Annotated in this window: 381 protein-coding genes, 31 pseudogenes and 2 riboswitches (1 of these 414 only partly in view); of the genes and pseudogenes, 197 read left to right on the top strand and 215 right to left on the bottom strand. The window is 69.8% G+C overall.

Annotated features, from left to right (window positions below; genetic code table 11):
• The 5 genes in view from JO379_RS02575 to JO379_RS02555 are tightly spaced (at most 14 nt apart) and all read right to left on the bottom strand, a layout consistent with a single transcriptional unit that may run on beyond the window.
• A protein-coding gene (locus JO379_RS02575; protein ID WP_245381348.1) for an acyl-CoA dehydrogenase family protein crosses the window boundary here: on the bottom strand, positions 1 to 287 show its start. 901 nt of this gene lie to the left of the window's left edge; the window shows 287 of its 1,188 coding nt (coding positions 1–287); it begins with the start codon at positions 285 to 287; the stop codon falls past the left edge of the window.
• 14 nt (positions 288 to 301) lie between these two features.
• Complete coding sequence (locus JO379_RS02570) at positions 302 to 1,462, bottom strand: acyl-CoA dehydrogenase family protein (RefSeq protein WP_307841870.1); 1,161 nt, start codon at positions 1,460 to 1,462, stop codon at positions 302 to 304.
• Complete coding sequence (locus JO379_RS02565) at positions 1,459 to 1,779, bottom strand: acyl carrier protein (protein ID WP_209513581.1); 321 nt, start codon at positions 1,777 to 1,779, stop codon at positions 1,459 to 1,461. Before JO379_RS02565 ends, JO379_RS02570 begins: the two co-directional genes overlap by 4 nt.
• Positions 1,776 to 3,356, bottom strand: a complete 1,581-nt coding sequence (locus tag JO379_RS02560) for an amino acid adenylation domain-containing protein (protein WP_209513580.1) — start codon at positions 3,354 to 3,356, stop codon at positions 1,776 to 1,778. Before JO379_RS02560 ends, JO379_RS02565 begins: the two co-directional genes overlap by 4 nt.
• The gene (locus tag JO379_RS02555) at positions 3,353 to 4,135 is read right to left on the bottom strand and encodes an alpha/beta fold hydrolase (RefSeq protein ID WP_209513579.1); all 783 of its coding nucleotides are present in this window, start codon (positions 4,133 to 4,135) and stop codon (positions 3,353 to 3,355) included. Before JO379_RS02555 ends, JO379_RS02560 begins: the two co-directional genes overlap by 4 nt.
• 589 nt (positions 4,136 to 4,724) lie before the next feature.
• Between JO379_RS02555 and JO379_RS02550 the strand changes: the two genes are divergently transcribed.
• The 4 genes from JO379_RS02550 to JO379_RS02535 all read left to right on the top strand — a co-directional run bounded on the left by JO379_RS02550 (position 4,725) and on the right by JO379_RS02535 (position 7,533).
• On the top strand, positions 4,725 to 5,591 hold the full coding sequence (locus JO379_RS02550; protein ID WP_209513578.1) for a LysR family transcriptional regulator: 867 nt from the start codon (positions 4,725 to 4,727) through the stop codon (positions 5,589 to 5,591).
• 92 nt (positions 5,592 to 5,683) lie between these two features.
• The gene (gene rpmF / locus JO379_RS02545; protein WP_209513577.1) at positions 5,684 to 5,857 is read left to right on the top strand and encodes a 50S ribosomal protein L32; all 174 of its coding nucleotides are present in this window, start codon (positions 5,684 to 5,686) and stop codon (positions 5,855 to 5,857) included.
• 110 nt (positions 5,858 to 5,967) lie between these two features.
• On the top strand, positions 5,968 to 6,996 hold the full coding sequence (locus JO379_RS02540) for a methyltransferase (RefSeq protein ID WP_209513576.1): 1,029 nt from the start codon (positions 5,968 to 5,970) through the stop codon (positions 6,994 to 6,996).
• Positions 6,997 to 7,044: 48 nt separating this feature from the next.
• On the top strand, positions 7,045 to 7,533 hold the full coding sequence (locus JO379_RS02535) for a GNAT family N-acetyltransferase (RefSeq protein WP_209513575.1): 489 nt from the start codon (positions 7,045 to 7,047) through the stop codon (positions 7,531 to 7,533).
• 43 nt (positions 7,534 to 7,576) lie between these two features.
• On the opposite strand, the gene JO379_RS02530 is transcribed toward JO379_RS02535, so the two are convergent.
• Entirely contained in the window at positions 7,577 to 10,339 is a 2,763-nt protein-coding gene (locus JO379_RS02530; protein WP_209513574.1) for a SpoIIE family protein phosphatase, read from the bottom strand.
• 636 nt (positions 10,340 to 10,975) lie between these two features.
• Between JO379_RS02530 and JO379_RS02525 the strand changes: the two genes are divergently transcribed.
• The 4 genes from JO379_RS02525 to JO379_RS02510 are packed head-to-tail and all read left to right on the top strand — an operon-like array spanning position 10,976 to position 14,689.
• A complete protein-coding gene (locus JO379_RS02525) occupies positions 10,976 to 11,539 on the top strand; it encodes a MauE/DoxX family redox-associated membrane protein (RefSeq protein WP_209513573.1) in 564 nt (187 codons plus the stop codon).
• Positions 11,540 to 11,574: 35 nt separating this feature from the next.
• A complete protein-coding gene (locus JO379_RS02520) occupies positions 11,575 to 12,129 on the top strand; it encodes a thioredoxin domain-containing protein (protein ID WP_209513572.1) in 555 nt (184 codons plus the stop codon).
• A complete protein-coding gene (locus tag JO379_RS02515) occupies positions 12,126 to 14,039 on the top strand; it encodes an ABC transporter ATP-binding protein (RefSeq protein WP_209513571.1) in 1,914 nt (637 codons plus the stop codon). Before JO379_RS02520 ends, JO379_RS02515 begins: the two co-directional genes overlap by 4 nt.
• Complete coding sequence (locus JO379_RS02510; protein ID WP_209513570.1) at positions 14,036 to 14,689, top strand: S26 family signal peptidase; 654 nt, start codon at positions 14,036 to 14,038, stop codon at positions 14,687 to 14,689. Before JO379_RS02515 ends, JO379_RS02510 begins: the two co-directional genes overlap by 4 nt.
• A 114-nt stretch (positions 14,690 to 14,803) precedes the next feature.
• Here the strand turns inward: JO379_RS02510 and JO379_RS02505 are convergent, their stop codons facing one another.
• The 5 genes from JO379_RS02505 to JO379_RS02485 form a co-directional block, all read right to left on the bottom strand.
• Complete coding sequence (locus JO379_RS02505) at positions 14,804 to 16,306, bottom strand: MFS transporter (RefSeq protein ID WP_307841867.1); 1,503 nt, start codon at positions 16,304 to 16,306, stop codon at positions 14,804 to 14,806.
• Positions 16,303 to 18,093 (bottom strand): IucA/IucC family protein, encoded by a 1,791-nt coding sequence (locus JO379_RS02500; RefSeq protein WP_209513569.1) that lies wholly within the window; start codon positions 18,091 to 18,093, stop codon positions 16,303 to 16,305. Before JO379_RS02500 ends, JO379_RS02505 begins: the two co-directional genes overlap by 4 nt.
• On the bottom strand, positions 18,090 to 18,677 hold the full coding sequence (locus JO379_RS02495; protein ID WP_209513568.1) for a GNAT family N-acetyltransferase: 588 nt from the start codon (positions 18,675 to 18,677) through the stop codon (positions 18,090 to 18,092). Before JO379_RS02495 ends, JO379_RS02500 begins: the two co-directional genes overlap by 4 nt.
• Entirely contained in the window at positions 18,674 to 19,972 is a 1,299-nt protein-coding gene (locus JO379_RS02490) for a lysine N(6)-hydroxylase/L-ornithine N(5)-oxygenase family protein (RefSeq protein ID WP_209513567.1), read from the bottom strand. The genes JO379_RS02495 and JO379_RS02490 overlap by 4 nt, the downstream gene beginning before the upstream one ends.
• A gap of 66 nt (positions 19,973 to 20,038) precedes the next feature.
• The gene (locus JO379_RS02485; RefSeq protein WP_209513566.1) at positions 20,039 to 21,613 is read right to left on the bottom strand and encodes a pyridoxal phosphate-dependent decarboxylase family protein; all 1,575 of its coding nucleotides are present in this window, start codon (positions 21,611 to 21,613) and stop codon (positions 20,039 to 20,041) included.
• A gap of 394 nt (positions 21,614 to 22,007) precedes the next feature.
• On the opposite strand from JO379_RS02485, the gene JO379_RS02480 reads away from it, so the two are divergent.
• Complete coding sequence (locus tag JO379_RS02480) at positions 22,008 to 24,062, top strand: penicillin acylase family protein (RefSeq protein ID WP_209513565.1); 2,055 nt, start codon at positions 22,008 to 22,010, stop codon at positions 24,060 to 24,062.
• On the top strand, positions 24,052 to 24,642 hold the full coding sequence (locus JO379_RS02475) for a GNAT family N-acetyltransferase (RefSeq protein WP_209513564.1): 591 nt from the start codon (positions 24,052 to 24,054) through the stop codon (positions 24,640 to 24,642). The genes JO379_RS02480 and JO379_RS02475 overlap by 11 nt, the downstream gene beginning before the upstream one ends.
• On the opposite strand, the gene JO379_RS02470 is transcribed toward JO379_RS02475, so the two are convergent.
• Together JO379_RS02470 and JO379_RS02465 are read right to left on the bottom strand one after the other, a co-directional pair.
• Complete coding sequence (locus JO379_RS02470) at positions 24,639 to 25,925, bottom strand: MFS transporter (protein ID WP_209513563.1); 1,287 nt, start codon at positions 25,923 to 25,925, stop codon at positions 24,639 to 24,641. The genes JO379_RS02475 and JO379_RS02470 overlap by 4 nt on opposite strands.
• Positions 25,922 to 26,461, bottom strand: a complete 540-nt coding sequence (locus JO379_RS02465; RefSeq protein ID WP_209513562.1) for an ArsR/SmtB family transcription factor — start codon at positions 26,459 to 26,461, stop codon at positions 25,922 to 25,924. Before JO379_RS02465 ends, JO379_RS02470 begins: the two co-directional genes overlap by 4 nt.
• A 159-nt stretch (positions 26,462 to 26,620) precedes the next feature.
• Between JO379_RS02465 and JO379_RS02460 the strand changes: the two genes are divergently transcribed.
• Together JO379_RS02460 and JO379_RS02455 are read left to right on the top strand one after the other, a co-directional pair.
• Complete coding sequence (locus JO379_RS02460) at positions 26,621 to 27,949, top strand: TolB-like translocation protein (protein WP_209513561.1); 1,329 nt, start codon at positions 26,621 to 26,623, stop codon at positions 27,947 to 27,949.
• Positions 27,950 to 28,174: 225 nt separating this feature from the next.
• Positions 28,175 to 28,867, top strand: coding sequence for an alpha/beta fold hydrolase (locus JO379_RS02455; RefSeq protein WP_209513560.1), 693 nt, complete (start codon positions 28,175 to 28,177; stop codon positions 28,865 to 28,867).
• Between the two features lie 52 nt (positions 28,868 to 28,919).
• On the opposite strand, the gene JO379_RS02450 is transcribed toward JO379_RS02455, so the two are convergent.
• Positions 28,920 to 29,684: a DUF8017 domain-containing protein gene (locus tag JO379_RS02450; RefSeq protein ID WP_307841865.1), complete on the bottom strand. Its 765-nt coding sequence runs from the start codon at positions 29,682 to 29,684 to the stop codon at positions 28,920 to 28,922.
• Positions 29,685 to 30,063: 379 nt separating this feature from the next.
• On the opposite strand from JO379_RS02450, the gene JO379_RS02445 reads away from it, so the two are divergent.
• Positions 30,064 to 30,717, top strand: coding sequence for a CBS domain-containing protein (locus tag JO379_RS02445; protein WP_209513558.1), 654 nt, complete (start codon positions 30,064 to 30,066; stop codon positions 30,715 to 30,717).
• Between the two features lie 9 nt (positions 30,718 to 30,726).
• On the opposite strand, the gene JO379_RS02440 is transcribed toward JO379_RS02445, so the two are convergent.
• Positions 30,727 to 31,611 (bottom strand): universal stress protein, encoded by an 885-nt coding sequence (locus JO379_RS02440; protein WP_209513557.1) that lies wholly within the window; start codon positions 31,609 to 31,611, stop codon positions 30,727 to 30,729.
• A gap of 221 nt (positions 31,612 to 31,832) precedes the next feature.
• On the opposite strand from JO379_RS02440, the gene JO379_RS02435 reads away from it, so the two are divergent.
• Positions 31,833 to 32,702 carry a universal stress protein gene (locus tag JO379_RS02435; RefSeq protein WP_209513556.1) on the top strand — a complete coding sequence of 290 codons (870 nt, stop codon included), beginning with the start codon at positions 31,833 to 31,835 and terminating at the stop codon, positions 32,700 to 32,702.
• On the opposite strand, the gene JO379_RS02430 is transcribed toward JO379_RS02435, so the two are convergent.
• The 4 genes from JO379_RS02430 to JO379_RS02415 form a co-directional block, all read right to left on the bottom strand.
• Positions 32,660 to 36,358, bottom strand: coding sequence for a hydantoinase B/oxoprolinase family protein (locus JO379_RS02430; protein WP_209513555.1), 3,699 nt, complete (start codon positions 36,356 to 36,358; stop codon positions 32,660 to 32,662). The genes JO379_RS02435 and JO379_RS02430 overlap by 43 nt on opposite strands.
• A gap of 45 nt (positions 36,359 to 36,403) precedes the next feature.
• Positions 36,404 to 37,393 carry an ornithine cyclodeaminase family protein gene (locus tag JO379_RS02425; protein ID WP_209513554.1) on the bottom strand — a complete coding sequence of 330 codons (990 nt, stop codon included), beginning with the start codon at positions 37,391 to 37,393 and terminating at the stop codon, positions 36,404 to 36,406.
• 237 nt (positions 37,394 to 37,630) lie between these two features.
• On the bottom strand, positions 37,631 to 39,028 hold the full coding sequence (locus JO379_RS02420; protein ID WP_209513553.1) for a cytochrome P450: 1,398 nt from the start codon (positions 39,026 to 39,028) through the stop codon (positions 37,631 to 37,633).
• Between the two features lie 149 nt (positions 39,029 to 39,177).
• The gene (locus JO379_RS02415) at positions 39,178 to 39,849 is read right to left on the bottom strand and encodes a TetR/AcrR family transcriptional regulator (RefSeq protein ID WP_209513552.1); all 672 of its coding nucleotides are present in this window, start codon (positions 39,847 to 39,849) and stop codon (positions 39,178 to 39,180) included.
• Positions 39,850 to 39,975: 126 nt separating this feature from the next.
• On the opposite strand from JO379_RS02415, the gene JO379_RS02410 reads away from it, so the two are divergent.
• Entirely contained in the window at positions 39,976 to 40,905 is a 930-nt protein-coding gene (locus JO379_RS02410; RefSeq protein WP_209513551.1) for a zinc-binding dehydrogenase, read from the top strand.
• Between the two features lie 236 nt (positions 40,906 to 41,141).
• Positions 41,142 to 41,444, top strand: a complete 303-nt coding sequence (locus JO379_RS02405; protein ID WP_209513550.1) for a hypothetical protein — start codon at positions 41,142 to 41,144, stop codon at positions 41,442 to 41,444.
• 27 nt (positions 41,445 to 41,471) lie between these two features.
• Here JO379_RS02405 and JO379_RS02400 read toward each other — a convergent pair whose 3' ends face one another.
• On the bottom strand, positions 41,472 to 42,350 hold the full coding sequence (locus JO379_RS02400) for an SMI1/KNR4 family protein (RefSeq protein WP_209513549.1): 879 nt from the start codon (positions 42,348 to 42,350) through the stop codon (positions 41,472 to 41,474).
• A gap of 87 nt (positions 42,351 to 42,437) precedes the next feature.
• On the opposite strand from JO379_RS02400, the gene JO379_RS02395 reads away from it, so the two are divergent.
• Positions 42,438 to 42,806, top strand: coding sequence for a bleomycin resistance protein (locus JO379_RS02395; protein ID WP_209513548.1), 369 nt, complete (start codon positions 42,438 to 42,440; stop codon positions 42,804 to 42,806).
• Between the two features lie 50 nt (positions 42,807 to 42,856).
• Here the strand turns inward: JO379_RS02395 and JO379_RS02390 are convergent, their stop codons facing one another.
• Positions 42,857 to 43,753: a YwqG family protein gene (locus tag JO379_RS02390; protein WP_209513547.1), complete on the bottom strand. Its 897-nt coding sequence runs from the start codon at positions 43,751 to 43,753 to the stop codon at positions 42,857 to 42,859.
• Positions 43,754 to 43,909: 156 nt separating this feature from the next.
• Between JO379_RS02390 and JO379_RS02385 the strand changes: the two genes are divergently transcribed.
• Positions 43,910 to 44,968, top strand: coding sequence for an aldo/keto reductase (locus tag JO379_RS02385; protein ID WP_209513546.1), 1,059 nt, complete (start codon positions 43,910 to 43,912; stop codon positions 44,966 to 44,968).
• 142 nt (positions 44,969 to 45,110) lie between these two features.
• Positions 45,111 to 46,319 carry an enoyl-[acyl-carrier-protein] reductase FabV gene (fabV, locus tag JO379_RS02380; protein WP_209513545.1) on the top strand — a complete coding sequence of 403 codons (1,209 nt, stop codon included), beginning with the start codon at positions 45,111 to 45,113 and terminating at the stop codon, positions 46,317 to 46,319.
• 40 nt (positions 46,320 to 46,359) lie between these two features.
• Here the strand turns inward: fabV and JO379_RS02375 are convergent, their stop codons facing one another.
• From JO379_RS02375 to JO379_RS02350, 6 genes are all read right to left on the bottom strand, one after another.
• Complete coding sequence (locus JO379_RS02375; RefSeq protein ID WP_209513544.1) at positions 46,360 to 46,992, bottom strand: AAA family ATPase; 633 nt, start codon at positions 46,990 to 46,992, stop codon at positions 46,360 to 46,362.
• Between the two features lie 114 nt (positions 46,993 to 47,106).
• Positions 47,107 to 47,811: a lysophospholipid acyltransferase family protein gene (locus tag JO379_RS02370; RefSeq protein WP_209513543.1), complete on the bottom strand. Its 705-nt coding sequence runs from the start codon at positions 47,809 to 47,811 to the stop codon at positions 47,107 to 47,109.
• A gap of 148 nt (positions 47,812 to 47,959) precedes the next feature.
• Positions 47,960 to 48,523 (bottom strand): YceI family protein, encoded by a 564-nt coding sequence (locus JO379_RS02365; RefSeq protein ID WP_209513542.1) that lies wholly within the window; start codon positions 48,521 to 48,523, stop codon positions 47,960 to 47,962.
• A 373-nt stretch (positions 48,524 to 48,896) separates the two neighbouring features.
• Positions 48,897 to 49,316 (bottom strand): GNAT family N-acetyltransferase, encoded by a 420-nt coding sequence (locus tag JO379_RS02360; protein WP_209513541.1) that lies wholly within the window; start codon positions 49,314 to 49,316, stop codon positions 48,897 to 48,899.
• 78 nt (positions 49,317 to 49,394) lie between these two features.
• Positions 49,395 to 51,077 carry a murein biosynthesis integral membrane protein MurJ gene (murJ, locus tag JO379_RS02355; RefSeq protein WP_209513540.1) on the bottom strand — a complete coding sequence of 561 codons (1,683 nt, stop codon included), beginning with the start codon at positions 51,075 to 51,077 and terminating at the stop codon, positions 49,395 to 49,397.
• 93 nt (positions 51,078 to 51,170) lie between these two features.
• Positions 51,171 to 52,052: a hypothetical protein gene (locus tag JO379_RS02350; RefSeq protein WP_209513539.1), complete on the bottom strand. Its 882-nt coding sequence runs from the start codon at positions 52,050 to 52,052 to the stop codon at positions 51,171 to 51,173.
• A gap of 360 nt (positions 52,053 to 52,412) precedes the next feature.
• Here JO379_RS02350 and JO379_RS02345 point away from each other — a divergent pair, with 360 nt between their 5' ends.
• The gene (locus tag JO379_RS02345; RefSeq protein WP_209513538.1) at positions 52,413 to 52,841 is read left to right on the top strand and encodes a hypothetical protein; all 429 of its coding nucleotides are present in this window, start codon (positions 52,413 to 52,415) and stop codon (positions 52,839 to 52,841) included.
• Between the two features lie 229 nt (positions 52,842 to 53,070).
• Here JO379_RS02345 and JO379_RS02340 read toward each other — a convergent pair whose 3' ends face one another.
• On the bottom strand, positions 53,071 to 53,835 hold the full coding sequence (locus JO379_RS02340; protein WP_209513537.1) for an alpha/beta fold hydrolase: 765 nt from the start codon (positions 53,833 to 53,835) through the stop codon (positions 53,071 to 53,073).
• A gap of 174 nt (positions 53,836 to 54,009) precedes the next feature.
• Between JO379_RS02340 and JO379_RS02335 the strand changes: the two genes are divergently transcribed.
• Entirely contained in the window at positions 54,010 to 54,477 is a 468-nt protein-coding gene (locus tag JO379_RS02335) for a cupin domain-containing protein (protein WP_209513536.1), read from the top strand.
• 42 nt (positions 54,478 to 54,519) lie between these two features.
• Here the strand turns inward: JO379_RS02335 and JO379_RS02330 are convergent, their stop codons facing one another.
• The gene (locus JO379_RS02330; RefSeq protein ID WP_209518445.1) at positions 54,520 to 55,179 is read right to left on the bottom strand and encodes a DUF6629 family protein; all 660 of its coding nucleotides are present in this window, start codon (positions 55,177 to 55,179) and stop codon (positions 54,520 to 54,522) included.
• A 254-nt stretch (positions 55,180 to 55,433) separates the two neighbouring features.
• Here JO379_RS02330 and JO379_RS02325 point away from each other — a divergent pair, with 254 nt between their 5' ends.
• From JO379_RS02325 to JO379_RS02305, 6 genes are all read left to right on the top strand, one after another.
• On the top strand, positions 55,434 to 59,075 hold the full coding sequence (locus tag JO379_RS02325; protein ID WP_209513535.1) for a hypothetical protein: 3,642 nt from the start codon (positions 55,434 to 55,436) through the stop codon (positions 59,073 to 59,075).
• 116 nt (positions 59,076 to 59,191) lie between these two features.
• On the top strand, positions 59,192 to 64,810 hold the full coding sequence (locus JO379_RS02320; RefSeq protein WP_307841863.1) for a polyketide synthase: 5,619 nt from the start codon (positions 59,192 to 59,194) through the stop codon (positions 64,808 to 64,810).
• 14 nt (positions 64,811 to 64,824) lie between these two features.
• Positions 64,825 to 66,807 (top strand): SDR family NAD(P)-dependent oxidoreductase, encoded by a 1,983-nt coding sequence (locus JO379_RS02315; protein WP_209513533.1) that lies wholly within the window; start codon positions 64,825 to 64,827, stop codon positions 66,805 to 66,807.
• A gap of 158 nt (positions 66,808 to 66,965) precedes the next feature.
• Positions 66,966 to 69,530: a class IV lanthionine synthetase LanL gene (gene lanL, locus JO379_RS02310; protein WP_209518443.1), complete on the top strand. Its 2,565-nt coding sequence runs from the start codon at positions 66,966 to 66,968 to the stop codon at positions 69,528 to 69,530.
• Positions 69,531 to 69,565: 35 nt separating this feature from the next.
• Positions 69,566 to 69,700, top strand: coding sequence for a hypothetical protein (locus JO379_RS33595; protein WP_263454252.1), 135 nt, complete (start codon positions 69,566 to 69,568; stop codon positions 69,698 to 69,700).
• 81 nt (positions 69,701 to 69,781) lie between these two features.
• A complete protein-coding gene (locus JO379_RS02305; RefSeq protein ID WP_209513532.1) occupies positions 69,782 to 70,993 on the top strand; it encodes a lanthionine synthetase C family protein in 1,212 nt (403 codons plus the stop codon).
• An 18-nt stretch (positions 70,994 to 71,011) separates the two neighbouring features.
• On the opposite strand, the gene JO379_RS02300 is transcribed toward JO379_RS02305, so the two are convergent.
• Positions 71,012 to 71,965 (bottom strand): threonine/serine dehydratase, encoded by a 954-nt coding sequence (locus JO379_RS02300; RefSeq protein ID WP_307841861.1) that lies wholly within the window; start codon positions 71,963 to 71,965, stop codon positions 71,012 to 71,014.
• Between the two features lie 184 nt (positions 71,966 to 72,149).
• Positions 72,150 to 72,560 (bottom strand): organic hydroperoxide resistance protein, encoded by a 411-nt coding sequence (locus JO379_RS02295; RefSeq protein WP_209513530.1) that lies wholly within the window; start codon positions 72,558 to 72,560, stop codon positions 72,150 to 72,152.
• Between the two features lie 112 nt (positions 72,561 to 72,672).
• Here JO379_RS02295 and JO379_RS02290 point away from each other — a divergent pair, with 112 nt between their 5' ends.
• Positions 72,673 to 73,152, top strand: a complete 480-nt coding sequence (locus JO379_RS02290) for a MarR family winged helix-turn-helix transcriptional regulator (RefSeq protein ID WP_209513529.1) — start codon at positions 72,673 to 72,675, stop codon at positions 73,150 to 73,152.
• A 70-nt stretch (positions 73,153 to 73,222) separates the two neighbouring features.
• Here JO379_RS02290 and JO379_RS02285 read toward each other — a convergent pair whose 3' ends face one another.
• From JO379_RS02285 to JO379_RS02260, 6 genes are all read right to left on the bottom strand, one after another.
• Entirely contained in the window at positions 73,223 to 75,049 is a 1,827-nt protein-coding gene (locus JO379_RS02285) for a peroxidase family protein (RefSeq protein ID WP_209513528.1), read from the bottom strand.
• A gap of 48 nt (positions 75,050 to 75,097) precedes the next feature.
• Positions 75,098 to 75,487 carry a hypothetical protein gene (locus JO379_RS02280; protein ID WP_209513527.1) on the bottom strand — a complete coding sequence of 130 codons (390 nt, stop codon included), beginning with the start codon at positions 75,485 to 75,487 and terminating at the stop codon, positions 75,098 to 75,100.
• A gap of 99 nt (positions 75,488 to 75,586) precedes the next feature.
• On the bottom strand, positions 75,587 to 76,750 hold the full coding sequence (locus JO379_RS02275; protein WP_209513526.1) for a catalase family protein: 1,164 nt from the start codon (positions 76,748 to 76,750) through the stop codon (positions 75,587 to 75,589).
• Positions 76,747 to 78,165, bottom strand: a complete 1,419-nt coding sequence (locus tag JO379_RS02270) for a Dyp-type peroxidase (protein WP_209513525.1) — start codon at positions 78,163 to 78,165, stop codon at positions 76,747 to 76,749. Before JO379_RS02270 ends, JO379_RS02275 begins: the two co-directional genes overlap by 4 nt.
• A 13-nt stretch (positions 78,166 to 78,178) precedes the next feature.
• Positions 78,179 to 79,450: a hypothetical protein gene (locus JO379_RS02265; RefSeq protein ID WP_209513524.1), complete on the bottom strand. Its 1,272-nt coding sequence runs from the start codon at positions 79,448 to 79,450 to the stop codon at positions 78,179 to 78,181.
• Between the two features lie 63 nt (positions 79,451 to 79,513).
• Positions 79,514 to 79,972 (bottom strand): hypothetical protein, encoded by a 459-nt coding sequence (locus JO379_RS02260; RefSeq protein ID WP_209513523.1) that lies wholly within the window; start codon positions 79,970 to 79,972, stop codon positions 79,514 to 79,516.
• A gap of 302 nt (positions 79,973 to 80,274) precedes the next feature.
• Here JO379_RS02260 and JO379_RS02255 point away from each other — a divergent pair, with 302 nt between their 5' ends.
• A complete protein-coding gene (locus JO379_RS02255) occupies positions 80,275 to 81,498 on the top strand; it encodes a beta-ketoacyl-[acyl-carrier-protein] synthase family protein (RefSeq protein ID WP_209513522.1) in 1,224 nt (407 codons plus the stop codon).
• A 4-nt stretch (positions 81,499 to 81,502) separates the two neighbouring features.
• On the opposite strand, the gene JO379_RS02250 is transcribed toward JO379_RS02255, so the two are convergent.
• Together JO379_RS02250 and JO379_RS02245 are read right to left on the bottom strand one after the other, a co-directional pair.
• Positions 81,503 to 82,003, bottom strand: a complete 501-nt coding sequence (locus JO379_RS02250) for a hypothetical protein (protein WP_209513521.1) — start codon at positions 82,001 to 82,003, stop codon at positions 81,503 to 81,505.
• Between the two features lies 1 nt (position 82,004).
• Complete coding sequence (locus JO379_RS02245) at positions 82,005 to 83,333, bottom strand: tyrosinase family protein (protein ID WP_209513520.1); 1,329 nt, start codon at positions 83,331 to 83,333, stop codon at positions 82,005 to 82,007.
• A 190-nt stretch (positions 83,334 to 83,523) separates the two neighbouring features.
• On the opposite strand from JO379_RS02245, the gene JO379_RS02240 reads away from it, so the two are divergent.
• The gene (locus tag JO379_RS02240) at positions 83,524 to 84,729 is read left to right on the top strand and encodes an alginate lyase family protein (RefSeq protein WP_372449130.1); all 1,206 of its coding nucleotides are present in this window, start codon (positions 83,524 to 83,526) and stop codon (positions 84,727 to 84,729) included.
• A 93-nt stretch (positions 84,730 to 84,822) separates the two neighbouring features.
• Here the strand turns inward: JO379_RS02240 and JO379_RS02235 are convergent, their stop codons facing one another.
• Both JO379_RS02235 and JO379_RS34330 read right to left on the bottom strand, forming a co-directional pair.
• The gene (locus tag JO379_RS02235; RefSeq protein WP_209513518.1) at positions 84,823 to 85,536 is read right to left on the bottom strand and encodes a transglycosylase SLT domain-containing protein; all 714 of its coding nucleotides are present in this window, start codon (positions 85,534 to 85,536) and stop codon (positions 84,823 to 84,825) included.
• Between the two features lie 377 nt (positions 85,537 to 85,913).
• Positions 85,914 to 85,991, bottom strand: a complete 78-nt coding sequence (locus tag JO379_RS34330; RefSeq protein ID WP_466782871.1) for a 50S ribosomal protein bL37 — start codon at positions 85,989 to 85,991, stop codon at positions 85,914 to 85,916.
• Between the two features lie 191 nt (positions 85,992 to 86,182).
• Here JO379_RS34330 and JO379_RS02230 point away from each other — a divergent pair, with 191 nt between their 5' ends.
• On the top strand, positions 86,183 to 86,914 hold the full coding sequence (locus tag JO379_RS02230) for an SAM-dependent methyltransferase (RefSeq protein ID WP_209513517.1): 732 nt from the start codon (positions 86,183 to 86,185) through the stop codon (positions 86,912 to 86,914).
• Here JO379_RS02230 and JO379_RS34055 read toward each other — a convergent pair.
• Complete coding sequence (locus tag JO379_RS34055) at positions 86,909 to 87,205, bottom strand: NAD(P)-binding domain-containing protein (protein WP_209513516.1); 297 nt, start codon at positions 87,203 to 87,205, stop codon at positions 86,909 to 86,911. The two genes, JO379_RS02230 and JO379_RS34055, sit on opposite strands and share 6 nt — an antisense overlap.
• A 41-nt stretch (positions 87,206 to 87,246) precedes the next feature.
• On the opposite strand from JO379_RS34055, the gene JO379_RS02220 reads away from it, so the two are divergent.
• Complete coding sequence (locus JO379_RS02220) at positions 87,247 to 87,525, top strand: MerR family transcriptional regulator (protein ID WP_209513515.1); 279 nt, start codon at positions 87,247 to 87,249, stop codon at positions 87,523 to 87,525.
• Between the two features lie 117 nt (positions 87,526 to 87,642).
• On the opposite strand, the gene JO379_RS02215 is transcribed toward JO379_RS02220, so the two are convergent.
• Complete coding sequence (locus JO379_RS02215; protein ID WP_245381344.1) at positions 87,643 to 88,704, bottom strand: ABC-2 transporter permease; 1,062 nt, start codon at positions 88,702 to 88,704, stop codon at positions 87,643 to 87,645.
• Between the two features lie 75 nt (positions 88,705 to 88,779).
• Between JO379_RS02215 and JO379_RS02210 the strand changes: the two genes are divergently transcribed.
• From JO379_RS02210 to JO379_RS02200, 3 genes are all read left to right on the top strand, one after another.
• Positions 88,780 to 89,226 carry a MarR family winged helix-turn-helix transcriptional regulator gene (locus JO379_RS02210; RefSeq protein WP_209513514.1) on the top strand — a complete coding sequence of 149 codons (447 nt, stop codon included), beginning with the start codon at positions 88,780 to 88,782 and terminating at the stop codon, positions 89,224 to 89,226.
• 342 nt (positions 89,227 to 89,568) lie between these two features.
• Complete coding sequence (locus tag JO379_RS02205; protein ID WP_307841859.1) at positions 89,569 to 91,587, top strand: ABC transporter ATP-binding protein; 2,019 nt, start codon at positions 89,569 to 89,571, stop codon at positions 91,585 to 91,587.
• 159 nt (positions 91,588 to 91,746) lie between these two features.
• Complete coding sequence (locus JO379_RS02200) at positions 91,747 to 92,262, top strand: pyridoxamine 5'-phosphate oxidase family protein (protein WP_209513512.1); 516 nt, start codon at positions 91,747 to 91,749, stop codon at positions 92,260 to 92,262.
• A gap of 39 nt (positions 92,263 to 92,301) precedes the next feature.
• Here the strand turns inward: JO379_RS02200 and JO379_RS02195 are convergent, their stop codons facing one another.
• The 11 genes from JO379_RS02195 to JO379_RS02145 form a co-directional block, all read right to left on the bottom strand.
• On the bottom strand, positions 92,302 to 93,078 hold the full coding sequence (locus JO379_RS02195) for a class I SAM-dependent methyltransferase (RefSeq protein WP_209513511.1): 777 nt from the start codon (positions 93,076 to 93,078) through the stop codon (positions 92,302 to 92,304).
• Positions 93,079 to 93,110: 32 nt separating this feature from the next.
• The gene (locus tag JO379_RS02190) at positions 93,111 to 94,301 is read right to left on the bottom strand and encodes an aminotransferase class V-fold PLP-dependent enzyme (RefSeq protein ID WP_209513510.1); all 1,191 of its coding nucleotides are present in this window, start codon (positions 94,299 to 94,301) and stop codon (positions 93,111 to 93,113) included.
• A gap of 1 nt (position 94,302) precedes the next feature.
• Complete coding sequence (locus tag JO379_RS02185) at positions 94,303 to 95,622, bottom strand: pyridoxal-phosphate dependent enzyme (RefSeq protein WP_209513509.1); 1,320 nt, start codon at positions 95,620 to 95,622, stop codon at positions 94,303 to 94,305.
• Positions 95,619 to 97,094: a Y4yA family PLP-dependent enzyme gene (locus JO379_RS02180; RefSeq protein WP_209513508.1), complete on the bottom strand. Its 1,476-nt coding sequence runs from the start codon at positions 97,092 to 97,094 to the stop codon at positions 95,619 to 95,621. Before JO379_RS02180 ends, JO379_RS02185 begins: the two co-directional genes overlap by 4 nt.
• 210 nt (positions 97,095 to 97,304) lie before the next feature.
• Entirely contained in the window at positions 97,305 to 98,198 is an 894-nt protein-coding gene (locus tag JO379_RS02175; protein WP_209513507.1) for a DODA-type extradiol aromatic ring-opening family dioxygenase, read from the bottom strand.
• A 27-nt stretch (positions 98,199 to 98,225) separates the two neighbouring features.
• Positions 98,226 to 99,206 carry a quinone oxidoreductase family protein gene (locus JO379_RS02170; protein ID WP_209513506.1) on the bottom strand — a complete coding sequence of 327 codons (981 nt, stop codon included), beginning with the start codon at positions 99,204 to 99,206 and terminating at the stop codon, positions 98,226 to 98,228.
• The gene (gene asnB / locus JO379_RS02165; RefSeq protein WP_209513505.1) at positions 99,206 to 101,074 is read right to left on the bottom strand and encodes an asparagine synthase (glutamine-hydrolyzing); all 1,869 of its coding nucleotides are present in this window, start codon (positions 101,072 to 101,074) and stop codon (positions 99,206 to 99,208) included. Before asnB ends, JO379_RS02170 begins: the two co-directional genes overlap by 1 nt.
• Positions 101,075 to 101,090: 16 nt before the next feature.
• On the bottom strand, positions 101,091 to 102,605 hold the full coding sequence (locus JO379_RS02160; protein ID WP_245381343.1) for a 4-hydroxyphenylacetate 3-hydroxylase family protein: 1,515 nt from the start codon (positions 102,603 to 102,605) through the stop codon (positions 101,091 to 101,093).
• A complete protein-coding gene (locus JO379_RS02155; protein WP_209513504.1) occupies positions 102,602 to 103,462 on the bottom strand; it encodes a TauD/TfdA dioxygenase family protein in 861 nt (286 codons plus the stop codon). Before JO379_RS02155 ends, JO379_RS02160 begins: the two co-directional genes overlap by 4 nt.
• Before the next feature lie 70 nt (positions 103,463 to 103,532).
• On the bottom strand, positions 103,533 to 104,567 hold the full coding sequence (locus JO379_RS02150) for an L-tyrosine/L-tryptophan isonitrile synthase family protein (protein ID WP_209513503.1): 1,035 nt from the start codon (positions 104,565 to 104,567) through the stop codon (positions 103,533 to 103,535).
• A gap of 157 nt (positions 104,568 to 104,724) precedes the next feature.
• Entirely contained in the window at positions 104,725 to 107,664 is a 2,940-nt protein-coding gene (locus JO379_RS02145; RefSeq protein WP_209513502.1) for an AfsR/SARP family transcriptional regulator, read from the bottom strand.
• Between the two features lie 513 nt (positions 107,665 to 108,177).
• Between JO379_RS02145 and JO379_RS02140 the strand changes: the two genes are divergently transcribed.
• Complete coding sequence (locus JO379_RS02140; protein WP_209513501.1) at positions 108,178 to 108,345, top strand: hypothetical protein; 168 nt, start codon at positions 108,178 to 108,180, stop codon at positions 108,343 to 108,345.
• A 26-nt stretch (positions 108,346 to 108,371) separates the two neighbouring features.
• On the opposite strand, the gene JO379_RS02135 is transcribed toward JO379_RS02140, so the two are convergent.
• On the bottom strand, positions 108,372 to 108,539 hold the full coding sequence (locus JO379_RS02135) for a hypothetical protein (protein ID WP_209513500.1): 168 nt from the start codon (positions 108,537 to 108,539) through the stop codon (positions 108,372 to 108,374).
• Positions 108,540 to 108,924: 385 nt separating this feature from the next.
• Between JO379_RS02135 and JO379_RS02130 the strand changes: the two genes are divergently transcribed.
• Positions 108,925 to 110,046, top strand: coding sequence for an NADH:flavin oxidoreductase (locus JO379_RS02130; protein WP_245381341.1), 1,122 nt, complete (start codon positions 108,925 to 108,927; stop codon positions 110,044 to 110,046).
• Positions 110,047 to 110,138: 92 nt separating this feature from the next.
• On the opposite strand, the gene JO379_RS02125 is transcribed toward JO379_RS02130, so the two are convergent.
• Positions 110,139 to 110,756 carry a maleylpyruvate isomerase family mycothiol-dependent enzyme gene (locus JO379_RS02125; RefSeq protein ID WP_209513499.1) on the bottom strand — a complete coding sequence of 206 codons (618 nt, stop codon included), beginning with the start codon at positions 110,754 to 110,756 and terminating at the stop codon, positions 110,139 to 110,141.
• 101 nt (positions 110,757 to 110,857) lie between these two features.
• On the opposite strand from JO379_RS02125, the gene JO379_RS02120 reads away from it, so the two are divergent.
• Together JO379_RS02120 and JO379_RS02115 are read left to right on the top strand one after the other, a co-directional pair.
• Complete coding sequence (locus tag JO379_RS02120; protein WP_209513498.1) at positions 110,858 to 111,763, top strand: LysR family transcriptional regulator; 906 nt, start codon at positions 110,858 to 110,860, stop codon at positions 111,761 to 111,763.
• A gap of 83 nt (positions 111,764 to 111,846) precedes the next feature.
• Complete coding sequence (locus JO379_RS02115) at positions 111,847 to 112,146, top strand: YkvA family protein (RefSeq protein WP_209513497.1); 300 nt, start codon at positions 111,847 to 111,849, stop codon at positions 112,144 to 112,146.
• Between the two features lie 19 nt (positions 112,147 to 112,165).
• Here JO379_RS02115 and JO379_RS02110 read toward each other — a convergent pair whose 3' ends face one another.
• The 4 genes from JO379_RS02110 to JO379_RS02095 form a co-directional block, all read right to left on the bottom strand.
• Positions 112,166 to 112,756, bottom strand: a complete 591-nt coding sequence (locus JO379_RS02110; protein WP_209513496.1) for a GNAT family N-acetyltransferase — start codon at positions 112,754 to 112,756, stop codon at positions 112,166 to 112,168.
• Positions 112,757 to 112,858: 102 nt separating this feature from the next.
• Entirely contained in the window at positions 112,859 to 113,587 is a 729-nt protein-coding gene (locus JO379_RS02105) for a hypothetical protein (RefSeq protein ID WP_209513495.1), read from the bottom strand.
• An 81-nt stretch (positions 113,588 to 113,668) separates the two neighbouring features.
• On the bottom strand, positions 113,669 to 114,847 hold the full coding sequence (locus JO379_RS02100) for an anhydro-N-acetylmuramic acid kinase (RefSeq protein ID WP_209518435.1): 1,179 nt from the start codon (positions 114,845 to 114,847) through the stop codon (positions 113,669 to 113,671).
• Positions 114,848 to 114,868: 21 nt separating this feature from the next.
• On the bottom strand, positions 114,869 to 116,185 hold the full coding sequence (locus JO379_RS02095; RefSeq protein ID WP_209513494.1) for an MFS transporter: 1,317 nt from the start codon (positions 116,183 to 116,185) through the stop codon (positions 114,869 to 114,871).
• Between the two features lie 208 nt (positions 116,186 to 116,393).
• Between JO379_RS02095 and JO379_RS02090 the strand changes: the two genes are divergently transcribed.
• Together JO379_RS02090 and JO379_RS02085 are read left to right on the top strand one after the other, a co-directional pair.
• The gene (locus tag JO379_RS02090) at positions 116,394 to 117,605 is read left to right on the top strand and encodes a S1 family peptidase (RefSeq protein WP_245381340.1); all 1,212 of its coding nucleotides are present in this window, start codon (positions 116,394 to 116,396) and stop codon (positions 117,603 to 117,605) included.
• Positions 117,606 to 117,882: 277 nt separating this feature from the next.
• Positions 117,883 to 119,940 carry a phosphocholine-specific phospholipase C gene (locus JO379_RS02085; RefSeq protein ID WP_209513492.1) on the top strand — a complete coding sequence of 686 codons (2,058 nt, stop codon included), beginning with the start codon at positions 117,883 to 117,885 and terminating at the stop codon, positions 119,938 to 119,940.
• A gap of 103 nt (positions 119,941 to 120,043) precedes the next feature.
• On the opposite strand, the gene JO379_RS02080 is transcribed toward JO379_RS02085, so the two are convergent.
• Entirely contained in the window at positions 120,044 to 120,601 is a 558-nt protein-coding gene (locus JO379_RS02080) for a hypothetical protein (RefSeq protein ID WP_209513491.1), read from the bottom strand.
• A gap of 84 nt (positions 120,602 to 120,685) precedes the next feature.
• Positions 120,686 to 121,537, bottom strand: coding sequence for a hypothetical protein (locus JO379_RS02075; protein ID WP_209513490.1), 852 nt, complete (start codon positions 121,535 to 121,537; stop codon positions 120,686 to 120,688).
• A gap of 302 nt (positions 121,538 to 121,839) precedes the next feature.
• On the opposite strand from JO379_RS02075, the gene JO379_RS02070 reads away from it, so the two are divergent.
• Entirely contained in the window at positions 121,840 to 123,273 is a 1,434-nt protein-coding gene (locus JO379_RS02070; RefSeq protein WP_209513489.1) for an FAD-dependent monooxygenase, read from the top strand.
• Positions 123,274 to 123,289: 16 nt separating this feature from the next.
• Positions 123,290 to 124,738: an MFS transporter gene (locus JO379_RS02065; protein WP_245381339.1), complete on the top strand. Its 1,449-nt coding sequence runs from the start codon at positions 123,290 to 123,292 to the stop codon at positions 124,736 to 124,738.
• 340 nt (positions 124,739 to 125,078) lie between these two features.
• On the opposite strand, the gene JO379_RS02060 is transcribed toward JO379_RS02065, so the two are convergent.
• Both JO379_RS02060 and JO379_RS02055 read right to left on the bottom strand, forming a co-directional pair.
• Positions 125,079 to 126,002, bottom strand: coding sequence for a MurR/RpiR family transcriptional regulator (locus JO379_RS02060; protein ID WP_209513487.1), 924 nt, complete (start codon positions 126,000 to 126,002; stop codon positions 125,079 to 125,081).
• A gap of 182 nt (positions 126,003 to 126,184) precedes the next feature.
• Entirely contained in the window at positions 126,185 to 127,219 is a 1,035-nt protein-coding gene (locus JO379_RS02055) for an NADP-dependent oxidoreductase (protein ID WP_209513486.1), read from the bottom strand.
• A 123-nt stretch (positions 127,220 to 127,342) separates the two neighbouring features.
• Here JO379_RS02055 and JO379_RS02050 point away from each other — a divergent pair, with 123 nt between their 5' ends.
• Both JO379_RS02050 and JO379_RS02045 read left to right on the top strand, forming a co-directional pair.
• Positions 127,343 to 130,507, top strand: a complete 3,165-nt coding sequence (locus JO379_RS02050) for an AfsR/SARP family transcriptional regulator (protein ID WP_209513485.1) — start codon at positions 127,343 to 127,345, stop codon at positions 130,505 to 130,507.
• A 336-nt stretch (positions 130,508 to 130,843) separates the two neighbouring features.
• Complete coding sequence (locus JO379_RS02045) at positions 130,844 to 131,569, top strand: transglycosylase SLT domain-containing protein (RefSeq protein ID WP_209513484.1); 726 nt, start codon at positions 130,844 to 130,846, stop codon at positions 131,567 to 131,569.
• Positions 131,570 to 131,688: 119 nt separating this feature from the next.
• Here JO379_RS02045 and JO379_RS02040 read toward each other — a convergent pair whose 3' ends face one another.
• On the bottom strand, positions 131,689 to 132,783 hold the full coding sequence (locus JO379_RS02040) for a carboxylate-amine ligase (RefSeq protein WP_209513483.1): 1,095 nt from the start codon (positions 132,781 to 132,783) through the stop codon (positions 131,689 to 131,691).
• Positions 132,784 to 133,085: 302 nt separating this feature from the next.
• Between JO379_RS02040 and JO379_RS02035 the strand changes: the two genes are divergently transcribed.
• Complete coding sequence (locus tag JO379_RS02035) at positions 133,086 to 134,186, top strand: amidinotransferase (RefSeq protein WP_209513482.1); 1,101 nt, start codon at positions 133,086 to 133,088, stop codon at positions 134,184 to 134,186.
• 40 nt (positions 134,187 to 134,226) lie between these two features.
• Here JO379_RS02035 and JO379_RS33590 read toward each other — a convergent pair whose 3' ends face one another.
• Positions 134,227 to 134,463 (bottom strand): M4 family metallopeptidase, encoded by a 237-nt coding sequence (locus JO379_RS33590; RefSeq protein ID WP_307841856.1) that lies wholly within the window; start codon positions 134,461 to 134,463, stop codon positions 134,227 to 134,229.
• Positions 134,460 to 135,143: a M4 family metallopeptidase gene (locus JO379_RS02030; RefSeq protein WP_307841855.1), complete on the bottom strand. Its 684-nt coding sequence runs from the start codon at positions 135,141 to 135,143 to the stop codon at positions 134,460 to 134,462. Before JO379_RS02030 ends, JO379_RS33590 begins: the two co-directional genes overlap by 4 nt.
• Before the next feature lie 131 nt (positions 135,144 to 135,274).
• Here JO379_RS02030 and JO379_RS02025 point away from each other — a divergent pair, with 131 nt between their 5' ends.
• On the top strand, positions 135,275 to 136,360 hold the full coding sequence (locus JO379_RS02025; RefSeq protein WP_209513481.1) for a cation diffusion facilitator family transporter: 1,086 nt from the start codon (positions 135,275 to 135,277) through the stop codon (positions 136,358 to 136,360).
• Positions 136,361 to 136,370: 10 nt separating this feature from the next.
• Here the strand turns inward: JO379_RS02025 and JO379_RS02020 are convergent, their stop codons facing one another.
• The 3 genes from JO379_RS02020 to JO379_RS02010 are packed head-to-tail and all read right to left on the bottom strand — an operon-like array spanning position 136,371 to position 141,654.
• Positions 136,371 to 136,955 carry an LppP/LprE family lipoprotein gene (locus JO379_RS02020; RefSeq protein ID WP_209513480.1) on the bottom strand — a complete coding sequence of 195 codons (585 nt, stop codon included), beginning with the start codon at positions 136,953 to 136,955 and terminating at the stop codon, positions 136,371 to 136,373.
• Between the two features lie 4 nt (positions 136,956 to 136,959).
• Positions 136,960 to 141,198 carry an nSTAND1 domain-containing NTPase gene (locus JO379_RS02015; protein WP_209513479.1) on the bottom strand — a complete coding sequence of 1,413 codons (4,239 nt, stop codon included), beginning with the start codon at positions 141,196 to 141,198 and terminating at the stop codon, positions 136,960 to 136,962.
• Positions 141,199 to 141,222: 24 nt separating this feature from the next.
• Entirely contained in the window at positions 141,223 to 141,654 is a 432-nt protein-coding gene (locus JO379_RS02010; RefSeq protein WP_209513478.1) for a CU044_2847 family protein, read from the bottom strand.
• A gap of 180 nt (positions 141,655 to 141,834) precedes the next feature.
• Here JO379_RS02010 and JO379_RS02005 point away from each other — a divergent pair, with 180 nt between their 5' ends.
• Together JO379_RS02005 and JO379_RS02000 are read left to right on the top strand one after the other, a co-directional pair.
• On the top strand, positions 141,835 to 142,311 hold the full coding sequence (locus tag JO379_RS02005; RefSeq protein ID WP_209513477.1) for a hypothetical protein: 477 nt from the start codon (positions 141,835 to 141,837) through the stop codon (positions 142,309 to 142,311).
• A 230-nt stretch (positions 142,312 to 142,541) separates the two neighbouring features.
• Positions 142,542 to 144,692, top strand: a complete 2,151-nt coding sequence (locus tag JO379_RS02000; RefSeq protein WP_209513476.1) for a tetratricopeptide repeat protein — start codon at positions 142,542 to 142,544, stop codon at positions 144,690 to 144,692.
• A gap of 11 nt (positions 144,693 to 144,703) precedes the next feature.
• On the opposite strand, the gene JO379_RS01995 is transcribed toward JO379_RS02000, so the two are convergent.
• From JO379_RS01995 to JO379_RS01935, 13 genes are all read right to left on the bottom strand, one after another.
• Positions 144,704 to 145,945, bottom strand: coding sequence for a lipase/acyltransferase domain-containing protein (locus JO379_RS01995; protein WP_209513475.1), 1,242 nt, complete (start codon positions 145,943 to 145,945; stop codon positions 144,704 to 144,706).
• 82 nt (positions 145,946 to 146,027) lie between these two features.
• Positions 146,028 to 146,699, bottom strand: a complete 672-nt coding sequence (locus JO379_RS01990) for a response regulator (protein WP_209513474.1) — start codon at positions 146,697 to 146,699, stop codon at positions 146,028 to 146,030.
• The gene (locus JO379_RS01985; RefSeq protein ID WP_209513473.1) at positions 146,696 to 147,994 is read right to left on the bottom strand and encodes a sensor histidine kinase; all 1,299 of its coding nucleotides are present in this window, start codon (positions 147,992 to 147,994) and stop codon (positions 146,696 to 146,698) included. The genes JO379_RS01990 and JO379_RS01985 overlap by 4 nt, the downstream gene beginning before the upstream one ends.
• 25 nt (positions 147,995 to 148,019) lie before the next feature.
• Positions 148,020 to 149,186, bottom strand: coding sequence for an acyltransferase family protein (locus JO379_RS01980; RefSeq protein WP_209513472.1), 1,167 nt, complete (start codon positions 149,184 to 149,186; stop codon positions 148,020 to 148,022).
• Positions 149,179 to 150,147, bottom strand: coding sequence for an alpha/beta hydrolase (locus JO379_RS01975; RefSeq protein ID WP_209513471.1), 969 nt, complete (start codon positions 150,145 to 150,147; stop codon positions 149,179 to 149,181). Before JO379_RS01975 ends, JO379_RS01980 begins: the two co-directional genes overlap by 8 nt.
• Before the next feature lie 224 nt (positions 150,148 to 150,371).
• Positions 150,372 to 151,727: a phosphatidylethanolamine N-methyltransferase family domain-containing protein gene (locus JO379_RS01970; protein ID WP_209513470.1), complete on the bottom strand. Its 1,356-nt coding sequence runs from the start codon at positions 151,725 to 151,727 to the stop codon at positions 150,372 to 150,374.
• A gap of 60 nt (positions 151,728 to 151,787) precedes the next feature.
• Entirely contained in the window at positions 151,788 to 153,152 is a 1,365-nt protein-coding gene (locus tag JO379_RS01965) for an FAD-dependent oxidoreductase (protein WP_209513469.1), read from the bottom strand.
• Between the two features lie 17 nt (positions 153,153 to 153,169).
• Positions 153,170 to 154,069 (bottom strand): class I SAM-dependent methyltransferase, encoded by a 900-nt coding sequence (locus JO379_RS01960; RefSeq protein WP_209513468.1) that lies wholly within the window; start codon positions 154,067 to 154,069, stop codon positions 153,170 to 153,172.
• Positions 154,070 to 154,083: 14 nt separating this feature from the next.
• On the bottom strand, positions 154,084 to 154,620 hold the full coding sequence (locus JO379_RS01955; RefSeq protein ID WP_209513467.1) for an EXPERA domain-containing protein: 537 nt from the start codon (positions 154,618 to 154,620) through the stop codon (positions 154,084 to 154,086).
• Positions 154,621 to 154,641: 21 nt separating this feature from the next.
• Positions 154,642 to 156,165: an FAD-binding oxidoreductase gene (locus tag JO379_RS01950; protein ID WP_209513466.1), complete on the bottom strand. Its 1,524-nt coding sequence runs from the start codon at positions 156,163 to 156,165 to the stop codon at positions 154,642 to 154,644.
• Between the two features lie 59 nt (positions 156,166 to 156,224).
• Positions 156,225 to 157,409, bottom strand: coding sequence for a Rieske 2Fe-2S domain-containing protein (locus JO379_RS01945; protein WP_209513465.1), 1,185 nt, complete (start codon positions 157,407 to 157,409; stop codon positions 156,225 to 156,227).
• Complete coding sequence (locus JO379_RS01940; RefSeq protein ID WP_209513464.1) at positions 157,406 to 158,830, bottom strand: cytochrome P450; 1,425 nt, start codon at positions 158,828 to 158,830, stop codon at positions 157,406 to 157,408. Before JO379_RS01940 ends, JO379_RS01945 begins: the two co-directional genes overlap by 4 nt.
• Positions 158,827 to 159,879, bottom strand: a complete 1,053-nt coding sequence (locus JO379_RS01935) for an NAD-dependent epimerase/dehydratase family protein (RefSeq protein WP_307842206.1) — start codon at positions 159,877 to 159,879, stop codon at positions 158,827 to 158,829. Before JO379_RS01935 ends, JO379_RS01940 begins: the two co-directional genes overlap by 4 nt.
• Positions 159,880 to 160,167: 288 nt before the next feature.
• Between JO379_RS01935 and JO379_RS01930 the strand changes: the two genes are divergently transcribed.
• The 4 genes and pseudogenes from JO379_RS01930 (at position 160,168) to JO379_RS01915 (ending at position 164,877) form a co-directional block, all read left to right on the top strand.
• Positions 160,168 to 162,225 (top strand): squalene/oxidosqualene cyclase, encoded by a 2,058-nt coding sequence (locus JO379_RS01930; RefSeq protein WP_209513462.1) that lies wholly within the window; start codon positions 160,168 to 160,170, stop codon positions 162,223 to 162,225.
• Entirely contained in the window at positions 162,222 to 163,586 is a 1,365-nt protein-coding gene (locus tag JO379_RS01925) for a cytochrome P450 (RefSeq protein WP_209513461.1), read from the top strand. The genes JO379_RS01930 and JO379_RS01925 overlap by 4 nt, the downstream gene beginning before the upstream one ends.
• A gap of 6 nt (positions 163,587 to 163,592) precedes the next feature.
• Positions 163,593 to 163,928: pseudogene (locus JO379_RS34050) on the top strand (FAD-dependent oxidoreductase); the annotation flags it as partial.
• A gap of 100 nt (positions 163,929 to 164,028) precedes the next feature.
• The gene (locus JO379_RS01915) at positions 164,029 to 164,877 is read left to right on the top strand and encodes a hypothetical protein (protein WP_209513460.1); all 849 of its coding nucleotides are present in this window, start codon (positions 164,029 to 164,031) and stop codon (positions 164,875 to 164,877) included.
• Positions 164,878 to 164,900: 23 nt separating this feature from the next.
• On the opposite strand, the gene JO379_RS01910 is transcribed toward JO379_RS01915, so the two are convergent.
• Entirely contained in the window at positions 164,901 to 165,968 is a 1,068-nt protein-coding gene (locus JO379_RS01910) for a DUF1295 domain-containing protein (protein ID WP_209513459.1), read from the bottom strand.
• Between the two features lie 348 nt (positions 165,969 to 166,316).
• Between JO379_RS01910 and JO379_RS01905 the strand changes: the two genes are divergently transcribed.
• Positions 166,317 to 168,386 carry an MMPL family transporter gene (locus JO379_RS01905; protein ID WP_209513458.1) on the top strand — a complete coding sequence of 690 codons (2,070 nt, stop codon included), beginning with the start codon at positions 166,317 to 166,319 and terminating at the stop codon, positions 168,384 to 168,386.
• A gap of 127 nt (positions 168,387 to 168,513) precedes the next feature.
• On the top strand, positions 168,514 to 169,527 hold the full coding sequence (locus JO379_RS01900) for a ferric reductase-like transmembrane domain-containing protein (RefSeq protein WP_209513457.1): 1,014 nt from the start codon (positions 168,514 to 168,516) through the stop codon (positions 169,525 to 169,527).
• On the opposite strand, the gene JO379_RS01895 is transcribed toward JO379_RS01900, so the two are convergent.
• The 8 genes from JO379_RS01895 to JO379_RS01860 all read right to left on the bottom strand — a co-directional run bounded on the left by JO379_RS01895 (position 169,455) and on the right by JO379_RS01860 (position 177,885).
• Positions 169,455 to 170,360: an ABC transporter ATP-binding protein gene (locus tag JO379_RS01895; RefSeq protein WP_209513456.1), complete on the bottom strand. Its 906-nt coding sequence runs from the start codon at positions 170,358 to 170,360 to the stop codon at positions 169,455 to 169,457. The genes JO379_RS01900 and JO379_RS01895 overlap by 73 nt on opposite strands.
• On the bottom strand, positions 170,357 to 171,418 hold the full coding sequence (locus tag JO379_RS01890; protein ID WP_209513455.1) for a FecCD family ABC transporter permease: 1,062 nt from the start codon (positions 171,416 to 171,418) through the stop codon (positions 170,357 to 170,359). Before JO379_RS01890 ends, JO379_RS01895 begins: the two co-directional genes overlap by 4 nt.
• A 65-nt stretch (positions 171,419 to 171,483) precedes the next feature.
• Positions 171,484 to 172,512: an ABC transporter substrate-binding protein gene (locus JO379_RS01885; RefSeq protein WP_209513454.1), complete on the bottom strand. Its 1,029-nt coding sequence runs from the start codon at positions 172,510 to 172,512 to the stop codon at positions 171,484 to 171,486.
• A gap of 30 nt (positions 172,513 to 172,542) precedes the next feature.
• Positions 172,543 to 172,725: riboswitch (cobalamin riboswitch) on the bottom strand.
• Positions 172,726 to 172,780: 55 nt separating this feature from the next.
• On the bottom strand, positions 172,781 to 173,530 hold the full coding sequence (locus JO379_RS01880) for a class I SAM-dependent methyltransferase (RefSeq protein ID WP_209513453.1): 750 nt from the start codon (positions 173,528 to 173,530) through the stop codon (positions 172,781 to 172,783).
• The gene (locus JO379_RS01875; RefSeq protein ID WP_307841854.1) at positions 173,530 to 174,801 is read right to left on the bottom strand and encodes an MFS transporter; all 1,272 of its coding nucleotides are present in this window, start codon (positions 174,799 to 174,801) and stop codon (positions 173,530 to 173,532) included. The genes JO379_RS01880 and JO379_RS01875 overlap by 1 nt, the downstream gene beginning before the upstream one ends.
• Entirely contained in the window at positions 174,798 to 176,030 is a 1,233-nt protein-coding gene (locus tag JO379_RS01870; RefSeq protein ID WP_209513452.1) for an ATP-grasp domain-containing protein, read from the bottom strand. The genes JO379_RS01875 and JO379_RS01870 overlap by 4 nt, the downstream gene beginning before the upstream one ends.
• Complete coding sequence (locus JO379_RS01865) at positions 176,027 to 177,049, bottom strand: cysteine synthase family protein (RefSeq protein ID WP_209513451.1); 1,023 nt, start codon at positions 177,047 to 177,049, stop codon at positions 176,027 to 176,029. The genes JO379_RS01870 and JO379_RS01865 overlap by 4 nt, the downstream gene beginning before the upstream one ends.
• Entirely contained in the window at positions 177,046 to 177,885 is an 840-nt protein-coding gene (locus JO379_RS01860; RefSeq protein ID WP_307841853.1) for a GHMP family kinase ATP-binding protein, read from the bottom strand. Before JO379_RS01860 ends, JO379_RS01865 begins: the two co-directional genes overlap by 4 nt.
• 323 nt (positions 177,886 to 178,208) lie before the next feature.
• A riboswitch (cobalamin riboswitch) is annotated at positions 178,209 to 178,432 on the bottom strand.
• A gap of 174 nt (positions 178,433 to 178,606) precedes the next feature.
• Here JO379_RS01860 and JO379_RS01855 point away from each other — a divergent pair.
• The 3 genes from JO379_RS01855 to JO379_RS01845 are packed head-to-tail and all read left to right on the top strand — an operon-like array spanning position 178,607 to position 182,668.
• Positions 178,607 to 180,823 (top strand): MMPL family transporter, encoded by a 2,217-nt coding sequence (locus JO379_RS01855; protein WP_209513450.1) that lies wholly within the window; start codon positions 178,607 to 178,609, stop codon positions 180,821 to 180,823.
• Positions 180,824 to 180,828: 5 nt separating this feature from the next.
• Positions 180,829 to 182,004: a sensor histidine kinase gene (locus JO379_RS01850; RefSeq protein ID WP_209513449.1), complete on the top strand. Its 1,176-nt coding sequence runs from the start codon at positions 180,829 to 180,831 to the stop codon at positions 182,002 to 182,004.
• A gap of 1 nt (position 182,005) precedes the next feature.
• The gene (locus JO379_RS01845; RefSeq protein WP_209513448.1) at positions 182,006 to 182,668 is read left to right on the top strand and encodes a response regulator; all 663 of its coding nucleotides are present in this window, start codon (positions 182,006 to 182,008) and stop codon (positions 182,666 to 182,668) included.
• A 23-nt stretch (positions 182,669 to 182,691) separates the two neighbouring features.
• Here JO379_RS01845 and JO379_RS01840 read toward each other — a convergent pair whose 3' ends face one another.
• Both JO379_RS01840 and JO379_RS01835 read right to left on the bottom strand, forming a co-directional pair.
• Entirely contained in the window at positions 182,692 to 183,090 is a 399-nt protein-coding gene (locus JO379_RS01840) for a VOC family protein (protein ID WP_209513447.1), read from the bottom strand.
• A gap of 88 nt (positions 183,091 to 183,178) precedes the next feature.
• On the bottom strand, positions 183,179 to 183,628 hold the full coding sequence (locus JO379_RS01835) for a nuclear transport factor 2 family protein (RefSeq protein WP_209513446.1): 450 nt from the start codon (positions 183,626 to 183,628) through the stop codon (positions 183,179 to 183,181).
• A gap of 113 nt (positions 183,629 to 183,741) precedes the next feature.
• On the opposite strand from JO379_RS01835, the gene JO379_RS01830 reads away from it, so the two are divergent.
• Positions 183,742 to 184,854: a CapA family protein gene (locus JO379_RS01830; protein WP_209513445.1), complete on the top strand. Its 1,113-nt coding sequence runs from the start codon at positions 183,742 to 183,744 to the stop codon at positions 184,852 to 184,854.
• A 126-nt stretch (positions 184,855 to 184,980) separates the two neighbouring features.
• Positions 184,981 to 186,081 (top strand): calcium:cation antiporter, encoded by a 1,101-nt coding sequence (locus tag JO379_RS01825; protein ID WP_209513444.1) that lies wholly within the window; start codon positions 184,981 to 184,983, stop codon positions 186,079 to 186,081.
• A gap of 46 nt (positions 186,082 to 186,127) precedes the next feature.
• On the opposite strand, the gene JO379_RS01820 is transcribed toward JO379_RS01825, so the two are convergent.
• Positions 186,128 to 186,574, bottom strand: coding sequence for a hypothetical protein (locus JO379_RS01820; protein ID WP_245381336.1), 447 nt, complete (start codon positions 186,572 to 186,574; stop codon positions 186,128 to 186,130).
• A 263-nt stretch (positions 186,575 to 186,837) separates the two neighbouring features.
• Between JO379_RS01820 and JO379_RS01815 the strand changes: the two genes are divergently transcribed.
• The 25 genes from JO379_RS01815 to JO379_RS01695 all read left to right on the top strand — a co-directional run bounded on the left by JO379_RS01815 (position 186,838) and on the right by JO379_RS01695 (position 222,164).
• A complete protein-coding gene (locus tag JO379_RS01815) occupies positions 186,838 to 187,401 on the top strand; it encodes a Pycsar system effector family protein (RefSeq protein ID WP_209513443.1) in 564 nt (187 codons plus the stop codon).
• Positions 187,402 to 187,482: 81 nt separating this feature from the next.
• On the top strand, positions 187,483 to 188,142 hold the full coding sequence (locus tag JO379_RS01810; RefSeq protein WP_209513442.1) for a Crp/Fnr family transcriptional regulator: 660 nt from the start codon (positions 187,483 to 187,485) through the stop codon (positions 188,140 to 188,142).
• Between the two features lie 121 nt (positions 188,143 to 188,263).
• A complete protein-coding gene (locus tag JO379_RS01805; protein WP_209513441.1) occupies positions 188,264 to 189,067 on the top strand; it encodes a hypothetical protein in 804 nt (267 codons plus the stop codon).
• Positions 189,068 to 189,104: 37 nt separating this feature from the next.
• Complete coding sequence (locus JO379_RS01800) at positions 189,105 to 191,375, top strand: hypothetical protein (RefSeq protein WP_209513440.1); 2,271 nt, start codon at positions 189,105 to 189,107, stop codon at positions 191,373 to 191,375.
• Positions 191,372 to 192,085, top strand: a complete 714-nt coding sequence (locus tag JO379_RS01795; protein ID WP_209513439.1) for a hypothetical protein — start codon at positions 191,372 to 191,374, stop codon at positions 192,083 to 192,085. The genes JO379_RS01800 and JO379_RS01795 overlap by 4 nt, the downstream gene beginning before the upstream one ends.
• A gap of 368 nt (positions 192,086 to 192,453) precedes the next feature.
• Positions 192,454 to 194,304, top strand: a complete 1,851-nt coding sequence (locus JO379_RS01790) for a phage tail sheath C-terminal domain-containing protein (protein WP_209513438.1) — start codon at positions 192,454 to 192,456, stop codon at positions 194,302 to 194,304.
• 7 nt (positions 194,305 to 194,311) lie between these two features.
• A complete protein-coding gene (locus tag JO379_RS01785) occupies positions 194,312 to 194,836 on the top strand; it encodes a phage tail protein (protein ID WP_087924793.1) in 525 nt (174 codons plus the stop codon).
• Between the two features lie 11 nt (positions 194,837 to 194,847).
• Positions 194,848 to 195,579 (top strand): T4 family baseplate hub assembly chaperone, encoded by a 732-nt coding sequence (locus JO379_RS01780; RefSeq protein WP_209513437.1) that lies wholly within the window; start codon positions 194,848 to 194,850, stop codon positions 195,577 to 195,579.
• Positions 195,572 to 196,309, top strand: coding sequence for a hypothetical protein (locus JO379_RS01775; protein WP_209513436.1), 738 nt, complete (start codon positions 195,572 to 195,574; stop codon positions 196,307 to 196,309). The genes JO379_RS01780 and JO379_RS01775 overlap by 8 nt, the downstream gene beginning before the upstream one ends.
• Positions 196,306 to 197,580: a Pvc16 family protein gene (locus JO379_RS01770; RefSeq protein ID WP_209513435.1), complete on the top strand. Its 1,275-nt coding sequence runs from the start codon at positions 196,306 to 196,308 to the stop codon at positions 197,578 to 197,580. Before JO379_RS01775 ends, JO379_RS01770 begins: the two co-directional genes overlap by 4 nt.
• 63 nt (positions 197,581 to 197,643) lie before the next feature.
• Entirely contained in the window at positions 197,644 to 199,620 is a 1,977-nt protein-coding gene (locus tag JO379_RS01765; protein ID WP_209513434.1) for an ATP-binding protein, read from the top strand.
• On the top strand, positions 199,611 to 199,982 hold the full coding sequence (locus tag JO379_RS01760) for a hypothetical protein (RefSeq protein WP_372449045.1): 372 nt from the start codon (positions 199,611 to 199,613) through the stop codon (positions 199,980 to 199,982). Before JO379_RS01765 ends, JO379_RS01760 begins: the two co-directional genes overlap by 10 nt.
• A complete protein-coding gene (locus JO379_RS01755; RefSeq protein WP_209519035.1) occupies positions 199,979 to 206,014 on the top strand; it encodes an eCIS core domain-containing protein in 6,036 nt (2,011 codons plus the stop codon). Before JO379_RS01760 ends, JO379_RS01755 begins: the two co-directional genes overlap by 4 nt.
• 7 nt (positions 206,015 to 206,021) lie before the next feature.
• Positions 206,022 to 206,804 (top strand): hypothetical protein, encoded by a 783-nt coding sequence (locus tag JO379_RS01750; RefSeq protein WP_209513433.1) that lies wholly within the window; start codon positions 206,022 to 206,024, stop codon positions 206,802 to 206,804.
• On the top strand, positions 206,801 to 207,451 hold the full coding sequence (locus JO379_RS01745; protein ID WP_209513432.1) for a CIS tube protein: 651 nt from the start codon (positions 206,801 to 206,803) through the stop codon (positions 207,449 to 207,451). Before JO379_RS01750 ends, JO379_RS01745 begins: the two co-directional genes overlap by 4 nt.
• Positions 207,451 to 207,813 carry a LysM peptidoglycan-binding domain-containing protein gene (locus tag JO379_RS01740; protein WP_209513431.1) on the top strand — a complete coding sequence of 121 codons (363 nt, stop codon included), beginning with the start codon at positions 207,451 to 207,453 and terminating at the stop codon, positions 207,811 to 207,813. Before JO379_RS01745 ends, JO379_RS01740 begins: the two co-directional genes overlap by 1 nt.
• On the top strand, positions 207,806 to 208,948 hold the full coding sequence (locus JO379_RS01735; RefSeq protein ID WP_209513430.1) for a hypothetical protein: 1,143 nt from the start codon (positions 207,806 to 207,808) through the stop codon (positions 208,946 to 208,948). The genes JO379_RS01740 and JO379_RS01735 overlap by 8 nt, the downstream gene beginning before the upstream one ends.
• 96 nt (positions 208,949 to 209,044) lie before the next feature.
• The gene (locus JO379_RS01730) at positions 209,045 to 209,560 is read left to right on the top strand and encodes a phage baseplate assembly protein V (RefSeq protein WP_209513429.1); all 516 of its coding nucleotides are present in this window, start codon (positions 209,045 to 209,047) and stop codon (positions 209,558 to 209,560) included.
• 15 nt (positions 209,561 to 209,575) lie between these two features.
• Complete coding sequence (locus JO379_RS01725) at positions 209,576 to 209,908, top strand: hypothetical protein (protein ID WP_209513428.1); 333 nt, start codon at positions 209,576 to 209,578, stop codon at positions 209,906 to 209,908.
• Positions 209,909 to 209,931: 23 nt separating this feature from the next.
• Complete coding sequence (locus JO379_RS01720; RefSeq protein WP_209513427.1) at positions 209,932 to 210,324, top strand: GPW/gp25 family protein; 393 nt, start codon at positions 209,932 to 209,934, stop codon at positions 210,322 to 210,324.
• Positions 210,324 to 213,527 carry a putative baseplate assembly protein gene (locus tag JO379_RS01715; protein ID WP_209513426.1) on the top strand — a complete coding sequence of 1,068 codons (3,204 nt, stop codon included), beginning with the start codon at positions 210,324 to 210,326 and terminating at the stop codon, positions 213,525 to 213,527. Before JO379_RS01720 ends, JO379_RS01715 begins: the two co-directional genes overlap by 1 nt.
• The gene (locus JO379_RS01710) at positions 213,524 to 217,426 is read left to right on the top strand and encodes a putative baseplate assembly protein (protein WP_209513425.1); all 3,903 of its coding nucleotides are present in this window, start codon (positions 213,524 to 213,526) and stop codon (positions 217,424 to 217,426) included. The genes JO379_RS01715 and JO379_RS01710 overlap by 4 nt, the downstream gene beginning before the upstream one ends.
• On the top strand, positions 217,423 to 219,639 hold the full coding sequence (locus JO379_RS01705; RefSeq protein WP_209513424.1) for a hypothetical protein: 2,217 nt from the start codon (positions 217,423 to 217,425) through the stop codon (positions 219,637 to 219,639). The genes JO379_RS01710 and JO379_RS01705 overlap by 4 nt, the downstream gene beginning before the upstream one ends.
• 46 nt (positions 219,640 to 219,685) lie before the next feature.
• Positions 219,686 to 221,224, top strand: coding sequence for a DUF6519 domain-containing protein (locus JO379_RS01700; RefSeq protein WP_209513423.1), 1,539 nt, complete (start codon positions 219,686 to 219,688; stop codon positions 221,222 to 221,224).
• Positions 221,225 to 221,288: 64 nt separating this feature from the next.
• Positions 221,289 to 222,164 (top strand): peptidoglycan-binding protein, encoded by an 876-nt coding sequence (locus JO379_RS01695; RefSeq protein WP_209513422.1) that lies wholly within the window; start codon positions 221,289 to 221,291, stop codon positions 222,162 to 222,164.
• 64 nt (positions 222,165 to 222,228) lie between these two features.
• Here the strand turns inward: JO379_RS01695 and JO379_RS01690 are convergent, their stop codons facing one another.
• Entirely contained in the window at positions 222,229 to 223,038 is an 810-nt protein-coding gene (locus tag JO379_RS01690) for an alpha/beta fold hydrolase (protein WP_209513421.1), read from the bottom strand.
• Between the two features lie 89 nt (positions 223,039 to 223,127).
• Here JO379_RS01690 and JO379_RS01685 point away from each other — a divergent pair, with 89 nt between their 5' ends.
• Together JO379_RS01685 and JO379_RS01680 are read left to right on the top strand one after the other, a co-directional pair.
• Positions 223,128 to 223,601 carry a MarR family winged helix-turn-helix transcriptional regulator gene (locus JO379_RS01685; RefSeq protein WP_209513420.1) on the top strand — a complete coding sequence of 158 codons (474 nt, stop codon included), beginning with the start codon at positions 223,128 to 223,130 and terminating at the stop codon, positions 223,599 to 223,601.
• Positions 223,602 to 223,783: 182 nt separating this feature from the next.
• Positions 223,784 to 225,163, top strand: coding sequence for a tetratricopeptide repeat protein (locus JO379_RS01680; protein WP_209513419.1), 1,380 nt, complete (start codon positions 223,784 to 223,786; stop codon positions 225,161 to 225,163).
• Positions 225,164 to 225,175: 12 nt separating this feature from the next.
• Here the strand turns inward: JO379_RS01680 and JO379_RS01675 are convergent, their stop codons facing one another.
• Together JO379_RS01675 and JO379_RS01670 are read right to left on the bottom strand one after the other, a co-directional pair.
• The gene (locus JO379_RS01675; protein WP_209513418.1) at positions 225,176 to 225,781 is read right to left on the bottom strand and encodes a hypothetical protein; all 606 of its coding nucleotides are present in this window, start codon (positions 225,779 to 225,781) and stop codon (positions 225,176 to 225,178) included.
• A 465-nt stretch (positions 225,782 to 226,246) separates the two neighbouring features.
• Positions 226,247 to 226,687: a hypothetical protein gene (locus JO379_RS01670; protein ID WP_209513417.1), complete on the bottom strand. Its 441-nt coding sequence runs from the start codon at positions 226,685 to 226,687 to the stop codon at positions 226,247 to 226,249.
• Positions 226,688 to 226,946: 259 nt separating this feature from the next.
• On the opposite strand from JO379_RS01670, the gene JO379_RS01665 reads away from it, so the two are divergent.
• Entirely contained in the window at positions 226,947 to 227,309 is a 363-nt protein-coding gene (locus tag JO379_RS01665; protein ID WP_209513416.1) for a cupin domain-containing protein, read from the top strand.
• Between the two features lie 20 nt (positions 227,310 to 227,329).
• Here the strand turns inward: JO379_RS01665 and cynR are convergent, their stop codons facing one another.
• Positions 227,330 to 228,235, bottom strand: a complete 906-nt coding sequence (cynR, locus tag JO379_RS01660) for a transcriptional regulator CynR (RefSeq protein WP_209513415.1) — start codon at positions 228,233 to 228,235, stop codon at positions 227,330 to 227,332.
• A gap of 124 nt (positions 228,236 to 228,359) precedes the next feature.
• Between cynR and JO379_RS01655 the strand changes: the two genes are divergently transcribed.
• From JO379_RS01655 to JO379_RS01640, 4 genes are all read left to right on the top strand, one after another.
• A complete protein-coding gene (locus tag JO379_RS01655) occupies positions 228,360 to 228,962 on the top strand; it encodes a carbonic anhydrase (protein ID WP_209513414.1) in 603 nt (200 codons plus the stop codon).
• Positions 228,963 to 229,074: 112 nt separating this feature from the next.
• Entirely contained in the window at positions 229,075 to 229,545 is a 471-nt protein-coding gene (gene cynS, locus JO379_RS01650; protein ID WP_209513413.1) for a cyanase, read from the top strand.
• Positions 229,546 to 229,631: 86 nt separating this feature from the next.
• Positions 229,632 to 230,129 carry a nucleoside deaminase gene (locus tag JO379_RS01645; protein WP_209513412.1) on the top strand — a complete coding sequence of 166 codons (498 nt, stop codon included), beginning with the start codon at positions 229,632 to 229,634 and terminating at the stop codon, positions 230,127 to 230,129.
• A 53-nt stretch (positions 230,130 to 230,182) separates the two neighbouring features.
• The gene (locus JO379_RS01640; protein WP_209513411.1) at positions 230,183 to 230,653 is read left to right on the top strand and encodes a GNAT family N-acetyltransferase; all 471 of its coding nucleotides are present in this window, start codon (positions 230,183 to 230,185) and stop codon (positions 230,651 to 230,653) included.
• A gap of 20 nt (positions 230,654 to 230,673) precedes the next feature.
• Here JO379_RS01640 and JO379_RS01635 read toward each other — a convergent pair whose 3' ends face one another.
• Positions 230,674 to 232,173 (bottom strand): alpha/beta hydrolase, encoded by a 1,500-nt coding sequence (locus tag JO379_RS01635; protein WP_209513410.1) that lies wholly within the window; start codon positions 232,171 to 232,173, stop codon positions 230,674 to 230,676.
• A gap of 97 nt (positions 232,174 to 232,270) precedes the next feature.
• On the opposite strand from JO379_RS01635, the gene JO379_RS01630 reads away from it, so the two are divergent.
• Entirely contained in the window at positions 232,271 to 233,227 is a 957-nt protein-coding gene (locus JO379_RS01630; protein WP_209513409.1) for a helix-turn-helix domain-containing protein, read from the top strand.
• Between the two features lie 18 nt (positions 233,228 to 233,245).
• On the opposite strand, the gene JO379_RS01625 is transcribed toward JO379_RS01630, so the two are convergent.
• The gene (locus tag JO379_RS01625; protein ID WP_209513408.1) at positions 233,246 to 233,962 is read right to left on the bottom strand and encodes a TetR/AcrR family transcriptional regulator; all 717 of its coding nucleotides are present in this window, start codon (positions 233,960 to 233,962) and stop codon (positions 233,246 to 233,248) included.
• A gap of 95 nt (positions 233,963 to 234,057) precedes the next feature.
• On the opposite strand from JO379_RS01625, the gene JO379_RS01620 reads away from it, so the two are divergent.
• A complete protein-coding gene (locus JO379_RS01620) occupies positions 234,058 to 234,390 on the top strand; it encodes a darcynin family protein (RefSeq protein ID WP_209513407.1) in 333 nt (110 codons plus the stop codon).
• Here JO379_RS01620 and JO379_RS01615 read toward each other — a convergent pair.
• The 7 genes from JO379_RS01615 to JO379_RS01585 all read right to left on the bottom strand — a co-directional run bounded on the left by JO379_RS01615 (position 234,320) and on the right by JO379_RS01585 (position 240,187).
• A complete protein-coding gene (locus JO379_RS01615; RefSeq protein WP_209513406.1) occupies positions 234,320 to 235,564 on the bottom strand; it encodes a glycosyltransferase in 1,245 nt (414 codons plus the stop codon). The genes JO379_RS01620 and JO379_RS01615 overlap by 71 nt on opposite strands.
• A gap of 68 nt (positions 235,565 to 235,632) precedes the next feature.
• Positions 235,633 to 236,571 carry an alpha/beta fold hydrolase gene (locus tag JO379_RS01610; protein ID WP_209513405.1) on the bottom strand — a complete coding sequence of 313 codons (939 nt, stop codon included), beginning with the start codon at positions 236,569 to 236,571 and terminating at the stop codon, positions 235,633 to 235,635.
• Positions 236,568 to 236,810: an acyl carrier protein gene (locus JO379_RS01605; protein WP_209513404.1), complete on the bottom strand. Its 243-nt coding sequence runs from the start codon at positions 236,808 to 236,810 to the stop codon at positions 236,568 to 236,570. The genes JO379_RS01610 and JO379_RS01605 overlap by 4 nt, the downstream gene beginning before the upstream one ends.
• A 99-nt stretch (positions 236,811 to 236,909) precedes the next feature.
• Positions 236,910 to 237,923 (bottom strand): 3-oxoacyl-ACP synthase III family protein, encoded by a 1,014-nt coding sequence (locus JO379_RS01600; protein ID WP_209513403.1) that lies wholly within the window; start codon positions 237,921 to 237,923, stop codon positions 236,910 to 236,912.
• 35 nt (positions 237,924 to 237,958) lie between these two features.
• Positions 237,959 to 238,834 carry an alpha/beta fold hydrolase gene (locus JO379_RS01595; RefSeq protein WP_209513402.1) on the bottom strand — a complete coding sequence of 292 codons (876 nt, stop codon included), beginning with the start codon at positions 238,832 to 238,834 and terminating at the stop codon, positions 237,959 to 237,961.
• On the bottom strand, positions 238,831 to 239,151 hold the full coding sequence (locus JO379_RS01590; RefSeq protein ID WP_209513401.1) for an acyl carrier protein: 321 nt from the start codon (positions 239,149 to 239,151) through the stop codon (positions 238,831 to 238,833). Before JO379_RS01590 ends, JO379_RS01595 begins: the two co-directional genes overlap by 4 nt.
• A gap of 10 nt (positions 239,152 to 239,161) precedes the next feature.
• The gene (locus tag JO379_RS01585; protein ID WP_245381335.1) at positions 239,162 to 240,187 is read right to left on the bottom strand and encodes a beta-ketoacyl-ACP synthase III; all 1,026 of its coding nucleotides are present in this window, start codon (positions 240,185 to 240,187) and stop codon (positions 239,162 to 239,164) included.
• 626 nt (positions 240,188 to 240,813) lie between these two features.
• Between JO379_RS01585 and JO379_RS33040 the strand changes: the two genes are divergently transcribed.
• A complete protein-coding gene (locus tag JO379_RS33040) occupies positions 240,814 to 242,331 on the top strand; it encodes a GNAT family N-acetyltransferase (protein ID WP_245381334.1) in 1,518 nt (505 codons plus the stop codon).
• A 176-nt stretch (positions 242,332 to 242,507) separates the two neighbouring features.
• On the opposite strand, the gene JO379_RS01570 is transcribed toward JO379_RS33040, so the two are convergent.
• From JO379_RS01570 to JO379_RS01560, 3 genes are all read right to left on the bottom strand, one after another.
• Positions 242,508 to 243,641: a hypothetical protein gene (locus tag JO379_RS01570; protein ID WP_209513399.1), complete on the bottom strand. Its 1,134-nt coding sequence runs from the start codon at positions 243,639 to 243,641 to the stop codon at positions 242,508 to 242,510.
• A gap of 89 nt (positions 243,642 to 243,730) precedes the next feature.
• Positions 243,731 to 244,798, bottom strand: a complete 1,068-nt coding sequence (locus JO379_RS01565; protein WP_245381333.1) for a hypothetical protein — start codon at positions 244,796 to 244,798, stop codon at positions 243,731 to 243,733.
• A 205-nt stretch (positions 244,799 to 245,003) separates the two neighbouring features.
• The gene (locus JO379_RS01560) at positions 245,004 to 245,747 is read right to left on the bottom strand and encodes a hypothetical protein (RefSeq protein WP_209513398.1); all 744 of its coding nucleotides are present in this window, start codon (positions 245,745 to 245,747) and stop codon (positions 245,004 to 245,006) included.
• A 251-nt stretch (positions 245,748 to 245,998) separates the two neighbouring features.
• On the opposite strand from JO379_RS01560, the pseudogene JO379_RS01555 reads away from it, so the two are divergent.
• The 3 genes and pseudogenes from JO379_RS01555 to JO379_RS01545 all read left to right on the top strand — a co-directional run bounded on the left by JO379_RS01555 (position 245,999) and on the right by JO379_RS01545 (position 248,923).
• Positions 245,999 to 247,002 (top strand): annotated as a pseudogene (locus JO379_RS01555) (IS5 family transposase).
• A 554-nt stretch (positions 247,003 to 247,556) separates the two neighbouring features.
• Complete coding sequence (locus tag JO379_RS01550; RefSeq protein ID WP_209513397.1) at positions 247,557 to 248,426, top strand: transposase; 870 nt, start codon at positions 247,557 to 247,559, stop codon at positions 248,424 to 248,426.
• Positions 248,423 to 248,923 carry a transposase gene (locus JO379_RS01545; RefSeq protein ID WP_209513396.1) on the top strand — a complete coding sequence of 167 codons (501 nt, stop codon included), beginning with the start codon at positions 248,423 to 248,425 and terminating at the stop codon, positions 248,921 to 248,923. The genes JO379_RS01550 and JO379_RS01545 overlap by 4 nt, the downstream gene beginning before the upstream one ends.
• Positions 248,924 to 249,302: 379 nt before the next feature.
• On the opposite strand, the gene JO379_RS01540 is transcribed toward JO379_RS01545, so the two are convergent.
• From JO379_RS01540 to JO379_RS33035, 11 genes are all read right to left on the bottom strand, one after another.
• On the bottom strand, positions 249,303 to 249,665 hold the full coding sequence (locus JO379_RS01540; protein WP_209513395.1) for a hypothetical protein: 363 nt from the start codon (positions 249,663 to 249,665) through the stop codon (positions 249,303 to 249,305).
• 715 nt (positions 249,666 to 250,380) lie between these two features.
• Entirely contained in the window at positions 250,381 to 252,603 is a 2,223-nt protein-coding gene (locus JO379_RS01535; protein WP_209513394.1) for a putative type IV secretion/conjugal transfer ATPase, read from the bottom strand.
• On the bottom strand, positions 252,600 to 253,667 hold the full coding sequence (locus JO379_RS01530; RefSeq protein WP_209513393.1) for a hypothetical protein: 1,068 nt from the start codon (positions 253,665 to 253,667) through the stop codon (positions 252,600 to 252,602). Before JO379_RS01530 ends, JO379_RS01535 begins: the two co-directional genes overlap by 4 nt.
• A gap of 112 nt (positions 253,668 to 253,779) precedes the next feature.
• Entirely contained in the window at positions 253,780 to 254,673 is an 894-nt protein-coding gene (locus JO379_RS01525; RefSeq protein ID WP_209513392.1) for a hypothetical protein, read from the bottom strand.
• Between the two features lie 343 nt (positions 254,674 to 255,016).
• Entirely contained in the window at positions 255,017 to 255,292 is a 276-nt protein-coding gene (locus tag JO379_RS01520) for a hypothetical protein (protein ID WP_209513391.1), read from the bottom strand.
• Positions 255,293 to 255,295: 3 nt separating this feature from the next.
• Complete coding sequence (locus tag JO379_RS01515) at positions 255,296 to 256,309, bottom strand: C40 family peptidase (protein ID WP_245381332.1); 1,014 nt, start codon at positions 256,307 to 256,309, stop codon at positions 255,296 to 255,298.
• Between the two features lie 152 nt (positions 256,310 to 256,461).
• The gene (locus JO379_RS01510) at positions 256,462 to 258,096 is read right to left on the bottom strand and encodes an FtsK/SpoIIIE domain-containing protein (RefSeq protein ID WP_209513390.1); all 1,635 of its coding nucleotides are present in this window, start codon (positions 258,094 to 258,096) and stop codon (positions 256,462 to 256,464) included.
• Between the two features lie 1,137 nt (positions 258,097 to 259,233).
• A complete protein-coding gene (locus JO379_RS01505) occupies positions 259,234 to 259,632 on the bottom strand; it encodes a hypothetical protein (protein WP_209513389.1) in 399 nt (132 codons plus the stop codon).
• A 95-nt stretch (positions 259,633 to 259,727) separates the two neighbouring features.
• Positions 259,728 to 260,501 carry an IS21-like element helper ATPase IstB gene (gene istB, locus JO379_RS01500; RefSeq protein ID WP_209513337.1) on the bottom strand — a complete coding sequence of 258 codons (774 nt, stop codon included), beginning with the start codon at positions 260,499 to 260,501 and terminating at the stop codon, positions 259,728 to 259,730.
• The gene (gene istA / locus JO379_RS01495; RefSeq protein WP_209513338.1) at positions 260,501 to 262,096 is read right to left on the bottom strand and encodes an IS21 family transposase; all 1,596 of its coding nucleotides are present in this window, start codon (positions 262,094 to 262,096) and stop codon (positions 260,501 to 260,503) included. The genes istB (JO379_RS01500) and istA (JO379_RS01495) overlap by 1 nt, the downstream gene beginning before the upstream one ends.
• A gap of 161 nt (positions 262,097 to 262,257) precedes the next feature.
• Positions 262,258 to 262,653 carry an ATP-binding cassette domain-containing protein gene (locus tag JO379_RS33035; RefSeq protein ID WP_307841847.1) on the bottom strand — a complete coding sequence of 132 codons (396 nt, stop codon included), beginning with the start codon at positions 262,651 to 262,653 and terminating at the stop codon, positions 262,258 to 262,260.
• A 188-nt stretch (positions 262,654 to 262,841) separates the two neighbouring features.
• On the opposite strand from JO379_RS33035, the pseudogene JO379_RS01485 reads away from it, so the two are divergent.
• Positions 262,842 to 263,595 (top strand): annotated as a pseudogene (locus tag JO379_RS01485) (IS5 family transposase).
• Here the strand turns inward: JO379_RS01485 and JO379_RS01480 are convergent.
• Positions 263,589 to 264,140, bottom strand: a pseudogene (locus JO379_RS01480) (transposase); the annotation flags it as partial. The pseudogenes JO379_RS01485 and JO379_RS01480 overlap by 7 nt on opposite strands.
• Before the next feature lie 1,871 nt (positions 264,141 to 266,011).
• On the opposite strand from JO379_RS01480, the gene JO379_RS01475 reads away from it, so the two are divergent.
• From JO379_RS01475 to JO379_RS01465, 3 genes are all read left to right on the top strand, one after another.
• Positions 266,012 to 266,323 (top strand): hypothetical protein, encoded by a 312-nt coding sequence (locus JO379_RS01475; RefSeq protein ID WP_209513388.1) that lies wholly within the window; start codon positions 266,012 to 266,014, stop codon positions 266,321 to 266,323.
• 281 nt (positions 266,324 to 266,604) lie between these two features.
• On the top strand, positions 266,605 to 267,372 hold the full coding sequence (locus JO379_RS01470) for a hypothetical protein (protein WP_209513387.1): 768 nt from the start codon (positions 266,605 to 266,607) through the stop codon (positions 267,370 to 267,372).
• A 315-nt stretch (positions 267,373 to 267,687) separates the two neighbouring features.
• The gene (locus tag JO379_RS01465; protein ID WP_209518417.1) at positions 267,688 to 268,977 is read left to right on the top strand and encodes a GNAT family N-acetyltransferase; all 1,290 of its coding nucleotides are present in this window, start codon (positions 267,688 to 267,690) and stop codon (positions 268,975 to 268,977) included.
• Positions 268,978 to 269,219: 242 nt separating this feature from the next.
• On the opposite strand, the pseudogene JO379_RS01460 reads toward JO379_RS01465, so the two are convergent.
• The 4 genes and pseudogenes from JO379_RS01460 to JO379_RS01445 all read right to left on the bottom strand — a co-directional run bounded on the left by JO379_RS01460 (position 269,220) and on the right by JO379_RS01445 (position 273,357).
• A pseudogene (locus JO379_RS01460) lies at positions 269,220 to 270,371 on the bottom strand (IS3 family transposase).
• A gap of 222 nt (positions 270,372 to 270,593) precedes the next feature.
• Positions 270,594 to 271,206: pseudogene (locus tag JO379_RS34325) on the bottom strand (hypothetical protein).
• A gap of 94 nt (positions 271,207 to 271,300) precedes the next feature.
• Positions 271,301 to 272,100: pseudogene (locus JO379_RS01450) on the bottom strand (transposase family protein).
• A 222-nt stretch (positions 272,101 to 272,322) separates the two neighbouring features.
• Positions 272,323 to 273,357, bottom strand: a complete 1,035-nt coding sequence (locus JO379_RS01445) for a hypothetical protein (protein ID WP_209513384.1) — start codon at positions 273,355 to 273,357, stop codon at positions 272,323 to 272,325.
• Positions 273,358 to 274,864: 1,507 nt separating this feature from the next.
• On the opposite strand from JO379_RS01445, the gene JO379_RS01440 reads away from it, so the two are divergent.
• The 3 genes from JO379_RS01440 to JO379_RS01430 are packed head-to-tail and all read left to right on the top strand — an operon-like array spanning position 274,865 to position 275,971.
• On the top strand, positions 274,865 to 275,410 hold the full coding sequence (locus JO379_RS01440) for a transposase family protein (RefSeq protein WP_209513383.1): 546 nt from the start codon (positions 274,865 to 274,867) through the stop codon (positions 275,408 to 275,410).
• Positions 275,411 to 275,452: 42 nt separating this feature from the next.
• Positions 275,453 to 275,608 (top strand): hypothetical protein, encoded by a 156-nt coding sequence (locus JO379_RS01435; protein WP_209513382.1) that lies wholly within the window; start codon positions 275,453 to 275,455, stop codon positions 275,606 to 275,608.
• Between the two features lie 18 nt (positions 275,609 to 275,626).
• On the top strand, positions 275,627 to 275,971 hold the full coding sequence (locus JO379_RS01430) for a hypothetical protein (protein ID WP_209513381.1): 345 nt from the start codon (positions 275,627 to 275,629) through the stop codon (positions 275,969 to 275,971).
• A gap of 148 nt (positions 275,972 to 276,119) precedes the next feature.
• On the opposite strand, the gene JO379_RS01425 is transcribed toward JO379_RS01430, so the two are convergent.
• The 7 genes and pseudogenes from JO379_RS01425 to JO379_RS34300 form a co-directional block, all read right to left on the bottom strand.
• Positions 276,120 to 277,595, bottom strand: a complete 1,476-nt coding sequence (locus JO379_RS01425) for an NF041680 family putative transposase (protein WP_307841830.1) — start codon at positions 277,593 to 277,595, stop codon at positions 276,120 to 276,122.
• Positions 277,596 to 277,742: 147 nt separating this feature from the next.
• Positions 277,743 to 278,555: a hypothetical protein gene (locus tag JO379_RS01420; protein WP_209513380.1), complete on the bottom strand. Its 813-nt coding sequence runs from the start codon at positions 278,553 to 278,555 to the stop codon at positions 277,743 to 277,745.
• Positions 278,552 to 278,782 (bottom strand): hypothetical protein, encoded by a 231-nt coding sequence (locus tag JO379_RS01415; protein WP_209513379.1) that lies wholly within the window; start codon positions 278,780 to 278,782, stop codon positions 278,552 to 278,554. Before JO379_RS01415 ends, JO379_RS01420 begins: the two co-directional genes overlap by 4 nt.
• A gap of 224 nt (positions 278,783 to 279,006) precedes the next feature.
• Positions 279,007 to 279,217 (bottom strand): annotated as a pseudogene (locus JO379_RS34045) (IS110 family transposase); the annotation flags it as partial.
• Positions 279,218 to 279,433: 216 nt separating this feature from the next.
• Positions 279,434 to 280,270, bottom strand: coding sequence for an IS21-like element helper ATPase IstB (istB, locus tag JO379_RS01405; RefSeq protein WP_245381325.1), 837 nt, complete (start codon positions 280,268 to 280,270; stop codon positions 279,434 to 279,436).
• Positions 280,267 to 281,826: an IS21 family transposase gene (istA, locus tag JO379_RS01400; protein ID WP_209513316.1), complete on the bottom strand. Its 1,560-nt coding sequence runs from the start codon at positions 281,824 to 281,826 to the stop codon at positions 280,267 to 280,269. The genes istB (JO379_RS01405) and istA (JO379_RS01400) overlap by 4 nt, the downstream gene beginning before the upstream one ends.
• A 204-nt stretch (positions 281,827 to 282,030) precedes the next feature.
• Positions 282,031 to 282,500: pseudogene (locus JO379_RS34300) on the bottom strand (transposase); the annotation flags it as partial.
• Between the two features lie 727 nt (positions 282,501 to 283,227).
• On the opposite strand from JO379_RS34300, the gene JO379_RS01390 reads away from it, so the two are divergent.
• The 18 genes and pseudogenes from JO379_RS01390 to JO379_RS01305 all read left to right on the top strand — a co-directional run.
• On the top strand, positions 283,228 to 284,517 hold the full coding sequence (locus tag JO379_RS01390; RefSeq protein WP_209513377.1) for an esterase/lipase family protein: 1,290 nt from the start codon (positions 283,228 to 283,230) through the stop codon (positions 284,515 to 284,517).
• A gap of 138 nt (positions 284,518 to 284,655) precedes the next feature.
• On the top strand, positions 284,656 to 285,696 hold the full coding sequence (locus JO379_RS01385; RefSeq protein WP_209513376.1) for a sphingomyelin phosphodiesterase: 1,041 nt from the start codon (positions 284,656 to 284,658) through the stop codon (positions 285,694 to 285,696).
• 103 nt (positions 285,697 to 285,799) lie between these two features.
• Positions 285,800 to 287,116 carry a phosphatidylinositol-specific phospholipase C gene (locus tag JO379_RS01380; protein WP_209513375.1) on the top strand — a complete coding sequence of 439 codons (1,317 nt, stop codon included), beginning with the start codon at positions 285,800 to 285,802 and terminating at the stop codon, positions 287,114 to 287,116.
• 38 nt (positions 287,117 to 287,154) lie between these two features.
• The gene (locus JO379_RS01375; RefSeq protein ID WP_307841845.1) at positions 287,155 to 289,203 is read left to right on the top strand and encodes an eCIS core domain-containing protein; all 2,049 of its coding nucleotides are present in this window, start codon (positions 287,155 to 287,157) and stop codon (positions 289,201 to 289,203) included.
• A 45-nt stretch (positions 289,204 to 289,248) separates the two neighbouring features.
• A complete protein-coding gene (locus tag JO379_RS01370; protein ID WP_209513373.1) occupies positions 289,249 to 289,635 on the top strand; it encodes a hypothetical protein in 387 nt (128 codons plus the stop codon).
• Between the two features lie 389 nt (positions 289,636 to 290,024).
• Complete coding sequence (locus tag JO379_RS01365; protein WP_209513372.1) at positions 290,025 to 292,991, top strand: DUF6603 domain-containing protein; 2,967 nt, start codon at positions 290,025 to 290,027, stop codon at positions 292,989 to 292,991.
• Between the two features lie 17 nt (positions 292,992 to 293,008).
• The gene (locus tag JO379_RS01360) at positions 293,009 to 295,426 is read left to right on the top strand and encodes a hypothetical protein (RefSeq protein WP_209513371.1); all 2,418 of its coding nucleotides are present in this window, start codon (positions 293,009 to 293,011) and stop codon (positions 295,424 to 295,426) included.
• A gap of 6 nt (positions 295,427 to 295,432) precedes the next feature.
• A complete protein-coding gene (locus JO379_RS01355; protein WP_209513370.1) occupies positions 295,433 to 298,936 on the top strand; it encodes an efflux RND transporter periplasmic adaptor subunit in 3,504 nt (1,167 codons plus the stop codon).
• 79 nt (positions 298,937 to 299,015) lie between these two features.
• Positions 299,016 to 300,164, top strand: a complete 1,149-nt coding sequence (locus JO379_RS01350; protein WP_209513369.1) for a hypothetical protein — start codon at positions 299,016 to 299,018, stop codon at positions 300,162 to 300,164.
• 459 nt (positions 300,165 to 300,623) lie between these two features.
• Positions 300,624 to 301,364, top strand: coding sequence for a hypothetical protein (locus JO379_RS01345; protein ID WP_209513368.1), 741 nt, complete (start codon positions 300,624 to 300,626; stop codon positions 301,362 to 301,364).
• 40 nt (positions 301,365 to 301,404) lie between these two features.
• Positions 301,405 to 302,149: pseudogene (locus tag JO379_RS01340) on the top strand (IS5 family transposase).
• On the top strand, positions 302,142 to 303,176 hold the full coding sequence (locus JO379_RS01335) for a hypothetical protein (RefSeq protein WP_209513367.1): 1,035 nt from the start codon (positions 302,142 to 302,144) through the stop codon (positions 303,174 to 303,176). Before JO379_RS01340 ends, JO379_RS01335 begins: the two are co-directional and overlap by 8 nt.
• Positions 303,177 to 303,381: 205 nt before the next feature.
• A protein-coding gene (locus JO379_RS01330; RefSeq protein WP_372449043.1) for an IS5 family transposase occupies positions 303,382 to 304,169 on the top strand; the annotation gives its coding sequence in 2 pieces (ribosomal slippage) (positions 303,382 to 303,694 and positions 303,694 to 304,169; 789 coding nt in all).
• Between the two features lie 30 nt (positions 304,170 to 304,199).
• A complete protein-coding gene (locus tag JO379_RS01325) occupies positions 304,200 to 305,231 on the top strand; it encodes a hypothetical protein (RefSeq protein ID WP_209513365.1) in 1,032 nt (343 codons plus the stop codon).
• A 209-nt stretch (positions 305,232 to 305,440) separates the two neighbouring features.
• Positions 305,441 to 305,731, top strand: a pseudogene (locus tag JO379_RS01320) (helix-turn-helix domain-containing protein); the annotation flags it as partial.
• Between the two features lie 190 nt (positions 305,732 to 305,921).
• Positions 305,922 to 307,481 (top strand): IS21 family transposase, encoded by a 1,560-nt coding sequence (gene istA / locus JO379_RS01315; RefSeq protein WP_209513316.1) that lies wholly within the window; start codon positions 305,922 to 305,924, stop codon positions 307,479 to 307,481.
• A complete protein-coding gene (gene istB, locus JO379_RS01310) occupies positions 307,478 to 308,314 on the top strand; it encodes an IS21-like element helper ATPase IstB (RefSeq protein ID WP_245381325.1) in 837 nt (278 codons plus the stop codon). Before istA (JO379_RS01315) ends, istB (JO379_RS01310) begins: the two co-directional genes overlap by 4 nt.
• A 94-nt stretch (positions 308,315 to 308,408) precedes the next feature.
• A pseudogene (locus tag JO379_RS01305) lies at positions 308,409 to 308,642 on the top strand (transposase family protein); the annotation flags it as partial.
• A 2,363-nt stretch (positions 308,643 to 311,005) separates the two neighbouring features.
• Here the strand turns inward: JO379_RS01305 and JO379_RS01300 are convergent.
• Positions 311,006 to 312,046, bottom strand: a complete 1,041-nt coding sequence (locus tag JO379_RS01300) for a hypothetical protein (RefSeq protein ID WP_209513364.1) — start codon at positions 312,044 to 312,046, stop codon at positions 311,006 to 311,008.
• A 314-nt stretch (positions 312,047 to 312,360) separates the two neighbouring features.
• Between JO379_RS01300 and JO379_RS01295 the strand changes: the two are divergent.
• A pseudogene (locus JO379_RS01295) lies at positions 312,361 to 313,101 on the top strand (transposase).
• Between the two features lie 85 nt (positions 313,102 to 313,186).
• Here JO379_RS01295 and JO379_RS01290 read toward each other — a convergent pair.
• On the bottom strand, positions 313,187 to 314,221 hold the full coding sequence (locus JO379_RS01290) for a hypothetical protein (protein ID WP_209513363.1): 1,035 nt from the start codon (positions 314,219 to 314,221) through the stop codon (positions 313,187 to 313,189).
• Positions 314,222 to 314,682: 461 nt separating this feature from the next.
• Here JO379_RS01290 and JO379_RS01285 point away from each other — a divergent pair.
• Both JO379_RS01285 and JO379_RS01280 read left to right on the top strand, forming a co-directional pair.
• Positions 314,683 to 315,976 (top strand): annotated as a pseudogene (locus JO379_RS01285) (IS256 family transposase).
• A gap of 377 nt (positions 315,977 to 316,353) precedes the next feature.
• Complete coding sequence (locus JO379_RS01280) at positions 316,354 to 317,769, top strand: NsdA family TPR-like regulatory protein (RefSeq protein ID WP_245381330.1); 1,416 nt, start codon at positions 316,354 to 316,356, stop codon at positions 317,767 to 317,769.
• Positions 317,770 to 317,918: 149 nt separating this feature from the next.
• On the opposite strand, the gene JO379_RS33020 is transcribed toward JO379_RS01280, so the two are convergent.
• Positions 317,919 to 318,101 (bottom strand): hypothetical protein, encoded by a 183-nt coding sequence (locus JO379_RS33020; RefSeq protein WP_245381329.1) that lies wholly within the window; start codon positions 318,099 to 318,101, stop codon positions 317,919 to 317,921.
• A gap of 129 nt (positions 318,102 to 318,230) precedes the next feature.
• Between JO379_RS33020 and JO379_RS33015 the strand changes: the two genes are divergently transcribed.
• A complete protein-coding gene (locus JO379_RS33015) occupies positions 318,231 to 318,713 on the top strand; it encodes a phosphotransferase family protein (protein ID WP_245381328.1) in 483 nt (160 codons plus the stop codon).
• Between the two features lie 456 nt (positions 318,714 to 319,169).
• Complete coding sequence (locus JO379_RS01270) at positions 319,170 to 320,174, top strand: methyltransferase domain-containing protein (protein ID WP_307841844.1); 1,005 nt, start codon at positions 319,170 to 319,172, stop codon at positions 320,172 to 320,174.
• A 232-nt stretch (positions 320,175 to 320,406) separates the two neighbouring features.
• Here the strand turns inward: JO379_RS01270 and JO379_RS01265 are convergent, their stop codons facing one another.
• On the bottom strand, positions 320,407 to 321,609 hold the full coding sequence (locus tag JO379_RS01265; RefSeq protein WP_209513362.1) for an IS110 family RNA-guided transposase: 1,203 nt from the start codon (positions 321,607 to 321,609) through the stop codon (positions 320,407 to 320,409).
• Between the two features lie 231 nt (positions 321,610 to 321,840).
• Between JO379_RS01265 and JO379_RS01260 the strand changes: the two genes are divergently transcribed.
• From JO379_RS01260 to JO379_RS33010, 5 genes and pseudogenes are all read left to right on the top strand, one after another.
• The gene (locus JO379_RS01260) at positions 321,841 to 322,203 is read left to right on the top strand and encodes a hypothetical protein (RefSeq protein ID WP_209513361.1); all 363 of its coding nucleotides are present in this window, start codon (positions 321,841 to 321,843) and stop codon (positions 322,201 to 322,203) included.
• Positions 322,204 to 322,594: 391 nt separating this feature from the next.
• Positions 322,595 to 322,795, top strand: a complete 201-nt coding sequence (locus tag JO379_RS01255; protein ID WP_209513360.1) for a helix-turn-helix domain-containing protein — start codon at positions 322,595 to 322,597, stop codon at positions 322,793 to 322,795.
• An 87-nt stretch (positions 322,796 to 322,882) separates the two neighbouring features.
• A pseudogene (locus JO379_RS34030) lies at positions 322,883 to 322,999 on the top strand (helix-turn-helix domain-containing protein); the annotation flags it as partial.
• Positions 322,978 to 323,607 carry an IS630 family transposase gene (locus JO379_RS01250; RefSeq protein ID WP_209513359.1) on the top strand — a complete coding sequence of 210 codons (630 nt, stop codon included), beginning with the start codon at positions 322,978 to 322,980 and terminating at the stop codon, positions 323,605 to 323,607. The pseudogene JO379_RS34030 and the gene JO379_RS01250, both read left to right, overlap by 22 nt.
• A 636-nt stretch (positions 323,608 to 324,243) precedes the next feature.
• Positions 324,244 to 324,372, top strand: coding sequence for a transposase (locus JO379_RS33010; protein WP_245381327.1), 129 nt, complete (start codon positions 324,244 to 324,246; stop codon positions 324,370 to 324,372).
• Between the two features lie 268 nt (positions 324,373 to 324,640).
• Here the strand turns inward: JO379_RS33010 and JO379_RS01245 are convergent.
• The 4 genes and pseudogenes from JO379_RS01245 to JO379_RS01225 all read right to left on the bottom strand — a co-directional run.
• Positions 324,641 to 324,799 (bottom strand): annotated as a pseudogene (locus tag JO379_RS01245) (transposase); the annotation flags it as partial.
• A gap of 648 nt (positions 324,800 to 325,447) precedes the next feature.
• Positions 325,448 to 326,488, bottom strand: a complete 1,041-nt coding sequence (locus JO379_RS01235) for a hypothetical protein (protein ID WP_209513357.1) — start codon at positions 326,486 to 326,488, stop codon at positions 325,448 to 325,450.
• Between the two features lie 207 nt (positions 326,489 to 326,695).
• Positions 326,696 to 327,376: pseudogene (locus JO379_RS01230) on the bottom strand (transposase family protein).
• A gap of 56 nt (positions 327,377 to 327,432) precedes the next feature.
• Positions 327,433 to 327,626: pseudogene (locus JO379_RS01225) on the bottom strand (transposase family protein); the annotation flags it as partial.
• Between the two features lie 72 nt (positions 327,627 to 327,698).
• Between JO379_RS01225 and JO379_RS01220 the strand changes: the two are divergent.
• The gene (locus JO379_RS01220; RefSeq protein WP_209513356.1) at positions 327,699 to 327,992 is read left to right on the top strand and encodes a hypothetical protein; all 294 of its coding nucleotides are present in this window, start codon (positions 327,699 to 327,701) and stop codon (positions 327,990 to 327,992) included.
• A 322-nt stretch (positions 327,993 to 328,314) separates the two neighbouring features.
• A pseudogene (locus JO379_RS01215) lies at positions 328,315 to 329,913 on the top strand (ISAzo13 family transposase).
• A gap of 37 nt (positions 329,914 to 329,950) precedes the next feature.
• Here the strand turns inward: JO379_RS01215 and JO379_RS01210 are convergent.
• The 6 genes and pseudogenes from JO379_RS01210 to JO379_RS01185 all read right to left on the bottom strand — a co-directional run bounded on the left by JO379_RS01210 (position 329,951) and on the right by JO379_RS01185 (position 335,538).
• Positions 329,951 to 330,954, bottom strand: a pseudogene (locus JO379_RS01210) (IS5 family transposase).
• Positions 330,955 to 331,576: 622 nt separating this feature from the next.
• On the bottom strand, positions 331,577 to 332,608 hold the full coding sequence (locus JO379_RS01205; RefSeq protein WP_209513355.1) for a terpene synthase family protein: 1,032 nt from the start codon (positions 332,606 to 332,608) through the stop codon (positions 331,577 to 331,579).
• A gap of 296 nt (positions 332,609 to 332,904) precedes the next feature.
• Complete coding sequence (locus tag JO379_RS01200; RefSeq protein ID WP_209513354.1) at positions 332,905 to 333,105, bottom strand: hypothetical protein; 201 nt, start codon at positions 333,103 to 333,105, stop codon at positions 332,905 to 332,907.
• Between the two features lie 67 nt (positions 333,106 to 333,172).
• Complete coding sequence (gene istB / locus JO379_RS01195; protein WP_209513353.1) at positions 333,173 to 333,982, bottom strand: IS21-like element helper ATPase IstB; 810 nt, start codon at positions 333,980 to 333,982, stop codon at positions 333,173 to 333,175.
• Complete coding sequence (gene istA / locus JO379_RS01190) at positions 333,979 to 335,217, bottom strand: IS21 family transposase (protein ID WP_209513352.1); 1,239 nt, start codon at positions 335,215 to 335,217, stop codon at positions 333,979 to 333,981. The genes istB (JO379_RS01195) and istA (JO379_RS01190) overlap by 4 nt, the downstream gene beginning before the upstream one ends.
• A gap of 51 nt (positions 335,218 to 335,268) precedes the next feature.
• Positions 335,269 to 335,538 (bottom strand): hypothetical protein, encoded by a 270-nt coding sequence (locus JO379_RS01185; protein ID WP_209513351.1) that lies wholly within the window; start codon positions 335,536 to 335,538, stop codon positions 335,269 to 335,271.
• An 82-nt stretch (positions 335,539 to 335,620) separates the two neighbouring features.
• Here JO379_RS01185 and JO379_RS01180 point away from each other — a divergent pair, with 82 nt between their 5' ends.
• A complete protein-coding gene (locus JO379_RS01180) occupies positions 335,621 to 336,421 on the top strand; it encodes a transposase family protein (RefSeq protein WP_209518411.1) in 801 nt (266 codons plus the stop codon).
• A 396-nt stretch (positions 336,422 to 336,817) separates the two neighbouring features.
• On the opposite strand, the gene JO379_RS01175 is transcribed toward JO379_RS01180, so the two are convergent.
• The 7 genes and pseudogenes from JO379_RS01175 to JO379_RS01145 all read right to left on the bottom strand — a co-directional run.
• Positions 336,818 to 337,891 (bottom strand): family 2 encapsulin nanocompartment cargo protein terpene cyclase, encoded by a 1,074-nt coding sequence (locus JO379_RS01175; RefSeq protein WP_307841843.1) that lies wholly within the window; start codon positions 337,889 to 337,891, stop codon positions 336,818 to 336,820.
• A gap of 112 nt (positions 337,892 to 338,003) precedes the next feature.
• Positions 338,004 to 338,693 carry a class I SAM-dependent methyltransferase gene (locus JO379_RS01170; RefSeq protein WP_209513349.1) on the bottom strand — a complete coding sequence of 230 codons (690 nt, stop codon included), beginning with the start codon at positions 338,691 to 338,693 and terminating at the stop codon, positions 338,004 to 338,006.
• 624 nt (positions 338,694 to 339,317) lie between these two features.
• The gene (locus JO379_RS01165; protein WP_209518409.1) at positions 339,318 to 340,178 is read right to left on the bottom strand and encodes a geranyl diphosphate 2-C-methyltransferase; all 861 of its coding nucleotides are present in this window, start codon (positions 340,176 to 340,178) and stop codon (positions 339,318 to 339,320) included.
• A gap of 224 nt (positions 340,179 to 340,402) precedes the next feature.
• On the bottom strand, positions 340,403 to 341,782 hold the full coding sequence (locus JO379_RS01160) for a cytochrome P450 (RefSeq protein WP_209513348.1): 1,380 nt from the start codon (positions 341,780 to 341,782) through the stop codon (positions 340,403 to 340,405).
• A gap of 26 nt (positions 341,783 to 341,808) precedes the next feature.
• Positions 341,809 to 342,616, bottom strand: a pseudogene (locus JO379_RS01155) (flavodoxin-dependent (E)-4-hydroxy-3-methylbut-2-enyl-diphosphate synthase); the annotation flags it as partial.
• Positions 342,613 to 344,520: a 1-deoxy-D-xylulose-5-phosphate synthase gene (locus JO379_RS01150; protein ID WP_209513347.1), complete on the bottom strand. Its 1,908-nt coding sequence runs from the start codon at positions 344,518 to 344,520 to the stop codon at positions 342,613 to 342,615. The gene JO379_RS01150 and the pseudogene JO379_RS01155, both read right to left, overlap by 4 nt.
• 538 nt (positions 344,521 to 345,058) lie before the next feature.
• A pseudogene (locus JO379_RS01145) lies at positions 345,059 to 345,349 on the bottom strand (IS3 family transposase); the annotation flags it as partial.
• Between the two features lie 134 nt (positions 345,350 to 345,483).
• On the opposite strand from JO379_RS01145, the gene JO379_RS01140 reads away from it, so the two are divergent.
• The gene (locus tag JO379_RS01140; RefSeq protein WP_209513345.1) at positions 345,484 to 346,227 is read left to right on the top strand and encodes a transposase family protein; all 744 of its coding nucleotides are present in this window, start codon (positions 345,484 to 345,486) and stop codon (positions 346,225 to 346,227) included.
• Between the two features lie 118 nt (positions 346,228 to 346,345).
• Here JO379_RS01140 and JO379_RS01135 read toward each other — a convergent pair whose 3' ends face one another.
• On the bottom strand, positions 346,346 to 347,392 hold the full coding sequence (locus JO379_RS01135; RefSeq protein ID WP_443742788.1) for an IS630 family transposase: 1,047 nt from the start codon (positions 347,390 to 347,392) through the stop codon (positions 346,346 to 346,348).
• Between the two features lie 239 nt (positions 347,393 to 347,631).
• On the opposite strand from JO379_RS01135, the gene JO379_RS01130 reads away from it, so the two are divergent.
• From JO379_RS01130 to lexA, 6 genes are all read left to right on the top strand, one after another.
• Entirely contained in the window at positions 347,632 to 348,657 is a 1,026-nt protein-coding gene (locus JO379_RS01130; protein WP_209513344.1) for a hypothetical protein, read from the top strand.
• A 139-nt stretch (positions 348,658 to 348,796) separates the two neighbouring features.
• Positions 348,797 to 349,099 carry a hypothetical protein gene (locus JO379_RS01125; protein ID WP_209513343.1) on the top strand — a complete coding sequence of 101 codons (303 nt, stop codon included), beginning with the start codon at positions 348,797 to 348,799 and terminating at the stop codon, positions 349,097 to 349,099.
• 307 nt (positions 349,100 to 349,406) lie between these two features.
• Positions 349,407 to 352,262, top strand: a complete 2,856-nt coding sequence (locus JO379_RS01120; protein ID WP_209518407.1) for an SCO1167/SCO6262 family helicase — start codon at positions 349,407 to 349,409, stop codon at positions 352,260 to 352,262.
• Positions 352,259 to 353,290, top strand: a complete 1,032-nt coding sequence (locus JO379_RS33005) for an SWIM zinc finger family protein (RefSeq protein WP_281066567.1) — start codon at positions 352,259 to 352,261, stop codon at positions 353,288 to 353,290. Before JO379_RS01120 ends, JO379_RS33005 begins: the two co-directional genes overlap by 4 nt.
• A gap of 47 nt (positions 353,291 to 353,337) precedes the next feature.
• Complete coding sequence (locus JO379_RS33000) at positions 353,338 to 353,568, top strand: hypothetical protein (protein ID WP_245381326.1); 231 nt, start codon at positions 353,338 to 353,340, stop codon at positions 353,566 to 353,568.
• 180 nt (positions 353,569 to 353,748) lie between these two features.
• On the top strand, positions 353,749 to 354,486 hold the full coding sequence (gene lexA, locus JO379_RS01110) for a transcriptional repressor LexA (protein ID WP_209513342.1): 738 nt from the start codon (positions 353,749 to 353,751) through the stop codon (positions 354,484 to 354,486).
• Here the strand turns inward: lexA and JO379_RS01105 are convergent.
• Together JO379_RS01105 and JO379_RS01095 are read right to left on the bottom strand one after the other, a co-directional pair.
• Positions 354,480 to 355,318 (bottom strand): annotated as a pseudogene (locus JO379_RS01105) (IS630 family transposase); the annotation flags it as partial. The gene lexA and the pseudogene JO379_RS01105 sit on opposite strands and share 7 nt — an antisense overlap.
• A gap of 23 nt (positions 355,319 to 355,341) precedes the next feature.
• Positions 355,342 to 356,345: pseudogene (locus JO379_RS01095) on the bottom strand (IS5 family transposase).
• Between the two features lie 134 nt (positions 356,346 to 356,479).
• Between JO379_RS01095 and JO379_RS01090 the strand changes: the two are divergent.
• The 5 genes from JO379_RS01090 (at position 356,480) to JO379_RS01070 (ending at position 360,834) form a co-directional block, all read left to right on the top strand.
• On the top strand, positions 356,480 to 357,004 hold the full coding sequence (locus JO379_RS01090; RefSeq protein ID WP_209513340.1) for a hypothetical protein: 525 nt from the start codon (positions 356,480 to 356,482) through the stop codon (positions 357,002 to 357,004).
• Between the two features lie 33 nt (positions 357,005 to 357,037).
• The gene (locus JO379_RS01085; RefSeq protein ID WP_209513339.1) at positions 357,038 to 357,955 is read left to right on the top strand and encodes a tyrosine-type recombinase/integrase; all 918 of its coding nucleotides are present in this window, start codon (positions 357,038 to 357,040) and stop codon (positions 357,953 to 357,955) included.
• 183 nt (positions 357,956 to 358,138) lie between these two features.
• On the top strand, positions 358,139 to 359,734 hold the full coding sequence (istA, locus tag JO379_RS01080) for an IS21 family transposase (protein WP_209513338.1): 1,596 nt from the start codon (positions 358,139 to 358,141) through the stop codon (positions 359,732 to 359,734).
• The gene (gene istB, locus JO379_RS01075) at positions 359,734 to 360,507 is read left to right on the top strand and encodes an IS21-like element helper ATPase IstB (protein ID WP_209513337.1); all 774 of its coding nucleotides are present in this window, start codon (positions 359,734 to 359,736) and stop codon (positions 360,505 to 360,507) included. The genes istA (JO379_RS01080) and istB (JO379_RS01075) overlap by 1 nt, the downstream gene beginning before the upstream one ends.
• A gap of 129 nt (positions 360,508 to 360,636) precedes the next feature.
• Positions 360,637 to 360,834 (top strand): hypothetical protein, encoded by a 198-nt coding sequence (locus JO379_RS01070; protein WP_209513336.1) that lies wholly within the window; start codon positions 360,637 to 360,639, stop codon positions 360,832 to 360,834.
• Positions 360,835 to 361,153: 319 nt separating this feature from the next.
• Here JO379_RS01070 and JO379_RS01065 read toward each other — a convergent pair whose 3' ends face one another.
• The 12 genes and pseudogenes from JO379_RS01065 to JO379_RS01015 all read right to left on the bottom strand — a co-directional run bounded on the left by JO379_RS01065 (position 361,154) and on the right by JO379_RS01015 (position 369,876).
• Complete coding sequence (locus JO379_RS01065) at positions 361,154 to 361,723, bottom strand: helix-turn-helix transcriptional regulator (RefSeq protein WP_209518405.1); 570 nt, start codon at positions 361,721 to 361,723, stop codon at positions 361,154 to 361,156.
• A 65-nt stretch (positions 361,724 to 361,788) separates the two neighbouring features.
• Positions 361,789 to 362,616, bottom strand: coding sequence for a roadblock/LC7 domain-containing protein (locus tag JO379_RS01060; RefSeq protein ID WP_209513335.1), 828 nt, complete (start codon positions 362,614 to 362,616; stop codon positions 361,789 to 361,791).
• Positions 362,577 to 363,728 carry a hypothetical protein gene (locus tag JO379_RS33830; protein ID WP_209513334.1) on the bottom strand — a complete coding sequence of 384 codons (1,152 nt, stop codon included), beginning with the start codon at positions 363,726 to 363,728 and terminating at the stop codon, positions 362,577 to 362,579. Before JO379_RS33830 ends, JO379_RS01060 begins: the two co-directional genes overlap by 40 nt.
• Positions 363,725 to 364,561, bottom strand: coding sequence for a Scr1 family TA system antitoxin-like transcriptional regulator (locus tag JO379_RS01050; protein WP_209513333.1), 837 nt, complete (start codon positions 364,559 to 364,561; stop codon positions 363,725 to 363,727). Before JO379_RS01050 ends, JO379_RS33830 begins: the two co-directional genes overlap by 4 nt.
• Positions 364,562 to 365,137: 576 nt before the next feature.
• A complete protein-coding gene (locus JO379_RS01045; RefSeq protein WP_209513332.1) occupies positions 365,138 to 365,350 on the bottom strand; it encodes a hypothetical protein in 213 nt (70 codons plus the stop codon).
• A complete protein-coding gene (locus tag JO379_RS01040) occupies positions 365,347 to 365,766 on the bottom strand; it encodes a helix-turn-helix domain-containing protein (RefSeq protein WP_209513331.1) in 420 nt (139 codons plus the stop codon). The genes JO379_RS01045 and JO379_RS01040 overlap by 4 nt, the downstream gene beginning before the upstream one ends.
• Positions 365,767 to 366,091: 325 nt before the next feature.
• Positions 366,092 to 366,304: pseudogene (locus JO379_RS34025) on the bottom strand (DUF6415 family natural product biosynthesis protein); the annotation flags it as partial.
• 341 nt (positions 366,305 to 366,645) lie between these two features.
• Complete coding sequence (locus tag JO379_RS01035; protein WP_209513330.1) at positions 366,646 to 367,110, bottom strand: DUF6415 family natural product biosynthesis protein; 465 nt, start codon at positions 367,108 to 367,110, stop codon at positions 366,646 to 366,648.
• Positions 367,111 to 367,190: 80 nt separating this feature from the next.
• On the bottom strand, positions 367,191 to 367,820 hold the full coding sequence (locus tag JO379_RS01030; protein WP_209513329.1) for a GNAT family N-acetyltransferase: 630 nt from the start codon (positions 367,818 to 367,820) through the stop codon (positions 367,191 to 367,193).
• A gap of 134 nt (positions 367,821 to 367,954) precedes the next feature.
• Positions 367,955 to 368,608: an NUDIX domain-containing protein gene (locus JO379_RS01025; protein WP_209513328.1), complete on the bottom strand. Its 654-nt coding sequence runs from the start codon at positions 368,606 to 368,608 to the stop codon at positions 367,955 to 367,957.
• A 248-nt stretch (positions 368,609 to 368,856) separates the two neighbouring features.
• Complete coding sequence (locus JO379_RS01020; protein ID WP_209513327.1) at positions 368,857 to 369,315, bottom strand: DUF6415 family natural product biosynthesis protein; 459 nt, start codon at positions 369,313 to 369,315, stop codon at positions 368,857 to 368,859.
• Positions 369,316 to 369,372: 57 nt separating this feature from the next.
• A complete protein-coding gene (locus JO379_RS01015; RefSeq protein WP_209513326.1) occupies positions 369,373 to 369,876 on the bottom strand; it encodes a hypothetical protein in 504 nt (167 codons plus the stop codon).
• Positions 369,877 to 370,093: 217 nt separating this feature from the next.
• Between JO379_RS01015 and JO379_RS01010 the strand changes: the two genes are divergently transcribed.
• The 3 genes from JO379_RS01010 (at position 370,094) to JO379_RS01000 (ending at position 373,047) form a co-directional block, all read left to right on the top strand.
• Entirely contained in the window at positions 370,094 to 371,479 is a 1,386-nt protein-coding gene (locus JO379_RS01010) for an NsdA family TPR-like regulatory protein (RefSeq protein ID WP_209513325.1), read from the top strand.
• Positions 371,480 to 371,557: 78 nt separating this feature from the next.
• Positions 371,558 to 372,046: an SAM-dependent methyltransferase gene (locus JO379_RS01005; protein ID WP_307841842.1), complete on the top strand. Its 489-nt coding sequence runs from the start codon at positions 371,558 to 371,560 to the stop codon at positions 372,044 to 372,046.
• Positions 372,047 to 372,237: 191 nt separating this feature from the next.
• Entirely contained in the window at positions 372,238 to 373,047 is an 810-nt protein-coding gene (locus tag JO379_RS01000) for an SDR family NAD(P)-dependent oxidoreductase (RefSeq protein ID WP_209513323.1), read from the top strand.
• A 7-nt stretch (positions 373,048 to 373,054) separates the two neighbouring features.
• Here the strand turns inward: JO379_RS01000 and JO379_RS00995 are convergent, their stop codons facing one another.
• Entirely contained in the window at positions 373,055 to 374,440 is a 1,386-nt protein-coding gene (locus tag JO379_RS00995) for an NsdA family TPR-like regulatory protein (protein WP_209513322.1), read from the bottom strand.
• Positions 374,441 to 374,660: 220 nt separating this feature from the next.
• Here JO379_RS00995 and JO379_RS00990 point away from each other — a divergent pair, with 220 nt between their 5' ends.
• The 6 genes from JO379_RS00990 to JO379_RS00965 are packed head-to-tail and all read left to right on the top strand — an operon-like array spanning position 374,661 to position 379,923.
• A complete protein-coding gene (locus tag JO379_RS00990) occupies positions 374,661 to 376,184 on the top strand; it encodes a radical SAM protein (RefSeq protein WP_209513321.1) in 1,524 nt (507 codons plus the stop codon).
• Positions 376,174 to 376,875 (top strand): aspartate racemase/maleate isomerase family protein, encoded by a 702-nt coding sequence (locus JO379_RS00985; protein WP_209513320.1) that lies wholly within the window; start codon positions 376,174 to 376,176, stop codon positions 376,873 to 376,875. Before JO379_RS00990 ends, JO379_RS00985 begins: the two co-directional genes overlap by 11 nt.
• Complete coding sequence (locus JO379_RS00980; RefSeq protein WP_307841840.1) at positions 376,872 to 377,693, top strand: hypothetical protein; 822 nt, start codon at positions 376,872 to 376,874, stop codon at positions 377,691 to 377,693. The genes JO379_RS00985 and JO379_RS00980 overlap by 4 nt, the downstream gene beginning before the upstream one ends.
• A gap of 18 nt (positions 377,694 to 377,711) precedes the next feature.
• Positions 377,712 to 378,530: a PfkB family carbohydrate kinase gene (locus tag JO379_RS00975; protein ID WP_209513319.1), complete on the top strand. Its 819-nt coding sequence runs from the start codon at positions 377,712 to 377,714 to the stop codon at positions 378,528 to 378,530.
• 23 nt (positions 378,531 to 378,553) lie between these two features.
• Positions 378,554 to 379,504 (top strand): nucleoside 2-deoxyribosyltransferase, encoded by a 951-nt coding sequence (locus JO379_RS00970; protein WP_209513318.1) that lies wholly within the window; start codon positions 378,554 to 378,556, stop codon positions 379,502 to 379,504.
• Positions 379,501 to 379,923: a nucleoside/nucleotide kinase family protein gene (locus JO379_RS00965; RefSeq protein ID WP_209513317.1), complete on the top strand. Its 423-nt coding sequence runs from the start codon at positions 379,501 to 379,503 to the stop codon at positions 379,921 to 379,923. Before JO379_RS00970 ends, JO379_RS00965 begins: the two co-directional genes overlap by 4 nt.
• 20 nt (positions 379,924 to 379,943) lie before the next feature.
• Here the strand turns inward: JO379_RS00965 and istB (JO379_RS00960) are convergent, their stop codons facing one another.
• Positions 379,944 to 380,780, bottom strand: coding sequence for an IS21-like element helper ATPase IstB (gene istB / locus JO379_RS00960; RefSeq protein ID WP_245381325.1), 837 nt, complete (start codon positions 380,778 to 380,780; stop codon positions 379,944 to 379,946).
• Entirely contained in the window at positions 380,777 to 382,336 is a 1,560-nt protein-coding gene (gene istA, locus JO379_RS00955) for an IS21 family transposase (RefSeq protein WP_209513316.1), read from the bottom strand. Before istA (JO379_RS00955) ends, istB (JO379_RS00960) begins: the two co-directional genes overlap by 4 nt.
• Positions 382,337 to 382,532: 196 nt before the next feature.
• Between istA (JO379_RS00955) and JO379_RS00950 the strand changes: the two genes are divergently transcribed.
• From JO379_RS00950 to JO379_RS00935, 5 genes are all read left to right on the top strand, one after another.
• Positions 382,533 to 382,691 (top strand): hypothetical protein, encoded by a 159-nt coding sequence (locus JO379_RS00950; protein WP_209513315.1) that lies wholly within the window; start codon positions 382,533 to 382,535, stop codon positions 382,689 to 382,691.
• Between the two features lie 82 nt (positions 382,692 to 382,773).
• Positions 382,774 to 383,079: a nucleoside triphosphate pyrophosphohydrolase family protein gene (locus tag JO379_RS00945; protein ID WP_209513314.1), complete on the top strand. Its 306-nt coding sequence runs from the start codon at positions 382,774 to 382,776 to the stop codon at positions 383,077 to 383,079.
• Between the two features lie 339 nt (positions 383,080 to 383,418).
• Entirely contained in the window at positions 383,419 to 383,547 is a 129-nt protein-coding gene (locus JO379_RS33580) for a hypothetical protein (RefSeq protein WP_281066566.1), read from the top strand.
• Positions 383,548 to 384,023: 476 nt separating this feature from the next.
• Positions 384,024 to 385,499 (top strand): NF041680 family putative transposase, encoded by a 1,476-nt coding sequence (locus JO379_RS00940; protein WP_307841830.1) that lies wholly within the window; start codon positions 384,024 to 384,026, stop codon positions 385,497 to 385,499.
• Between the two features lie 442 nt (positions 385,500 to 385,941).
• Complete coding sequence (locus JO379_RS00935) at positions 385,942 to 386,736, top strand: hypothetical protein (RefSeq protein ID WP_209513313.1); 795 nt, start codon at positions 385,942 to 385,944, stop codon at positions 386,734 to 386,736.
• Between the two features lie 678 nt (positions 386,737 to 387,414).
• Here JO379_RS00935 and JO379_RS00930 read toward each other — a convergent pair.
• The 4 genes and pseudogenes from JO379_RS00930 to JO379_RS00915 all read right to left on the bottom strand — a co-directional run.
• A pseudogene (locus JO379_RS00930) lies at positions 387,415 to 387,747 on the bottom strand (DUF6192 family protein); the annotation flags it as partial.
• Positions 387,748 to 388,288: 541 nt separating this feature from the next.
• Positions 388,289 to 389,478 (bottom strand): annotated as a pseudogene (locus tag JO379_RS00925) (IS110 family RNA-guided transposase).
• A gap of 285 nt (positions 389,479 to 389,763) precedes the next feature.
• The gene (locus JO379_RS00920; RefSeq protein WP_209513312.1) at positions 389,764 to 390,243 is read right to left on the bottom strand and encodes a hypothetical protein; all 480 of its coding nucleotides are present in this window, start codon (positions 390,241 to 390,243) and stop codon (positions 389,764 to 389,766) included.
• Between the two features lie 671 nt (positions 390,244 to 390,914).
• Complete coding sequence (locus JO379_RS00915) at positions 390,915 to 391,622, bottom strand: pentapeptide repeat-containing protein (protein WP_307841838.1); 708 nt, start codon at positions 391,620 to 391,622, stop codon at positions 390,915 to 390,917.
• A gap of 1,120 nt (positions 391,623 to 392,742) precedes the next feature.
• Here JO379_RS00915 and JO379_RS00910 point away from each other — a divergent pair.
• Positions 392,743 to 393,216 (top strand): hypothetical protein, encoded by a 474-nt coding sequence (locus tag JO379_RS00910; protein WP_209513311.1) that lies wholly within the window; start codon positions 392,743 to 392,745, stop codon positions 393,214 to 393,216.
• A 250-nt stretch (positions 393,217 to 393,466) separates the two neighbouring features.
• On the opposite strand, the gene JO379_RS00905 is transcribed toward JO379_RS00910, so the two are convergent.
• Both JO379_RS00905 and JO379_RS00900 read right to left on the bottom strand, forming a co-directional pair.
• The gene (locus JO379_RS00905; protein ID WP_209513310.1) at positions 393,467 to 393,997 is read right to left on the bottom strand and encodes a CbrC family protein; all 531 of its coding nucleotides are present in this window, start codon (positions 393,995 to 393,997) and stop codon (positions 393,467 to 393,469) included.
• 241 nt (positions 393,998 to 394,238) lie between these two features.
• Positions 394,239 to 394,760: a DUF2199 domain-containing protein gene (locus tag JO379_RS00900; protein WP_209513309.1), complete on the bottom strand. Its 522-nt coding sequence runs from the start codon at positions 394,758 to 394,760 to the stop codon at positions 394,239 to 394,241.
• A gap of 389 nt (positions 394,761 to 395,149) precedes the next feature.
• On the opposite strand from JO379_RS00900, the gene JO379_RS00895 reads away from it, so the two are divergent.
• A complete protein-coding gene (locus JO379_RS00895) occupies positions 395,150 to 396,133 on the top strand; it encodes a hypothetical protein (protein ID WP_209513308.1) in 984 nt (327 codons plus the stop codon).
• Between the two features lie 252 nt (positions 396,134 to 396,385).
• Positions 396,386 to 396,909, top strand: a pseudogene (locus tag JO379_RS00890) (HAD domain-containing protein).
• Positions 396,910 to 397,006: 97 nt separating this feature from the next.
• On the opposite strand, the pseudogene JO379_RS00885 reads toward JO379_RS00890, so the two are convergent.
• Together JO379_RS00885 and JO379_RS00880 are read right to left on the bottom strand one after the other, a co-directional pair.
• Positions 397,007 to 397,153: pseudogene (locus tag JO379_RS00885) on the bottom strand (IS21-like element helper ATPase IstB); the annotation flags it as partial.
• Between the two features lie 157 nt (positions 397,154 to 397,310).
• Entirely contained in the window at positions 397,311 to 397,655 is a 345-nt protein-coding gene (locus JO379_RS00880; protein ID WP_209519033.1) for a hypothetical protein, read from the bottom strand.
• An 87-nt stretch (positions 397,656 to 397,742) separates the two neighbouring features.
• Between JO379_RS00880 and JO379_RS00875 the strand changes: the two genes are divergently transcribed.
• Positions 397,743 to 398,030 carry a hypothetical protein gene (locus tag JO379_RS00875; RefSeq protein WP_209513307.1) on the top strand — a complete coding sequence of 96 codons (288 nt, stop codon included), beginning with the start codon at positions 397,743 to 397,745 and terminating at the stop codon, positions 398,028 to 398,030.
• Positions 398,031 to 398,112: 82 nt separating this feature from the next.
• On the opposite strand, the gene JO379_RS00870 is transcribed toward JO379_RS00875, so the two are convergent.
• On the bottom strand, positions 398,113 to 398,544 hold the full coding sequence (locus JO379_RS00870; RefSeq protein WP_209513306.1) for a hypothetical protein: 432 nt from the start codon (positions 398,542 to 398,544) through the stop codon (positions 398,113 to 398,115).
• A gap of 201 nt (positions 398,545 to 398,745) precedes the next feature.
• On the opposite strand from JO379_RS00870, the pseudogene JO379_RS00865 reads away from it, so the two are divergent.
• A pseudogene (locus JO379_RS00865) lies at positions 398,746 to 398,979 on the top strand (IS5 family transposase); the annotation flags it as partial.
• On the opposite strand, the pseudogene JO379_RS00860 reads toward JO379_RS00865, so the two are convergent.
• The 3 genes and pseudogenes from JO379_RS00860 to JO379_RS00850 form a co-directional block, all read right to left on the bottom strand.
• Positions 398,963 to 399,355 (bottom strand): annotated as a pseudogene (locus JO379_RS00860) (pyridoxamine 5'-phosphate oxidase family protein); the annotation flags it as partial. The pseudogenes JO379_RS00865 and JO379_RS00860 sit on opposite strands and share 17 nt — an antisense overlap.
• 541 nt (positions 399,356 to 399,896) lie before the next feature.
• Positions 399,897 to 400,841 (bottom strand): hypothetical protein, encoded by a 945-nt coding sequence (locus JO379_RS00855; protein WP_209513305.1) that lies wholly within the window; start codon positions 400,839 to 400,841, stop codon positions 399,897 to 399,899.
• Between the two features lie 520 nt (positions 400,842 to 401,361).
• Positions 401,362 to 401,577, bottom strand: coding sequence for a bacteriocin immunity protein (locus JO379_RS00850; RefSeq protein ID WP_372449042.1), 216 nt, complete (start codon positions 401,575 to 401,577; stop codon positions 401,362 to 401,364).
• A gap of 226 nt (positions 401,578 to 401,803) precedes the next feature.
• Here JO379_RS00850 and JO379_RS00845 point away from each other — a divergent pair, with 226 nt between their 5' ends.
• Positions 401,804 to 402,313 (top strand): hypothetical protein, encoded by a 510-nt coding sequence (locus JO379_RS00845; RefSeq protein ID WP_209513304.1) that lies wholly within the window; start codon positions 401,804 to 401,806, stop codon positions 402,311 to 402,313.
• A 271-nt stretch (positions 402,314 to 402,584) separates the two neighbouring features.
• Here JO379_RS00845 and JO379_RS00840 read toward each other — a convergent pair whose 3' ends face one another.
• Positions 402,585 to 403,205 (bottom strand): hypothetical protein, encoded by a 621-nt coding sequence (locus tag JO379_RS00840; RefSeq protein WP_209513303.1) that lies wholly within the window; start codon positions 403,203 to 403,205, stop codon positions 402,585 to 402,587.
• A 153-nt stretch (positions 403,206 to 403,358) separates the two neighbouring features.
• Between JO379_RS00840 and JO379_RS00835 the strand changes: the two genes are divergently transcribed.
• From JO379_RS00835 to JO379_RS00820, 4 genes are all read left to right on the top strand, one after another.
• The gene (locus JO379_RS00835) at positions 403,359 to 403,679 is read left to right on the top strand and encodes a hypothetical protein (RefSeq protein ID WP_209513302.1); all 321 of its coding nucleotides are present in this window, start codon (positions 403,359 to 403,361) and stop codon (positions 403,677 to 403,679) included.
• A gap of 900 nt (positions 403,680 to 404,579) precedes the next feature.
• Positions 404,580 to 405,551, top strand: coding sequence for an ABC transporter ATP-binding protein (locus tag JO379_RS00830; protein WP_209513301.1), 972 nt, complete (start codon positions 404,580 to 404,582; stop codon positions 405,549 to 405,551).
• Complete coding sequence (locus JO379_RS00825) at positions 405,548 to 406,399, top strand: ABC transporter permease (RefSeq protein WP_209513300.1); 852 nt, start codon at positions 405,548 to 405,550, stop codon at positions 406,397 to 406,399. The genes JO379_RS00830 and JO379_RS00825 overlap by 4 nt, the downstream gene beginning before the upstream one ends.
• Before the next feature lie 439 nt (positions 406,400 to 406,838).
• A complete protein-coding gene (locus JO379_RS00820) occupies positions 406,839 to 407,375 on the top strand; it encodes a hypothetical protein (RefSeq protein ID WP_209513299.1) in 537 nt (178 codons plus the stop codon).
• A gap of 160 nt (positions 407,376 to 407,535) precedes the next feature.
• Here the strand turns inward: JO379_RS00820 and JO379_RS00815 are convergent, their stop codons facing one another.
• The 3 genes from JO379_RS00815 to JO379_RS00805 all read right to left on the bottom strand — a co-directional run bounded on the left by JO379_RS00815 (position 407,536) and on the right by JO379_RS00805 (position 411,407).
• Positions 407,536 to 408,495 carry a DUF1152 domain-containing protein gene (locus JO379_RS00815; RefSeq protein ID WP_209513298.1) on the bottom strand — a complete coding sequence of 320 codons (960 nt, stop codon included), beginning with the start codon at positions 408,493 to 408,495 and terminating at the stop codon, positions 407,536 to 407,538.
• Between the two features lie 354 nt (positions 408,496 to 408,849).
• Positions 408,850 to 409,971 carry a serine hydrolase domain-containing protein gene (locus tag JO379_RS00810; protein WP_209513297.1) on the bottom strand — a complete coding sequence of 374 codons (1,122 nt, stop codon included), beginning with the start codon at positions 409,969 to 409,971 and terminating at the stop codon, positions 408,850 to 408,852.
• 821 nt (positions 409,972 to 410,792) lie between these two features.
• Entirely contained in the window at positions 410,793 to 411,407 is a 615-nt protein-coding gene (locus JO379_RS00805) for a TetR/AcrR family transcriptional regulator (protein WP_209513296.1), read from the bottom strand.
• Positions 411,408 to 411,479: 72 nt separating this feature from the next.
• Here JO379_RS00805 and JO379_RS00800 point away from each other — a divergent pair, with 72 nt between their 5' ends.
• Positions 411,480 to 412,715 carry an MFS transporter gene (locus JO379_RS00800; protein WP_209513295.1) on the top strand — a complete coding sequence of 412 codons (1,236 nt, stop codon included), beginning with the start codon at positions 411,480 to 411,482 and terminating at the stop codon, positions 412,713 to 412,715.
• A 176-nt stretch (positions 412,716 to 412,891) separates the two neighbouring features.
• Here JO379_RS00800 and JO379_RS32995 read toward each other — a convergent pair whose 3' ends face one another.
• Complete coding sequence (locus tag JO379_RS32995; protein WP_245381321.1) at positions 412,892 to 413,080, bottom strand: hypothetical protein; 189 nt, start codon at positions 413,078 to 413,080, stop codon at positions 412,892 to 412,894.
• Positions 413,081 to 413,769: 689 nt separating this feature from the next.
• Positions 413,770 to 414,633 (bottom strand): hypothetical protein, encoded by an 864-nt coding sequence (locus JO379_RS00790; RefSeq protein ID WP_209513293.1) that lies wholly within the window; start codon positions 414,631 to 414,633, stop codon positions 413,770 to 413,772.
• A gap of 464 nt (positions 414,634 to 415,097) precedes the next feature.
• Here JO379_RS00790 and JO379_RS00785 point away from each other — a divergent pair, with 464 nt between their 5' ends.
• On the top strand, positions 415,098 to 415,301 hold the full coding sequence (locus tag JO379_RS00785; protein ID WP_209513292.1) for a hypothetical protein: 204 nt from the start codon (positions 415,098 to 415,100) through the stop codon (positions 415,299 to 415,301).
• A gap of 378 nt (positions 415,302 to 415,679) precedes the next feature.
• Here the strand turns inward: JO379_RS00785 and JO379_RS00780 are convergent, their stop codons facing one another.
• The 3 genes from JO379_RS00780 to JO379_RS00770 all read right to left on the bottom strand — a co-directional run bounded on the left by JO379_RS00780 (position 415,680) and on the right by JO379_RS00770 (position 418,023).
• Positions 415,680 to 416,243: a GNAT family N-acetyltransferase gene (locus JO379_RS00780; protein ID WP_209513291.1), complete on the bottom strand. Its 564-nt coding sequence runs from the start codon at positions 416,241 to 416,243 to the stop codon at positions 415,680 to 415,682.
• A 79-nt stretch (positions 416,244 to 416,322) separates the two neighbouring features.
• Positions 416,323 to 416,766 carry a hypothetical protein gene (locus JO379_RS00775; protein WP_209513290.1) on the bottom strand — a complete coding sequence of 148 codons (444 nt, stop codon included), beginning with the start codon at positions 416,764 to 416,766 and terminating at the stop codon, positions 416,323 to 416,325.
• Positions 416,767 to 416,793: 27 nt separating this feature from the next.
• Positions 416,794 to 418,023 carry an MFS transporter gene (locus JO379_RS00770; protein ID WP_209513289.1) on the bottom strand — a complete coding sequence of 410 codons (1,230 nt, stop codon included), beginning with the start codon at positions 418,021 to 418,023 and terminating at the stop codon, positions 416,794 to 416,796.
• Between the two features lie 369 nt (positions 418,024 to 418,392).
• On the opposite strand from JO379_RS00770, the gene JO379_RS00765 reads away from it, so the two are divergent.
• Positions 418,393 to 418,881, top strand: coding sequence for a hypothetical protein (locus tag JO379_RS00765; protein ID WP_209513288.1), 489 nt, complete (start codon positions 418,393 to 418,395; stop codon positions 418,879 to 418,881).
• A 57-nt stretch (positions 418,882 to 418,938) separates the two neighbouring features.
• Here the strand turns inward: JO379_RS00765 and JO379_RS00760 are convergent, their stop codons facing one another.
• On the bottom strand, positions 418,939 to 419,160 hold the full coding sequence (locus JO379_RS00760) for a response regulator transcription factor (RefSeq protein WP_209513287.1): 222 nt from the start codon (positions 419,158 to 419,160) through the stop codon (positions 418,939 to 418,941).
• Positions 419,161 to 419,277: 117 nt separating this feature from the next.
• On the opposite strand from JO379_RS00760, the gene JO379_RS33825 reads away from it, so the two are divergent.
• The 4 genes from JO379_RS33825 (at position 419,278) to JO379_RS00740 (ending at position 424,161) form a co-directional block, all read left to right on the top strand.
• The gene (locus JO379_RS33825; protein WP_209513286.1) at positions 419,278 to 421,281 is read left to right on the top strand and encodes a S9 family peptidase; all 2,004 of its coding nucleotides are present in this window, start codon (positions 419,278 to 419,280) and stop codon (positions 421,279 to 421,281) included.
• Between the two features lie 156 nt (positions 421,282 to 421,437).
• Positions 421,438 to 422,490, top strand: a complete 1,053-nt coding sequence (locus JO379_RS00750; RefSeq protein ID WP_209513285.1) for a chitinase — start codon at positions 421,438 to 421,440, stop codon at positions 422,488 to 422,490.
• Between the two features lie 33 nt (positions 422,491 to 422,523).
• Positions 422,524 to 423,447 carry a helix-turn-helix transcriptional regulator gene (locus JO379_RS00745; RefSeq protein WP_209518395.1) on the top strand — a complete coding sequence of 308 codons (924 nt, stop codon included), beginning with the start codon at positions 422,524 to 422,526 and terminating at the stop codon, positions 423,445 to 423,447.
• A 45-nt stretch (positions 423,448 to 423,492) separates the two neighbouring features.
• A complete protein-coding gene (locus tag JO379_RS00740) occupies positions 423,493 to 424,161 on the top strand; it encodes a dioxygenase family protein (protein WP_209513284.1) in 669 nt (222 codons plus the stop codon).
• A 22-nt stretch (positions 424,162 to 424,183) separates the two neighbouring features.
• On the opposite strand, the gene JO379_RS00735 is transcribed toward JO379_RS00740, so the two are convergent.
• Positions 424,184 to 424,705 (bottom strand): MarR family winged helix-turn-helix transcriptional regulator, encoded by a 522-nt coding sequence (locus tag JO379_RS00735; RefSeq protein WP_209513283.1) that lies wholly within the window; start codon positions 424,703 to 424,705, stop codon positions 424,184 to 424,186.
• A gap of 174 nt (positions 424,706 to 424,879) precedes the next feature.
• On the opposite strand from JO379_RS00735, the gene JO379_RS00730 reads away from it, so the two are divergent.
• From JO379_RS00730 to JO379_RS00705, 6 genes are all read left to right on the top strand, one after another.
• Positions 424,880 to 426,475: an MFS transporter gene (locus tag JO379_RS00730; protein ID WP_209513282.1), complete on the top strand. Its 1,596-nt coding sequence runs from the start codon at positions 424,880 to 424,882 to the stop codon at positions 426,473 to 426,475.
• Positions 426,476 to 426,585: 110 nt separating this feature from the next.
• Positions 426,586 to 427,614 (top strand): L-threonine 3-dehydrogenase, encoded by a 1,029-nt coding sequence (gene tdh / locus JO379_RS00725; RefSeq protein WP_209513281.1) that lies wholly within the window; start codon positions 426,586 to 426,588, stop codon positions 427,612 to 427,614.
• A 100-nt stretch (positions 427,615 to 427,714) separates the two neighbouring features.
• Positions 427,715 to 428,896, top strand: a complete 1,182-nt coding sequence (locus JO379_RS00720) for a glycine C-acetyltransferase (protein WP_209513280.1) — start codon at positions 427,715 to 427,717, stop codon at positions 428,894 to 428,896.
• Positions 428,893 to 429,807 (top strand): LysR family transcriptional regulator, encoded by a 915-nt coding sequence (locus tag JO379_RS00715; RefSeq protein ID WP_209513279.1) that lies wholly within the window; start codon positions 428,893 to 428,895, stop codon positions 429,805 to 429,807. The genes JO379_RS00720 and JO379_RS00715 overlap by 4 nt, the downstream gene beginning before the upstream one ends.
• A gap of 120 nt (positions 429,808 to 429,927) precedes the next feature.
• On the top strand, positions 429,928 to 430,485 hold the full coding sequence (locus JO379_RS00710) for a PadR family transcriptional regulator (RefSeq protein WP_209513278.1): 558 nt from the start codon (positions 429,928 to 429,930) through the stop codon (positions 430,483 to 430,485).
• Between the two features lie 58 nt (positions 430,486 to 430,543).
• Positions 430,544 to 432,265 (top strand): acyl-CoA dehydrogenase family protein, encoded by a 1,722-nt coding sequence (locus tag JO379_RS00705; RefSeq protein WP_209513277.1) that lies wholly within the window; start codon positions 430,544 to 430,546, stop codon positions 432,263 to 432,265.
• 134 nt (positions 432,266 to 432,399) lie between these two features.
• On the opposite strand, the gene JO379_RS00700 is transcribed toward JO379_RS00705, so the two are convergent.
• The 3 genes from JO379_RS00700 to JO379_RS00690 form a co-directional block, all read right to left on the bottom strand.
• A complete protein-coding gene (locus JO379_RS00700; RefSeq protein WP_209513276.1) occupies positions 432,400 to 433,059 on the bottom strand; it encodes an LppU/SCO3897 family protein in 660 nt (219 codons plus the stop codon).
• A gap of 183 nt (positions 433,060 to 433,242) precedes the next feature.
• On the bottom strand, positions 433,243 to 434,274 hold the full coding sequence (locus JO379_RS00695; RefSeq protein ID WP_209513275.1) for an RICIN domain-containing protein: 1,032 nt from the start codon (positions 434,272 to 434,274) through the stop codon (positions 433,243 to 433,245).
• Positions 434,275 to 434,471: 197 nt separating this feature from the next.
• Entirely contained in the window at positions 434,472 to 435,524 is a 1,053-nt protein-coding gene (locus JO379_RS00690) for an alpha/beta hydrolase (RefSeq protein ID WP_209518394.1), read from the bottom strand.
• Positions 435,525 to 435,893: 369 nt separating this feature from the next.
• Between JO379_RS00690 and JO379_RS00685 the strand changes: the two genes are divergently transcribed.
• A complete protein-coding gene (locus JO379_RS00685) occupies positions 435,894 to 436,067 on the top strand; it encodes a CsbD family protein (protein ID WP_209513274.1) in 174 nt (57 codons plus the stop codon).
• A 90-nt stretch (positions 436,068 to 436,157) separates the two neighbouring features.
• On the opposite strand, the gene JO379_RS00680 is transcribed toward JO379_RS00685, so the two are convergent.
• The 5 genes from JO379_RS00680 to JO379_RS00660 all read right to left on the bottom strand — a co-directional run bounded on the left by JO379_RS00680 (position 436,158) and on the right by JO379_RS00660 (position 438,719).
• Positions 436,158 to 436,556 (bottom strand): STAS domain-containing protein, encoded by a 399-nt coding sequence (locus JO379_RS00680; protein ID WP_209513273.1) that lies wholly within the window; start codon positions 436,554 to 436,556, stop codon positions 436,158 to 436,160.
• A 322-nt stretch (positions 436,557 to 436,878) separates the two neighbouring features.
• The gene (locus JO379_RS00675; RefSeq protein ID WP_209513272.1) at positions 436,879 to 437,034 is read right to left on the bottom strand and encodes a DUF6131 family protein; all 156 of its coding nucleotides are present in this window, start codon (positions 437,032 to 437,034) and stop codon (positions 436,879 to 436,881) included.
• A 180-nt stretch (positions 437,035 to 437,214) separates the two neighbouring features.
• On the bottom strand, positions 437,215 to 437,793 hold the full coding sequence (locus JO379_RS00670) for a YdeI/OmpD-associated family protein (RefSeq protein WP_209513271.1): 579 nt from the start codon (positions 437,791 to 437,793) through the stop codon (positions 437,215 to 437,217).
• Between the two features lie 60 nt (positions 437,794 to 437,853).
• Positions 437,854 to 438,162: an SDR family NAD(P)-dependent oxidoreductase gene (locus tag JO379_RS00665; protein WP_209513270.1), complete on the bottom strand. Its 309-nt coding sequence runs from the start codon at positions 438,160 to 438,162 to the stop codon at positions 437,854 to 437,856.
• Positions 438,163 to 438,182: 20 nt separating this feature from the next.
• A complete protein-coding gene (locus tag JO379_RS00660) occupies positions 438,183 to 438,719 on the bottom strand; it encodes a hypothetical protein (RefSeq protein ID WP_209513269.1) in 537 nt (178 codons plus the stop codon).
• 261 nt (positions 438,720 to 438,980) lie between these two features.
• Between JO379_RS00660 and JO379_RS00655 the strand changes: the two genes are divergently transcribed.
• The 3 genes from JO379_RS00655 to JO379_RS00645 all read left to right on the top strand — a co-directional run bounded on the left by JO379_RS00655 (position 438,981) and on the right by JO379_RS00645 (position 440,482).
• Positions 438,981 to 439,337, top strand: a complete 357-nt coding sequence (locus JO379_RS00655; protein ID WP_209513268.1) for a GNAT family N-acetyltransferase — start codon at positions 438,981 to 438,983, stop codon at positions 439,335 to 439,337.
• A 210-nt stretch (positions 439,338 to 439,547) separates the two neighbouring features.
• Positions 439,548 to 439,808 (top strand): hypothetical protein, encoded by a 261-nt coding sequence (locus JO379_RS00650; RefSeq protein WP_209513267.1) that lies wholly within the window; start codon positions 439,548 to 439,550, stop codon positions 439,806 to 439,808.
• Between the two features lie 176 nt (positions 439,809 to 439,984).
• Positions 439,985 to 440,482: a peptidylprolyl isomerase gene (locus JO379_RS00645; protein ID WP_209513266.1), complete on the top strand. Its 498-nt coding sequence runs from the start codon at positions 439,985 to 439,987 to the stop codon at positions 440,480 to 440,482.
• 101 nt (positions 440,483 to 440,583) lie between these two features.
• Here the strand turns inward: JO379_RS00645 and JO379_RS00640 are convergent, their stop codons facing one another.
• From JO379_RS00640 to JO379_RS00595, 10 genes are all read right to left on the bottom strand, one after another.
• Positions 440,584 to 441,381: a matrixin family metalloprotease gene (locus JO379_RS00640; protein WP_209513265.1), complete on the bottom strand. Its 798-nt coding sequence runs from the start codon at positions 441,379 to 441,381 to the stop codon at positions 440,584 to 440,586.
• A gap of 118 nt (positions 441,382 to 441,499) precedes the next feature.
• A complete protein-coding gene (locus JO379_RS00635) occupies positions 441,500 to 442,765 on the bottom strand; it encodes an alpha/beta fold hydrolase (RefSeq protein WP_209513264.1) in 1,266 nt (421 codons plus the stop codon).
• Between the two features lie 28 nt (positions 442,766 to 442,793).
• The gene (locus JO379_RS00630; protein WP_209513263.1) at positions 442,794 to 443,513 is read right to left on the bottom strand and encodes a GntR family transcriptional regulator; all 720 of its coding nucleotides are present in this window, start codon (positions 443,511 to 443,513) and stop codon (positions 442,794 to 442,796) included.
• 57 nt (positions 443,514 to 443,570) lie between these two features.
• Positions 443,571 to 444,956 carry an aldehyde dehydrogenase family protein gene (locus JO379_RS00625; RefSeq protein ID WP_209513262.1) on the bottom strand — a complete coding sequence of 462 codons (1,386 nt, stop codon included), beginning with the start codon at positions 444,954 to 444,956 and terminating at the stop codon, positions 443,571 to 443,573.
• Entirely contained in the window at positions 444,953 to 445,957 is a 1,005-nt protein-coding gene (locus JO379_RS00620) for a proline racemase family protein (protein WP_209513261.1), read from the bottom strand. Before JO379_RS00620 ends, JO379_RS00625 begins: the two co-directional genes overlap by 4 nt.
• 50 nt (positions 445,958 to 446,007) lie before the next feature.
• The gene (locus JO379_RS00615) at positions 446,008 to 446,916 is read right to left on the bottom strand and encodes a dihydrodipicolinate synthase family protein (RefSeq protein WP_209513260.1); all 909 of its coding nucleotides are present in this window, start codon (positions 446,914 to 446,916) and stop codon (positions 446,008 to 446,010) included.
• A gap of 69 nt (positions 446,917 to 446,985) precedes the next feature.
• Complete coding sequence (locus tag JO379_RS00610) at positions 446,986 to 448,449, bottom strand: FAD/NAD(P)-dependent oxidoreductase (protein WP_209513259.1); 1,464 nt, start codon at positions 448,447 to 448,449, stop codon at positions 446,986 to 446,988.
• Positions 448,430 to 448,744: a (2Fe-2S)-binding protein gene (locus tag JO379_RS00605; RefSeq protein WP_209513258.1), complete on the bottom strand. Its 315-nt coding sequence runs from the start codon at positions 448,742 to 448,744 to the stop codon at positions 448,430 to 448,432. The genes JO379_RS00610 and JO379_RS00605 overlap by 20 nt, the downstream gene beginning before the upstream one ends.
• A gap of 48 nt (positions 448,745 to 448,792) precedes the next feature.
• A complete protein-coding gene (locus JO379_RS00600; protein WP_209513257.1) occupies positions 448,793 to 449,941 on the bottom strand; it encodes an NAD(P)/FAD-dependent oxidoreductase in 1,149 nt (382 codons plus the stop codon).
• Positions 449,942 to 449,999: 58 nt separating this feature from the next.
• Positions 450,000 to 451,370 carry an aminopeptidase P family protein gene (locus JO379_RS00595; RefSeq protein ID WP_209513256.1) on the bottom strand — a complete coding sequence of 457 codons (1,371 nt, stop codon included), beginning with the start codon at positions 451,368 to 451,370 and terminating at the stop codon, positions 450,000 to 450,002.
• 132 nt (positions 451,371 to 451,502) lie between these two features.
• Between JO379_RS00595 and JO379_RS00590 the strand changes: the two genes are divergently transcribed.
• The 7 genes from JO379_RS00590 (at position 451,503) to JO379_RS00560 (ending at position 458,885) form a co-directional block, all read left to right on the top strand.
• Complete coding sequence (locus JO379_RS00590) at positions 451,503 to 453,248, top strand: ABC transporter substrate-binding protein (RefSeq protein WP_209513255.1); 1,746 nt, start codon at positions 451,503 to 451,505, stop codon at positions 453,246 to 453,248.
• 14 nt (positions 453,249 to 453,262) lie between these two features.
• Positions 453,263 to 454,198: an ABC transporter permease gene (locus JO379_RS00585; RefSeq protein WP_209513254.1), complete on the top strand. Its 936-nt coding sequence runs from the start codon at positions 453,263 to 453,265 to the stop codon at positions 454,196 to 454,198.
• Positions 454,195 to 455,181, top strand: a complete 987-nt coding sequence (locus tag JO379_RS00580) for an ABC transporter permease (RefSeq protein WP_209513253.1) — start codon at positions 454,195 to 454,197, stop codon at positions 455,179 to 455,181. Before JO379_RS00585 ends, JO379_RS00580 begins: the two co-directional genes overlap by 4 nt.
• The gene (locus JO379_RS00575; RefSeq protein WP_209513252.1) at positions 455,181 to 456,203 is read left to right on the top strand and encodes an ABC transporter ATP-binding protein; all 1,023 of its coding nucleotides are present in this window, start codon (positions 455,181 to 455,183) and stop codon (positions 456,201 to 456,203) included. The genes JO379_RS00580 and JO379_RS00575 overlap by 1 nt, the downstream gene beginning before the upstream one ends.
• The gene (locus JO379_RS00570; RefSeq protein ID WP_209513251.1) at positions 456,200 to 457,180 is read left to right on the top strand and encodes an ABC transporter ATP-binding protein; all 981 of its coding nucleotides are present in this window, start codon (positions 456,200 to 456,202) and stop codon (positions 457,178 to 457,180) included. The genes JO379_RS00575 and JO379_RS00570 overlap by 4 nt, the downstream gene beginning before the upstream one ends.
• A 221-nt stretch (positions 457,181 to 457,401) precedes the next feature.
• Positions 457,402 to 458,184, top strand: a complete 783-nt coding sequence (locus JO379_RS00565; protein ID WP_209513250.1) for a phosphotransferase — start codon at positions 457,402 to 457,404, stop codon at positions 458,182 to 458,184.
• Between the two features lie 140 nt (positions 458,185 to 458,324).
• Entirely contained in the window at positions 458,325 to 458,885 is a 561-nt protein-coding gene (locus JO379_RS00560) for a cysteine hydrolase family protein (RefSeq protein ID WP_209513249.1), read from the top strand.
• 53 nt (positions 458,886 to 458,938) lie between these two features.
• Here the strand turns inward: JO379_RS00560 and JO379_RS00555 are convergent, their stop codons facing one another.
• On the bottom strand, positions 458,939 to 460,132 hold the full coding sequence (locus JO379_RS00555) for a metallopeptidase domain-containing protein (protein WP_245381320.1): 1,194 nt from the start codon (positions 460,130 to 460,132) through the stop codon (positions 458,939 to 458,941).
• Positions 460,133 to 460,262: 130 nt separating this feature from the next.
• Here JO379_RS00555 and JO379_RS00550 point away from each other — a divergent pair, with 130 nt between their 5' ends.
• Entirely contained in the window at positions 460,263 to 461,228 is a 966-nt protein-coding gene (locus JO379_RS00550) for a LysR family transcriptional regulator (RefSeq protein ID WP_209513247.1), read from the top strand.
• Positions 461,229 to 461,373 lie beyond the last annotated feature (145 nt).

Raw genomic sequence — 461,373 nt, 5'->3', positions numbered from 1 at the left:
TCGGCGAGCGCCCCCATCACGACGTTGTGCATGTTGAAGCCGAGCGCGGCGGCGCCGTTGTGGGCGCCCAGTACGGCCAGGACGCGGGAGTACCCGCCGTACCCGAGGCCCGCGCCGCCGGCCTCACGGGGCAGGAGCAGACCGAGCAGCCCGGCTTCGCGCAGGATGCGATAGGTCTCCTGGCCGTCGGTCAGTCCGGCGTCCACCCCGGCGGCCAGTGGCGCGAGGGCCGCGCCGGTCTCCTCGGCGAGCTTGAGGATGTCGTCCATGTGTGTCGGCAGCGTCATCGATGTCCTTCGGGTCAGTTCTCGACCGGGAGGCCGAATTGACGGGCGATACCCACCCGCAGCAGGTCGTTGGGGCCCGCGTAGGTCAGTGCGGCCATCGGGCTGTGCAGGTCGGCGGGGAGTTCGGAGTCGGCGATGAAGGCACGTACGCCCGACAGCGCGGTGGCGTGCTCGGTGAGGCGCACATAGTCCTCGGAGACGGAGATCTTGGTCAGGGCCGCCTCCGCCGCCAGCTGCCGTGCGGGGGTACCCGCGTCCAGCAGGGCGGCCATCGCGTACAGCTGCACACGGGAGCGGTGCAGGGCGAGCGCCATCTCGCTGACGCGGGCGGCCACTTGATGGCTCGCCCCCATCCGGCGCCCGAAGTGTTCACGATCGGAGGCCCATTCGACGATGCCCCGCAGGGTGCGGCGCATGGGGCCGAGGGCGTAGCCGAGGATGACGGCCCGCTCCCAGGCGGTGGTCGAGGACATCACCGCCAGCCCCGACCCCTCGTCGCCGATCAGGGAACCGGCGGGCAGCCGGGCGCCCTCGAAGACCAGCTCGCCCATGGGAACGCTCGGCAGTGCCGTCTTGGTGAAGGACTCGGCCCGCACCACGCCCGGGAGGTCGAGCGGGAAGAGGAAGGCCGACAGGGCGAACGGCGAGCGGCCCTCGCCGGTGCGGGCGAAGACGATGGCCCGGTCGGCGACCGGCGCGGCCGTGATGAATGTCTTCGCGCCGTCGAGGACGAAGACATCGCCCTCGCGCCGGGCGCGCGTCCGCATCGAGAAGGGGTCGCTGCCGCCCGAGCGCTCGGTGAGCGCGTGGCACAGGAGCGTGCCGCCGTCCTGCACGTCCGCGATCGCCCGCCACGCGTCCTCGGGGAGGGCGGCACGCAGCGGGAACTGCATGCCGAACACCTGGGAGGCCAGGGCGTAGCAGATGCCCGGGTCGGCGCCGGCCAGCCCGATGCCCTCGATCATGGCCAGGGAGCGGGTGACCGGCCCGGGGTCGGTGTCGTCGGCCCCCGCGAGGCGCAGCACACCGAGGTCGGCCATCGCCTGCCACTGCGTACGGAAGTCCGCCTCGCGCACCTTCTCCACGACCGGCCCGGCCAGTTCGCGGTAGGTGTCGACGACCTCCTCGGCCGCCCTCGCTCCGGTGCGCAGCAGGAGGTCGGCGGGGGCGCTCACGCGCGCGCTCCACCGGTGGCCCGGTGGTCCTCGACGGCGGACCAGAGGGCCTGGGGGGTGCGGAAGTTGGCCGCCACGATCTCGGTGTCGGGCAGCGCGATCCCGGCCTCCTTGTCCAGCGCGGCGACGATCTCCATGATGGCCAGCGAGTCCAGCAGGCCCTGTTCGAGGAGCGGGGTGTCGGGGGCGAGCCGTGCGGGCGTCTCGCCCCGGCCCCAGGTGATCTTGCTGCTGATGAGAACGCAGAGGTCGTCGACGCTGTTCATGTCCCGGGAGGCGGGCGAAACAGGGGACACGGCGGGGTTCGCGGTGGTCATATCAGGCTCTTCTCGGTGGTGGCGGGTGTGACGGTCGGGGCGGCGGCATCGCCGCTGAGGGCGCGGCGGTCGACCTTGCCGCTGGTGAGGGTGGGCAGGGCCGCGACGGGGATCACCCGGTCGGGCAGCATGCGCTGGGGCAGGACCGCGCGCAGCTCCGCCAGCACGTCCCGCTCGGTCGCGGCGGTCTGGGCGTAGGCCCAGATCTCACCGGCGTGCGGGGCGTCCTTGGCGACGACGGCGGCGGTGGCGACCTGGGGCAGGTCCAGCACGGCGCTCTCGACGTCGAGCAGGTCGATGCGGTGGCCGCGCCGCTTGACCTGGGAGTCGCGACGGCCGCGCAGGAAGACACGGCCGTCTTCGGTGATCCGGCCGATGTCGCCGCTGGCGTACGCGCGCCGGGTGGTGCCGTCGCGGAAGGCAGCGGTGACCGTGGGGTCCCGGAGCGCGCCGCCTTGCAGGTAGCCCTGGAAGACGGTGGGTCCGGCGATGTGGATCTCGCCTTCGCCGTCGGTGGGCCGCCCCTCGTCGTCGAGCACCTCGATGGTGACGCCGCCGATGCCCCGGCCGATGGTCAGCTCCTGGTCCGCGGTCCAGTCGGCCGGCATGCGGAAGTAGGTGCACGCGTTGGTCTCGGTGGGCCCGTAGAGGTTGTAGAAGGGCACGTCGCCCAGGAGCTCCAGGTACCGCTCCAGCAGGTGCGGGGCGAAGGGTTCGCCACCGAAGGCGGCCACCCGCAGCGACGGCGGTACGGCCTCGGCGAAGCCGCCCTGCTGGAGCATGCCGTGGTACAGCGAGGGCACGGCGACGAAGGCGGTGACGCGCTGTTCGTGGAGCCAGCCGACCACGTCGCGCGGGAAGGCGCGCAGCATGTCCGGCATGAGGACGGTGCAGGCGCCCACCGCCGCCGCGCTGAAGAGGTCGAAGGTGGTGAGGTCGAAGGTGAGCGCGGCCTGTGAGCCGATGCGGTCGGTCTCGGTCAGGCCGAACTCTCCGGCGGCCCAGAGCGCGTAGTGCGCGACGTTGGTGTGCGAGAGCAGCACGCCCTTGGGCCAGCCGGTGCTGCCGGAGGTGAAGAGGATGTAGCCGCCGCCGTCCGTGGGCGGGGGCAGTGGTGCGGGGTCCGCCGGGGCGGCTGTCCGCAGCCAGTTCAGCCCGTGCGCCAGCTGCCCCCCGGCGGGGGCGCCGCTCCCCTCGCCCGCCTCCTCGACGGCCCGTCGGCACGCGGTGAGGGACCGGTCGGTGGTGAGCAGCAGGGAAAGGCCGGCGTTGCGTGCCATCCGCGCGGTACGGGCCGGGGGATCGGCGATGTCGAGGGGGGCGACGACGGCACCCGCGCGCAGCGCGGCGTAGAGGGCGATCACCGTCGACGGGGTCTTGGCGGCGTACACCCCGATCCGTACGCCGGGTCCCGCTCCGACGGCGGCGAGTTCGCTCGCCAACTCCCCGACAGCGCGCTCCAGTTCGGCGTACGTCCAGCTCTCGGTGCCCGCGACGAGCGCGGGGCGGCCGGGGTGCGCCGCCGCGGACCGGGCCAGGAGGGCGTCCAGCCGCGGGGTGTCGGTCACGGTGGTCACGAGAGCGTCTCCACGGGGCGTGCGCCGAGTCCGTACTCGGCGAGGAAGGAACGGGTGGTGTCGGCGACGAGGCCGGGGCAGACGAGGTGGGGGTAGTGGTCGCACCCCTCCGGCACCAGCCGCCGCACCACACCGGAGACCGCGCGTTCGACGGCGTCGAGCTGGTCGAGGGTGCCGTATTCGTCCCGGTCACCCTGGATCATGAGGACGGGCGCGGTCACGTCGAGGTCGTCCTCGATGCTCCAGTCGCGGAACTCCGGGGAGAGCCACACCCCGCTCCAGCTCTCGAAGACCGAGCGCGGGTCGTCATGCACCAACGCCAGCTTCCTGGCCAGCGGACCGGCCTCGTAGGAAGCCCGGGCCGCCTCGATGCCCAGCCGGTTCTGGTCCTCGAAGTACATGTGCGGCCCCATGGCGACGACCGCCTCGACGGGCCGCACGGAGGCGTACAGCAGCGCGATGGAGCCGCCGTCGCTGTGCCCGACGAGAACCGGGCTGCGCACCCCGAGCAGGTCCAGCAGCTCGGGCAGCACCTCGTGGGCGTGCTCGTGCATGTAGCGCGGGGTCCGCGGCCCCCGGGCCGGCCCGGAGCCGCCGCTGCCGTGCCGGGAGTACACCAGCGCGCGACGGCCGGTGGCCGCGGCGAGACGGGCGGGGAACCGCCCCCACGACGCCACGCAGCCGAGCCCGCCGTGCAGGAAGACCAGGGGCGGCAATTCCGGGTCGCCGTCGAGGAATACATGCTCGACGGGGCCGCTTTGTGTGTCGACTACCGGCACATCAATACCCTTCTCAGTGATCTGTTCGCCCCGTGCGCGCAGCCTCCGGCACACCGGTCCTCGGAACAACGGTGCGCGCGCCTGCGGGAGGGAAACGTAAAAGGAGATACGGGGAGCCGCAGCGGACGGATGCATCAGGAAACGATGTGTCCACGGCAGGAATCGGGAGGATTGCTTCCGATAAAGGTGTCGCGAGCCCGCCTCATGACATGTCGGACATCCTTGACATGATTTCCGGCAGCGGGTCGAGGAGGTCGGGCGCCGGGCGCGGGCGCGCCGGATTGGCCTGCTCCGTCTGCTACTTGGCTGGCCCGAGCCGTCTTTGGTGACGCCCGGACGGCTCGCGGTCGAGCCGGTTGGTCATTTCTTTAATGACTCTTGGCTGCTGCATGGATTGCCTATGGGCAAGGCAAGGGAAAGTCCGCACTGTCAACCCCCGTCAACTTTCTTGGCGCACACCTGACGGAGCGGGTGACGATGCGTCATCGACGCTTCGTGCGGGAATCCGTCCGCCCGGTGCATCGATAACACTAGGCAGACCGCATCGATCAGAGAAATACGTTTGCCGTATCGCCTATGCTCTGGCCGTATGGGTGTTGAACTACGTCATCTCCGCAACTTCCTGGTCGTCGCAGAGGAAGGCGGTTTCACGGCGGCCAGCAGACGGCTGCACCTCGCACAGCCGACACTGACCCGGAACATCCGGACGCTGGAGGACCTCCTGGGCGTCCGTCTCTTCGACCGCAACACCCGCAGGACCGACCTCACCGCGAAGGGGCGCGAGTTGCGGGACGCGCTCGTCCCGCTCCTGCAGCAACTCGACACCGTGCTCGCCGACATCCGCGAGGAGGAGAGACTGCGACTGGGGTTCAGCTGGGGACTGCCCGACGGGTTGTCGGCCGTGGCCGCGCGCTTCGAGAGCGAGACCGGCGTCGAGGTCGAGTTCGTACGCTGCGACACCCCGCTGGCCGGGCTGGACACCGGCACGGTCGACCTCGGGCTGTTGCGCGGCGAGACCCTGCCGCCGGGGGTGCGCGGGGTGTTCCTCTTCGAGGAGCCGCGTGTCGCCGCCGTCCCCCGCCCCGGGCCGCTGGCCGGCCGTGCCGCGCTGAGCTGGGCGGAACTGGCCCACTGGCCCCTGGTGGTCAACACGGTCAGCGGCACCACCTACCCCCATATGTGGCCCGAAGGCGGGCGCCCCGAGGTCGGTGCCGAGTGCCGCAACTACGACGAATGGCTGGAGAAGGTGGCGGCCGGCCATGGTGTGGGCACCGCCCCGGTATCGGCGGCCCGGCGCTTCACGCACCCCGCCGTGCAGTTCGTCCCGCTCAGCGGCGCCCCCACGGTCCGCACGCATCTGGCCTACCCCTCGCACGGTGCCCACCCGCAGGCCGCCCGGCTCGCCGACGACGCCTGGCGGGCGGCCGCCGAGCTGCTCAGTGAAGCGACCGGATGAGCCGTCGGGCCGCCGCCTGTTTGGAGATGGGATTCATTTTCATGTAGCTTTTGCCGCGTCGCCGCACCGTCACCACCCAGGAGGTCCCACCGATGGCCGTTCCCAAGCGCCGCATGTCCCGGAGCAACACCCGGCACCGCCGTGCCCAGTGGCGAGCGAGCGCCCCGCAGCTCGTGCCGATCGTCGTCGAGGGCCGCGAATACCGGGTACCCCGGCGTCTGGCGCGCGCCTACGAGCGCGGGCTGCTGCCTCTGCCCGGCAACTGAGGGGCAGGAGCCCGCGGGACGCGCCCTGGCGGCCCTGCCTTTTCCCGTCCATTGTGGGGGGCTGGTACCCCATCTCCCCCATACGGCACAGGAATTCAGGAGGCAGCCCCGTGGACGCCACTCAACCGGCCCCCGGTGACCAGGAATCCCTCACGCTCCGGCTCAGCGAGTACGCCCTGGGATATCTCCACTCCGCGGCGCTCCGCGCGGCGGCGCGCATCGGCATCGCCGACCACCTCACCGACGGTCCGCGCACCCCCGAGGAGCTCGCCGCCCTCACCGGCGTCAGTGCCCGGCACCTCCAGCGGGCACTGCGCCTCCTCGCCACCCGCGAGGTGTTCCGCGAGGACAAGGACGGGGCCTTCCACCTCACGCCCGCCGCGGAATTCCTGCGCTCCGACTCGCCGACGTCGATGCGGGACGGGGTCATCATGCTCACGGACGAGACGTTCTGGAGGCCCGCCGGGCGGCTCGAAGACACCGTCCGCGCGGGGCACACCGTCTTCGAGGAGATCTTCGGCGCCCCGTTCTTCGACCACCTCGCGCGCGCACCCCGGGCCGGCGAAGCCTTCGACACCGGCATGGCCGGTCTCTCCGCCAGTGAGGACGACCTCGTCGCCGCGTCCTGCACCTTCCCGGCGGCCGGCACGGTCGTCGACATCGGCGGCGGCAGGGGCGGTCTGCTGCGCCGGGTGCTCCTGCGCAATCCGGGTCTCAGCGGTGTCCTGTACGACCAGGAAGCGGTCCTGCGCCACCACCATCTCGACGACCCGGCGCTCGCGGGGCGCTGGGAGGTCCGGCCCGGGGACTTCTTCGCGTCCGTACCGGACGGCGCCGATGTCTATCTCCTCAAGCGGATCCTCCACGACTGGAGTGACGAGGACGCCCTGCGCATCCTGCGCGCCTGCCGCGCGGCGATGAAGGAGGGCAGCCGCCTCCTCGCCATCGACGCGGTCATCGTGCGGGACAACGCCCCGGACCTCGGCAAGACGCTCGACGTGCTGATGATGACGTCACTGAACGGCCGCGAGCGCGGCGAGCACGAATTCCGGCGGCTGCTGGCCGAGGCGGGCCTGAGGCTGACCCGCGTCCTGCCCACGCCGTCGGCGATGTCGATCGTGGAGGCCACCGCCGTGTGAGGACCGCGCCGGTGCGGGCCGTGCGCCGAGGTGAGTAATACTCTCCCAATGACTTCACGCATTACGGGTGGGGGGCGCGGGGCCCGTGGTACGGCCGTGCGGGTCGCGCGGGCCACCGCACGGGACGCGAAGCGCCTCACCCGGCTCATACGCGCCTCGAAGGCCTACGACGGCCGGTACGCCCCGATGGTCGCCGGATACCGGGTGGGTCCCGACTACATCGAGACCCACCGGGTCTTCCTGGCCGTGGACGCCGACGACCGGCTGCTCGGCTTCTACGCCCTCGTACTCGACCCGCCGGAACTGGACCTGATGTTCGTCGCCGACGCCGCGCAGGGGCTGGGCATCGGACGGCTGCTGGTCGAGCACATGCTGGACGAAGCGCGCGGTGCGGGCCTCGCCGACGTCCGCGTCGTCTCGCACCCGCCCGCCGAAGGCTTCTACCGCAGCGTGGGGGCCCGGTGGGTCGGGACCCGGGCCGCGAACCCGCCCGCCGTGATGTGGGACCGGCCGGAACTCGTCTTCCCCGTCGCGTGAATCCCGGACGGGGGACACCGCGCAAATCCCCGGGCGGCGGGCGTCAGGGCAGGAGCTGTTCCGCCCAGATGACCTTGCCCTCGGGGGTGTAGCGGGTGCCCCAGCGTTCGGCGAGCTGGGCGACGAGGAACAGGCCGCGGCCGCCCTCGTCCTCGGCGGCGGCGTAGCGCAGGTGCGGCGAGGTGCTGCTGGTGTCGGAGACCTCGCAGATCAGGGTGCGGTCGTGCAGCAGCCGGACGCCGATCGGTCCGGAGGCGTAGCGGATGGCGTTGGTGATCAGTTCGCTGAGGATCAGTTCGGTGGTGAACACCGTCTCCTCCAGGTCCCACCGCGTCAGCTGCCGGGTGACGTCGGCGCGGGCGCCGGCGACGGCCGCGGGGTCGGAGGGCAGCTCCCAGTCGGCGACGCGGTCGGGCTCCAGGACCCGGGTACGGGCCACGAGGAGGGCGATGTCGTCGCTCTGGCGGGCGGGCAGCAGGGCGCCGATCACCGCGTCGCAGACGTCCTGGGGCGTCCGGCCGGGGTGCGCCAGCGTGGTGCGCAGAATCTCCAGGCCGACGTCGATGTCCCGCTTGCGGTCCTCGATGAGCCCGTCGGTGTACAGCACCAGGCTGCTGCCTTCCGGCAACCGCAGCTCCGCGGCCTCGAAGGGCAGGCCGCCCAGGCCGAGCGGCGGGCCGGCGGGGATCTCGGGGAAGTCCACCGTGCCGTCGGGGGCGACGACCGCGGGCAGGGGATGGCCGGCCCTCGCCAGCTGGCAGGTCCCCGACGCCGGATCGTAGATCGCGTACAGACAGGTGGCGCCCGCGATCGTGGCCTCCCCGCCCGCCGAGGCGGCCTCCGCCTCCTGGTCGATGCGGCCGACGAGTTCGTCGAGGTGCCCGAGGAGTTCGTCCGGCGGCAGGTCGAGGGTCGAGAAATTCTGTACGGCCGTGCGCAGCCGGCCCATCGTGGCGGCGGCGTGCAGCCCGTGGCCGACCACATCACCGACGACCAGGGCGACGCGGGTGCCGGACAGCGGGATGACGTCGAACCAGTCACCGCCGACGCCGGCCTGGGCGGGCAGATAGCGGTAGGCGATGTCGAGGGCGTTCTGCTCGGGCAGCCCGCGCGGCAGCAGGCTGTGCTGAAGGGTCACCGCCATGGCGTGCTCGCGGGTGTAGCGGCGTGCGTTGTCGATGCAGACCGCCGCGCGGGCCGCCAGCTCCTCGGCCAGCGACAGGTCGTCCTCCTCGAAGGGCTCGCTCTCGCGTGTGCGCCAGAAGTTCACGATCCCCATCAGCACGCCCCGCGCCTTCAGCGGGACGGTGATGAGCGAGTGGAAGCCGTAGTCCAGGACCGCCTGGGTGCGCTCCGCGTCCTGGGTGCGCCAGTCGGGGGAGGACGCCAGATCGGTCACGAGCACGGGGTGACCGCCGACGAAGCCCGTGGCCTGCGGGGTCGGCGCGGCGAACGTGATCAGCTCGCCGGCGCGGTACAGCGGATGGTCGTCCGGTGTGCCGGTGAGTGCCACGCGGCGCAACTGCGGCGCCTCGCCCCCGACCCCCGCGCGGGGCTCCTCGCCGCGCAGCACAGGCTCGGCGAGGTCGACGGTGGCGTAGTCGGTGAAGCGGGGAGCGGCCACCTGGGCGAGCTCCTCCGCGGTGCGCTTGACGTCCAGGGTCGTGCCGACGCTCACGCTCGCGTCGTACAGCAGCCGCAGCCGGCCGCGCGCGGCCTCGGCCTTCCCCGCCAGCGCGCGCAGCTCGGTGGAGTCCCGCAGGGTGGCCACGCTGCCGGGCGGGCCTCCGCGACGGTCCGTCGGCCGGTTGTTCACCGCCAGCAGCAGGTCCCCGACGGGGAGCACCTCGTCGGTGGCGACGCGGCGGGACACCAGCAGTTCGGCCATCCGGGGGTCGAGGCCGAGTGAGGTGACGTGCCGCCCCTCCACGTCCGGGGGCAGGTCGAGCAGTCGCCGGGCCTCGTCGTTGGCGAGCAGGACGCGCCCGTCGCCGCCGACGATGACCACGCCTTCGCGCACCGCGTGCAGCACCGCGTCGTGGTGCTCGTACATCCGGGTCATCTCGGACGGTCCGAGGCCGTGGGTCTGGCGCCGCAGCCGTCTGCTCACCAGCGCCGTGCCGGCGGTGGCCAGGGCCAGCCCGGCGCCGCCGGCGCCGAGGACGACGGGCAGCTGCCGGTCGAAGGCGCTGCTCACCGCGCTGACCTTGATCCCGGACGACACCAGTCCCACGACCGTGCCACGGGAGTCCTTCACCGGGACCACCGCCTGCACCTCTTCGCCGAGCGGCCCGTCGACGCTCTCGACGGTGACGCCGCCGTCCTGCGACGGCCCGATCGTGCCGATGAACTCCTTGCCGATCAGCTCCGGTTTGGGATGGGTGTAGCGGATGCCGTCCCGGTCGGTCACGACGACGAAGTCGACGCCGCCCTCCATCCGGGCGGCCTCGGTCAGCGGCTGGAGCACCGCACTGGGATCGGGGCCGCGCAGCGTCTCCACGAGCCCGGGGGAGTGGGCGAACGTCTGGGCGGCCGCCAGTGAACGGTCGCGGGCCGCCTGGAATCTGTCACTGCGGGCCTGGAGCAGCAGCGTGACCACCGCGGCCACCACGAGCAGCAGCACGATCAGAACCTGGAGGAGGAACATCTGCCCGGCGACGCTGCGCGAACCCGCCACGGCCCACAGACGCCGCGCCGACGGCACCCGCGAGCCGTGGCGCGTGCGCCGCTCACGCCGGCTACCTGGGCGCCGACCGGCGAACCAGCGGCCCGAGAGCCCCCAGGACCGGCCCCGGATTCGGGCCATACCCCATGTCTACCCCGCCCCCTTCCGCGACGCGAACGATATGCGCGAAGCCGGGAAGGCGGAAGCCTCATGAAATCGAATGCGTGTGCGCATTTTGTGTGGTGCGGTCTGCGCGTCAAGGGCGATTCCGGCTGACCGAAGATCCTCCGGCAGATCAGGCCGCCCCCCGCGCACGACCGGAAACAGCCCTATCCGCCCCGTGGCAACGCGGTGAGACTCAAGCGGCGAAAGCACCGGATGCTCGCCCGATCACGTGAGGAGTGTGCACATGTACGCAAAGCTCACAGCGTTAGGCAGCCGGGTTCTCGGGCTGTTCGTGCCCGGGATCGACGCCGCGGCGGCGGAGATCCTCGCCTGCCGCAACTACCCGGCCTGCTGGCAGTGCTCCGGTAAGTGCGGCTACAACGCACCCTGCTACGCCTGCTGCAACTCGTCAGGTTGTCCGACTGTGATCTGTCACTGCTAGTACCCACACCAGGTAAGAGTCGCCGGTCGAGGGATACCGCCGCCGTCGGGCACGGACGCACGGGCCGCACTGGCCGGAACCGTGTGCTCCGGCTCCGGTTCCCCGGTCGGCGACGCCGCCCGCCGTCCGCGGGCGCGCTGACGGCGACGACAGCCGGAGGAGGCAGCCGGGTGGGGTATGTGGCGCTCGGGATCCGCGCTCTGATCGGGGTGGTGTTCCTCGCCTCGTCGATCGGCAAAGTGTCCGGGCGGGGAGCCTTCGGCCGGTTCGTCTCCTCGGTGGGAGACATGCGGGTGGTGCCACGGCACCGGGCCCGCGCGGTGGCGCGCACGGTGGTGTGCGCCGAGTTCGCCGTGTGGCCGGCGCTCACGGCCCCGGTGCCGGCCGTCGCCGTGGCGGGGTTCGCGGTCGCCGCCGGACTGCTGACGGTGTTCGCCGCCGGTATCGCCCTCTCGACGCGGCGTGGTGCGCGGACGCCCTGCCGCTGTTTCGGGGTGACCGCGAGCCCGCTCGGACCGCGGCACATCGTCCGCAATCTCGTTCTCACCGCGCTGGCGGTCATCGGCGCGGCCACCGTGCTCGGCTCCGGACCGGCACGACCGGCCGAGACGGGCGGCGCGGTCGTGGCGGTGTCCGCCGGTCTGCTGCTGGGCGCGCTGGTGGCGGTGCTCGACGACGTTCTCGACCTGTTCCGGCCCGTGGGCCGGGCCTCGGGCCCTGCTCGCGGCCGATGAGTCCTCAAGCCGATGAGCCCTAAGGAGACGACGACATGCCCGTCATGATCGCGGCAGTGGTGCTGGTGGGGGCGCTCTGCACGCTGGACCTGATCCTTACGCTGGGTGTGATCAAGCGGCTGCGGGAACACACCGCGCTGTTGTCCGAGGTGTCCGACAACATGCCGGGCAGACCCCCCGTCCTCGCGGTGGGCGCGGAGATCGGTGAGTTCACCGCCGTCACCGTCGACGGCGAGGTGCTGACCCGTGAATCGCTGGCCGGTGACACCTTGGTGGCGTTCTTCTCGCCCAACTGCGAGCCGTGCCAGGAGATGCTGCCGAAGTTCGTCGCCCACGCGCGCGCGACGGACGGCGGCCGGGAGCGGGTGCTGGCCGTGGTGGTCGGCGCCACCGACCGTGCCGCGGGGCAGGTCGCCGAGCTGAGCCCGGTGGCCCGGGTCGTGGTCGAGGGCAGTGACACCGCGCTGACCTCGGCGTTCGAGATCAAGGGGTTCCCGGCGCTGTTCAGGGTGGCCCCGGACGGCGCCGGCCGGCCCGTCATCGCGGACAACCGCGTACAACTGCCGGCCACTCCCACCGTGGTGGCATGAGCGGGCCGTCGCCCCAGGAGCCCGGCACCCCGGCCGCACCGGGCGCGGGACTGCCCCGGGAGCGGCCGGCCGGCCGCCTTCCACAGGTAGGACGGATCGTCGCGGCGGGCGCGCTGGTGGCGAAGGCGGCACCCGGCACCTTCGGCGCCTACCTGGCGCTCACACTCGGGACGGGCGCGCTCCCGGTGGCCACCGCGTGGCTGACCAAGCTGATGCTGGACGGCCTGAGCGGTGGCGCCTCCCTGGGGCGGCTGGTCGGCCTGGGCACCGGCCTCGCCGCGGCGAGTGTCGCCCTCGGGGTCCTGCCGCAGGCCGGCCAGTACCTGCGCGCGGAACTCGGCCGCAGGGTGGGGCTGCTCGCCGAGGACCGGTTGTTCACGGCGGTGGAGGGCTTCGCCGGCCTGGGACGGTTCGAGAACCCCCGCTTCCTGGACCGGCTGAGGCTCGCGCAGAGCGCCGGCGGGGGCACCCCCGGTCAAGCCGTCGACGGCGCCATCGGCACGGCCCGGGCGGCCCTGACGATCGGGGGGTTCCTCGGATCGCTGTTCCTGCTCAGCCCGTTGATGACCGTGCTGGTGACGGCGGCCTCGGTGCCCACCCTGCTGTCCGAGATCGCGATGGCCCGGCGCAAGGCGCGAACGCTCTGGGACATCGGCCCGATCGAACGCAGGGAGATGTTCTACAGCGAGCTGCTGTCCAGCGTGGAGGCGGCCAAGGAGATACGGCTGTTCGGCATCGGCGCCTTCCTGCGGTACCGGATGCTCGACGACCGCCGTACCGCCAACGCCGCGAAACGGGCGGTGGACCGGCGCGAGGCATGGGTCCAGGCGGGGCTGGGACTGCTCGCCGGGCTCGTCTCCGGCGGCGGCCTGCTCTGGGCGGTGACGGCCGCGCACGCCGGGACCCTCTCGGCGGGCGACGTCGTGATGTTCGTGGCCGCGGTCGCCGGAGTGCAGGGCGCGCTGGCCACCCTGGCCGCCGAAGTCGCCCGGTCGCACCAGGCATTGCTGATGTTCGAGCACTATCTCGCCGTGACGGAGGCCGGACCGGATCTGGCCGTACCCCGGCAACCCGCGCACCTGTCGCCCCTGCACCGAGGCATCGAACTACGGGACGTCTGGTTCCGCTACTCCGAGGAACACCCGTGGGTGCTGCGGGGCGTCAGCCTGCGCGTCCCGCACGGAGGAGTACTCGCCCTCGTCGGGCTGAACGGCGCCGGGAAGTCCACCCTGGTGAAGCTGTTGTGCCGGTTCTACGACCCCGACCACGGTGCCGTGCTGTGGGACGGTGTGGACCTCCGCGCCGTCGACGTGACGGAGCTGCGACGGAGGATCGGCGCGGTGTTCCAGGACTACATGCACTACGACATGACGGCGGCGGAGAACATCGCCCTCGGCGATCTGACGGCCCTCGACGACCGCCCGCGTATCCAGGCCGCCGCCCGGCGGGCGGGCATCCACGACAAGCTCGCCGGACTGCCGCACGGATACGACACGCTGCTGTCGAGGCGGTTCTTCATGGAATCCGACAAGGACGATCCGGAGACCGGCGTCGTCCTCTCCGGCGGACAGCGCCAACGGCTCGCGCTCGCCCGGGCGTTCCTGCGCGACCGACGCGACCTGATGATCCTCGACGAGCCCTCGGCGGGGCTCGACGCCGAGGCCGAGCACGAGATCCACACCGCGCTGCGCGCCCATCGGGGCGAGCGGACCAGTCTGCTCATCTCGCACCGGCTCGGGGCGGTACGCGACGCCGACCTCATCGCCGTACTGGACGAGGGACGGATCGTCGAACAGGGCCCGCACACCACGCTGATCGACGCGGGCGGGCAGTACGCGCGCCTGTTCGCCCTGCAGGCCGCCGGCTACCGGGCCGACGCCGACGGCGCATCCGCCGGGGAGCGCGCATGACGGGGGGACCGGGGCCGGACCCCGGCGAAGAGCGGACACCGGCCGCCTCCCTCGCGCCTCCCCACCCCGCGCCGCCGGCCCGTCACACCACACCCGGGCGCCGCCCGCCGTTCGTACGGGTCGCGACACCGCTGCTCGCTCTCCTGACGGTCGGTACGGCGCTGTTGCTGCGCGCCGGGACGGGGCCGTGGGCGGTGCTCTGCGGAGCGGCGACGGTGACGACGGGCCTGGGGCTGCTCCTCGCCGCGGTGGCCGCGCGCGGATTCGTCACGGTCACCGTACGCGGGGCGAGCATGGCACCCGCCTACCGCGACGGGGACCGGGTCCTGGTGCGCCGCGGCAGCAGGCCCCCGGTCGTGGGGCAGGTGGTCGTGGCCGAGCGGCCGGCGAAGGACGGCACCTGGGCGGCACCGCCCCTGCGGCCCACCGCCACCGCGGCCGAGGTACACGGACGGCGATGGCTGATCAAACGCGTCGCCGCGGTGGCGGGCGACCCGGTGCCGTCGGCCGCCCTGCCCGGCACCCGGGTGCCGGAGGGCGGCCTGGTCCTGCTCGGGGACAACCGGGCGGTCAGCTTCGACTCGCGCGACGTGGGGTACTTCCCGACCTGCCGTGTGCTGGGGACGGTGCGGGGGCGGCGTTCCGCCTAGGGGCTGTCCGGTGGTTCTTCGCCCGCGGCGGCGAGCGCCCTGCGGGCGCGTCCTCAAGCGCCGGACGGGCTGGTTGTGGCTGAGCTCAGCCACAACCAGCCCGTCCGGCCAGGCCTACGCGTCCCCCTTCCGCCGCTCGGCCCGGTGCAGGAGCAGCGCCGCGAGAACTCCGCCGAGGAGCACCACGGCCGCGCCCGCCAACTGGCCGGTCCGCAACCCCGAGGCGAACGCGTCCAGCACGTCCGCCCGCTCGCCTTCCGTGCGGGCGTCCGCCAGGGCGGCCGGAAGGGATCCCGCGCCGGCGAGGCCCACCGGGAGCAGGGCGGTGAAACGGGAGTTCATGACGGCGCCCAGGACGGCCACCCCGAGGCTGCCGCCGAGTTCGGACATGGTGCCGTCGACCCCGGCACCGGCCCCGGCCTTCTCCGGCGGAATCGCCCCCATGATCGCCTCGGCGATGGCCGGGTTGGCGAGCGCGCACCCCGCGCCCATGAGGACGAGGCCGGTCAGCAGCACCCCGTAGCCCTCCGCGGGGAAGGCACCGACGACCGCGAACCCGCCCGCCAGCGTCCCCACACCGAGGGCGATGGCGAGCGGCAGGCCGAGGCGGCGCAGCAGCCGGGTCGAGATCCCGGTGAAGTTCAGGGCGACGACGGTGAGCGCGAACGGCGCCGTCCGCAGGCCCGCCTCCAGCGGTGTGCAGCCGTGGACGAACTGGAGCTGCTGGGTGAGCAGGAAGAGCGCACCGGCGCTGCCGAAGGTGATGAGGACGACGCCCACGACGGCCCCCACGAACCGGCGGTCCCGGAAGAAACCGAGGTCCAGCATGGGGTGCGGGATGCGGCTCTCCCACAGGGCGAAGGCACCGAGGACGAGCACCCCGCCCAGGGCCGGCAGCAGCACCCGGCCCGTGCCCCAGCCGTGCTCGGGCCCCGAGACGACCGCGAAGACGACCGCGGCCATGCCGACGGTCGACAGCAGCGCGCCGAGCAGGTCGGGCCGCTGCCCGGCCGCGCTCTTCGACTCGGGCACCAGCGCCCAGGCCGCGACGAGGCCGAGCAGCACCACCGGGAGGTTGACCAGGAAGATCGCCCCCCACCAGAAGTGGGCGAGCATCACACCACCCAGCAGCGGGCCGGCGGCGAAGCCGAGGGCGTTCACCGCGGCCCACACGCCGATCGCCCGCAGCCGCTCCTCGGCGTCGAAGACCTGCATGACGACGGCGAGAGTGGTGGTCAGCAGCAAGGCGCCGCCGACACCCATGCCCGCACGGGCCGCGATCAACTCCCCGGTGGAACCGGCCAACCCGGCCGCCAGCGAGCCCACCCCGAACAGCGCGAGGCCGACGAGCAGCATTTTCTTGCGGCCGTAGCGGTCGGCGGCGCTGCCCCCGGCGAGCAGCAGCCCGGCCTGCACGAGCGAGTACGCGTTGATCATCCACTGGACGTCCGCGGTGCTCGCGTCCAGATCCCGGGTGAGGGACGGGACCGCCACGTTCAGGACGGTGTTGTCCAGCACTACGGTGAGCTGCGCCAGGCAGATCACCGCGAGGACCAGCCACCGGGTGGGCAGCCGGGCCCCGGTGGTGGTCCCGGTGGTGTCCGTGGTCACCGTCACGGCCGGGGCCGCGGGGCGAAGCGGGCGAGGGGATTGGTCAGGTCACCCACCAGTTGCAGGGCGGCCGAGGGGTCCGCCAGGTCGACCATCTGCTGGTTGTCGCGCAACTGCAGCCGGTTCAGGCAGGACAGCGCGAACCGCTCCGCGAACAGGTCGTACTGCTCGAACTTCGCGGCCAGGTGCGGGACGGACGTCTGGTAGTCGTGGACGCACTCGGCGACGGTCCGCCAGAACGTCTCCTCCTCCAGGACGCCCTCGGTGGCCAGAATGCCGTTGAGGTAGCGGAAGAAGCAGTCGAAGACATCGGTGAAGATCGACAGGAGCTTCATGTCCTCGGGCACGTCGGCCCTCACGCGCCGGACCTCCGGCGGCAGGGCGGCGTCCGGGTCCATCACGACGATCTCCTCGGCGATGTCCTTGAAGATCACCCGCTCGACCGTCCCGCCGTCCAGGACCATGATGACGTTCTCGCCGTGCGGCATGAACGCCAGGTCGTAGGCGTAGAAGCTGTGCAGCAACGGCGTCAGGTACGCGTCGAGGTAGCGCCGCAGCCACACCTCGGGCGCGAGCCCCGACTGCTCGATCAGGGCGGCCGCCAGCGAACGGCCCTCGTGGTCGGTGTGGAGCAGAGCGGCCATGGTGGCCAGGCGCCGGCCCGGTTCGAGACCGGCGACGGGGCTCTCGCGCCACAGCGCGGCGAGCATCTTGCGATAGGGGGAGTGGCGGTCGGTGGCTGCCTCGTACTGACGGTGGTGGTAACCGACGGCCGCCCGCTCGCGGATGATGGACAGGCGCGCCCGGCGCAGGACGTCGTCCTGGTCGACGAGGTGGGCGAGCCAGTCGTTGATGGCCGGGGTCGCCTCCATGTAGGCCGCCGACAGGCCCCGCATGAAGCCCATGTTCAGTACCGACAGGGCCGTCTTCACATAGTGCTTGGACGGATCGCTGGTGTTGAAGAAGGTACGTACCGACTGCTGGGCGAGGTAGTCGTCGTCACCGGGGCCGAGACAGACCAGGCGCTGCCGGGCGAGCTCGGCGGCGAAGGTCACCGACAGCTTGTTCCACCACTGCCAGGGGTGCACGGGGATGAGGTGGTAGTCGGCGAGGTCCAGACCGAGGCCGGACATGGTGTCACCGAACCGGGCGAGGGCCGGCTCGCCCAGCTCCGCGGCGATCAGGGCGTCGTAGTCGAGGCCCTCGCCCGAGGTGAAGGTGGAGTGGTCGCGGTGGGCGGCCAGCCAGATCAGCCGGACGGGGTTCGCGGTCTCGGGGGCGTAGGCGTGGTACTCGTGCACACCGAAGCCGAGCCTGCCGTTGTTGGCGACGAAGCCGGGGTGGCCCTCGGTCATCCCCGTCTCGATCGCCTGGAAGTCCGCCCCGGCCAGTGCGGCGGCCGTGATCCGCGGCTTGCCGAGCTTGTAGGCCGTGCCTGCCAGGGTGGAGCTGATCTCCTCCAGGTAGACCGGGAGGATCCGCTCGGTCAGGCCGAGCGCGTCACGCAGCTCGATGTGGAAATCGAGGGCGTCCAGCGGGAGTTCGGCGTCACCGCGGTGCCGGGTAATGCTGTCGGCGTCGATGTGCCAGTGGTCGAGGGCCAGCAGACGGGCGGCGAAGCGGTACTCCACGGACCCGTCGTCGCCGCGTACGACGTACCGGCCGTCCGGGGTCCGCTCGGGGGCGAGCAGCCGTTCGTGGGAGAACTCGGCGAGCGCCTTGCGGATCAGCTGCCGGTTGGCGCGGTCCCAGGCGTCCGGGGTCAGATGCGAGACGGCATCACGGGGGTTCACGCGGTCACTCCTCGGGTGGCGGCCGGCTCGGTGGAATGCAGGAACCGGTCACGGGTGCAGATGCTCAGCAGCGCGTCCTTCTCGGGCTTCGAGATCGTGCGCACGGCCTCGAAGCCGACGGCGGCGTTGAGCGTGTGGACGGCGGTGTTGCGGACGTCGGGTTCGACCACGACGCGCAGCGTCGCCGGGTCGGCGAAGAGCCACGCCATGACCGTGGTGAGCACGGCACGGGTGAACCCGTGCACCGGGGTGTCGGCCGGTGCGCACAGGAAGTGCATGCCCACGTCGCCGCGTCGCGGTGGGTACAGGCCCACCAGCTCGACACGGGCGGGGTCGTAGCGTTCGGCCAGGAAGGCGGGGCGGCCGTTCCGCAGCCCGATGAAGGCATCGTGGTGCGGATGCTCGGTGATCTCGCGGTACGCCTGGGCGACCTCGGTCACGTCGGCGTCCTGCATCATCCAGAACGATGCCTTGGGGTGGGTCACCCAGCCGTGCACCAGCGTGGCGTCGGCGGCCGGGTCGAGCGGGCGCAGGGTGAATTCACCGAGCCGCTCGTCGGTACGGGAGAAGACGGTCTCGTTCATCGGACGACGCCCTCCGGCGCCCCGAACTCCTGGAAGGCGATGGCCTTCTCCACGGGGTAGTGCTCGCGGCCCAGCAGCTCCCGGATGATCCAGGAGTTGCGGTACGGGCCCATGCCCAGGTCGGGGGAGGTGATGCTGTGCGTGTGGGTACCGGCGTTCTGCAGGAAGACACCGCGTCCGGTGACATCGATGCTGTAGTTGCGGGCGACGTCGAAGCGCCCGTGCCCGTCCCAGCGGATCCGGTCGTGCAGCGGCTCGAGGAAGGCCGGCGGGCGGTAGCGGTAGCCGGTGGCCAGGACGAGGCCCTGGGTGGTGAGCGAGAAGTCCCGCTCCTGCTCCATGTGGCGCAGCCCGAGCGTGTACGCGCCGGCCGCCTCGTCGTAGGAGGCGCTCTCCAGCGCGGTGTTGGTCATCAGCCGGGTGGGGACCGGGCCCGTGACGCTCTTCTGGTACAGCAGATCGAAGATGTTGTTGATCAGCTCCGCGTCGATGCCCTTGAACAGGCTCTTCTGCTCGGCTTCGATCCGGTACCGGGTGTCTTCCGGGAGCGCGTGGAAGTAGTCCACGTACTCCGGGGACGTCATCTCCAGCGTGAGCTTGGTGTACTCCAGCGGGAAGAAGCGCGGGGACCGGGTGACCCAGTTCAGCCGGTAGCCGTGGGTGTCCGCGTCGCCCAGCAGGTCGTAGTAGATCTCCGCCGCGCTCTGCCCGCTGCCGACGACGGTGATGCTCTCCTTGCGCTGCAGCTCCGCCTTGCCCTCCAGGTAGCGGGAGTTGTGCAGGAAGTCCCCGCCCAGGTCCTGGCACGCGTCGGGGACGTACGGCGGGGTGCCCGTGCCGAGCACGAGATGCCGGGCGCGGTGCGTCGTCTTCTCGCCGGTGGCGGCCTTGACCGCGTGGACGGTGTAGAGGCCGTCGCCCTCGTCGTACTCGACGGAGGTCACCTCGTGGGCGAACCGGACGCTGCGGAGCTTGGCCGCGGCCCAACGGCAGTAGTCGTTGTACTCACTGCGTACGGGATAGAAGATCTCGCGTATGTAGAAGGAGTACAGCCGCCCGGATTCCTTGAGGTAACTGAGGAAGGAGTACGGGGAGGTGGGGTCGGCCAGGGTGACGAGGTCGGCCATGAAGGGGGTCTGCAGCGTGGCGGAGTCCAGCAGCATCCCCGGGTGCCAGTCGAAGTCGGGCTTGCTCTCCAGGAAGAGGCCGTCGAGTTCGTCGAGCGGTTCGGTCAGACAGGCGAGGCCCAGATTGTAGGGGCCCAGCCCGATGGCGATGAAGTCATGCGTGGACATGGGGATCTCCGTGCGGGGGGAAACAGTCAGGCGGGGGGAAAATGCGGTCGGGCGGCGGAGGGGTGGTCAGCCGGCGCGATGGCGGAGCTCGGGGGCGAGCCGCTCGTTCACGTACCGGCCGGCGTGCTCGGCGAGGAGATCGAGGACGTGGGCGATGTCGTCCAGCGAGGTCTCCGGGTTGAGCAGGGTGAATTTGAGGTAGTGACGGCCGTCGACCTTGGTGCCGGCCACGACGGCCTCGCCGGAGGCGGCAAGTGCCTCACGGGCGAACAGGTTTGCCCCGTCGGCCAGTTCCCGGGCCGGGCCCTCCGGCGGCAGATAGCGGAAGACGACGGTGCTCAGCTGGGATTTGGTGACGACCTCGAAGCGCGGGTCGTCGGTGAGCAGTTCCCAGGCCTCGGCCGCGCGGTCGATGACCTCGTCGAAGAGCGCGCCGACGGCGTCGGCGCCCATGATGCGCAGCGTCAGCCACAGCTTGAGCGCGTCGAAGCGGCGGGTGGTCTGGATGCTCTTGTCGACCTGGTTGGGGATCCGCTGCTCGGCCATGCGGGCCGGGTTGAGGTAGTCGGCGTAGTAGGTCGCGTGCCGCAGCACGGCACGGTCGCGCACCAGGACCGCGCTGGAGCTGACCGGCTGGAAGAAGGACTTGTGGTAGTCGACGGTCACGGAGTCCGCGCGCTCGATGCCGTCGAGCAGATGGCGGCGGGTGGGGGAGACCAGCAGTCCGCAGCCGTAGGCCGCGTCCACGTGCAGCCACAGCCCGGCCCACTCGCACAGGTCGGCGATCTTGGGGAGGGGGTCGATGGAACCGAAGTCGGTGGTGCCCGCCGTGGCGACGACGGCCATGATGATGAGGTCGTCGGCGTGGCAGCGTTCGATCTCGCGGGCGAGGGCGGCCGGCCGCATGCGCCGCTCGGGGCCGGTGCCGACGGCGATGACGGCGTCCTGGCCGAGGCCGAGCAGCTTCGCCGACTTCTGCACGCTGAAGTGACTGGCCTCGGAGGTGAGAATGCGCAGCCGCGGCAGGATGTCGTGCCGGGAGAGCGGGGCCGGGGAGTTCTTCGCGGCGAGTGCGCAGGCCTCGTCGCGGGCCAGCAGCAGCGCCTGGAAGTTGGACTGGGTGCCGCCGCTGGTGAAGATGCCGTCGGCGTCCTGGCCGAGGCCGATGCGTTCGGCTGTCCAGTCGATCAGGCGGCGCTCGATGAGCGTGCCGCCCGCGCTCTGGTCCCAGGTGTCGAGCGAGGAGTTGACGGCGGTGAGCACCGCCTCGCCGAGCAGGGCCGGAATCACCACCGGGCAGTTGAGGTGCGCGAGATAGCGCGGGTGGTGGAAGTAGACGGCGTCGCGCAGGTAGACGTCCTCGAGTTCATCGAGGGCGGCCGTGGGGTCGTTCAGGGGCTGTTCCAGGTCGATCCGGTCGATTTCGGGCGCGAGCCGGGCGGGGGATATCCCGGTGAACGGCCGCTCGGTGCCGGCGATGCGGGCGGCCACCCGGTCGACGCCGTCGGCGAGTGAGCGCCGGTAGTTCTCCACCGTGCGGCGGTTGAAGAGATGCGGACTGGCGCCCGCCGCCCCGGCCCCCGGGGCCTGTGTCACGGCTCCTGCCGAAGGGGCTTCGGCGATGTGCCCCTGGAAACTCATGATCTGTCCTTCCGGTCACCAACGTGATCGACTTAGGTAAGGCTAACCTAACTTACTTCACGGTTGCGAAGCGCCGGTCACGTGGTGAGGTGGTCTTTTGGGTGGCGCGGGGGGAAGTTGCGCACGCGAGGGGTGTGTACCCGGGGGTGGCGACGCGGATGCGGAACCCGGGAGTCGACTTAGGTTAACCTAACCTAAGTTTCGTCCCGGGTGGGTGCTGCCGCACCGCTCGCCGACCGCATCCCGGCCGCCGTGCGTCCGCGCTCAAGCAGCCGCGGATTCACGGCAGTTCGGTGACCGGGCGCGGTCCCGTGGGTAGCCGACATTCCGGCCGCACCCGCCGCCCCGCCGACACCGGCGGGGCCGTACCGGCGCATGGCGCCAAGGAGACAATGTGAGCATCAAGGTCTACCGGGACGCTTGGGGGATCCCGCATCTGCGGGCCGACAGCGCGAACGGACTCGTCTTCGCCCAGGGCCGTACCACCGCCGTGGACCGGGCCTGGCAGATCGAGGTCGAACGGCACCGGTCACAGGGCAGCACGGCTGCCTTCCTGGGCGCGGGTGCCGTCGGCTGGGACCGGTTCGCCCGGCAGGCCCGGCTGGACGACACCGCCCGGCGCTGCTTCCAGGGCCTCGACGAGGACACCGCCGCCTGGGTCACGGCCTACGTCGACGGAGTCAACACCGGCCTCGCCGAAGGGGCGCGGCGGGCGGGGGAGTTCACCGCGACCGGACTCGCTCCCGGGGTGTGGGAGCCGTGGACGCCACTGGCGGTCTGGCTGTCCCACCACATCCTCTTCGCCGGCTTCCCCGCCAAGCTCTGGCGCGAGCAGGTCGCCCGTCTGCTCGGCCCCGGGATGACCGGGCTGTTCGCCACCGACGGCCCCGCCGGCTCGGGGAGCAACGGCTGGCTGGTCACCGGCGACCGCACGGTCACCGGCGCCCCGCTCATCGGCGGCGACCCGCACCGGTTCATCGAGGACCCCGGCATCTACCAGCAGATCCACCTGGCGTGCCCCGAGTACGACGTGGTCGGACTGGCCGTCCCCGGCGTCCCCGGCATCGCCCACTTCGGGCACACCGGCGGCGTGGCCTGGGCGATCACCAACGCCATGGCCGACTACCAGGACCTCTACGAGGAACGGCTGCGCCGCCGCGGAACGGACGTCGAGGCGCTCGGCCCGGGCGGCTGGCGGCCCGCCACGGTGCACACCGAGACCATCGACGTGGCCGGGGGAGACCCCGTCGAGGTGGAGGTGATCGAGACCGAGCGCGGCCCGGTCGTGATCGGCGGCCCGGACGACGCCCGCGCCATCAGCCTCCGCTGTCCGCCACGGGTCCGCGGTGACCTCGGCTTCGGCACGCTGCCCGCACTGCTGCGGGCCACCACCGTCGCCGACGTGGACCGCGCCTTCGACCAATGGGCGGAACCGGTCAACGTCGTACAGGCCGCGGACACCGACGGCGGACTGCTGCACCGGGTCGCGGGCCGGGTACCGCTGCGGCACCGGGACAACCGGCTGCGTGTCGTGCCGGCCTGGGTGCCCGGCCACGATTGGCAGGGATGGCACGAGCCGATGCCGCGCGCGGCCGTCGACGGCATCGCGGTCATGGCGAACGAACGGAGCCTGGCCGCACCGCTGGGCACCGAGTTCGCCCCACCGCACCGGGCCGACCGGATACGTCAGTTGCTGGAAGCCTCGACGTCCTGGTCCGCCCCGGACATGGCGGCCGTCCACACCGACACCCTGCTGGCCTCGGCCCGGCCGCTGCTGGACCTGCTGGCCGGACTGGACGGGCTGAGCGACGAAGCCCTCCGGCTGCGGGAGCGGCTGCTGCGCTGGGACCGCAGGATGGAGGCCGACAGCACGGACGCCGGGGCGTACGCCGCCGTCCGGGCGGCGGTGGTACGACAGCTGGCCGCCCACCCGGCACTGGCCGAACTGTCCGCGCCCGCCCCGTACCCGGACCTGTTCCTGCCGTGGCTCGCCCTCGTCCCACGGGTCGCGTTCGCGCTGGAGCACCTGCTGGACGATGACGTGCTGCCCGGCGTCGACAGGGCCGGACTCGTGCGCGCGGCCGTCGAGGAGGTGGCCTCCGCGGCGGACGCACCGGCGTCATGGGGGACCACGCATCGGCTCGCGCCGTGGCAGTCACTGCCCGGCGAGGAACCCGGCGGGTGGCCGGAGCTCTCCGGCGACCACGACTGTGTGCTGTCCACCTCCAGCATCCCCGGCGTCACCGACCTCAGCGCACGCGGACCCGCGGCGCGCTACGTCTGGGACCTCGCGCGGCGTGAGAACAGCCGGTGGGTGGTCCCCTTCGGGGCCAGTGGCGTACCCGGCGACGCCCACCACCGGGACCAACTGCCCCTGTGGCTGCGGGGAGAACTCCTCCCCGTGGTCACCGACTGGAACCTTCTGACCGAGGAGCGACATGATTTCTGAGACCCCCACCCACCGGACGGCCGTGCACGAGCAGGTGGTCGAGGGTTTCGGCACCGTACGTGTCGTTCCCGTGCACCCCCGGGCCGACCTCGATGTGATCCACACGTGGGTCGGCCAGGAGCGGGCACGCTTTTGGGGCATGCGGGAGGCGAGCCGCGAGCGGGTCCTGGAGATCTACGAATACCTGGACTCGCTCCCCACCCACCACGCCTATCTCCTCCACCGGGACGGCCGGCCCGTCGCGCTCTTCCAGACCTACGAACCGGAGTCGGACCCGGTCGGCGCGTGCTACGACGTACAGCCCGGTGACTTCGGAATCCACCTGCTGATCGGCCCCGCCGAGGGCGAGCCGGAGCGGGGCTTCACCGACACCCTGCTCTCCGTGTTCCTCACCTTCGTCCTGGCGGACCCGGGCAGGCAACGGATCGTGGCCGAACCGGACGCCCGTAACGCCAAGGCCATCGCCCGTCTCACGGGGGCGGGCTTCGTGCCCGGACCCGAGATCGACCTTCCCGAGAAGCGGGCACGGCTGGTCTTTCTGAGCCGGGACACCTGGCTCAACGGGCTCGTGGAGCCCTAAAGGGCACCCTCCTGAACGGGAGTCCGGGGTTCCGGGTGGTCCGGTTCATCGGCCGGGGCGGCGGCACGCAGCGCCGCCTCCACCTGGCGGTTGCTGGTCATGGTCGACGTGACGGCGGTCATGGTGAGGAGGAGACCGGCTGCGGTGTAGAGCGGGGTGCGCACGTCGTAGGCGGTGGCCAGCCAGCCGCCGAGGAAGGCGCCGCACGGGGCGGCGCACATGGCGAGCATGCGGGAGGTGGAGGCGACCCGGCCCATCAGGTGGGCGGGGACGATCGCCTGTCGGAGGGAGGGGCCGAGCACCATCGTGGCGCCCATGCCCGCTCCGCAGACGGCGAGCGCGAGGCCGGCGACGTACGGGTTCGGGGCGGCGGCAAGGCCCAGGACGGCGATTCCCTCGACCGCTGCCGTGCAGGTGAGCGCGGTGCCGGTGCCGAGTCGTCGGCCGAGGAAGGAGGCGATGCCCGCGCCGAGCAGACCGCCGGTGGCCTCCGCCGTGAGGAGCAGGCCGAAGCCGAAGGTGCCGATGCCGAGACGGTCGTGCGCGAAGAGGGCGAGTACGGTCTCCACGGCGAGGAAGGCGATGTTCCCGACTGCCGGTCGCAGCGCGAGCCCGAGCAGCAACTGATTCCGGAATACGTACGAGGCGCCGGCCCGTGCCTGCCGCAGCAGCGACTCACGGGCCTGCGGTGCGGGCCGGGGTACTGCGGGCAGCGACCGTACGAGCAGTGCGGAGAGCGCGAACGACACCGCGTCGGCGAGCAGCGGGACCGCCCGCCCGAGCGCGAGCAGGGCGCTGCCCGCAGGCGGCCCCGCGAAGCCGGACGCGGCGGTCTGGCTGCCGCGCAGGAGGGAGTTGGCGCGCTCCAGGAGCGCGGGGTCGCGGCCGGTCAGATCCGGCAGATAGGCCGTAGCGGCCGTGTCGAAGAAGAGTCCGCCGAGGCCGAGCAGGAAGGCGACGGCCGCGAGCAGCGGAATGCTCAGCACGTCGAGCGCGGCCGCTGCCGCCGGTATCGCGAGCAGTACCGCACGCGCCGCGTCTACGACCCACATCGTGCGCCGACGGTCCCAGCGGTCCACCAGGGCACCGCCGAGCACCCCGAAGAGCAGCCACGGCAGCGTGCCGGCGGCCGTGACGACGGCGAGCGCCATCGGATCCCGCGTCAGCGCCAACGCGAGCAGCGGCAGCGCGGCATGCGACACCCCGTCACCGAGCGAGGACACCGTCTGCGCGGTCCACAGCCGTCCGAACCCGGTCGGCAACTTGCCAACGCCTGAGGTCACTTGGCGTCCCCTTCGGCCTGCTCGCGCCGTGCCGGGTGGAACAGTGCGAAGACGAGTGACGCGTCCGGCAGCGACGGATCGGACAGCTCCCGGTACTCGTCCGCCAGTGCATGCAGGCGCGCCCCCAGCTCCGCGAACTGCTCCTCGGTGAGCCGCAGATGCGCCATCCGTACGTGCCGCTCGCCATCCGGCGGCGCTGCCTCCAGGTCCGCCACCGCGTGCCGCATCAGCACATCCGGCCCTCCCTCGCCCGGATCCGGCAGCACGATCGCCCGCGCGGCCATCGCGTAGTACCGCTCGGTGACACCCCGGACCTTCCGCGTCCGTACCACCTTCACCAGGCCGGCCCGTTCCAGCAGCCGTACGTGGTAGCTGGAACTCCCCTTCGCGAGGCCCACGCGCTCGGCGATCTGCGTGATCGTCGCGGGCTCGAAGCGGAGCACGGCCATGATCCGGTGACGCGTGAGGTTGGAGACGGCGCGCAGCTGCTCGTCAGTGGTGACGTGGAACGTCTCGGGAAGATCGTCGTGAGGCATGGGCCTAATGGTCAACACTTCTTGACCATTAGGCAAGGGGTTTTGTTCGGGCTTCCGGTGCGGGCCGGAGTCCGTCCCTCCCTGTTGACCGCGGGGCCGGCGAGGCTGTTGGCTTCCCTCGGCTCACGCGTCATCCGCTGCTTCAGCAAGGGGAGTCGAATGCGCTATCTCATACGGACGGCCGTCGTGGCGGCGGTCCTGGGGACCTGTGCGACGGTGCCGCCGGTGGCCGCCGCGACGGAGAGGCACCAGGGGCGCACCGAGCGGGTGAGCGTCGCCGCCGACGGCACGGAGGCGAACGGCGAGTCGGGGCAGGGGAAGATCAGCGGTGACGGCCGCGTCGTCGTCTTCAGCTCGGGGGCCGACAACCTGATCCCGGGCGATACTCGCAAGGGCGGCCCCTTCGTCAAGGACCTGCGTACCGGCAGGGTCGAGCGGGTAAGCGTGGCCACCGACGGCACACCGGGCGACGGTTCGACGTGGGACGCGGCAGTCAGCGGTAACGGACGGTATGTCGTCTTCAGCTCGGACGCGACGAACCTTGTGCCGGGTGGCAACCCCACCGGAAGCACCGAGGTGTACGTGCGCGACCGCCGGACCGGGCGCACCGACATCCTCATCGGGGACCCGAAGCAGGGACGTGTCCAGAACAGCGAACCCTCGATCAGCGCGGACGGTCGCTTTGTCGCCTTCCTCTCCACTCGCAGCGACCTCGTGCCCGGGGACACCAACGATGTGCGGGACGTGTTCGTGAAGGACCGGTGGCGGGGCACCGTCAAACGCGTCAGCGTCGCCTCCGACGGCACGCAAGGGAACGGTGAATCCGTCTCCCCGGTGATCAGCGCGAACGGCAGCCGGGTCGGGTTCAAGAGCAGGGCGTCCAACCTGACCCCTCAGGCGGGCGCCGACGAGGAAGCGCTGGCGCGGCCGCGGGCTCGCGTGTTCTACGCGCACGAGCTGCGCACCGGCCGCACCGAGCTCGCCGCGCGTTCCCTCACCGGCTCGAGGGTGGCGGTTCTCACCGACATCGGCCTGAGTCCGGACGGGCGCTACGCGCTGTTCCTGAGCTCCAACGTCAACATCGTCGCCGGCGACACCAACCACACGGTGGACGCGTTCGCCACAGATCTGCGCACGGGCGTCACCCGGCGGCTCAGCGTGGCAGCCGACGGCTCCGAGGCCAATGACATGTCGTACGGGCACGTGGCCATGAGCGCCGACAACCGGTATGCGTTCTTCCCGTCCAGTGCCACCAACCTGGTGCCGGGCGACACCAACGGAAAGGAGGACGTGTTCGTACGCGACCTGCGGACCGGCGCGGTGGAGCGCGTCAACGTCGCGTCCGACGGCAGGCAGGCCGACGAGTTCTCGTTGAACTTCAGCGTCGACCTGGCCGGGCGCAGGGCGGTCTTCGACAGCGGGGCCGGCAACCTCGTACCCCAGGACGGCAACGGCGGGAGCGATGTCTTCCTCCGCCGCCTGCGGTGAGCTGAAGGGGGCCGGACGGCGAGGGGGAGTGCCTGCGAGCGCCGGGCTGGAAAGTGCCGTTCTCGCTCCGCGCGTCATTGTCGTCCCGGAGGGCGTCGCGCTTGCAACCACACCGCTTCCATAACCTCCGCTTCTGTCACACAGAACAGCCGGCTCTTGGACTTCTGGATCACCGTCCCGCAGAGTGGGACGCACGCCGAGAGGAACCGCGCAGAGGAGCAGGACATGGCCGACTTCGTTCTCATCCCGGGTATGTGCCATGGCGGTTGGTGCTTCGACCCGGTCGCCGAGCGGCTTCGGCAGGACGGTCACCGTGTCCACGCGTTGACGCTCTCCGGGATCAGCGAGCGCGCCGATCTGCTGACGTCCACGGTCAATCTCGATACGCACATCCAGGACGTGGTGGACGTGCTGGTGGCCGAGCGGATCGAGGACGCCGTGCTCGTCGGCCACAGCTACGGGGGGATGGTCGTCAGCGGGGTCGCGGACCGGGTGCCCGAGCGGGTGGATTCGCTGGTCTACCTGGACGCCGTCGTACCGGAGGACGGCGATTCCTGCTGGAGCCTCGTCCCCGACGAACGGGAGTGGTACCTGGACGTCGGCGAGACCGGCTACGCGGTTCCGGCGATGCCGTTCTTCGACCCGCGCGCCACGGCCCACCCGCTGGCTTCGCTCCTCCAGCGCATCCGGCTGACCGGGGACGCGGGCCGGTTCCGGCGCAGGGACTACGTCTACGCGACGCTGTGGGAGGGGGAGTCGCCGTTCACCTCGACCTACCAGCGGCTGCGCGAGGACCCGATGTGGACGGTGCACGAGCTGGAGAGCCGGCACAACCTCATGCGTGATGCGCCGGACGACCTGTTGAAGATCCTGCTGCGGTCCCTCGACGAGCCGGCCCGCACCGCCGGCCGGCAGTAGCGGGCCGGCTGAACGGAGGGCTCCCGCCCGGACCCGGGCGGGAGCCCTCCGCTCACGGGCGCGCCGAACCGCCGGTCAGACGCACCGTGCTGAGGATCTTCCGGACCGTTGCGTCCGGGACCTCCTCCTTCACGCCCTTCACCCCGTGGAACGTCCAGGACACGAAGTCGCCCTTGGAGTCCTTGAAGGCGAACGCGGTGCCCTTGCCGTCGGTATCGCACTTGCCCTTCTTCCCGACGCCGACGGACGTGGCCGTCGCCACGCTGCCGGTGATGCCGGACGCCGTGGTGAAGGACTCCACGGCACCGGGCTTGACCTTCGACCTGTCCGGCTGGGCGTACCCGCCGTAGATCCACTGGCTCACGTTGTGGCGCGCGGCCTCCTCGGTGTTCTTGGCACCGTTCTCACCGCGGGAGCCGGCGGCGGCGATCGGGGTGTTCTCGGTGGTGCCGTTCTTGTCCTCGTCGGACGTGCACCACTGCTCCTCGAGTACCGCCGGGGCCAGGAAGCCGACGAGGGGGGTGTCCTCCGGATCCTTGTTGTCCGAGACATAGCTGGCCCAGTCGGGATCCTTGCGCTGCCAGTGCGCGGGTACGTCGAAGGCGATGCCGCGCTTGGGGTTCACCACGACCTTCCAGCCGGGAACCACCGGCTTGGGCTCGTCACCGCGACGTCCGTCGTCGCCACCCGTGGGCGTCGGCCCGGAGGTCCGGGTCGGTGCGGACGCGGTCGGTTCGGGGCTCGCCGCGTCGTCCTTGTCACCGCCCAGGACCAGGAAGCCGGTGACACCGGCGGCGATGACGACAGCGGTCGCCACGACGACGGCGATGACCGTCGTCCTCTTGCCGCCGCCGCGCGGCGGCGGGGGTGCCCCGGCCGCAGTGGCCGGGGCGGTCCAGGGCGCTGCCTGTTGCGGATCCCGGTACGGGTTCGTCTGCGTGGGCTGCTCGTGCGGGTTCGGGTGTCGGTACGGATTCGCTTGCGCATCCCGCGGGTTCTGCTCGCCCCCGCCAGCTGTTTGTCCTGGCCACATGAAGGGCCACCCTATGCGGCGGCCTTCGGCGGGAGCGCGTCAGGGCCTGTTCGCCGGGGCGGCGCACCAGGGAAACGGTGGCTTCATGGCTGACGCGGCCGCACGGAGGGAGACTGATCCCGGGCGGCCGTCCGGTCGCCGCGAGCGCGTGGAATGAGACGGCATGCAACACCAGACGGTGAAGGACGTGATGACCCAAGAGGTCGTCAGGGTGGTACCCGAAACGGGCTTCCGCGAGATCGTGACCCTGCTGACCGAGTTCGACATCACCGCCGTCCCCGTCGTGGACGTCGACGACCGGCCAGTGGGAGTGGTGTCCGAGGCGGACCTGATCCGTACTCAGGCGGCACAGGACGACACCGAATCCGATCTGCCGGCCCCGCCGCCCGGCCCCGCGGCGGTCACGGCCGGGCAGCTGATGACCAGCCCCGCGGTGTGCACCACACCGGACGTGAGCGTGGTGGCCGCCGCGCGCGTGATGGCCGGCCGGCACGTCAAGCGGCTGCCGGTGGTGGACGGCCACGGACGGCTGGTCGGCATGGTCAGCCGGAGCGATCTGCTGAGGGTGTTCCTCCGCGACGACAAAGCCATCCGCACCGAGATCGTCGAGGAGGTCCTCGACGACGTGCCCGGTGTCAGCCCCGCCGCCGTGGGCGTCGAGGTGCAGCAGGGTCTGGTGGTGCTCAGCGGCACGATCGAGCCGCCCGAAGTGGTACCGCTGGTGCTGCGCCTGTGCCGGGCGGTCGACGGCGTCGTCTCGGTCACCGACCGCACCAACGGGGCGCTCGCCCGCGCGGAGGCCGCTTCCGAGTCCTGACCCCGGCCGTCACTCGTGAGGGGCGACCGCCACGGGGCACGGAGCGTGATGGAGAGCGGACTGCAGTACCGGGCCGATGCGCGGCCCCAGGGCGGTGCGGTGCTTGTGCCGGCGGCCCATCACGAGCAGTCCGGCCCCTGCCGCCGCCCTGTTGATCACCCGGGCGGGGCTCTCCAGGTGCACGCTCTCCGCCACCTCCACCCCCGGGAACTTCTCCCGCCACGGACGCAGCGCGTCACCGAGCACCTTGCGTGCGTCGCGCGTCAGGTCCTCCACGACGTCGGGGTCCATGCCCCAGGGAGCGTATGCCTGCACGGGCAGCTTTCCCGCGTGAACGGCGTGCAGGGTGGCACCGCGGCGGGCGGCGCTCGTGAAGGCGAACTCCAGGAGACGTTCGCACGGGCCCTGCAGGTTCAGCCCCACGACCACGTCACCGGTGGCCGGGGGAGCCGCCTGTGCCGCCGTGCCCGCCGTGTCCTCCTGAGCGCGGACGAGCACCACGGGTGTGTCGGTGTGCGCCACCACGTGCAGGCCGATGTCCCCGAGGAAGAAGGCGGCGACGGGCCCCATGCCCCGGGAGCCGAGGACGAGCAGGTCCGACTCCGCGGCCGCGGCCAGCAGTGCCGGGCCGGGGTCCTCCGCCACCAGTTCCTCGGTGACGGGCAGCTCCGGATAGAGCTGGTGGACCTCCCGCTGCGCGTCGTCGACGATCTTCTTCGACCAGTAGTCCCGGTCGCTCTCGGCCGTGGCCTTCTCCCCCGCGGCGGAGAGCAGGACCCACGCGTGGAGCATCCGCAGCGTGCAACCGCGCAGCCGCGCCTCCTGCGCCGCCCACAGGGCGGCAGAGCGACTCTCCGGAGAACCGTCGAGCCCTACGGTGATGACGGGGTCCATGACGAGTGCCTCCATCTCCTCGGGATCACTTCGGCCTCCTCGGGATCACTTCGGCGTCCCTCCGGGCGGAAACCGGACGAGAGGGCTTGGGGTTCCTCCTCCTCCCATCATGCGGCGCCCGGCGGCTGCCCGCTCAGGGGCCGACCCCCTCGCAACCCGGGCCCCGGAGTGCGACCGTGGTGATGAGGCCTTTGCGAAGGTCGCGGAGAGTTGGTGGAATCATGGAGATTCCGGTGGTCGTAGGGGTGGACGGATCGGAAACCGGGCTGCGGGCGGTGGACTGGGCCGGGGAGGAGGCACTGCGCCTGGGCCTGCCCCTGCGCATGGTCTATGCCTCTTTGTGGGAGCGCTACGAGGGAGGCGGGCCCCCGGACCCCGAGCGCCCCTCCGAGCGGGTCCTCGCCGATCACATCGTTTCGGCCGCGATGGATCGCGCCCGCCGGCAGGCCCCCGAGATACGGATCTCCTCGCTGGTCCGGCCGCAGGACGCCGTGACGGCCCTCCTGGAGGAAGGCCGCTCGGCCACGATGGTCGTCGTCGGCTCGCGGGGCCGGGGCGGGCTCGCCGGGCTGCTGCTGGGCTCGGTCAGCCTGTCACTGGCGGGCCGGTCCCACTGCCCGGTCGTGGTGGTCCGCGCGCTGCCCGACCCTGCCGCGGCACCGCGCGGGGTGGTGGTCGGCGTCGGTGGTGCCGCGGAAAGCAGTCAGGCCCTCCGGTTCGCCTTCCGCGAGGCGGAGACGCGCCGGTGCCGACTGGTCGCGATCCGGGCCTGGCGCTCCCCGATGCACCGCCCGATGGGCAATCCGCTCTTCTCCGGTGACCCGGTGGCCGCGCACCAGCGGCAGGCCGCGGACATCCTGGACGACGCCCTCGCCGGCTTCGAGCGCAGCCATCCCGATGTGGACGTGCACCGCGAGACCGTGGAGGGATCCGCGCACCACGCACTGCTGGAGGCGGCCGCCACCGCGGAGCTCCTGGTCGTCGGCGCGCGGCGGCTGTCCGGGCACGGCGGGCTTCAGCTCGGCCGGAGCAACCACGCCGTCCTGCATCACGCGCCCTGCCCCGTCGCCGTCGTCCCCGAGAGGGTGTGACGGGCGTCGGCCGTGGAGGCACCGCCCGGTCCCGGTGTGCCGTATCCGCCGCCGCCCGGTGTCTCCACCACCAGCACATCGCCGGCCCCCACCTCGACGGAGTCGCACCCGGCCATCGGCACCGTGCTGCCGTCTGCACGCTCCACGCGGCTCGCACCCAGGGCCCCCGGGGAGCCGCCGGCCATGCCGTAGGGCGGCACCCGGCGGTGACCGGAGAGCGTGCTCACCGTCATCGGCCGACGGAAGCGGATCCTGCGCACGGCGCCGTCGCCGCCGCGCCACCGCCCCGCACCACCACTGCCGTGCCGCACGGCGAAGTCCTCCAGCAGCACGGGGAGGCGCCATTCGAGGACCTCGGGGTCGGTCAGCCGTGAGTTGGTCATATGGGTCTGCACCACGGACGCGCCGTCGAACCCCTCACCCGCGCCGGAGCCGGAGGCGACGGTCTCGTAGTACTGGTGGCGTTCGTCGCCGAAGGTGACGTTGTTCATGGTGCCGGAGCCCTCGGCCTGCACGCCCATGGCGGCGTAGAGCGCCCCGGTGATGGCCTGGGACGTCTCGACGTTGCCCGCGACGACCGCGGCCGGGGGGACCGGTGCCAGCATCGAGCCCGGCGGGATCACGATCCGCAAGGGGCGCAGACAGCCGTCGTTGAGGGGGATGTCGTCGGCTACGAGGGTCCGGAAGACGTAGAGGACGGCGGCCGTCACCACCGAACTCGGTGCGTTGAGGTTCGTGTCCAACTGAGGTGACGTCCCTGTGAAGTCCACCGTCGCCGTGCGGTGTGCCCGGTCCACCGAGACACGCACGGCGATGACCGCCCCGGAATCCGTCTCGTAGCGGTACGCGCCGTCGTCGAGCGCGTCGACGACCCGGCGCACGGCCTCCTCCGCGTTGTCCTGGACGTGCCGCATATAGGCCCGCACCACGTCCGGGCCGAAGTGGTCGATCATCTTGCCGACCTCCTCCACGCCCTTGCGGTTGGCGGCGATCTGGGCGCGCAGGTCGGCGAGGTTGGTGGCCGGGTCGCGGGAGGGGTAGGGCGCCCGGGTCAGCAGCCGCAGCGTCTCGGCCTCCCGCAGCGTGCCGTTCTCGACGAGCAGCCAATTGTCGAACAGCACCCCCTCCTCCTGGATCTCACGGCTGTGCGCCGGCATGGAACCGGGGGTCAGCCCGCCGATCTCCGCGTGGTGACCGCGGGAGGCGACGAAGAACAGGATCCGCGCGCCGCCGGTCCCCGTCCCGCCGGGCCCGTCGTCGAAGACCGGGGTCACCACGGTCACGTCCGGCAGGTGGGTACCGCCGTGGTACGGATCGTTGACCGCGTAGGCATCGCCGGGTTTCATGGCCCCTGCCCGGCGGCGGATGACTTCCTTCACGGTGGTGCCCATCGAACCGAGGTGCACCGGGATGTGCGGGGCGTTGGCGATGAGATTGCCGTCGGGGTCGAAGAGGGCACACGAGAAGTCGAGCCGCTCCTTGATGTTGACGGACTGCGCCGTCGACTCCAGCCGCGCGCCCATCTGTTCGGCGATCGACATGAAGAGATTGTTGAAGATCTCCAGCAGGACGGGATCGGCCGTGGTCCCGACGTCGGCCCCGGCGGGGGCCGCCACGCGCTCGACGAGCAGGTGTCCCTCCGGGAGGGCGGCCGCCTGCCAGCCCTTCTCCACGACCGTGGTGGCGTTGGCCTCCGTGATGATCGCCGGGCCGGTCACGGACGTGCCGGGCCGCAGGCGTTCCCGGCGGTGGAGGGGGACTTCACACCAGGCACCGTCCGTGAAGAGCGACGCGGAGCCCTCGGCCGCGTCGTCCCCGTCCCCGTCGAGGCCACCGAGGCCACCGAGATCGGGCTGTGGTGTGAGGCCGGTCGCCTCGACCGACAGGGACTCGACGACGACCGGGCGGTCCATGAGGAAGGAGTACATCGCCCGGTGGCGCGTCTCGAACGCCGCGGTCATGCCGGCCGGGTCGGTGAGCTCGACCGGCACGGTGGTGTCGGTGCCGTCGTAACGCAGCCGTGCGCGCCGCGCGATCCGGATGTGCTCGGCGGGGACGTCCTCGTCGAGGAGTTCGGCGCGCGCCGCCGACTCCAGCTCCCCGGCGACCGCGGTGATCCGCTCCATGTGTGCCTCGTCGAGCGGCACTTCCACCGACTGCTCGCGCATCGCCGTGGTGTCGGCGAGGCCGATGCCGAGCGCGGAGAGCACACCGGCCATCGGCGGTACGAGGACGGTGCGGATCCCGAGCGAGTCGGCCACCGCGCACGCGTGCTGGCCGCCCGCGCCCCCGAAGGTGGTCAGCGCGTACCGCGTGACGTCGTGGCCCTTCTGGACGGAGATGCGTTTGATCGCGCTGCCGATGTTCGCCACGGCGATCCGCAGATACCCCTCGGCGACCTGCTCGGGCGAGCGACGGTCGCCGGTCCGTGCGCGGATGTCCTCGGCCAGCTCGGTGAACCGCCGCCGCACGATCCCACCGTCCAGGGACAGGTCGCCGTCCGGCCCGAACACCCGGGGAAAGTGCGCGGGCTGGATCCGGCCGAGCATCACATGGGCGTCGGTGACGGTCAGCGGGCCGCCGCCGCGGTAGCAGGCGGGCCCCGGGGCGGCACCGGCCGAGTCCGGGCCCACCCGGTAGCGGCTGCCGTCGAAGTGCAGCACCGACCCGCCACCGGCCGCGACGGTGTGGATGTCCAGCATGGGGGCCCGCAGCCGGACACCCGCCACCTGCGTGGTGAGCACCCGCTCGTACTCGCCCGCGAAGTGCGACACATCGGTGGACGTGCCGCCCATGTCGAAGCCGATCACCTTCTCGAAGCCCGCCAGCCGTGACATGCGCACCATGCCGACGATGCCGCCGGCCGGGCCGGACAGGACCGCGTCCTTGCCGCGGAAGTGTCCCGCTTCGGCCAGGCCGCCGTTGGACTGCATGAACATCAGCCGCACGCCGCGCAACCGGTCGGCGACCCGCTCCACATAGCGCCGCAGGACCGGCGAGAGGTAGGCGTCGACGACCGCGGTGTCCCCCCGGGGCACCAGCTTCATGAGCGGGCTGACCTCGCTGGAGAGTGACACCTGCGGGAATCCGATCCGCTCGGCGAGAGCACCGATCGCCCGCTCGTGCGCCGGGTGCAGATGGCTGTGCAGACACACCACCGCCACCGCGCGGACACCGTCGTCGTAGGCGCGCCGCAGCTCCGCGGCCAGGGGGCCGAGTTCCGGGGGACGCAGGACCGCGCCGTCCGCGGTGATGCGTTCCGCGACCTCGATCACCCGCTCGTACAGGGCCTGGGGGAGGGTGATCGCCCGGTCGAAGATCCGGGGCCGGTTCTGGTAGCCGATGCGCAGCGCGTCACCGAAGCCGCGGGTGATGACCAGTGCCGTCCGCTCGCCGCCGCGCTCCAGAAGGGCGTTGGTCGCCACCGTGGTGCCCATCCGTACGGCCTCCACCGTGCCGCTCGTGACGGCCTGGCCCTCCCGCAGGCCCAGCAGTGTGCGGATCCCGGCCACGGCGGCGTCCTCGTAGCGGGCGGGGTCCTCCGACAGGAGTTTGTGCGTCAGCAGTCCGCCGTCGGGGCGGCGCGCCACGATGTCGGTGAACGTGCCGCCCCGGTCGACCCAGAACTGCCATCTCCCGCCGGCGCCGTCCGTCATGTCCGCTCCCTTCACCGCCGGCCGCGCCGCGGCCCGCCACGCCCCCTACCGCAGGGTGATCTCCTCGCCGATGCCCCGCTCGCGGGCGGCGGCCAGGACCAGGGCCGCGGCGGCCGCGTCCTGCACCGCCACACCGACCGATTTGTAGAGGGTGATCTGCTCCGGCGAGGTGCGCCCCGGCTTGTCGCCCGCGACGAGTTCGCCCAGCTCGGTGTGGACGTGCCCGGCGGTGATGACGCCGTCGCGGATCGGCTCCAGAAGGTCGTTGCTGCCGGTGGGGAAGGGGGCCAGCGCGGTCCGCCGCGACTCGACGCACACCAGCGCGTCGGCGACGGTGGCATCGTCGATCTCACGGCCCTTCGGGTTGTACCCCACCGAGGTGATGTGCACGCCGGGCGCCAGCCAGGGGCGGCGGACCACCGGTTCCGTGGTGTGGGTGGCCGCGGCGGCGATGTCGGCGCCGTCGAGCGCCTCGGCGCAGGTCGGCACCGCCCGTACCTCGGCGTCGAGTACGGACGACAGGTCCTCGGCCAGGGCGGCCGCCTTCGCCGGGTTCCGGCCCGCCACCCGGATCTGCCGGATCGGGCGGACCCGGCACATGGCGCGGGCGTGGGAACGGGCCTGCACCCCGGTGCCCAGTACGGCCAGCACGGACGCGTCCTCGCGGGCCAGCAGCCGCGCCGACAGCGCGGAGCAGGCACCGGTGCGTTCCGCGGTGATGGCCGTCCCGTCCAGCAGGCCCACGGGCTCACCCGTCTGAGGGTCGAACACGACGATGAGCGCCTGATGGGTGGGCAGCGGCGTTCCCGTGTTGTGGGGAAAGAGGGAGACCAGCTTACTCATGAGCACCCCGGCCGACGGCACATGGCCCGGCATGGCGGCCAGCAGCGCCTCGCTCTCGGGCACCAGCGCGGCGACCCGGTCCGGCGCCGAGGCACGGCCCGCACTCAGATCGGCCATCGCCGACGCCAAGGCGTCGATCAGCTCGTCCAGGTCGAGCAGGGCCTCGACCTGGGTGGGACCCAGAACCAGCACACGCCTCAGCCTCCCGATTCGCCGTCCCGCCGCACGGCCGGGGCGCCGGCCCGCGGTCCGGGGCCGACGCGGCCACGAACACACCGCGCCGCCGGGCACGTTCATCGTTCGTACGCGTCCGAACGTGTTCGACTGTACGCGCTGTCCGCCCCGTGTCCGTGCCGCCGGGCCCCCGGCCGGTGCGCCGTCACCCGCCCGCCGCACGGGGCGCAGTGGCGTTCACCCGGGTGAGCCTGCTCAGGCGCCCGACTCCTTGTCTTCCCGCCCCGGCGTACGGGACGCGCGGCTGCGGACGGTGGCGTGCACAGCGGTGGCCGGCTGGAGCAGCAGACCGGCCCGGACCGCCGCCTCGCCCGGATCGACGTCCACGTGGTACCGCAGGCCCACCGTGGCCAGCACCATGGCGGCCTCGACCAGGGCGAAACGGGCCCCCAGGCAGGAGCGTTGACCGCCACCGAAGGGGAACCAGGCGTGGTCGGGGACCGGATCGGGGGCGTCGGGATCCCAGCGCTGCGGGCGGAAGGCCGCCGGATCGGGGAACCAGCGGGGGTCGCGGTGGGTGGACCACTGACTGCACCACACGATCGTGCCGGGCGGCACGGCCGTACCGCCGAGGGTCGATCCCTTACGGGCGACGGCGGCGATCAGCCATGCGGGCGGATACAGCCGCAGCGCCTCCTTGACGATCTGTTGGGTCCAGCTCAGCCGCTCGTAGTCGTCGATGGTGGGCAGCCGCCCGCCGAGCACCCGGTCGAGTTCCTCGTCGAGCCGGGACCGGGCCTCCGGTGACCTCGACAGCAGGTACCAGGCCCACGTCAGCACGGTGGAGGTGGTCTCCTGACCGGCGGCCCAGAGCGTCACCGCTTCGTCGCGGACCTCCCTTGCGGACAGCGGCCGCCCCTGGTCGTCCCGGGCCGCCAGCAGCCTGCCCAGCAGGTCGTCGCGCGCTTCGGTGCCCGCACCCGCGGCCCGGCGCTCACCGATCAGCCGGTGCACCTCGGCGTCGATGGTCGCGACGGCGGCGAGCAGCCGCCGGCGGGACGGCGTACGCACCCAGGACGGCAGGAAGAGAGTGATGCCCCGCAGCTCGGCCCCGACCTCCCGCTGGGCCACGACCATCGCGTCGCCCAGCGTGCGGGCCTGGTCGCCGATGTCGTTGCCGAACAGCGTCCGCACCACGATCCGCTGGGTGAGCAGCGCCATCTCCCCGCGTACGTCGATGCGCCCGCCGTCCGTCCAGCGGTCGGCCGACCACCGCGCGCAGTCGGCCATGGTCGCGGCGTACGCGCGGACCTGGCGGGGGCGCACGGTCGGCTGCACGAGGGAGCGTTTGCGGCGCCAGTCGGCTCCCTGGCTGAGGATGACGCTCCGGCCGGTCACCTGCTGGAACGCCCAGCCGATCACGAGCGGGTCGTAGGTGCGCTCCACGGCACCCAGCAGCTCGGCGATGTGTTCGGGGCGGGAGACGAACAGGCTGCGCCTCGGTCCCAGCGACCACGTCACCGCGTCCCCGAACTCGTCGCGAAGCCGGGTGAGGAAGGTCAGCGGGTCCTGGCCGAAGGCGGGAAGATTCCCCAACAGCGGCAGACCGCGCGGGCCGGGAACGGGACGGAGCGGCAGAGTGGTCGCGGTCATGACACGGCCCCCAGGCAGTACGAAGTCCTTCGAAGTGGGTATTAATGATGATTACCCACTGCTCGACCGTGTAAAAGGCGGAATCAGGTGATGTGATGACGCGCTGACAGCGAACCCCGCGGGTCGCGCTTTTGGCTCAGGGCTACCGCTCAGGGCTGCCCCGGTGGGCGCGGACCGGCGGTCAGGGTGAGGCTGCCGGGGAGGGCCGCGCAGACGTCCCGCAGATGGGCGGCCAGGTCGGCGCGGGTGGGGGTGCCCGGCCCGGCCATCCAGGTGTCCAGGGCGCAGTGGAAGGCGGCGACCAGCATGTCCACGGCCAGCCGGGTGCGCGGGTCGTCGGGGTCGTCCAGGTCGAGGCGGCGGTGCAGGGTGGCGCGCGCGGCCCGGCCGGTGTCATGGCAGAAGTGCAGGCCGTGCGCGTCCATCGACGGGGTGACGGCGGCCAGCCGGCGGGAGAGCAGGACGCGGTGGGCCCAGCCATCGGCGGACATCCGGTCCATCGCGGCGAGCAGGGCGTCCCGCAGCATCTCCAGCACCGGGCCGTCCCCGGGCTCGCGCGTCCGAAGGTCCTCCAGGAAGGCCCGCCACAGGTCCTGGGTCGGTGCCATGGCGACGTCTTCCTTGCCGGCGAAGTAGCGGAAGAACGTGCGCTTGGAGATCTCCACCGCGTCGCAGAGCTCGTCGAGCGTCACCCCGTTGAAGCCCCGCTCGGTGAACAACTGCAGGGCGGTGTCGGTCAGGGCCGCTCGCGTGCGCAGCTTTTTGCGTTCGCGCAGCGGGAGCCGGTCGTCGGGGTCGCGGGACGGCAGCGCGTTGCTCATGACGCAAGCGTACCCGAGGGGTGAATGCCACTTGCGCGCTTATGCCACTCAGTGGCATAACTGTGCTTCCGGTCGTCACCGATCCGATTGCCAGTGACGATTCGACCCCAGTGAAAGGTGCACCCCATGCGTGCTCTGCTCGTCGACCGCTCCGTGCCCGCCGGCCTCCGCCTCGGCCGGGCCCCCGACCCCCGGCCCGCCCCGCATCAGGCCCTGGTGCGGGTGACGGCGACGTCCCTCAATCACGGCGAGGTCGAGTTCGGCCTGAAGGGCGCGCCCCAGGGCGCCGTTCTCGGCTGGGATGCGGCCGGAGTCGTGGAGCGGGCCGCCGCCGACGGCTCCGGCCCCGCGGCCGGTACCCCCGTGGTCACGCTCGGCGCCGACGGTGCCTGGGCCGAACTGCGCGCCGTCGACACGGCCTTGATGGGGGTCGTCCCGGCGGGAGCCGACCCCGGGGCCATCAGCACGGTGCCCGTGGCGGGCGCCAGCGCCCTGCGCGCCCTCCACCGCATCGGGCCCGTCCTGGGCAGGCGCGTCCTCGTCACCGGAGCCACGGGCGGCGTCGGCCGGTACGCCGTGCAGCTCGCCCGGCTCGGCGGAGCGCACGTCATCGCCTCCACGGGAGACCCGGGGAAGCACGGTGACGGCCTCCTGGCACTGGGAGCCCACGACGTGGTGAACGGGCCGCTCCAGGTCGACGGGCCGGTCGACGGTGTCGTGGAGCTGGTGGGAGGGCAGCAACTCGTGGACGCCTACGGCAAGCTGGCCGAACGGGGCACCCTGGTCGCGGTCGGGCACTCCGCGGGGCAGGGCGAGACCTTGCCCTTCGGTGCGCTCTTCGGTGACCAGGGCCGGCACGACCGTGCGATCGCCAGCTTCTTCCTGCTCGGCTGCCCGGGGCTCGCCCCGGATCTGGCCTGGCTCGCGGACAGGGTCGCCACGGGCGGGCTCGACCCGCAGATCTCCTGGCGCGGCGGCTGGGACGAGGCCGCCGACGCGATCGGCGCCCTGCTCGAACGCCGGCTGCACGGCAAGGCGGTGCTGGACATCCCTTGATGGACCGCGGCATTGGGGGGCACCTCCCAGCGGTAGTTGGGGGAGCGTGCGATCGCAAGATTGAAAGGCGAAATCAGCCGCCTGCCTATGTCGGCTCCCGAGGAACGCGCGCCCCGGCCTCACGGGGGCCTCCGCATCCGTACCTCGCCAGGCATGCGGGCGGCATTTTGATGACTTAACATGAAAATAGCGCCTGCTAGTCGATTACTGCTCGAGCAGGAAAGCAGGATCAGATCATGTACATGATGCGCGAGGTCTACCAAGCTGAACGCGGGAAGGCGCCGGAGATGGTAGCGGCGTTCAAGACCCTGACCAAGGTGTTCGAAGAGGCCGGATACGCGAACCGGCGAATCTACGTCGATTACTCCGGCCCCATGGATACGGTTGTCTGTCAATGGGAATTCGACAGTCTCGACCAGTACTTCACCATGGAGCGGGCGTTCTTCGTGAATCCGGATGAGAACGCCCAGTCACTGATCGATACGATGAACACTCATGCGGTATCCGGCTACAAGGAGATCTACGAGGTTATCCAGTAGCGGACCGCTGGGCGGCAGAGGCCACCGTCACCCGCGCGTTCCCGGGTGAGAGGGCGTCGGTCCCCACGCGGCAACGCCGTGCACGGTGTTCGCCCCGAGCACCTCGCAGCCCATCGCCGCCACCGCCCCGAGCACCGCACGGCGGGCCCGCTCACTGTCCCCGGGCGGGAACGCCACCCGGATCTGATGGCCGTACGCCGTCTCGTACGTCAGCCGCCAACCGGTCTCCACGGTCGCGAAGTGGTCCTGGCGGCTGTCGCCGTACGCGGAGTGGAAGCTGCCCCGGTCGACGGTGGGCGCCAAGGCCTCACGCAGGATCCGCAGCCGCTCCGGGTAGGGCAGGGGGCCTTCCGACAGCGGCACGTACACATGGACCTCCTCGCGCGCCGCGTCGAACCACGGAGCGAGGCCCTCGTCGTCGGGCATGACCTCGGAGACGATCCGGCCGCTGACCCAGCCCTCGATGAAGTCGGTGGCACAGCAGTCGTATTCCTCGTGGTCGTCGTCGCGCGACCAGACCACCACCGGCCAGGAATCGGGCTCTCCCACGGTCAGCCAGCACAGATGGTGGCCGGCATCGGTCAGTCCCCAGGCGATCAGCCCGCCCGGTTCCGGGAACAGCGGATACGGGTAGCGTTCCGGGAACATCTCCCGCGACGAGCCGTAGTCCTCGAGCAGATCCGCCGTGAGCCGCACCGGGTTGTCCTCCCCGAACGGGGTGCACAGCCCGATGACGTCACAGAACTCCCCCCGGCCGTAGGTGGCGACGAGTGCCTTGAAATCGGACGGCAGACGGGTCCCGAGCGAAGCCTCCACGGCCGCCCAGTCGCCCTGACCGCCCGTCGGGCGGGCCGGCGGCGGCACACGCCGGACGAGGTCGGTCAGCAGTGGGCTGGAAAAAGACATGCGGGCCACCCTAATCGGGCCGCGGCGCCGCTTCGCCGATAGCCTGGGTCCCCCATCTGCACGGCAACCACGCGAAAGGGGTCCGTCATGGTGAAATTCACCGGCGCCGTCCCGGTTCTGACCGCTGTCGACGTGCTGGCCGACGTCGCCTTCTGGGTCGACGCCCTGGGCTTCGAAGAGGACTTCGCGGACCCGGACTTCGCGGGCATCCACCGAGGTGACGTGCAGCTGTTCATCAGCCGGACGGAACACCAGGTCGTCGCGGACAACACCTCCGCGTGGGTGGAGGTCGTCGGCCTCGACGCCTTGCACGAGGAGTGGTCCCGGGTGGTCTCCACCGACTACGCGGACGTCTCCGGACCGGCCATGACCGCGGTGGGCGACTCGCCCGCGGGCCGCGAGTTCGCGCTGCGCGACCCCGCCGGGAACTGCGTCCACTTCGCCGCCGAGCGCTGAGACGACAAGGCGGCAGCCATGCGGGACCGTGCAGCGCTGCTGCCCGAGCGCTACGAGCAGTCGGAGTGGTAGGCGTAGGGCCGGTCGGGGCACCGGGTGCAGACGAAGAGGTACATGCCGCCCATGTCACCGAGCATCAGCCCCGGCGGCCCCTGGACCTTCCGGCGCTCCTCGTAGGGGAGGTCCCAGATCTCGCCCGTGGCGGGCGTGTCCTCCAAGGGCAGCCAGCCCCGCCACGACTCCCCGTCGAACTCCCTGCTGTTGACCGTCAGCAGATGGTCCATGCGCAGGCCGCATCCGGCGCAGTCGGGCCAGTACGGATCCTGCGTCCACGTCGGGTATCCGCCGACCTTGACGCCGTGCGGCACCGAGAGGTGGGACCAGTACGACCAACCGGTCTCCTCCTCCACCTCCTCGAACCGCTCCTCCAGCGCGTCGGCGATGTCCTCGGGCAGATCCCGGTTCGGGTATTCGGTGACCCGCTCCGGGTGCAGCACGCACGGGTCCGGGAGGTAGTCGTCGTGGGCACCGGCCGGCCGGTGCGGTGCGACGGGTGCGCCCTCGCACCGGGCACTGTTCCACCAGTACAGCTCAGGGCGGGGCACATAGCCGGCCCTGTGGTCGAAGGGGCACCACAGGAGCTGAAGGACGTCCGTTCCAGTGGGAAAGGGCAGCTCGGGCACATCGGCGGCGAACAACTGGAGTACGGGCACCAAGGGCAGCGCACCGGATCCCGGCGGCGGCGCGAACGCCGTCGACGGGTGGTCGTCGTCGCAGTGCGGCCAGTCCACCGACCGCGGCCACAGCACCGGCCCGCCCAGCGAGCTCTCCCGCACTCCGGGGCTCCCGGGCCGCGGGTGCAGCCGGACCGCGTCCCTGCGGTAGGGGACGACCTCGGGGAACAGCGCCTCCACGTCGAGGGGGCGGGGCGGGGTGGTACGAACCATGGCGGGCACTCCTGACGAACCGGTCACGCACGGCGGCTCCTGCCGCGGCGAATCGAGAGCGTAACCCCCGGGTAGGACACCCCTTCCGGAGAGCTTGCGTTGAAGCACGCTCCAGCTCGTAGCGTCGTGGACACGACCTCACCCGAAGGGAACACCGTGCGATACACACTGTTCGGCAGGACCGGTCTGCGCGTCAGCGAGCTGAGCCTGGGCGCCATGACCATCGGCGACGACTGGGGATGGGGAGCCGCCAAGGACACCAGCGGGCGCATCCTCGACGCCTACGCCGACGCGGGCGGCAACTTCATCGACACGGCCGACATCTACACCGACGGCACCTCGGAGACCATTCTTGGTGAGCTGCTCGACGGCCGCCGCGAGAATTTCGTCCTGGCGAGCAAGTACACCTGCGCCACCCGCAAGGGCGATGTGAACGCGGCGGGCAACCACCGCAAGAACCTCGTGCGATCGGTGGAGGAGAGCCTCGGCCGGTTGCGCACCGACCGCCTCGACGTGCTGTGGGTGCACGCCCGGGACAACTTCACACCGGTCGAGGAGGTCATGCGGGCGCTGGACGACCTCGTCCGCGCCGGCAAGGTGCTCTACATCGGCGTCTCCGACTGGCCCGCCTGGGAGATCGCGCAGGCCAACACACTCGCCGAGCTGCGCGGATGGACCTCCTTCGCGGGCTCGCAGCTGCGCTACAGCCTGCTGGAGCGGACACCGGAGCGTGAACTGCTGCCGCAGGCCCGCGCCTTCGACCTGGCCGTGCTGGCGTGGAGCCCGCTCGCGGGCGGCAAGCTGACCGGCAAGTACCGGCGCGGCGAGACGGGCAGGCTGAACGCCCCGGGCTGGGACAGCGGGACGGACCGCAGGGAGGACGAGATCATCACCGCGGTGGTGGAGATCGCCGAACAGGGCGGCTGGAGCCCGGCGCAGGTGGCGCTGGCATGGCTCCGGGGCCGCCCCGGCAACATCGTCCCGATCATCGCCGCCACCAAGGAGAGCCAGCTCGCCGACAATCTCGCCGCCGTCGAGGTCGAACTCGACGCGGCCGCCGTCGAACGGCTCGACGAGGTGAGCGCGGTGGAGCTCGGGTTCCCCCACGACTTCCTGCGGGAGCCGGGCATCACGGAGAACGTCTACGGCGACCGGTGGGCCGCCATCGAGGACCGACGCTCCACCTATCGCCGTACGACCGGCGAGATCCTCTAGAGGGAAACCCTCCAAGCCCGGCCGGGCATCGTTGTGCCGGTCAAGATCACCGTGTCCGTCCGTACGGCCGCAGACTTGCGGGACGGGGTGGCCGAGGCGGCCGCCGCGTTCTTGTCCGTGACGACACCTGGGACACCACACCGTGAGCGAACACGTCATTGCGCCCAAGAGCCGGGGCTTCCTCTTCCTCGACTCCCATCCCGAGGGCTGCCGGCAGCTGGTGGACGAGATGTGGCAGGCCGTCCCCGCCCCGGTCGCGGCCGGGGGCGAAGGGCCGGTGGCTCTGGTCATCGGCTCGTCCGCCGGCTACGGCCTGGCCGCCACGATCGCGGGCCTGGCCCGTGTCGGTATCCGTGGCATCGGCGTGTGCTTCGAGAAGGCGCCCGCGCGGCGCACCGGCACGGCCGGCTGGTACCGCACCGCCGCCACCGCCCGGCTCGCCCGACAGTACGGGCGTGACATGGTCTTCCTCAATGGCGACGCGTTCAGCGACACCATGAAGGAGCAGGTCGCCGACCTCCTCGCCGAGCGGTTCGGGGGCCGGCTCGACTACCTGATCTACTCGGTGGCCGCGCCCCGCCGCACCGACCCGGACACCGGCCGGCTGCATACTTCGGTCCTCAAGCCGATCGGCTCGCCGCACACCACCAAGACCCTCGTCTTCGACGAGTACGGGGCCCCGGAGGTGAAGGAGATCACCGCCGCACCGGCCGAGGGCGACGACATCGAGCAGACGGTGGCGGTGATGGGCGGCACCGACTGGGAACGCTGGATCACGTTCCTGGCCGACCGGTCCCTGCTCGCCGACGGCTTCACCACCGCCGCCCTGTCCTACATCGGCTCGCCGCTCACCGCGGCGCTCTACCGGCAGGGCACCATCGGCGCCGCGAAGTCCCATCTGGAAGCCACCGCCCGCAGGCTGGACGAGCGCCTCGGCACGATGCTGGGCGGCCGGGCCGTGACCTCGGTCAACGCCGCCGCCGTCACCCAGTCCTCCACCGCCGTCCCCGGCATCGCCCTGTACGTCGGGCTGCTGCGCGGCATCCTCGGCGACGCCATGGTGGCCCCGATCGGTCAACTGGTGGAGCTGTGGGACCAGCTGACCGGAGCGCGCCCCCTCGACCTCGACGACGAGGGCCGGATCCGCCTCGACACCTGGGAACTCGACCCCGCCGTGCAGCACGCCGTCGCCGAACGTTGGTCCACCGCCACCAGCGACACCATCACCGAACTCGCCGACCTCGACTGGTTCGGCGACGAAGTCCGCCGTCTCTACGGCTTCCGCGTCCCCGGCGTCGACTACACCGCCGCCGTCGAAACCGACGTGCCCTGGCCCGCTCCCACCAGCTGACCCGCGCCGCGCACTGCGCGTCAGCCGAAAGAACTGCCCGTCAGTCGAACCGGATGTGCCGTGCCCCCGTCCACGCCCGCCGCAGCCGGCCCCGGAGCGGACTGTCGGTATTCGGGGTGAGCGTCAGACCGGCGGAGTCCGCGACGTGGTCGGCGACCCGCGCGACCGGGATGTGGTCGGTCCACACATGCTCGGCGAACTCCGCCTCGCGCAGCCGCTCCAGACACACGTCGAGCTTCGACACCGCGAAGCTCTCCCGGCGCAAGGGTGCGTCCTTGCCGGCGACGAGCCGCACGGCGTGCCCGAAGCCACGCTCACTCAGCCGTCGCAGCACCGTCTCCCGCCGGGCCAGCAACGCGAAGTGCCGTACGTCATGGCCCCGTTCCCGCAGCCGGCCGACGGTCTCCCGGAAGTACTCCGGCTCCACGACCGTCATCGGCACGATCACCGTGCCCCCGTGCGCGGTGAGTGCCCGGTCCAGTACCTCGTACACGCCCTGCCGCCAGGCCGGGAGGTCCTGGAAGTCCCCGCGCAGGGCCGGGGGCATCATCCGGTGCAGGCCGAAGCCGACGTGTTCGGGGTCGCAGACGACGCTGCCGGGGAGTCGGCGCTGGATCTCGTGCGCGGTCTGCGTCTTTCCCCCTCCGAAGGGGCCGTTGATCCACAGGAGCATGGACAAGACCCTACGAGACCGTCTTCCTGTGGCGCGAAACGACAGCCCTGGCGCGAAACGACAGTCCGCCCCGGCCGGCCCGGTGTGCTGCCGGGCCGGCCGGCGCGCCCGGCGTCAGCGCGGTTGGTGGGCCAGGACCCGCGTCTGCTGCTCCGCCTTGGCCTCGGCCGCGTACCGGTCGACGTACTCCTGTTCCGACAGCTTCAGGAGCGCGTACATGATCTCGTCCGTGGCGGCCCGCAGTACCTCGCGCCGCTCCTCCATCCCCGCGTAGCGGGAGAAGTCCAGCGGCTTCCCGAAGCGGATGGTGATCGGCATGAGACGCGGGAGCCGGCGCCCGATCGGCTGGGACTCGAAGGTGCCGATCATCGCGCACGGAATCACCGGCGCCCCCGACCGTATCGCCATGGCCGCCACCCCCACCTTCCCCTTGTAGAGCCGCCCGTCGTGCGAGCGCGTCCCCTCGGGATAGATGCCGAGCAGCTCCCTTCTGCCCAGCACGCGCAGGCCCTCCTCGACCGCCGCCCGTCCGGCCCCCTCACCGGACCGGTCCACCGGGATCTGCCCGTTGGCCCGGAAGAACGCCGCGGTCAGCCGGCCTTTGAGGCCGCGGCCCGTGAAGTACTCCTTCTTGCACAGGAAGGTGACCCGGCGCTTGATCATCACGGGCATGAGGAAACTGTCGCAGAACGACAGATGGTTCCCCGCAATGATCGCCGCCCCCTCGTGCGGCACGTGCTCCAGCCCCTCGACTCTCGGCCGGAAGAGCCACCGCAGCAACGGCACCAGTACCACGGTCCTGAACACGTAGTAGAACAAGTCAGTGAGCCTCTCTCCGTCAGCGACCCCCGTGCCGAGGGACGGTAGACCGCGGGAGCGAGGAGCGGGAGAGTGCCACTTGAGCCATGAGAGGAGCGCCGGGGGTGGCCGGAAGTGGTGTTCGCGCACCGTGCCGCGAACGCGCCCGCTACTTCGCCGGTTCGCGCACGGCCTCGACGTCGACGATGACGTCGATCATGTCGCTCACGACCACCCCGCCCCGGTCGACCACATCGTTCCAACTGACCCCGAAGTCATGTCGGTTCACCCGCGCCTTGGCCGTGAAGCCGGCGCGCCGCCTGGGCCCGATGTCCCGGCCGTCCTCCCACCAAGGAGTGTCCCACTGCCCCAGATACGACACGTCGAAGGTCACGGGACGCGTCACTCCGCGTACGGTGAGATCGCCGGTGACCTCGAACCCGGTCGCGCTCACCTGGTGGACGCGTGAGGAGACGAACGTCCAGGTCGGGTGGTCGTCCACAGCGAAGAAGTCGGCACTGCGCAGATGGGCGTCACGCTCGGGCTGCCCGGTGTACACCTGGGTCGCGTCGATCGTCGCTTCGACACGGGCCTTCTCCGGCTCGTCGGGATCGACCTCCATCACGCCGCGCACGTTCTTGAACTGGCCGCGCACGTAGGTGACCATCATGTGCCTCGCGCAGAACTCCGCACCGGTGTGACCGGGCTCGAAGACCCACTTCGTCGTGACCATGGCAGCTCCCTGGTACGTGCCCCTTCAGCCAGCGTAGGACGGGAGCGCGTGGGATTCCTGCGGAGGGGAACGCGGGTACGGTGACCGGGTGGGGAACGTGTTCGGAGGCGGTGGTCACGACCTGGCCCTCGACCGCCACCGCCGGGACGAGCTCGGCTACGGGCCACCTTCGCCCTGAAATACCTGCACCGGTTCCGCCGCATCGTCGCGGCCTTCGACCCGTCCACCGCCACCGGGGAGCCGGACGAGCCGCCGGCTCCCCGTGACGTGATCCCCGCCTCCTGCGTCAGGGACCGGGTACTCACCCCGCTCGCCTGGTGCGACGTGTACATGCTCTGCGACCGCGACCGGGGTGTCTGAACCGGCCCGGCCGCTACAGCCGCCCGTACGCCATCCAGTTACCCGGAGTCTCCAGCGGCTGGAAGCCGATCTTCTCGTAGACGCCGTGGGCGTCCCCGGTCGAGAGCAGGATGCGGTTCAGGCCGAAGGGCGCGAGGTGGTCACGGACGGCCGTGACCAGCGCCGTACCGAGTCCCTTCCCCCGTGCCCGGCGGTCGACGTAGACATCGCACAGCCAGGCGAAGGTGGCGCGGTCCGTGACCACCCGCGCATAGGCGACCTGCGCGCCCGACGCCTTCTCGTAGGCACCGAAGTTCAGCGAACCGGCCATCGCGCTGTCCTGCTTCTCGCGGGAACGGCCAAGCGCCCAATAGGCGTCGGTGGAGAGCCAGTGATGGATCAAGGCGCCGTCCAGGCGGGCCGGGTCGCTGGTGAACTCATAGTCGTCGATCATGAAGGACGACCCTGCCACAGGCAGCCGGGACGCGCACCGGAGTATTCCCCGGACCGCGCCGGACCCGCTACGCCCGGATCACCGCAGGCCCGGCAGGCTCCGCAACTCGCCGATCTCGAAGGCCTTCGCGAGCAGCACGAACAGGAACACCATCGTGACGCCCCCCGCCGCCAGGCTCAGGGCCGGCGCCCACCCGGCCGCGACCAGGCCCGTCGGACAGGCACGGCCCGCGAGCCAGCCGAGCGTTCCCGCCGGCACCGCGGACGCCGTGAGCTTGCCGTAGGTGCGGCACAGCCTCCGGCCGTCGAGCCGGCCGTGCAGACGCCGCCGCAGCATCAGCGCGGTGACCAAGAGGCCCACGGCGTAGGAGACGGCATAGGCGGCGGCCATGCCGGTGACCGCCCAACGCGCGGGCAGCAAGAGATGACAGGCGGTGGCCCGGCCGATATTGACGGCACTGACCCACAGGGCCACCCGGAACGGTGTACGGGTGTCCTCGAAGGCATAGAAGCCGCGGAGCAGCAGGTACTGCGCGGAGAACGGCATCAGACCGAGTCCGAAGGCCTGGAGCATGTGTCCGAGAGGACGGGTGGACGCGGCATCGGCAGCGCCGTGCGCGAACAGCAGCTGCGCGATCTGCGGGCCGAAGGCGAGGAAGAAGAAGGCGGCGGGAACGATGACGACGCCACTGACCCGCAGGGCCCGGGAGAGATCCCCTCGTAGATCGTCGAGGCGGTGCTCGGCGACGGCCCGGGTCATCCGCGGCAGCAGCGCCGTGACCAGCGTGACCGTGACGATGGACTGCGGCAGCATCCAGATCGTCTGCGCGTAGGTGTAGGCGGTGAAGCCCACACCGTCGTGGGGCAGTGCCCTGTCCGCCGCGGTGGCGTAGTGCGTCACCACTGTGGTGGCCAGCAGGTTGACCAGCACGAACAACAGCGTCCAGCGAGCCGCCGCGACGCTCTTGCGCAATCCCGTGCCACGCCAGTCGAAGCGCGGCCTGAAGCGGAATCCGACGGCGCGGACGCAGGGAATCAACGCGAGGGCCTGTACGGCCAGGGCGAGCGTGGTGCCCAGCCCGAGCAGCGTCACCTGCGTCGGGGTGATGTCCTCCACCCGGTCCGGGATGGTCATCATGCCGACGTACACGCCGAACATCGCGATGAGGACGACGTTGTTGAGGACCGGAGTCCACATCATCGCCCCGAACCTTCCCCGGGCGTTGAGGACCTGTCCCAGGATGCTGAACAGTCCGTAGAAGAAGATCTGCGGAAGCAGGAACCGGGCGAAGACCACGGTCAGCTCGAACGCGGCGTGGTTCTCCGGTGAGTCCGTCTGGTAGACGCTGATGATCTGCGGTGCGGCCCACACGGCCAGCAGCGTGCCGATGCCGAGCACGGACAGCACGAGCGTCACGAGACGCTGCTCGAAGGCCAGCCCGCCATCGGGGTGCTCGGTCCGGGCCCGGACCAGCTGGGGCACCAGGACCGAGTTCAGAGCCCCTCCGATGAACAGGAAGTACAAGCTCGTCGGGACGACGTTGGCGTTGTTGTATGTGGTGGCGAGCAGGCCGGTCCCCAGGGCGCCGGCCTGGAGTATTTGTCTGATCAGTCCCGTCGCCCGGGACACCACCGTCCCCGCCGCCATCAGTAAGGACGAGCGCCTCAGCCCGCCCTTGTCCGCCCCCGGCTTCCGGGCGGCGTGCCGCCGCCTCCGTTGTTCGCGCGACCGTGTCGCCGCAGTGTTATTGCCCTCTGACATGGGCTCAAACCTACGGTGCCGAGATCATTCGCGGTCCTCCGTCGCATCCGGGCAGACGGGACGCACCCCGCCCCGTGCGACATGGCACCGCTCTCAGGCGCGGGGTCCGCCGTGGGACGGCCAGGGGTCGACGGGGCGCGGGGCGCCGCCTTCCGCGCAGCAGCGCAGGGCCTCCGCGGCTGCCCTGCGGCCGGCCTTGGCGAAGACCACCTCGTTGGAATCGACCTCGTGCCACTTCGCGTCGTGCAGCCGGACCCGGAAGGCCGCGGTGGGCACCCGGCGGGTACCGGACGCGCAGAGCGCGTGATGGACCCCGTGCTCGAACGCGTCCGCGAACTCGCGGGGGAGACGGTCCTCCGGCACCTCCGCGGCGAACTCGAAGAGGAGGCCCGACTCGGCGGGGAGCGGCTCGAAGTCGGTGGTGGCCATGGCGAAGACTCCGCAGGCGGCGGGCGTGACGAGCCGGACGCGCACATCACGGACGGGGCGGCCGGGCACGCTCGGCCGGGGCCCGGGCGCGTCGTACTCCGGCACCGGGTGCGTCGCCGTACGGGCGGGCGGCCAGCGGGTGATGTACGGGCGCGGGAGGACGCCTTCATGGATGCAGTGGCCCGCCTCACGGGCGGCCCGCCGGCCGGCCCACACGAAGCCGGCGGCGGTCGACTCGCCTTCGCGCCAGCGCGCGTCCCGCAGCCGCACGCGCACCGCGTACGGCGGTACGCCGTTGAACGACCACGCGCGCAGCTCCGAGAGAACGCCCTCGCCGAACGCCGCCCCGAACTCCGGCGGCAGCTCGGCGGCGGGCACGTCGTTGACGAACGCGAGGACGTCGGCGCCCTCGCCCCCGGGGACCAGCGGTTCGAAATCCGCCGACGCGAGGGCGTACGGCCGGAGGCCACCCGCGCTCGACAGGAACGCCTGCACGTCGCACACCGGCTGCTTCAGGCGGAGGGGGTAGTCGCGCACTCTGGGCATGGGACCACCGTAGGACCTCGTGCCGTGCTCGGGGCGGCATCACCGGCTCGCCACGACGGTGTCCCGGATGTGTGACTGTCCGTTCGTCCCCTTACCGTCCCGGGGCGCGGCGTACGGAGCCGATCGGTTCCGACGGAACCTGAACGGCCTTGCTCCGGGACGTCCGGGAGCGGCCCCGGCCGGGGCCGCCCCGACTGACCGTATGGACCGTCAACCTCGGCTTCTTACGATTCAGCAAGAGACCCTGAGAGACACCAAAAATCACCCTTCGCCCAAAAGGGGTCATTCTCTATTACGGATTGGCTCAACGGGCATACTTTCGCCTATCATTTGGACTGTCTTCGAGAAGGGAAAACCGCAATGGCCGTCAAGTTTGTCCAGGTCGACGAATCCGAAAAGGGTGAGCCGGGAGTGGAAGAGGCTGTCACCACTACGGTAGTCGGCGGCCAGACGCTTACGACGACAACCTACGGGCGTCTGCTCCAGCACGACGATCTGAAGCCGGATGTCACCGAGGGTGTTTTCTCGGTCGAGCTTCTGGTGGCAGCCAAGGGCACCGAGGAGTACGACACGGGGGAGCAGAACGAGGACGGCAGCCCGAAGATCGCCATGCGACCGTGCGTGGTCTACGAGCGCCGGGAGCTGGACATGGGCGAGGAAACCCTCAAGGAATACCTTGAGGCTCTTCAGCCTTATGTGGCTGCTTCCCGGGAGGCCCAGCAGGTTCCGGCGCAGGCCCGAAAGCGTCGCGCGAAGACGTCCAAGCCGACCGCGGGCGAGCCTGTATAACGGTTTTCAGCCAGGTGCCCCGAGGGTAATCTGCAAAGGCGGCCACCGATTCGGTGGTCGCCTTTTTAATGTCCCCGGTGAAGGGCGCGCACATTGCGGCAGTCAAATTCGGAAACGGCACGGCAGGGTTCCATTTCGGGCCGGCCGTCATCCCCGTAAAAGGCGCCACCCCGCACCTCTTCCCCGGTGCGGGGTGGTCTCTTCCTGTCCTGGCCGTCAAGGCCGCGCTTCACCGGCCGAGAAAACGCTCCACAGCCACCGCGAGGGCTTCGGGGGACTCCTCCGGTGCGTAGTGGCCGGCGTCCGGGAAAACGTCGAGTTCCGCGTGCGGGTACCACCGCAGCCACGTGGACTCCATCGCCTCGCCGCCCAGCGCCGGGTCGTGCGCCCCGGCGACGAGGAGCACCGGCACCTGGTTGCCCTCCACGCGCTCGTGGAAGTCCTCGCGCGCCCAGGAGTCCAGATACGCGCGGAAGGCGGCCGGCGAGGACCGCTCCACCGAGCGGCTCACCATGGCGTCCAGCCAGGCATCGTCGTGCCGCCCGCCCGTCGTGTTGTCGATGATCGCCCTGCGGTTGCCGGGATTCTCCGCGGCCCCGGCGAAGAGCCCCCAGGTCTCCTCGTCCATGGGAAATCCGGACGCGGGCACCGGAGAGACCCCGATGATCGAGCGGACGCGGGACGGCGCGTCCAGCAGCATCAGTTGGGCCGCCTTCGCGCCCATGGAGTGGCCGACGACCGAAAACGTCTCCCAGCCCAGTCGGTCGGCCACGGCGAGGGCGTCCCCGGCGGCCTCCTCCATGGTGAACGCGCCGGGCATGTCCCTCGCCTCGCCGTATCCGCGGCAGTCCAGGAACGCGTAACTGAACGCGTCACCGTTCAGGTGCTCGCGCATCGGCCCGAAGCTCGTACGGTCACCGAACCAGTTGTGGAGCAGCAGGCACCGTTCGGAGCCGCCGCCCTGTACCTCGTGCGGAACAACCTGTCCTGTCACCACGTCTCCCGGTCGTGAGGCGGTCGCTCAGTGCTGGTGGCCGGAGCCGGTGTCGGCGGCTGCCGGGCGGTCCAGTCTCGCGACCTCCGTCGGGTGGGGTCAATACGCCATGCCGTGACGACCGGTGCGGTATTCCGCTACGCCCGGACGGGGGAGCCCTGGCATCATGCGACGATGATCGAACACGAGACGACGGACCCCCGGCCCTTGCTTCGACGCCCCGATGAAGGGGAGTTGATGGACGTGGCGGGGGTCCGGCACTTCTTCAAGCTGACCGCCGAGCACACCGGGGGACGGTTCTCCTTCGAGGAGTTCACGCTGGAGCCGGGGATCGTGGGCGCCCGGCCCCACGTCCACCACGGACACGACGAGTATTTCTACGTACTGGAGGGCGAGTTGACCCTCCACAACGGGGACGGCGAGGTGACCGCCGGCCCCGGCACCCTGCTGGCGGCCGTTCGGGGGACACCCCACGGCTTCCGGAACGCGGGCACGGAGACCGCGAGGGCCCTGTGCCTGTACACCCCCGCCGGATACGAGGGGTACTTCCGCGAGGTGCACGCCGCGGTGGCCGCGGGTGCCGAGGTGACCGACGAACTGCTGGCGGAGTTCCGCGGCCGCTATCGCACGACGTCGAACTGAGTCCGTTCCCGAGCGGTGGGCGCCGGTTCGAGGGAAAGGCCTTCACCGGCCCGCCGGACTCCGGGCACCGGACAGGCGCGGCGGCACGGGGCCGTCCGGGCGCCGCCGCACCCAGGCGAGCATCACGACGGCCGCCACCGCCGCGAAGGCGCACCAGGTGGAGATGAACTCCAGCCGCCACAGCGCCGCGCAGATCACCGCCCCGGCCGCGACCAGCACCCCGAGGAGACGCAACAGCGGATCACCACCGAGCAGCAGAGAGCCGACCGTGGCGAGGAGATAACCCCCGACGATCAGCGGAGCGTGCGGCAGGTCGAGGACGTAGCCGAGCGTGTGGCCGCGGATCTGGGCCGTCACGGGCCGCGTGCCGAGGAAGTACGCGAGGACGCCGGAGGTGGCGATGCCCACGGCGGCGGGGGCCACCAACCGGCTCCGGGCGGCCGGCGGAGCGGCGAGCCATACGCCGAACGGAACCCATACCGCCAGCAGCGGCAGGGCGATGACGGCCCAGGCCAAGGTCGCGGGGCCCGTACCGCCGCCGGAACGCCAGACGGCGGACTCGACGATCTGATGGGTCCCCAGGAGCAGCGGAAGCGCACCGAGCGGCAGATCACGGGCACGGCGCAGCCGCACCACACAGACCACCCCGACCGCGGCGATGCCGCTGCCCGCCACGAGGTCCGCCGTCGCGCTCCAGCACATGACGCCGCCCAGAACCTGTTGCCGGAAACACGTGTGACTCGACGCTTCCAGCATGCACACCAAGGCGGTCGCGCGCACCGGCACCCATCCGCCGAAGGGCGTTGTCACAGGCATGTGGTGGGATCGAGTCGCACGATGCGGGAACGAACAGAGGGGGGCGCCCGGTGGCGCGTACGTACGGGCACGAAGCGGAGTCGCGGCGTCATGCCCTTCGGCTGTTGGTGCCGGGGTTGCCGCCGGAGGACAGGTCCGCGGTGAGGCGGCTGTTCGGGGAGGACGCGCCGGAGCCGGAGGCCGGGAAGCACGGCGGCGGAGGCGTGGCGCCCGGCGCGGCCCTGCGCGCGGCGCTCGCCGCGCCGGGCACCCCCGCACCCGCCCTCGGCCGGCTCGCCGACGCCGCGCGGCAGGCCGGTGAACTCGACGACGAGCTCGCGGCGGAACTGGTGGAGCGGGCCCGGCCCGCCCGCGCCCTGGCCGGCCTGCTGGGCCCCGCCGTCGTCCCCGGCGGCCGCGCGGCCGCCCGCCTGCGGGAGCTGGCCGCGCGGCACCTCGGCACGGATCCGGCCCGCTGGCGGGGCGTCCACGACGCGCTGGGCACGTACCGCGGCACCCTGCCCGAGCTGCTCGCCGCCGAGCCGGAGCCGGCCACCGACCCGATACCGCTCCCGCCCAGGACCATGCCCGCCACCGTGCGCCTGCTGCTGGAACACGCCCCACCGGAGGACGCGGCGGCCGCCCTCCCCACGCTGCCGGACACCACCCTCCGCGACATGCTGGCCACGGGTTCCCTCCCCGGCCCCGCCCTGACGGCCACCGTGGCCGCCCGGGGCGACCGACGTTCCCGTGCCGCGCTCGCCGGTCACCCCAGGCTGGACGCCCGCGTCCTCAAACGGCTCATCGCCGCCGACGACCCGGCCGTCAACGCTGCCGTCTACCGCAACCCCCGGTGCACCCCCTCCCTGCGCCGCGCCATCGCCCACGCGACGCACCGCGTACCGCTGGAGCCGGGGCTGCGTGCCGAACTGCTCTCCGCCACGGGCGACGTCCCCCGTACCTGGCACGTCCCGCTGCTCGCCTGTGGCGACCCCGAACTCGTCGTGAAGGCGCTCGGCCGGGGTGTGCGCAGGACGGCCCAGCGCTACGCCCTCGTGCGCGTCCGGGAGCTGCGCGGTCCGGACGCCGTGCGGCGCATGCTCGCCGACCCCTCGACCACGCGTCACCTCCACCCGGACATCAGCGCCGAAGCCGCCGCCGCGCTGGACGAACCGGACGGCGCCGCCCTGCTGCGTGCCCGGGGCGAGCCGTACGAGGACCCCGCCACGCTCACCCGGCTGCTGGCCACCGTGCGCGGCACCAGCACCCTCCGTGAGCTGATCGGCGAGCCGTACGCCCAGGACTTCCGGGCCCTGGCCGCCGCCAACCGGCTGACCCCCTTCATGCCGAAGGCCGCCGAGGAACTGGTCCGGCACGAGGACGCCACCGACGCGGACCGGGCAGACTTCTCGCTCAGCGTGCTGAACGCGTCGTGGCGGGCCGACGGCCGATACGGCGGCAACCTCACCCCACCCACCCGGCGGCTGGCCCAGGAGCCGCTGGACGACTCCGCCGGCGAATGGGCCACGGGAATGGTCCGTGTGGGATTCCTGGACCCCGTCGACATCGTGCGGCTCGCCCGCCCCGCCGCCCGCGCCGTGAGCGCGCTGGCCACCCTGGCGGATCGCGGCCTGCTGACCGAAGACGCCCGCGAGGCACTGCGCACCGCCGCACGGGCACACCTCTCGAACCGCCCCGAGACGTGGGAAGCACTGGCGCGCCTGGTGCCCGCGTTCGACGGCACCCTGCCCGAACTCCTCACGGTGGCAGGGCGGACACCACCGGCGGACGGCACGCACGGGAAGGCGGGGCACGGCTCCCGGGAACAGCCCGCTCCCGAGCAGGACGCGGCCTGCCCCACGGCGGTGGCGGACCCAGCCGACCACCGCCTTCCCGATGCCCCACGCGGCGCGCGCCAACGGGCGGCCCTGAGCGCCCTGGACCTGCTGCTCTCGCTCTGCCCCGACGACGCCCCTCTGCCCGACGACCCCGGCAGCCTCCACTTCCTCGCCCATCACGACCTCGTCGACTGCCCCGGCTGGGAGTCCCCGGACTGGCTGATGGACGCCTGCCGCGACCACGGGGTCGCACCCAAGGACGGCTGGTACGCCGCTCCCACCCGCGACGAGGTGCTGACCGAGCTCGCCCGCCCCCATGAAAGGACCGCCTGGCGCCTCGCCGAGCGGGCCTACACGCACGGCATCCTCCAGGCCGACGACATCCTCCACACCTTCCCCGCCTGCCAGTTGATCCACCTGCCGCACGACTGGCGGCGCCTGGCCTTCCCCGTGGCCTGGCGGAACGCGCTCGCCGAACTGCTCCACAGCGAGCTCGGCACCGACGCGGACGCCTGGCTGCGGCTGGCCGCGGCCGCGGCCGCAGAAGCCCACAGCGACAGTTGGCGGCGGGTCGACGGTGCCACCTGGCCCGAGGTCCTCGCCCGCTCCCGCACGCTGCCCGTACCCGACGGCGCCGGCATGGCAGCCCCGCGAGAGGACACCGAGGGCGGGGAGTCGGGGCACACCCCCGTCCCCGCCGGCCCCGACGCCGCCGTGCGTCTCCTCGCCCGGGGGAACCACCTGTGGCTGTGGCCGGTGGGCACCCTGCTCTGCCTGGCGCGTCCCGAGACCGTCGCCGCTGTACTGCCCCGCCTCGGGCCCGACGGCCCCTGGCTGCTCGCCGCGTATCTCCTCAGGTACGACCACACCCCGCAGGCCGCCTTCGAGCACCTCCTCCGGCTGCGCGACCCACAGGCACTGCGGGTCCTCGCCGAGCAGGCACGCTGGCTGACCGAAGACCTGGAGCACCGGCTGGCCGACCTCCAGGACCCTGCCACCGACCTGACGTTGATACGCAACAGCCAGCACCACTTCGTCCGGCGGCGCATCGCCACCACCGCGCCGTCCCGGGTGGCGGGCACACTGACCCGCGAGCTGCGGGCCGACCCCGCCGCGACCCCGCCCGGGGGCGCCCTCTGGCTCCAGTCGGCCGAACCGGACCTCATCGAACTCGTCTTCGCCCGGATGGGCAAACACCTGGGTCTCGCCCAGCAGACCGTCGGCTGCCTCAACCTCCTGCGGCACGGCGGCAGGCAGCGCCTCGCCTCCCTGGTGGGCAGCGGCCACCTCGGCCCCGCCGTGACCCGGCTCTGCCAGAAGGCGCTGGCGGCCGACGACCCCGCGGCCGCCGTCGCCGTCCTCAGCGCCCGCGCCGATCGCGAGCTGGCCACGGAGAAGTTCGCCGGGCGGCTGCGCCGCTGCGACCAGCGATGGTCGGCTACGAGCCGGATCCACGGCCTGCCCGGCGATCCGGACTGGGACGAGCTGGAAGCCGAACACCGCCGCGCGCCCATTCCGCACTGGTCGTTGCTGGTCAACCACCCCGGCGCTCCCGCCGAGCTCAGACTCCGCCACGCCGCGGACCTGCCCGTGCCCACACGCCGCGGGGCCACCACCGCGGATCCGGAAACCACACGCGCCCGGCTCCGCCACGGACTGGGCGATCACTTCCACGAACCGCTCACCGTCCAGCTCGACCACCTGCTCGGCGCCGGCCTGGTGACCGGCCCCGAGCTGGTCGGGGAGGTCGCCCCCGCCGCCCTGGTCCTCGGCTACCTCAACGCCGCCCGCCGCCGTACCGACGCCCCGGCTGCCGTGCGGGCGGCCCTGGAGGAGGTGGCCGCCCTGGTACGCGACCGCCTCGGCACCGACGCGGCGGCCTGGCGCCGTGTCTTCGACCGCCTCACCGAGCGCGACCCGGGATGGGAGCCCATCGGCCCGGTCTCCTCTCTGCTCGGCGTCTAGCCTTTCGAGCCGGGAATTCCGTTCCGCTCGGTGTTCGAGACTCTCCTGATCGTTTTGTATCGGATGGGTGAATTCTCATCTTGGTTCATTAAGTGCTGGTAGCCCGGAAAGTGCTTATGTGCCGGCGGGAACTCGCTGCCGGCCGACGCCGAACAGTCGTCCGCCACCGGATCGGCGGAGTACCGGTCCTGTACAGGTCTGGAGTGGTGATGGCGTACCGCGTACCGGAATCCTCGCGAGCGTGTGAGGCTTCCGTCCCACTGGCCGTGGTGGGGGTGGCGTGTCGTCTGCCGGGCGGGATCACCGGGCTGGGCGGGTTGTGGTCCGCGCTGCTCCAGGAAAGGGAGCTGATCAGCAGGACACCGCCCGCGGACCGGTTCGACGCGGCGAGGTTCTGCGATCCGGACCCCGCACGGCCGGGGCGCGCCTACACGATGGCGGGCGGCTACCTGGAAGATGTGACGGGGTTCGACCCGGAGTACTTCGGGATTTCCCCGCGTGAGGCGAAGCACATGGATCCGCAGCAGCGGATGCTGCTGGAGATGACGGCGGAGGCGCTGGACGACGCGGCCATCGACCCGGCCGCCCTGGCCGGGTCCGACACCGCTGTCTTCGTCGGCATCTCCGACATGTCCTACGGCGTGCTGCAGACGGCGCGGGTGGAGGAGATCACCCCTTACTCGATGAGCGGTTCGTCTCTGTCGATCGCGGCGAACCGGCTCTCGTATGCCTTCGACTTCCGCGGCCCCAGCATGGCGGTGGACACCGCTTGTTCCTCGTCGCTGATCGCCGTGCACCAGGCGTGCGAGGCCCTGCGTGCGGGAGTCGGCCGGGTGGCTGTCGCGGGTGGCGCGCAAGTACTGCTCAGTCCGTACCACTACATCGGGTTCTCGAAGGCGATGATGCTCTCGCCGCGCGGGCGGTGCGCGGCGTTCTCCGCGCAGGCCGACGGCTACGTGCGGGCCGAGGGCGGCGGGGTGGTGGTGCTCAAGCGGCTGGCGGACGCGCTGGCGGACGGCGACCGGGTGCACGCGGTGATCGCGGCCAGTGGCACGAACTGCGACGGGCGCACGTCGGCGATGACCGTTCCGAGCACGGAGATGCAGCGCAGACTGCTGGGCGAGGTGTACGAGCGGGCCGGGGCCGCCCCGGACCAGTTGCTGTACTTCGAGGCGCACGGCACGGGTACCCCGGTGGGGGACCCGCTGGAGTGCCGGGCGGTGGGAGAGGCCCTGGGAGTACGCCGCACCAGCGGGCCGTTGCCGTTCGGTTCGGTGAAGACCAGCCTGGGGCATCTGGAGCCGGCGTCCGGGATGGCGGGGTTGTTCAAGGGCATGCTGGTGCTCCGGCACGGCCTCATCCCGGCGTCCTTGCACGCGGAGCCGGTGAACCCGGACATCGATTTCGCCGGGCTCAACCTCCGCCTCGTCGCCGGCACACGCCCGGTCGCGCGGCTTGAGGGCGGCGTGGTGGGGGTGAACAGCTTCGGCTTCGGCGGCGCGAACGCCCACGTGGTACTCGAAGCGGCGCCACCGCGCCGCCCAGCGGCTCCGGCCGAGCACGAGGGGCCGTTGGCCCTGATGGTGTCCGCCCGGAGCCGCACGGCGCTGGCGGAGGCGGCCCGGACGGCCGCCGCCCACGCGCGCACGGTGGCGCGGGAAGATTTCTACGACCTCTGCTGGACGGCCTCACAGCGCCGGGGCCTGCACCCTCACCGCGCCGTCGTCCTCGCCACCGGCCCCCAGGACGCGGCCGAGCAACTGGAGATGCTCGCGACGGACGAGACGGTACTGGCGGAATCCGAGGCACACGTGCAGCGTCCACTGTCGGATCCCCCGGGGGGCGTGGCATTCGTCTTCTGCGGCAACGGCACCCAGTGGACGGGCATGGGGGCCGCTCTCATGGCGCAGGAGCCGGTCTTCCGGCGGGCTGTCGAGGAGGCGGATGCCCACCTGGAACCCCTGCTGGGATGGTCGGTGGCAGCCCTGCTGGCCACCGACCACCAGGGCGACAGTGCCGAGCCGATGACCGATATCACTGTGGCGCAGCCGGCGCTGTTCGCCTTCCAGGTGGGCCTGGTGGCGATGCTGGAGGCGTGCGGGGTGCGTCCGGCTGCTGTGCTGGGGCACAGTTCCGGCGAGATCCCGGCGGCGTACGCCTGCGGTGCGCTGGACCTGGCGCAGGCGGCACGGGTGGTGGATGCGCGCAGTCGGGCGCAGGCGGTGACGGCCGGCACCGGCCGGATGGCCGCGGTCGGCCTGAGCGAGAACCAGGCACGGGAGGCCATCGCCCCGTACGGCGGGTGTCTGGAGGTCGCCGCGGTCAACAGTGGCCGGGATGTGACCGTGGCCGGTCGGGCCGATGCCTTGCGCGCCATGGGGCACATGCTGGCCGAGCGCGGAGTGTTCTACCGTGAACTCGCGGTGGACCACGGCTTCCACAGTGCTCTGATGGACGTCGTGGAGGAGCCGCTGCGTGCGGCACTGGCCGGCCTTGAGCCCGGCGCGCCGCGGGTGCCGATGTATTCCACGGTGACCGGTGCACCGGTGGAGGCCGGGGAGCTGGACGGTGCGTATTGGTGGCACAACGTGCGACGCCCCGTCCGGTTCGCCGATGCCGTCCGGCGTGCTGTGGGAGCGGGGCTTGCGGCGGTGGTGGAGATCGCCCCGCAGCCGGCGCTGTCCGGTCCGTTGCACCGGCTGGCCGCCGACGCCCCCGGCGGCGCGTTCCCCGTCGTCTCTGCCTTGCCCCGGGGGAAGTGCGACGGGGCGGCGGCCCGCCGCGCGGCCACGCGCCTCCTGGCTGCCCGGGGCCGCGGCGCCATGGACGGCTGGTTTCCCCGGACGGGGCACGTGGCCGATCTGCCGCCCTATCCGTGGCAGCGCGAGCGGTATTGGCACGGCACGCCGGAGCACTGGATCCGTACCAGCGGTGACGGAGTGCTGGTGCACCCGCTGCTGGGCGAACGCGCTCCGGGCCTCGAACCCCGGTGGTACGCGGCCGTCGAGCGCACCAGGACCCCCTGGCTGACCGACCACCGCATCGCCGGGGTGGTGGTGATGCCGGCCGCGGGGTACGTGGAGATGGCCCTGGCCGCCGCGCGCGAGGTCTTCGGCGCCGGCCTCCCGGCGGAGATCAGCGACCTGGACATCACCCGCGCTCTGGCCCTGCCCTGGGACGCGGCGATGGACATCCGTGTGGAGACGTCCCTCAGTGACGAGGACGGCATCTTCCGTATCGCCAGCAGCGTCGGCGAGGCCGGTGGCTGGCGGCTGCACGCCCGCGGACGCATCCGGCCTCTGACAGCGGCGCCTTCGGACCCGGTGGTCACCAGCGCGGTCGGCAAGCGGTTGCCCCGGCCGTTCACCGGAGAAGAGCTCTACGCGGCGATGAAACGCGGCGGTCTCGAGTACGGCCCGGCCTTCCGGGTCCTGCGGGACGTGCACGCCGGCGACAGCGAGGTCCTTGCCGCCTACCGCTGCGAGGTGCCGGACGGCGGCTACGGCGGCTACATCGTCCACCCCGCCCTGCTGGACGGCGCGCTGCAGGCCGGGACACCGCTGATGCTGGACACGCGGACCGGATACCTGCCGGCGGGCATCGACCGGGTCCGCCACTGGGCCCGCCCTGCCCCCCAAGGGCTGATCCATGTCCGGCAGCGATCACGGACCACACGGGAAGTGGTGTGGGACATCGCCGTGCTGGGCTGCGACGGTGCCGTGGCGGTGGAGCTGACCGGCTGCCGTCTGCACAGCGTCGGTCCGTGGAACACCGACCGCGGCAAGGAGTACACCTCGGTGCTGCGGGCCGCACCCCTGCCCGGGCAGCCGGTGCGGCGGTGGACACCGCCGTCGCCGAGCGAGGTGGCCGCGGCCGCGCGAAGGACATGGCACCCGTCGCGGGAGACCGAGCCCGATCAGCAGTACGCCAAGCTGCTGGCGATGAGGACGCGTATGAACGCCGTCGGTGCGCTCAGGGCTTTCGAGCAGTTGCTGCCCGGCCGGGAGACGTTCACGTTCGAGGACCTGGTTGCGGCCGGGGTGCAGCCACGGCACGAGAAGCTGGTGCGGCTCCTCGCGCGCACGGCCCAGGACGAGGGGCTGCTGGCCGACGACCACGGTTCCTGGCGCCGGCTGGGAGAGCCACCGGACCTGCCGGAGCTCTCCGACCTGTCCGGCCTGGCTTCCTGGGTCGCCTCGGTCTCCCTCCAGGTGCGGTTCGCGGCGCATCTGGCGGACCTGTGGTGCGGGCGCCGGGATCCGCTGGACCTGATGTTCCAGGACAGCGGTCCGGAGATGATCCAGCAGTACTACGACCTCGATCCCAGCACCCGCGTGCACAACCGCATGGCCACGCACGTGCTGAGCGCCCTCCTGCGGGCCTGGCCGCGGGACAGGCCCCTGCGCATCCTCGAGGTCGGCGCGGGAACCGGCGGACTCGCCGCTCACCTGCTGCCCCTGCTGGACGACCGTGCCCACTACACCTTCACCGATATCTCCGCCACGTTCTTCCCGGCCGCCCAAGCACGCTTCGACGCCCACATCCCCCGCATGACCTACCGCACCCTCGACCTCGACACCGACCCCGTCCGGCAGGGCTACGCGGAAGGCTCCTTCGACCTCGTCATTGCCGGATACGCCCTGCACACGGCCGCGGACCTGCGAGCCGGCCTGCGGCGGCTGGCCCGGCTGACCGCACCCGGCGGACATCTGATGACACTGGAGGTCCACGACCTGCCGCTCCTCGCCATGGTGTTCGGCACCCTCGAAAATTTCTGGCATGCCCAGGACCGCGACCTGCGACCGGACAGCATCCTGCTGCCCCGACGGCAATGGCTCACGGTCCTGGCCGACAGCGGCTTCGAGGACGTCGTTCAGCCCATTCCCGAGCCCGCGCCCTTGCAGGACGCGTTCTCCGTCCTCCTCGCCCGCACCCCACCCACCGGTGAGCGGCAAGCGGCCGTCACCGAACTCCAGCCCCCGGCCGTCGGCTCCTGGCTGCTGTTCACCGAGCACGACGACGAGGAAGAACTCGCCCGCCTGCTGGCCGGCGAACTGGCTGCTGCCGGATGCGCCTCGGCAGACGTGACGCCCTGTCCACCGGACCACCCCACCTGGCAGGAAGCACTCGCCGCTGCCCCGGATGCCGCCGTCGTGCTGATGCTCGGCAGCGCACACGACCGGGCCGCCGACCGCGATCCCGTGGCCGGCGTCGAACTGGCTGTGGGCCGGGCCGCGATGCTGCGGTGCCTGGCCCGCGCCGAACCCGACCGGACAGGCCGGCCCCGCCACCTCGTACTCGTCACCCACCCCAGCGGGGCGCTGCCCGCCCCGGAACGTCCGGCCTTCCCCGGCCAGGCCACCGTCTGGGCCGCGACGCGCACCCTGGCCCACGAGCTCCCCATCGCCGTGCGGCGCATCTCCCTCGACCGCGGCCCCGAACCGGCGCAGGACGCCGTGCGGCTCGCCCGGGAGCTGCTCGCCGGCCACTCGCCCGAGGACAGCCAGAGCCTGCCCGCCGTGCACGACGAGGTCGCCCTCACCCACCACGGACGGTTCGTGCACTGCGTCCAGGAAGCCCAGCCCGCCACCCGAACCGCAGAATCCGGCACGCCGGCCGCCTACCGGCTGGAGCTCAAGGACCAAGGGCTCGCTTACCGCCTGCGATGGACCGAGATCGCGCCGTTCGAACCCGGGCCGGAGGACGTGGTGATCGCGGTGCACGCCGCAGCCTGAACTACCGCGACGTGATGGTGGTCACCGGGCTGCTGCCCCCCGTGGCCGAGGACGGCGTGCCCTCGGAAGCGTTTCTCGGTCTGGAAGGCGCCGGCGTCATCACCGCCGTGGGAGATCACGTCACCGGCCTGAGCGTCGGCGACCGTGTGTTCGGCTTCTTCCCCGGGGCGTTCGCGTCACACGTACGCACTTCCGCGGCAGCCGTCCGCCCCATCCCCGACGGCATGTCCTTCACCCACGCCGCGACCTTGCCGGTCGCCTACTTCACCGTCCACCACAGCCTTGAGCACCTGGCCCGCCTGCGCCCGGGAGAAACCCTCCTGGCCCACGGCGCGGTAGGAGGCGTCGGCCTGGCGGCAGCCCACTACAGCCGGTTCATCGGCGCCCGCCTCATCGCCACCGTCGGCACACCGGCCAAGCGCGACCTGGCAGCCGTCGCCGGCGCCGAATGCACAGTGGACTCGCGCAGCGCGTCCTTCGCCGATGAGATCCGCCGACACACCGGCGGGCGCGGCGTGGACGTCATCCTCAACTCCCTCAGCGGAGACGCCGCAGCACGCTCACGGGAATTGCTCGCTCCCTGCGGCCGCTTCGTCGAATTGGGCAAACGCGATGTCCTGGCCAACCAGCGCCTGCTGCAAAAGGCCCTGGCGGAGAACACCGCGCTCTTCGTCGTGGACGCAGCCAACATCCTCTGGCAGAACCACGCCCACACCGAAACCGTCTTCGACGAGGTCCTGGACCGCGTCCGCGCCGGGCACTACCCGCCGCTGCCTCATCAGATCTACCCCGCTCACCGCGTCGACGATGCCTTCCGCCTCATGCAGCACTCCAAGCACATCGGCAAAGTCGTCGTCGGTCTCGACGACCCTGTCCCCGTCCACCCCCTGCCACGCCCCCTGCGACTGGACGGTGACGGCACCTACCTCATCACCGGTGGACTGAGCGGCTTCGGCGCCGAGACCGCCCGCCGGCTGGCCGAGCGAGGCGCCCGCCACCTGGCTCTGGCCGGCCGCCGCGGACCACAGGCACCGGAAGCCGCGGCCCTGCTGGAGAGCCTGCGCGCACAAGGTGACCACGCCCGGGCCTACGCCACCGACATCACCGACCCCGCTGCCGCCCGAGCCCTCATCGACGACATCACCGCCACCGGCCACCCCCTACGGTGCGTCATCCACGCCGCCATGCACCTCGACGACGCCGCGCTCACCGAACTCGACGACGACCGCGTCCGCGCCGTCCTCGCCCCCAAGTGGGGCGGCGCCCTGATGCTCGATGCGCTCTGCCCGGACGCCGAACTCATCGTCTACTCCTCGCTGAGCCCCCACATCGGCAACCCGCGCCAAAGCAACTACGCGGCCGCGAATCTCGCCATGGAAGCCCTCGTCCGCCACCGGCGCGCTGCCGGCCGCCCAGGGCTGGCGGTGGCCTGGGGCGCCATCGACCGCGTCGGCTACGTCGCCCGCAACCATCTGGCCGACTCCGCCACGGCCATGGGCTTCCCGCCCGTGGACCCGCGCGACGCGCTCACGGCCATGGAAGGCCTCATGCACCGGCAGGCGGACCGAGCCATCGTCGCCCGCATCGACTGGCAGGTCCTGTCACTGATCGTCCCCCCGGGCGAACGCCCCCGCCTGGCAGCCGTCCTGCCCACCACCTTCGAAGGATCCAGCTGGGAACTGGAGAAGTTTCTCCAACAACTCGCCACCGTCACCTCCACCGAAGCCGCAAGCCTGGTCGAAGACTTCTTCGCCTCCATGACCGCGAGCATCCTGCACATGCCCCCTGAGGACCTCGACCGCCACCGCCCCCTGCAGGAGTACGGCATGGACTCCCTCATGGGCCTGGAGATGCTCGCCAAAGTCCGGACGCACCTCAAGCAAGAACTCCCGGTCGTGGAACTCCTGCACTCCGACGACTCCGTCCACGGCATCGCGGACACCTTCCTGCCCCACCTCCTCCGCCAAGCCCGCACCACCACCCAGACCCCCGGGTGAAACCGGGCGCAGGGGAAAGTCGTCCACAGCCCCTCGCGCGGCGCCCGGCGAGCTGCCATGCTGGGCCCGTGGCGTTGAGCTATCAGGCGATCACCCTGCGTGTCCTGGGTGAGTGTTCGACCACCGGGTGGACGCTGCGTGACGGCGAAACCTGGTGCATGGCCACGCCACCGCGCCACGTGCCCCGGCAGCAGGGCTGGAAGCTGCACCTGTCCGCGACCCCCGCCTCGGCGGCCCGCGTCCTGGAGAGCGCGACCCGGGTCCTGGCGGCACACGCGTGCGCGTTCAAGTTCGCCGTCTCACCACGGGTCACCGCCGAACTCACCTCGGTCCGTGCGCCCCGGGCCCAGTCGGGCAAATTCCTCACCGTCTATCCCCTCGACGACGATCAGCTGCGCGTCCTGACCGGGCAACTCCACGAAGCCACCGTCGGACTCGCCGGGCCGGCGATCCTGTCGGACCGGCGGTACCGGCCGGACAGCCTGGTCCACTACCGCTACGGCTGCTTCGCCCGGCCCCGTGAGCTCAACGACGAAGGTCTCTACGAAGGGCGGCTCCAGGCACCCGACGGAACGTTCGTCGCGGACGAGCGCAACCCGTGGTTCTCACCACCCCCCTGGGCCCGCCCCCCGTTCGACCCGCCCGCCCGCGCCGCCCCGGGGCGCCGCCGCGGCGCCCCCGTCCTCATTGCCGGCCGCTATCTGGTCCGTGAGGCCGTCCGGCACTCCAACCGCGGTGGCGTCTACCGCGCGAGCGACCGGCAGACCGGTGACGACGTGCTGCTCAAGGAGGCCCGGCCGCACATCGGAGCCACCTCGGACGGCAAGGACGCCAGGTACTGGCTGCGCTACGAGGCCGGCATCCTGAAGCGGCTCGCACCCCTGCACATCACCCCGGCCGTCCGCGACGTCTTCGAATCCGCCGGCCATGTCTTCCTCGTGGAAGATCTGATCGACGGCAAGAGCCTCCAACGGTGGACCACCGACGGCATCGCACGGGACGGCCACGGCCTGCTCCCGGTCGCGGCCCTGTGGAAGCTGTCCCGCCGACTCACCCGCATGATCGGCCGGATGCACGCGGCCGGATTCGTCCTGCGCGACCTCAAGCCCGGCAACATCGTGATGACCCCCGACGACACCCCCGTCCTCGTCGACATGGAATGCGTGGTCCGCGCCGACGAACGGACCCATGTCGTCGGCACCCACGGCTTCACCGCCCCCGAGTACCTGAACGGCCCCGACCGGGACGGCGACACACCACCGCCCGCACCCGGCCCGGAAGTGGATTGCTTCAGCCTGGGCGCCACCCTGCTGTACGCCGCCACCGGCATCATCCCGCTGCTCGCCGACGACTCCCCGCCCCGCCGTCCGGCCGGTGAACGGCTCGCGGAGATCGTCGACACCGCCGCACCGGCCGCGCCCGCGCTCCGGGCACTCGCCCCCCTCGTCATCGGCCTCACGGCGGACGGCCCGGCCCGCTGGCCGCTGGAGAAGGCCGCCGCCTTCCTCCGGGCGGACCCCGTCGGGACACCGGCGCCGACCGCACCCGCGCCGGCGCGCGGCGCCGTCGGCCGACTGCTGTCCGACGGCCTGGCCCACCTCGCGGCCACCGCCGAACCGGATGCGGAACACCTGTGGCCACATCCGCGTTCGGCCCCGCTCAGCGACCCCTGCAACGTACAACTGGGCGCGGCCGGTGTGCTGGCCGTCCTCGACCGGGCGGTCCGCTGCGGCGAGACCACCGCCGAGCCGCTGTTACGGACGGCGGCCCGGTGGCTGGACCGACGGCTCACCGCGCCGAGCAGGATCCTGCCCGGCCTGTACTTCGGCCGCTCCGGCACGGTATGGGCGCTCCACGACGCCGCGCGGACGCTCGGCGACCCGGGAATGGCGGACCGGGCCGTGGAATACGCCCTGCGCATCCCGCTCGAGGGGCGCCACCTTGACATCTGCCACGGCCTCGCCGGCGCCGGCCTCGCCCAACTGCACCTGTGGCACACGACGGGTGACCCACGGTTCGCCGATCGCGCGTCGGAGTGCGCCGACCGGCTCCTTCGACTGACCGCGGACGCCGGGCACGGCGTGGACTGGCCCGTCGGTCCGGAACACCGCCGCGAACTCGCCGGCTCCGCCCTGTACGGCTTCGGACACGGCGTCGCCGGGAACGCCGCGTTCCTCCTCGCCGCCGGGCGGGACCTGGGCCGAGCGGACCTCCTCGACATTGCCACCGGCGCGGGGCACGCCCTGTGCGCCGTGGCCGCACCGCGCGGTGACGCGGCCGTCTGGCCGAAGGGGCCGGGCCGGACCGAACGGACCGACCTGAACTTCTGGTGCCACGGCGCCTCCGGCATCGGCACGTTCCTGGTGCGGCTGTGGACCGCCACCGGCGACGCGCGCTTTCGCGAATACGCCGACCGCGCGGCGCGGGCGGTGCACCGGGACCGCTGCCGGATCGGCCCCAGCACCTGCCACGGGGCGGCAGGCAACGCCGAACTGCTGCTCGACCTCGCCGACGCGACGGGGGAGGAGCACTACCGCACCCGGGCGGCGGAGACCGTCACCTGTCTGTACGCCCGGGCGGTCCGGCGCGACGGCCGCCTGCTGGTGCCCGACGACACCCTGCGCGACGTCAGCGCCGGCTACGGCGTCGGCTTGGCCGGCGTGCTGGATTTCCTGCTGCGCCTCACCCACGGCGGCAACCGGTCCTGGCTGGTCGACCCTTGACGACCGGCCGACACCACCACAAAGGAGAAACCACCATGGAAACCGAAGTCCTGGAACTCCAGGAGCTGCCCGAGACGGATGAGCAGTCACTGGAGCCGATGATGTGCTGCGACACCATCTTCACCACCGACCGCACGGACGGATGCACGGAGCCGCCCCGCTGTCGCTAGCAGAACACGGACAACGCAACCCGTTCCGTGCGGTCGGCCGGGAGGGCCGCACGGAATCACCCCGGGGGACAAGGAGCCGACGTGGCGGCATGGACGGCCGTACTGCCGCCCGACACGGCCGCCGCGGCCCTCGGCCTCGTCACCACCCTGGCGGGCCGGCCGCGCTCCACCCCCGCCTGCGTCCGCCCCGACCTCGCCGGCGGCGGACCGGGGCTCGCCCTGACGTACCACCAGTTGGACCGCTGCCTGCCGGGGCTGGGCTGGGGCGCCATGGCCGACGGCTATCTGTCCGCGGCGGTCAAAGGCGCCGAGCGGCTCGGCACCAGCACACCCGCGCTGTTCGGCGGCCTCGGCGGCCTCGCGTTCGCCGCCTGGTCGCTGGCCCCCGAGGACCCCGCGTTCCGGCCCCTGCACGACGGCGTCGCCCGGGAAGCGGGGCGACGGGCCCGGGCCCTCGGCGACGCGCACGGCATGCCCGTCCGGGTTTTCGACGTCATCTCCGGCATGACCGGTACGGGCGCGTATCTGCTCGGCCGCCGCCAGGAGCCCGCCGCCCATGACGCACTGTGTGCCGTGCTCACCGCCCTCGTATCGCTGTGCGGCGAACGGGAGGGCACACCCCACTGGTACACCCCCGCCGAGGCCCTGAGGGACGTCCGGACGCGCGAGGAGTTTCCGCACGGCGTCCTCGACTGCGGCCTGGCGCACGGCATCCCGGGGCCGCTCGCGCTGCTGTCCCTGGCCCTCGGCGCCGGCGTCAGCGTCCCCGGACAGCGGGAGACCGTCGCCCGTGTGGCCGGATGGCTGGTGGCACACCGCACCGATGACGCGTGGGGCACCGACTGGCCCGGAAGGGTGCCACCACCCGGCCGGCCCGCTCCCCAAGGCCGCCGCCCCGCCGGGGCGTCGTGGTGTTACGGCAGCCCCGGCGTCGCCAGAGCGCTGTGGCTCGCCGGAGGGGCGCTCGACGACGCCTCCTTGCGCGCCCTCGCGCTGGAGGCCCTCAAAGCCGCCCTCCGGCGGCCCGCGGCGCGACGCCGCGGCGACGGCACCCCCGGTCTGTGTCATGGAGTGGCCGGTCTGCTCCACATCACGTCCCGCTTCGCGTCGGACACCGGCGACCCGGAGCTCGCCCGGGCCGCGGCGGCGCTCGCCGGGCAGTTGCTCACCTCACCCGCGCTCTCGGCCGAAGGCCCCGGGTACCTCGAAGGCGCGGCGGGTGTGGTCCTCGCCCTGCTGGCGGCGGCCACCGATGTCGCGCCGACGTGGGACCGGCCGCTGCTCCTGGCGTGAGGGCCGGCTGCCGCGCGGCTAGCGCACGAGGTCGCTCGGGTCGGTATTGGCACCGCACAACACCACAGCGACCCGTTCGCCGCGGCCGGGCACGTAGGCCCCGGACGCAAGGGCCGCCAAGGCGGTGCCCGCGGCGTGCTCGACCGCGAGACGCCGGTGGTCCCACAGCGACTGCCGGGCGTCGACGATGGCGTCGTCGGGCACGAGGACGGCGTGGACGTCGTCGTGCTGGGCGGCCTCCAGAGCGGTGCGCGAGACGCGACGGGCACCCAGGGAGTCCGCGGCGACGGAGTCGACGGCGACGTCGACCGGCCGTCCGGCCGCCAGGGCGGCGCCGAGGGCGCGGCAGTTCTCCGGCTCGACCGCCACGACGCGCACGCCGTGCTGACGGGCGGCGGTGGCGACGCCGGCGAAGAGGCCCCCGCCGCCGACGGCGACGACCACGGTGTCGAGGCCGGGGATCCGTTGGTGGATCTCGTCGAGGAGGGTGCCGGCACCGGCCGCGATGAGGGGATGGTCGTAGGCGTGGGAGGAGAGCGCCCCGGTGGTGGCGGCGAAGTCCTGGCACGCGGCGAGCGCCTCGGCGTACTCGGTGCCGGTCAGGCGCACATCGGCCCCGTAACTGCGGAGCTTGGAGACCTTGACGGCGGGCGCGGTCTCGGGCAGGAACACGGTGGCGGGCACGCCGATCCGGCGGGCGGCCCAGGCGCAGGCGAGTCCGGCGTTCCCGCCCGACGCGATGGTGACCCCGGCGTCGGGCAGGGCACCTTCCTCCCGGTGCGCGGCGAGGAAGTTGTGCGCGCCGCGTGCCTTGAAGCTGCCGGTGTGCTGGAGCTGTTCGAGGGCGAACCACGTCTCGCACGGCAGGCCGCCGGGTTCGCCGGGGTCGGCCGGGGCGAGGGCGACGGGCCTGACGTGCCCGGCGACCCGGCCGGACGCTCGCTTGATGTCGTCGTAGGTGAGGCGCTGCACGGTGGTTGTCCTCCGGCGGGATCGGGGCCGAGCGAGGCCGGCCGGTGCTCGTCCTCGCATCCTCGCAGGTCCGGCCCTTGGCCCTGGTGGGTGGTCGGTCGCCTCGGGCGGCCGTAGCGCGGGCGGCGGCCGGCGCTACGACCGGACCGGATCGAGGAGCGGTGCATACCGCTCCTCCCGATGCCTACTCGATGACGAGATCGACCTTGATGTTGCCGCGGGTCGCGTTGGAGTACGGGCAGACCTGGTGTGCCTGCTCCACCAGGCGGGTGCCCGTCTCGCCCGCGAGGTCGGCCGGGAGCTCGACGCGGAGGGTGACGGCGAGGGCGAATCCCGGGCCTTCCTTGCCGATGGAGACCTCGGCGGTGACGGAGGCGTCCTGGGTGTCGACCTTCGCCTGGCGGCCGACGAGGCCGAGCGCACTGGCGAAGCAGGCCGCGTAGCCGGCGGCGAAGAGCTGCTCCGGGTTGGTGCCCTGGCCGTTTCCGCCGAGCGCCGGGGGCATGGCCAGCGCCAGGTCGATCTGCCCGTCCGTGCTCACGGCCCGGCCCTCGCGGCCGTTGGCGGTGGCGACAGCGGTGTACAGCGCGTCCATGGAAGGTCCCTTCGAGTCGGTTCGGCGGGCTGGGTCCGCCCGCCGCACAACAAAAGCATCGCACACGATTGAGTTGTGCACAATCTAATCGGGTCGGGGCTACCCTGGATCCATGACCACGCCGCCCCTCCCGCTGCCGGACGACGCGGAGCTGCTCCGCCTCGATCACCAGATCTGCTTCTCGCTGCACGCCGCGTCGAGGGCCTTCGGCGGCGTCTACCGCAGTGCCCTGAAGGACCTCGCCCTGACCTATCCGCAGTACCTGGCGATGATGGTCCTCTGGGAGCACGGCCCCCAGCCGGTCAAGGCCATCGGTGAGCGGCTGCGGCTCGACTTCGGCACACTCTCCCCGCTGCTCAAGCGCCTGGAATCAGCGGGTCTGCTGCGGCGCGAGCGGAGCGCCGAGGACGAGCGCTCGGTCACCGTACGGCTCACGGAGGAGGGCGAGGCGCTGCGCGAGCGGGCGCTGTCGGTGCCGCGCCGGATCGCCGAGGCCGCCGGGATGCCGCTGGACGACATCATCACGCTGCGCGGACTCCTCGAACGGCTCACCGACAATCTGGACGCCGCGCAGAACGGCCGGCCGAGGTAGCTCCCCGGCCGGGCCCACGGGCGTGGGGCGCTGCCACGGAATGCGCCGGAGCGGGGATATGCCGGCGGGGTCACCGCGCGGGTGAGGACGCCTTCCAGGGGGCGAACGCGTTGTTCACCGACTTCATGGACGAACGCAGCTCGGGAAAGTGCCGCAGGAGCACACTGACCATGCTGTTGTTCTCGATCCAGTCGAGACCGGTCTGCGTGTACACCTGAGGTGTGTAGTCCTTGGTCAGGAAGCGGTCGCTGTTCAGCCGGCGGGACGCCATGAGGACGAAGATCCGGAAGGCCGTGTCGCTGAAGGCGAAGCCCTTCGGCCGGGGCTCGGCGAACATCCCCACCATGAGGTCCACCTGCTCGATGTCGCCGTCGTACACCCGGCGCAGTTCCTCGGCCCAGACCGGATTGTCCGTGAGCGAGTCGAAATCCTTCGCCGGGGGGAGATGCAGCCGGCGCCTGAATGCGTTGTACCGCGGCACGCCGAGTTCTCGGATGCGCAGGATGTCGACCGCCCCGAGGTCCATGAGATTGCCGTCGGGGCGCTCGAACTCCTGAAGGAACCGCGGGTAGTTGTGCAGGGTCACCAGGCCCGGGTGCGAGGTGCCGAAGGAATAGAAGAGATCGTGCAGCGCATGCTTGCCGAGAATCTTGTAGGCGTGCCGTCCCGCCAGGTCCCGGAAGGTCGCCTCCTGCAGCAGCGAGTCGTCCGCGACCGAGCGGAAAGTCCAGTCGTCGGGAACCAGCGGATGCATCCGGTAGACGGCCACGAACTCCTCGGTGAGGGAGTAGGGAACGCCGAAATGGTCGGTGCGCCCGCCCACGATGCCGCTGAGCACCTCGCTCGAGCTGACCCGGCCGAGCAGCCGGTGCACCCGCTCACCGAGGACGCCGAACCAGTTGACGCGCATCCCGGTGACCATCGTCGGATGGCTGATGACCGCCGGCGTCCATTCGATGGTGTGAATCTTGGCGATGAGTGCCGCCGTGATCAGGCGCGCCCGCTGGAAGATCTCCTCGTCCGACCAGCCGGGGTACTCGCCGCGCAGCCGGTCGCAGATGGCGTTGTGTTCCAGGATGAACAGCGTGTGCATCATGGCGAGGCCCACCCAGAACCCGGGTACGCTCGCCGGATCCCGCTCGGGGTCGTCCGGGAACAGCGAACCGTTGCGGGGGACCTTGAGCTTGCCGTCCTCGCCCGTGCGCAGCTGCCGCTGTGCGGCCAGGTCGTCGCCGTAGAGCTGGGACGCGTCCCACCAGTGCGACTTCTCGTTGATGTACGTCGGCGGCAGGCCGTCGCCGCCCTCCGGCCGGGTCGGGTCGGGCAGCGTCCGTGGGACGAGCATCGGCCGGGCGGGCCACGGGTCGTCGTCGACCAGCTCGATGTGCCAGGGGCGCTCCACCGTGCCCTGACCATGGCTGACCCAGTCCCGGATCATGAACTGCAACCACGCCGCGACCAGGGCGTTGACGGACTCCGCGGGCACGAACGCATCCCGCGTGAGGACGGCCCGGCTCACCTCACGGGGGCTCGGTGACATGAGCTGCGGCTCGGTTTCGGGGGTGTTCGCCTCCGGGGGGACGTTGCGTCCGAAGCGCGAACCGGCCATACCCGTACGCGGGTTGCTCAGGTCGTTGTACGAACCGTCGGCTGTGCGCTCGGTGAGGTGCCGCGGTTCCGGCGGCCCGATCGGTGGGGGCGTCCGCGTCGGATAGGTGCTGGTGTCGAAGAGGTTCTTCCGGCGCAGATTGTTGCGGAGACCGATGAGGGTCAGCATGCCGAGCGACTTCGGCAGATTCTGCCAGCCGACCTTGTGGTCGACGGCCAACGCCAGCTTGTTGTGGAGCTGGACGAACCAGGACGTGCGGCCCGCTGAGCCGTCGGGAGCTCTACCCATCGTGGAAATCCTTCCGGCGTCCGGTGCGGGTGTCGATGAAGGCAGCGTTCAGTGCGTGGACGGACGGCAGCACATCCGCCGCTGGGCCAGGAAGGTGAGGGCGACGTTGACCGTCGAGATCGCGGTGGCGGCCATCGCCGGACGCCGGGCGAGAGTCCCCTGCTGCCCGGCCCAGGCGGCTGACAGCGTGTCGCTCGTATGGATGAGCGTGCCGACGCGCAGCGCCCGGTCGAGCTCGTCCGGGTCCTTGAGGCAGAGCAGCTCGGCGCCCAGGACGACGGTGCGGACACCGAACATCCGCAGCACGTGGATCAACGCCGGCCGGCTCGGGTCCGCCCCCAGCCGACGGGCCACCACCTGGGGGGCCAGGAGTGCCGCGACGCCGTTGACCAGCCGGATCCCGGCGAGGCTGTAGCGAGCGATGGTGGGCCCGTCCATGGTCGTCGCCCCTTTCCCGAGGGGTAGTGCGTGCCGCGTACGACGCTAGGGCATGTCCTGCCGGATCGCGCGCCGAGTCCGCCGCGTGGCCGAGCCGTGTCAGCCGCCGTCACCCGGGTCCTCGTGCGGTGTGCCGTTCATCGACTGCCGGAGCTCTGAGAGCCGGAGATAGATGGTGCGGCGGGCACGGTTCTGGTTGCCGAGCGGGCGGTGCTCGGGCAGCGCGTGCCAAGGGTTGAAGGAGAGCCGGTCGGCAAGGGCGAACTGTTGCGTCGCGTCGAACTCCTGCCTCGGCAGACGCAAGGTGGCCACGGGGACGAACGGCGACAGCCGTTCCGGCCAGACCACCGAGGCGTTCTCGATGGGCATCCGATGCGGATCGGTCTGCACTTGGACGAGGAAGTCGAACGTGACGTCCCGCTCCCGCAGCGTCCTGGCCAGGGCCTCGCGCAAGTAGTCGTCCGGCGGGTTCCACGGTGCCCGCGTGCGGGCACCGTCACGCGGGACCACGGAGTACTGCATGGCCTGGCCCTCACCGAGCAGATACGGGGTGCAGCTCCAGTACCGGGCCTCCAGAGGGCTGGAGTGTGTTCTGGCGTACAACCCCTGCATCACCATGTCGCACAGATGCGGGTGGCGCGGGCCCAGGAAATACAGGAGCGGGGTGCCGTCGAAGACGTGCCGCTGCAGCTCGAGATTCTCGACGACGTCCGGGGTGGTGAAGGTCGGCGCGCTGATGCCCGTGAAGTCCTGGCTGGTCCGCTCGTCGTCGAGCAGCTTCGCTCCTTGAACGCCGAGCAGTTTCACGCCGATGCTGAGGACGCCGTTGTCCTTGATGTCGGGCGGCGACAGGGGACCCGGCCCGGCGAAGCGGACCCACGCCCGGAAGGTCGCCGGGCGGCTGAAGACACCGTGACGCAGCCGCTCGGGCAAGCCGGCGGGCACGGTGAACTCTCCGCGCACGACCCCGTAGGTCTTGGTGTTCCCCGCCCGCTGCGCGCGGCCGGGCGCGTACTCGCGTGCGAGGAAGCGGCCCATCCGGCGTGCGATGTCCTCGGCGATCCCGGCTTCCTCGGGCCGGACCGTCTCCTCGGCGAGACGAAGGTGCTCATCGCGGCGGCGGACGTTGATGAGCCACTGCACCAGAGCCTGGACCGGCCGGCGCAGCAGCCGGTCCAGCAGCGGCCGGATGTAGGGATCGACGCGCCGTTCGAGCCGGACGCACCACAGAATCGCGTCGTTGACCCGCTGCGCCCCGGTCACCGCTGCCCGCCCTCCTCTGTGGCCTTACAGAGATAGCGCAGCGCCCGCAGCCCGGGCAGGAAGAAGTAGGCGCCACCGCGTACGGAGACGAACTGGGGCAGGTCGAGGCGGCGGGTGCGCAGGGGCCTGGCCTGTTCGGTGAAGGTGGAGCGACGGTTCGAGCGGGGTGCGACGAGCGGGTCGGGGGAGTCGTAGAGCCCGTTGAAGTTCGGATTGTTCAGCCAGGTGTGCTGGATGAACTCGAACTGGCGCGAGATGTTCGCGTTGAGGCAGAGGAAATGCAGCCCCTGCTCGCCCCCTGGACCACCATCCGCGTAGGCCCGGCCCCGGCGCAGGATCCGGTGTCGTCTGCCGATCGCGACCGAGTCGGCGGAGCCCGGCCGGGGGTCCAGCGAGTCCCGCGGATTGGCGCGGCGGACGTGCGCGCCGAGGGGGCAGCGCAAGCCGTCCCGATCGGTGGCGAAATAGCCGAAGTCGTTGTCCGTGGCGCGGTCCGGGTCGTCCCGCAGCGGTGCGTGGACCAGGGGTGCGCCGCCGGGCCAGCGTCCCACCATCCGCGCGGCGAGCGCGTCGCGCGCGGCGGGATCGCCGGTTCCGTCGGGGTGCCTCGTCGCCTCGTCGAGGTAGGACCGGAACGCGTCGACGTCTTGACGGAGTTGCCGGAAGACCAGGTAGCTGCCGTTGTGTCCGAGGTCCGCGTCGGTGCCGTCGGGTACGCGGGGCAGCAGGCCCGCGGAGTCGTGCGGGGACGGCAGCAGCGGCCGGTCCGTCAGCAGGCCGTACTCGTTGGGGTAGCCGAGGACGAACTCCCCGGCCTTGACCACCTCGTCGCCGGCTGTGCCTTTGGCGCGGGCGGCTGTGGCCCTGGGCAGTCCCTCGACGAGCGGTTGTGAGATGCCGTCCCGGAAGCCGAAGGGTTCGCGTTCGGTCAGTTCGGCCGTTCCCAGCCGGACGATCTCGGCGAGTGCGCCCGCGGCGAGGGCGACGTGGCGCACCTCCGCTTCGAGCCGTCCCAGCCCCGCCTCGTCCCGCGCGTACAGCAGGGCGACGGCGTGCACGGGAGGGGTGGCCGGGCCGCCCCATCGCCAGTACCGGGGCGCGTTCTCCCCGGTGTCACCGAGGAGACGGCTGCGGTTGGGGTCGGTCATCCCCGAGAGGAATTCCTCGGGAAACCCCTCGTGGCGGGGGGCTTCCAACCCCAGAAGCCGTATTCCGTCCGAGGTGAAGGCGAGGTTCACGGCCACCTCCGGGGGCTCGGCGCGGCCGCTCGTCACCCGTGGTGTCAGCTGACCGAGAGCGGTGCGCGCGCCCGCGGGATCGGTGATCGAGAGCATCAGGAAGCTCGCCCACCGCAGACCGCCGTAACCGCGGACGATGAGTCCCTGCATGTCGTCGAGGTCCAAAGTCGCCGCCATCACGTCCCCTTCCTCAGAGCAGGGCGAGCCAGGCCTCGGTACCGGCCGGGCTGAGCGTGCCGAACAGACCCGCGCGGACCCGGGCATTGGTGCGGACGTTGTCGGTGGTCAGAGTGTCGTACGCGGAGTACCAGACCTGGTTCGGCAGCTGATGGGAGCGGAGGTAGTGCTTGAAGGCCAGCTCGTCCTTGGCGCCGCCGCGCACGAGCCACCGGGTGCGGGGATAGCCCAGCCCGTTGCTGAAGACGGCGTTGAGGCCCCAGGCGACCTTGTCGATGAAGTCGTCCATGTAGCTTTCCAGGCTGCCGTCGTAGTTGCTCGCGAAGATCACCCGTCGTTTGCCGTCGATGAACAGCCAGCGGGCGAAGTGAATGGTCTTGACCCCGGCGAGGTTCCCCCGGTGGAAGAAGTGGCGGACGCCGTAGTCGACGACGAACAGGATCGCGGTCAGGGTGATCCGTCTGAACCGGCCGGGCTTGACCGCGCCGACGGCGGTGAAGGGATTCTGCGCGCCGAAGTCCTCACGGGAAGCGAGCTCACGCACATGATCGCGGCCCGGACGCGCCCGGCTGGGCACGTCACGGCGCTCGTGCCGTCGCACCAGCACGGCCCACACCGGCAGGGCGATCACCAGGAGCGGCAGCAACGCCAGGCCGGCCAGCGGTACACCGACGAGATGGGCCGCCCGGCGGATCCGCCATCGCAGAGCGGGCAGCGCCGGCCGCGAACGCGCCCAGGCCAGGTCCTGGCGACCGGTGACGTACTCCTGGACGGCGGCGCGTACCCGGGCGGGACTCTCGCCCGACAGCTCGGCACGGTGCCGGTCGAGGAACTCCTCGATCGCCTCGCGCAGCCGGGCCTCGTTCAGTATCTGCTGCCGCCCCCGGCCGACGGTATGGACGTAGAAGGCCGCGCACGGCACGTGATGCGACCGCAGCCAGGCGACCCGCTCGCCCTCCGAAGCCCCGTCCGCCGGATACCCGTCGCAGTACGCGAAGACCTTGTCCAGCTCGTCACCCGCGCTACGGACGAGGTCGGCGAGGTGGACGGCCACCGGAACATCCACCTCGCTCATGTAGACGACGCAGGGCGGCTGCATCTCCCCGGTGCCGTCCGGCCCTCCGGGAACCAGGAGCAGCCGTGCGAAGTGGACCCCCGCCACCTCGGCGAACCGGAAGACCTCACCGGCACCCCTCCGGCCGGCTTCATTGAGCACCTCCCGCACGTCATCGACCCGGGCCGGGGGCACGGTGGCCAGGACGGTGACTGCCGACTGGTGCGGCATATCCAGCACCTCCCACCCTGCCTCGCGGCTGACGGGTCGTCGCCTGTGGTGTGCCAGGACGTCTCAGGTACGCGGACCGGCGAAGTGCAGGGAGAAATTGAGGATCCTGCGGCGCCCCCAGTAGACGATTCCCAGGTAGCGGTGGGGGCCGATCTGGCGGATCTCGTCACGTATCCGGTGTGCGAGAACAGAGCTGCGGGAGTAGTCCAGGACGATGCACTCGCCGTCGTCGAGCAGGCTCGAGTCGCGGTAGACCTTCGCGCGTATCGCCCGCACGCCGAGGGGCGTGACCTTGTTGCGCAGCCCGCCGCCGTCGCGGTCGAAGACCTTCCCCTGCCACGCGAGGAGACGTACCGACGCGGCCACCGCCCTGGACAGCTTCGCACCGCGTGCCACCAGTACCGTGCCGCGCCCCTCTCCCCGAGGTATCTCCCCGGGGGGACTGGCGCGGAACAGCCGGTCGAGTTCCGACCGTGACATGGTCAGCAGCTCATCGACGTCCGCCCCCGTGTCGTGACTCATCACATACACCTCCAGGGCGGCTCCAGGAGCGCGCCGTCCCTGCCCGCGTCCGGGCGCGGCAGCCCTCCTGCTCACTCGCCAGCACCATCGTATTTCGGTTCACTTTCCCCGGCATCTCGCAGCCGTCGCTCTTCTGCGCCGTCCTCTGAAACTAGTAGGACACTACAAAACTTCCTCGTCCAGTTCCGTGGATCACCGCACATGATCATCCTCGGTAGCCCTGGCAGGGTTGACGATGAGTCGATTCCTCCCCGCGATCGTCCGAGCGGGGAGTTGTATCTCTACTACAAGGGGGTTCATCCGTGAACGCTGACACCAACGATGTGGTGGTCACCGGTCTGGGGGCCACGACTCCGCTCGGCGGGGATGTCGCTTCGACCTGGTCGGCGATGCTGGCCGGGCAGTCCGGGATCAGCCGGATAACGGAGGAGTGGGCGGACGGCTTTCCCGTGCGGATCGCGGGCAGGCTCAAGGCCGAACCGACGGAGGTCCTGGACCGGGTGCAGGCCCGCCGCATGGACCGCTGTGAGCAGATCGCGCTCGTCGCCGCCCGTGAGGCATGGGCCGACGCGGGCCGCCCCGACGTCGATCCGGAGCGGCTGGCCGTCGTCATCGGCACGGGCACGGGAGGCGCGTTGACCCTCCTGGGCCAGGACGACATTCTCGAGGCCTCCGGAGTGCGGCGCGTGTCCCCCCACACCGTGCCGATGCTGATGGCGAACGGTCCCGCCGCGTGGGTCAGTATCGACCTCGGCGCCCGGGCCGGTGCCCACACCCCCGTCAGTGCCTGCGCGTCCGGGGCCGAGGCGATCGCGATGGGGATGGACCTGATCCGGCTCGGCCGGGCCGACGTGGTGGTGGCAGGCGGCACCGAAGCCTGTGTCCACCCGCTGCCGCTCGCCGGGTTCGCCCAGGCCAAGGCCCATTCGAGGCGCAATGACGAGCCTCAGCGGGCATCCCGGCCCTTCGACGTCGACCGCGACGGCTTCGTGATCGGCGAGGGATCCACCGTGGTGGTCCTGGAGCGTGCCGAGTTCGCCGCCGCCCGGGCGGCTCGCGCCCACGCGACACTCGCCGGGGCCGGCGTCACCTCCGACGCGTACCACATCACCGGCGCACACGCCGACGGCCAAATCCGCGCCATACGCCAGGCGTTGACCGCCGCGGGACTGTCCCCGCTCGACATCGAGCACGTTCATGCCCACGCGACGTCCACGCCGCAGGGCGATCTCGTCGAGGCCGAGTCCATCACCGAGGCCATCGGCACCCACCCGGCCGTCACCGCGACCAAGTCCATGACCGGTCACCTCTTCGGAGCGGCGGGAGCGATCGGCGCCCTCGCCGCGATCCTCGCGGTCCGTGACGGCGTCATCCCCGCCACACAGAACCTCGACTCCCTCGACCCGAAGGTGAAGCTCGACATCGTCACGGGCGGGCCCCGGCGAGGAGGACTGAAGGCGGCGCTGACGAATTCCTTCGGCTTCGGCGGTCACAACGCCTCGCTCGTCTTCACCCCTGCTCCCTGACCCTTCAGTGCAGTTGCTGTACCCCTGCCGCGTCGCGGACGAAGACCGAACGGGTGTCGGCCGGGCGGTACCGCTCCTTGGCGGTGAACGTCTCGGGGGTGCCGGTCACGGGCGTGTCCGGCGGTTCGAAGTACAGGACGTACGTCTTGGCCGTCTCCGATACGTCCGTCAGTTGCAGCCAGCCTTCGTAGCCCGCTGCCGGGAAGGTACCGGTAGCCGTGACGGTCACCGCGGTGGCGGTCCGGGTGAAGGCGTAGTCCGCGGTGCCCAGCTCCAGACGTTTGCGGTCGCCGTCCTTCCAGCGTCGGAAGAGCTCGATCCACTCGTCGGGCCACGGCCCGCCGCCGGCGACCGGCGGCATGTCGCTCTCCAGACGGGCGAGGATGTCGTCGGCCTGCGAGACGACCGCGTCGTAGTCCCAGAGGTCGAACGCGAAGGCCATGTGCTCGCGGTCCGTCGCCCGGAACATGGGCTGGATGTGCAGCTCGAAGACGGGCGTGCGCATGTCAGTCGTACACCTCCATCAACACGTCCCTCAACGCGACCTCCGCGACGAGTTCCGCCGGTTCCTGGGCTTCGCCCGTGGGCGTGGGGGAGGGGAGGTACTGGAGCGTCAGCACATGGTCCCCGGGCGCCGCCGTCGCCGAGGCCAGCACCGCCGTCACGTCGAAGCGCGCGGTGCCGGCGGTCGGGTGGTGGGCCGGCGGCCCATGACCTCCGTGGTGGCCATGGCCTCCGTGCGGTCCGTGCGGGGTGCCGTGCCCACCGCCGTGGGAGGCATCGTGCGCCCGCCACATCGACACGTAGCCGACGCCGTAACTCCGCGCGAACGCCTCGTCGTCCCGCCGGAACTCCACGTCGGCCGGATGGACGAAGGCCCGCAGCATGTAGCTTCCGGTCACCGGCACCTTCAGCTCGTCCAGCCTCACGACCACCCGCCTGCCCCGGTCGGGCGGGGCCGTGAGACGGAACTGCACCCGGGCCTTCTCCCGCAACTCCGTTGTGAAGTCGGCCTCGGACACCGCTTCCAGCGGCTGCGTCATCATCAGCTCACGAGGTGGCGACGGCGGCGGCACGGGCACCCCGAAGACCGTGTGGAGCTGGTCGGTGTACGCATACGCGTAGTCCAGGTCCAGTGTGCTGTGGAAGTCCGCGACCTGGTGCCTGGGCTGGTCCAGGAACCCGCGCAGATCGTGGTCCGGTGAGGAAAGGGGCGGTGAGCCGTTGCGCCGTTGCCACTCCGCCCACAGCAGGTCGATGAAGCAGTGGAAGCTGAAGTAGATCGGGTCCTGGGCCGCCGTGCCGGGTTCGGCCATCAGGCCACCGATGAACTCGGGGTGCATGTAATTGTGGGGGCCCAGCTCGAGCCGGCCGTAGTCCCCGCCCGGGTGTGCCTCCGGGTACCCGCCGAACTCGCCCGGGTCCGTCTCGGTCGTCACGATCTCGAGCGTGTCCGGTGGCAGGGGCGTCGGGGAGAGGCTGCGCCCCGGTGAGGACAGTCCGGGCAGGTCGAAAGCGGCCGGGAACTTCCCGGCCGGCTGGGCGTGGATCCAGTCCCAATAGGGCACCGTGACGTTCGCGGTCCTGGGCGGGTCCGTTCCCTGCAGAAGCTTCTCGAAGTAGTGCAGGTGCGCGCGGTGCCACGGCAGGAACAAGTCGCTCCCGTGCTCGCACGGGCCGACGAAGACATCGTTGTGCAGCGCGGCCTGGAAGTCGTATCCGGCCGGATCGTCGGGGTCCGCCGCCGAGCGCGCACGCAGGATGTCGACCGCGTGGATGTAGTCGCTCAGCTGACCCGCACTCAGTTCGTTGATGTCCTGACGGCTCTTGGGCATGGCTGTGCCTCCAGTCGCGAACGAAACTAGACGAGCCGACGGCGAGTGGGCGGCACGCGTCCGAACGTGGGCGTGGCACCCCGCTCCGGTCTCCCATTGGCGTATTCCACACAGCGCCCGGGCCCATGGGGGAGTGAGGCTTGCAGCACCGACTTGGAGGTGTGCTGTGTCCCGACCACGCAGCAACGGCATCAGGCTGTTGCTTCGCCTTACGGCTCTGACGGTCGCTCTGCTCGCTACATTGACGTCACCGGTCTCACTGGCGGACGCCGCCGGCCCGACGGAGCCGGTGGCGCGCCCATCCGCGTCCGCGCGCGGATTCAAGCATCCTGGAGTGCTGGTGAGCAAGGCTCAGCTCGACCGCCTCCGCAAACGAGTCAAGGGCCGTGAGTGGCGGTCGTCGTTCGCCGCGATGCGCCACAGCAGATACGGATCGCTCGGCTACCACGCGACGCCCGTCCGGGTCGTGGAGTGCCCGCCGGACGACCGGCCCGGTTACGGGTGCGTCGAAGAACGGCAGGACGCGATCGCCGCCTACACCCAGGCGCTCCTCTGGTACATCACCCGGGACCGCGCGCACGCCCGCAAGGCCGTGCAGATCATGGACGCCTGGTCCGCCGTGCTCCGGGACCACACCGAGGGCAATGCCGGCCTGCAGGCGGCATGGGCCGGCAGCTCCTGGGCGCGGGCCGCGGAGATCATGCGGCACACCTACGGCGGCTGGCCGCGACACCGGGTGCGGCGGTTCGCCGGGATGCTGCGCACGGTCTACCTCCGCGAGGTGACGGTCACCGCACCGGACTACAACGGGAACTGGGACCTGGCCATGACGGACGCCGCCATGGGGATCTCCGTGTTCCTCGACGACCGGCGCGGCTTCAACAGGGCCGTGCGCAGATTCCGGGCCCGCGTCCCGGCCTACTTCTACCTCAAGTCCGACGGACCCCTGCCCAAGCGCCCGCCGGGCGGCCACATCAGAACCCCCGACAGGATCAGGGAGTACTGGTTCGGGCAGCGGAGGTTCGTCAACGGCCTCGGCCAGGAGACGTGCCGGAACTTCACGCACATCGGCTACTCCCTCGCGGCCACCGCCCATATCGCGGAGACCGCCTGGCACCAGGGCCTCGACCTCTACGGCGAGGCCGGCAAGCGGATGCGGGCGGCGCTCACCCTTCACGCCCGGTACCAACTGGGCGCCGACGTGCCGCATTGGCTGTGCGGCGGGAATCTGGACCTCGACATGGGGCCGGACACCGAGGTGGCCCTCAACCACTTCCGCAACCGGCGGGGCATCGCGATGCCCCAGGCCCAGCGGGTCGCCCAGCGACTGCGGGACGAGGGAACGGACGACCTCTTCGTCGCCTGGGAAGCCCTGACCCACGCGAAGAACCGCTGAGTCCGGCCTGTCTCGATACGCCGAAGGGCGGCGGCACCGGGTGGGGTGCTGCCGCCCTTCGGCGTGCGGGTGTGGGCTCCGGTGTCGGCTCGCTCAGTAGGCGGAGTTGACGTTGTCCATGGAGCCGTACTTGTCGGCGGCGTAGTTGCAGGAGGCGGTGATGTTGGCGACGGGGTCGTAGGGGTCCCAGGAGGTGCCCTCGACGTGGTAGGCCTTGAAGGTGGGGTCGATGATCTGGAGCAGGCCCTTGGAGGGGACGCCGTTGGCGGCGTTGATGTCCCAGTCGTTGATCGCGCGGGGGTTGCCGGTCGACTCGCGCATCACGTTGCGCTTGATGCCCTCGTAGCTGGCGGGGATGTTCTTGGACTTCAGGATGTCCAGGGACTCCTTGATCCACCCGTCGAGATTGTCGGCATACGCCTTCTTCACCGGAGCCGCGGGAGCCGGCTTGGCGGGGGCGGCGGGCTTGACGGGGGTGCGGGCCTGGGAGCGGCTGGCGGCCTGCTTCTCGGCGCGGTCCTTGTCGGCCTTGGCCTTCGCGGCGGCGTCGGCCTTCTTCTTCGCCTCAGCGGCGTCGGTCTTGGCCTGCTGTGCGGCCTTGTCGGACTGGTTGCCGATGTGGTGGTGGGCGCCGAGGTCGGTGGTGGTCCAGGCGACGGGCTTCACGGCGATGGAGGGGGTCTCGGCGCTCTGGCCGGGGGTGACGGCCATGGCGACGGCTGCGGCGCCCATGGCGACGGTGATGCCGGCGGCGGTGAGCTTGTGGGCCTTGGTCAGACGGGCGGTACCGGTGGTGGTGGAGCGCATGCTGGCTGAACCTCTTCCAATCGCGTGAGTCGCACTGGCCGGATCGGCGCGAAGAAAGCGCCGTGTCTCGATCGACGGCGCCATGCGACTCGGCAATTGTTAGCGGCCCGAAAAGCCGCTGGCAAAGGTGTGACCTACTACCCCACCCCGGAACAGCACACCCCCGCACACCCCACCCATCACCCCACTTCACACCCAAATGTCCGAATCTGGAGTCCACTACCCGGGTTCGTAAGTGATCTGGGTCCCATGAGCGGCCTCACACCCTACCCCCCACCCCCACACACCACGTGAGCAGCCGGACACGTACCGTCCGGCACACGACGGGGCGGCCCCAAGGGGCCGCCCCGCGTGCATCCAGCCGTTCCGGGCCCGTCTCAGCACTGAGGCCGTCGACCGTGGTTGGCTGCGTGCTTACGACGTGCCTTCTTCTTACGGCGACGCTTCGAGGACATGCCGACTCCTCTCTCCGTGGTGCTTCAGGGGCGTTTTCCACCGATTCCTTTGCTATCACACGCAACGATCACACGACCGGCAGCCGGGGCGTGCGATCGCGTGAATCCCGCCGACGGAGCCGCGGCGGGGCGTCCCGCTCGGCGGCGGAAAAGCAGGTGCGCGCGCGGTCTGCCGCTGTCAGACTGCGCCGGTGAAACGTGAAATGATCTCCAGGCTCGCGCACGCCGACCATCCGATCGCGGCGCCGCTCGACGACACTTCGGTCCGCGAACTGCTGGACCACGGCATCCCCCGCGGCGACGAGCGCGTCCTCGACCTCGGCTGCGGCGGCGGGGAATGGCTCCTGCGCGCCCTGGCCGCCCACCCGCGGCTGCGGGCCGAGGGTGTGGACATATCCGAGGCGTCCCTGACGCACGCCCACGAGGCCGCGGCCGAGCTCGGCGTCCAGGACCGGCTCGCACTCCACCGCCAGGACGCCGCGGACTTCACCTCCCCGCACTCGTTCGACCTGGTGCTCTGCGTGGGGTCCACGCATGCCTTCGGTGGGCTGCTGCCCACCCTCGCGGCCGCGCGCAAGCATCTGGCTCCCGGCGGGCGCGTCCTGGTCGGTGATGGCTTCTGGGAGCGCGAGCCCTCCCAGGAGGCCGTCGACATGCTCGGGGAGTTCGACGACCTGGCGACCACGGTGGCCCGCGTCATCGCCGACGGGTGGACCCCCGTACAGGGACACGTCAGCACCCGCCAGGAGCTGGACGCCTACGAATGGGCATGGACGGGGTCCCTGTCCGCGTGGGCGCTGGACCACCCCGACGATCCGGGGAGCGCCCAAGCGCTCGCGGCGGCCACGACCCACCGCTCCGAGTGGCTGCGCGTCTACCGGGACACCCTGGGATTCGTCTGCCTGGTCCTGCGCGCGTCATGACGAGGGCGTCGGCTTCTTGAGCAGCTCGAACACGGCAAGGTAGTTCTGTCCGCCGTGGCCCTCGGCGATCGCCCGCTCGGCGAGGGCTTTCATCAGCTCCGGCTGGTCGGAGCTGACGTTCCTTTCCACGCTGGTGCGGACGGTCACCGGGCTCGCGGCAACGGCGTCGGCGATCGTCGCCGCCCGGCGCGCGCCCTGGACGACGAGGCCGTCGGCCTTCTCCGGAGTGCGGTTCCAGACCGTCGTGGGGTGGCCCTGCTCCAGCAGTGTCGCGGCGAGCGCCAGGCCCATGGGGGGGGTACCGCGAGTACCGCGCCGAGGACATCGACACGGTGCGCGGCATCCGCACCCTGCTCGCCGCCGGACTCGGTACCACCACGATCGGGGAGCTGTTGCCCTGCATGGTCGACGCCGGCGAGGAGCTGGTGCCCGCGTACCCCGAGATGCTTCCCGATCTGTACAGGGAACGTCAGCGGATCAGCGACGCCGTGGCGGACCTCCTGGCCGCACGCGGGGTGCTGGACACCAGCATCACGCCCACGCTGCCACTCGACGCCCTGGAGCCACCGGCCTGCGAGGCGGTCGGCAGTGGACGGCGGTCCGGGGCGTAGGGGCGACGCGGGGCCCGCACAGCGCCGGGCCGGGCAGGCCGGGAAAGGGACCCCGACAGGGGCCCCGGGCAGGGGCCCGGCAGTCCTTCCAGGGGCCGTCCCCGGCGGTGTCCGGGCTCAGGCGGTGGCGGCCTGCCGGCCGCGGGCGCCGCGGGCGTCCCGCAGGTAGAGCAGTCCCGCGCAGGCGACGATCCAGACGGCCAGCACGATGATGCCGCGCTCCAGACCGTCGTGGTGGAAGTACGCCAGTCCCTGAATGGCGCGGACACCGGCGCCGACGGGCAGGACCTCGGACAGTGGGTGCAGCCAGCCTGGCAGGTAGGGGGCGGGCATGACACCACCGCTGGTGCTGTTGCCGAGGGTCAGCAGAACGACCGAGGCCAGCCCGGCGCCCGCCGCTCCGGTCCACCGGATGAACACCATGGTCGCGCCGCCGGCCGCCATCGCCATCAGCGCGGTCATCCCCGCGATCCCGATGAACGAGCCGGGCAGCGCCCCGAATCCGGTGCTTCCGGCGAGAAGGGCGATGATGATCCCGCCCAGGACTCCGAAGAGCGCGAGGCTGGCCATGCGCTGCCTGAAGCGCAGGGTGGGTGCGGCCTGGTAGGTCATCATGCCGAACAGATAGCCGGCCAGGACCAGGCCGAAGGCCGCGTAGAAGATCGACAGGCCGCGGGTGTCGCCCCCGGAGGTGGGAAGGATGTCTTCCTGGGCGAGCCGGTGGCCGTCCGCCTCGGCGACCGGGCCGAAGGCTCCGGTGAGGGTTCCGGTGACGGAGGGCCCGTTGGCACCGGCGTACAGCAGGGTCGGCTCGCCGCGGCCGGTGAGGTAGGCGGCGTAGACGTCGCGGTGTGCGACGGCCTTCCGTGCCGCGCTCTCGTCGCCGTAGGGCCGTACGTCGAAGCCACCGGGCAGGGCCGATTCCAAGCCCTTCTCGAGCCGGTGTATCTCCTGCGAGGTGCCTACGGCGGCGACCGGCAGGTCGTGCGGCCTGGGGGCGTGGAACGCGGCGAGGTAGACGCTGACGAAGATCGTTCCGATCGCGAGCACGACGGCGACCGGGAGGAGCACGCCCTTGAGGCCGCCCTGCGGGTGCGGAGGCGGGGCGTTGTCCGGGATGTCGGTGTGCGGGTGTGCCTGCCGCGCGGCGGCAGGGCGGGAGGAAGTGGGGAGTGACACGAAGACCATCCAAACTTGTAAGCTGCCTGATAACCGTAGCAGGAAATATAAGGTGCCTTACAAGTGGTGGTGTCCATGAACGAACAGTCCGCGACGACCGGCTATCTGGCCTGGCAGTTCTCCCAGGTCATGGGCTCACGCCTGGAGAAGGAACTCCGGGTGCTGGATCTGACGCTGGCGCAGCACACCGCCCTGATGCACATCGCCCGCAGCCCCGGCATCTCCAGCGCGGACGCCGCCCGCCGCACCGGCGTCACGGCCCAGTCCATGGGTGCCGCCGTGAACGGCCTGGTCGACCGGGGCATGCTGGAACGCCGGCCCCACCCGACCAATCGGCGCGTGCTCTGCCTGCACATCACCGACGACGGCCGGCATCTGACCGAGCGCGCCCAGGCCGTCGTCAAGAACGTCAACGATGCCGCGCTGTCCGTGCTTTCCCCGACGGAACAGGCAACCGCGCACAGCCTCCTGTACCGCCTGGTCGCGCACCTCAATCCGGACGCCCTGCCGCCCTCGGCGTGATGCGCGCTCATCGTTTCCGGCAGCAACGCAATGCCCGGATCGGGTGACGGACCACGGTGGAGTGAATCGTACAAACTCCGGCCGACGCCCCGCCCCGGAACTTCGGGGCGGTTGACGTTTCTTCGAATCCTTGCGCTACATCACGCCCCTTGGCGGCCGTGACTCCTCCGATCGGGGGTCGTTTTCCCGATCACTCGTCCGATCAGGATGTCAACGAGGAGGCGTAGTGCATCACCGTCACGACCGTCACACGCACACCACCGGGGCGCGGTTGCTGTTCGAACACGTACGTCCGACGACGTCCGGCAAGGCCGCCGTCGCGACCGCCGGGAGGTGGTCGGTGTGAGTCGCCGCGCCGGGAACGCCACCGCCACGGCGGGTCCCGGCCCACAGGAGGGCTCGCCCTCGGAGCGGTTGCTGTTCGGCGGGCCGCTGCTGCACGACACGGGCTGGAACAAGCACGAGCGCGCCTACCTGGAAATGTCGCTGTGGGCGATGGCGTTGAGCCTGCCCCGTCTGGTCGCCTCCACCGTCCGGCTGGCGTGGCGGGCCGACCGCCGGGCCCTGTGGGCGGTGGGGTGCGCGGAGGTCCTGCACGGCGTCACCCAGGCCATCGGTCTCGTGGCGGTCAACGACGTCCTCGGTGCCGTGCTGGCCACCGGGCCCATCGCGGACCGGCTCCACGCGTCGGTGCCCGCGCTGATCTGGGTCGCGGTCACCAGTCTCGTCGGGGCCCTGGCCATGTCCGCCTCGACCGCGGGCACCGGACGGCTGGAGCCGAAGGTCGAGCGGGTGGCGACCGAGATGTACCTGGAGCGCGTGATCCGCGTGGAGTTGGAGGCGATCGAGGACGAGAACTTCCACCGGCTGCTGGACACCGCCCAGTACGGGGCGGCGGGGTCCCGTCGCATGATCCGGTACTGCACGGCGGTCGTCGGAGCGCTGGTCTCCTTCGCCGCGGCGGCCGGTGTGCTGACCGTCCTGCACCCGGTGCTGCTGCCCCTGCTGCTCCTGATGACCCTGCCCCGCTCCTGGGCCGCACTGCGCAACTCACGGACGCGCTACGAGTCGTTCCAGCGGTGGGCGCAGCACGCCCGGGCCGGCCGTCTGCTGAGCCAGACCCTGATCCGTACCGATCCCGCGCCGGAGATCCGGGTGCACGACGTGGGTCCCTTCCTGCTGGGCCACTTCCGGAGCATGTCGGAGAGCTCGGAGGCCGAACAGACGCGGCTCGCGCGCAGTGCGGCCAGGACCCGGCTGATCGCCTCGGCCCTGACGGGCCTCGCCACTCTCGTGACCTATCTCGCGCTGGGCGGCCTCCTGCTGACCGGGGTGATGGCGCTGTCGGTCGCGGGAACCGCCGTGCTGGCCACCCGCAGCGGGGCGGCGAGCCTGACCACCCTCGTCCTCCAGGTCAACAGCCTCTACGAGGAGGCGTGTTACGTCATGGATCTGGAGCGGCTGTGTGTCGAGGCACGGAAACGGGCCATTCCCGTCGGCGGGCTGCCGGTCCCCGAGCAGCCGCGGCTCATCCGGTTCGAGGACGTCACCTTCTCCTATCCCGGCGACTCCCCCGACGGGCGGCCCGCCCTCAGCGGTGTGAGCCTCGACATCCCCATGGGCAAGATCGTGGCCCTGGTCGGGGAGAACGGCTCCGGCAAGACGACCCTGGTGAAGCTTCTCGCCGGCCTCTACCAGCCCGGTGAGGGCACGATCCGGTGGGACGGGCAGGACGCGGGCACTCTGGACCGGGCCGAGCTGTTCTCCCGGTTCGCCATGGTCAGCCAGGACTTCCACCGCTGGCCGCTGACCGCCCGGATGAACATCGCCATCGGCCGCACCGACCGGCCGCTGGAGGAGGAGCGGGTGGAGGCAGCCGCCCGTTACGCGGGAGCCCGCAAGGTGGTCGAGGGGATGCCGCGCGGGTGGGACACCTTGCTCTCCCGGGGCTACAAGGGCGGCCACCAGATCTCCGGCGGGCAGTGGCAGAAGCTGGGCCTGGCCCGCGCCCACTACCGCGACGCCCAGATCCTGATCGTCGACGAACCCACCTCGGCCCTCGACGCCCGCGCCGAACTCGAAGTCTTCGAGCAGATCCGCCAGCTCGCCCAAGCGGGCCAGACCGTCCTCCTGATCACCCACCGGCTGGCCTCGGTGCGGGACGCCGACCTCATCCACGTCCTGGAGAACGGCAGGCTCCGCGAGAGCGGCACCTTCCGGGAGCTGACGGACAACCCGCCGGTCGGGATCTTCCGCGACCTCTACGAGATGCAACGCCGTCAGTTCACGGACGAGCAATCCGCCGCCCTTCCCGGGCAACGCAAGCCCGCCGACGCGGCGGAGAAGAGCCTGGAACTGTGACGGGCGCCCTGGGGGAGGCCCGGCCCCTCCCCCAGGGCTGTGCATGCCTCGTATCAGGCGGCGGCGCCGGTCGAGCGCGTCAGCGACCCCGATGTCTTCGCTCGCCCGGATGCGGGGCCCTCGCCGGGAGGGCACCATCGGTCTCCAGGAGGACACCCCATGCCCGACAAGGAACCCCGCGCCGAACTGGACGCGCGCTACAGCGACGAGCGGGCGACGGCCGTGCCCTGGTCGGACGCCGTCACCCGGCTGGCCGAGGCCGAGGTGTACTGGCTGACGACCGTACGCCCCGACGGGCGACCGCACGTCACCCCGCTCATCGGGGTCTGGGCGGACGGCGCGTTGCACTTCTGCACCGGAGCGCATGAGCGGAAGGCGCAGAACCTGCGGGGCAACCCGCACGTCGTCCTCACCACCGGGTCCAACGCCCTGCGGGAGGGCTACGACCTGGTCGTCGAGGGCGAGGCGGTGCGGGTGGGAGACGAGCCCCGGCTGCGGCGGCTCGCCGGCGCGTGGGAAGCGAAGTACGGCGCGGAGTGGCACTTCGACGTACGGGACGGGGTGTTCGTCAATCCCGGCGCCGGTGAGGCCGTGGTCTTCGCGGTGCCCCCCCGGACGGCCTTCGGCTTCGGCAAGGGCGAGCCGTACAGCCAGACCCGCTGGCGCTTTTCCTGAGCCGCGGGCCCGCCGTCACCGGTCGTCACCGGCCGAGGCTCAACGGACGGCGACCAGGACGTGGCTGTTGCCGAATTGCCAGACCGCGCCGGCGTGCTCGAATCCCGCCTCGCGCAGGAGCGTGATGTGGCGGGAGAGCGTCAGATCCTCGCCCTGACTGCTGGGGAGCGGGCGGGTGCGGCGCTCGGCGAGGAGAGGAGCCAGCTCCGGGTCGGCTTCCATCGCCGTCCACCAGGATTGCCAGTCCTCGTGGGCGAGCACCGCTCTTCGTTCGGCCCAGCGGCGCCCGACGGCGGTGGCGATCCTGGAGATCTTCGCGGCGTCCTGGCAGAGGTGGTCGCCGTTGACGAGGATGCCGCCGGGGCGCAGCAGGGCGGCGAGCTGACGGTAGACCTGCCGCAGGGTGCGCTCGCCGAGGTAGTGCAGTGCCGTCGTCGAGACGGCCGCGTCCAGGGGACGGTCCAGGCCGAGGGTCCTGAGCCAGCCCGGTGCGCCGATCACCGCTTCGACGTACCGGACGGCGGGGCCGTAGTAGGTGCGGCCGAGTTCGAGCAGCAGCGGGTCGGCGTCGACGGCGAGGACTTCCGCGTGCGGCAGGCGGCGCGACAGGCACGCCGCCAGTGCTCCGGGGCCGCAGCCGAGGTCGACGACCAGGGGTCTCGGGCGGCCGGCCGTGACGTGGTCGACCACGTCGGCGATCACGGTGAAGCGTTCCTCGCGGTCGACCGCATACCGTTGCTGTTGGCCTTCCCAACGCTTCACCCAGCGTGCCGCCGTCGCCGCGCTCACGCCCGGCCTGCTGCGCACCTCAGCCATCTCACCCGCCCGCGTTCTGGTGGTATTGACAATCATTGTAGTTTAGCGAGGGCGGAGAGCAACGCGTCGATCTCTTCTGGGGTGTTGTGGATGTGCAGACTCACCCGCACGGACCCTTCTTCCCCTGCTGCCCCGGCCTGGCAGTGGCCGTCGGACCGCACCATGAAGCCGTGACTGAAGAGGATGAACCCGAGGTCGTTGGAGTTGACCCCGCGGTGCCGGAAGGTGACGATGCTCCGGCGCCGCTGCACCGGGGACCCTGCGGGCAGGCTCAGCGGACAGCCCAGGACCTCGTAGGCGGACAGCCGGTGCAGGCCGTCGGTGAGCCGGGCGGCCAGGGCGACGGTCCATCGTTCGATCCGGTCCAGGCCCGCCGCGTCCAACCAGTCGAGGGCGGCCGCCAGGCCGGCGATGCCGGCGGTGTTCGGTGTGCCGCTCCACCCGCCGGGGCGGAGCCGCGGCCCGCGCGTTCCACGGGACCAGACCGCCCCGGAGCCCGGCAGGGCGAGGACCTTGTGCCCGGAGAAGACCAGGAAGTCCACGTCGAGATCGGCCACGGAGACCGGCAGATGGCCGACGCTCTGCGCGGCGTCCAGACAGATCGGCACCTCGGGGCCGACCACCCGGCGGATGCGGTGGACGTTCATGTCGCCGCCGTAGACGTGGTGCACATGGGTGGCGGCGACGAAGCGGGTGCGGGGGCCGACGATGTCCGCCAGCGCCCGCGGGTCGTAGTCGCCCGAGCTCTCCTGGTACGGCAGGGGGCGAACAGCGATGTGGATCCCCTGGCGGGCCAGCAGTTGCCGCGCTTCCAGCCAGGGCGAGAGATTCGCCTGATGGTCGGCGAAGGGCACCACGATCTCGTCGCCGTCGGTCAGGACGGCGGGCAGCCAGTCGCGGGCCACGGTGCGCAGCCCTTCGGTGGTACCGCTGGTGAAGTGCACGGCCGAGCGGTCCGGGGCGGGGTCGCCCAGGAACTCCTTGACCCGGTCGCGGGTCCGCTCCACCAGCGTCGTCGTGGCATTGGCCCAGGGGTATGTGCCACGGCCGGAGTTGGCGTTGGACGTGGTGAGGTACGTCTGCACGGCGTCCAGGACCGCCCGCGGCTTCTGCGCGGTGGCCGCGCTGTCCAGATAGGCCAGGTCCGGATGGTCCACGATGATGGGGAACTCGGCGCGCAGCGGACGCTGCCAGTCGCGCAGATCCTCCAGCGGTCGGTCCATGTCAGCCACGCTCCAGTGGGGCGCCCGCGTCGCGCCAGGCGATGATGCCGCCGGCCAGGCTGCGGACGTCGGGGTGGCCCATACGGGTCAGCAGGGCGGCATAGCGGACGGACTTCTCGCCGACCGGGCAGGCCAGCAGCACGGCCTGTCGCTTGCTGAACGGCAGGCCGCCCCGCAGGAGTTCGTCGAAGAGCTCGTCGACGATGTTCACCGACCCCTCGATGTGCAGCGCGGCATAGGCGAAGGAGCCCCGCAGGTCGACGACCAGGGGGCGTTCCTCCGCGATCCACTTCCGCGCGTCGGCGGTGTCGATCACCGTGGCGGCCGCCACCTCGGCTTCGGAGAGCGCGCTCACGGAGTTCTTCACCGGCGGCCTGCCCAGCAGGTCCGGGCGGCGTTGGCGCACGTAGCCGACGTAGCTCTCGACGCGGTCGCAGACGATGAAGACGGCCGTCCTCCGCTCGGTCGACCCGGCGTCGAGCGGGCGCAGATGGCGCAGCGCCCCGAAGTACGCGGCCCCGCCGGTGGGGCCGCCCAGGATGCCGCAGCGCCGTACCAGCGTCAGCATGCCGTCGATGGCCTCGTCGGCGCTCACGGCCTCGATCGTGTCGTACGTGGCGGGGTCGAAGAGGCCGACCTCCTGCACCTCGTCGATGGTGCGGATCCCCGGTATGAAGTCCGACTTCTGCGCGACCAGACCGACGACCCGTACCGCGGGGTCGTGCGCGCGAAGGACCCGGGCCACCCCGGTGGAGGAACCGGCGGTGCCGACACAGGCGATGAAGAAGTCCGGTGCCCGCCCGTCGAGGTCCGCCACGATCTCCGGGCCGGTGCCGGTGGCGTGGGACTCGGTGTTGCGTGCGTTGAAGTACTGGTCGGTGTGGAGGTTGGGGCTGCCCGGCTGTGACAGTTCCTGGTGGAAGAGGGTGAGCGGGTCGTCGGTGTTGGTGGGGTCGAGGCATTCGGTCTGTCCGGGCAGTTCCTCGATCGCGGCGCCGAGCAGCAGGAGCAGGTCCTTGATCTCCGGTACCCGCATCCGGTTGGTGATGCTCTTGAACGGCAGCCCGTGCATGCCCGCGATGACGGCCAGCGCCTTGGCCGTGTTGCCGCTGGAGAGCTCCACGACCGTCTCGCCGCGGCGCACCGCCGCGGGCAGTCCGGGCCGCACCATGTTCCAGGCCGCCCGGTCCTTGACCGACCCGAAGGGGTTGAGCATCTCCAGCTTCGCGTAGAGGTCGATGGTGCGCAGGCCGTGCACGGCCGGATCGATGCGTACCAGCGGGGTGTCGCCGATGGCGTCGGTGATGCTGTCGTACCTCATGCCTCGTGCCCTCCCGGATGTGTGATGGGCCAGTACCGCTCGTCGAGACACCAGCGCCAGGAGCCGCCCTCCCGGTGCACCGCGACCTTCCGGGCGGCGGGCCGGCGCTGCGCCTGGGTGGCCTGGAAGTCCATGCAGTACCCGGCGGTGTTGGCGAAGCACAGGAGGTCGCCCGGCCGTGGCATACGGGGCAGGAACACCGTTCTCCGGGTGATCAGGTCGGCTTCCAGGCAGAGACTGCCGGCGAGGTGCACGCCCACCGGGCCGCTTCCCTCGCCGGTTTCGGAGGGGGCACCTTCACGGGCGAGGAGCACCGGGTCCATGAGGACGCCGTGTTCCTCCAGGCTGACGTCGTCGGCCGTCATCGCGAGGCGCACCAGGGGATCACCACGGTCGGTGCGCCGTACTTCCAGCACCTTCGCCAGCGACAGCCCGCACTGGTCCAGCAGGGCCCGGCCGGGTTCGGTGTACAGGTCGTAGAGGTTCTCCAGGAGGAGGGTGCCCAGCGGCCGGTTCAGGGCCGGGGCGGGCCGGGACAGCAGCGCGTCGAGATAGCCGGGCCCGGCGACGGGGCGGTGGGCGGGGTACAGACTCAGCGCGCCGCGCAGGGTGCCGCCTTCGGCCCGGAGGCCGTAGCCGTGGCCGCCGCGGGTCAGGGGCGGCCGTCTGCCCAGGACCGCGTGGGTGAGTTCGGTGGTGTAGCGGTCCCATTCGGCCTCGTGGGCAAGGTAGTTGACGCCGAAGCCGCCGCCGATGTCGACGGCGCGCGGCGTGAATCCCCGGCGTCGCAGCGCGTCCATGGCCCGGAGGCAGCCTTCGAGGGCCGTCGCCTTCTCGTCCAGGCTGGTGGTGTCGAGGTGGTAGGCGACGCCGGCCGGACCGAGGACGTCCCGGTGTCGTGCGACGGCGTCGAGCAGCCGGGGCAGCGACCTCATGGAGGAGCCGAAGCGGCTCTGCCGGGAGCGCACCGTGACTCCGGACGTCTCGAACTCCGACAACCGCAGCAATACCGGCACCGGTGGCAGCCCGTGGGCGCGCACGAGGGCGGCGAGGCTTTCCAGTTCCTCCGGCCCGTCGATGCTGACGGTGACCCGGCAGCGGGCGGCGAGCCACTGGAACTCCGGGTCCTTGGGGCCGGTCGCGACGATGCGCTCCGGGCCGAATCCGGCGCCGAGGGCATGCTGCAGTTCGCCCAGCGACGCCACGTCGATGGCGGCGTCGGTCATCGCGAGCCGGCGCACCAGGGCGCTGGAACGATTCGCCTTGTGGGCGAAGAACACCTGGCCGGCCAGGCTGTGGCGGCGGTAGACGGAACGGAATCGCTCGACGTTCTCCGCGATCCGCTCGGGCAGGACGACATGGAGCGGCGAGCCCAGCGCGTCGACCAGGGTGTGGAGGAACGCCGCCGACTCCAGCAACGACGCCAACGGCTGTTCCAGCCGTGGCTCCAGATATAACGGGGCACCATCCATCTCAGACGTCCCTCCCTGCGACAAGGCGGGCGGGCCGCTGCAAGGCACCGCCCCGGCCGATCCTTATCCATCCAGGGCCGGTCTACACCCGGTGGCCTGGGGCGGATCCGGACACGGCGGGCTCACGGCCGGTACCGGAAGGATTCCCTCCCGTCCCGCCGGAGCACCGGCGGGACGGGAGGGAAGAGGCCCGAGGCGGCGGAATCGCCCTCAGCGACCGATCACCTCGTGCTGCCGTCCGGTGGCGGGCCGGTCGAACCAGAGGTGGGCCTGCCCGGTGCCTATGCCGTTCTCGTAGCTGCTGAAGCGGCTGCCCCGCGCCCCGCAGTCCGCGCCGCCGAGCGCACCGGCCAGCATCAGGTAGTGACCGAAACGTGCCTCGGGGGCGAAGCGGAGGTACTCCGGCATGGACCCGATCACCCGGTCGTGGCGGCCCGCCTCGAGCCAGGCGATGCGCTGTTCGTCGGCCGCGCGCGCCTCGGGGGTGACGATGTTGTCCGGGTCCCCCGCCATGCGCTCGCGCAGTTCGGCCAGTGGCCGGAAGCGGTGGGACAGGCCTCCCGAGGCGAGCAGCAGCACCTTGCGGTCGAGGCCGGCGACCGCCTCCGCGACGACCTCGCCGGCTTCGAGGAAGTCCTCGGTGGTCGCCGTCTGGCAGACCGAGACGGAGACCCAGGGGGTACCGGCCCGGCCGAGGTAGGTCCAGAGGTTGAGCGTCGCGTAGTGGATCGGCAGATACGGGTCGTCGTTGGCGGTGAGCCACCGTGATCGCCGCTCCGCCGCCCTGGCGACGGTGTGGGCCAGCTCCGGGTCCCCGGGGATGTCGTAGGGCAGCCGGCTGATCGCGCCGGGCATCTCGTCCGAGGTGAACAGGCCCGCGCGGCGCGGGTGGGCGGTGATCACCGTTTCGGTCGTGGTCGCCCAGTGGCTGTCGAACACCACGACGGTGTCGTGGTCGGTCGTGTCGATCACCTCGTGCCGGAGCCGGGTCAGGCCGGTGGCGAGGGTGAAGTCACGGCCTCCGTTCTCCCTGATCCTCACCGGCTCGGGGAACATGATGACGGGTGCGTGCGAGAGCAGGCCCGCACCGACGATGTCGCCCATGGGCGACCTCCTTCGCGGTCGAGAGGGCTAGGGAACGAGCAGAAGCTTTCCGCTGGTGCGCCGGGCCGCGAGGTCCTCGTGCGCGCGGCGGGCCTCGGCGAGGGGGTACGTTCCGGCGACGGTGAACTTCCAGGTGCCGTCGAGGATGCCGGTCAAGACCTCCCCCGCCCGCCACGCGAACTCCTCGGTGGTGGCCCGGAAGTGCTCCAGGTAGGGCCGTGTCAGGGTCAGGGAGCCGCCCCACAGCAGCCGCATCACGTCGACGGGCGGCACGGCGCCGCCGGCGCCGCCGAAGAGGACCAGGGTGCCGCGGGTGCGCAGACTGGCGAGGCTCGCGTCGAAGGTGGTGGCGCCCACGCCGTCGTAGACGGCGTGGACACCCTCCCCGCCGGTGAGCCGGCGCACCTCGGCGGCCAGGGCCCCCTCCTCGGTGAACTCGGTGTAGCGGATGACGTCGTCGACGCCGTTCCCCCGGGCCAGGGTCTCCTTCTCCGCTGTGGAGACCGTGCCGATGACGCGGGCACCCCGCCGCTTGAGCAGCTGGGTGAGCAGGAGCCCGACCCCGCCGGCGGCGGCGTGGACGAGCACCGTGTCGCCTGCGCGCGCCGGGTAGGAGTCGTTGGCCAGGAAGTGGGCCGTCATGCCGTGGACGAGCACTCCGCCGGCGGTGACCAGGTCGATGCCGTCCGGCACGGCGATCGCCTTGTCCTCGGGCACGACCACGCGGGTCGCGTAGCTGCCGAGGACCGTGGTCCAGGCGACCCGGTCGCCCGGCCTGAACCGGCTGACGCCGGGGCCGGTGGCAACCACGGTCCCCGAGCCCTCCTCGCCGGGTACGCACGGCACGGGCAGCGGATAGCGGCCCTCCCTGCGGTAGAGGTCGATGAAGTTCACTCCGGCCGCGGCGAGTTCGACGAGGATCTGCCCCTCGCCCGGCCGGGGGTCCGCCCGCTCGACGTAGAGCTGGACCTCGGGCCCGCCGGTCTCACGGATCTCGATCGCGTGCATCAGTTCGTTCCCTTCACTCCGGTCAGTCCGACCTGGTAGGTACGCAGCCAGTCGTCCAGGCGGACGGTGGACTCCACGAGGATCCGTTCGAACTCCGACAGACTGCCCCCGAAGGTCTTGGCCGTGAGCCGCCGCACCGCCTCGCCGGCGAGGAACGGGCTCAGCGGCGCGCTGTCGTCGCCCGCCGCCGTGGTGAGGCCGGTGATCAGGGCGCGGTCGTAGGCGGGGTCCTGGATGGAGGGGTAGGCGGCCTTCTTGCGGCGCAGCACCGGTTCCGGCAGCAGGTCGGCGGCGGCCGCGCGCAGCAGCGACTTCTCCTCGCCGCTGAAGGTCTTCATCGCCCAGGGGACGTTGTAGACGTATTCCACCAAGCGGTGGTCGCAGAACGGCACCCGGCCCTCCAGCCCGACGGACATGCCCATCCGGTCCTTCTTGTCGAGCAGGATCGGCAGCCACCGGGTCAGCGTCAGATGGCTGAGCTCCCGGGTCCGCCGGTCCTCGGCGCTCTCGCCTTCGAGCCGCGGCACCTCGGCCAGTGCGGTGCGGTAGAGATCGGCCTCGTACTCCCCGAGGTCGAGCCCGTCGACGAACCAGGGGTGGAACAGCGAACGGGGGTCGAGGCCCCGGTGGGCGCCGAGCTTCAGCCAGGGGAAGGTCTCCGCGCGCCGCGCGACGGGGTCGGAGAACCACAGGTAGCCGCCGAAGACCTCGTCGGCGCCCTCTCCGGACAGTGCCACGGTCGCGTGTTCGCGGACGGCGGCGAAGAGCAGATGGAGGGAGACGTCGAGGTCCGCGAAGTTGAACGGCAGGTCCCAGGCGCCGAGGACGCTCCGGCGGACGGCCGGGTCGAGCAGCCGGGCGCGGTCGAGGACGATGGGGTGGTGGTCGCTGCCGACGTGCTCGGCGACCGCCCGGGCGTACGGGCCGTCCGGGGTGGGGCGGATGGCGTCGGCCTGGAAGTTCTCGGTGTGGCCGGTGAAGTCCACGGAGAACGTGGCGAGGCCGTCTCCGGTCGTGGCCCGGGCCCGCGCGGCGAGAGCCGTGATCGTGCTGGAGTCCAGGCCGCCGGACAGCAGCGAGACCAGGGGGACGTCAGCGACCATCTGGCGGGGGACGATGTCGTCGAGCAGCTCGCGGACGGTGGCGACGGTGGTCGGCAGGTCGTCGGTGTGCGGGCGGGCTTCCAGGGCCCAGTACCGCTCCTCGGTGATCCGGCCGCGGCCGACGCGCACCAGGTGGCCCGGCTTGACCTCGCGCATGCCGCGGAAGGGCACCCGCCCGGGGGTGCGCAGGAACAGCAGCGCGTCGCAGAGCTCCTCCGGTCCCGCCTCGGCCCGCGCCAGGGGGTTGGCGAGGATGGCCTTCGGCTCCGAGCCGAAGAGCACACCGTCCGGTGTGGGGTAGTAGTAGAGGGGTTTGACGCCCAGCCGGTCCCGTACGAGCAGCAGCTCGTCGCGGGCGGTGTCCCAGATGGCGAGGGAGTACATGCCGTTGAGGCGGTGGACGAAGTCCTCGCCCCACTCCAGGTAGGCGCGCAGCGCCACCTCGGTGTCGCTGCGGGTGGTGAACCGGTGCCCGCGCAGGACGAGTTCGGAGCGGAGCTCGCGGAAGTTGTAGATCTCTCCGCCGTACGAGATCACTGCCCGGGGCAGGTCCCGGGGGCCGCGCTCCGGGGTGCGCATGGGCTGTGTGCCGTGCTCGAGGTCGATGACGGCCAGTCGCCGGTGCCCCAGCGCGACGTGCGTGTCGAGCCATGTGCCGCGGGCGTCGGGCCCTCGGGCGGCCAGGGTGTCGGTCATGGCGTCGACGACCGGGGATGCGGTGGTGAGGTCGCGGGTGTAGTCGACCCATCCGGTGATGCCACACATGTGTCTGCTCCGTTCCTCAGTCGGTGGGGGTCAGGTCGTGCCACGGGCCTCTGCGCCAGCCGTCGACGTCGTAGTCGTCGAGGCAGTCCTGCACCAGGGCTTCGTAGCGGGCGAGGTTGCCGCGCCGGGTCGCCCACTTCAGCGCGTCCAGCCGGACCTGTTCGCCGTTGCCCGAGTAGTTGCGCTCGTAGAGCTCGTGCCGGCCGCCGAACTCGGTGCCGATCGCGTCCCAGACCAGCTTCAGGAGCTTGATGCGGTCCAGGGCGCTGGTGTCCGCGCCGCGGTAGAAGCGGTCGATGAGCGGCCGCAGTTCGGGGTTGGTCAGGTCGCGGGCGCTCGACGGGACGGCCAGGGGCGCTCCGCCGAGGGTGGTCTCGAAGAGCTCGTGGACCCGGTCCCACACCTGGGCGTTGTACATCCGCATCGCGGAGGCGTGCTCGAGCCGTGGCACGACCATGCCGCCGCCGCCCGGTTCGGGGTCGTACGCCATCGCCGAGGTCAGGGCCCACACCATGTCCCGCATGGTGATGACCTCCCCGACGGCGGCCTGGACCCCGCGGAACGCGTCGGTGCCGTTCGCCCTGGTGCCGCGGGCGAGCAGTCCGGCCATGAGTTCCAGCTTCACGCTCAGCCGGATTCCGGACTGGAAGTTGTACAGGTTCGCGAAGCCCGACGTGGCGTAGAAGCCCGTCGCCCGTTCGATGTCCCGGTAGACGAGGACGTCCTCCCAGGGGATCAGGGCCTCGTCGAGCAGGAGCACGCTGTCGTTCTCGTCGAAGCGGCTGCTCAGCGGGGCGTCGAAGGGGCTGACGGCGGCCTGGGCGTACGGGGTGCGGCAGACGAGCTTCACCCCGGGGTTGTCCATCCGGACGAAGAACGCGAGGGCGAAGGGCTCGGCCTTGCCGGGGGCGAGGGCCGCCGAGCCGACCGGGGCGACGAAACCCGCGTTGGTGAGGGCGGAGCCGGTGGCCAGCATCTTCGCCCCGCTGACGACGACGCCGGCGTCCGTCTCGCGCACGGCGTGCACGAAGACGTCCTCCATGTCGTGGATCGCCCGCTTGCGGTCGACCGGCGGATTGATGAGGACGTGGTTGAGGTACAGCGCCTTGCCCGCGAACTCGCGGTACCACGCGGCGGCGTTGGCGGCGTACGGGCCGTAGTAGTCGGCGTTGACTCCCAGGCCCGACATGAAGGACGCCTTGTACTCGGGTGTGCGGCCGAGGAAGCCGTAGCTCATCCGCGCCCAGGTGGCGATCGCCTCGCGGGCCTCGACCAGCTCCGCCGCCGAACGGCTGGGCTTGAAGAACTTGTGGGTGCGGATGCCCGTGCCCGCGTCGACCCCGGTGAGCACATCGGAGGTCGCCGGGTCGTGCAGGGCGTCGTAGAGGCGTGCCACCGACAGGGCGGAGTTACGGAAGGCCGGGTGCCGGGTGACGTCCTTGACCCGGTCTCCGTCCAGGTACACCTGGCGGCCGTCGCGCAGGCTCTCCAGGTACTCGTCGCCCGTCATGAGGGTGTGCTGCTGGTTCATCGCACCAGCCCCGGGTTGTCCAGCGGCGGTGTGCCGAGCACCTGCACCCGGCGCAGGTGGCGGGGTGCGCCGCTGGTGAAGGCGTTCCGGCCGTGCAGCAGCGTGTGATTGTCGGTGATCACGAGATCGCCCGTCTGCCAGCTGTGGGCGTAGAGGTGCGCGGGGTCGTACAGCGCCGCGCGCAGGCTGCGGTGGACCTCGGCGAGCTCGTCGTCCGGCAGGCCCGAGAACCGCAGGTCGGGGTGGTTGACGAAGTCGGCGTCATCGGCGGCGGTGGGTTCGTTGTAGCGGATGACCGGAGCGCCGTGGACGGGGTGGGCGGTCACGATCGGTGAAACGGTGACGCTGTTGTAGTACTCCATCGCCCGGTGGTAGGTGCCGGTCACCTTCGCCCATCGGGCGACGGTCTCCGGGTCGGTGTGCTCGAGCACGGCGGTGGTGTGGGAGAAGGTGGTCTCACCGCCGTTGCCCGCGCCGGGCGCGTTCACGCACTGGAACACCTGGAATTCCGGGATCTGTTCGCGGTACATGCCGTCCCAGTGCATCGGCATGTAGCTGCTGTCGAAGATGTGGTCCTCGGGCTGTTCCTGTTCGACCAGTTCGAGCACGGTGCCGAAGGGCCATACGCTCAGCCCGCCCCAGCGCTCGCAGTACGCGGACAGCTCGTCCGGTGCGTCGAAGGTGTCGAAGCCGCGCAGCAGCAGGATGTGATGCTCCGCCACGAGCGTCCGCAGCGGTGCCACGGGGATGTCCCGGACGTGCCGGCCCTCCCCGAGCGCCTGTATCGCCACGCCGAAGGGCTTGATCGGTGTGATGTCGTACCGGGTGCCGGCGAGGGGATCGCGGTCGTCGGTCATGGGGTGTTCCTCCTGTGGTCGTGATGCGGGGACACGGCACGTGGGCCGGGTGCGGATCCGTGGGTGGCCGTCATGCGCAGGCCCGGCTCCACGGCTCGTGGTGCGCGGAGGCGGGGTCCGAGGCGACGCCGACCGTGTCGGCCGGGTGGGATGTGCCGGGCTGCTTCAGCGCGTAGTGGCTGGGACGGCCCGCTGTGAAGGCCAGCTCGGCTCCGGCTTTCTCGGCCTCGGCGCGTTTCATGAGCGTGAAGCGTCCGCCGGACTCGACCGCGACGCTGTGCCAAGGTGTGAGCCAGGCGTCCGGGGTGTCCGCGAGCAGGATGCCTATCTTGTCGGTGGCACAGGGCTGCGGATGGATCGACAGCCGGACGGCGGCCGGGAAGAGCCCGTCCAACAGCCCGCCCCACGCCCGGCTGCGCTGGATGACGCGGTAGGCGAGCGCTCGGCAGTGACGTTGCAGCGCGGAGCGGGTGCCGGTGTAGTGCGGGCCGGACAGGTCCTCCAGCATGAACCGGGTGATGCCCCGGTACATGGCGAGGGGGGCACCGCCGGTGCGCACCTCCGCGCGCAGTTCCTCGATCGTCGGGGCGTAGCCGGCGGAGAGCATGGCGCGCATGTCCTCGTGGCCCGCGCCGTCGTAGACGTCGTCGAGGGTGAACTGTTCGAGGTGGGTGGCCTCGATGCCGGTGATCATGGCGTCGAGCGCCTGTGCGTAGCCGCTGACGTTTTCGTCGCTCACCCCGAGCAGGTCGTTGAAGACCCGTCCGTCGGAGCAGATCAGGATGGCCGCTCCCGGTGGGTGGATCTCGGTGATGCGCTCGCACAGCGAATTGAGGAAGCGCAGGGCGAGTTCCTCGGCGAGATCGGGCAGCGGGCCGATCACCTTGGCCGGGTTCGGGGACTTCACCGGGAACGCCGGCAGGACGAAGTCGATGCGCCGACCGCTCTCCACGGCGCTGCGCACGGCGTTCAGATGGTGCCCGACGCACTGCGGGCAGACCTCTTGGGTGCAACCGCCCCCGCGCATTCTGCGCTGGTGGGACAGGATCTCCCGGAGTATCGCTTCGGCGACCGGTTCGATGTTGGGTGCGGTGGGATCGGACACCGCGCCTCCCTTCGTGGACTGGTTCCCACCGTGCTCTGCGGGCGCATGAGAAACGCACAAGAGGTCGCAGCAGGGGTCGCGCAGCCGCCCGGTCACGCCGGGGAGGAGGTCCTGCGGAAGGGCTCGGAAGGAGTTCGGAAGCGCTTCGGAGAGTGCTTCAGGAAGGGGTGCCGGCCCGGGTGATACGGCTGATCGCGAGCCGTGCCTGTTCGGTCCAGAACGGCATGCGCAGGGTGCGGAATCCCGTCAGTGCCGTGGCGAGGTGGCTCTCCGCCCGGTCGGGGTCACCCGCCGCGGCGTGGGTGCGGCCCAGCCAGTAGGAGGCGAGTGCCTCGCCCCGGCGTTCCCCGAGTTCGGTGAAGACCGCCGCCGCCTCGCCGAGCGGGCCGAGGGCGTGCGCGGCCTGGCCGGGGCCGAGGGCGAGGTGCATCCGCCCCAGGGTCAGCAGCGCGTACGCCTCACCGGGCCGGTGGCGCACCGTGCGGTATGCGGCCAGGGCCCGGTGCAGATGGCCGACGCACCGGTCGAACCGGCCGTGGCAGATCTCGGCCCACGCCAGCAGTTGCAGGACGTCGGCGAGGGCGAGGGGCCGGCCGAGTCGCTCCGCCGTCGCCAGGGCCGACTGCAGGACGTCGACGGCTTCCGTCTCGCGCCGCAGACAGACGAGCGCGAAGCCGAGGCTGCGCAGGGCGACGACCTCGCCGTGCTCGTCACCGAGCCGGCTCATCACGGCGGCCGCCGCCCGGGCGTCGTCGTGGGCGGGTTCGGCCATGCCCCGGTCGGCGATCGCGAAGCTCCGGTGTGTGCGCAGCCGGGCGGCGTGGTGCGCCTCGCCGCGTGCGTCCAGCTGCTCGATGGCCGCGGCCCACCGGATCACCGCGTCGTCCACCCGGCCGCGGACGGCGAAGGCCCTGGCCAGGGAGCCCTGGGCGACCGCGGTGGCGACCGGGTCGCCGTCGGCTCTCGCCCGGTCGAGCGCGGCCCGTGCCACCCGTTCCCACTCGTCCCACCAGTTCCGCAGATGACAGACGTCCTCCATCGCGGAGGCCAGCTCCGCCGTCTGTGTGCCGTAGCCGGCACTGGCGGCGAACTCGACCGCGGTGACCAGGCTGGCCCGCTCGCCCTCCAGCCAGCCGACGAGGTCCCCCGTCTCTTTCCGTACGGCCTCCCCCGCCTCTCGGCGCATGAGCTGGTCGGCGGCCGTCCGCAGCCGGGAGAGCCAGCCGTCCAGGAGGCGGGTCACGGCTGCCCGCCGCCATGCCGACGGTTCCTCGTCCAGAGCACGCTCCCCCGCGTAGACGTGCAGCAGGTCGTGCGTCCGATAGCACGGCAGGCCCTGACGGTCGACCGACGCGACCTGGACCAGGTTCGCGTCGATCAGCACGTCGGTCGCCTGGTCGGTGTCGCGGGAGTCGAGCAGGGCGGCGAGAGCCCAGCCCGGGAACTCCGGCGAGGGAAGCATGCCGATGGCCCGGAAGGCCCGGGCGGCCTCGGGCGTCAGACCGTGGTAGCTGGCGGCGACGCTGGTGCGGACGGCGAGGTCTCCCACCGTGAGTTCCGCCAGTCTGCCCCGCTCGTCGGCGAGGCGGTCGGCGAGCCGCCGGATCCGCCAGTGCGGGCGGCTCGCGAGCCGCGCCGCGGTCACGCGCAGGGCCAGGGGCAGGCCGGCGCAGCTGGCCAGGACCCGCTCGGTGGCCTCGGGTTCGGCCGCGATCCGTGGGGAGCCGACGATGCGGCGCAGCAGGTCCTGTGACTCCTCGTCATTGAACGGGGCGACGTCGATCAGCTGGGCTCCCGTCAGGCCGGCCATCCTCGTCCTGCTGGTGACCAGGGCCGCGCTGCCCGGGGTGCCGGGCAGCAGCGGCCGGATCTGCGCCTCGTCCTGTGCGTCGTCGAGCAGCACCAATACCTTGCGGCCGGACAGCAGGGAGCGGAACATCGCGGCGCGGTCCACCGTCGCCTCGGGGATGGAGGATCCGGCGACGCCCAGGCTGACGAGCAGGTCCGCGAGGACCGCGCCGGGCGCGCGCCGGGGCCCGCGGGCACCGTCCAGGTGCACGAACAGCCGGCCGTCGGGGAAGGCGTCCCGCAGGTCGTGGGCGAGGCGGGTGGCCAGGGCGGTCTTGCCGACGCCGGGGAGGCCGGTGAGGATCACGACGGGCACGGCGCAGCTCGGTGTTTCCCCGGAGGCCGGGGTGTCCGGGGCGAGCACTGCCGCGGCCCGCGCCAGGATGAGTTCCCTGCCGACGAAGTCGGTGGTGTCGGAGGGGAGTTGGCTCGTGGGCTGCCAGCAGTCCACGGGGCGTTCGGCACACACGGGTGCGGGTTCCGGCTCCGGCAGCGGTTCTCCGGTGAGCACCGCGTGGTGCAGTCGGCGGAGTTCCGCGCCCGGTTCGAGTCCGAGTTCGTCGCGGAGCGCGGCGCGGGCGAGGGCATAGGACCGCAGCGCGTCGCCCGGGCGGCGGCACTGGTACTGCGCGGTCATCAGTTTGGCCCACAGCGACTCCCGCATCGGGTACCGGGCCGCCTCCGCCTGGAGCGGGCCTATCACGTCACGGGCGTCCCCGAGCGCGAGGCGCGCCTCGGCGTGGTCCTCCAACGCGGCCAGCCGCGACTCCTCCAGGCGGGCCACCTCGATGTGCAGGGCGTCGTGGTGCGCCACCCCGTCGAAAGCGCCGCCGCGCCACAGGTCCAGTGCCTCGCGCAGATGACCGGCCGCCGCCCGGTGCCGGCCCCCGGCCAGTGCGGCGCGGCCCCGCGCGGCCAGGTCCTCGTACAGGTGGAGGTCCACTTCGCCCGGCAGTACCCGCAACTGATAGCCGCCGTGGCCCTGGCTCAGCCGGTCCTCGCCCGCGGCGGGGTTGATCACCTTGCGCAACGCGGCGACATAGCTGCGGACATTGGCCTGGGCCGATACGGGAGGGGCGGCTCCCCAGATGGCGTCACACAGCCGGTCCCCGGATACCGCGGCATTGGTGTGGATCAGCAGCGTGGCGAGCAGTGTCCGCTGTTTCGGTCCGCCGAGCGGGAGGACGCGGTCGCCGGCGGCTACCTCGAGGGGCCCCAGCACCTTGAACTCGACGCGCGGAGCCTCCACCGCGTGACCGCCCTTCTGTCGGCTGCGCGCAGCAGAGCACGCGCGCTCTGTTGTGCGTGATTCAAACAATCGGCTCGTGCGACAACCATAGGCGCTGTGCGTGGAGTGATCCTCCACGCACGGAGGCACGTCCGGCCGCGGTTCAACGCCTCACCGGCGTCCCTGGAGAGCTGGTCCCACGCGCCGACACGGGCGCTTTCCGGCCGCTCGATCAGTCCAACTCACCGCTGTGGAAAGGCAGTTACTGTCGATGTCACCGACATCCGGTGCCCGGGCGGCGATCGCGTGTTCCCGTGCCCGAAAACACGACAAGCGGATCTGCAGACAATGCGCCGTGGTCACCTGCGGGCCACGGGGACGCCAGGGCGCGGAGCGCAGTCACGACGGCCGACGCGGTCTTGCCGTGGTCGTGCGTATCGCTTCCGGGGCACACCGCTTCTGAGCCATTACGGGGCGGCCGCGTGACCTCCGCCGCCGGGAGGGCGTTGACCTCGTATGACGACGATGCGGCCCATGCCGGTCATCGCCCCCGGCAACGACACGCCCCCGCGAGGCCCGGCCGACACCCCCATCTTCGAGGCGCTGGCCACGCGCTGGGCCGCCGCCGGGCGAAGCGTCCCCTGCCGCGACGACCAGGAATGGACACTCCTCGCGGAGCGGATCCCGTGGCCCGACCGATGAACCGGCCGCCCGGCCCGCGGCCCGGCCTACGCCGCGGTGCGCCGCCGTGCCCGTCGCACCGCCGCCAGCCACTCCGCGCGCAGCCGTTCGTACCGCCGGCGCTCTGCCGCCGTCAGAGCCCGGCCTCGCCGCGCGCGCAAGAACGCGCGGATCTCGGCGTTCAGTGCTTGGGCGTCCAGGGAAGTCGGGGACATGAGAACCACGGTAGAGGCGGGCTCTGACATATGCCTCAGGGTTTTGCGCCAGTCGCCGATGCGGCTCATCGGCCACCGGGTGGGGGCGGTGAGCCGCGAGTGACCGGGTTTCCGGACGACGCCGTCATCGGCGGAGGGCCGTCGGCCTCGGCCCGGGCGCGGACGGGACCGTTGTCCGTGCGTAAGGGTGCCTGGACGATGACGGCTTCATTCTCGGTGTGACGCCCTGCACGCCGTGATCGGTGGTCGCCGGAGTGGCCGGTTCCCGTCCTCGACACGGCGAGGTTTCCCGGGCTGCCGGGAATCGGAGCGGTGGGCCGTGAGGTTGGTGGGAAAGGGGCGTGCCGATCGTGGCACGGTCACCCGTCGACCGAAGGTGGATGTCTTGATACCCAGCAGCTCAGCCGCACGCGCGACGGACGTGCTCGTCCGTCCCGTCTCCCTGGGAAGCCTCACCGTCCGGAACCGGATCGCCATGGCGCCGATGACGCGTGAGTTCTCGCCCGGTGGTGTGCCGGGAGCCGATGTGGCGGAGTACTACGCGCGGCGGGCGGCGGGCGGGGTGGGCCTGATCATCTCCGAGGGGACGTATGTCGGCCACGCCTCGGCGGGGACCAGTGATCGCGTCCCCCGGTTCCACGGCGAGGACGCGCTCGCGGGCTGGGCCGGGGTGGCGGACGCGGTCCACCGTGCGGGCGGTGCGATCGTGCCGCAGTTGTGGCATGTGGGAATGGCGCGCGCCGTGGGAGCCCCGCCGGTACCGGAAGCCCCGCGCGTCGGCCCCTCGGGGGTTCCCCTGGACGACTCGGAGCCGGGCCGGACGATGACGCGGGCCGACCTCGACGAGGTGATCTCCGCCTTCGCCGCCGGTGCCGCCGCGGCCGAGGCGAACGGCTTCGACGGCATCGAACTGCACGGCGCCCACGGCTATCTCATCGACCAGTTCCTCTGGGCTCACACGAACCGGCGCACGGACGCCTACGGAGGCGATGCCGTCTCCCGTACCCGCTTCGCCGCGGAGATCGTGGCGGCCTGCCGTCGAGCGGTGGCGCCTGACTTCCCGATCATCTTCCGGATGTCCCAGTGGAAGATGGGTGACTACCGGGCCCGGCTCGCCGAGACGCCGCAGGAGCTCGAAGCCGTCCTCGATCCGCTCGCCGAGGCGGGGGTCGACGCCTTCCACTGCTCGACCCGCCGCTACTGGCTGCCGGAGTTCGACGGCTCGGACCTCAACCTCGCGGGCTGGGCGAAGAAGCTCACGGGCAGGGCGACGATCAGCGTCGGCTCGGTCGGCCTCGACAATGAATTCCTCAAGACGTTCCAGGGCCAGGAAAGCGGTGTCGCCGACATCGACGGGCTGCTGGACAGGCTGGAGCGGGACGAGTTCGACCTCGTCGCGGTCGGCCGGGCCCTGCTGGGCGACCCCGAATGGGCCACGAAGATCCTCAACGGGCGTACCGACGAGCTGACGCCCTTCGGCACGGAGGCGCTCGCCAGGCTGCACTGAGCCGTGCCGGTCCCATGGGCCGCAGCGCCGCACAGCGGCATCTCACGCTGCGGTCCTGGGAACGGTCGGGGCGACGCATCAGGTTGCCGTCCCTACGCGGCGACGAAACGGTCGCACTGCTCCCCTCGCAGGTGCCCCGGGGGCAGTCTGCGACCGTAGGCGAGCAGCAGGAGATCCTGCGCGGCGCCGGTCAGCGGCGTGCCGGTGCCGAAGGTCCAATCGAGGTCGTCGGCGCGGAGCTGGACGCCGTCGAGGTCGGCCCCGAAGAACGCGAGGGTCTTGGAGTCGACGCCCTCCAGCAGGATGCGCAGGCGGTCCTCCGGTACCCGACGGCCGAGGCCCAGCGCGACCGAGATGTCCAGGCCGTGGACGACGTCGTGGCCCAACGCGGCCTCGATCCCGAGCGTCGGCGGCTTCCAGGGGTGGTTCGCGTTGTCCGCGAGCGCTGCGGCCAGCTCGTCCGGCGGGAAAAGGGCCGCGTCCCTGCGGGCGCATCGATCGGTCATGCGGTCGAGGCTGCCCCGTGCCTTGACGAGTTCCCACGCCATCTTGGGGAACGAGTAGCGGAACCCCAGGGACATATGGGCGGCGACCTCCCGTACGCGCCACCCGGCGCACAGCGTCGGCGCGTCCCAGCTTTCGGCAGGCAGTCCGTCCAACATGGCTGCCAGCTCCCGGCGTTCGGCCGCGATCGCGGTTCTGATGTCCATCGCCGTCCTTTGGTGCGTTGCCTTCCCCATGCCGTCAAGGGTCTCCACCGCACGCCCATACGTCCAAGAACGCCTATGTCTCGCGGCTAGAATCAGCGGTTATGGAGCTTCGACAGCTGCGGTACTTCGTCGCTGTGGTGGAGGAGGCCAACTTCACCCGCGCCGCCGCCCGACTGCATCTGGCACAGCCAGGGGTGAGCTCCCAGATCCGCCTTCTCGAACGCGAACTCGGGCAGCCCCTGCTGGACCGCTCCGGCCATTCGGTGACCCTGACGGAGGTCGGCGAGGCCGTCCTGCCCTACGCGCGGGCCGCGCTGGCTGCCGTCGACGGGGCGCGGCAGGCCGTGGACGAGTTCACCGGGCTGCTGCGCGGTCATGTCACGATCGGTGTCGTCTCGGGCGCCGTCACCCCCGAGTTCGACGTGGCCTCCGCCCTGGCCGACTTCCATGACGACCATCCTCAGGTCGAGATCGCGCTCACCGAGGACACCTCCGAGCGGATGCTCGCCGCGCTGCGCCGCGGTGAGCTCGACATCGCCGCAGTCGGACTCACCGACGAGGAGGCCCCGCCGGGCGTTTCGCTCCAGGTGCTGATCGACGAGCCCCTGGTCGCGGCCATGGCTCCGGGCGATCCGCTCCTCGCCGACGCGAACCGCACGGAGCTTCCGTTGGCCGCGCTCCGCGATCGCTCCTTGATCAGCCTGCCGCGCGGCACGGGGCTGCGCGGGGTGCTGGAGCGGGCCTGCGCGGAGGCGGGTTTCCGGCCCCGTATCGCCTTCGAGGCCGCCGCCCCGCCCGTCCTGGCGCAGCTCGCCGCCCGTGGCCTCGGCGTGGCCATCGTCCCGGCGCTCTCCGCCGAGGCGGCGTCGGCCTTCGGGCTGCGGACCCTGCGGATCACCGAGCCGCGGCTGCGCGGCCGGGTCGCTCTGGCCTGGCGGACGGCCGGCCTCTCCAGCCCCGCGGCCAAAGCCCTCCTGGGCCGGCTCCGCACGGCGCTTCCCCGCTGACGCCCGCCGGCCGCGGGCAATGCGTCCGGCGTCCGCAGCGCGTCCACCCGTACGGATCGGTGGCGACGGGGTAGACGTGAGGCATGAGCAGCGAATCCTGGGTCCTCGTCAGCTTGCTCGCCGTCCTGGTCACCGCGATGGCCGTCGCCGCCGCGGTCGTGGCGGTACGGCTCTTCCGGGCCCGGCGTCTGCTGCGTGACGCCGGCGTCCCCGAGAACAAGAAGATCATCTTCTGGGGAGCCCTGCTCTACCTGGTCTCCCCCGTCGACCTGGTGCCCGATCCCGTCTATCTGGACGACATCGGCATCCTGCTGCTCGCTCTGCGCTCGTTGCACAAAGCTGCCGCCGGCGCCGGGGCGGCGGGGCGCGCCCCGGAGAAGTAGCGCCGGCTGTCGGCGGCCGTCAGAGCAGGGCGCCGAGGCGTGCCTTGATGGCGGGCCACTCCTCGGTGAGGATGGAGAAGTAGACGGTGTCCCGCCAGGTGCCGTCCGGGCGGCGGCGATGGTGCCGCAGTACGCCTTCGCGCTGGGCACCGAGGCGGGCGATGGCGGCTTGCGAACGATGGTTCATGTGGTCCGTCTTCAACTGCACGCGCCCCATGCCCAGCTCCTCGAAGGCATGCGTCAACAGCAGCAGCTTCGTCTCGGAGTTGACCGCCGTGCGCCAGAACGCGCGACCGTACCAGGTCCAGCCGATCTCCAGACGCTCGTGGTCGGTATCGACGTCCATGAAGGTGGTCCATCCGACCGCCTGGCCGGTCGCACGGTGAATGACGGCGAACGGAAGGTACTCGCCCCGCTCCGCGGCTTCGAGGAGGCCGCGGAGCTTGGCCGCGAAGTCGTCCCGCGTGTGCGGCGTCGGCCCCTGCCAGCGCCACACCTCCTCGTCCCCGCCTCCTGCCGCGAAGAGGTCACCGAGGTGCTCCATCGTCAGCGGCACGAGGCGCACATGGCGGCCGGTCAGGGTTACGGGCGAGGGTGTCGTCGCAGGCATAGCGAGACCCTAACCTCATTTTGAACTAGCTTCAATACATTTTTGCACTAGCGCAATTGGTCGCCGCAGGTGGGGCCGGTGAGCGCTCGGCCGTGGACGCCGTCAGCGGCCGGTGACCGTCCCCGCGGTCGCCGAAGCGGTGACGTCGGCGACCTGTTCCACCATGTCCGGTCCGTAGGCGTCGGAGTTGACGACCTTCAGCAACAGGCAGAACGTGCCGTCGAGCCCATGGCGGCGGGCGAGCCGGGTGTGGTGCCGGGCCAGGTAGCGCACGGCAGCCTGGTTCGTGATCCCCCGCTGACCGGAGGCGAGGAAGACCGGCCGGCCGCCCTCGGGGCCGGTCAGCCGGGCGAGAAGCACGTACTCCGCCGTGCCCTTCTGCAGCCGGTAGGACTCACCGCCGATGGTGAACGCGCCACCCTCAGCGGCGTCCTCGAAGTCGGTGTTCACCTCGACGCCCGGCAGCATCGAGCGCAGATGCGCCTCGGTACGCCGGTTCGAGGCCGGGCCTCCCACGCAGAATTCCGTCCGTATCCCGAAGCCCTGGCGGGCGGCGTCGTGCACCACGATGTCCGCGTGCGCCCCGCACTCCTTGATCAGGGCGGACAGTTCGAGCAGCGCGAAGGCGTCGTGCCGGGAGACGCCGCGGCCGCTCGCGCTCGGATCCTGGTTGACCACCAGAAGACACTCCGAACCGCCCGGCAATCCGAAGAACTCCCGTTTGCGGCGGAGTTGGCGGCGCCACAGGTACGTGCGGAAGAACCAGCCCGCAGTGGCACTGACCCCGCTGGCCACCAGCCCCAGGGCGATGTTGCGTACGTCGTCGTTCATGGGCGCGGAGCCTACGCGTCATCGCCGACGGTCCGACAGACACCATCACCCGGGCCGAACGCACCGAGGTCACCGCACCGTTCACGGCTGCCCCGCCACCCTCAGCCGGACGGGCGGGCCGCCGGCCACCGGGGGTGGCAGTCGCAGGGGCCCGGCACCGGGTGTGATCGAGCCGAGGACGCTCGCGTGCCGGGCGCCGGTGCACGCCGGCAGCGTGCCGGCCAGTCCGTGCGCGGTCAGAAAGCCCAGCACCGCGAAGGCATACGCCTCTTTGGCCCCGGCCGGCACGCCCCACTCGTCGGAGGTGTGCACCGGAACGCCGGTGAGCTCGCTGCGCAGCATTCCCATCAGGGTCGGATTGCGCGTGCCGCCCCCGGAGGCGACGACCTCGGTGCCCCCGCGGTCCCGGACGGCGGCGGCCACGGTGTGCGCGGTCAGCGCGGTGACCGTGGCCAGGATGTCATCGGCGTCGAGGGGCTCCAGGCCCGCCGCGGCCGTCAGCAGGTACGGCAGGTGGAAGAGCTCCTTGCCGGTGGTCTTCGGGGCGGGGCGCGCGTAGTACGGCTCGTCGAGCAGCCGGTCCAGGAGCGGTCGGCACACCCTGCCCCGGGCTGCCATGGCACCATGTTCGTCGAGGGCGCACCGCCCGTGGGTGAGATACCGGGCGGCCGCGTCGATCAGGGCGTTCCCGGGCCCGGTGTCGTAGGCGTACGCCGCCCGGGCACCGCCGCTCACGGTGATGTTGGCGATGCCGCCGAGGTTGAGCGCGACCGGGCATCCCGGCCTGTCGCGCAACCACATGGCGTCCACCATGCCGACCAGCGGGGCACCCTGCCCGCCGGCGGCCACGTCGGCGGAGCGGAAGTCCGAGACGACCGGCAGTCCGGTGCGCTCGGCGATCCAGGCGGGCCCGCCGATCTGCAGGGTGCCGTGGACGCGGCCGTCCTCCGTCCAGTGGAAGACGGTCTGTCCGTGCGAGGCGACGAGGTCGGCCCGGCCTCCGCACACCTCCCGGACGGCCCGGACGGCGGCCTCGGCGAAGGCCTGTCCGATGCGGGTGTCCAGTCGGCATACGGTCTCGAGGGTGGTGTGCGCCGGAGGCAGGGCGGCGGCGATCTCGGCACGGAGCCGCTCCCCGTACCCCTGGCCGATCATGCCGAGAGGCTCCAGGTGGAGGGTGTCCCCCTCGATCCGCAGATCGGCCGCCGCCGCGTCGACGGCGTCGTACGAGGTCCCCGACATCAAACCGATCACCCGCATGGTCACCCGTCCCTTCTCTCCTCAGTCGCGCAAGGCGTGCCGATGGTCGTCCCCGCGCAGCGTCAGCAGGGCGACCGTGCTGATCGCGCAGGTCACCACGGTGTAGTAGGCCGGGATGTCGGCGTTGGCCGTGTGCTGGACCAACTCGGTGATGATGAGGCCGGCGCAGCCCGAGAAGACCGCGTTGGCCAGCGAGTAGGCCAGTCCCAGTCCCGTGCAGCGCACCCGGGTGGGGAACATCTCCGCCAGCATGGCGGGTCCCGGCCCCGCCATCAGCCCGACCACCGCTCCGGCGAGGAGGACCACGAGGCCCTTGGCCACCGTCGGCGTGCTCCCGCTCCGGACGGTCCACAGCAACGGGAAGGCGAGCAGGACGACCAGCACCGCCCCGGCCACCATGACGGGCCGGCGGCCGACACGGTCACTCAGCGCTCCGGCCGGCAGGATCGTCAGCGCGAATCCGAGGTTGGCCAGGACGGCTGCCGTCAGGGCCTCCTGGAAGGTGGCACCGAGCGTGTGCTGAAGGTACGCCGGAAGGACGACCAGGAAGGTGTATCCGGCCGCCGACCAGCCCATGATCCGCCCGATGCCCGTCACGACGGTCCGGAACACCTCACCGCGGGTGGCCGGGGAGCCCGGTGCCCCCGCGCCGGTGCGGCGTGTGCGCCGGAACGACGGCGTTTCCTCCAGCCTCAACCGGAGCCACAGCGCCACCAGTCCCAGGGGCAGCGCCAGCAGGAACGGCACCCGCCACCCCCAGTCGTACAGTGCGCGCTCCCCGAGCACGGCCGCGGCCCCCGCCGCCAGCCCGGCACCGGCGAGCAGCCCCAGGGCGACGGTGAACGACTGCCACGCCCCGTACAGACCACGCCTCCCCTGCGGGGCCGACTCCGTCATCAGCGAGACCGCACCGCCGAACTCCCCTCCGGCGGAGAGGCCTTGCAGGGCGCGCACCAGGGTGAGGACCCAGGGCGCGGCGGCCCCGAGCGTGGCGTAGGTGGGCAGCAGGCCGATCGCCGTGGTGGAGCCCGTCATGAGAAGAAGGGCCAGGACGAGAGCGGGACGCCGGCCGAACCGGTCCCCGACCCGGCCGAACAGCGCCGCTCCCACCGGCCGGAAGAAGAAGGCCAACGCGAACGACGCGTAGGTCTTGATGAGGCTCTCGGTGCCGTCCCCCGTGCCCGCGCCGAAGAAGTTGACGGCGAAGACGGTGGCGAAGAAGCCGTACGCCCCGAACTCGTACCACTCGATGAAGTTGCCCACCGAGCCCGCGACCAGGGCGCGTCGTGCCGGTGTCCGGTGCGGGGCGCCGGGGTCTTCGGTGGTGGGTACGGACACCGCGGTCTCCCTCCGTCGCGGCCGGGCGCGAACGAAGAAGCATACGGCCGCGTGGCCGCGGACGCCGGGAATTCATCACACCTTGAGCAGCCGTGAGACCCCTGGGCACCGGGCCCGTAGTACTGGACGGCAAGCGCGTCCGGACACCGGAACCCCTGCGTTCCCGGCGGTCCGTCACGCATCACACCCCGAGCCGGAGGTCGATCCGTTGAACCACCGTCGTGTCAATCGTCGCCGCGGAGCCGTCGCCGTCGCCGCTGCCGCCGCCGTAGTGGCGGCGGCGACGCTGCTCCCCCACGCCGACGCGAGCACCGACAAGCCGGGCACGGACGCGCCCGGGTCTCCTCGCACCTTCACCTCACGGTCGGCCGCGCATCTCGCGGCCTCCCTCGAACCGGGTGTCCGGGAGAAGACGGCGGGCTGGTACCTGGACGGCTCGACGGGCCGGATGGTCGTGAACGTCACGGCCGAGGACGCCGCACGGCGTGTGCAGGCCACCGGTGCCGTACCGCGGATCGTGCGGAACAGCACCGCCGCGTTGCGGGGCGCGACCCGGACGCTGAGCGACCGGGCCTCGGTGCCCGGCACCGCCTGGTCGATCGACCCGAAGACCAACAAGGTCGTGGTCACCGCCGACCGGACGGTGACCGGCGCCAAGCTCGACGCGCTCACGAAGGTCACCGACCGCATGGGCGGGCTGGTGCGCGTCAAGCGGTCATCGGGTGAGTTCAAGCGGTACGAGGGCAGCCCGCCGCCGGCCGGCCACGGGCGGTCCGGCTCACGGACGCGGGCACAAGGTGACGCCCCGGGCGCCGGTGCGCTCATCGGCGGGCGGGCCATCTTCGGTGGGGGTTCCCGTTGCTCCCTCGGCTTCAATGTCACGGTCCAGGGGGCACCGGCGTTCCTCACGGCGGGTCACTGCGGCAACGCCTCCCGGACATGGACGGCGGACCAGGCGGGCGGCACCCCTCTGGGTACCGTCGCCGACTCGCAGTTCCCCGGCAGTGACTTCGCCCTGGTGACCTACGACGACCCCAACGCCGGTGCGGCGAGCGCGGTCGACCTGTTGAACGGCACGGTCCAGCAGATCAGCGGGGCCGCCGAGGCGAACGTGGGCATGCGGGTACAGCGGGTCGGCAGCACGACCGGGCTGAAGGACGGCACCGTGACGGGACTCGGCGCCACGGTGAACTACGGCAACGGAGACATCGTGAACGGCCTCATACAGACGGACGTGTGCGCGGAACCCGGTGACAGCGGAGGCTCGCTGTTCTCCGAAGACTCGGCCGTGGGGCTCACCTCCGGCGGCAGTGGTGACTGCACCCGAGGCGGCGAGACGTTCTTCCAGCCGGTGACCGCCGCACTGCGGGCCACCGGTGCCGCCCTGGGGGCGGACGGCGGAGCGGCAGCGCAGCGGTGATGACGTCGAAGGTGCGGCGGCAGCGCCGACAGGTCTCAACCGGCCCGGTAGTACGCGCTGTTCACTCTGACCGCTTCCCGCTATATCCTCGCGGCCGGATCTCCAGGTGCCGGTCCGCCCCGTCCTGGCTGAGGAGGGAGCCGCATGCCCCGACGACGACGTTCGCCACACGTACCGCGCTGCTTCACCTTGACGACATGCCCTCTTCCCCGGCGCTCGCTGCCCTTGGAGCACTCTGTTCGATCCAGCCCTCACACCCCAAGAGGTCCCCACACTCATGGCTGAACTCAATCGGCGGCGCTTCCTGCAGATCGCCGGCGCGACGGCGGGCTTCGCCGCCCTGTCGAGCAGCATCGACCGTGCTGCCGCCATCCCCGCCACGCGACGCTCCGGCACCATCAAGGACGTCGAGCACATCGTCGTGCTGATGCAGGAGAACCGTTCGTTCGATCACTACTTCGGTTCGCTGAAGGGCGTCCGCGGATTCGGTGACCCGCGCCCGGTGACCCTGGACAGCGGGAAGTCGGTCTGGCACCAGTCGAACGGCAGCAAGGACGTGCTGCCGTTCCGGCCGGACGCGAAGGACCTCGGCATGCAGTTCATCGCGGGCCTCAACCACGACTGGGCCGGCGGCCACAAGGCCTGGAACCAGGGTAAGTACGACAAGTGGATTCCTGCCAAGTCCGCGGGGACCATGGCCTATCTGACGCGCGAGGACATACCGTTCCACTACGCGCTGGCCGATGCGTTCACCGTCTGCGACGCCTACCACTGCTCCTTCATCGGGGCCACCGACCCCAATCGCTACTACATGTGGACGGGTCACACCGGGAACGACGGCAAGGGCGGCGGCCCCGTCCTCGGCAACGAGGAAGCCGGCTACGACTGGACCACCTACCCCGAGCGGCTGGAACAGGCCGGGATCTCGTGGAAGGTGTACCAGGACACGGGTGACGGCCTCGACGCGGCCGGCAAGTGGGGCTGGATCAACGACGCGTACCGCGGCAACTACGGTGACAACTCGCTGCTGTACTTCAACAAGTACCGCAACGCGAAGCCCGGCGATCCCCTCTACGACAAGGCGCGCACCGGCACGAGCGTCAAGAACGGCGACGGCTACTTCGACGGCCTCAAGGCCGATGTGAAGGCGGGCAAGCTGCCGCAGATCTCCTGGATCGCCGCCCCGGAGGCCTTCTCCGAGCATCCCAACTGGCCGGTGAACTACGGCGCCTGGTACATCTCCCAGGTGCTGGACGCCCTCACCTCCGACCCCGAGGTGTGGAGCAGGACCGCGCTCTTCATCACGTACGACGAGAACGACGGCTACTTCGACCACGTCACCCCGCCCTTCCCGCCGGCCTCGGCCGATCGGGGCGCCTCCACGGTGGACACCAAGCTCGACCACTTCGCCGGAAACGGCCGCTACGCGGCCGGTCCCTACGGGCTCGGCCAGCGCGTCCCCATGATCGTGGTCTCGCCCTGGAGCACGGGGGGCTACGTCTGCTCGGAGGTCTTCGACCACACGTCCATCCTCCGGTTCATGGAGCGCCGCTTCGGCGTGGGCGAGCCGAATGTCTCGCCCTGGCGGCGTGCCGTGTGCGGCGACCTCACCTCGGCCTTCGACTTCCGGCTGGCACACACGCGGCCCGCGTCGCTGCCGGGCACCGACGCCTACAAGCCCAAGGACAACAACCGGCACCCCGATTACGTACCGAAGCCCCCCGCCGATCCCTCCCTGCCCAAGCAGGAGAAGGGTGCCAAGCGCACCCGTCCCCTGCCCTACGCGCCCTGGGTGGACGGCTCCGCGACGCCCTCGACCGGGCGCTTCACGCTCACCTTCAGCGGCGGCGCGGCGGCTGGGGTGTGCTTCACCGTGACGTCCGGGAACCGCACGGACGGGCCGTGGACGTACACCACCGAAGCAGGCAAGCAGCTCTCCGACACCTGGAACTCCGCCTACTCCAAGGGCACTCACAACCTGTCGGTGTTCGGACCGAACGGCTTCCTGCGCACCTTCAAGGGACCCGGCAACGCCGCGGGCCCCGAGGTGACCGCCCGCCATGACGCGGGCAGCGGTCGCATCGCGCTGACCCTGACCAACACGGGCAGTACGGCGTGCCGTCTGACGGTCACCAACGCCTATTGCGGCAAGCGCGAGACGTTCACGGTGCGCGCGGGCGGGCGCGTGGTGCACACCGTGGATCTGCGTGACAGCCGGCGGTGGTACGACCTGTCCGTGACGTCGGACAAGGACGCCTCGTTCCTGCGCAGGTTCGCGGGGCACGTCGAGACCGGCGAGCCGGGCGTGAGCGACCCGGCGATCATCACGGGCTGACCCTCTCCGCGACCGGCAAACCAGCCCGCCCTCTGTCCCCCCGCCCACCGGGGGGACAGAGGGCGGCTCGCTGCCCCGGGGCGGCGGCGTCCAGCGACCCGTTTCAGCTCTCGCGGGAAGTCTTCACCAGTCGGGTCACGGTGACGGTGGTGGGGCCGGACGCCGAAGTGAGGCCTTTGGGAGTCAGACACGCGCTGACGCTGGAGGCGAGCAGGGTGACCTCCGTGACCACGGCCGCCCCCGTGAACTTCCCGGCGGTGATGGTTCCCGTGCTGACGGTGACCATGTTCCCGTTGGGGCGCAGTGAGGCGATGCTGGTGATGGAGGCGGTGGAAGACTTTCCGTGGTCCCAGTGGAAGGTCAGGGTGCCGCTCGCGGAGCCCGCCAGGCAGGAGAGCGTACCCGTCGAGCTTCCCCCGAAGGTGGCCGAGGTGAGCGTGGATCCGACGGAGACGGGGCACCCTGCGACGGCATGGGAGCTGATCGCGGTGGACCGGGGACTGTAGGTCAGCCCCGGCGCATAGGTGGCGGCGACGGTTCCCGCGCACGCCACGAGAACGGTGGGGCTCTCCGTCGCCCGGGCCGCCGGGACAACGGTGGCGACGCCGAGAAGCGCTGCGGCTACGACGGTCCGAGTCCTGGTGAGGAGTCTGGTGATCATAAGGATCCCTTCCTTCTTCGAAGCGGCGGGCACATGGACGTGCCGGGACGCGAGGACGGCCGGGCGGTGGGAGGAGACGTGAGGTCAGGTGCGGTTCACGACGACCGAGACCGTGCTGCGCTGAGAGTCGGACGCGGTGTAGACACGGCCGTCGTTCTCCCTCCCGAACGGGCTGAGATCGACCAGGGAACGCGTCAGGTGGGCTCCCTCGACACGTACCAGCGTGACGTCGGGGCAGGCGTCGAGAACGGCGGCGCCCAGCTCGTGAAAGGTGTGCTGGCTCGACCGGCTGGTGTGCGCGGTGAAGGCTCCGGCCACTGCCTGCAGCGCGCGGCTCCGAACGCACCGACGGCCCGCGCTCCCCTCCGCGAGCTGCCAGGTCACATCCAGCCGTGCGCCGAAGACGCGATCGGTGAAGATCTGCGTGGTGGTGTACGCGTCGCGGGCGAAGCCCGTGAACGTCGCGCCGGCGGTCACGAAGAGCTCGATGTCACGCAGGCCGCCCCGTACGACGGGCTCGCCGTCTCGCGGGAGGGTGACGTGGGCGTGGTCCCGGGGAAGCGAGGCAGCGCCGAAGTGCCGGACGCCGGGGGGTTGTGCGCCGGTCTCCAGGTGCGTCAGTTCCGATGACGAGAGGTGCAGATCGACGGTCTCGACGGGGGGAATCGCCGCGAGGAAGCGCTTGGCCAACGCCAATGCGTAGGCTTCGGGTTCGGCGTCGGTGTGCTGTGCTCCGAGCGCCAGCACCGTGTTGTTGATCGCGCCCGTGGGGATCAGGCGGGAATTGTCGCCGTCCCGGTACACCTCGGGCAGGTCCACGAGGAAGCTGACGTCCGCACGCATCCTGCGGACCCTCTGCTCCGGCTGTCCTCTGTCCACCAGCAGAAATTCGATTCCGGACTCGCCGTACGCGTGGTCTCCGATGATGTGTCCCACCGGCCTCCGTCCCGCTGAGGGCGGCAAACGCCGCCTCCCGCAACGCCCGCTGCAGCACATTCGCAGGCGCCCGTCCCGCAGGTCAACGCCTCCCGCATAAGTAAGCCCGTACTTCATACCGTCCATACGATTATCCGAATGCGGTTATCGCGCGGACCCTACCCACCGGGTTCGGCAGGTCCGCCAAATGGCCATCTGGACAGGGAAGTTGGTTCCTGCCACCCTGACGTGGCCGACTCCAGCCGCCCAGGACAGCGAGATCCAACGCGTCGCACGGTCACCCGCGGAAGGAGGAGCGCAACGTGCCCGATTCCCCGTCCCGGCCTCGCGCCCCCGGCACCGTCCTGCCCGATGCCGTGCAGGTCGCCGTCGTGGGAGCGGGGCCCGTAGGGCTGCAGCTGGCAGGCGAACTCGCCCTGCGCGGTATCGACTGTGCCGTCCTGGAGCGGGAACCGCGCATCGCGCAGGCAACACGGGCGCTGGTCCTGCACGCCCGGACATTGGAGTACTTCGACATGCGGGGCATCGCCGAGCCGTTCGTCGCAGCCGGACACCGGTACCTGCACTATCCCTTGGGTACCGCGCGCGCCGAAGCTTCCTTCACCACGCTGGACAGCTCATTCGCCTACGCCCTCGCACTGCCTCAGCATCGGACGGAAGCCCTGTTGCAGGCATACGCGCGCGGCAAGGGCGCCCTCCTCGTACGGGGTGCGGAGGTCACCGGCCTGCTCCAGGAAGCCGACGGCGTCGTGCTGACGGTGCGGCACGCGGGGCAGGTCCGCCGGATACGCGCCGCCTACGTTGCCGGGTGCGACGGCGCCCGCGGCCCGGTACGCCGGCTGGCGGGCATCCCCGCGTCCCGTTCCGTGTATCCCTACGACGTGACGTCCATCGACGCGCGGCTCGACCTCGACTCCCAGCAGCCGTGGAGCCGGTGTGCGCGCGACGGCATGGCCCTTCTGCTGCCGTTCGGCGACGGGCGTTGGCGCATCATTCTGTACGACTACCGTCCGCGCGGGACCGGTGGCGCACCCACCGGCGGGCTCGATCAGGCGGAAACGCTGCTCCGCCGCGTCTCGGGACGCGACCTCTGTCTGCGCGACGTGCAATGGATCAGCCGTTACCGCTGCGAGCGCGTGCAGGCGGGCCCGTATCGCCGTCATCGCGTCGTCCTCGCGGGAGATGCCGCCCACGTCCACCCGCCCACCGGTGGGCAAGGGCTCAATACCGGGATCGCCGATGCCATGAGTCTGGGGTGGCGTCTCGCGTCCGCCGCCGCCGACCCCCGGCACGACGGGTTGTTGGACGCGTATGCGAAGGAGCGACGGCAAGCCGCCGAGCGGGTCCTGCGCCTGACCGGCGCGCTGCTTCACCTCAACGCGGCTCCCTCCTTGTGGGCCTGTGCCGTGCGCGCCGTCGGGCTCCGCACGGCCCGGCTGCCCCTCGTACGACAACGCCTCGCCGTCGCGCTGGCGGGGCTCCCCCATGTGACGCGAGCAGACAACCGGCTCCGCAGCGGGCAGCGCGTGCCGGATCTGCTCCTGCGCGCCGCACCGGGCCAGGGCGCCCCGGGCCGTCTTTTCGAGGCGTTGCGCAGTGGCCATCATGTCCATCTCACCCCTGCGTGCGGCACCCCGGACCCCCGCGCGGCGGACTTGGCCCACCCCCTGCTGACCGCCCGCTCCGAAGCGTGCCGACGGGCGTGCGTCGTCCGCCCCGACGGGCACACCCTGTAGTCCGCGGCCCGCCGCGATGCGTCATGCCCTCCTCGCCGTCCGGAGGCCGGACGCGGCTCGGCTCACATGCCATCTGGCGTTGTTGTGCGGGGCTCTCGCCATCGCCTCCCCGACAGCGGCCGTGCCGTCGGCTTCACACGCCCTGCACATGAGCCCGGCGCAGGCCCAGTGGTTCGCCGCCGGCTATCAACTGTGCGCCGGACCGCTCCAACTGGGAGCGGGCGGACTCGCCGATCGCCTCGGCCCACGTCGGGTGCTGCTGGGCGCCCTGGCCGTCTTCGCCGCGGGGAGTCTCCTGGCCACCGTCGCCGTCCATGCCCCCTGCCTGATCGCCGCCCGCCTGCTGCAAGGAACAGGCGGAGCCGCCCTCTCGCCCGTCAGCCTCGCGCTCCTGCTGAGCCTGCACTCGGCGTCCGGGCATGAGGACCGGGCCGTGGCCGGGTGGGTGTCCACGGCCGCCGTCGCGTCCTGCCTCGGACCGCTTCTGGGCGGCTCGCTCACCGGTCTTCTCGGCTGGCGCGGAGTCTTCGCCGCGCTCGCCGTTCTCGCGTCCCTCACCGCATGCCGAGCCCGTTCCCTGCCCGCCCCGCACCCGGATCCCAAGACTGCGATGCCGCTGGACGCCCTGGGAATCGCTCTGTGCACGGGAACCGGCGCGGCGATTCTGGTCACTTTCACAGCGGCGACGGCGCACTCTGCGGCCCTCGCGACGGCTGCCGCGCTGAGCTCCGCCGTGCTCCTTCCCCTCCTCGTCCGGCAGACCCGGAGGCACTCCCACCCCGCGCTCGACGCGGGGCTCCTGCGCCGGGCTCCCGCACGTCGCGCCTTGCTGGCCCTGCTCACGCTGTTCAGCGCGAACTCCGCCTTCCACTTCCTCGCTTACTTCCACCTCTCCCGTGCGCATTCCCTCAGCCCCGTCCAGGCCGCGCTCGTCGCCCTTCCCGCTACGCTTCCCGCAGTCATCGCGGGTCGCCTGGCCGTCGCACGCTCCGCGCACCGCCACGGTCCGGCGCTGATCCGGGCCGGTCTGCTGTGCGTCGCGGCCGGCCTGCTCACCGCCACCGCGGGCTGTCGCCGTCCCACCCCCCTCTGGCTGCTGAGCGGCGGCTACGTTCTGGTCGGCTGCGGTCTCGGCCTGGCCAACGGGGCGGCCATGACCACGGTCACCAGGCACCGCGCCGCTCACCTCACCTCCCGGGCCACCGCGACGGCCACCACGTTCGCCATGCTGGGGGGCGCGTCCGGTCCCGTGGCCGCCGGGGCCGCGCTCGCCATCGCGGCCCATCTGCCTCTCGGGCGCGGGGCACCGTCCGGCGACCTGCCTGCCGCAGCCCTCACCGCGGGCGCGTCGGGCGGGAGCCAGCAGGGTGTGACGGTCGGCGTTCACGCCTCCCTGGTGCTCATCGCACTCGGCACGACAGCGGCTGCCTTCGCCCTCGGTCGTCGGGCCCGCACCGACCGGTGACCGCACCAGGACATGCCGGTGGCCCCGGTCCAGGGGGTGACCGGGGCCTCCGGGGGGCCATCCGAGGGGAGCGGACTACCCGGAACAGAACACCTTCGGGCCGACGAGGAGGTTGTCGTCCCTGGATGTCCGTCCATTTGCACCGGAGGCTCGCCGTCGCGAGCGCTGTTGTTGCCGGCTGCAGCCCGTTGCGGGCCCCGGTGCCACCTGAAGTAAATATATTTACTGCCGAGTAATCAAGCGTATGAAAATTTTCATTCGCTCCAGCGCCAAAAAAGTCCGGCCCTCCCCTGCCGGGTGTATGCGGGGAGAGGACCGGATGGCGGGGCGGCGGCCGCTGTCAGTGTTCGAGGAAGAAGTCGTGCTGCTCAGCGGCCTGCTCGTACTTCTCCAGCCGGAGCTGTGTGCGCTCGGGGTCGGCGTCGGCCATGGCCTGGAGGATGGCCGCGGACAGCACCCCGGGGGCCGCGTACGAGTCGAAGACAAGACGGGAGCCGGTGCCGGCGGTGAGGGCCACGTCGGCCTCCTCCACCAGCGGCCCGAGCGTCTGGTCCGTGATCAGCGCGACGCGCAGCCCCGTGCTGCGCGCGGCCCGCATCGCCGCCAGCATCTCCTTGGCGTGCCTCGGCATCGCGAACGCCAGCACCCACGTCCCGCCCGCCTCCCGCGACTGGAGCAGGGCGTCGTAGGCCACGCTGCCCCCGCGGGAGACGAGCCGCACGTCCGGGTGGATCCGCTTCGCCGCGTAGGCGAAGTACTCCGCCAGCGAGACGGAGATCCGCAGGCCCAGGATGGTCAGGGGAACGGACCGGGCGAGTTCACGGCCGAGGTCGAGCACCTGGTCGGGGTCGGCGAACACCCGGCGCAGGCTCTCCAGGCTCGCGATCTCGGCGTCGACGGCCGCCTGCAGCTCGTTGCGGCGGTCCTCCTCGCGCGTTCCCGTGGACCTCGCGACCGCGCTCAGCGCGATGGGCTGCAGGGCCTCCCGGAGGCCGGGGTACCCGCTGAATCCCAGGGAGGACGCGAAGCGGGTCACGGACGGCTGGCTCACCCCCACCCGCTCCGCGAGGTCCGTGATCGACAGGAACGCGGCCTCGGTGAGGTGGTCGGTGATGTAGCGCGCGATGCGCCGTTGCGCGGGAGACAACCGGTGGTCGCCGAACAAGGCGCGCACCTTGTCCGCGGGAAGCGGCTCCGCCCCCGGAGACCGCTTTCCCGGCGTGATCGCGGACGCCTGCGCGCGTGCCTGCTGCCCTGATGGCACTGGTGGTCTCCCTCTCGTCCTTCTCCCGCTCAACATAGCTCACCCACCGTGGCGGCCAAGGGGGAACATTCATGCGGGGAACAGGGGCAACGGCCTTCTCGCCGGGCCCTCTCGCCGGGCCTTCTCGCCGAGCCAAGGCCCGCCCGCCGGGGCCCGCCGTCGGGCCCCGGCGGAATGCGGGGTCATCGCTGCCCGGCCCCCAGGCGAACCAGTGCCTTGCCGGTGTTCGTGCCGCGCATCATGCCCAGGAAGGCGCCGGGTGCCTCTTCGATGCCTTCGGTGACGGTCTCCTCGGTGCGCAGTGTGCCGTCCGCGAGCCAGCCGGCGGCCTGCCCGATCCACTCGGGGAAGAGCGTGAAGTAGCTGCTGACGAGCATGCCGCGCAGCGTCACTTCCTTGGCGGCGGCCTGGAAGAGATTGTCGGGGCCGGGGGCGGGCTCCGTGGTGTTGTATCCGCTGATCGCGCCGACGAGGGCGATCCGGCCCCCGGGCCGTATCGCGGTGATCGCCGCCTGGAGGTGGTCGCCGCCCACGCTGTCCAGGTAGACGTCGATGCCTTTTGGTGCGGCCTGGGCGAGCTGTTCGCCGAGCCGGCCCTGGCGGTAGTCGACGGCGGCGTCGTATCCGAAGTCGTCGAGCAGCTTCCTGGTCTTGGCCGGGCCGCCCGCCGACCCGATCACCCGGGAGGCACCGAGCTTCCTGGCCAGCTGTCCGGCGACGCTGCCGACCGCGCCCGCCGCGGCGGAGATGAACACCACGTCTCCCTCACGGACCGGGGCGACCCGGGTGAGGGCCGCGTACGCGGTCAGGCCCGTGGTGCCCAGCGCCCCCAGGTAGTCCTGCGGCCGGGCCGCCGAGGTGTCCACCACCGTCACGGCCGCGGCGTCGAGGACCGCGTACTCGCGCCAGCCCAGGAAGTGCGAGACGGTCGCGCCGACCGGTACCGACGCGTCACGGGACGCCACCACGTCACCGATCGCGCTTCCCTCCATGGCGACGCCCAGCGGGAACGGCGGGATGTACGAGGGGGCGTCGTCCATCCGTCCGCGCATGTACGGGTCCACGGACATCCAGGTGTTGCGGACGAGGACCTGGCCTTCCGCGAGTTCCGGCACCGCGGTGGTGACCTGGGCGAAGTCCTCGGCAACCGGGGCCCCGACGGGGCGCGAGACGAGGTGGATCTCCCGGGAGACGGTGTGCGTCGCGATGTCGTTCATGATGGTTTTCTCTCTTCCTTCACTGCTTCGGTCGGGCTGATGTGACCACCATGGACGGGGCCGCGCACGAACCACTGACGGTCCGCGCACGGGCCGCTGAGGACCGCGCGTTAGCGTGACGCCATGCGATTCGACGTGCTGGGCCCGCTGAACGTGACCACGGAGGACGGCTCTCCCGTCACCGTGCCCGAGCCGAAGGTCCGGGCCCTGCTCGCCGATCTGCTGGTGCATCACGGACGGCCCGTGCCCGTGGACCGGCTGGTCGACGACCTGTGGGGCGACGCACTGCCGGGAAACCCCGGCAACTCCCTCCAGACCAAGGTCTCCCAGCTGCGCAGAACGCTGGAGAAGGCCGAACCGGGCGCCCGGGGACTGGTGGAGTACGGGCCGGCCGGTTACAGCCTGCGCGTCGCGGACGATGCCGTGGACGCCGGACGGTTCACCGCGCTCGTCGCCCGTGCGCACGCGACCGGCGAACCGCGGGCGAAGGCGACGCTGCTCGCGGACGCCCTCGGCCTCTGGCGCGGAGAGGCGTACGTCGATTTCCGTGACGCCGATTTCGCCCGGGCGGAGGCCGCCCGCCTGGAGGAGCAGCGACTGACGCTGACCGAAGAGCTCGCCGAGATCCGCTTGGCACTCGGCGAACACGGTGCCCTGGCAGACGAGTTGGCGCCAGTGGTCGCCCTGCATCCGCTGCGGGAAAGGCTGCGCGGCGCCCATATGCGGGCCCTGTACGGGGCCGGGCGCCCGACGGAGGCGCTGGACGCCTACCGGGACATCGAGCAGCGGCTCGCCGACGAACTCGGCCTCGACCCCGGCGCCGCGCTGACCGCCCTCCACCAGGCCGTCCTGCGACAGGACCCCCAACTCGCCCCGGCTCCCGCGTCGGCCCCCTCGGCCACCGTTGCGCCGCGCACCAACCTGCCCGCCCCGCTCACCGCGTTGGTCGGGCGCGGCGACGACGTCGCCCGGATATGCGCGGCAACGGCGTCGAGCCGGCTCGTGACGCTCACCGGCCCCGGTGGCGTCGGCAAGACCCGGCTGGCCCTGGAGGCGGCGGCGCGGCTGACGGACTCCTTCGCCGACGGCGTATGGCTCGTCGAACTCGCCGGGATCCGGGGAGAGGTGGCCGAGACGGTCGCCGCTGCCCTGGGCGTGCGCGACGACACTCCTCACGAGTCGGGACCGGGCGGGACGGTGGACCGGCTCGTCCGGACCATCGGCTCACGGCACATGCTGCTCGTCCTCGACAACTGTGAACACGTCATCGAGCCCGTCGCCGCCCTCGCCGAGCGGATGTTGCGCCGTTCGGCACGACTGCACATCATCGCCACCAGCCAGGAACCCCTGGCCATCTCGGGCGAGACCCTGGACGCCGTCGCCCCGCTGGCCGAAGCGGATGCCGTACGGCTCTTCGCGGACCGCGCGGCGGCATCCGCCCCCGGCTTCGCCCTGGACGCGGACAACAGCGAAGCCGTGGCCCTCATCTGCCGTCGCCTCGACGGCATCCCGCTGGCCCTGGAACTGGCCGCCACGCGCGTGCGGACGCTGGGGGTGCACACGCTGGCCGACCGTCTGCACGACCGGTTCCGGCTGCTGAACCAGGTACGGCGGGACGCCCCCGCACGCCAACGCACGCTGCGGGCGATGATCGACTGGAGCTGGGAGCTGCTGACCGCACCCGAGCGGACCGTACTGAGCCGGCTGGCCGTGTTCTCCGGAGGTTTCGACCTGGACGCCGCCGAAGCGGTGTGCGCGGCCCAGGGGGTACGGACCGAGGACGTACTGGACGTCCTCACCCGGCTCGTCGACCGCTCGCTGGTCGTGACCGCCGACGGCATGGGGTCGGCCCGCTACCGCACGCTGGAATCCGTCACGGCGTACAGCGGGGAGCGACTCCGTGCAGCGGGCGAGCACCAGGCCGCGCGGCTGCGGCACGCGGCTCACTACGCCGCTGCCGCCGAAGCGGCGGAACCCCATCTCTACGGCCGTGACCAGCGACGATGGCTGCGCCGACTCGACGGTGAGGCAGCCAATGTGCGGGCGGCGCTCGACACCGCCGTGGAGCACGGGGACGCCGCGCTCGCCCTGCGCCTGGTCAACGCGATGTCCTGGTACTGGTACCTGCGCGGGCGCCTCGGCGAGGCCCTCCGCTCGTTGGATCTCGCGCTGGGGCGCGCCGGGGGCGCGCCGACGGCCCGGGACAGCGCGCAGGCGAGGCACGCGGCCTTCTCCTTGCTCACCGGCGACGGCTCGCCACACGGCGACAGCTACGAGGCCGCGACGCCCCGGGCCCGCTGGCTGCTCGACTACGCGCGCTGCGGCTTCGACGGCCCGACCGGTGACGATCCGCTCGACGGCCTGCTGGACGAATTCCGCGCACTCGGCGACGCCTGGGGCACGGCGGCGGTGCTGATCACCCGCGCGACCCGGTCGGGCTTCCGGGGCGACCTCCCCGCGTTGCGCCGCAGCGCCGAGCGGAGCGCGGCCCTCTTCGCGGAGCTGGGCGACCGATGGGGCCGGCTGCGGGCCTCGGAGCACCTGGGAACGCTCGCCGAGATCAACGGAGCGTACGAGGAGGCGGCCCGTCTGCATGACGAGGGCGTGCGCGGGGCCGAGGAGCTGGAACTGTGGACCGACGTCTCCTTCCGGCTGGCCAGGCTCGGCCGTGTCGCCCTGCTGACCGGTGACGACACACGCGCCACCGCGTGCCACGAACGCGCCCGTCAACTCGCCGCGCAGCAGTCCCACCGCCCCGCGGAACAGTTCGCCGAGACGGGCCTGGCCCTCGGCGCCCGCCGCCGCGGCGACCTCGACACCGCCGAGCGACACCTCCTCCCCTGGCTGGAGTGGAACCGCCGCCTGGGCGTCGACTCCGGTGCCGCCCTGGTCCTCGCGCAGCTCGGTTTCGTCGCCGAACAGCGCGGCGAAGCGGGGCGCGCGCTGGAACTCCACCTCGACGGTCTGGCGGCGGCCCGCAGAACCGGCGACCCGCGTGCCGTCGCCCTGGCCCTGGAGGGGCTGGCCGGTGCCCGGGCCGCGGGCGGCCGGCCCCGCCACGCCGCCGAGCTCCTCGGCACGGCCACCACCCTCCGCGAGTCCGTCGACGCGACGCTCCCGGCTCCTGAACGCACCGATGTCGACAGGGCCGCCGTGCGAGCACGCGCGGCGCTGGGAGAGGACGGGTTCGCGGCGGCCTTCGCCCACGGGCACACGCTCACCGTCGACGACCACACGCGGGCCCTGGGCGCCGGGGAGGTGCCGTCGGAGCCCGGGATCCGGGCCTGAGGCGCGCACGTCAGCCTCCGCGCACGCTGTGCGCATTCGTCGTGACGTGGTGTGTGGGGGTGGGGGGTGGGGTGTGAGGCCGCTCATGGGACCCAGATCACTTACGAACCCGGGTAGTGGACTCCAGATTCGGACATTTGGGTGTGAAGTGGGGTGATGGGTGGGGTGTGCGGGGGTGTGCTGTTCCGGGGTGGGGTAGTAGGTCACACCTTTGCCAGCGGCTTTTCGGGCCGCTAACAATTGCCGAGTCGCATGGCGCCGTCGATCGAGACACGGCGCTTTCTTCGCGCCGATCCGGCCAGTGCGACTCACGCGATTGGAAGAGGTTCAGCCAGCATGCGCTCCACCACCACCGGTACCGCCCGTCTGACCAAGGCCCACAAGCTCACCGCCGCCGGCATCACCGTCGCCATGGGCGCCGCAGCCGTCGCCATGGCCGTCACCCCCGGCCAGAGCGCCGAGACCCCCTCCATCGCCGTGAAGCCCGTCGCCTGGACCACCACCGACCTCGGCGCCCACCACCACATCGGCAACCAGTCCGACAAGGCCGCACAGCAGGCCAAGACCGACGCCGCTGAGGCGAAGAAGAAGGCCGACGCCGCCGCGAAGGCCAAGGCCGACAAGGACCGCGCCGAGAAGCAGGCCGCCAGCCGCTCCCAGGCCCGCACCCCCGTCAAGCCCGCCGCCCCCGCCAAGCCCGCGGCCCCCGCCAAGCCTGCGGCTCCGGTGAAGAAGGCGTATGCCGACAACCTCGACGGGTGGATCAAGGAGTCCCTGGACATCCTGAAGTCCAAGAACATCCCCGCCAGCTACGAGGGCATCAAGCGCAACGTGATGCGCGAGTCGACCGGCAACCCCCGCGCGATCAACGACTGGGACATCAACGCCGCCAACGGCGTCCCCTCCAAGGGCCTGCTCCAGATCATCGACCCCACCTTCAAGGCCTACCACGTCGAGGGCACCTCCTGGGACCCCTACGACCCCGTCGCCAACATCACCGCCTCCTGCAACTACGCCGCCGACAAGTACGGCTCCATGGACAACGTCAACTCCGCCTACTGAGCGAGCCGACACCGGAGCCCACACCCGCACGCCGAAGGGCGGCAGCACCCCACCCGGTGCCGCCGCCCTTCGGCGTGTATCCCCGCGGAACCCCGCTCCCGGCCCCGCGCTTCCGCTGCTCAGTCCGCGGTGCCTTCGAGTGCGACGAGGTCGGCCAGCGCCCGCAGCCCGCCGTCGGCCCATGCCTGACGCTGCCGGTCGGCCGGCGTGCCGCGCTGGAGGAACTGATGCAGCAGGGAGGTCACCTCGCGGGTGTCCCCGTTGTCCTCGAGTGCGGGAGCGATGTGGTCGAGCAGCGTGCAGACAAGGTCCCCGGCGGACCGTTGGCAGCCCTGGGGGTCGATGAGTCTGCCTTCCAGACCGTGCCGGGCCGCGTGCCAGTTCGCCGCGTACAGCGCCTCCGGCAGGCACGGGGGGACAGGGACCCCTGTGTTCTCCTCGCGCAGGGCGGTGGCGGCCAGCGCGCGGACGATACCGGCGAACATCGCCGCCTCCTCCGCCCTGAGCTGGACATCGAAACAGCGCACCTCGAGGGTGGGGTACCGGTCGGAGAGGCGTGCCTGCCAGTAGACCTGGCCGGTGTCGGCGATCGCCCCGGCCTTCACCAATGCGTCCACCCGTCGCTCGTAGTCGGCGGCGTCGGCGAAGTGGGGAGGCGGCCCGCTGACCGGCCAGCGGCCGAAGACCACCGTGCGCCAGCTGGCGAATCCGGTGTCCTGGCCACGCCACAGCGGGGAGTTCCCCGCCATGGCCACCAGTAGCGGTAGCCACAGGCGGACCCGGTTGAGGACCGCCACGCCCGCTGACCGGTCGGGCATCGCCACGTGCACGTGCATGCCGTTGACCAGCTGCTCGTCGACCAGCCGCGCCCCTTCCGCGCGCAGCGCCAGATAGCGGGGGCTCGGGGTGACCGGGACCGGGATCCCGCCGGTGAGCGGCGCCGCCCCGGTGGCGGCTGCCCGGCAGCCGACGGTCGAGGCAGCGGCGCTCACCGCGTGGCGCAGCCGCAACAGATGCCCGCCGACCTCGGCCAGGTCCTCGCACACCGGGGTGGCGACCTCCACCTGGGCCTGCAGCAGCTCCTGCTGGACCTCTTCCTCGCCCGCGATCCTCTGCAGCCCGGCCGCCGCACGCGTTTCCTCGGCCAAGGACACGGGCAGGGCGGTGACGGGGTCGAGCAGGAGGTACTCCTCCTCCACACCAATGGTCATCACTCAGGTACCCGTACCCGCACGTCGGGAGGCCAATCCCGGGCAGCCTCCCGGGGTGGTCCGGCAGGGGGCAGGCCCCCGCCGACGGAGGGAGAGCGGGCGGCGTCGGCGCCCGCCCGTACTCACCCGAGTGGCGGAGCGGTCGGCTCGCCTGCCTGCGTGCCCCGTCCACACGGTGGACGACGGAGAACCCGCGAACGGCACACCCGTCGTGAGCACCTTCCTCGCGCGGGGCCCGGTGGAGGGCCGCCCCGTGCGGCCGTCCAATGGTGACGCCACACCGCCGCACCGGAAGAGAGCTGATCATGGCCGTCGTAGACCCCGTGACAGACCCCGCGGTCACCACCTCGCCCGTCGAGTCGTACAACGAGTGGGACCCGCTGGAAGAGGTGATCGTCGGCACCCTCGGCGGCTGCGCCGTACCGGCGTGCGAGACAGCAGTCGCGGCCGTGGTGCCCCACCGGCAGAAGGACTTCTTCGAACGCAACGCCGGAGGGGCCTTCCCCGCCGAGTACACCGCTCGCGCCGCCGCGGAGCTGGAGGATTTCGCGGCCCTGCTGACCTCCCTCGGCGTCCGGGTGGTGCGCCCGGACGCCCTCGACCAACGGCGTCCCTTCGCCACCCCGGACTGGAGCAGCCCGGGTGGTCTCTACAGTGCGATGCCCAGGGACGTGCTGCTGATCGTCGGCGACACCGTCATCGAGTCGCCCATGGCCTGGCGCTCCCGCTACTTCGAGGCCCACGCGTACCGGCGTCTGCTCATGGACTACTTCCGCCGGGGTGCAAAGTGGATCAGCGCTCCCCGGCCACGGCTGCTGGACAGCCTGTACGACGAGGACTTCGACGACGAGCGTCCCTACCGCAGCGGCCGGTACGCCACCACGGAGGCGGAACCGACCTTCGACGCGGCCGACTTCGTCCGCTGCGGACGTGACCTCTTCGCCCAGCGCAGCCACGTGACGAACCTGGCGGGCATCGAATGGGTCCGCAGGCATCTCGGGGACTCCTATCGCGTCCACCTGGTAGAGGTCGCCGACCACGCGCCGATGCACATCGACGCCACCTTCATGCCGCTGGCCCCCGGCAAACTCCTGCTCAACCCGGAGCGCGTGAAGACGGTCCCGAGCTGCTTCGACTCGTGGGACATCCGCTTCGCGCCCCAGCCGGCGCTGCCGGAGGACCACGTGCTGTACATGTCCAGTGCCTGGGTGTCCATGAATGTCTTCATGGTCGACGAGCGGCGAGTCGTCGTGGAGGCGGGCGAGGCCCCGTTGATCGACTTCCTGCAGGACTGGGGTTTCGACGTCCTGCCGGTGAGCTTCCGCAACGTGATCCGGTTCGGCGGGTGCTTCCACTGCGTCACGGCGGACGTTCGCCGACGTGGGGAACTGCGCTCGTACTTCTGAGCGGTCGGGACATGGATGACATGGCCCAGGCGCGCACGGATCACTTGACGTCGACCGCCGCCCACGCGGCCCCCACCGCCCGGTACTGGGCGCTTTCCTGCCCGTGGAGATCGGCGGCTGCGGCCAGCGTCGCCCGGCGCGCGCCGTGGTAGTCGGTGCTCGACGTCATGCGTTCGGTGAGTGCCTTGTAGAGGATCTTCTCGGCGGCGGACCGGCCGATGCCGGTGACCGGGCGGCCGTCGTAGGTCGGGCTGTTGTAGGAGACGCCGTTGATCACCTTCTGTCCGCTGCCCTCGGCGAGCAGGTAGAAGAAGTGGTTCGCGGGGCCCGAGGCATATTGCGGGTGTGGCTGATGCCGGAGTACCAGTAGTCCTTGGAAGCGCCGTCTCTTGACGGCTTGTCCAGGTAACGCAGGGGAGTCCTGTCGCCCGAGATGTCGATGCCTTCGCCGATGAGGTAGTCGCCCGGGTCGGCACGGTTGCCGGCGTGGAACTCCGCGGCCACCGCGAAGATGTCGCTGATCGCCTCGCCCAGCCCGGCGGTCTCCCCGAAGTAGCCGAGGCCGGCGGTCGCCGCGATGACGCCGTGGGTCATCTCGTGCGCGCCGACGTCGATGCGTATCAGGTTCCGGGACGGCGAGCTTGCGGTGCCGTAGGTCATGCAGGAGGTGGCGAGGTTGTAGAAGGCGGATTCGTTGCCGTAACGGACGCGGCTGCAACCGGCCCGCCCGTCGTTGCGCATGCCCTTCCTCCCGTGTGCGTCGAGGAAGTAGTCCCAGAACACGGAGTGGATGTAATGGGCGGCCACGGCGTCCGCCTGCCGGCCGTGAGGGTCGTGGTCGCACCAGACGTTGTCGTCGTCGGTGACCAGGGTGCCGGTGCCCGTCGTGCCGCCGTTCATGTCGTAGGTCCTGTGGTTGCCCCGCTCGGGGTCGTTGAGCTCAAAAGCGCCCCGCACCGCGCCAGGCCCAGGGCGGGCCGGGACCGGGGCGGCCCGGCCGCGTGGTGCTGTTGCGAGCCGATCGCACCTGGTCACAGGGCGCATGACGGCTGTAGCCGCAATCGGATCGGTGTGCCAGTGTGGAATTCATGGAGGGGCTTCGGCACACTCGCACCCACGCCCGGCACCACGATCGCGGCGGCTCGGGGCACCAGCACGATGGGGAGCGTTCCCGCGCGTCGCGTCTGCGGCACCGGCTCGCCCATCTGGTCACCTCGCACCGCCATGAGGCCGGCGACAAGGTGGACGCGGCGATGGAGGCCTCCCGCGAGGGGATGCGCACGCTGTGGATCTCCCTGGTCGTGCTGGGCGCGACGACCGCCGTCCAGGCCGTGATCGTCGCGCTGTCGGGATCCGTGGCGCTGCTCGGGGACACGATCCACAACGCCGCCGATGCGCTGACCGCCGTCCCGCTGGGGATCGCGTTCCTGCTGGGGCGGCGGGCGGCGAACCGCCGTTACACCTACGGCTACGGCCGCGCCGAGGACCTGGCGGGCATCGTCATCGTGGCGACCATCGCGGCTTCCGCGGGCCTGGCCGCCTACGTGGCCGTGGACCGGCTGCTGAACCCCCGTGAACTCACCCACCTCTGGGCGGTCGCCGCGGCGGCCCTGGCCGGGTTCGCCGGCAACGAGTGGGTCGCCCGCTACCGCATCCGTACCGGGCGGCGGATCGGCTCCGCCGCGTTGGTGGCCGATGGTCTGCACGCCCGGACCGACGGCTTCACCTCGCTGGCCGTCCTCTTGAGCGCCGGTGGTGCGGCCCTCGGCGTGCGGGCGGCCGATCCGATCGTCGGCCTGCTGATCACCGTTGCCATTCTGCTGGTCCTCAAGGACGCGGCCCGCGAGGTGTACCGGCGTCTGATGGACTCCGTCGACCCCGCCCTCGTCGACACCGCGGAGACCGCGCTGCGTGGTGTCGACGGCGTGCTGGACACCGGGCAGGTACGGATGCGGTGGATCGGTCACGCCCTGCGGGCCGAGGCCGACATCATCGTCGCGTCGCACCTGACCGTCGTCCAGGCACACGAGCTGGCCGTCGCGGCCGAACACGCCCTGATCCACGCCGTTCCCCGGCTGACCGCCGCGACGGTACACACCGACCACCTCCCTGCCGGCGGCGACCCGCACGCGGCCCTCGCCCACCACGGCAGCCGGCCTCAGGCGCCGACGTGAGGCGCGGGATTCACCAACGGGGCTTCCTGTCCAGATGGTTCCACTTCGCGCCGGGCGGGAGGGTGAAGTCCGCCTTGAGCGACGAGCCTTCCCATCGCCAGCGGACGTCCTTCGGCTGGCCGGACGGGCAGCACTGGGGGTCGCCGGTCCTGAACTGGGGGAAGCGCACCGTGACGGTCCTACCGTCCGAGGACCTGACCGACACCACTTCCGTGGTGAGGTCACCGACCTTCCTGGAGCCGTGGAAGAAGTAGAGGACCTGGCAGTCGGTCACGACATGGGGGCAGTTGCCGGCCACGGCCCGTAGGGGGCCGGGCTGGTCGGCCGGGTCGTTGAACACATCGCTCACCCCCGCCTCAGCCATCAGGCGGCGGACCGTGCGGGCCTCGAAGTCGTCCCGCTCTCCGCCCGGAGAGGCGGAGGAGGGCGCACGAGAGCCGGCAGGCGCCGCTTCGGACGAAGATCCGGCCGGTCCGGTCGGGCGGCCGGAGGACGGGCGGGCACGTACCTCGTCCGGGGACGTGGACGTCGTGCACCCCGTGGCGGCGCACAGGGCGAGCAGCGTGAGAGCGGGGACCGCTCGGGGTAAGTGCATCGTTTCACCTCTGGTCGGGGGCCGGGCACAGCGTGTCCTCGTCACTCCCCTTCGGGAATGACCGGCGTTCGGTCGCGGTGGGCTCGCGGCCCACCAGGGCACACAGATGCCTGATCCAACGTTGGGGGCTGAAAGGCACGGACCGGATCTGCTTTCCGGACGCGATCAGAAGGGTCTCGCCGGATCGCGTGACCGCCATCCGCAGGTTCGTCGCCGTCTGCCGCAACTCGGGCCCCACCAGATCGGCCTGGACCAGGTGGCCGTCGGGGCCGAGGGCGCGAAGGCGTGCCCTGCGGTCGAAGGCCGCCAGATATCCGCTGCTGAAGCCGATGAGCCGGTCGCTGTTGTCGGTGCCCGAGAGGAGTCCCGTCGTCCCTCCGTCGGCGAACCGGTGCACCGCGGTCTGGCCGTGGGAATCGATGAGGGCGAGACGGTCGCCGTCGGGGCTGAAGACGGCGCCCTCCGCGGTCGTGCCGGACGCCGTGCTGAGCGTCCTCGTCCGTTCCCGCCGGTCGAGGTCCCGGACGACGACATCGGCGATGCCGTGCACGACCAGGGCGACCTGCCCGGTGCCGGGACGGGGAACCAGCTCCGCCTCCGGCCGGGCCCCACCCGCGCCCGGCCGCGCAGCCGGACCGGAGGCCGGCACCGGCAGGGGCCGGCCGATGCTCCTGCCGCTGTCGACGCCCCACCGGGTGAGCACGCCGTCGCGCCACACCAGCAGGCGGCCTGCGGAGTCCGCGCCGATGGCCTCGGGCCGGCCGCGCTCGTCGGCCGACCGGTGCTGGGCGATCAGTCTCACTTCCCGCAGGGACGGGAGCGAACGCAGCACGATGCCGTCACTGCGGCTCTGCGCCAGGAATTTCCCCACGAAGGCGAGGGGTGCCTTGTGCGGCGCCGACGCGTCGGCGACCTGCCGACCGGTACCGAGGTCGTACAGCCGAAGCCGGGACTCCTTGTCCACCAGCGCGGCGTAGCGGCCGTCGTCCCGTAGCACCAGGCTCGACGCCGCTCCGTCCATGCCCACCGGAACCAGCCGGTCGTCTCCGCCCAGTGCGACAAGGGAGTTGGCGGTGGTGGTCACCACCATGCCGTTCCGCGGTCCGCCGAGCGGCAGCGGCAGCCGGTCCCGCGCGGACATCAGCCCGTACTCGGCCACCTTCTCGTAGGTGTCGTCGCGCCCGTCCGCGAGGGGTGCGGGAGCGGGCCGTACGCTCACGGAAGCCTCGGTCCCGAGGACCGCGGCGTGGGAACCGTCACCGAGCTGGATCAGATGGGTCTCCTCAAGGCTGCAGGGGGCGAGTTCGGACGCGTAGCCCGGGATGCGGTGGCGCCCGGAGACGAGGTCGGTGAGCTGCCACGTGCCGACGTTGTCGGCGAATTCGCAGGCCAGAGCCTGTTCTCCCGACGAGGACACGACCCGGCCGCTCCCGTCGTCGGCCGGCGTGAGGGCAGTGCTGTGGACGGGACGGGGCGGGCGGCCCGACCAGACGGTCACCTCATTGGTGCCGGCTCCGGCGGCGCGCGTGGCGGTGGCCCTTCCCTCGGTGAGGACACGCCCTTCGGTCCCCGGCCAGACACGGGAGAACCTTTCCTGTCCCACGGCATCGGGTCCGATGAGGGCCGGAGCCCCGTCCGCCCGGCGCAGGTCCCACAGGACGGCGCCCAGCCCTCCGGCCGCCATGCCCACGAGCCGTTGCCCCGACGCGTCGAACGCCAGGCTGACGACGCTGCGACCCGCCCCCTCCCGGGCCGGGGGAACCGGGAGCGAGCGCACCCGCCGATGCGTCCGCGCGTCCCACAGGGCGACCTCGCCGCCGGGTACCGCGGTGGCCAGGTGGCTCTCGTCCCTCGACACGGCGACGGCACGGGCGCGTCCGTCCACGAGCACCCGGGCGCGCTCCCCGCTCCCCGGGCGCCAGACCAGGACGCGTCCCTCGCTGGTCCTCGCGGCGACGAGCCGCCCGAGCGAGCCCGTGGTGTAAGCCATCTCCTCCCCGTCCGGGGAAGGCAGGAGAGCCCGGTGGTGCCGGGTGCGGAAGAACTGCAGCAGCAGACTCTCCCAGGCCTCGCCAGTCGCCTCCGTCCGGTAGGCGGCCACGGCGGCCACCCCCGCGGCGTCGGGCGCGGTCGCAGCGTCCTTCGCCCGCGCGGCAAGCTGCTTGGACGCGCTGGTCCTGCGGGCATCAGCGGCCTGACGGCTCCTCACATCGACCACGACGACCGCCGCGACGAGCGCCAGGACCAGACAGACGGCCAGGGCGGCACCGCCTGTCCGCAACAGCGCATGGCGGCGCCTGGCACTGCGACCGGCCAGAATGTAGGAGCGTTCCGGCTCGGTCAGGTCCGGCTTCCGCTCGTCGAGCCACCGCAGAGCGGCTTGCAGGGACCGTCGGGTGAGCAGCCCGCCGCGTTCGCGACCGCCCCGCTCCCAGAGGGCGATATGGCCCCGCAGCTCCTCCTGCCATACCCGGAACGTCCTGTCCTCGGCGACCCAGCCGGCCAACCGTGGCCACGCGCCGATCAGCGCGTCATGGACGAGACTCGCGGTCCAGCGACCTTGCGGATCCTTGTCCGCGACGAGGAGCCGGGCCGTCGAGAGCCGGTCGACGACGGACTGGCGCCGTGGGGTGAGGTCGTCCAGCGCCACCGCCCGCCCCGTGTGCCGCCCGGAGGCGTCCGGTCGCACCAACTGGGTGAACAGCCACCGTGCGTCCTCCTGGCCGGCGGGCTCCAGGCCATCGCGCCAGACACGTTCCGCGTAATGGGCGAGCGCCCCGGTGACGCCGCCGAAGTCCTCGTAGACCCGGTGCGTCATGAGACCGGCGCTGCGCTGCTCCCACAGCAGGCTCAATGTGAACTGCACCAGCGGCAAGGGCTCGACCGACGGGCCGACCTCGTCGAGGATGCGGCTGACCAGCCCTGCCTCGAAACCGATGCCCCACCAGCGTTCGATCGGCTGCTCGATGACCCGTCGCAGGTCGTCGGCGGAGAGCCGGTGCAGCAGCAGCGGGTTTTCGGTGACCATCCGGCTCAGGAGGGGGTGGCGCAGCGCCGCGTCGAAGAAGTCCGAGCGGAGGGCGACCACCAGCCGCAGGACCGCGGGCCGCGCCGAGGGGCCGCCGAAGGCCAGCGACAGGAGCTGTTCGAGGACACGGTCGTCCTCCTCGGTGGAAGCGATGACGAGTTCCTCGAACTGGTCGATGATCAGGACGAGTTCCCGGTGGTGTGATTCCGCGGCGCCGACGACGATGCCGGGCAGCCCGCCCCGGGCGATGTCCTCCTCGAGGGACCGCACGCGCTCATGGCCGGGCGGCGGACCGCCGGGGGAGGGCGGTGCCGTCAGCCCGGCCAGGGAACGGGCCAGGGCCGCGCCGAGAGTCGTTCCCGCCCGGGGGCGGAGCACCGCCCACGGGGTGTCCGAGCGTGCGAGCCGCGGCACCAGCCCCGCGTGCAGGAGCGAGGTCTTCCCGCTGCCCGATCCCCCCACCACCGGGACCACACGGTGGGACCTCGTCAACGCGTGCAGACGCTCGACGTCCCGTTCCCGGCCGTGGAAGACGGCGGCGTCCTCCGGCCGGAACGCTTCGAGCCCTCGGTAGGGACTGGGCGGGTCGACGGCGGACCGCAGGTCCGGCCAGGCGTCCAGCAGAGCCGACGTGGGAAGGGCGTACCCGGTGCGGCGTTCGGCGCGTGTCTCCACGGCGACGACCATGCCGACGACCGCTTCGAGCCGCAGGTCGTGGACGGGCGCGCCGCTGAACCCGCGCGCCACGGGGAATCCCGCCGTGCGGGTGTCCTCCAACTGGAGCCACCCGCCCGCCAGCCGGGCGAGCAGTCGGCCGCGGCTCCACACGCCCATGGGCCTGCCCTCGGGCAGCCCGAAGGTCAGGTAGGGGTGGTCCCACACCTCCGTCACGGGGCTGAGGCGCACGGCCCGTACGGATGCGGGCAGGGGGCCCAGCACACGCAGCCCCGCCACGTCCCCCGACTCGTCGTCGGCCACCGGATGCCAGGTCACGACTTCGGCGAGGACGGGCTCGTCCGGTGCCACCAGAGGGAAGACCAAGGTGAGACGGTGCCCGATCCAGGAGGCGGGGTGTGGATGGACCGCCGCTTCCAACACATGCGCACACGTGATCACTTCACGCGGACCGACGAGGAAGGCGAGACCGGAGGACGAGCCCCCGGCGTCGACGACGGCGATGGCTCGTTCGATGGCGCTGCCCGATTGCTCCCGCATCCGCGACGCCGGATCGCCGGGCCGTCAGTGTGCCGGTCGCGGGCCGTCGCAGCCCTGGCCGTCCGGTCCGGCGGGCGGATGGACGGGGGGTTCAGCGGGCGGTTGGGCGGGCAGTTGGGTGGGCGGTTGGTCGGGCACCGTTTCCCGGCGCCAGGTCAGGGAGACCTTGAGGTGCCCGTCGGCGCCGGTCTTCGCGATGACCGCGCCCGCTTCGGCGTTGAGACGGACACCGAACTGGATCTGCACCTCGTCCGGCCGCGCCTCCATGTTCCGGAAGCCGCTGAGGGCGGCGTCGGCCGCTCTTCGTACGTGCTCGAGCGCGGCTTCGAACGACTCCGCGGTGGAGGTGATCAGATCCCCCACCCGCGAGGCTCTCGCTATCCCCGGCTCGTCCGCGTCGACCTCCACCATGATCGAGCCGTGGTCGGCCAAGTCGAAACGCAGTAGGTCGGACATGTCCCCCCCCCGTGGTGGAACACCGGGTATCAGCCTTCGCCCGTACCCAATGAGTCCCTTCGCTCTGCCTGCGGACCACGATAGGCCTGTCCCGTGAGCGGTGGAAGGCATACCGCGTCGCCTTGCGGGGGACAGGCGGTGGAGAGTGAGGACAGCGGGGGACAGGCGGGGGAGGGGACCATGTTGGATCAGTCGTTGATCGCGTTGGCCTCGGCGGCCGGGGCGGCGGTGGCCGCGGCAGCGGGGACGGACGCCTGGGCGGCGCTCCGGGAGCGGGTGGCCGGTGTCTTCCGCCGAGGCGGCACACCGGGGAGCGGGCTGGTCGCCCGGCGCCTCGACCGGACGGCGGCCGAAGTCGAAGGCGTCGACCCCCGGGAGGCCGAGCGGGTGCGCATCCTTCTCGGAGCGTCCTGGCAGACCCGGTTCGAGGACCTGCTGGAGAACCTCGGCGATGCGGAACGCGCCGAAGTCGCCGGTCAGCTGCGCGACATGGTGACGTCGGCCCGGCGGGCGACGAACGCCGTCTCGGCGGGAGACGGAGGGCTCGCCGTCGCCGGGAACATGGACGTCCGCGCCGAACACGGATCGGCGGCCGCCGGGGTCATGGGGGACGTGACGCTGGGAAACCCTCCGCAGCCGGGCCCGGAACAGGGCTGACCGCACCCGGCGCGCACCCGGCCCCGCACCTACCCGAAGCCACCTCGGTCACCGCCCGGGACCACAGCATCGCGGCCCTGACCATCGGCCGTCTCGAATACCACGCCCCGCCACGGGCACCGGCCCCCTGGCCGCGATCGGTCGGTCTCGTCCCCCGGCAGGCGGACTGCTTCCAGCACCGTGCCGCCGCCGACGCCCTGAGCGGCACGGTCACCACGGGCGGCACCGAGGTGCTGTGCCACGTTCTCTCCGGGACCGGCGGAGCCGGCAAGACCCAGCTCGCCGCCCACCACGCCCGCACCACCTGGGAAGCCGGAAACACCGACCTGCTGGTGTGGGTCACCGCGACCGACAGGGCCGCGATCCTGAGCGCCTACGCCGAGGCCGCCGCCGCGGTGACCGGCACCGACGACGCCCAACGCCTCGGCGCCGACGACCCCGAGCGTGCCGCCGCCCGCTTCCTGAACTGGGCACAGTCCACCGACCGCCGATGGCTGATCGTGCTGGACGACGTGGCCGACCCCGCCGACCTGAGCGGCCTCGGCGGCCGGCTCGCGCTGTGGCCCCCCACGCACCCGCGGGGCCGGACGGTGGTCACCACCCGCCGCCGCGACGCCGCCCTGCCCGGCCACCGCGTCGACATCGGCCTGTTCACCCCCGCCGAGGCCGTCGCCTACCTCACCGCGAAGCTCGCCGCCCAAGACCGCCGGGAGGACCCCGAGGACATCGCGGCGCTCGCCCGCGACCTCGGCCGGCTGCCGCTCGCCCTGGCCCAGGCGGCCACCTACCTGGTCGACCTCCACCTCAGCTGCGCCGAGTACCGCGTCCGGCTGGCCGACCGGGCCCGGACCCTGCCCGAGCTGGTACCGGAGGACAGCGGACTGCCGGACGCCCACCGCACCACCGTGGCCGCCACCTGGTCCCTGTCCGTCGAGCACGCCGACCGGCTCCGCCCGCGCGGCCTGGCACGGCCCATGCTGCAGCTGATCGCCCTGCTCGACCCCAACGGCATTCCCACCACCGTAGTGACCTCGCCCCCGGCCCTGGCCCACCTCTCCGCGCACCGCACCCCCGGCCAGGGCGGACACCCGCCGGAACGCCTCATCGGCACCGAGGACGCGGTGGAGGCCCTGCGGTGCCTGCACCGGCTCAGCCTGGCCGACCACACCCCCGGCACACCCCACCAGGCGGTGCGCGTCCACGCCCTCGTCCAACGCGCCACCCGGGAGACCCTGCCGGAGGCCGCGCGCGAGGCACTGGCGCGGACCTGTGCCGACGCCCTGTTCACTGTCTGGCCCGACACCGAACGCGACACCGCCCTCGCGCGGTCCCTGCGCGCCAACACCGCCGCCCTCACCGCCCACGCCCCCGGCGCCCTGTGGGAGTCCCGAGCGCATCCGGTGCTCTTCCGCGCCGGAGACAGTCTCGGTCACGCCGGTCTCGTCACCTCTGCCGTGACCCACTTCCAGGACCTCCACGCCACCGCCTGCCGGCACCGGGGCCCGGACCACGCCGACGCCCTCCAGGCCCGGCACCGCCAGGCCTGGTGGCGGGGCATGGCCGGGGACGCGGCGGGCGCCGCTCTCGCGTACCGCGAACTCTCGGCCGACGAACTGCGGCTGCTCGGCCCCGACCACGCCGACACCCTGGACACCCGGCACGCTCTTGCCTGGTGGCGGGGCATGGCGGGCGACGCCGCCGGTGCCGCCACGGGCTTCGAGGAACTCCTGGCCGACTACCTGCGGCTGCTCGGTCCCGACCACCTCCACTGCCTGGTCACGCGCGGCAATCTGATCCACTGGAGGGGTGAGGCCGGGGACGCCGCCGGGGCTGCCGCCGGCTTCGAGGAACTGTTGACCGACCACCTACGGGTGTTGGGCCCCGACCACCCCGACACCCTGAACGTGCGTCACGGCCGCGCGTGGTGGCGGGGGACGGCGGGAGATGCCGCCGGTGCCGCCACGGCCTTCGAGCACCTGCTGGCCGACTACCTCCGCGTCCTGGGCCCCGACCACCCCACCGTCCTGACCGCCCGCTCCGACCTCGCCCACTGGTGGGCCGAAGCGGGCGACGCCGCCCACGCCGCCGCCGCGTACCGGGACCTGCTCGCCGACAGCCTTCGGGTGCTGGGATCCGACCACCCCAACTCCCTCCACGCCCGCCGTGGACTGGCCCGGTGCCGGGGGGCGGCCGGTGACGCCGTGGGCGCGGCCGTCGCCCTGGAGGAGCTGATGGCCGACTACCTGAGGGTGCTCGGCCCCGACCACGCCGAAACCGCCAACGCCTGCGCGGAGCTGGCCCGATGGCGGGCGGCGGCCGAGGACGCCGACGGCGCCGGCACTGCTTCTGCTGACCGCCGTCACGGCGGCTGCCCTCAGTGAAGGCACCGATGTCAGGGCGAACGCTTGAGGTGGGTGACCAGCCGGTCGAGCACGCCGGGGTGGCTCGCCAGGGACATGTGGTCGACGCCCGGGTTGTCGGTGAGGCTGAAGTCGTGACACGGCATCGCCCGCCAGGCGAGCACCGCTTCGTTGGTGATGTCTTCCTGGTTGCCGTCGCCGTCCCGGGTGAGGAACTGGTCGCCGCCGACGATCTGTCCCGGGGTCAGGTTCGCCAGCCGCGTTCCGACGGCGGTCGGGAGCCCGGAGCCCTTCTCGGCGTACACGTCGACGTCGGGGAACGATCCGGCCTCGGCGAATGCGACGAAGCCGATGTAGTGGTCGGCGATCTCCTTGGCCACCGGCAGCTTCGCGTCGGTGAGCAGTTTCGCGTGGTCGCGCGGTGTGTAGGACACACCGGTCGACGTGTCCTGGACGACGACCTCGCGATCGCCGAAGATCTTCGGATCGGCGGCAGCCATGTACGTCGACGGGGCGCTCGCGTGCATGCGTGCGCTGCTCGCGGCGTTCTCCCCGGTCGTCGGATAGCTGAAGTCGCTGGTGTTGAGCCCGGTGAAGGGCAGCGAGTAGCTCAGCCCCTGCCCGGGGAGGTTCCCCGCGATGGGGGTGAACCCCTGGATGTACTTGTCCCGCCAGGCGCGTGTGGTGTGAGTGAGCAGGTACTGCGCGTAGAGCGGCCCGTTGGAGTGGCCCACGAGATGCACCCGGCGGTTGCCGTTGTCCCGGTAGGTGGTCTCGACGAGCTGACGGGTCCGTCCGAGGAAGCCGCCGATGTCCGGGGTGAGCCGGCTGTCGTAACCGGCGACCCGGATGTCGGTGTCCCGCTGGTATCCGTCGGCTTCCAGCCGGCGGTAGAGCGGCTCGTAGAGCGGTGCGCTACCGGTCTTGCCGTAGTCGATGACGTCGACGTCGACCCCGGCCGGGTTCGAGAAGCGTGCGGACATCGGCTTCGACGGATTCGCGTCGTAGCGAAGGGTGAGCAGCCGGTCCTGGCAGACCTGGCTGAACACGGTGCTCGGGCGGTCGTTGCCGTACCAGTCCTCGAAACTGCCCGAGCGGGGACACCCGGGCACCCCGGTCTGCCCGTCGACGGTCACCTTGAGCTTGGTGGCGTGGAACGCGGGGAAGAGCACGACCGGGGCTCGCTCCGGTGGTGACGCGTGGGCGGTGCCCGGTGCCGAGACCAGCACGGCGATCGCCGCCGCCACACCCCGAAGCCAGGACTTTCCGAACATCCGTGACCACCCCCGTCACTTGAGACTCTCCTTGCACCTTAGCCATGTCCCCCTGCGCCGGTGGGTGTTTCCCCGCGAAATCTCAATAGCCGGCCGGGCGCACCAGCCCCGTCTCGTAGGCGAAGACAGCCGCCTGGGTGCGGTCGCGCAGACCCAGCTTGAGCAGGATCCGGCTGACATGGGTCTTCACGGTCTGTTCCGCCACCACCAGCCGCTGGGCGATCTCCGCGTTCGACAGGCCCTGCGCGATCAGGGACAGGACCTCCGTCTCGCGTTCCGTCAGGTCGCCGACGCGCTCCTTGAGCGGGGCGCGGGGGGCGCCGCTCATGCGGGAGAACTCGGCGATGAGACGCTTGGTGATGTTCGGGGCGAGCAGGGCGTCACCGTCCGCCACGACCCGTACCGCCTGGGCGAGTTCGGCGGCGGAGGCGTCCTTCAGGAGGAATCCGGAGGCGCCCGCGCGCAGTGCCTCGTACACGTACTCGTCGAGGTCGAAGGTGGTCAGGACGAGGACCTTCACGGTGGCCCCGGCCGGTTCGGTGATGAGGCGCGTCGCCTCGATGCCGCCGAGTGCGGGCATCCGTATGTCCATCAGGACGACGTCGGGGCGCAGTTCGGCGACCTTGGCGACGGCGTCGAGACCGTCCACCGCCTGCCCGACGACCTCGATGCCGGGCTCGGCGTCGAGCAGCACCGTGAAGCCCTGGCGGACCATCATCTGGTCGTCGGCGATCAGCACGCGGATGGTCGTCATGGGGTGTCCTCGGCGGGTTCGGTGGGCGCGGCGGGGGGCTGTACGGGCAGGATCGCGGTGACTTCCCAGCCGCCGTCGGGGGTGGGGCCGGTGGCCAGTTCGCCGCCCAGCATGGCAGTGCGCTCGCGCATGCCGAGCAGCCCGTGGCCCGCGCCCGGCGGGGCCGGGGCGGGACCGTCCGGCGCGGTGTTGGTGATCCGCACGGTGACCCCGGCGGGGCGGTACCCGATCTCCACCCGGACATCGGCTCCGGGCGCGTGCCGTATCGCATTGCTGAGCGCCTCCTGCACGATGCGGAACGCCGACAGCTCGACGCCCGGCGACAGCGGGAGCGGGTCTCCGCTGGTGTGACGGGTGACCGTGAGCCCGGCACCGCGTACGTTGCCGAACAGGTCGTCCAGCCGGTCGAGGGTGGGCTGCGGGGCGTGGCGCACGGTCCCCGACAGCGGGTCCTCCGAGCGCAGCACGCCGAGCACCTGGCGCAGTTCGGTGAGTGCCTCGACGGCGTTCTCGCGGATGCCCGCGAGGTTCTCCTTCAGTTCCTCGGACGGGTTCTCGACCAGGTGCGGGGCGACCTGTGCCTGGATGGAGATGACCGACATGTGGTGCGCGACGACGTCGTGCAGCTCGCGGGCGATCCGGTTGCGTTCCTCCAGGAGGGTGCGCCGGGCCCGCTCCTCCGCGGTGAGCTCCTCCTGCTCGACCAGTCGCGTACGGGCCACCGCACGGCCGCGCAGCGCGGCGCCGATCGCCGTCACGGCGACGAAGACCGGGATGGCCACATCGGCGTCCTGGTAATAGCTCGTCCGCGGGGGGTTCAACAGGCAGACCAGCCCCGACAGCGAACTGATCACCAGGACCGTGACCGAGGCCCGCACACGGACCCGCAACGCGACCAGGAACAACACGGCGGCCTGCACGCCGATCCCGCCGTGGGACCACGGGAAGGGCATGGCGAACCGGGTGTCGGCCAGGGACTGAGCGGCCACGAACGTGGCGAGCGTCGTGGCCCACCAGGCCGGGACCGGCCGGTACAACGCGACGACGAGGCCCACCGACTGGACGCAGGCGAGCACAAAGCCGAGATCTTTGCTCAACTGATAGTCGAACATGTAGTCGTTGGCGTTCAGGATCAGTAGCAAGACCGCCACCAGCGCCAACGGCAATGCGAGCGCGGGCCGCCAGTCCAGCCAGCCCGGCCGTCGCGCGCGGGACGGCGGTTCGGGGGACGTCGTCCACAGGTCCTCGCGCAGTGCGCACGCCACCGCCCGTACGCCCTTCGGCCACTTCGCCATGTTCTCCCCCTGTGAAAGATCCACTTTAGGCACCGCGCACCACCGTCTTCCGCGCGGGGCGCCCCTCGCGCACGACCCGGCTGTCTTTTCGCGGCCGCCCTTGCTCGTAGGTGCGGAACGCCGCCCAGCACACCAGCAGCGCCACCGCGAACACCGGCAGCCAGGCGAGCCGGGCGATCACCCAGCCCGTCCCGTCGGGGACGGTGTGCAGACCGGGCAGGGCGCTGCCGGTGAGCAGACCGAGGGCGGTGACCGCGATCATCGCGGTCTGGTGCCACAGGAACACCGTCATCGCGGACAGGTTCGCCAGCGCCACCGCCGCCCACACCGCCGGCCGCCGCAACACCCGGCGCAGCGGGCCGAGCAGCAGCAGGGCCGCGCCGCTCTGGGCCAGGCCGAAGGCGACGGCGGCGAGCGTGGGCGGGTTCAGGTTGGAGATCCTGGCGCCGGGCACGCCGACCATGGAAGCTGGGTAACCGGCGAACAGTACGAGAGAGGCGGTGGCGCACGCACCACCCAGGAGCAGCCCCCACCCGATCGCGGGCCGCCCCGGCAGTCCGCGACGTGCCCAGCGCGTCCCCATGCAGTACGGGACCATCCAGTCCGCCGCCACATTGACCCAGCCGAGCGGCTCGGGACCGTCGAAGGCGAACCGGAGTACATCGACGGACAGCACGACGGCCAGGGGCCACAACGGGTGGAGCCGGGATACCGCCGGGGTCGCCGCCGTCAGCGCGGTGAAGACCAGCAGGAACCAGAGGGGTGAGACGACCAGTTTGCAGAGGGCCCGCACCGTCTCCAAGCTGGCTCCCGATGCCAGCAAGGCGCCCGCCACCACCGCCCATACCGTCAGCACGGCGGCGACCGGCCTGAACAGCCGGCCCGTCCGCGCCCCGAGCCACTGCCGGTACGTCACCCCCCGCGCGCGGGCACCGGTATGACTCCTGGCGCCTACGTACCCGCCCACCAGGAAGAAGACGGCGAGGGTCTGGAACAGCCACGAGACGGGGGCGAGCCGGGGAAGGTAGTACAGGGGGCTGCTGCCGCGTACGGTGCCGCTGTCGGTGACCAGGGCGGTCACCAGCCAGTGGCCGAGCACCACGCCCAGGATGGCCAGGGCGCGCAGGGCGTCGACGGCCCGGTCGCGGTCGGGCGGGGTGGCGGCGTCGATCCGCCGGACGAGATCACGCATGACGGCCCGCCGGGGACGGTGCCCGTCCGGAGACGATCCGGGCGATGTTCCGCAACGGGACGGAACCGGGCTTGAGATAGTCGCTGTGACCCCCGGTCCCCGCGTCGAAGACGCGGGCACCGAACTCCTTCGCGACCGGGTCGGTCCCGAAGCCGACGGTGGTGAAGGGCAGCCGGAGCCGTGCATGGGGCACGGCGGCGATCCAGTCGTCGGCGCCCCGGCCCGCCCAGACGTCGGCCCGGCCGCTCAGCCGGCCGACGCTGTCCGTGCCGGTGCCGGGGCTGCCGTACAGGACGATGGCATCGACCCGCAGGCCCGGGGCGCCGCGGGCGCAGACGACCGAACCGTAGGAGTGACAGAGCAGCGACGTCCGGGCCGAGGGCTTCACCGCACGCAACTCCCCGATGAAGCGCCGCAGTCGTGGCGCCGCCACGTCGGCCCGCCCCGCTGTCATCGCCTCGGGGCTCACCGTGCTCGGTGTCCGGTAGCCGAGCCAGGCGATGACCGCCGCCCTGTCGCCCAGCTGCTGTCGCAACGCTTCGGCGCCGGCCCGGAAGCGTCCGTACGCGTCCAGGCTGGTGTCCGAGCCCGGTACCAGCACGGCTATCCGCTCGGCCCGGGACAGGTCGCCGAAGACCTCGGTGGTGCGGCCGCCGTCACGGCCGTCGAAGGAGAGGAAGTGACGCGCCGGATCCGCCATGGCGCGCAGCACCGCGGCCCGCCTCCGGTCACCGTGGTCCGCGGCCGTCCGCCCGGCCGCCCGGATGCCGTCGCGGTTGACCGCGTACCGCTCGTCGAGGGCGGCGGGCGTCGCGGTCGTGATCGGGGCGAGGAGGGCCGGGGCGGGCGCCGGGACGGCCGCGGGGCGGGCCGCTCCCGCGACCGGCACCGCCACCGAAGCGGCGACGAGCACGGCGAGCAGGGTGCGGCGCGAACGGCTGCCGCGCGGGCGGAACGCCATGGTGGGGTCCTTCCGTACCGGGTGCTTTTCGGGTTTCCGGTACCGAAGTTATGGATCGTGCCGCGTGGTCGGCGTCCCGCCGGGGAGCGCACTTTCCGCGTAGCTCCGGAGTACTACGGGTAGGGGTCGGGGCCCGCGAAGACATCGAGTCGAGTGAACGCCTCGGGCGACACGCGATCTGCTGCTACAAGCGACTCATCAGCCTCACCACATAGGACCCGGTCTCAGTACAGGTACGGGATCACCTTCCAGCGCACCCGACGGCAGTATTCACGGTAGGCGTCGCCGTACTTCTGCAGGCAGCGTCGCTCGTCGCGTCCGGTGCGGTCGGCCAGCAGCACGGCCAGGAACACCGGGTAGAAGTAGGGGAGCACCCGCGCGCCGCCGACCGGGGCCACCCAGCACAGGGCGATCACCAGTTCCGGCAGGTAGTGGAAGTGCCGGGACAGGCCCCACCAGCCCGAGCAGAGCAGCACGGTCGAGTGCTCTCTCCCGTCGCTCGTCGAGTAGCACGCGCGCAAGGTCTTCGCCGGACGGCCCCAGATCCTGGTGTCGCCGCCGGTCCGCCGTACCCGTTGTCGCTGTTCGTCGGCCGAGTAGTTGACGGCGAGCGCGGTGAGGCCGGTGGTCAGCAGCAGCGTGGTCTCCCACCAGGGCAGGCTGCGCGGATGAGCGACCAGATACAGCGTGCTGAGGGTGTAGACCCCCGGCAGCCATACCGTGACGCCCCAGCACAGGTAGTACCCGAAACGGTCGTGCATGACGTCGAGGCTTGCGAAGTAGCCGGTCTCCCAGTGGAAGAACTTCACGATGTAGGCGAGCTGCAGTCCGGTCGCCACCGCCATCGACGACGAGACGCCGTGGGTCTGCTCGTGCTGTGCGGCGGTGAACGACACCAGCAGCAGACTCCAGGACATCATTCCGACCCGGCAGTTGAAGAGTTGCTTCAGATCGATGCGGCCGAGGGACGGGTGCAGTTCCGTCCCCCAGAAGATGTCGAGGACCACATGGCCGGTCGTCCCGTGATCGGGCCCGGAGGGGCCTAGCCGGCCTTTGGCGTAGAGGGCGGCGGAGAGCGCCCAGGCCAGGACGCATGCCGTGGCCAGCAGCTCGCCGAAGCGGTCGTGGAGTTCGCCGGGAGGAAACCAGCCGGGCCCCAGGCTCGCGGCGAGATACGCGGCGTGCGTCGCGGCCAGCGCGGACAGGCCGTTCGCCCGGTAGACGGGACGGACGCCGGCCGGGGTGATCGGCCCGTACCGCTGAGGCCCCGGCAGCAGACGCAGCAGCGCCGCCTCGAACGCGACGAAGCCCGTGATGCTGAGCGCCGCCCAGAGGCTCGGGTGCGGAAGTGCGGAGATCAAGGCGGGCCACCGGGCCGGATCGACGAGTGGCCGGATCGCTCCGTCGAAGGCGGTGACGAGCGTCCACAGGAGCATCACGATCGGCGGCGTGACGAGCAGCAGGCCCAGCGGGAACACCGTGCACCGCAGCGTCCGGGCCAGGCGGCCCCGCTGGGCACCGGTCCAGCCCGGTGTTCCGGCGCCGGGAGGCGCCGGGCTCGTCGACGCATGGTCCGCCATTCGTCTCCTCCGATGCGTGGCCGGGTGAAGGGCGCCGGATCCGGTTGTCCGGCATGCGCGTCAACGGGCGGTGCGAAAGCGCATGCCCAGACACATGCGGCCATAGAAGTTGAACCACCGGGTGGCCTCCTTGTTCGCCGTGAACGGGTAGTCCGCCCCCAGTTGGCGGGCTACGGCCAGACCGGACAGGAAGGCGTGCTCCTGACTGTTGAAAGTGGTGTGGGCCCCGCAGTACCAGGTTCTGCGACGACCCTGCAGCAGGGGCACCAGCGCGTGCAGCACGAGGGTGTGCCGCAGGTCGTGTACGACGTGCTGGAACCGGTGGCGGCTGATGACCTTCGCCGGGTCCGGCTGGCGGCGGGCGTTATAGGTCACCAGGCAGGGCGACACGGCACCGTCACCCCAGGGCTGCTGGTTGTGCATGATGTACGTGATCTCGTAGTTGTCGGGCCGGTCGCCGAAGTGGCGCACGAAGGTGCTGCGCGTGCCGGAGACATGCAGATGGTCGTCCGGCAGGAGCGAGGCGTCGGTGTGTACCACCGCGTCCCGGTGCAGGTCGGACTCGTAGCGCACGGCCCCGAGCACCCTGCGCTCCATGGCGCCGGGCGGCTGGAGCAAGGCCAGCGCGTGGTTGGCGTTACAGGCCAGGATCGCCTGGTCGAATCGTTCGGTCACGCCGTCCGCGTCCCGCACCCGGACCCCGTCCGGCCCGCGGAACAGCCCGGTGACGGGGCGCCCCACGTGGATGCGATCGGCGAACCCTTCGATGAGCCGGGCGTGGACGGCGCGGGTCCCGCCCTGCCACGTGATCATCGGCGTACTGTGCTCGATGTCGAAGAAGTCCATGTAGCGGACGAACACCGAAGCCGGCATGGCGAAGACGCCCGAGGTCAGGACGAAGTTCACGAACAGCGGCTTGAGGACTTTGTAGCGGAACTCCTGCGAGATGCCCCACAGGTCGAGGGCCCGGCGCATGGTGACATAGTTGAAGGGGTTGAGCACCGTTGTGCTCCATGACGGGCGCTTGTTGAGGGCGTTGCACCTTCCGACGGTGCGCAGCAGGCGCCGGAAGGCGGCGATGTCGCCGGCCAGCCTGCGCCGCAACGGTGTGTCCAGGTCGTGGGCGTAGACGTCGTCGCCGTAGTGCACGGCGTAGCTGAAGCGGGTGCCGACGGCTTCGATGCCGAGCAGGCTCATCAGCTCGACATGGTTGTGGTAGACGGAGGGGATGAAGGCGGTGACGGCGATGTCCGCCGGCACCGTGCCGCCGTCCCGCTGTGGGAAGTCCGCGGTCCGGGCATTGCCGCCGACGGTGGCGGCGGTCTCGTACACCTCGAAGTCGAAGCGGTCGGGGTGTCGGCTGAGCGCCCACGCGGCTCCCAGCCCGGCCGCACCGGCCCCCACGATCGCGATCCGTTCGCGCACTGGGCACCCCCCTTGGCCTACGCGCCCGGCGTTCCTGGCCTGCGAGCCTCCCAGAACTCGATGAGGAAGGCTCCTTCCCGGGCGGCCCGTGTCAGTGCGCGGGCCCCTTGGACCATGAACTGCCGGACTGGGGAGTCGTCGAGCTGTTCACCGAGATCGGCCAGCGTGTCCAGGTAGTCCCAGGTGGAGGTGAGGTCTCCCGTCGCTTCGGCGTCGCCCACGACGACGTCGGTGAAGCCCGCTCGCCGCAGTTGTCCGGCGAGCCCGCCCGGCGTGGTGAGGTGCGGCAGGGCGTAGTAGCGGCAGACCGGCTCGATGAGGCGGTGGATTTCCTCGGTGGTCAGTCCGTCGTCGGCCAGCCACTCGTAACCGATCGAGAGTCCGCCCGGGGTGAGGACCCGGGCGATCTCGGCGTGGGTGCGGTCCTTGTCGGCCGCGTGGCAGATGGCCTCGAAGGCGTAGACGACGTCGAACGAGGCGTCGGCGAAGGGCATGTGCATTGCGTCACCGTCGACGAACGTGGTCCGCTCCTGCAGGCCGAGGTCGCGGGCCCGTCGGCGGGCGTGCTCCACGCGCACCGGGGTGAGGTCCAGGCCCGTCACGTGGGCGCCGGAGATACCGGCGATGTTGAGTGCCGGACCGCCCACCCCGCTGCCCACGTCCAGGACCTTCATTCCGGGGCGCAGACCCGCACGGTCGGCGAGGAACTTCTGGCGCGCGGCCAGGGCCTCGACGTGCGAGTCGCCGGGCTTGAGGGGGGCGAAGTGGTGGGACGCTCCCCAGCCTTCCAGGTACAGATCGGTGACCAGGTCGTAGTAGGACGTCACGAGGTCGCGGTAGTGGCCGCTGCGTGCGCAGTCGCCTCCCGCGGCCAGTTGCCGGTAGCGGTCGAGCGCCACCTCGGTGGATTCGGTCATCCGGAAATCCCCCATCAATTTTTCTTCACGGCGCGGACAAGGGCCCCGAACGAGGCGGCGGACATCCAGAGGTTGCCCACGAGCCAGGGGAGGTTCGGGGTGTAGAAGAGGACGTAGTTCCAGAACCTGTGCTCCGGCATGTCGGGATATCCCGCCGCGTGGGCGTGCCAGAAGTAGATGACGACCGAGCCGGAGAGGTACGAGCCGATGGCGAGCTGGAGGGGGTGGCGCCAGGCGCGCGGGCGCACGATGGCATAACCGAGTGCGCAGTTGAGTATCTGGACGAGGAATACGTTGATGGTCTCCAGAGCGAAGGGGAGATAGATGTCGCCCTGCCCCGAGTATGTGCGGTCTCCCGCTCCGTAGAGCTGGAATCCGCGTGCGAACAGATCGTGCCGCTCGTGCATGTCCTGGAAGTGGAGGACGAAGTAGAGCTCCAGGGAGAGCGCCACCGTGAGGCTGAAGGCGAGGAAGCCCAGAACCAGGCGGTCGCCCGGTCCCAGTGCGGGCCGTCGCACCGGTGTGGGCGGCGAGTCCGCGAGCAGTCGCATGGTCGTGGCCCTTCTGATGGGTCAGTTGCAGCCGGCCTTGTCGTGGATGTCGAGGAAGGAGCCTTCCGCCCCGTACTTCTTGCGCGCGGCGAGATAGGTTCGGCCGTCGAACATGGACCAGAACTCATCGCGTGTCATGTGCGATGCCACATAGGGGACCTGGAACCCGCCGTTGTCCCGCAGCCAGGCCTCGAATTCCCGGGTGGCCTGCCGGGCGTCCCACGGCAGGCCGAGCCGGACCGGTTCCGGCGTCTCGAAGACGACGGCGATATCGACGTAGAGCCCGTCCGCGGTACTCGGACTCACCAGGCCCTCCGGATCCGAGCGGCGCAGCGTGACCGGGCACAGCCACATGCGGTCCACGTGGAATGCCTCGCGGCACTTCTCGATCGCCTCCGGCAGTGTCCGCACAGGGACGAGGGCCTCCTGCGTCGCCGTTTTCTGCAGGTACAGCTGACGGATCCCCGGCGTCTCGGTGCGCTTGAGGAACGCGACCTTGGGCGGCATCAGCCAGCCCAGGGCGTACCGGAACAGCGGATGGTTGCCGGTCGGGACGAGCATCTCGGCCGCCCAGTAAATGCTGCGACTGTGCCGGAAGTAGAAGTCCCGCAACGGCACGTACTCGACGTTGCGCCGCAGTCGGCACCGCGCCCGGGCGTGCTCGTAGTACCAGGGCTTGTACCACCGCCCCATCCGGTTGACCACGCCGTCGCCGGCGCGCGGACGGTCGGCGAATGTTCCGGTGACCACGACGCATTCCGTCGGGGAGAAGTGGAAGCCCTCCACGAAGTCGGGTGGGTTGGGGCCGGCGGAACGGGACGCGATGCACTCGGTGAGCGCGGCCGCGCTGCCGAGCCGGTGGTAGGAGAGGCGGACCCACGGGGAGGCAGGGACCATCCGCAGCCGCACGGAGGTCAGCAGCCCCAGGGTGCCGCGGCTCCAGGGCAGGGCGTGGAAGAGGTCCGCGTGGCGGGTGCGGTCCGCCGCCACCACCTCACCGTTGGCCAGGAGGACCTCGCAGGATTCCACGTTGTCCGCGAACAGACCGTAGCGGTGGGAGGACGTCTCGATGCCGTAGCCCATGATGAGGCCGCCGACGGTGAGGTCCTCCATCTCCGGTACCACCGGCAGGGTCCAGCCACGCGGCAGCGCGGCCGTCAGACGCCCCATGGTGACCGCCGGACCGACCGTCACGGTTCCGCGCTCCGCATCCACCTGGAGAATGCCGTCCAGCTGCGCCGGCACCAAAAAAGCCCCACGCTTGTAGGACTCGTTGCGGGAGTGCGACATCGACCGCCACTGCGGACGTGCGGTGCACAGCAGCCCTGCGTCGCCCTGCCGCTCGCGCTCACGCACACGGACCTGCATGCGGGCCACCTGCCGCCGGTGGCGCCGTAACACACCTGCCCGGCGACGGAGCAGCCTGGAGGACAGCGCTTCGGCCAGTGCGTACGCCTTGGACAGGGGCAGCAGGACCGGGACCACGTACAGCCAGCGGTGGTCGGCCAGCCACTGGGCGGAGCGGGGGACGGACGTCTGGCTCATGGCTGTGCTCTCCTGTGATGAGGGTGGCACGGTTCGACGGTGCGGTGGAGGGACGGGCGTCAGCGATCGTGGCGTGAATCGTGGCGCGAGGGGACGACGCGCCCGTCGGCGGTGGCGATGCCGGAGGGGCGGGGCCGGGCTCGGTCGCGGTCGAGGAATTCCTCCCATTTGCGGATGGTGAGGTCCTGGAAGAGGCCCACCGCGGGGTTGAGTTCGAGAATGGGGGCGGCGTAGTGGGTCTCGTAGCCGAGCTGTTCCGACTCGACGGCCTCGCCGTCCTCGCCCAGCAAGGGTTTGACGACGAGCGCTCCGGCCACGCGCATGAACAGCGGCAGCAGTCTGCGGGGCACCGTCCACCGGGTGCCGGGGATCCTCACCGCGTCGAAGTAGAAGATGAAGAACACCCGGCTGGTGCGCCGGTCCATCGGCAGCACGAAGCACCAGTGTTTGATCGACCCGCCGGTGTCGGAGCGCTGGTAGGGGTAGTCGAAGGCAAGCTCGATGGAGGTGGTGTCCACCTGGCGCCGGTCCACGAAGCGGGAGGTGAGGCGGCCCCCGCCCACGTGGGTCGCGTACGACAGTTCCACCCGGTCTCCGATCAGCTCGTGGCGGGTGAGCTTGGCGTCCCAGAAGGGGCGGAAGCGGCGGTGCAGATAGCTATGGGTGAAGTCGCTGACATTGTCGATGATCATCGAGTGATGGGCCTGCCAGGTGAACGAGGCGTCCAGCCGGGCCCACGGCCTGCGCCCCGACAATTCCGGGATGGCCGGGATGGTCCGCACAGGGGCCAGCGCCGGCTCACCCGGGAAGATCCAGATCAGGCCGTGCCGGGAGGTCACCGGATAGCCGGCCACCTTGGCCTCGGGCCGGGCGCGGCCGAACAGGTCGTGGGCGTAGTGCACGACGTTGCCGTCGCCGTCGTAGGACCAGCCGTGGTAGGTGCAGGTCAGATGGCAGCCGTTGACCTCACCGCCGGAGAGTTTCAGTTGCCGGTGCGCGCAGCGGTCCTCCAGAGCGTGCAGGGTGCCGTCCGCACCGCGGTAGACCACGATGGGATGGCCCCAGAAACGGGTGGCCAGGGTCTTGCCGCGGGGCAGTTCGCTTTCATGGGCGACGGCGTACCAGTAGTCGGGATCCATGCCGGCTGCCCGTACCCTGGCCCGCTTGCTCTGGGCCTCGGTGAATGCCGGGGGCCCGGGCGGTCCCGGACGTGCCGTCCGGGCGCGCCGGGCGTCGCCGGTCACGACGTCTCCATGGAACGCTTGCGGTAACGGACGGTGCAGGGGGCGGTCGGGGCGGGGACGAAGGTCGAGTAGTCCGGCGCGTAGGACGTGACGGGCCACAGGTCCACCTCGCGCAGCAAGACGCTCCACACCGCCTTGACCTGGAGATAGGCGAAGGCGAGTCCGATGCAGCGGTGCTTGCCCCCGCCGAAGCCGATGAGGCCGTAGGGGCGGCGGTGCTCGGCGCGCCCGGCCCCGTAGCGGGAGGGGTCGAAGCGATCGGGGTCGCGGAACACCTCGGGCATGCGGTGCGCCACCGCGGGGGAGACCATGACAAGCGCCCCGGCCGGCACGTGGTGGCCGCGGATCGTGGTGTCGCGCAGCGCCTTGCGCATCAGCAGGATCAGCGGCGGGTGCAGCCGCTCGGCCTCGCGCACGCAGTTGTCCAGGAGTTCCATGCGGTGCAGGACCCGGGTGCCGAGCGGGCTGCCGGGTGTCCACAGCTCCTGCTGCTCGGAGCGCAGCCGTGGGACGTACTCGGGGTGGCGCATGAGCAGCACGCCGGTCCAGGTGGCGAGCACCGCGCTCGTGTGCTGGCCGGCGAAGATCATTGCGATCAGGATGCCGGTCACGATGCGGTCGGGCAGCGGGTGACCGTCCGGGGTGCGGGCCGCGAGCAGCACGGCGAGCATGTCCTGCCCGGGGGCGGCGCCGGAAGGGAAATCGGGGAGGCCGACGGGCCCGTCCCCCGGAGGCCGTCCGCGGCGTTCCGCGATGGCCTCGCCGATGGCCTCGGCGATGGCCGCGCGGGCCCGGTCGCGGCGCCGGAACGCGGGGATCGGTACCTTGGGACTGAGCATGCCCGCGAGCCGGATGCCGCTTTCCAGTTCGTGGTAGAGGCGGGGCAGCTCCGGGCCCATGCGGCCGTGGAACTCCTCTCCGATGAGACAACGCGTGGCGATGGCCACGGTCGTCCGGTTCAGCTCGGCGAGCAGGTCGATCTCGCCCTCCGCCGGCCAGCGCGCCACCTGGGCCCGTACCTCCGCCTCCATGACGCGGGCGTACGTGTCGAGGTTCCGGGAGCCGAGTGCGGGCCGGATGGGCGCGATCTGCGCATCCATCTCCTCCGGGGTGGCGGCGTCGTAACCGATGCCGCGCCCGAAGACCGGCGCCATGAAGCGATAGGCCTCCCGCGGGCTGAGGACCGCCTCGTCCGCTTCAAACACCTCGGCATGCGCCTCGGGTCCGCAGACGAAGACGATGTCCTGGCCCAGCAAGGGGAAGGCGAAGGCGTTGCCGACCTGTTCCCGTGCGGCGCGCAGCATGGCGACCGGGTCGCGGTAGAACGCAGGCAGGGGGCCCAGCCACGGCAGGTGGCGGGCCGGCAGGCGGGGCGCGGGGACGGTGTCCCGGCTGCCCGCCGCGAAGGTTCCGGTCGTCATCGTGGCCCCACCCCCACGTCCCGCCCGCGCCGCACGGTGGGGCGGGGCGTGCGCATCGCTGCCCGGCGCCGCTCCACCAGCCCGCGGTCCACGAAGCAGCGGTAGGCCTGCTCGACGGCAGTGGAGATGTCTGTCGGTCGGTAGCCCAGAGCCTCCCGGCTGAGGGAACAGTCCGCCCGCCGCTCGGAGCGCAGGAAGCGAACGGCCGCGGGGGTGAAGCGCGCTTCCCGGTGCGGCGTCAGCACCGACCGCGGTCCCTCGGCAAGCCGGGCCAGCGCCCCCATGGCCGGTGGGGGAATCCGTAGGCGCGGCTTGGGGCGCCCGGTGGCCCGTGCGTAGAGGTCCATCATCTGCTCGACCGTGCGGAATTCGGTGGACAGCAGGTACTTATGACCCGACAGGCCGCGTTCCATGGCCAGCAGGTGGCCTTCTACGAGGTCCTGGACGGAGACGAACTCGAAGCCGCCGGGCATGTAGGCGAACAGCCTGCCGTGCGCGAAGTCGAGCAGCACGCGCCCCATCCGGGACGGGACATAGTCGTGCGGGCCGATGATCGCCGTCGATACCGCGACCACCACCTCGAGGCCCTGGGCCGCGGCCTTGCAGCATTCGTGTTCCACCAGCACCTTGCTGCGCGTGTACGGGGTGTGGGCTCCAAAGGGGTAGTGCAGGTCGCGCTCGGTGCTGGCCCGCCCCGGGGTCGGGCCCGTGGCGCTGAACGACCCGGTCACCACGACCCGGCGCACGCCGTGCTGCCGCGCCGCTTCCAGCACATTGCGCGTGCCCAGCACATTGACCGCATGGATTTCGCGATGTCCGCGCGCCGTCGTCGAAATGCGCGCCGCGCAGTGGTACACGCCCTCACAGCCTGCGACGGCGGCCGCGACCGCCTCCGGGTCCCGCACGTCGCCGACCGCTCGGCGGATCGGGAGGCCGGCCAGCGCCTCGCCGGCTGATACGGAGGGCCACACCAATGCCCGGACTTCATGACCGTCGAAAAGCAGGCGTCGCGCAAGGTTCGCACCGAGATGCCCGCTTGCGCCTGTCACAAGAATCAAGGCCCTCCCCTTACCACTTTCAGAGCCGGGGTTTCATGGAAGGCTTCCCAGTGAGTCGGGGGAAAGTCTCGCGCAAGGGGTCGCATGGATTCTCGGAGGCGGCGTGCGAATACGTCCGCGCCCCTCCCGGGCGCCTTCCCGGATGGCCCCGGATACCATTGGATTACAGATATGATGAGTAATTTTGTATGAGTGATAAGTCTTTCTCCATCATGGGGAGTTCCGGATTTTTTTGCTCATGCGGCTTATCGATCAGGTGTCGAAGGAAGAATTCTCCCCATGGCGACGCCTGACACCGCCACCAGTGACTCCGCGGCCTTCATTCCCGTGCCCGGCGCGCACCGCGCGTACCGGGCCGCCTGCGGGCGCCTGCTCGGCCTCCAGCACGAAAGCGGGGCGTGGGAGGGAGAGATGGAATGGAGCACCATGATCCTCTCCCAGTACGTCATCGTCATGCACATCCTGGAACGTCCCCCGGACGAGCCGGAACGGCAGGCGATCCTCCAGTGCTACCGGACGACCCGTACGGCTGAGGGGGGTTGGGGGATGCACCCGCAGGCCCCGCCGTCGGCGTACGGCACGACGCTGGCCTACGTGGCCCTGCGCCTGCTCGGTACCGAACCCCATGACCCCCTCGCTGCCGGTGCCAGGCAGTGGATCCACGCACAGCCGGGCGGCGTCCACGCCGTTCCGCAATGGGGATTCTTCTGGCTCGCGCTGCTGGGCCTGGTGCCCTACCGGCAGGTGGTACCGCTTCCCCCTGAGATGATGCTCCTCCCCAAGTGGGCACCCTTGCACCCCGAACGGCTGCTGGGCTGGACCCGGATGCTCTACCAGGCCATGGCCTACCTGTACGGCGCGAAGTTCCGTGCGGACCTGGGCGCTGTCGCCCGTGACCTCCGGCGGGAGTTGTTCGCCGCCCCGGGCACAGGAGCCGGTGCCCCACCCGCCCGAAGCACGGACGTGTACGTGGTCGGCGGTCGCGCACTGCGCCTGCTGCAGCGGTGCCTGCACGGATGGGAGCGGGTGCACAGTCCCCGCCTGCGCCGCGCCGGGCTGGAGCGCTGTCACCGCTCCGTCGTCGATGAGCAGCACGCTTCGCCGCACCACGGCCTGTCTTCGGTGAATGCCCTGGTCGAGTGCCTGGTGCTGTTCGCACGGGACCGGCAGCACCCCTTGCTGGAGGACGCCGTCGCCCGCCTGCGCTACTGGTGTTGGGAGGACGATCGCGGTCTGCGCGTCTGCGGGGACCGGTCCCTCGTATGGGACACCTCCTTCGCCGTGGAAGCACTGCTGTCGGGAGGTGCGGCATGCCCGGAGCACGAACCGGACGGCAGGCTGGGCCCGGCGCTCGACCGGGCGCACGCCTTCCTGCGCGAGGCGCAGATCACCACGTACACCGGACGGGTACCGCCCCTGCGCACCGTCCGCCACGGCTGGGCGTTTTCCGACGGTCACAGCCGCTGGCCCGTGAGCGACTGCACGGCTGAAGCCGTGGGCGCCCTGTTGCGGGCGCAGGATGCGACCGGTCTCGGCACCCACCGGATTCCGGCGTCTGCCCACCTCGACCGGCACGCCATGCGCGGCGCGTTGAAAGTCATGCTGGACCGGCAGAACCCCGACGGCGGGTTTGGCACCCTCGACCGTCGGCGTGCCGGCGAATGGATGGAGGCGCTCAACCCGACGGAGATGTTCGCCGGGTGCATGGTCGACGCGTCCTCGGTCGAATGTACCGGCTCCGTCCTCACCGCCCTGTGCCGCATGCGGCCTCTGATGGAACCGGCCGCGCGCGGCCGGGCCGAAACGGCGATCACACGAGGCATCGCCTTCATCCGCGCGTCCCAGAACCACGACGGGTCCTTCAGCGGAACGTGGGGCATCAACTACACCTACGCCGCCTTCCACGCCGCCCGGGGGCTGCGCGCCGCGGGGGTCCCGGCCGACGACCCGACGATGACCGCGCTGGCCCGCTGGCTGCAGGAGACCCAGCTCGGGGACGGCGGTTGGGGGGAGGACTGGCGAAGTTGCCTCGAACGCCGTTACCTCGCGCTCGACGGGGGCCTGCCCGAGATGACCGCCTGGGCGGTCCTGGCCGGGCTCGACACGCTCGGCCCCCGGCACCCCGCCGTCGAGAACGGCGTCCGCTGGCTGTGCACCCACCAGCAGGCGGACGGCTCCTGGACAGGTGGCCACGTCAATGGTGTCTTCTTCACCACGATGATGCTCGTCTACCGCCTCTACCCGGTGTACTTCCCGGCCATGGCCATCGGCCGCTACCTGCGGTCCGTCGCCCCCTCTTCTCCGAGTTCTTCTCCGAGCCCCGGGGGCCGGCCATGACCGGTGACCACGAACCGCTCCCGCCCGGCGGTCGGGAACTCCCCGCTCTCGACGGCGGTCTGCCGCTGATCGGTCACGGGATCCCCTTCTTCCGGGACCCTGTGGGCTTCCTGGCGCGTGTGCACAGCAGCCGGGGCGAAGCCGTGGCCTTCTCACTGCCGGGCCGGCGGATGGCGTCGTTCTGCGGGCCACAGGCGAACGCCCTCATCCTGGGCCTGCAAGACGACACGGAAGTGGACCGCCACCTCTTCTACGACCCGCTTCTGGCCCCTCTGCTGGGCCCAGGTGTGGGCCTCACAGCTCCCTCCGAGCTCATGAAATGGCAGCACTCCCTGCTGCTGCCCCTGCTCCGACGCGATGCCCTGACCCGGCACATCCCGGTCATGTTCGACGAGGTCGAGCGCTATGTCGCCCCATGGGACGGGCACGGCACGTTCGATCTCCTGGCAGTGATGCGGGACTTGAGCGCACGCATCGCCGCCTGTTGTCTGATCGGTCCCCGGTTCGGCCGGACCATGGGTCCGGCCCTTCCCAGGCTGCTGGGCCGACTGGAGGCAGCTCTCTTCGCGTTCGCTGTGATCGGCCCCCGCGGTCCCCTGCCCCATGGCCTGGCCGACCGGGCACGAGAGACCCTCGTCCATGCCATCAAGGAGATCGCCCCCCGCGACTGCCCCGAGGGCAGCGAGCGCAGCCATTTCGAGGAACTCATGCGTGCGACGGGGCCCGGCGGCAGTTCCCTGGACGAGGACACCGCCGCCGCCCTCATGGTCAACTGGCTGTTCGCCGCGGTTCCTACCACTGCCCTTGCCGCCTGGACGGGAGTCCTCGTGCTCCAGCACCCCCAGTGGCTGCCCGTGCTGCGCGCGGAGCAGGAAGCAGCCTTCGCGGACTACCCGCCGACCACCCTTTCGGCACTCCACAAACTCGAGCGGCTGAGCCACTGCCTCCTGGAGGCCGAACGCCTGCACCCGCCCATCGTGGTGCTCCCGCGCCCGGCCGCGCGGGACCTGAACATCCACGGCTACCGGGTACCGCGCGGCTACGTGGTGTGTGCCTCACCGGGGCTGTCGCACCGCCTGACGAGTGTGTTCCGCCGTCCCGAGGCATTCGATCCCGACCGGTACCTTCCGGACCGTGCGGAACACCGCACCACTCCCCAGGCCCTGATCGGTTTCGGCGGAGGCCGGCACCCCTGCCTGGGCGCGACCCTCGCCCAGCAAACGATCAAAGTCATCTGGAGCGCCCTCCTGCGCGCGTTCGACTTCGAGCTCGCCGATCCCGAGGTCCGCGAGGCCCGCACCACTGTGATGCGCCTGCCCCGTCGACCGTGCACGGTGCGATACCGCCGCAGGAAACGATGAATACCGATGAACGCGCCGTGCGACGTCGCCGTCATCGGCGCGGGCCCGGCAGGCTGCGCCGCCGCACTCGCCCATGCCCGTGCCGGTCACCGCGTCCTGCTCCTTGAGGCCTCGCGCCGGCTGCCCACCCGGCTGGCCGGGGAATGGATCCACCCCGACGGAGTCGCGGTGCTGCGCAGGCTCGGTGTCGGCATGCCCGCGTCCCTCTCCGTCCCGGCTCTGGGTTTCGTCCTGCACCCGGAGGACGGCAGTGCCCCGATCACGCTGGCCTGCCCACGCGGCGACCGAGCCGCCACCATGCGTCACCGCGAACTCGTCGCCGTACTCCGGGCCGTCGCAGCGGACCACCCCGGCATCAGCCTCACTCTCGGCGCGCGCGTCACCTCCATCCGGCACACCACGGTCGCCTACACCCGGGAGCGGCCCCGAACGGCACGCACGCGTGTGGCGCATCATCGGCGGCGACGGGCAGTCCTCCATGGTGCGGCGTACGATCCACTCCGCTGCCCCGGCCACGACCGTCTCACGCACAGCCGGCGTGCTGCTGCGTGGCCTCGCCCTCCCCGCAGAGGGATACGGCCACGTCTTCGCGGGCGGCCCCGGCCCCGTACTGGCCTACCGGCTGGACGACGACACCATCCGGGTGACGATCGACGTCCCCCTGTCCCCCCTGCGCTCCGTGGACCTGCCGTCCTACGTACATCGCCTCTACACCCGGTTCCTGCCCGCCGCCCTGGCCGGTCCGCTGTGCACGGCCTTGGAGCAGCAGCCGGTGCGGTGGGCGGCCAACCGGGTCCGGCTGCGCACCTTCCACGGCCGGGGTCCCTACGCCCTGGTCGGTGACGCGGTCGGCACCTGCCACCCACTCACCGCCTCCGGACTGACCATCGGCCTGCGCGACGCCGAATGCCTTGCCGGCACCGGGGACGTCGCCGCTCACGGCCGGCGCCGACGGGCCGACGTACGGGCACACGAACACCTCGCCGCCGCCATGCACCGCATCTTCTGCGACCTGAGCCGGCCCACCGGCGACCTGCGCCGCAGCATGTACGCCGTCCTGCGCGCCAGCGGCAACGAACGTGACCGCATGATGCGGCTGCTGTGCGCGGAGGAACTCGGCCCCCTCCCTCTGACGGGCGCCGTCCTGCACGTCGCCGGTCACGCACTGCGCGAACAGCTCGTGACCGGACGGTGCCGCAGGACATGGCGCACGTCCGCGCGGATGTGCGGGGAGTACCTCAGCTGGCTGCGATGGATGAGCCGCCCCCCGGGACACGGCTGGGGCCGGTGAACGAAGGGGCGGATCCTGCCGGCTCAGTAGACGAACGGGAACATCCGGAACCTGGCACGGCGGCAGTACTCGTCCCAGAGCTCGCCGTACTTGGCGCGGCAGCGGTGGTCGTCACGGTGCGCCCGATGGACGAACAGGAGCAGGAGGAAGGCCGGGAGCAGGTACGGCAGGACGGATTCGGCGCCGCACAGCAGCGTCCAGCTGAGGTACACCAGCAGTTCGCCGGTGTAGTTGAGCTTCCTGCCGATGCCCCAGAACCCCGACACCAGGAGCTTGCCCCCCAGCGTCTCGACCGGACGGCCCCAGATGGTGGTCGCTCCAGCGGTTTTGAAGCGGTGCTTCTGCTCGTTCGCTCCGCGGAAGAGCCAGAAGCCGAAGACGAACAGCACGCAGCACATCGCACCCAGCCATAGGGGAAGGGGTTTCTGTACGTCGATGAGCGTGCGTCCGCCGATTCCGTAGAAGAACGGTACGAGAACGTAGTCCCCCCACACCAGCCCCCATCCGAATCTCTCGGCGAGGAGGTCCCACGTGTACACCATGCCGGCCTCGAACTGGAAATAGTTCGTCAGGTAGACGAAGAAGAAGAGCTGGTAGAGCAGCATCCGGCCGCTTACCGATCCCTGGTCCGCGTAGTGGGCAGCCATAGCGGACACGTTGAGCACGAAGAGACCGATGAGGGAGGGGCGATAGGAGAAGAATTTCAGATCCACCCCCGCCCATACGGGATTCAGCTCCACGCCGTAGAAATAGTCGGCCGGGCCACGGCGCCATCCGGGCACCCGGGACGCGGCCCGCGTCCGGCGCCCACCGGTGAGGAACAGCAGCCAGGCCAGCGCGAACGCGAACACGTTGGCCGCCAGGAGAAGCTCTCCCCAGTGCCGTTCCGGCCAGGCGAGAACCCGCGGCGCCCAGAGCCAGCAGCCCGCCACGGCGCTCGCGGTCAGCGCGAAGAGCCACGCACCGTTGAGGCGATAGGCCCGCGGCGCCCCCGTATCCTCCGTCACCGCTGCCGGCACCGACCGCCCGGGAATCCAGCGGGAACCCACGAACAACACCAGGACGAAAGCCATCAGGGCAAGAGCGGCCATGGATTCGAGTCCTTCTGTGGTTGTGCCACGGGCTACCCGGCGTCTGTATGAGGGAAACCCCGTCGAAGGACGTTCCGCCGAAAGGGGCACCTGCCCGCTCCATCCCCTCGAACAGTGGAGCACTTTCCGCTGCGGGGGACTCGACCATCGCGTTACCGGGTATCCCTCTTGAGGGCGAGAACGCCGAAGAGCACGTGGCCGGCCGAGCTCAGGGGGGATGCATTCGTGCACCGTCGGCGCAGCGTTCACGGTCATGCGTCACCCCGGAAAGGCGGCCTCCTCCGTCTCCCCGAAGCCGTCGTCCGGTGGCGGCCCTGGCACACTGCTCGCCTGACACTGGCCGCGTGCGTGGTCGGCACCGTGGCGATGGGCCTGTTCGGCACAGCCGGTCTGGACCGGCTCAGCAACACCGGTGCGGCCCCGTCCGGATCCCCCGCCGCCCGGGACAGCGCCACGCTCGGGGAGCGCCATGGCTTCTCCGACCCCGACCTGGTGCTGCTGCTGAGTGCCCCGTCGGACGTACGCTCGTCGGGGGTCGCGGCGGTGGGCCGTGCGGTGGAGGAGGACATCCGGCGGTCGCCGGGTGTCGGCACCGTCTCCTCGTACTGGAGCGCGAAGGACCCCGATCTGATCTCCCGGGACACGCGTTCGGCACTGGTCACCGCCGACCTGACCGGTGACGAGGCACTCAGGGCGAAGACCGCCCAAAGGCTGGTCACCGCCCTCGGCGACCACCGCGGGCCGGTGAAGATCACGCCCACCGGAACGGCATGGACACACGCCGAGACCCTGGAGGACAACCGCGCCGACCTCCTCAGGGCGGAGCTGATCTCCGCGCCGGCCTGTGCCCTCCTTCTCCTCTTCGTCTTCCGATCCCTCGTCGCAGCGCTGCTGCCGGTCATCAGTGCGCTGATCGCCACGGCGGGCACCCTGGCCTTTCTCCGGCTGCTGACCTCCTTCACCGAGGTCTCGGTGTACGCCTCGAACATCGCCACCGCTCTGGGGCTCGGCCTGGCGGTGGACTACGGCATCCTGGTGGTCTCACGCTTTCGCGAGGAATCCGCGGCCGGCGCCCCTCCGCGGGATGCCATCGCTCGCAGCGTCCGCACGGCGGGCAGCTCCGTCGTCGTCTCGGCGAGCATCGTGCTGGTATCCATTTCCGCCTTGCTGCTCTTCCCCTTCCTGTTCCTGCGCTCGGCCGCCTGGGCCGCGATCGCGGTGGTGGTCTTCTCCGCAGCGGCGTCCGTGACCGTGGTCCCGGCCCTGCTGGCGCTCCTCGGACGGCACATCGACCGGTTCGACCTGTTCGCTCGCCTCCGCAGGCACGGCGCTTTCGGCCCCGAAGGAAGCCAGGGCTGGCGCCGAGTGGCTCTGGCCGTCACCCGACGGCCTGTCGCAGCCGCACTCGCCGGCACCTGCGTGCTGGCCGCGCTGTCCCTGCCCGCATGGCATGTCACCCTTGGCCCGGACAGCGCTGACGATCTCCCCCAGCACAGCAGGACCCGTACGGCAGCTGTGGCGATCCGTCATGACTTCGCCTCGGCACCGGAGCGAGAACTGCTCGTCGGCCTTCCGCGAGGGACACCGCCCGAGGACGTCGAGGGCTACGCCCGTAGCGTGTCGGCGCTGCCCCAGGCGGCCGCCGTCCGCACCCTCACCGGTCACTCCCCGGGCGGCCCGGTGCTGGTCGTCACTTCACGTTCCGACCCTGGGGCGGAGGAATCGGCGGCCCTGGTACAGCGGCTGCGCACTCTTCCTGCCCACGGTCATGTCCTCGTCGCCGGGGAGGCGGCGCAGGCGGTGGACACCCTGTCCGCCATTCGGCGTGCTTCACCCTGGTGCTGTGGCCTCATTGCGGCTGCGACGTTCGTGCTCATGGCGCTGTTCACCCGCAGCTTGCTGGTACCGCTCAAGGCCGTGGTGGTGGCGGTGGCAAGCCTGACGGCGACGCTGGGCTGTCTGGTGTACGTGTTCCAGGACGGGCACCTGCGGGATGTCGTCGGTGACTTCCACGTCCCCGGGTACCTCTTCGCCACGACGACCGTCTTCCTGCTGGCGACCGCCTACGCGCTGTCGGTGGATTACGAGGTCTTCATCGTCGCGCGTATCAAGGAGGAGTATCTCGCGTCAGGTGACAACACCTCGGCTGTCGTCGTGGGAATGCAGCGAACAGGCCGACTGGTCACGGCAGCGTCTCTTGTCTTCGCCGCCGCCATGGCCGGACCCGCGACCTCTGAGGTCGCCTCGCTCAAACTGACCGGGGTGGGACTGGCTCTGGCTGTCCTGGTGGACGCCGTGGTGGTGCGGGGGGCTCTGGTGCCCGGTCTGATGACTCTCGCGGGCCAGGCGAACTGGTGGTTGCCGGGAGGCAGGCGAGCGGTGTCAGGAATGCCGAAGGGGCGCGGACGCCGCCCCTGACCGGGGCCGCCCGCACCCCTCAGCGGGCGGCCCCCGGATGCCTCGCAGGCTCCCGTCAACACAAGCCACGCGGACCGGAATCGGTGATCCTGGGACACGGCAGGCCCCCGCGCGGAAGGATCGGCGTATGAGTCCTGACGCGGCATCCGCTTCCGGCAGTCAAGAGGGCGTACGCGAGCCCGACGGTCCTCGGCGTCGCGGCGGGCCCGCGCTGAAGGCCGACGCACGGTCCGCCGTACCCGATGTCTGCGCCGCCTTGGCCGTCACCGCGACCGTGTTCCTGTTCCTCTTCGCGCGCGTGCGCTCGGGGGAGTCCTCGACGGTCGCGGTCATGCCCTTCATGAAGGACGCCGGCGCCTACTGGATGTATTTCCTCAGCCAGGCGTTCGGCTGGTCGGGACTGCTGTGGGCCTGGATCACGATCATGCTCGGGCTGCTCCTCTCCGGTCCCCGGCCCGGCCGGCTGCCGATCTCCAGGGCCGGGCTCGAACGCTGGCACCGTGTCACCAGCCTCACCACCCTGGCGCTGATGGTCGCCCACGCCTTGATGTTCGCGGCGGAACTCGTGCGCTACAAAGCGGAATCGACGTGGACCGAGCGCTTCTGGGAAGCGTTCGTGGACACCTTCGTGCCCGGCGGATACTCCTCGGGAACCGGTCGGCTCGCCATCCCCATCGGGCAGGGAGCCCTCTATCTCGCCATCCCCCTGGGCCTGCTCTTCTACGTCCGGCACCGTATAGGCCCGCACACCTGGCGCAGGCTGCACCGCTTCATCGTCGTCGTCTACGTCCTCAGCGTCTGGCACACCCTGCTGTACGGCACCAACGTCTGGTACGCCGAGTGGCCGCGCACCGCGCTGTGGCTGCTGCAACTCCCCGTCGCCGCGCTGCTCCTGCTCCGGCTGCTGCGCCCCGCCCGCCGCGCCGAACGGCTCACGTGGCCCGGCCGGCGCGGAGGCGGCACCGACCGGCCGTCTCCGCCCCGGCTCCCGGCATGGGCAGCCCGGGTGGCGGGCCGGGTCGCGGTCGGCGCGGTGCTCGTGGGCCTCGTCGCCGTGGTCGCCTCGGGTCACGACGGCGGCCGGGAACGCCCCGCACCCGCCCCCTCGCCGCAGGCGCCGCACGACCACGGCTCGGACTGACGCCCGTCGATGGCCGCGGCCGGCTTCTCGGCCACCACCACGTCCCCGCCCGATGCCGTCTCCTCGGGGAAGAAGGTGACGTGGGGCGCGCCGGTCCTGGGATGGAGGGTGACCTCTCCCGTCACTCCGTAGACCTCGGCGAGCAGCCGGGCGGTGAGCACCTCCCGGGGCGGCCCCGATGCCGCCACCGCGCCGTCCCGCAGCACGTAGAGGCGGTCGCAGTAGTAGGCGGCCAGGTTGAGATCGTGGAGCGCGACCAGGGCCGTGGTGGGCAGTCGGCGCAGGAGCCCCAGCACCTGCATCTGATGCCGGATGTCCAGGTGGTTGGTCGGCTCGTCGAGAACCAGGAGAGTGGGCTGCTGGGCCAGTGCCCGCGCGATCAGTACGCGCTGTCGCTCGCCCCCCGAGAGCCGGCCGAAGGGGCGGTCCGACAGCTCCGTCGCGTCGACCCGTGCCAGTGCGGAATCCACCAGCCGGGTGTCCTCGGCGGTGTCCCCGTCGAGCAGACGTTTGTGGGGAGTGCGCCCCATGGCCACCACGTCGCGCACCACCAGATCGAAATCGGCGCCGGGCTCCTGCACCACCGCCGCCAGCGTGCGTGCCAGCCGCCGTACGGGCAGCTGCCAGGCGTCCGCCCCGTCGACGATCACCCGCCCGGTGTCGGGGCGCAGCACCCGGTAGACGGTGCGCAACAAGCTCGACTTGCCGCTGCCGTTGGGCCCCACCACCCCGACCACCTCACCGGGGGCGGCGTTCACGGACACGTCGTGGATGAGGCGGTGTGCCCCGGCGGTGACCGTGAGGCCCTCCACGCACAGTTCGGTCGCGCTCATTCCACCCCCTGGCCGGTGCCCCGCCGGGCGTCCCGGCGCATCAGCCACAGGAAGAAGGGGCCACCGCACAGGGCGGTCAGCACCCCGACCGGAATCTCCTGCGGTGCGGCGACCGTACGGGCCGTGATGTCGGCCCACACCAGGAAGACGGCCCCCGCCAGAGCAGCCGCCGGCAGGACGCGACGGTGGTCCCCGCCGACGAAGAGACGAACGATGTGCGGCAGCATGAGCCCGACGAAGCCGATGGGCCCGGCCGCCGCCACCAGGACACCGGTGACGAGGGAGAGCAGCACGAACATCCGGCCGCGGAACCGCGCCACATCCAGCCCCATGGTGGTGGCAGCCTCCTCGCCCGCCAGCAACAGATTGAGCGACCGGGCCCGCAGGATCAGCACCGCGACGGCCACCAGCAGTGCGCCCGCCGGCAGCCAGAGGGTGTCCCACCGCACTCCGCCGAGGCCCCCGAGTGTCCAGGCGAGCACCTCGCGGGCCTGGTTGCCACGGTCGGCGGTCAGCAGCACGAGGTCGGTCAGGGCGGTCGCGACGGCGGCGACGGCGACTCCGGACAGCACCAGCCGGACGGAGGTGATCCGACCGGTGGCCCGGGCGGTCGCGTACACCAGCAGCAGGGTGAGCAGGGCTCCCGCGAAGGCGGACACCGACAGCGACAGCGTGCCGAACAGGGTCACACCGGAAACGATGACCAGGACCGCCCCCAGCGAGGCGCCCGAGGACACGCCCAGCAGATACGGGTCCGCGAGCGGATTGCGGACCAGGGCCTGCATGGCCGTGCCGACCACCGCGAGCCCGGAGCCGGTCACCGCGCCGAGCAGTACCCGGGGAGCCCGGGCGTCGAGGACGATGGTCTCGCGCGCCCGGGTCCAGGCCGGCTCCGGCCACGGCGCCCCCACGCGGTGGGCGACGATGCCCCACACCTCACCGGGCGGCACGTTCACCGAGCCGATGGTCAGCCCGGCCGTCACCGAGACCAGCAGGAGAGCGCCGAGAAGCACCAGGACCAGCGGATAGGGCACCTTGCGCCGTCCGCGCGGTGGCATCCGGACCGTCCTGGAGCGCCGGGATGCCGTGTCGGCCGTGTCCGCCACGGCCGACGGACGGGCCGTCACCGGAACCGCTCGGGATGCAGTCGGCGGGCCAGATCCTCCACCGCGTAGGGGGGCCGCACACCGACCAGGGTCGAGGTCAGCGGCAGTACCGTGAACCGCTGGTTCTTGACGGCGGGCACGTCGGCGAGGGCGGGGTGGGACAGGAGGAACTTCTTCTTCTGCTCGACACTGCCCGAACCGCGGTAGTCGTAGATGGCGATGACCTCGGGTTTGCGCTCGACGACCTGCTCCCAGGAGACGTCACCGAAGACCTCGTCGAGGTCGCCGAACACGTTGCGCCCTCCGGCCAGCCGGATGATCTCCGTGCCCAGGCTCTTGCCGCCTGCCGTGAAGGCCGCCTTGTCCCCGCTGTCGTAGACGAACACCGGCACCGGCCGGCTGCCTTCGACCGCTTCGGTCGTCCTGGCGACGCGTTCCTCGAGGCGCGTCACGAGGTCGTCGGCCCTGCCCTGGATGCCGAAGATCCGGCCGATGGTACGGACCTCCTCGTAGGCGTCCGCCATGGCCACGCGGCCTTTGCCGCAGTACTCGCGGTTGAGATAGGTGTCGATGCCCGCCTCGGCGAACACCTTGCGGGATCGCCCCTCCTTCTCCGCGAAGGCGGAACCGTAGCCGCCGTACACGAAGTCGGGCTCGGCGTCCACGACGGTCTCGAAGGACGGCTCCTTCTTCGCCAGCTCGGGAATCCGGCCGAAGTCGCGGCGGTGCTCGGGCAGCACCGCGGAGTCGGGGAACGACGTGCCGACCATCGCCTTCTTCAGCCCGAGAGCGAGCATCAGCTCGGCCGGGTGCTGGTGGATGGTCACCACCCGGGCGGGTGGCTTCCGATAGGTGGTCCGGGTGCCGCAATTGTCGATGGTGACGGGAAACCCCTTCGCCCGCGGGGCCGTGGCCCGGTCGTCCGCAGGGTCCGTCGCTCCGCAGCCTGCCAGGAAGCTCGTGGCAAGGACCGAAGCCAACGCACAACGGATGATCCGCCGACGGGTGGGGGACGAAAAGGAAAGACGGTGGATGCCGTCGTACATGTGATGCCTCCTGCGGAGTCCGCGCTCCTCGGACAGCCCTCGCGACGGGACAGTGTCCTGACTCCCGGAGCGACGTCCCCTGGCCTCCGACCGCTCTCGCGGTGGTCTCCCCCAGAGGTATCGCTTCCCGGTCACAGTGGCGGGACCGTGCCGGATTCACACCGGCTTCCTGATTCCCCGTCGCGACGATGACCCGGTGATATTACGAGTGGCGGGCGAGGCGGGAAAGGGCGCACGATCGATCAATTCGCGCCCCCCTCCGCCTCATTCAGCCCTGACGGGAGGCGCGAAGGATCAGTCGTTCGGCGTCCTGGTCGTAGGGCCGGCCGTCGAAGCCACCGAAGATCTCGACCTCTTCGAAGCCGGCCTCCTCGGCCATCGCCCGCAGTTCGACCGCGCTGTACACGAACCAGACCAGGCTCGCCCGGCGAACGCGGTCCCCGCGGACCAGCACCCAGTCGCTGCGCAGCCGGGCCCAGTCGTCGAGCACGGTGTCGGTCTGCACCAGCAGATCACCGCCCCGGTGGACGACCTTCGGCGGCACGACCTTACGGGCCAGGAGCTCCTTGCCCGCCACGTCCAGCAGCAGACGGCCACCGGGTTCCAGACAAGCACGCATGTTGCGCAACACCCGCATGTTGGCGGCGTGTTCCTCGAAGTACCCGAACGATGTGAACATGTTGAGCACGACGTCGTAGGCCTCCGGCTCGACGTGGTGCAGCGCGTCGGTCCGGACGAACCGGGCCTTCGCCCCCGCCGCCCCGCAGAACTCCCGCGCCCGCTCCAGCATCGCGGGACTGCGGTCCACGCCGGTGACGTGGTGGCCGCGACGCGCCAGCGGAACGGTGAACACACCCGGGCCGCAGCACAGGTCCAGGACACGGGCCCCGGGAGTGAAGGCCAACAGGGGAGAGGAGTCGAGAAGTTCCTCCGCCTGGCTGTAGCGCTGTTCGGAGAAGAGAAAGTCGTAGAACTCGGTCCAGAACTCGTCGTCCTCGAACCCGTCCGTCCGTGTCATCAGGAACCGGCCTTCCTTCGCGTCGTCGAGTCGATCGGTTTCCCCGCACCCGGTGCCGTGCGCACCGCGAGCAGCAGGGGCGGGAGAAGCAGACACTGAGCCGCGGCCGCCAGCCAGAACCAGCCGGTCTCCCCGGCGTCGAGGCCGAGACCGTAGAGCTGCCCGCCGAGAATCCCGCTCGCGCACGCGCCGAGGCCGGCCGCGAGACGCTGCTGCCCGAACACGACGGCATCGGAGCGCGGACTGCGGCGCAAGGCCTCCAAGTCGTTCTTCAGGAACAACACGATGTCACCGAAGGTGATCAGCGCGCCGCCCAGCAGCAGCGCCGTCCTGGTGCCGGCCGACAGGACCGCCATTCCGGCGGCGAGCGCGAGGAAGCCCCCCACCAGCGCCCGCCGGTACGGCATCCGGCGGATCCGGCCGGAGGCCAGTGGCTGGACCACGATGACCAGGACGAAGCAGGTGAGCAGCACCAGGCTGTAGAACTCGCTGGACGCCCGCTCCACCGCGAACACGGCCAGATAGTGCTGGAAGTGGAAGTACAGATAGAAGGCCAGCAGATTGGCCGCGAACGGCAGCGGTGCCACTCCCGAGAGCAGGCCCCTGCTCACCGGGAGACCATCGGCCTTCCCCGGGTCCGCGCCGACGGCTCCGCCCGCCGGCCCCACCGGGGTCCTCTCCGTGGGCAGCAGCGCGTGGCCGGCCGTCACGCCCAGGAACAGGGCTGTCGTCGCGAGGAACAGCCAGCCGGGTGAGGACAGCACGAACGGGCCGGCGATCAGTGGTCCGACCGCCATGCCCGCGTTGAGCGCCGCGTTCCCGGCCGACAGGAACATCGGCCGCCGCTCGTCGTCCACGCCGCGCACCAGATAGGCCTTGTTGGCGGGGAGATACAGCGCCGCACCGCAACAGGTGAGGATCAGCGCGCCCACGACGAGCGGCGGCCAGCGCAACGCCAGCAGCAGACCCACGAAGCCCGCCGTACGTACCGTCAGGGCCCACACCATGGTGCGCCGCAGGCCGATACGGTCCGCGAGCGCCCCGCCGACCACGCCACCGGAGAACTGCACGAGGGACGCCACGGCCAGGACCAGCCCCACCGCTCCCAGGCCCATGCCGAGCCGTTCGTGCAGGAACACCGACATGAACGGCAGGACCATGAAGCTGCCCAGCGGGATGAGGAAGGAACTGACCAGCAGGAACCGCAGCGGTCCGCTCAGCCGGAGAAGCGAGATGCCGAGGGGTGTCGCCGTGGCCCGCCCTGCGCTCACCCGGCCGCCCGCTCGGTGTGGACCCGTACCGCGTTGGCGGCGGCCACGGCGCGGTGGGTGGCCAGCTCAGCGGTCTCCGCCTCCGCCCAGACGATGCCCGCGTAGCCCCGGCTGTCGCCCAGGTACTCGATGCGGTCTCCGACGCGCTTGACCGGATACCAGGCGGGCGACCCCGGCATGCCCTCCAGCCGGTCGAGCCCCGTCACCCCCGTGAACACTCCTGCCTGTTCCGGATATCCGAGAACGAACGCGACCGCCGGGCCGCCCGGAAGCTCCGCGTCGATGAGGCGGGGACGACGGCCGAGAGAGGCCTCCACCATCGCCTCGTACACATTGCAGCCGAGCGCCCGGCACATGCCCTCCGCGACGAGAGCGCCGCCGATCCGGGGATTGATCTCGATGATCTCCGGGCCCGTCACGGTGAGGGCGAACTCGACATGGGCGAACCGGTCGGTGTAACCCACGGCCGCGAGCACCTCGCCCAGCCACTTCTCCAGCGACAGGCGCTGCGGCTCGGGGAAGGCGACGGGGAACGCGGTGATCTCCTCACGGAAGCGCGGCTCGTGCGACATCAGCCGGCTGGAGACGCCCAGCAGCCTGGTGTGTCCCTCCCAGGTGAGTGTCTCGGCGCTGTAGAGAGGCCCGGAGAAGTACGGCTCCGCGAAGAGGCGGCCGGTCAGCCGCCGCCCGCCGGCCGCGCGCAGGGCCTCTGCGAGCTCCGGCTCGTCACGGGCGAGCCAGACGTTCTGGCTGCCGGTTCCGGCGGTGTCCTTCAGGACGGCGGGGAAGCCCACCTCCTTCCCCAGCCGGCGCGGGTAGTCGGCGTCGGCCCCCAGGGCTCCGGCCTCCACCGCGCGGCCCCTCGTCAGGCCCGCCTCGTAAAGCACGTTGCGCACCCTTGCCTTGTCCCGCGTCAGCTCCAGTACGGCGGCGTCCAGGCCGGGCAGTCGGAAGCGGGCCGTCAGCTCGGCACCGACCAGGGTCCAGGTGTCGGTCGAGCTGATGAGCCCCCGCAGCCCGGGAAGGCCGCAAAGGTCCGCGGCCACGGCGTCCACGTCGAAGGTGTCCATCTCGACCACGTCGAGAGCCCCGTCCGGCAGCTGCCGCAATTCGTGCGCGTAGACGAGCGGGTCACGGGTCAGCAGCCGGATGCGCTCGCCGAGCGCGTCGGCGGCCCGGATCAGGTGCCCCAGGCCGAAGGTGAGGGCTTCGAGGGAGACCACCGTCACGACGCGAGCTCCTTCTGCCGGCCCGGTGCGGGGCTGCGGTTCCAGGCCATCGTCGACCAGGGCATCGACAGGTCCGCCGGCGAGGTGATCTCGGCCGGGCCGAGCGCGGCGGTGTCCAGAGCCTCGCGGTGCCGGGCGAAGACCCGCTCGACGTAGCGGTGACCGGTGTCGGCCCCGATCACCAGATGGAGCCGGCCGGGACAGCGGTGCGCCTCCCAGGAGGCGGCGAGGTAGGCGGCGCCCGTGGACAGGCCGGCGAACACCGCGTGCTCGCGCAGCAGGGCCACGGCTCCCGCCATGGCGTGGTGGAAGTCCATCCAGTGGATCGCGTCGTACAGATGGTGGCGGACGTTGTCGAAGACGATCGAGGAGCCGATGCCGGCGATGATCGCCTCCGGATCGTGGTGGTCCTCGCTGCCGAAGGTGACGCTCCCGAAGGGCTGCAGACCGATCAGACGGACCGACGGGTCACGCTGCCGCAGATGCTCGGCCAGCCCGCCCGTGGAGGCGCCCGACCCGATCCCCCCGACGACGGTCAGCGGCCGGTCCGGGAACGCGGCGGCGACGGTGTCCGCGAACTCCCGGTAGCCGAGATAGTGGATGTCGTCGTGGTACTGACGCATCCAGTGGACGTCGGGACGCTCCGCCAGGATCTGCCGCACCCGCGCCACGCGCAGCTCCTGGTCGAGTTTGAGGTTCTTCGACGGGGCGACCTGCTCGACGGTGGCGCCGAGGATCTCCAACTGGGCACGGGTGGTGGCGTCGACGGTGGTGGAGGCGACGATGTGGCAGCGCATGCCGTAGCGGTGACAGGCCAGCGCCAGTGCCTGGGCGTAGATCCCGCTGGAGCTGTCGACGAGGGTCTGCCCGGGCCGGACCGTGCCCCGGTCGAGGAGCCGTCGCACCGCGGCCAGCGCGGAGTAGATCTTCATCGATTCGAAGCGGGCCAGGACCATGCCGTCGGACAGTCGGACCAGGTGCGGGGACTTGAGAGCGTCGGCGATATGGGCGTGTATCACCCGTAGCCTCCTTGGGCGAATGAGCACTGGTGGCCGAGCGTGTGGAAGAAGCCGGACAGTTCGTCCTTGAGCGAGGGGGAGGGGCGGCGGGCGAAGAGGTAGCCGACGAGGCAGCCGGTGTGCGCGACGAACACACCGTCCGCCCCGAACTCCTCGCGGTGTGCCAGCACGGTCTCGAACGTGGCTTTGGGCAGCACCTCCTGGGAGAGAGCGGCGTCGGCCGTCGCGGAACGGGCGACGGCCGCCGGATCGGCTGCCGAGAACCCCTTGAGCAGATCGGTCAGGCAGCGCTCGTATTCCGCCGACCGCCGCCGGTAGTGCCGCAGCAGCAGCGGCGTCACCACGGCGGTGTCGACGGTGCCGGGCTCCGTGATGAACGCGGTGTGGAAGCCGATGGCGGTTCCCAGGCGGCGGACGACACGGTGCCGGTCACTGAGATACAGCGCGAACTCGTCGAGGAAGACACTGTCCGCGCGTTCGATCGCGGACAGCACCTCGATCACCGCACGCAGGTCGTACGGCAGCGAGAAGACCCGGAACAGACAGCGCAGCGTCGCCACGATGTCGGCGGTGGAACTGGCCATGCCCACACCGACCCGGAGGTCGGAATGGGCACTCCACCGGCCCGGCGGCAGGGTCAGGCCGTAGCGCTCCAGGAACAGCCCGGCGGCCCGAGCCGTCTTCTCGCCCGCCGGGAGGGCACCCGGGGGTCCGGCACCCCGGGTGAAATGCACCCAGGAGTGCCGGTCGACGGGGAACGAGACGAGCGCGATGCGTTGCTCGCCCCCGTGCCGGAGCGGCCCCTGGAACAGCTCCCCCAGGGTGCCGTGGCACACCCCCGAGAAGGTCCGCCCGTCCCGCGCACACGGAACGCGGAGCGTGGGCCCGCCGGTGATGGCCCGATCGGTCTGCGGCGCCTTCCCGGCCGCCGTCCGGGAGGGCGAGGCGGGGGCACGCCCCTGCCCGGAGGACGTCACCGAGGCGGCCTGGGGGCAGGGCGGTGAGGGCCATCGGTCACCAGGACACTCCTTCGCGCGTCGCCGGGATCCCGGGACCGCTGAGGGCACGCGAAGGAACAGCGGACGCCGCCCGGCAAGAGCGCGATGCCCGCCTGTACCCGCCGGCCCACCCTCGAGGCCACCGTGATCAGCGCGTGCGGGCCGCACGCGCGCAGTGGGCAGGTTTCGGACTCGTGGGCCCGCGAGGTCGCACGCGACCTCGCGCCTACCGGCCGTCGCTTCCCGGATCCGGTCTCCCGGCCCGGTGCCGATGACGACGTTCGTTCCCACTCACCGCTGCGGGGCAGTCCCGGACTTCCACCGGGTTCCCTCTTACGCCGCGGCTGCCAGGCGGACAGCGCGAACCGACTGCGTCCCCAGAGTAAAGGGACGGACGCGTGTGCGACAGGGGGCCTGACGGTCCCACCGGGGTTGCCGTGAAAGGGACTTGGGGCGAAGGGCGCCTGGAGACGACCCCTCGTGTCCACCGACCGGTGGACACGAAGTTCAACCGGTCGAGGCTCATGGCGGCGGCACCCCGGCGATCAGCATGTACGGCATGACGACTTTCCCTGTACGCATGGCTCGTTGGAGCGCCGGACACCCGTGGCGCGCCATAGCCGGCTGGTTCCTCTTCGTCGCCCTGTGTCTCGGCACCGGGATCTCGGTGGGCGGCAACGCCGCCACCAGTGAGGACTTCCGCGTCGGCGAAGCGGGCCGGGCGGAGGCCATGGCGGCCGGGGGCGGTCTGCAACAAAGGCCCGTGGAGCGCGTGCTGATTTCCGCGAAGCCGGGCACGGGCACGCTCGACCGGGCCGCGGCGGACACTGCCGCGCGGGACATCACCGCCCGGATGCGCAAACTCCCCGAAGTCGGCGCCGTGGCCGCGCCCGTGCGCTCGGCCGACGGCAGAGCGGTCCGGGTCGACGTGACCATGAAGGGCCCCGAGCTCGACGGCAAGAAGCACGTGGACCCCCTGCGGGCGCAGACCGCCGCGGTGCAGGCCGCACACCCCGGGCTGCGCGTGGAGGAGACCGGCAGCCCCTCCATCAGCAAGGGCGTCGAGAAGCTGCGGGGAGACGATCTCTCCCGCACGGAGCTCATCGCGCTGCCCGTCACCCTGATCACCCTGTTGTTCGTCTTCCGCTCCGTGGCGATGGCCACCGTGCCGCTGCTGCTGGCGCTCTCCTCGATCGCCGCCGCCATCGGCCTGTCGATGCCGGCCTCGCACGCCTTCCCCGACGCCGGCGTCGGCACCAACGTCATCCTGCTGATCGGCCTGGCCGTCGGCGTCGACTACACCCTCTTCTACCTCAAGCGCGAACGGGAGGAACGCGCCCGGGCAGGCGGCCGGCTCAGCTCGCAGGCCGTGGTGGAACTCGCCGCGGCCACATCCGGACGGGCCGTCGTGCTCTCCGGGCTCGCCGTCGCCGTCTCCAGCGCGACGCTGTACCTGGTGGACGACGTCATCTTCTCCTCGATCGCCACGGGCGCGATCGTCGTCACCCTGGTCGCCGTGGTCAGCTCGCTCACCGTGCTGCCCGCGCTGCTGGCCACCTTCGGTGAGCGGGCGGAGCGCCGCGCGCTGCGCAAGGCCGCCCGCGCGGCCGGGCGCGGCACCGCACAGCCGACGCACCCCCCGCAGCCGAAGGCCCGTGCCGGCCGGATCACCGGGGCCGTACTGCGCGCCACGAGCAGGCGTCCGGCCGCCACCCTGACGGTCGCCGTCCTCGCGACCCTCGCCCTGGCCGCCCCGCTACTGGACCTCGAGCTGACCGACATGGGCCGCGAGACCCACTCCCGCTCCATCCCCGCCATGCGGACGTACGACCGGCTCAACCACGCCTTCCCGGAACTGAAGTCCATGCACCAGGTCGTCGTACGCGCCGAGCCGGCCCTCGCCGGCGAGGTGACCGGCGCGCTGCGCGCACTGGCCCGCCGCGCCGAAGCCGACCCGGCGCTCGCCGGCACGGCGGAACTGCGCACCTCACCCGACCGGCGCGTCAGCCTCCTGGAACTGCCCGTACCGCACCACGTGAGCTCCGACGCGGCGCAGACGTCCCTCGAACGCCTCCGCCAGAGGTACGTGCCGGCCACCGTCGGCCAGGTGACCGGCGCCCGGACCGCGGTGACCGGGGACGTCGCCCGCTACGCCGACTACCCCGAGCACCAGAGGCAGAAGCTGCCGATCGTCATCGGGTCCCTGCTCCTGGTGACCTTCGCCATGACGGTGTGGGCGTTCCGCTCACTCGTCCTCGGCCTCGTCGGCGTGGCACTGAACCTGCTCTCGGCCGCCGCCTCGCTCGGTCTGCTGGTGCTGGTCTTCCAAGACGAATGGGCCGAGAGCCTGCTCGACTTCACCTCCACCGGCTCGGTCGGCTCCCGGGTACCGCTGTTCCTGTTCGTGATCCTCTTCGGTCTGTCGATGGACTACCAGGTGTTCGTCATCACCCGGATCCGGGAGGGAGTGCTCCGCGGTGTGCCGACCCGGCAGGCCGTACTCGACGGCATCGGCGGCTCGGCGAGTGTGGTGACCAGCGCCGCCTTCGTGATGGTGACCGTGTTCGCCAGCTTCGTGCCCCTGCACATCATGGAGATGAAACAGATCGGCTTCAGCCTGGCGGTGGCCGTACTGATCGACGCCTTCGTCATCCGCATCGTCATCCTGCCCGCCCTCATGCTGCTGCTCGGCGACAGGTGCTGGTGGCCGTCGCGGAACGGACGCGGAGCACACCACGTCGTCCCGGCCGGGCGCCCGCTCGAAAACGTAGGCTGACCAGCATGAAGCAACGGCCACAGCCCAACGACCGGTTCTGGATACCGACGCTCCACCGGTGGTACACCGTCGCCTGGGTGCTCCTCGGACTGGCGCCCTCCGTCATCGGCGTGCGGAACGATTCCGGAGCGGCCAAATACTGGTCGCTGGCGCTGCTGGCCGTGATCTCCCTCGGCTACGCCACCCTGCGCCTCTTCCCGGACAACGCCGTGGTGCGTCCGCACGTCCAGCTGTGGGTCCTCACCCTCGGTGTGGGGGCGATGGCCGGTCTGCCGGGCGGGGGCGCGGCGCTGTTCATCGTGTCCCTGCCGCAATTCTGGATGTTCGCCGCGGGCCCGGTATCCGCCATTGCCTACAGCGGCGCCGCCGTTGGGGCGGCCGTGACCGCCCGGACCGTTCGGCACATGGAACTCCTCACGGGCAACGTCGCCTTCACCGTCCTCGGCTACGCCGCCGGTGTGCTCGTCGGGCTGCTGGTGCACCGCATCGTGCAGCAGAGTGACGAACGCGCCCGCCGACTGAACACCGAGCTGGAGAACGCCCACCACCAACTGGTCGAGGCCCACCAGCGGCAAGGCGCCGCGGAGGAGAGGGAACGGCTCGCTCGGGACATCCACGACACCCTCGCCCAGGGTTTCGCGTCCATCATCGTGCTCGCCGAAGCGGCCCGGTCCGGTCTCGGCACCGACCTGGGCAAGAGCGCCCAACAGCTGCTCTCGATCGAGCACACCGCCCGCGAGAACCTCGCCGAGGCGCGCGTCCTCGTCGGCTCCGCACCCCAGAGCGGCGTCGCCCCCGGCTCGGTCGCCCGCACCCTGCGCCGCACCCTGGACCGGTTCGCCGAGGACACCGGCCTCACGGTCGACGCGGAGCTGCCGGACGTCGAATGCGACCAGCAGACCCGCATCGCACTCCTGCGCTGCACCCAGGAGTCACTGGCCAACATACGCAAACACGCGGCCGCCTCCACGGCGGGCGTCGTCCTCACCGACCACGGCCACGGCCTGGAACTGGAGATCACCGACGACGGCCGCGGCTTCGTCGTCGCGGACTCCCGAGGCTTCGGCCTCGACGGCATGCGCAAGCGGCTGGCCGAACTCGGCGGCGAACTCACCGTCACCAGCTCCGTCGGCGACGGCACCCGCGTCCTCGCCATGGTCCCCACGAACGGTCAGGTGTGACATGACGGCCGTGACAGCGACAGCAGGAAAGCTCCGCATCATCGTGGTGGACGATCACACGGTGATGCGCGCCGGCGTGGTCGCCCTGCTGGCCTCGGAGCCCGCCATCGACATCGTCGGCGAGGCGGGCGACGGCCGGGAGGCCGTCGAGCTCGCCCGGCGCCTCCAACCCGACGTGGCGCTGATCGACCTGCGCATGCCGGTCCTCGACGGGGTGGCCGCCACCACGGAAATCGTGGCGGGCCGGACCGGGACGCGCGTACTGATCCTGACGACCTACGACACCGACGCCGAGATCGAGCGCGCGGTCGAGGCGGGCGCCATCGGTTACCTCCTCAAGGACACCACGCGCGAGCAACTCGTCGACGCCATCCGCTCCGCCGCCCGGGGCGAGACCGTCCTGGCCCCCCGGGTCGCGCAACGGCTCATGGCCAGAATGCGGCAACCCGCCCTGGTCGCCCTGACCTCACGCGAGCGGGACGTGCTGAACGCGGTCGCCGACGGCCTGTCCAACGCCGACATCGGCAAACGGCTGGTCATCGCGGAAGCCACGGTGAAGACGCACCTGCTGCGTGTCTTCGCGAAGCTCGAGGTGAGCGACCGCACGCACGCGGTGGTCACAGCCCTCGAACGCGGCCTGATCACCCGCCCGGAACGCGGGTAGCTCCGCAGCGGCGGTGGTGTGACCTACTCCCGCTCGGCCACCGCGCGTTCCGCCGCGCTCCTTTCGATACAGAACTCGTTACCGGCCGGATCCGTGAAGACCACCCAGCCGCTGCCGTTCGGCTGGCGCCGGTCGTCGACGATGGCCGCGCCGAGCGCCGACACCCGCTGCACTTCCTCATCCCGCGGCTGGTCGGGTTGCAGGTCGAGGTGTACCCGGTTCTTCAGCGTTTTCGCCTCGGGTACCCGCATGAACAGCAGGGTCGGCTGACCGGCGGGCGCCTCCAGGACGACTTCGTCGTCGCCCGGTTCAGCCTGCGGATCGACCGGGTGCCCGATGACCCTGCTCCAGAACTCGGCCAGCTCGTAGGGCTCGTGCGGCTCGGCGCAGTCGAAGGTGATGTGCCGGAAGAGGGATGTCACTCGATCTCCTCGTGTTGTCACGCTCGCGAAGTTCCTCGTCGGACTGTACCGGGCAGGCCGGGGCGGTCGGCCGAGTTTTCTGCCCCCTTCAGGCCGGCCGTGTGGGTACCGCGCAGGCGTCGGCAATAGCGGCGGTGTCCCAGTAGAAGGGGCGGACCTCGACGATTCGACCGTCCCTGACCGTGATCGTCTGCAGGATGGGGAAGGCGAGCTCGCGGCCCGTAGCGCGAGCGCGCGCCTGTACCTGGGTGAGCACCACCGCGGTCTCGCCGGTGGCGAGAAACGTCTGATCCACCATGTCGAACGACTCCCACACATCGCTCATCGCGAGGAAGAACCGCGTGAGACCCGCGTGCCCACGCCACGTTCCGCCATAGGGGAGCGCCTCGGCTTGATGCAGTACGACATCGGACGCGAAGTATGGAGCGAGGAGATCGAAGGGCGCCTCGCCGGGGCCGCCGGCTGCCAGGTACTTCGCCTCGGCTTCGTACATGCCGGTGAGGACAGTCATCGAGTCGGTCGTGGCTGGTTTCGTCATACCCGCCAGTGTGATCAGTGGAGCCGGAGGTTACCGGCGGCCATCGGACATCGAGTGGTCTCTGCCGTCACCTGCGAGCTGAAAACCGTGACGAATGGGCATAGCCTGGGGGAATGGGTGGTGACTCCGTCACCCTGTTCCTCAGTGGTGACGTGATGCTCGGCCGCGGCGTCGACCAGATCCTTCCGCACCCCGGAGACCCGGCACTGCGGGAGGCGTACATCAGGGACGCCCGCGCCTACGTCGAGCTGGCGGAGGAGGCGAACGGCCCGATTCCCCGCCCCGTCGACTTCCGCTGGCCGTGGGGTGACGCGTTGGCCGTGCTCGAGGAAGCCGCGCCCGACGCACGGGTCCTCAACCTGGAAACCAGCGTCACGCGAAACGACGAGTTCGCGCCCGGCAAAGAGGTGCACTACCGCATGCACCCCGCCAACCTGCCGTGCCTGGCCGTCGCCCGTCCCGACGTCTGTGTGCTGGCCAACAACCACGTCCTGGACCACGGCCGTCGTGGCCTCGAAGAAACCCTCGATGCCCTCACCGGCGCGGGCCTGCGCACAGCAGGGGCCGGCCACGACGCGGACGAGGCCCGAAGGCCCGCGATCGTCCCTGTCGCCGGGGGCCGACGGGTGCAGGTCCTCTCCTTCGGGATGGCGTCCAGCGGCATCCCCCGGAACTGGGCCGCCACGGCAGCCCGGAACGGGGTCCATTTCGTGGCCGGGCCGTCGGACGCCGCGGCAGCCGAGGTGGTCGCGCGGATGCGGCAGTCGAAGCGCCCCGACGACATCACCGTCGCGTCGATCCACTGGGGTTCCAACTGGGGTTACGACGTCCCACGCGACCAGATCCGCTTCGCGCACGCCCTCATCGACGGCGGCGCGGACATCGTGCACGGGCACTCCTCACACCATCCCCGTCCACTGGAAGTGCACCGCGGAAAGCTCATCGCCTACGGCTGCGGCGACCTGGTCAACGACTACGAGGGCATCACCGGCTACGAGGCGTACCGGGACGACCTGCGACTGCTGTACCTGGTCTCGGTCGACCCCGGCACCGGTTGCCTCCACGAGGTGCGCATCACCCCCTTGCAGGCCTGGCGGATGCGGCTGCGGCACGCATCGCCGGAGGATTGCCGATGGCTGCACGGCCTCTTCGAACGGATCGGCCGTGACTTCGGTACACGCGTCGATTCCGCGCCGGACGGCACGCTGATCGTTCAGCCCGCCTGAGACGCGTGCCGCATCACCCCGTCACCACTCGACCCGTTGCCGACCACGGCGATGGGGGGCCCTCGGGACGTCACCGCGTCAACACGGATGAAAAGTATTTTCCCGGCGATCTGCGAAGCTTCTGTCATGAACCATCAGCTCCGCTTGCTTGCCGGGCGCTGGCCCTTCCTCGTGCCTGCCCTGGCCGCCGTCGTGCTCGCCCTGACCTGGGGGCGGTCACTGTCCGTCGGGGCGGTGGTGCTGGTGAGCTGCTGTCTGGCCGGTGCGGTGCTCTCCGCGGTGCACCACGCGGAGGTGATCGCGCACCGGGTCGGCGAACCCTTCGGATCGCTGGTGCTGGCCGTCGCGGTGACCATCATCGAAGTGGCCCTCATCGTGACCCTGATGGCCGACGGCGGCGAGAAGAGCAGCTCCCTCGCCCGCGACACCGTCTTCGCCGCCGTCATGATCACCTGCAACGGCATCGTCGGTCTGTCGCTGCTGGTGTGTGCGCTCCGACGCCGGGTGGCGGTGTTCAACGCCGAGGGCACCGGCGCCGCCTTCGGGACCGTGGCGACGCTGGCGGGGCTGAGCCTGGTCCTGCCGACCTTCACCACGAGCACCCCGGGGCCGCAGTTCTCCTCGGCCCAGCTGGTCTTCGCCGCGCTCGCCGCGCTGATCCTGTACGGGCTGTTCGTGGCGACCCAGACCGTACGGCACCGTGACTACTTCCTGCCGGTGACCGCCGACGGTGTGGTCATCGACGCCGACGACCACGCCGATCCGCCCTCGTCCAAGGTCGCCCTCACCAGCCTCGGCCTGCTGGCCGTCGCTCTGCTTTCGGTGGTCGGTCTGGCCAAGGGCGTCTCCCCGACGATCGAGTCCGGTGTGGCCGCCGCCGGTCTGCCCGCCTCGGTCGTCGGGGTCGTCATCGCGTTGCTGGTCCTGCTCCCCGAGACGATCGCGGCCCTGCGCGCGGCCCGCCGTGACCGCGTCCAGACCAGCCTCAACCTCGGTCTCGGTTCGGCCATGGCCAGCATCGGCCTGACCATTCCCGCGGTCGCGATGGCCTCGATCTGGCTGGAGGGCCCGCTGGTGCTCGGCCTGGGCGCGACCCACATGGTGCTGCTGGCCCTGACGGTCGTCGTCGGCACCCTCACGGTGATCCCGGGCCGCGCGACGCCGCTCCAGGGCGGTGTGCACCTCTCCCTGCTGGCGGCCTACATCGTGCTCGCGGTCAGCCCCTGACCTGCCGTATCGGCGCCGAACGTTCCCGCGCGCCCCGCCGGCGGACTCATCCCTCCGGCAGAGTGAAGACCATGAGGATCACGAGCACCGGTGGCAACAGCGCGCACCATGCGACGATCCTGCGTGCCGTCGAGTACCGCATGCGGCGCGGCAGAAGCCAGGAGGTCAGAAGCGCTGCGGGCGTGACGGACAGGGTCGCGTACAGACATCCGATGATGGCCGCGAGGGCATGATCGAGGGCAGCGGAACAGTGGTCCGGGCCGCAACTGTCCGTCGCCATTGGGGAGAGCCCGCCGAAGATCATGGCGACGGGGATGAGGAACAGTGCCAGGCCCGTGGCCCAGCCGGGTGCCACCCAGGCGGATTCGTCGCGGTCGGCGGGTCCCCGGGGCGAGGGCGAGGTGTCGCGTGCGTCCGCGGCGGCGTCCGCGGCGTTGGCGGCGGCCCAGGCCCGCCGCAGCTCGCGGTCCGCGACCGTCTCTTGATCGTTCATAGGGGCAGTGAACCTTCCGTCCCCGGCGGTGCGCTTCGGCACGGGTACTCAAGTGACATCGGTACACGTACTCAGTACGCAAGACGCCTACAGCCACCGTCGCGTCCGGGGGAAACCGGATCCGATCAGGCGGAGGCACGTGCTGCGGATCTCCTCCCGAGCGCCCAGCATTGGGCAGCATCCCGCCCCGCTCACCGCCACTCTGGGGTCACCTTGCCCGGACTTCCGGCCCGGACCCTGGAGGGACCATGAACCACCTCGGCATGAGGACACCTCACACAACGGACCCCGACCGCTCTCCGAACTCCTTGACATCCCGCTCCGCGGACGAGGTCTCGGTCGAGCGTCTGCGCGTACTGGCCGGGGACGCCTTCGCGGAGTTGCAGCGCGGCGATGCCAAGGCGGCTGCCGTCTGCGGCACGGCCGGGGCCGGGCTGGGAGCGGTGATCGCGGCGGTGTCCGCGGCGGCGCACGCAATGCCCCTGTGGGCCGTGATCGGTCTGTGGTGTGCGGGCGCCTGCTTCGTCCTCTCGATCGGACAGTGCCTCTCCGCCGTGCGCCCGTCGCTCCGGTCCGGGAACCGGCGACGACCGGCCTGCTATCTGGACTGCGCGGCGGCCACCACCGACGAGCTGCTGGCAGTGGTGGCCGGCCTCACCACCGCCGACCTGGCCCGGGCCGAAAGCCGCCGCGCCACGGAGCTGTCCTTCCTGGCCCAGGCCAAGTTCAGGATGCTGCGCCGCGCCACCGTGCTGTCGCAGCTGGCCTTGACAGCGGCGAGTATCGGCGCCCTGGCCGCGTTCGTCGACGCGGTCGCCGAAAGGTGAACGGGTTGAATATGCTCTCCCCCTGACGGCCCGTCGAGGCTGCGGGCGGTCCGCACCTCCCTCTCCTCCACCGGGGGCGCCTTGTACCAGTCCCATCGGGCGTTGCTCGGCGACCGCTTGTGGACCGCCCTGCTGCACCTCGCCCCGGAGCGGCCCAGGGAGGCCCGCAGCCTGCTGCTGCGCCAAGGCGATCCCGCCACCCACGTCCTCGTACTGTGCTCAGGATCCGTCGCCGTCACCCGGCGGGACGGGCGGGGGCAACGCACGCTGCTCGCCGTGCGCGGAGCCGGTGAACTGCTCGGCGAGCTCTCCTTGCTCGACGGTGGAGTGCGCAGCGCCACCGTCATCGCGGCCGGCCCCTGCCGGGTGCACACCGTGCCCGCACCCGACTTCGAAGCCTTCGTCAGCGAGCACCGACTGATGCACGCACTGACGCGGCACGCGGTGGGCCGTATCAGGGAGAGCGAGGAGATCCGCCAGGAACTGGCGACCGCCCCCGCTCCCGCCCGGCTCGCCGCGGCTCTTCTCCGCCTGGCCGAGGCCTCGGGGCAGCCGGCTGTCCTGCCCGTGCACATCGGGCTGACCCAGGAGGAGCTGGCGCAGCTCATCGGCACCTCACGCAATTCCGTGGTGCATTCGCTCTCACCCTGGCGCGCCGAGGGATGGATCCGCGCCGCGCCGGGCGGTGGGCTCGTCCTCGAGCATCTCGACGGACTGAGGCGCGTCGTCGGTCCCCGGTGAGGCGCCCAACGGCCCGATGAGACCCAGGCCATGCGCGCCGTGCCCAGTTCTGGGCAGCGGGGACTTCGCGGGGCGCGCATCATCGTCCCCGAGATTCCCTCCGACGGAAGGACGTGCGCACATGGATGCCCGACAGCCCGATGACGTCCGGGACATACCGGACTACCAAGCCCTGGTCGTGATCGACATGAAGGGGTACAGCAAGGTTCCCTCCCACCGCATGCCGGCCATGCGGGGCGACCTCGACAACATGCTCGCCACGGCCTTCGCGGAGAGCGGTCTCGGACGGGAATGGGAAGAGCGCGCGTACTGGAGTGACACGGGGGACGGCTGCATCCTGGCCCTGCCGGTCCGCCGGATGTGGCGGCTGGTGGACCCCCTGCCCGAGATACTCGACGGCGTGCTCGCCCGCTACGACAGGGAACGCCTCGCGTCGACTCCGGAGATCCGGGTGCGCATGAGCGTTCACGTCGGTCCGCTTCCCGACAGCTACCGGGGCGATCCCATCAACGACGCATGCCGGCTGATCGACAGCGACGCGGCCCGGGACGCGGTGGACAAGGCGCGGGCACTGGGTTCGTACGTCGCGCTGGTGATCTCCGAAGCGGTGTTCCAGGCCGTCGTGCGTCCTCGGCGCACGACACGGCTCACCGAGCAGGACTTCCTGCCCACGCGGGCCGAGGTGAAGAACAAATACTCCGAGACCGCGTGGGTCCACGTGCCCCGGCGGAGCCCGGCCGATCTCGGTACCCCGGCCGGAGGCGGATCCGAGCGGGCCGCGGAGGCGGCGCCGACTCCCGAGGCACCGGCCGCGTCGCCGACGCCGGCGGCCCCCAGGTTCGCCATCGAAACCGTAGGCAACATCATCGATACGCCCCAGGGAGACCTGTCATTCACGCAGGACTTCAGGCGGACCGGCCGGTGAGCGGCCGGCGCCCCGAACGCCGTCTCGAGGAGGACATGTGAACGAGCCCATACCCGACCAGTCGGTATCCGACGAGGCGGCCCCGAAGCCGCCCGTCGACCACGCCCATGCCCCTGGTCCGCAGGCAACGGCCCAGGGGGACCGGGAGCTGCCCGCGGAGCCGGTCCGATCGCAGGACGGTCCGAGTCGGGAACTGCCCAAGCCCCGAGCGCAGCCGTACGTGCCGATCGCCACGCTCACGCTCCCCGGCCGCACACCGTCGATCGATACCGTCGGCAACCTCATCGTCGGCCCCACCGGGCCCATCAACGTCAGCCAGACGTATGAGGTGCGCACCGCCGAACTGCTGGAGACCGTTCTCGTCTCCCGTGAGCACGTCCTGGCCGACGCCTCCTACGTCGAGGCGGAGGTGTGGCGGGAAGTGCGACGACGCGCGGCCGGGGCGCTCGCCGAAACCTCCGTCGTGTTCCTCGTCGCCCCGCGCCGGCACGGCGCCACCACGTTCTCCCTGCGGCTGCTCGCCGAAGCGACCGAAGAGGACGTGGCCCTGCAGGTGGTCGAGCCCAGCTGGGACCGTCCGCTGGTCAGCAAGCTTCCCGTCCAGCGCGACTCCGCTTATCTGCTCGACTTCCAGGACCCGGAACGGGACAGGATCGACAGGTCCTTCCTGACCGGTCTCGAACAGCACGCGCGGAACCTCGGCGGCATCGGCTCCCGTCTCGTCATCACCATCACCCCCGAACTGTGGTCCCACGTCGCGGGCCAAGTGCCCGCCGGGCTGGCCGTGGTACGGCTGAGCAGCCACCCGGAAGCCGACCAGGTGGCGCGCGCTCACCTGCTTGCCCGCGGGCACACGAGCCTGACGCGCTACCTGGACGATCCGACGGTGCGGGACGGCATCGAGGCCTGGACACCCGCCCGCGCGGTGTGGCTGGTCGACGAGATGATCCGCCTGGCGCAGGAACACGCCCGTACCGCCGCCGAAGAGGGAACCGCCCTCGCGGACCACGAGGACCGTCTGCGCTCGGCGATCCGGGAACTGGCCCAGGGCTGGGCGACGATCCTCGGCAGCCGTTTCGCGGACAGTACGAGGCCGGGGGCGCGGGGCCCCGCGACGCCGCACGGCCATGTGGCGCCGCTCGATGTCGACGACCGTTGTCTGTCCCTCGCCCTGGCCGTTCGTGGCTCCGGCCCGGTCACCAGGATCCAGGCCGACGCCGAGCGCCTGGCGGGCATTCTGGCGGGCGCGGCCGTGTCGGGTGCACCGAAGAACGGCGAAAGGAAGGGGCCCGTCGACCTGACGCATGTCCTCGGCGGTGTCGGACTGCGTACCCGGTTCGAGAACATCGGCGCCGAAGTGCGCTTCGGAGAGGCGCGATTCACCTCGCCGACCTACGGGGACGCCCTCCTGACGCACATATGGGACCAGTACCACCCGCTGCACGAGCGGCTCATCGGATGGATGGTGTCCTGCGGGGAAGAGGACGGGCGCGCCGCCGGTGACGATCCGGCCGTACGGGCCATTCTGGGAGTGCTCACCTACCATCAGGACGACTCGCAGCTCGCGGAGGTCCGTAGGCAGGCCGCCGCCCTGGGGAAGACACAGCTGGCGACCGCCGTGATGGCCGGAGCGGCGCGCGATGAGCACGTGGGCCGCCGCGCCCGCCAGTTGCTGTACACCTGGGCGGGACAGAAGGACGCGAAGACGCAACGGCTGGTGGTCGCCGTCTGCCGTGAACTGCTCGACGATCAGCCGGTCCCCGCGCTGACCCGGCTGCGCAGGGTGGCCGACAACCGCGCCGACGAGCACGTCGCCGCCGATGTCCTGCGCACGTTCAAGGAGGTGGCGAACGTACCCCGGCTGACGGGCTGGTTCGCCGAATCCGTCACCGCCTGGCAGCACCAGGCCGGGAGTGGGGGCTCGCGCGCCGTGAACCTCGGAACGCTCGCCCTCATGTCCGTGGACGCGGGGAACCGCCCGTGGCTTCTGACCGGGGCCGCACCCGAGCTGGACGTCACCGCCGCGCTGCGTGAGCTGCTGGCGGACCTGGACGAGAACGCGGAGGTGATCGACGAGCTCACCCGTTGGCTGCGAGCCGACGGAGGCACCATGCACGACCAGGTGCTCGCTCTCTTCCAGGACGCCGTCTCCGACCGGGTCGGGTTCAAGGCGCTGGCACGGCTGATCAACGAGTTGGGCAAGGTCCGCAGGCCGGACGGCAGCGACCCCGGCACGCAGTTGCGGGACATCCTCGGGGACGACCCCGACCTCGGGGAGTTCCCCCTGAGGGGGACGTACCCCGCGTGATGTTCCGATTCCGCCGCCGGCGCCCACCCGCGTACACCGAGCACACCTTCGCCGAGCCCAGGTCCCTGCGCAGCGGCACTCCGGGCATCTGCTTCACGGCGATGTTCTCCGCCAGGTGGGTGCTGGGCGGCACCGGCCATCACACCCCGGAAGCCGTGGTGATCACCGAACTCGTACGGCTGGCCACCTCGGTCACCGGGAACTGGGAGGCCACGGACGTCCGCGGCGCCGAGGACGCGCTCAACGCGGTGCTCGGCCACCCCGTCCCGATCCCGGGTCAGGCGGACTCGGAGCTGTCCGCGCGTGCCCGGCTGACGCTGTCCGCGCGGGCACGCGCGGACGCCGAGCAGTACCGCGAGGACAGAGCCAGGGTGGCCCGGCTGCGCTACCTCAAGGAACACCTCTACAGCGATCCGGAAATGGTTCTCCTGGATCACCTGGAACGGCACCCCCAGGACCTCAGGACCGCGGACATCAAGGACTTCCAACGTCTGTCGCGCAGCCTGCGGGTGGGCGGTCAGTGGTGGTACCCCTTGCTCGACTGCCTCGAGACGCTCTCCGCCGAGCTGCCCGACCGGCACGGCGACCGGCTCGCGATGAAACTGCTGCTGAGGGCGTTCAAGGACACCCTTCCCGAGCTCATCGACCGGTACCAGCTGCGGGAGGTGGTCGACGAGCTGCTGGACGAGCCGGAACGAGGCAGCTCATAGGAGCCCCGCGCAGCTTTGACGTCCCTCCGGATCGGAATTCTGTTTTCCGCATTTCTTGATCAGGCCGGCCGAGAGAAAGGTCCATTCAAGATCCAGTCCCAACTGATCCCTCGGCAGCCGTACTTGAAGAAAATGCAGATTGTTATTCAGATCTTGACTCGTGCTGCGAGTCAACCCATGATGGGCACGCGCAGAGGCACCAGGAGTCCCAAGCGGGTGCTTGAGTCCCTCGCGGCATGGAGTCGCGAGGTTTATGACGGGGAACGTCCTATTTTGCATTCGCTTGCGACGCTGCACGGCGCACCGAACGCTGAAAAACGATCAGCTCCCCTTCATATCTCTTGGCGTCCGGAGGAAATGGAGGGTCAATGCCGGTGCAACCGACCTATCCCGGCGTCTACATCGAAGAACTTCCCAGCAGCGTCCGTACCATCACGGCGGTCAGCACCTCTGTGGCCGCGTTCCTCGGGCACACCCGCCGGGGCCCGGTCAACCGGCCGGTGACCATCACCAGCTTCGCGGACTACGAGCGCCGGTTCGGCGGTCTCGCCTCGGACAGCGCGGTCAGCTATGCCGTCCAGCAGTTCTTCCTCAACGGGGGATCGGTCGCGGTCGTCGTGCGGGTGGGCGCCGCGGGGACCGGCAAGTCCGCCGGTGTGACGCTGACGTCGAGCGAGACCGAGGCGGCCGCCGACGCGCTGGGGCTCACCGCCAAGGAGCCGGGCGTATGGGGCTCAGGGCTGCGCGTCGCGATCGACTACGACACACCGAAGCCGAAAGAGACCTTCAACCTGCACGTTTTTGACAGTGCGGGCGGGGCGCGGGAATCCTTCACCGGAATATCCATGGATCCGGCCCACCCCCGTTACGTAAAAGCCCTGGTGGATTCCGCTTCTTCCCTGGTCCAGGTGACGTTGGCCCGGGGTGGCCGCCCCGACCCCGTGGGCACGGTTTCCAAGCCGTTCGGGGAACGGCTTCCGGATTTGACCGCGGCGATCGACGTGAAAATCGGCGCGGTCAAGCACACATTCAAGATCTACGATCCGCAGGCCGACGGCGACTCCCCACCGAAATCCGTCCCGCAACTCGCCCTCCTGCTGGAACGGAAACTGCGGGCCCTTCCCGACGCCCCGGGCAAGCGGGCCTTCGCGGGTACCCGGGTCACCGCGTTCGGGCAGCGGCTCCAGGTCGTGGCGGGCTCCCTCGACAAGGACGACGTGGTCCATTTCAGCGGCGACGCCGCGGGACCGCTCGGCCTCGAGGACTTCGCCCGGCCGCCCGCCTTCGTCCTCGACGGCGGTCAGGACGCGAGCCCGCCGGGACCGACCGACCTGATCGGCAGCGAGGCCGGGAAGACCGGCATCAACGCCCTGCGCGAGGTCCAGGACGTCAACCTCCTGGTCCTGCCGGAGGTGGCCGGCTACACCAACGTCGACGACGCCGCGACCGTCCTGTCCGCCGCCGTGGCCCTGTGCCAGGAGAAGCGGATGTTCCTGGTGGCCGACGCGCCCGCCGCGTGGCGGAGCATCGATGCCGCACGGGCCGGCCTGCCCATGTTCGAGTCCGTGCCCGGCACGCACGCGGCTCTGTACTTCCCGCACCTGGAGATGGTCGACCTGGTCACCGGGCGGCTGCGGGCCTTCCCGCCGTCGGGCGCCGTCGCCGGGGTCATGGCCCGCACGGACAGCGAGCGCGGGGTGTGGAAGGCACCGGCCGGTACCGAAGCCCGGCTCGCCGGGGTACGGGCGCTCACCGTGCCGATGACCGACCGGGAGAACGGGCTGCTCAACCCCGTGGCGCTCAACTGCCTCCGCTCCTTCCCCGTCGTCGGCCCGGTGATCTGGGGCGCGCGGACCCTGGCGGGGGCGGACGTGCTCGCCTCCCAGTGGAAGTACGTACCGGTCAGGCGTCTGGCGCTGATGCTCGAGGAGAGCCTGTACCGCGGCACCAAGTGGGTCGTCTTCGAGCCCAACGACGAACGTCTGTGGTCGCAGATCCGGCTCAACATCGGCGCGTTCCTGCACACGCTCTTCCAACAGGGGGCGTTCCAGGGCACGGCCGCACGCGAGGCGTACTTCGTCAAGTGCGACAAGGACACCACCACGCAGGACGACATCAACCGCGGCGTGGTGAACGTCGTGGTCGGATTCGCTCCGCTCAAGCCCGCGGAGTTCGTGATCGTCAAGATCGAGCAGATGGCCGGACAGATCGAGGTATAGGAGCTCCATGGCCGAGTTCACGGTCAACGCGCAGCGGTTCGACCCGTACAAGAACTTCAAGTTCCTGGTCGTCTGGGACGGGCGCGTCGTCGCAGGCGTCAGCAAGATCAGTCCACTCAAGCGCACCACCGAGGTGGTCAAGCACCGCAACGGAGGCGACGCCAGCTCTCCGCGGAAGTCACCGGGGCGCACCGAGTTCGAAGCCGTCACGCTGGAACGCGGCGTCACCCACGACACCGAGTTCGACCGCTGGGCGAACAAGGTGTGGATGGTCGGCGCGGGCCGCGGCTCCGAGGTGTCACTGGCCGACTTCCGCAAGGACATCGTCATCCAGGTGCTCAACGAGGCAGGTCAGGTCGCGGTCTCCCACAAGCTCTACCGCGCCTGGATCAGCGAGTACCAGATCGTCGGTGAACTGGACGCGAACGCCAACGCGGTCGCGATCCAGAGCCTCAAGCTCGAATGCGAGGGCTGGGAGCGGGACTACGAGGTCCCCGAGCCGGAAGAGCCCTCGTACCAGCAGCCGGCCTAGGCCGGTCGCGGATGGAACACCTGGAGGCCGGGGCGTTGCTCGCCGCGTGGGAGGCGGGGCTCGCGTCCGACGACGGCGGGCGCGCCCTGCTCCTGCACGGGCTCGCCCGCCCGGGATCCGACGCCGGGGAACTGCTCGCGGTGCCGGTGGGCCGGCGTGACGCCGAGCTGTTCGCCGTCCGGCGGGCGCTGTTCGGGGCGCGGCTGGAGGTGCGTACCGACTGCGCCGAGTGCGGGGAGGAGATGGAGTTCGCGTTCGACGCGGGCGATATGGGCACCGCTGTCGACGGGCCCGGCAAGCCCATTCGCGTCGAAGCGGGGGAGTGGACGGTCGAGTTCAGACTGCCCACCCCCGCCGACCTCGCCGCGGTCGAGGCCGTACCGGAGCACCGGGCCAGAGCCGCGCTGCTGGCCCGGTGCGTCCTGCGGGCCGAGCACGGCGGACAGGACGCGACGGACCGGCCCCTGCCCGACCACGTGCAGCGACGGATCGCCGCGGCCTCCGAGGAGTCGGACCCGTTCGCCGACGTCACGCTCAACGTCGCCTGCCCGGAGTGCGGGAAGGCGACCCGGGCTGAACTCGACATCGCCTCCTACCTGTGGGCCGAGCTGGACGCCTGGGCCCGCGACACCCTCCTGGACGTCCACCTGCTCGCCACCGCGTACGGCTGGAGCGAACCGGAGATCCTGGCGCTCAGCCCGCTGCGGCGCCGCTACTACCTGGAGCTGTGTGCGGATGCCTGACTTCTTCGACCGCCTGCTGGCACGCCACGTGCCCGGCCGGCAGGGCGCGCCGACCGCCGTGGTGAGACTGCGCCCGCGCCTGCCGGGACCGTTCGAACGGATCGAGACGGCCGGGACGGACGCACCCTCGCCCATCGCGGCAACCGCGCCCGCGCCCGGCTCCGCCCGCACTGCCGGGCCGGCATCCGTACCCGTGTCGCCGCGACCGGCCCCATCAGCCGCTCCACCCGCGCCCCGTGCGACGACGACGCCGCCCCCGGAACGTCCCGCCCCGGCGGTACGCCTTCTTCCCGCGCGGCCCCTGCTCGTCGCCCCGCCCCTGCCACCGGCCGCCACCGCCGCACCGAACGGCGAACGGGCGCCGGGCCGGCACTCCGGCGCCGCACGGTCCGACACCACCGGACGGCCCTCGGCGCAAGCCACCCGGCGACCGGCCCCACCGGCCTCCCGGCCCCCCACGCCGACACCCGGCACACCCGCCGTCCCGGCCGTCCGCCCCAAACCACCCCAGCGACCCACCGACAGCACGGCCACCGGCGACCGGCGCCGACGCCAGAAGCCACCCGAGCGGGTCGTGCACGTCAGCATCGGCCGCCTGGAGGTCACCGCCGGGCAGCGCCAGGGCCCGGCGAAACTGGACCGGCGCGCCGGGACCGAAGACAACGGACGGCCCCGGCCCGCCATGACGCTCGACCAGTACCTGGGCGCGGGAAGGGGCGGGCAGTCATGAGCAACTCGCTGGCCATCGCCACCGTCACCGAAGCGCTGCGCCTGCTCATCGCGAACTCCGTCGCCCTCGACGTCCCGTTCGCCGTCGACGTCGCCGCCATCAAACCGCCCGCCCAGCCCCCGGCACAGCCCACGGTCACCGTCTTCCTGTACCAGGTCACGCCCAACGGGACGCTGCGCAACCGCGACACACCGACCCGCACGGGCGACGGCACCCTGCTCACCAAACCCGCCGCCGCCCTCGACCTGCACTACCTGGTCAGCTTCTACGGTGACGAGCGGGAACTCGTCGCCCAGCGCCTGCTCGGCTCGGTCGTCCGCACCCTCCACGAACTCCCCACCCTGCCCAAGGAGTTGATCGACGAAGCCGCGGCCTCGCCGTTCCTCGTGGGCAGCGACCTCGCGGCAGCACCCCAGCGGGTGCGGTTCACCCCCTCGCAGATGGACGTCGACGACGCCTCGAAGCTCTGGTCGATGCTTTTCCAGACCCCCTACGCGCTGTCCCTGACCTATCAGGGCACCGCCGTCTTCATCGAGGGCAGGCAGGAGCCCATCGCCGGAAAGCCGGTCCTGCGCCGCACCGTGCGGGCTGTCCCGACCCGGCAGCCCCTCATCGACCGGCTGCTGTCCCGCCCCGCCGGATCACCACCCGGCACCGAACCGGTGGAGGGACCGGTGCCGGCGGGACACGAACTGGTCGCCCGCGGCACAGGGCTGCGCGCCGACCGCGTCTCCGCCCGCGTAAGCGGACGCGAACTGCCCCTCGATGCCGACAAGGTACGCGACGACCAGGCCGTCATCCGCGTGCCGGACGACCTGCCGCCCGGAGTCCACCCCGTGCAACTGCTGCACGCCCTCGACCTGGGCATCCCGGCGACACCGCACTGGGGCCTGGAATCCAACGCCGCCACCTTCGCCCGCCGCCCCGGCATCACCGGGCCCATCGGCGTCGAGGACCGCACCGGCGACGACGAGATCTCGGCCGTCCTCGTCCTCGGCCTCGACATGCCACTGGGCGCAGACCAACGGGTGCTGCTCCTGCTCGACGAGAAGCAGCCACCCCCGGGCCGGCGCCCGGCCGGATACCAGTTCCGCGCGCCCTTCCCGCTCGGCCAACGGCCCGACCCCGAACGGCTGAGGATCGCGATCACCGGGGTACGCCCCGTCGCCTACCTGGTGCGAGTCCAGGTCGACGGGGTACCGAGCGCGCTCACGTTCTCGGACGAGGGCACCTTCGACGGACCGGCCCTCGACCTCGGCGAGACGCGCTGACGGGGGCCGGAGGGTGACGAGACGGGGGACCGGGCAGCGCACCGATACACGTCGGGGGAGGACATGAACGAGCGGCACGGCGCACACCAGCGGGCGCTCGCCGCCGCCGTGGAGGCGGTGCTCCGACGCCTGGACGCGCACGCCTCCGCGCGTTCGCCCGCCGGGACCCGCACCACCCCGGACGCACCGGCCGGCGAACCCGCCACCGGAGACGCGGGGGCCGCGCCCGCCCCGGCGAGCGGCGTCCCGTCCTTCGATGCCCTGGCGGTCGTCGTCTCCTGCCTCGGCCTCACCCCCTTCGAACGCGATGTGCTGGTCCTCGCCGCCGCGGCCGAGACCGACCCCACCACCGGCCCCCGCTGCGCCGCAGCCTGCGGCGATCCGGCCCGTCCCCACCCCACCTTCGCCCTGGCCCTCGCCGCCCTCGACGCCCCGCACTGGAGCGCGCTGACCCCCGTCGGGCCGCTGCGCCGCTGGCGGCTGATCGAGCTCGACGACGACAGCTCCCCGACGACGTCACGCTTACGCCTCGACGAACGCATCCTGCACTTCCTGGTCGGCGTGCCCTACCTGGACGTACGCCTGCACGGACTGCTCAGGCACCGTCCTCCCGGCCGGGAGGAACTGCCCCCCGGCCACCAGGAAGCCGCCGAGAGCATCACCCGCGCCTGGTCCGGTGCCGAGCTCGACGGGCCGCCGCACACCGAACTCGTCGGCGCGGACCGCGCCACCCGCTGGGACATCGCCGCCACCGCCGCCGACCGCGCGGGGCTGGCCCTGTACACCGCCGCCGCGGACGACCTGCCCACCGAGCCCGCCGAACGGGACCGGCTCGCCCGGCTCTGGCAGCGCGAGGCCATCCTGCTGCCGGCCGCCCTCCTGATCGAGGGCGGCGACCGGGCGGGCGAACGCCGCGGCGCGGCCGAGGCCTTCCTCGCCGAGCTGCCCGTACCCGTGATCGTCTCCAGCGACGAACCCCAGCCGGGCCTCACCGCCCGCCGCGAACGCGTCATCGCCCAGCCCCTCACCCCCGACGAGCAACTACGGCTGTGGACAGGGGCACTCGACGGTGTCGCGGGCGTCCGGGAACAGGACGTACGCGACCTCGTCGCCCAGTTCTCGCTGCCCGCCCATGTCATCCGCTCGGCGGGAGCGGCGGTGCGCCGGGCCCCCGAGGGCGACGCCAAGCAGCTGGCGTGGCGAGCGGGCCTGGCCGAGGCACGCATGTCCCTGGACGAGCTCGGCCGCCGCATCGAACCCCGCGCCGGATGGGAGGACCTCGTCCTCGCCGACCGCCAGCGCGAGGCGCTGAAAGAAGCCGTGGCCCACGTGCGGCGCCGCGCCACCGTCTACCAGGAGTGGGGCTTCGAAGCGGTGCTGCGGCGCGGCCTCGGGGTGACCGCCCTGTTCGCCGGAGGGTCGGGAACGGGCAAGACACTCGCCGCCGAGGTCGTCGCGGGCGAGCTGGGCGTCGACCTGTTCGTCATCGACCTCTCCCAGATCGTCAGCAAGTACATCGGGGAGACCGAGAAGAACCTGCGACGGGTCTTCGACGCCGCCGAGCGCGGCGGCGCCCTGCTGCTCTTCGACGAGGCCGACGCGCTGTTCGGCAAGCGCAGCGAGGTCAAGGACAGCCACGACCGCTACGCCAACCTCGAGGTCAGCTATCTGCTGATGCGCATGGAGGCGTACCGGGGACTCGCCATCCTGACCACCAATATGAAGCAGGCACTCGACCAGGCGTTCATGCGCCGGATCCGCTTCATCGTCGACTTCCCCTTCCCCGGGGTGCCGGAGCGGGCCGAGATCTGGCGCCGGGTCATCCCCCGGCAGACACCGAGCGAGGACCTGGACCCGGAGCGGCTGGCCCAGCTCACCGTGGCGGGCGGGTCCATCAGGAACATCGCCCTGTCGGCGGCGTTCCTCGCCGCGGATGAGGGCAGCCCGCTGCGGATGCGGCACATGCTGGCCGCAGCGCGTACCGAGTACGTGAAGCTGGAGCGCTCGCTGACCCCCTCGGAGGTACGCGGATGGGTGTGACGGATCCGAGGCGGGACCCGGGGCGCGATCTCCCAGGGCGCGGCCAGCCGGGACGCGATCGTCCGGGACGCGTTCATGTCGAGATCGGCGAGCTGGCCCTGCACGGCTTCGAACACGTCGATCACGAGCGCGTCGCCGACGCCTTCCGGCACGAACTCCACCGCCTGGTCCGGGACCGCGGTGTCCCGATCGCCGGGGACACCGGCGTCCGTCTGGACCTCCTCCGCGGTCTGCCACCGCTGCCGGCCACCACCTCCCCGCACCGGCTGGGCACCGCGCTGGCGCGCGCGGTGCACGCCGGACTGACGGGCCGGGGCGACGCGGGCGGCAGCAGTACGGATACCGGGGGGCGGCGCGCATGAGCCGGGTCCAGGTGCCCGCCGGCCACCAGCAGACGAACGAGGCGGCTGCGCAGCAGCGCAAACGCAAGGCCCGCGCGCCCAAGGCCCGTACCCCGGAACCCAAAGAGATCATCACCGGCGCCGGGCAGCCGCTCGACCTCGGACTGCGCCGCGAGCTGGAGGAGCGGCTCGGTCACGACTTCAGCCGCGTCCGTGTCCACACCGACCGGGACGCCGCTCTGCTGACCGATCTGCTGGGCGCGGACGCCGTCACCGTCGGCGAGGACGTCTTCTTCGCCGAAGGAAGGTTCCGCCCGGGAACGGAGGACGGCCGGCGGCTGGTCGCCCACGAACTGCTGCACACCGTCCAGGCACCGCACCCCCTGGGCGCGCTGAAGGCGGGCCGCGACCTCGGCGCGGTCAGCATGCCGCAGGACGCGGTGGAACGGCAGGCCGAGGACGGCGCCCGCTCACAGCGCCCGCGCCCGGAGGTGACGCGGAACGCCACACCGGGCTGGCTGCGGTACGCACGGGTGCGCGCCGACCAGTTCCGCACGGAGCTGCTGGACCCGGCGACGCTGGTGGACCGCCTCACCGCGGGCATCCTCCGCTCGCTGCGCGGCGACCCGACGGACGCGGCCGGTCGGGTGCGACAGCAACTGACGCGCTTCGCACCAGAGTTGAAGGCATCGGTACTGGAAAGGCTCTCGCTCCGCTTGCCGACTTCGGACCATGAGCGGCTGCTGGAGCTGGTGGAGCGGAGCGAACGCGGCCCGGCGGAGACGGACGCGGGAGTGATCCCGGGGCCGGTGACGGAGCCGGCGCACGAACCGGTCGAGGAGTCCGACGTCCCGCCGAAGGATCTGCCGAAGGACCCGGCGGGGGAGAAGGACGAGGAAGAGGGGAAAGGCAAGGAAGAGGGCAAAGAAGAAGGCAAGGAAGAGGGCCAGGACGAGAAGCCCGAGGAGAAGGAGAAGAAGCCCGAGGAGGAGGCGGAGGAGGAACCGTCCGCCGAGGACGCGGAGCCCGAGCCGAAGCCCGAGCCCGGGGCCGGGGAGGCGGGCCCGGCCGGGACCGGGCGCCCTCAAGAGGCCACTGTCGGCGCGGCCGCCGGGGCGGTGGTGGGTGCCGAACCATCTCGGGCAGCGGCTGCCGCCGCGCAGGCCCCCGGTGCGCCCGAGCAGCAGCGCGTGGCCGGGCAGCGCCGCCCTGCCGAGGGTTCCAGGCCCAAGGCCGTCGACCGGCGCCAGGACCGGCAGCCGGGCCCGGCCCGCCCTGAGCAGGTGGACAAGCTCGCCGGTGCGAAGGACAGTCCGCTGGCCCGGCACGGTCTGCTCGACGACGAGCAGGGCAAGGCGGAGGACGAGCCGCTGGGGGTGGAGGCGGAGGCCGAGAAGGACGTCGAGACCCCGCAGGACGAAGAGCCGGAGGCCGCCAAGCCGGCCGGCCCGGAGCTGCGTCCGGAGGACTTCGTCCCGAGCACCGATCTCGATGTCTCGTCCGTGCCGACCGCCGACCGGCTCGATGTCTCCGCCGGCGGACCGGCGGCGCAGGAAGCACCCTCGTTCCCCGAGCCGCCGAGTACCAAGGCCGATGAGATCCAGCAGGACCGGGAGAACGAGGCGGAGGAGGAACCCGAGGAGGCACCCGAACCGCCCGCTCCCCGACAAGCCGAGGCCGACCGGCCCGCACCGGCACCCGAGGCAGACGCCTCGGCCCGGCGTGAGGCCGACCGGGAGGCGGAGAGCCGCACGGCACGGGATCTCCAGCCGGACAAGCCGGTCGAGCAGGAAGTCGGACCCGACCCGGAGGCGGGAGGGCCCGAGGCGGGCCAGCTGAGCCCGGAGACGGACCAGGAGGCGGCGCCCGAGCCCTCCCACAGCGACGGCCCCGGGCGGCAGGACGTCGAACCGGCCGTCGCCGAGGCCCCGTCGGCGGACGGGCGTGGCCGCTCCGAGCGGGCCCGCCCGGGACCGGGCGGCCCAGGGCCCTCGGACGCCGCCGGAGCGCCCGGCGCCATGGCGGAAACCGAGGAGCCCGGCCCCGGCCTCGGTGCCATGGGCCCCGCCGCGGAGCAGACCGAGGCACCCGGCGCCTTGGGTGCCCCCGGTGCGCAGGCCGGTCCGGAGGCCTCCATGGAGGAGGGCGGTGGTGCTTGCGCCGGTGCCCCGCAGCCCACCACCGAGGAGGCCGGTGGCGGCGAGGGCGGCTGTGGCGGCGGCGGTGGCACGGGCGGCAAGGAGAAGGAGGCGGAGAAACCGGCACCCCCGGACGTCTCGGGCCAGGCCCCCCAGAGCGCCCTCGCCACGGCCGGCACTCTGCCGCCCGACCAGATGGTGCCCACGCTCGACGGCGTCGACGGGGCGGTGGACCGCTCGGTCGGCGAGCAGCACGCCGCTCTGGAGGCCGACGCCCCTACCGCGCAACGCCCTTCAGGTGCCCCGCGCACGCTCTCCGGTACGCCGGAGGAGGCGGCCCCCGCCCAGCAGGTCACCGAACGCGTCGAGCGGGAAGGCGCCGAGGGAGGTAAAGAGCAAAAGAAAGCCGACGGGGAGAAGGTCGGGGGACAGAACCCGGCGGCCGACGTGTCCCGCCCCAACGTCGCGGATGACGCGGCGAACCAGGTGACCGCGCAGGACGTCCAGAACATGCAGCACGCGGTGGGTGAGGTGCCCACCTCGGACCCGTCCCTGAACACCACCGTGGGCACGGCGCCCAAGGTGCAGCTCACCGGGGAGAGCGACCCCCGGCGCACCGACCAGCAGGCCGAGAACCTCAAGTCCTCGTCGGCGAAGATCCTCGGCGTCGGCCGCGAGGACGCGGCCAAGCCGATGGGCGAGGACCAGATCTACCCGGACGTGCCCGGAGAGACGCTCCGGGGCGACGTGCCCGGTGGCAGCGGCGGGGCGGGCGGGAGGCGCCGGGCCGGCGCGGCCGCAGGGGCCAAGCCCGGGGTGGCGGTCGTCGCCCAGCAGGAGCGGGGACCGCAGATCCAGGCCGCGGTCGGCCAGGGCCAGGGCCGCATGGGCCAAGAGCAGTCCCAGCAGAAGCAGGCCGAGGCCGAGGAGCGCCGCGCGAGCCAGGAGGCTCAGGACCAGGCCGTCGCCGAAAACGCCGAAGCCCAGGCGGGCGAGCGCGGCCAGGCCGCCGAGCAGGTGCGGGCCGAGCGCACGCAGTGGCAGACGGAGCAGGACCAGGAGATCGGCCGGGCGGATACCGACGCGGCGAAGGAACACGGCGACAAGAACAAGGAGATCGACACCAAGCGCACCGACACCGACAAGGACGTCGGCAAGCGCCAGGACGAGGACAACCAGAAGATCCAGGACAACCGGAAGGAGGCGGAGGAGAAGGCCCGTAAGGAGAAGGAACGTAAGAAGGAGGAGTCCTCCGGCTGGTGGGGCTGGGTCAAGTCCAAGGTGAAGGCGGCCTTCGACGCGCTGCTGAGCGTGGTCACCGGGATCTTCGACTTCTTCCGCAAGATCGTCAACGGGATCATCGAGAAGTTCCGGGAGTTCGCCAACTGGGCGATCGAGCAGGCCAGGAAGTTCGCGGTCGAGCTGATCAAGAAGCTCGCGGACGCGCTGATCGCCATCGGTGACGTCCTCCTGGCGGCGTTCCCCGAGCTGCGGGAGAAGTTCCGCAACAAGATCCGGCAGTGGCGTGACCAGGCGATAGCCAAGGTCAACGAGTGGGCGGACAAGCTCAAGGCAGCCGTCAACAAGCTCCTCGACCTGCTGGCCGCCGGCCTGAACAAGCTGCTGAACCTGCTGGAGAAAGGCCTCAAGGCCGCGGTCGCGATGGTCCGCGACGCGGTGGTGGCCGCCATCGACTTCGCTCAGAAGGCGATAGCGATGCTGGGCCAGTTCGCGGCACTGGTCGCGGACATCGCCCCGGACCCGGGCGGTTGGCTGTCGAAGCTGGGCACGGCGGCCAAGGAGGGCATCCAGAACCACTTGTGGAGCGCCGTGAAGACGGCGGTGAAGTCATGGTTCAACGAGAAGGTCGAGTCGGTGCTCGGCCTGGGCAAGACCATCATCAACGTCCTGGTCAAGGGCTGTGTCTCGATGGCCCAGATCGGACGGATGGCCTGGCAGGCGCTGGTCCAGTCGCTGCCCGCGATCATCATCTCGATCGTGGTGGAGAAGGTCGTCTCGATGATCGTGCCGGCCGCCGGGGCGATCATGACGATCATTCAGGGCCTGATGGCGGCCTGGGGCACGATCAGCAAGATCATCGCCGCGTTCGGCAAATTCTTCGGCTTCCTCAAGGCGGTCAAGAGCGGCGTCGGAGCGGCTTGCCTGTTCGCCCAGGCGGTCGCGGCGGGTGTGGTCGCGCTCCTGGAGTTCATCACCAACTTCCTGCTGAGCCGCCTGAAGCTGGCGGCGAAGGGGGTCGGCGGGCGGCTCAAGGCGATGGCCCAGAAAATCATGAAGGGCCTGGCGAAGGCGACGAAGGGCCCGCGGAAGGCGGCGGGGGCCGCGGTGAACCGGGCGAAGCAGGGGCTGAACCGGGCGGCCCAGGCCTTGAAGCGCCCAGGCCGCCCGGGCCCGCGCCCCGGACCGAAGCCGTCCCCCAAGAAGCCCTCCACCCCCCGCCGCGAACGCCCCTCCACGGGCAAGGCGCCAGGCAAGGGCACGCCGGCCCGTACCAAGCCGAGCCGCCGGTCGCCGGCGGGACGCGCGCTGAACGGCGCCAAGGCGGCGGTGAAGGGCGCCCTGAAGAAGGTGAGCAACGCGGCCCGGGCGCTGGGCCGGAAGCTCAAGAACAGTAAGCTCGGGAAGTCGCTGACGAACGGGGCGAAGAAGATCCGGGACGCGTTCACGCGGCAGCGGGACCGCTTGCGTGAGCGGTGGAACAAGCGGCAGCAGCAAAGGAAGCAGCAGCGCGACGAGCGCGACAAGCGCGAGAACTCCCCGAAAGCCAAAGAAGACCGCCTGGCCAAGATCGTAGCGCGGATCAAGCCCAGGCTGGTCAGCCTGCTCAAGCGTGGTCTCCTCGAAAAGATCTTCAACGCCGTACTCCGTGGTCTGAGAATCTGGAACCGGCTGACCGGCCTCGCCCCGGTGGGCGGCGAGAACTTCAACCTGGTCGCCAGCCTGAATCCGGAAGCGACCGTCACCGAAGCGCATTTCGACTTGTTCTCCGTAGGGCCGGAGGAAAAGGTGACCACGGCGCTCCGCCAGGAAATCGAGGCGGCCTTCGTGGGGCGTAAGGTCACGAAGCTTTCGGAAGTCATGAGCCTCTGCGAAGCCGCGGCCAAGAAGGTGAAGGACAAGGGCGGGGCGGCCGGGAAGGGAAGCGATGCGGGCCAGGGAGGAAGGGGCGGCGGAAAGGGCTCCCGGGAGGTGAAATCGGGTCAGCGGGGCAAGGCTCTCAAAGCGGACGAGAGGGGGGTGTCCGATCGGCTTCGCTGGGTGGCCGGCGAGGATGTCCAGCGTGATGGTGAGCCTGATTCGACGGTGCTCTACTTCGATCGCCCCGGGCAGAAGATTGTCAGCCTTGCCATTGCGGACTTCCGCAAGGCGAAGACGTACAAGTTGATAAGCAAGCATGAGGATCAAGAGCTGTACCAGGATGATCTCGGTTCCGAGTACGTCAAGGAATCTGCCGGAGGTTTCGTTCCTCGTTACCTCAGGAGGAACGCGTCCGAGAAGGACCGGGAACGGATAGGTGAGGGAAAATCTCTGGTGCCGAGGGGGCCGGACGCCAAGCCGGACATTCCTGGGCATGTGCTGGGGAAGGATAAAACGCCGTTCATCTCGACCACCAAACGGAGCAAGGCGGACATTACGAGTGGTAAGAAGAATGAGGACGGCAAAGAGGTAACCCCGCTCGGTGGCCAGTTCGGTAAGGTGCGCATCGACCTTCTCCGGATCTCACCGAAGAACATCTTCGACTTGACCACCAAGAAGGCTCAAGACATGTGGACTCTGAGCCATCCCAAGAAGGATACGACTAAGCAGGCTCTCCAGGATGTCATCCGCACTCGCGAGGTGCTGATCAAGGGAGAGATTCCGGCAGACGCATACGAATACTCCGAGCCGAGCTAGGGAAAAGATGTCATTCAACACATATCACTGGTGGGGGTGTTCGCTCCTTGACGGAGAGCTTGAATCTGCCCGTGACAAGCTTGCCGACGAACGTAATGTCGATGCCTTCCTCGTTCTCCTGAGAAGCGGCCGAACGGCAGCTGTGGGCATTGCTCTTGACCACTTCCACCATGCGGGCTCCACCAGCCGTCACCATGAGAGCGATCCGTTCGCTCCGTACGCCGCGGAAGTCCTGGCGCGGGCTCGGGAGATTCTGGCGCACCCGCCGACCCCGGCCGACGAGACGGGGGCGGAGGAGGACGGGGCCGATCACGCCAGTGCCCTGCTCGCTCTGCTCAACTTGGCCGCCCCGGAGGACTCAGAGCTGATTGCGTCAGCCCTTCGGCATGCCACAACCGCCAACGCGGTGGGAGCCGCGGCCATGGCTGCGGCAACGGCGCTGGAGCGATCGGCCACGCCGCATGCCACATTGATTCGAGCACTCACCGACATCGTCTTCGACGAGTCCAGGGAGATCGACCAGCGTGTCGACGCGCTCAAGGCGTTCGACAACGTCAAAGCACCGCAGGCGGTGGACGTTCTCGACCGGGCATTGCGGTCGGGTGAGTTCGCACTCCAAGCCGAGGCTGCTTTTACCTTGGTCACCCACCACATGGTCACCCACCGGGCCGCGGTCGAGGGAGTCGCTGCCTTGTGGCCCGACGACGCCCCCTGGCCTGCCGCAGCAGTCCGAGCCGGTCTCCACGACGTACCCCCGGGCGACGGTGCTCCGCATCAGGAGGATTCATGACCCGCTACGCCGACCTCGCCAAACCCATCCGCTCCGGCATCGTCATAGTCGACCCCCAACGCGGCACCCCCCGCGGCATCATCGTCCTCCAGTTCAACCCCGACTCCCTCGAGCGCTCCCTCACCCCCCAAGGCGCCGGCGCCGAAGGTGCCGGTGACCGGACCGAGGCGTTACGCCTCAAGGGGCCCGCCGCCGAGACGTGGAAGTTCACGGCGGAGATCGACGCCACCGATCAGATGGAGCTGCCCGTCCCGCAGGGCATTCAGCCTCAGCTGGCCGCGCTGGAGACGTTGCTGCACCCGGCCAGCACACTTCTGCGGCGTAATCAGAATCTGGCGTCCCTGGGGACGTTGGAGATCACGCCGATCGAGGCGCCGCTGACCCTGTTCACCTGGGGGCGCAGCCGCGTGCTTCCCGTTCGGCTGACCGAGCTCACCATCACCGAGGAAGCCTTCGATGTCGAGCTCAACCCCATCCGGGCCTCGGTCGGGATCGGGCTGCGGGTGCTGACCGTCAACGATCTGCCCACCGGACATCGCGGTGCGGAGCTCTACCTGGCGCATCTCGCGCAGAAGGAGCAGCTCGTCGGGCCCGCGGCCGGCGGGAACCGCAGTGCCCTCGGGCTCGGGAACGCAGGGGGTTTCTGATGACCGCCCACACGACCAACGGCTCCCCGGACGCGATACCCGCGCCCTCGGCCTATCCCCGCTCCAGTCGCTATCACGGCATACCCGTCGCCGTGCACACCGAAGCCGACGGGCGGCAGACCCCGTATCTCAGGCGGCGTCTGCTGCCCGACCCCGCCCGGCTGAGCACGCTCACCGAGCACACCGTCAGCGTCGGTGACCGGGCGGACCTGCTCGCGTACCGCTACCTCGGCAGCGCCGAGCAATGGTGGCAGATCGCCGACGCCAATCCCGTCGTCGACCCCGGGGAGCTGACCCGGACACCGGGGCGCAGGCTCAAGATCGCGCTTCCGGCGGGGGTACCCGGAGCCGCGAATGGCTGACGCCCCGGTCACCACCGGACCGATCCGGCTGACCCTGATGATGGGGCCCCGGATCCCCGTGCCCGTGCCGCAGCCCGTCACCGACGCGCTGCTGTCCGCCCAGGTCACCGTGGCCAGCGGGCAACGCAGCGGCTTTCAGCTGGCGTTCGACCTGTCGAAGAACGGGCTGATCAACACCGCCCTGCTTCCGGGCGGGTTCTTCGACCCCGAGATCCGGGTCGTGCTCGTCGTCACCGTCCAGGGCACACCGACCGTCCTCATGGACGGCGTCCTCATCCGTCAGGAGGTCGGGGTCAGCAATCAGCCCGGCCAGTCCACCCTCACCGTCACCGGTGAGGACCTGACGGTGCTGATGGACCTGGAGGACCGGACCGGTACGGACTATCCGGCGATGTCGCCCGCCGGGCGGGTCGCCGTGATGCTGACCCGGTACGCCCAGTACGGCATCACCCCGCTGGTCGTCCCCGAGCTGATCCCGCAGATGTCGGTGCCGACCCACCGCGTGGAGGCCCAGAACGGCACCGACCTCGCCTACATCAGCGAACTGGCGAAGGCCAACGGCTATGTCTTCTACCTCGACCCGGGGCCCGTTCCGGGGATGAGCCGGGCCTACTGGGGGCCGGAGGCGCGGCTCGGCGTCCCCCAGCACGCGCTCAACGTGAACATGGACGCCCTGTCCAACGTCGACCAGCTCACCTTCGCCTTCGACGGCACCGCCCGCGAGGAGCCGAGGGCGCGGGTGCAGATCCCCGCCACGAAGATCTCGACCCTGCTGCCCATCCCCGAAGTGAGCATCCTGCGGCCGCCGCTGGCCCTCAAGCCCGCACCCGCGCTGAAGAAGACGACGGTCAACGACGCCGCCAAGAAGGAAACCGGGTCGGCCCTGGCCGAAACCCTCGCCAAGGCCATGGAGTCGGCCGACGCGGTATCGGGGTCCGGGCAGCTCGACGTCGTCCGCTACGGCCATGTGCTGCGCCCCCGCGAACTCGTGGGCGTACGCGGCGCGGGGATCACCTACGACGGCCTCTACTTCGTCAAGAGCGTCACCCACAACCTTCAACGAGGCTCCTACACACAGAACTTCACCCTCGCCCGCGAGGGACTGATCTCCCGCACGCCCGTCGTGCGCCCGTAAGAGCGAGGAGCAACAAGAAGAGCGGGGAGCAACAAGAAGCGCAAGGTGCCACCGAGTTGTCAGAGCCCGACAGAGCAGGAGCACAGGAGCAGACGCATGGCCACTGAACCCACCCGCTACCTCGGCAAGTACCGGGGCACCGTGGTGAACAACACCGATCCGGAACGAAGGGGCCGCATCACGGCCCTGGTGACGGACGTCCTCGGTGAGACGCCGTCCAACTGGGCCATGCCCTGCTTCCCGGTGGCCGGCCGGGGGATGGGGCACTACGCGGTGCCCCCGGTCGGGTCCGGGGTGTGGATGGAGTTCGAGCAGGGCAACCCCAGCGACCCCATCTGGTCCGGCTGCTGGTACGGAGACCAGAGCGAACTGCCGCCGCAGGCGCTCACCGGCCTTCCCGGGGCCCCCAACCACGTCCTGCAGACGACGCTGGGCCGGCGGACCCTCGTGCTCTCCGACGACCCCGTCACCGGAATCACCCTCAAGTCCGCGAACGGCGCCTCCATTGTGATCAACGACTCCGGGATCCATATCGACAACGGCCAGGGAGCGAAGATCACGCTCATCGGCCCAACCGTGACCATCAACCAGGACGCCCTGAGCGTGACCTGAGAGGGGAGGGTTCTTTTGTCCGGGAATCTCTTGCACGTCAACGCCACGGTGACCTGTCCGCACGGCGCACGGGCCTCGATCCTGCCCGCGCAGACCCGGGTCGTCGTCAGTGGCAACATCGCTAGTTCGGTGGCCGACCTCTACACCGTCAGCGGCTGCCCGTTCACGGTGGCCAACGTGCCGCATCCGTGCGTGACGATCCGCTGGGTGGCGCCCTCCACCCGGATCAGGATCAACGGCTCGCCGGCCGTACTGCGCTCCTCGACGGGCCTGTGCCTGGCCGCCGACCAGGCGCCGCAAGGGCCGCCCAACATCTCCGTGGTCCAGCAGCGGGCGGTGGGGCGATGAACGAGCGGCGCAGAGGGTTGAGCATGAGGGCCCCCGAGGCGGGGCCGCGCCGGACCGACATCGCGTTCCCGTTCCGGATCGGCAGCCGGGGACGTACCGCGGACACCGGATACGACGACCACGTCCGCGACCTCGTCGAGCAACTGCTGTTCACCAGCCCCGGCGAACGGGTGATGCGCCCCGACTTCGGCTGCGGCCTGCTTGACCTGGTCTTCGCACCGAACAGCCCCGAGCTGGGCTCCGCGCTCCAGCTGACCGTGCAGGCGGCCCTGCAGCGCTGGCTCGGTGACGTGATCGACGTGGAGTCCCTCGAAGTGGTGAGCGAGGAGAACGTGGTGCGGGTGCACCTGGTCTATGTGGTGCGCCGGACCGGCTCGCACCGCGTCGAGGAGTTCGAAGGACGGGGAGCGGCGTGATGGGCGGGGCAACGGCGCAGAGTTGCGCCACGGAACGCAGACGGGACGACGTCCGGCGGGCGGAGCTCAACGGCGTCGACGGGATCGAGGTGAGCGACGACGGCCGTACCCTCACCGTCACCTTCCTCGGCAAGGCGCCCTCGCCGTGCCACATCGGCCCGCAGAACATCCGCATCGACGGCGGGCGCCGGGTCACGGGCATCCGCGCCGTCGAGGTCACGGTGGAGGTGGAGGAGGACCCCGAGCGCGACGACCGGATGCTGGTCACCGTCGACAAGAGAGGGGACACCTCCCGCTACCGCCTGGGCGTGGTCGAGGCCGACGCCTACGGGCGGCCGGGCGAGCAGCCGTACCGGGGCTTCGACCCCCGCTACCACCAGGCCGAGTTCGGCTTCGACCGCTCCTGCCCCACCCCCTTCGACTGCCGCGCCCCGCAGCCCTGCCCGCCGGAGCCGGGGGAGCGCCCGGTCATCGACTACACCGCCCGCGACTACGAGAGCCTGCGGCGCCTGGCCCTGGACCGGATGACGCTCACCACCCCCGACTGGGCCGAGCGGCACGTCCCGGACCTCGGGGTGACGCTCGTCGAACTCCTCGCCCACACCGCCGACCGGATCAGCTACCAGCAGGACGCGGTGGCCACCGAGGCGTATCTGGACACCGCCCGGCGCAGGGTCTCCGTGCGAAGGCACGTCCGGCTCATCGACTACCCGATGCACGACGGCTGCAACGCCCGCGCGTTCGTTGCCCTGGAGGTGGACGGCTGCCTGACACTGGAGGCCGGCACCTTCCGGTTCGCCGCCGTGGACGTCAGCGGACTCCCGCCGCAGGAACGACCGGAGCTGGGCACCGTCATCGCCGACGGGGAACTGGACACGATCACCGAGAACGCCCTGGTCGAGGTCTTCGAACCGCTCGGCCGGCGTGACCTGGAGCTGCGCCCGGAACACAACGCCGTGCGTCTGTGGACCTGGGGCGACGAGGAGTGCTACCTGCCTGCGGGAGCGACGGCCGCGACCCTGCGCGACGAGTGGCGGGACGGGGACGGAACGGGAGAGGGGGGAGATGCGAGAGAGGGGGACGAGGAGCGGGAACGGGCCCTCGCACTGTGCCCCGGCGACATCCTGCTGATCGAGGAGGTGCTCGGTCCGCGCACCGGCGCCCCCGCCGACGCCGACCCCGCCCACCGCCAGGCCGTCCGGCTCACCTCGGTCACCCCTGCCGTGGACGAACTCTACGACCAGCCCGTCGTCGAGGTGACCTGGGCCCCGGCCGACGCCCTCACCTTCCCGGTGTGCCTGTCCAGCCGCGGCGGCACCGACTGCGCGCTCCTGACCGACGTGAGCCTGGCCCGGGCGAACGTCGTCCTCGTCGACCACGGCCGTTCGCTGACCCACTGCGACGGCGAGCCTGAGTGCCATCCCGTGCCGCCCGCCCCCGTCGTCGTCGCCGGGTGCGAGCCGCCCGAGTTCGGCTGCGGCGACCGCGCGGAGACCACCGGTTCCGCCGCGGCGCTGCACGACCTTCTCGACCTGACCCGGTCGGGGCACCAGCTGGACCCCGACCACGTCCGTGAACTGCACCGGCTCGTGGGCGAGGCGGCCGTGGCCCGGGCCGGGCTCGACATCCACCTGGCCCCCGGCTTCGACGGCGAGGAGCAGGTCGTACCGCCCGGCGCCGACGCACAGGCCGCCGCCCTGGAGACCCTGCTCGCCCAGACCGCCTATCCGCGCCTGCCCGTACGGTTCCGCCCCGTCCTGCCGTACGCGCCCGTCACCCAGGCCACCCCCTACCCGGCCCCCGCGCACGTCGCCGGGGGCCAGGCCGATCTCCTCGCCACCCTCCCCGAGCGGCTGCGTGTCCGGCTGGAGGAGCTGTGGCGCCAGGTCCACGACGGCGAAGACCTGACACAGGAGCAGACAGCCGAGCTGACGGTCGTATTCGGCGCCCGCACCCTCGACCGGTTCCAGCTGGGCCAGCGGCCCGCCCAGGCCCTGCGCGAGCTGATCGCCCGGCGCGAGCGGCTGCTCGCGGGCAAGCTGCGCCGCCTCTCGGTGCTCGTGGCCCGGGCCCGCGCCGGCGGCGTACTCGACCGGCGCACCGTCTGGGAGGTGCGGCACAGCTGGGGCGAGGAATACGCCGACGGCCTCGACCCCGCGGGCCCCCGGCTCGCGGGGCCCGCCGCCGCGACCGGCCAGGACCCCCGCTCCGCCCTGCCGGCCGTCAGCGCCGTCGGGGAGCCGGCCGACGGCGCCCGGTCCGGGCGCCGGACGCGGTGGCTGCCCCGCCGCGACCTGCTCTCCAGCGGTCGCAGGGACCGTCACTTCGTTGGCGAGCTGGAGGACGACGGCAGGCTCGCCCTGCGGTTCGGCGACGGCCGGCACGGCGCCGCGCCGACGCCCGGTTCCCGGCTGGAGATCGCCTACCGGATCGGCAACGGCCCGGCGGGGAACGTCGGCGCCGAGGCCATCAACCACCTTCTCCTGTGCGGCTCCGGCTCCTGCGAGGTCACCCGGGTGCGCAACCCGCTGCCCGCCGCCGGGGGCACCGCACCCGAGTCGCTGGACGACGTCCGCCAGCTCGCCCCCCTGGCGCTGAAGCGGTCCCGGCTGCGCGCCGTCACCGCCGGGGACTATGCCGAACTGGCCGCCCGCGTCCCCGGGGTGCAGCGCGCCGCCGCCGACATCCGCTGGACCGGCGCCGTCCAGGAGGTCCACGTGGCCGTCGACCCGCTCGGCACCGCCGCCCCCGGCCCCGTGCTGCTGGAGACCGTCGGCCATGTCCTGGACGGCTACCGGCGCATCGGCCACGACGTGGTGGTCCACCCGGCCCGCCCGGTCCCGCTCGACATCTCCCTCACCGTGTGCGCCGCCCCCGGCCACCAGCGCGGGCACGTCCTCGCCGAGTTGCGCCGGGTCCTGGGCACCGGGGTCCTGCCGGACGGCCGGCCCGGCTTCTTCCATCCGGATGCCCTCACTTTCGGCGAGCCCGTCCGCGTCAGCCGTCTCATCGCCGCGGCCGCCGCGGTACCCGGTGTGCTGAGCGTCCACGCGACCCGGCTGCGCCGGCTCCATCACCACGACGACGGCGAGCTGGAGGCCGGAGTGCTGCGGCTGGGCCCGCTGGAGATCGCCCAATGCGACAACGACCCGGACCGTCCGGAGAACGGCCGGCTCGCGATCGAGATCGGAGGCGGCCGATGAGCGGCCGATGCGACTGCGGCTGCCGGGGCACCTCGGCGGCGACACCCACCGAGGTGACGAACCCGCCCGGCCAGGGCACGATCCACTACCGGGTGGGCACCTACCGGGAGTTCCGCTCCTCCATGCTCGCCCGGCTGTCCGGCCCCGCCTACCCGGCGCTGCGCGACCTGACCGTGCGCACGCCCGACGACCCGGCGATCGGCCTTCTCGACACCTGGGCCGTCCTCGGTGATCTGCTCACCTTCTACTCCGAGCGGATCGCCAACGAGGGGTATCTGCGCACGGCCACCGAGGACGGCTCCCTCACCCTGCTCGGCAGACTCGTCGGGCACCGGCCCCGCCCCGGTGTGGCCGCGGACACCTTCCTCGCCTACACCCTCGACCGGGACCCGCGCCCCGGCCAGGAGACGCCCGTGCTGATCCCGCGCGGCGCCCGCAGCCAGAGCGTGCCGGGGCCGGGGGAGGAGCCGCAGTCCTTCGAGACCTCGGAGGAGCTGACCGCCCGCTGGTCGTGGAACGAGCTCGCCGTGCTGCGCCGCCGCCCCTACCAGGTGACGCCCGACCGGCTGGAGAAGCGCACGGAGCTGTTCGTCGCGGGTACGGCCAACAACGTGAAGCCCGGCGATCAGTTGCTGTTCGTCTTCAGCGCCGAGGAGTCCGCCCGCGACAAAAGGTTTCTGCGCACCGTTCCCCACGTGCGCATCGACCGTGAGAACGAGGTGACCGCCATCGGTCTGCCCGTTGCCGCGCAGCCGTCGCTGAAGAGGCTCCGTGAGGAGCTCGGGGCATGGATCGCCCCGTCGGCGAAGGATTCGCCCCACCCCCGGCCCAAGAACAGCCGCCTCGTCGAGCGGTTCGACAAGGACGTCCTCGCCCCGCTGCGCGACGACCTCGACACGCTCAAGACCGCCACCGCCCTCGCCGACCGGCTGACCCGCGACGTGGAACGGGTCCACGAGGCCGCCGAACTCGCCCGCCGGTACCAGGACATCGCCGGCTGGTTCGAGACCCTGGCCGCGAAGTTCGCCGAACTGATCGGGCAGGCCCGTGCGCTGGAGCCGCCGCAGCCCTCGAAGCCACCGGCCGGTGACGACAGGAACGAACCCCTCTTCGCCGAGCTCCGCCTGGGATCCGACGCCGTGGCGGAGCGCGGCGGGCGGCGGGCCGCGGCGGCGGAGACGGCCGGAGGGGCCGACCCGGCCTTCCGGGGTCTGGGCGCCCTGCTGCCCGCCCTGCGGACCGCGCCCGTCCGGCCCCCGGCGGGCGCCCGCCACCTCGCCAGGGACCCCGAGCAGGTGTACGCGCCCGGCTCCGACATCGGTGCCCAGCTGCTGGCCGCGCTCGACGCCAGGGTCCGCGACGGTCTGCACGACGCCTGGCGGCAAGTGGACCTGACCGCGCCGCTGGCACTGGCCACGGTCCAGGTGATGCGGGCCACCGCGACGCCGTTCGGCGCGACGGCGCCCATGAAGCCCCGCTACAAGAACAACAACGAGATCGACTACTACGAGGACTGGCCGCTCAGCGGAAGCACCTCACTCGACACCACGGTTACCTACGACACGGCGGGCACCGTACCGGCGAAGATCACGTTCACCCACTCGGTCGCCGACTCCTCCTCGCCGACCAAGGAGCTCACCCTCCCCGACGACGAGGAGATCAACAAAAAGGTCCCCGACGTCGGCCCCGGTGAGGTGCAGGTCAGCACCTTGCTGCCGCCCCCCGAGCCGGACCCCGACCCGGCGGGCGAGGCCGGCGGGGCAGCACCCGCGCCGCCCCCGGACCCGCACCGGCTCGGCGTCCGCGCGGAACTGCTGCCCAAGCTGCCCAAGGCCACCGTGTTCGTCTCCCGGCCCAACAGCGACAACAGGGTGCTGGTCACCGTCACCGACGGCGCCACCACCGTCGAGTACCGCCTGGGGCCCGAGGAGTCCGCGCAGCAGCGGACGCTCGGCCGGCTCACGATCAACGTGGCCCGCAGGACGCCCACCGGCAAACCCTCCACCGTCAGCGTGACCATCGGCACGCAACTGGAGGTCACCGACCGGAACAAGCTGGCCCTCGACGCCGTCTACGAGGGCATCGGCCCCGGCAGCTGGGTCGCCGTCGAACGCCCCCGCAAGGGCAGCCCCGGCCAGATCCCCGGCAGCAAGGAACTCGCCCTGGTCGTCACCCGGGTCACCGGCGTGCGGGTCCTCTCCCGGGCCGCCTTCGGCATCACCGGCAAGGTCACCGAACTCACCCTCCAGGACGACTGGCTCGACGCCGACGACGTCTCCCTGGCGCACATCAGGGACGCCACCGTCCACGCCCGCGGCGACGCCCTCCGCCTCGCCGAGGAGACCGTCACCGAGGACGTCCACGGCAACGAGATCGAGCTGGCCGGGCTGTACGACGGGCTGGCCCCCGGCCGCTGGCTGATCTTCAGCGGCGAGCGCACCGACATCCCCGGCACCACGGGGGTGCGCGGCACGGAGCTCGCCATGGTCGCCGGCGCCCGGCAGAGCGTCGACCCCGCGCTGCCGGGCGACGCGGTGCACACGACGCTCGTGCTCACCGCGGACCTGGCCCACCGCTACCGGCGCGACACCCTGCGCATCCACGGCAACGTGGCACGGGCCACCCACGGCGCCACCCGGGACGAGCCGATCGGCAGCGGCGACGCGGGCCGGGCCCACCAGACCTTCACCCTCTGGCAGTCCCCGCTGACCTGGCTCGCCGCCGAGAACGCGCTGGGCGCACAGAGCACCCTGGAGGTCCGGGTGGACGGAGTGCGCTGGCGGGAGGTCGACAGCCTTGCCGGACGCGGCCCGCAGGAACGTGTCTTCGTCACCGGCACCACCGGCGCGACCGACCCCGCGGACGCCACCGCCGGCCGGACCACCATCACCTTCGGCGACGGCGTGCACGGCTCGCGCCTGCCCACCGGACACGAGAACGTCCGGGCCCGCTACCGCATCGGCGTCGGCAGATCCGCCAACGTCAAAGCCGGCCGCATCACCCAGCCCACCACCCGGCCCCTGGGGGTCACCGCCGTCGTCAACCCGCTGCCCGCCACCGGCGGCGCCGACCCGGACGGCCCCGGGCTCGCCCGCCGCAACATCCCCCTGGCCGTCACCGCCCTCGACCGCCTGGTCTCCGTGGCCGACTACGAGGACTTCGCCCGCTCCCGGGCCGGCATCGGCCGCGCCAGTGCCCGGGAGATCTTCGACGGCACCCGGCGCAGCGTGCACCTGACCGTCGCCGGCGTCGACGACATCGCCCTCGGCGACGACTCCGACATCGTGCGCACCCTGCGGACCTCCCTCACCGCCCACGGCGACCCCCGGGTGCCGGTCACGGTCGCCGTACGGGAACTGGTGCTGCTCATCGTGGTGGCCAACGTCCGCGTGCACCCCGACCACTCATGGGACCTCGTCGAACCGGCGCTGCGCCGCGCACTGCTGGCCCGGCTCGGCTACCCGGCCCGCGAACTCGGGCGGCCCGCGTACCTGTCGGAGGTCCTGGCGACCGCCCAGTCCGTACCGGGCGTGGACTACGTGGACGTGGACGCCTTCACCGGGGTGCCCGGCAGCCTGACCCCCGAAGGCCTGGAGAAACTGCCCGAGAGACTCAAGCGCCCCCAGGCGGTGGTCGAGTCCCGGCTCGCCGCGTACCAGGAGGACCGCTACCGGGTGTCGCCCCCGGGCCAGGAGACCACCGAGACCCTCACCGCGGTGGCCGCGAAGAACGGCATCACCGTCGCCGAACTCCTGCGGCTCAACCCCGACATCACCGACACCCGGCCGCTGCCGAAGGGCCGCACCGTGTTCGTCTTCCGCGGCATCCGCCCGGCGCAGTTCGCGCTGCTCTCCCCGGACGTGCCGGACACACTGATCCTTAAGGAGGCACGGGCGTGAACCGTGAGCCCGACGGCCTGCTGGAACTGCTCCCGCAGTGGCACCAGCTGCGCGACGCCGAGGCCGGGGAGCCGCTGCGGGCCCTGCTGGCCGTCATCGCCGAGCAGGTCGACCTGGTGCGCTCGGGCGTGGAGCAGGGCTACGAGGACTGGTTCGTCGAGACCTGCGCCGACTGGGCCGTGCCCTACCTCGGCGACCTCGTCGGCTACCGGATCCTGCCCGGCTACGAAGAGGTGCTGACCACCGGCCTGTCCCCGGGCGGCCCCGGCGGCGGCAGGGCCGCGTCCCGGCGGCGCCTCGCCGCCCGCCTCGCCCCCCGCCGCGACGTGGCGGACACCGTCGCCAACCGGCGCCGCAAGGGCACCCTGGCACTGCTGGAACAGCTGTCGGCATCGGTGGCCGACTGGCCCGCCAGGGCGGTGGAGTTCTCCCGGCTGCTCGGCGCCCACCAGCCGGTGCGCCTGTTCGCGGCGGGCCAGGAAGCGGCCACCGCGACCCGGCTGACCCGGGGCCGGCTGCTCGACGTCCGCGAGGGGGCCACCCTCGACCTGCTCGGCGGGGCCTTCGACGCGGCCGCGCACAGCGCCGACGTACGACGGGCCGGATCCGCCCGCCGCCGCAGCGGGTACACCCCGGCGGGCGTCGGGGTGTTCGTATGGCGGCTGAAGCCCTACTCGGTGACGCGCGCCCCCGCCTACTGCGTCGACCGGGCCCGCAACCTCTACACCTTCTCCATCCTCGGCAACGACAGCCCCCTGGTGGCCAAGCCCGAACCCGAGCCCTCGGCCTCGCACCTGGCGACCATGGACAACGTCCCCGTCCTCATCCGCCGCCGGCAGCTCGCCGGCCGGCTCACCGACACCTACGGCCCCGGCCGCTCGTTCACCGTCTGGCGCGACGACGACGAGGAGCCGGTGCCGCCCGCCGACATCGTCGTCGCCGATCTGTCCGACTGGACCTACCGGGCCCGCCGCGGCCAGGTCGTCGTCGACCCCGAACTCGGCCGGATCGCGTTCGGCACCCGCTGCGCGCCCCGGCACGGGGCATGGGTCAGCTACCACTACGCGTTCAGCGACGACACCGGCGGCGGGGAGTACCCGCGCGAACGCGACACACCGCCCCGGTCCACCGTCTACCAGGTCGGACCCGGCCGCCCCCACGAGCGCATCATGGACGCCTACGAACAATGGCGCTCCGACGGCGGCGCCGAGGCCGTCATCGAACTCACCCACAGCGGTGCCCACCAGGAGCAGCTGGACTTCGACCTGTCCCCCGGGGAGCGGCTGGAACTGCGCGCCGCCGAGGGCGCCCGGCCGGTGATCCGCCTGCTCGACTGGTACAGCAACCGCCCCGACGCGCTCAACATCCACGGCAACCCCGGCGACGGGCCGGGGCCGCGCGTCGTCCTCGACGGACTGCTCGTCACCGGCCGCGGCATCAACGTGACCGGCCCCGTCGGCTCCGTCGTCATCCGGCACTGCACGCTGGTGCCGGGCTGGTCGCTGGAACCGCGGTGCGAGCCGCACTCGCCCCAGGAGGCCAGCCTGGTCCTGGAGTGCACCACGGTCTGCGTACAGATCGAACGCAGCGTCCTCGGCACGATCGAGGTCGTCGGCGACGAGGCCGGCACCGACCCGCTGGAGATCCACATCGCCGACAGCGTCCTGGACGCCACCGGCTCCGACCGCGAGGCCCTCTCCGGCCCCGAGTGCCGGCACGCCCACGCCGTGCTGCACGCCCACCGCACCACGGTGATCGGGGAAGTCCACGTCCACGCCGTCGACATCGCCGAGGACAGCATCTTCACCGGCCGCGTCCACACGGCCCGGCGCGGCATCGGCTGCATGCGGTTCTGCTACGTCCCGCCGGGCTCCCGCACGCCCCGCCGCTACCACTGCCAGCCGGACGAGGTGCGCGCCGCCGTGCGGGAACGCGCCGAGAAGGGCGGGACCGATCCGGCCGACGTGCCCGAACTCCAGGACGCCGAGGCCGCTCGCGTCCGGCCCGTGTTCACCAGCCTCCGCTACGGCACCCCGGCCTACGGACAACTGGCCGACGGCTGCGCACCGGAGATCACCCGCGGGGCCGAGGACGGCTCCGAACCCGGCGCGTTCCACGATCTCTTCCAGCCCCAGCGCGAGGACAGTCTGCGGGCCCGCCTGGAGGAGTTCTCACCGGCCGGCACCGACGCCGGGATCATCCACGTCACCTGACCCCGCCCGACGGACCCAGGGGAACGAACACAAGGGGAACGAACTCATGCACGCAGATCTCTCCCGCCTCACCTTCCGGCCCGCCAAGCACTACTCCGGTGTGCTCGCCCAGCAGGGCCGGGTCCAGCTCGACGCCGACGCCAACGAGCAGGCGGCGATCACGCAGCACCAGGCGCGCACCCTGGCCGCCGACCTGATCGGGCAGCACGGCGGCCCGCACGGTGCCACCGGCTTCCGCATCGACTACTGCCCGGGTGAGAACAAGCTCGACAACCTGGCCGTCCACGGCGGGCGTTACTACGTGGACGGCATCCTGTGCGACGCCGGCCGGCCGCCGGCGGGGACACCGGCGGGGACACCGGCAGGGCAGGAGCCCACCACCACGCCGCACGACGCTCCGGCCGGTGCCGCCGGCTCCATCGGTTCCGATGGTTCAGGTGGTTCCGGTGGTTCCGATGGGGGCACGGGCGGTGAACAGCACCCGTGCACCGACGGAACGGTCTGGACGTACTGGGACCAGCCCGACGCCTACCGGGACCCGGAGAAGCCCGCCGACCGGCTGCCCGCCCAGTTCCCCTACCTGGTCTACCTCAAGGTGTGGGAGCGGACGGTCACCGCCGCCGAGGACCCCGAGATCCGGGAGGTGGCCCTCGGCGCCGCACTGCCGGACACGGCGGCCAGGATCAAGACCGTCTGGCAGGTCCTGCCCCTGACCGGCACCGACCTGGGCGCCCCGGCCAACCCGACGGCCGACCAGGTGCGTACGGCCTTCCGTACCTGGTCCGACGCGCAGCGCGCGACGGCCGCGACGGCCGCGTTCCGCACCGAACGCCCGGAGCGCCCCGACGACGAGCCCTGCCTCACCCGGCCCGGCCACCGCTACCGGGGCCCGGAGAACCAGCTGTACCGCGTGGAGATCCACACCGGGGGCACGGCGGAGACCGCCACCTTCAAATGGTCCAGGGAGAACGGATCCGTGGTCTTCCCCGTGGCCGCCCTCGACGGCACCTGGGTGGAGCTGGCCACGCTCGGCAACGACGACAAGCTCGACCTGGGCGCCGGGGACCGCGTGGAACTCGCCGACTCCGCCTACACCAGCCGCGGCGAGCCCGCCGACCTGCTGCGGGTCGAGGAGGTCGACCTGCCGGGCCGCCGGGTGCGACTGAGCGCCGAGCCCGGCCCGGGCACCGGCAGGCTGCCCGCCCTGCACCCCTTCCTGCGCCGCTGGGACCACCGCGCCCCCGGCGGACGCGGCACGGCCAAGCACCACCGCAACGGCGCCCTGAAGCTCGTCGAAGGCACGTGGACCGACCTGGAGGACGGGATACAGCTCTGGTTCGAACCCGGTGGCCGGTACCGGCCGGGGGACTACTGGGCCGTACCCGCCCGCACCACCACCGGCACGGTGGAGTGGCCCGTGGCGGCGGACAGCCAGCCCCTGCTCCAGCCCCCGGCGGGCGTCGACGCGCACTACGCCCCGCTGGCGTGGGTCGTGGGCGGCGAGCGCGCGGTGACGGACCTGCGGCACACGTTCCGGCCGTTGGCCGTGCCGATCGAGTCGGTCGGGAGCACCTCACGGGAGTGACGTCCCCGACCGCTTGTTGTTCAGCACACGAGTACGACCTTTGTACGTAGTCAAGGAGGAAGTCATGGCAAAGCCCCTGTCCGCCGACCGACTGGTCGAGGCTCTCCGTCAGGAGGGTGTGACGGTGCGGGAGCACCGCAGTTGGCGTACCCACAACCGCAACGGCAAGGGGGCATGGGGTCCCGTGCACGGGGTGGTCATCCACCACACCGTCACCTCGGGGACGGCGGCGTCGGTCGATCTTTGCTACGACGGATACTCGGAGCTGCCCGGGCCGTTGTGCCACGGCGTCATCGCCAAGGACGGCACGGTGTATCTCGTCGGCAACGGCAGATCCAACCACGCGGGCCTGGGGGACGGCGACGTCCTGAACGCGGTGATCGAGGAGCGGTCGCTGCCCGCGCCCAACGAGAACAACACCGACGGCAATGCCCGCTTCTACGGCTTCGAGTGCATCAATCTCGGCGACGGGGAGGACCCGTGGCCCGCCGCCCAGCTGGAAGCCATCGAGAAGGTGTCGGCGGCGATCTGCCGCGCCCACGGCTGGACCGAGCGCTCGGTGATCGGCCACAAGGAGTGGACCAACAACAAGATCGACCCCAAGGGCTTCACGATGAGCTCGATGCGCTCCCGGATAGCCGACTGCCTCAAGGGGAAGCCGGGCGGTCCGGGGCCCCAGCCGAAACCACCGCAGTACGAGCCCTTCCCCGGCGCGGACTTCTTCCGCCCGGGCCGGCACAGCCCCGTCATCACCGCGATGGGCAAACGGCTGGTGGCGGAGGGCTGCGGCCGCTACGAGGAAGGCCCCGGTCCTGAGTGGACCGAGGCCGACCGCAAGTCGTACGCGGCGTGGCAGCGCAAACTCGGCTACGCCGGCTCGGACGCGGACGGCACCCCCGGCAGGACGAGCTGGACGAAGCTGCGCGTGCCCAACGTGTGAATCCCGCCGCGTCCTGTGGTGGCCCGGTGCCCGTGAGCACCGGGCCACCGGGCGTCCGGCCCTGTCACAAGCCGTGCAGGAACTCCTCGAGGGCCTGGTTGAAGGCGTCCGGCTGCTCCATGTTGGGGAAGTGGCCGGTGCCTTCGACGGCGGTCACGCGGCCGTCGGTGACGGAACGGGCGATGTGTTCGGCCATGCCGATGAGGTCGGGCGCGTCGAGTGCGCCGTTGAGCGCCAGGACGGGAACGGCGATGTCCTTCGCGCGTGTCGCGGTGTCGAGCACTGGAACACTGAAGTCCGTTTCGTCGGCGGTGTGCTTGGCGATGGTCCGCCCGGCCATCTCCCGCAGCCGTCGTACGAGGTCGGGGCCGACGGCGTCGGGCGTGCGGTGCGGACCGGCCGCGGAGAGCGCGAACGTGTCGAGCCAGCCCCCGATGTCACCGGCCCCCAGCGCGCTGAACTGGGCGGCCCGCAGCTCCTCGGTCCAGGGGTCGCCGGGCCCGGGGGCGCCGCCACCGCTGACGACCAAGGCCCGCACCAGGCCGGGGTGCTCCAGCGTGGTGTCGACCGCGATGTTCGCCCCCATCGACACCCCGACAAGGACCGCCGGGCCGACGTCGAGGTGACGCAGCAGCGCGGCGACGTCGTCGGCCTGGCGGAACGGCCCGCTCGCGTTGGAGGACCAGCCGTGTCCGCGGGCATCCGGGGCGATCACCCGGTGGTGGCGCGCGAGGGCCGGTATCTGGTCGTCCCACATGGTGTGGTCCAGGAAGCCCGCGTGCAGCAGCACCAGGGGCTCTCCGCTGCCGGTGTCGCGATAGGCGAGGGGGCCGTCGTGGCTCTCGAAGGTGCGGAGATCGGAGGCATGGGTCATGACAACCAAGGTGCCATATTCCGAGAGGTTCGACAACTGAGGTGTCATGTCTTTCCGAAAGGTGGCACCCCGGGTGTCATCATGGTTTGGTGACCGACACCGATCAGCCCCTCCCGCCCGACGACCTCGCTCCCCGACTCATGGAGGTGTTCGCCCTGGTGGGGCCGCTGTACCGGCGCGTCCAGCGCAAGGTCGAGCAGGACGCGCCGAACCAGGGGATCTCCGTCGGGGTGCGTGGCGTCCTGGAACTGCTCAAAGAACACGGCCCCATGACCGTCCCGCAGATGGGCCGCGCCCAGGCGCTGAGCCGCCAGTTCGTGCAGCGCATGGTCAACGACGCCGCGGCACGGCACCTCGTCGACATCCTCCCGAACCCGGCCCACCAGCGGTCCTCGCTCATCTCGCTGACCGACGACGGCCGGGCGGCCATCGCCGCCGTGCTCCACAACGAACACGCCCTGCTGCGCCAGGTCGGCGGGGACCTCACCGACGCCGACGTCACGACCTGCGTACGGGTTCTCGGCCGGATGCTGGAACTCTTCGACGACGTCGACGTGAACTGAATCCGTGACCTCAGGCCCCTCCGGCTGCTTCCGGGCCTGTGCCAGGGGGCAGGCATGGGGCAGGCATGAGGGGCCGCCGCGACGTCAGCGTGGCGGCCGGATACGGGTCAAGAGGGCTGCCGCGGTGACGTGGCGGTCGCACGGGAGGCCATGGAGTGGGAACGGACCGGCACGCTCAGACGATGACGCACAGCAGTGCGGACGCGGTGCGGCACTACGAGAAGGCACTGGAGCATCTGCTCTTCTTCCGTGAAGAGGTCACCACCGAGGCCCGGGCGGCGGTCCGCGCCTCCCCGCACTCCGTCATGGCGAACGTCCTCACGGCCTATCTCGGCCTGCTCGGGACGGAGGAGAAGGACGCGGCCGCAGCCCGCACGTCCTTCGACGCGTTCCGCCGGGGCGCGCGGCTGACGGACGTCACGCCTCGGGAGCGCATGCACCTCGCGGCCGCGTCCTCCTGGCTGGACGGCGACATCCACGGGGCGGGCCGCGTCCTCGGTGAGATCAGCGTGGCCCATCCGCGGGACGCACTGGCCCTGGCGGTGGGCCACCAGATCGACTTCTTCACCGGCAGCGCCGCGCTGCTGCGTGACCGCGTGGGCGGGGCGCTGTCCGCCTGGGACGAGGACGACCCGCACTTCGGGCTGCTGCTCGGCATGTACGCCTTCGGCCTGGAGGAAGCCGGCCACTACAGCCGGTCCGAGCAGGTGGGACTGGCGGCCGTCGAACGCAACGCGCGCGACGTGTGGGGCATCCACGCCGTGGTGCACGCCTACGAAATGCAGGGCCGGTTCACCGAGGGCATCCGCTACCTGGACGACCGCGCGGGCGACTGGACGGACGGCAACTACCTGAAGGTCCACAACTGGTGGCACTACGCCCTCTACGTACTCGAGACGGGGCGCACGGACCAGGTGCTGGCGGTCTACGACGACGCCGTTCACCACGAGGGATCGGCGGGCGTGGCGATGGAGCTGCTGGACGCGGCGTCCTTGCTGTGGCGGCTGCATCTGGCCGGCATCGACACCGGAGACCGCTGGGCGGCGCTCGCCGATGCCTGGGCCGGACGCCAGGTCGGCGCCTACTACGTCTTCAACGACGTCCACGCCGTCATGGCCTACGTCGGTGCGGGCCGGATCCCCGAAGCCGAACGTCTCATCCGTGACCGGGAGGCCTGGATCCGGAAGACGCGTCCGGGGGTCTCCAATGTGGCGATGACCGCCGAGGTCGGACTGCCGGTGTGCCGGGCACTGCTCGCGTACGGGCGGCAGCGGTACGACGAGGCAGTCGATCTCCTGCTTCCGTTGCGGTACCGCCTGCACCTCTTCGGGGGCAGTCACGCCCAGCGGGACGCGATGCAGCGGACCTTGGTGGAGGCGGCTCTGCGCGCCGGACGGCACGACGTGGCACGTACGCTGCTGAGCGAGCGCACCGGCCTGCGCCCGGTGAGCCCCTACAACTGGGCGGCCCGGGCGCGGCTCGCCGACCACCTCGGCGACACGGCCCGGGCCGCCGACGCCCGCCACCGGGCGGGCGAGCAGGCGTCGGCGGTCTTCCGCTGAGGATGTTCGAGATCAGGCGCGCACGGTGTACCACGCGCCGAGGCCGCTGCACCCGGTCGCGTTGTAGGTGGTGCTCCGGTAACCGGCCGGAATGGGCGAGCCGGGGCAGGTCCAGATGCCGTTGCGGACCAGCTGGTGGTACCAGGCGCCGATGCCGCTGCAGCCGTTGCGGTCATACATGGTGGTCACGTACCCGGACACGATCGGCGAGCCCGAGCAGGTCCAGATGCCGTCACGGGCCAGCTGGTGGTACCAGGCGCCGATGCCGCTGCAGCCGTTGCGGTCATACATGGTGGAGACGTACCCGGACACGATCGGCGAGCCGGCGCAGGTCCAGATCCCGTCGCGGGCGGGCTGCTGGAACCAGGCTCCCGCGCCGTTGCAGCCATTGCGGTCGTACATGGTGATGACGTACCCGGCCGGAACGGGCGCCCCGGAGCAGGACCACCCACCCGCCGCGGCCTTGGTCTCGGCGGGCGCGGCGGCGGCTGTGCCGGTGGCGGCGCCGGTGAGGACGGCCGCGATCAGGGCGACGGCTCCTGCCATCGCGGAGATCCGTCTTCGGACGGCCGCGATCGCCGTACGGGTGCCCCACAGCTGACGTAATTGGCTGTTCATTTCACACCAGTCCTGTCGACATGCTCACTGGAAGTCTCTCGATGGCCGCGAACACCCTGTCGGCACAGCAGGGAGGCCCCCTCTGGCTCGGCCGCGTACTCGACCTCGCCGAGGAAATGAGGGCTTCTCGCCCAGGGGTAAACAGGGGCCGGAGTATCGGAGCGGGAATGCGCGATGGAGCGGAGAAAGTGATTCCGGTTCGATGGCTGGGCTGCTGTGCGCGGTGAGCGGGCTGCGAGTTCATCGGCATCTTGTCGCGTATCCGTCAGCCGGGCAAGGGGCCCTCTGTGAAGGAGTTTGCCAGGGAGCGGTTGCCGCGGGGGCGAGGCCAGGCGCGGTGCGGACGGCGGGACGCGGCGGGCGCGGGGATCTTCGCTTCTCCTGTCCGGGGAGGCGGCTTTCCGCTGTCGAGAGAAAACCGGTGTGTGAAGGGCCCGCTGTTTCTCGCGGGCCCTTCACGATCCGCTATGAGGAACGGCGGCGCCGGGAGGCCCGGCGAATCAGGAAGATCACCAGCACGATCAGCGCCACCACGAAGAGGGTGCCGAAGATCATGGCCACCAGCAGGGCGGCGCCCAGCTTACGGAACAGGCCTTTCTTCTTCTTGTTCTTTTTCTTCTTCTTGTCCTTGCCCTTGGCCAACTTCTTGTAGTCCGCCGTCTTGTGGTGCGACGAGGAGAGGGATCCGTGCTGGGACGCTGCCGCGCCCACCGCCCCGGCAGTCATCGGACGGGCGTCCGTGCTGCTGAGGGGGGAGTGCCGGCCGGTCCCGGCCGGGGTGTGCACGCCGGCGGCCGAGGCGGGCGTCGCCAGCAGGGCGGCGCCCAGTGTGAGGGCGATGAGCAGGGAAACCCTGCGGGCCAGGCGCTGCCGCCGCCTTCCCTTGTATTGCTGCTCGCTCTTCATTCGCGTGCCCCCTGTATCGGTGCTCTCGTGGTTCGGTGCGCCTCGCCTGCGCGGGGCGCACCCATTATCGACACACCAGAGGCGTGCCCGGTTCCGGGCTGTTGATGCACGGTATTGATACCGAGTCGAGGCCTCTTGGGGTATTCGCGTGAAAATGAATGGGCTGGGCATTTATCCGACTTGAGGTTTTGGCCGCGGACAATTGATCAACCGGGCCGGACCGACGTCCCCGGCGCTCCCGCTGCTACCTTCCGGGTCCATGGACGACAGTGTGTATGTGGGCAACGCGGGGCGGGACGCGGCGCTGGACCGAGGATGGCTGCTCGGACACTTCAAGGACACCGCGGACCCCCGGCACAGCGAGGACGTCGAAATCAAGTGGGGTGTCCATCAGCGGGGCGACAAACGCACGCGATGGGTGAACGGCGAGGAACGGACCGCCCTTCTGGTCCTCATCAGCGGCCGCTTCCGCGTGGAACTCCCCGGTCGCAGTGTGCTGTTGGAGCGGCAGGGCGACTACGTCGTCTGGGGCCGGGGTGTCGACCACTCCTGGTGCGCCGAGGAGGAATCCGTCGTACTGACGGTCCGCTGGCCGTCCGTCCCGGGCTATCGGGCCGACTGAGTGGTCACCGCGCTTCGGCTTCACGCAGGGGTGTAGCCGCGGGTGTGTACATGGTCCTCGACGATCCGGGTGAATGCCCGGGCGGCGGCGCTTCGGTAGGCGTTCTCGCGGCGCAGCAGGCTGACCGTACGGGCGGGGAGGGCGGGGTCGAGGGGGACGGGGGTGAGGTGGGGGTGGTCGTGGGTGATGGCGTCGGGCAGGACGGTGGCGAGGGTGGTGCGCTGGACGATCTCGGTCAGGGCCTGGATGGAGTTGGCCTCCACCACGATGCGCGGCGTGACGCGGTGGGCGGCGAAGTAGGCGTCGATATGGCCGCGGGTGGCGAAGTCGCCGCTCAGCAGGGCGAGATGGCGGTCGGAGAGATCCCGGACCGGTAGCGGATCCGGCCCCTCGGCGCCGGTCCGGCCGGTGCCGGTCACGAGGCCGAGAGTCTCGGTGAACAGGGCGGTTGCCGTGATGCCCGGCAAGTGGGACCCGTGGAACGCGATGCCGAGGTCCACCTCGTCGGCCAGTAGGCCCGTCTCCATGCGGTCCTGAGGCAGCTCTTTGGCGTCCAGGGTGATGCCGGGATGGCGGGCGTGCAGCTCGGCGATGAGGGGACCGATGAGATAGGCGGTGAAGGTGGGCGTGAAGGCCAGGCGGAGGTGGCCGCGGGAGAGATCGGCCACGTCCACCACGGCACGTTCGGCGGCGGCGAGGTCGCGCAGGGCGCGACGGGCGTAGTGCACGTACGTGTCACCGGCGTCGGTGAGACGGACCGTACGGCCGGTGCGGTCGAGGAGCTGGGCGCCGACGGTGCGCTCGAGCTGCTTGATCTGCTGGGAGAGCGTGGGCTGCGAGATATGCAGGTCCTCGGCGGCGCGGGTGAAGTTGGCGTGCTCGGCGACGGCGAGCAGATAGCGCAGATGACGGAGTTCCAGAGCCATGGCCCCAACTATAGATGTCATCGATAGCAGTTATGGATATCAAGTATTGGACGCTATAGAAGCAGGTCATGCATGGTGGATCCCGTCAGCCCCACGGGGCGGACAGCCACCGAAGGGAGTGACCATGCAAGACCTCACCGAGGGTGTCGCGCGTTTCCAGCGGGACGTCCACCCGGCCAAGGCGGAGCTCTTCGCCCACCTGGCCGCGACACACCGGCCGACGACGCTGTTCATCAGCTGCTCCGACGCCCGGGTGGTGCCTGAGCTGCTCACCCAGAGCGAGCCGGGTGACTTGTTCGTCATCCGCACCGCCGGAAACCTCGTCCCCGCCTACACCCCCGGCTCGGACGGGGTGGCGGCCAGCATCGAATACGCGGTGGCCGTCCTGGGCGTACGCGACATCGTGGTGTGCGGGCACTCCGCCTGCGGTGCGATGACCGCACTCGCCGAGAACCACGACCTGAGCGGCGCCCCCGCGATCGCCGACTGGCTGCGCCACGCGGACGCCTCACGGGCCCGTACCGCCGCGGAAACCGGCACGGAGAAGGTGGCCGCCCTGGTGCGCGAGAACGTGCTCGCCCAGCTGGCGAACCTGGCCACCCACCCCTCGGTGGCCCGCGCCCTGGCGGAGAACACCGTCACCCTGCACGGCTGGGTCTACGACATCCCCACCGGCGCGGTCGAGGACGTGACCGCGGCCGGCCGCCAGGCCGCCCTCGCGGCCTGAGCCGGCCGCCCCCATCCCGATCACCCCGGAGCCGTTCCCACGGCTCGCGGGTACCCAGAACCTGCCGTCCCCCTCTCCTCGGGAGCGGCACACCCGAAAGGAAACCCTCCTCATGGTGCACGCCCAGTTCGACCCCACCGCCCGTCAGGCCCTCGCCGTGAAGGCCGTCGAGGCCAAGGTGCGCAAGGACCTTTCCTGGCAGCAGATCGCCGACACCGCGGGCCTGTCGGTCGCCTTCGTCACCGCCGCCGTGCTCGGCCAGCACCCCCTGCCGGAGAACTCGGCCAAGGCTGTCGCCGAACTCCTGGGCCTGGACGACGACGCCGCGATGCTGCTGCGGACGATCCCGACGCGCGGCTCCATCCCCGGCGGCGTTCCGACCGACCCCACCATCTACCGCTTCTACGAGATGCTGCAGGTCTACGGCACCACGCTCAAGGCCCTGGTCCACGAGCAGTTCGGCGACGGCATCATCAGCGCGATCAACTTCAAGCTGGACGTGAAGAAGGTCGCCGACCCCGAGGGCGGCGAGCGCGCGGTGATCACCCTGGACGGCAAGTACCTGCCGACCAAGCCCTTCTGATCCGGCTCACCCCACTGATCCGGTAGACCCCGGGGCGGGCCCGTGGCGACGAGGCCGCCGGCCCGCCCTTCCCGTAAGGAATCCTCATGGACTTCGCACAGCGCACCATCGACATCGCCCGCCGCAACGTCGAAGAGGGCGGCCGTCCGTTCGCGACCGTCATCGTCAAGGACGGGAACATCCTGGCCGAGAGCCCGAATCTGGTCGCGCAGACCGCCGACCCGACCGCCCACGCCGAAATCCTCGCCATCCGCGAAGCCTGCGTGAAGCTGGGCACCGAGCATCTGACCGGTACCACCATCTACGTGCTCGCCCACCCCTGCCCGATGTGCCTGGGATCGCTGTACTACTGCTCCCCGGACGAGGTCGTCTTCCTCACCACCCGCGACGCCTACGAGCCGCACTACGTGGACGACCGCAAGTACTTCGAACTCGACACCTTCTACGGTGAGTTCGCCAAGGACTGCACCGAGCGGCGTCTGCCCATGCGCCATGAGGCCCACGACGCCGCGGTCGAGGTGTACAAGTTCTGGCAGGAGCGCAACGGCGGCGAGCGCCGCGTGGCCGGCGCCCCCACCGCTTGAGGGGACGGCTGACCCCTCATACATCACTTGATCCGTCGGCATAGGGTTCCCGCATGACGACCACACTCCGCCTGGAGAAGATCACTGCCGACAACTTCGACGCGGCGATCGGCCTCACGGTACGCCCCGACCAGGAGCACCTGGTGGCTCCTGTCGTGAAGTCCCTCGCCGAGGCGTATGTGCACCCCGATACCGCCTGGCCCCGCCTCGTCCTCGACGGCGACAGGCCCGTCGGCTTCCTCATGGCCTTCCTCGGCATCGACTTCGCCGGTGACGGCACGGGAACCGACATCCGATCGGGCCTGTGGCGCCTCAACATCGCGGCCGGCGAGCAGGGGCGCGGCTACGGCCGCTTCGCGGTCGAGTCCGTGGCCGCCGAGATCCGCCGCCGTGGCGGCACCCGTCTCACCACCACCTGGCACCCGGGCGAGGACGGCCCCGAACGCTTCTACCTGGCGCTCGGCTTCCGGCCGACAGGGGAGATGAGCGGGGACCAGACGGTGGGGGAACTGGAGTTGGTCTAGACGCCGGCCCGCCGGTGGCCTCAGTTCCGCAGGTGCCCCAGCACCGATCGCGCCGCGCGGTCCACGGCCTGGCGCGCCTGCTCGGTGTGGTCGGTCGTCTCGAACCCGTGGTGACCGAGTGGTACGTCGATCACCTCGACATCGGCTTCGCACTCCGTGGCCGCGGCCAGGAATTCCTCGACCGTCCGCGCGATCGCCGCGCTCTCCAGGCCCACCCGGGTCAGCACGACCGGCAAGGGCCCGGCGGCACGCACCGCGGCCGCAGGGCGGAACCGTTCGCCGAGCCCCCAGTTCGGCAGCGGCGCGAGTATCGGGTACGTCGCCGCCACACACCGCAACCACGGCGGGGGAGCCGCGAGCCAGTCCGCCGACAGCAGCCCGCCGCCGGAGAAGTACCACAGCGCGACACGTTCCCCGTCGACGCGCGGATCAGCGCGTACGAGCTCGACCGCTTCGGCGACGTCCTCGGCGGCCCGTTCGTAATCGGCGAGGTCGTGCAGCCGGTGGTCCAGCGTCACCCCGACCGCTCCCAGACTCGCCACGTACTGGCCGTAGCCGACATAGGCCGGCCAGTCGCGTGGTGTCGGCCGGGCGTCGGCCGGAACGGGGCCGCCATGGACGAACACCACCGCCGGACGCGGCCGGTCGGCATCGGGCAGGTAGAGGTCGACCCGCCCCACCCGCTCGCGAGGCCCCTCCGGTACCTCCATGAGGAACGGCCGCAGGTGCGCGGGCTGTTCGCTCGGCGCGGCCAGCCGGTGTCCTTCCCCCGCGGCGGCCCGGAGCAGTACCCCGGCCAGTTCGTCGGGGGTGGACAGCATCGGCCAGTGCCCGGTGTCGAGTTCGAAGAAAGTCACCCGCGGGTCGACGAGCGCCCGGAAGCGGGGATCCCCCAATCCCACCAGCGACTCGACCATGGCGATGCCCGCACCATTGGCCGTGCACAGGACGCCGGTCATCGGCAGCCCGGAAGTCACCCCCGACAGCCGTAGCGGCTGGGTGAGGGTGCCCAGTGGCTGCGGTGCGGCAAGGCGCACCAGCCGTTCCAGCGCTCGGGCGGGGATGCCGGCGGTGCTGCCCCAGCGCTGCCACTCGTCGTGGGTCGGCGGGGTGACCGACCCGTCGTCCTCGACCTGCTCCGCCCGCAGCAGCCGGTCACGGACCGCCCGGTCGGGTACCAGCTCGAGGGCAGGGTCGCCGTCCCGGGGCATGCCCGCGTCCAGATGGACGATGCGGGCGATCCGCTCCGGACGCCGGTCGGCGGCGCCGAGCACCGGGTGGATGCCGTAGCAGTGGCCGACGATCACCACCTCCGCTGCCTGAACCCGGTCGATCAACCGCACCAGATCCTCGATATGCGTCTCCAGGTCCGTCCCTGGTCCTGCCGTACCGGGGCGGTCACCCATGCCGGTGAGCGTCACCGAATGCACCTCGGCTCCCGACTCCTCCAGTCGGGTTGCCACTTCCTCCCATACCCAGCCGCCGGTGAAGGCGCCGGACACCAGGATGAATGCCGTCATGAACATCTCCTCCCACGCGTTGGCCCACGCGGCCGGCCACCGGGGCCGTCCGCGCTCACCGGTACGGTAGGAACTCCAGCTGGGGGAGGTTCAAGTCGTGTCGTCCGACAGCAAGCGGAGCCCTGACCACACGTGGAGCATCGGAGAGCTCGCCGAGCGCGCGGGGGTCACCGTCAAGACCGTCCGCTTCTATTCGGACCGGGGACTGCTGCCGGAAGCCGGACGCAGCGCCGGGGGCCACCGGCGGTACGGGCCCGAAGCGCTCGACCGGCTGCGTCTGATCCGCTCCCTGCGCACCCTCGACCTCCCCGTCCCGGAAGTGGGCCGGATCCTCGACGAGGAGGACACGCTGGAGGACGCCATCGCGGGCCAACTGCGGGAGCTCGGCTCACGGATGGCCGCCCTGCGCTGGCGGGAGGCCGCCCTCCATCTGCTCCGTGACTGTGCCCCGGAGGAACGCGTCGACCGGTTGCGTCTGATCGGGGCGATGACCACCCCGCCCAGCACGGCCCCGCTGGCACGCTTCTGGCGGCGGTGGCTGCCTCCACGGCTCCCGCCCCGGCTGGTCGCCACCATCGTCGAACAGGCGGTGCCGCAACCACCGGCGGATCCGACCCCCTCCCAGGTGCTGGCCTTCGCCCGGCTGCACGCCTTCACCTCCGGAGACTGCCGCGGCACCGATCGCGGACAGCCCGCGGCACACCGCTCCGACAACGGCTACCGCCCGGCCGTGCTCTATGACGGTCTCATCGAGGCGTTCGCGCTGGCCTCGCCGGAACTGCGGGCGCAGCGGGCACCGCACCAGGGCGAGGCGCTCGACTGTTTCGTCTCCGCCTACGCCCGTGCGTGCGGTGCGCGCGACACCCCCGCCTTCCGCCACGGGCTCAGCGCCCAGCTCGCCGCGGACCCCCGTATCGACGGCTACTGGCGCCTCGTCGCCGAGCTGTCGGACCCGTCACAACCGACCCCCGGCGCCGCGCACGACTGGCTCCGCGCCGCGCTCGTCGAGGGCGAACTCACCGTCCATGAACCAGTCATGCGCGGTCAGAGCTAGGCAGCCGCAGCACGCCCGTCAGTCGGCGGTGTCACCCAGGGCGATCAGGATGTCGTCGAGGGTGTGCTCGAAGAGCGGTTCGGGATCGGTGAGGGCGAAGTCGAGGTGCCCGAAGACCTCCACGGCCACCGTCCCGTACAGGCGGGCCCAGGAGGCGACGAACACATAGATGACCTCCAGCGGTACGGGTTCGCCGGAGAGATGTTCGCGTACCTCCTCCAGTTGTGTCACCCAGGCGGGATCCAGGTCGGCGGGCGGGTGGATCGTACCGCTGCGCCACAGCCGGACCATGAGGCCGAGGATGACGCCGCCGAAGCGCCAGCTCGAGTCGTGGGCGACGGTACCGGGAGTGGTGTCGGCGTCGGTGACCGGCTTGGCGAACAGCAGCGTGAACTCGTTGGGGTGGGCGAGTGCCCAGCGACGCAGCTCGCGGCCCGCCTCACGCAGCTGGCGGCCCGGCTCGGCGGAGGGGTGACGGTCACGGGCCGCGGCCAGGGCCGTGGCCAGTTCGTCGTAGAGCGCCGAGGTCAGCGCCTGGATCAGCTCCCGGTGGCCGGCGTAGTAGCGGTAGAGGCCGGGCGCGGTCATGCCCATCTCGCGGGCGATGGCCCGCAGCGTGACGGCACCGGGACCTTCCTCTACCAGTAGCCGCCGACCGGTGCGCAAGATCTCCGCCAGTGCCTCCTCACGCACGCGGTGGCGGCGGCCGGTACGGGTACCCGCAGTGCTCGACATGGGCTCGGACCACTTCCGTTGACAAAGTTAACACCTATCACTTTAGCTCTTCCCTGAAAGTTAATGGTGTTAACAACTGCTGCAGGGGAGTGCTCGTGAATTACGGCATCGTTCTGACCTACACCGTCACCGAGCGGTGGCTGGCGCTGTCACGTGAGCAGCGCAACGCGATGCGGGAGACGCATCTGGAGCCGGTCTTCGCCTCCTACGCCGACCGGGTCCGGGCCCGCTTCTTCGACGCCGAGGCGTTCAGCGGCCGCATCTCCGACTTCGCCGTGCTGGAGACGGAGGACCTGGGCGCGTATTACTTCCTGATCGAGGCCCTGCGTGACACGCCGGTCATCGCCGAGGGCTACCTCACCTTCGGCGAGGTCTTCCTGGGGGTCGAGGACGGCTTCCACCGGTACGAGCAGATGCTGTCGCGGTGAGGCCGAGTGCGCGGATGACCCCCGCCGTGCCGTCCTGCTGCTCGATCAACGCCCCGATGCGGCGGGTCCGTTCGCGGTAGCGGCTGTCGGCGAGGAGCCGCGTGAGGGCGAGGCCGAGACCGTCGGGGTCGAGGCGGGGCATCGGGACGGCGGCGGGGGTGAGACCGAGGGAGCGGAGCCGGGCGGCCCAGAAGGGCTGGTCGAGCTTGAAGGGGACGGGGAGGGTGGGCAGAGCGGCTCGTAGGGAGGCGTGAGTGGTTCCCGGCCCCGCGTGATGGACGGCGGCAGCCATACGCGGGAAGAGCCAGGCGTGCGGGCATTCCCCGATGGTGAGGATGTCGTCGCCGTCGCCGGTCAGGCCTGCCCAGCCGTTCTGGACCACGGCGCGGATCCTGAGCCTGCGGACGGTGCGCGTGATGATCCGGGACAACCGTTCCGCCTGGTCTTGGCCCATGCTGCCGAAGCCGAAATACACGGGTGCGGGCCCGGAGGCGAGGAAATCGGTGAGCCGGTCATCGGGGCGCCAGTCCGGCGGCTGAGCGGGCCGCCAGATGCCGACGGTCTCGTGCGCGGCGGGCAGAGGCATACCGTCGGGCAGCAGAGCGCTGCTGAAACCGTAGTAGACGGTGTGGCGACGGGCGGAAGGGATCAGGGCATCGCCGGTGAAGCGGTGACGCAGGCCGAGTTCGCGCCGTAGGGCGGTGATCACCGGTGCGTACAGCGGGCTCAGGGCCAATTTGACCAGCGCATCGGCAGCCGCGTAACGCACGCGGGGGGTACCGGCGATGAGGCGGGGGAGCATCATGGCATGCGAGACGGTGTAGACGCCGTGGCACGGCAGGCCGAGCCCTTGGCCGATGGCGGCGGCCTGCGGGTGCAGTAGGGGGTGGGTGAGGAGAACGTCGGTGCCTTCACCGGCGGCTTCCAGAAGCACTGTGCCTGCGGTGAGCGCCATGTCCCGGCCGTTGTCGATACGCGCGCGGCGCGTTTTGTGTGCTCCGACCGCCGCCTCCTGTTCGTCCAGGGGCATGGCCCGTACCCGGAGCCCGTGTTCACGGAAGAGGGCCGCGTACCGTCGGGAGGTCACCACGGTCACCTGGTGGCCTGCCCTGCTCAGGCCGGTCGCGAGGCCGGTGTAGGGGGCGATGTCGCCGGTCGTACCCCAGGTGGCCAAGAGGATACGAGGCTTCGCGGCGGATTCCACGGCTGCGGGCTCCCGAGGGGTGGGGTGCGGCGGAGCATTCACGGCATCGTCTCGATCGTGCAGTGCCGCAGGGTGCTGAGCGGCCTGCCGTCGAGGAAGAGGGCGACGAGAGTGGCGAAGTCGGCGTCGCGCTCCATGTGCAGCAGGTGGTCGGCGTGCTTCATGACGATGAAGGTCGCGCGACTGATGGTGGCTGCGACGGCCCGGTTGTCGGCGACGGTGGTGGCGGTGTCGAACTCCCCGACTCCGAGGAGCGAGGGAACGCCGCGGATGCCGCCCGGGGGCAGCGGATCGCGCAGCAGAAGGAAACCGCGGTCGTGGACGTAGCGGATGAGGGGGTCGTCGGTGGATGCGGCGAGCTGGTCGAGCACGACGCGCCCTGCGGCTTTGATCAGCAGGTGCCGTTCCGCCGCCTCGGCATTGGTCAGGACGCCGACCAGCTCCCGGGCGGCTCGCAGCCGATCGGCCGGGCCTTCGGCGGAGCACGCGCTTCGGGCGTCGACCTCCCGGTGCAGCCCTTGGCTGATCAGTTCCGCCAGGCGAGGGGCGGGCCGGGGCGAAGCGCCGAAGAGCATCAACCGTGTGACCCGATCGGGGTGGCGTTGGGCGAGCCGGTATCCAATGGGATAGCCGGAGGAGACGCCGAGTACGGCGAAGCGGCGGATGCGGAGCCGGTCCATGGTGTGCAGGGCGGCTTCGGTGAGATCGTCCCAGCTCAGGCTCTGCGCTGTCTGCCCGGGCGTGCGTGCGGGCGGCAGGTCGGGGATGACGAGGGGGAACCGGCAGGCCACGTGGCGCTCGAAGCGTCCCCACGAGTGCCTGGTCTGCAGGCCGCCGCTGAGGACGAGGAGCGGTTCGGCGCCGGCCGGGCCGGGCGCGACGACGGTCCTGCACGGGTAGTCCGCAGCTCTCCAGGGAATGCGGTGGTCGTGCGCCCCGGTGGGGGCGGAGAGGAGCGGGGAGCCTTGTCGGGTCACGTTTTTGCCGCCAGGTGCCTTCCGATGAGTGTCGCGAGGTCGGCGACGGTGGAGTTCGCCGACAGGTCGGCTTCGGAGATGACCAGGCCGTACTCGTCCTCGATGACCATGGCGAGTACGGCGACGGCCATGGAGTCCACGCCGGCTTCCGTCAATGTGGCCTCCGGGGTGACCGGTCCGGGAGGCAGTCCGGCCTTCCGGGTCAGAATGCCGATGACCGTCTTCTGCATGTCGTCCATGCGCCTGACCTTCCGGAAGTGGCGGGTAGGGTTTGGTGAACCCTGGGTCACAGATAGGGAATTGAGGCCGTGGATCACCGGTGGGGGTCTGTGCGTGAGTCACCGATGAGGAGTGAGAGCGTGCGGCCACCTGGCGGTGGTGGCGGCCCATGACAGGCCGCTGCCGAAGGCCACCATCAGCACCCGCTGGTCCGGTTTGATCGCGCCGTCGGAGGCGGCGTGTGCGAGCAGGATCGGAACGGACGCTGCGGCGGTGTTGCCGACGTGCTCGATATTGGTCGGCATGCGGGCGGTCGGGAAGGACAGTGTCGCGGCCACGGCCTGCGTGATCGCCGCGTTCGCCTGGTGCGCGACGAGCACATCGACGTCCTCCAGGCTCCAGCGCGCGGCTTCGGCGGCGGCGATCGCAGCGGCGCTCATGCGCTTGACCGCGTTGCGCACCACTTCGGCACCGCGCAGATGCAGATACGCATCGGCTCCGCCGAGGTCCGGTGCGGGCGTACGACGCCGGGAGCCGCCGGCCGGGATGGCGATGGCGTCGGCGAGGGTGCCGTCACTGCCCCATACCGACGGGCCGAAGGTAGCGGGCTCACCCGGTTCGGCCCGTCGCAGCACGGCTGCGCCGGCGCCGTCACCGAAGATCGGGGCGGTGCTGGAATCCTGCGGATTGATCACGGTGGAGCAGCTTTCGGCGCCGATCACCAGCACCGTTCCCGCGGTGGCGGCGGCGATCAGCCCGCGGGCGAGCTCGCAGCCGTAGAGGAAGCCGGAGCAGCCGGCGTTCAGGTCGAAGGCGGGAGCGCCGATCATGCCCAGGCGGCTGGCGACTTCGGGAGCTCCGGCGGGACAGAGCCGGTCCGGGGTCGTGGTGGCCAGGATGAGCGCGTCGACGCGCGACACGTTTGCCGAGGCCAGAGCGCGGGCGCCCGCCTCCGTGGCCAGGTGGACGGTGGCCTCGCCGTCGCTGACGCGGTGCCGACGGGCGATGCCGATCCGCCGCCGTACGAAGTCGTCCATGACGGCGCTCATGAGCTCTGCATTGGTCACCACGGTCGGCGGCAGCCAGCTCCCCAGTCCTGCCAGCACGGTGTTCAGTCTCTGCTCTTCTGCCACGGTTCTTTCCGTTGAGGCGGGGTGCGGGGCGGTCGTCACCCGACAGCCATGGCCGGTTCGATCAGATAGCCGAGATCGGTGAGCGGCCGGCCGGTGAAGAACCGCATCACCAAGTCACTCGCTTCGAAGCGGCGCTGCAGGAACACCCAGTGATCGGCTTCACCGATCGCCGCGAATCTGCAGTCCTCGATCGTGGCTGCGAACTCCTTCTGCTCCTGCGGGGAGCTGATGGTGTCGTGCTCGCCGCAGAACACCAGCGTGGGAACACCGTTCAGACCGCCCTGGGGATCCAGGTTCTCCAGGACCGAACGCTCCATCGTCCGGAACCCGTGCGCGCTGTTGGTGACGGCCCGCAGGGTCATCCGCTTGACCAGTTGACGCACCACATCCCGGTTTCTGACGGTCACATCGGTGTCGGAGCACAGGAACATCTCCGCCAGGACGTCGACGAACCCGTTCGCGTCCCCGGACAGCATCCGCTGGGCACCGTGCATCCACAGGCCGATGAGTTTGTCGCTGATACGGACGGGCACGCCGCCCAGGGCCAGCTTGGCGTACCGGTCCGGGCGCCGTTGCGCGCAGCGGTAGGCGACCGCTGATCCGAAGGAGTAGCCGAGGAAGTTGACGCGCTCCAGACCGAGGTCGTCGATGATGATCTCGATTGCCCGGCACATGGTCTCCATGTCCTGCTCGGGCCGCAGCGGGGTGGATTCGCCGGCGCCGGGGAGGTCCACCGAGATCAGGCCGGCGTCGGGCAGGACGTGACGCTCCATGATCGACCAGCCGTGCATGCCCTGCAGAACGCCTCCGAGGACGAGCACGGGCTCGATGACGGGGGCGTCACTGTTCACCACCTGGTAGGAGAACGACAGCCCGTCCAGTTGCAGGGTGTGGGTGATCGCCTCGGTCACAGCTCTCCATCGCAGGGTCGGGCCGTTCGGAGACGGCCGCTCGCGGACTCGTCCGGTCGTCGGCCGCCGGCCGCGTCCAGGGCCTGCTGAACGAGATCGGCCGTCTCCTGGAGAGTGGTGTCCCCGGAGGCCAGCGAGTCGTTCAGCTGGATCCTGTAGTGGTCGGAAACGGTCACGAACATTTCCACCTGCGCGATGGAATCCAGTTCGAGACTGTCGAACGAACGGCTGCCGGTCAGTTCCTCGGGATTCAGGTCGTAGGTGGTGGCCAGGTAGTTGCGAACGAAGTCGAACGGCGGCTGAACCGGCGGCCCCATGAGAAACTCCCTACCGTCGTGCGGGTTTGATATCGGGCCAGGACAACGCGACCGATCCCCACACGGCGCCGCCTCCGAACGCGGTCAGCAGCGTCCGCGCACCGGGGGCGACGGCCTGGGCCTTGACCAAGTCGTCCATGACCAGAGGAATCGATGCCGAAGACGTATTGCCGACTCGATGAATGTTCCCGAAGCGGCTGGTTTCGGGCACGCCCACCAGGTCGGACACCTTGTCCAGGATCCGCTGGTTGGCCTGGTGGCCGATGAATGCGCCGATGGAATCCACCGGCCATCCCGCTCTCTCCAGCAATTCCCGGGACACTTCGGTCATCCGACGCACCGCGTGAGCGAACATGTGCGGGCCCTGCATCCGCAGACAACGCTCCGCCCCCGACGCCACACCGCCGTGGTCGGGTCGGCGGGAGCCGCCGGCTGCGACCACGGCCAGGTCCTTCTGCGTGCCGTCGCTGCCCAGGCAGGTCGCCTGAACAGCGCCGGGCTCGTCGAGCTCACCGCTGCGCAACACCACGGCCCCGGCCCCGTCGGCGAAGACCACGGCGGTGCCGCGGTCCGTGGGATCGGTGATCGTCGACAGTGTCTCCGCGGCCAGGACCAGTACGCCCTCCGCCATGCCCGACCGGATCCACGCGTCGCCCACGGACAGCGCGTAGGTGAACCCCGAACAGGCGGCTGCCACATCGAACGCCGGCAAGGTGCCCAGCCCCAGCTGGGCGGCAACCCACGGAGCCGTCGCCGGTGAGTGGTGATCAGGCGTCGTGGTCGCCAGTACGACGAGATCCACGACCGGGTCGCCCGCACTCTGCAAGGCCGCACGGCCCGCTTCGACCGCGAGGTCCCCGGTGCTGGTCCCCGGCTCCACCCAGCGTCTGCACCCGATCCCTGTCCTGCTGCGAATCCACTCGTCACTGGAACCGAGATTCGCGAGCACCGGGTCATCGTTACGGATCACGCGCGGAGGGAGGTGGGCACCGACGCCGGTCACCACGGAAGCGGAACTGGCCATACGAATCGCCATACGAATCCCCCGGATCGACAGGAAGCCCGCGATCGTACGTCAATCGTGCGCCACTGTATTTCACACATTAAGTGCCCGTCAAAGGAATCGGAGATTCCTTCAAGCGGATCGCCTTCGCTGTGCAACGAAGGTGCGACCATCGAACGAGCGGGCCTCAGAATTCTTGTTCTGGCGCTGAATATATGCGGCCGTGAGCTGCTTGATTTCCGCTCGTCCGGCATTACGGAACGCTTGCGTCTGACCGCTTCAGGCCTTGTGGTGCCGCGTCACCGTGCGCGGAAACCTCCCCCGAACCCGTGTGCCTTGGAGGCGCGAATCATGGCGGCCGAATGCGATGGCGCAGAGCTGATGCACATCGACGAATCAACCTACGCTGCAGACCCACACACCTTCTACGCGACCCTGCGCGCCGAGGGCGCGGTCCGTCAGGTCGTCATGCCCGGCGGCCTCAAGGTGTGGCTCATCAGCCGGTACGACGACGCGCGTGCGGTGCTGGCCGACCCCCCGGCTCTCCAAGGACGTCGAAATCGGCCGACAGGCCATCATGCGCAACACCACGGCGAAGGCCGGCGTCATGGCGTTCGCCATGGAACTGGTTTCCCACATGCTCAACTCCGACCCGCCCGATGAACAAGGTCTTTACCGCCCGTGCCGTCGAACGTCTGCGTCCCGGGATCGACGTCATCACCCACGAGATGCTGGACGTCATGGCCAGGGAGCAGTCCGCAGATCTCATGCGTGACTTCGCCTACCCCCTGCCCATGTCCGTCCTGTGCGAACTGCTGGGCGTCCCCGTTCCCGATCGCGACCGCTTCCACGGCTGGGTCCAGGCCCGGATGTCCGACGACCCGGCGCGCATGATGGCCGCCGCGCCCGGTCTCCTCGGCTACCTCCACCAGCTCGTCGAAGCCAAGCGCCACACACCCGCGGCAGACCTCCTCACCGACCTGGTCCACGCCGGCGACGACGACGGCCGGCTCAGCCCCCCGGAAGTCGTCGCCACGACCTTCCTTCTCCTGGTCGCCGGCCACGAGACGACCGTCAACCTCATCGGCAACGGCACCCTTGCGCTCCTGCGCCACCCCGACCAGCTCGCCGCCCTGCGCGCCGACCCGTCCTTGATGCCCTCGGCCATCGAGGAGTTCCTGCGCTACGAGGGCCCGCTCAACACAGCCAGCCTGCGCTACACCACCGAGCCCCTCGACGTCGGCGGGGTCACCATCCCCCGGCACGACCTGGTCGCCGTGGCCCTCACCTCCGCCAACAGGGACGACGCCCACTTCCCCGACGCCACCCGCCTCGACGTCACCCGCACACCCACCGGCCACCTCGCCTTCGGGCACGGCATCCACTACTGCGTCGGCGCCCCCTGGCCCGCCTGGAAGGACGCATCGCCTTCACCGCGCTGCTCGACCGATTCCCCGAGATCCACCTCGCCTGCGACGAAAGCGAACTCCGCTGGCGCGGCACCATGTTCCGGGAGCTGCAGACACTCCCCGTGCGATTCTCCGCTACGCCTTAGCTCGACATCATGGGACGTTTGCGTAGCGGCGGACCCGGGTTACAGTCACCCGATGCTGCGCATCGACATCCCCTTCGCCACCGCCCGGCTCGTGCTCCGTCCGTTCCGGCCCGAAGACACCGAGGACGTTGCCGACTACCAGAGCCGGCCCGACGTCGCCCGGTTCATGCGGTGGGAACCGCGAGGACCGCAGGAGGTCCGGGCGGCCGTGGAACAGATGGCCCGGGAGACCGAACTGACCTCGGACGGGGACTGTCTCACCCTGGCGGTCGTCGAGCCGGGCACGGGGACGGTCGTCGGGCAGGTCGAACTGGTCCTGCTCAGCGCGGAACACCGCCAGGGTGAGCTCGGCTGTGTCTTCCACCCCGCCCACCAGGGCAAGGGCTTCGCCACCGAGGCCGCGTCCGCCGTCCTGCGCCTGGGATTCGACGCATGGGGGCTGCACCGGGTGATCGGCCGTTGCCACGCCGACAACGCCGCCTCCGCCGGACTCCTCGAACGGCTGGGCATGCGGCGGGAAGCCCGTTTCATCGGCACGGAGTTCTTCAAGGGGGCATGGCGCGACGACCTGGTATACGCCATGCTCCGGCGTGAGTGGTCGGCCGTGGCCGCCCGTCGCTGAACGTCACATGGCCCCTCGACTGACCTCAACCACCCCGACCGCATGGGTAGTTACCTACGTGAAGGCCGCGCATGCCTGCGCGTGGGTTTGCGTCGCCCGGCACCTGCGTTGATCACCGTCGTAGCGTTGAAAGTCCCCGTTGAGCGGATACCGCGCTGTTGTCGGGGCCCGGGGGATCAGTCCAGTGGTGGCCAGGGCCCGGCGAGCAGGCGCTCGGCCTCCGCGACGATCGCTGCCGCCGACTGCTCGCGTGTGCCGTCCCAAATCTTCTCCCAGTCGTTGTACGCATCGACCTGGTCGACAAGCGGCTGAAGCGACCGGGGCCGGGCCAGCACGCCCCAGCCCTCGTACGTGATCACATCACCCCCGGCCCCGGGGGCCAGACTCCCGTTCACGATCAACCGGAGCCACCAGCGCACGAGTTCCCAGCGTGCCGCTTCCCAGGGGATACCGGTGTCGTCGGCGGGAAGGCCCGAGGTCAACCCCAGCTCGTCCAGTACCTGCTCGAAGAGCACATCGGCGCTCTCAAACTCTGTTCGTGACAGACCGGCAAGCAGCGGAAGCGACTCCGACTCGACGTCGAGGACCAGCGCGGCAAGCCCTGCCTCGATCAGTTGGTGCGGGTGGAACCGTCGGCCGATCAGACGCTCCAGCGCCAGCATCCGCAGATACTCGACAGCCTCCTGCGCGTCGACGGCGTAGGGGGTGTGCGGTGTGAGCGCGGTGACGTCGATGCCCGGGCCGCCCCCGACGAAGTACGACCAGAAGCCGACAGTCGCGTGAGTCGGGAATCTGCTGGCCCGGCCGGTGAACTCGTGCCGTATGTAGTCGGTGAGGTCGTTCCCGTAGACGATGATGTCGGTCTGGTGGACGGACAATACGGGATGACCCCACTCGCCTGCCGTGCCGGGCAGGTAGCGGTGGCTGTAGACGGGTACCAGCTGCGGTACGGTCGCCAGCTCGGACCGTGCGATCCGCAGCGCGTCGGATGTCTCCACGGGCCTCGGACCCCAGGTGGGATACCAGAAGCCGTTGTGCTCCACGTCGAAAAGGACGCCCTCGACCGGTTGGGCGAGCCGCGCGGCCAGGTCCTCAGGGTCGCCGTTCCTCCAGTCCGGCCAGCGTCCTGACCCGTGGGGGAGCCCGGCGGCAAGGAAGACCCTGTGGTCCGCCGAGAAGGTGAAGCCGAACCGGCCCTCGACCGCGTCGAGTTCCCGCTCGCTGAGGCCCGGCCCGATCTGGGCTCGGAGCGAGTTCTGAAGGCCCCTGGCGTCTTCCGGCGTCAGCGGCGGGGGCGACTGTGCGGTCATCCCGGCAGCATAGTGACCTGCAGGTACCCGCCGAGCGTCGGTGACGCGCCTGGACGGGAGTGAATCGCCGCCGGTGATCCCGAGGTGACTCAGCCGGCGAGCCTCGACGCCGCCGCGCCCTGGAGCGCTATGCCTCTTACGGCACAGTAGGCCTCGGCCGGGTGGTTGTAGTAGCGCCACGGAAGGGCGTCCACATAGCCGTCCACCAGCCGGAACTGTTCCAGGGCGGCCTCGTGGCGGCCTTGCTTGGTCAGGCAGTAGGCCAGCAGGTGCCGGACCTCGGCGGCCCTGGGGTGATCCGGCCGAGCCGCGGCGACATCCGCCAGGGCGGCCTCGGTCAGCGCCATCATCTCCGGCCAGCCGTAAGCCTCCTCCGGCGCCTCGGCGTCGTTGTGCTCGTACCAGCTGACCAGCGGGAACATCGTCAGCAAGCTGCCATGCGGAGCAGCCGCCGCGGCCCGCGCGGCGAAGTCGCGGGCGAGTTCCGCGGAGCCGCACCACTTCGCGCTCGAGTACTGGAGCGCGCACCCATGGGCCTCGTAGTGGTACGGCGCGCGGGCGGTGACCTCGGCCCACAGCTGGTGCAACGCCTCGTGCGGGGCGCTCAGGCCCATGTACAGCGGGATCTGAAGCAGGTACGGGGTCGGGTCGCCGGGATGGGCCAGCGAGGTGGCGCGGTCGAAGTCCTCCCTGGCTTCTTGCAGTACCCGGTGGAAGCCGGCGAACTGCTCGGCGGAGGTCTCCTTGGCCCGGGCCCTGCCACGGATCTGCCAGGCCAGCGACACCTTGGCGTTCGCGTGGACCACGGCCGCGTCCGGGTCGTCGGGGCGCGCGGCCTGCCAGGCGCGCAGCCAGGTGTCGTCATCGGCCGCCCGCCTCGCGATGGCACCGACGAGGTAGGAGCGGCGTTCCCAGTCGGTGCCCGTGGCGGTGAGCGCCTGGGCGGCGGGCTGCCAATCGCCCTGGGAGAGGGCCGTCAGCACGGCTTCCGTCTCGGAGTCCCGGTAAGGCCGGTCCGTGTTCTGGCGCTCCGGAGGCAGCAGGTCCGCGCCGATTTCGGCGGCGAGTCTCTCCGCGCGCTTGGCGAGCCTCTTGGACCGCAGCCAGAAGCAGAGCATGACGAGAATGATGATGAACGGGAGGATCTTCCCTGACATGGGGTTCTACCTTTGATCTTGGCCAGTGTTCCGCCGTTTGTAGCGGGGGTGAGGGCTTTCTGGAAACTGCTCCGCCGCACAGTGCGCACGAGTCCGCAGTGTCGTCCTCAGCCAGTGGGGCACTGCCGGCTTTCTCGATGACATCCCCACATGCCCACCGACCTGACCAGGCACCACGGGCCAGGCTGTTCACCTCTGGTGCGGATCAGTGGGACGTCATTTCGGTCAGCAGCCGTGGGGCGTCACCGCTGAAGTCGATCCACGGGTTCGTGCCCAGCACCTCTGCTCCCTCCACGCTCGGCTCCTCGTAGCGCATGACGAAATTCTCGGGGCCGTGGGCGTACGCCACGATCAGGCCGTGCTCGGCATCGAGGAAGGCGCCGTGGGGACGGATGCCAGGGTAGCTGATACGCCAAGCCGGGTCGCCCGTCTCCACGGCGGGCACCGTCTGCTTGGCGACCACACCGTCGGGCAGCCGGTAGAACCACGTCCACTGGCCACCGGAGACGACCGTCATCACTTCATCAATGCCGGAACCGTGATCGGAGCTGTTGACGTGGAGCCGTCCGAACCGCTCCTGCGCGGCGTGCCGCGCGCCGGTATCCATGGTCTTCATGTCGTAGACCTTCGGGTAGGGGGAGACCCCGTACTCGGAGGGGTTCAAGAAGCCGCCGCGGTGCACCTCCGGCTCGCGCCCCGCCAGCTGGACGTGTGCCAGCAAGTCCCCGCGGTGCAGGCTGAACAGTGAGATCAGTTCCGCGTTCTCGTCTTCCGTGAGCCCCCGGGTCCTGGACGCATTCAGAATGGGGTGCGCTTCCGCCGGAATCGGGACCTGGCTGACGTGAACACCCACGGCGCGTAGGACCTGGTTGACGGACACGATGCCGATCGTGGCACGCCGCCCGTCGGTGTAGGAAGGCTTCAGGTTTCCGTCGTCTGCCTTGCTCATTGCTGCTCCTCTTGCTTCGGCTCGCTCGGGTACGAGCGCGGAACTTCCGTCTCTCGAGCGAACAACACTCATGATCACTTCGTTGGTCGATGCGGGCATCGGCCAATGGGCTTATCCCGACAGCGACCTTGGAACCAGACACCGTGCCCATGGGCCCACCACGGCCCGACGCACGCTAGGGGCTGTGTGGGGTTGTGATCACTTTCGGATTCCGTTCCGGTCTGGGGGCGGAATCCGGTAGGACGTTGGGTGTGACGCGTAGGCAACTCACGGATGATCAGTGGGCGTTCATCGAGCCGTACCTGCCGATAGGTGAGTACGGTCCGTACCCCCAGCGGCTGCGGGATCAGTTCGAGGGGGTGATCTGGCGGTTCCGGTCCAGCGCCCAGTGGCGGGAGATGCCTGGTGAGTTTGGCCCGTGGCCGACGGTCTACGGCCGTTTCCGGGTGTGGAGGGACGCGGGCGTCTTCAGCACGTTGCTGGAGGGCCTGATTGCCGAGACCGCCCGCCGGGGTGAGACGGACTTGTCCCTGGTCAGCGTGGACTCCACGACCGTCCGCGCCCACCACGACGCAGCCGGGATGCGCATCGACGAGGAGGTCATGGAGGCTCTGGAGAAAGCCGCTGCCGGGCAGGAGCGTGGCCGGCAGAAGGGGGCGGCCCGCAGGGACACAACGGGCAGGACGACGAGGACAGCCCCGGGCGAGACGAACGGCGACGCATCCGGCGACGCCGCAGACTTCGTCTGAACCAAGCCCTGCTGGGCAGGTCCAGGGGCGGGCTGACCAGCACAGTCCATCTCGCCGGGGACCGCAGGTGCCGGCCCCTGTCGCTCGTCCTGACCGTCGGACAGGCCGCCGACAGCCCGCAGTTCGTCCCCGTGGTTAAGAAGGTGCGTGTCCGCCTGCCCGTCGGGCGTCCCCGCACCCGGCCCGGCGCCGTCGCTGCGGACAAGGCCTATTCCTCCCGGGCCAACCGCGCCTACCTGCGGAAACGCCAGATCAAGGCTGTCATCCCGGAGAAGAGGGACCAGGCCGCCAACCGCTGGAAGAAGGGCAGCCGGGGCGGCCGGACCGTCAGCCACGACGCCGGCCTCTACAAGGAGCGGAACACCGTCAAGCGCCTGATCAACAAGCTGAAGGCCTGGCGGGGCATCGCGACCCGCTACGACAAGACACCCGAAAGCTACCTCGCAGGCCTCCACCTCCGCGCCTCGATGATCTGGATCAACGACCTCCCAAAGACACCCGGCTGATCACAACCTCACACAGTCCCTAACCGGGCCACCGTCCGGCTGGCCCGAGGCCACCCCCGGCGCTGCCGGGGGTCCCGGTAGTTCTCGACAGGAAATCAACGCCAAGTCGATCCTGAGTCTTTGTCCTGCCGCTTCTCGCCCCTTGGTCCTGTTGCCAGTCTTGGGGCGGACGATGCCGGGCGGGAGGTTGGAGGCGTCGGGGTACGCGCGAAGCGGCTCTGGCAAGATTTTCGTAGGCGGAGATCATCTCGGTGACACGGTCGGCCGGTCCGAATACCGGGCAGCCTATGCCTGTGCTCTGTTGAACTGGCAAGCTGTTACCGCAGTTGGCCAATGTGCTGGTGGTCTCGGTCGATGTCTCCGTTGCTGTCGTTGTGGTCCGCGCCCGCACGAAATCCGGTGTTCCAGCAGGATGTACCGGATGCGGCGAGCCAAGCACGTGGTTCCACAGCCGCTATGTACGGTGCCTCGCCGACCTCGTACTGGGAGGTCGGCCTCTACGCATCGACTTGTCCGTACGCCGCCTGTACTGCGAAAACCCGACTTGCCCGAAAGTGACCTTCGCCGAGCAGGTGCCAGGGCTGACCGTCCGTTACCAGCGCCGCACACCACAGTTGCAGCGCCTGGTGGAGGCCGTCGGTGTGATCCTGGCCGGCCGGGGCGGCGCCCGGATGCTGCGCATCCTGAACGTCACGCTCTCGCGGTGCACGGTTCTGTCTCAGCTGATGCGGGTGCCGCTTCCGCCGCTGGGGACACCCCGGGTGCTGGGGGTGGACGACTTCGCGCTCTACGGCGGCACCTACGGCACCCTCCTGGTCGACGCCACCACCCGGCTCCCGCTCACGCTCTGGGAGGGACGCGACACTGAACGGCTCGGCCGCTGGCTCCGCGAGCACCCCGGTGTCGAGGTGGCTTGCCGCGGCGGCTCGCTCACCTACCGGCAGGGCATCACCACTGGTTCCCCCGACGCGGTGCAGGTCAGCGACCGTTTCCATCTCTGGCAGGGCCTCTCCCGCCGGGTCCAGGACATCGCCTCCACGCACCGCGGCTGCCTGCCCGCAGCACTGCCCCCTGTCAGCGAGATCGATTCAGCACCGATCGAGGAGACTGCCGAGGACGCCGCGGCGGACACCCGGGCCGGGCGCCATGCCCGAAGGTTGTTCGAGGCCGTGCACGCTCTGACGCGCACCGGCCGCAGCCACAGTTCCGTGGCCCGGGAGCTCGGCCTGGACCGCCGCACCGTGCGCAAGTACGCCCGAGCCCGCACCTGGCAGGAAGTGATGCGCCGCCCGCCCCGCAGGCCCTCCACCCTGGACCCCTACCTCGACTACCTGCAACAACGCTGGACGAGGGACAGCACAGTGCGAAGATCCTGCACGAGGAACTCCAGGCCAAGGGCTACCTCGGCCACTATCAGCGGGTGAAAATGGCCGTCGCACCCCTACGACGGGGCCTGCCCCTGGACGCGCCTTGCGAGCGACCGCCTTCCCCACGCGAAGCCGCCCGCTGGATCACCACCCACCCGGCCCGCCGCAGCCTGCACATCAACGACCGCCTGCCCCGGCTCCTCCACCACTGCCCTGAGCTCAGAACCGCCCACGACTTGGTCCGCCGGTTCGCCGGCATGCTCGACAACCGCGACGCCACACTCCTCCCCGGCTGGCTCGACGACCTCGCGAAGAGCGGACTGCCCCCTCTCACCAGCCTCGCCGGAGCCCTGCGCGAAGACCGGCATGCCGTCACCCAGGGCATCGCCACCCCCTACAACTCCGGGGTGAACGAAGGCCGCATCACCGATGTCAAGCTACAGAAACGCCTCATGGCTGGCCGCGCCAGCGTTCCACTCCTCCGCCAGCGCGTCGTCCTGATCGCCCACTTCCGCCGACAATACGCAGACCGGCCTACCGTGTCACCGAGATGATCTCCGCCTACGAAAATCTTGCCAAAGCCGCGAAGCTGCCCAGCTTGGTAGGCGGCTATATGCGCACCATGGTGCGCTGTGCGACGCGAATGACATCGGCAGAGAACGTCTGCGGTAGGAAGGCGCATGGCAAGGATGCGTCGAGGCTTTGCGGGAAGGCCTTGACGCCCCGGGCAGGAACGGGCGGCTGAACAACTGCGGGAGATGCTGTCGTTCGTCGCCGGTTCAACCGGTGATGTGGTCCTCGGTGCCCTCGGTCTTGCCCTCGGACGCCGCGGACTGCTCCGCGCCCGAGGCGGCCGCCCTGCGCCGCGCGCGAGGCACCGCCCAGGCCGCTCGCAGTGGGGACGAACGGTGTGATGTGCGGACAGAGGTTCGGTCAGGATGTCTGTGCTGGGGGCGGGGAGTCGTCCAAGGAATCGAGGAGCTCGCCGAAGGTGATCTTCTCCTCCCCGTATGCGAAGGTCATGGCGGCGCCGAGCGCCGCCCACCGGTCGCTGCTGCGTCCGCAGCGGTCCAGCAGGATCTGCAGGGCGATCTCGGGCTCGTGGCGTGAGAGGACCTCGTCGGCCGGGATCTGGAGCAGGCGGTCGAGGGTGCGGTGGCGGATGGTGATGACGGCCCGGTAGACCTCGGAGCGGGAGAGGATTTCGTCGGCTGTGGGGGAGTCGAGCCAGGATTGCAGGACGGCCGCCGGGTCGGGGTGCTGGTCGAGGTCGTCGTCGGTCAGCAGCCGCAGCACACCGTCCTCCTCCTGGTCGGCCGGGACGGCGGCTGCCGCGTCGTCGGGCGGCCTGGCTCGACCACGACGGCCCGCTGCCCATCATCGAGGGCACCCCATCGTCCGCCTGGCCGTGGAGCAGCTGCCCAGCGGCGGGGCCAACAAGCCCGTCGACTATGGCATCGGGCACAGGAGCCACCGAGGCGGACGTCGACCGTTGCTGACAATCCTTCCTCCGCCGCTTCGACATCGAGCAGACTTGTCGCCTGTTCAAGCAGATGCTCGGGTGGGCCAAACCTCGATTCCGCAGATCGGAAGCGGCCACCCAACCCGCGTGCCGGTGAGACCGAACGCCGTCGGGCGGCGAAACGGGCAGCCGGTGCGGTCTTCGCCTTCGTCGCCGTGACCGCCGTTACCTATCCCGACGCTCGCCTCGCCGTTCCCACCAGGCTGGGGCTCAAAGCCGCCGAGCTCATTCTCGCCCGCATGCGGGGAGCCAACCCGAGCCGGTGAGCCTCGCCTTGGCGGTCGGCCCTGAGGGAATCGACCGCCTCGCAGGCGCTCAACGAGCGTATGAGGTCGTTTCCGGCAACCGGCACAACAGCCGTACGTCACTGTCAGCGGCGCAGCTTCCGGATGGCCTTCCTGTCCCGGCTGTCAACCTATTATGTTCACCTGGTAAGTCCCGGCGATGTCCCGCGCTGATCTCCGCCTGGCCCTCGCCGGCCGTCTGAAATCAAAGCAGCCGTGAGTACCACTGCTTTAGTCGCTCTCCGGTTTCGACATCGATGGCTGTCCGGTCCGGGTGGAACTCAACCGTGCGGTGCGGGGCTCTGGAGTCTGATTTCCAGTGAGGGCCGCCTACCGCAATCTGCAAACGGACGGGCTGATTTCGGTCCTTTACCGGGACCTTCACTTCCAACCGGATCGGCATGGGAATCTGTCCCGGCTTGAGAGGCTGTGTTTCCTCTTGTGCGGTCTGCCCCCCCGAATCGATGCGAACGAGTTTGGGCTTCTCTTCCCAGTTGGCCGAAGCTGACAGGACGACAGACCGGCCGTCCTTACTCCACTCTGCCGATGACTTCGTCTTGACTCCGTCGATGTGTAGTTCTACGGCTGATCTGCCCTTGTAGGCAGCTGCTTTCTCCTGCCGTTCCTGGCGCTGTTGGTCGTCTTCTGCTTTCTGCCACACGCCTGCGGACGCGATGGCCAGGGCAGCGATCGTGGCGACGGAGAGCCAGGTGCGTCGGCGCGGCCGCGTGGATTCGCCGCCGCCATCGGGGGCCGGAGGGTACGTGGGTAGGGGCGGCTGGGGTGCGCTCTGCCATGCCGGTTCTGCAGTGCCACTGGTCGCGGGCTGCCGTTGCCACCATTCGAGGTCCTTACCCATGCGGGCGACGGTAGCGCGGAGCCGCGCGGCCTGGGTGGGGTCGCCGCACAGTTCCGCTACCCGGCCCTGGGTCACCAGCCAGGAAATGGCCTGATCCGAGTTGATTCCGTGGGCGGTGATGTCCTCGCGCTCGCCGATGGCCGCCATCTGGGCGGCCTCATTGCAGCGGCCCTCCCTCGCGGCCTGGAGAACGTCCTGGTGCCGGGTGTCGATGACGTTCGGAAGCATCTCCCAGCCCCAGCCCCAGTCGCTTTCGGTGGTGTCCTGCTCGATGTGTGCCTCCGCGTCCGCCAGGCTGTCGCCGTCGCCGTCGCCGTCGCCGACGTGGTCAAGGTCAGAGCCGAACTCTGTTTCCGGTTCGGTTTCGCCGGCCGCTTCGACGGACATGGCGGCTACAGCCTGCTGGGCTTTGCGGCGCCGTGAGGATGTGTCGGTGAGCCGGGCTTCGTCCTCGCTCAGTACGGTCTGGACGATGTCGATGTAGTCGGGGCCGACCTTCCACACGGCCTGTCCGGGGTCGAGCGTCGGGATCTTCTCGACCGCCCAGGCTGGCAGGTCGAGGATCGCGCCGACGAGGGCCGCTTCTTCCGGGCCGAGACGTCCGACGTGGGCGACCTCGCACAGGCGCGCCAGGTCCTGCGCCTTGCCGTCGCCCAGGTCGGACAGCGTGTGCATCACGACGTCCATGGAAAACGCGGCCTTGCGGGAGTTCTTCAGCAGCCGCTGGATCAGTTCGCTCGTGGCGGGGGAGAGCAGGATCTGCCATGCCTCCTCCAGCACCAGGTGCCGGTGCACGGCGGTGGACTGCGGCAGCCACACGTGCTCTGCCCAGCACGACACCGCGGCCATCAGCGACGGGATCGCGGGGCTGTTGCGGTCGAGGCCGGAGAAGTCGAAGGAGAGGATCGGCAGGTCCGTCTCCGGCAGGCTCGCGCCCTCGCCGTCGAACAGGCCGCGCAGGCTGCCCTCGGTGTAGCGGGACAGTGCAATCGCGGGGCCCTCGCCCCACTCGGCGAGCCTCCTCGCGGGCCACCTGCCGTCCTGAGGACGAACCAGCGCGTCCACCAGCCCGGTCAGGGAAGTCCCCTTCGGGTGGTTCAGAGCGTGCTGAAGTGCGTGGGTGGCCTGAGGGCCGAGCGCGGCGGGCTCCACCGCAACGATCAGCGAGCGAACGAGCTGCTCGCGGACCTCGGCCGGAAAGAGGTCGCTGCACGGGTTGAGGGTGAAGGCGCCGGCCTTGATGATCCGGCCGCCCAGGTCGCGGACGAGTGGTGCCCATTCGCCGCCGGTGGTGTCCTCGCCGAAGGAGTCGATGACGACGGCCTGATGGCCGTTCTCGAGAATCTCCCTGCGGATCCGGGCTTTGGCGGTCGTGGACTTGCCGGAGCCCAGGCCGCCCAGACCGAGGGAATTCGTCGACGGCAGGACCCGATCGTCGGTGAGGACGGGGGAGAGGTGGAACGGGCGCCCGTCCAGCAGGGACCGCCCGATCGTGATGCCGGGGAACCGGGTGTCGGAGGCGACGAGCGGCGCCGTGATCGCGGCGTGGGTGGACGGCAGACGGATCACAGGATCGCCCCTTTCCTGGTGGAGGCTCCGTGCGGGGTGGTCATCATGTGGGCGCGGTGCTGCTGGCCCGGGAGCCAGTCGAGGTTGATGCGGTGCCGGTCGGCCGCGAGCGCGGCCTGCCAGCGGGCGTCCGTGACGGTCTCGGGACTGTCGCCCCACACCGTCAGGTAGGCGTCGATGTCCACGAGGGTCGCGCCCTGGACGAGGGCACCGTGCGCGGTGCTGGAGGCGCGTTCGTGGGTGTCCTGCTTGACCTCGTCGGTGGTGAACGCCCCCGCCGCGGCGACCTGCCATTTCACCGAACGGCGGGACTGCCCCGCCGGCAGCGGCCGGTACAGCACCGCGAGAGACCGGTCGGACTCCTGCCCGAGCACCAGCCGGGGCATGAGGTCACCGCCGCTCTCCTGGGGCCATGCGGTGATCCGCGCGGTCGAGGCGTAGCGGCCGTCGTCCAGAGAGGCCCAGCCGGGGCCGCGGTCGGTCACGACCGGGACCGGCTCGGGTGTCAGGGGCTCCAGGGCGCCCAGCGCGGCGAACTCGCCTTCCAGGGTGTCCAGGACGCGGGCGGGCGCGAGCCCCTTGGGGATGTGCACGGAGACCGTCTGGGTGTGCTCGGTGTACTCGCCGACCGTGGCGTGGTGGGTGACGTGGAGTTGGATACCGGCGGTGCGGGCCTGGCCGCCGGCGAAGGTCAAGGCGCGGGAGAAGGCGTCATGGAACGCGGCCCGTCGCAGCGGGTCTTGCATGGTGCCGTGCTCCGGGTACAGGGCCCAGGTCCGGGTAGCTCCCGGGCGGGCACACACGGCGTCGGGCACGGTCTTCTCGCGCAGGTGCCGGTAGCCGACGGCCGCCCAGCGGGCGATCGAGCGCGGTCCCGGTGCCAGGTTGAGCAGTGCCGCGGCCGCGCCGAACGCGCCGAAGGTCCACGCGGGCGGCGGGGTGATCAACGCTGACAGCAGGATGGTGCCCCCGACTCCGGCGTTGATCTTCGTCAGCAGGGTTTCGGCGGGACTCAGGCCGCGCTGGACGGCGGGGACGCGATAGCCGGGGGTCAGGGAGTACACGGAAAAGCCTCCAAGAATGTGGGCCGTGCAGCGTGGCTGGCCCCGGCGTCCGCTGTGGCCGCCCAGGGGCGGGAGGGCGAACGCCGGGGCCAGGCCAGACACGCGAGTCGTTCTAGGGGTTGGACGGCGGCCGGTTAGGTGCCGGCCGCGGATTCGGCGCCTGAGGCTGCCGGTTGGGTGCCTGGGCCGCCCGAGCCTGTTGGCGTGCCTGGGTGACCTGCGCCGTGCGAGCCGCCCGTTCCTTGACCTGATCGACGGCAGAGGCGGTGGTCAGCTGCCCCGGACGCTGCTGCGCCTTGAGGCCGTAGGCAGCGAACAGAACGCCTTGGTCCTTGTGCAGCGCGCGGCCCGGCGTGTCCACCGTGCGCAGCACGCGCGCGGAGTTCTCCCGCTCGTAGACATCCGGTACACCGGCCCGCACGACCGCCCGCGCCAGCCGGTTGTCGGTGTTGCGCTCCACCAGGGTGCGGGCGGCGCGGGCCATCCTGGGGCCGAAGTAGGGTACCCCGTGGAAGACCATCCGCAGCATCAGGGCGTCTGCGGCGACCAGCAGGGCACTGTCCACCACGAGCGATCCCGCGGCCAGCGTCACGAATGGGGACACCAGCAGCAGCGCGAACGGGGCGAACATCAGCCCCAGCAGCCGCTGCGCCCACTGCTTGACCGCCGTCGAGTCGCCACCACGTGCCAGCGACGCCAGCACCAGGGGAGCCATGCACACGAACGCCAAGATCCCGAGCTGGCGCATCATGAACACCACGCAGGCGAACCCCAGGGCCACCACGAGCGCCGAGACGATCAGCAGGATAGCCAGTGGGTTCCCCGAGTCCGCCCCGTCCTTCAGGTCTTCACGGATGACGCTGAACAGGGTCGAGGCATCGCTGTCGAACGCGGTCGTGAACGCTGCGTTCACGGCCTGGTTCAGCAGCATCACGACGCCGGGCACCGAGGCCATGCCGGCGACGGCCGCCAGCGTCCACCCGGTAGAGGCCCCCATCTGCTTCATGCGGGGGAGCGCCCTGCCAGGCAGTCAAGGCGCACACGACGACCACGCACACGAAGATAGCCACGGCCAGGTGCTGGCCGAGCCATAGGAACGGCTCGTAGAGCGCGCTGTCGCTCTTCTCCGGCGCCCACGCGCCCTTCGGTGCGACCAGCCCCTCGATCTTTTTGATGAGCCAGTCCGCGAGTTCCCTCACGTGTTTGCTGGCGCCGTGGGTGATGTTGCCGTCTCCGCCGCCTCCGCCGCCGGGATGGCCGGGAGCGTCTGGGAGAGGCTCCCCCTTCCGCTGGCAGTATTTCCGGCCTTCCCCCTTGATCAGGTCACAGGGATCTTTCGGCATGCCGGATCACCCCTTGGCGTTGGTGACGGTCGAGAACAGGGTGTCGCCGTACAGCGCGAGCACGACCGCGACGAACAGGGTGCCGATCGCCATCGAGCCCTTCCGCAGGGCGCCCTGCGGGTCGCCGGAGAGCTGGAGCAGCATGCGTACGGCGATCACGGCAATCACGGCTGCAATACCCTTGGTGACCAGGCCGCCGCCCGTGAGGCCGATGGTGTCGAAAAAGTCTTTGAACCCTTCGCTCATGTCGACCGGCTTCGCGAGGATGGTGAACTTGGACACGGGTCAGGTCTCCTTATTGTGGTGGGGAATAGGGCGAGCGATGGCAAAAAAGTCGCGCATCGATTTCATGGGGCTGAAGCGGACCGCAGTGCCCGGCCGGGGGGCGTCGAGGATGATTCCCCCGCCGACGTAAATGCCCACGTGATGAAGGCTGGCCGGGCCGCTGCCGTAGAATACAAGGTCTCCGGGCATTACCTCTTCGGGCTTTACGGGCTCCGATACGGAGTACTGTTCCGCCGCCGTGCGGGGGAGGGAAATACCGACCCGTGCGTAGGCGTAGAGCGTGAGCCCGGAGCAGTCGAACCCTTTCACGGAGGATCCGGAGGATCCGTTGGGTGAGCAGCACGTGCCTGTGGTGGGACCGCTTTCACTGCCTCCGCCCCACGAATAGGGGGTTCCAATCATGTCTTGTGCCGCGTTGACAATGGTGGCGGCCCGCTCTGCCGTGGTGAGGTTGCTACCCGGCGCGGGTTTCCCAGCGAGGGCCACGATGGACTGTACGTAGCCCTGCGTCTCTGTATACGGAGGTATTCCGCCGTATTTGAGGACGGCTCCGCTTCCGGCGTTGTACGCGGCGAGCATGTTGCTTTGCCCGTCGCCTGGCACGTCTTTGACTTCCTTCGCCAGGCTGCAAAGGTATTTGGCTGCTGACGGGATCGCATCCTCGGGGTCCCAGACGTCACGCTTGCCGTCGTGGTTTCCGTCGATTCCGCTGGTCTCCCAGGTGGACGGCATGAATTGTGCTATCCCCTGGGCGCCAACCGGTGACGCTGCCTTCGGGTTGAATTGTGATTCGGTTTCGAGAAGCGCGGCCAGTAGATTCGGACTCACTTCCGGGCAGGATCCCCCCGCGTCGGTTATCAGGCGCTTGTAGGCGTCGGGAACAGACACGGATAAGTCGAGCGAGCCGAGCGCCTTTCCCGCTGGCGTGTCGCCAGCGGCCTGGACGAGCGCGGCCACGATGACGGCCGCGGTCGCCCCGACGCCGATCGCCCCTCCTACGGCGGTAGATCTCAAGATTCCCCCCTCCCTGCAGTCTCTTGGTGTTTTCCCTGGTTATCACCGCCTCCCGTGACCGCCACGGGACCGCCAGATCACCGCCACCCGGGCGGTGGCGACTGCCCCCCGGGACTGCCGGGTGGCGGTGGTCGGGCGGTGCCGGGTGGCGGTCACGAACCGGACATGAGGGCGGCGGTCAGGTCGGCGAGGTGATAACCCCGCACGCCTTTTGCGCCCTTGGCTGCCGGGACGCCGAGCAGCCGGGACAGCTTTTTCCCTCGGTCTGCCGGATCCGTTTCCGTGATCCCGAGAGCCGGGGCCAGGTCCGCGGTGGGCATGAAATCCAGGCCCTTGCCCTGCATCAGGTCGATTGCCTGCTTGAGCGGAGACACCGGAGCCTGTTCGAGAACCTTCTGCTGGCGGGCGTAAACCTCGTCCACGACTTCCCAGATGAACTCATCATCGAAGTCGAATCCCCGGATGAGAGTGGAGACCCCGTGCACGAAAAGCACGCCCTGACCCTTGATATTGGAGTCGAGAAGTGCCGGGTTGATCGGGGCAACCGTTTCGAAATAAGTGTCACCGAGGGCAACTTTCGCGGTTCCCTCCGATGCCACGTACAGGCACATCCGGTACAGAAACTGATCCCGGACCGTAACCGGGATCGCATTCTGCGCCGGACGCTGCGTCAGCAACACCGTGGAAATCCCCGACTCCAGGGCCTTGGCGACCAGAGACCGCGTCTTTTCCGCTACCCGCTGAGCCTGTTCCTTTCCGGCAGTCGTCCCATCATGAGCGAAGAAGTCAGCGGCCTCATCGACAATGAAGAAAACTGGCCTGAATTTCGGTGCGGGCTTCCGGTTCCGGATGGCGTCCTGGATTCGCGTGTAACGCCTCTCCACGCGGTCGTTCAGCTCATCGACCATGGCCTCCATGACGGCCGGGTCGTCGGACGCCTCATAGCGGACGGCGATTTTCTCGAATTTCGTCAGCCCGCAGAGTTTCCCGTCGAGCAGATACAGATCGAAATCACCGTACGCGATCAGCAAGCACGTAATAAGCCCGTTGATCAGAGTCGTCTTGCCCGTTTGCGTCATGCCACCGACCAGCAACGAGGCCTTGTCGAAAGTAGGCACACCAGCCAGTTCACCAACGACGTCATGCCCGAAAGGGACCCCGCCGAATGCCGAAATATCCTGCCGGGTCGGTTCCGGGAAAGGCCGGGTAAACGGCGGCCGATCGAGCACCAGCAACTGCACCCGGCGCTCGTTGTGACGACTGCGCTCCAATTTGGTGTGCAAGCGGGTGACTCCGAAGACGCCGGCGACGTTCCCGAGCCGCTTCTCGACGTCCATGTACGTTCGCCCCTTGGGCATGAGGAAGTCGTAGAAGCACCCCACCCCCTGCACCGGGGTGATAACGGCCTCGTCGGCGCGGATCGCCTCATCCCTGCCAATGGCGCCGGCTGTGGTGAGCGCCGCCGTCAGCTCTGGGTGCGTCTGGACGGCCACATCAGCACCGTTCGCAACTGCGGTCGGCACCTCCTGATTCAGCGTCGCCCCCTCCGCCGCGGGCTGCGTACGACGTGCCCACAGCCGCTGGACGCCCGTGCGGACCCTCCAGCCCAGAAAGCCGAGCGCGACCAGCGCTCCGACGGTGAGCAGCACGGTGGCCAGCCACGACAAGCCCAACTTGTCCTTGATAGCGGCGAGGACACCGAAAGCGACGGCCAGAACGCCGATAGCGCCCGTCATCTGCCCGTAGGTGTCCTCTCTGGCTTGGTCCTGGGGTCTTCTCTTTGCCACACCCCCTCCTTCACTGTTCGTGGGCCCGCGATCGTAACCGACCGATCGCGCGGTTTCTCTGGATTTTTGTGGTGCTTGCTGGGTCTGCGTCCGTGCGGTTCGCACGTCAGGTCGCTCGCCGGCCGGGGCTGCGGCCGGGGGTCGGGCCGACCCTCACTGGTGCTGCCGGACGCCTGTGTTCAGGTGGCGTCCGCGTCCTCAGACTCCTTCTCGCCGCTGCTCTCCTCGTTTGCCGACAGCGTGCCCCAGGCGTGGCGGATGAGCTCCTCGCTGCTGTATATCCGGAGCGGCGGAAGGAGTCGCGGGCCTGGCGGTAGACATCGGCGGGCGCTCCGCGTAGCGCAGGTACCGCAGCACGACATTCAGCTGACCATCGGTCAGTCACTCACCGGGTACCGGGACCCTCACGCCCCGAGTTCCGGGAGGTGGATCACCGTGACCGAGGCGGCAGGACTTCTCCGCTACTGTCTTCGCGGTGGCTTTGTCGTGCCGGGGAGGTTGATGATGCCCAGGGGGGTGATGGTGGCGGGTCCGGTGAGGTCGATGGCGCCGTCGGGGTAGACGGAACGCCCACTTTCATTGGCACATGGCCGGGCTACCGACCGGGGTTCCCTAAAAGCGGCTTGGGTCTGAGCGGCGAGGGCTGCGCGCAGGAGTGCGGCGTCGCAGCTCCGTCCATGGCCACCAGCGAGTAGCTCGCCACGGATTGCCGCTGGAAGCCCTGGCCTGGCCGGCTATGGCCCGGCGAGGGCTTCGATAGGCCGTCACACGAGATGCGGAAGGGGCCTGGGGCGCGCACCATCCGGCGGACGGTCGGCACGGGCGGAGAAGGCGACCGTGCCCACGAACCAGGCGCTGCCCGGCCCTGCAAGAGACAGGAGACCTTCAACTCCACCTTCCGTCAGGAGCCATGATGGAGTACGGGACAGTGTGCCGATGCCAAGGCCAAGCGGACGGACACCACACCCGAGGTGGTGGGCCGCGCCGTGGCCAGTGATCTCATCGACCAGGGCGCCACTGAGCTCCTCGCAGCCTCGCGCAGAACCTGAGGGCCCTCGTTCCGCCAGGAGCCCGCTTCTTCGCCCTCTGGTCCCAGGCCGCGCAGTTCAGCAGCGTCAGCGGCGCACGGGCCGCTCCTCAACCGTCCGCAGATGGGCGGCCGGGTCGTCGTAGGGGGGCAGGGAGCGTTCGTCGACGAAGGGCACGATAACGGGCCAAGGCCCTCGGCCCACGGGAGGGGTTTCCGGCGTGGCGTTCGGTGACGGCCGCGGCCGTACCGGCAAGCAAATCGGCCAGCTGGATGGAGGGGTGGCGGGCGGAGGACCCGTGGACGATGGTGTGCACGGGGGCGGCTGGCTCGCGGGTCAGCAAGGTCATGCCCGAGGGGCTGGTGGCGAAGCGCAGCACGGTGTGCAGGACGTCATCGGTCAGCATGCGCTGCTCATGGGTGAGCAGGCTGACGCGCCCGATGCGGATGCCCCACCGGCGGGCGGTCTGAGCCACCGCCGGTATCAGCATCTCCAGCTGCGGCAGCACCGCGTGATCGTGCAGGGCTGTGGCGTATGTGGACGATCGCGATATTCCCCGAGCCTGGCTTCACGGAATTCCCCAGGTCCTGGCTGTGTTCTTGTCTAGCTGATCGGGCCTCCGGTTGTCTTGTTGTTGCCGTTTCTGGGCCGTTTGTTCGGCCGGTAGCTGGGGCCGTTCATGATGACCTGGTGGCTGGTGTTGATGAGCCGGTCCAGGAGTGACTCGGCGACGACGGGGTTGGGGAAGAGGGGATACCAGTCGCTCGGTGCTCTGTTGCTGGTGATGACCAGGGACCTCCCCTGCCGTTCGCTGACCAGTTCGTAGAGGTCGTCGGCCTGGGTGGCGGTCAGCTGCCGCATGGCGAAGTCGTCGAGGATGAGCACGTCGGGGCGTACGAGTTCTCGCAGACGTCTGTCCCAGGTGCGGTCGGCGTGTCCGCCTGCGAGGTCGGCGAGGATCCGGCTGGTCTTGGCGAACCGCGCGTGGGCGCCCTGGCGGATGGCGAGGTGGCCCAGGGCCTGGGCGACGTGTGTCTTTCCGACGCCGACCGGGCCGAAGAGGATGACCGACTCGCCGGCGTGCAGCCACCGCAGGGCCGCGAGGTCACGGATCTGGACCGCGGGCAGCTTCGGCGAGGACGAGGAGTCGAACTCCTCCAGAGTGGCCTGCTGCTCGAACTTCGCCCGTTGCAGGCGCCGTTGGAAGGCGACGGTCTCACGGCGGGTGATCTCGTCCTGGCAGAGGATCTGCAGGAACTCCAGGTGTCCGAGTTCGCCGCCGTGGGCCTGGGAGAGGCGGGCGTCGAGGGTCTCGAGCATGCCGGAGAGCTTGAGCGATTTGAGCGAGTCCCGCAGAGCGGTGTCCATGATGGTCATCAGGCGACTCCTTCACCTTCGCGGCGGCCCTGGTCGTCGTGGTGGTCCTCCGCTGTGACGGGGGACGCGGCGGTCGCGAAGAGCCGCTTGGGCCCGTGGAGGAACGCGGCGGCACCCGCGTCACCGCTGGTCTCCGGCTCCGGGTCGGTCTCGGTGCCGGCGATCAGGATGCCCTTGACGGTGCGGTAGGACGGGTCGCCGACCGCGAGGGACTTCGCGCAGGCCGCTTCCAGCCGCGTTTCGCCGTACTTCTTGCGGAGACCGAGAATCCCCTGGGCAGCGCGGAGCCGGTAGAGCGCGTTGACCTCCAGCAGCTGCCCGATGACCTCGCTGCATGCCCCGCCGACCTCGGCGGCCTGGGTGCGGCACCAGACCGGCGTCCGCATATGGAAGGCGATCTTCTCCGGCGGATAATCGTGCTTGTCGGTCCGCTTTCCTTGGTCCCGGGCGGCGTGGGTCTTGACCAGTTCGCCGTCGTGGAAGATGTGCACCATAGCAGCGGTGGAGCGGATATCGACGCGCTTGCCGATCAGTTTCCAGGGCACCGAGTAGAGGGTGCGGCCCGCCTTGACGTGGATGTCCGGCCCGACGGCCGCGGAGGACCATTTCGCCAGCACGAACGGTGTTCTGGGAAGCGGCAGCAGGGTCTGGGCCTCGACCGCTTCGAAGACCGAGAGTGGTGCGGCCCCGCCCAGTGGCCGGCACTGCCGCCTGCCGGCCACTTTCATGCACCACTTGATGGCCTCGGCCTGCATGTGCTCGACGGAGACGAACTCCCGACCGCGCCAATACGAGTCGCGGACGTAGGGCATAGGCCGCTCGACCCTCGGTTTGTCCTTCGGCCGCCCGGCCCGGGCCGGGCCGACCAATGCGCCGTAGTGGGCGACGAGTTCGCCATAAACCTTGTTGATTTTCGGGTCGTAGAGGTCGGGCTTGTCGACCCCGGTGCGGAGGTTGTCCGGCACCAGTCGTTTTGGTGCCCCGTCGAAGAATCTGAATGCCTCGACGTGGGCAGCCGTCCATGCGTGCTGGTCGAGGGTGAGCACGGGGCGGACGAACATGTGGCGCGAGCAGGGCAGCACCATCACGAAGGCCCAGATCCGGTGCCGTTTTCCGCTGCGGGGGTTGATCCACTGGCCCAGGAAGCCGTAGTCGATCTGGGCCTCCGAGCCGGGCTCGACGTCGTCTCGCAGGACCGTGACCTGCGATCTTCGGGTCTCTTCCGGCAGGGTGGCATGGACCCAGCGGCGGAAGCTGGAGACCGACGCCTCCAGTCCGTGCTCGTCGCGAAGGCGCTGGTGGATCGTGCTGACGGTCACCGTCCCCAGCATTTTCTTGATGTAGTCGCGGTGTTTGTCGATCTCCGGCCAGGTGATCTGCCGGAGCCTGGACTCGGCGAGTTCGGGGAACCAGCTTTTGATCAGCCTGGCCCAGTCGGCCTGGCTCCTCGGCGGCCCGCCCGGGGTGATTCCGGCGGCCTCCGCCGGGGCCAGGTACTTCCTGACCGTCTTGCGGTCCACTCCCAGCGACGTGGCCAGCTCGCTCTTGGAACGGCCCGCATACCAGTGGACGTAAATCTCGGTGATGTCGACCACGGTGAATGTTCTCCTTGCCATCCGGTGCTGGCCCCCGACCTTCTCGAACCACTGGTCGAGGGGCAGCGTCCGCCTTTTCGATGGCCAGGACACCCGCTTTCCGCCTCCGTCATCCCCATGGGGAATAACGTGACCGTGCGGGGTGGGGAATTACGTGACGCTCAAGCCGCATCAGCTGGGGAATTACGTGATCGTTGACAGATCTCGACCTCGTTGAAGTACACCTGGCCCGCGGAGGGCAGGTAAAGGCCAGCGACGAGCTTGGACAGGGTGGTCTTGCCCGAGCCGTTCTCTCCGACGAGTGCGACCACCTTGCCCGCGGGGATCGTCAGCGACACATTCTCCAGTGCTGGGCTCTTCGCCCCGGAGCAGGAGAAGGTCACGTCCTCGCACCGGACCTCGACCGGCCCGCCGGGCAGCGGGGAGCCGCCCCGGGTAATGGCGTTACGCTCGGCCACGTCATAAGACGCTTCCAGGTCGGCCAGGTACATCGACTCCTCGTAGAGCCGGTTGAGCGTCATGACCAGCCCGGTGAGGTTCTGGCTGGAGGTGCGCACCGCCAGGACCGCGGTCCCGCCAGCCGCCAGCGGGATCCCCCCGGACCACAGCAATGCCCACAGCGCGCCTTAGGACAGGAGCGAGGCTAGGTCGCGTCCCTTCTGGCTAAGGCGCAGGCCGATGTGCTGGTGGAGACCGGGCTGACTTAGACCGTGTCCTATGTGGTGAGTCGCACGTTGGACTTCGCATGGGGCGGGGCACGTGGAGTTGGATTGTTCCGGATGGGTTGTGGGAGATCGCGGGGCCGCTGATCCCGCTGGACCGGGCGCGGCCGCAGGGCGGCGGGACGGTGAACACGCCTGATGAGACGGTGTTCGCGGCGATGGTGTACGTGCTGGTGAGCGGGTGTGCCTGGCGTGCGCTGCCGCCGTGCTTCGGGGGTTCGAAGTCAACGGTCCATCGCAGGTTCCTGATCTGGTCTCGGGCCGGCGTCTGGGGGCGGCTGCACGAGGCGGTCCTGCACCGGCTCGATGACGCCGGCCTGGTTGACGTGACCCGCGTCGTCCTCGACTCCGCCCACGTCAGGGCTAAAAAAGGGGCGAACTCACAGGCCCGAGCCCCGTGGACCGAGGCAAGCCGGGTGCCAAGATGCACGTCCTGTCGGATCAGAACGGGCTGCCACTCGTCGTCGGCGTCTCCGCCGCCAACACCCACGACAGCGAAGCGCTGAAGCCCATGGTGGCCGGTCACCAAATGAGACACGACCCCCAACGCGGTCGGCATTTCAAGCCCCAACGCCTTCACGCCGACAAGGCATACGACGTTCCTCACCTGCGTAAATGGCTGTGGGGCAAGCACATCGGCGTCCGCATCGCCCGCAAGGGCATCGAGTCGAGCAAACGGCTGGGACGCGCCGTTGGGTGATCGAACGGACGATGTCGTGGCTGACCGGCTACCGGCGCCTGTCACCCCGCTACGAGCGAGACCCCCGCAACTACTGACCTTGTAGTCGTGGTGTCGTGAGTGTGAGTCCGGTGCCGGTGAGGCATCCGTCGATGATGTCGCTGCGGTGTTGGATGTGGCGGAGGCCGTGTCGGAGTCGGCGCTTGAGGTGGTCCGGGTCAGTGAAGGCGGTGTTGGCCTGGGTGGTGCGGCGGAGGATTGACCAGATGCCCTCGACGGGGTTGAGGTCGGGTGCGTAGGGCGGCAGGTGGTAGGCCGAGATCCAGTCCTGCGCATCGATGAAGGCCTGCATCCGGCGGTCTTTGTGGACATTCAAGTTGTCCCAGATGAGGAGAATGGGTCCGTCAGGCTGCTGATGGGCGGCGATGAGGAGGGCTCGGTACTCGGTCCAGGCGAAACTCTTGCGGCCCCCGCCTTGGTGATCGGTATGTCGTTTGGGCCGGTAGACCAGGCGGGACCGCGTCCCGGGTTTGTAGCAGCACAGGGCTGCGACGGAAAAGCGTCGCTGGGAGCGTCCGCGGACCCGGATGACCGGTGTGCTGCCGCGTTTGCTCCAGGTGCGTGAGGTCGGCGGGAAGCAAGATGTGATCAAATTCCCTTGAGGTCGTGGACTGTAGCGGATGCCCAGAATCGGAAGTGCTCGGTCGGGCGTTGCCAAGTTGGTGGCGGAGCCGGTGATTTGAGGTATGTCCAGGGCGTGTCTGTGCCGGTGGTGGCACCTCGGCCAGCCGGTGACGGTCATATCGGTGACAGCCTTCCAGACGTCGAATGGTGCGGTCAGACTAGAACTCCCGCAGCCCCCTGACCTGCAGCTGAAGGGCCGGAAAGCTCACTTTCCATAAAAAATAGGCTAATAATGTTACTGAGTGTATTTTGGGTCATTCTTGCACGGGGTGCACGGGAATCAAGTGAAGTCAGTTGCAGCCCTGACAGGAGGGTCGGCGTCCTGTTGTCGAAAGGCGGCCACGCCTACCCTTTCTCTTGAGGCTAATCGTTGCTACTGATGATTACTGAGGGAAGGTAGTGATGACGGTTTACGGCCTCAGTCATGTCAGCTATAACTGAATGTCAGGGTATAGCCATGAGTGCCTCCCGAGAGAGCAAGCGAGGGCCCCCGGCAGGACTGAGAAGGAACGATGCCTCATAACTTTCCATTACCCTGCGCCGGCTCTCGACATCTTGGGTTTCCTGCCTTTTCATCGTAACAGGGAGAACGCCAGGCAGAATCCTCCTCACGGCAAATTGCATGCTGCGCTGGAGGGTCGCTGACCGCCGCCGTGCCCCCCGGTTGCACAGTGGCCTTCGGGTGTTAGGTCAGGCGAGCGTCCTTTTCGGCTGAGTCCGTAGGCTGGGGATACGGCGAGTCAAAGATTCGGACTGGTGATGAACAGCGGTGACGGGTTGAGGCAGTACCTGCCGCAAACCGTCGGCCGACCTCACCTCCGGTTTTACCGATCTCGACACCGCCCCAGGAGTTCACACCGTCGAGATCGGCGGTGGCAGTGGCCTCCAACCCGTCACAGTTTCCTACGTCATCACGACTCGCACTGTCCCATGACACTGCGCACACATGCCGCACTTACTTCAGCCAGAAGAGTGCCAGCTTGCTTGACACCAGCCTTCAGGTAGAGAGTAATCCAGAGGAATGAGCAGTAGCCATGTTCCATATTTCTGACGGTACTCCGGTTCTCCACTGGCGGGGAATGCGAATGCCTGTCGACATGAGTAACCCGCTTCACCGGCACGCTGCGGGTACCGCCCAACACCTATCCCGTTCTCTCGACGAACTCGATGCATCCCTTGGTGCAGCTCTCGAGCTCATCCGCACACTCCAGGACGAAGGAGTAAATTTCGTCGACGGCATCGGAGAATGCGCCTACCACGTCTTCCGAACACTGGAAAATAGGATCAATCTCATCCAGGTGTTGCGTTGCAGTATGGACGCCCTGATGTGCGCTCTCACCGAAAAATAACCAGCCACTGGTACTTGCAGCATGCTTGTTTAGCGCTTCGAGATCACGGCGCCGTTCTTGCTGCGTCTACTGGGCACTGCTCAGCTGAACCGATGCGGAGTAGGTGCCTCCGTAGCAACATCACCGAGGGTTAAGAGTACCTCCGTGAGTTTCCTCGAAAATGGGTACGTCGCGCGAACCTCATTGCTGCATGGCCGGAAAAGAGTTCCCTTTACGTACGTACACAGGAGAGACATGAGTCAGCTAGCTGCCTCCTGCGAGGCATCAAAAAACTCACAGTTATCAAGGATCGTAGCATTGCCACTGTGCGGGTCATGGACGCCGTTCCCCATTCAAGCGGCATCGAAACGGCACGAGGCGGCGGAGACTAAGCCAGCACCGAACTTCTGCGGTATCTCTCAGATAACTCCGCCGCTCCATCTCGGCCCCCTGTCTTTCAGATCTTCCGTCGGTTGCTCAAAGCGTCCTTGAAGGTTTCAAGGTGGCAGAAGAGGCGGCAAGCAAGGAATTAGCGGAAGTGAGGCGCCCTCCAGGACTCGAGACCAGTCGGAGCGCAATAAGGATAGGTTCCACGAGCAGGAGGATCGTCGCGCCGAAAACCTCATCCGGTCAATCGAGCGCCAGTCAAAGGCAATCCAGGGGCCTCGTAAGTGACATCTTCATCCAGGTCCTGAAAACTGTCTACCACTGGTTTGATGATCTTGGCAGCGCCATCAGCGACTTTCTCGGCTGGGTTGCAGACTTCTTCACCGGCGTTATCAGGCGCATCGATGCCTGGTGGAGCAAATCGTAGCTTGATCCTGGAATCATTATGTGGTGATCGGCCTGTGGATATAGGAAACAGAAGAGGCGTCTTCGAACCTACGAGGATGGGAGTTCTGATGCTGCCAGCACGCTCGATCGGCAGGCGCTTGCCAAGTGGAAGCGTGAACCGCTCCGGGCTCGGTAGAGATCTCAAACCAACGCTGACTCCATGGTGAGGATAGGACACGTCCAATCCGTCGTATATGAGAAGAACTACTACCTCCAGGCAAGGCCTTATCCGATGCTTTTGTATCCCAATTGAGGAGTCTCGTGCGCGTCACCGACAAGCTGGGTGTCCCCGCCGTACGCGGACTGGCACTCGGCGTCTCTGCCGCCTTCGCCGTGGCTTTACCCGCAGTTGCGGAGGCTGGTCCGGCCGTATTGACGACGGGCACGACGGTCGGCCCCGCCGGGCACAGGTTTGCCGCGTCGTCGGAGGGCGACATCGTCTTCGAGGCCGGTCCTGTGACCGTCACCTGTGCCCGTTCCGCGTCGGTGCCCACCACTGGACGGCTCAACCAAGTGCCCGCGAAGCCGGGCAACTCCAGCGCTGACGGGCCCGTCGTCCTGAATATCAACCCGCCGGCCTTCGAGTCGTGCACCACCAACGCACCCGGCCTCAAGGCGAGTATTACGACGAACGCCGACCACGGCAGCTGGCAGGTAGCACTGCGCAACGGCGCCCCGGCTCGCCTGATCATCCCCGCGCAGGGTTTCGTCCTCAAGACGAGCGGGCTGCTGAAATGCAAGGCCACAGCTGCTCCTAGCGCGGCGGCGGGTACAGAGGCGGCTTGGACCAACGGCACGCCCTCGTCGCTTAGTTTCGCCGGAGCGAACATCCCTGTGAAGATCGAGGGCGGCTTCTTCTGCCCCACCTCGGTCAACACCGCGACCATCACGGCTAACTACAAGGTGACCGACTCCACGGACCCGGCGAGCTCCATCACCGTGTCCGGCACGCCACAGCACTGTCCGCTCCGACGGGCGGCAGCACCGGCGGTCCCGGGGACGGCACCGTCCCATGGACGAGGACGGTGAGAGACGACAATCCCTCGCCATGAGGCCCCTGCATGCTGAACTTCCTGCGGGGGCCTCATGACCGCCCTCTGCGTTGCCCGCTGTCCCCGCCGGGCGGTCTTCCGGCCAAAGAAGCCCCCCAGTACCACCCGTGCATCACCGGGGTCAAAGCCCGTCACGACCGCTAAATCGAAAGGAGTTGGCGGCCCGGAGCCGATGGATCTATGGGTGATGCTGGGCGGCCGGAAGTGGCTGTGGTCCTTGGGGATATCCAGGGCACGCTGCTACAGATGGTCGGCGTCACACCAGAGAAACAGAAGGGTGTCCACCGTGCCGATGTCGACTGATCTCGCCGCTCGCGGCCTTCCTCCGCCGCCTGTCTGGGAAGTCCAGGCGCTGCCAGCCACGCAGTGGCAGGATTTCTACACCGCTGTGCTCAACGCGTTCCACGAGGGTGAACCGGGCGAGGCGAGTTCCCTGTGGCGTAGCCTCGCGGAGCCCGGGCGGTGTCTGACCGTCCGCGATAAGGGTGCCATCGTGGGCACGGCGGGGATCTTCTCGTTCCAGATGGCCGTACCGGGACGGCAGGTCGTGAAGACTGCTGGGGTGAGCCTGGTGAGCGTGCAACCCACGCACCGGCGCCGCGGGGTGCTCTCGGCACTGATGCGCCATCAGCTGGACTCGCTCCGGAGGCAGCGCGTGCCGCTCGCCGTCCTGACCGCGTCCGAGGCCCCCATCTACGGCCGTTACGGTTACGGCGTCGCCGCCCGGCAGCTGTCCCTGGACATCCACTCGCGCCGCGTCTGCCTGACTGCGCCCGCGCCCGACGGGGTGACCCTCACCATCGAGGCTCCGCACAAGGCGCTGGCCGTCTGCGAGGAGTTTTACGCCCGCCAGGTCCCCCACCGTCCGGGGATGCTGGGCCGCGCACCCGGCTGGGAGCACCTGCCGCTACTCGACCCGCCGTCCTGGCGTAAGGGCGCGTACCCCCTCGAATGCGTCGTGGCCCGCGTGGGCGGCGAGGTCGCCGGCTACGCCCGCTACTCCGTCGCCGTCGACTGGTCGCACCACAACACCGCACAGGGCACCGTGCGGGTCCGCGACATCGAAGCAAGCGACCCGCGCGTGTACGCCGCGCTGTGGCGCTTTCTGCTGGAGACCGACCTGACCTCGCGCGTGGTCGCCCCCAACCGGCCTATTGACGATGCCCTGCTGCACATGGTCTCGGACGTACGTCACTGCGCGCCAACAGTCCTGGACAGCTTGTACGTGCGCGTCGTCGACGTCCCCGACGCCCTGGCCGCCCGGGCCTATTCCGCGCCGGTCGACACCATCCTGGAAATCGAGGACGCGCAGGCCCCGTGGAACCAGGGCCGCTGGCACCTGACCGGCGACCGCACCGGAGCCGTGTGCACACGCACGGACGCCGCACCCGACCTCACCCTGGACGCCGCCGCCCTCGGCTCAGCCTACCTCGGCGGCACCACACTCACCGAACTGGCCGCCGCTGGCCGGGTCCACGCACACCGGCCGGACACACTGGCCGCCGCCACAGCCGCCTTCACCTCACCGGTGGCACCATGGCTCCCCCACAGCTTCTGCCGGTCACTCCTGCCACGCCTGTAGCACGCACCGCTCCACGGGTATAGCACGGGGCAGCGCCTCATCGCTGGCCCGTGCTGCCAGGCTTCACATGGCAATGCCATGCCCTGCCATCTCTGCCCCTCCCCTCGAACCGCGGCCCACCGCAGTCTGTTGGCTGGCCCATCAGGGCCCACTGTGTGGACGGTCGTACTTCACCTAGGCCGAGCATCGTCCGCACCCTGAGGGGCCCTGCACTTCTCGGACAGCGGTGTTGAGGGTTCTTCCTATCCCGCTGCCTGCAACTCCGCGTACTCGGCGTGGACTTCTGCGGGGGTCTTGTAGCCGAGTCCGGAGCGGAGGCGTTTTCGATTGTGGAACATCTCGATGCAGCGGATGACCGCCCGGCGGGCATGTGCGCGAGTGGGAAACGTCGTGCGTTGTACGAGTGTGTTCTTGAGGGCACCGAAAAAAGACTCAGCCATCGCATTGTCCCAACAGACCCCGGTGCGGCAGACCGACGCCGGCAGGCCCAACGAGCGGAGCTTGCACCGAAGTTCCCGAGATGTGTATTGGGCGCCGCGGTCGAAATGAAATATGCAGCCTTCGGCGAGGTCGATGTTCCGGGCCGCCATATCGAGTGCATCCGATATGAGGGAGGTCTTCATGTTGTCCGCCGTGGCCCAGCCGACCACAGCTTTGGTGTGGCAGTCGATGACGGTTGCGATATACAGGAAACCGGCCCAAGTGTGAACGTAGGTGATATCGCTATCCGGTTTGCGACCGGGAGCGTCAGCGGTGAAGTCGCAGGCCACCTGGTCGGGGGGAGCGGGCGCCGCATCGTCGATGATCGTGATGGGCCGCCAGGGCCGCGGCTGGCACGGCACCAGGCCGAGCTCGCGCATCAGCGCGCGGACCAGTTCGACTCCGGCCTGCACGTTCATCCGCTGGAGCACGGCGTGGACACGTCGGTAGCCGTAGGTCTCCTGCGAGTCGGAGAAGACCTGGAGAATGACGGCCCGCAGTTGCGCACGGCGCCTAGCGGTGGCCGACAATGGCCTCGATCTCCAGTGGTAGAAGCCTGACGTGGATACTTCCGCCCAGGTGCACATCTGCCAGACTGGAAAATTGGCGGCCTCGCCGTCGATGAACTCGTAATTCTCCGCCACCGGTATTCCTGGGCGGATAAGGCCGCCGCTTTTCCCAGGAACTCGGCCTGCATGCGGAGTTCCCGGTTCTCGCGTTTCAGTTCGCGCAGACGGGCACGTTCAGATGTTTAGGGGAGGCTCCTCCCCGGCGTGCTCTTGCCGGTATCGGCTGACCCAGGTGCCCAGCGTTCCCTCGTTCACTTGTATCTCCCGGGCGACCTCGGCGATCGGGCGGACTGAACTTCCTGCGCTTCTGTGCCATGTGCTCTCTCCGCCGTTCTGGACTTCGATCCTATGGGGACCGCTGTCCGAGAACTTCGGGGCGCCTCACGTGCCCCGGTTCAAATCTGACGTTGTCGCAGACATCAGACTGCCGAGCAGGGCCGTCCCCGTGATCAAGAAAGCCAGACCAGATCCACTCCGTGAATAACTCTCCTGGTCGACGAAGGCTGTATCGCCGTGGCTGGTTCGGCGACGGCACGCTGTTCGATTTCTCGTATGGCGTGCGCGTTCCTACGGCTTCGAGGGCGCCAGTGGCAGGATTTCCGCGGCTCGGGTCGCGAAAGTGAGGAGGTAGTCGCTCCAGGCGTGTCGGCAGGAGTCACACAGCTCCACGCCGCCGAACTGCTGCATCGCGTCCGTTCCGTAGAACGTCCGCTGGCGGCAGTTCGGACATTTCTCGGCGTCGGGTCGGTTGAGCATGTCGGCGAATCCGTCGAAGAGCAGCCGGTCCTTGTCGCTCATGACGGCCTCGAAAGGCTCGCCGGTGGATCTACGCAACGGGGTGTCGTCCATGCGGTACCAGAGTTTGGTGTGTTGACGTGCCTGGTCCACCACATGGGCCGTCTCCGGCTTGCCGAGCATCAGCCCGTCCTCGATGAACCGATACCGGCGCATCAGCATATGGAGCGGACCGCCGACGTTCCGGATGAACGTGATCAGACATTTTCGGTCGTGGTCACGAGACCAGTTCACATCCGGGGCCCAGTACTTCCCTGCCGACTCGGTACACTTCTTGCCGCAGGGCAGGGTCGGCATAGGCCCACGTGTTTCCGATTTCTCCTTCCGCTCGATGCTTGTAGAACGCTATGGTGTCGTAGAGTGTGAGAACGAGTTCGGAGAGGATCCGGAACTCCTCCTCCTGTGGCCACGAGTTGAGGCCGTTGCAGGCAAGCGCGCTCCCATGCCAAATCGAGCCTGCCCGTCGCAGTGAGCCTCTTTCATTCTGGATAGCTGCAGGTGAGGAGGGTGTGGACGGCCGTGACGATCCGTCCGAGGCGGTTGGTGGGGCATCTGGTCCGGTGAAGGACGCGGCAGGACTTGAGGCGGGCGAAGGCGCGTTCTCCCGGAGTGCGAAGCCGGGCATGTACGCGGTTGAATCGCTGGTAGTGCGGCGGTTGGATGCGGTGGTGGTAGGGGGTGCGGACGGTGGCGCCGGCTCCTTGGTAGGCCGGTCGGCCAGGATGAGGATCTGCCGGGTGAGTCAGGCCTGGACGATGCCGTGGGCTCTGGCCGCGGTCAGGTCATGGGTCCGCCCGGGCAGCGCGCGGGAGAACCACAGCGGCGTCCCGTCAGGACGGGTGATGACCTGCACGTTCATGCCGTGCTTCTTATGCTTCTGTGAGTAGTAGGGCTGATCCGCCTTGATGCGGTCAGCGGGGATCAGAGTGCCGTCAACGATGACGAAGTCGCCTTCACCCAGGCCCACGGGCGCCTCCCGGAGACCGGGCGCCCAGGCGGCCAGGACCTCGAGGGTTTCGTCGACGTACCTCCACGCGGTGGCTTCGGACACACCGAAACCTGCCCCGATCTGGGCGAACGTCTCGTTCTTCCGTAGATGAGCGAGCGCGAGGAGGGCTTGCTTGAAACAACCCAGCCTGCACCAGGGAGAGTCGATCTCGGTTCTGCGGGCATGCAGCAGCCATGCGACGTGCTCGATGAGCTCGTGCGGGACATCGAGCATGGCAGGACACGGAACCAACGAAGCCCCCGGCATCGGTGTGATGAGTGGAATCACCACACCCACGACGGGGGCTTCGCCATGCCACACACCCTCGCTGACCTGCACATTCACCCCTCGGCCAGGGGATGAAAGAGGTTCACTCAGGAAGAACTGCACCCTTAGTTTTACAGACTCATCACGCCCGGCTCCGAGCACCAGGCGAACAGGCCTTCCGGATGTGTACTTCCCGAGCGAAAATTTCGCTTCGGGGTGTAGAGCCATCCACTGGAAGGTCGGGGATCAAACCTCGAGCAGCAGATTTGTTTGGGTGAGGAAACACGCCCTATCCTCTGGGGGACCAAGATGCATTGTCGGAAAATCAACTCGACCCTCCCCGTCGTAGCGGGAGAGGGTGCATGAGTACTCATCCGTCCCTTTCTTGCTGTCGATGTCGATGAGGAGTACATGCTTATCCCCGATTCCGGCAGCGCTAGCACATTTGGTAATAATTGCGGATTTCTTCGTCGCTCCGCTTGCGAGGTCAATGTTATGGAATGCTCCGCCGCTGAGGAAATAGGCACTAGTGTTGTCAATGTGTACCGGCTTGAGAAAGCCATCGATGGGTGAGCGCTCATGAGATTCCGTTGTGTGTGTGTCGATGATGGTGCAATTGCTGGTGAGGTGGCTGGTGACGATGAGGTAGCGTTCGTCGGGGGTGAGGTTAATGTGTTCGGGGTTGGGGATGGTGTCCCATTGGGGGCGGTCGGCGTAGTAGTGAGTTTGTGGGTTGTGGGGCATGGGTTTGAGGTCTTTGGTGACGGCGGCGGCTTTGCCGTCGTTGCTTTGGATGAGGGCGAAGGCGTGGGTGCCGTCGGAGGTGATGGCGAGATCGATGATGGGCCTGTTGTGGGCTTCCAGGACTTCGTAGGGTGCGGGGTCGGACGTTGTTTTGCGGGTCTTTCCGCTGGAGTCGAGGGGAAAGGTGTAGATGAACCCGTCACTGCCGCCGGCATACAGGCGCTGGTCGACGTGGGAGGGCTGTCCGAAGCCGCCGGCGAGAGCGGCGGACATCAGGTTCACCCCTTTGTTCGTCTTCAGCTGGGTGACGGTCGGGGCCTTGGGGTTGCTGACATCGATCTCGGTGACACTGGCGCCGCCATTGATGTGGTAGACCAAATCCCGCGGCGTATCCGCCACGAAGGTGAACGGCCATGTCTTGCTGTTAAGGTCGCCGTGTTCCTGGTTCAGGGTGACTGGGCCGCTCGCGGTGTTTGTGGTGGTGTCGATGGTCCAGATGCGAAGCGGCGAACTGCCGCACACGATGTACTTGCTCATGACGGATTCCTTCAGCTGCCAGAGTGGGAAAGGAGTCTCGGTGAGCCCTTTTCATCCTCCGTTCCTGCAGGTCAGCCACGTGGGGTAGCTGACCTGCAGGAACGGCTGTTGACCTGGGGTGCCTCTGCACGGGTAGAGAAGACATCGTCGCCCTTGCGAGACAGGATGAAAAGGGCTCAGTACTTGTTGCCCGACGGCGAGGGCCCGGCGGGGTGCGTCGAGTGCGGGGGCGTCGGTGAACTGCTGTGCTGCCGCGGGCAGGTCGGTGAGCAGGCTGCTGAGCGGCTGGTCGGGGCGTGGCTTGAGCTTGTACCACGCGTTCTTGTTCTTCTCGATCCTGCGGGTCGAAAGACTTGGCATTAGGGATGCATCGAGCTCGTCGAGAGAACGGGATAGGCGTTGGGCAGTACCCGCAGCATACCGGTGAAGCGGGTTGGCCATATCGACAGGCATTCACATTCCCGCCAGTGGCGGACTGGAGTACCGTCAGAAATATGGCACATGGCTACTGCTCATTTTCTCTGGATTACTCTTTAGCCTACGCCGTCGGCCTGCGTAGCTACCGCCTCAACTCGTCAACGCTCATCATCACCAATCCGAATCTTGGCTCGCAGTATCCGCAGCCCCACGGACTCAGCCGAAAAGCATGTTAGGCTGCCTAACATCCAAAGGCCATTGTGGAACGGGGCCCCGGCAGCGGCCAGCAACCCTTCAGCGCAGCATGCCGATCGCCGTGAGGAGAATCCTTCCTGGTGCACTCCCTGGTACTAGGGAAAGGCAGGACACCCAAGATGTCGAGAGCCGGCGCAGGGTAATGGAAAATTATAAGGCATCGTTCCTTCTCAGTCCTACCGGGGGCATCGCTTGCTGTCTCGGGAGGCGAAATCAGGGCCGTGCCCTGACATTCAGTTATAGCTGACATGGCCGAGACCGTAAGCCGTCATCACTGCCGTCCCTCAGGAATCATCAGTAGCAACGATTAGCCTCAAGAGAAAGGGCAGGCGTGGCCGCCTTTCGGCTACGGGACGCCGACCGTCCTGTCAGGACTCAACTGACTTCACTTGATTCCCGTGCACCCCATGCAAGAATGACCCAAAATGCACTCAGGTAAATTATTATCTTATTGATATGGAAAGGGGGCTGTCTGGCCCTTAGCTGTAGATCGGGGGGCTGCAGGAGCAGGGTCTTTGCGTGAAGTGATCTTGCCCGGGTTCATCCGTTGAGGCCGAGGGTGGTCAGGCGTCGGTGGCAGTCGCGGGCTGCCTGACACAAAGCGGCGGCAATGTTAGTGTGGCTGTCCTGGCGGTGGACGCTGATGGCCAGGGCTGATTCATAGTCTTGGTGGTCTCGTGAACCCGCAGGGCACAGCAGTGTGACGGCCCGTCGGAACACCCACTGGGCATGCATCGAAGCTCCGACGATCAAGGTGACCTCCCAGTCACCGAACCATCGGAGCCTCGATGTGCCGTCAGTCTGTCATGCCCTGTCTGGCCAAGTCGCCCACCGTGTGCAGCGTTCGCTGCCGGACCTCGCCGCCAGGCTCGCGGTGCTGCCCGACCCCCGTGATCGCCGAGGCCGGCGCCACGGCCTGGTGTCGGTGCTGCTGACCGCGTGCGCGGCGGTGCTCGCCGGCGCGAAGTCGTTCACCGCTATCGGCCAGTGGGCCGCCGCCGCGCCCCAGGACACCCTGGCACGGCTCGGCACCCGCATGGTCACCGCTCTCAGCCTGCGGATACCACCGTCCACCGCGACCCTGCGCCGCGTGATCAACGCCGTGTGTCCCCGCGGGCTCGCGGACCTGCTCGGCGCCATCCCGACCGCCGACGGCACCTCGACTGCGGCGGTCGACGGCAAGACCGCCCGCGGATCGCGCACCGCCACCGGCGCGGCCGTGCATCTTCTGTCCGCGCTGTCCGGCGACGGGCAGGTGATCTCCCAGCTCCCGGTCCCGGACAGGACCACCGAGGCCACCGCCCTCGCCCCGCTGCTGGACCCCTTCGACCTGACCGGCGCGGTCATCACCGCAGATGCCCTCCACACCACCCGCGAATAGGCCCGATACATCGTCGAGGAGAAGCACGCGCACTACTTCCTGATGGCCAAGGCCAACCAGCCGACGCTGCAGGCGGTATTGAAATCACTGCCCTGGAAGCAGTGCCGCGAGGTCTCCTACGACCGCACCCGCGGCCACGGACGAAAAGAGACCCGATCGGTGCGGGCACTGACCATCACCGACCTCGAACTGGACTAGCCCTTCGCGGTGCAGGCCGTGAAACTGCTACGGCACCGCACCGAACTCAAGACCAGGAAGGTCACCCGCCAGATGGTCTACGCGGTCACCGACACGCCCGCCCACCAGGCCCGCCCCGCCCGCCTCAACAAGATCGCCAGATCCCAGTGGAACATCGAGGCAGTCCATCACGTCCGGGACGTCACCTTCGCCGAAGACGCCTCGAAGATCCGTTCCGGGGCACGGGCCGGCGAACATGGCCACCTTCCGGAACTTCGCCATCAACATCTTGCGCACAGCGGGACACCACAGCACGCCGCTGCCCTGCGAGAGGTCTCCTACACCCCCTTTACCCGCCCCCTCGACCTGCTGAAACTCCCCTGACCTGCGGCGACACCAGCACCATCGGACTTTGAATCAACCCTGGTGAACGGGGCTATCCAAGACGGCTCCAACGCCGTGATCACACCAGCCACACCAAGATCATCTCTCTCGTGCCCAGCAGTTACGGGACAGCCCCTAACCTTGTTTTTTAACCAGTTCGGCGCGGTTTTGTGCCGACTTTGTGGTGGGTGGGGCGGCTGAATGCCTCGCCGGTGGCGAGGACTCTGCCCACGTCATGGCGGGTGGCTGGGCGGCGGTTCTTCGAGCCCGGCGGCCTGCCTGGGCCGGGCCGGGACGGTTTCGGTGCACCGGCCGGAGAGCCGGTCTTGGTGTGGAGGTTTCTGAACCCTCTGCGGACGCGGGCGGGTGTCAGTTTGTTCGGCGGAGCCGGCTTCTCCCAGGGTCTGCGGAGGTCAGTGGCCAGCGGTCGGGCGAGCCGGAGCTGGGCATAGGCGGCGATCACGAGCCAGGTCCATCGGTCGGCCGCTTCCGAGCTGCGAAGCCGGGGCCTGGTCCAGCCGAGGGTCTGCTTGAAGAGGCGGAATGTGTGCTCGATGTCGAAGCGGCGGAGGAATGACTGCCAGCAGCGGTCGACGTCCGCTTCGGTGGCGCCGGCGCGCGACCACCACAGCCAGACCGGCTTGTTCACCCCGCCGCTGGGCAGCTTCTCCACGACCAGCCGGATGACGGTGCCCTCGATGATGGGCAACGGCCCGTCGTGGTCGAGCCACGCGGCCCGGCGGGTCAGCCGCGGGTGCAGACGGTCCCACGCCTGCGCGGTCGCTTGCCCGTAGAGCCGGGTGTCCGTGACCGTCACGGCCTGCTCGACACCCCAGGTGGTGGGGTCGCCGAAGACGAACTCGCCGCCGTGCTTGGGCGGCCGGCCGCCCTTGGGGTTGGCCAGGTGGAACTCATGGCGGGAGGGTGTCGGACGCCGCATCACGCGATCTGAACGGAGCCGGCCGAGGACCTCGACGGGCAGGTCACCCAGCAGGTGAGCGATGCGCGGGGCGTCGTATCCGGCGTCCAGCACGACCAGGACCTCCTGGTCGCCCGGCCGCCACTGGCCGGCGGCGACCAGCCGCTCGACGACCTCTCGGATCTGCACGGTGGTCACCGCGGCGACGTCGGCGCCGGGCTCTAGGCGGACCGCGTCCAGCACTGCCGTCCAGGACGTGCGGCCGGTCTCCAGCGCGGCCACCACCGAGTACGGCCAGCCGGGCACCATCTGATGCTTGCCCTCGCCCCGGCCGAAGGTGTGGCAAAAGGCCCGGTCAGCAGACGTGCTGGCATCCGGTCGCAGCCACGGCGAGACATCCACCGCCAGCACGAGCCGGCCGTCCGCCGCCCTCGGCAACGGCAGCCCAGCCAGGGCACGACGCAGCCGGGCGACGTCGATCCGGCCCTGGTTCAGTCCGCCGTACAGAGCCCCGTGCCCACGGCGGTGTTCGGGCGCGAGCGCGAGGCCGACCAGCGTCCGCACCGGCCCGTCCGTGCACAGCAGCGCGTCGCATAACTCGAACAACGCGTCGCCCCGCGCAGTCAGACACGCGTACAGCTCCGACCGGAAGTGTGACACTTCCGCGAACGCATCCCGCAGGACACCCTGACGCACCAAACTCACGACCACGGCCTTCGCGCTGATCCACTCTGTGACGGAGCACAGGATCAGACGAAGGCCGCCTACGTGTCCGCTGAACTGCGGAAACACCGATCAAGTTCGAGCCGCGTTCGATGCCGGTCGTTAAATGACAAGCTAACAATCCGGGAATCAGACCTCGAGCAGCAGGTTTGTTCCAAGTGCCAACCACCAGAGCGTCTCGCCGGAGCCGAAATCCATCGCTGGCATATCAACTCGTTCCTTTCCGTCATAGCTGACGAGGACACATGACAAGACGTTCGTTCCCTCCTTGTGGTCGAGCGGGGTGAGTAGCACATGCTTATCGCCGGCACCGGCCACGTAAGACCATCCAGCATTAACCCCAGACTTTGCCCCTCCGCTCGCGAGGTCAATGGTATGGAACTTGCCGAGGGTGCAAAAATAGGCGGTAGAGTCGTCAACGCGTACTGGCCTGGGGTCGTGCACGATGCCGACGGCGAGAGAGCGTTGGTGGGATTCGGTTGTCTTCGTGTCGATGATGGTGCACATGTTTGAGCTGTTGGCAGTGACGATGAGGTAGCGTTCGTCGGGGGTGAGGCTGATACTGGCGGGGTTGGGGATGGTGTCCCATTGGGGGCGGTCGGCGTAGTAGTGGCTTTGTGGGTTGTGGGGCATGGGTTTGAGGTCTTTGGTGACGGCGGCGGCTTTGCCGTCGTTGCTTTGGATGAGGGCGAAGGCGTGGGTGCCGTCAGAGGTGATGGCGACATCGATGATGGGCCTGTTGTGGGCTTCCAGGACTTCGTAGGGTGCGGGGTCGGACGTTGTCTTGCGGGTCTTTCCGCTGGAGTCCAGCGGAAAGGTGTAGATGAACCCGTCACTGCCCCCGGCATACAGACGCTGGTCGACGTGGGAGGGCTGCCCGAAGCCGCCGGCGAGAGCTGCGCACATCAGGTTCACCCCTTTGTTCGTCTTCAGCTGGGTCACGGTCGGGGCCTTGGGGTTGCTGACATCGTCTCGACGACACTGGCGCCGCCATTGATGTGGTAGACCAAATCCCGTGGGGTATCCGCCACGAAGGTGAACGGCCATGTCTTGCTATGAAGGTCGATGTGTTCCTGGTTCAGGGGGGTGGTGCCGGTCGCGGTGTTTGTACTGGTGTCGATGGTCCAGATACGAAGCGGCAAGCTGGCGCACAGGACGTACTTGCTCATGACGGTCTCCTTAGCTGATCTGAGTGGGAGGCTGTCGCAGCTAACCTCTCCATCATCTTCCACCGCGTGATTCGGCAGCCCAGTGGCTCTGCTGAATTGATGGGTGTTTAGATGGCTCGCCGTTTTTTGTGCCCTTTTACATTGCTGGTCTTGTGGTGGGTGGGGGAGGGCGCGTGAAGGGGGCGCTCGGAGTGCAGCCGGCTGACTGAACCGAGCGGGTCGCATATCCGGTTGCTGGTGCGGGTTGCCTCGGCCGCGAGGCCCTCGTCGGTGCCGACCAAGACGGTCAGCTCGGCGGTGATCTCGTCGTTCAGCTGAGCGCAGTGTGTGAGACATCGTCCAGCCCGCGTCGGCGATCGCCTCGTTCGGCAGCACGACGGAGAAGTGTCGGGGACCGAGGCGCCCAAGGCATAGCCCCCTGTATCCCGTAACTCGAGGTTATTCGTGCTTCGGGCCGCGCGCCGCAAGGGCGGGGAGTGAGATCGGAACGGACGGACAGTACACAGCCGAGGCCGAGCTCGTCGCGATCCCACACGCCGCGGCGGCTGGTGTCCACGGACACGCGGTCATCCGGGTGAGCGGACATTGCACCTCTTTGTGGGCGGACAGTTCATCTCCTTGTGCGGTGTGACTTTTCGTCCCTCGACTGGCTCAGTGCAGTGGCTTGACGCCCTTGCCCGTGGTTGCCTGGGTGAGCCGGAGGCTGCTGCCCTCGGTCAGGACGATGTGCGCGTGATGCAACAGCCGGTCGACTGCTGCCGTGGCGAGCGTCTTGGGCATGATCGAGTCGAATCCCGACGGATGCAGGTTCGAGGTCACGATCACGGACCTGCGTTCGTAGGCGGCATCGATCACCCGGTAGAACGCCTCGGCGGCGGCCTGGCCGGACGGCAGCATCCCGATGTCGTCCAGGATGATGAGGTTGGCCCGGGTGATCTTCGCGATCGCCTTCGCGACGGAGTTGTCGACGGTGGCCCGGCCGACGTGGGCGGTCAGCGATTCGAGGCTGAACCAGGCGACTTGCATGCCCCGGTCGATGGCCTTGTGGGCCAGGGCCTCGGCGAAGTGGCTCTTGCCGGTGCCCGACGGGCCGGCGATGGCGAGGTTCTCCGACCGGCCGACCCATTCCAGCGTCATCAGGGCCTGCTGGGTCGGAGCGGGGATGGAGGAGTCCTCCTCCCGCCAGGAGCTGAACGTCTTGCCGGTGGGCAGGTTCGCCTGCTTGCGGTGGCTGCGGCGGGTCGCCGCCTCCCGGCCCTTGATCTCCTCTTCCAGCAGGATCCGCAGCACTTCGGCCGGGTCCCAGCGTTGCGACCGGGCGGTGGCCAGCACGTCCGGGGCCGCCTTGCGCAAGTAGGGGAACCGCATCCGCTTCAGGACGGATTCCAGATCGGCCGGGATCGGCGGCGGGGCCGGTGAGGAGGGGACCGGAGACGGGGCCGGGACGGGCTGGTCGGTTTCCGGGTCCAGCAACGCGATGCCGGTCATGGAAGATTCCTTTCTGCCGGGCCGCCGTTGCGGCCGAAGTCAGCCCAGGCGGAAGTGCCGGGCTGAACGGAGTGGGCCTCGTCGGCGACGACGAGGTCGGCGGGACGGACGCCGGACTTGCGATGCTGGACGATGGAGAGCAGGTCGTCCTCGGCGAATCGGCCCGCGGTCGCGGCAAGCCCCAGCGACATGTCGACCTCGGCGACACTGACCAGGGCCGCGAGCTCGACGGCGGCGGCCATCTTCACCCGCATCCGGGTGGTCCCCGCCGCAGCGGCCTCGATCAGCCAGGACTTCGCCCCGGGACCGAGCGCGAGGAAGGCTTCCTCGGCGGCATCGACGGGCCGGGGCCGCGGCGGCTTCGGTGAACCGTCCATCTCCTGCGGGTGGTTGGGATAGTGCTCGGCGAGGATGACCGGACGGCCGGGCAGAGCGATCTCGTGCCGGGCGACTTCCGCCAGGCCGGCCGGGCCCTGCATCCATTCCGGCCGGTGAGCCAGCTTCGACAGGTCGGCCACGACGACCAGCTCGTCGCCGTCGACCCTCACCCAGGCTTCCTGGCCGACCAGCCCGGACGGCGTCGAATAGCGCACGGACCCGAAACGGACGGTCTGGTCCCGCAGCACCTGTCTCGACTCGCCCAGCGCGAGCGTGTGAGGCGCCGGCGGCAGCGGATGCAGCCTGGTCCGCTCGACGTCGAGCATCGAGGACGGAGCCTTGCCCGTCTCGCGGTGGGTCCGGTTGTTCACCGTCTGGCAGAAGATCGCGCACTCGCCGCGGAGCTCGGCGAACGAGTCGTACTCCTTGCGGAGATTCGCCGTCGTGGGCACCAGATCCGCCTTCGCGATGCGGACCGTCGCCTCCGACCCGCCTTTGGACTCGGGATCGAAGGGGACACACGTGTGAACCTGCATCCCGTAATGCCGCCCCGTCGCGACGACTTGGGGATGACGGACCGCGATGCCGGCGACCCGGTCGATCGTGACCGTCTTCTCGTTGTCGGTCAGCGCATAGGTCGGCGCCCCGCCGATCGCCCGCAAGGTCGAGTCGATGCAGGTCACCAGCGTCGGCAGAGTCCGGTCCCAGGTCGGGATCACCACCCGGAACCGCGACCAGGCCAGCCACGCGCAGAACAACAGCGTCACGCGGGGCTCACCGCCGCCCGGGCCCGGGACCTTCGGCCCCCAGCCCCAGTCGAACTGCAACCACAGCCCCGGCTCGGTGATCCAGGGCCGATAGGTCCGCTGGTTCCCGGCCCGCCAGGCTTCCTTCGCCTTCGCCACCGCCCGCCGGGTCGTGCGCTCATCACCGGTGAACCCCAGCAGGACCAGGCGGTCGTGGAGCTTGTCGGCCCGCACCCTGCCCTGCGATCGGTCGACCCACTCCTCGATCTTCGGCATGAACGGGTCGATCATCTTCGGCCGGCGGACGAGACCGGTTGGCCGACCGGTGTCCCTCATCCGTGCGTAACGTCGCACGGTCTTGGGATCGACCCCCGCCAGCGCAGCCGCGGAATGCGCACATTCAGTGGCGTCCAGGGCCTCGAAGATTTCCATGATCTCCCTGTCAGACTTCTTCAACGTCCCTCCGGGTGGTCGGTCTCAATGCCAGGCAGCACTGAGCCAACCCCCGGAGGGATCGTCTGTTCGGAACCGACACGAATGGGTCCACGGAGAGGGAGATCAGCTGTCCGCCCAGCGGGGGCCGTCCCGTCCGCCTACAAGGATCTTGCGCTGTCCGCTCTCAGCTGGTACGACTCAGGGTGCCAGGCCCCAGGCGGCGAGGTCGTCGAGAATGTCCAGCAGAAGTAACCACGTCTCGCGATTCCCGAGGCCGGCAGGCCCCTTGCATACTGCCCAGCGGGCGTCGTCGTCGGTCCCCTCGCTTGGCCAAGGCTGGCGCCACTGCGAGGGGCAGGAGGCCTTGGGCAGTGACGGCATCGACGGTCACCGCGACCTGGCAGGAGGCGCGCTTGCCCAGGGGCCCCGGTGCTTGCGGCGCCACGCCGACTGACCTCCTGCCGTCCTTGGGAAAGGACACGTCATCGATCACCCATGCTGCCGTAGGACGGATCAGCGCCCTCATAGGGTCGGCGATGCGCCGCCGGACCGGGGCGGGGTGCCAGGCGGACCGGTTGACGAGCTGCAGCAGGTGCTGTTCGTCGCCGTCCACCAGCCGAGACGCCATCGCCTGGACGGACTTGTCGGTGTCCGTCCAGACTCAGTCCGCGCGGGCGCGAACACGTGCGCCGCGTACCTCGCCAACTGACCTGCCCGCGTATCACCTCAAGTGCGTCCACACTCCGAGGGGAAGACCTAACAGAGTCCTATCAGCACGGCATGAACATGTACGTCATCGCCCTGGCGCCAACACGTCCCTGCGGTCTTCTCGCGTGCTGCCTGGGCCCGTCACTGCCTGACCGCGACTCGAGCCTACGGCACCCTGCAGGCTGGGCCGGTCGGGTCTGCCAGGTCGCCAGCTCAAGTGTCCGCACCCGTTGCTACGGCCACAGCGGACGGCCCGAGCACCCACCGCGCCGGGCACGCCCCCGGCCAAGGCCGCCCGTGCCGTCCACGCAGCCCTGCCTGGGGTCATCCAGAGGGAAGAAGCCCATTCATGGGTTGCTGCGAGACTGTGCCGGAGGATCCTGTGTCTGTCATGCAGGAGCTCAATAAGGGCCGCGTGTTGCCCGATTGATTTTGTGAGACTGCGCCGGAGTGTAATCCCCTGTCTGTTATGCGGGAGCTCAACAAGTGACGCAAGTTATCCGGTTGATTCTCTGCGATATGATATTTCCCCCACAAGAATGCACTTCTTATGCCGAAGTACCAAAACGGCGCAACGTGCGGTTATAGTCAATTCAATGCGTTGCCATGTGCCGCATTCTGTGATTTTCGAAGCATTGACTGGTGTGCGCATGTAGCGCGCATGGAGCCCCGTGCGAGAAGTGGACATTCATGTTACCTGCAATCAGATGGCCGAACCTGATCGCCGCGTTCGCCGTGCTGGCCGCATGCCTGGTGGCGGCGACCGTCACGGGGCCTGCTGCCTCGGCACAAGACCGGCTCAGGAACCGTCCTATCATCTACGTGCACGGATACAATTCCGGTCCGGGCGTATGGTCCGGGACGAAAAGCTACGCACAGAGTATGGGTTACGCGGACGCTGAGCTGTTCACGTTCGACTATTCGAAACTCACCCCGGGAAACACCCGCATCGAGCAGCTTGCGGAGCGCCTTCGGGAATTCATCGACGGTCATCAGCTGCTGAACAAGTCGCCGGACGGAAAGGTCGACATTGTCGGCCATTCCATGGGCGGCCTGGTGGCGCGCAGCTATCTTCAACAGGCCGGCAGATACGGCCAGACGGCCCACCTGGTCACCATCGCCACCCCGAATCACGGCACTCTGCCGGCCCGTTTCACCCTCCTGTGCCAGGACATCTGGAGCAGTCAATGCAATGACCAGGTGCGGCAGATGGCAGGTGCCCACGGACTGCTCGACGACCTCAACCGCAACGAGACACCCGCACCCACCAGATACATCACCTTCCGGTCCAATATCGGTGACGAGCCGGTGGGGGAGTGGCCGGCGAAGACCGGCCTGTGCGACGGGCAGGTCTTCGGTCTGACCCGGGAGTCGAAGCTCAGCGGCTGGTACGCGGGTGACACCAGCGTGCTCAACGGATCCGACGAACGCGTGGTCAACCTGGTGGCGCCGTGCGAGTCGCACGACGGAGTCCGGGACAACGAGTGGGTCAAGAAGCGCACGCTCGACTACATTGCGGACAGTGACGGCGCGCACACCCCGAGGGCTGTGCAGGTCAAGTGCGGTGAATTGACGAGCCACTGGGACGGCGGCAGGTGGACCAGCGCCTACGGTCAGTCCTGTGTCACGGCGACCCGGGACCACGGGCGGAGCGCGGCGCGCGCTGTCTATGGGGAACTCAACATCCGCGGCTGTGGCTACTACTACACCCTCGGGAAGATCTGGGAGTACGTCGGGCAGGACCCCGACTACACCTGCGACGTGAAGTACCGGGGCCTCGTCGACCGGGACAGCACCCGGGTCGTCGACAACCAGAACACCAGAGTCTCGCCCACTCGCAGTACCGCAATCATGACCGATACGACTGAGGCCGCTCCAGGGAGCACCGTCACGGCAGGGTGGCGGTTCGACGTCACGGCACACGGCGAGACGCTCCGCGACGCCGCGGCGGACAGCGGCCCGCTCATCATTATCGGCTGACCAGCCTCCAGACCTCACGCCCCGAGGGCACCTCCGGCGTTCACCGCCGAAGCGACCCCTTGGGCAGCCATGCTGTCCGCGCTGTCGGGGCGGACCCGGATCATGTCACTGTGCCGTCGGCACGAGGAAGGACACCCCATGCGGCTCGTGCTGCGCCCGACACTGAAATCCACGGCGATCGCGGTTGTCGCCGTCCTGGCGCTCTCTTTCGCACCGGCCAACGCGTCCGCCCTCAAGGAGCGGGACACACCGGCCGACACCGTCCCGGTGAAGATTGTTACCTACAACACTATGCTGCTGGCCGACATCATGTCCCTCGGCGCCAACTACGACAACGAACTGCGCGCGCGGCGGTTGGCCCAGCTGGACCTGTTCAAGGGCACGGACGTCGTCGTCCTGCAGGAGCTGTTTCACATCTCCTCCTCCACCCAGCTGCTGAACGGGCTCTACGACGTCGGCTTCACCTACCAGACTCGCGTGGTGGGGGCCGACAAGGGTCCGTGGGAGACCCACGCCCGGGACTGGGACGCGGAGTACAAGGAAGGCGGGGGCTTGGAGAACGGCGGCGTGGCCATCCTCAGCCGGCATCCCATCGAGCGGGCCGAGCAACTGGTGTACGCCAAGGGGTGCGGTGCGGACAAGCATGCCCAAAAGGGTTTCGCCTATGCGCGCATCAACAAGGGCGGGAGCGTCTTCCACGTCGTGGGAACCCATCCGCAGGCTACCGAGTGCGGCAGCCGCGAGGAGGCCGAGGAGATCCGAGAAGGCCAGTTCACTCGGATCGATACGTTCCTGACTGGCAAGGAGCGCGGCAACGCCATCACTTCCTCGCAACCGGTGCTGCTGGCCGGGGACATGAACGTTGACCGGTACACCGACGAGTACCAGCGGATGCTCAAGGCACTGCGCGCCACCGCCCCCGCCCGCAGCGGCGAGACGTACTCGTTCGACACCCGCCACAACGAGCTCGCCAAGTTCCGCTACCCGAGCGACGGGCCGGAGGATCTCGACTACCTCCTCGCCCGCACCGGCCACCCGGCCCCCGCTGACTGGTCGAGCGCCGTCACCCGGCCCAGGACCGATGCCTTCGAGATTCGCGAGGGCTTCACCTACGGCACCTCTACGGACCTCAGCGACCACTACCCGCTCACCTCCACCGGAACCCTGCCTCGGCCATAACCGTCCCCGGGGGCTGACGCGCAGGCAAGCACCGTCTCACCCGCACCCGCACCCGCACCCGCACCCGCAGCCACGCGTACGCGGAGGAAGGTAGGAAGATGCCATGTCAGTTGCAACGGACCTTGAGCCCGGAGCCGTCACCCCGCCAGCGGCCCCGTACATCCCCGGTCCCTGGCAGTCCGGGGACACCGGCGGCGTCCGCACCGACAACTGGATGAGCCAGCTGCCCGACAGCATCTCGATGAAGCGGGTGACCATCCCGGGTACCCACGAGAGCGGGGCGCGCTACGCAGGAGCGAGCGCAGGCTTCGCCCAGTGCCAGAACGTGGACTTCACCATCGCCACCCAGCTCGCCGCGGGCATCCGCTACCTCGATGTCCGCTGCCGCAACTACAACGGCAGCCTGCTGATCCACCATGACGCGTTCTACCAGTACGCCAGCTTCGAAAACGTCGTCCAGCAGTGCGAGGACTTTCTCAAGGCCCGTCCGACGGAGGCGCTGTTCATGCGTCTCAAGCGCGACTACCACAACAACGACGCAGGCGATGACGGCACCGATGAAGGGTTCGTCGCCCGCTTCGAGGAGGTCCGCAAACGCCACGACATCTTCTGCACCGAAGGCATCCCCATCCTCGGCCAGGCCCGAGGCAAGATCATCTTGCTCGGCAACGTCAGCGGCCTTCCCGGCACGGACTGGGGCAGCTCCCAGCTCGACATCCAGGACTACTACGACCTCAGCAGCTGGACCCCCGTCGACAACAAGTTGGCGAAGGTGACCGCCCAGCTGGACAAGGCCCGGCGCGACAACAGCGGCACTACCCTCTACGTCAACCACATCAGCGGGTACTCCGTAAGCCCTCCACGCACCCCCTGGTCGATCTCCTCCAGCGCCAACCCCCGGGCCCTGAAGGCCATCCAGGACAGGTTCACGCCTTCCGGCCGAGGCTGCCTGGGCATCGTCCCCATGGACTACGCCGACGCGGACGCCGCTCCCGGCCTGGTCCAGCAGCTCATCCGATGGAACGACCTCGGCGGCTCGGGCCACACCCGGACCCTGACCCTCGAGAGGGCCGAACTCCTCAGCTTCAACGACGGCGGCGTGAGCCCGGCGATCCACGGCACGATCTGCGTCGACGGCTCCTGCGGCTCCAGCACTGCCTGGCACCGCAGCAACGACAGCGGCAGCCCAGTGATCTTCGAGAGGTCCCGCGGCACCTTCGCCCTCGCCGAGACGGTCACGAACTCATCGGCCGACTTCAAGATCACTGTCGAGCTGAGGGGCCACGACGCCCAGGGCCTCGACGCCATTGCGGCCAATGGTGTGACGACCTGGACGCCAGCCGACGGCGCTGGCCGGTTCCACCACATCTTCACCGGTGAGAAGGAAGGCCAGGTCCAACTCACCTACACCGTCAGCTGACAACACGGACCGTCCCCGCTACCGGAAGGGAACCGCACATGAGCGTGACCACCGCACCGCCCGGCCTGCTCCATTCCTCCCAGGCGTGCCACGGCCCCGCCGCTTGTCCCGGACCCCGCGAAGACCGCCGGCGGCGCGCTGCCCCTTGCCCGCCCACCGCGGCCAAACGTCCCGGACAGACCGCTCCGTGGCCGCCGCCGGGCCACAGCGAAGCGCCGCCGGTGGACTGCGAAGGAGCAGCCGGGACGCTGCTGCCGGCCCCGGCCGCCCGTCGGATGCGCCAGATGGTGGGAACGGGCAGGCCCCTGGCCTCTGGCGCCCGGGCCTGGCTGGAACACAGTTTCGGTGCCGACCTGGGGGCGGTGCGCGTGCACACTGGCCCCGAGGCGGACGCGCTGGCCCGCTGGCTGGGAGCGGAGGCGTTCACCGTCGGCGCGGACATCTTCTTCCGCGCGGGACACCTCGCACCAGGCAGCCGTCGCGGGCGGGTGCTGCTGGCCCACGAGATCGCCCACACACTCCAGCCCGACGACAGCAACACCGGCCGGGACCGGGTGGCGACGCACGGCCACTGGCGGGAAACCGCGGCCCGGCAGGCCGGCGCATCAGTGGGCGCGGGCGGCCAGTGCCTGCATCCCGGCCCGGCGGCCGCGCGCCGCACCGACCCGCGGCGCGCGCTGCTGGTGTGCCGGCACTCCTCGTGGGAACACCGAATGCTGGGCGAGTGCAACACCGGCAAACTCGACGCCATCGCGCTCGCGGTGGCCAAGAAGGACGGGACAAGCGGCGCGTACCTGCGCAAAATCCGCCAGTATGTGGAGCTGTGGCGGGCCAGCCCGGAAGAGGTCACCGAGGAACGGATCAAGGAGCACTTTCCTGATGTCCGCGCCATCAGGATGCCAGGCAGCGGGCTGCTGGTGACCTACGGCGAGCTGAACACGCTGGCCGACTACCTGCCACAGCCCGCCGTTTTGGACGCTCAGCCCAAGAGCGTCCTGCTGCCGATCTTGCAGACCGTGCGACAGGAAACCTACAACAAGATCGGCAAGGACTGGCTGCTCAACGCGTCCAGCGCGAACTTCGAGCAGGCCCTGGTCAACTGGCAGTGGGGCAGCTTCTGGGAGAAGATCCTCGAAACCTCACGGATGAACGACCTCACGAAGGGCGTCGGCGAGCAGGGAGTGGGCCACTACTACGGGTTGCTGGCCCGCAACGCCTGCCACTTCGCCCCGTACGCCTGGCACCGCTGGTACCAGTTCCACCTGATCGCCCGGGACTACGCCAAGCGGTCCTACGACGCCAGGGAAGGCGAGGGCGGAGAGAACCGGTACAAGGCACTGCTGTACAACGGCTATGCCGACCACTTCCTGCAGGACGCCTTCGCCGCCGGGCACCTGGTGAACAAGACGCTGGTCCTGCAGTGGTTCCTCGACTGGGTCGCGGACAAGTGGATTCCGGTGGCCGAATGGGACCGGGCCAAGGAGATGACGTTCGCCAAGCAGCCCGGCCTGGCCCCGGCAGCGATGTACACCGAGTATCCCTATCACGGTGTCGTCAAGGACCCGGAAACCGGCCAGGAGGAGTCGACCCGGCAGGCTCGCAGGGACGCCTCCGGCATCGTGGGTAATCCGGACAGCGACACCGCCTACGCCAACTGGCTGGCCTTCTTGGCCAGCGGGGTCGTCCAGGCGTCTGCGACCGCCCCGCACGACTTCTTCAACGCCCAGTCCCTGTGGGTGTCCTCCGTCAATCGCTCCACGCCCTACCAGATCTGGGGCGACGACACCCTCCTGACGGGCGGCGATGGCGTGCGGATCGCCGCTGAGACCGCCCAGATGTCCCAGCAGGCCGTGACCGGCATCCTTGCCCAGGGGCACGACGGTGGCATCACCGCGGCCAGCATCCACGACCGCCTGCCCAGCAGGGCCGGTGACACCGCCGACGGCGTCACCGATCTGCTGTCCTGGCACGAACAGGTGAAGAAGAAGGCGGACAACCAGCTGTTCAGCTCCTTGCGCGGCACCTATATCGCCATCTCCGTGGGAAACCCGCGACTGGGCAAGGTCTCCCTCGACGACTCGTACTGACTCCCCTCAGATCCGCACCACCACACCGTCAGGAGGACTTGCGTCATGTGGATGTTCGGAACCGTCGAGAACCGCTCCCCGGACCCTGTATGGATCGCCCACCACATCGACCCTGGTACCACCGTCACTGCCCCCGAACTGGGCACCGGCCTGGGCCGCGCAGAGATCGGTATCGGCCACCACGGCACGATGTACCTGCGCTCGGCGAACACCCCCGATGGCGCGGACGCCACCGTCACCATCGAGGGTTCCTTCGGTACCGTCCGCTGGACCGCGCCCAGCCCCGCCACCCTCGACGTCCTCGTCCACGAGGACTCCTCCTTCGCTCTCTCCGACCGCGGAAGCGAGATTGTCTCCGGCGTCCTCAGGAACCCCACCGAACTCGGGCAGGCGTCGGCCGCCGAGCTCGGCAACCTCCCGCCCACCGACTGACGCTCCGTCAATTTGTTGACTGTGGAGCGGGGTTACTCGTAAATGAATGCATGGTGGACGGGCCAGGTCCCGCATCGGAATCCTCGCGGACATGGCGAGGCCCTTATCGAAAACGGCCTGCACTGCATGAGCTCGTCGTACACACAGGTCAGCCGGAGGGTGCCGATACCAGCGAAGAAGCCCGCTCTGGTGTAGCCAGGTACCGAGTGCGGCGGTGAAGCGATCGTCTCGGCTGTGCGGGCTGCCGGGACACGGATCCATGTCCCCCGCGGTAGGACGATCCTTTCCTCTTCCTCCGAGTTCAGCCTTCCTCCCATCACTCCCCCGAGACCGGTCTCGGCATGGACAGATTGGTGTGCCAGATGTCTGCAGATGGCGTACAAGGCGCAATGCAAAAGGGGCAGGGCAAGTCACTGTCCGACCTCGCCCAGCAGGTGGACGGGCTGTTCTTGCCGGGCGACTGGGATTTTCACCTTCAGGACGTCTTCGTCAAGACGATCGACGGCTCGGGCGCTGACGACAAAGGGGGGTGGGTGGGAACAGCAGCCCTCAAGCGGTCAGACGCTCAGGCGGCGCGTCTGTCGCAGCTGTATGTCATCGGTGTGCCAGTGCCTAAGGGGGAAAAGGACGTCTGGCGTCATGTGGTCGTGGTGGATCTCGATGTGAACTTCGGCCTCAAAGAAGTGCCCGTCGTGGGCCAGGCTCTGAAGCAGGTGACCATCAGGCATGTCAACCTGCTGTGCAACCGGGTGGTCCTCACGGAGCCGTCGTCCAAGAAACTCAACGAGCTCCTCAAGAAAGCCGGCGTGACCAAGTTCGCCCTGCCGGTTCCGAAGTTCACCCAGTTCGACGACGACATCGCCGTCGGTACGCACCTGCTGGTGACCTACGCGATCGGGGCGGCAGAGCAGCCGGCCCTGAGCGTGGATCTGGTGAAGGGGGAGGGAAAGCGGGACCTGGTGGTCGGCGCGGGGGGCGGCGCCGCGGGGGGCGGCTCGTCGTGGGGGAGCCTGAGCAAGGTCGCCAAGGGGGTGCGGCGCATCAATTTCGCCTATGTGCCGGCTGTGACGGCAGCCAAGGGGAGCACGCCGGCCCGGCCGGGGCGGATCGTGGTGAGCTTGGACGCTGCGGGCGAGCTGGGGCCGCTGACGCTGGAATTCAAGGGTGCCGGGGTAGTCTGCCCGGTGGATACCTTCACGCCGTCGGCGACCTTGAGCGGAGTCGGCGTCAGTTTCGTGTGGGGCACGCCGGAGCTGGGGATCCGGGTCGCAGGCGGGCTGGTGCTCAATCCGCTGGCGTGGGCCGACGATCATCTGGTGCAGCTGGACGGCGCGGTGATGGTGTACCTGCCCGCCATCGCGGCGACCGTGGCGGGCTCCTACCGGCAGATGAAGGGGCAGGACGACCCCTCCGTGTTCTTGTTCGGGGAACTGGACTTCAGCCAGATGGTGGGGGGCGGGTTCGGGCCGCCGTGCTTCACGGTGCGGCGGGTGATGCTGGGCGGTGGCTACAACAGTCAGGTGCGGCTGCCGAAGCCCGACGAGGTGGAGAAGTTTCCGCTGGTGGCCGGGCTGACGGACGAAACGGCAGTGGGCAAGGACCCGACCCCGCTGCAGGTGCTGGACAAACTGACGAGCGGCGATACGCCGTGGATCACACCGAAGGCCCAGAACTTCTGGGCGGCCGGCGGCCTGGAGTTCGAGACATTCAAGATCTTGGCCAAGGTCTTGCTGCTGGTGGAATTCGGCAACGACTGGTCCGTGTCCGTCTTGGGACTGGTCACACTCCAGTTGCCCCTGGACTCGAAGAATCCGGCAGCCAAACTCGTGGGCCAGCTCGCGGGACAGCTCGAACACCGCTCGGTGAAGGTGCAGCAGAAGGATGCGAGCGGCAAGGACGTCGCGGTCGGTGACGAAGAGACGGTGCTCACCGCATCGGTCGTGCTGGGCACCAAGTCGTATCTGTTCACCGAGGACGCCAAGTTGACGGGCGGCGTCGCGATGCGGGTGTGGACGCAGGGCCCTCATGAGGGCGATTTCGTGTTCACTCTCGGGGGGTACGCACCGAGTTACAAAGTGCCCGACCACTACCCCAATGTGCCGCGCGTGGGGGTGACGTTCAACATCGGCCCGGTGACGATGCGCGCCGAGGTGTATTTCGCGTTCACGCCGCGTGCGGTGATGGCCGGCGGAAACCTGTCGATGGTCCAAAACCTCGGCTGGCTGCGGTGGTGGCTGAGTGTGCATGTGGACGGCTGGATCGGCTGGGACCCGTTTACGGCGTATCTGTCGCTGGGGGCATCGGTCGGTATCGCGGCGGACATCGATATCGGGCCCGTGCATGTGCGCCCGTCGGTGGAGCTGGGGGTCGACCTCGCCTTGTGGTGGTGCCCGGACTTCGGTGGCCACTGGAGCGTCTCGCTGTGGTTCGCGTCCATCTCGGGAGACTTCGGCAGCGACCTGCAAGGGAAGATCCCGGTCGACTGGGACCAGTTCAAGCGCACGGTCCCCAAGCCGGTCATCCTGCCCCGCAAAAACACCGAGCTGCCGGAAGAAGGCACGGCCGGCTCGAACAAGCCGGTACCGGATAAGGACACCGCACCCATCGCGGGGGAGGAGGCCAACGGTCAAGCCATCAACGGTTCGCAGAACAGCTTCACGTTCTCGTCCACCATCCAGGCCCCCGCCAAGGAGGTGTGGGTGCACCCGCCCACCGGGCAGCCCGTGTGCAAGGCATCGATGACGGACGCGGTGCATATCCGGGAGATGAACCGCTCCGACGTCGCCTCGCGGCTCGACGTGCACTTCAGCTACCTGCCGCGCGAGGGGGAACCGCTGCCGGCCGCCCACCCGGTCTTCCAGGACGCCTTCTGGGAGGCATGGTCCTACAAGCCGACCTATGCGAACCTGCCGTTCGCCAAGTGGGGAGATCCGAAGGTGGAAGCGCCCAAGTCCGCCTCGGACCTGGTGCCCCACCAGCTGACCGGCCTGGAGATCACCGTACCGGCGCCCACAGTGCGGTGTGCCGCGAGGCCCAACAACCGCCCGCTGCAGGCGGATGCGGCCGACATCGAAAAGGAGACCATCTATGCCTACGACGACGAGCGGGACGCCGGCATGCCGCTGACCGCGCAGGCGCCGACCCAGGGCAGTACCGCAGCGCTCTCGCCGGGAGCCGCCCATGTGGTCAAGGACGGGATCGCCTCCTCGCCGATCCAGCAGGCGCGCGGCCACCTGTTCGAGGCGTTGAAGGGGGCGGGCTGCCTGCGGACGTCGAAGAACGACGGGCTCGACAGGTACGCACGTGAGGTACTGACCACCTTGACCGATGACCCGCTGCTGGACGCAGCGGCCTGACCGAGCTCGGAGCTGTGATGTCGCAAGCCTCCATGTCGCTGGTCGGCACCCCCTTGAGCGTGTCGTTCTACGACAGCTATGTGCCCCAGATCCCGCCCGGGGAGTACACCGTCCGCTCCACCCACACCCTGGACGGCAAGAAACTCGACCCCACCGATCAGACTTTCACCATCGTCGCGCCCCGGTTCCTTGTCGGCCAGGACCTGGTCGAGGCGGTATATCCCGCGCAGGGGGCGCTGGGGGACTACCAGCTGGTGGCCCCTCACATCACACTCAACCGCGAGCTGCTGCCGTGGACGCGCCCGCTGACCGTGAGCGGCAGCGAACTGGGCGAGCCCTGGATGACGCTGCTGCTGCTGCGCGAGGACGAGATCGTCCGCAGCGCACCGGCGACGGCCAAGGAGGCGCTGCAGGCCACGGCGGAGGTCGCCGTGCCGGCGCTGGGGGACATCGGGTCAGAGGCCGAGACGATCGCCTGCCAGACGATCGAGATCAACGCGGACACCTTCGACCGGGTCGCCCCCCGGCGCGCGGAGCTGCCCTACCTGGTGCACGCCCGGGAGGTGGAGGAGAAGCTGCCGCACCATCTGGGGCTGTTCCGCGAGGACGGCGAGCGGATGCGCACGGGCAAGTTCGCGGTCGCCTTCACCTCCCGGCTGCCGCGGCTGAGCGGCCGCTACCAGGCCCACCTGGTGTCCCTGGAGGGCTGCGAGAGCTACTTCCAGAGCTCGGGCCGGCCTGCGCGGCTGCGGCTGTTCTCGCTGTACTCCTGGTCCTTCGAACAGGTCACCGGTGACCGTAGCGGGTTCACGGCCCGGATGCGGCACCTGGCAGCGCCCGCTGCTCCCCGGGGCGAGCACGCCGCAGCCCTGGAACTGCGACTTGCGCCGACGAGCCCGACACCCTCCGGTGACCTGGGCCGGCACATCACCGACCGCCTGGAATGGGGCTACACCCCGATCAGCTACCACACGCTGGGCGCCGAAGGCACCTTCGCCTGGTACCGGGGCCCGTTTGTCCCCGCCCCCGCGGTGAAGGCGCCGTGGGCGGATGCGACAGGCACACTCCGGCATCTGGAACGCCCCGACAGTGCGTTGATCTACCTCAAACGCTATGGCATCTACGACCTGAGCTACGCGGCCGCCTGGACGCTGGGCCGTCTGCTGGCCCTTTCGAACGGTGATGTGTCGGCTCCTTTGCTGCGGGCCCGCAACGCGGCCTGGCGGGCCCTGCACCTGAGTGCAGCTGATGCCGCCAGCCCCTTCACCCGGTGCGGGCCGGCCACGGAAGAGGATCCAGCAGCCGCGCCGCTGAGCGGCCTGGAGCTGATGGACCACCTGATGGCGACCCACCTTCCCGACCTGCTGGCGGGCCTGCCTGCGCCGCCGGATGACGCGACCGGCCCAGCAACCGAGCCAGCCGTAGCTGCGGCGCCCTGCCACCAGCACGATGAACAGCCCTGCCCGCCACGGCCTGCCCTGTCGGTGGCCGTGCAGCAGGCTGCCGCCGACCCCGATATCCGCCGCCGGATCCGGTGGGCCATCGCCCCCCACGTGCATGTCCCCGCCCCCACCGGCGCCGCCGACGTGGCCCCGGAAGCCCCTGGTGCAGGAGCGGCCCAGGATGTCTACCAGGATGCCCCGTTCCTGTCCGCGGCGCATATCGACGCCTGGACGCTGCTGTGCGTGGTGCCCTTCTACTACCTGGTGCCCGATGCCCGCGCCCTGCCCGAGGAGAGTCTGCGCTTCTTCTACCTCGATGCGGCCTGGCTGCAAGCCCTGGTCGACGGCGCCGTCAGCGTGGGGGTGGGCACCACCCTGGACAGTATGATCACCGCCGAGCTGCGGGAGGCGGTGGCGGCCACCACCGACGCCCTGCCCTGCGGGATGCTGCTGCGCAGCCAGCTGACCCTCGACATCCCCAACCTCTTGATCACGGCGACCCGACAGGGCGAGCCGGTGACCACCTTCCGGCGGAACATGGGCAGCGGCGTGTGGTTGCTGCTGTTCGCCGCCGTCCCCGACGAGGTCGTGCTCGCGGAGCCCTACCACGGCCTGCACTTCGGCCTCGATGAGTCCCACGAGGGCACTGCTGCAACCTCCCAGATCAACCTGCGGGCCCTGAAGGACGGCGACGCAGCCCACCGCGTCGGCACCAACCTGGGCCGCCAGCTCAAGGACGTCCAGCGATTCCTGCGGCCGGTGCCCCAGGGAACACCGGACGTGCTGTGCCTGCTATCAGCCAAGGACTCGCCCCAAGCCCCCACGCCGCCCGGCGAGGAGCCAGCGGCCGGAGGCCTGGTGGCCGCCTTGGCCAAGGCCCTGGCGGACGCCGGGCAGTTCGACACCGCCCAACGCCCCCTGCTCTCGCCGGCCGAGTTCGCCCTGCAGTGCATCGACGGCCCGCAGACGATGACCTTCAGTTACCCGAGGTGACTTCCTATGCCCCCCCAGGCCCTCTTGGTCCCGATCCAGGTCGACGCCCTTGTGGTGACCAGCGACGCGCTGGCCGCAGGGCACTTCAAACGCTGGCAACCCGACTTCCAAAACCTCATCGACCACCAGGACCCCGAAGACGCCACCCTGGTCGATTTCACCGATCCGAAATGGCACTGCGGCATGTACCTGCACTGGCGGCTTCCGGAAAGCCTGTGCGAAGGCAAGCAGCAGCCGGACGGCTCACTGGCCTTCCCCAAGATCCCCAACAGGTGGCTCGTCATCCGCACCAGCGGGCAGAAAGCCGCTGCCCGCAGCGTCAGCGGCGCCTGGGTCATCGAGAGCGACTACCTCGACAGCCAGCACCCCGATGCGGTGGACGGCATGAATGAGGGCACCTCGCCCTACCTGCTGACCCGCATCAACGGCCGCGATATCTCCCCGCCCCTAAAAGACTCCCTGGGCGCACGCACCGTCGGCTTCGACCCGAGCGCCTGGAGGGAGCGCAGCCCCGACGGCGAACTGTTCCTCGACATCCTCGGCCCCGGCCTGCCCACCTTCTCCGCCTTCCAGCCCTACAACGAAAACGTCCTGTCCTTCCACGACGGCAGTGAGGACTGGCCCAGCGACAACGTGCAACATCCCGAAGAGAAGTGGACGCTCAGCTACTGCGTCCTGGGCTGGTACTCCAACGCCGCCTACGACCCCGCCCGCACCAAGGACGCCAAGCAGGCGCTGGAATCCCTGCGCTGGAAGCTGCAGCAGCCTGACGCTGCCGGAGCCGGCTCCGTCTACTACGGCACGGTCTTGGCCCTGAGCGGATCGGGAGCCGGCGAGCCCGTCAACAGGCCCAACGCCGCAAGCGTGAGCATCGCCGTCGGCAGCAACGTCGATGACGCGTGGAGCGCGCTGCCTCCCACCGACGGCCCCAAGGCCGGACCTGGCGAGCGCAGTACCGCTGCCGAGCGCCGCCACCAGGCCCTGACCGCCCTGCTGGCCGGCACCTGCGAATACCTCAACACGCCCGACGGGCCCGTCAAAACCGCCTTCGCCCAGCACGCCGCTGGGTTCGGCACCGCGCCGACCAGCCCGCAGTGGTCCCTGACCGATCCGCACACCCCCACCCCGCCCCAAACCCCCGATGCCCAGCCGCCCAGCACCGACGACCTGGCCGACCTCAACCACCGGCAAGCACAGCTGCGGCAAGCGGACGCCGCACTCGCCCAGGCCCGCCAGCGCCTGGCCGACCTCTGGCGCCTGAAAGGCATCAGCCAGACCGGGGGCCAGACCCAGAACGCCAAGGCCCTGGAGGCCCAGCTGCGACACGCTCTGGAGGAGGCCACCCATCAGCGTGACGCCGCCGCCGCGCTCCGCCAAGACGTCGCCCGCCAGCAGGCCAGCGTGCACCAGGCCGCCCAGGCCGCCGGCCTCTCGCTGACCCCGTCCCCCGCGGCCCCCTACGAGCACCCGCAAGACCCCACCATCCTCCTGCAGGGCCCCGGCATCGACCAGCCCCTGACCCCCCAAGGCCCGCTGTCTTGCCGCCTGCCCGATGAGCTGCTCACCACCCTGCCCGGCCTGCCCGCCACCGACCGCGTCGATCCCCCCTACACCGACCTGGTGCCCGAACACCTGCGCAGCCTCGCCGCCAAGGCCTTCGCCGAGTTCACCGCCCTCGACAAGGCCGCCCACCACCCACTCCCCGACCAGGACGCCGACAGCCTCCTGCAGCACCTGCTGACCGCCCCCGAGCACACCCCCACTGCCCACGCCCTCTCCCCCCACACCCGGGCCTGGCGACCGCCCTGGTCCCCCCTGCTCCTGGAATGGAAGGGCCGCTGCGCCCCCATCCCCTACACCTCGGCCGAGCACAAGCCGCTGTGGAGTTTCAACGGCACGCATTACGCCTGGAAAGGCAGCGGCGACCACACCCCCAGCACCCTCGGCGGGCGCCTCTCCCTGACTCCTCTGCCCGGATTCGTCGCCTCCCGCAAGGCCGACCACATCGCCCGCAACCGCTCCGAAGACGTCACGCCCGCCTACCGACGTTTCTCCGACACCGCCCACCGCTCCGACATGCTCTCCCAAAGTCTGCAGGGCCTCAACGCCTGGTTCCTCCAGCGCAGCCCCATGCCCTACTACCTGCCCTCACCCGACAACACCGACAACACCGACCGGGCCGTCGCCCAGCAGCTGACCGAGACCACACCCGGCACCACCGCCCGAACGGTGCGCCTGCCCCTGCCCGCGGCCGACCCCGCCCACTCCGGCTTCCAGCCGGTTCGGGCCGGCCAGATCTACCTGGAGGAAGTCACCCTCATCGACCGCTTCGGCCAGACCGCCTCCCTCATGCTCGACCAGACGACGGTCTACACCAACAGCCCACCCGCCAAAGACAAGATCGTCAAGGACATGACGTCCTTCCGCGGCAAAGTCGTCCAGCTGCCCCCACGGCTGCTCCACCCGGCCCGCCTACGCATCGACGCCGTCGACCCCGACGACGACCGCAACCTCGCCCCCGACGTCCCTGACCTCGCGCCCACCCTGGCCGGCTGGCTCCTGCCCAACCGCCTCGACCACTCCCTGGTCCTGTACACCGGCACGGGCATGCCGCTGAGCGAATACCGCCGCGGCGCCGACCCCGCCCAGGCCGCCCACCTGACCCTGCCCCTGCCCGCTGGCCGCACCCTCGACAGCAACACCACCCTGGACAAAGTCCACGCCTACCTCGACGGCCTGAGCACCACCGCCCTTGAGGACCTGATCACCCTCATCGACGCCGGACTGACCACCACCGCCCGCACCGACCAGGACACCGCCGCACTCGCCCTGCTGGCCGGCCGCCCCCTCGCCCTTCTCCGCCTGCGCCTGGCCATCGAACTCGACGGCCCCCCGCCCGGCCCCACCGTCCCCGGCACCACCCCCAGCGACACCCTCACCACCCAGTGGCCGCTGCGGCTGGGCGCCGCCGACCTGACCGAAGACGGCCTCATCGGCTACTTCCTCGACGACCACTACAACCAGTTGCGCACCCCCCACCCGGTTCCTGCTGAGTGCACGGTTCTCAAGCATCTGCCCGCCGACGATCCGGATCTGACCGTGCCCTGCGTCGCCAGCCCGCTGCCCGCGAGCACCGGGCGCTTCGTCACCGTCCTGGTCGACCCCTGGCAAAAGCTCCACGCCGTCACCGACATCCTGCCGACGCGGTTCTACCGCATCCCCGAGCCTGCCGTGCGCGCCGGCCTGGACGCCCTGAGCATCCCCTTCTCCACCGACCCCCTGCTCACCCCGCCAGACCCCGACCAGAACACCATCCGTATGCCCAAGCCCAGTGCCTTCACCGGGCAGTGGCAATGGGCCCAACGCGCCTCCGCCACCCAGTGGAGCAGCCAGCCCAACCTCACACCCCCCACCGCCGACGCCGTGTTCCCGCCCGACCCCGCCCAGGCCCGCGCCGGCTTCCTGCAGCTCCTGGAAGCCTTCACCCGCCACACACCCCCCTCCTCCTGACCAGCACAACACCCCGCCCAGAAAGAAGGCCGACATGTACACATTCGTTCAGTCCGACTCGGGTTTCAGCATCGGTGTCATGACCACCCCCAACCCGCTCCAGGCCAAAGAAGCCACCGGCCTGGCCACGGGCGACATCGAAATCCGCATCGCGCCGCTCACCCCCACTGCCCAGTGCGACAGCATCCGCATCACCATCCCCTGCGGAGACACCCCAGAGGACCTGACCGAACGAGGCGAAAAGAAAGACTTCCAGCGCAGCGTCAGCCTGCTGCACAGCAACACACGCTGGACAGCCAGCCCCCCGGCCCTGAGCCCGGACAAAAAGACGAGCACCTTCACCGTCCACGCGGACAAGGACAAGGACAAGACCCTCACCGCGACCGACCCGCTGTGCATCAAACTCTCCAAGGTCCAGATCAACGAAAAGGTCGGCACCACCTGGGTCGAGGTCGCCATCAACAAGAACGACGCCGAGCGCCGGCAGCTGACCAAGGCGCCCCCCGGATTTGAGTTCCACAGCCTCGAGGCCAAACCCCAACTCGTCGAAAACGGCCAGTCCGCCCGCCTGAGCTGGTACCTGAACAAGCCGGCCAAACTCGACCTGGACTGGGTCGGCTTCGACGAACAGGGCTACGCCCACGAAGGCATCCGCACAATCACCGACGGCTCCCAAGGCCTCGTCCTCACCACCGACACCGAAGCCCTGCACAACCACTCGTTCTTCCGACTGACCGCAGAAGTCGGCGACAGCTCAGGCCACACCAAGGTCCACTGCTCCCTGAGTACCGTGGTCTTCGTCAACCGCGGCACCTTCCAGACCGGCCCGCTCATCGTCACCGGCACCACGAAAGTCATGGGCCAAGTCCAACTGCTGGCAGGCAACCTCAAGGTGACCGGTACGGACCCGACCGCCTTCAAGGCCTATACCCCTGACACTGACGGCATCGTATGCGCCAGCCTCACCGGCAACGGAAAGCCCGCACAGATCACGTTCACCGTCAGCGATACGCCTACAGGCAAGACAGTGCCGGACCTCAATGACCCTCCCGGCCTGGGCCTGGAAGCCCGCCGGGTCACCCTCAGCAGCGCCGGAGACTGGAACTACACCGAATTCTTCGTCGCGGCAGGAAACTACTTCACCATCGGGGGAGTAGCGGAGAAGGGTTCCGGAATCAGCATCCGCTGGATTCCCCTGGGCGCAGGCAGCATCACCCCATCTGGCTGACACACCACAGACCGCCCCCGACAGCAACCCTCCGCCGAGCCCCCCGACCAGCCGCCGGGGCGCCCCGCCGCCAGCCCACACAGCGCCTGCGCACCTCTCGAAACGGCAAGAAAGCCGCTCCGCACTCGCCGCCCGCAGCAACCAACGGCGAGAAGGAGCCACAGCTAAAGGAGACCCACCACACAACGCCAGCACAACCGCCGACCCGATGACGGCCCCGAAAACAGGCCGCAAGCCAGGCACCCCCAGAAATCCGCTCCCTCCCACCTGCCGCCCGTCACCAAGAGCCGATCAGGGCCCATGAAGATCGGTTACCCGAAGCCGCAGCCACTCCAAACCCGCCGCAGCGCCACGCCGTCCCGGCAGACCGAAAACCCGGTGACGACTTCTGCAGACACCGCCCTCCAGCCCGCAACCCGCACGTATGCACCATCCTCCCGCCCCAGAAAGGCCCCCGCGATGACCATCTCCGGACCCGACGGACTCTCCAATGTCAGCGTCGCCTTCTACCTCCCCCACCCCTACGACACCGCACCCGCACAAGGCGCCGAACTCGGACAAGCCTTCTTCCTCACCACCCAGGCCACCGTCTACATCCGCACCCTGAAGAACACCACCCCCACCCCCACCTGGGACACCAGCCGCTACGGCCCCAACCCACGCGACGTCAGCCCCCTGTGGGTCGGCTACCGCGACTACCTGACAAAGGAAAAGACCACACTCGCCGCCATCGTGAAACGCAACCTGCCGTACTTCATCCAGAGCGGCGCGAGCGGACACACCGTCCTGGCACCCAACAGCCAAGCCAAGCCCTACGACCCCCAGGACGAGAAGAACAAGAGTGCCTGGTACAGGCTCAAGCCCCGCCCCGACCAACCTCTCACCGGCCTGCTCACCGACCTGCCCGCAGCAGCAAAACAGTTCACCGCGGCCACCTCACTCATCGAACCCAGCCGCGCACTCGCCATCGTCTTCACCGGCAACAAGTACTGGCTCACCGACACCGACACCAGCACCAGCTCCCTGTCCGCGGACCCCAAGACCCTCACCTTCGACGTCCGCACCGCCATGGCCATCGACCGCAAAACCATCCTGCTCCTCGATGCCACCCACACCTGGTACACCGTCACCCCCCACGCCGAGGAGGACGAACAGACCGGGGCGACCAACTGGGACACCTTCCAGCTCAAGACCAGCTAAGACGCTGGTTCCTTTGGTGGGTTGGTTTGCTGTGCTGGGCATGACGGGGCTTGCCGAGCGGTTGGTGCCGGATGAGTTGTGGGAGTTGTTCCGGCGTGCGGGGCCCGAGACGGTGGTGGTAAGCCCGCAGGGTGGCGGCCGGCGGCCGGCGGCGGGCGGGGGACCATGAGTGTCTGGCCGCGATCGTGTTCGTCACCACCGGCTGCACGTGGCGACAGTTGCCGCCGTTGTTCGGGCCGGCCTGGCTGACGGTCTACCGGCGCTGCGCCCGCGGGAGCAATGAGCGGGTCTGGGCCCGGCTCCACTGCGTCATCCTGGACGAACTTAGGCGTACAGGGCGAGCAGGACTGGTCTCGTTGCGCCATCGACTCTGTGAGCGTCCGCGCTCTCAAAGGGGGCTGTTGATCGGTCGAATCCGACCGATCGCGGCAAAAAAGGATCGAAGATCTATCTCGTCAGCGACCGATCCGGCCTGCCGGTCGCCATTGACGCGGCCAACACCCACCACAGCCTCGCACTCCAGCCCCTTGTGGTGTCGATACCTCCGGTTCGCAGCAGCCGCGGCCCCCGCCGCAAACGGCCAGACAAGCTCCATGGCGACAACGGCTACGACTCTCCTCACCTGCGACGATGGCTCCGCTCTCCCAGATCACCCCGCGGATCGCCCGTCCTGGCTCACTAGCTGCCGCAGGCTCCACCGCCGCTACGAACGCAAGCCAGAACACTTCCTCGCCACCAGCCTCATCAACCAAGTAAAACAACGTCTAGGAGACCGCCATGAGTAAGCTCACCCTGTACACGCCCGCGCCGTTCCGTATCCGGACCATCGACACCAGCACGCGAACTGTGAGCGATCCCGTGAGCAGCCTGGAGGGCGGACTGCCCCCCTACCAGGCCGGAATTCTCCTGCAGGATGCCTCCCGGTCGCTGGTCTACCGCGTTAGCGCGAGCCCCTCCGAGAGCGTCGATGAGTTCGATGTCAGTAATCCCAAGAGCCCGACCGTAGCTCACCTGCAGGCCGGTAAAGGGGCGAAACTGCGGTGCGCGGCCCTTGCCGGCGGCTTCGGCCAGCCAGCCCATGTCGACCAGCGTCTGTACTGTGGCGGCAGCGACGGCTTTATCTACACCTTTCCGCTGGACTCCAGCGGCAAGACCCGCAAGACAAACTCCGCCCCCGCTCCCTACGAAGTCGTCGAAGCCCACGGCAGGCCGATCATGGACCTCGCCATCACCTCCGACGGCACCCACGCCTTCGCCCTCATCCAAAGCGCCGACGGCAAAGCCGCTGCCGTTACCAAAGACCTCAAACCCATGCCCCACCCGCCAGGAGTGCACTACCTCGCCGACCGCCCCCAATGGAACACAATCCCATATCCCGAAAAAATTACCCTCACCCCCGACGAACGCCACCTCATCGTCACTGCTTTCGGTGAAAAGAAATGCACCGTCATCGACACCACGACAACCAAATCTTATGAACGTTCACTCGCCGCCGATGCGGGATGTCTAGTACACATCAACAACACTACCGCCTATTTTCTATGCGTAAATAAATTCCATAGCGTCGATCTCGCAAGCGACGAAACGAAAACGGGACCAAAAGCGAATGGATTTGGCATGGGATTCTTCGTCGCCACCGGGGCGGGACGCGTACTGTTCACCGGACCCAACAGCAAGTCGATGTCGTGCAGCCTCTGCGATTATGACGGAAACGGGGAAGCCTATATTTTTTCAGAACACTCGAAAGACCTATCGCTGGAGGTACACAAAGACATGGCCGTGGGATTCGGCGTGATCGCCGAAGGCGGCTGAGGCACCGACAGAGCCCGACGCCGCCCGGGCGCCCCGTCACCCCGCGCGCCAACAGAGTGAACAGACCGGCGCCACCGACTGGGACACCTTCCAGCTCAAGACCAGCTAAGAGCTCGTAACACGATCTTGTTGAGTTGCCCTGGTCGGGCGTGACCAGTCTGGCGATTTGGCCGTTCGTGGTGGTGTGAGCACTCGGCCGTGGACCGTGGATGACGACTTGTGGACGCTGATCGAACCGCTGCTGCCGCCCTGGCCCGAGCGGTCGCCGGGACCACGGCCAGTGGCAGACCGGCTCTGCCTGCAGGGCATCCTCTACGTCCTCTACGACGACATAGCCTGGCAGCTCCTGCCGCTGGAGCTGGGGTTCGGCTCCGGGCAGACCTGCTGGCGCCGCCTGGAACGGTGGCAGCAGGCCGGCGTCTTCGACCAGCTCCACCGGATTCTGCTGGCCGAGCTGAACGCGGCCGGCCAACTCGACTGGTCCAGGGCCTGCGTGGACGGCTCTCACATCCGCGCGAAAAAGGGGGTGCCGACACCGGTCCGTCGCCGGTCGACCGGCGCAAGACGGGCAGCAAACACCACCTGATCTGCGACGGACGCGGCACCCCACTCAAGGTGATCACGACCGCGGCCAACGTCAACGACGTCACCCAGACCCTCACCCTTGTCGACGGCATCCCGCCGATCGCGGGCCGCCCCGGCCGCCCGCGCCGACGCCCCGACGTCCTGCTCGGAGACAAGGGCTACGACTCCAACCCGAACCGCGACGAACTCCGCAAGCGCCGGATCCTGCCCGTCATCTCCCGCAAAGGAGCCCCGAACATCAAGGGCATCGGCCAGCTCCGCTACGTCGTGGAGCAGACCTTCGCCCTCCTCCACCACTTCAAACGCCTCGCCGTCCGCTGGGAACGACGAACCGAACTCCACGACGCCTTCATCTCCCTGGCCTGCAGCCTTATCTGCTGGCGACGCCTCAAGAAACGCAAACCATGATCGCGTTACGAGCTCTAAGGAAGAACCGCCATGAGTAAGCTCACCCTGTACACGCCCGCGCCGTTCCGTATCCGGACCATCGACACCAGCACGCGAACTGTGAGCGATCCCGTGAGCAGCCTGGAGGGCGGACTGGCCCCCAACCAGGCCGGAATTCTCCTGGTGGATACCCCCCGGTCGCTGGTCTACCGCGCTGGTGGGAGCGGCTCCGAGAGCGTCGATGAGTTCGATGTCAGTAATCCCAAGAGCCCGACCGTAGCTCACCTGCAGGCCGGTAAAGGGGCGAAACTGTGGTGCGCGGCCCTTGCCGGCGGCTTCGGCCAGCCAGCCCATGTCGACCAGCGTCTGTACTGTGGCGGCAGCGACGGCTTTATCTACACCTTTCCGCTGGACTCCAGCGGCAAGACCCGCAAGACAAACTCCGCCCCCGCTCCCTACGAAGTCGTCGAAGCCCACGGCAGGCCGATCATGGACCTCGCCATCACCTCCGACGGCACCCACGCCTTCGCCCTCATCCAAAGCAACGACGGCAAAGCCGCTGCCGTTACCAAAGACCTCAAACCCATGCCCCACCCGCCAGGAGTGCACTACCTCGCCGACCGCCCCCAATGGAACACAATCCCGAGCCCCGAAAAAATTACCCTCACCCCCGACGAACGCCACCTCATCGTCACCTCCTTCAGTCAAAATAAATGCACCGTCATCGACACCACGACAAACAAATCCTATGAACGCTCACTCGCCGAAAGTGCGGGATGGCCAGTACGCGTCAGCAACACAACCGCCTATTTTCTTTACGCGGGTCAATTCCATAGCGTCGAGCTCGCTAGCGAGGAAAAGAAAATGGGGCCTAAATCGGGATCTGGAATGGTATTCTTCTTCGCCATTGGGGCGGGGCGCGTACTATTCACCAGGTATGACAGCAAGTCGATGTGGTGTAACCTCTGCGATTACGACGGAAACAGGGAAAGCCATATTTCCTCAGAACACTCGAAAAACCTACCCCTGGAGGCACACAAAGACATGGCCGTGGGAATCGGCGCGATTGTCGAAGGCGGCTGAGATATCGACAGAGCCAACGGCGCTGGCCCCACGCCGACCAGGACGGACAGGCCGGTGCCACCGACTGGGACACCTGCGCGCGAGATCGTGACGGGCTATCGGCCTCAGGTGTAGGGCCATGGGGCAGTGAACCTCTTTCATCCCCTGTCCGAGGGGTGAATGTGCAGGTCAGCGAGGGTGTGTGGCATGGCGAAGCCCCCGTCGTGGGTGTGGTGATTCCACTCATCACACCGATGCCGGGGGCTTCGTTGGTTCCGTGTCCTGCCATGCTCGATGTCCCGCACGAGCTCATCGAGCATGTCGCATGGCTGCTGCATGCCCGCAGAACCGAGATCGACTTTCCCTGGTGCAGGCTGGGTTGTTTCAAGCAAGCCCTCCTCGCGCTCGCTCATCTACGGAAGAACGAGACGTTCGCCCAGCTCGGGGCAGGTTTCGGTGTGTCCGAAGCCACCGCGTGGAGGTACGTCGACGAAACCCTCGAGGTCCTGGCCGCCTGGGCTTGAGAGCGGACAGCGCAAGATCCTTGTAGGCGGACGGGACGGCCCCCGCTGGGCGGACAGCTGATCTCCCTCTCCGTGGACCCATTCGTGTCGGTTCCGAACAGACGATCCCTCCGGGGGTTGGCTCAGTGCTGCCTGGCATTGAGACCGACCACCCGGAGGGACGTTGAAGAAGTCTGACAGGGAGATCATGGAAATCTTCGAGGCCCTGGACGCCACTGAATGTGCGCATTCCGCGGCTGCGCTGGCGGGGGTCGATCCCAAGACCGTGCGACGTTACGCACGGATGAGGGACACCGGTCGGCCAACCGGTCTCGTCCGCCGGCCGAAGATGATCGACCCGTTCATGCCGAAGATCGAGGAGTGGGTCGACCGATCGCAGGGCAGGGTGCGGGCCGACAAGCTCCACGACCGCCTGGTCCTGCTGGGGTTCACCGGTGATGAGCGCACGACCCGGCGGGCGGTGGCGAAGGCGAAGGAAGCCTGGCGGGCCGGGAACCAGCGGACCTATCGGCCCTGGATCACCGAGCCGGGGCTGTGGTTGCAGTTCGACTGGGGCTGGGGGCCGAAGGTCCCGGGCCCGGGCGGCGGTGAGCCCCGCGTGACGCTGTTGTTCTGCGCGTGGCTGGCCTGGTCGCGGTTCCGGGTGGTGATCCCGACCTGGGACCGGACTCTGCCGACGCTGGTGACCTGCATCGACTCGACCTTGCGGGCGATCGGCGGGGCGCCGACCTATGCGCTGACCGACAACGAGAAGACGGTCACGATCGACCGGGTCGCCGGCATCGCGGTCCGTCATCCCCAAGTCGTCGCGACGGGGCGGCATTACGGGATGCAGGTTCACACGTGTGTCCCCTTCGATCCCGAGTCCAAAGGCGGGTCGGAGGCGACGGTCCGCATCGCGAAGGCGGATCTGGTGCCCACGACGGCGAATCTCCGCAAGGAGTACGACTCGTTCGCCGAGCTCCGCGGCGAGTGCGCGATCTTCTGCCAGACGGTGAACAACCGGACCCACCGCGAGACGGGCAAGGCTCCGTCCTCGATGCTCGACGTCGAGCGGACCAGGCTGCATCCGCTGCCGCCGGCGCCTCACACGCTCGCGCTGGGCGAGTCGAGACAGGTGCTGCGGGACCAGACCGTCCGTTTCGGGTCCGTGCGCTATTCGACGCCGTCCGGGCTGGTCGGCCAGGAAGCCTGGGTGAGGGTCGACGGCGACGAGCTGGTCGTCGTGGCCGACCTGTCGAAGCTGGCTCACCGGCCGGAATGGATGCAGGGCCCGGCCGGCCTGGCGGAAGTCGCCCGGCACGAGATCGCTCTGCCCGGCCGTCCGGTCATCCTCGCCGAGCACTATCCCAACCACCCGCAGGAGATGGACGGTTCACCGAAGCCGCCGCGGCCCCGGCCCGTCGATGCCGCCGAGGAAGCCTTCCTCGCGCTCGGTCCCGGGGCGAAGTCCTGGCTGATCGAGGCCGCTGCGGCGGGGACCACCCGGATGCGGGTGAAGATGGCCGCCGCCGTCGAGCTCGCGGCCCTGGTCAGTGTCGCCGAGGTCGACATGTCGCTGGGGCTTGCCGCGACCGCGGGCCGATTCGCCGAGGACGACCTGCTCTCCATCGTCCAGCATCGCAAGTCCGGCGTCCGTCCCGCCGACCTCGTCGTCGCCGACGAGGCCCACTCCGTTCAGCCCGGCACTTCCGCCTGGGCTGACTTCGGCCGCAACGGCGGCCCGGCAGAAAGGAATCTTCCATGACCGGCATCGCGTTGCTGGACCCGGAAACCGACCAGCCCGTCCCGGCCCCGTCTCCGGTCCCCTCCTCACCGGCCCCGCCGCCGATCCCGGCCGATCTGGAATCCGTCCTGAAGCGGATGCGGTTCCCCTACTTGCGCAAGGCGGCCCCGGACGTGCTGGCCACCGCCCGGTCGCAACGCTGGGACCCGGCCGAAGTGCTGCGGATCCTGCTGGAAGAGGAGATCAAGGGCCGGGAGGCGGCGACCCGCCGCAGCCACCGCAAGCAGGCGAACCTGCCCACCGGCAAGACGTTCAGCTCCTGGCGGGAGGAGGACTCCTCCATCCCCGCTCCGACCCAGCAGGCCCTGATGACGCTGGAATGGGTCGGCCGGTCGGAGAACCTCGCCATCGCCGGCCCGTCGGGCACCGGCAAGAGCCACTTCGCCGAGGCCCTGGCCCACAAGGCCATCGACCGGGGCATGCAAGTCGCCTGGTTCAGCCTCGAATCGCTGACCGCCCACGTCGGCCGGGCCACCGTCGACAACTCCGTCGCGAAGGCGATCGCGAAGATCACCCGGGCCAACCTCATCATCCTGGACGACATCGGGATGCTGCCGTCCGGCCAGGCCGCCGCCGAGGCGTTCTACCGGGTGATCGATGCCGCCTACGAACGCAGGTCCGTGATCGTGACCTCGAACCTGCATCCGTCGGGATTCGACTCGATCATGCCCAAGACGCTCGCCACGGCAGCAGTCGACCGGCTGTTGCATCACGCGCACATCGTCCTGACCGAGGGCAGCAGCCTCCGGCTCACCCAGGCAACCACGGGCAAGGGCGTCAAGCCACTGCACTGAGCCAGTCGAGGGACGAAAAGTCACACCGCACAAGGAGATGAACTGTCCGCCCACAAAGAGGTGCAATGTCCGCTCACCCGGATGACCGCGTGTCCGTGGACACCAAGGAGCCGGCGCCACCGTCCGCACCCCCTACCACCACCGCATCCAACCGCCGCACTACCAGCGATTCAACCGCGTACATGCCCGGCTTCGCACTCCGGGAGAACGCGCCTTCGCCCGCCTCAAGTCCTGCCGCGTCCTTCGCCGGACCAGATGCCCCACCAACCGCGTCGGACGGATCGTCACGGCCGTCCACACCCTCCTCACCTGCAGCTATCCAGAATGAAAAAGGTTCATTCACGCAGACCCATCCGTACGGAGACTCCCTATGCAGCCCCACCTGCGGATAACGGCTCAAGAGGCGGCTCCGGACCGCGGGGCGGTGGCCACGATTCAGCTTGCCCGGCGTCGCACACAGCGCAAGCCACCTGCCCGGTTCCGTGCGTTGGGGCCGCAGCACCGCACGGCGCGGTTCCTGGGCTCACGGGATCGGCCGCCTCGCCAGGTGCGGGATCTGGCGGTACTGCCGCTGGCCGCGGACGTGGGCCGGGACATCGACCAGGCGCTGTACTTGGCGAGCTCACATCCCCACGGTCCGCTCGCCACGGCTGCCCGTACCCGGTTGGCGTTGCATATCACCGCTCTGGCTGGCCCCTCGCAGGCGTTCGCCAGGCACCTGCCCGAAGGCGGGCGCGCCCGGGATGCCGCTCTGGACACCGTGCGCCACGCCCGGGACCTGGCGGCCCTTTCCGATGGGGGAGACCCGGCCACGGTGCTGCGGCTTCTGGCCCACAGTGCCGGGCGCCTGTGGGCCTACGCCATCGGGAGCCCACACGAAAACTGGTGGAGCACCTGCCGTTGAGAGCTGTGGCGTTCCCACCGTCGCCCCACACCATCGCCAAGCGGGGCCCGCTAGCCTCCAGCCGATACCGCCGCCGGTTTCCTCGGGATCCTGGTCGCCAGCACGTCCGAGGCCGTCGTCAACGGGGCACCCACACCAGCACCGGCACGGTCACCCCCCTGCCGCACGACTGCGCCCCTGCGTAGCGGGAGAACCCGTGCGGGGAACTCGGGGCAGCGCCTCGCTCACGCGCGACAGGAAGCGGTGGCCTGCACCCGCGTCAGACTCCGGCGTTGCTTGCGCAGGCAACGCCACGACCAGCTCGATCATGTGCGGCAGCAGCGTCAGCTTCTGCCGCAAGGCCAGGGCACCGTCGGCCGTCGCCTCGACTGCTGAGGCATAGTCCCACCGTCAGCGCTCCCCGTCGCCGCCGGCTCCCGCCGCCCAGGAACATACGTGTCGGGCCAGAAGAGGAGTAGGAGACCAAGGAGATCCAGTCGATGCGCAAGCTGACCCCCTGTGAGGCGGGCGGTCCTGGACGAGAACGGCACCGGTACCGTCAGACAGCATGTACCGCCGGAACGCTGTCTCCTTGGCAAGCTGCCCCCCGCCGCCCGCGATCACGGCCACCTGATCCGCATACCGAGAGGACTTCAACACGCGGGACATGAACTCGCCGACCGTGACCACCGCCGTTCCCTTCCCCCCGACCGGACGTTGATATACGCGCTCTTGAGTGCCATCATCCCAACCGTACACACGCCAGCCGCAGAGACGATCTCACAAAGCCGGGACTGCAGTTCAGCATGGACCATGCTGGCCAGCCCCGGCATGACGAGATCCGGGATCTGGGTGCCGGTGGCGAGAAACACCACCTCGTCGGGGGCCAGCCCAGCCCTGTCAAAGCATTCCGTACGGCCGAGGCAGTGATCCCGCCAGGCTAACCTGGCTCTCCTGCTTCGTCTTGATGCCGTAATTCCGGTAGGTGATACCGCGGTCGTAGAGGGGCGACTTCCGTAGAACCGCATTCGGCTCACCAGCGATGCCCCTGTAGGCATCGATCGCGTCGTTGGAAATCGGCGGTCCGGGAAGCAACGTTCCGGTAGCGCTGATGTATGCCTTATGCATGGATACGTCTCACCTCTCGAGGCAGGGAACGGCCCCCGCAGTGGGCGAGCGTCGAGTGACGGGACGCAAGGGGGTGCCGCCGCCGCAGAGGGCGAAGGCCAGAGCAGACGCGTCCGACCAAGGCAGACTCTTGGACCCGCGGGTGGCCTGCTGTGGATCTCGCCCGCGCTGCTGGGCCGCACCCATGACCTGACCGCGGCCCGCACCGGGATCTGCGAACGCCAGGGCGCTCCCGTCCTCGCCGACCGTGCCTACAGCGGCGCCGGCTCATGAGCGACCACACCGGCTCAGACGGCTTCCCGGCCGGGCCTCGCCACGAGCCCGGCAGACGATCAACCGGGCCCTGTCGGCGAGGAAGAGCGCCAGCCGAACGAAGCATCGCGCGACTGAATTCCTGGCGGATCTTCCGCCGGGCCCGGTGCAGTCCCCATGGCAGGAACACCATCGCCGCTGCGGTCCTCATCCTGGTGACAAGCCTACTGCTCTCGCTCCCAGTACCGCCCGGCGCCAGCACCTCGTTGCGTCAGGCCCCGGCGGCCGCCCAGCGGGCAGCACCTGGTCACAACTATGCCTGTCTCCAGAACCACGGGCGCCAGCGCTTACGCGACTCCACTCCTCTCCTCTCCTCGCGAGGGACACGTCGCCTTGAGGTGTGGAGTCGTCCGCAAGCAGCCCGGGAATCAGACCTCGAGCAGCAGGTTTGTTCCAATAAGCAACCAGATCCTCTCGGCGGGGCCGAAATTCATCGCTGGCATATCAACTCGTTCCTTCCCATCATAGGTAAAGAGGACACATGACAAGTAATCCGTTCCCTCCTTGTACTGGGCGGTCAGGGTGAGCAGCACATGCTTATCCCCGGTCCCGACTACGCCAGCCAATCCAGGATTAACCTCAGACTTTGCCTCTCCGCTGGCGAGGTCAATTTTATGGAACTCGCCGAGGCTGTTAAAATAGGCGGTAGAGTCGTCAACGCGTACTGGCCTAGGTGCGAAAACGGGGTCGGTGGCGAGATGGCGTTGGTGGGATTCGGTTGTCTTCGTGTCGATGATGGTGCACATGTTTGAGTTGTTGGCAGTGACGATGAGGTAGCGTTCGTCGGGGGTGAGGCTGATACTGGTGGGGTTGGGGATGGTGTCCCATTGGGGGCGGTCGGCGTAGTAGTGACTTTGTGGGTTGTGGGGCATGGGTTTGAGGTCTTTGGTGACGGCGGCGGCTTTGCCGTCGTTGCTTTGGATGAGGGCGAAGGCGTGGGTGCCGTCGGAGGTGATGGCGAGATCGATGATGGGCCTGTTGTGGGCTTCCAGGACTTCGTAGGGTGCGGGGTCGGACGTTGTCTTGCGGGTCTTTCCGCTGGAGTCGAGGGGAAAGGTGTAGATGAACCCGTCACTGCCGCCGGCATACAGGCGCTGGTCGACGTGGGAGGGCTGTCCGAAGCCGCCGGCGAGAGCGGCGGACATCAGGTTCACCCCTTTGTTCGTCTTCAGCTGGGTGACGGTCGGGGCCTTGGGGTTGCTGACATCGATCTCGGTGACACTGGCGCCGCCATTGATGTGGTAGACCAAATCCCGTGGGGTATCCGCCACGAAGGTGAACGGCCATGTCTTGTCCTGGATGTCCATGTGTTCCTGGTTCAGGGGGGCTGTGCCGGTCGCGGTGTTTGTACTGGTGTCGATGGTCCAGATACGAAGCGGCGAGCTGGCGCACAGGATGTACTTTCTCATGACGGTTTCCTTCAGCTGATCTCACTGGGAAGGTGTCGCAGCGAACCTCTTCCACCCCGTGATTCAGCAGCCCCGTAGGTTTGCTGAATTGATGGGCCCTCAGGTGGCTCGCGGACTTTGGGGCCCTTTTTACCGTACTGGTCTTGTGGTGGGCGGGGAGGGCGCGCGAAGGGGGCGCTCGGAGTGAAGCCGGCTGACTGAACCTTTTCAGCGTCACCGCCGATGCGTGATGACCTTGGTGCCCGCAACGGACGGGGCTCCCTTGCCGTTGGGTGAGGTATTCGAAGCCTCAACCTGCCGGTCCAAGAGCCCCGTTGGTTCCCTGCCCTGCCGCACTCGTCCAGCCTCATGCGCTGGTCGAGTGGTAACCATGCTCATCGTTGCCCGTGAGGGTGACCGCCGCTGCAAGTTCCCGCCGCACGAGCGCGCCCTCGTCGCTCTCGCCCACCTGCGCAAGCACGACACTCTCGCGCAGATCGCCGCCGGGTTCGGCATATCCGTAGGCACCGCCCACGCCTACACCACCGCCGTCGTGCGGCTTCTCCCCGACCGGGCCTCGGGCCTGCTCAAGACCCTGCGCGAGCACGACCCGGCCTACGTGCTCCTGGACGGCACGCTCAGCATGTGCGACCTCCTGGGCGACGGACGCGCCGATCACTCCCGCAGGCACCGGCGCCACTGCGTGAACATGCAGGTCGCCACCGATCTCGCAGGCTGTGGATCTCGCCGGCCTTGCCGGGCCGTGCTCACGATCTGACCGCCACCTGCACCCACCGCATCATCCGAATCTGCGAACGCCAGGGTGTCCCGATCGTCGCCGACCGCGCCTACATCGGCGCCGGCTCCTGGGCACGACCGCCACCCGGCGCCCGCCCAACGGCGAACTGGCACCGACCGAACGGCCGTTGAACCCGGCACTCGCCCAAACCCGCGCTCCTGTCGAACGAGGCGTCGCCCGCCAGAGGTCCTGGTGGATCTTCCGCCGGAGCCGCTGCATCCCGCATCGCATGACGGACATCGCCGCCGCGGTCCTCACCCTGGAGAGACAACGTTGAAAAGGTCCGGTGGCCTTCCGGGTGTTTATTTCCCGAGCGGAAGGTTCGCTTCGGGGTATAGAGCCGTCCACTGGAAGGTCGGGGATCAAACCTCGAGCAGTAGATTTGTTTGAGTGAGGAAACAAATCCCATCCTCACTTGGGGGGCCCAAATGAATTTTCGGCATATCAACTCGCCCCTCTCCGTCGTAGCTGAAGAGGGTGCTTGACCACTCTTCGGCCCCTTGCTTGCTACCGAAGAGGAGTACACGCTTATCCCCGATTCCGGCATATCCAGTACATTCTTTGAAGCTGATTTCGGATTTATTCGTTGCCCCGCTTGCGAGGTCAACATTATGGAATGTTGCGCCGGTGAGGAAATATGCCCTAGTGTTGTCAACATGGACCGGATTGGCAACACCGTGGATGAGCGAGCGTTCATGAGATTCGGTTGTGGTTGTGTCGATGATGGTGCAAGTTGAGGTGAGTTGGCCGGTGACGATGAGGTAGCGCTCGTCGGGGCTGAGGCTGATGTGTTGGGGGTTGGGGATGGTGTCCCATTGGGGGCGGTCGGCGTAGTAGTGACTTTGTGGGTTGTGGGGCATGGGTTTGAGGTCTTTGGTGACGGCGGCGGCTTTGCCGTCGTTGCTTTGGATGAGGGCGAAGGCGTGGGTGCCGTCGGAGGTGATGGCGAGATCGATGATGGGCCTGTTGTGGGCTTCGAGGACTTCGTAGGGTGCGGGGTCGGACGTTGTTTTGCGGGTCTTTCCGCTGGAGTCCAGCGGAAAGGTGTAGATGAACCCGTCACTGCCCCCGGCATACAGGCGCTGGTCGACGTGGGAGGGCTGTCCGAAGCCGCCGGCGAGAGCTGCGCACATCAGGTTCACCCCTTTGTTCGTCTTCAGCTGGGTTACGGTCGGGGCCTTGGGGTTGCTGACATCGATCTCGGTGACACTGGCGCCGCCATTGATGTGGTAGACCAAATCCCGCGGCGTATCCGCCACGAAGGTGAACGGCCATGTCTTGAAATTAACGTCGCCGTGTTCCTGGTTCAGGGTGACTGGGCCGCTCGCGGTGTTTGTACTGGTGTCGATGGTCCAGATACGAAGCGGCGAGCTGGCGCACAGGATGTACTTGCTCATGACGGTTTCCTTCAGCTGATCTGAGTGGGAAGATGTCGCAGCGAACCTCTTCCACCCCGTGATCCAGCAGCCCCGTGGGTTTGCTGAATTGATGGGCCCTCAGGTGGCTCGCGGTTTCCGGGGGCCCTTTTACGGTACTGGTCTTGTGGTGGGTGGGGGAGGGCGCGTGAAAGGGGCGCTCGGAGTGAAGCCGGCTGATTATGGATCCTCAGCGATGCTGCTCCAGAGTGTGGACGGCCCTCACGATTGACGTGAGTCGGTTGGGGCTGATGCCCGCTTTGCTTGAGGTGTCTCCGGCTTCCGTGAGGCATTGTCGGCCAGGACCGGAATCCGCAGGCCTTCACATGCCATGACGATGTGGTGGGTGCGGGCCGCAGTAATGTCGACGGTCCTGCCGGGCAGCGCCGGAGTACGGGACTGTAAATCGTTCGGTGTAACTCCCGATCAAGGAAGATGCGCCGATGACGAGTGAGAACATGACCGAGGCCGAGACCGTCGAGCTGTCTGAGGCGAGGGTCTCGAAGGCGGTGGGCGACCGGCTGATCGACGAGCTGGTCTCCCGCGCTCAGGCGGAGGGCTTGCAGCTGACTGGCGAGGGCGGGGCTGCTGCAGCAGCTGACGAAGCGGCTGCTGGAGTCCGCCCTCGAGGGCGAGATCACCGACCACCTCGGCTATGACAAGCACGACCCGGCCGGGAAGAACGGCGGCAACTCGCGCCACGGAACCCGCGCGAAGACCGTGCTGACGGACGTCGGGCCGGTGGAGATTTCCGTGCCTCGCGACCGCGACGGATCCTTCGAGCCGAAGATCGTCAAGAAGCGGCAGAAGCGCCTGCCCGGAGTGGGCGAGATGGTCATCTCCCTGTCCGCGAAGGGCCTGACGACCGGTGAGGTCCAGGCCCACCTCACGGAGGTCTATGGCACCGAGGTCTCCCGCCAGACGATCTCAACGATCACCGACAAGGTCATGGACGGGATGGCCGAGTGGCAGAACCGGCCCCTGGACGTGGTCTATCCGGTGGTCTTCATCGACGCGATCCACGTGAAGATCCGCGACGGCGCCGTCGCCAACCGGCCGGTCTACGTGGCCCTGGCCGTCACCGTCGAGGGCCGGCGGGACATCCTGGGGCTGGGGGCCGGCAACGGCGGCGAGGGCGCCAAGCACTGGCTGCACATCCTCACCGAGATCAAGAACCGCGGCGTCAACGACGTGCTCATGCTCGTCTGCGACGGCCTCAAGGGCCTGCCGGACGCGGTCGAGACCGTCTGGCCCCGCACCATCGTGCAGACCTGCGTGGTCCACCTGCTGCGAAACTCCTTCCGCTATGCCGATCGCCAGGACTGGGACAAGATCGCGAAGGTCCTCAAGCCCGTCTACACGGCCCCGACGGAGGAGGCCGCACTCGAGCGGTTCGCGGAGTTCGCCGGTTCTTGGGGCAGGAAGTATCCGGCGATCGTGAGGCTCTGGGAGAACGCCTGGGAGGAGTTCACCCCGTTCCGTCGCTTCGACACCGAGATCCGCCGCATCGTCTGCACCACCAACGCGATCGAGTCCGTGAACGCCAGGATCCGCCGGGCGGTCACGGCCCGCGGGCATTTCCCGAACGAGACCGCGGCCCTGAAGTACATCTACATGGCAATCATGTCGCTCGACCCCACCGGCCGGGGGCAGGCCCGCTGGACCATGCGCTGGAAGACCGCCATGAACGCCTTCGACATTACCTTCGACGGTCGTCTCTCCGCCGCCCGTCAGTAAACCCAACCACCCCCCGATCCACCGCTCGATTGACAGACTCACGCCATTCTTGACCACGAGTGGACGAGCCGCAGCTCCTGCCACAAGGCGTAGCGCCCGGGGTTCCCGGGCGGGGGAGTGGAACAGGTGTGCGCTGTCGGCCATCTCCGTATCGGATCGTTCAGGCTGAGGTGGTCAGCTATCCGGGCCTCGGTGCGGAAGGACAGATTCACGGGTCGCGCCCAGCGCATCAACCGGAGAATGTGCAGGAACCGGCGTTCTACAGCGGTAAGTTGAGCGATCACGCAGACTTTCCGGCGCTTCCGCCGGATACTCGGGGCGACGCATCAGCCACCGCTGTCAGTTGGCGTGTTCCATAGGCCCGGGAGGTACTGCAGATGAACACTCCGGCTACGCCCCACAAGCCCACCTGCGCACGGCAGATCCGCGTGCGCGGGGAGGCCGCCGGCCAGCCACCGCAACAGATCGCGCCCCTCATCCACGAGCACTGCGGGGTGTCGAAGCTGCGCGCCCAGCGCCTCGCCCGCGGGAAGACCCTCGTTCAGGCCGGGACGGAGCTCCGGGACCTTGCGCAGCAGGGCGTCCAGGGCCCCCGCGTGGAAGGGGACCAGCTGGGCTCGTGGGAGACCGACACCCGGACACCCCGCCTGGCCACCGTCGATCTGTTATGCCGGTATGACGAGTGCACTGCCTTCGAGCTGGGACTCTCCGCATCACAGCCACCGGGCATCATCAAGCCCACGGCGGCCCCGCACCTTCCCGCCGTGCTCAGCCCGGCCGCCGGTCACCAGACACCGGCCTCACCCGGCGGGCACCTGACAGCTCCACGAGATCCATTGACCGAGCAAATCGAGGCCGCGCGCCGCTGCCTTGACCGGACCCTGGCCATGACGAGCGTGAGTACCGGCCAGCTCGACCTGCTCGACGAGCGCATCCTGTGGCTCCGCCGCGCATACCTCTACACCCCGCCCGCCCCGATGCTCCACATGCTTCTCCGCCAGCTGGACGAGATCAGGGAGCTGGCTGCCGAACGTCAGCCCGCCTCGGTACAGGTCCGCCTTTCCGAGATGACAGCCCTGCTGGCGACCCTTGTAGCCGACGCCCTCATGAAACTCGGCCACCTCGCCTCCTCGCGCGCCTGGTACGACACCGCACAGAACGCGGCCGATGACAGCGGCCACCCGGACTTGCGGGCCCGGGTCCGGGCCCAGCGGGCGATGCTCCCCTACTACTACGGGCCGCTGGCGGACGCCGTCGCCCTCGCCCGGGAAGCCCGCCTCCTCGCCCGCGGACGCCCCACGGCGACCGGAGCCTTCGCCGCCGCCGAAGCCCGCGCTCTCGCCCGCCAGGGCGACAACGCCGGCGCCGAGACCGCCATCCACTACGCACGCCAGATGTTCGAACAGAGCGAAGCCGGGCCCGAAGACGACGCCTTCGCCTTCCCCGCACGCCGCCTGCTGCTCTACCTCAGCGGCGCCTACACCGCCCTCGGGCGCAGCACCCAGGCCCGCCAGGTACAGGACGAGGCCTTGCCGCTGTACCCCGCCCGCACAGGCATCGACCCCGCACTCCTGCGCCTCGAGGCCGCGATCTGCCTGGCCAACGACCACAGCCCCACCGAGGCGTGCCAGCTCGCCGTCGCAACATACCTTCAGGTCCCCTCAGCGCACCGCACACCCATCCTCGAAGAACGCGCCCGGCACGTGATCGCAGTACTGCCCCCAGCGATACGAAACGGCCGGGCAGCGAAAGAGCTCACCGAGGTCCTGGCCCTGCCCGCCGGGCCCAGGTGACAGCCCGCAAGACCATAAGCGAGCCAAAGGCCCATGACAGCACCGGCGCCCGCCCCCGGCGGCTTCACCGAGACCGAGATGCAACACGTCCTGGACCGCGCCTGCGCGGCAGCCGGACTCCACAGCTCACCCGCACAATTGCTGCGCGGTCACACCACAACGCCGTCGTCCTGCTGGACCGTGCCCCGGTCGTCGTGAAGATCGCCCGGCGCGGGACACGCGTGAGCGACGTCGAACGCACCGTACGTTTTGTCCAGTGGCTGATGGAACAGGGCTTCCCGACCGTCCCACTCCACCCCGCCCCCCATCAGCCCGTCGTCATCGACGGCCACGCCGCCACCTAGTGGACCTACCTGCCGCAACCAGCCGGCCACCCCGTCACCGCCGCGCAGATCGCCAAGCCCCTCTACTCCCTCCACACCCTCTCCACCCCGCCCGTCCAGCTGCCCCGCCACGACAACGTGCGCGCTATCCGCGCCTCCCTCGCCGCTGCCACCGCACTCCCACAGCCGACGCTCCGCCTGCTCCACGACCGGCTCAACCGCCTGGAAGCCGACCTGGCCATCATCGACTTCGCCCTGCCCGAAGGGATCCTCCAGGGCGACCCCCAACACCGCAACGCCCTCCACAACGGCACCGAAGCCGTCCTGTGCGACTGGGACACCGTCTCCATCGGCCAGCCCGAATGGGACCTTGTCACCATCGAAATCCACTGCCGACGCTTCAGACACGGACAAGCCCACTACAACGACTTCGCCGCGACCTACGGCTTCGACGTGACCCAATGGCCCGGCTTCGCAACCCTCCGCGATCCGCGCGAACTACGCATGATCACCACCAACGCCCGCAAGGCCCACCACACCCCCGGCAGCCTCGCAGAAGTCCAACGCCGCACCGACGGCCTCCTCCACGAGGACACCGCACTGCACTGGAACATCCTGTGACCGGCCCGCACATGCCCTGCTGCCCACTCGCTGGCGGTCAGATCAATGGCCGCTGGTCCTGGACAGCGAGCGCGGTATTCCGGCCAATGCCGTCGTTCGCAGAACGGGCCACCGCCCGCTTCGGGATGACGAGTGCTTCGTACCCGCCTGGCACCAGGGAGGATCTGTGATGGGTGATCACCGCAAGCCGGAACCTGATCTCGGCAAGGGCGAACCGCCTCCGGACAACGGGGACGGACAGGTTCCCCCGCCTCCGCCGCCCACCGGGACCCGCAGGAAGTAGGAAAGACGTTGCCCCAGTTCAAGGAGGAGCGAGCCCGGCTGTCCGCGGCAATGGATGCCCGGGGAGCATGGCCAGCAGACTCTCCCTGGGTCCGGGAAGCTGCCGGTGCCCGCCCGCGTCACGACTTCGCACCGGAGAGGGTCTGGCACTGGAACAGCGACGCCTATGTGCCGGTGGACCGTGCCACCGCAGAAGGGCGCTGGGCGCAGGAGGTGTACGGCGGACCGGACGACCTCACCATCACCCAGGTCACCAACGGGCCGGCCACATCCAGCCTGTCCTGCGAAGCCGTCGTGGCGGACATGCTGGACTGCCTGATGCTGGAGCCGGGGCACCGCGTCCTCGAACTGGGGACGGGTCAGGGCCGCAACAGCGCACTGATGGCCTGGCGCACCGGCCCGGGGCTCATCACCAGCGTGGAGAAGGACGCCGGCCTGGCCGCCGCCGCACAGCGGTCGCTGGACGCCGTGCACGCCGGAGTGGCAGTACGGACCGGCGACGGCGTCACCGGCTGGCCCCACGGCACGCCCTACGATCGGGTGATCTCTACCTACGCCGTCGAGGACGTGCCCTGGTCGTGGATCGAGAAGACACGCCCGGGCGGCCGCATCGTCACCCCCTGGGGACGCCTCGGGCACGTGGCGCTCACCGTTGCCGAGGACGGCCGGACGGCGACCGGCTGGATGCAAGGACTGGCAGCCTTCATGCCCAGCCGCACTGCCACATCCCGCCGCGGCTGGGCACAGGTACGCGGCGATCAGGCGCCTGATGAGGAGCAGCCCTTCACCAGCGACCTCTCCCCGCTGCGCGAGCCCGACGTCCTCTTCGCCGTGCGCGTCGCCCTGCCCGACGTCGCGGTCATCACCCGCCCGGGCGAGAGCGGCATCGGGGTCGACACCTGGCTCCACGACGGGCGGACCTCATGGGCCTCGATCACCGCCCCCGGAGGGGGAATCCCGACCGCGTACCGGGGCGGGCCGCGACATCTCCTGGACGAGGTCCAGTCAGCCATCGCGTACTGGCGTGCCCAGGGAAAACCTTCCTTGTGGGACTTCGGCATGACGGTCTCGGCTCACCGGCAGTACACCTGGTGCAAGTCCCCCAGTAACGGGGCCTACGGGCCGCCCCCGGTTCGCGAACCAACCTGGGACACCACTGGCTCGGTGAACCCGCGGTGAACGGGGCTCGCTCGAAGCTGCGCGCAAACGCGGCCGCCTGCTGCGGCACTGGGCTGGCACGACGACGGTGACGGCGTGATTCGCCGCCACGCCGACCAGCGGGCAGAATCCAACCAGTCTGGGATCTTCCAAGTCGATGCCGCACCGACATACGCAATGACCACGGCGCTCAGGTCCGCGTCAATGTCGACTAGATAGTCACCTGGGGCGGGGGGTGCCCCTATGGGTTTGGTCAAGCTGATGGGGCGGGTTGGAGTGCGTAGAAGGTGCCGTCGCGGAGCATCGCGCAGAGCACGTCGGCTCGTCGTCTTGCGAGGCAGTGGAGTGCTTGGGTGTGGTGCTTGCCCTGGCTGATTTTCTTGTCGTAGTAGGCCCGGGAGGCGGGGTCGGCCAGGGCCGCGAACGCGGAGAGGAAGAAGGCCCGTTTGAGCTGCTTGTTTCCGCGCCGGGACGGTTGTTCGCCGCGGATCGACGAACCCGAGCTGCGGGTTGCCGGGGCGAGGCCGGCGTAGGCGGCGAGGTGGGCGGCGGAGGGGAACGAGCTGCCGTCGCCGACGTCGATGAGGATCCTGGCTCCGGTCCTGACGCCGATGCCCGGCATCGAGGTCAGGACCTTGGAAAGAGGGTGGGCGTCCAGCAGTTCCTCGATCCTCGTGGCAAGTAGTTTGCGCTGGTCAGGGACGGCGGTCAGCGACCCGGCCAGGCTGGGGACGATCAGTGCGGCCGCGTCCGTGCCGGGAACGACGACGGTCTGTTCGTCAAGGGCGGTGAAGATGTCCTCGACCAGTCGTTGGGCCATCCGCGGTGCCTTCGGCCGCAGCAGGGTCACGAGCCTTCGGCGTCCGGCCTTGCGGATTTGGGCCGGGGACCCGAACCGTTCCAGCAGCGTGAGCACGGCGGGGTGCTGGATGCGCGGACCGAGGATCCGTTCCAGGTGCGGGTGGATCTGGGTGAGCAGGCCGCGGAGCCGGTTGCTGACGCGGGTGGCTTCGCTGGCCAGGTCGTCGTCGAAGCCGACGATCATCTCCAGCTCGGCGACGGTCTCGTCTTCGAGGTCGACCGAGCGGAGCGTGTGCGGCATGACGCGGGCTGCATCCGCGATGACGAACGCGTCTCTCGCGTCGGTCTTGGCCTCGCCGGGATAGAGGTCGGCGATCCGCCGCATCGTCAGGCCCGGCAGATAGGCGACCGGGCAGCCCATGTCCCGGGCGACCGCCAGCGGCAGGGCCCCGATCGAGGCCGGCTGGTCGACTACCACGAGCACGGCCCCGTGCTTGGCCTGCAGCTTGCCGGACACCTCCCGGAGCTTGGGTTCGCTGTTGGGCAGCCGCTTGTCGAAGGCCTTCTTCCCGGCCGGGGTGACGGCGGTGGCGTGGTGTTCGCCCTTGCCGACGTCCAGGCCGAGCAAGGCGCCGATGTCGCTGACGTCGATCACGTGCGTCCTTCGGTAGTTCCCGCCCGGCCGTCCTATGTCACCGATCGCCACATCCACATTACGAAGAGCCTCCCGACCTGCGGACAAGCCGGTGGTCATGCCCCTAATCAGCGGTCTGTCGATGCCTCCGGAGCCGGTGACACCACCCCCCAGGCCATGTGTTCGACAGGGGGAGACAGTCATGCCAACTCCGGAGGCCAGGCGCCCCATTGCGGGGCCACCAAGAAGGTAATGGGGGGGCTGATCGTCACGCCCTACCGGGGCCTGGCCCTGCTCCGCCTGGTGGCCGCGGATGACGGCAGGACGGCGAGCGGGCCGGTCGTGGACGCCATGTCTTTCATGGTCCTGCGCGGTCAGCGGGAAGCGGACGCGGTGGACATGCGGCCCGTCATCAACTCCACCCTCGCCGAAGCCGAAAAGGTCCGCACCGACACCGACCTGACACCGCTGGAGAGCGATCACGGTGCGGAGTTCCTCTTTCATGTCCTCGTCCCCACAACGCGCATCAGCTTCGGCGAGAAGACATGGTGGTTCGAAGCCCAGGACGACTCCGCGTGGGCCGCGTGGAAACCCGGGAAAGGACAGGGACGCTAGTGGGGGCCGCGACGGCTCCTGGACGAAGCCCAGACCGCGATGGCTACCTGGCGGGGAGTAGGGGCGCTGGCCCTCACAGACCTCGGCGTGACCATCGGCCTGGGTACCGAAACCGTCTGGGCCGGGGATGGCAGCGGCCCGTCCTGGCCGGTCCCCTGAACTTCTCCCACCCTTCCGTCAGGCCGGAACGGCCCTGCGCAGTGGCACCTGCCAGGCCGAGCCGCCGGGATGCGGGTCTGCCGCCGTGGAGACGCTGCAAAAGCTCCTGGGCATGCAGGGGACTGGTAGGCGTCGAAGGGCCACCACCACCCACCGGTCCCCTGGGTGTAACCGGCAACTGACCTCGCATATTGAACCGAAACGATCTGGTGGCCTTGGTCGTTGGGGGTGTGTGAGCGAGCTGGGGGATGCGCGGCGCCTGGGGCCTGCCGCTCAGGAAGTGCTGCGGCTGCGGGTGGTGGCCGCGCTGGAGTCGGGGCGGGTGCGGGGTTACCGGCAGGCGGCTGAGGTGTTCGGTGTCGCGGAGCGGTCGGTGGGCAGCTGGTGGCGCAAGTACCAGGCCTGGGGCGGGCGGGGCTCGCGGCGCCGGTGAAGTCCCGCTCCGGGCCGGGCGAGCTGATCAGCGCCGGGGACCGGGCGGTGGTCTTCCAGTCGATGGCAGGCTACACCCCGGAGGATCTTGCTGATCGGCGGGCCATTGTGGCCCCGCAAGCTGGTCGCGGCTCTGATCCGGATGATTGTCGGGGCCGCCATGACCGAACAGGGCGTGGGCCAGTGGTTGCGCCGGCACAGCTTCTCCCCGCAGCGCCGGCCCGGCGTTCCTACCGTCAGGACCAGGCGAAGGTGGACGCCTGGCTGCGCGAGGAGTACCCGGCCATCGCCGCCCGGGCGAAGACCGAGAACGCGGTCGTGGCCTGGGCTGACCAGTGCGGTCTGCGCTCGGACACCGCCCCGCCCGGCACCTCCTGGGCCCCGAAGGGCCAGACCCCGATCGTGCGGGTGTCCGGGCGCCGGTTCAGGGTGAACATCATGTCCGCGATCGCCTCCCGCGGCACCCTGCACTTCACCGTGTACACCCAGAAGTTCACCGCGAAGGTGTTCACCGCGTTCCTGGACCGGCTCGCCCGCCAGGCCGGCCGCAAGGTCCACGTGATCGCCGACCGGCACCCCGTCCACCGTTCCAATGCCGTCCGCACCTGGCTCGCCGCCAACACCGAACGCGTCGAGCTGCACCTGATGCCCGGCTACAGCCCGGAGCCGAATCCCGACGAGCTGCTGAACGCGGACCTCAAGCATCACGTGCACGCCGCACGCGCCCGCTCCGTGGACGACCTCGCCCACCAGACCCGCCGCTTCTCCGGTGTGAGGGCCAGGTACGGGACAGCCCTGAACGGCCCGCCGTGAGCCGCTTGGCCGGGATGCTCCCGGGGCCTGCTGTAAGCGGGAGGCGACCTTTCGTACCGGGCCGGGCGGCCGGAGCTGTTCGAGTTCGGCCTCACCGTCACCAAGACCGGACAGCACGTGTGGCTGCGCACCCCCGACGGTCCGGTGCCGGCGACGGGGCTCGTGTAGAGGTCACGTGGGTGGCGGGCCACTCGCGACCCACGGCCCGGACGGCCGTTGTACCTGCCGGAGGCCGCGGCGTGCACCGTGCCGGGGGTAGGGGAAGGACGACCCGCAGCCACTCCCTCGCCCCCGGAGTGTCCATCTGCTCTGGGAAACCGACATCACCAGCACGGACACCAGGCCGCGGGCCCGCGGTCGACGTCCAGGACACGCGAGTGATGGAGGTACAGGAATTGTCCCCGGGCGCGCCCCGCATCTCGGGGACGAAGCGTGACCGGAGACGGGAGCGGGCACGCCGGGCGCCCCCGCCCGGGAGCCCACCGGCATGTTGACACAGGTATAGGCCTGTTGGCGGCTGGTCTGCCGCTGCCGGCCCCATGCCGGAGCGGTGGGGGTCAGGGGGTGTCGCCCAACCACTCGAAGCGGGTGCGGTTGCCGGGGCGCGGTTCGTACCTCGGCGGGAACCTTGTGCTCGTGTGGGACAAATCCACCCAGCACAAGGACACCGCGATGCGGGAACTGCTGGCCATCTGCGAGAGCTGGCCGACCCTCTTCCGCCTTTCCACCTATGCACCGGACCTCAACCCGGCCGAGAGCGTATGAGCCCACCTCAAAAAGAGCCTGGGCAACCTCGCCGCCGGCACCACCGACCAGCTCGCCGCACACACCAGGACCGGCTCAAACGGATGCAGTACCACCCCCACCTCCTCGATGGCTTCATCACCGAAACCGGACTCGCACTCACCCCGCCGTAGCCATCACCTGGATGTTGTGGCCGGTGCGGCATTGCTTGCCGGAGAAGAGCTGTTCAGCGGCCTTCCAGTTCCAGCATGGGGCGAGGAACCCGTCGACCAGAACTGGGGCGCCCCTCGCCCCACACCCCAGCCCTGGACCAGATGAGAAACCGGCGGTGAGCCGTCGACTTCGACACCCCGAAGCACGGCGGCAGCGACCGCCACGCACACCCACTCACCAGCACATACACGATCACGGCGAACAGCGTCTCATCAGGATCGCCGGCACCTGGGCCGGCGTCCTGGAAGAGCTGCAGGTGGGCGTGATCGAGTGGGAGGTTTTCGTCGACTGGACCATGTGCCGGGCTCACCAGCACGCTGCCGGGCGAGGAAAAATGGGATCACGATCCGGGCCGGACGCACTCGAACTACCTGGCGGCCGAGCCGGACGACCACACGCTCGGGCGTTCCCGCGGGGGCATGAGCACCAAGCTCCATCCACCTGGCGGCGGATGCCTCCGGCCACGTCCGGGCAGTCACAGCCACCGGCGGAGCACGGGGACGCCCCGCAGTTCACCCGCCTCAGATCCGCGTCGCAGGACGGGCAGCGGACGCCCACGCACCCGGCCCTCCCGCGTGATCGCCGCCCGCGCGTGTCCCTCGCGCGCGATCCGTGCCCACCTGCGCCGCGGGCGGATCCCGGAGAAGCGCGACCAGGCCGGCCACCAGCTCCGCCGGGGCTCGGCGGGCGGCCGCCCGGCTTCGACCGCGAAGCCTACAAGCACAGGCACAAGGTTGAGTGCCGGATCGGGCTGCTCAAGCAGGCCCGGGGCGTGGCCACCAGACACGACAAACTCGCCGTCCACTACGAAACGGCCGTCCAACTCACGTTGAGACGGCAGTCGCTGTGACCACATCTCAAACACTTCCTAGCAGCCCGGCAATCAGACCTCGAGCAGCAGATTTGTTTCAAGAAGCAACCACGGCAAGTAGGCGGGGCCGAAATCCATCGCTGGCATATCCACTCGCTCCTTCCCGTCATAGCTAAAGAGGGAACATGAATAAACATTCGTTCCCTTCTTGTGCTGGTCGAACAGGGTGAGCAGCACATGCTTATCCCCGGCTCCGACTACGCCAGCCAATCCAGGATTAACCTCAGACTTTGCCTCTCCGCTGGCGAGGTCAATTTTATGGAAGTCTCCGAGGGTGCAAAAATAGGCGGTAGAGTCGTCAACACGTACTGGCCTGGGTGCGGTCGCGACGCCGCTGGCGAGATAGCGTTGGTGGGATTCGGTTGTCTTCGTGTCGATGATAGTGCACATGTTTGAGCCGTAGGCAGTGACGATGAGGTAGCGTTCGTCGGGGGTGAGGCTGATACTGGCGGGGTTGGGGATGGTGTCCCATTGGGGGCGGTCGGCGTAGTAGTGACTTTGTGGGTTGTGGGGCATGGGTTTGAGGTCTTTGGTGACGGCGGCGGCTTTGCCGTCGTTGCTTTGGATGAGGGCGAAGGCGTGGGTGCCGTCGGAGGTGATGGCGAGATCGATGATGGGCCTGTTGTGGGCTTCCAGGACTTCGTAGGGTGCGGGGTCGGACGTTGTCTTGCGGGTCTTTCCGCTGGAGTCCAGCGGAAAGGTGTAGATGAACCCGTCACTGCCGCCGGCATACAGACGCTGGTCGACGTGGGAGGGCTGCCCGAAGCCGCCGGCGAGAGCTGCGCACATCAGGTTCACCCCTTTGTTCGTCTTCAGCTGGGTCACGGTCGGGGCCTTGGGGTTGCTGACATCGATCTCGACGACACTGGCGCCGCCATTGATGTGGTAGACCAAATCCCGCGGGCCATCCGCCACGAAGGTGAACGGCCATGGCCTGTGAGCAGGGTCCATTTGTTCCTGGTTCAGGGGGGCTGTGCCGGTGGCGGTGTTTGCGCTGGTGTCGATGGTCCAGATACGAAGCGGCAAGCTGGCGCACAGGACGTACTTACTCATGACGGTTTCCTTCAGCTGATGTGAATGGGAAGGTGTCGCAGCGACCCTCTTCCACCCCGTGATCCAGCAGCCCCGTGGGTTTGCTGAATTGATGGGCGCTCAGGTGGCTCGCGGTTTCCGGGGGCCCTTTTACGGTACTGGTCTTGTGGTGGGTGAGGAGGGCGCGCGAAGGGGGCGCTCGGAGTGAAGCCGGCTGATTATGGATCCTCAGCGATGCTGCTCCAGAGTGTGGACGGCCCTCACGATTGACGTGAGTCGATTGGGGCCGGTGCGGGCTTTGCGGAAGATCCGCCCTTGCTTGAGGCGGGCGAAGGCCCGCTCGACGGGGGAGCGGAGCCGGGCGTGTGCGCGGTTGACGGCCGCTTGTCTGGCGGTGAGGGGCCGTTCGAGGGGGCGTTTTGAAGGGCACCTGGACGGTGCCGCCGGCTCCCGTGTAGGCCTTGTCGGCGAGGACCGGAATCCGCAGGCTTTCACATGCCATGACGATGTGGCGGGTGCGGGCCGCAGTAATGTCGACGGTCCTGCCGTGCAGGGTCGGCGAGTACCAGAGGAGTTCCCCCGGCTGGTCCGGTGACGGCCTGGATGTTCGCGCCGTGCCGGCGGGCCTTGCTGGAGTAGTCCGTCTCACAGTCGCCCGGTCGCACTCGGCGATGGTGCCGTCCTCGAAGCGGGTTCGGCGCCGGGCGGGTCAGGGACGGGGCCCGTGCCGCGAGGAGTTTGGTCACACTGCGTACGTAGGTGTGGGCGGTGGCCTCGCTGATGCCGAGCCCGGCGGCCGGCTTGGCCCAGCGTGGTGTGCTCACGTAGGTGGACCAGGGCCACCAATGCCCGCGCTGGTGCCGGGACTTTGCACCTGCGGGTAGCCTCACGGGTGACGACCAGCATCATCACCCACTCCACCAACCCATGCGGCCAGCGCGGCAGGATAGACAACCAACGAGGCCCGTGGCGCCGGCGCCCTGGTACGCGCGGTCGGCCAGGACCAGGGTGCCCCGGGTGAGACAGCTCTGCACGATCCCGTGGGCAAGGGTGCGGTGAGGTCGTGGGTCCGGCCCGGCATCGCGCGGGAGAACCAGAGAGGGGTGCCATCCGAACAGGCGATGACCTGCACGTTCATCCCGTGCTTCCTGAACCGTTCCGGGTTAGGTAGGGACTCGATCATTTGAGAGGACTGAGTCATGGCACGCCCTTCCGCTTACCCCCTTGAGCTGTGCAAACGAGCAGTCTGCATGGTCGCCGCAGCGCGGCCTCAGTACGACACGAGTGGTCCGCGATCAAGGCGGTCGCCGCCAAGCTGGGGATCGGGACAACCGAGACGCTGCGCAAATGGATCCGCCGGGACCAGATCGACAGCGGTGCCCGACTGGGGACGACGACGGAGGAGCCCGCGCAGGTCAAGGCGATGAAGAAGGAGATTACCGAGCTGAAGCGGGCGAACGAGATCTTGAAGGCCGTAGCGAGCTTCTTCGCGGCCGAGCTCGACCGGCCACTGACACGCTCGTAGCGTTCATCGACGAGTACCGGCACCGCTTCGGCGGTGTCGAGCCGATCTGCCGCGTGCTCACTCAGCACGGCTGCGAGATCGCCCCTGCCACCTACTACGCATCCAGGAAACGCCGGTTCGCGCCCTCGCCGCGGTCCGTGCGGGACGCGAGGAACTCAAGGAACAGATCAAGGACGTCTTAGGGCTCGCAGAGAATCAACATGTTGCTTCCCACAGGCGAGCTCGTTCACGTGGTATGCGCATACCTGACGAGACTCGAGATTAACTCGCCATCAAGTTCGGGGTGTTGTCTCCGCATCTGGACGAGCGGCAGCGGCGGCTAATGATGGGGGCCGAGGCTCGGATCCTGGGTCACGGCGGTATCCGGGCGGTCGCGCGGGCGGCCAAGGTCAGCGAGGCGACGGTCCGGAAGGGAGTGGACGAGTTGGAGGCCGGCGAGGCGCCTTTGGGACGGGTACGTAGGCCCCATGGTGGTCGGAAAAGGGCCGTGGACCTTGATCCGGGTCTGCGGCCCGCGCTGCTGGCACTGGTGGAACCTGACGAGCGGGGCGATCCGGTATCGCCATTGCGCTGGACGGTGAAGTCGACCAGGAACCTCGCGGCCGCGCTCACCCATCAGGGGCACAGGGTGAGCGCGGACACGGTCGGAGACCTGCTGCGTGAGGAGGGCTTCAGCCTGCAGGCCGGCGCCAAGACCATCGAGGGGAAGCAGCATCCGGACCGTGACGCCCAGTTCCGCTACATCAACGAGCGGGCGAGAGAGCACATGGTCGGCGGGCAGCCGGTGATCAGTGTGGACACGAAGAAGAAGGAACTCGTCGGCGACTACAAGAACGCAGGACACCAGTGGCGGCCGGCCCGTGAGCCGGTACGGGTCAAGACGCACGATTTCCTCGACCGGCAGGGACCGGGCAAGGCGATCCCGTACGGGATCTATGACATCGCCGCGAATACCGGCTGGGTTGGCGTCGGCACTGATCACGACACCGCCGCGTTCGCCGTCGCCTCCATTCGCCGTTGGTGGCAGGCCCGAGGTCGGCACGACTATCCGGCCGCCACCAGTCTGCTGATCACTGCGGACGCAGGCGGGTCCAACGGCTACCGCACGCGTGCCTGGAAGACTGAACTCGCGGCCCTGGCCGTCGAGACGGGCTTGGACATCACGGTCTGCCACATGCCGCCGGGCACCTCGAAGTGGAACAAGATCGAGCACCGGCTGTTCTCCCACATCTCCATGAACTGGCGCGGTCGCCCGCTGACCAGCCACGACGTCATCGTGAACAGCATCGCAGCGACCACCACCCGCACCGGGCTGAAAGTCCACGCCGAACTCGACCCAGGCACCTACGACACCGGCATCAAGGTCACCGACAACGACATCGACGCCCTGCCCATGCACCGGCACCGCTTCCACGGCGACTGGAACTACACTCTCCACCCTCAACCTCGCGACACCACCAGCGCAGCCAAAAACCTACGGTCAGCCGGCGGCCCCTCCCCGCAGCCCTGCCCTGGGTGTCTGCGCAACCCGGAGCTGACCGGCATGCCCGAACCGGCGCTGGACGAACTCGTCGGCCAACTGGGCCAGAAACTGGATGAGTTACGTGAGTAAGGACGACTCCAGCAGCGGGGCGGGGAGCGTATCCGTGCTCGTGGCGCAGGGGCCAAGGACAAGCTGACCACCGCCGACAGAGTCCTGGCCACCGTCCTCTACCTGCGCAAACTCGGCACCCGAGACCTGCTCGCCCAGCTTTTCGGAGTCAACGGCAGCACCCTCACCAGGTCCGTTCGCCAAATCCAGCCTCTCCTGGCCGAGCACGGCTACACCATGCCACCCTCGACAGCCAGGTTCCGCACGCCTGCTGACGTCACCGCGTTCCTCGCGAACAGCAGCCTCGCCGAGATCAAATCAACATGTTGATTCTCTGCGAGCCCTTAGGGACTGTGTGAGGTTGTGATCAGCCGGGTGTCTTTGGGAGGTCGTTGATCCAGATCATCGAGGCGCGGAGGTGGAGGCCTGCGAGGTAGCTTTCGGGTGTCTTGTCGTAGCGGGTCGCGATGCCCCGCCAGGCCTTCAGCTTGTTGATCAGGCGCTTGACGGTGTTCCGCTCCTTGTAGAGGCCGGCGTCGTGGCTGACGGTCCGGCCGCCCCGGCTGCCCTTCTTCCAGCGGTTGGCGGCCTGGTCCCTCTTCTCCGGGATGACAGCCTTGATCTGGCGTTTCCGCAGGTAGGCGCGGTTGGCCCGGGAGGAATAGGCCTTGTCCGCAGCGACGGCGCCGGGCCGGGTGCGGGGACGCCCGACGGGCAGGCGGACACGCACCTTCTTAACCACGGGGACGAACTGCGGGCTGTCGGCGGCCTGTCCGACGGTCAGGACGAGCGACAGGGGCCGGCACCTGCGGTCCCCGGCGAGATGGACTGTGCTGGTCAGCCCGCCCCTGGACCTGCCCAGCAGGGCTTGGTTCAGACGAAGTCTGCGGCGTCGCCGGATGCGTCGCCGTTCGTCTCGCCCGGGGCTGTCCTCGTCGTCCTGCCCGTTGTGTCCCTGCGGGCCGCCCCCTTCTGCCGGCCACGCTCCTGCCCGGCAGCGGCTTTCTCCAGAGCCTCCATGACCTCCTCGTCGATGCGCATCCCGGCTGCGTCGTGGTGGGCGCGGACGGTCGTGGAGTCCACGCTGACCAGGGACAAGTCCGTCTCACCCCGGCGGGCGGTCTCGGCAATCAGGCCCTCCAGCAACGTGCTGAAGACGCCCGCGTCCCTCCACACCCGGAAACGGCCGTAGACCGTCGGCCACGGGCCAAACTCACCAGGCATCTCCCGCCACTGGGCGCTGGACCGGAACCGCCAGATCACCCCCTCGAACTGATCCCGCAGCCGCTGGGGGTACGGACCGTACTCACCTATCGGCAGGTACGGCTCGATGAACGCCCACTGATCATCCGTGAGTTGCCTACGCGTCACACCCAACGTCCTACCGGATTCCGCCCCCAGACCAGAACGGAATCCGAAAGTGATCACAACCCCACACAGCCCCTAGTGGACCGGCGGCCTCGTTGATCACTTGATTCATGATCTGCCGCACTCTGTTCTGGCCCTGGAGACGTGCATGTGTGAATCCCCCCTTTTCGTGATCAAGGGGGTTCTGCCTGATCAGCCCGTGGGGGCAAGCCTGTTCTGTCCGCCGACACCTCTGTTCAGCGAAGCCGGAGGCAGAGGTGGGCGGTGGCGTGCACGGCAGCCGACCCGTGTCTCTTCCGCAGGGGCGGTCGGATTTTTCGTTCGGCAGTTCTTCGTTGGCGTGTGGCTGTGGACTCGAGTTGGGGTGTTGGGCTGGGGTGGTCGGTTCAGGCCTGTTCGGTTCATTTTCGGGGTGGGGCTTGCTGTGGGGCGGAGACTGGGGTGGAGCCGAGGCCGTGGGCCGGCCGTATGAGCCGTGTACCTAGTCGTGCCCCTGGACCCCGGGCCGGCGGTCTCGTAGGGCTCGGCTGTCCTTGCGCGCGAGGATGGCCTGGTGGGGCGTGTGGTGCCCCTGCGGGGACGCCCGGTGCGGGCACCACACTTTCCGTCTCGCTGAAATGATCAGTTACACGGAGTCACTGACACCCCCAGGGGTTCTGGGGGTGCTGGTCTTGTGGTAGCGGGGGCTCTGACTGTGCCATTCGCGGTTTCCGGCCACCCAGGTCTGCAGTCCTGTGAGATAGCGGTGCAAGGCGGGTGATTGGATGTCGGCGAGTTCGAGGCACTGGGTCTCGAAGTCTCTCATCAGCGTGTTGTGCACGTCGACCGTTCTGTCGATCGCCTCCGCAAGGGAGCAGTGCTGGCTGGCGGCGATCACCGTGGGGCAATTGAGTTCGCCCGCGTCGGCAGCTTGGTCCTTGGCCACTGAGTAGAGGTCGTTGACCATGTTGGCGGAGGTGGCAGCCAGCAGGGTCGCGCGCCGGACGCGGGGCTCGAAGTAGAGGTCGGCGGGGACCTCGTAGCCGCCCACTACGTCGATGAGTGTGGTGGCGGGGTGGAAATTGTTGAGGGAGCGTGATGTCAGGTACATCCACAGGGCTGGTGTATGGCCGGTGTGGTGCCACGCCGCCTGGGTCGCGCAGGCGATCAGCAGCTCGAGGTATTCATGGCGGATCCGGGCGATCTGGGAGGGGGTGGCGTGGAGGGCCAGGTGCGCGAGGCTAGAGGTGACGGTCACCAGCATGGGGTCGGCGGCCAGGGCATGGGCCAGATCCGGTGCCTGCTCGGCGGGCAGGGGCGGGTGGTCCAGTGCGGGCAGGACGAGGGCGTACCTGGCCGCGAGCGCGGCGGGGTCGGCTCCCAGGCAGGGGTCGTCGGTGCAGTAGTCGTCGATGGTGAAGACGGCGACCAGCCAGCGCGCCGCGAGCAGCAAGCTCTCGGGGTTGTCGGTGTCGGGATGGAGTAGCATCGCGTACCGGCCGAAGTCGGCTGCGCGCAGGGTGGCCACCGCGCCGGGTGGGAGGCCGGTACGTTCGGCCCAGTCCATGAGCCGGTTGTTGACCGCTCGCCCCAGAACCTCGTCGACCCGGGCGGGCGGTGGACAGCACAGGGTGGGAAACGATCGGTCGATACCGGGCACCGCGTGGGTGATAGGCATGGTCATCTCTCCTTGGGCGAGGACATACGTCGGTGCACGGATTCTTCCCGGATCAGGTCCGGTCTGAAGCGATCGGCAGACACTGGCGTCTGCCGTCCAGGTAGGCGGACAGGGAGCCATCCTCGATTCCGGTGGCCAGGTGCGGGCCCTGCTGGCGAAGGCGCCAGCTGTCGTCGTTGTTTGAATCGTGACCCACTGTCGACGGACGAAAAGTGACTCCCAGACTTCGATTGGCCCTGTCCAGCAGGGGCCGTGTCACTGTCCGGGGGCGTCAGCGGGACGCCCCCGGGGGCTGGTCAGTCCCTTGCCTCGCGGAGCTTGGTGGCCGCCTTGTTCAGCGCGTCTGCATGCCCGCGCAGCTCGGTTGCCTTGGCGTCCATGGCGTCAGCCCGGGCCCTGGGGTCCTCGATTTGGGCGAAGGGTTCGGTGACCTTGGTGCCGTCGAGGAAGGCGACAGGGTCTGAAACCTGGCCGAAGGGGCCAGGTGTAATTGGCATAGCTGATCCTTTCTTGGGCTTGTGGTGGAGTGACTTCCCCTGTTTGGCCTGTGAGATAACAAGGGGGTTAGTCGTTGTTGCTGGTCTCGGCGGGTGGGACGCGTCCGAGGTCGCGTCCGCGCATGCGGAAGCTGTCGCCGCGGAGGCTGATGACCTCCGCGTGGTGGACCAGGCGGTCGATCATGGCGGCGGCGACGGTGTCGTCGCCGAAGACCTCGCCCCAGCGTCCGAAGGGCTTGTTGCTGGTCACGATCACGGACGCGCGTTCGTAGCGTCCGGAGATGAACTGGAAGAAGAGGTTGGCCGCTTCCGGTTCCAAGGGGATGTATCCGACTTCGTCGACCACGATCACCGGATAGCGCCCGAGGCGGGTGAGCTCGTCGGAGAGCTTGCCCGCGTTGTGGGCGTACAGGAGGTGGGCGACCCACTGGGCCGCGGTGGCGAAGGCGACGCGGTGGCCGGCCTGGCAGGCCCGGATCGCGAGGCCGGTGGCGAGGTGGGTCTTGCCGGTGCCGGGCGGCCCGAGGAAGATCACGTTCTCCTTGCCCGCGACGAAGTCGAGGGTTCCCAGGTGAGCAATCGTTTCTCGCTTCAGGGACCGCTGGTGGTCGAAGTCGAAATGCTCCAAAGACTTGCGGGAGGGGAAGCGGGCCGCGCGGATGCGGCCTTTGGCGCCGTGGGCGTCACGGGCGGCGACCTCGCGCTGGAGGCAGGCGGCGAGGTATTCCTCGTGGCTCCACTCCTCGGCCCGGGCTCGCTCGGCGAGCCGGCCGGCCGCCTCCCGCAGGGAGGGGGCCTTCAGCGCCCGGGTGAGGAAGGTGAGCTCAGAGGTGACGTCCCGGCCGGTGCCGGCGGACTTCTTGCTGGCTGTGGTCATGCGACTCCTGGTCCGAGGCCGCCGTCGATGACGCCGAAGATCCGGTCGTAGGTGTCCAGGGACCGCATCTCGACCTCGAGCTTCTCGGCGGGCTCGGGCTTGTTGATGGTGGTGCGGGCAGCGACGGCTGCGGCCGCGTGAGTGGGATCGGTGAGGGTCTGGTGCTTGGCCCAGCAGCGGGTGTCACGGGCGACTTCGGTGCCGTCGCAGGTGACCAGGACCTGGTCGAGGTCGGCAGTCACTTCCACCCGGCGGCCGATGGCCAGGGGGTGGACGGAGTAGTCGCAGGTGTCGAGGCGGACGTAGTGGTCGCGCGGCAGCCGCAGGCCGGATTTCCACCAGCCTGGCGGGGAGATCGGCGGGATGCCGAGCATCCGGGACTTGTCGGCGTCGAGCCGTTCCGCGGGCCTGGCCTGCAAGGTCCGGTGGAGGCGCCGGTTGGCCTTGGTGAGCCAGTCGGCGAGCTGGACGTTGAAGTCCGCCGGCGAGGTGAAGACCCGGCCGGGCAGGAACGAGGTCTCCAGGTACCCGTTCGCCCTTTCAACCAGTCCCTTGGCCTCGGGGTCACGGGGCTTGCACAAAATAATCCTGATTCCGAGCAGGCCGGCGAACGCGGCGAAGTCGTCCGTCAGCTGCGGGCCGCCCGACCGCCAGGAGCCGACGGCGCCCTCGTTGTCCCAGACCAGGGCCTTCGGCACGGCTCCGAGGCCGGTCAGCAGCCGCCAGTGCCCGGCGATCAGATCGGCCGCGTTGCGCGACGGCAGCATCCGCGCGCTGATCCAGCGCGAGTAGCCGCAGACCATCACCAGGACAGGCGGGGAGCCGGTCTGGCCGAACCCGAGCGGGATCTCCGCGGGCGGGAACCACAGGTCGCACTGGGCGAGTTCGCCCGGCTCATAGACCGTCCGCGAGGCCGGGTCCACCGGCTGGAAGGCCGGCCTCAGCTCGCGGACGCGGTCCTTGAGTACCGTCAGGCTCCGGCTCCAGCCGATCCGCTCGGCGATCACGGTCGCCGGCATGTCCGGCCACTGCTCGAGCAGCTCGCGGATCTGCGGCTCGACCGCGTCCACGATCGAGCCCTTCGCCGCCCGCTGGTACTTCGGCGGCGCGTCGCTGGTCACCGCCCGCCGCACGGTGTTCCTGGAGATCCCCAGCTTCCTCGCGATCGCCCTGACCGGCATCTTCTCGGCCCGGTGCAACCGCCGGATCTCTGCCCAGTCCTCCACGCTGATCACCCACCCTCCCGGTCTGACCCAACGAGCCAGACCACCAGAGGGGGTCAACTTTCAAACGTCGATCCTGGTCCACTTTTCAGACGACGCCCACAACCAGTACGGGTGGGTGTCGTGGGTCAAGTCGATCACCGTGGTGACGGTGGGCCGGTGGCGCGCCAGAGACCGGAAGAACGCGGCACGGTCGTGGATGTCGCACGCGTAGCGCCAGCTGCTCCGCGACACCGAGCGGCTCACCATTGCGCGGACGTCGTTTGTCACACGGGTGACCGCCACCTTCCGGCCACGGCGCTTGATATCGGGCGTATTCGGCGAACAGGTCATGGAACCTCTTTCATCCCCTGTCCGAGGGGTGAATGTGCAGGTCAGCGAGGGTGTGTGGCATGGCGAAGCCCCCGTCGTGGGTGTGGTGATTCCACTCATCACACCGATGCCGGGGGCTTCGTTGGTTCCGTGTCCTGCCATGCTCGATGTCCCGCACGAGCTCATCGAGCATGTCGCATGGCTGCTGCATGCCCGCAGAACCGAGATCGACTCTCCCTGGTGCAGGCTGGGTTGTTTCAAGCAAGCCCTCCTCGCGCTCGCTCATCTATGGAAGAACGAGACGTTCGCCCAGCTCGGGGCAGGTTTCGGTGTGTCCGAAGCCACCGCGTGGAGGTACGTCGACGAAACCCTCGAGGTCCTGGCCGCCTGGGCGCCCGGTCTCCGGGAGGCGCCCGTGGGCCTGGGTGAAGGCGACTTCGTCATCGTTGACGGCACTCTGATCCCCGCCGACCGCATCAAGGCGGATCAGCCCTACTACTCACAGAAGCACAAGAAGCACGGCATGAACGTGCAGGTCATCACCCGTCCTGACGGGACGCCGCTGTGGTTCTGCCGCGCGCTGCCCGGCCGGACCCATGGCCTGACCGCGGCCAGAGCCCACGGCATCGTCCAGGCCTGCCTCACCCGGCAGATCCTCATCCTGGCCGACCGCGCCTACCAAGGAGCCGGCGCCACCGTCCGCACCCCCTACCACCACCGCATCCAACCGCCGCACTACCAGCGATTCAACCGTGTACATGCCCGGCTTCGCACTCCGGGAGAACGCGCCTTCGCCCGCCTCAAGTCCTGCCGCGTCCTTCGCCGGACCAGATGCCCCACCAACCGCGTCGGACGGATCGTCACGGCCGTCCACACCCTCCTCACCTGCAGCTATCCAGAATGAAAGAGGTTCAGTAATGATCCCCTCAAGCGGAACTCTCTATCCTTTAATTTTGCAGGAGGGTCCGCTGAACAGTGCTGTCAGGCGGCCGACAGTCGATGCAGCCCAGCTCGGTCGTAGGCACTGCGGACTCCGGCCGATGGCGTGGGGACCCTCGGGACCGCGCGGTCCTGTGTGCGCCAGCCTGTGGTGGAGAGGGCTGGTGTCCGAGTGATCTGGTTCCAGGTGGTGGAGCGTCCGGGCATCTCGGTGTGGTGCTCGGCGGTGGTCAGATAGGGGCAGCGGAGTGGATGTGGGGGTGAGATGCAGGAAAGGGCGGCCGGGAATCTTTTGGGCTCCGCCAGCGGAACGGAAGTGCTGGTGCGAGCGGGGGCGGAAGGCCGGGATGCCTGGCACCGTTCAGCTGGAGTCAGGTGTTGGGGTGTTGTAGCGGGGAACGGTGGCGTGCCAGAGTCGGGAGCCGGCCATCCAGTGCCATAGGCCGGTGAGGTAGCGGCGTAGTTCTGGTTCTGCGACGGGCCACAGTTGGGTGGCATGTTTTTCGAAGTTGTGGACGTAGGAATTCGTGATCCGGGCGGCTTGGTGGAATGCTTCATGAATGCTGCAGTGCTGCTGTGCGGCGATGACGGTAGGGAGGTTGAATTGTGTTTCGATGGTTGCGGTTTCCTTGTGGAAGGAGTATAGGTCGTTGGTGAATGTTGCGGCGTTGCAGGCCAGGGCGGTGGCTTTCTGTACCTGGGGGTGTGCGTATACGATATCGGGAAGTTCGTATCCGCCGATGATGTCGGTGATGGTCAGGCATGGGCGGAAGTTGTTGAGCTGGCGGTTGGTGATGTATTCCCACAGGGTTGGCATCCGGCCGGTCATGCGCCATCCCGTCTCGGCGTGACAGCCAAGGTAAAGGTTTGCGATCTCATGCCGAAAGCGGTGGATTTGAGATGGTGTGGCCTTGCTTGCGAGGTGTTCTGTCGCATGGTGCATTGCCCGCAGAACGGGGTCGGCGCCGCGGTGCCGGTTCCAATGGGAGGTTTCTTCGGCGGGGAGGTACGGAGGGTCGATTGCGGACTGGGCCAGTGACAGGCGTGGGCCGAGGAGCGTGGGTCTCGCGCCTGAGGCTGCTTCGTCACAGTACAAGTCGTCGATGGCATACTCGGCGGCGATGCACCGTGCCGCGATCATGAGGTTGTCGAGGTCCTCGGTGTCTGGGTGGCAGAGCATGGTCCCGTAGCCGAATCGGGCGGCCATCAGGTGATCTGCCTGGCTGGGTGTGAACCCCGTGTCTGCCAGCCACCCGCGTAGCTGCCGGTCAATCTCTGCCGCGAAGACCCCATTGTCCCGAGGCGGGGTGGGGCAGTAGATTCTCGTCTTTCCTCTGCAAGGTGATGGGCCGGCAGCTTCGTCCCGCTCGACCAGAGGGCATCTGATGTCGTGCTGTTGGGCCGGGGTAAGCGGGGGGACGCTGGCATTTTGCACTTGTGGGCCTTCCTGGGTTCGGGTCGCCACAGTTCATCCAAGGGGCAGCATAGACTGCGAAAAAGGGGCGACAATCTGTTGTTGTTGTTTTTCTGCAAGGTGCGGGTGAGTGTCATGAAGGCTTGCGACCCCATGTTGTGATCATCGGGAATCCGAATGCGAGGAATTCTGGGGTGCTCAAGTGGTCCAGGAGGCGGGCGAGTGCTTCGTCTGGCATGCGTCCGGTGGCGACCATTTTCTGGCGCAGCTCTATCATGGTCCGTCTGATGATCTCGGCTGTGGCATTTCTGTTCCTGGCAACGGGGAGATAGGCGTGCAGGTTGAGGTCTGTCAGCCCGAGTCGGGCGAGCTGCTCCGGGAATCGGCGCGCCCATTGTCTGCTGGTGCCAATGGTCTTCTCCAGGGTCTCCCACATTGCGGTCATGGCTGTTCCGTAATCCGTGATGCCGGAGTTGGCTGCGAAGTCCGTTGAGTCGCTGATGACGAGCCATCCGCCTGGTGTGAGCCAGTCGTACATCCGGGCCAGTACCTCGTCTCGTTCGCGCAGGTGGAGGAGCGTGAACCGTGAGTAGGCAAGGTCGAATGAGGCGGGTGCCACGACGTCTGCGGTCAGGGACTGGGTGAGGTCGGCGCAGACCGTGCGGATGTTGGGCTCGGTGAGCCGGGCCAGCGCGGCTGTATCGAGATCGACTGCGGTCACCTCTGCCGGGGCGGCCTTTCGAGCGATCCATCTGGTCATGTGTCCGGGGCCGGCGCCTGCTTCGATGCAGCGCCATCCGGGCTTGAGGCCGATGGATTGCAAGATATCGTGACTGACGGGGTCGTATGCGTCCGCGAGGGCATCGAGCCTGTCAGGTTCCGCGGGACCGTCGGACCGGAATGCCGCTTCGCCGTACCGTCCCTCCTCTCGGGTTTCCCTCTTGGCCCCGTTGGTTCCCACTGGTGCGGCCGGTGAGGCTGGTTCAGGAGGGGGCATGGGCGGCACCTCCGGTTTCTGTGGGTGTGGAATGATTACGTATGCTCACGGATCAGTTCGTGAATCTCTTGTGCTGGGTGATGTCATTTCTCGGGCCCTGAAAGAATGCTGGCATTGCCTCAGGTCAGCATATTGCCGCACTCATGCCACGCCGAGTCGTTGACTTGCCGGATCGGAGGATGGATGAGTTTCGGGGCTGTATCAGCGCGTTTCCGCAAGAGTGGTAAGTGCCATCGGATTGGCATGGTGTGGACTTTGAAGTTTACGGGGCGGTGTGCCTGGATGCCCAGCCGCCGCCGACCCCCGATCGGGGGCCATGACGGGCTGATGCTGGAATACTGCAGTGCTCATCGAAGCGGTGCGTGCTGTCGTGTTGGGTTCAGCGTGAGACCCACCGCGAATGGAGGGGCGGGTGCCGGTGGTATGGGGATGTGCGGGGTCTATTCGATGTCAGATCCGGTCGGCGGCGATCAGCATGTACTGGAAGCTGCCGTCGTGGTAGGCGGACAGGAAGTCGCCCTCGATCCCGGTCGCCAGGTGAGGGCTCTGTCTGCGGAGGCTCCAGTACGGGATGGTGGCGTGGGTCAGGTCGATGACGGTGGCGACGGCTAGCCGGTTGCGTGCGAGGGCCTTGAAGAACTCGGCGCGCCTGTGGATGTCGCATTCGTAGTGCCAGTTGATGCGCGATACCGAGCGGCTGGCCATACCGTGGACGTCGTTGATGAGACCGGTGATCGCCACGTACCGGCCACCGGGTCTGAGTAGCCGGGTGTGCTCGGCGAACAGGTCGTCCAGGTTGACGTACATGTCGCTCTCGTTGTTCCACGATGCGCTGTAGGCACCGGTATCGAGACGCGTATCGAGCATGTTGGCCACACGGAAGGTCACCTTGTCGGCAGCCCCGCGTGACTCGGCGTACTGGGTGGCGCGTTTCTTTTGCGCCTGGGAGAGGGTGACGCCGTCGACGTGGCAGCCGAAGCGGTCGAAAGCGATGAGGGATCCCCCGCCGTGTCCGCACCCGGCGTCGAAGAGCCGGTCGCTGGGATTGACCGGACCCAGGTGCTTGGCGAGCAGCTCGGCCTGGGCTTGTTCCAAGCGGTGCAGCTCGGCGTTGATCTTTTCCTCACGTACATCTTCGGGCTCTTCGAGAACAGCGAAGTGGGCTGAGCCGATGCCGTAGTGGTGATGGTGCAAGCCATCGATCTCGCCCAGTTTGACGTTGATGTCGTTGTTTTCGTGGTCCCAGTAGCGGGCGATCGACTTCTGGTAGGCCGATTGTGCGGGCATGGCGGGGTGGGGGGCGCTGGTCATGGCGAGAGCTCCTTGCCAGTCGAGATCACATGGGATGAAGTCGGTTTCCCGGCGTGGGATCACCTGCCACGCAAGGGCGTGCTCGTTCACGAGCCTCCCCCTTGCTCTGGTTTTGCAGTTCAACGGCGTAGTGGGACGCGAGTGGGGCATCGGCCTGGACGATGTCAGAGCTCCTCCGAACCATCCGAGACGTTGTCAGCCTCCTGGCCCAGGGTGAAATGAGGTCAATGTGTCGGGTGTCGGAAGCTGCGAGATGTCACGCGGAGTTCCAGTTTTTTCGGTGTCAGGGTGATGCGGGCCGCCGGGGTGGCGGGTTTGGGTGGCGGGTGAATGTGCCAGCGTGCGGCGATGGAGGCCAGGGTGAGGGTGGAGTCGACGAGAGAGAAGGTGTCGCCGATGCACTTGCGGGCCCCGGCGGCGAATGGCAGGTAGGCGTTTCGGGGGCGGGCGGCTGCCTGGTCGGGTAGCCATCGGTCGACGTCGAACCGTTCGGGGTGGGGGTAGAGATCAGGGCGGTGGTGGATGGCGTAGGGGCTGTAGAGGAGATGGGTGCCAGCGGGCAGACGCTGCCCTGCGAGTTCGGTTGCTTCACGTGTGACCCGGGTCAGCGCCCATGCCGGGGCGTACATGCGCAGTGTTTCGCAGACGACCCGTCCGGTCAGGTCCAAGTGCGGCAGGTCCTCCCAGGTGGCCGTGCGACCCGCCAGGATGCTGTCGGCTTCGGCCTGTACGCGGGTCTGGAGGCCGGGGGTGGTTGCCAGGGTGTAGAGGGCCCAGGTCAGACCGTTGGCGGTGGATTCGATCCCGGCGACGAGCATGGTGGTGATCTGGTCGTGGATCTCTGCCTCCTCGAGGGCGCTGCCATCGGTGTCACGAGCGGCGAGCAAGGCGGATACCAGGTCCCCGTGGTCTGCGCCGTCGCGCCGGTATGCGGCCAGGACGCGGCTGACGGCCGTGTGAATATCCGCACGCGCCTGGTGATAGCTGCGGTTGCCTGGCGTGGGCAGGCGCCGCAGCGCTGGAACGGGGGTGACCATATGGCGGTAGATGCCCTGCATGACCGCGCCCAGCGACGCCTCGACGACTTGGGAGGCACGTGCGGCGACATCGTCGGGCTCCTCGGGGTCGGAGCTGAACAGGGCCCGCGCTACGATCCGGGCGGCGAGCATGTGCATCTCGGCCGATACCCGCAAGGTCTTCCCCTCGTGCCAGCTGCCCAGAACACTGCCGATCTGTTCGGTCATCACCCGCGCGTAGGCGGGCATGCGGCTTTTTTGGAAAAGGGGCTGAAGCAGCCTCCGCTGACGCCGGTGGTCACGGTAAGGGCAGGTGACCAGGCCGTTACCCATCACGGAACGCACCTTGTCGAAGACCGGGCCGCCCTTGTCGAAGATTCGGTCGCGGCGCAGGACCTGCTCCACGAGGTCGGGATGGCACACCACATAGGCGTGCCAGGGGCCGATGCGGATCTGTACCAGGTCACCGCGGGCGGGCAGGTGTTGGATAAAAGGGAGCAGCCCTCTGCGGAGCTGGAAGAGATGGCCGACCAGCGGCAGCCCACCGGGAGCGGCCACCGCCTTCCATGTGGTTTCGGTGTCCGTCATGGCTGATCACCTCTCCAATGAGGGAGGAGTGCTGAAGGCTTCATCAAGGGGGACGTCAACGATTTTCTTCTCCGGTTCACCTGTTCCACCGGGCATGCGGAGGGCGGGACGCGGATGGTGTCCCCGATGCCCTTGAAGGCGACCGCGGGTCTGAAGGGCCTCTGGGTTGGCCCGCCTCGGTGACGCCCAGGTGGAGGGGATAGTCGCACGCGTCGGAGAGCAGCCGGTTGGCGGCGACCATCGTCATCGGGTCGTGGTGCTTGACCACGATCTTGATATCGCGGAAGCCGTGTTCCTCGAATAGCGAGCACTCCCACAGCGCCCACTCCGCCAGCGCCTGCGGTGTTGCGGCGGTGTGTCTCGCCAACTGGTAGGGGCCTGGGGTCCAGGGGTCCGGCGTTGACCCCGATGCGTATGGGCACCCGCGCGGCGGAGGCGGTCGCCGCGATCTCGGCGACGCGGTCGTCGAAGCGTTTGATGTTGCCGGGGTTGACGCGGACGGCCGCGCACCCGGCGTCGATGGCGGCGAAGACGTAGCGGGGCTGGAAGTGGATGTCGGCGATGACGGGGATCGGTGACTTGGCCACGATGCGCGTGAGGGCGTCGGCGTCGTCCTGGGTGGGGACGGCGACGCGGACGATGTCGCAGCCGGCTGCGGTGATGGCGGCGATCTGCTGGGGGGTGGCGTCGATGTCGGCGGTGGGGGGGTGGTCATGGTCTGGACGGTGACCGGTGCGCCGCCGCCGATGGGGACATCGCCGACATGGATCTGCCGGGACGGCCGGCGCACCGGCGCTTGGGGGATGGGGTGGGCATGCCGAGGTGGGTGGTCATTGCGGCCTCCTCGTGTCGTTGAGGGGGCTGGTATTGGGGGTGAGGCCGTAGGTGGTGAGAGCCGTGCGGGCGTGCAGGACCGTCTTAGCGATGCCGTCCGCGTCGAGGCCCGCCCGGGCGAGCAGCGCGTCGCGGGGGCCGTGGGGGAGGAACGCGGACGGCAGGCCGAGGCTGTGGACCGGTGTGGTGACGGCGGTGTCGGTGCAGGCCTGGGCCAGGAGGGTGCCGAAGCCGCCCGTGCGGATGTTGTCCTCGACCGTGATCGTCAGGCGGTGGCGGGCTGCTAGGTGCACCAGTGCGGGGTTGACTGGGATGATCCAGCGGGGGTCCACCACGGTGCAGCCGATCCCCTCCTTCTCCTCGAGCTGGCGGGCGGCCTGGACAGCTGCGGGCGCGGTGGCCCCCGCAGTGGCCAGGAGGACATCGAGGGGGCGCCGGGTGCTTCGGTGGAGAACGTCCATTCCGTCCATCCGCGCCAGTGCCCCGAGGTCTGTTCCAGTGGTGGCCTTGGGCAGCCGCAGGGCGGTCGGCCCGTTTCCGATGGCGACCGCTTCGCGCAGCAGTTCCCGCAGCCTGGCGGTATCCCGGGGTGCGGCGACCCGTATCCCCGGTACCACCGACAGGAGGCTCAGGTCCCACATGCCGTGATGGGAGGGCCCATCCGGTCCGGTGATCCCGGCGCGGTCCAGGACGAAGGTCACCGGCAGCTGGTGCAATGCGACATCCATCAGCACCTGGTCGAAGGCCCGGTTCAGGAACGTGGCGTAGATGGCGACGACTGGGTGCAGTCCGCCCATCGCCAGACCGGCCGCGCTGGTGACCGCGTGCTGCTCGGCGATCCCCACATCGAAGACCCGCCCCGGGAACCGCTCGGCCATCAGGTGCAGGCCGGTCGGACGCAGCATGGACGCGGTCACCGCGACCAGGTCCTCGCGTTCCCCGGCCAGGGCAAGCAGCTCACCACCGAAGACACTGGTCCAGCTCCGGGGGACAGCCGCAGGGCCGCCTTGGGCTGATGGCCGCGATGTTGCGGGGCGGCCGGTGACCGGGTCGGTGACACCGACAGCGTGGAAGCGGTCGGCGTCATCATTCTCGGCAGGCGGGTATCCCTGCCCCTTGACCGTCACCACATGCACGACCACCGGGCTGTGCAGGGACCTCGCCCGCCGCAGCGCGTTCTCAAGCGCGGGGATGTCGTGTCCGTCGACGGGGCCGATGAAGGCGAGACCATGCTGCGTGAACACGTTCGCGCCCGTCACCTGGCTCTGCTGCGCACCCGCACCGCGCAGCAGAGCCAGGTGACGGGCGAGGGCGCCGGTGGTGGGGGCGTAGGAGCGGCCGTTGTCGTTGAGGACGATGATGACGGGCCGGCCGGGGGCGGCGGCGATGTTGTCGAGTGCTTCCCAGGCCATGCCGCCGGTCAGGGCTCCGTCGCCGATGACCGCCACGACCGCACGGTCCTGCTCGCCGGTGAGTCGGCGGGCCTTGGCCAGGCCGTCGGCGTAGGACAGGGCGGTGGAGGCGTGCGAGTTCTCGACCAGGTCGTGGTCCGACTCGGCCCGGCAGAGGTACCCGGAGAGCCCGCTGGCCTGGCGGAGCGTGCCGAACTCCTCGTGCCGGCCAGTCAGGAGTTTGTGCACGTACCCCTGGTGGCCGATGTCGAAGAGCAGTGTGTCACGGGGGGAGTCGAAGACCCGGTGCAGAGCGATCGTCAGCTCCACCACACCCAGATTCGGCCCCAGATGCCCGCCCCTCGCACACACCGTGTCCACCAGGCGGCGGCGGATCTGCGCAGCCAGCTCGGACAGCCGCCCAGCGGGCAGCGCACGCAACGCCCCGGGACCAGTCACCGACGCGAGCCGGTCTTGGGTTCCAACAGAAGGGGATGGCGTGAAACTGTCCATGTTCTGTCCGTCCAGCCACAGCGCGGGAACACATGCAAAGACATGCACACCCCACGCAGAGGGAGCTACGTCTATCGTCGGCAGGGGGGAGTCAGGAACCCGATCTCATACGACGTGCTGAAGGGGGAGGGCTCGCGAGCGCGGCCGACGGAGCCGCACCCGAAGAGGGGAGACCGGCCCGGTACATGCGTGAGCAAACCCGGGCCGCACACCCAAACGGGAGGCTCAACTTCCACCTTCAACTATCCGGAACGCTTTGACCAGGCACATACCCCACCAGAAGGAGCACGCCCGTACCACCCCCTGCACGACCGGTCCACCGGCGCGCCCGACCGAGCGCGAGCCGCCGTGGAAACGCCGCCCGTCCGTACACGCTCTTGGCCTTCCCCTCGTAGCGTGGAGGTTTGACTGAAGGGGTAGGTGAGGGTCATAGCGGGGAAGCGACGTTCGTATGACGCGCCGTTCCGTGAGGGTGCGGTACGGATTGAGGCGTCCCCCGGAGTGCGGACACGGGGTTCATGCTGCGAGTGTGGTTCTAGGCTAGATACAGCCATGAGCCACCGACCTGCACATATGTGATGTCGCCGCACCACTTCTCGTTCAGCTGCCCGGCAGTGAAGGCACGCTGGACGAGGTCCGGGGCGGGCGGTGCGAGCCGGTCCGGAACGGTAGTGCGCTTGCGCCGACGCAGGTGGCGGCCCTCGATCCTGTGGAGACGCATCAGTCGCTCGACACGCTTGCGGTTGACGGTGTGCCCGAAGCCCCGAAGCTCGGCATGGACGCGGCGCACTCCGTACGTTCCCTTGTGCGTGGTGTGGACCTCGCGGATTGACGGCGGCCGTGGCAAAGTCCAGGTGTGCGGCCAGTTGAGTCCAGGCTGATGGCCACCGGAAATCCAGGTGGATGGCCGTTTGACCTGTGGTGTTCCTGATCGCTTCCTTATCTGAAGTTCCGTGTCCTGCCATGCTCGATGTCCCGCACGAGCTCATCGAGCATGTCGCATGGCTGCTGCACGTCCGCAGAACCGAGATCGACTCTCCCTGGTGCAGGCTGGGTTGTTTCAAGCAAGCCCTCCTCGCGCTCGCTCATCTATGGAAGAACGAGACGTTCGCCCAGCTCGGGGCAGGTTTCGGTGTGTCCGAAGCCACCGCGTGGAGGTACGTCGACGAAACCCTCGAGGTCCTGGCCGCCTGGGCGCCCGGTCTCCGGGAGGCGCCCGTGGGCCTGGGTGAAGGCGACTTCGTCATCGTTGACGGCACTCTGATCCCCGCCGACCGCATCAAGGCGGATCAGCCCTACTACTCACAGAAGCACAAGAAGCACGGCATGAACGTGCAGGTCATCACCCGTCCTGACGGGACGCCGCTGTGGTTCTGCCGCGCGCTGCCCGGCCGGACCCATGGCCTGACCGCGGCCAGAGCCCACGGCATCGTCCAGGCCTGCCTCACCCGGCAGATCCTCATCCTGGCCGACCGCGCCTACCAAGGAGCCGGCGCCACCGTCCGCACCCCCTACCACCACCGCATCCAACCGCCGCACTACCAGCGATTCAACCGTGTACATGCCCGGCTTCGCACTCCGGGAGAACGCGCCTTCGCCCGCCTCAAGTCCTGCCGCGTCCTTCGCCGGACCAGATGCCCCACCAACCGCGTCGGACGGATCGTCACGGCCGTCCACACCCTCCTCACCTGCAGCTATTCAGAATGAAAAAGGTTCAGTGGGGAATGGACGCCAAGTCGGCATCAGCCCCAACCGACTCATGTCAATAGTGAGGGCAGTTCTCCCTCTGGAGCAGCATCGCTGAAATATCATATTGATCAGAAACTCATGGGGTTCTCGTCCAGGACGTAGCGGACGTGTGGGCCGCCGAAGTAGCCGCGGACGATACGGGGCTGGCGTTGGCGTCTGCGGAAGAAGCTCGGCGGCGAGTTCGGCCTGGTTGCGGGCTCGGTGCTGCCGGGGCAGGCTGTGCTGGAGGTCGGCGTTGACCAGCTCGTCGGGGTTCAGCTCGGGCGAGTAGGGCGGTCAGGAAGTGCAGTTCGATGTCATCGGGGTGGGCGGCGAGCCAGTCGCGGACCTTCTTGGATCGGTGGACGGAGTGCCCGTCGGTCACAAGGTAAACCTTGTGACCGAAGTGGCCGGCGAGCCGGTCCAGGAAGCGGCACATCACTTCGGCGGTGAAGCTCTCTGTGAAGACCATGAAGTGCATCCGGCCCTTGGTACTGATCGCCGACATCGCATTCACCGAGAACCGGTTCCCGCTCCGCCGCACGACGGGGGTCCTGCCCTTCTCATCCCAGGTACGGCCGGTGACCTGGTCGGACCGGATGCCGACCTGGTCGGCGAAGAGGATTTCGCCGCCGTCCTTCCCCGCCTTCGCACGGATCTTCGGCCAGGTCTCCTGATGCCAGCGCCGGACGGCCTCGGGGTCCTGCTCGACGGCCCGCTTGTCCGGACGCTGGAAGGACAGCCCCCACCGCTTCAGGTACTTGCCCACACCCGGTTCGGTCAGCCGCACCCGGTACAGCTGCGCGATCAGCTCACCCACCAGCCGCCGCGTCCACAACTGACCGGAAAGCCCCACCGCACAGGGCAGGTGGTCCAAGACCACCTGCCGCACAGCGGCCTGCTCGGCCTCCCCCAGCACCTGGTACACCCCGACCGGTTTGCCGCGCGGACGCATGACCAGCGCGTCCCGCCCGCCGGCCTGCCACTTCATCCACCACGTGTCGACCGCCTTCAGCGACACCCCAAAAACCGCCGCCACATCCTCACGGTCCCGCCCCGCCACCAGCGCGGCCAACGCCCGCAGCCGCAACGCTTCCTGCGCCGACGGCGACAAGTGCCGCGCGTCCCCCACCAGATCGCTCACACCCACCCAACGACCCAGAACCCAAACCGTTTCTGATCAATAATCAGCCGACTTCACTCCGAGCGCCCCCTTCATGCACCCTCCCCCACCCCCACAAGAGCAGTACCGTAAAGGGACCCCCAAGACCGCGAGCCACCTGAGCACTCAGCAATTCAGCAAACCCACAGGACTGCCGAATCACGGGATGGAAAAGGTTCGCTGCCACACCTTCCCACTCGGATCAGCTGGAGGAAACCGTCATGAGCAAGTACATCCTGTGCGCTAGCTCGCCGCTCCGTATCTGGACCATCGACACCAGCGCGAAGACCGTGGGCGGCCCGGTCACTCTGGACTGGAAACGGTGGGACCCAAACCACGAGTTCCCGTTTACCTTCGTGGCGGATGCTGCCCGATCGCTGGTCTACCACACTAGTGCCTCCAAGAGCGTTCAGGAGATCGATGTCAGCAACCCCAAGAGCCCGACTGTCAAGCAGCTGCAGACCAGCAAGGGGGTGAACCTGATGTGCGCGGCTCTCGCCGGCGGCTTCGGACAGCCCTCCCATGTCGACCAGCGCCTGTATGCCGGGGGCAGTGACGGGTTCATCTACACTTTCCCCCTCGACTCCAGCGGAAAGACCCGCAAGGCAACGTCCGACCCCGCACCCTACGAAGTCCTGGAAGCCCACAACAGGCCCATCATCGATCTCGCCATCACCTCCGACGGCACCCACGCCTTCGCCCTCATCCAAAGCAACGACGGCAAAGCCGCCGCCGTCACCAAAGACCTCAAACCCATGCCCCACCCCCCACGAGTGCACTACCTCGCCGACCGCCCCCAATGGGACACCATCCCCAACCCCCGCCACATCAAACTCAGCCCCGACGAACGCCACCTTATCGTCACTTCTGACGGATACAATTGCACCATCATTGACACGACGACAAATGAATCCCATCTACGCTCCCTCGCCTCCGACGCCTGGGTTGGCCCAGTGTATGTGGACAATACTTCTGCCTACTTTTGTAACGCCATCCGAGACTTCCATAACGTTGAGCTCGCGAGCGGAGGAGTGGCGAAATCTGGGACTAGCTCCGGACTTGTGGGTCTTGCTGGAATTGGAGATGGACATGTACTGCTTACCACTAGCGAAAATTCGTCAGGTGATCTCACATGTGTCCTCTTCACATATGACGGAAAGGAACGAGTTGATATTGCTAAGATGAATTTCAGTGCAGGGGGTGAGTGCCTACTGTTCGGAAGGAACCTGATGCTCGAGGGAGGCTGATGCCCGGAAAGTTGTTCAAAGCGGACTGGCCGCCCGGTGGGGCGAGCAGACCTGGCAGCGCGAGAGCACCGCGTGGCGGGCGGCAACCCCCGAGGAACGCGACGAGGTATCCCGTACCGAGCAGGACCGGCTGTGGAGCGTGCAGCACCCACGCCCCGCACAGGATGTCGCCGGCGACCTGCGCGCCGCCGTGCTGGTGCCGCCCGGCCGCCCCGTCGTCCTGGCCCTCACACGGCAGCGCCGGGATGTCGACCGGCATCTTCTGGACGGGGTGCAGGCGCTCCAGGACCAGGGCATCGCGGGACTGACCGTGATCCCACACAACGAAGGTCTGCAGAGACGCATCGTCGAACCTGGTGCAGGTCCACTCCCGATGCGCATGCTGGCCATTGGCTGGGAGCTGGCGGCCGCCGTCCACCAGGCCCAGCCGAGTCGTCGGTAGCCACCCCCGCGGACCGCAAGGGGGCGGCTGCGCAACAGTGGTCTGGGGGCGCCCCCCGGCGTCGGCTGCCCAAGACCGCTGATGTCCTGGTCGAAGCCGGGGCCGGGGAGAGCCGAGGGCAGAGGGTGACTCAATGGGGTGGAGTCATCCGCATTCGGCGCCGACCCGGCCCCTCCGGCCGCTACGCTCGGCGAGCGCGGTACGTGTGGGCCGTGTCGTAGGGGCAAGGGGGCTGTAGCTCGTGGTATCCGTTCCGCCGGCCGTGAAGACCCCGGACGGCGGCCCCGGCACGACGGCGGCAGCACAGATGCGTGTGCTGGCCGAATGCGCCGCGGTGTTCATTCCGGCCGATCCTCCGCGGGAGAGCCGCGTGGCGTTCTGGCGCACGGACGGAACGCCGCCGCCGGACGCCGACGGTAGGTTGACGGTGGTGCGCCCGCACGCTGCTTCGGTACGCCGCCGGGAGGTGGCTGCCACCCTCGTGCCGGCGTCGCAAGCCCTGGCAGTCCTCACCGAGGCACGCCAGATGCCCGGTGCTGATCCGGCGGCCGCGTTCTGGGGTGCGGCCACCGTGCTCGCCCTGCACATGCTGGCTCGCGGCCGGCTGCTGCCCGGTGTCAGCCCGGCCGGGTTCGACGCATGGCGGATCGGCCCGTACGACGGCCAGGACCGGGCGCGGCTTGCGGAGCTGGCGGCCGCGATGCCGCCCGAGACGCGCGCGGTGCCGGTCGAGGGCGCGGCAGCGCTGGAACTGCCACGGGCCGAGCCGCTGCTGCGGGCCTTCATGGACGCGGTCGCCGATGTGCTTGCCCGTAGTCCGGCGGGCCCCCTCGCTGCGGGCGGTGATGCCTGGACCGCGACCGGGCCGCAGCAGGTGGGGGAGCAGCGGGAGTGGGCGGCGGACATGGCCGCCGGCCTGGACGCGGGCGTGGGCATCTCGCTGCGCATCGAGCTGCCCGGAACAGACAGCGAGGGCGCGTGGGACGAGGACGCGGTCGGCCCGGGCGGTGACGACGGCGACCTGGGGCTGGATGCGGAGGGCCGGTTCGGGGCTGTGGTCCAGCTGCACCACCTCGCCGATGCCGTGGTCGTCGCCGATGCGCGTGACATCTGGTCAGGCCGCTCGCCCGCCGCCGGCCTGTTCGGCCCGGAAGCACGGGCGCAGGCGCTGCTGGTCCTGCGCCGGGCCGCCCGCGCATGGCCGCCACTGCAGCGCCTGCTGACCATGGCGGTCCCGGCCGGGCTGGAGCTGTCCGACGCCGAGGTGAGCGACCTCCTCGGCGACGCCGCGGCCTCCCTGGCGGCGGCGGGTGTCCAGGTCCACTGGCCCAAGGAGCTGGCCCGGCAGCTGCTGGCCCGCGCCGTCGTCGAGCCCGCCGAGAAGACCGCCTCCGACCTGCCGTCCCTGCTCTCCACCGATGCCCTCCTGGCCTTCCGCTGGCAGTTCACCCTCGACGGCCGCGAACTCGGCCCGGCCGAGCTCGACCGGCTCGCGGAGGCGCAGCGTCCCATGGTGCGCCTGCGCGACCAGTGGGTCCTCATCGATCCCGAGATCCTGGCCCGGGCCCGCGACCGCAAGGCCCGCGAGCTCACCCCTGTCGAGGCGCTGAGTACCGTCCTGGCCGGGAGCGCGGACCTCGACGGCGAGCGGGTCGAGGTCACCGCGCGGGGCTGGCTGGCGGAGCTGAAGGAACGCCTCGCCGACCCCGAGGCGACGGCCCGCCGTACGCCGGTGCCCCAGCCCGCCGCGCTGACGGCCACCTTGCGCGACTACCAGCTCCGGGGTCTGACCTGGCTGGACCAGATGACCTCCCTCGGCCTCGGCGGATGCCTCGCCGACGACATGGGCCTGGGCAAGACGATCACCCTCATCGCCCTCCACCTGCACCGCCAGAGCAACCCGGCCACCGCCGGGCCGACCCTGGTGGTCTGCCCGACGTCGCTGCTGGGCAACTGGGCCCGTGAGATCGAGAAGTTCGCGCCCGGTACCCCCGTCCGGCGCTATCACGGCACCAAGCGCAGCCTGGCCGACACGACCGAGGGCTTCGTCCTGACCACCTACGCCACCATGCGCCTGCGCGCAGCCGAACTCGCCGAGCACCCTTGGGGGCTGGTCGTGGCGGATGAGGCGCAGCATGTGAAGAACCCCTTCTCGGCGACCGCGAAGGCCCTGCGGACGCTGCGGGCCCGGGCCAGGGTCGCGCTCACCGGAACGCCCGTCGAGAACAATTTGTCGGAATTGTGGGCGCTGCTGGACTGGACGACCCCGGGACTGCTGGGGTCCTTGAAGGCGTTCTGTGACCAGTACGCCCGGGGTGCGGAGAGCGGCGAGGACCCCGGCGCCGCCCGGCGCCTGGCCGCGCTGGTCGCCCCGTTCCTGCTGCGCCGCAAGAAGTCGGATCCGGGTATCGCTCCCGAACTGCCGCCGAAAACCGCCACCGACCACCCCGTCACCCTGACCAAGGAGCAGGTGGCCCTCTACGAGGCGGTGGTCCGCGAGACGATGGCCGCGATCCGCGAGAGCGACGGCATCGCCCGCCGCGGCCTGGTCCTCAAACTCCTGGCCGCGCTGAAACAGATCGCCAACCACCCCGCCCAGTTCCTGAAGGAGCCCGGGGCGAAGACGGCGGGCCGGTCCGGGAAGCTGGAGCTCCTGGACGAACTGCTGGACGTCATCCTCGCCGAGGACGGCGCGGTCCTGGTCTTCACCCAGTACGTCAGCATGGGCCACCTGATCAAGGACCACCTGGCCGACCGGGGCATCACCGCGCAGTTCCTCCACGGCGCCACCCCCGTCAACCAGCGTGAGGAGATGGTGCGCCGCTTCCAGGACGGCGAGGTCCCCGTCTTCCTGCTCTCCCTCAAGGCCGCCGGCACCGGCCTGAACCTGACCCGGGCCGGGCACGTCATCCACTACGACCGCTGGTGGAACCCGGCGGTCGAGGAACAGGCCACGGACCGCGCCTACCGCATCGGCCAGACCCAGCCCGTCCAGGTCCACCGGCTGATCGCCGAAGGCACGGTCGAGGACCGGATCGCCGAACTCCTTGAAACCAAGCGGGCGCTGGCGGACGCGGTCCTCGGCGGCGGGGAGAGCGCGTTCACCGAACTGAGCGACGCCGAGCTCGCCGACTTCGTCCAGCTCAGGAGCGCGCCCCGATGAACCACACACCCGGCGGCGACCGCCGGCGCGTCTTCCCGCCGCTGCCCACCGCCCGCGGCCGCCGCTCCTTCGCCGAGTCCTGGTGGGGCAACGCCTGGGTCAGCGCCCTGGAAGGCCCGACCCGCTCCGCCACCGGACGCCTCGCCCGCGGACGCACCTACGCCCGCGCCGGAAACGTCCGCGAGATCACCATCACCCCCGGCCGCGCCACCGCCCAGGTCAAGGGCAGCCGCCCCACCCCCTATCGAACCTCCATGGAGATCCCGCAGCTCACCGCCGCCCAGTGGGACGCCCTGCTCGATGCGGCTGCAGCACAAGCCGGGCACCTCGCCGCCCTCCTAGACCACGACATGCCGACCGCCTTGGCCAAGGACGCCGCACAGGCCGGAGCGCGGCTCCTGCCGACCAGAGGTGAGCTCGTTCCGTACTGCTCGTGCCCCGATGACGGCTACCCCTGCAAACACGCCGCCGCCCTCTACTACCAGGTCGCCCGGCTCCTCGACCACGATCCCTTCGTTCTCCTGCTCCTAGGAGGGCGCGGCGAGAAGGAGGTCATGGCCGACCTCCACCAGCGCAACGCCGCCCAGGCCGCCGTAACCACGCCCGCCGCCGAGTCTCCACCGTCCGGTCTGCCTGCCCGGGACGTGTTCGCCGCTGCCCGCGCCGGGCTGCCACCGCTGCCCGCACCACCACCCCTTGTCGACCATCCCGGCCCGGTGGCCCAGCTGTCCGCGGCCGGCGAACCCGTACCCGGACTGGACCCGGCAGCCCTGGAGTTCCTGGCCGCCGACACCGCCACCCGCGCGGCCCATCTGCTGCACCAGGCCCTGCTGCCCCACGACGCCCTTCAGCAGCCCGCCGCCCCGGTGCCCCGGTGCCCCTCAGCGTCGACGACGACCTTGTACGGCTTGCCGTGGCCAGGCCCCCCACCGAGATCTTCACCCGCCTGTGCTGGAGCGCGCACCGCACCCCCGTCTCCCTCGCCCGGGCGGCCCGCGCCTGGCAGTACGGCGGAGCAGCGGCCCTGACGATCCTCGACGAGCCATGGGATCCGGATCCGTCCTACCTCCGCGCCGTGCGCGAGCAGATCAGACAAGCGTGGGACGGAGAGCGCGCTCCCGCAGTGCGCGCCGCCGGGAACAACTGGCTCACGCTGATCGGACACGACGCCCAGCTCCGCCTGGGGACCGACGGGCACCTCTGGTACCCGTACCGCAAGAAGCACGGCGGCTGGTGGCCGGCCGGGCACCCGCACCGGGACGTCGCGGCCGTACTGGGCGACCTGCTCGCGTCGGAGGCCGACTAGCCTCAAGGGCACCGTCGCCGGCTCACAGTCCTCCCTCGCTGCCGGCACCGCGAGAGGTGACCGGTCGCTGTTCCCTCGCTGCTGAGCAGGGCCACGTCCGCTCAGGTCGAAATTGCGTTCCCTTTTGCGTGAGTGTCAGGTTACGGTCGGTGTCACCCGAGATCGACAAAGGGGGATTTCATGCCTATCGTGACCGCCTCGCCCGGCCGGCCTCCGGGCATCCGTGAGGACGCCGACGGGCTGACCGAGCGCCAGCGCGCCGTCCTGAGGTGCATCCTCAGCTCGGTGCGCAGCCGCGGTTACCCGCCCTCGATGCGGGAGATCGGGGAGGCGGTGAAGCTGTCCAGCACCAGCTCCGTGGCCCACCAGCTTCTCGCGCTGGAGCGTAAAGGGTTCCTTCATCGAGACCCGCACCGGCCACGCGCGTACGCCCTCGCTCCGCACGCCCAGGCACTGGCTGATGCCCGCTCCCTGCCCACGCCGCCGTCCGATGCGTACCTCTCCCCACGGGAGGAGGAGGCCGAGAGGAACGCCGCCGTGGCACATGTCCCGCTCCTCGGCAGGATCGCCGCCGGGGCTCCCCTCCTGGCTGGACAGGAGACCCAGGACGTGCTCCCGATGCCACGGCAAGCAGTGGGCCACGGGGAGCTGTTCGCGCTGACAGTCGTGGGCCAGAGCATGATCGACGCCGGTATCAGAGATGGTGATGTGGTCACCGTACGACGTCAGAGCGCCGCAGACCCCGGCGACATCGTCGGTGCCCTCCTGGCCGACGGCGAGGCCACCGTCAAGAAGCTGCGCATCGCCGACGACGGCGCATGGCTGATGCCCTGCAACATCGCCTACCAGCCGATTCGTCTGGAGAACGACGCAGCAATCCTGGGCAAGGTCGTCGCGGTGCTGCGCTCTCTCTACTGACCTTGTAGTCGTGGTGTCGTGAGTGTGAGTCCGGTGCCGGTGAGGCATCCGTCGATGATGTCGCTGCGGTATTGGATGTGGCGGAGGCCGTGTCGGAGTCGGCGCTTGAGGTGGTCCGGGTCAGTGAAGGCGGTGTTGGCCTGGGTGGTGCGGCGGAGGATTGACCAGATGCCCTCGACGGGGTTGAGGTCGGGTGCGTAGGGCGGCAGGTGGTAGGCCGAGATCCAGTCCTGCGCATCGATGAAGGCCTGCATCCGGCGGTCTTTGTGGACATTCAAGTTGTCCCAGATGAGGAGAATGGGTCCGTCAGGCTGCTGATGGGCGGCGATGAGGAGGGCTCGGTACTCGGTCCAGGCGAAACTCTTGCGGCCCCCGCCTTGGTGATCGGTATGTCGTTTGGGCCGGTAGACCAGGCGGGACCGCGTCCCAGGTTTGTAGCAGCACAGGGCTGCGACGGAAAAGCGTCGCTGGGAGCGTCCGCGGACCCGGATGACCGGTGTGCTGCCGCGTTTGCTCCAGGTGCGTGAGGTCGGCGGCGTCATCGAGAAGCCGGCTTCGTCCTCGAAGACGATCCAGGCCCCGAGCGCCGCCGCGGTGTTTCCACGTGCGGCCACACGTCCTTCACCCAGCCGGTCACCGTCGCCTCGTCGCGTTCGACCGCACGGCGTGCCGGTACCTGATGACTCCAGCCATGCCGCCGCAGCATCTGCGAGATCCCCGACAGTGTCATCGGTTTGTGAAACCGGCGGCCGATCAGAGTCTTGATCCTGGCCAGTGTCCATCTCTGGTCCGGCCAGCCGTGGGCGACTGGGCCCTTGGCCAGTTCCTCCTCCTAGGGACTGTGTGAGGTTGTGATCAGCCGGGTGTCTTTGGGAGGTCGTTGATCCAGATCATCGAGGCGCGGAGGTGGAGGCCTGCGAGGTAGCTTTCGGGTGTCTTGTCGTAGCGGGTCGCGATGCCCCGCCAGGCCTTCAGCTTGTTGATCAGGCGCTTGACGGTGTTCCGCTCCTTGTAGAGGCCGGCGTCGTGGCTGACGGTCCGGCCGCCCCGGCTGCCCTTCTTCCAGCGGTTGGCGGCCTGGTCCCTCTTCTCCGGGATGACAGCCTTGATCTGGCGTTTCCGCAGGTAGGCGCGGTTGGCCCGGGAGGAATAGGCCTTGTCCGCAGCGACGGCGCCGGGCCGGGTGCGGGGACGCCCGACGGGCAGGCGGACACGCACCTTCTTAACCACGGGGACGAACTGCGGGCTGTCGGCGGCCTGTCCGACGGTCAGGACGAGCGACAGGGGCCGGCACCTGCGGTCCCCGGCGAGATGGACTGTGCTGGTCAGCCCGCCCCTGGACCTGCCCAGCAGGGCTTGGTTCAGACGAAGTCTGCGGCGTCGCCGGATGCGTCGCCGTTCGTCTCGCCCGGGGCTGTCCTCGTCGTCCTGCCCGTTGTGTCCCTGCGGGCCGCCCCCTTCTGCCGGCCACGCTCCTGCCCGGCAGCGGCTTTCTCCAGAGCCTCCATGACCTCCTCGTCGATGCGCATCCCGGCTGCGTCGTGGTGGGCGCGGACGGTCGTGGAGTCCACGCTGACCAGGGACAAGTCCGTCTCACCCCGGCGGGCGGTCTCGGCAATCAGGCCCTCCAGCAACGTGCTGAAGACGCCCGCGTCCCTCCACACCCGGAAACGGCCGTAGACCGTCGGCCACGGGCCAAACTCACCAGGCATCTCCCGCCACTGGGCGCTGGACCGGAACCGCCAGATCACCCCCTCGAACTGATCCCGCAGCCGCTGGGGGTACGGACCGTACTCACCTATCGGCAGGTACGGCTCGATGAACGCCCACTGATCATCCGTGAGTTGCCTACGCGTCACACCCAACGTCCTACCGGATTCCGCCCCCAGACCAGAACGGAATCCGAAAGTGATCACAACCCCACACAGCCCCTAAGGAAGCGGGGTTCGTCGACACCCTGCACTACGGCGTCCGACTCAGTAACCACAGCCCCGTGATCGATCTGTCCGATGTCTCCCAGCGGTGGCTCCGCGACCTGCTCTGGGACTGCATGGACACCCGGCTCACGAACGACCCTCCGCGGACGAAGTCGCCGTTTCATGCTGCCAGGCGCGGATGCATCGAGCTCAGTGCCTACCTTGAAGCGCACGCCCCCGCCGGTGGCCACGATCCCACCTTGCTGACCAAGGAGCACGCGGTCGACTTCGTTGCCGACTTGCGCCACCGGGCCCAGCACGGGCTGCCGTCCCTGGGTCTCTTCGCCCAGGGCAGCCACCGCACCCGGCCCGCAAGCGTCACCCAGCGGATGGCCGGACAGAACTTCAACGGCGTGCGTCAGGTCCTGCGGACCGCGATGGACGCCGGGGAAACTGAACGGATCGGGCTGGGCCGCCCCTTCGTCGTGGCCGTGCCGACCGGCGAGCAGAAGCCCGGACGACGCCGCCCCTTCCCCGACGACGTGGCCCGTGCACTGGCCAGCGACCGCAACCTCGCCATCCTGGACAGCCTCGACGCTTAGGACCGGGGGCTGCAGGACATCTGGGAAGCCCTCGTGTTCACCGGCCGGCGTTGCAGCGAAGTGCTCCAGCTCCGCCTCGAGTGTGTCGACCGGCTGAACAACATCCCGATCTTCTGGCATGACCAGACCAAGGTCGGGAAGTTCGACGACGGCATCCGCATCCCGGAACGGCTCTGCGAACGCCTCCGCCAGCGCCAGGCCAAGACCATCGCGCGCTTCGTAGGAAGGCACGGCCGCCCGCCCACGGCCGACGAGCGGCGCCGTCTGGCGCTGTTTCCCACCAAGCAGGCCAACCGCCACGGCCTCAAGAACGTGAGCTACCAGTGGTTCCACGTCCGCTTCCGCGAGTGGCTCGACGGCCTGGACATTGGGCACTACGTCCCCCACCAAGCGCGGCACACCTTGGCCACCAAGCTCCTGCGCAACGGCGCGAATCTCATCCATGTCAAGCGCTACCTCGGGCACGTCTCCGAGCGCATGGCCGAGCACTACATCCACCTCGCCAACACGGACCCGAAGCTTGAAGCCGCCCTCAACGCGGTCTGGGTTGCCGGCCCCGGAGCAGCCGAACCCGGCCTGGACCTGTCCTCCGGCCAGCCCATGACACGTCAGGAAGCCGAAGCGCTTGTCATCGACCTCTCTCGCCGCAGCACCCCGGCTGAGGGGGGCTTCTGCACCTTCCAGCCCGTCGTCAGCGGCGACGCCTGCCCCTGGAACCTCAACTGCCACAACTGCGACAAATTCGTCATGTCCGGTGCCGACCTCGTCTACTGGCACCGCAAACGTGAGCAGTGGCGAACGCTCGCCGAACGCGCCCCTGATGCGAACACCGCGGACTACCTCCACGAGGTCTTCGAACCCACCGCCCGAGCCATCGACGGCCTGGAGAAAGCCCTCAGCGCCGTCGGCCTCCTCGACGAAGCCCTGACCCTCGTGTCAACGATCACGTAATTCCCCAGCTGATGCGGCTTGAGCGTCACGTAATTCCCCACCCCGCACGGTCACGTTATTCCCCATGGGGATGACGGAGGCGGAAAGCGGGTGTCCTGGCCATCGAAAAGGCGGACGCTGCCCCTCGACCAGTGGTTCGAGAAGGTCGGGGGCCAGCACCGGATGGCAAGGAGAACATTCACCGTGGTCGACATCACCGAGATTTACGTCCACTGGTATGCGGGCCGTTCCAAGAGCGAGCTGGCCACGTCGCTGGGAGTGGACCGCAAGACGGTCAGGAAGTACCTGGCCCCGGCGGAGGCCGCCGGAATCACCCCGGGCGGGCCGCCGAGGAGCCAGGCCGACTGGGCCAGGCTGATCAAAAGCTGGTTCCCCGAACTCGCCGAGTCCAGGCTCCGGCAGATCACCTGGCCGGAGATCGACAAACACCGCGACTACATCAAGAAAATGCTGGGGACGGTGACCGTCAGCACGATCCACCAGCGCCTTCGCGACGAGCACGGACTGGAGGCGTCGGTCTCCAGCTTCCGCCGCTGGGTCCATGCCACCCTGCCGGAAGAGACCCGAAGATCGCAGGTCACGGTCCTGCGAGACGACGTCGAGCCCGGCTCGGAGGCCCAGATCGACTACGGCTTCCTGGGCCAGTGGATCAACCCCCGCAGCGGAAAACGGCACCGGATCTGGGCCTTCGTGATGGTGCTGCCCTGCTCGCGCCACATGTTCGTCCGCCCCGTGCTCACCCTCGACCAGCACGCATGGACGGCTGCCCACGTCGAGGCATTCAGATTCTTCGACGGGGCACCAAAACGACTGGTGCCGGACAACCTCCGCACCGGGGTCGACAAGCCCGACCTCTACGACCCGAAAATCAACAAGGTTTATGGCGAACTCGTCGCCCACTACGGCGCATTGGTCGGCCCGGCCCGGGCCGGGCGGCCGAAGGACAAACCGAGGGTCGAGCGGCCTATGCCCTACGTCCGCGACTCGTATTGGCGCGGTCGGGAGTTCGTCTCCGTCGAGCACATGCAGGCCGAGGCCATCAAGTGGTGCATGAAAGTGGCCGGCAGGCGGCAGTGCCGGCCACTGGGCGGGGCCGCACCACTCTCGGTCTTCGAAGCGGTCGAGGCCCAGACCCTGCTGCCGCTTCCCAGAACACCGTTCGTGCTGGCGAAATGGTCCTCCGCGGCCGTCGGGCCGGACATCCACGTCAAGGCGGGCCGCACCCTCTACTCGGTGCCCTGGAAACTGATCGGCAAGCGCGTCGATATCCGCTCCACCGCTGCTATGGTGCACATCTTCCACGACGGCGAACTGGTCAAGACCCACGCCGCCCGGGACCAAGGAAAGCGGACCGACAAGCACGATTATCCGCCGGAGAAGATCGCCTTCCATATGCGGACGCCGGTCTGGTGCCGCACCCAGGCCGCCGAGGTCGGCGGGGCATGCAGCGAGGTCATCGGGCAGCTGCTGGAGGTCAACGCGCTCTACCGGCTCCGCGCTGCCCAGGGGATTCTCGGTCTCCGCAAGAAGTACGGCGAAACGCGGCTGGAAGCGGCCTGCGCGAAGTCCCTCGCGGTCGGCGACCCGTCCTACCGCACCGTCAAGGGCATCCTGATCGCCGGCACCGAGACCGACCCGGAGCCGGAGACCAGCGGTGACGCGGGTGCCGCCGCGTTCCTCCACGGGCCCAAGCGGCTCTTCGCGACCGCCGCGTCCCCCGTCACAGCGGAGGACCACCACGACGACCAGGGCCGCCGCGAAGGTGAAGGAGTCGCCTGATGACCATCATGGACACCGCTCTGCGGGACTCGCTCAAATCGCTCAAGCTCTCCGGCATGCTCGAGACCCTCGACGCCCGCCTCTCCCAGGCCCACGGCGGCGAACTCGGACACCTGGAGTTCCTGCAGATCCTCTGCCAGGACGAGATCACCCGCCGTGAGACCGTCGCCTTCCAACGGCGCCTGCAACGGGCGAAGTTCGAGCAGCAGGCCACTCTGGAGGAGTTCGACTCCTCGTCCTCGCCGAAGCTGCCCGCGGTCCAGATCCGTGACCTCGCGGCCCTGCGGTGGCTGCACGCCGGCGAGTCGGTCATCCTCTTCGGCCCGGTCGGCGTCGGAAAGACACACGTCGCCCAGGCCCTGGGCCACCTCGCCATCCGCCAGGGCGCCCACGCGCGGTTCGCCAAGACCAGCCGGATCCTCGCCGACCTCGCAGGCGGACACGCCGACCGCACCTGGGACAGACGTCTGCGAGAACTCGTACGCCCCGACGTGCTCATCCTCGACGACTTCGCCATGCGGCAGCTGACCGCCACCCAGGCCGACGACCTCTACGAACTGGTCAGCGAACGGCAGGGGAGGTCCCTGGTCATCACCAGCAACAGAGCACCGAGCGACTGGTATCCCCTCTTCCCCAACCCCGTCGTCGCCGAGTCACTCCTGGACCGGCTCATCAACACCAGCCACCAGGTCATCATGAACGGCCCCAGCTACCGGCCGAACAAACGGCCCAGAAACGGCAACAACAAGACAACCGGAGGCCCGATCAGCTAGACAAGAACACAGCCAGGACCTGGGGAATTCCGTGAAGCCAGGCTCGGGGAATATCGCGATCGTCCACACTTCTTCTGCGATGACCCCGCCGTCGCCTATGGCGTGCTGCTCGCGAGGTCGCCAGCGAGCGTGCGGGAACTGGCCGCGACGTCGGAGGAGGTACGGCCCTGGCTCGACGGGTTGCGCGGGGCATTCGACGAGCATGCCGCACTGCCCGGGGGCTGGGTCCGCGACTTCGACGAGTTCACCGAGCTGCTCGATGACTGGGATCGCGTCCTTTCCGAGGCCGCCCGGAGGGGCTGGGGCATCGTCGGGCTGAGCGAGTAGGGGCAGATCGGTCACCTCGCGCGCTGGCCGGGGAGTCATGTCGTGGCTTCCTGTTCGTGATCTTCGACTCCCCGGTTGTGGAAGGGGCAATGCAGCGTGTGCTGTGCTGCCTCGACGGTCGTCAATCCGATCGACGTGGAGTGGTCCTGCTCAGGCGAATCGGCCTGCGAGCCTCAGCGGCCGGGTGTCGCAGTGTTCGATTAGTGTTCAACCCCCATCACTACGCACCTTGGTGAGTCGCCTCGAATCTCTGGCGCAGCTGACCTGGCCCCGTGAGCCCGCAGGGGATGATGTTTGGCTGCTGCTGGCTCTGGGTCATCTAGATGAGGCCTTGGCGGAGGGCGTAGGCCACGGCGTGCGAGCGGTTGCGCAGGTTCAGGCGGGTCATCACCGCGTGGAGGATGTTCTTGATGGTGCGTTCGGAGTAGGCGAGTTTCAGGGCGATGTCGGCGGTGTCGTATCCGTCGGCGACCAGCCGCAGTACCTCGATCTCGCGGGCGGCCAGGCCGTTGAAGTTGACGCCGCGCGGCCCGAGCACCTCGCCCTGCAGCCGGCCGACCTGCTCCAGCAGGCTGCCCAGCAGATCGGCCGGCACATACCCCTCTCCCCGCGCCACGGCCCCTATCACCTGGACCAGCCGTTCCGGGGTGGCCTCGGCCCGCCGGACGACTCCGATGAAGCCGCATTCCGCCGCGCTCGCGAGTTGCTGCTCGTCGATCTGCGTGATGACCAGCACCCCCCGCGCGGTGCTGGTCCGCTGGATCTGGCGCAGCACCCGCAGCGCGACCTCGTCGACGGTGTCCACCACCATCAAGACCACCTGGGCGACTTCAGCGTCGCTTTGGCCGACGAGGCTTACTTCGGGGCGGGTGCGCAGCTGCCCCGCCACCCCGGCCTGCGAGATGGGGTCCTGGGCTCTCACCTCCACCACGATGCGGCCCGCGGTCGCCCCGTTCACCGTGCATCCGACAGGTGCTGGCGTGCGGTGGTGATGTCGTGGGCCCTACGCAGGGCCAGCGCACGCATCCGGTGTGCCAGGTCGTCGACCTTCGTATCCCGGGTGGTGCTGGCTGACAGCAGGGCGTCGTCTCCGGCGGCGATGGTGAGGACGTATCCGGTGCTGAACTCGACGAGGCTCATGTGCCATGAGGCGTCGCCCGGTGGGCAGAACTCCGCGCTCACACGGTGGGTGGCGTGGGCTGCGGCCAGTCCGGCCGCGATCCGGTCGGCCTCCTGCACCTCCAGGCTGGTGCTGTGCACGCGCACCAGGCCGTCGAGGGTCAGCACCATCGCGCCCCTGACCGCAGGGTCCGCGACGATCTCGTCCAGGAGGCGGGCGTCATAGTCGTGATGGGTATACACACAGGTCCTTCCCGGGGGTGGGGGTGCGGCGGGTGGTTTGCCCGCCGCACCTTGTGTATCAGGCGCGGGTGAAGCCGCGTCGCCGCTCGGTGTCCGGGACCTCGTAGCGCAGCGCGTCGAGTTCGACCTGTGCCGCGTTCTGGTGAGGAGGTGTTCGGCGAGGCCGCCGTCCGCGTAGGCGGCGAGGGCTTGGTCGAGGCCGGCCGGGACGGGCGTGTGGGCGGTCGTCGTGTAGGCGTTGCCGGTGCTGGCGGGCGGGGGTGTGAGGGCTTCGCGGATGCCGTGGTGGGCGGCGGCGAGAACGGAGGCCAGGGCGAGGTAGGGGTTGGCGTCGGCGCCCGGCAGGCGGATCTCCAGGTGGCGTCCGCGTCCGTGGCCGCTCACGCGTACGGCGCAGGTGCGGTTGTCGTGCCCCCCCATGTGAAGTGGGTGGGGGCGAAGGAGGCGGAGCGGTAGCGGCGGTAGGAGTTGGGTGTGGGTGCGTACAGGGGGGCGAGCTGGGGCAGCGCGTCGAGCAGTCCGGCGATGGCCTGCAGAGCGATGGGGGACAGTTCACCAGTGGAGTCGGCCAGGACCGGCTTGTCCGCCTGCCACCCACTCGGGGCGTCGCCGTCACCGACATCCCCCCACGGCAGCCGTGTGGCGTAAGGGCCCATCGCGGTGAACACCCGTGCCGCTTCGGGGTACTGGTGGGCGGCCCACAGGGCGTGCGCCAGATGGCTGAGGTCGAGAACCGAGCGCTCCACCATGGGCGTGGCCGGGTGGTCGAACCAGCCGTCGAGCGCGCACGTGATGTCGTGCAGGGCATGGTCGGCAGCCCACTCCCCGCGGCCCAGCAGGCCCTCACCCCGCCGCCGGTACCCGTAGCTCTCCGCGAATGTGTACAGCGGCAGCATCAGAGTTGCTGACCCGTCCGGTGCCAAGGACTGGGCCCAGCGCCCGAAATCGATGGCCTCGGCACGCGAGCCACCGGCACGCACATACAGGAACTGCAGCATGCGGTGGCACGCCTCACGGTTACCCAGGTCACGCTCGCGCGCCTGCTCCAGCAGCTCCCACGGGCCCGGCGGCAGCATGCGCTCCGGAGCCCGGGCCCGGTTCTCCTGCAGCATCTGCCGCTCATCCAGCTGCGCCAGCGCTAGCCGGCACACCCACGGGACCGGGTCGGCAGGCGCGACCCGGGCCGCTGCCTCACAGGCCACGCGGGCGTCCTGAACCACCTCCCACACACCGGAGAGCTGATGACGGTGCGCCCGCAGGGCCCGCTCCACCTTCACCCGGGCCCGCATCACCGTGGCGTCGACGCTGCCGCGCTCTTCCGCCTCCCATTCCTGGATGACGGTCGAGCGCGCCGCCACAGCCGCCAGGACCTGGGTCCGGGCGGTACGTAACCCCCAGCGATTCCGCGTGGTGGCAAGGAGGTTGCGCATGGCCAGCCAGCGGCCGGCCTCCAGCTCCTCCAGCACCGGGTGCAGCTCGTGGTCCAGGCCCGCCGGGTGATACACCGGCCAGAAACCCCGCTCCCGGCTCACTCCTCCTCCCCGCAGCGGTCCTCAATCTCCCGCAGCACCGCCAAGCCCTCCTCCGCAGAACCGGCTTGAGCCCACAGGCCGTCCAGCACCGTGTGCAGAGAGCTGTCACCGGAGTTGGAGTCGTCCACCGCGAGCGACTCCTGGACGAACAACAGCTGCCCGCCCGGCAAGGTCAGCTCCGCAAGGTTGCCCGGCGGCACGCTCAGTCCCTGCTCCGGGCTCAGGAAACGCACCTCGACCTGCTCCAGATCGGCCGCACGGCGCAGCCACCAGCACTGGCCTGCCACGACCCCGGGCCCCCAGGTCGCGCTGCGCAGGGCTGCCTCCTCCAGCACGATCTCCACCCGGCACCCGGAAGGGTGCCCCCGAGGCGCGGGCCGGGCGGTGACGGCCGACAGGTCGGGATCGACGATCAGCCCACCGTGCCGCCTGACCAGCGCCTGCGCATACGCCGGAGCCTGGAACATCCCCGGCACCATGAGGGAGGAGTAGACCCGCATGGATATCGCCTCCCGCTCGACACCGAACAAGCGGACCCGCCACCCGGGGGCCACGTCACCCGCCCGGTGACAGGCCTGCCGGGGCCGGGCCTGTGCCAGCAGATGTTTGAGCCCCTCAAGCTCCCAGGCGCTGTAGCGGTTGTACAGACGCAGGAGCGTCCCAAGGTCGCCCTCAGGCGGCAGGGCCTCGGCACGCTCCATCCGGCTGATCGTCGCGACGCTGCAACCGGTCGCATCTGCCGCGTCCTGCTGGACCTTCCCGGCCCGGCAGCGTAAGTACCGCAGGTACACGCCGACAACGAGGGCGGCGGCGGCCGGTGGCGGACTGCTCATGGTGTTACCCCCCAGGGCAATGATCGGGACGACGGCCGCGCGTGACCCCCTGCTGCCGGTGAGGACGCGGGGCCTGCTGTACCGGGACAGGTGATGATCACGGGCGTCACAGGGCCGTTTCGGGGTGCACGAGCGCCAGGAAGACGCGGTGGTCGCGGCACCAGCACAACTCAACCCTGTACAAGCGGTCGCAGGTGCTGAGGTGGGTCCGGGTCGGCATGAGGACCCCGTGGGCGCGCTGCTCCAGCAGCGCCCGGCGGACCCTGGCCCACCCCGGCCGGGTCCTGGGCTCGGTATCACCCGTGACATCGTGAAAACACCCCCGCACCTGCCACCTGCGGGAGAACGCGAACCCCTGCGCCTCAGCCAGGGCATCCGCCGGGTCACCATGGGCAGTGGTGAGGGCATAGACCACCACAGACACCCTCTCCGCCCCCGGGGCGAAAGAGACACCGAAGACCTGCCGACGCAGAGCACACAGCCGCTCCGCGGCCGAAACCCCTGCCGCATCGTGGAGGCCAGAGTGCGCACCGGCAGCCGCGACCGGCCCAGCCACCGGGCCACGTAAGACGGTGCTCATGCTGCGCCCTTCCTGGAGAAGCGGCCGTTTCCGGGCCTGGCGACCGTGTGGGCCTGGGCGCAATGGAACGTGGCGTAGATGCCCGGGGCGGCGGCGGTCTGGGCCGGCATGAAGGCGAGCAGCAACGTCGGGCGAACGGCCAGCAGGGCTCGAAGCGCCACCGCGAGGAGCGGCGCGGCCGCACCCAGGGTGTCCAGCAGGCGGTTCACCGCGCGGTCACCTCCGCACCGAGGATCCCGTAGGCGTGACCGAGCTTGACCAAGTGGACGTCGCTGAGGGCACCGGCCCGCGCCCTCAGGTCTTTGATCATGCCGCGGGCGGTGTCCCGGGAGACGTAGAGGGCCTGCGCGATCTCGGCCATCGGCTTAGTGGCCAGGAGGTACCACAGATCATGGTCTCGCTTGGTGAACGCGACGGGCGCTTCGGCGGCCTCGGGGCGCCGCAACTGCCCACCCATATACGCGGCGTGGACCATGACAGGCCGGTCGCCCACCGTCAGCTTTGCGCGGATGTGGCCCATGTGTCCGGTCAGTGTCCCTGGCCTGATGCCCATCTTCTCGGCTACCTCGCCAGTGGTGAGCCCCTCGGCGAAATACTCGAGGACGCTGACCTCCGTCCTGGTCAACTGCATTATGTCCCGTGGCCGGTGGAATGCTCTGGTACCCATGATTTCCTCTCTGATAGAGCTGCACACCGTGTGCAGCCTGATGTGCAGAGCCTGGAACCCTGCGGCGTGCGTGGTGGCCTGATGTGCCCGTGACCGCCCCGACCCCGGGTTCGGCGGGCCTCCACGGCCGGTTCTGGCGGTCCACCGGTCGGCTGGCGGACCGTAATCGCCCACGGCACCGGTCGAGATCTGCGAGTGGCTGCGGCGCGGCGAGCGCCGGACCGGGGAATCGGTCATCCCTCGTCCTCGTCCAGCACGTCGAGCATGGCCGGGTGATCAAGGCGAGCCGGCGCAGATACGTCCGTGCCGGCCCGAAGTCCGCAGGCGGGGCCTCTTTCAGCAGGATGTGGGCTCGGCCTGCTGCCGCAGCCGCCGCACCACGGCGGACAGCGATCAACTGGGGGAGGTTCTCGCGAAACCGCCCGGTGAGCTCCTCCACCTCGGCCCCGCTCGGATCGGCACGCTCACCCAGCACGGCCTCGAGGTCGTCATACATGGCAACCAGAGCCCGAGACCCACACAGCCCCGCCAGGACCCTCTCCACGAGAACCAGCCCCCTCGAAGAAGCCGCGGCCTCGTCCAGTGGACCTGACGTGCGTACGATCCCCAGCGCCACAGCGAGGGGCAGGTGCTCCCCACACGGAGAACGGACGGTGCACGCACAAGGCTCACCGGTACCCCTCCGCCCAAGGCGTGAGGGCTCCTCCACGATGGGTCCAACGAAGTCCTGTGCGCACGGCCCGGCCTGGCCGCCAGCAGCGGCCCGGCGTGCCTGGTGCCGTCCGGCGGGACGGCGGTGACGCACCCGCTGCCCGGGGCCGGCGGGCCCGCTCGCGCTCATCGCGAATCTCCGGAGAGCTCCAGGAGGCCCAGGAGGTCCAGAGTGGCCAGCGCGACACGGCGGAGGTAGACGAACGCGGGTAACGGATCTGCGGGCGGGGTCACGGTCAGCAGATCGCGGGCCCGCCCCACGGCCCGGTGCGCCTCGGTGCCCGCAGTTGCGGCCGCCAGGAGCCGGGCGGTGTCGGCCAGCTGACGCAGGGCAGGGACCAAACGGCAGGTGAGCTCACGGGTCTCATCCGCCCCCGGAGGGGTGTGCGCGGTGTGTTCACCGAGAGCCGCCTCGAGATCCTCGTACACAGCTCCCGCCCAAGCGGCGTCCCCGAGCCCCCAGACGCCGGCGCCGTCCTGCCCGGCCAGGCCACGCCAAGGCAGCGCCGGGACACAGCTGTCGTCCCACCGCGGCATGGCGCACTGCGGCTGGTACCGGTTGACGTCAGGGAACACCGTGCTCGGCGACAAGGGATCCTCCAGGACAAAGTACTGGTTCGTCCGCCGTGACCATTGCGCGGCGACGTCGGGGTGTGGGCGGGGTGTCCCGGTCAGGCGGCCGGGGTGCTCTCCGCGATGAGCGCTGCAAGCGACGGCGTCCGCCGGGGACAGTGCTGCAGCAGATGGACATGGCGGCCGCCGCGGAGCACCGTCTCCACACCGCTGCACCGCATGTCGTCCCGGGCGTAACGCATCAGACGGTCGGAGCGGGCGACGCCGCGCAGCCAGTCCACACCACCCAGGCGCGCCGCATAGTCCAGCGCCCACCACACCATGAACCGGCTCAGTCCCTGGCCGCGGCACCGGGGGTCGGTGAAAAGGGCTATGACGCTCAGTGCCGGTTCGGCCAGCTGCTCTGCCGACCAGCCATGCCCCGGGGTGGAGCCCAGCAGCGCGATGCATCCCAGCAGCCGGGAATCCTCGCGCATCAGCCACACGATGGGGCGGCCCTCCTCGGTCTGGCCCACGAGGTCCACGACCGTGGCCCCAGGGGCCTCGATGCCGACGCGTGCATCCTCGCCCAGCTGAAGGATCCGGTCGGCGATCAGGTCTGAGACCGCCCTTCGGTCAGCCCCGGCCGCTGGCTGCATCTCGTAGACCGGGGCCTGCCCGCGCCCGTGCGCCAGGAACGGGTCGTGCTGGGTGGTTACAGCGTTGGTGTGGTGGTCGGTGTTCTTCATGCGAGGGGGCTCCGGATCAGCGAGGTGGTGACATGCATGTCGTTCAGCCGGCCGAGGAGTTGCACGAGGGCCCGGGCGAGCAAGGCCGGGCGGGCAGCTGCGTACCTGGCGGGTGCACGCCTGCGTCGATCGGCTCAGGAGGTCAGCCATGGCGCGTACTCCATGTGGCCTGGAGGTGCCGGGCGCGCCTGGTCCGGCACACGGTCCGCCTTGTCCTCGACGGCCGGTTGCTGCCGGGCTTCGGCGTTACCCGCTGGAAGCCCGTTGGTGAGCTCAATGACGGTGCCGGTGGTCTCCGCTTCGACCGCGGCGCGGATCTGGAGCGCCAGGAGCGCGGAGCAGTGACTGCCGATACTCGCCTGCCTGCCCTGGGGCTCCTTCAGGAGACGCACGTGGGCGTCGAGGACGCACACCTCGACGGCCTCGTCGAGCATGAGCCACCGGTAGGCCCAGATCTCAGGACTCCGACCATCCGGCTCCGGCAGCACGATCTTGATGTCCTGGGGGACAGGCCGGACCGCGTAGACGAACTCCGTGGTCGGCTCCTCACCTTCCACGTCCCGGTGTTCCAGGACGAGCAGCCCACGCGGCTTCATCGTGTGGCCGGTCAGCCTGCGGACCTCGTACTCCACAGCGTCCCGCGGTGTTTCCCTGGGGCGCACGTAGCCGCCGGGCAGCCAGTACCGGTCCCGCTCGGTATGGCAGACGGTGAGCACCCGGCCGCTGTCGTCGCGGATCAGGGCAGACGCACGGCGCTGCGGGCCGCGCGAGTCGTAGACCCTCTGCATCAGTAGTGCCCCTCCCGGGCCATGGCATCTGGTCGAAGATCGGTTGCGGGGTGACCGCCCGGGCTGCATGCAACAGGCAGCCGGCCGCGTGTCGTGAAGCTGTCGCGCGACCAGCACGGACGGCACAGGCCGTGCGGTGCTCACGGCGGCGACGCACGGCTCGACTGCCGCCTCGCGGTCATCGGCCGCCCCGGCAGCGGGCAGGCGGCAATGCACTGGCAGCCCGGGTGTGATGCGTCGGCTCCCGCTCACGGTGCGTCTCCGGTGAGTTCCAGGAGGTCCAGGGTGGCCAGCGCGACCCGGCGGAGGTGGGCGAGCGCGGGTAACGGCTCTGTGGGCGGGGCCAGGTGCAGCAGACTGCGGGCTCGCCTGAGCGCCCGGTGCGCCTCGGTGCCCGGGCCTGCGGACACCAGGAGCCTCGCGTAGTCGGTCAGCTGGCGCAGGGCTGGGACCAGACGCCCGGTCAGCTCCCGGGTCTCCTCCGGGCCCGTGGCGGTGTGCGTGGTGTGCTCACCGAGGACCGCTTCGAGATCCTCGTACACGTCCCTCGCCCTCGTCGCGTCCCAGAACTCCCAGCAGCCCGCCCCGTCCGGGTCGGGCAGGCCGCGCCAGGGCGGAGCCGGGAAACAGCTGTCGTCCCACTGCGGCATGTCGCACTGCGGCTGGTACCGGTCGGCGTCGGGGAACGACGTGGTGGCGGGCGGCATGGGGACTCTCCAGGACAGGTTGGTGCGGGTGTTCGTGCGCTGTGGCCGAGGCGTCGCTCACGACCGGCCGTACAGGCGCACTGCCGCTCGTAAGGCGGGTGCGAGCTCCTCGGCAGCGGGGATCGCCAGTCTTTCGGGCACGGTGCAGTTCCACGGCGGGGTGTCCCAGCGCAGCCCCGTCGACGGAGGCAGAGCGACCGGCCCACCCGCGCCGACCCGGACGTCGCTGAGCCCGGCGAGGCCCTCCCCGGTACCGGGCGTCAGGAGGAAGGTCACGGTGCTGTGCCCGTCGGTGAAGCACGGCACGGGCGGGACCTGGGGCATGCGGTCAAGGCGGATCAGCGTTTCCAGGCCTAAGGAGTAGGCCACGGTGGCGGCGTCGAAGAGCGAGCCGTCCGTCTCCAGGGGCAGGCCCGGGTCCGTCGCGAGGAGGTGTTCAGCCTCCTCGGCGGTGACCGGCCGTCCGCCTACCTGGAGGGGCCATCGGAGCAGGTCGGTGTACGCGTGCAGCACAGCTGGCCGGTCGTGCGTCGTGGGCGGCCAGACAGATGTCCTCGTCATCACGTCCTCCAAGTACCGGGCAGCGCCGGAGGGAAGGCTCCGGGCCGTCGCTTCAGTGCGGCATGCGGCACGCTTTTGTGAACGACCTGTCTTGACAGGGCTGTTGGCGAATATCGTGGTGCAGAGCGAACTCTTGTTGATCGCTCCTGGGTACCTTCGCGAGGGTGTGGGCCCGGGTAAGGCAGGTAAAGATCGTTTTGCAGGCAGGGGGCGCACCGTGGCTCACCGGCGCAACGTCGAGCTGGCGGCGGCAATCAGAGAAGCGGGCTGGTCGCAGGAGCAGACCGCCCAGCGTTTCGTGCGCGTGGCAGTGGAGAGCGGAGCGAGGGAACTGGCGGGCACGACGCGCTCGCATATCAACCAGTGGGTCCGCGGTGTGAGGCCCAGCGGCCGGGCGCCCCGTATCTTGTGCGAGACGCTGTCGCGGGGGCTTCGCCGCCCGGTCTCGCTCGCCGAGATCGGGCTCACGTCCGGCCCGGCGGCGATGATGGCACCGCAATGGGCTGCCGATCCGCTGACCGTGCTCGTGGACCTCGGGGGGATGGACGTGGACATAGAGCGCCGGCAAATGCTGGCGAGCTCGGCCTACTCTGTGGCCGGGCTCCTGCTTCCCGCCGGTTCGTGGTGGGAGGAGGTACCGGAGCGTGCCCGCACCCGGCCGCCTGCCTCCCCCCGCACGACCAGCGCCGAGGACGTCGACAGTGTCCGCGAGATGGTCGCCTTCTTCTCCCGCCGCGACCAGCGCCGCGGCGGCGGCGACGGCAGGGCCGCCCTGGTCGCTTACCTGCGCACCGACATCACGGCCTACCTCAGCGGTCGCTTCGCCTCCGACGAGGTACGGCGAGAGATGCTCACCGCCGCGGGGGAAGCGGCCTACTTGGCTGGCTGGACCGCCTTCGACGCCAGCGAGCACGGCCTGGCCCAGCACTACTTCACCCTCGCCGTCCGCCTCGCCGCAGAGGCTGAGGACGGGCCGCTGGCGGGTCACATCCTGCGGGCCATGGCTCATCAGGCCGTGGACCTTGGTCACCCCCGCCAGGCCGTGGACCTGGCTACAGCCTCCCTGGACCACAAGCGCTATGGCTCCGCCAGCCCCCGGGAGAAGGCCCTTCTGGGTGTCGTCCACGCGCGCAGCCTGGCCGCCGCCGGAGACAAGCAGGAGGCGCGGGCGGCGTTGCGGCGCGCGGAGAGTGACCTGAGCGGTACCGCCCCGGGCGACGACGAGCCAGGCCGTGTCTGGTTCTTCACCGAGGCCAGCCTGGCCCACGAAACGGCTTGCACCCTGCGGGACCTGGGGGATCTCCGTGGCGCGGAAGCCGCGTTCACCCACAGCGTCCGCACGCGCGGCCAGCAGGCCTTCGCTCGCACGCACTCGGTGACACTGGGCTACCTCGGTGCCGTCCAAGCCCAGCGAGGGGCCCTCGACGCCGCCTGCGCGACCTGGGCACAGGCCCTGGATGCCATGGGCGGCATCCACTCCGGCCGGGCACGCCAGACCGTCGTGCAGATGCGTCGTTCCCTTTCCCCGTTCCGGGGCCGCGGCAATAGCACGACCGCCGCACTCGACGCCCGGGCCCGCTCGGTGCTCAAGGACGTAGGCTGACCGCACTATGGCAGCGCGGACGGGTGGCGGGCCTGCAGCTCGCGCCGGGTGCCGCTCGGGGTGCGAGAGGGGAAGCCCGTGTCCACCGCTTCGTTTGAGGTGCGGCCCATTGGGACCGTGGTCGGGGGGCGTACCGAGCCGACGGACGATCACTGGGGTGGGGTCCGCTCCGTCATCCGTCTCGACGCCGGCCGCTTCCCCGCCGAGACCGTCCAGGGCCTGGAGGAGTTCTCCCACCTTTTGGTCACCTGGTGCTTCCACCTGGCTTCGCCGGACGACGTTGCTCTTCACGCGCGCAGCCCCCGCAACAATCCGCAGTGGCCGGCGACGGGAACATTCGTCCATCGCAACCACCGGCGCCCCAACCAGCTGGCGACCTCCTTCCCCCGCCTGCTGCGGGTGGAGGGACTCGACCTTCATGTGCAGGACCTGGACGCGGTCGAGGGAACGCCGGTTGTGGACCTGGCGCCCTACTTCGAAGAGTTCGGGCCCCGGGGTGAGGTGACGCAGCCACGATGGCCGTCCGAGATGCTCAAGGACTACTGGAAGTCCCCTGGCGGGATGTGAACGGCAGCTGGGCGGGTTCACTGGATACTCTCCCTTGCGCCACGGCGGGTGCTTGGCGAAGTGGTCGGCCGATGCCCAGGTGGAGGGCATGGGCTCCAGGGAACCGTCGCTTCCAGGGGCTGAGAAGTGCGCACGGCGGCTGTGTTCGTGCATGCGAGGGCGCAGAGGTTGTACGGCGAGGGAGGTGCCCGATGACTCAGGACGGGCTCGGAGTGGGGGACGTGCGGGCGTTCACCGGGCGGCGGATTATGGTGGCCGGCGGTTCGCGGGGGCTGGGGGAGCAGATCGTACGGCTGCTGCTGGCGCAGGGTGCCCAGGTAGCGGTGTGCGCGCGGGGAGGCGACGGGCTGCAGGCGCTGAGTTCCGCCCTGCGGGCAGAGCGTCCGTCGGCGCGCCTGTTCAGCCGGGCGGTGGACGTGGTGGAGAGCGGGCCTCTGGAGAGGTTCGTTGAGGATGCGGCGGCGGAGCTGGGCGGCCTCGACGGCATCGTCGCCTGCGCCGGCGGCGCGCGCGGCCGGGCACTGGAGCAGGCATCTGCCCAGGACTGGTCCGCCACCTGGGAGATGAACGCTGGCTATACAGCGCGTCTGACGGCCGCTGCCGTGCCTCACCTGCGTGCTGCGGGTGGCGGCTCGGTGGTCGTCATCGCGTCGATCTCGGGATGGAAGCCCGGGCCCCAGGCCCAGTACGGGACAGCGAAGGCAGCCCAGATCCACATGGTGAGTTCGCTGGCCCGCGAGCTGGGACCGGACAACATCCGGATCAACGCGGTCTCTCCCGGCTCCATGCTCATTCCCGGCAAGCGGTGGGACCGGATGCGGCGTGAGGACCCAGAGGCCTTCGACCGCTTCAGGACAGAGTTCCCCGGCCGCGAGCTCGTCTCCCCGCAGGAAGTGGCCGAAGTAGTGGCGTTCCTTCTCTCGGATCGGTCGGGCGGCGTGACCGGAGCGAACATCCCCGTCGACAAGGGCCAGAACGCCCCCACCGCGGACGGGTACTGACCGCGGTTCAGGCCGCCGCGCCGAGGACGGGCCGCGCCTTGCGTTCGAACTCGCGCACGATCGGCTCGGTTCGCCGCGGTGCGAGGCGGGTGCGGAAGTCGCGCAGGGCCTGGACGGAGCGTTCGCTGTGGATCCCGCCGAGCAGGTCCAGCGCCTGGGTCGCAGTACCGATCGCCTCGTCCAGACGCTGCTGCTGGAGATAGGCGGTGGCCAGGACCGAACGGCTGATGGCCTGGCGCCGGCGGCGGTCGGCATTCGCGTGGACCGAGGCGTCCGCGAGCCGCTCGGACTGGACGGCCTCGCCCAGGTCACGGTGGACGAGGGCGGCCTCGGCTTCGAGATAGTGGTGGTCCAGGAACCGGACCCAGACCGATTCCTGTGCGGCACCGTGGCTGGCCTCCAGGGCCGCGGTTGCCGAGTGCAGACAGGCCGTGGCCTGATGGGAGTCCCCGCGCGCGGCGAAAGCGCGCGCGGCCATGGCATGCAGCCGCATCATGCCCAGCGGGCTGCCCGCGCGCTTGGCGGTGGCGATGCCCGCCCTGGCCAGAGCCGCTCCCTCGTCCGGGCTGCCGAGACTGGTGGCCAGATGGGACAGACCGGCCAGGATCTGCCCGCCGAGGACCCGGTCACCGCCTTCCGCGCACAGCCGGAGCCCTTGGATCATGTAGCGCTGGGCGAGGCCGTAATCAGCGGAGTCGTAGGAGCTCCAGCCCGCCATCGCCGCGAGCTTCGCGGCCGCCGTGAACAGCTGCCGCCGCTGGGAGGCGGGCATGCCCTGCTGCCGCAGCATGGGCGCGACCTGCGCGCTCAGGTAATGGACGACGCTCGCACGGACCCCACCGCCGCCGAACCGGTTGTCCATCTCATCGAACATGCCGATCATGGCCCGCACTTCCTCCACCGGACCGGCGCCGGCCACGGCCTCCAGGCGCGGGACCTGCTCCTCCTCCAGGAGCCACAGCAGCCACTGACGCTGGGGATCCAGCAAGGCCGCGGCGACGAACGGGACGGCGCCGAGCAGGCTGCGTCGAGAGATGTCGGTGGAGCCCAGCTCCGCGAGCGTGTGCAGCGTCTCACTCACATCTTCACGGTAAGCCAACGCCCGCGCGGCGACCGGCCGCTGGGCCTGGACCGCGAACCCGAGGCCTGCCGGAGTGACAGGGCGACGCAGGTAGCCGGCCAGGGCAGCCGCGATGAACTCCGGTGCCCGGCCCCGGGGCGTCATCCCCTGGATCCACCGGGTCACCGAAGCCCTGTCATAGCGCGAGACGACGCCCTGGCAACGCCCCAGTTCGTTCACCCGCCGGGCGAGAGCGGCATGGGTACATCCCGCCTCCTCGATCGCCGACGCCAGCGCCGTGTTCGCCTGGCCCGATCCCTCGTCCGCGCTCATACGCTGATAATGCCGCGACCATCAGCGGGCATTCCAGCCTTTCGGCACGGCGCTGCGCGAGAACAACGCGCGTACAACCGGACAACGTCCGTGCACTCTGCCCCGGGCGGCCCGGGAGCGCCGACACTGAGACCACCCGGGGCGGTGAACACCCACCCACCCTCATCTCGCCGCCCCGGGGCAGCCGCCGACACTCGCGCCGGCCCAGGGAGGGAAAGCGATGAGTAAACCCGTCGTGATCTTGGACTGCTACACGGTCGAACCCAGCGGACTCGGCGTGCCGCCGTACCTGTCCACCTATGTCCGCCAGGCCTGGTCGGCTCTCGGACGGGCCTGGCCGGGCGCGGACGTGCACTACCTGACCGTCGATGACGTGCGGTGGAACCTGGCAGGCGGACAGCCGGCGGTCCAGCCGCCGCTGAGCGACCGGCTCACCTACTCGGCGACCGTCAACCGCTACAGGGCCCTTGCACTGCTGCACGACGCGGCAGCCGTGGTCGTCGTGGCAGGAGACAAGGTCCCCTCGGTGCACCTACACGCGGTCAACGCCGGCCTGGAAGAGATCGCCCGCGCTGTGGCCTGCGTCCGCGGCAACCGCTGCCTCCTGGGCCCCATGGCCACCTACGCGGCCGCCGAACCCGCCCAGTGGGCCGGGCTGTTCGACGCCCTCCACACCCACACTCTCACCTCCGCCAACATCGCCACGGGCAGCCTCGCCCCGGCCGCCTACGGGCAGCTGCGCGAGGACCGCACCTCGTTCACCGGCCTGGTGGAGCAGATGAAGTGGCGGCCCATCGCCGAGCTCGAGCTGTACCGGGGCTGCACCCGGCGTACGTTCTGCACCTTCTGCAACGAGCCGGCCAAATCCCCGCTCGTCACCTTCCGCGACGTGGGCGACGTGATCGAGGAAGCCGGACAGCTGTACGACGCCGGCGTCCGCAACTTCCGGCTCGGCCAGCAGACCTGCTTCTTCTCCTACCGCAACCGCGACGAAGAAGCCATCCGCGCCCTGCTCGCCGGCATCCGGGAGCGGTGCCCGGAACTGGAAGTGCTCCACATCGACAACGCCGACCCGCTGGCCGTCGCCGCCCCCGTGGGGCTGCGCATCGCCAAACTGGTCGCCGAGTACGGCACGGAGGGCAACTGCGCCCCGATGGGCATCGAGTCCTTCGACCCCGCCGTCATCGAACGCAACACCCTCACCTGCACCCCCGAGATCCTCTACCGCGCCATAAGCCACGTCAACGACGCCGGGGCCGACCGCGGCCCCGGCGGTCTGCCCCGGCTGCTTCCCGGCCTGAACCTGATCTACGGACTGCCCGGAGAGACCCACGCCACGCACATCGCCAACCTCCGCGGACTGGCGCACATCCTGGACACGGGACTGCTGTGCCACCGCACCAACGTCCGCAAGGCGCGCGCCTTCCCCGGAACACCGCTCGCCACCCAGACCCCGCAGACGGCACTGCCGTCGGCCGAGCACTTCACGTCGTGGAAGGCGGACATCGACCACGGCTGGGACCAGCCGATGAAAGAGCGCGTCTACCCCGCCGGACTGAAGATCCCCGGCCTGCACTCCTACTTCGTCGACCAGGGCGGAACCTGGTGGCGCAGGCTCGGGTCGTACTCCATCCAGATCGTCGAGCGAGAGGCGGCAGTGCCCGTGGGGACGCCCGGCGCGCTCACCGTCACCGGCCATGCCCCGCGGATGGTCTACGGACAGCGCCACACCGATGCCCCCTGACACCCGCGGACTCCTCACCGCCCGCGACAGCCTGCCGGCAGCTCCCGCCCGGCTGGGTGTTCTACTGCCCTGGGCGAATGTGGCGGTCGAGAGTGAACTGCCTCGCCTCCACCTGCGGAACGTGGTGTTCCACTATGCCCGCCTCGTTCCGGCATCCCGGACCACGGCTGTCGACGCGTCCTTCTGGCACGGGCTGCGCGCGGCAGCAGCCGATGCGCTGGACTCGATGGCACACCTGCCCCTGGATGCGGTCATCCTGGCCTGTACCTCCGCGGGGTTCACCGGCGGACCTCCCCTTCCGCCCCGGGTGGTGACCGCCTTCGAAGCCCTGGTCGGCACCCTGGCCGCCTTCGGCGCGGAACGCGTCGTGCTGGCCGCCCCCTACCCCCTCCGGGTGACCCGCGCCGAGACGCTCGCCCTGCAGGCCGCCGGGCTGAAGGTCCTGGCCGATACGAGCCTGGACCGGGCCGACGGCTACCCGCAGATCCCCCCGGATCAGATCACGGCTCTGGTGAACACCCTCCCCGCCCGCGCCCTCCGCGCCGCCGACGCCGTGGTGCTCTCCTGCACCGGCTGGCACACTCTGCCTGTCCTGGACCACCTGCAGACCCGATGGGGAAAGCCAGTGATCTCCTCCAACCTCGCCATGGGAATGTACGCAGCCAGCCTCTCCCGAGGAGCACACCAGTGAAGCGTGTGGAGCGTTCCAGACCCAGCCCCGTTGAGATCAGCCGGGTCTTCCGCCTCGCCCAGCGGGCCGCGTCCCTGCCGGACGTCCAGGCCGAAGTGGAGGCCAACCACGACAACAACCGGTGGTGGCCCACCTCGATCACCGACACCCGCATGCGGATGCTGGCCGCCGGCTGGTCCACCCGCGTCTCCTACCGGATGATCACTACCTACGCGGACGTGATCAACGCAGCGGACACGCGGGGCTTCGACACCCTGGCCACGAGCACCGACGCCGAGCTCACTGCACTCATCCAGCCCATCGGCCTGCCACGCGCCCGCATCGGCTACCTGCGCTCCCTCACCGACCTCCTCCAGCACTGGGACAAGGAAGCGGTCAGCCCCACAGCAGCCGACGCGGACACCGACGAACTCATCCGGGCCTTCGCCACCCACGTCCGCGGCGCCTCCTACAAAGTCGCACAATGCGCCCTGCTCTACGCACGCGGCTACCACTGCGGAATCATCCCCGTCGACTCCGGCATGGTCACCAGACTCGCCCCCGCTCTCGGCGTCCCCCTGCCCCGCGGCCCCGTAGCGCACGAACAGCTCCGCCACCTCCTCGAAGCCACCGCCCACACCCGCGCCGACGACCTCCGGACACTGATCAGCAAACACCAGTACGACGTGAAGATCCCCGAAACCGCACCCCCGACGTGGTGGCTGCACCTGGTACTCATCTACCTCAAACGCCTCCACCTCAACAGACCCTCCCACCGGATCTGCCCCAACCGCCCGGTGTGCCTCCAGACCATCGACTGCCCGCACACCCGGCCCTGACCACCCCAGGGAGAACGGATGCGACCGCTCCGCGTCATCGGCAACATCTCCCGGGACCACACCCGCTACCCCAACCACCGCGGCGGCCGCCAACTCGGAGGAGCCGCCCTCCTGCTCTCCCGCGCCGCCGCCCGCGCAGGCCGGCCCGCCACCCCCGTCTCCGTCATCGGCACCGACCTCGCCCAGATCCCGCACCTGCCCGAACTCGCCGCCCTCGACTGGTCGGCACTACGCCAAGAAGACGGCCCGTCCGCCGCCTTCGTCATCGACTACGACGACCACGGCCAGCTCACGGACCTGACAGCTCACTACGGCGTCGCCGAGCACCTCACCCACCACGCCCTCGACGACATCGCACGCCACCCGGACAGCACCTACCACCTGTGCTGCCGCCGCCCGCTCGACGTGCCCGCCCTCCTGACCGCCCTGACCACGGGCGACACGGACTTCAGCATCGACTTCTTCCTGCCCAGCGCCCCGGAGATGATCCAAGCCGCCCGCCCCTGGCTCTCCCGAGCCGCCACCGTGTTCGTCAACGCCGCCGAGCACCAGCTGCTCACCCAGGTGGCCAGCCCGGCCGACCTGAAGGAAATCGTCGTGACAGACGGCCCGGGAACCGCACGGATCCTCCACCACGGCCTCCAGACCGCAACGTCCAGACCGCCCGTGACCGCAGATGGAGAGGTGACCGGGGCCGGCGACACCTTCGCCGGCACCTTCCTCGCCCTCCAAGCGCAAGGAGCCGCACCCAGGACGGCTCTGGCCGGCGCCACCCTGGCGGCCGCAGACCAGCTCAGCGCGCCACCGCTGCCGATCCCCGGACCACGCCACCCCTGAGCCCTCCCGACGGGAGCCCACCGGTGTACTACATCGCCCACCGGCTGTTCGCCGCCCACGACCGCGCCCTCGCCGCCCAACTCGCCCAACGCCTCGCCGCCACCACCGGCCCCGACACCGTCTTCCTCCCCTTCTGCGACACCGACGAGGAAGACCTGGTCGCCGACGTCAAAGGACACCGCCTCTTCCAACTGGACCGCGACCGACTCCACACCCTCCACGCAATGATCGCCATCCTCCACGGACCCAGCCTCGACGACGGCGTCTGCATGGAAATCGGCTACGCCCACACCCTGGGCGTCCCAGTGACCGTGCTCAGCACCGACTTCCAGACCTACTCCCTCACCGACGACGGACCACGCCTGGAATTCCCCGACCCCCTCGTCCAGACCATGGCACGCCACACCGTCCGCACACCCCACCTGGTCCCAGCACACGAGAGCTATGGCGCGCCGCCCGCAGGACGGTTCGCCGTCTTCCACGAGCGAAACCGCCTCCAAACGCACGCGGCCCTGGACGCCGTCCTCAAAGCCCTCCACGACGCACCCGCACCAGAGACCGGGCGGAAGGCCCACCGCCCCCCGGGTAACCGCACCCTCTTCCTCGAGCCATCCCCCTACCACCCCTTCCCCCACACACTGGCCGAGGCAGCCCAGGCCTGCGGCTACCAGGTGCACGCAGCCGAACGCTTCACCGCCACCAACCCCAGCGCGGCCGCACAGCGAGACCTGGACAACGCCAGCCGCGCCAGCGTCCTGCTGGCGGACGTCTCCGGCCCGGAAACCCCGCCCGGAGCCGCCCTGCTCATCGGCGCCGCAGCAGCCCGCGGGGCACGCGTTGGCGCCTACCAAACGCACACCGTGTTCACGCACGCCGACGGACGGGAACCGAACTGGCGCAACCTCATGATCCAGTACGCCAGCGACGCCCGCCTCGACAGCCCCCAGACGCTCGTATCCTGGCTCCGCCCATGAACCTCGACGCGATAGCAGCCGACCGGCAGACCCTGGCCCTCGACGGCTGCGACGGCGTCGGCAAGAGCACCCTCGCCGCCCACCTGTCCGACAAATACGGCTTCACCGTCGTCCACTCGCCCCGCACACCCGACCACCAGGACCTGACCAGCCGCTACCGCACCCTCCTCAACCAGCCGGGAAAGCTCCTGCTGGACCGGTGCTTCATCAGCGAACTCGTCTACGGCCCGCTCTTCCGGGGCCGCTCCCGCATCACCCACGCCCAGGCGATCGACCTCGCCGAGACCCTGGCCACTCGCCAAGGGCTCTTCATACACCTCACCTCACCGCCAGCCATTGTCCACGGACACGCGGTCATCCGGGTGAGCGGACATTGCACCTCTTTGTGGGCGGACAGTTCATCTCCTTGTGCGGTGTGACTTTTCGTCCCTCGACTGGCTCAGTGCAGTGGCTTGACGCCCTTGCCCGTGGTTGCCTGGGTGAGCCGGAGGCTGCTGCCCTCGGTCAGGACGATGTGCGCGTGATGCAACAGCCGGTCGACTGCTGCCGTGGCGAGCGTCTTGGGCATGATCGAGTCGAATCCCGACGGATGCAGGTTCGAGGTCACGATCACGGACCTGCGTTCGTAGGCGGCATCGATCACCCGGTAGAACGCCTCGGCGGCGGCCTGGCCGGACGGCAGCATCCCGATGTCGTCCAGGATGATGAGGTTGGCCCGGGTGATCTTCGCGATCGCCTTCGCGACGGAGTTGTCGACGGTGGCCCGGCCGACGTGGGCGGTCAGCGATTCGAGGCTGAACCAGGCGACTTGCATGCCCCGGTCGATGGCCTTGTGGGCCAGGGCCTCGGCGAAGTGGCTCTTGCCGGTGCCCGACGGGCCGGCGATGGCGAGGTTCTCCGACCGGCCGACCCATTCCAGCGTCATCAGGGCCTGCTGGGTCGGAGCGGGGATGGAGGAGTCCTCCTCCCGCCAGGAGCTGAACGTCTTGCCGGTGGGCAGGTTCGCCTGCTTGCGGTGGCTGCGGCGGGTCGCCGCCTCCCGGCCCTTGATCTCCTCTTCCAGCAGGATCCGCAGCACTTCGGCCGGGTCCCAGCGTTGCGACCGGGCGGTGGCCAGCACGTCCGGGGCCGCCTTGCGCAAGTAGGGGAACCGCATCCGCTTCAGGACGGATTCCAGATCGGCCGGGATCGGCGGCGGGGCCGGTGAGGAGGGGACCGGAGACGGGGCCGGGACGGGCTGGTCGGTTTCCGGGTCCAGCAACGCGATGCCGGTCATGGAAGATTCCTTTCTGCCGGGCCGCCGTTGCGGCCGAAGTCAGCCCAGGCGGAAGTGCCGGGCTGAACGGAGTGGGCCTCGTCGGCGACGACGAGGTCGGCGGGACGGACGCCGGACTTGCGATGCTGGACGATGGAGAGCAGGTCGTCCTCGGCGAATCGGCCCGCGGTCGCGGCAAGCCCCAGCGACATGTCGACCTCGGCGACACTGACCAGGGCCGCGAGCTCGACGGCGGCGGCCATCTTCACCCGCATCCGGGTGGTCCCCGCCGCAGCGGCCTCGATCAGCCAGGACTTCGCCCCGGGACCGAGCGCGAGGAAGGCTTCCTCGGCGGCATCGACGGGCCGGGGCCGCGGCGGCTTCGGTGAACCGTCCATCTCCTGCGGGTGGTTGGGATAGTGCTCGGCGAGGATGACCGGACGGCCGGGCAGAGCGATCTCGTGCCGGGCGACTTCCGCCAGGCCGGCCGGGCCCTGCATCCATTCCGGCCGGTGAGCCAGCTTCGACAGGTCGGCCACGACGACCAGCTCGTCGCCGTCGACCCTCACCCAGGCTTCCTGGCCGACCAGCCCGGACGGCGTCGAATAGCGCACGGACCCGAAACGGACGGTCTGGTCCCGCAGCACCTGTCTCGACTCGCCCAGCGCGAGCGTGTGAGGCGCCGGCGGCAGCGGATGCAGCCTGGTCCGCTCGACGTCGAGCATCGAGGACGGAGCCTTGCCCGTCTCGCGGTGGGTCCGGTTGTTCACCGTCTGGCAGAAGATCGCGCACTCGCCGCGGAGCTCGGCGAACGAGTCGTACTCCTTGCGGAGATTCGCCGTCGTGGGCACCAGATCCGCCTTCGCGATGCGGACCGTCGCCTCCGACCCGCCTTTGGACTCGGGATCGAAGGGGACACACGTGTGAACCTGCATCCCGTAATGCCGCCCCGTCGCGACGACTTGGGGATGACGGACCGCGATGCCGGCGACCCGGTCGATCGTGACCGTCTTCTCGTTGTCGGTCAGCGCATAGGTCGGCGCCCCGCCGATCGCCCGCAAGGTCGAGTCGATGCAGGTCACCAGCGTCGGCAGAGTCCGGTCCCAGGTCGGGATCACCACCCGGAACCGCGACCAGGCCAGCCACGCGCAGAACAACAGCGTCACGCGGGGCTCACCGCCGCCCGGGCCCGGGACCTTCGGCCCCCAGCCCCAGTCGAACTGCAACCACAGCCCCGGCTCGGTGATCCAGGGCCGATAGGTCCGCTGGTTCCCGGCCCGCCAGGCTTCCTTCGCCTTCGCCACCGCCCGCCGGGTCGTGCGCTCATCACCGGTGAACCCCAGCAGGACCAGGCGGTCGTGGAGCTTGTCGGCCCGCACCCTGCCCTGCGATCGGTCGACCCACTCCTCGATCTTCGGCATGAACGGGTCGATCATCTTCGGCCGGCGGACGAGACCGGTTGGCCGACCGGTGTCCCTCATCCGTGCGTAACGTCGCACGGTCTTGGGATCGACCCCCGCCAGCGCAGCCGCGGAATGCGCACATTCAGTGGCGTCCAGGGCCTCGAAGATTTCCATGATCTCCCTGTCAGACTTCTTCAACGTCCCTCCGGGTGGTCGGTCTCAATGCCAGGCAGCACTGAGCCAACCCCCGGAGGGATCGTCTGTTCGGAACCGACACGAATGGGTCCACGGAGAGGGAGATCAGCTGTCCGCCCAGCGGGGGCCGTCCCGTCCGCCTACAAGGATCTTGCGCTGTCCGCTCTCAGCCATCGTGAGCCAACGCCTGACAACCAGGGACGGGCACGCTCCCGCCCTGGACGAGATCAACGAACTCCTCACCGCCTACCAGCGCGTATTCGGCTCACTGGCCCCCCACACACCGGTCGTCACCATCGACACCACGACTCCCGGACCACCCACACCAGGATGAGATTCCGTCCGATCCTCCACGCGCACACCGTGCCCCTCGTTACGCTGCCGGTGCCACTACCGCACCGCGCGCCGGAGGAGCCTTGGACATCCGATCCGCCCAGAAACTCGCCTGGGAGAACAAGACAGAAAAGGGATTCAACACCACCAACACCCCCCTTGAGTTCGGTTTGCTCACCGCCGAAGTCAGCGAGGCATTCACCGCCTGGCGCAAAGGCCTTCCCGACTTCGGCGAAGAACTGGCCGACGCCTTCCTCTATTTGACAGCACTGGCTGAAATGAACGGAGTCGACCTCGACCACGAGGTCACACAGAAGATCGAGAAGAACGCAAAACGCACCTACCAGCGCAACGCCCACGGCGCGCACATCCGTGTCAGCGACGGATGAAGGCAGTTGCGGCCAGAGCACCATTGGGCCCTTGAGCTCAGGTGCCGACCGAGGTCTCTCACCGAACGCCGGCCTGGGGAGCCGCCGAGGGCACGCCATGCCGTCCACCCCGGCAGTACGGGTTCGTACCGGTGAGGGCCTGGTGCAGCTCCTCGGATTCGTTTGGCCTCCTGCCAGGACCACCCATCGGGTGTCGTTCCCGTAGGCGAGGGCCGCGGGCGGGATCTCGACGCGGGCGCCGCTGGCGCCGTCGCCGCCTTGGGTAGCCCCGCTGTTCTGCCTGTGAGGTGGTCGTTCGCGTCGCGACGACTTTGCGAAGACCAGGCGCACCTGGTTTGGATGGCGGCTTTCGATGACACCGGCTACGCCCTCGGCGCCCGCATCTCCTACTACCGCAACCTCGACCACGACGCCAAACCGGCAGCATTCCGCCCCAGCACCGCGCCGCACTGGACCAGCGGGGCGTGATCTGGCGCCGGGCACCCGTTTCGGCCAGCCACCCGGAAAGCTCGACGCGTTCACCCGCGCCTACGGCTACGACCCGCGCGCCTGGGAAGGACTCCCCGTCCTGATCGCCATACGCGACCTCCACACCCTGGGGTCATTCATCAGGCGAGCCGACACCGGAGACGCCCAGGCCGCCATGCAACTGCAACACCGCCTGGACACCCTCCGTTCAGGAGACACAACGACGCGCTGGGACATTTTCTGACACCCCAGTCTCAGTCGGCGGCACGGTGCGGGAACGCCGAGCCGGTGTCCCGCAGATACTCGCCCCTTCATGAGCTCGCCGGCATCTCTTCGCTGGTCAGCTTGTCATTTAACGACCGGCATCGAACGCGGCTCGAACTTGATCGGTGTTTCCGCAGTTCAGCGGACACGTAGGCGGCCTTCGTCTGATCCTGTGCTCCGTCACAGAGTGGATCAGCGCGAAGGCCGTGGTCGTGAGTTTGGTGCGTCAGGGTGTCCTGCGGGATGCGTTCGCGGAAGTGTCACACTTCCGGTCGGAGCTGTACGCGTGTCTGACTGCGCGGGGCGACGCGTTGTTCGAGTTATGCGACGCGCTGCTGTGCACGGACGGGCCGGTGCGGACGCTGGTCGGCCTCGCGCTCGCGCCCGAACACCGCCGTGGGCACGGGGCTCTGTACGGCGGACTGAACCAGGGCCGGATCGACGTCGCCCGGCTGCGTCGTGCCCTGGCTGGGCTGCCGTTGCCGAGGGCGGCGGACGGCCGGCTCGTGCTGGCGGTGGATGTCTCGCCGTGGCTGCGACCGGATGCCAGCACGTCTGCTGACCGGGCCTTTTGCCACACCTTCGGCCGGGGCGAGGGCAAGCATCAGATGGTGCCCGGCTGGCCGTACTCGGTGGTGGCCGCGCTGGAGACCGGCCGCACGTCCTGGACGGCAGTGCTGGACGCGGTCCGCCTAGAGCCCGGCGCCGACGTCGCCGCGGTGACCACCGTGCAGATCCGAGAGGTCGTCGAGCGGCTGGTCGCCGCCGGCCAGTGGCGGCCGGGCGACCAGGAGGTCCTGGTCGTGCTGGACGCCGGATACGACGCCCCGCGCATCGCTCACCTGCTGGGTGACCTGCCCGTCGAGGTCCTCGGCCGGCTCCGTTCAGATCGCGTGATGCGGCGTCCGACACCCTCCCGCCATGAGTTCCACCTGGCCAACCCCAAGGGCGGCCGGCCGCCCAAGCACGGCGGCGAGTTCGTCTTCGGCGACCCCACCACCTGGGGTGTCGAGCAGGCCGTGACGGTCACGGACACCCGGCTCTACGGGCAAGCGACCGCGCAGGCGTGGGACCGTCTGCACCCGCGGCTGACCCGCCGGGCCGCGTGGCTCGACCACGACGGGCCGTTGCCCATCATCGAGGGCACCGTCATCCGGCTGGTCGTGGAGAAGCTGCCCAGCGGCGGGGTGAACAAGCCGGTCTGGCTGTGGTGGTCGCGCGCCGGCGCCACCGAAGCGGACGTCGACCGCTGCTGGCAGTCATTCCTCCGCCGCTTCGACATCGAGCACACATTCCGCCTCTTCAAGCAGACCCTCGGCTGGACCAGGCCCCGGCTTCGCAGCTCGGAAGCGGCCGACCGATGGACCTGGCTCGTGATCGCCGCCTATGCCCAGCTCCGGCTCGCCCGACCGCTGGCCACTGACCTCCGCAGACCCTGGGAGAAGCCGGCTCCGCCGAACAAACTGACACCCGCCCGCGTCCGCAGAGGGTTCAGAAACCTCCACACCAAGACCGGCTCTCCGGCCGGTGCACCGAAACCGTCCCGGCCCGGCCCAGGCAGGCCGCCGGGCTCGAAGAACCGCCGCCCAGCCACCCGCCATGACGTGGGCAGAGTCCTCGCCACCGGCGAGGCATTCAGCCGCCCCACCCACCACAAAGTCGGCACAAAACCGCGCCGAACTGGTTAAAAAACAAGCTATGTGCCTGTTTCTGAACCTTGTATCAGCAGGTCAAGAGCCGCAGGCCCGAAGTGGGTACTTTGCGCAAGCGTTCGGGGAACGGTCACGGTGACCATTCCCCGAACGGCAACTGCCCGGCCTGGTGTGGCGAGCGAAAGAACGGCGAGCACAGGTTGCGGGCGCATCTGGACGGAGGTGCACTTGTCGCCGCATCGAGGAGGCAAGCCATAGCATCGCAGAAGCGAGGCATGAAGGGCAGAATGGCCCGAAAATCCGAGGGGCAGGGCCCTAATGGATCAGCATATGCAAGGTCTAAAGCCCCGAATATCGCCGAGCTTGGCGGTCACCCTTCCCATGATCGTTTGCGCATGCCAAGGTCATGACATCCCGGCCAGCCACCCCCCTCCACCGGCTGCGCCGGGGCCCGCACATCACCCATGAAGGGGCTTTCATGAACCACCGTCAGCGCTTGGTGAGCAGCTTCGCCGTCTTCATCAGCACGGCAGCTCTCACCCTCGGAACCGCCTCCGTCGCCTTGGCCAGCGACGCCCCCTCTCAAGCCGAAGGCACTGCGGCCACGGTCGAGAAGGCCACCGGCACCACCAGCATCGCCCCAGCCCCGGCCTCAGGTACCACGATCCCCCAGCGTTCCACGGGGGACGCGAAGACTATCGCCGCAACGGGCGACGCCGTATCCATCGCACTTCCCAGCAACAACAACGTCATCGGCACCAAGGCCGGCAAGAACACCACCGTCTACCCCGGAGCGGCCAAGGCCACCGACCTCGCGATCCAGCCCACCACTGACGGCGGCCTCCGCACCCTGGCCGTCCTCAAGAACGCCACCGCCCCGCGCGAACAGCGCTACGACATCGGCCTGCCCGACGGCGCCCGCCTGGTCAAGCTCAATACCGGCGCCGTCGCCGCAGTCACCAAGAACGGCACGTTCCTCGGCGGTTTCACTACACCCTGGGCCAAGGACGCTACCGGCAATCCCATACCCACCAGCTACCGCATCGACGGCAACGCCCTCATCCAGTCGGTACAGACCACGGACTCCACAGCCTTTCCCGTCGTCGCCGACCCCAAGTGGGTGAACGACGCCGCAAAGGGCGCCGCCATGGGACTGGCCACCGGGTGCGTGAGCGGAGCCGTCGCCGGAGGAGGAGCTGGATGCATCCCCGGGGCGGTCGCAGGAGGTCTGGGCGGAGCCGTCGCCGGAGTCGTCGGCGGCTTGTTCGACTGACAGGCGACGCTGTCGCCCTTCCAAGCGTCGATGACATGACTGGTCAGGAGTACAGCGATGGCAGATGACTTGAAGAATCGTTACACCGGCGCCGAGCGGATGGCCTCGCTTGCAGTGTCAACCGGCATGGGAGTGTTCCTCGGCCTCAGCGTGAGCGACCAGTCCTGGGAAGCTTGCATCTTGTGGGGGCTGGTCGGATGCATCGCCGTAGTGCCGCTAGGCATAGGCGCCACCCGAGTCGCCCGGTACGTGAGCAGGCGGCGAACACCCTGACACCTTCGCGGGTCCAGTCCTTACCGCTCCCGAACCCCCGGAAGGTACGGGCACGTTAGCCTGGTACCAGCGTGCTCACCGTCATCACCTTGAGGTCGATCAAGGTCGCGGCCACCTGGTGGGCTCCCGGTGACGCTGATGACCGTCAGCGCTACGGCGTTCGTAGCGCTCTTTCGCTCGCGCCACACCAGCCTGGGCAGTTACCGTTCGGGGAACCGTCACCGTGACCGTTCCCCGAACGCTTACGCAAAGTAGCTATAAGCACCTAATTCGGGCCTGTGGCTCTTGACCCGCTGATACGAGGTTCGTGGGTGTTTCGAATCCGCGGCCCGAGCTGGCTAACTGAGCCGCTGTCGATCACGAGGCGGCGCCGGTGGCCGTACTCTACCGGGACTTGGTCACTCAATCGATGTCCGCCAGGATCCGGTGGACCGTGTAGGACACGCCGGCCTGCCGGTGTTCCTTCGGCCACCGCGAGGCCACCCACCTGGCCGTCTTCACCGTGCCGGCCTTCAGGCCGATGTCCTCGGCCAGCCGCCGCAGCGACTCGGCGACCGTCCACTGCGGATCCGCCGCGACGACCCCGCCCCGGGGCCGCATCGGCTCGATCTCCAGCGCGCGGCCCCCGATCGTGAACTGCCCACGCGTCTGCTGCTCGACCACGTCCCGCAGCTCGGCCACGATCTGCTCGTAACGGGACTGGCTGACGTTCCCGATCTTCTCGACTGCCTCCGGCATGGTCTCTCACCACCCATGCGGGACCCGGCACGGCTCTGTTGTCCGTGAACAGGACAGGACCCGCTTCCTCACCGAGAGTCAGACCGAAAATCCGTAGATCACAATGAATGACCGCAATTGAACGAACCATGAACAAAGTTGGGCCCCGGATGGGTTCGACCAGCGGTCACTGTGACCGATCGGCGAACGGTGCCTTCCGCTTCCTCCAGGCCCTCATCACGCATCGCCGCGAGCAATAACGCGCGTCCGACCGGCGGTCGACGCCGGCCACCCACCGGGCCCCGCACTCCGGGCACTCGACCTCGCCGACACCGCCCTGGACGGCCGCCAGCCGCTTACGCAACCGCCGTTCCGCCCTCCACTGCCTGGCACGACACGGCGACGAGCAGAACACCGCCCCGGGCCGGGCCCCTGGCCTCAGCCGCTCGCCACAACCCCGACAGGTCCTCACCCCGGCCGACCCGGCGCCCTCCGACACCACGCCAGCGTAGGCCGCCCAGCCTACTCAGGAACGGGGTTTAGAAACTTCCCAATGCCGTTGTCAAGCCGCTGCGGTGGCCGTTGGCGCCCCTTGGTAGCACGCTCCGTCACGGATCATGGCCCAGAGAACGTTGACTCGGCGGCGGGCGAGGGACAGCAATGCCTGCTGATGGTTCTTGCCCTCCTTGCGCTTGCGCTCGTAGTACGTCCGCGAGGCCGGGCAGGTTCTCAGGCTGGCCAGCGAGGAGAGGTAGAAGGCTCGCAGAAGTCCGCGGTGGAAGCGGTTAGGTCGTCGCATGTTGCCGCTGACGCGGCCGGAGTCGCGTGGAACAGGTGCCAGGCCGGCGAAGGTGGCCAGACGGTCGGCGGTGCCGAAAAGCTCCAGGTCACCACCAGTAGCTGCGATGAACTCAGCCCCGAGTCGGGGGCCCATCCCGGGAGGCTGTTGATCACCTTGGCGTGCTGGTGCTGGTGAAACCGGGCCTCGATGAGGGCGTCAACCTCGGCGATCTCCTCATTGAGAGCGATCACCCCCTTCGCGAGACGGGCGACCAGGGACGCGGCGAGCTTCTCGCCAGGCAGGGCAGTGTGCTGGGCCTGTGCCGCCTCGACCGCCGCCCGGGCCAGCTCGGTCGGGCCCCTGACCTTGCGGTTCTTCAGCCAGGTCTCGATGCGCTTGGCACCGGTGCGGCGGATTGATGCCGGTGTCTGATAGCCGGTCAGCAGCATGACCGGCCCCTGGTTGGTCAGCGTCAGCACGCGTTCGAGCCCGGGGAAGATCTCTAGCAGCTGGGCGCGGAGCCGGTTGATCTGCCGGGTGCGGTCGCACACCAGGTCGGCGCGGCGGGAGCTGAGGAGCCGCAGGTCGACGGCCACTTCGTCGCCGGGCCTCAGGACACCGAGGTCGCGGCGCATCCGGGCCTGGTCGGCGATGATGTGCGCGTCCTTGGCGTCCGTCTTGCCTTGACCCCGGTAGGCAGCGGAAGCATGGTGCACCGCCAGGCCGGGAAGGTAGACCAACGGTTGCTCGTGGTCGAGCAGCAGGCCGATGGCCAGGGCGGCGCCGCCGCGGTTGATGTCCACCGCCCACAGCACGTCCTCGGAGAGATCCAGGACGTCGCCGATCAGCTCCAGGAGCTGCGTTTCGTCGTTCAGGACCCGCCGCGACAGAAGCCGTTCTCCTGTCGCGTCGATCACCACGCAGTGGTGATGTTCTTTGCCGATGTCTAACCCGGCCCAGATCTCGGGCACGGTCACCTCCGCCAGGTCGTCGTCACGTTCGCCCTGCAGACGACCTCGCCGGCACTGTCCTACGAAGCGATCAAGTCGCGTATCCCAATCAGCGGTCGAGTCGTCGCGGGCTCCGGGCGGCCAAGTTTCTGAAGCCATCCGACGGCTACACGTTGTCAGCCATACCCAGAGCCCCGGGCCCCACCGATCCTACGAATGACCGGCCCGGACCCGCCCCTGAAACGTAGGACACGTAGTCAGAGACGGTCCAAGGAACGCCGCCGGAGGGGCCCTTGCTGGCGTGATTCAAATGGTGCTTGCCCGGCACCCGCGGATGTCTGCCGGCGCGTGGACTGCCTCTGCGGCGGCTTGGACCGCCGTCGACAGGGCGGCCGCGTGTTCCGCGCGCGAGGTCGCATCCTGAGCAAGGGCAGCTTCGACGAAGTCGGCCATTTCCTTCTTGCCGTGTCCGAAGTCAGCGGACGCTTCTCGGAGGCGTGGGTAGGCGGTTGCGATCGCGCCGGCGATGCGCTGCTGCCACTGAAGAGTGGCAGCCTGCGCCCCAGGCCCGCGCAGCTGGTCCATGATCACGTCGTAGGGAGTGTGCACGTGGCGCAAGTAGTTGACGCACCAGCGGCTCAGCAGTGCCTCGCCCGCCATTCGGGCAGCCGCCATAGTCACCGGGCTCAAGGGATTCCGCTCGTTGTAGTGCTGGACGGCCCGGCGGCACACCTCCCCCCAGGACCAGCGGGGCACCGAGATAGGAGTGATGGTGGCAAGCTCCATCAGAGCAGCCGCACGCCCTCCTTCCATGGCCTCACGGGCCGCACGCCGGGGTGCCTGGGCTGCTTTTACGGCAGATGAACGCAGGCGGGAGGCCCGCCGCCACTCCTGCCATGCTGGTGAGGCTTCCACGCGGGCGACCCGCTCCACGGCATAGAGGCGCATCGGGGGGCGGCCCCTCGGAATCGCGGGTTACAGCGGGTCGCGTCGGGCGGATCGAGGAAGCGGCGCATTCCAGCGTCCGTCCACCCCCGCGCCTTCAGCGCGGTGGCCGTGGCGTACTCGATATCTCGACCCACAAGCGCAATATAGGGCGAAATGGACGCATGGGGGAGTAGGTGGGCAACGAAGAGGCTGGTGTGTTCCTGACGGCTGCGGCAGGAGGACTCCGGCCGCTGCGGGGAGGCTAACGCGTCGTCCGCCTCCCCGCAGCAGGAAGTGCGAGGTGCCGCAGGGGCTCCACCGGCGGAGCGAAAGAACCCCGTCATTGGGCAACGCGCTCCGCGCCGCGCACGCCGCTGACGGAGCGGGGAGCGCCGCCGGCAGGAAGGACCAGTGGCGACCTGCCCGCCGGTGGCGGCCCGGCTCAGCAGCGCCACCCCGTAGTGCAGTCGCCATTCGGGTGCGCGCGCCACGGCCCGTCGCCAGGGAGATGCAGGGGTCCGCTACGCCGCTCACTCCTCTGATCCCGTCCCGGCTCCCTTCCATGCGGATCGTTCAAGGTAGGGGCGCAGCACCTGCACACGGGCACCACGCTCATTGAGCCAGCGCTCCAGGGCCGCTCCGCCCCACTCGCGCAGGCCGTCGTCGTCGGCGCTACCCGTGTCGTCGTCGGCGATGGTAGCCGGTCCGAAGAGCGTTCCCGTCAGACCCTCGAGGACCGTTCCACGGTCTATGGTCACCTCGAAGGACGTCATGTTCACGGTTGCTCCGGAGAGGTCCGCACCGTGCAGCCGCACGGTGTCCAGGAAGGCGCCGTTGAGTCGGGCGCCGCGCAGGTTCGCGCCGGTCGCGTCCACGTCGTGGAGTTCAGCACTTCCCAGGTTGGCCTCCTGCAGATTCGCCCCGCGCAAGGACGCTTCCTCGAGGATGGCCTTGCTCAGGCAGGCACCCGAGAGATCAGCCCCCGTGAGGTCGGCTGCCTCCAGGTGGGCTCGGGACAGGCACGCTCCAGTGAGTGTGACCCCGCGAAGGTCCGCCTCGCCCAGAAGGCCGGAGGCGAAATCCACCCGCGTGAGATCGGCTCCCCTCAGATCGAGCGACGTCGCGTCAATAGTCCGGCCGTCCTCGGCGGATTCCCATTCCGCCAGCCACCCGGCGGCCTCTTCGTCCGTCGGCAGCTTCCTGATCCGCCGCCCGCCATCGCATGCCGTCTCCCGCACAGTGCGCCCCTCCTCGTGCCCGGCTTTGGTATTCAGTCGTCTACGGTCATCGCGAGCAGGGCAATGTGCGACCATGTGACCAGCAGAAAGGTCTTTCTCCAAGTCGCTGGACATCCTTCGTCTTCGAGGACGACATCCGCGGCCATGCGCACGCTTCCCAGGTGCTGCTCGACGGTCCTGGCGACGGCGAGCGCCCCGTCTTTCCCCGGCCCCGGCCGACCGTCGCAGGCGGCTCGTCGTGCCGTCCTGTCGATGGCCTGCCCCAGTTCACCAGCCCAGCGCGACGGGGGCTTCAACGGCCGTACGCCCGTCACCGCCTCGGAAGGAGCCGCCACCGATCGAGCCATTTCTGTCAATGAGGACCGCGGAGGGAAGCCTTCCACGAGAGGCTCAGCCGCGACCAGCGATATACAGACGGCGCGGTCGGCTGCAGTGATTGCTGCCTCCAGCGGGGCCACAACGTCACGGACCGCCGCCTGCGCCGCAGAGGCTGCTCGTGGGGCTGCAGTGTCCGTTCCACCTTTTACCGAACGAGGCCGCGCGCTGCGGGGAGCGGAATTCTTGTCCCGTTTCACGGGATCATCCTCGCAGGACCACACGCACTCGTCCGGCTCGGCATCGCCTGTGATGCCGCACTCCATCTTGCCGCCACCCTCATCTGAGCCCGGCGCTTACCCGGTCCACGAGGTCAGTCGCCCGGACTGAGAAGCCGCTGGAGATGACGATGTCGGCAGCGTAGTAGCCGGACTCCCGCGTCGGCACACGATCCGCAAGCTCTGACACTGACGACCTGGTGCCCATCGGCCAGGCGGATCAGTTCGAGAGCTGTCTCTTCATCCACTGGCCGAGTGTCCCAGAGCCTCCCATGCGTGGGGCAGGCGTCTCGTTCAAGAGACAGTGGCTAGCTGTGTCTCTTTGACGGGTTGGCCAATTGATCGGATGATCGATCCCGGATAGCGATCAATGATGCGATACAGGGCCTCGATCGCGTCGCTGGTGCCGGACGATCCGGTCCCAGGGCGGCGGTGGTGCCGGCCGCTGCCGCACCCCTCAGACCATTGCGTCGCGCGCTTCGTTTGGGGACTCCATGCTTGTCGGTGGCCGGCCTTAGGGTTACCAGGTGAGTGACATCCATGAGCTGATGATTGCCGTTGACCTGCGGGACGAGATCTCCGAGAACGAGCTCGCCGAACTGCGCTGGCATCTGGGGATCGGGCCCCGGCCGGAGCACCTGTCCATCGTCACCAAGTTCCCCGTCGTGGTGGAGGACGACTCGGGGGCCCCCGTGATCGAGGACGATCCTTATCCGCTGCTGGCCGGGCGGGGCGCGGCACTGCGGGTGGGTGGTGTGCTCTGCTCGGCACTGGCCAGTCGCGCGGACCTGCCACGGAAGGGATGGTCGCTGATGTCCCGGCAGGAGGTGCACCCGGAAGAGTTCGAGAGGGTCGGCGAGCTGCTGTGCTGGCTGGCCACAAGGGCTCACGAGATGCACCTGCTCGGGGGTGGCGCGGTCGGGGTCGGATTCCTCAGGTTCTGCGAAGCGAGGGTTCCGGATGTACTTCTGGTCGAGCGCGGGCAGGTCAGCTGGCCGTAACGGCCTGGGCGGCGGTGCCTGCGGTGTGTGGATCCCCGGGGCGGCGTCTTCGAGGCCGGGGTACCTCCCCGCCCGTGGGGTAAGCACCTGGGACACGCCCCTACGCAGTGACGCTGCCGCCGTTCCGCCGTCGCCGTGGCCTTCCGGCGCGCATGGGGCGGAATCCTGAGCCAGGTGGACAACGACCATGGCCGCAACCCTGATACCCGCCCACTCAGCCGGTGCTATCCGCCGGCCGGGCTGGCGGTGCCTATGTGGCGTCTGAGTAGGCGAGGTGGCTTCCGCAGGACCGGCACCGGAACAGGTAGGCGGTCGGTTGGCCGTCCTTGGACAGGGCACTGAGGTACTGCTCGGTCTGTGCCGGCGGCCAAGACGCGTCGGCGAGCTCTTCTCGGAGAACTGCCAGTGCCTCGGGGTAGTTGGCAAGTTCCGTGGCTCCGGCGGTGCCGAGGAAGGCTGCGCCGTCGCCGCAGTGGGTCAGCCAGCGTTCCTGCTGCCAGCCGGTGAAGCCGGGCGTGCGACCGGTGATGACCAGCAGCAGTTCCAGGGGAACGTCGTCCACCACGTCCGTGAACTGGGCTTCGAAGCGTTCCGCGGCGCTTCCATCGGCGATGCACCAGGGACAGAGCCGTCGCTCAAGGTCCTCAACCGCGTAGACCGGGCCGGTATAGATGTAGCCGCGTGCTCGCCTGCAGCAGACGCATACAGTTTCGGAGCAGATGACGGCACCGGTGGCCACCGGATCCGGGTGGTAGGGAAAGTCGGGAAGCGCCTGGGTCACAGTCAGCGACCGTATCAGCCACCTTCTGCCGGACGCTGCGAGGCAACCGCCGGACCAGACTGTTCTCGCCTACGGCTCGTATCAGACTGCTTGCCCGGGTCGGCGCGGGGCGGACGCCGCCCCGGCGGCGGCGCAGCGCGAGGGGCGGGGGAGTGGCTGCGCGGCTCACCGCGCCCCGCTACCCGGTGGCCTTGTGCATGACACCGACCGTCGGAGGAACGACCCTGCCCTACCGCTCAGTTCAGGCATTGTCGGCGGCGGGGTGGAGCATGGTCTCGGCGATCTCGTGGATCCGGTTCAGGCTGATACCGGTTCGCTGTTCAACCGCGAGGGGGTGGTCTGTGGGCTCCAGCTCGATGAGAGGGCGCTGGCCGACCGGGCGGGTGTGGAGGTGAGTCTTCAGATTGATGGTGCTGGGGGAGTAGAGGGAGAGATCGTTGCTCAGCCAGCCAAAGTACGGCTCCTCGGTTTCGCGGCCCGCGGTGTCCCACCTGTCCACGGCACGAGCGAAGTTCTCACGGCTCAGGGAAACCCAGACGCCCCAGGAGAACACGGCATCGCTGCCAATGACCGGTATCTCGATCAGGCCCTTGACGAAGTAGTGCTGGGCCTGGATGACGCACTGGTCCGAGCTGAGCAGACAGTCCGAACGATCGGAGAAGCTCTCGTGCCACACGTAGGGCGCGGTGGTTGAGTAGTCCATCGGGAGCTCCGGGTGCTGTGCTCCGCAGCACGAGCAGGTGAAACCGGCATCGTTGGTCATGGCCGGAGCCTAATCGGCCCGGGTGGCGCCACCTCGTCCGGGCCGCGGACGACTGCCGCGGTGAAGACGGGCAGTCCTAGGTCCACCAGCTACCCCGGTCGCCCTGCCCTCGCCGGCTTGGGGAGCGGCCCGGACCGAGGGCCAGGAAGAGCGATCTCCTTGGCGGTACGGGCGCCACAGGGCCCACCGTGTGGTGCGGATCGCGGGCCTCCCGGAGCAGCCGCCAACCGGCCGCTCGGTAACGGCGTGCCGGGACAATTGCGGGTGTGCGATCGCTCTCCCTCTGGCGCCTGTTCCATGATCCACTGGTGCCGTGTTGTGCCCGGTGTGGGCGCACTTGATGTCATAAAGGGGGGCCTATGCAGTACGTGTTGACGCAGGCTGTGCGAGTGAGTGCTGGTCTGTCGTACGGCGCTGCCGCCGCGGGGTTTATCTGGGCTCTGGGGATCGACTATCAGCCGGCACCGCATACCGGTGTTCTCATATGTGTGTGGACGGCGGCCGGTTTCGCGGTCCTTCGGGCGGCCCTGCTGTGGGTCCGGCGCATGCACGGCAGACGCCCGGCCCGGCCGACACCGGCTGGTGTGTCCCTGGAGAAGGGTTCGCGTGCGAGCCACCGCCAGGAGCAGAAGTGGGACCTGTTCGACGCCGTGCCGGACGGGTCGGAGGGGTGGGTCAAGGCCCGGCGGCTGGCCGCGAACTTCCTGATCCTCGCGGCATCCATGACCGCAGTCACTCTGCCCTCCCTGCCGGAGCACGACAGTGTGACGGCCACCCTTCAGCGCGCAGGCGCCGAAGTCGCGAACGCCAGCATCGTGGAGCAGCCCCGCGTCATTCGCAAGAGCTACGACGATGATGACCGTGATCGCGTCGTGGGGTACGTGGTCGAGATGGTGGTGTCGGTTCCCCATGGTCCCGCACGTCTCGCCCTCGCCCGGGTTGAGAGGAGCGAGCTGCCGCGCACGGGTGAGCGCCTGCCCGTGCTCTGGTCGCGGGGGAACCCCTCGCTGGGCGGCATTACCGGTACCGCTTCCGAGCTGCACCGGCTGGCGGACACACAGTGGAAGATGAATCTGATGGGAGGAAACGTCTGGGCAGGCGTTGCCCTGGTTTTCGGGCTGTGCATGCTCCCTTGGGTCTTCCTGTTCGCGCTGGGCCTGGAAGGGGAGACTCTCCAGGAACTCGCCTGGTCGCCAGGCGTCCAGTGGGTGCACGCCCTCATCATCCTGTGCGCGGCCTACGGCTACACGCCGGCGCTCAGCGGACACTCAGCCCACGGTCTGCAGGCACTCTTCCAGGCGGGCGGCTGGCTCCTCCTCGCCGGCATGCTCTTCTCCCCCGCCTACCAACTGGTCAAAGAGAACCGCTCCTGAACCACTCACCCACTCATGACCATGGCTTGCCGCGTCCTCCCTCTCGGCTTTGTTCACTTCAAGCAGCAGCGATTGTCTGTTGGCCTGGGCGGCAGTTGTGAATCTTGGGGGCCGTGGATGTTCACGAGAAATGGCAGCGTGGATGACCAGTTGATTCGTGATCTCGTCCGAGCCAGCAGGCGGGGCGGTGGTCGGTTGCAGCGCCGTGGTCACCGAGGCGGCTCTCGTTGGGACTGTCGCTATTGTGCTGTCGTGACTGGCTCTGTGCAGCTTCCGCTGCTGTTTCTCGATGTCGATGGACCGCTCATCCCGTTCGGCGCGGCGCCGCAGGAGTATCCGACCTATGGGACGGGGGCTGAAGAGCTTGGTACCGATGCGAATCCGCTTCTGACCAGGATCAATCCCGAGCACGGACCCCGGCTGGCTGCGCTTTCATGCGAGATCGTCTGGGCGACGACATGGATGGCTGACGCGAACGAGTGCGTCGCCCCCCCCGCATCGGTCTGCCGCAACTGGAAGTGGTGGACTGGCCGGAGCCGTCCGCCATCGATGACCAGGATGAGCGGAACGGGCTGCACTGGAAGACCCGCGCGCTCGTCGAATGGGCGGCCGGACGGCCGTTCGCGTGGGTTGACGACGAGATCACTGACACCGATCGGGCTTGGGTCGCCGCCCGCCACCAGGGACAGGCCTTGCTCCATCGCGTCGATCCCCGCCACGGCCTGACAGATGGCGACTTCACGGCTCTCGACTCGTGGCTGCGCCTTCTGGCCTGACGCTTCGCTGAAGGCAGCAAGGGGCTCGGCAGCCTTTGTTTGGGGACGGCCCGCCGCCCGGGCAGCGGCGAGCCGTCGAGGCAGGCGGCGGCAGAGGTCAGCCGGCCTTGGCCGACTCCTCGGTGCGAGCGCAGGTGCGGCGAGAGCGGTAGAAGTCGGTTCCGGTCGCGATGATGGTCCTGTTGAAGGTGAGACGGTCGACGATGGCCGCACAGAGGCGGGGGATCGTGAACGTCCTGGTCCAGGGTGTACTCCTCGACGAATAACACGTCCATGGAAGGGGTGGCGGCGGTCCAGGGGCGAGGAATTCCTGGACCGCTTGTGCAGCGGCTGCGTGTTCTTCGTCGCTGCGGCAGGGGGGAGCCGCCTCGCAGAGCAGCTCGCCGTGTCGGCAGGTTCGCTCACGAGCGCCGGCTGGTCGGCTTGTACTTGCTGGCGCACTCCCCGGCCGTCTCAGGGACCGCGTGCGGGGGCCGGGGGGAGGGGGTGGCGGAACGGCGGGCGGGGAGGTAGACGAGGGTGTCGTGGCCTTCGGGTGTGAGCCGGGCTGCCCACTGCGGTGGTCCGGGGCGCAGCTGGTGGAGGGTGTGGGCGTCGGCCATCTCACTCAGGCCGTCCTTCTGGAGGCGGTCCACGGCCTTGAGGTCGATGCCGCACGCGTCGGTGGCCCACCCGTGCTGGCGCCGTTCCTGTTCGTCGCGCAGGGCGGCCAGGTCTGTGTACTCCGAGTTCTTCAGGACGCCCATGAGTGCCTCTCCGTAGGAGGGGACCCGAAGACCTGGTTCACCCCGACCTGCACGGACAGATCCGCCCGCTGATCAACGGGGCAGGACGTGATCGAGGACATCTTCTTCGAGGGCGTCACCTTCTGGTGGGAGCAGGACGGCCTCGGTATTCCACTTGAGGCGACGGAGACCAGCCGCAAGGTCATGCTGGCGGCGGCGGAGTGCAGCACCACTTGCTGCGGCTCGGTCTGGGTGACCATCCGCCGCGAAGGCCCCTACGTGCTGTGGACGGACTGGGAGAACAGCAGCGACGGCGGGAAGCTGCCTCCGGAGTTCCGGTTCGACGCCGAGCAGTACGACACGGAGCTGGCCCGTGCAGTTGCGGCCTGGATCTAAGGTCGGATCGCCGAGCCACCTGGCATGCCGCGGGTGGCTCGGGCCTTCGCCTCCGGGCGCCGTCAAGCCCACCGGACAAGGCTCAGTAGTCGAACGTTTCGAAGGAGACGAGGGCGGTGTCCTTGCCTTCGAAGCGCACTGTCACTCGAGCTTCGTCGACTTTGGGGTGGCGTGGTTTGACCACACCGAGGTGGAGGCCGTCCTCGGTGACCAGCACTCCGTCGGCTTCCGCCCCGGCCGTACGGAACCGGTTGCCGGGCAAGGATGCGAGCCAGGGCCTGGCGTCGGTGCGAGGCATGCGGAAGGTACCTGACATGTTGCTGCTGAACGCATCGACGCTCTCTACGCACTGGTGATCACGGGTGTGCTCGGGGAGTTTCCAGCCGATGTACGCCAGGGCTTTTGCACAGGAGACGGCGTGCGGCGGCCGGGAGGCCTGGTACATGTTCCAGCCGACCAGGGCGAGCGGGATGCCGACAACAGCCGTGATGGTCACGGCGACCAGGCACTTCACCTTCCAGCTCGTGGGAGACCGAGTAGGAGGGAGTGAGCCGGGGGCCCAGCCTTGCCGGACGGGAGGGGCCGCCTCGTGGGCCGCCGGGCGGCTGGGAACTGCTGACACGCTTTGCCGTCCTTCCAGGAATCAAGTGTGCAAAGTATGACGTATCAGCACTTCGGTAAGCGACGCGGGGACCGGCGGCGTGGCACCGACTATGGGATCGGTTGCACCATCCCGGACAAGGCCGACCAGGCCCGCAACCGCAAGAGGCTCGGCTCTCGCGGCGGTCGGCCACCCAAGTTCGACGTGGAGGACTACAAGGCTCGGCACGCGGTCGAGTGCGGCATCAATCGCCTCAAGCGCCACAGGGCCGTGGCCACGAGGTACGACAAGCTTGCGGTCCTCTACGAGGCCACCGTTCTCGTCGCGGCCATCAACGAGTGGCTGTGAGCGACTCATTCGATACAGGCCGTTGAGCGTCCTCGCGCGGCGGCTCGGCGTCGTTGCCTCGGCGGATGGTACGCAGGGCGGTGCCGGGCCGCCACACCCGCATGACCAGCTCGTCGTTGTCGACTCCCGTGTGCACGATCTCCGCCAGCTCGGTACGGAAAAGGTGGAACGGCTGCGGCGGGTGAACGTCTTCCGCGTACCGCGAAAGCGCTTCGGTCTCGGTAACCTCGACCGCCCGACCGCTGATCCGTATGTCCCCGTCCGCCATACCGGCGTCCGGACCCGGGTTCGCGTGGACGGCGAAGCGCGGGTCGCGGCGCAGGTCCAGGGCCTTGCGGGAGTTCGGCATCATGCCGAGCCACAGCTCGCCAAAGCGGATGCCCCCGGTCGCGTCGCGGTCAGTGGCCCAGGGCAACGGCCTTGGTGGCTGCCATGGAGATGGGAAGCCCAAGCTCCTACGGCGCAGGTGCAGCGGGCAAGCCGCCTGGTCGACTGCGCGGTGAAGGAGACGAGCTGCGCGGCTCGCTTTGGTTCCCGAGGATCGGCGGGCGGCAGGGGACGCGACGAGGACACCTCCGCAGCGCTCGGCTGCCTGACCCAGGGCGTTGTCCGGCGGTCGGGACCGGTGGGTTTTCGGCTTGTCGGGGGCGCGCGTAGATGACCTCACCCTCCGTCGTCGCGACCTGCCAGATCCTGCGCAGGCCCACGTCGCTGAGGGCCAGGACGGGCCTGTCCATGGCGCGGGCGAGAAGCGCGGCGAGTTCCCGTTCCGCCCGGCGGCAGGGGCGCTGTTGCTGCGAGGCCGACGTCGAACGCCCAGTCCACGTGCCCCCCAATCCGCTGGCAGCCGCAGGAAGACCTGCACAAGTGCAGTCAGCGACGCCGTTCATTCCTGTGCCCCCCGTCCCGGCTCCCTCTCAGTTGGTCGGCGTGCTCAGCCGGCGCATGGCCGCGAGCAGTTCGGGAGGGGGCTGGATGGAGAACTGTCGCGTCTCGTGGTCGATGTGTGTGATCGAGGTCAGCCTGTCCTGGTGCCACCAATACAGCCGGGGGGAAAGCTGCCCGTCGCCGACGGCGTCCTGATAGGCCCCCAGGCCGAAGGAAGCCAGGGCATTGACGGCGCTGACGGCGTGTTCGTCGACGATCAAGTGGAAGGCCAGACGGTGACGGCTGGGAACTGTGAGCAGCACGCCGTCGGCGGGCGGCCCTTGGCCGACATACGTGCGCAGCAGCTCGGGCAGCACGAGAGCTTTGCTGGCCACGAAGAAGGAGTCGCCGGCGATGAGGTGGATGAGTGCGCCGTCATGGCAGACGGTCTCGCGGTCGACGGGCTCGTTGACGAGGTTGGCACGGGCGGCCGACCGCAATGCCTCCAGTCCGATTGCTGTCACGTCCTTGTCGTCGAGGAGCCGGACGGCATCCGGGGTGTCCAGGGCGATGGCCTCGAGCAGCCCGTCGGCGACAGGTTGAGCGTATGAGAATGCGGCGGCGGCTTCGGCCGGCAGGAAGTCGTCCGGGACCAGCCGCAGGTAGGCGCCGCGCAGGACGTCCTCTGCGGGGCCGGGGCCGCTTTCGGTGCCAGCGAGCGTTGAAATGTGCGCGTCGACCAGCGCCGGCCACTGGTCGCTCTCGGCGGTGCTGCACCGGCGGGCAAGGCTCTCCAAGGACAGGACCCGGCTCGGTCCGCGCAGCACAGCGCCGTCCACCGTGACGCGTATGCCGCGGTCGTCCAGGCACGTGACGGCGAGGCTGCGGAGACGGTCGGCCTGCTCGGCGGTCAGGACCGGCAAAGACGGATCCGGGTGTCCGGCCGGATGCGGGGGCAGGGGCTCGTTGGAGTCGGGAACTGTACGTGGTGTCATGCTCAGCCCCTAAGGCGCCCCTGTGACATTGCCGGGGAGTGCGAAGGAGACTGCCCCTCTGGTCGCGTGGGAAGGGTCGGCCGCGTGGGGCCGTCGGCAAGGGTAGTGAGTCCGCCGGTGAGCAGATGCCGGTCATCGGCCGGGCGGTGACGCCGGCGCACTGGCCGGCGGCGCCGCACGACGTGGGCGTGATCACCGCGAGGCATCCCGGGGCCGCGCCGGCGCAGGTGCCCGCCTGTCATACGGTCGATTTCACTGCCGTACTGACCGAGCATGCCGCGGATGATCCGGGCGGCTCGCCGACGGCGGTGTGCTGGTGGCCGGCACGGGAGATCCGCCGCCGGGACCATGCCCAAGGACCAGCCCGCCACCTACACCCTGAGCCCAGCTTCTGCCCGCCCGCGCGGTTACCGCATCTGCCAGGCCGCGCTCAGCCCCCGGACGTACCCCCTCGGGCGGGTCCGGCCAGCTTTCCCTGTACCGAGTGTGCCGCGACCTGGCATTCGGAAGAAGCACAGGCCTACAGGGCGATCGGGCGGTAGGCGAGGGCTTGGTCGACTACCTCCTCGGCCGAGAGCTCGCCCGCCGGAGGCCAGAAGATGAGGTCACTGACATAACCCATCGGACAGGCCAGAGCTCTGTCGAGGGCGTCCAGCCAGCGGTCCGCTTCATTCTCCGCAGCGTAGTCAGCATTCATGATCCGCTGTACCAAGTCCACGGCCTGGGCCCTGCTCATCCCCGCCGAATCCATCACACCACCATCCCCAGAACCGTGCCATGCATCCTGCGGCCTCGGCCGCACGAGTCAAGAATCCCACCGGCCGGGCACTGCGCGCCGTCGGCACCCTCATGGCAGGCCTCTTCCTCAACCCTGGTCCGCTGCCTCCCCGGACGCACGCTGGCGGGCCCAACTACCCTCGCCCTATCGGCATTGGACACCTGCGCGAGGACCGCTGCTGGGTATGCAGCTCAATACGACCGACGATCCGCTGCTGATGGAGATCCGCAACGAGGCCGGCCCCATCGGCAGCCTGCTTTACGTCAGCCGCTACGAGGACGCCCCCGCCGACACGGACGAGGGATGGACCGCCGAACTGCGCGGCCTCGCCTACGACGTCTCCCGCTCCACCGACTACTGCCCCACCACCGCGGAGGCCTTCTCTGCGGCCTGGAAGCTCTACGACGAGCTTGTGGAGGTGCGGCGGACCATCGAGCGCTTCCACCGCAGCCGGCCCGTAAGCAGGATCAGCCCCCCATGGGTGGCCAGCCCCGCTGAAACCAGCCCGTCGCCTGCTCTCCTCGGCGCCGGCCGCCGCGCGGTACCCGCGGGCGCCAGGCCGGCGACCTCCGGCGCCAATCCGGGAGAGCCGACAACGACGGCCGGTCACCGACGTGACGGTCAGAGACCCGCAGGCCGGCGAGGCTGTCGTTCATCTCCTCGCTCCGCGGTGACACGGACCGTCGGCTGGTAACTGTCCGAAGATGAGGCATAGTCGGCATCACATGAAAAGCCCCCCGGGCGCTTGCCTGCCTCGCGACGGCCAAATCCTCATCGGGCGGGTCAACGGACCGTCACTTCAGGGGCACATGGTGGGACGCCTGCTGCCGACTTCCGAGCCGGTGCCGACACCCCACGCAGTCCGTTTGGCGAGGTCATGGCGGTCGCCTGCACCGCTCGCGAGAGGTGGCGCTCGTTTCGGCGTGTGCAGCGAAAGAGGGCTGTGTACCCCTCGCCGATGACGGCTAGGGCAGCCCCACCAGCCCCCAACCGCGGTGGGCGGCCTCCGTGATCACGTCGCCCCATTCGCGCAGAAGCGCCGTGAAGTCCTCGAAGGTGTCCGGGCGGCCTGCCCAGCCCTCGCACTCGGCGGTAAACGGGGCGCGCAACTTCGCGAGGTTGGGCTCCACTTGCTGCCAGGCGCGGTCCTTGCCGGTGACTGCCTCAGGCGGGCACACCAGAAGGACGTGCGGGATCCCTCGGCCGGTGCACGCCGGGAATAGCCCTCCGCCGCCAGTCAGCGCAGGATCGTCGGCCGGATCCGCATCCCAGATCAGACCGACGAGAAGGGTGTCCATCGCCTCGCGTACCGACGCGTCGACGAGGAGCCGTATGTCGGCCCATGCATCGCCCGCGCGGGCATGTGGGCTATAGGTACCGGTGGTAGCGCAGAAGTTGTACTCGGCGTACCAGGCAGCCCCCGGATCCGGAGGCCACAGCCAGCCGCCGACCAGTCCATACCTCAGATACTCATCGTCGAACTCCGGGGACCATGTTGTGTCGCCCAGCGCTTGGACCCGGTTCTCGACGGGGACGGCCCTCAGCTGCTCCCAGTCCGCCATGAACAGCGTGAGGTTCAGACCCATAGCGGCAGCATAGGCAGGCCAAGCGCAGCAAACCCAGGCGGGCCGGCACTCCCGCCGCAGTCGGCGTCCTGGCCCTCAAGCCTGTGATGTACGAGCTGACGGGCGGCGACGAGAGGAGAGGACGAGCTCGCGCAGCCCGTCCCGACCGATGCCGTGAGCCACGCGCTCACCGCGCAGTTCATCGTCCTGTCCCGGGTCCAGGATCACACCCGAATCCGCTTCGTCCACGCGACCGACATGGAGGCCGGGCAGTCCTGCGGCACCCGGCGGCCCGGCTACTTCACCTACCAGAAGCACCGTGCCGCGTGGAGCCCGGTGAGCGAGTGGCACTGGAACGACGCCGACGAGACCGAGCGCCGCCGTGATAACCAGCAACTCGGTGCGCTGACCGTGCCTGCGGGGCAAGCCGGACGGTCTGGCCGACCAGGTCAGGAGACCGGTTGTGTACTGTCGGTCGGCGCGCACAGTGCATAGGCTCCATGCGTTGCCGTCGAGTAGGAGGAAGCCGGGTCAAGGGGCCCTCCGCCAGAGGTTGGCCTCTGCAAGGAGCGGAACACCGTCGAGCGTTAGGCTCTGGACCCCAGCGACCACGCAGGGATCGCGCCCCCGGCGGCTGCTGCTCTGGGGCTCGCCGGTCCGGCCCGGCCGCGAGCACGACGCCACCTGCGCTGTACTCACGGCGGGCCTGATCGCTGCCCTGAACTGGCTCGCCGACACCCTCTGCATCCTCAACCTGACGGACCTCGGTTACCAGACGCCGGGGAGCCTCCGTCACCCGGTCAAAGCAGCCTACGGGCGGCGAACTCACCGATGACGCCACGGCGTTCGACTCCGTCATCCGGGGCGCCCACGACGTGACCGAATGTGACAACGCCCAACTCAAGGTTGCCTTAAGGCTTTGCGTAGGGTCAGTCTCGATCCAAGGCGATGAACCAACCCACCCCCACGCCCTCGTCCTGCTCCAGATGGACCGCGGCCATCAGCTGGATAGAGGTCGCAAAGCGTCACGAGACATGACGGGGAGAGGGCTCAATGCGGGGCAGGACAGGTGCCTCAATAGTGGTGCATGGTCTTGTGTGGTCGTCTGGGTCCCTTGTCATTCAAATCGAGACGTTTGACAGCGAATCCAGCTTTTGCGGCCTCTATGGAAGTAAATCCAGTGCTGCGGCCGGTGAGGCTCGCCGACGCGGTGGAACCGCACGAAATAACTGCACCATTCGGTAATGTGTTCGCCCGGGGAGGGCCCCCGAGCGGCAGCTGCCAGCGTCAACGGTAGCCACAGATGTGGACACGTCCCATGACCACGGGCATCGGCACGGCTTCCGGTGTTCCTGATCCTAGATGACGGACCACGAGACGAATGGGGGAACACCGATGACGACCGCTCACGCCTTTTCCGAGGTTGGGAGCAGCCCACCACCGGGGAGCGACACGGTCATCGATGTACGGGATCTGCGGATGCGCTACCGCAGCCAGGACGTACTGAAGGGGGTCGGCTTCACGGCCCGGCGGGGCGAAGTCGTCGTGCTGCTCGGCCCGAACGGCGCGGGCAAGACGACCACGATCGAGGTGTTGGAAGGCTTCCGGATGCGCTCGGCCGGTGACGTGACCGTCCTGGGCACCGACCCGGCTCGCGGGGACGAGCGGTGGCGTGCGCGCCTGGGCATCGTGCTGCAGTCCTGGCGCGACCACGGCAAGTGGCGGGTGCGGGAGCTGCTGGCTCACCTTGGCTCGTACTACGCGCCGTACTCCACCGCCCTCGTACGGCGGCCGTGGGAAGTCGACGAGCTCATCGCGGCCGTGGGGCTGACGGAGCAGGCGGACAAACGGGTCGGAACCCTGTCCGGCGGTCAGCGTAGGCGTTTTGACGTGGCCGTCGGCATTGTGGGCAAACCCGAGGTGCTGTTCTTGGACGAGCCGACGGCAGGCCTGGACCCGGAGGCCAGGAGCGAGTTCCACGGGCTGGTACGTGGGCTCGCGGACGAGAACACCACCGTTCTGCTGACTACGCACGACCTCGCCGAGGCGGAGAAGCTCGCCGACCGGATTCTCATTCTGGCCGGTGGCCGGATCGTGGCCGATGGTGCTGCCGATGAGCTGTCCCGGCAGGTATCGGCCGAGGCCACCGTGCGCTGGACTCTGGACGGGCGGCCCTTCGAGGAGTCCACGGCTGAGCCGACCCGGTTCGTCCGTCGGCTGTTTGAGGAGCACGGCGAGGCGATCGGCGGGCTGGAGGTGCGCCGGGCGAGCCTGGAAGACACTTACCTGGCGATGGTGCGGGAGCTGGAGACGGGGAGTGTCCCCGGCGAGCGGGCGGCACACGCTTTCGGGGAGGAATTGCGATGAGTCCGGTGTGGTGTGCGGCGAAAGCAGGGGTGAGGCGTGGCTGGACGGAACTCCGGCAGACCTTCACCACAGGGCAGGACGTGTTCGGGTACGTGCTCTGGACGGCCCTGCTCCTCGTGCCGCTGTTCCTGGTCAGGGACGAACCGCTGAAGGGCGCAGGTATCTCGGCGGGCGCGTTCATGCTGCCGAGCATGCTGGGGATGACGCTGGCGTTCACCGGGATGATGACCACGGCGCAGCTGCTCGCGACCGAGCGCGAGGACGGCACGCTGCTGCGGGCCAAGGCTGTGCCCCACGGCATGGTCGGCCACCTGATAGGCAAGATCATCATGGTGTCGGGGACGGCTCTCGTCTCCATGGCGTTCCCCTTTGCCGTTGGCGTGTTCCTGGTGGACGGGGTCGCCCGGCAGGGCGGCGGAGCGTTGCTGACGCTGGTGTGGGTGGTGCCATTGGGTCTCTTGGCGACCCTGCCGGTGGGGGCCGTCATCGGCTCACTCGTCAGCAGTCCGCGCACCATCGGTTTGCTGATGCTTCCGGTGATGGGGCTCGTCATAATCTCCGGGATCTACTTTCCCCTGTCGAAGCTGCCCGAGTGGTTGCAAACCATCGGACAGATCTTCCCCGTGTACTGGCTCGGCCTCGGTCTCCGCGCCGCGTTGCTGCCGGCCGAAGCGGTTGCCGCAGAGGTCGGCGCGTCCTGGCGGCACCTGGCGACCGCGGGCGTGCTGGGTGCCTGGGCGGTCGCCGGCCTGCTTCTCGCACCGTCCGTCCTGCGCAGGATGGCTCGCCGGGAGTCCGGGGCCGCGATGGCGGAACGGCACCGGAAGGCGATGCAGCGGGTCGGTTAGTGCTGTGCCGGGGATGTCGGCTCATGCGGATCGTCTCGACCCGCTCCGTCCAGAGCAATGAGGTCAACCGCTGGGCCGTCCTCCCCTGTCTTCCTCCTCGCGCTCCGGCAGCAGCCGGACGTGAGCCCGATCAGGGTCGGTCGTCGCCGTGGGCGCCAGTACCGGCCTGAATCTGCTCGGGGACCGTTACAGCTATGACTGTGACGCAGATCGGCACGGCCTGCCCGCCGCCCTCCGGGCAGGGACCTGTCCTGCGAGATCGACGAGGGACGCACCTTATTCGTACCGTGCACATGACGGACATGCCCTGGTATGGCTTGTCGGACGCCGGGGGATGCCAGTGGGGCGCGCCTGGTTTGTCAGGGGTTCGCCAGACCCCCGTCTCGTCGGCGGTCTAGGGTACGAGCACGCCGTCCGCGGTCACCCGAGGAGGAATCCTGTGTCATCGCCCTGCGACCCCCGGTACGCTCCCGCCGGCGATGTGGGCGCAGCACTCATGGCGATCGACTCTCGGCTCAAGAGCATCCACGCCGGCAAGGCCGAGACCGACCCCGAACAGCAGAAGCTGATCGACCAGTACATCGCGTCCCTGAGCCCCGAGGGAGCCAATGACGTGCTGGACGGCGCGTGCACCCTCGTCTTCATATTCATGGAATGGCTGCGGGTGACCCACCAGGACCATGACAAGGACGTCATCGAGTACGTGCTGCCCCCTCTCGTGGCCACACTGCGCAGGATGCCCAGGAGCGTCAGCCCGGAGACCATTCCCACCATGGCCGGCTTGGTCGTCGCTGCGGGCACCGGCCTGAGCCCCAGCCTGTGGCGCAAGCAGTACGGGGACTGGAGTGAGGGCGAGATGAACGCCCTGGAAGCTACCGTCTTTCTGCTCGCCGAGCACATCAACCGCGTCACCGACGACCCTGACTTCGCCACCCGCATGGTCACCGAAGTTTTGTCCAGCGCGGACGAAGACTGATGGGTCGCACGCTTCGCGGGCGGCACGGGCCGGCCCACCGCCCCGCGGATATCCCATGCGCACGGCCTCTGTAACGATCACCCCACGTCAGCCCACATGACACACAGTCAAGTCAGTAAGCGGCGCACGACTGTCAAGGGAGGTGTTCCGTCTCGGGGCCTCAGTGCGGGAAGCGACGGGGTGGGCGGGTCACGGTGGATTCGCGGAACTCGGAGATACGAGAGTGGACTTGGCGCATCAGGTGCGTGTCCTCGAGTCGGTCCAGGTAGAGGCAGCGGGCTGCCAGCCCCGGAAGGTCGAAGGCGAAGTACAGGGACATCAGCGGGTTCACGAACAGCTCGCTGCCCCGGATGCGGTCGGTGAACTGGACATCGCCGAATGAGCCGCGCACAGCTTCCGCGATGGAGCCGTTGACAATGCTGGGGTGATCCGGGGTGTGTTGCTGAGCGTGCGTCACCGCGTCCAGGTAGAGAGCGCCCTCACGGGTGGCGCGCGGTATGGAGAATGCGCCGAGGTACGCGCCATCGCGTTCCAGCGCGGCGATGTTCTCCAGTACGTGCACGTGGTTTACGCCGTGGTAGGCGTCGATGCCGAATCCGACCGAGACCACGAGCCGGGTCTTTACGGTGTTCAGCGCGGCCAGCGCCGCCACGCTGGTCAGGTCTTCCTCCGGAGTGCCCAGACCGGATTCGTCGCCGCGCATCAGGATGTCCGTACCGCCGTCGACCAGTACCACAGCGTCGATGCGGTGCAGCTCGATCAGTGCTTGGTAGGCGGCCCGCAGCGGGCGCACCCCGGTCTGGGGGAAGGCGTACACGGTGGACGGGTAGCCGCGCTGGTGCAGCCACTGGGCGAGGGTCCGCTCGGGGAAGTAGCTCTGGTGCAGGGCGGAGTCGGGGGTGATGACGGCCAGGTCGGGGGCAGCCCAGTCGTCGACGGGGAGACCAGCGAGTGCGCTGAAGGAGAGATTCGCGAGATATACCTCCTTGCCCTGGTGCAGAAGGGAGAGGGCCAGCGGAAGACCGGAGTAGATGTCGAAACCGCCGCCCGCGCCCGCGATGAGGATCCGTTCGGCATCGGCGAGCCGGGTGAAGAGTGGGTTGGCGTGGAGGGAGGTCATATCGACCATTGTCCCGGCACCTGACCGCCGGACACTCCTGAGTTCTTGGCCGCGGATCGGTGACCCGCGGCGGGATGCGGCTGGCCGGCTGGAGTCTACGGTCTGCAGCCCCCCGGCAGCACCTGAGATTTCATTCCGTACAGCCGAAGATCCAGCGCGAGACGGTGCCGTGGACCTTACGACTTCCACCTGGACAGCAACTCCGCGTCGCTGCTGATCGACCCGTTCCAGCTGGACGATGAAGCTGCGGGACGAGGTGCCAGCGCTCCTCGCCGCAGGCTTCACCGACCCGGGTGCAGGCGAACAACCGAGGCTTGCTCGTCGTGAGCGCTGCGCGTGAATGAATTGACAGGGTTAGTGGGGCAATGCTTTATAGGCGGCTTGGATGAGCTTGTGGCCGCGCGGGTCGGTGAGGCCGAGGTGGGTCATCTGGTTCATTACGTAGGTGATGGTCATGCGTGCGTCATGGTCGTTGATGATCAGCGATCCGCCTCTTCCGCCCCAGTAGGAGGAGTTGGGGTTCGGTGTGCTGACGGGTGCGTCGTCGGCCGCGAGGGCGTAGCCGATGCCGAAGCGCAGCGGGATGCCGAGCACGAGATCGACGCCTCGGGATTGTTCGTCGAATACCGCGCGGCAGGTGGCTTCGGACAGGAGACGGGTGGAGGCTGTCTGGCCTCCGGAGGCGACTACGGATTGGATTACGGCCACGGATCGCGCGTTGCCGTAGCCTGCTGCGGCAGGGATTTCGGCGCGGCGCCATTGAGGTGTCCAGGTGTCCTGCGGGGTCACGTAGGCACCGACCGGGATGGTTACGCGGGGGTTGGCTGCGGGTGCGGGGCCAGGGGCGGGGATGACCTCGGAGACCCGGTGGTCGTCTTCGGCGGGGAGGCCGATGTGGAAGTCGGCGTTCAGTGGGGCAGCGATCTGGTCGGCGAAGAAGGCGCCGGTTGACTGCTGGGAGATGCGGCGGATGACTTCGCCGATCAGGAAGCCATGGGTGAACCGGTGGTAACCGGACGCCGTGCCGGGTAACCAGCGGGGCGTCTGGCGACCCAGCAGAGTGGTGGCTTTCTCCCAGTCGCAGAGGTCGTCGAGTGTCATGGGCTGGTCCCAGTCGGGGAGGCCGGCGGTGTGACCGAGCAGGTGCCGGACCTCGATGTGCTCCTTTCCTGAGTTACCGAACTCCGGCCAGTACTTCGCGACCGGCGCACAGAGGTCGAGTTCGCCGCGGTCGACGAGGAGGAGGGCGCACAGTGCGGTCATCGTCTTCGTGATGGACCACACGTTGGTGATGGTGTCGCGCTGCCATGGCTGGGTGCGGGCCGGGTCGGCGTGCCCTCCCCACAGGTCGACGACGGGTTCGCCGTCGAGGTAGACCGCCACCGAGGCACCGACATCCGCCCCGCTGCGCAGGGAGTCGGCGAATACCTCCCGTACTGCACTGAACGGATCGCTGCAGCTGCCTTGAATATCCATGTTGAAAAGGTCTCCGATCTCATTGTGTCGCTATTCCGTCGGCCAGGCGGACGGCGTGTTCGCGGATCGGGGGATGCGTCCGCCTTGGCAACTTGGGCGAGGAACACGAGCTTGCCAGGGAGGTGAGCGCCCCGAGGGTGGGGACGGCCGGATCGCCGCGTAGAGGGACCCTGCAGGCCTGAGGGAACGCAGGCTCTCACGGCTGTACCACCAGCAGGCAGGTGCGGTTCTGCGGTCACGCCCAGCCAGATGAGTGTGGGCCGGGCTGCCGCCCCGGCTCGCCATCCTTCGCTCATACAGCACGCGGTCGGTTTCGTCATACAGATCAGGGGGTGGGGATGCCAGGTTCTTCCCCCGAGGGATCATGGCCGTCGGTACGCGTCCGGCCCCACCCCGGGTGCTGGGTCTCTGGTGATCGTTACGTAGGCAGGGTTCTGAGGGTCCCCTGTCTCGATGGTCACGAAGAGATCGAGGTCGTGTCTGCAGAATCGGTTCAGGTACTGGAAGAAGCGTCCAACTCCTGTTTGGACAGGGGATCGTCATCTCTTTCGTTTCGCACGACGCCACGATACGGGGCGCGTACATCGATGGGGGACCCCCTTCGGTATCACCACACTGAGCTTCAACTACAGGGAGCAAGTGAATTTGGCCAGTGGGGCGAACGCTGCGCCCGTTTGCACGCCCTTCCTGCTGCTGGCGTCGGATGTCGACACGCTCGTCGACTAGGCGGAGCCCCCGGAGTTCACCCGCCTCGACGGCCTGCAGCCCGTGGTTCCTGCGCACCGTTCCCTGCACTGTCGAAGCCGGGAGGCGGCGCGGCCTCAGTTCGGCGCAGCGGGTGTTCTGTTGGTGCTGCGGGCTGCCTGTACGCAGGAGTCGATCCACGCGCAGAGCTCGTCGAGGGCGGCCTCGGTCCGCTCCTTGTCCCCGGTGATGAGGTAGTCCCCTTGCAGGCCGGAGAAGGCGCTGTTGAGCAGGGTGGCCGTGGTGAGGGCGCTGCTTTCGGGCATGCCGCGTCGCGCGAGACAGGAAGCGACGAACTCGGCGCGTCCGCGGACGAATCCTGCCCCCGGCAGTGGGAGTCGTCCCGCCGCAGAGAGTCCTTCGATCTCTCTGATCAGCTGGGTCATCGGGAGTTCGTCGGGGCCGAGGGTGCGGTGCCATGCCGAGCGGACGATGGAGCCGACCTCTGTGTCCGGGTCGTCCCAGCCGGGTGTCGACCGCAGTGCCGCGTGCTGTCGCTCGTCCAGTCGCAGGAGGACCGCGGTGAGAAGGCCGTTCTTGTCGGCGAAGTGATGGGTGAGTACGCGGGTGGTCTGCCCGATCCCCTCCGCCAGCGTCCGCAGTGAGAAATTGCCGATTCCCGTGGCGGCGAGCTGCTCGATCGCCGCGTCGGTCACCTCGCGACGGCGCTCCGGGCTGACCGGTCTGGGCACTCGAACGCACCTCCATGTCGTGCACGTCATACTCTGTCACAGAGTTAAGGAAACGACTGTTACCCTTACGGCGTGACGCCGTTAACCCGTGCCCGCCCGGTGTGGCTGCTCGCCCTCACACTTGCCGCCTTCGCCGTTCAGACGGACGACTACATCATCATCGGAGTCCTCCCGGCGATCTCGGACACCGTGCACCTGTCTGAGACCGCCACCGGCCAACTGGTCACGGTCTACTCGCTGACCTACGCCCTCGCCGCCCCCGTATGGGCGCTCCTGCCGGTGAGAATCGCGCGGAAGCGAGCGCTCTGCGGAGCACTCACCGTGTTCAGCGCGGCGAACTTCGCGGTCCTGCTCGTAGACGCGTATCCCGCGCTCATGGCACTCAGGATCGTCGCTGCCCTGGCCGCCGCCATGGTGCTGCCCTCCGCGCTCGCGGCAGCCAGCGCCCAGGCACCACCGGAGCAGCAGGGCCGGTACCTGGCGACCGTCATGACAGGCCTGACCGGGGCGGTGCTGCTGGGGGTCCCCGCCGGTACCTGGATCGGCGCGGCCCTCGGGTGGAGGGCGACCTTCGTGTTCGGCGGGCTCCTCGGCAGCTGCGCGCTCCTCATGCTCGTCCGCACCCTTCCCCGAGCGGAGGCGCACGCCGTTGAGGAGCGCAAGACGCTCGGGTTCATGGTGCGCCCCCTCCTCAACAGCACCGTCACGGTGATCCTGCTGGTCACCGTGCTGACTGTCGCCGGTAATCTGGCGTTCCAGACGTACATCGCGTCTTTCCTGTCGGGCGTCTCCGGTGTGACGCCGACGGTGCTCGGCGTTCTGCTGGTCTGCTCCGGTGCCGGGGGGTTGATCGGTACGCAGGTGTCCGGTTGTCTCATCGACCGGTACAGCCCGGGGCGGGTCTTCGCGCTGGCGAGCTCGGTGTTCTGCGGGGCCATGGTGGCGTTCGCCGGGATCTGGCTGGTCCGGCCGGTTCCGGTGGTGCTTGCCGCCGTGCTGTTGGTGTGCTGGTCGGCCGCCGCGTGGGCGGTGCCGCCCAGCCTCCAGTCCCTGATGCTCGCCCGCGCGGGCAGGGAGGCCGCGGGACAGGCGATGGCAGTCCACAGCAGCTCCGTCTACATCGGGGCCGCGCTCGGAGGAGCGGTCGGCGGGGGCGTCATCGCCGCCGGCATGGGACTGATTCCGGCCGCCGCCGCGGTTCTGGCGTTTCTTGGCGTCGTGATCCTGCTGCCCGTCCTGCGGAGCCGCACCGCCAGGGCGGCACTGGGGGCCGCAATGGTAGAACGGAAACACGAGACGACGACCTAACCGGCCTGTGTTCGGGTCACCGACACCCGTCACCGTTTGGCCCTGAACCCAGAAGTCTTAGTCCCAACAGGCTTCCGTATGGTCCGACGTTCTGGGTATTGCGTCGGGTCTGTGTTTCGACGTTGTAGCCGGTGGCCCGGTCCGCTGAGGCGGCTGATGGGGTTCTGTGTGTTGAGTCATGAGGCCCACTGATCGCAGTACTCGATGTGGATCTCACGGGCGTCGCCGAGAATGCCGTCGTTGGAGTGGAGTTCTGTGCAGAAGTGAGGGTGGCTCGGGTGCACGGGGACGTAGCCAGGGCCGTTGTGGGCGACATCGTGGAAGTGTCGGGCGGTCTCCTTGAACACCTTCGTGCTGCCGGTCATGAACAGAGTCTCTGCGTGGAGATGCTGGTGGAACAGGTCCCGGTTCTCCCGGTAGTGCCGTGTCTCGGGGGCAATGACGGCCCCCTCGGTCCGGCCTGTGCTGGACAGTCTCACGGTTTGCGGACGCCCCGGGCCCAGTCGCCCGCGTAGTTCCTTCCAGCGCGAGGGCGCGAACTGCAGAGAGTGATGCAACAGCACCAAGTCGAGCTGCCTAGTGCCGGATTCGGGGAGGTCGCGGGAAGGGGCCGGGTTGCTTCGCATGGGCAGGTGGACCAACGCGCGTGGTGAGGCGGCGGCGAGCTCCCACAGCCCACCGATTCGCTGCGCTGCGTCCTGATCGACGTAGGCGTTCAGGTACCGATCGTGATCAATGAGCGCGGCGCGGGTCAGGGGGCTGGCTGGTCGGATCACTTTGAGCTCTGCGGATCCGAGGCGTGCTCGGTGACTGGTGATGGGAAGTCTCATCGGTTCTCCGGGATATCTCGTCCGACGTCCGCCGCGTAGGCAGCTCTTGTCACCGGATGATGTCTGCTGTCATTGGACGGCGGCTTTGCTGTGGACGCCCAGAGTCCGGGCGAGGATCGCGGGCGGGGAGTGCGTTCGCTACGGCGAACACGGCGAGTGGTCGTCTCCGTCAGCGAGAGCCTGGGCGAGGTAGGCCTCAAATCCCCGGACGCTCAACGGCGCTGTCATCCCAGGCCAACCCAGTCGACTTCCGTGAACCACCTTGGCTCCTTGTGGTGCGCCAGCTGCACGCATTCCTCGCCCAAGGCGGAGGCGAAGCCGAGGGGCAGGGCCTGCGCCGTCCATGGGTTGAAGGAGCTGGTCACAATGCTCCAGGCCACTGACTCGACCAGGTCCCCGTACTCGTCCGGATGCTCGCCCGGCAGACCGAGTGCGACAGCCGCCCAGGGAAGCAACCTCTCCAGGTTCAGATACTGCCACCACTCGGCGTCGTCCCAGCCGCGCCGCTGACTGACCTCCACCTCGTGATGCCAGGCACCGAGACACAGCCGGTTCACGGTCTCGCGCACACGATCCACCGGCGCCACTGCCGCCTGGCTTACGGCGGCTATCGAGGTGTGGACATCGCGGATGTCGTCGACCGTCCAGAGACACTCGTTGGAGACGACGCGGAAGAGCATGTCACGTAGTGAGGGCCGGGTCGGCGTTTCGGCTCCGAACCGGTCGGGGCGGGGAAGAGCAGGCCGGTGAAATCCCTCGGTACCGGTACTCTGGGCGGGCGTGCCCCAGAGCCCGTGCGGGCCGCCAAAGGGCCGGCCGGGGGCGTCTTCGTGCCCGTGACGGCTGAGTACCGGGCCCAGCAGGGCGTCACGCCAGGCGAGCGCGCACGCTCCCTCAATGGTCCGAAGCACCATGAACTGGTCATCCGAGAGCAGCGAGTCAAGCTGCTCCTCGGTGGTATCTCCGCGCCAGGTCAGCCACGCCTGGAAGACAGCACCCCGATACTCACGATGCAGCTCGTCAGCGGGCCGGAGAGCATGAGGCAGCAAGGCCTCGTATGTCTCGTCCCACAGCGCCCGTATTCCCATAGGCCCCATCCTGGCATGGCGGAACGGGGGCATAAGGGGGACCGTACGGTGGTGTCCTGCTCGGGGGTGGCGGACGCGGGCCTGCAGGCAGGCAGGGCCGCACTCATCGGCTCCGGCCCTGCTGCCGCGGGAGGAGACCGACACTCTGTGCTGGGCGGCTACCTGGCCGGGTCAGCTGCGCCCGCGCCACCGTCGGCCCCAGCGGTCCGTCCGCGGCAACGCCGTCGGGCAGGGCGGCGGATGACGAGACAGGCGGCGCGGTCGGCGCGGGGGCCGGAAACCTCGTCGGTCCCCTCGCGATGACGCGGCCGTTCTCGTTGACGACCCGCCCCTCCAGGGGTGCGGCGGTTGCTCGGCCGCTGAAGCTTCCCCTCGCTGGGGGACAGCTTCAGGACTCCGGGAGGACTTTCCAGGTTGGCCGTATTGACGCTCGCCTCCGGGGGCTTGTCCGGCACAATGATCGTGTGACGAACAACGAGGGCGTCGGAGTGCCGTCCATCGGAACAGGGTTTGTCGTAGGCATGCTGGTCGGCACTGCACTGGGGCTCGTGCTCGGGCTGGCTGTCTTCGGCAACGTGGCGATCGGCCTGGTGCTCGGCAGTGGCGCCGGCGGAGTCCTCGGAGTCACCCTCGCCGCGTCGCGGCGCTCGCAGCGTCAGTCCCCGTGAGGGCTCCACAAGCTGCCATCCTGTTCTACCGCTCGTTACGGAAGGCGCCCTGACGCCCGCCGCCAAGCACGTGGCCGCCTGCATCCGGCCAATGTTGTTCACCTGTACCGTGGGCCTGCGCCGAACAGGCGTCCACGCCGGGGCGCACCTGCACGCTGTCACTGGGTAGCCGGCAAGGGATCGCCCACCTCCACTGGCACATTGTCGGACTACCGGCCGTCGCGGCGGCTCCTTGTATCGAAGGCTGTTGGCGACTCGTCGCCGAACTGTCGGGCCGGTCTCAACCACCCCCGGCGCCGCCCACGACTGCCTCCGAGCCGCCCTGCACACCCGGACAGTCCGTCCGGCCGCCTGAACTGGGCCCCACAGCCGACGCGGTCACCCGGCCGCTTCGCGTAGCTCGCGCCACCGCGGGGCCAGCACCGACCAGATCTCCATGTCGTGGCGTACGCCGCGGTACAGGTTGCTCTCCCGCAGCACCGCGTCCCGCGCCATCCCGAGCCTCTTGGCGACGTTGATGCTCGCGGTATTGGCGGAGGCCGCCAGCCACTCCACGCGGTGGATCCCGCGTCCGTCGACCGCCCAGTCGATGAGCACCTTGATCGCGCGTGTGACCAGCCCGCGGCCGACGGCCGACTCCTCCAGCCAGCAGCCGACCTCGCAGGTGCCGGCTCCGGCGTCGAAGGTCCGGAAGAGGACACCACCCACGAGGGTCCCGTCCGCCCAGATGCCGTAGATACGGCCGCTGTCGGCGGCCTTCTTGTCCGCGTACAACTGGAGGAACGCGGTCGCGGACGCGAGGTCGACGGCGCGGTCCGCCAGCGCGATATGGCGCCCGATGTACTCGCGTGACCGGTCGATGTGGGCCAGGTACTCCTCGGCGTTCCACGGCTCCAGAGGCCGCAGCTCGGCACCGTCGTCTCCCAGCGATATCGCGAACATCCTGCCCCTCCACGCCGTGTACGTAACAACGGCACAACCCCTGCGGAGGCGCTGGAGTTCCCGAGGACCACCCGCTCGGTCACCGAGCCACGACGTAGGCCCGTACGCCGGCCCCCGTGTGCAGCTTGAGCGGATGTCCGAAGGCGCCGCGTGGGGTCGGCGGACACAGGACGGTGCCCAGGTCCACGTAATCCCCGTGGTGGAGGAGGGCCGCGCGGAGCTCCTGCTGGGAGGCGGTGGGCAGGAGGTCCAGGAGACGGGCGGGGAGGGAGCCGAGGTCCTCTCCCGTCCACGAGTGGACCCGGGCCACGGAGTCGCCCGGCGCGGCCCTTTCCTGTACCAGGACGCCCGCACCGTCGTGGCTCTGCAGGAGGAGGGCCCACAGGGTGCGCTCCACGAGGTCGCGCGGGAGCGCGAACAGGTGCCGTGCCAAGGCGTTGTCCGAGCCGGAGAAGGCGTGGAACTCTGCCGTGGCCGGACGAGCCGGGGCCCCGGCGGTCGAAGAAGAGGGTACGACGGTCATGGTCATCCGCCTCGCTCGTCCGGTCGGTCAGGTGCGGCCGGTGGGGGAATCCACCGACTTCTCCGCGGTCGACGAACGCTGCCGCGGAGGTTTCCTCACGACGGTCACGGCCATGGAAGCCGAGGCGAGCAGCGCTGCCGCGGCGGCGGTCAGTGCGCCGAACCCGGGGGAGACGTGCTGGACGACCACACCGGTGACGAAGCTTCCGGCCGCGAAGCCCACCCAGTTGGACGCGACCAGCACCGCGAAGGCCTGCGCCCGGGTGGCGGCCGAGGCGTACTCGCCGACCAGGACCGTCTCGATGGCGTCGGCCGGCCCGTTGACGAAGCCGATGGCCACCAGCAGGGCGAGGGTGAGCAGGGTGCCCGGCCCCGGCCCCAGGGCCAGGATGCACCCGCCGTACAGGGCGAGGGCGACCGAGAGCTGCGCCGGGCCGCTGCCGGGCAGCCGCAGGCCGCCGTACAGGAAGCTGCCCAGCACGCCGCCGCAGGCGAGCGCGGCGAGGAACAGCCCGGCGTGGGTGCCGAGCTCGCCCGCGTGTGCCGTCACCGATACCTGCACCCCGCCGATCGCGAACGCGGCCGCGGCCACGACGAGTTGGATGTGCACCTGCCGCCGGTTCCAGTCGATGCGCATTCCCGGCCCCGTCAGCGGTGGTCGTTCCCGGTCCACGAGCCGGACGGCCGGCGCCGCCCGCAGCCACAGCACCCCGATGGCGGAAACGGCGGCCGTGACCACGACGGCGTACAGCGCGGGCAGCACCATGACGGTCGCGGCCACCAGCAGGGGGCCGCAGACGAAGACACTCTCGGTCAGGAGCCCGCACAGGGCGAAGAGGGTCTTGCGGTCCTCCTCCCCGGCAACCACCGCCATGTACACGGCGTTGGAGATCGCGGCCGCCGGGGGAGTGGCGGCACCGGCGAGAAACGCCGCCGGCACCAGCAGGGCCGGCCACGCCGACGCGGCGACGAGCGCCACGAACAGGCCGAAGGAGAGGGATTGCAGAGAGGCCGACCAGGCCAGGGCGGTCCGGGCACCGTGCCGGTCCGCGACCCGGCCCCACACCGGTGAGGTGAAGGCGAGGGCGACGGCGTAGGCACCGGAAACGGAGCCGGCGTTGGCGTAGCTGCCGCTGGCGTCCTCGGCGACGAGCAGCAGCGCCAGACTGACCATGCCGGACAGCATGCGGCAGACGAAGGCGGCCGCCACCACACGTGCGATACCCGGGTGGGCGAGCGCCGTTCGGTACCGTGCCATGACTGCCATCCCGGGCCACCTCCACCGAGCGGGGGTCCTGTCGACGGTCGGACGCTACCCGGCGAGCGGTGATCCGGGAAGTGAGGCGGAGAACCCCGACGGAATTCGCCCCGGGGGATGTACACGAACCCCGAGGGATGTACACGAAGGGGCGTGCGCAAAGTGATGTACGCGGCGGGAGAGCGGCCCGGTGCATTCACGGACCGGTAGGTCACCGACAGGGAAATGCCGGGCATCGCCTGCCTACCGGTGGGGGACTAGCGTGACGACCCTCAAGCGGCCCATCCGGAAAACTCCATTCGGAACATCGACCCGCAACGTCCACCCGGAAACACATCCGGAAATCCGGACCACGGAGGTACCGCCGCAATGACCACCCAATCAACCCGCGCCGCGCAGCACATCACCGCCGCGACGGCCCAGGCATGCAAGACGGCGGCATGGGACTGCCAGTCGCACGTCTTCATGGGCTCGCCGGAAACGGTGATCGAGAATCTGGCCGGCCTGCCCGACGAGCTCGTGGGCCGACGGGTGTACATGCTCCTCGTCCAGGGCGACAGCCACGCCGAGGCCCGTATCTTCGAGCGCTTCAACCTGGAGGACACCGAGGGCACCGTCTCGAGCTGGGCCGAGGACGACATGCACGGCATGGTCAGCCAGATCACCGAAGTGCTCGTCGCCAACCGCGGTGTGCACTGTCCCGGTGAACAGGTCAAGGCCACCCTCGAGAGCGCGCGTGAGATCCACGTCGGCGCCCCGGCACCCGCCCCCAAGTCCACGGCCGAGGCGTTCACCCCGCTCGTCGAGGGCTTCAAGCACGACAAGTTCGTCCGGGCCACGGTGATGGTCCTCTGCTGACGGCATCGCGGCGGACGCACCGGCCATCTGTCCCGCCGCTCACGGCAGCGTGTCGGCTCAGCCCTCGCGGGCGTCCGGCACGCTGCACGGAATCCCGCCCTCCATGAGCCATTTGGCCACCAGAGCAGCCCGGTTGTGCACATTGTGCCGGTCGTAGAGTCGCTGGAGATGCGATTCGACCGTGCGCGTGGACATATCCAGCTGCCGGGCTATTTCCTTGTTGCAACAGCCCGACACGATCAAAGAGAGGATCTGTTCCTGTTTGGGGCTCAGGTGCACGGGACTCTCCCTCAAAAGAGGATCTTGGCGAACCGGGGCGATCCCCGGCGAGCGCGGTGCACATGACCTGCTGTCGACAGCGTGGATTATTCCATGTGCCTCCCCACAGGAGAAGCCGTGGCCGAGTTCCCGACCCCCGCCCCCCTTCCCTACGGTGCCTGGCCCTCTCCGCTCACCGCCGGGATCGTGGCCCGGGCGCGGTTGCGCCTGGACTTCCCTCTCGCGGCCGGCGGCCGTGTGTGGTGGCAGGAGTCGCTGCCGACGGAGGGCGGTCGGACGACGGTCGTCGAGTACACCCCCGGCGGCGGTAACCGGGAGCTGATCCCGGCGCCCTGGGACGCCCGCAGCCGCGTCCACGAGTACGGCGGGCTGTCCTATCTGCCCGTGCGGTCACCACGGGACGGCAGCCGGCAGATCGTGTTCGCCCAGTTCACCGACCAGCGGCTCTACCTCACCGCACCGCGCAGGCAGCCGCCGGTGCCGCTCACGCCCGAACCGGCCGCGCCCGCCGCGCTGCGCTACGCGGACTTCGCGCTCTCTCCCGACGGCCGGGAGGTGTGGTGCGTGCAGGAACGGCACGACGACCCGGGCGGGATCACCCGCTCCATCGTGGCGGTCCCACTCGACGGCTCCGCCGCCGGGGCACCGGACGCCCTCCGCGAACTGGCCGTAGGAGCTGACTTCTTCGCCTACCCCACCCCCTCGCCGGACGGCCGGCACCTGGCGTGGATCTGCTGGAACCACCCCGACATGCCCTGGGACGCCACCGAGCTGCGCATCGGCCCGGCCGACCGGACGGCACCGACCACCGGCCGACCGGTCATGGGCGCCGGCCCCGCCCGGGAGTCGGTGCTGGCACCGTGCTGGCGTGACACGCACACCCTCTACGCGGTCTCCGACAGCTCGGGCTGGTGGAACCTCTACGAGGTGGATCTCGCGGAGCACGCGCGGCCCCGCGCCCTGTACCCGGCACAGGAGGAGTACGGCCACCCGCTCTGGGACCTGGGCGGCCGCCCCTTCGCTCCCCTCGCCGACGGGCGCCTCGCCGTCCTCCACGGCCGGGGTGATCAGCGGCTCGCCCTGCTGGACGCGAAGACCGGCACCCTGACCGACGTCGACTGCGGATACCCCGTGTTCTTCCCGGCCCTGTCCACCGACCGTGCCTTCGTCGTCGGGCTGGCCGGCGGCCCGGCGACACCGCCCTGCGTCGTACGCGTCGACACCACCACCGGCGCGGCCCTGGAACTCCGCCGTGAACTCGACGTCCTGCCCGATCCGGCGTATCTGCCCACCCCTCGCCCGGCCGAGTTCCGCGACGCGTCCGGTCAGGTGGTGCACGCGTCCGTCTACCCGCCGTCCCACCCCACGGCCCGGGCGCCCGAGGGCGAGCTGCCGCCGTATGTCGTGTGGGTCCACGGCGGACCGACCGGCAGCGAGTCCGGGGTGGTGGACCTCGCCAAGGCCTACTTCACCAGCCGCGGCATCGGTGTCATCGCCGTGGACCACAGCGGTTCGAGCGGCTACGGCCGTGCCTACCGCGAACGGCTCAAGGGGCAGTGGGGCGTGGCGGACGTCGCGGACGTCCTCATGGCGGCCCGTCAACTCGCCGCACGCGGTGAGGCCGACGGCAGGCGCCTTGCCGTACGCGGTCCGTCGGCCGGTGGCTGGACGGCACTCGCCGCCGTCACCACGGGCATCGCGACCCACGGGCCGGTGTTCCGGGCCGCCACCTCCTATTTCGGCGTCGCGGATCCCCGGCTTCTCGTCGCTCAGCTGCACGACTTCGAATCCCGCTATCTCGACGGCCTCATCGGCCCGCTGCCCGACTGTGCCGAACGCTACCGACAGCGGTCGCCGCTGGGCCATGTCACCGACGGCACCTGCCCGGTGCTGCTGCTGCACGGCACGGACGATCCCGTCGTGCCGCCCGCCCAGGCGGAGGCGTTGGTCAGGGAGCTGGGGGCGCAGGGCATCGGCCATCTCCATCTGGCCTTCGCCGACGAGTCCCACGGCTTTCGCATGGCCGAAACGATCGCCCGGGCTCTGGAGACGGAACTGGCCTTCTACGGCAGGACTCTCGGCTTCGATCCGCCCGGTGTGCCACCGGTGGAACTGTCCTGACCCCACGGAGCGCACGGGGCGTCGACGGCGACCGCTTCCCCGGGTTGGTGCAGACCTATTGACGGCTTGTCAGGGCCGCCCTACGTTCGAAGACATCCGGGCGCGCACCGCTCGTTCCGCCATCGGCTGCCTCTCCGGGTGGAAGGGAGAGAAGCAATGGCCGGTCGGATCTCACCTCTGCCGGGCCTCGCCCTGGTCCTGGCCCTCGTCGTCCAGGCGCCGCTCGCTCCGACGGCGAGTGCGTCGGCCGACGACACCTGCGCGGTCAAGCCGAAGCCCACGGGCAAGGTGCTCCAGGGGTACTGGGAGAACTGGGACGGCGCGGCGAACGGTGTCCACCCGCCCTTCGGATGGACACCGATCACGGACCCCCGCATCCGCGAACACGGCTACAACGTGATCAATGCGGCGTTCCCGGTGATCCGCCCGGACGGCACCGTCCTGTGGGAGAACGGGATGGACGCGACGGTGAAGGTCGCGACCCCCGCCGAGATGTGCCGGGCCAAGGCGGCCGGTGCCACGATCCTGATGTCCATCGGCGGCGCGACGGCCGGCATCGACCTCAGCTCCAGTACTGTCGCCGACCGGTTCGTCGAGACCGTCGTGCCGATCCTGAGGACATTCAACTTCGACGGCATCGACATCGACATCGAGACGGGCCTCACCGGCAGCGGCGACATCAACAGACTGTCGGCCTCACAGGCCAACCTCGTCCGCATCATCGACGGTGTGCTCGCCCGGATGCCCTCGGACTTCGGCCTCACCATGGCGCCCGAGACCGCTTACGTCACCGGGGGCAGCGTGGCCTACGGCTCGATCTGGGGCGCCTACCTGCCGGTGGTGAAGAAGTACGCGGACAACGGCCGGCTGTGGTGGCTGAACATGCAGTACTACAACGGCAACATGTACGGCTGCTCCGGCGACTCCTACTCCGCCGGGACGGTAAAGGGGTTCACCGCGCAGACGGACTGCCTGAACAAGGGCCTGGTCGTCCAGGGCACCACGATCAAGGTCCCCTACGACAAACAGGTCCCGGGCCTGCCGGCCCAGCCCGGCGCCGGAGGGGGTCACATGGCGCCGCACCTCGTGGCACAGGCCTGGAACACCTACAACAACCAACTCAAGGGACTGATGACCTGGTCACTCAACTGGGACGGCTCGAAAGGGTGGACGTTCGGCAATAACGTCAAGGCCCTGCAAGGCCGCTGAGGCCGGACCGTGAGCACACGAACGCACGACGGAATGCCACCTGCCGACCCCGTGCCCCTGCACCGGCTGGCGCTCCCACCACCGCAGGCCCCGCCCTTCACCATCGGCTCCTTCGACACCTTCGGCCCCGACTCCCGCGCGGGATATCCGCACCGGCACTCCTTCTACGAGATCGTCTACGTGACGGCGGGGTCGGGCGGCCACGTCATCGACCTCGTCCGCCGGCCGCTGCGCCCTCCGCACCTGTGCGTTCTGCTGCCCGGGCAGGTGCACTACTGGGACCGGGTCTCCGGTCTGCGGGGTGTGCTGATGCTGTTCACCGACGACTTTCTGCTGGCCCGCCCCGCCGACCGGCAGCTCCTGCGCGCCCTCGGCGAACGGTCATGGCTGCACCTGCCTCCCGGCGCGGGCGGCAGCGACGCCGCGGGTCTGGGTGCGTTGATCCGGGCGATGGAGCGGGAGTTCACCGACCGGGCCGACGGCTGCGCCTCCGTGCTCGCGGCGTATCTGCACATCCTGCTGGTCCACGCACTGCGCCTGCCCGGCGCCGCCCCGCGGCCCGACGCGGCCACGGGCCGGGCCGCGGGCGTCTCCCGGCAGTTCGGCCTGCTGCTCACCGAGACCGCCGGGGCCGCCGAGTGGTCGGTCGGAGCGTACGCCGCGCGGCTCGGGGTCTCGGTCGGCTATCTGAACGAGGCCGTCAAACGGACCACGGGCCGGACCCCCGGCGAGCTGGTCCGCGCCGCCAGGACGCTGGAGGCGAAGCGGCTGCTGACCGGCTCCGACCTCGGAGTCGGCCAGGTCGCCCGGCGGGTGGGGTTCTCCGACCCCGCGTACTTCTGCCGCTTCTTCCGACGCGAGGCCGGGGTGAGCCCCGGGGAATTCCGCCGCACGGCGGACGGGAATCACCACGTTCACCGAACGGAGTCCATCGATCCGCACGGTCCGCCGCCCTAGCTTCGTGAGTGAGGCACTCACCCCTGGAGCCCCTGGAGGCAGACCATGGCGGACGAGCACACCCCCACCCACGACACGGCGGCCGAGCGTCGGCCGGTCAGTCGTAAGACCCTGCTCAAGGCGACCCTCGTCGCCGTATCCGTGCCCGCGCTGCTCGGTGGCGGCGTGGCCCTCGCCCGTGACCACCGGCCTTCGGACGTGCCTCTGGCGCCGACGCCGTTCTGCGACGACGGGGACGATCCCACGCCGCCGCAGACCGAGGGGCCCTACTTCAAGCCACGCTCACCCGAGCGCCTCTCCCTGCTGGAGCCCGGGACACGGGGCACCCGGCTCACGGTCACCGGCTATGTCTTCGGGCTCACCTGCCGGCCGGTCGCCCACGCGCTGCTGGACTTCTGGCAGGCGGACGACGCGGGCGCGTACGACAACCGGGGATTCAGGCTGCGCGGGCACCAATACACCGACGCGCGCGGCGCCTTCACGCTGACGACGATCGTTCCGGGGCTCTACCCGGGGCGTACCCGTCATCTCCACGTCAAGGTGCAGGCGCCCGGCCGGCCCGTGCTCACCACGCAACTCTACTTCCCCGGCGAGCCCCGCAATCACACCGACCCGCTCTTCAACGCCGCCCTGCTGATGAACGTCCGCCAGGCGGGACCGGCGAAGCAGGCGACCTTCGACTTCGTCGTCGACTCCGGCGGCCCCGGCCGGTAGGCCGACCGGGCGTCCCGACGCGTCAGGCGGTCTCTGACGAAGGGCGGCTGCCCGGGCGGCACTCCCGGTACTCGTTCGCCAGCAGCGCGTCCATGGTCCCGCGGAGGTGGCCGATGAAGTCCTCGAACCCCTGGAGCTGCTCGGGGGTGTACCGCGCCATCTCCGCGGCCATGCGCTCGGCGTAGGGCCCGAAGAACTCCACGGCCCGCGGCCTGATGTCGGAGCTGCTGCGCAGGGTGACGATCCTGCGGTCGGTGTGCTCGCGGGTGCGGACGATGTGCCCTGCCCGTTCGAGGCGGTTCAGCAGGATCGTCGTCGCACCGGACGAGAGGGAAACGCGCTCGCCCAGCCGGGCGGGCGACAGGGGGGAGCCCTTGTCCTCGGCGTACAGGATCTCGGCCAGTGCCGCGGCGTCGGTGGAGTGCAGCCCCAGCCAGGTCGCGAAGCGCTGGGTGAACTCCGTGTAGTTGGCGCCGAACGCCCGCAGCCCCTCCATGAGGCGGTCGCGCCGCGCCTCGAGGTCGCCGGACTCCGGATTCTCCATGCGCGTGCTCCCTTTCCGGTCCGCGCGGGTGACTTGCACGCGCGGGTGATGTGATCCACCGCTCCGTTGACAACTTACCCTGCCCGAATTAGCTTTACGGCAAAGCTAACTACCTTTGCCGTAAAGGCATCGCAGGGTGGAGTCATCGTGGACGGCACAGCACAATCCCCTCTCATGAGCCGGTGGTTAGGCCTCATCGCCGTATCTCTGGGCGTGGCCCTCATCGTCGTGGACATCACCATCGTCAATGTGATCCTCGCCCCGATCATCGAGGACCTCTCGATCGGCGCGGTCGAGGCCCAATGGATCCAGGAGTCCTACGCGATCGTCTTCGCCGCGCTGCTCCTGCTCACCGGGCGCCTGTCCGACCTCCACGGCGCCCGAAAGATCTTCCTCATCGGCATCGGCGTGTTCGGCGCGACCAGCGTGACGGCCGCCCTCGCGCCGAACGCCGGCCTGCTGATCCTGGCCCGGTTTCTGCAGGGCATCGGCGGCGCCATGATCCTTCCGACGTCATTGGCCCTGGTGAACGCGTCGTTCACCGGCAAGGCCCGTGGGCAGGCCTTCGCGGTCTGGGGATCGACGATCGGCGCCGCGGCGGCCGTCGGCCCGCTGTTGGGCGGCTGGCTCGCGGACTTCTCCTGGCGCTGGGCCTTCGGCGTCAACCTCCCCCTCGTGGCACTGATCACCGCGGGCGTGCTGTTCCACCTGCCCCCGTCGCCCCGCACCCGGGGGCGTATCGATGTTCTCGGCGGTGCCCTGTCGACGATCGGGCTCGGCCTGCTCGCGTTCGCGCTGATCGAAGGACGCACCTACGGCTGGCTCGCCACCACCGAGCCGCTGACCGTCGGCGCTCTGTCGTGGAGCGGCGGCCCCTCGCCGGTCCTCGTCGCCTTCCTCGTGTCGGCTCTGGCCCTGTTCGCCTTCTGGCGCCGGCAGACGGCACTCGGCCGCACGGGCGGTGAGCCGCTGATGGACGTCCGGCTGTTCTCGATCCCCTCGTTCCGTAACGGCAACGTCGTGACGCTGGTCGTCGGCATCGGAGAGTTCGGCATCATCGCCGTGCTGCCGCTGTGGTTGCAGTTCGCGCTGGACTACAGCGTGTTCCAGGCGGGGCTCGCGCTCGTCGCCCTCGCCGCGGGCAGTTTCTGTGCCAGCGGGGCGAGCTTCTCGATGCCCGCCCCGCCGCTCGTCCACGTACAGACCGGGCTGCTCCTGGAGGTCGCGGGCCTGGTGCTGCTGGGGCTGATCGCCGCCACCGACAGCGCCTGGTGGCTGATCGCGCTCGCGTTGTTCGTCTACGGCGTCGGCGTCGGGTTCGCCACCGCGCAGGTCACCAACGTCGTCCTCGCGGACGTTCCCGCCCCGAGCGCCGGACAGGGATCGGGCGTGCAGAGCGCGGCCCGCGAGCTGGGATCCGCCCTCGGCATCGCCGTACTCACCACCCTGTTCTTCAGCACACTCGCCACCACCCTGCACGACCGCCTCACCCGCTCCGGCCTCCCGGGTCAGGACGCCGAGCGGCTCGGCACGGTCGTGACGGAGAGCGCCGGATCGGCGATCCCCTCGCTCTCGGCCGATCCGCGGACCGCGGCGGTCGCCGACGCCGCACGCGAGGCGATGACCACCGGGCTGGCGGTCTCCGCCTACGTCTGCGCGGGACTGCTGGCGCTGGCTCTCGTGGCCACCGTCTCCATCGCCCCGAGGGCCGCGACCACCGCCACCGGCGAGCGCGAGTCCTCACGCCGGGAGCCGACCCCGCGCGCGTGAAGCTCCGCTGTTGACCCGGTTAAGAAATCCTCGATGGACGGCGCCCCTCCGGCCCGTCAGATTGGTACGCGTTCGTCGTCGGCCCTTTCACCACGCCTGGAGCCACAGCCATGAAGGCACTTGTCAAGCAGCACGCCGAGCCCGGGCTGTGGCTGATGGACGTACCCGAGCCGGAGACCGGCCCGGGCGATGTGCTGATCAAGGTGCTCCGCACCGGCATCTGCGGCACGGACCTGCACATCCGGTCCTGGGACGGCTGGGCGCAGCAGGCCGTCACCACCCCGCTCGTGCTCGGTCACGAGTTCGTGGGGGAGGTCGCGGCCGTCGGCGCGGACGTGGCGGACATCGCGGTCGGCGACCTGGTGAGCGGCGAGGGCCACCTGGTGTGCGGGAAGTGCCGCAACTGTCTGGCCGGCCGTCGCCACCTGTGCCGCTCCACCGTCGGACTCGGCGTCGGCCGCAACGGCGCCTTCGCCGAGTACGTGGCCCTGCCCGCGTCCAACGTCTGGGTGCACCGCACCAAGGTGGACCTGGACGTGGCCGCGATCTTCGATCCGTTCGGCAACGCCGTGCACACCGCGCTCTCCTTCCCGCTCGTCGGAGAGGACGTACTGATCACCGGCGCGGGCCCGATCGGCATCATGGCGGCGGCCGTCGCCCGGCACGCCGGCGCGCGCAATGTCGTGATCACCGATGTCAGCGAGTCCCGCCTTGCCATCGCCCGCAAGGTCGGCGCGACCCTGGCGCTCAACGTCGCCGAGTCGGACATCGCCGACGCGCAGCGGCAGTTGGGCCTCAAGGAGGGCTTCGACATCGGCCTGGAGATGTCGGGCCGCCCCGAGGCCATGCGGGACATGGTCGCGAACATGACGCACGGCGGCCGGATCGCCATGCTCGGCCTGCCCGCCGAGGAGTTCGCGGTCGACTGGTCGAAGATCGTCACCTCGATGATCACGGTCAAGGGCATCTACGGCCGTGAGATGTACGAGACGTGGTACGCCATGACCGTCCTGCTGGAGGGCGGGCTCGACCTCAGCCCCGTGATCACTGGCAAGTACGGCTACCAGGACTTCGACGAGGCCTTCGACGAGGCCGCCACCGCCCGCAGCGGCAAGATCATCCTCGACTGGACGACCTGAGCCACCGACGGGCCCCGTCCCGCCCCGCTCCGTCCTCCCGAACCGGGCCGCGCCCCGGCCCCCCGGTCCCGCAGAACCACCGCCAGGAGAGAATCCCCGCATGTACGCATCCGTCCGCGACGACCTCCGCACCACCCTTGACGAGATCCGCACCGCCGGTCTCTACAAGCCCGAGCGCGTCATCGGCACCTCGCAGAGCTCCTCCGTCGCCGTCGCGTCGGGCGACGTGCTCAACTTCTGCGCCAACAACTACCTCGGCCTCGCCGACCACCCCGACGTGGTCGCCGCCGCCAAGGACGCGCTCGACCGCTGGGGCTACGGCATGGCCTCCGTGCGCTTCATCTGCGGCACCCAGGAGATCCACAAGGAGCTGGAGCAGCGGCTCTCCGCCTTCCTGGGCCAGGAGGACACGATCCTCTACTCCTCCTGCTTCGACGCCAACGGCGGCGTCTTCGAGACGCTCCTCGGCCCCGAGGACGCGGTCATCTCCGACGCCCTCAACCATGCTTCGATCATCGACGGCATCCGCCTGTCCAAGGCCCGCCGGCACCGCTACGCCAACCGTGACCTCGCGGACCTGGAGCAGCAGCTCAAGGACACCCAGGACGCCCGCCGCCGGCTCATCGTCACCGACGGCGTCTTCTCGATGGACGGGTACGTCGCCCCGCTCGCCGAGATCTGCGACCTGGCCGACCGGTACGACGCCATGGTCATGGTCGACGACTCGCACGCCGTCGGCTTCGTCGGCCCCGGTGGCCGCGGCACCCCCGAGCTGCACGGCGTCATGGACCGCGTCGACATCATCACCGGCACCCTCGGCAAGGCGCTCGGCGGCGCCTCCGGCGGCTATGTCGCGGCCCGGGCCGAGATCGTCGAGCTGCTGCGCCAGCGCTCGCGCCCGTACCTCTTCTCCAACTCCCTCGCCCCGGTGATCGCCGCCGCGTCGATCAAGGTCCTCGACCTGCTGGAGTCGGCCGGTGAGCTGCGCGAGCGCCTCAACGCCAACACCGAGCTGTTCCGCACGAGGATGACGGAGGCGGGATTCGAGATCCTGCCCGGCGACCACGCCATCGCCCCCGTGATGATCGGCGACGCGGCCGAGGCCGGCCGGATGGCCGAGCTGCTGCTCGAGCGCGGTGTGTACGTGATCGGCTTCTCCTACCCCGTCGTCCCCATGGGCGCGGCCCGGATCCGTGTCCAGCTCTCCGCCGCACACTCCACCGCCGACGTGGAGCGGGCCGTGGCGGCGTTCGTCGACGCCCGCGCGACAATGGCTGGGTGATCGACCCCCGAAGGCTGCGCATACTGCGAGCCGTGGCGGACCACCGGACGGTGACCGCCGCGGCCGCGGCGTTGTATCTGACCCCCTCCGCCGTCTCCCAGCAGCTCGCCGCCCTGGAGCAGGAGACCGGCCATACCCTGCTGACCCGCAGCGGCAGGGGCGTACGGCTGACCGCCGCCGGCGACATCCTGCTCGCCCATGCCAACGCCGTACTCGTCCAGCTGGAGCGCGCCGAGGCCGAGCTCGCGGCGTACGCGGGCGGGACGGCCGGCGAGGTGCGGGTGGTGGCCTTCGCGACGGGTATCGCGGAGGTACTGGCCCCGGCCATCGGCCGGCTCGCCGACCGCCACCCCGGCCTGCGGATACGGGTGCGGGACGCCGAGGGCGAGGAGAGCCTGCGGCTGGTGCTCGACGGGGAAGCCGACGTCGTGCTGGCCGTCGAGTACCGGGGCTCGCCGGGCGAGGACGACCGGCGCCTGGCGCGCGTACCGCTCTACGCGGAGCCGTTCGATGCCGTTCTGCACACCTCGCACCCCCTCGGGCAGGGCGCGTATGTCGCGCTCGCCGAGCTGGCGGACAGCGACTGGATCGGCCCCTACCCCGGCAACCCCTGTCACGACGTGATGCTGCTCGCCTGTGAGCTCGCGGGGTTCCAGCCACGTCTCGTGCACTCCTCGGACGACTTCCGTGCCGTCGTGGCACTGGCGGGAGCAGGGGCCGGGGTGGCGCTCGTGCCGCGCTCCGCGCTGCGCGGCATGGAGCTCAAGGACACCGTGGTCCGCCCTGTGACGGGCCCGGCGGCGACCCGCCGGGTGTTCGCCGCCGTACGCCGGGGGGCCGAACACCATCCGCTGATCAGACCGGTGCTGGACGCGCTGGCAGCATCGGCGGCCGGACTCTCCATCGACTGACGACACACCCCGGGAGGACATCTCCCCGGGCGGGCCGTGGCTCCAGCCCGGCGGTGGGTGAGCCGCGTCTCATCCAGGCGGTCTTGTCTATGCAACGAGTTGCATAGGAAGATCCGGGCTATGGCGCTCGAGCACGCGATCCTCGTCTCCCTGCTGGAGAAGCCGGGCTCCGGCTATGAGCTGGCCCGGCGCTTCGAGCGGTCCATCGGCTACTTCTGGACCGCCACCCACCAGCAGATCTACCGCGTCCTCAAGCGCATGGAGGGCGACGGCTGGATCGACGTCCGCGAGGTGCCGCAGCAGGGCCGTCCGGACAAGAAGGAGTACTCCGTCGCCCCCGCCGGCCGGACCGCCCTCTCCGCATGGCTTCACGAGCCGATCGAACCCGAGAGCGTCCGGCACGACCTCGCCGTGAAGATCCGCGGCGCGGCCTTCGACGACCCGGCCGCGCTGATCCACGAGGTCGAGCGGCACCACCGGGAGCACACCGACCGGCTCGCGCACTACCTCGCGGGGGAGCTGCGCGACTTCACCGGACCCGAGGCCCCCCGGACACCCGACGCCGGTCAGGAACTGCAGCACGCCGTGCTGCGCGGCGGCATCGCCTACGAACGGATGATGCTCGTCTGGCTCGACGACGTCCTCGCCACCCTCCACCGGCTCCGCCCCGAGCGCTGAACCCTCTCCTACCCGACCTCGTCATCCGTCAACTGCCCAGCAGGAAAGGCGATCACCCATGGCTGACCCGCTTCTGTTCAACCCGCGCACCTACGACCCCGCGCACTTCGACCCCGAGACCCGCAGGCTGCTGCGCGCCACCGTGGACTGGTTCGAGGAGCGCGGCAAGCGCCGGCTGATCGAGGACTACCGCTCCCGTGCTTGGCTCGCGGACTTCCTCGCCTTCTCCGCCAAGGAAGGGCTGTTCGCCACCTTCCTCACCCCGGCCTCCGCCGCCGACGGACACGAGGACAAGCGCTGGGACACCGCCCGCATAGCCGCCCTCAACGAGATCTTCGGCTTCTACGGGCTCGACTACTGGTACGCCTGGCAGGTCACCATCCTGGGTCTCGGCCCGGTCTGGCAGAGCGACAACGCCGCCGCCCGGGCCCGCGCCGCGGAGCTCCTCACCCAGGGGGAGGTGTTCGCCTTCGGACTGTCCGAGAAGTCCCACGGCGCCGACATCTACTCCACCGACATGCTGCTGGAGCCCGACGGCGACGGCGGCTTCCTTGCCAGCGGCTCCAAGTACTACATCGGCAACGGCAACGCCGCCGGGCTCGTCTCCGTCTTCGGCCGCCGCACCGACGTCGAGGGCCCCGACGGCTATGTCTTCTTCGCCGCCGACAGCCGCCACGAGGCGTACCACCTCGTCAAGAACGTCGTCGACTCCTCCAAGTACGTCAGCGAGTTCCGCCTCGAGAACTACCCGGTCGCAGCCGAGGACGTGCTGCACACCGGCCGTGCCGCCTTCGACGCCGCCCTCAACACCGTCAACGTCGGCAAGTTCAACCTCTGCACCGCCTCGATCGGCATCTGCGAGCACGCGATGTACGAGGCCGTCACCCACGCGCACAACCGCGTTCTCTACGGCCGCCCCGTCACCGCCTTCCCGCACGTGCGCCGCGAGCTGACCGACGCCTACGTCCGTCTCGTCGGAATGAAGCTGTTCAGCGACCGCGCCGTCGACTACTTCCGCTCGGCCGGCCCCGACGACCGCCGCTACCTCCTCTTCAACCCCATGACGAAGATGAAGGTGACCACGGAGGGCGAGAAGGTCATCGACCTGATGTGGGACGTCATCGCGGCCAAGGGCTTCGAGAAGGACACCTACTTCGCCCAGGCCGCCACCGAGATCCGCGGGCTGCCCAAGCTGGAGGGCACGGTCCACGTCAACCTCGCGCTGATCCTCAAGTTCATGGGCAACCACCTGCTGAACCCGGCCGAGTACGCCCCGGTGCCGACCCGCCTGGACGCTGCCGACGACGACTTCCTCTTCCGGCAGGGCCCGGCCCGTGGCCTGGGCGCCATCCGCTTCCACGACTGGCGCACCGCCTACGACGCGTACGCCGAGGTGCCCAACGTCCGCCGCTTCCGGGAACAGGCGGACGCGCTGTGCGCGTTCGTCACCACCGCCGCCCCCGACGAGGAGCAGAGCCGTGACCTCGACCTCCTCCTCGCCGTCGGCCAGCTGTTCGCCCTGGTCGTCCACGGCCAGCTCATCCTGGAACAGGCGGGGCTGACCGGCCTGGACGAGGACGTGCTCGACGAGCTGTTCGCCGTCCTCGTCCGCGACTTCTCCTCGCACGCCGTCGAGCTGCACGGCAAGGACTCCGCCACCGAGGACCAGCAGCGCTGGGCCCTCGGCGCCGTCCGGCGCCCGGTCGTCGACGACGCCCGCTCGGCGCGCGTCTGGGAGCGTGTGGAGGCTCTGTCCGGGGCGTACGAGATGAAGCCGTAGCCGTAGGACCGCGGTGACCAGGCCGTCCGGCCTGGTCGAGCCGGTAGCCGTCGCGGGCCGCGGGAAGCCGTACTTCCCGCGGTCCACGGCGGACGGACACGGTCACCCGGCGCGGACCGGGGGAGAGGCGGACCTCACCGTGCGTAGGAGCCGAGGCCGACCAGGCAGTAGACCACCGAACTGATGGTCCGCCCGTTCAGTGTCCTCTCGGAGGAGAAGGAGTACTGGGTGTCGGAGTTGCTGCGGCACCGGCTCATGTCGGTCGTCCCGTGGAAGGTCTGGATCACCCGGTAGTGGGCGTCGGCGGACGAGCAGGCGACCACGTCGACGTCGCTCACGCTCACCGGGGTCGTCGAGTCGGGGATGGTTCCGTCCAGGCAGGTGCCGGCGCGGTACGGGCTGGGGGCGGCAGGCGCGGACGTGAGGGCCGGGCCGGGGGCGGTACGGCCGGTGCCGGTGTCGTCGGTAGCGGAACCCGGGTGGCCCGTGTCGACGCCCGTGCCGCTGGAGGTCGGGGCCGTGGCGCCGGTGCCCGGGCCCGATGCCGACGGTGAGGAATCGCCCTGGCGGGTCAGCAGGACGGCGACGGCCAACATCACGCCGAGCGCCACCAGGATGAACAAGGGCCTGGCCAGAGGGTTGCCGGTCAAGGCCCGTCCCGGCTGCGGCTGCGCGTCGGTGACACGGATACGGATGAAGGTCGTCTCGCCCGTAGCGGTGGAGACCTTGATGAGGCTGTTGTCCCGAACAGGTGGAATGCGCAGGTTGACCGAGCCTGTCGGAAGGTCGACCACTCTGATGACGCCAGAGGCCGCTTCGTTCGGGGTCAGCCATAAAGGGACTTCTGTCGGCACCGGTCACTCCCTTGGGGGGCTCGGGGATGGCGCACGCAGGCGCGGCCATCTCGGTGAACTCCCCGAATTGTCTTCGGAAAGCCGCCTGTTGCCCAGCCCCGGCCGGGCAACAGGACCGAGCGGTCAGGAGCAGGAGGTGAAGGTCGGGCTGGTGTTCGCGACGTACATGGTGGCGCCGCCGGTGGGGTCGTCCTTGAGGGGGACGGTGATGGTGTCCTCAGCCGTCCAGGGGAGCCCGTGCGCGTCGAACGTCCAGGTGCCGGTCACCTTCTTCGCCAGCACCGACAGGGTCACCCAGCCGTACTGCTTGGGGGGTACGGAGACCGTGACCGTGTTGTTGACGGTCTTGGAGCCCTGCCAGACCTGAATGAGGTCCAGTTGCGAGCTGACGACCGCCATCACTCCCGGCATGGACCCGGCGTGGAGCGCCGTCGACATGTGGGTCCCGATCGTGTTGCTCCAGCCGGTCATGTCGGTCACCGAGAAACCCTGGGCGATGGGCTCGCTGGTGTTGTTGTACCAGACCGACGACACGCAGACCTTCGGCAGAGGAGCCGCGGCGGCCGTGCGCTTCACTGCCCAAGTGCAACTGGACGTGTCCTTCTGGCACTGCTTGGCGGCGTGGTCCACGGCCAGGTTCTGGGCCTCCGTGGTGGTGGTCCACCGCTGGTTCGCCGCGCCGTGGCAGTTGGACTTGCCGGTCCAGGCGTCGTTGTAATTGGCGCTGGCGATGAGATCGATGCACGAGTTGTCGCTCTGGTTACGGATCATGAAAGCCTTGTCGGCCCCCGCGACCGGCTGGAAGTACCACTTCTGGCTCTGCTGGCCCTTGCAGGTCTGCTGGCGCAGGGCCGGCCAGCTGAGGTCGATGCACTTGCCCGTCGTGTTGTTCACAATGTTGAAGGACGAGTCGGACGAATCGACACTCAGACGCCAGGTCTGGTGGTAGCCGGGCGCTGAGTTGGTGACGATGATGGCCCCGTCACCGGTCGAGCCGTTCTGCACGTCGAGCGTGCGGCCATTGCTCTGGGACGTGAAGGTCACACACTGGAGCGGGGAAGCGCAGTTCTCCGCCGCGTGGGCCTTGGCCGTCGTGGCCGGGGACAGCATGAGCCCCAGAGCGACGCAGCAGGTCGCCAGGACGGCGGCTATCACTCGCAGGCAGGGAACCGAGGGTCTTGGAAGCGGGGTGGGTGTCACAGGGCATTCCTTACTGTTCGGGACGGTGTCTGTGTCGACAGGAATGTGCGCAGCGCGGAACGGCCCTGGCCGCTCTGCGCGGAGGGTGGGATCGGGTGCGCCGGGGTCATCCGGGCGTCAGGGGCCGACCGGGCGGCCTGCCGCCCGATGTCTCATCCGCGCGGGGCAGCGGGAGCGTGCGCCGGCTCCTGCGACGCGAATGCTGCTTCGAGTCGCGGGACGTAGTCCACGAGGTCCTGTGCCCAGCAGCCGTAGTTGTGGCCGCCGTTGCAGTTCTCGCCCCAGCCGGAGCCGTTGCCGTAGTCCACGTAGTGCGCGGGGTGGTTGAGGGCGTCCAGGCGTTCCTTGGCGTGCTGGGAGGCGGACTGGACCCAGAACTCGGGCTCGGCGGGGTTGCCGCCGCCGTTGCCGGTGTAGATCGTGACGCCCGTGCCGGCCCGGGCCAGGACGTCCATGTGCGCGACCGGGTCCGCCTCGTTCCAGCGCCAGTCGAAGTTGAACACCGGGTACGGGGTGCCGAAGACCGCGTCGCTGGAGACGGTGGGGCCGAAATTGAGCGAGCAGGTGGGGCTGGAGGTACCGCACAGCGGGGCACCGATGTTGGTCAGCGTGGCGACGACGGCGGCCCGCATGACGGCGTGGTTGCGCGAGAACTCATTGGCGCCGGAGAGCGAGGCGACCTGGCTGAAGAGGCCGGGATGGCGCTGGGCGTAGTGCAGGGCACCGAAGCCGCCCATCGACAGGCCGGCGACGGCCCGCCCCTTCTTCGTCGCGAGGGTGCGCAGGTTCGCGTCGATGAACGGGATGACCTGGTTGATGTGGAAGCTCTCCCAGTTCTGCGCACCGGCGGCGGTGCCCTGGTCGAGCCAGTTGCTGTACCAGCCCCGCAGGCCCCCGTCCGGGATGACCGTGATCATCGACTGGGCCGCGGCCAGGGCGGGGTAGGCCAGGTTCGGGTTGCCCGGGTCGTCGGACGCGCCGTGCAGGAAGTACAGCACCGGATACCGCTTGTCCGGATTCGCCGTGTAGTCACGGGGCAGCAGGATCCGGATCCGGTGCGCTCCGGCGACCTGAAGCGTGTTCACCGTGACCACGAAGTTGGTGGCCGAGCCGGTGGCACCGCCGGTCTGCGTCAGACCGAAACCGTCCGACATCTTCGGCGGCCCCGACGCGGCCTCGGCACGCACGGAAGGCGCCCCCAGCATGAGAACGGCGGCTGCCACCGCGATGACGGCCGCCTTCACACCCGGGAGCCGGGATCTCACGACGCTCTCCAGCCGACGGCCCCGGGCGTCCGGGGTAACCGCGATGTGCGCAGGGCCTCTGTGGTGTTGTGGATTGCCATGGCGTGCACGGTAGCCAGGTCCGGACTAATTTTCTACAAGATCACTCCCAATACCTTTAACGGTCGGCTGGTCCTGTCGTCCTCACACGCAAGGGTCCCGGGCGCCGCCTTCTCGCTCCTCCCTCGCGCCCGTCGGACACCGCTCGCGCGTTGGGGTGTTTGCACACACGACGCGAGGGCAGCCGGAGGATGGCAGCAACGGGGGCGATGAGAAGGGAGTGATCGCATCATGAGCGCCGGAGAAAAGGCCAAGGCCAAGGGCGAGCAGGTCAAGGGCACGGTCAAGAAGGAGGCGGGCCGTGCGGTCGGCAATGAGAGCAAGACCGCCGAAGGCCGGACCGAGAAGTCCAAGGGTGATCTGCGCGAGGCCAAGGAAAAGGCCAAGGACGCCTTCAAGGACTGAGGCATCGCTCTCCGCGGGAATAGGCGGGGCCCAGCCGTCATGGCTGGGCCCCGCTGCCATGAGACAGCGGGGCAGCCCCTCCCCATGCCGTCAGGCGGGGGCGTCCGGCTGCTCCGGTGTGGTGCCGGCTGGTGAGGGGGAGAGGAGGCCGAAGCACGCGTCCACCGAGGCCGCGGTGGTGATGACCTGGTCCACGCCGGTCAGGGCGAGTACGTGCCGCACGTGACCACCCACCGCCGCCAGGGCGATCCCGCCGCCGGCTGCCCGGGCGCGCTGCTGGGCGCCGAGGAGGGCGTTCATTCCGCGCGAATCGCAGAACGCGAGCTGAGAACAGTCCAGAACGATCCAACGGCGCCCGCCGTCCAGCACCTCGGTCATGGCGGCGGCCAGGACCGCCTCACTGTCCAGGTCGAGCTCACCCGTCAGCCGGAGCACGGCTTCCCCCTCCTGCTCCCGGCTCGCGGGGAGGATCACCAGCCTGGTGTTCACCGCTCCTGCCTCCTCGTTCGACGCGGTCGCGGCGCACGTCAAAGCCTCCCCGCGACGCACTAAAATCTACCTCACTCAAGGTAGATATATTACGGGTCGGGGATTAATTTTCGGTTAGGGAGCAGATCGCTTCCCGCCACCATGCGCACGGCGCCTGTCCGCCGCCGACCGAGACGCGAAGCCTGCGCCGAGCTCACCGAGGTGCGCTGCGGCGAGGCTTCGCTACTCGACTGGTGACCGAATCGCATCGTGTTGCGGCAAGCGGAGGTGAGGCCACCGGAGGTTGCGCGTCAGCGCCCTCCGGTCGGCAGACAGTGGTCCTTCACCAATAGTGCCGCCGCCCGCCGACGGCATGTCCGACCGCGCCGAGGATCCACAGGACTGCCCCGATGACGAGCAGAACGATCCCGATGGTCCACAGGATGGAGAGGCCGGTCAGGAAGCCGATGATGAGCAGGATGACTCCGAGGACGATCACGGTGTCCTCCGATCTCGCGAGGTGCAGGCTCAGTTCCACTATGTGCCGCGTCGGGTCCCATCGCAACGGATACTTTCGGGGGAGCGCGCTCAGATGAGCGACAAGGAGACGAAAGGATCTGATCCTGGCGAGCGGGGACTGGTGTGCCCCCGGAGACCTCCGAACGCGGACATGATCGGGCTATCCCGCTCCTTCACCCGTCGCCAGTGCCTTTAGTGCCTTCTCGAGCCGGATCTTCCTGGTCCTCGGGGTGCGAGCCTGGAGCAACGGCAGGATCATCAGATAGCGCCCGGTCTTGTCGAGTGCCTCGAACGTCTTCCTGGCAGCGGGGTTCGCATCGAGCGCCGCCGCGAGATCGGGCGGTACCGTCGCCGTCTTCTGCGACTCGTAGGCGCCGCCCCAGCGCCCGTCCTGCTGTGCCTTGCGCACCTCCGCCAGCCCGGGTTCGCGCATCCGCCCCTCGGCCGTCAGCATCGCGACCTTGTCCACGTTCACCTGTGACCACAGGCTTTTGGGCCGACGGGGCACGTATTTCTGCAGGTAGTACTGCTCATCGAAGGACCGCCGCTGCCCGGAGATCCAGCCGTAGCACAGCCCGATGTCGACCAACTCGTCGTCGGTGACCGTCGGAATACCTGACTTCTTCTTGGCTACCTTGATCCACACACCCTCGTGGCGGGGGTAGTGCTCGGCCAGCCAGCTCTCGAACGCCTCGGCGTCGAGGAAGGCGATGACCTCCACCCCGTCGATGTCATCCATGCGCTTCAGGCTATCGCCCGCCTGGAGCGCCCCGGCCCCGCGGACAGAGCCGGGGCTCGGCTACCGGCGGAGGCCCCGGACGGCGGCCTGTTGCTTCTTCGTCTCGTCGATGAGGCCGGTCATCTGCGGCCGGTTCTCGGTGGCAGCGATGACATGGTGGTCGCGCTCGGCCAGGCGCAGAGAGGCGCTACGGCCGAACCCGGAGCCTGCCCCGGTGATCAGGATGCGCTTGCCGTCGGCATGAGGGTTCCTCCGAAGAATGGGCAGCCCCTGTCCGGGGCCGGGAACGGCGGCGACCCGCCCGGGGGGAACCGGTCGCCGCCACGTCGGACCGATCGCCACCGCCTCACCCGTGTAGGGGTGTGGCACCGGCGACCGCCTCGGCCGGCTCACTTCGGGTCAGGCATGATCCAGAGCTTGTTGCCGAACTTCCCCTGTGCCTCGTCGTTGTTGAGCTTCTCGAAGTCGGTGAGCTTCTGCTTGGCGAACTTCTCCAGGCCCGCGGCGTCCGAGTACTCGGCCTTGGGCTTTCCCTTGAGCTTGGTGGTGACGGTGTTGACAGCCTTGGCGTGGGCCACAGGGTCCTTGCACATCTTCCGCCGGGTGACGGGATTGAACTCGCGCGTGCCGTAGAGGCTTTGCCGTACCTCACCGGCGATGGTCTTGGTGTTGTCCTTGAGGACGTAGGGAGCGCGGTCTTCGATCGCCGAGTACTTCTCGTACCACGTCCTGGTGCGGTCCTTGGGGCTGCAGACGAAGTTGAAGATGGCTACAGCCCGGTCGGCGTAGGAGTCGTCGTGCACCGGTGCGGCCACGGCAGCGGTGGGCGTCGCGGTGATGGCCAGGCATGTCAGCGCGGCAGCGGTCACTCCCGTGCGCAGACTCGAGGCGACGAGCCGCGTGTGGCTTCGGAGAAGGGATGCCATGAGGTGAATATCCTTGTCTCGGCGAGAATCTCATGTGATGAGCGGGCCGGGTGGCGGCGAAGCGCACGGACGGTCCCGGCGGGGCGGTACGACCCGAACGACCCTATGCAGGCGCCACGGTTCCGGAGCGCTGCCGCACGGGCAAGGTCACCCATGCAGCGGGTCACCTGCCGATGGCTGCCGCGATGATGGAGCCGGGCCCCTCGCCGGCCCGGTAAATCCGGTGGCGGACCCGGGCCGCCGGTGGTGAGGATTTCCCGCATGCCCAACTTCCTGGAAACCGGCCGGCTCGTCCTCCGTGCGTTCACCGAGGCCGACGCCGACCATCTGCTCGCACTGGACGGCGACCCCGACGTGATGCGCTTCATCAACGGTGGCCGACCGACGGACCGCGAGGCGATCGAGTCCCGTACCGTCCCGAGGCTCCTCCGCTCGTACCCCTGCCTCGGCGGCCGAGGCTACTGGGCGGCGGAGGAGGAGAAGGCCGGTCTGTCCTTCGTCCGGAGCTTCACCGGGGACCGGCCAGAGGCGATCGAGGGCTCCGAGCACGGCGACGTCGAGTACGAACTCACCCGGCCGGACTGGCGGAGGCGGCGGCAGGAGCCGACTGTTCAGTAGCCCGCGGTGTGGTATCACCGCACGTTCGGCAAGCGCGCGTCAGACGGCTGTGTGCGTGGGACGGAAGCTGCGGCGGTCCACCCAGGGCCCCGAACGGCTGAACGGGCCGCCCTCCGGGCATGCGGAGTGTCCGGGCGTGCCGAAGACTGATCGAGCCGCGAACCGACCAGGGAACGGCCCGCGTCGCGGCTCGCGAGGATCGGACAGGGAGTGATCGAGTTGCCCCCACCGCACGAATCAGGCTGCGCGATGATGAAGCGCGTCGCGAAGGACCTGGAGAAGGAAATCGACCGCACCCGAGACCGAATCGGTGAGCTCCAGGACAAGATCGCGGCCCTCGAGGCGCAGGCGAATCCGGACCAGCAGGAGATCCAGGCTCTCAAGAAGGTCGTGGAGCAGCTCCGGAAGAAGCTGGAGGAGGACCAGAGCTCCCTGTCGACGCTCCAGGACGTCATCAGTGAGAACTGCTAGCCGCCGCCGGGTGGGGGCATGGCAGGATCGCGTACGGTTTGGCATGATTGACCGGTTGTCCTGCCCCCACCGGTCGGCGCCGCGTGCGAGCCGTACGGAGCAACGCGTCACCCGGGTCACGGGCGACCCGCCCATGGGTGCCCAGGGCACGGCCGGAGCCATGACAGGATGTCCTTATGTCTACCAACGTTTTCTTCGACATCACCATTGACGGCGACGCTGCCGGGCGCATCGTCTTCAAGCTGTACGACGACGTCGTTCCCAAGACGGCGCAGAACTTCCGCGAGCTGGCCACCGGCCAGCACGGCTTCGGCTACGAGGGCTCCGGCTTCCACCGGGTCATCCCGGACTTCATGCTCCAGGGCGGTGACTTCACCCGCGGCGACGGCACCGGCGGCAAGAGCATCTACGGCGAGAAGTTCGCCGACGAGAACTTCAAGCTCAAGCACGACCGGCCGTTCCTGCTGTCCATGGCCAACGCCGGCAAGAACACCAACGGCTCCCAGTTCTTCATCACCACGGTGGTGACCTCGTGGCTGGACGGCAAGCACGTGGTGTTCGGCGAGGTCGTCGAGGGCCAGGAGCTGGTGACGAAGATCGAGTCCCTGGGCAGCCAGTCCGGCACCCCCCGGGCGAAGGTCGTCATCGCCAAGTCGGGCGTCGTGGGCGCGTAACACCACCTCGTCGCAGGATTCGGGGCCGTGGGCCGGAGACCACTCCGGCCCACGGCCCCGCGCCTTGCGCCGGGCCCCGTAGCCGAGGATGCCGCCCCGCGTCATGCCGCGGGGTAGAGCGTGCGGATTCCGTCGATGTCGTCCTGGGAAAGGGTCCGGTGGACTCCGCTGTAGGTGGGTGCCATGACCGCTGTGGCCATCTGGGAGTGGTCCAGTCCCAGCAGGTGCCCGATCTCGTGCAGGGCGACCGTCTCCGTGTCAAAGGTCATCCCGCCGCCGGTCATGCTCCACTTCTCGGCGTCGTCGAAGTGCAGAGCTCCGGCATGCGCCCCACCGCACGGCGGGGGGAAGAACGCGTGGGCGAGCGTATTGCCGATGCCGTCGAAGCCGGATCCGTCGCCATGTGATCCACTGGCCCATCCGACCGCGAAGTCCGCGTCGGACGAGGTCGTCGCCTCGAAGCCCATGTCGAACAGCGCACGGGCCCAGGTGTCGAAGGCATTCCCCACCGAGCCCCGCTCGTCCTCCGCGGTGATGTCCGGCGTGTCATTGAAGAACCGGTACGTCAGATTTTGTTGCTCATACTTGCAACCTCTCAGTACGAATTCGGCGCTGTCGCCGTCCAGTACCCGCTCGACGCTCCGGGTGTCAGGTACTCCGCAGCGGGGCTTCTCCATCACCTCTATGGTTGCCCGGTCAACCTCACCGGTCTCCTCAAGTCCGAAGAAGCGCTGGAACGTGGTCAGCGCGTCGCTCGTCGCGTCGTCGAGCAGGCCCCGCTGCCCGCTGTCGCGAAGGTAGCCGTAACGTGACAGATACTCCTGGACCTTGACGAGCTCGGGGTCCTCCGCGCCTCTGGTCGCGTGCTCGAGCCCGATCGTGAACCGTTGCTCAGCCATCTCGTCTCCCGGCCTTCGTCCCTGCTCCTGATCCCCCTGTTCCCCCGGGTTCACTGCGCCCGGGGCCTACTTCCATCGTGGGCATTTCTTCATGGCTCCGCACATCGGTGCGCCGGGATCACGCGCGGCCTGCGGCCAGATCCATCAGACGGCCCAGCACCCGCGGCCCGGAGGCGGTGATGCCGTCGTGCTCCCACTCATTGGTGACCCAGGTGCGGACCGACGCGACGTCCCGGGCCGTGCGCAGGGAGAGCCCCGCATCGACGTACATGTCGTCGTGATAGACGACGGCCGCGACCGGAACCCGGTTCGCGGCGAGGCGCGCGGGGTCGTAGAGAGGCGGCCAGTCGGTGCGTGCGGCCAGCAGGTCGGCGGCGTCGGCGAAGGGGCGCAGACCGGTGATCTCCCGGAACATCCACGGGTAGATCATTTCGCCGGTGAGCAGCAGGGGGTCCGCCTCCTCGGCGAACCCGGGAAAGCCGGTCAGGGCGCGCGCCGCCGCCCAGCCGGTGGGCCTGCCGCCCTGGCCGTAGAGCGTTTCCTGCAGGACGGCGAACAAGGGGTTGTCCGTGAAGGCGGTCAGGCCCATCGCCTGGTACAGGAAGGTGGCGGTCGGCTCGCCCCGGTCGTCGAGGGCTTCGTCGAGCAGCCAGTGCAGGCGCTCGAAGCCGTCGCCCATGCCGAGGGCCAGTCCGAGGGTGCGCAGCCGGCGGGTGGTGAGGCGGTCCCCGTCGGGCAGGCGGATGTCGGTGGTGGTGAGCAGGTCGGCGATCCGGCGCAGCCGCAGGGCGTCGTCCGGGTAGCGGTCGTAGAACTCCAGGACCCGGTCCCGTACGCGGGGGTAGGTGCGGGCGTACACCTCGTCGGCGGTCGCGGTGATCCCGGGCAGCCCGCCCGTGACGTAACACGCCCGCAGTCCCTCCGGCGCCCGGGAGAGGTAGGTGAGGGTGAGGAAGCCGCCGTAGCTCTGGCCGAGGGTCTCCCACGGCTCGTCACCGCAGAGCTCGCGGCGTATCAGCTCGGCGTCCGCGACGATCGAGTCCGCCCGGAAGTGGCTCAGATATGTGGCCAGCCGCTCCGGATCGGGGAAGCGGGATGCCGATCGAGCGGTGACGGGGGAGGAGCGGCCGGTGCCGCGCTGGTCGAGCAGCAGGACCCGATGGGTGGTGAGGGCGTGGTCCAGCCAGCCGGGGGAGCCCGCGGTCGGGCGGGGTGACTTGCCGCCGGGTCCGCCTTGCAGATAGAGCAGCCACGGCAGTGCCTCGCCCGCGCGGCCGGGGGCGGCGACCTCGCGGGCGAACACCTGGATTCCGGGGCCTGTCGGCGCGGAGTGGTCCAGGGGCACGGTGAAGACGTGGTCGACGGTCGCGTAGGCGGGGTTCATGATTCCTCTCCTCACCGCCGGGCGGCGGTCATGGCCGGGCGGCGGCAGCACGTCCCTTCTGCCGCTCGGCCGGCCGGTCGGCGCTCGCGCCCTTGGCCCACAGCGAGCGCACATGTCCCAGGTGCCGGGCCATGCACTTCTCGGATCCCTTGGCGTCACCGGCCAGCATCAGATCGAGGAGTTCCAGATGCTCCTCGGCCGAGTGGATCAGCTCACCGCGCTCGTCCAAGCCGGTCAGCCCGTACAGACGCGAGCGCTTGCGCAGGTCGCTGACGGTTTCGACGAGGCGTTCGTTGCCGGAGAGGGCCAGCAGGGAGAGATGGAACTGGCGGTCCGCTTCCAGATAGCCGATGAGGTCGTGGTCGCGCGCGGCGCGCACGATCTCCTCGGCGACCGGCCGCAGGGCCTCCAGGTCCTCGCGGGTCGCGGTGCGGGTGATCCGGCCCGTCATCGGCACCTCGATCAGCGTGCGGATCTCGGTGTACTGGTCGAGGTCGCGCTCGTTGACCTCGGTCACCCGGAAGCCCTTGTTGCGGACCGGCTCGACCAGGCCTTCCCGGGCCAGATCGAGCATGGCCTCGCGTACGGGCGTCGCGGAGATGCCGAAGTCCTCCGCGAGGCCCGGCGCCGAATAGACCTGACCGGGGCGGAGTTCACCGGAGATCAGGGCGGCCCTCAGGGCGTGGGCGACCTGGTCGCGCAGCCGCTCCGTGGCGGTGATGAGGTTGCGCTGCTTGAGGTGCCCCATGGTGTCCCTTTCGTGCCCCGATGGACTGGACCACCAGCGTACAATGTCACATTGCGTTCAGGGTGCCAGGGTATAAGTCCGGCTCGATGTGTAGAACTCCATTGCCGCGTGCCCCTGCTCACGTGGTCCGTGCCCCGACGCCTTGGCGCCGCCGAAGGGCAGATGGAAGTCGACGCCGGTGGACGGGGCGTTGACGCGGACCATACCCGTGTCGAGCCGGTCGAGACCGTGCAGAGCCGTGCCGAGGTCGGCGGTGTGCACCGAGGTGACCAGGCCGTACGGGACGGAGTTGCTGATCCGGACGGCGTCCGCCAGGTCGTCCGCCGGCAGCAGGGCCGCGATCGGCCCGAAGACCTCCTCGCCGAGCAGCCGGTGGCTCTGCCGCACCTTCTCCACCAGCGTCGGGGCGGCGTGCCAGCCGGGCCCGTCGCAGGTGGCGCCCGTGGCGAGGACGGAGACATCGCCCCGGGCCGCACCGATGCGATCGCGCGCCGCCGCGGAGATGAGCGGTCCGCACACCGTGGCCGGATCGGCGGGGTCGCCGACGGGGAGCGTACGCACCGCCTCGGCCAGCGCCTCGCGCAGCGGTTCCAGGGCCGCGCCGACGGCGATCACCCGGCTGGTGGCGGTGCACTTCTGCCCCGCGTAGCCGGCGATGGCCGAGGCGATATGGGCCGCGGCCCGTTCGATGTCGGCATCGGGCAGCACGATCGCCGCGTTGAGCCCGCCCATCTCGGCCTGGACCGGGATGCCCCGGGCGGTGGCCGCACGGACCACCGCGGCGCCCACGGCCGTCGAACCGGTGAACGAGACGACGTCGGCGGTGGACAGCAGGGCGCCCCCCTCGGTCGGACCACCGGGAACGACCGTGAACACCCCGCCCGGCAGGGCCCGTTGAGTGATCTCGGCAAGGCGGAGGGCGCAGGCCGTGGCCTCGGGTGCGGGCTTGAGGACGACGGTGTTGCCTGCCGCCAGGGCGGGCGCGGCCTTCCAGCTCGGAATGGCGAAGGGGAAGTTCCAGGGGGTGATCAGGCCCGCGACGCCGTGCGGTCGGCGGCGGGTCAGCAGCAGCCCCGGACCGGAGGCCGTCTCGTGGACGGCGCCGGTGGGCTCGTAGGGCGCCTGGGCGTAGTACCGCCAGATCGCGACAGTGCGGGCCACCTCGGCCCGTGCCTCGGCGATCGGCTTGCCCACCTCCCGCACGGCGAGGTCGGCCAGCTCCTCGGTGGCGGCCTCGACCGCCCCGGCGATCGCCGAGAGGGCCGAGGAGCGCGCGGCGGCCCCGCCGTGCGACCAGCCGGTCAGGGCGGCACGCGCCCGGTCCGTGGCATCGGCGGTGGCGAAGGCGCCGGGCGCGGTGAACTCGGCGACGACGTCCGAGGGGTCGGCCGGATTGCGGGAGACGAAGGAGGTCACGTCGTCCGGTGTCTGCTGGGCGGTCATAGGAGGAAGCCTCCGGGGAAGGGGTCGTCCGGGTCGAGGAAGTACTGGGCGGTGCCGGTGATCCAGGCGCGGCCGGTGATGGTCGGTACGACCGCGGGCAGCCCGCCGACCTCCGTCTGTGCCACCAGGCGGCCGGTGAACTCCGTACCGATGAAGGACTCGTTGACGAAGTCACGGTCGAGCGGGAGAGCCCCGCGGGCGTGCAGCTGGGCCATCCGGGCCGACGTCCCGGTGCCGCAGGGGGAACGGTCGAACCAGCCCGGGTGAATGGCCATGGCGTGCCGCGAGCGGTACGCGTCGGAGCCGGGCGCGGCGAGGTAGACGTGCTTGAGGCCGTTGATCTCCGGGCGCTCGGGGTGGACGGGCCGGTCCGCGGAGGCGTTGACGGCGTCCATGACGGCGAGCCCGGCGGCGAGGAGGTCGTCCTTGCGGTCCCGGTCGAAGGGCAGGCCCAGCGCCTCGAGCTCGACGAAGGCGTAGAAGTTGCCCCCGAAGGCGAGGTCGTACGTCACCGTCCCGTAGCCGGGTACGGCCACCTTCCGGTCCAGACCGACGCAGAAGGCGGGCACGTTGGTGAGCGTGGCGGACTTCGCCGCGCCGTCCTCGACCCGCACCTCGACCGTGATCAGTCCGGCCGGCGCGTCCAGCCGTACGGTGGTGACGGGCTCGGTGACCGGCACCATTCCGGTCTCGACGAGCACGGTGGCGACTCCGATGGTGCCGTGTCCGCACATCGGCAGCAGCCCGGACACCTCGATGAACAGCACCCCGTAGTCGGCATCGGGCCGCGTGGCCGGCTGGAGGATCGCGCCGCTCATGGCGGCGTGACCGCGGGGTTCGTACATCAGGAGGGTACGGAGGTGGTCCAGGTGCTCGATGAAGTGGATCCGGCGCTCGGCCATGGTGGTGCCGGGTATCACCCCGACGCCGCCGGTGATGACGCGGGTGGGCATGCCCTCGGTGTGCGAGTCGACGGCATGGAAGACATGACGGGTACGCACGAGCGTCCTTTCGGCAGGGGGCCTTTCGGCGGTCGGCGGCAGGTCGGCCGTCAGCGGTGACCGTCGGCGACGGCCTTCTCGGTGGCGGCGCGGACCTGCGCCTCGGTCTCCCCGGTGAGCGGGAAGCGCGGCGGCCGGGTGGGCCCGCCGTGGCGGCCGACGATGTCCATCGAGAGCTTGATGGACTGAACGAACTCGGTCTTGGAGTCCCAGCGCAGCAGCGGGTGCAGCGACCTGTAGAGCGGCAGGGACGTCTCCAGGTCCCCGGCGACGGCGGCGTGGTAGAGCTCGGCACAGGTGGTGGGGAAGGCATTGGGGTAGCCGGCGATCCAGCCGACGGCCCCGGCGGTGGCGAGCTCGTGCAGGACGTCGTCCGCGCCGATGAGCAGGTCGAGTTCCGGGGCGAGTTCGGATATCTCATAGGCACGCCGCACGTCGCCGCTGAACTCCTTGACCGCCACGATGCTGCCCTCCCGGTGCAGCCCGGCGAGGAGGGCGGGGGTCAGGTCGGTCTTGGTGTCGATGGGGTTGTTGTACGCCACGACCGGCACCCCTGCCGCCGCGACCTCGGCGTAGTGCGCGCGTACGGCGTGCTCGTCGGCGCGGTAGGCGTTCGGCGGCAGCAGCAGGACGGAACCGCAGCCCGCCTCGGCGGCCTGGTCGGCCCAGCGGCGCGCCTCGGCGCTGCCGTAGGCGGCGACGCCGGGCATCACCCGGGCGCCGTCGCCCGCCGCCTCGACCGCGGTGCGGACCACGCGGGCCCGCTCCTCGGCGGTGAGGGTCTGGTACTCGCCGAGGGAACCGTTGGGGACGACACCGTCGCAGCCGCTGTCCAGGAGCCATCGGACGTGCGCGGCGTAGGCGTCGTAATCGACGGAGAGATCCTCGCGCAGCGGGAGCGCGGTGGCGACCATGATGCCGCGCCAGGGGCGGTCGGTGTTCCAGGAGGTGGCGGTCATGCCGGTAACCCTTCTGATGGGGGGACGTCTCATGTCACGCGGAAGCAGTCAAAAGCGGTGTGGCAAGGGTCAGTCGGTGCTCTCTTCGGTGGACGGCGGGTCGTCGAGCGCGCTCAGCACCCCGAGGGGAACGGGCACGGCGAGCGGCCTGCGCTCGGCCGACGGCGGTACTGTCCCCCGCGCCGTACCCCCGGCGGCGAGGCAGGCCACGGCTGTCGCGCACATCCGGCCCTGGCACCAGCCCATGCCCGCGCGGGTGAGGAGCTTGACGGTGCGCGCGTCGTGGGCGCCGAAGCAGGTGACGGCTTCGTGGATCCTTCCCACGGTCACCTCTTCGCATCGGCAGACGTCCGTGTCGTCGGTGAGCCAGTCGCTCCAGCCGGCTGCGGGGGAGTGGGCGGCGGCCATGGCGGCGGCGAAGGCGCGCATGCGGCCGCGGCGGCGGCGCAGCTTCCGCACACGGGTGGTGCCGGTGAGCGCCGGCTCGCCGCGCAGCCGGGCGGCCACGGCGATGCCCGCCAACTCGCCTTCGGTGCAGGCCAGTTGCCAGCCGCCGATCCCGCCGGTCTCCCCGGCGGCCCACAGGCCCGCGACCGAGGTCTCCTGGAGGTCGTCCAGGGCGAGGGCGTATGTTCCGTCCGGTGTGCGGCGCATCGCGCAGCCGAGCCCGGTGACGAGCTCGGTCTGCGGTATCAGCCCGTGCCCCACGGCCAGCGCGTCGCAGGCGATCCGGCGGCCCGCCCCCGGCACCGGCCGCCAGTGGCGGTCGAGGCGGGAGACCGTGACGGCTTCCACCCGGTCGGTGCCGTGCACCTCGGTGACCGCGCTGCGGGTCCGCAGGGCGACCCGGTGACGCAGCAGCGCCGAGCCGTGCACGGCGGCTTCGAGGAGCTTGTGCGGATTGGTGGCCAGGGCTCGCGGATGCCGGGCGTAGCCGAGATAGCCGGACGCCTCGACGACGACGGGGACGTCCGCGCCCGCCCCCGCGAGCGAGGAGGCGACGGCGAGCAGCAGCGGTCCGCTGCCCGCGACGACGATCCGTCTGCCGGGCAGGACGAGACCCGACTTGAGCATCGCCTGGGCACCTCCGGCGCCCACGACGCCGGGCAGTGTCCAGCCGGGGAAGGGCAGCTGCCGCTCGACGGCGCCGGTCGCGAGCAGGATCGCGCGGGCCCGCACGCGGGCCGGGCGGTCGCCGTCACCGTCGGTCCCGGTCAGGGCGTGCGCGCTCCACAGGCCGTCGCTGTCCCGGGTCACGCTCCAGACGTGGTGGAAGGTGAGGTGGTCGATGCCGTCGGCCGTCAGGCCCCGGCGCAGCCGGGCGAAGGCGGACCAGTCGTGGTGCAGTGCCTGTGGCCGCCGGGCGCCCGCGGCCGGGGCGGGGTGGCGGAAGTACTGGCCGCCGGGTTGCCCGGAGGCGTCCAGGAGCGCGACGGACAAGCCGTGGCGGGCGGCGGCCGCGGCGCTCGCGAGACCGGCCGCCCCCGCACCGATCACCGCGAGGTCGTACGGCTCAGACGCTGAGCTCGGCATGGCCGTGTCCTTCCTGGGTGGTGATCGCGTCGCCGGGCCGGGCGGGCACCAGGCAGGCCCTTCGGTTGGGCTCCCCGTTGACGGTGGCGAGGCAGTCGTAGCACTGTCCGATGCCGCAGAACGCCCCGCGCGGGCGGTTGCCTTCACGCGTGGTGCGCCAGGCGAGGATGCCGGCCCCCCACAGCGCGGCGGCGATGGACTGGCCGGGCAGGGCGGGGACCGTACGGCCGTCGAAGGTGATCTCGAACGGCGGACCGGGCTCCGCCCTGACCAGGCCGGCGGGGGTACGGGCCACTGCGGGCCTCCTCTCGGTACGGGACGGGAACAGAAGGGAACAGGGGGTTCAGGCGGCGGACGTGAACCGGCCGGGAAGGAACGGTCGTATGTCCATCGGCGGTCGCTCGCCCGTCATCAGCCGGGCGACGATCAGGCCGGTGGCGGGGGCCAGGCCGATCCCCGCGCCTTCGTGGCCGCAGGCGTGCAGCAGCCCGGGCACGCCGGGGTCGGCTCCGATCGCGGGCAGATGGTCGGGCAGGTACGGACGGAACCCCGCGTAGGTCCGTATCACCCGCGCCTTCGCCAGCACCGGGAACAGGGCGGTGGCCCCCTCGGCGAGGCGCCGGAGCACCTCCACCGACAGGCTGCGGTCGAAGCCGACCCGTTCCCGGCTGGCGCCGATCAGTACCGGCCCCGCCGGGGTGCCCTCGACCACGGCCGAGGTCTGCAGGGCCGCCGACCCGCTCGCCACATCGGCGACGTAGTCCGCCGCGTACACCTTGTGCCGCACGACACGCGGCAGCGGTTCCGTGACGAGCACGAAGCCCCGGCGCGGCAGGACGGGCAGGAACGAGTCGGCGAGCCGGGCCAGTTCGCCGCCCCAGGTGCCGGCCGCGTTCACCACGTACGGCGCGTGCACGTCACCGGCCGGCGTCCGTACGCCCCGCACCTCGCCGCCCGGTCCGGTGAGGATCACGGTGACCTCCTCGCCGGTGCGGACGAGGGCGCCCGAGGCGCGCAGCAGATGGGCGGCGGCGAGGGCGGGCTGGACCTGCGCGTCCTGCGGGTAGTGGAAGCCGCCCGCGAGGGCGGGGGAGAGGTGCGGTTCCAGCTCGCGCAGCAGGGCGGCCGACACCTCGTCGGCCCGGACGCCCGCCTTCGTCTGCGCCGCCGCGAAGTCCCGCAGCGCGGCCGTCCCCGAGTCGTCGGAGGCGACGACCAGGCCGCCCTTCGCCTCGAACTCGATGCGGGCCGGCAGCTCTTCGGCCAGCTCCCGCCACAAGCGTGTGGAGAGCAGGGCCAGATCGAGCTCGGGGCCGGGCGCCTTGTCGGAGACCAGCAGGTTGCCCTCGCCGGCCCCCGTGGTCCCGCCCGCGACGGGGCCACGGTCGATCACGGTGACGGAGAGGCCGGAGCGGGCGGCGTAGTAGGCGCAGGCGGCACCGACCACGCCCGCTCCGACGACGATGACGTCCGAGGAGTTTCTGGTGGACACAGCAGTAATATTTCACATTGCACTACGGCTGCCAAGGGCCGTCCTCGGATAACTCTTCTCAGCCTTCCATCAGTTCGCCCATCCACGACTCGATCGCGTCCGGGGTCCGGGGCAGTGCCCCGGACATCAGCCGCGCCCCGTCGGCGGTGATCACCAGGTCGTCCTCGATGCGCACCCCGATCCCGCGCAGCGCGGCCGGCAGTGTCTCGTCGTCGCTCTGGAGGTAGAGCCCGGGTTCGACGGTGAGCACCTGCCCCTCCTCCAGGACGCCGTCGAGGTAGGTGTTCGCTCTGGCCTGGGCGCAGTCGTGGACGTCGAGGCCGAGCATGTGCCCGCTGCTGCACAGGGTGTAGCGGCGGTGGAGGTCGCCTTCGGCGCTGCGCAGCACGCCCCACTCGGCGAGGCCCTCCGCGATCACCCGCATGCCGGCCCGGTGGAAGTCGCGGAAGCTCGCCCCCGGCTTGAGCGCGGCGATGCCCGCCTCCTGGGCGGCGAGGACGAGTTCGTAGACCTGGCGCTGGACGGGTGAGAAGCGCCCGGACAGCGGCAGGGTGCGGGTGATGTCGGCGGTGTAGAGGGTGTCGGTCTCCACGCCGGCGTCCAGGAGCAGCAGTTCGCTGGGGTCCAGCCGCCCGTCGTTGCGTATCCAGTGCAGCACGCACGCGTGTGCGCCCGAGGCGGCGATGGTCTCGTAGCCGGTGCCGTTGCCCTCCGTGCGGGCGCGCAGGGCGAAGACGCCCTCGATCCACCGCTCGCCGCGCGGGTGTGCCAGCGCGCGGGGCAGCGCCCGCACGACGTCCGTGAAGCCGGCGGTGGTGTGGTCCACGGCCAGTTGCAGCTGTTCGACCTCCCACGCGTCCTTGATCAGCCGCAGCTCGCTCAGGGCGGTGGCGAGCTCGGGGTCGCGGGACGCGTCGCGCCCGGGCGGCAGTTGCGCATAGGTGTCCTGGTGGGCGCAGCGAATGCCGGTCATGCGCTCGGCCTCGCCGAGGTCGGGGCGCGGGCCGACCCAGAACTCGCCGTAGCGCCGGTCGCGGTAGAACTCCGCACCGTCACGCGGGGAGCGCGGCCGCACGTAGAGCACCGGCTCGTGCCGGTGCGGGCCGTCCGGTTCCAGGACGAGCACATGACCGGCCTGCTCCTCGCCGGTCAGGCCGGTCAGCCACGCGTAGGCGCTGTGCGGACGGAAGCGGTGGTCGCAGTCATTGGAGCGGACCTTCAGTTCCCCCGCGGGGACGATCAGCCGCTCGCCCGGAAAGAGGGCCGAAAGCCGCTCCCGGCGTACGGCGGTGACGTCCGCGACGGGCAGCCGGATGTCGCCGGGCAGCGGGCTCGCCGCCCAGCCGTCGGCCATGAAGGCCGCCAACTCCGGTGAAACGGGCAGGTCGTGACTTACCGTGCGGGGTGCGGCGACCGCTGGTTCGTTCATGGGGACTCCTCCTCGGACACAGGTGGATAACGGAGAGGCTAACGCCTTGTCAGTGCAATTTCACATTACTATGTTACGGGTCACATTTCAGTCTTCCTTTCGACTGTTCGACTGTTCACGGAGTGACCACTGATGAACAAGCGCACCCATACCGTCCTCGCCGCCGTGCTGGCGGCCCCCCTCGCACTCGCCGCGGCCGGTTGTTCCGGCGGGAAGCAGGCGGGAGGCGACGGCAGGAACGGCAAGAACCCCGCCGCCAGCGAGGGTTCCGTGGTCGGCGGCACCCCGCAGAAGGGCGGCACGCTCACCGTGCTGTCCAACCAGGACTTCACACACCTCGACCCGGCCCGCAACTGGGTCATGAACGACATGGACTTCGGGACCCGGCTGCTCTACCGGACCCTGGTGACGTACAAGTCGGCCCCCGGGACACAGGGCAATCAACTGGTCCCCGATCTGGCCACCGACCTGGGCACCCCGTCCAACGGAGCCAGGACGTGGACGTTCCGCCTCAAGCGCGGGGTGACGTACGAGGACGGCTCGCCCGTCACCGCGCGGGACGTCAAATACAACGTGGAACGGTCCTTCTCCCCGGATCTTCCCGGCGGCGCCGACTACGCGGCCCGCTACCTCGCCGGCGCCGAGGGCTACCAGGGCCCCGCCCAGGGCAAACACCTCGACTCCATCAAGACCCCGGACGACCACACCATCGTCTTCGAGCTGAACAAGCCCTTCGCAGAGTTCCCCAACGCCACGGTGATGCCGACCTTCGCGCCCGTACCGCAGGGCCAGGACAAGGGCCCGCGCTACGACAACCGGCCCTTCTCCTCGGGGCCCTACAAGATCGAGTCCTACGACCGGGGCAAGAAGCTCGTCCTCGTCCGCAACGACAAGTGGGACCCGAAGACCGATGAGGTACGCAAGGCGTACCCGGACAAGCTGGTCGTCGTCATGGGGCTCAAGGCCAACCAGATCGACGACCGGCTCATAGCGAGCCAGGGCCCCGACGCCTCCGCCGTCTCCTGGGGTGCCCTGCGGCCGGAGAGCGCCGCCAAGGTGCTGCCCAGGGCCGATGTGCGAAAGCGGCTCCTGGCCGAATCCACCAACTGCACCGACATGGTCCAGATGCACACCGGCCGCGCCCCGTTCAACGACGTGAAAGTACGTCAGGCCGTGCAGTACGCCCTCGACCGGGACGCCGTCCTGACCTCCTCCGGCGGCCCCGCCTTCAACGACCTGTCGACCGCGTACATGCCGGCCGCGCTGTTCGGCGGCAAGCAGCCCGACACCCTGAAGATCCCCGCCACGGGCGACACGGCGAAGGCGAAACAGCTGCTGAAGGAGGCCGGGAAACCGGACGGCCTCTCCACCAAGATCACGGTCTCGTCGGGTGACAAGGGCCGGGCCGAGGCGATCCAGCAGTCCCTGGGCCGGGCCGGCATCAAGGTCACCATCGAGACGGTCGACCCGTCCGCGTTCTACGCCACCATCGGCGACACCAAGAACCGCACCGACATGGTGTACACCGGCTGGTGCCCCGACTACCCCTCCGGCTCCACCTTCCTGCCCTTCGTCTTCGACGCCCGCTTCATCAAGGAGAAGGGCAACTCCGGCAACCACTCGCTCTTCCGCGACGACGCGGCCATGAAGCAGATGGACCGGATCGCGGCCATGACGGACGCCACGGAGGCCGGCCGGGCCTGGCAGCGGCTGGACGGCGAGATCCTCGCCAAGGCCCCGACCGTACCGGTGCTGATCCGCCGGTGGCCGCTGGTCCTCGGCACCAACATCGCCGGCGCCTACGGGCACACGTCCTTCGGCGGCCAGATCGACTACGCCACGGTCGGCCTCAAGGACCCCGCCAAGAGCCAGGGCTGAGGACCGGTACCCCCATGACCACCACCGCACCCCCCGCAGCAGGCGCCCCCTCGGGCAGCGGCCCCTGGCGGCTCGCCCGCGCCGAACTGGGCCGTCGCGCCTCCGTACGGATCTCGCTCCTCGTCGTCGCGCTCTTCCTGCTCATGGCCGCGGGCGCCCCGCTGCTGAGCTCGCTCGCCGGCTGGACGCCCGAGGAGTTCGACAAGAGCGCCGTCGACCCCTACCTCGGCGGCCAGCCCCTCGGCCCGCTCGGCGGCATCTCCGCCGACCACTGGCTCGGCGTCGAACCCGTCACCGGCCGCGACCTCTTCGCCCGGGTCGTCCACGGCGCCCAGGTATCGCTCCTGATCGCCCTGACCGCCACGGCGATCGTCGTCGTCGCCGGAACGGCGGCCGGCATCGCGGCGGGCTACTTCGGCGGCCGCACCGACACCGTCCTCTCCCGCCTGATGGACCTCACCATGTCCTTCCCCTCCCTCATCTTCATGATCGCGATGATGTCGGTGGCGAAGGACGTCAACAGGATCGTGCTGATGACCGCCGTCATCGGGCTGTTCGGCTGGCCCGGCATCGCCCGCGTCGTCCGCGGCCAGACCCTCTCCCTCAAGCACCGCGAGTACGTCGACGCCGCCCGCGTCAGCGGCTCGGGGCCCTGGCGCATCCTCACCCGCGACATCCTCCCCGGCGTCCTCGGGCCCGTCATCGCGTACACCACCCTCATCATCCCCGGCATGATCGCCACCGAGGCGGCCCTGAGTTATCTGGGCGTCGGCGTCCGGCCGCCCACCCCCTCCTGGGGGCAGATGATCGCCGAGAGCGTCGCCTTCTACGACACCGACCCCATGTACTTCGTCATCCCGAGCACCTGTCTGTTCCTGACGGTGCTCGCCTTCACCCTGCTCGGCGACGCGCTGCGCGACGTCCTCGACCCCAGGAGCGGCCGCGCATGATCCTCTACATCGGCCGCCGGCTCCTCGGCGTCATCGGGGTGCTCATCGCCATCGCCGCCGTCACCTTCACCATCTTCTACGTGCTGCCCTCCGACCCCGCGGCAGCCGCCTGCGGCAAGTCGTGCAGCGCGGAACGGCTGACCGCGATCCGCGCCCACATGGGCCTCGACCAGCCGCTGTGGCGGCAGTTCGCGGACTTCGTCACCGGCATCTTCACCGGCCGGACCGTGGGCAGCGGCCAGTACGCCCTGCACTGCGACTTCCCCTGCCTCGGCTACTCGTACGAGAACTCCCAGGCCGTCTGGGACCTGCTCATGGACCGCCTGCCGGTCTCGGCGTCCCTCGCGCTGGGGGCAGCCGTGCTCTGGCTGCTGCTGGGACTCACGGCCGGGGTCACCGCGGCGCTGAACAAGGACTCCCTCACCGACCGCGCCCTGATGGTCGGCGCCGTCGCCGCCGCCTCCCTGCCGGTCTACTTCACCTCGATGATGCTCATCTACGGCCTCATCCGGGTGGCCGGACTGCTGCCGTACCCCAGTTACGTCCCCTTCGGCCACGACCCGCTGGACTGGGCGTCGAACCTGCTCCTGCCCTGGCTGGCGCTGGCCGTGCTGTACGCCGCGATGTACGCGCGCCAGAGCCGCAATTCGATGATCGAGACCATGGCGGAGCCCTACATCCGCACCGCCCGCGCCAAGGGTCTGCCGCGCCGCACCGTCGTCGTCAAACACGGCCTGCGGGCGGGCATGACCCCGATCCTCACCCTCTTCGGCATGGACCTCGGCGGACTGCTCGCCGGTGCGGTCATCACCGAGTCCATCTTCGGGCTCCCGGGCATCGGACGGCTCTTCTACGGGGCGCTGTCCACCGGCGACCAGCCCGTCATCCTCGGCGTCACCCTGCTGGCCGCCGCCTTCATCGTCGTCGCCAATCTGGCCGTCGACCTGCTCTACGCCGTCGTCGACCCGCGAGTGAGGTACTGATGACCGCCGAACAGCCGCCCCTGCTCCAGGTGCGGGACCTCACCGTCACCTTCCCCACGAAGCACGGACCCGCTCGGGTCGTGGACTCCCTGGCCCTGACGGTGCACCGCGGCCGGACCCTCGGCATCGTCGGCGAATCCGGCTCCGGAAAGTCCGTCACCTCCATGGCGGTCATGGGCCTGCACACCGACGCCGAGGTCACCGGCTCCATCGCCCTCGACGGCCGGGACCTCGTGGGCCTCCCCGAACGCGAACTGCGCCGACTGCGCGGCCGCCGGATGGCGATGATCTTCCAGGACCCGCTCTCCAGCCTCCACCCCTACTACACCGTCGGCGAGCAGATCGCCGAACACCACCGCGTCCACTTCGGCTCCCGTCGTGCGGTGGCCCGCAGACGGGCCGTCGAGATGCTCGGCGAGGTCGGCATCCCGGAGCCCGCGCGCCGGGCGGGGGAGTATCCGCACCAGTTCTCCGGCGGCATGCGCCAGCGCGTCATGATCGCCATGGCGCTCGCCTGCGAACCCGAGCTGCTCATCGCCGACGAGCCGACCACCGCTCTCGACGTCACCGTCCAGGCCCAGATCCTGGAGCTGATCGCCCGTCTGCAGCAGGAGCGCGGACTCGCCGTCGTCATGATCACGCACGATCTGGGCGTCGTCGCCCGCGTCGCCCAGGACGTGCTGGTGATGTACGGCGGCCGGGCGGCCGAACAGGCCCCGGTGGACGACCTGTTCGCCGAACCGGCCCACCCCTACACCCGGGGCCTGCTCGACTCCCTGCCCCGCCTCGACGACGGCGACGACCAGCTGCTGCGGGCCATTCCGGGCAGCCCGCCCTCCCTGCTCACACCCACCCCCGGGTGTGCCTTCGCGCCACGCTGCCCGCGCGCGGCGGCCGCGCCGCCGGCCGACCGTGCCCGCTGCACGGCGACCAGGCCCGAGCTCACCCCCTCCCACGGCCACCTGGTCGCCTGCCACCTGTCCCTGCACACCACTGCCCACCCGTGCGGAGGCACCCGATGACCGCGCCGGCCGAACCCCTGCTCTCCGTCCGCGACGTGACCATGACCTTCCCGGGCAAGCGGGGCCGATCGGCCCCGGTACGGGCCGTCGACGGCGTCTCCTTCGACGTGGCGGCGGGCGAGACCCTGGGGCTGGTCGGCGAGTCCGGCTGCGGAAAGTCCACCACCGGCCGCATGATCGTGAGGCTCCTGGAACCGACCACCGGGTCGATCACCTACGACGGCCGCGACATCAGCCGACTCCGGCAGCGCGAACTCAAACCGCTCCGCCGGGACCTGCAGATGGTCTTCCAGGACCCGCACTCCTCCCTCAACCCCCGCCAGACCGTGGCCCGGATCATCGCCGACCCGCTGCTGGTACAGGGGCATTCGGCGACCGAGGCACGCGAACGGGCGGCGGAGCTGATGGCACTCGTGGGCCTCATCCCCGAGCACATCGACCGCTACCCGCACGAGTTCTCCGGCGGGCAGGCGCAGCGCATCGGCATCGCCCGCTCCCTCGCCACCGGCCCCCGCCTGATCGTCGCCGACGAGCCGGTCTCGGCCCTCGACGTCTCCGTACAGGCCCAGATCGTCAATCTGATGGAACGGCTCCAGCGGGAGCTCGGGCTCGCCTACCTCTTCATCGCCCACGACCTGTCGGTGGTCAAGCGGGTCTGCGACCGGGTGGCCGTGATGTACCTGGGGCGGATCGTCGAAGTCGGCGACAAGGAACGGGTGTACGCGGCCCCGGCCCATCCCTACACGCGGGCCCTGCTCTCCGCCGTTCCGCTGCCCGACCCGGCCGCCGAACGCCGACGGGAGCGGATCACGCTGCTCGGCGACCCGCCGAGCCCGGCCGCACCCCCGCCCGGCTGCACCTTTCATCCGCGCTGCCCCAAGGCGCGGGAGATCTGCCGGAGCGAGGCCCCGCTCTTGCGGGTCGCGGTACCGGGGGAGGCGCGGGAGGTGGCCTGCCACTTCCCCGAGGAACCCTGAGATCGTCATGAGGCTTCGGGGGGTCACGAACGGGTGACGTGCGGCATGTCGCCCCCTCACGGGCCTCTTGGGCCCGACGTGGTGGGGTGTCCGGCGCCCTGACCCGTGCGGGGCCGGAGCGGTCCGCTTGTCCGAGGCAGGCGAGCGGACCGCTCCGGCGTACGGTCGATCACCGCGACGGCGCCCGGGCCCGGGATTCCGCCGCTCACTAGGATTGCACCATGATCCAGGACGGTGAATCGATGCGCGGCGGGCTGTCGACGGTGCGCCGTGAGGGCGAGACCGTTCTCAGGCCCTGGCGTGTGTGGACCCCCGCGGTGCGGGAACTGCTGCGCTATCTGGAGCAGGTGGGATTCACCGGCGCGCCGCGCGCCCTGGGTGACGGTCCGGTGGACGGCCACGAGGCGGTGTCGCTGCTGCGCGGCGAGGTGGGGCTGTACCCGTGGCCCCGGGCGCTCCTCGCGGACGAGGGCATCACCGCGCTCGGGCGGTGGCTGCGCGACTACCACGAGGCCGTACGCGACTTCCGGCCGTCGTCGCAGGCCGTCTGGTGCGATCCGGACGCCCGCTGGCGTCCCGGGCTGATCATGCGCCACGGCGACCTCACGAGCTGGAACACGGTGTGGGCGGACGATCGCCTGGTGGGCGTCATCGACTGGGACCTGGCCATCCCCGGCGAGGCACTGGACGACGTCGCACAACTGGCCTGGTACTGCGTGCCCCTACGGTTTCCCGACCGTCAGCGCAGCGTCGGCTACGGCGAGTCCGGCGCGCCGTTGGCGCGACGGCTGCGGCTGCTGTGCGACGCCTACGGCACGGACCCGGCCGACGTGCTGGACGCGCTGGCGCGGTTGCAGCGCGCGGAGACCGAGCGGATAGCGCGTCTGGGCCCGCTCGGCGCGGACCCCTGGGCGGCGTTCCTGCGGCAGGACTTCGTCCCGGACATCGAGGAGGAACGCGCGTGGGCGCTGGCCCGGCGCGAGGACATCCTCGGCAGCGCCTGAGACGCCCCGGGCGAGATGCTGATGGCTGTGGGAACGGCCTGAGTGCTTGTGCCCGTTACGTCGTGCCCGAGGCCGCGTAGGATTCGAAGATCGGAACTCGGGCCCTTTCGAGGCCGGCCTGGCCTCGTTCTGGAGGCGACATGAGCAGCGCCCTTCTCGTGATGGACGTCCAACGGGCCATCGTGGACCTCGTCGGCGGCGACTCCGGATATCTGTCACGCGTGCGCAGGGCGATCGACGGGGCCCGGGCGGCGGACATACCCGTGATCTACGTGGTCATCGCGCTGCGTCCCGGCTTCCCGGAAGTCGGCACGCGCAACAGGGCTCTCACTGCCATCGCACAGGCCGGCCTCTTCGTCGAGGGCGCACCAGGCACCGAGATCCACCCCGAGGTCGCGCCCCGGCCGGGTGACGTGGTGGTCACCAAGAGACGGGCGAGCGCGTTCTCGGGCAGCGATCTCGACGTCGTGTTGCGGGCACGGGGCATCGACAGCCTCGTACTCACCGGGATCGCCACCAGCGCCGTGGTGCTGTCCACCCTGTGCCAGGCGAACGACCAGGACTTCGGCCTCACCGTCCTCTCCGACGCCTGTCTGGACACGGACCCGGAGCTGCACCGGGTCCTCCTCGATCGGCTGTTCCCGCAGTGGGCGGATGTGGTCACCGTCGAGGACTGGGTCAAGGCGATCGCCCCTCGATAGCGGCAGCCCACGCACCCGTTGCCCGTGCCACCGGCGTCACCCGTCCTCGTCGGTCATGACCTGGTGACGCGGACCGTCTCGCCGTGGCGATGGGAGCTCAGGACATCGATGCGGACGCCGGCGGCGGAGTCGGTGAACGAACGGCCCGCCCGGTAGGGGGCGTCGTCCAGCGGCCGGCAGCCGCTCGCCGGGGTGGCGTCGGGCTCGGCGTCCACGACCCGGATCGGTCCCTTGCCGGTCGGCACGGACGAGTCCACCTTGTAGACCAGGGCGCCGGTCGCGCAGGCCCGGGCGTCCGCCCGTACCGCCCGCCGTGACTCGACGACGTAGGCGGTCGTCGGGCCGGTGCGTATCACGGCCATCTTCGTGCCGCCGCCGTACTCGACCGCGGTCAGACGGACCGTGTCGCGGCCCCGCGACGCCCGGCACACGACCTGGCTGTCGTGCGTCCAGCCGAGCTTCCACGACTGCCACGCGAAGTACTGCGAGCCTGCCCCGCCGATCAGACCCATCACGTCCCAGCCGCCGGTGAAGCGGTGGGTGTCGCCGCCCGCGTCGAAGGCGTAGAGATCGGGGAGGCCGAAGGCGTGCGCACTCTCGTGGCCCACCAGCCGGTGGTCCCAGTGCCACATGTCCTGACCGAAGGTCACCGCCCATGCCGGGCGTCGGCCGTCGGCGACCACGCCCGCCGTGCCCGGCTCGTGGATATAGGTCGGAGTGAAGGAGATGGCCGACGCGTTGCGGGTGGGGACCACGTACACCATGTCGTAGCGGGAGAAGTCCACGTACGGGTCGGCCGCGGTCACGGCGTCCTTGAGACAGGCCTCGTGCGTCTCGTGGCTGAGCCCGCGGGCGAAGCCGTAGTCCGTGGAGCGCTGCGGCATGCGCGCCCATCGCCGGTGCTCGGCGATGGACAGTCGTGCCCTGCCGTAGGAGGCCTGCCTCACCCAGTCCGCGCCGGGGGTGATCCGGGCGCTGTCGGAGGCCGGGGACTCGGTGGCGGGCGCGTCGGGGAAGTCCACGAAGATCATGGCGATCCTGATGACACCGGTGGGGCGTTTGAAGACGGAGTAGTCGGTGTCATGGCCCGCGTCCGTCCAGCCGGTGGCGCCGGGCAGGGCGCACGCGAGCGGCCTGTCCCGTACCCCCGCACTGTTTCCCGCCCAGGCGGGCGGCGTGCAAAGGAGCAGCACGACGGTGAACACCGTCGACAGCAGGGCCGGCACCACCGGCCTCGAAGGAAGCATTCTTCTCATGGCTGCGCACACCCTCCGTCGTGGGGCCCGTGATCGTTCGCACGGCCCTGTGATCCTTCGCATAAGAGTGCTGCGGCCTGGGGCTGTCCGGAAGCTCACGCCGCTCCATAACATCCGCGCCATGGAGCTTGAGCTACGGCACTTGCGGGTGGTGTGCGCGATCGAGGACGCCGGCAGCCTGACCCGTGCCGCGTCGGCACTGCGGATGTCCCAGCCGGCGCTCAGCGCCCAGCTGCGGCGCATCGAGACCATGCTCGGCGGGGCCCTCTTCGACCGTCTGCACACCGGCGTGGTGGCCACGGGTTTCGGTGAACTGGTGCTCGCGCGGGCCCGGTCCATCCTGCCGGGTGTCGACGGCCTGCTGGCCGACACGGCCCGCGCCACCCGCCGCCGGGCCGCGCCGGACCGGGTCCGCGTCGGCTCGGTGGGCGCCCCGCTGCTCGGTCATCTGGTCCTGGCGGTCCGCGAGACGCTGCCCGGGGCGGAAGTGACCGCACGGTGCCGGAACTCCCCGGTGCCGCTCCTCGACGACCTCGCCGCGGAACGTCTGGAAGCCGCGGTCCTCGGCGACAACCCCGGCCGGGAGCTGACGTGCGACCGCGCCGTCGAGCTGCGCCCGCTGGTCACCGAACCGGTCTTCGCCCTGCTGCCGTCCTCCCACCCGCTGGCCGCGCGGGAGGAGGTGGGCCTGAACCGTCTCATCGAGGAGGACTGGGCCGTACCCCGGTCCGACGGCGACCGGACCCGGGAGTACTGGTCCGCCGCCTTCGCACTGACGGGACGCCAACCCCGTGCGCCCTACGAGGCGGAGGGGCGGCAACTGGTGGAACTCGTCCGGTCGGGCCTGGCCGTGAGCCTCTGCCAGGCCACCTTCGCCGAGGCCCCGGGCACCGCGGTCCGCCCGCTGTCCGGCAATCCGCTCTGGTACCGGCACGTGCTGGCCTGGCATCGCGAGGGGCCGCTCGCCCCGCACGGCGACGAGATCGTCCGCAGGGTGGGGGAGGGGTACCTGTCCACCTGCACGGCCAGTCCGGCGTATGCGCGGTGGCGCGCACACCACCCGATGTCGGCCCGGTTGACCGACTGACAGGACTTGCGGAGTTCAGTCATCCGCTTGGTGTTTTACCGAACTCAAGTCCCCTGAGGGCTTGTCAGTAACATTTCACATTACTACGTTACACATCACATGGCGCCGCAGTGGTCCCCCACGTACCGCCTGTTCGGAGGCGGCT

Origin of the sequence: Streptomyces syringium (assembly GCF_017876625.1) — a bacterium.
GTDB classification, from domain to species: Bacteria; Actinomycetota; Actinomycetes; order Streptomycetales; family Streptomycetaceae; genus Streptomyces; species Streptomyces syringius.
The sequence above is the reverse complement of the archived record's forward strand: the minus strand, read 5'-3'. Positions and strand labels throughout refer to the sequence as shown.

Excerpts from the sequence above, each read along its gene's own strand:
- JO379_RS02290 (WP_209513529.1), top strand. The coding sequence starts at position 72,673 with ATGACCACGCCGCCCCTCCCGCTGCCGGACGACGCGGAGCTGCTCCGC.
- JO379_RS02520 (WP_209513572.1), top strand. The coding sequence starts at position 11,575 with ATGCCCGTCATGATCGCGGCAGTGGTGCTGGTGGGGGCGCTCTGCACG.
- JO379_RS02270 (WP_209513525.1), bottom strand. The coding sequence starts at position 78,165 with ATGGCGGCGACTTTGGACCTCGACGACATGCAGGGACTCATCGTCCGC.
- JO379_RS01715 (WP_209513426.1), top strand. The coding sequence starts at position 210,324 with ATGGGCGGGGCAACGGCGCAGAGTTGCGCCACGGAACGCAGACGGGAC.
- JO379_RS00710 (WP_209513278.1), top strand. The coding sequence starts at position 429,928 with ATGGCGCTCGAGCACGCGATCCTCGTCTCCCTGCTGGAGAAGCCGGGC.
- istB (WP_209513353.1), bottom strand. The coding sequence starts at position 333,982 with ATGACCACAGCCAGCAAGAAGTCCGCCGGCACCGGCCGGGACGTCACC.
- JO379_RS01380 (WP_209513375.1), top strand. The coding sequence starts at position 285,800 with ATGTCAGTTGCAACGGACCTTGAGCCCGGAGCCGTCACCCCGCCAGCG.
- JO379_RS02115 (WP_209513497.1), top strand. The coding sequence starts at position 111,847 with ATGAGCAGCGAATCCTGGGTCCTCGTCAGCTTGCTCGCCGTCCTGGTC.
- JO379_RS01235 (WP_209513357.1), bottom strand. The coding sequence starts at position 326,488 with ATGAGTAAGTACGTCCTGTGCGCCAGCTTGCCGCTTCGTATCTGGACC.
- JO379_RS01955 (WP_209513467.1), bottom strand. The coding sequence starts at position 154,620 with ATGCGACTGCTCGCGGACTCGCCGCCCACACCGGTGCGACGGCCCGCA.
- JO379_RS02100 (WP_209518435.1), bottom strand. The coding sequence starts at position 114,847 with ATGCGGGTGATCGGTTTGATGTCGGGGACCTCGTACGACGCCGTCGAC.
- JO379_RS01635 (WP_209513410.1), bottom strand. The coding sequence starts at position 232,173 with ATGACGGCATTCATCCTGGTGTCCGGCGCCTTCACCGGCGGCTGGGTA.
- JO379_RS01730 (WP_209513429.1), top strand. The coding sequence starts at position 209,045 with ATGGCCACTGAACCCACCCGCTACCTCGGCAAGTACCGGGGCACCGTG.
- lanL (WP_209518443.1), top strand. The coding sequence starts at position 66,966 with ATGGCCACGCCACCGCGCCACGTGCCCCGGCAGCAGGGCTGGAAGCTG.
- JO379_RS01750 (WP_209513433.1), top strand. The coding sequence starts at position 206,022 with ATGTCATTCAACACATATCACTGGTGGGGGTGTTCGCTCCTTGACGGA.
- JO379_RS02185 (WP_209513509.1), bottom strand. The coding sequence starts at position 95,622 with ATGAGGTACGACAGCATCACCGACGCCATCGGCGACACCCCGCTGGTA.
- JO379_RS01900 (WP_209513457.1), top strand. The coding sequence starts at position 168,514 with ATGAGTCCTGACGCGGCATCCGCTTCCGGCAGTCAAGAGGGCGTACGC.
- JO379_RS01605 (WP_209513404.1), bottom strand. The coding sequence starts at position 236,810 with ATGGACGACATGCAGAAGACGGTCATCGGCATTCTGACCCGGAAGGCC.
- JO379_RS01640 (WP_209513411.1), top strand. The coding sequence starts at position 230,183 with ATGACGACCACACTCCGCCTGGAGAAGATCACTGCCGACAACTTCGAC.
- JO379_RS01855 (WP_209513450.1), top strand. The coding sequence starts at position 178,607 with ATGACGACTTTCCCTGTACGCATGGCTCGTTGGAGCGCCGGACACCCG.
- JO379_RS02335 (WP_209513536.1), top strand. The coding sequence starts at position 54,010 with ATGATCGAACACGAGACGACGGACCCCCGGCCCTTGCTTCGACGCCCC.
- JO379_RS02430 (WP_209513555.1), bottom strand. The coding sequence starts at position 36,358 with ATGACGGACGGCGCCGGCGGGAGATGGCAGTTCTGGGTCGACCGGGGC.
- JO379_RS02155 (WP_209513504.1), bottom strand. The coding sequence starts at position 103,462 with ATGACCGACGACCGCGATCCCCTCGCCGGCACCCGGTACGACATCACA.
- JO379_RS02125 (WP_209513499.1), bottom strand. The coding sequence starts at position 110,756 with ATGGACATCAGAACCGCGATCGCGGCCGAACGCCGGGAGCTGGCAGCC.
- JO379_RS02295 (WP_209513530.1), bottom strand. The coding sequence starts at position 72,560 with ATGGACGCGCTGTACACCGCTGTCGCCACCGCCAACGGCCGCGAGGGC.
- JO379_RS01655 (WP_209513414.1), top strand. The coding sequence starts at position 228,360 with ATGCAAGACCTCACCGAGGGTGTCGCGCGTTTCCAGCGGGACGTCCAC.
- JO379_RS02530 (WP_209513574.1), bottom strand. The coding sequence starts at position 10,339 with ATGGCCCGAATCCGGGGCCGGTCCTGGGGGCTCTCGGGCCGCTGGTTC.
- JO379_RS00990 (WP_209513321.1), top strand. The coding sequence starts at position 374,661 with ATGAGTAAACCCGTCGTGATCTTGGACTGCTACACGGTCGAACCCAGC.
- JO379_RS01200 (WP_209513354.1), bottom strand. The coding sequence starts at position 333,105 with ATGCCAATTACACCTGGCCCCTTCGGCCAGGTTTCAGACCCTGTCGCC.
- JO379_RS01025 (WP_209513328.1), bottom strand. The coding sequence starts at position 368,608 with ATGCAGAGGGTCTACGACTCGCGCGGCCCGCAGCGCCGTGCGTCTGCC.
- JO379_RS01415 (WP_209513379.1), bottom strand. The coding sequence starts at position 278,782 with ATGAGCAAGTACGTCCTGTGCGCCAGCTTGCCGCTTCGTATCTGGACC.
- JO379_RS01130 (WP_209513344.1), top strand. The coding sequence starts at position 347,632 with ATGAGCAAGTACATCCTGTGCGCTAGCTCGCCGCTCCGTATCTGGACC.
- JO379_RS00790 (WP_209513293.1), bottom strand. The coding sequence starts at position 414,633 with ATGGGAATACGGGCGCTGTGGGACGAGACATACGAGGCCTTGCTGCCT.
- JO379_RS00550 (WP_209513247.1), top strand. The coding sequence starts at position 460,263 with ATGGAGCTTGAGCTACGGCACTTGCGGGTGGTGTGCGCGATCGAGGAC.
- JO379_RS00775 (WP_209513290.1), bottom strand. The coding sequence starts at position 416,766 with ATGACCGTCGTACCCTCTTCTTCGACCGCCGGGGCCCCGGCTCGTCCG.
- JO379_RS00995 (WP_209513322.1), bottom strand. The coding sequence starts at position 374,440 with ATGAGCGCGGACGAGGGATCGGGCCAGGCGAACACGGCGCTGGCGTCG.
- JO379_RS02250 (WP_209513521.1), bottom strand. The coding sequence starts at position 82,003 with ATGCGCACGCCCGTCTTCGAGCTGCACATCCAGCCCATGTTCCGGGCG.
- JO379_RS00935 (WP_209513313.1), top strand. The coding sequence starts at position 385,942 with ATGAACCACCGTCAGCGCTTGGTGAGCAGCTTCGCCGTCTTCATCAGC.
- JO379_RS00965 (WP_209513317.1), top strand. The coding sequence starts at position 379,501 with ATGAACCTCGACGCGATAGCAGCCGACCGGCAGACCCTGGCCCTCGAC.
- JO379_RS00570 (WP_209513251.1), top strand. The coding sequence starts at position 456,200 with ATGACCGCGCCGGCCGAACCCCTGCTCTCCGTCCGCGACGTGACCATG.
- JO379_RS00660 (WP_209513269.1), bottom strand. The coding sequence starts at position 438,719 with ATGGCATCCCTTCTCCGAAGCCACACGCGGCTCGTCGCCTCGAGTCTG.
- JO379_RS00690 (WP_209518394.1), bottom strand. The coding sequence starts at position 435,524 with ATGCTGGGGGCGCCTTCCGTGCGTGCCGAGGCCGCGTCGGGGCCGCCG.
- JO379_RS02135 (WP_209513500.1), bottom strand. The coding sequence starts at position 108,539 with ATGTCCCCGACTTCCCTGGACGCCCAAGCACTGAACGCCGAGATCCGC.
- JO379_RS01325 (WP_209513365.1), top strand. The coding sequence starts at position 304,200 with ATGAGTAAGCTCACCCTGTACACGCCCGCGCCGTTCCGTATCCGGACC.
- JO379_RS00610 (WP_209513259.1), bottom strand. The coding sequence starts at position 448,449 with ATGCCGAGCTCAGCGTCTGAGCCGTACGACCTCGCGGTGATCGGTGCG.
- JO379_RS01880 (WP_209513453.1), bottom strand. The coding sequence starts at position 173,530 with ATGACACGGACGGACGGGTTCGAGGACGACGAGTTCTGGACCGAGTTC.
- JO379_RS34055 (WP_209513516.1), bottom strand. The coding sequence starts at position 87,205 with ATGGGCCTGGCGCTCGCCGCGACACTGCTGGAGCAGGGCCACCCCACG.
- JO379_RS01465 (WP_209518417.1), top strand. The coding sequence starts at position 267,688 with ATGTCGACTGATCTCGCCGCTCGCGGCCTTCCTCCGCCGCCTGTCTGG.
- JO379_RS02105 (WP_209513495.1), bottom strand. The coding sequence starts at position 113,587 with ATGAACGACGACGTACGCAACATCGCCCTGGGGCTGGTGGCCAGCGGG.
- JO379_RS02515 (WP_209513571.1), top strand. The coding sequence starts at position 12,126 with ATGAGCGGGCCGTCGCCCCAGGAGCCCGGCACCCCGGCCGCACCGGGC.
- JO379_RS01280 (WP_245381330.1), top strand. The coding sequence starts at position 316,354 with ATGAACACTCCGGCTACGCCCCACAAGCCCACCTGCGCACGGCAGATC.
- cynS (WP_209513413.1), top strand. The coding sequence starts at position 229,075 with ATGGTGCACGCCCAGTTCGACCCCACCGCCCGTCAGGCCCTCGCCGTG.
- JO379_RS01825 (WP_209513444.1), top strand. The coding sequence starts at position 184,981 with ATGAACCATCAGCTCCGCTTGCTTGCCGGGCGCTGGCCCTTCCTCGTG.
- JO379_RS02365 (WP_209513542.1), bottom strand. The coding sequence starts at position 48,523 with ATGGTCACGACGAAGTGGGTCTTCGAGCCCGGTCACACCGGTGCGGAG.
- JO379_RS02565 (WP_209513581.1), bottom strand. The coding sequence starts at position 1,779 with ATGACCACCGCGAACCCCGCCGTGTCCCCTGTTTCGCCCGCCTCCCGG.
- JO379_RS00975 (WP_209513319.1), top strand. The coding sequence starts at position 377,712 with ATGCGACCGCTCCGCGTCATCGGCAACATCTCCCGGGACCACACCCGC.
- JO379_RS00565 (WP_209513250.1), top strand. The coding sequence starts at position 457,402 with ATGATCCAGGACGGTGAATCGATGCGCGGCGGGCTGTCGACGGTGCGC.
- JO379_RS01375 (WP_307841845.1), top strand. The coding sequence starts at position 287,155 with ATGAGCGTGACCACCGCACCGCCCGGCCTGCTCCATTCCTCCCAGGCG.
- JO379_RS02390 (WP_209513547.1), bottom strand. The coding sequence starts at position 43,753 with ATGGTTCGTACCACCCCGCCCCGCCCCCTCGACGTGGAGGCGCTGTTC.
- JO379_RS00880 (WP_209519033.1), bottom strand. The coding sequence starts at position 397,655 with ATGGGCGTCCTGAAGAACTCGGAGTACACAGACCTGGCCGCCCTGCGC.
- JO379_RS01985 (WP_209513473.1), bottom strand. The coding sequence starts at position 147,994 with ATGGCGAAGTGGCCGAAGGGCGTACGGGCGGTGGCGTGCGCACTGCGC.
- JO379_RS02490 (WP_209513567.1), bottom strand. The coding sequence starts at position 19,972 with ATGTCCACGCATGACTTCATCGCCATCGGGCTGGGCCCCTACAATCTG.
- JO379_RS01335 (WP_209513367.1), top strand. The coding sequence starts at position 302,142 with ATGAGTAAGCTCACCCTGTACACGCCCGCGCCGTTCCGTATCCGGACC.
- JO379_RS02045 (WP_209513484.1), top strand. The coding sequence starts at position 130,844 with ATGCGCTCCACCACCACCGGTACCGCCCGTCTGACCAAGGCCCACAAG.
- JO379_RS00655 (WP_209513268.1), top strand. The coding sequence starts at position 438,981 with ATGCCCAACTTCCTGGAAACCGGCCGGCTCGTCCTCCGTGCGTTCACC.
- istA (WP_209513316.1), bottom strand. The coding sequence starts at position 281,826 with ATGGAAATCTTCGAGGCCCTGGACGCCACTGAATGTGCGCATTCCGCG.
- JO379_RS01030 (WP_209513329.1), bottom strand. The coding sequence starts at position 367,820 with ATGAAGAACACCGACCACCACACCAACGCTGTAACCACCCAGCACGAC.
- JO379_RS00560 (WP_209513249.1), top strand. The coding sequence starts at position 458,325 with ATGAGCAGCGCCCTTCTCGTGATGGACGTCCAACGGGCCATCGTGGAC.
- JO379_RS01350 (WP_209513369.1), top strand. The coding sequence starts at position 299,016 with ATGACCACCCCCAACCCGCTCCAGGCCAAAGAAGCCACCGGCCTGGCC.
- JO379_RS00685 (WP_209513274.1), top strand. The coding sequence starts at position 435,894 with ATGAGCGCCGGAGAAAAGGCCAAGGCCAAGGGCGAGCAGGTCAAGGGC.
- istB (WP_209513337.1), top strand. The coding sequence starts at position 359,734 with ATGACCATCATGGACACCGCTCTGCGGGACTCGCTCAAATCGCTCAAG.
- JO379_RS01570 (WP_209513399.1), bottom strand. The coding sequence starts at position 243,641 with ATGACCGCACAGTCGCCCCCGCCGCTGACGCCGGAAGACGCCAGGGGC.
- JO379_RS01015 (WP_209513326.1), bottom strand. The coding sequence starts at position 369,876 with ATGACGAGGACATCTGTCTGGCCGCCCACGACGCACGACCGGCCAGCT.
- istB (WP_245381325.1), bottom strand. The coding sequence starts at position 280,270 with ATGACCGGCATCGCGTTGCTGGACCCGGAAACCGACCAGCCCGTCCCG.
- JO379_RS01890 (WP_209513455.1), bottom strand. The coding sequence starts at position 171,418 with ATGCCACCGCGCGGACGGCGCAAGGTGCCCTATCCGCTGGTCCTGGTG.
- JO379_RS00780 (WP_209513291.1), bottom strand. The coding sequence starts at position 416,243 with ATGTTCGCGATATCGCTGGGAGACGACGGTGCCGAGCTGCGGCCTCTG.
- JO379_RS01845 (WP_209513448.1), top strand. The coding sequence starts at position 182,006 with ATGACGGCCGTGACAGCGACAGCAGGAAAGCTCCGCATCATCGTGGTG.
- JO379_RS01675 (WP_209513418.1), bottom strand. The coding sequence starts at position 225,781 with ATGAACAGCCAATTACGTCAGCTGTGGGGCACCCGTACGGCGATCGCG.
- JO379_RS01820 (WP_245381336.1), bottom strand. The coding sequence starts at position 186,574 with ATGAACGATCAAGAGACGGTCGCGGACCGCGAGCTGCGGCGGGCCTGG.
- JO379_RS01830 (WP_209513445.1), top strand. The coding sequence starts at position 183,742 with ATGGGTGGTGACTCCGTCACCCTGTTCCTCAGTGGTGACGTGATGCTC.
- JO379_RS01205 (WP_209513355.1), bottom strand. The coding sequence starts at position 332,608 with ATGCCTATCACCCACGCGGTGCCCGGTATCGACCGATCGTTTCCCACC.
- JO379_RS02015 (WP_209513479.1), bottom strand. The coding sequence starts at position 141,198 with ATGCGGGAGCAATCGGGCAGCGCCATCGAACGAGCCATCGCCGTCGTC.
- JO379_RS01990 (WP_209513474.1), bottom strand. The coding sequence starts at position 146,699 with ATGACGACCATCCGCGTGCTGATCGCCGACGACCAGATGATGGTCCGC.
- JO379_RS01445 (WP_209513384.1), bottom strand. The coding sequence starts at position 273,357 with ATGAGCAAGTACATCGTGTGCGGCAGTTCGCCGCTTCGCATCTGGACC.
- JO379_RS00900 (WP_209513309.1), bottom strand. The coding sequence starts at position 394,760 with ATGACCAACGATGCCGGTTTCACCTGCTCGTGCTGCGGAGCACAGCAC.
- JO379_RS01565 (WP_245381333.1), bottom strand. The coding sequence starts at position 244,798 with ATGTCAGGGAAGATCCTCCCGTTCATCATCATTCTCGTCATGCTCTGC.
- JO379_RS00770 (WP_209513289.1), bottom strand. The coding sequence starts at position 418,023 with ATGGCACGGTACCGAACGGCGCTCGCCCACCCGGGTATCGCACGTGTG.
- JO379_RS01695 (WP_209513422.1), top strand. The coding sequence starts at position 221,289 with ATGGCAAAGCCCCTGTCCGCCGACCGACTGGTCGAGGCTCTCCGTCAG.
- JO379_RS02375 (WP_209513544.1), bottom strand. The coding sequence starts at position 46,992 with ATGCTCCTGTGGATCAACGGCCCCTTCGGAGGGGGAAAGACGCAGACC.
- JO379_RS00825 (WP_209513300.1), top strand. The coding sequence starts at position 405,548 with ATGAGTCCGGTGTGGTGTGCGGCGAAAGCAGGGGTGAGGCGTGGCTGG.
- JO379_RS02445 (WP_209513558.1), top strand. The coding sequence starts at position 30,064 with ATGCAACACCAGACGGTGAAGGACGTGATGACCCAAGAGGTCGTCAGG.
- JO379_RS02265 (WP_209513524.1), bottom strand. The coding sequence starts at position 79,450 with ATGCCGCACCAGTCGGCAGTCACCGTCCTGGCCACCGTGCCCCCGGCC.
- JO379_RS00840 (WP_209513303.1), bottom strand. The coding sequence starts at position 403,205 with ATGGGTCTGAACCTCACGCTGTTCATGGCGGACTGGGAGCAGCTGAGG.
- JO379_RS02285 (WP_209513528.1), bottom strand. The coding sequence starts at position 75,049 with ATGGGTAGAGCTCCCGACGGCTCAGCGGGCCGCACGTCCTGGTTCGTC.
- JO379_RS02535 (WP_209513575.1), top strand. The coding sequence starts at position 7,045 with ATGACTTCACGCATTACGGGTGGGGGGCGCGGGGCCCGTGGTACGGCC.
- JO379_RS01625 (WP_209513408.1), bottom strand. The coding sequence starts at position 233,962 with ATGTCGAGCACTGCGGGTACCCGTACCGGCCGCCGCCACCGCGTGCGT.
- JO379_RS00630 (WP_209513263.1), bottom strand. The coding sequence starts at position 443,513 with ATGGGGCACCTCAAGCAGCGCAACCTCATCACCGCCACGGAGCGGCTG.
- JO379_RS01525 (WP_209513392.1), bottom strand. The coding sequence starts at position 254,673 with ATGAAGCAGATGGGGGCCTCTACCGGGTGGACGCTGGCGGCCGTCGCC.
- JO379_RS00920 (WP_209513312.1), bottom strand. The coding sequence starts at position 390,243 with ATGGAGCTTGCCACCATCACTCCTATCTCGGTGCCCCGCTGGTCCTGG.
- JO379_RS02400 (WP_209513549.1), bottom strand. The coding sequence starts at position 42,350 with ATGTCTTTTTCCAGCCCACTGCTGACCGACCTCGTCCGGCGTGTGCCG.
- JO379_RS01765 (WP_209513434.1), top strand. The coding sequence starts at position 197,644 with ATGAACGAGCGGCACGGCGCACACCAGCGGGCGCTCGCCGCCGCCGTG.
- JO379_RS02260 (WP_209513523.1), bottom strand. The coding sequence starts at position 79,972 with ATGAGTCACGACACGGGGGCGGACGTCGATGAGCTGCTGACCATGTCA.
- JO379_RS01975 (WP_209513471.1), bottom strand. The coding sequence starts at position 150,147 with ATGGCGTTCCGCCCGCGCGGCAGCCGTTCGCGCCGCACCCTGCTCGCC.
- JO379_RS01360 (WP_209513371.1), top strand. The coding sequence starts at position 293,009 with ATGTCGCAAGCCTCCATGTCGCTGGTCGGCACCCCCTTGAGCGTGTCG.
- JO379_RS00730 (WP_209513282.1), top strand. The coding sequence starts at position 424,880 with ATGAGCCGGTGGTTAGGCCTCATCGCCGTATCTCTGGGCGTGGCCCTC.
- JO379_RS02435 (WP_209513556.1), top strand. The coding sequence starts at position 31,833 with ATGGAGATTCCGGTGGTCGTAGGGGTGGACGGATCGGAAACCGGGCTG.
- JO379_RS02465 (WP_209513562.1), bottom strand. The coding sequence starts at position 26,461 with ATGCCTCACGACGATCTTCCCGAGACGTTCCACGTCACCACTGACGAG.
- JO379_RS01645 (WP_209513412.1), top strand. The coding sequence starts at position 229,632 with ATGGACTTCGCACAGCGCACCATCGACATCGCCCGCCGCAACGTCGAA.
- JO379_RS33580 (WP_281066566.1), top strand. The coding sequence starts at position 383,419 with ATGGCGGCTTTCGATGACACCGGCTACGCCCTCGGCGCCCGCATCTCC.
- JO379_RS02420 (WP_209513553.1), bottom strand. The coding sequence starts at position 39,028 with ATGACCGCGACCACTCTGCCGCTCCGTCCCGTTCCCGGCCCGCGCGGT.
- JO379_RS00830 (WP_209513301.1), top strand. The coding sequence starts at position 404,580 with ATGACGACCGCTCACGCCTTTTCCGAGGTTGGGAGCAGCCCACCACCG.
- JO379_RS01165 (WP_209518409.1), bottom strand. The coding sequence starts at position 340,178 with ATGACCAGCGCCCCCCACCCCGCCATGCCCGCACAATCGGCCTACCAG.
- JO379_RS00810 (WP_209513297.1), bottom strand. The coding sequence starts at position 409,971 with ATGGATATTCAAGGCAGCTGCAGCGATCCGTTCAGTGCAGTACGGGAG.
- JO379_RS00615 (WP_209513260.1), bottom strand. The coding sequence starts at position 446,916 with ATGACCGCCACCTCCTGGAACACCGACCGCCCCTGGCGCGGCATCATG.
- JO379_RS00815 (WP_209513298.1), bottom strand. The coding sequence starts at position 408,495 with ATGACCTCCCTCCACGCCAACCCACTCTTCACCCGGCTCGCCGATGCC.
- JO379_RS01710 (WP_209513425.1), top strand. The coding sequence starts at position 213,524 with ATGAGCGGCCGATGCGACTGCGGCTGCCGGGGCACCTCGGCGGCGACA.
- JO379_RS00850 (WP_372449042.1), bottom strand. The coding sequence starts at position 401,577 with ATGAGCAGGGCCCAGGCCGTGGACTTGGTACAGCGGATCATGAATGCT.
- JO379_RS02395 (WP_209513548.1), top strand. The coding sequence starts at position 42,438 with ATGGTGAAATTCACCGGCGCCGTCCCGGTTCTGACCGCTGTCGACGTG.
- JO379_RS01300 (WP_209513364.1), bottom strand. The coding sequence starts at position 312,046 with ATGAGAAAGTACATCCTGTGCGCCAGCTCGCCGCTTCGTATCTGGACC.
- JO379_RS00645 (WP_209513266.1), top strand. The coding sequence starts at position 439,985 with ATGTCTACCAACGTTTTCTTCGACATCACCATTGACGGCGACGCTGCC.
- JO379_RS00590 (WP_209513255.1), top strand. The coding sequence starts at position 451,503 with ATGAACAAGCGCACCCATACCGTCCTCGCCGCCGTGCTGGCGGCCCCC.
- JO379_RS01930 (WP_209513462.1), top strand. The coding sequence starts at position 160,168 with ATGGCGACGCCTGACACCGCCACCAGTGACTCCGCGGCCTTCATTCCC.
- JO379_RS01980 (WP_209513472.1), bottom strand. The coding sequence starts at position 149,186 with ATGCGTGATCTCGTCCGGCGGATCGACGCCGCCACCCCGCCCGACCGC.
- JO379_RS02280 (WP_209513527.1), bottom strand. The coding sequence starts at position 75,487 with ATGGACGGGCCCACCATCGCTCGCTACAGCCTCGCCGGGATCCGGCTG.
- JO379_RS00740 (WP_209513284.1), top strand. The coding sequence starts at position 423,493 with ATGGCGGACGAGCACACCCCCACCCACGACACGGCGGCCGAGCGTCGG.
- JO379_RS01720 (WP_209513427.1), top strand. The coding sequence starts at position 209,932 with ATGAGGGCCCCCGAGGCGGGGCCGCGCCGGACCGACATCGCGTTCCCG.
- JO379_RS01895 (WP_209513456.1), bottom strand. The coding sequence starts at position 170,360 with ATGAGCGCGACCGAACTGTGCGTGGAGGGCCTCACGGTCACCGCCGGG.
- JO379_RS02415 (WP_209513552.1), bottom strand. The coding sequence starts at position 39,849 with ATGAGCAACGCGCTGCCGTCCCGCGACCCCGACGACCGGCTCCCGCTG.
- JO379_RS02120 (WP_209513498.1), top strand. The coding sequence starts at position 110,858 with ATGGAGCTTCGACAGCTGCGGTACTTCGTCGCTGTGGTGGAGGAGGCC.
- JO379_RS00580 (WP_209513253.1), top strand. The coding sequence starts at position 454,195 with ATGATCCTCTACATCGGCCGCCGGCTCCTCGGCGTCATCGGGGTGCTC.
- lexA (WP_209513342.1), top strand. The coding sequence starts at position 353,749 with ATGCCTATCGTGACCGCCTCGCCCGGCCGGCCTCCGGGCATCCGTGAG.
- JO379_RS01785 (WP_087924793.1), top strand. The coding sequence starts at position 194,312 with ATGGCCGAGTTCACGGTCAACGCGCAGCGGTTCGACCCGTACAAGAAC.
- JO379_RS01690 (WP_209513421.1), bottom strand. The coding sequence starts at position 223,038 with ATGACCCATGCCTCCGATCTCCGCACCTTCGAGAGCCACGACGGCCCC.
- JO379_RS01355 (WP_209513370.1), top strand. The coding sequence starts at position 295,433 with ATGCCCCCCCAGGCCCTCTTGGTCCCGATCCAGGTCGACGCCCTTGTG.
- tdh (WP_209513281.1), top strand. The coding sequence starts at position 426,586 with ATGAAGGCACTTGTCAAGCAGCACGCCGAGCCCGGGCTGTGGCTGATG.
- JO379_RS02175 (WP_209513507.1), bottom strand. The coding sequence starts at position 98,198 with ATGGGCGACATCGTCGGTGCGGGCCTGCTCTCGCACGCACCCGTCATC.
- JO379_RS01435 (WP_209513382.1), top strand. The coding sequence starts at position 275,453 with ATGGCCAAGGCCAACCAGCCGACGCTGCAGGCGGTATTGAAATCACTG.
- JO379_RS02050 (WP_209513485.1), top strand. The coding sequence starts at position 127,343 with ATGCGATTCGACGTGCTGGGCCCGCTGAACGTGACCACGGAGGACGGC.
- JO379_RS01680 (WP_209513419.1), top strand. The coding sequence starts at position 223,784 with ATGACGCACAGCAGTGCGGACGCGGTGCGGCACTACGAGAAGGCACTG.
- JO379_RS02460 (WP_209513561.1), top strand. The coding sequence starts at position 26,621 with ATGCGCTATCTCATACGGACGGCCGTCGTGGCGGCGGTCCTGGGGACC.
- JO379_RS00670 (WP_209513271.1), bottom strand. The coding sequence starts at position 437,793 with ATGGATGACATCGACGGGGTGGAGGTCATCGCCTTCCTCGACGCCGAG.
- cynR (WP_209513415.1), bottom strand. The coding sequence starts at position 228,235 with ATGGCTCTGGAACTCCGTCATCTGCGCTATCTGCTCGCCGTCGCCGAG.
- JO379_RS02455 (WP_209513560.1), top strand. The coding sequence starts at position 28,175 with ATGGCCGACTTCGTTCTCATCCCGGGTATGTGCCATGGCGGTTGGTGC.
- JO379_RS01815 (WP_209513443.1), top strand. The coding sequence starts at position 186,838 with ATGAGGACACCTCACACAACGGACCCCGACCGCTCTCCGAACTCCTTG.
- JO379_RS01185 (WP_209513351.1), bottom strand. The coding sequence starts at position 335,538 with ATGACCTGTTCGCCGAATACGCCCGATATCAAGCGCCGTGGCCGGAAG.
- JO379_RS02005 (WP_209513477.1), top strand. The coding sequence starts at position 141,835 with ATGTTGGATCAGTCGTTGATCGCGTTGGCCTCGGCGGCCGGGGCGGCG.
- JO379_RS00720 (WP_209513280.1), top strand. The coding sequence starts at position 427,715 with ATGTACGCATCCGTCCGCGACGACCTCCGCACCACCCTTGACGAGATC.
- JO379_RS01120 (WP_209518407.1), top strand. The coding sequence starts at position 349,407 with ATGCGTGTGCTGGCCGAATGCGCCGCGGTGTTCATTCCGGCCGATCCT.
- JO379_RS02190 (WP_209513510.1), bottom strand. The coding sequence starts at position 94,301 with ATGGACCGACCGCTGGAGGATCTGCGCGACTGGCAGCGTCCGCTGCGC.
- JO379_RS33005 (WP_281066567.1), top strand. The coding sequence starts at position 352,259 with ATGAACCACACACCCGGCGGCGACCGCCGGCGCGTCTTCCCGCCGCTG.
- JO379_RS02510 (WP_209513570.1), top strand. The coding sequence starts at position 14,036 with ATGACGGGGGGACCGGGGCCGGACCCCGGCGAAGAGCGGACACCGGCC.
- JO379_RS02210 (WP_209513514.1), top strand. The coding sequence starts at position 88,780 with ATGAACGAACAGTCCGCGACGACCGGCTATCTGGCCTGGCAGTTCTCC.
- JO379_RS01960 (WP_209513468.1), bottom strand. The coding sequence starts at position 154,069 with ATGACCGAATCCACCGAGGTGGCGCTCGACCGCTACCGGCAACTGGCC.
- JO379_RS01790 (WP_209513438.1), top strand. The coding sequence starts at position 192,454 with ATGCCGGTGCAACCGACCTATCCCGGCGTCTACATCGAAGAACTTCCC.
- JO379_RS02350 (WP_209513539.1), bottom strand. The coding sequence starts at position 52,052 with ATGCCCAGAGTGCGCGACTACCCCCTCCGCCTGAAGCAGCCGGTGTGC.
- JO379_RS00635 (WP_209513264.1), bottom strand. The coding sequence starts at position 442,765 with ATGAACCCCGCCTACGCGACCGTCGACCACGTCTTCACCGTGCCCCTG.
- JO379_RS02140 (WP_209513501.1), top strand. The coding sequence starts at position 108,178 with ATGCCGGTCATCGCCCCCGGCAACGACACGCCCCCGCGAGGCCCGGCC.
- JO379_RS00750 (WP_209513285.1), top strand. The coding sequence starts at position 421,438 with ATGGCCGGTCGGATCTCACCTCTGCCGGGCCTCGCCCTGGTCCTGGCC.
- JO379_RS02110 (WP_209513496.1), bottom strand. The coding sequence starts at position 112,756 with ATGCCTGCGACGACACCCTCGCCCGTAACCCTGACCGGCCGCCATGTG.
- JO379_RS01735 (WP_209513430.1), top strand. The coding sequence starts at position 207,806 with ATGGCTGACGCCCCGGTCACCACCGGACCGATCCGGCTGACCCTGATG.
- JO379_RS02035 (WP_209513482.1), top strand. The coding sequence starts at position 133,086 with ATGGCCGTCGTAGACCCCGTGACAGACCCCGCGGTCACCACCTCGCCC.
- JO379_RS01260 (WP_209513361.1), top strand. The coding sequence starts at position 321,841 with ATGGGGGGGCTGATCGTCACGCCCTACCGGGGCCTGGCCCTGCTCCGC.
- JO379_RS00640 (WP_209513265.1), bottom strand. The coding sequence starts at position 441,381 with ATGGCTGAGCAACGGTTCACGATCGGGCTCGAGCACGCGACCAGAGGC.
- JO379_RS01560 (WP_209513398.1), bottom strand. The coding sequence starts at position 245,747 with ATGAGCAAGGCAGACGACGGAAACCTGAAGCCTTCCTACACCGACGGG.
- JO379_RS01850 (WP_209513449.1), top strand. The coding sequence starts at position 180,829 with ATGAAGCAACGGCCACAGCCCAACGACCGGTTCTGGATACCGACGCTC.
- JO379_RS01370 (WP_209513373.1), top strand. The coding sequence starts at position 289,249 with ATGTGGATGTTCGGAACCGTCGAGAACCGCTCCCCGGACCCTGTATGG.
- JO379_RS01000 (WP_209513323.1), top strand. The coding sequence starts at position 372,238 with ATGACTCAGGACGGGCTCGGAGTGGGGGACGTGCGGGCGTTCACCGGG.
- JO379_RS01805 (WP_209513441.1), top strand. The coding sequence starts at position 188,264 with ATGGATGCCCGACAGCCCGATGACGTCCGGGACATACCGGACTACCAA.
- JO379_RS02360 (WP_209513541.1), bottom strand. The coding sequence starts at position 49,316 with ATGATCGACGACTATGAGTTCACCAGCGACCCGGCCCGCCTGGACGGC.
- JO379_RS01390 (WP_209513377.1), top strand. The coding sequence starts at position 283,228 with ATGTTACCTGCAATCAGATGGCCGAACCTGATCGCCGCGTTCGCCGTG.
- rpmF (WP_209513577.1), top strand. The coding sequence starts at position 5,684 with ATGGCCGTTCCCAAGCGCCGCATGTCCCGGAGCAACACCCGGCACCGC.
- JO379_RS00735 (WP_209513283.1), bottom strand. The coding sequence starts at position 424,705 with ATGGAGAATCCGGAGTCCGGCGACCTCGAGGCGCGGCGCGACCGCCTC.
- JO379_RS00855 (WP_209513305.1), bottom strand. The coding sequence starts at position 400,841 with ATGACACCACGTACAGTTCCCGACTCCAACGAGCCCCTGCCCCCGCAT.
- JO379_RS01950 (WP_209513466.1), bottom strand. The coding sequence starts at position 156,165 with ATGAGCCAGACGTCCGTCCCCCGCTCCGCCCAGTGGCTGGCCGACCAC.
- JO379_RS01020 (WP_209513327.1), bottom strand. The coding sequence starts at position 369,315 with ATGCCGCCCGCCACCACGTCGTTCCCCGACGCCGACCGGTACCAGCCG.
- JO379_RS02330 (WP_209518445.1), bottom strand. The coding sequence starts at position 55,179 with ATGTGCTGGAGCGCGACGGCGGACCTCGTGGCGGGCAGCGGCATCGCC.
- JO379_RS02410 (WP_209513551.1), top strand. The coding sequence starts at position 39,976 with ATGCGTGCTCTGCTCGTCGACCGCTCCGTGCCCGCCGGCCTCCGCCTC.
- JO379_RS02315 (WP_209513533.1), top strand. The coding sequence starts at position 64,825 with ATGGTGGTCACCGGGCTGCTGCCCCCCGTGGCCGAGGACGGCGTGCCC.
- JO379_RS02180 (WP_209513508.1), bottom strand. The coding sequence starts at position 97,094 with ATGGATGGTGCCCCGTTATATCTGGAGCCACGGCTGGAACAGCCGTTG.
- JO379_RS01585 (WP_245381335.1), bottom strand. The coding sequence starts at position 240,187 with ATGGCGATTCGTATGGCCAGTTCCGCTTCCGTGGTGACCGGCGTCGGT.
- JO379_RS34330 (WP_466782871.1), bottom strand. The coding sequence starts at position 85,991 with ATGTCCTCGAAGCGTCGCCGTAAGAAGAAGGCACGTCGTAAGCACGCA.
- JO379_RS02440 (WP_209513557.1), bottom strand. The coding sequence starts at position 31,611 with ATGGACCCCGTCATCACCGTAGGGCTCGACGGTTCTCCGGAGAGTCGC.
- JO379_RS02160 (WP_245381343.1), bottom strand. The coding sequence starts at position 102,605 with ATGAACCAGCAGCACACCCTCATGACGGGCGACGAGTACCTGGAGAGC.
- JO379_RS02320 (WP_307841863.1), top strand. The coding sequence starts at position 59,192 with ATGTGCCGGCGGGAACTCGCTGCCGGCCGACGCCGAACAGTCGTCCGC.
- JO379_RS02200 (WP_209513512.1), top strand. The coding sequence starts at position 91,747 with ATGCCCGACAAGGAACCCCGCGCCGAACTGGACGCGCGCTACAGCGAC.
- JO379_RS02055 (WP_209513486.1), bottom strand. The coding sequence starts at position 127,219 with ATGAACGACATCGCGACGCACACCGTCTCCCGGGAGATCCACCTCGTC.
- JO379_RS00585 (WP_209513254.1), top strand. The coding sequence starts at position 453,263 with ATGACCACCACCGCACCCCCCGCAGCAGGCGCCCCCTCGGGCAGCGGC.
- JO379_RS02550 (WP_209513578.1), top strand. The coding sequence starts at position 4,725 with ATGGGTGTTGAACTACGTCATCTCCGCAACTTCCTGGTCGTCGCAGAG.
- JO379_RS33595 (WP_263454252.1), top strand. The coding sequence starts at position 69,566 with ATGGAAACCGAAGTCCTGGAACTCCAGGAGCTGCCCGAGACGGATGAG.
- JO379_RS02085 (WP_209513492.1), top strand. The coding sequence starts at position 117,883 with ATGGCTGAACTCAATCGGCGGCGCTTCCTGCAGATCGCCGGCGCGACG.
- JO379_RS01770 (WP_209513435.1), top strand. The coding sequence starts at position 196,306 with ATGAGCAACTCGCTGGCCATCGCCACCGTCACCGAAGCGCTGCGCCTG.
- JO379_RS01590 (WP_209513401.1), bottom strand. The coding sequence starts at position 239,151 with ATGGGGCCGCCGGTTCAGCCGCCGTTCGACTTCGTTCGCAACTACCTG.
- JO379_RS02405 (WP_209513550.1), top strand. The coding sequence starts at position 41,142 with ATGTACATGATGCGCGAGGTCTACCAAGCTGAACGCGGGAAGGCGCCG.
- JO379_RS01760 (WP_372449045.1), top strand. The coding sequence starts at position 199,611 with ATGGGTGTGACGGATCCGAGGCGGGACCCGGGGCGCGATCTCCCAGGG.
- JO379_RS01700 (WP_209513423.1), top strand. The coding sequence starts at position 219,686 with ATGCACGCAGATCTCTCCCGCCTCACCTTCCGGCCCGCCAAGCACTAC.
- JO379_RS01775 (WP_209513436.1), top strand. The coding sequence starts at position 195,572 with ATGCCTGACTTCTTCGACCGCCTGCTGGCACGCCACGTGCCCGGCCGG.
- JO379_RS01050 (WP_209513333.1), bottom strand. The coding sequence starts at position 364,561 with ATGAGCAGTCCGCCACCGGCCGCCGCCGCCCTCGTTGTCGGCGTGTAC.
- JO379_RS01755 (WP_209519035.1), top strand. The coding sequence starts at position 199,979 with ATGAGCCGGGTCCAGGTGCCCGCCGGCCACCAGCAGACGAACGAGGCG.
- JO379_RS00845 (WP_209513304.1), top strand. The coding sequence starts at position 401,804 with ATGCAGCTCAATACGACCGACGATCCGCTGCTGATGGAGATCCGCAAC.
- JO379_RS01665 (WP_209513416.1), top strand. The coding sequence starts at position 226,947 with ATGGACGACAGTGTGTATGTGGGCAACGCGGGGCGGGACGCGGCGCTG.
- JO379_RS00765 (WP_209513288.1), top strand. The coding sequence starts at position 418,393 with ATGACCACCCAATCAACCCGCGCCGCGCAGCACATCACCGCCGCGACG.
- JO379_RS02020 (WP_209513480.1), bottom strand. The coding sequence starts at position 136,955 with ATGCACTTACCCCGAGCGGTCCCCGCTCTCACGCTGCTCGCCCTGTGC.
- JO379_RS01670 (WP_209513417.1), bottom strand. The coding sequence starts at position 226,687 with ATGAAGAGCGAGCAGCAATACAAGGGAAGGCGGCGGCAGCGCCTGGCC.
- istB (WP_245381325.1), top strand. The coding sequence starts at position 307,478 with ATGACCGGCATCGCGTTGCTGGACCCGGAAACCGACCAGCCCGTCCCG.
- JO379_RS02485 (WP_209513566.1), bottom strand. The coding sequence starts at position 21,613 with ATGAGTTTCCAGGGGCACATCGCCGAAGCCCCTTCGGCAGGAGCCGTG.
- JO379_RS00575 (WP_209513252.1), top strand. The coding sequence starts at position 455,181 with ATGACCGCCGAACAGCCGCCCCTGCTCCAGGTGCGGGACCTCACCGTC.
- JO379_RS00625 (WP_209513262.1), bottom strand. The coding sequence starts at position 444,956 with ATGACCGCCCAGCAGACACCGGACGACGTGACCTCCTTCGTCTCCCGC.
- JO379_RS02495 (WP_209513568.1), bottom strand. The coding sequence starts at position 18,677 with ATGAACGAGACCGTCTTCTCCCGTACCGACGAGCGGCTCGGTGAATTC.
- JO379_RS01970 (WP_209513470.1), bottom strand. The coding sequence starts at position 151,727 with ATGGCGGACCATGCGTCGACGAGCCCGGCGCCTCCCGGCGCCGGAACA.
- asnB (WP_209513505.1), bottom strand. The coding sequence starts at position 101,074 with ATGTGTGGCATCACCGGATGGGTCGACTACACCCGCGACCTCACCACC.
- JO379_RS01745 (WP_209513432.1), top strand. The coding sequence starts at position 206,801 with ATGACCCGCTACGCCGACCTCGCCAAACCCATCCGCTCCGGCATCGTC.
- JO379_RS02170 (WP_209513506.1), bottom strand. The coding sequence starts at position 99,206 with ATGCACGCGATCGAGATCCGTGAGACCGGCGGGCCCGAGGTCCAGCTC.
- JO379_RS01060 (WP_209513335.1), bottom strand. The coding sequence starts at position 362,616 with ATGGGGGGGCACGACAACCGCACCTGCGCCGTACGCGTGAGCGGCCAC.
- JO379_RS01385 (WP_209513376.1), top strand. The coding sequence starts at position 284,656 with ATGCGGCTCGTGCTGCGCCCGACACTGAAATCCACGGCGATCGCGGTT.
- JO379_RS32995 (WP_245381321.1), bottom strand. The coding sequence starts at position 413,080 with ATGACCGGCAGCACGAAGGTGTTCAAGGAGACCGCCCGACACTTCCAC.
- JO379_RS33040 (WP_245381334.1), top strand. The coding sequence starts at position 240,814 with ATGAACAAGGTCTTTACCGCCCGTGCCGTCGAACGTCTGCGTCCCGGG.
- JO379_RS02010 (WP_209513478.1), bottom strand. The coding sequence starts at position 141,654 with ATGTCCGACCTACTGCGTTTCGACTTGGCCGACCACGGCTCGATCATG.
- istB (WP_245381325.1), bottom strand. The coding sequence starts at position 380,780 with ATGACCGGCATCGCGTTGCTGGACCCGGAAACCGACCAGCCCGTCCCG.
- JO379_RS01160 (WP_209513348.1), bottom strand. The coding sequence starts at position 341,782 with ATGACGGACACCGAAACCACATGGAAGGCGGTGGCCGCTCCCGGTGGG.
- istB (WP_209513337.1), bottom strand. The coding sequence starts at position 260,501 with ATGACCATCATGGACACCGCTCTGCGGGACTCGCTCAAATCGCTCAAG.
- murJ (WP_209513540.1), bottom strand. The coding sequence starts at position 51,077 with ATGTCAGAGGGCAATAACACTGCGGCGACACGGTCGCGCGAACAACGG.
- JO379_RS00705 (WP_209513277.1), top strand. The coding sequence starts at position 430,544 with ATGGCTGACCCGCTTCTGTTCAACCCGCGCACCTACGACCCCGCGCAC.
- istA (WP_209513316.1), bottom strand. The coding sequence starts at position 382,336 with ATGGAAATCTTCGAGGCCCTGGACGCCACTGAATGTGCGCATTCCGCG.
- JO379_RS01885 (WP_209513454.1), bottom strand. The coding sequence starts at position 172,512 with ATGTACGACGGCATCCACCGTCTTTCCTTTTCGTCCCCCACCCGTCGG.
- JO379_RS02065 (WP_245381339.1), top strand. The coding sequence starts at position 123,290 with ATGCGTCATGCCCTCCTCGCCGTCCGGAGGCCGGACGCGGCTCGGCTC.
- JO379_RS01140 (WP_209513345.1), top strand. The coding sequence starts at position 345,484 with ATGCTCGATGTCCCGCACGAGCTCATCGAGCATGTCGCATGGCTGCTG.
- JO379_RS00595 (WP_209513256.1), bottom strand. The coding sequence starts at position 451,370 with ATGAACGAACCAGCGGTCGCCGCACCCCGCACGGTAAGTCACGACCTG.
- JO379_RS00745 (WP_209518395.1), top strand. The coding sequence starts at position 422,524 with ATGCCACCTGCCGACCCCGTGCCCCTGCACCGGCTGGCGCTCCCACCA.
- JO379_RS01940 (WP_209513464.1), bottom strand. The coding sequence starts at position 158,830 with ATGACGACCGGAACCTTCGCGGCGGGCAGCCGGGACACCGTCCCCGCG.
- JO379_RS00555 (WP_245381320.1), bottom strand. The coding sequence starts at position 460,132 with ATGCTTCCTTCGAGGCCGGTGGTGCCGGCCCTGCTGTCGACGGTGTTC.
- JO379_RS01780 (WP_209513437.1), top strand. The coding sequence starts at position 194,848 with ATGGAACACCTGGAGGCCGGGGCGTTGCTCGCCGCGTGGGAGGCGGGG.
- JO379_RS02235 (WP_209513518.1), bottom strand. The coding sequence starts at position 85,536 with ATGCGCTCCACCACCACCGGTACCGCCCGTCTGACCAAGGCCCACAAG.
- JO379_RS02025 (WP_209513481.1), top strand. The coding sequence starts at position 135,275 with ATGGAGGGGCTTCGGCACACTCGCACCCACGCCCGGCACCACGATCGC.
- JO379_RS01150 (WP_209513347.1), bottom strand. The coding sequence starts at position 344,520 with ATGGACAGTTTCACGCCATCCCCTTCTGTTGGAACCCAAGACCGGCTC.
- JO379_RS01365 (WP_209513372.1), top strand. The coding sequence starts at position 290,025 with ATGCAAAAGGGGCAGGGCAAGTCACTGTCCGACCTCGCCCAGCAGGTG.
- JO379_RS01345 (WP_209513368.1), top strand. The coding sequence starts at position 300,624 with ATGACCATCTCCGGACCCGACGGACTCTCCAATGTCAGCGTCGCCTTC.
- JO379_RS01290 (WP_209513363.1), bottom strand. The coding sequence starts at position 314,221 with ATGAGCAAGTACATCCTGTGCGCCAGCTCGCCGCTTCGTATCTGGACC.
- JO379_RS01835 (WP_209513446.1), bottom strand. The coding sequence starts at position 183,628 with ATGACGAAACCAGCCACGACCGACTCGATGACTGTCCTCACCGGCATG.
- JO379_RS01910 (WP_209513459.1), bottom strand. The coding sequence starts at position 165,968 with ATGGCCGCTCTTGCCCTGATGGCTTTCGTCCTGGTGTTGTTCGTGGGT.
- JO379_RS02475 (WP_209513564.1), top strand. The coding sequence starts at position 24,052 with ATGATTTCTGAGACCCCCACCCACCGGACGGCCGTGCACGAGCAGGTG.
- JO379_RS02195 (WP_209513511.1), bottom strand. The coding sequence starts at position 93,078 with ATGGCTGAGGTGCGCAGCAGGCCGGGCGTGAGCGCGGCGACGGCGGCA.
- istA (WP_209513316.1), top strand. The coding sequence starts at position 305,922 with ATGGAAATCTTCGAGGCCCTGGACGCCACTGAATGTGCGCATTCCGCG.
- JO379_RS02345 (WP_209513538.1), top strand. The coding sequence starts at position 52,413 with ATGGCCGTCAAGTTTGTCCAGGTCGACGAATCCGAAAAGGGTGAGCCG.
- JO379_RS02080 (WP_209513491.1), bottom strand. The coding sequence starts at position 120,601 with ATGATCACCAGACTCCTCACCAGGACTCGGACCGTCGTAGCCGCAGCG.
- JO379_RS01925 (WP_209513461.1), top strand. The coding sequence starts at position 162,222 with ATGACCGGTGACCACGAACCGCTCCCGCCCGGCGGTCGGGAACTCCCC.
- JO379_RS02245 (WP_209513520.1), bottom strand. The coding sequence starts at position 83,333 with ATGCCCAAGAGCCGTCAGGACATCAACGAACTGAGTGCGGGTCAGCTG.
- JO379_RS01740 (WP_209513431.1), top strand. The coding sequence starts at position 207,451 with ATGACCGCCCACACGACCAACGGCTCCCCGGACGCGATACCCGCGCCC.
- JO379_RS00985 (WP_209513320.1), top strand. The coding sequence starts at position 376,174 with ATGCCCCCTGACACCCGCGGACTCCTCACCGCCCGCGACAGCCTGCCG.
- JO379_RS01995 (WP_209513475.1), bottom strand. The coding sequence starts at position 145,945 with ATGTTCGGAAAGTCCTGGCTTCGGGGTGTGGCGGCGGCGATCGCCGTG.